Consider the following 405,279-nt stretch of genomic DNA (forward strand, 5'->3'; position numbering starts at 1 on the left):
AAAACAGCTTTTTTATTTTCCCAGATTCAGTCCCTTTTGTCAAGCACTTTTTTCTGGGATCTTTTTGCCGTCTTCCCCCGACAGCGTTTATTATCTTACTAAAGCAGCTCGTTTTTGTCAACTGCTTTTGCTCGATTTTTTTGTCGGCCTTAGGGGCCTCTTGCCTTGTGGCGCATTGCCCGACGACAGTTATTAATACTAGCAATTATTTTTGCCTTTTGCAAGTCTTTTTTATCATTTTTTCTGTTAAATCCAAAAAGCCTTAACTATCTAGCACTTTTAAGAAAAAGTAAAACCTCTTTCTCCAAATATTTCATTCGCATTACCTTTTGTATTCTTTTGTGAAGTTTTAAATGGTTAAAAGCACTACTTTTCAGTGTCATAATAAAACAAAGTGTTTTCAGGCGAATTACAAACGTTATCTAAATTTAATCTTTTCGTATTCCCCAAATTAATTTTAAAGTCTTATAATACTACTATATTTTAAGGAGAAAAGAATTATTTTGAAGCATAAATTTATTACAATGGTGGCTTCCCTAGTTATTGCTGCCTCACCTTTAGTTACTGCAACCAGTCAGGTTAGTGCAGCAACTGCCACTAATAATAAGCAGACTGAAATGTACAATTTTGTTAGAGATACTTTTAAAAAGCATAATGTTCGTGGCATAGTCACAGTAGTACAAAACGGGGTTCCACAAACAATCAGCTACGGTTATGCCTGGTATGGCAAAAGAATTGGTAACGGCAGCAGCAAAATTGTTTATCCCACCGCTTCACTACAAAAAGTAATTACTGGTGCGATGATAGTTCAACTAATTAATGAAACCAAGGGTACCAAAGACGAATTTACTCAATACACCAAAATATCTCGCTGGTACCCTAACCTCAAGAATGCCGATAATATTACCGTAGGCAATCTGCTGACCCATACTTCAGGAATTATGGCTACTAAAACAGAAATAGACAGAGGCTATAATTATTCAGAAAACAATGCTATTAACTGGGTAGTCAATAATATCAATGCCTCAGCATCTGACACAATAGGTAATTATCACTACAATAATAGTAACTATATTTTACTTACCGGTATCATTAGGCAAGTTACAGGTAAGTCTTACGAAGATAACTTGCAAACCCGCATTATTGATAAGCTAAATTTAAAAAACACTTATCTTTACCAAAACATCCCCAAAAAAATGACCGATCCAATTTCATACTATTCAAACGGAAGCAAGAATTATCAAAAAGCGACTTATCTCAAGAAAAGCTTAGTTTCACAAATTCCTGGCGCTGGTAACTTGTTTTCTACTCCTGCAGAATATTACAAAATTCAGGTAGGCTTAACAGACGGTTCAATCTTAAATAAAGACGATTTCTATTATTTAACCCACCTAAAAAGCAAAGTAGTTAATTATTCAGGCGGAATGTATTTATACAATAATGATAATATTAGGAACGCGTATGGCAGTTTTAAGGGACAACATTTTGGCACCTGGGTGCAATTAACTGCCGATAATCAAAACGGAATTGTTATGTTTTTAAATCAAACTAACGATAATGAAAACGATCAAAAAGATGTGGGATATGAAATCCTGAAGCGTATCAAGCCTAATACTTTTGTAGAACGCTAAATTTTTATCAAAAAATTAGTTAAAGTAATTTCCTACTTATATATCAAAAGAGCTAATAAATCAGCATTTGTCAATGTGATTTATTAGCCCTTTTTTATACTTTTAACATTGAATATCAAAAACTATCTTTTACGTTTCTTCTTCATTTTGTCACGCAAATACAAAGTATCGGAGATAACAAAATAGACAAGTGTAATAAAAAGTGCAACTGTAACAGTTTTAAGAAACAAACTAAAATCAGTTAGTACTGTCCACATTAAAAAAACTACATAAAGAGCCACAATTGGTAAAACAACTTGATTAATTTAATGCTCTTAGTGAATAGCATGAATAGCTTTATTTTGATCTGTATTTTTAAGATTACGTTCTGCCATTTTGTTGCCTCCTTTTTATGAACACTTATTTAAATTTTATGTTTTTTGCCTACTTTACTAAGCAAAAAATCTACGATAGCTAATTCTTGAAACGCCATAGCGAACACAAAAAGTCTAAGAAATTCAATTCTTAAACTTTTCCTTATTCATCAAATAATAACTCATACATTTTTGTACTCAATGGCTTTTCCAGCAGCAAATTCATCCCTACCGCTGCTTTTTTCTTTGGCCCCAGCAATTCTTCTTTGACCGTATTCTTTTGGATATCTACCTGGCCCAAATAGTAAAACTGTTTGCCAATCGCATCACTCTTCTTAACAAAAAGCAACAATTTCATTTGATGAGTATTAAGCAGTCTCTGAACCTCATCTGATTCTAGATGACGGGGCGATCTCGTATACCAGCGCAAACAGCGACCGTCTTCTAGCGTATTATGGTACAAAGCATTGCGCTTTTTAGTCGAATCTTTTTGATAAGTAATAAAAATAGGCGTTTCGTTTTCGTCTACACGATAGCCGTACATAGGTGCGGAAACATCTTTAGGCCAGTTTAACAAACGACAAACATCTTTACGATCGTATTGCTGGTAAAGAGTAAATTGTTTGTGATTGTCATAGTCTTGATTAAGTGCCAAACCCGTTTTAATCACATCTCTAAATAATTTCCTAAAAGTTTCATTTTGGTTAAGAGATTGTGCCAATATTGGTGCTAATGAATAGTCAAACAAATCAATTTTGACTATAAGAGGTTGACCGCCATACTGGTCTTTTTTCGTTGTCTTGCCTTGTTTGATGTCAAAAAAGTTCAAAGAAAGAATATCTTCTACTGAAGTCAGCACCTTTTCATTAACGTAAGCACCATAATCATGCAAGACTTGCTCAAATTCTTCTTGACTAACCTGGTCTTTTTCTAAAAGCAGCTGCAATAGTATTAGTTCATGTGGTCTTTTCCCATTTAATAATTCCTTGGTAACAAAAGACAAAACGCTATCTTCATAATCACTTAACTTCACAGGTTCACCCATTTTAATCAAGAAGTCGCCATAATGTTTAAGACTATGGTTATTCGCAAAAACCATAGGTGAGGTTGAACCATAACGGTAAAAATCAAATAACAGAGGCGGACGTCCTATTTTTTGCGCTAGTTCTTGATAAGACTCACGTAATTCTTTGATACTGTCCAATTTAATCTTATCAAGTGAAGCCAAAATTTGGGCAGAAGCAATTTGACTGAAGTTAATTGTTGAAACATCAATAAAGCTGGGAAGCATGCTTTCCTCACGAGCCTTATCTTGCGAACGACTATCATCTTGATTTAAAGCAATCGGAATTAAATAATTATTTTTGTAGTTACCAATAAAGTCAATGACAGTCACATAATCTTTACCAGGATATTTACGCAAACCGCGTCCCAACTGCTGGATAAACACAATGCTGGACTGCGTATTGCGCAACATAATAATCTGATTTAAAGCTGGAATATCAATACCTTCATTAAAAAGATCAACGGTAATAATGTAATCAATTTTGCCTTGTTCCAGCTGGTTGACAACTTGCAGTCTTCTTTTTTCACTATCTTCATTAGTTAAAGCGACTGCTGGATGCTTACGTTCTGAAAAAGCCTGCGCTAATTTACGCGCTTCTTCTTGGCGACTGCAAAAAACCAACCCTTTGGCTTGTGAACCGCAGTAGCCATAATAGTCCAACTGTTTTAAAACATAATCAACACGCTCTGGTGCAAGCAGTCTGCGCAAGTTAGTAGTTTCATCAATCGTTGCACCATCTACTTCATAGTCCTCAACGCCAACATAATGAAAAGGTGCAAGCATCTTTTCTTCCAGTGCTTCACGCAAACGGATCTCGTAGGCCAAATTATAATCAAATAAGCGGTAAACATCCTGATCATCCATTCTTTCAGGCGTAGCAGTCATCCCCAGCCAAAATTGTGGCTTAAACTTGGCAAAAATACGCTGATAACTTGGTGCAGCCGCCCGATGAGCCTCATCAATCAAAATGTAATCGAAAGTTGTTTCCTCCAAGCTGTCAAGTATATCTGTCTGGCTTAAAGTTTGCACTGTAGCAAAAACATATTTGCAGTCAATCTGATGCTTATGTCCTGTTAATAGCCCATAATCAGATGACTGGCCACCAATCACTTGGTAAAAACTTTTTAAAGCCTTTTTGGCAATTTGCTCGCGGTGGACAACATAAAGAAATTTATGAGGCTTAAAGTCTTTGACTGCAAATGCTCCCAAATACGTTTTGCCTGTTCCTGTTGCTGAAACTACCAGACCGCGTTTTTGCCCGCTATCAATTAGTTCTTTTAACTCATGCAAAGCTTCTTTTTGCATTTCATTAGGTACAATTTTAGCTTTTTCATTTAACTGAGCCCCTGATTGCGACTGTGGTTTTACCCAATTTTGTTCATATTCTGCTATCCAACTTTCAGATAAGGGCATACTGTTTCTTTTTAATTCATGTAACTGCTGGGCAATCTGCACAGTTAATGTAGCATTATTCTTTGAGCTAATCTTCAAAGCCCACTCACAGTTGCTGAGCAAAGCTGCCCGGGTAAAATTAGCGCTGCCGATAACTAAAGTCTGCCAATCTTCGTGTTCAAAAAGATAGCCTTTAGCATGAAAACCGTTTTTAGAGGTGATTTTAACGCTTAAATTGGGAATTTTTAACAATTCACGGAAAACTTTAGGGTTGTTAAATCCTAAGTAGTCACCTGTAATTAAAGTACCCGTAATATTTCTTTTAGCCAAATCAGCCATGACTACTTTAAACGGAACAAGCATATCCTGAGTAATAAAGGCCACTGCCCAGGTAAAACTTTGGCAGCTAAGAAGCTCTTGACGCAGCGTCAGCCAGATATTCTCCTGTTTGTTATTTTGCAACAGTTTTGGTCCTAATAATTCATGTCCTGGATAGATGGGATCATACAAACCGTTAAGAATGGCATCCTGCAAAGGCTCATTCATTCAATATCACCTCAAAGCTATTTTACACAAAAGAAAAAGAAACCCAACCCTTTGGATCTCTTTTTACTACTATTTATAAATCTATTTCCAATAAAATTGGGCAGTGATCGGCACGCTCTCCAGTATCCATCATTTCAGAACGCTTGACCTTATCAGCAATTCTATTGCTCGTCAGCCAATAATCAATTCTCCAGCCTGAATTATTAGCCTTAGCAGTTCTTACACGTTGAGCCCACCACGAGTAAACTCCTTCAACGTTGCCATTAAGTTTTCTAAAGGTATCTGTGAAGCCGGCCTTAAGCATTTTAGTAAAATCAGCTCGCTCTTCATCTGTAAAGCCAGCAGAATGATGGTTAGTATCCGGATGTTTTAGATCAATTTCATGATGAGCACAATTATAATCTCCACTAGCCAATACCGGTTTTTCCTGATCCAGCTTTTGCAAATATGCAATATATTTTTCATCCCATACTTGTCGTTCACTCAAGCGCTTTAGACCATTACCTGAATTTGGCGTATAAACTTGGGTCACAAAATACTCAGGAAACTCCAAAGTAATAATTCTGCCTTCATGATCCATTGGCTCTGGTGCACCAATCACAGGATAAGTTACTTTAGGCTTAAGTTCTTTTTTGTATAAAAACATAGTACCGGCATATCCTTTACGAGCTGGTTCTTCTGATGAGCGCCATACTATATCATATTCTGGAAATTCCTTGGTTAATATTTCCAAGTGTTTTTTGGTAGGTCCAGTTGAGCGCAATTTTGTTTCTTGAATTGCGACAATATCGGCATTTTGAGCATGTATTTTTTCTAAAACCTGGCGTGTTGCCACGGCACGTGAGGAAGTTCCTGTTAAAGCTGCATTAAGTGAATCAATATTCCACGAAATTAAGATCATTTTCTTCTCCTTATTAATCATTTCTTTCATTATATAGTTTTTTCACAGGGACTCAAAATTTCTATGATTTTTATCAGTATTATTTTTTACCAACTTGCACGTAATGCCATTAAATTTTCTGTTATATTTTTCACTACCTTAGCAAAAAATATTTGTAATTTTTTTGTTTTGCTATAATCCCTTTTGCAACATAAATGTAAGCGATTACCGATATAGCAGTATTTTTTAAAAAATAATTTTTTCACATTTTTATATTTTTCAATCTGATTAAGCAAGTGTATAATAGCACAAGAGACAACAATAATAATCTTTGGAGGTTAGATTTTATGACTAAAATTTATGCTTATGCCATTCGTAAAGATGAAGAACCATATGTACATGAATGGAAGGAAGCTCACAAGGATGTTGATGTTGATTTTACTGATCAACTTCTCACCCCTGAAACAGCTGAATTAGCTAAAGGTGCCGATGGTATCGTAACTTACCAGCAACTAGATTACAAGGCTGATACTATTGAAGCTTTAGATAAATTAGGTATTCACAACTGGTCAATCCGTAACGTTGGTATTGACAATATTGACCTAAAGAAAGCTAAAGAACTTGGTTTTAAGATTACTAATGTGCCGGTATATTCACCAGATGCCATCGCTGAACACGCCGCTATCCAAGCTGCCAGAGTTTTGCGTCAAGACAAGGTTATGGACGAAAAAGTTGCTAAGCATGATCTGCGCTGGGCACCTACAATTGGTCGCGAAGTACGTGACCAAACTGTTGGTGTTGTAGGTACTGGTCATATTGGTCAAGTATTCATGAGAATTATGGAAGGCTTTGGCGCTAAGGTTATTGCCTACGATATCTTCAAGAACCCAGAATTAGAAAAGAAGGGTTACTACGTTGATGACTTAGATGAACTTTACGCTAAGTCTGACGTTATTTCACTTCACGTTCCTGATACTCCAGAAAATGTTCACATGATTAACGATGATTCAATCAAGAAGATGAAGGATGGCGTTGTTATTGTCAACGTTTCCCGTGGACCATTAGTTGATACGGATGCAATTGTTCGCGGTCTTGACTCAGGTAAAGTTTTTGGCTTCGTAATGGATACTTACGAAAATGAAGTTGGTATTTTCAACAGTGACTTCAGTGGTAAGGACTTTCCTGACAAACGTTTAGCTGACTTGATTGCACGGCCAAATGTTTTGGTAACTCCACATACAGCCTTTTACACTACTCATGCTGTACGTAACATGGTTATCAAGGCTTTCGACAACAACTTGAAGCTAATTAAGGGTGAAAAAGCTGATACTCCAGTTGATTTAGACAAAGAGTTTTAGTCTCTTAACTTATTTCCCTTCTTAAATACACTTTATTGTCAAAAAAAGACATCAGATAAAATTATCTGGTGTCTTTTTAATTGATTATTTTAATTAGCAGAAGCGTTTACCGCCTGAATCAGCGCGTTCCTAAACCCTTCTTCTTCAAGTTTTGTTACGCCTCTAATTGTCGAACCGCCCGGTGTTGTAACTTCATCTTTTAGCTCCTCGGGCAATTTTTTACTAGCGAGTGCTAACTTACTTGTGCCTAAAAGCATCTGGTTAATGATTTCGTATGATTCGGCTCGGTTAACTCCATTCTGTACTGCGGCATCACTTAGAGCTTCAACCATTAAATCAACATAGGCAGGTGTGCAACCAGCTACAGTACCATATATGCCCAACAAATTTTCAGGTACAACGTAAACAGTTCCCATTTGGGTAAAAATGTTTTTGACAGTAGTGATTACTGCCGGCTTTTCATCAGGTACAAAACTGATGACTGTGATACCGGCACCGATTTGCACCGGTGTATTGGGCACAATTTTGCCAAAAGAAGTTTCTGCTGGCAACTTTTGATTAATTTGAGTCAGATCGCCACCACCAGTTGACAGAATAATGCCGTGATATTTTTGACCTAAATTTTTGATGATTGTTTCAGTTGCAGAACCACCTACTGCTACTATAACTGCTTGACAAGCATTAAAGTCCTCATAATTATTAATCAAACTTAAGTGAAGTTCAGCTGCCATTTTTTGAGCAGTGTGATGGCGTCCACCATTAAAGACATAAATGTCCTCACTGGGATTTTGAGCATTTAACAAGCCCTTAATAATCGCAGAGCCAATCTTTCCAGCTCCAATAAATCCAATTTTCATCAGCAATCACCTTTTAAAAATCTGTTTGATCAGGATTATTTGCTACTTGGGCTGCCCCATGCAAACCATCGAGTTTTGCCATATCAGCCTCAGTAATAGTAAAGTCAAAGACCTGCAAATTAGCTTCTAGGCGTTCGCGATGAACTGATTTTGGTAGTGGAACGAAACCATGTTGCAATGACCAGCGTAATAAAACTTGTGCCGGACTCTTATCATAATTCTGCGCAATAGAAACTACCGTGTCATTAGCAAACAAACCACCTCTGCCCAGTGGTGAATATGCTTCGCTCAGAATACCAAGTTCTTTATTATAAGCCGTCACGTCTTCTTCCATATCACTAGGGTTAAGATAAATTTGATTAACGGCAGGACGAATCTTAGCAGTTTTCAGAAGTTCATCTAAGTGTTTACGTCTAAAGTTGGAGACGCCAATTGCACGAATCTTTCCCGCTTGAACTGCCTCTTCCATTGCCTGCCAACTTTCCGCATTCAATTCAGCCCAGTGATCACGCACCGGAGCCGGATTAGGCCAATGGATTAAGTACAAATCAAGATAATCTAAATCCAGTTTAGTTAAACTTTCATCAATTGCAGCTTTAGTTTTCTGGTAACCGTGATGATCATTCCATAACTTAGTCGTTACAAATAAGTCACTCCTATTGACCCCACTTAGTTTAATGCCCCGACCAATACTTTCCTCATTGCCGTAAGCAGCAGCCGTATCGATTAAGCGATAGCCAAGACTTAGCGCATCCTCGACGGTTTTTTGAGCAACTTCACCATCAGGAGTTTGCCAAGTTCCCAGTCCGATAACTGGTATTTTGACGCCATTATTTAATTCATAAGTGTCATGTAAAGATTGAATTTTACTAGTCATAATTTTTCACCTCTCACCAATATTATACCGAACTGAACTATACTTCTACAGAAAAAGATAGTAATTACTGCAGCTGTTTTTGAAAGTCGCTTTTGAGTAAAGTTACAAATTGCGGATAAGTAGTTACTTCATACAGCGGATGCAGATTCATCTTATTCTTGCGACTGCGGTGGTTATACCAAATGCTGTCAAAACCATACTTTTCTGCTCCTAATATGTCTGACTGCAGTCCGTCACCAAAAAAGACTGTATCTTCAGGACCAATATTGGTGTGAGCAAAAAAGTAATCAAAAATCCGGGTATCAGGTTTAGAAAAACCAGCTTCTTGCGATGTTACAATTAAGGAAAAATAGTCCTTAATTCCCGCTAATTCCAATCGATGCCTCTGCATAAAGGTCTCACCATTGCTTAAAACCGTTAAGCAATAATTTTGTTTACGGGCATAACGCAAAGTATCCACAACACCGGGCAACAATTTATGAGCCTTGCCAAAATACGAACGATATTCATTCATTATTTCTAAGCCATCAACTGCAATACCCAAATTTTCTTTAATAAAATTAGTAAAAGCCATCTCACTGAGCTGATCATAATTGATCTTGCCTTGTTCCAGCTTACGCCACAGTCCTTGATTATATGCATGGTAATCACGTTGCATCTCATCAGTTAACTGCCAATGATGTGCTTTAAAGAGACTATGCAAAGCAAAACTTTCTGTAGCAGCAAAGTCAATCAAAGTATCATCAACATCAAAAATTATTTGTTTATAACGCAAGCAATTTCTTCCTCTCCAAATATTCCTAAGAATATAATGCGTATTCACTAAAATTAGTGTGGAGATTCATTATAACAATATTTCACTGATAAATGACATAATTAACTATTTTTAAATTTTGCTTACATTGCTACTGCTATTTCACAAATTAAGATATAATATCCTTTAATTTAAGCAAAAGGGGTGATTGGGCATGTTTACATTATTATTGATTTTGTTTCTCATTTGGCTTTTAGTCAAAATGGGAATTGGGATTGTCAAAATCCTGTTTTTCCTTTTAGCTTGTGCTCTTGCTTTCTTTTTCTTAATTCATCTATTTATTCCTGCAATCATTTTTCTAGGTTTAATCTTCCTTTTTTTCGCAGCAGTTAGGCATTAGTTTTACTTTAAAAAAATAAAGATATATTCAAGCATAATAAGTACTAGATTCAACTTATTGTGCTTTTTTGTTGCTCTGAATTCTATATGTTTTTTTATTACCCTCTATAACTTACTCGCACATCATTTAATGCTTTTCACTTGTGTTTAAGAGTAAACTTTGCTCTAGAAAATACAAGATATTGTGGTATAGTTCTAATTGTAGCCATAGATGATGTGTCTGTGGAACAATTTATCAATTTTAAGGAGTAACTTTGAACATGAAAAATACAAGCATAACCTTAGATCAGGGTTACATTGATCAAGTGAAACAAAATGTCACTCCCCATTGGGGAGAGCTTGGCTGGGTTACTTATAAAAGGACCTATGCCAGATGGCTTCCTGAAAAAAATCGTTCTGAAAATTGGGACGAAACGGTTAAACGCGTAATCGAGGGCAACATTAATTTGGATCCCCGTCTCAAAGATTCTCCTTCGACAGAAGTAGTCAACGAATTAACAAACGAAGCTAAGGATTTATTTAAACTGGTTTACGGTTTAGGTGCAACACCTTCTGGAAGAAACCTGTGGGTTTCTGGTACAGACTACCAAAAGCGCAATGGTGACTCTCTGAATAATTGCTGGTTCATAGCTATTCGGCCGCAAAAATATGGTGACAGTCATATAGTGCCAGATTATTTAGGCCAAGAACAAGAAGCCGTTTCAATGCCCTTTTCATTTCTTTTTGACCAATTAATGAAAGGCGGCGGCGTTGGCTTTTCTGTTGTGCAAGACAATATTAAAAAGATTCCTGCAGTTGATAATAAAATCGACTTGGCAGTCGTAATTGACAAAAAGAGTGCTTCATACGCAGATTCAGTTAAGTTGGGTGCGACTGACAAAGCTGAATGGGCTAAGCAAAATGAAGATAAGTCAGATTATATTTATTACAACTTGCCTGATACCCGCGAGGGCTGGATTTTAGCAAACGCTCGTCTAATTGATATGCACTTTAATCAAACCAATTCTGAAAATAAGACCAAACTGGTACTCGATATCAGCAGAATTCGTCCTTACGGAGCTAAAATTCACGGTTTTGGCGGCACTGCTTCTGGACCAATGCCATTGGTGGAAATGCTTTTTGATATTAACAACATCATTAACAACCGTGTTAACAGCAACTTAACCTCTGTTGATTGTACTGATATCTGCAATTTGATTGGTAAAACTGTTGTTGCCGGCAATGTCAGAAGGTCAGCAGAGCTCGCTTTAGGTACGAATACTGACCAAGACTTTATCACGATGAAACAAGATAAAGATAAACTCTACCACCACCGCTGGGCCTCAAATAACAGTGTAGCTATTGACTCTAACTTTAATGAATACGAACCAATAGCTAATGGTATTAGAGAAAACGGTGAACCCGGAATAGTTAACCTTGACTTATCTCGTAATTATGGCCGGATTATTGACGGCTATCAAAAAGATATTGATGGTGACGTTGAAGGTACTAACCCTTGCGGAGAAATTTCCTTGGGTAATGGTGAACCATGCAACCTGTTTGAAGTATTTCCATATATTGCAGAACAAGAAAATTGGGATCTGAAAGACGTTTTCAGATTAGCAACTCGTTTCGCTAAGCGGGTAACCTTCAGTGACTATGACTGGGAAATTTCTCGCAACATCATTTATAAGAACCGGAGAATTGGTGTTTCCATGTCAGGTATCCAAGACTGGCTGTTAAACGATTTGGGTCACCGCGTTGTTACCGGCTTTGAAGACAGTATTGATGAAGAAACTGGCGCAAAAATCAAGAAGCCAATTTACGATCCTCAAGGAATTAAAATGGTTACTGAAGCTTACCAAGCCGTCATCGATGCTGATAAAGAATACAGTAAGACTTTGAATTGTAATGAATCAATCAAGCACACAACTGTTAAGCCTTCAGGTACTGTTGCCAAACTGGCTGGAGCTTCTGAGGGAATGCACTTCCACTATGCCGGTTACCTCATTCAAAGAATCAGATTCCAAGCTTCTGATCCGCTGCTCAAAGCACTTGACGCTTGCGGTTACTATTCAGAACCAGATATATACTCACCAAACACGACTTGTGTTGAATTTCCATTACGTGCTGCTCACGCTGATAGTAAAAACTTCGCTTCAGCTGGCACAGTTTCAATTGAAGAACAGTTTGCAACGCAAGCATTCCTGCAAACTTACTGGTCAGATAATGCAGTCAGCTGTACCGTTACTTTCCAAAGCGACGAAGGCGACAAGATCACTTCACTCTTTAAACAATACCGTCATGTAATTAAGTCAACTTCACTGTTGCCATACTATGGCGGGTCACTCAAACAAGCACCAAAAGAGCCGATCGATAAAGAAAAATACGAGGAAAGAAAAGCACAGATTACCGGCGATGTCGCTCAAGTTTTTGCTGAGCAAAATGATGATCAAAAAGACTTGGAATTAGTTGATCAAACCGATTGTGAATCCGGTGCATGTCCTGTTAAATAAATCATTTAAATAATTTAAGTAGGCGAAATTTTAATCATGAAAAAAAGCAAGTTACCAATTGTTGCCAGTGTTGCAGCCATTTTTGCCTTTACTTTATCCGGTTGTCAGAACAATCAGACCCAGCAAAAACCTAAAGCAAACAATAATATTTCTGTTAGCTATGTTTTAGCTACGAAAAAAGATACAGAAAAAAAGACAGTTAAAGTTCCTAAAAAGTCTACTGTTATGACTGGTCTAAAAAAGGCCTGGAAAGTAGACAGCAATAAAGGGTTCATTACTGCAATTGATGGTAAAAAGCAAAATGCCAAAAAGAAAATATACTGGACTTACACCGTTAACGGAAAATACGCTACCAAAGGTGCTAACCAGCAAAAAGTCGCAAGTAACGATAAAGTAAAATTCACTTTAGCAAAAATGAAATAAAAAAGTCCGTGCAAGCGACTAAGTACGAAATATTTTAGTGCTTGCACAAAAAATTTATAGATTGGGAGTTTTTATATGAAAAAAAGCAAATTATCTGTTTTAACCGGAATTGCCACTATTTTTACCTTTACGTTTGCAGGTCTTGAAACAACCCAAAACGTCCAACAGGTTGATGCCAGCAGCAAGATTAAAGTTACTTATACTCTGAAAGTACACAACAAGACTTACAAAAAGAAGACTGTTAAATTGCCTAAGCACTCAACAGTAATGCGCGGTTTAAAGAAATGTTGGAAAGTAAAGAGTACGAATGGTTTTATTACTTCTATTGCTGGCAAGAGCCAAAAACCAAGTAAAAAAATCTATTGGACCTACAGAATTAATGGTAAGTTCGCCCAAAAAGGCGCAGCAATTGAAAAATTGGCAAACAAAGACAAGGTTAAATTTACTTTAGCAAAAACTAACTTCTAAAGTTTGCTATGGTACGTAATTCAACTAAAAAGTTAGCACTATTAGCCATTTTAACGGCCATGTGTGTAGCACTGAGAATTTTTAAAATAATTCCTGTGCCGAATGTCCAGCCGGTAACCGATATCTTAATGATTGTAACTTTGAATATCGGTTTTGGATTTGGCTTTGCCCTAGCCCTTTTGACCATGGTAGTCTCCAACATCTATTTAGGCTTTGGCATCTGGACTGTGTCACAAGTTTTGGCTTATGGCGGTTGCGTTTTAACCGTCGCTTTGTTAGGTAAATTTACGCCGCTTAAGAAGCACTTTACTTTGCAACTATTTCTAGCTGCTTTTCTTGGCTGGGAATACGGCTGCTTCGTTGACTTCGGTATGTCTATTTTCGGTGGTTTTAATGCCTTTTTAGCATACTGGGCCGGAAGTCTGGTATTTGATACTTATCATGCAGTCGGTGATTTAGTATTTTATCCCATTTTATACAAACCACTGAACATTGCACTTGATCATTACAAACGGAGGCTTTTATGACAATTAAAATCTATACTAAGGTGGGCGATCAAGGTTTCACTAAACAGGTTACGGGCAAAATGGTTCCTAAATATGACCTGCAAATTGTTGCCGTTGGTGATATTGATGAACTTGATTCTTATCTAGGTGTTGTAATTGCCAACTTGTCTGCTAAATGTCAAAAATTGCATGATCCTTTACAAGATTTGCAACGTGACTTATATGAACTTGAAAGTGACATTGTTGTCAAAAGGCATGAAGAAATTACGACAGAAAAAGTAGAAAATTTGGAAAAACAAATTGATGACCTCAATAAACAAATTCCTAAAACAACCCATTTCATTCTACCTGGCGGTTTGGTTACTGCAACTCATTTACATTATGCACGTACAGTTGCCAGACGAGCAGAGCGTTCGATGGCAAAATTGAACGCTGAGGAGCAAAAGCTTGCTCCTGCTTGTTTAAAATATATCAATCGCCTATCAGATTATCTATTTATCTTAGCACGCTACGCCAACGTATTAGATGGTGTGCCAGAGGTCAAAAGTAAAATCAAATAAGCTTACTCATATTAAAAAAGCGGAGTGGTTTCAAATTAAGAAACTATTCCGTTTTTAGTTTATTTAAAATTAATACTTTACTGCCACCACAGTTTGATCAATCCCTGTGTACCCAGGTCGCCTAAATGCTTTTCATCAACCAAAGTCTCATACAATCTTTTAGCTTCTTCAGTGGCAGGCAATTCAATTTTCATTTCTTTAGCCGTCTCCAAAGCAATGCGTAAATCTTTCAAAAAATGTTTACTGAAAAATCCTGGGGTATAGTCCCCTTTTAAAACTCTCGGACCGTAATTACTTAAACTCCAGTTAGCAGCACTGCCCGCACCGACAGTTTTGAGGACCGCTTCCAAATCAAGGCCTGCCTTTTTAGCATAAACCAGCATTTCTGTCATACCAGTCATCGTACCTGCGATCATAATCTGGTTTGCCATTTTGGTATTCTGACCTGCACCAGCTGGTCCAAAATAGTGAACTTGCTTTCCAAAATCCTTAAAAACAGGTTCCAAGTTTTGATAAGCAGATTCATCTCCCCCAACCATGATGGTTAAAGTACCATTTTTAGCGCCCAGGTCACCACCAGAAACAGGAGCATCCAATACTTTAGCGCCCTGCTTTTCACCTGCAGCAAATATTTTTTGTGCTAAAGCTGGTTTTGAGGTTGTCATATCAACCAGGTTTTTGCCTTTGACATCAGCCTTCAAAATGCCGTTATCTCCGAAGTAAACCTGTTCAACATCTTTCGGAAAACCTACAATTGTAAAAATCGTGTCTGCATGTTCAACAACAGCTTTAGGATTTTCACACCAAGTAGCACCTTGAGCAACTAAATTATCCGTCTTGCTTTTTGTCCGGTTATAGACCCATAACTGATGACCGGCCTTTAACAAATTAAGACAAATTGCGTTGCCCATTACGCCAGTGCCAATAAAACCTATTTTCATCATCAACATCTCCCTTATAAAAGCGTTTTCTCGACAACTTAATCATACCACTAACTTATCTTTAATAAGCAAGTTTTTTATTTATTTAGGTTTTCATTAAAAAATATTTTTATTTGTTCACCATATTCCGGCATCCCCAGCAATGTAAAATTTTTAACAGCCCATTTGCACTTAGATAAATATTCTGACCTATGCTCAAAATGATAGCTGATCATATTTTCCAGCAATACTAATACATTTTTTAAGAAAAACAGTTCAGGCCTCGTCTTAACGTTTTTAGCAGCTTTAACAAAATAACGCGCTTCATTATAAGCCTGTTGTTCAATGCAGATCATTAAGAGATTACAAATCACTCCTAATAGTTCTTCTTGCTGGCGCGGCTTTGAAACGTTCTTTAATTTTTCAACTACCTTTTTACCTATTAGCAAATTGCTTTTCAAATCATAAATAGGAATCAAATTAATATAGATCCGCAATGCTTTTTCGTCAAAATCATTTTGATCAAAGAGCCAGTTTTTTAATTTATTCTTTTTAACTTCACTTAAATCTGCCACCTTATTTTCCGCATCAGCTAATTCAAAGTCAATCAGCAAGAGCATTTTTTCTTGATCTTTGAAATCACCATCTGCTACATACTGCCTGATTTGTCTAATTTTCTGAATGTCATTTTGATAATACGCGCTGTTTACTTCATCTTCTATAAAACTAGCCGCATTATCCTGAGCTTGATCTGGACTTAATTTACTAAAGAAATCCCATGGCTTAATCTGATTAGCAGTTAGAATTGCCAACAAATCTTCTGCAGTAATGCGGTGAATCCCTTTTTCTACTTTTGAATAATAAGAAGGACTAACAATTCCAGCTGTCCACTCTTTTTGCGTTTTTAAATTTCTAATACGAAATTCTTTTAGTAGTTCTCCGATTGTCATTTTGATTCCTTAACTAGTTTACGTGTTTTGCGACTTACTCAATAATTATAGTTTAAATGGCATCAAGTTCTTTTTAAATAAAAAATTTTAGTTTGCTGTTTGACTTAACCTTAACTTTAAGTACTACAATTTTAATAATTATAAAATTTATGTTGCTGGTGAGAGTAATTTACCCAATTGCTAGCTCACTCTTATAGGAAAGTATTTTATAATTATTAATAAACATTGAATAAATTAGTGCAGGAGGCACTTGATAATGAACAAACATGAAGATTTTTTACTAAACCAAATTGCCGGACCTAAGGATTTAAAAAAATTAAGTATCTCTGAAATGGAAAAATTAGCCCAAGAAATCAGAACTTTAATTGTAGAAAAAGATGCAGCTGAAGGCGGACACCTTGGTCCCGATTTAGGGATTGTGGAGGCTACAATTGCCTATCATTACGTGTTTAATGCTCCACAAGATAAAATTATTTGGGACGTTTCGCACCAAACCTACCCACATAAAATGTTAACAGGACGGGCACAGGCTTGGCTTGATCCTGACCACTATGAAGACGTTACCCCATATACCAACCCTGATGAAAGTCCTTATGATTATTACTCAATCGGTCACACTTCAACATCTATTGCTCTAGCAACAGGAATGGCTAAAGCGCGAGACTTAATGGGCAACCATGAAAACATTATGGCTTTAATTGGTGATGGTTCCATGACTGGCGGACTGGCCTTTGAAGGTTTAAACAATGCCGCAATTGAAAAGCATAACTTGGTAGTCGTAGTTAATGATAATCAGTGGTCAATTGATGAAAATGTTGGCGGCTTAGTAACTGCTTTGAAAAAATTACGAGACACAAATGGCCAGACTGCTGAAAATCCGTTTACAGCTATGGGCTTTGATTACCGCTATGTCGCAGACGGTAATAACCTGACTGATATGATTGCCGCTTTTAAAGCGGTCAAAGATATTGATCATCCAATTTTATTACACATTAATACTCTTAAAGGCAAAGGCTATAAGCCCGCAGTTCTTGATGAAGAAGCTCACCACTGGGTATCACCCTTTAATTTGCAAGATGATCAGCCACTTGCTCCAGAAAGTCAGGGTTCTACTCCCAATTCAGTTGCTCTTGATGTGATTAAAAATGAGATTAAAGCAGGAAAGAATATAATGGCCATAGATGCCGCCATCCCGGGTGTCTTTGACCTTGATGATTTTAAAAACGAATTTCCAGATCATTACACTGACGTTGGTATTGCTGAACAAGAATCTGTTGCTTTCGCCACTGGTTTTGCTAAAGAAGGTGGCATTCCAGTTTTAATGGAAAATTCTACTTTCCTACAGCGTGCTTTTGACCAACTCTCTCACGATACAGCTGCCAATGACCTGCCAGTTGTAATGTTAGTTGCGGGAGGGAGAATTTCTAATCAATCAAAAACTCACTTGGGAATCTTTGATCAAGTAATGATTTCTAACTTGCCTAATTGGATTTACCTGGCTCCCACTACGTTAGAAGAAGAAAAAGCAATGATTAAGTGGGCAATTAACCAAAGAAAACACCCCGTTGCTATTAAAATGCCGGCCAATGTACCAGACTCAGACGAACAAACAGTAGCGACTGATTATTCAGAAATTAAGTATCAAGTTAAACCAGGTAAAGATGTGGCAGTTTTAGCGCTAGGAGATTTTTATCAATTAGGTAAAGACGTGGCAACTAAATTAGGAGCTACCTTAGTCAATCCACTCTCTGCCAATATTTTGGACAAACAAGCACTGGACCAGTTGTCAGCTAATCACCAAGTAATTGTTACTCTTGAAGATAATTCTCTAGATGGCGGTTTTGGGCAAAAAGTGGCATCCTACCTTGGTAAAACCAAAGTTAAAGTACTTAATTACGGCCAAAACCGCGTTTATACTGACCAAACTCCAGTAGCAGAAATTTACCGCCAAAATCATTTAACTACTGAGCAAATTGTGGCGGATGTGCAGCAAATTTTATAATTGCAACTAATGATTCTTTAGGAGCTGATTAATAATGACTAGAAAACGTAAGGCCATTCTTTTTAGTACATTAATAATAGTCATACTGCTATTAGGAATTTACTTTTTAAAAAATAATTACCAAAAAGAAAATGGTGCCAGCATTCGCATCGATACGCCAACACTTTTTGTACATGGCTGGGGCAGCAGTTACCACGCTGAAGAAAGTATGGTGGCTTATGCGCAAGAACATCATGCTACTAATTCTGTTATTCGTGCCGACGTTAGCTCTACAGGTAAAGTCACCTTAATAGGGACAATAAAAAAACGGGCCAAGAACCCGATAGTTGAAGTCAACCTCCAAAATAATAAGAGCATTTTTGCTGGAACAAAGAATCAAATTGCTGCCATGAACAAAAGCAGCAATTATATTAAAGACGTGATCATTGCACTGCAAAAAAGGTATCACTTTAAGCAAATTAACTTAGTAGGACATTCGATGGGCAATCTACAAATTGCATATTACTTACACAATAATGCCACTAATTCGCACATGCCTCACCTAAATAAACAGGTTTCAATTGCCGGCCATTATAACGGTTATATTGGAGAACAAGGGGCACCAAATAAAACTGTCTTAAATCGCGCTGGCAAACCGCAAAAAATGAGTGTAGGCTATCGGGAACTTTTAAATTTGAGAAAAAAATTTCCTCAAAATGCTGACGTCCTGAATATCTATGGTGATATGGGGTCTGGCAGTGATGGTGACGTTACCGTTAACTCTGCTCGTTCTTATCGTTACTTAGTCGGTAAACGCGCTCGCTCATATCAGGAAAAAGAAATACGTGGATCTAAAGCTCAACACAGTAAATTACATGAAAATACACAAGTTGATCGCTTATTAGTCAATTTTTTATGGTAAGTAGCAACCTAGTTTACTGTATTTTGCCTTGGTCGTACAAACTAATCTTATTTTTTAAACGAACAATGGTAGCTTGGATGTTCTGATCTTGTCTTTCTAACCTATGCAACTCCTTGACTAAAATTTGCCGTCTGGGTTTCTTGGTATCACTGCCTTGATGCAATAATTCAGTATATTCAAGTAAATCTTTCACTGGGATTTTTACCTGACGCATACATTTAATAAAACTAATCCAAGTAAGATCTTTTTCCTCATAGTTTCTAACCCCGTGCTCTTTTTTGACTTCAGGTATCAGACCCATTTTTTCATAATACCTGAGTGTTACAGGGGTTAATTCTACTTTTTCAGCCACTTCTGATATTTTCATTATTGTTCTTCTTTCCGGTAATTAAACTTAGATCTAAGTTTAAGTCTTATCTAAAAAAATATATTAGGCTGATTGCAGCAATTTTACTCGTTTTTAAGCCTAATATCGTTAAAAAGTAGCCTATAATAACATTATAGGTGCTTTTTATATATAAATTCTTAGATCGCTAATTTTGGTATAAATAAAAATTATCTTATTTTACCTAACACTTAAAATTTTAATCACATCTATTATTATGTAAAATACTTATTAAACATGAACAGTTATAACTTACTTGCATTAAAGTCTTTTAGTTAAAGACAGGAAGGATAACATGGAATTAAGAGTTTTGAATTATTTTGTAGCTGTTGCCCAAGAAGGCAATATGACTCGTGCTGCCAAAAAGCTGCTTATCTCTCAACCAGCGTTATCAAGACAAATCGCTGATCTGGAAGACGAACTTGGCGTTAAATTATTTAGCCGTAAGTCACGGCGCTTAGCGTTAACTCCAGCAGGACATTACTTATTAGAACAGGCACAAGAGATATTGGAATTAACTGCCAAAACTAAAAGAAATATCGAAAAAGATTCTTTTGTCAGTGGCGATTTGACCATTGCTGCGGGTGAAAGCATCGGTATGCAACGAGTAATAAATGTGATCAGCAACATTATCAAGGAACATCCCTCCGTGAAAATTCACTTATTAAGCGGTGACTATAGTTATGCCGAGCGCAAATTAAATAATGGGACAGTTGATTTTGCAGTTATTATCGGAGATGTTCCTTTAGGAAATTATGCTTCTCTAACACTGCCTGAAAAAGATACTTGGGGAATTTTAATGCCCAATGATGACCTTTTGGTAAAAAAGACAGTGATCAGGCCAGCAGACTTACAAGGCAGGACACTGCTAAATTCGCAGCAAGCGCAAAAAATGCACCTTTTTCAAAACTGGCTAGGAAATTACTATGATTCAGTCAATTTTATTGGCAGCTATAATTTAAATTTTAACGGTACCTTGATGGTTAAAAATCATGCCGCATTAATGCTTACTCTAGATAAATTAGCTGATACATCTAAAGGCTCTGGCATTACATTCAGAAAATTACAGCCAGAGCTGCATCAAGCTATCAAAGTAGTTTGGAAACACGGTGTTAATTTATCACCCGTTGCAGAACTATTTTTAAAATTATTGCAGGAATCAATTTATAAAAAATAAAATTTTATGCAAAAAATTTATTACAGTTAATGAATAAAAAGTATTATACAACTGCTTTAAACGAGCTTATGATTTACTAAACTAGATAAAAAGAGGGTTTTGATGAATAAACGTATTGCCAATCAATTTCAGGACTTGATTGAAAACTATGTAGCGGATGTAGAACGTAATTGCGCAAAGCATTTACAAAAAGATCGGGTATTAATACCATTAATCGCCAGCACGGTGCAAGGAGTATCAGTTGCTATTCCCGACCAAGTGACAAAAATTTTGGATGCTAAAATAAAACCAGAAGTTTTATTAGAAATGCTATTTCAATTAGCTCCTGTGATCGGAACACTAAAAGTTGAACAAGCTTTAGAGCAAGTGCAAATTGTTTTTAGTCAACGAAAGATAGTATTAAACTCCCCACAGATTGAATCAGATCCAAATTATGGTGCAAAAGTACAGGAAAAGCTTTATGGTACTGAAATAAAAACATTATTGCATGACTTGCCTGATGAAGCCGGCAGTTTTATTCCGCATGCTTTAACAGAGCACTTCTTCAATGACTTTTACAAACGCCAAGAATTAGATGTCCGTGACAGAGAACGTTATGAGCTGCTGGCATTAATTACTATGAATGTAGACTTTCAAATTAAAGCACATGCGCGTGGCAGTCTGAAAGCCGGCAACAGTGAAAGTGAACTGATTTGGTCAACAATTCAATTACTGCCCTATATTGGCTTTCCTTTTGTTATTAACAGCATACAAGTTATTCATCAAGCAGCAGAACAAATGAAAGGCAAAGAGTAACAAATGAAATATACAAAACTGGGTCATACGGGGCTGGATGTCTCACGAATTTGTCTTGGTACAATGGGATTTGGTCGTCCAGAATCCGGAATGTTTCCCTGGGCAATTGATGCCCAAAAAAGTGAAAAAGTTGTTGCCAAAGCTTTGGAATTAGGTATTAATTTTTTTGATACTGCAAATATTTATTCTCATGGTGACAGTGAGCGCTATCTTGGAGCTGCACTTAAAAAATTAGCTCACCGTGACCAAGTAGTAGTTGCAACTAAAGTATTCTATACCCCAACTAATGAACCTAATCAACATGGTCTTTCGCGCAAGGCAATTATGACGCAAATTGACCAGAGCCTAGAGCGTTTGGATATGGACTACATTGACTTATATATTATTCACCGCTGGGATTATCAAACTCCAATTGAAGAAACGATGGAAGCTTTGCATGACTTAGTCAAAGCGGGAAAAGTAAGATATATCGGTGCTTCCGCAATGTTTGCCTGGCAATTGGAAAAAGCCCAAAATATTGCTGAAAAACATAATTGGACTAAATTTGTTTCAATGCAAAATCACTACAATTTATTATATCGGGAAGATGAACGAGAATTGATTCCCTACTGTGAAGACCAAAATATTGCCTTAACGCCATATAGTCCCTTAGCTTCGGGTCGGTTAACCAGACAATGGAGTGCAGATACTTTAAGATTTCGGACAGATCAACCTGCTAGAGAAAAGTATGACGCTGATAAAGAAAAAGATATGCCAATTATCCGCAGAGTAGGCGAAGTAGCAGAAAAATATCATGTTCCCCAAGCCCAAGTTGCCCTGTCCTGGTTGCTTCATCAACCACAGGTAGCAGCTCCAATTGTTGGTGCCACCAATCCTGACCATTTACAATCTTCTGTTGCAGCAGTTGATTTAGAACTGGCTGAAGAAGACTTAAATTATTTGGCAGAAGCATATACGCCTCACCGGGTTGTTGGCCCTCTTACTCCAGAAGATCGTAATTTTACTCGTTAAAACAAAAGCCCTGTAGCAATAGCTACAGGGCTTTTTAATATTAACTGCCAGTACTTTGGTATTTTTGTAAAAATACTCGCCATAACTGATAAATTATGACAAAAAAGAATACACAGGCGCCAGGAATTAATAGTAACCATATCCACTCATGTTTAACTGCAATTTTTTCTTGTGGAATTGAAGCAACCCAGCCGATTGGCAAGATAAAAGTCATAATTATCTTTAAAACCGATGAATAGATCGCTAAGGGATATTTACTCATGTCAAAAAAGTCAAACGTTGTTTCTGCCAAGTCGCCTAAGCCATTAGACAAAAGCGAAACTATGTTACCTAATATGGCCAATCCCAAAAAGATGAGCGAAGTAAAAAATAAAATAAAAATAAACATGATCGTGATGTACCAAGGATTATGCAATTGCATATCCACAATTATTAACAGCAATAGCGCAACAATTAAATCGCCCCACGCATCTTCATCCACACGTTCATTAACAAGCTGAAATAAAGGATTGACGGGTTTAATTAAAACGCAGGTTTCATCCCTAAATAAAACCAGCAATCACCTTGATCCGACGTTTCCAAGTCATTTCGCTATTTTAGCACTTCACTTCCAATTTTCCAAGCTCTTGCAGTTACTTTGAAAATAAAGCCAAGATAAAAATGGCCACAATTACCAAAATATCTGCGAATTTCATCTTTTCTTTAAGGAAAATATCGCCAAAGATGACGCTGTATAAAGAGGTCATATTTAAAAAGATCCAGGCAATGCTTGAATTGGGAGAAGATGTTGCCAAAGTATAAGTTACTTGCGCTAAAAGCGTTAGAACTGCTCGGGAACCATAAATCAGGTAAACCTTGCCTTTAAGATTTTCGGCGCTGATCTTGAGAGTCCTGTTTTTATAAATAAAAGTAATTAAGGTAATTAAACAGCGCACATAAATTGTCATAATAGTAAAAAAGACCAGATCAATCGGTTTGATTAGGCCTTTAGTTAATAACGGTGAAAGTGCTGCTTGAATAATCAACAAGGGCGCAATTACGGCAAAAGTCGTCAACAGGTTTTTCAAATTTAAATTATTATGACGCTGCTCGAAAACAATATAAATAACTACTATTACAGTGGAAATAATCGAAACCAGATATGAGGATTTGCTAAAGTAGCCCATAGTCAGCAAGATGGCCCAAGGAATAAAAAGATCGGTCACCTTGCTCAAAAGCACAGACTGCATAATTGAAACTTTTTTGAACACATAGCTGTAACCATAGGCAACTATCTGCGCCAAAAAAGCATATAAAAGGACTTTAATAATATAGTTGTTGGTTATTCTGGGACTAGGAAAACTGTGCAGGACGTAAATCAGGAAGAAAGTCACTAAAACCGAGCTGCAAATATTATTTAAAAAGTTCACATCAATTGAGCTTTGCTTCCGATACCCCATTTGATAACGGTCAATAACTGATATTATTCCCCTGGAAAATGATGAAATAGTGGCAAAAATAATCAACCAAATATTACTGATAATCATGCTTCCTCCATATGAAAAACATAGTCTAAAACTATTACTAATATCTTGGTCTTTGCAGCCACAATTAAAAAGTCAGAGAAATATTTGTTATCAATAACTATGAGTTGTCTAGTTACTAAAATCCAGCCATTGGACATACAAAGTTTAAATGTATTCAAATGATGTTCACATATGACTAATCATAAAAATACAGTATTTGGTTTGAATAGTATTTTATTATACACCAAGTTAAAAATTCAAAAAAGTAGCTGTGAGTCATAATTATTTAAAAATACTTTTGCTACATTGACCAAAATTCATTTTTCTAACTCATTGTTCTTTACAAGTGAGTAACTACTCACTATAATATTTCTTTGTGAGTGATTACTCACTTTAGGAGGAAATATGAACAATTTTATTGAAATTCATAACTTAGTTAAAAAATATGGTAAAGAAACCATTTTGAACAATGTTAATTTAACACTTAAAAAAGGCGAAATCATCGGTTTAATTGGTCCCTCTGGTGCAGGAAAAACTACGACAATTAAAACAGCTTTAGGTATGGAAAAGGCGGACTCGGGATCTGCCTTAGTTTTAGGAAAGCAGATGCCGAATAGAAAAATTTTAGGTGAAATTGGCTACATGGCGCAATCAGACGCCCTATATACTTCACTAACAGGAGCAGAAAACCTGGAATTTTTTGGTGAAATGAAGGGTGTTGCTAAGAAAGATATAGCAGAACAAATTGAATATGTCGCTGAAGTGGTTGATTTAACAGATGCATTAGATAAATATGTTAAAGAGTATTCCGGAGGCATGATGCGCCGCCTGTCGCTAGCAATTGCCCTACTTTCTTATCCTAAATTACTTGTTCTAGATGAGCCCACTGTCGGAATTGATCCCGCTTTACGTAGAAAAATCTGGCATGAATTAAATAATTTACGCAGTCAAGGTTGCAGCGTATTAATCACCACTCATGTTATGGATGAGGCTGAAAAAACTGACCGCGTCGCCTTGCTTCTTCATGGTGAAATTATTGCTTTTGATCATCCGCAAGTTCTTGAACAGAATTATGGCGTACCAACTATTGAAGATGTCTTTTTAAAAGCAGAACAGAAGGAAGGAGAAAAATAATGAGAGTAACAGCAATTGTCAAAAAAGTTTTAAAAGAACTTTTTCGTGATAAAAGAACTTTAGCAATGATTTTTCTGGCACCAATTTTAGTCTTGTGGTTGATGAATGTAATGTTTGCTTCCAATTCATCAACCAGTGCTAAGCTGGCGGTGGTTGATGTCCCTCATCAAGTAAACAAAAACTTAGACAAAGTGGATCACGTTTCCATAAAAAAATATACCGACAGAACTCAAGCAAGAAAGAAACTAAAACAAAATAAAATCGACGGTGTGATCTATTACCACCACAATAAATACTATGTAGATTATGCTAATACGGATTCGAGCAAAACTGCTCTGACCAAACAAGCTTTGAAAGCTGCAATTACGGGGCAGTCAATTACTAAAATGAAATCTGCACTAACTCGGAGTCAAAAACAATTAGTTAAATTATCTAAACAATTAGCTATTGTAGCGCAAAAAAATGGTATGCAAGTACCGACCAAACCAAGTGCGCAAAAGAAACCTAAACAAAAGAAGGCAAAAAAAGCTAAGATTATCAATAAATATTACTACGGTAACAGTGATACAGGCTTTTTTAATAAGATTGAGCCCATCTTAGTTGCCTTCTTTATCTTCCTGTTTGTTTTTCTTATTTCAGGAATGGCATTGTTAAAAGAAAGAACCACAGGCACTTTGGACAGATTATTGGCCACTCCCGTTAAAAGAAGTGAGATCATCTATGGTTATATGATTAGTTATGGCATAGTTGCTGTCATTCAATCAATAATCATTATTGGTGTCACAATCTGGTTATTAAATATTGAAGTAGCAGGCAATGTGTTGTGGGTAATTTTAATTAGTATTCTAGTAGCAATGGTTGCTTTAGCTTTCGGTTTCTTGCTATCAACCATTGCAGAATCAGAATTTCAAATGATGCAGTTCATCCCACTTGTAGTTGTGCCACAAATATTCTTCTCAGGTATTATTCCCCTCGATTCAATGGCGAACTGGGTATCTTACCTGGGTAAAATACTGCCACTAACTTATGCGGGAGACGCATTAAATCAAGTAATACTTTACGGCCGCGGATTTGAATCATTTGCTGGCGATATGCTAGCTTTATTAATATTTATAGTTGTCTTAGTAGCATTAAACATTGTTGGCTTAAAACGGTACCGCAAAGTATAATTAAGCTAAAAGCAGAAAAAGGTGATATTTTTGGTCCAAGTTATTTCCGCATATGAAAAAGAACTAAACAATGAAAAAATTCCAGCCGGGAAAAAGAAGGTATTGTTAGCAGCACTTGATTTATTTTCAAATCAAGGCTTTCATGCTACTACCACCTCTAAAATCGCAAAAGCGGCTGGAGTAAGCGAAGCCACAATTTACAAATATTTCCAATCAAAAGATGATTTGCTTAAAAAACTACTCAGTCCCTTATTTATTGAATTACAGCAAGACTTTATTGGCAGTCTTTCCCAATATCAAACTTTGGACGCATTGGTCACTTTTATTGTCAAAGACCGACTTGAATTTATTAAAGCCAACTTTGATTTTATCAAGTTGCTTTTACAAGAAATACTGACTGACCCCAAATTACTGCAATATTTTAAAGATCTAATCAGTAAGGAAACTGATTTTATTAATGTGTTCAACAGTTGGAAACTAAAATTTTCTGAAATTGACTCGAGCTTAACTCCAATTGAAATAATTAGAATAATTATTGGACCTATAGGAGCCTTTGCCTTACAAACAGACTTCTTTAACTTCCAAGGAGACACTACTACCGATTACGGCTTGATTAAAAAACAAATTATAGCTGGACTAACCAATTAAGAGCAGTTTAGTTTCACATAAAAAGACTAGGATTTTTTCGTCCTAGCCTTTTTTATTACTTATGCTTTACTATATGCCAGCCCTCGTTTTAGTCTCTTCCAAAAACTGGTATCTTCTGTTTGTAAAATTACGCCTTGATAAATTTTACTAATGTATACTGTTAAAGCAACAATACTTACTATTAAAATTACCAGCGACAAAGTAACTTCCATATTACCAACGTGGCCATTAATTATACGAATTGGCATCATGAATGAGGAAAAGAAAGGTACGTAAGATAATACTTGTGGCAGAATTTGTTCTGGGTTAGTAATAAGCGCAAATGACAGGAAAAATGCAATGAGGGAAAGCATTGTAGTACCTTGAGCAGCTTTTGAAGAATCTTCCGGCTTAGCTACTAAAGCTCCTGAAAAGGCTGCTAATATCGTATAAATAATTACACCAAGAATCAGAAAAATGAGATTGACATTTAACAAATTGCCCAAAATTTTATTTATTACTACTTGATTGTTATGCATAAAAGAAGCCGTAATTTTTGAATGCAATGCCCAACGGTAAGTTGCCCAGCCGCCAACAATATAAATGATGAGCTGAGTAAAAATTACGCCGAAAATACCCAAAATTTTGCCTAAAAAATATTTTGCAGCAGTTGTACTGGAAAAAATGATTTCCATAATCTTCGTGCCCTTTTCAGAGGCTATTTCTTGAGCTGTAATACTACTGTAGGACATCAAAACCATATAAACGACCATAATCACAATAATTAAAGACACCATTTTAACCAATTTATCTCTCTGATGATTTTTCTGGAGTACTTCGCGATATTTTGGCTGTTGCTGTAAGGCTTTAAACTGACGTGGCGCTAATTGCGCCTGTTGCAAATTAAGCTGACTCTGCAAGACTTGTAAATAGCTTTTTACTTTGGGTTTCAATTCATCATCAATAGGTGACGCTCCATGATAAATGGCCTTAACCTGCTTTTTTTGCGTTTCAAATACCAAGTAGCCATCAATCTTTTCTTTTTTGACAGCCTTTTTAGCAGATTCAGCGGTTTTAATTTTAGCATCAACATATTTATCATTATTTTTAATAAAGTTTTGGCGAACTTGCTCATTGGAACTGATAACTGCAATCTGACTGTCTGGATCAGAACTAGCACCGACAGCTCCTCCTAAAGCACCACAACCAATTATGAAAAATGGACCCAGAATCAAAAGCAGAAAAGACCAAGACTTAACTTGATGCCAATAAGTTTGCAGCGTTACGGTCCATAATTTATTCATGTTGTTCACCAGCTTCCATTCTAAATATTTCGTCAAGTGTTGGTGGTTGTTGCCGGAACTCTTCAACATATTCGCCATTTGTCAATGCGTCAAAGACTTCCGGACCACTATTTTCATTTTCAATTCGCAAAAGATATTGGCCATGCGCTTTCTTTTCCACTTTTTTAACGTGAGGGAGCTGCTGCAATTCTGCAAGCGACTTAGTAGTTTTGCAGTAAATTTCTGTTTTACCAAATGAGTCACGAACAGCGTCAACTGTACCACTTAAAACAACTTGTCCCTTTTTCAACATGATCAAACTATCGCAGATTTCTTCGACATTTGACATATCGTGACTGGAAAAGATAATTGCTGCATTATTCTTTTTAGCATCTAAAACTGCGTTTTTAAGCAAATCTGCATTTACCGGATCCAAACCACTAAAGGGCTCATCCAAAATAATTAAATGGGGCTGATGAATTAAAGTACAAATTAACTGCACTTTCTGCTGATTACCCTTCGAAAGTGTTTTTATTTTGTCACTTTTCTTACCCTGCACATCAAAGCGTTTCAGCCAGTCATCAATTTGCGGTTTTATCTCTTTTGCAGGGCGGCTTTTTAGCTCCGCCAAATAAACAATTTGCTGCTCAATAGTCATTTTGGGTAGTAAACTGCGTTCTTCCGGCAAATAGCCTATCGTATCAAAAGTTTTTTCAGTAATGGGCTGATCTTCCCAGGAAATTTTTCCGTCGTAATGAAGAAAATTTAAAATACTGTGAAAAGTGGTGGTTTTCCCTGCACCATTTTGACCAATCAAACCCATAATTTCACCAGGCTGAATGGTAAAGTTAACATCTTGAAGCGCTGGAAAAGTATCAAACTTTTTACTTAAATGTTCTACTTTTAGCATAGCTCCCTCCTTTATTCTAATAATAACATAAGCAGATTTTACTATATGCATTCATGTAAAAGCAATACTTTTTTAATTTAATCAGACTAAAAGCAGCAATAATTGCTGTACTATCGTTCGTAACTATATTCTTCAATGCCTCTAGCACAATTCTAGATTGGGATCTGAATTACTTTTCTAAGCCATTAGGAATATTTTTGACAACATTCAACACCTCTTAAGTTTAAAAAATTACACGCTATAAAAAAGTAAGATCAAACTAAAGGGACTAACACCAAATTGAATATAGGAAGTTAATACTTAGTTAGCAACCAACAGAGTTTCCTAATTTTAGAGTCTATATCAGAAGTAGCTCTTTTTCTCTTCAATATCTCTAATAGATCTACTTTCATATCTTTATAGCATTACAAATATTTATATAACTTTACAAATAAATAAAATGATGTACAATTAAGAAGTAAGAAGGGAGGTGACAATTATGAAAAAAAATAAAAAAGTAAAGACTTGTATCCTCATAAAAGTGCCTACAAGTCTTTACGAAGATTACAAACGCGTTTTGCACAAAGATAGTCGTATAGTCACTTACGACTTACTGAACTATATGCAAAAAGTCGTTAATAAAGATCTTGAAAAAAAATAATTTCAAATCTGTAAAATTAAAGAGGGGGTGATAATTATGGCACAAACCAAAAAGGTCATGCGCAGCGTTACCATACGAGTTCCTAAAGATCTTTATGAAGATTACAAACGCGTTTTGCACAAAGGTAGTCGTATAGTCACTTACGACTTACGAAACCACATGCAAAAAGTTGTGGATGAAGATCTTGAAAAAAAATAATTTCATATTATAAACCTAATTTAATAAGTTTTTAGAAAATAAACTTATTAATCGAGTGATTTTTATGTAATAACAAAGGAGACTAAAAGATTCCTTTTGTTGCCATCATTTTTTCTATGTTTAATTGGTGAAATAGACACTACAATTATTCAATTGAACAGTGTCTATGTTACCTATCATTTAAAAGTTTTATTTCATTAATATCTACATTCCTCTTCAGATTCAACCGCTTTATTATAGTTTCAAAAATACATTATAAAAGGGCTCTTGACTAATCACTATTAGTTTTAGAACCCTTTTATATAATTCAATATTTTTTAAAAATTAATCTATTAAACAACCCCACATATTATAAATCAGCTAAATTCTTTTTCTTGGGTGCAGTCTTAGGACTATCAGCATCATTCTCCTTATAACCAAAGAAGTAAGTCAAAGCAAATGCAGCAACAATAGTCACAATAGAAGCAATCCAGAAGTTCAGCAGGTTATTAGGATTGCCTTGTCCGGCTTTAGGAACAAAGGATGGGAATCCAATCAAACTGCCAGTAAAGCCATACATATCAACTTTAAGTAGTCCGTTTACCAATCCGCCAATGGCAGCACCAAGACTGGAAGTCATAAATACACGACCGTACTTTAAGTTAACACCATACATTGCCGGCTCAGTAATACCTACAGCTGCAGAAATAGCAGCACTTAAAGATAATCCCTTTAGGTCAGGATTATGCTTGGTCTTAAACCAGACAGCAAGTGCACCAGCACCCTGTGCAATCATAGTTACTGAAACAATACCGTTTAAAATACTGTGTCCTGTTGCAGCAATATCATTCGCAATAATTGGAACTACTGCCCAGTGCAGTCCGAAGATAACCAGTATCTGGTAAAGACCACCGATGATTAAACCGGAAAGTGCAGTGTTGACAGTTAACAGCCATTGCAATACTTTAGCAATTCCCGTAGAAATAAATGAAATTACTGGGCCTACGATAATTAAGACTGTCATCCCTACTAAAAAGATTTCTACTAGAGGAGTAAAAATTTGTCTTAATGTGACTGGCATCCACTTCTTAATCCATGGTTCAATTTTAGCAGCCATCCAAGCCGCAAAAATCATTGGGAAAATCGAATAAGTATATTGTGGAATATGAATTGGAATACCGAAGAAGTTGGCATTAATACCTACACCAGCCAGGAAGTAACTGAATTTACCGCTGGCATAAATTTTTACTAAATCAGGGTAGATCAGAAAGCCGCCAATAATAGAAACAACTACTGGATTAGAGCCTAATCTTTGAGCTGCAGTAAATCCAACAATTAAAGGCAAGAAGTAAAACGACGCATCCCCCATTGCATTGATAATTGTGTAAGTTGGCGAAGCCGTAGACATGTGGCAAAAGTTAGTTAAAATGTTAAGAATACCTTTTAACATACCACTGGCGGCCAGCAAACCAATTACTGGCATCATAGAGCCGGTAATTACACCTATTAACTGAAAGAAGCCATTTTTAATCTTGCCACCAATAGATTGGTCAGCCTCTGGAACTGGAGCAGCTGGTGTAGTCTCCCCTTGTCCGGCATATTCAGGCCCGAGCAGCTTAATTAGTTCATCATAAACATCTTCTACTGTTTGACCAATAACTATTTGGTATTGGTTATTAGCACGGGTAACATCAATAACACCTTTAATATTATTAACTTCGTCATCATGCGGAATACTATTATCCTTCAAAGTAAATCGTAATCTGGTAAAGCAGTGCATAACGTTTTTAACATTGCCAGCACCACCAACTGCCTTAACAATTTCACGTGCTGTAGTTTGATATTTATTTTCATCTTTACTAGCTACAGGTGAAGTCTTGGTTTGCTTCAATGTGATAGTGGCAGCAGATTCACCAGCAGACTTGGTGCCAAGAGCAACATCGATACCAGCTAAAACATCAGCGGTATTAGTGATTGCCAAGATCACTGTATCGTCTTTTTGGGCATCTTTAATCTCCTGCAGATCCATTGTCCCCAATTGTTGGCCTGCTTTTACTTCTGATCCTGATGCTACTTGCCAGTCAAATGGTTTGCCATCAAGTTCAACGGTATCTATACCCAGGTGAATCATCACTTCCACACCCTCTGCTGTTTGCAAGCCGAGTGCATGTTTAGTTTCAGCAACCATTACCACCTTACCCGTTACTGGTGAAACTATTTTCCCAGAACTAGGTTTAACAGCAAAGCCTTCACCTAATTTTTTCTGGGAAAAAACCGGATCATTAACATCACTGAGATTAATGACCTGACCAGCAACAGGTGCCAGTATTTTAATCGTACTACTCATATTTTAGCCTCCAGAAAATTACAACATAAAAGGTCGTCATATATATTGATAACGCTTTCCTTAAAATTATAGTTCTTGTATAGACAGGTGTCAATAAATTGATTATTATGGTGTTGTAATAAATATTTTTTTATTTTTTATCGGTCTAGACAGGTTAAAAATAAATGTAAGGTGGTATGATTAATGTTAAAAGGTGGATAACTAATAATGAGAGCTAAATATTTACAAATAGCAGCGGATCTAACAAATAAAATAAAGCACAAGCAATATGTTGCCGGTGATTTTTTACCAAGTGAGCCTGCTCTGTCAGAGCTTTATAACGTTTCACGTGAAACAATTAGAAAAGCTTTAAACGAGCTCTTGGATGCCGGTATAATTCAAAAAATAAAAGGAAAGGGCTCAGTAGTTATTAACGCAGCTCGAATTGCCTTTCCGATTTCTAACATCGAATCTTTTGATGAACTGAACAAGCAAAAGCAAATGAATGCTGCAACTAAAATATTGGAATTAAAAGATGCACAGATGCCTTTTATAATCCGTAAGCATTTATCCTTAACAGAAACTGCCGCAACCTACGTAGCCCGTTTAAGATCAATCAATCATGAGCCAATAGTGGTTGACGAAGATTATATTTTAAAAAAATATGTACCTGACATATCACTTGAACAGGCTAAAAGTTCCTTATACCACTATTTTGAACATGATTTAGGACTTGAAATCGATTATGCAAGTAAAACTATTACCGTAGAACCGGCAAGTAAAGATGTAATGGAGCAGTTGCATCTTACCGATACTAACTTAGTGGTAGTAGTCCGTAGTTTAACTTATTTAAAGGATACTTCTTTTTTTCAGTACACTATTTCTCAACACCGACCTGATAAATTCAAATTTGTAGACTTCGCCCACAGAAAAGTTAAAAATGGAGGACTTATATTATGAGTTTGGCAGATAAAGTGATTTATCAAATTTATCCTAAATCTTTTTACGACAGTAATGGTGACGGCATCGGGGATTTAAGAGGAATTATCGCAAAAATACCCTACTTAAAAAAACTAAATATCGACATGATCTGGTTTAATCCCTTTTTTGTATCTCCACAAAATGATAGTGGCTATGACATTGCAAATTATTACGAAATTGATCCATTATTTGGCACAATGGCCGATTTTGAAGAATTAGTCACAAAGCTTGCTCAAAACCACATTGATGTGATGCTTGACATGGTTTTAAATCATTGTTCCACCGATCACATTTGGTTCAAAAAGGCGTTGGCCGGAGACGAATATTATCAAAAATTTTTTTACATCAGAGAACCTAAGCCAGATGGCAGCTTACCTAACAATTGGACATCTAAGTTTGGCGGACCAGCCTGGGCCCCATTTGGAAAGACCGGCAAGTATTACCTTCATTTATATGACAAAACTCAAGCTGATCTCGACTGGCATAATCCTGCAGTTAGAAAAGAATTATTTAAGGTTGTTAATTTTTGGCGTGACAAAGGAGTTAAAGGTTTTCGCTTTGACGTGATTAATGTTATTGGTAAAGACGAAAAACTCACTGATGCGCCTAAAAATACTGCCAGCAAATTAATGTATACAGACCAGCCGATAGTGCATCAATACCTAAAAGAATTAAATCAAAAAACGTTTGGTCAGGAGCCAGATACGATTACTGTGGGAGAAATGTCCTCAACAACTGTTGCTAATTCTGTTGCTTATACTAAAAAAGGTAATCACGAACTATCAATGGTTTTCACATTTCATCACCTAAAAGTTGATTATCAAAATGGTCAGAAATGGACCAATATACCCTTTGACTTTTCCGCTTTAAAAAGTGCTCTTAATAAATGGCAGATTGGAATGAGTCAAGGTGGTGGCTGGAATGCTCTGTTTTGGAATAATCATGATCAGCCTTGGGCGCTGAGTCGTTTTGGCGATCCTATTCATTTTCGGGAAAAATCAGCTGAAATGCTGGCTACCGCAATGCACTTATTACGCGGTACCCCTTATATTTATCAGGGCGAAGAAATTGGCATGATCAATCCTAATTACCAAAAAATCACGGATTATGTCGATGTCGAAACACTCAATGCTTATGATGAACTTAAAAAGGAGGGCTTAAGTGACGCCAAAGCTCTGGCAATTATTCAGGCAAAGTCTCGCGATAATAGCAGAACGCCAATGCATTGGGATAGCACCGTTAACGCAGGCTTTACTACTGGAACTCCGTGGCTAAAGCCAAAAGATCAAGAACAAATTAACGTTGCGGCTGAACTTGATCATGGTGAAATTTTCCCCTATTATCAAAAGCTGATTTACTTGAGAAAACATTATCCCATTATCGCTAAGGGAAGCTATGAACCCATTGATTTGGATCACCCGCAAATTTTTGCTTATTGCAGACTTTATCAGGGACAAACCTTACTAGTAATAAATAATTTTTATGGGCAAAAAGTGACGTACGATTTACCCGGTTCTTATCAAGGACAAAAAACGCAAACTTTAATTAGCAACTATGACAGAAATTTAAGCGCAGTACCAAAGACTTTGGCTTTACAGCCTTATGAATCGCTGGCTTTGTTAATATAGCTAAAAGAATGACTTCTTTTGCTATAAAAACAATTTAAAAAATACTACAGTCGAAAAATTACCATCAGAATTTAAGATGAATTGCTCATGTAGCACTATTATTAATTTGACTAAAAAAATGAGGTGACTTTAAAATACTATTTAAGTCACCTCATTTTATATATAAGTAATACGCTTCTGCTTGATACGCCAAGCAAACCTAACCAAAATAGTTGGTTTAGCTCAATCAATTTTATATCTCTTATAAATTAAAAGTATAGTCACTCTTAATTTAACAAGATACTGCCTGACGCATTCTCTTAAATGCAATATCAATATCATCTGTATCTGCCGCCTGCAGCATTTGGCTAAGATTACCTTCAAAAACACACTTTTTGTTGCCAACGAATACAATGTGCGCCTGCAAAGAATTTAATTTAGCCAACTGGTGCAAAGTCATAATTACTTTTTTCTTTTTTTCAACAACTAAAGATTCAACTAAGTCTAAAATCAAATTTTCAATATAACTGTCAATTCCACTAAGAGGTTCATCGAACAAATATAATTCCCGTTCCATTATGCTAGTACAATAAACCATAACACATTGATATTCACCACCGGATAAAGTCCTTAGTTTAGTATTTATTAATTCTTTTATGATCTCATTATAAAAACGAACTTGTGCATTAGTGACTGCAACAGTATGATCATTCATCGATTTAAAAAAATTTATTACTTGTTTTACTGTCAGTTCATCAAAGAAAGACATGTTTTGAAATTTATAAATAATATTAGACATAGAAGGAAAATCAATCATAGCTGCAGCAGGACGATCAATAAAGCCATAAATTAGGTTAAGTAAAGTCGTTTTACCAGCACCATTACTACCAATGATCACATTTAACTGATCGGCAATAAATTTTGCGTTAAAATCGGCAAAGATTTCTTTCTTTTTATAAGAGAAGTTCAAATGTCTAATTTCCATATTGTCACCTTCCAACTATTTTTTTTCAAAAATTATAGAAATATTTTGTTTTGCAATAAAAATCATTCCAAATAGGACATAAATTAGAATAACGAACAATAAATTAATAAGATTTGCCCAATTTACTCTAGAAAACATCATTTGCATTATTACTTCATACCCCGTCATTAGGTATTTAACAGGCGTACATAGCAATAATAAATTTAATATTTCGTTTTTTGCTTCAAAAGCTGACACCATGAAAGAGAGCAAAATAATTAACGTAATCACAATATTGTAAGTTTGCAACCTTAATTTCACTGTAAGTAAAAAATATAAGCCCATAGTTAGAGGCAAAACAAACACAATCGCAGCTATTATTGTGGTCAATAGTAAATAGCCCAGATAAGCAAAGGATTTAAACATTAGTGTGGTGATTAAGTTAAAAAGGAATAATTCTATTATTAAAAACGTCCACTGCGATAAAAATTGACTAATCAATACTAGATACTTTGAATTGGTCACCATGTAAATAACTTTATAATAACCATAATCACGATACTCAACCATTGCCAGAATCACTGAATTTAGAGTAGTTGTTAAGGCAATATAGGCAAAATAGTAAGCACTTGCGCTAATTAGTTTATCCTTACTGACAGTATAATTATTAATCAAGACCGGAGCATTAGATATAGCAAAATATATAACTGGAAAGACAATGTTAAACATTAATGCAATTTTGTTGCTAAAAGCATTAATAAGGAAAACCTTGTAGAGCGCATAAAACTTTTTTTTCATAGAAATCTCCGTGAATATTACCTAACATTTTTGAAATAGATTAAACTTATCGCCTAAAAGATGTAACCCAAGTTTAGCTAAGAATCAAAGCTCAGATAATTTTCATTTTAAATAGATTTTTAGTCTAGCAGCAATAGTCAGTTTACTCTTAGCCTTCACTGTACGATAAATTATGAAAATTATATGTTATTTTAATATATCGGTCAATTAAATTTCATAGTTTTATTATTTAATGTCCTAAAAAACTTGCTAAAAAGACCGCATAATAACATTAGCAGGATCAATCAAAGTCAAAGGTAAAATCTTGAACAAACTTGATAAACTGATAAACAATTCTTTTTGCGTTATTTTCCTGCGTAATGGCTACTAAATCAACTTGCGGCTCCCAATCAAGAGGAACATAAATCAAGCTGCTATCAAGTTCAGGATAAATACAATAGAGACCTAATCCCAAGCCTTGTTTTGCCTTAAGCAATACATTTAAAGAAGATATTTCATCCGCATAAGTAATGGTTAGATTTTTATTTAAATGAATAATTTTGTTTTGAAGATTAATAATATCTTGTGCTGCCCATCTGTTATCTAAAAATAACAGTCTTTCATTTTGTAAATCAGTCAGCTTGACCTTTGTTTTTTTACTTAAAGGGTTATTTTGAGGAACAATTAATTTAAAAGGCTCTGATTCTATTGGATAAATTTTAATATTACTTAAGTCTGTTGCTTCTAACCCGGTTGTCAACATAATATCCAAATCATTAGATACTAATTGCTGTTTTAATTCGTTGCGGTTTAAATTTACCAATTCAAATTTAACTTGTGGAAAGTTTATCTGAAATTGTTTTATCCACAGGGGAATATATTTATCATTAAACGGATTATATGAATAGCCAAAATTTATTTTTAAGCTTTCTTCTTTATCTTTTTCTTGAATATCCTGCACCGCAGAATAATAGCTATTAATTAATGGCCTAATTTTATGATAAAAGTCTTTACCATTTTTCGTCACATTAACGTAGCGCTTATTGCGGTTAAACAGCTTAACACCGATCTCATCTTCAATAGCATTTATATCATGTGTAACGGTTGGTTGCGTAGCATGAATTGCTTTAGCCGTTTTAGTGAAATTTTTTGTTTCTACTAAATTAACAAAAGTAACTAATTTTTTAATATCCATATGTATCTCTTATAATCTATTTCTATTATTAATAACTGATATTAATTTCACTTATAAGTATAAATAAAATATACTATTTTTGTAAACGGCCTATACAACAAATAAGGAGATTAAAATGGTTAAACATACAGAAGAAGCTACAAGTTCATGGATTACAGAAACTGCTACAAAAGTTAAGGCTGCTAAAGGTTCAGATTATGTAGAATTGGACCAAGGGCTGCTAACAGTTGATCAATTAGATGCGCTGCTCAACTGCCTGCCACTTGAATTGATTACTATTGACAAAGATGATCGCTATGTATATTGCAATAACGAAATTCCTAAAAAAATGCTGCTTTCACCACGGTGGCCAGAAAAATTGGGACAAACTTTATCAGAAGTTCACAAAAAAACTTCAATGCCTCATGTTCAAGAAATAATGGATTACGCCAAGACTGGTAAAACCTATAAGCTTATCAAGCCAAGTGCTGATGAGTACATGGTTGCTTCCTTTAAAAATATGACTGATAAAAATGACCAATATACTGGTGTTACTGAATGGATTGTTGATTTACTGCCAATCATTAATTGGTACTTAAAGCAAACAGGTCAAAAATTAGTACTTGACGAGAATAAAAAAGCTACAGATGCTGATTCTGGAGCTTCAATGCAAGCATAAATTATTAAATCCTCCAATATAATATTGGAGGATTTTTCTATAATTCATTTTGCAGGAAATCAATAAATTGTTTTACCACCTGCCTTTTATTATTTTTTTAACGACAGCCCCATAGCTAATAGTTGGACTTAAGGCCAATGGCACTTTTCTTAGTTGTTCATCAAAATCTGTATAAATAAATTTCAAACCTATTGTTATTCCTTGTAAAGCACTAACTAAAATCAGAGCACCAGCCAAATCATTTGTAAATGTTACATTTAGGTTTGCATTTGCATTAATAATTTTATTCTGTAAATTAATCATTTCAATTCCGGTTAAGTCATTATCAACAAAAATCAGATTCTGCTTAGTAAAGTCTGTAATAGAAAGCTCAGATTTATTGGACAGAGAATTACTATATGGCACAATGGCAAAAAATTTATCTTTAAGTAAAGGGTAAAATCGTATATTTTTAAGATCTGATGCATCCCCCCTTTGCTTGTCAAAAACAAGTCAATATTTTCATTTTCCAAATATTGTTTTAACTTATTATGATCTAAAATCGTTATATTAAATTTGGTTTTAGGAAATTGTATATTAAATTTTTTTATCCATTTTGGGATATTATTTAGATTATAAGGAGTTACTGTACAGCCAATATTAATAATATCTGCTTCTTTTTCTTCATTAGATCTTATACTTTGAAGGGCTAAATAATACTTATTTATTAATGGCTTAACTTGATTATAAAAAATAAGACCATTTTTTGTTGGTACTACATGTCGTTTATTTCGTACAAACAATTTTTGACCTGTTTCATCTTCTATCGACTTAATAATATAACTAACACTTGGCTGAGTGAGATTTAAGTTCTGGGCAGTTCGTGTGAAATTTTCAGTTTCTACCAAATTTACGAAAATTTTCAGTTTATTAATATCCATAATCAATTTTCCTTATTTACCATAAAAGATTTCTATTATAGAATTAATTCCATATAATTAATACTGTAAGCGCTACTTTTGGCTTTTTGCGAAAGGAAGTAGATAATTATGGATTTTGGTTTAAAGAATAAAGTTGTTGTAATTACGGGAGCAACCGGTGGAGTTGGTCAATCACTGGTAAAAGAGTTTGCAAAAGAAGGGGCAAAACTTTCCATTTCTTCAACTAGTCAAGAAAAATTAGATAGATTTTTGCCTACTTTAGATATTGATTCAGATCATTTATTAACGTCAATAGTTGACGTGACCAAAGAAGATCAGGTTAAATAGTTCATTTCAAAAACAATTAAGCATTATGGTAGTTTAGATATTTTAGTACCAAATGCTGGTGATGAAGGCAAATCCTTGCCAATTGAAAAACAAACTTATGAAAATTTTGAGCATACTTTTGCAGTTAATGTCTTTGGAGTCATGTATTGTATGAAATATGCAGCACCACAAATGATTAAACAAAATTCAGGACATATCGTTGTATTAGCTTCTGATGGCTCAATGGTTGGAGCACCAGCAATGTCGCAATATTGCTCTTCTAAGCATGCAACGCTTGGTCTAGTTAAAAGCGTCGCGTTAGAACTTGGTCCCCATGGCATAAATGTTAATGCAGTATCACCTGGAGCTATTGACACAGATATGATGAAGAGAATTGAGAAAATGGCTTTTCCTAATCTTACTCATGAAGAAGCATATAAGAAATACGCAGCCGCTTATCTTGACAATCGTTACGCTACTCCAAAAGAAGTGGCCGATGTAGCGATCTTTCTAGCATCTGATCAAGCAAGTCATATCAATGGCGGTGGCTTATATCACGGTTTGACTTATGCAGTTGCAAATGGCCAGCGTGGCATTTTAGCATACACTTGGTCGGAACTATACACAGGCAGCATTTTTGTTGTAGGTAATGATGGTACACGTTACTTTGCAGAAGACCAGCATTCTAAAGCCGGCTATCTGTTTATTCATGGTTTTGGCAGACACCCATATTTGACTACACAATCTTGGATTATTTTTGATCAAAAGCAAAAAGCCAAATTGGAAAAAATACAGGATAATGCATTACAATCTGCTTTAAATAAGGCAATTGCAGCCTCCTCTATTAGTGAACTTGCAGCAAAACTTAATTTTGATTCAACCATTTTTAGCAACACAGTTAAGGACTTTAACGAACTTGCAAAATTAGGTAAGGATTATTCATTTAGCAGAAATGGCGAGACAATGACTCCTCTTGATGATAGGCAAATATACGCAATTAAGTTGCAGCCTGCAGCTTTAAACACTCAGGGAGGTCCACGCAGAAACGAAAAAGCTGAGGTTTTAAAGCCAGATAGCTCGGCAATTAAGGGCTTATATAGTGCTGGCAAAGCCGGTAGCATAACCACTAATCAATATCAAGCTGGTCAAGATGTTGCAGAGCTGTTGATATTCGGTAAAATTGCTGGAGAAAATGTCGCTCAAGAACCAGGAGAAAAAGTAGAAAACGTTGCCCCACTTGACCCTAAAATTCTAGCTAGTGACGAACAAACAGAAAACTACCAGCTTGGTGCGAATCAGTTTCTTGGTAAAAGTGATCAGGGCATGGGAAATGAGTTTGTGGTCAAAGTAACCATGGATAAAAATAACCAAAATATCCAAGATATCAATGTCATCAAACAAAGTGAAACTAAAGAAATTGGCCAAAAAATCATTAAACCTTTGCTTCACAACATTATTGAATCTAATTCAACCAATATTGACGCGGTTTCTGGGTCTTAACTGACTTCGAAAGCTGTTAAAAGCGCCGTAGATGATGCATTGGCAAAAATCAAATAATATAATTTCTTTATTAGAATAAAAATATTTTTACTTTGATATCAACTATATAATTAGGATATTTATTAATTTTAATTGAGGACTAACTTTCTCTATTCGATCGGAGTTAGTCCTTTTAGTTTAGTCTTGATTGTTTCTGAGTGCATCTAACAATTATACTCTCTATAGTGACTTTCAATTTACTTTATGTTTTTGTCTACTAGCCAAATTTATTTTGAAAAACTGATAAGTGAGATTGATTATAATTTATAGAATAGTTACAGCTGAAAATTTAATCATATGAGTATAGTTAAAATAAGGGTTGATTTACTTATAATATATAGTTTATTCGTAAAATAGCGCTTGCAAAACAAATTCAGCTGTATTATGATAACGATACCATAAAAATTAAATTGTGGTTTAAACTTTAAACAAGGAGGATTGGAAAATAGCAGTGAAGAAAAATGTGACAATTTCAGATGTTGCAAAGCTTTCAAATATATCTGTTTCGACTGTTTCTCGAGTGATCAATAACAGCCCACACGTATCACCACAAAAAAGACAATTAGTTTTAGATGCGATGAAGCAATTGGGATATAAACCATTGGCATCAGCAAGAAGGCTGAGAGGAAGCAAAGCTAATACATTAGTTGTTACTGTTCCTCGAATTACTAATCCGTTTTTTGCAAGCTTAGTGAACATAATTGAATTGAACTTAGATGTTAATAATTACAGTACTATTCTTGTTCAAACATTTGGCCGCAAAGATAAAGAACTAGCAGCACTAGAAATGTTAAGAACTCAAGAAGTAGACGGAATAATTCTATGTTCTTTAGAAAATTCATGGTCGACAATTTCATCATATTTAGACTTTGGAGCGATTGTCTTAGTAAATGAATATCTTAAAAACGATCGAATCCCTATAATTCGAGCAAATCAATATGAAGGATTTAAGTCTACAACACAAAGTTTAATTAATTCCGGATATCGTAAAATTGCCTACGTAACTGGACATAAAGAGATCATTTTAACTAAAACAATCAATAATGATTTAAATACTGATCGCTTTCTAGGCTTTAGAGATGCTTTAAATAAAGCAAACTTGTCGTTTAATCCAGATTGGTTTTTTCCTCATTGCCAAACTATCAAGGATGGTAGAAAAATCATTGATAAAATAGTAGATCTTAAAAATCGACCTGACCTAATAATAGCTGGTAGCGATGAAGTAGCTATTGGAATGCTTGAGGAAGCAAGAAATTTAGGTATATCAATACCAAAAGAAGTAGCTATTCTGGGTGTCGATGATCAGCCTACCAGCGCTGACTTGTTCATTCCACTTTCAACAATTCGGCAACCTATTGAAGAAATGGGCCAAAAAGCCGCACAAGCAATTTTAGAGTCAATCGCGGATCCCAGTTATAATTCAAAGCAAGTGTTTAACTTAGAATTTATTAAAAGAAAATCAACATAATTTTTTATTTTAATTTGGTATCGATACCAAACAAAAAGAAAGGAAACACAAAATGAGTGTAGTTTTAGCAAGAGTTGATCAAAGATTAATTCATGGAATCGTTGTTACCCAGTGGGCAGGCTTTCTTAAAGCGAAAAGACTGATGGTAATAGATGATGTAATAAGTAAAGATGAGGTACAAAAAGCTGCCATGCGAATGAGTAAGCCTGCAGGTACTGGAATGTCTATAATTGATACTGCTACAGCAATAAAGAATTTTCATGAAGGTAAATATGATAACCACAATGTTTTCTTAATAGTTAAAGAGCCATCAACCATTTTGACCTTGATTAAAAATGATATCAAGATTCCTAAAGTTAATATCGGTATTATGTTTGACGGCCCAGATAAAAAAGAAGTACATAAAATGGTTGCAGTAAATAAGCAGGAAATAGCTGATTTTAAGGCTATTGAAAAATTAGGGGTACCGGTAACTTTTAGGTATGTTCCGTCAGATACAGATCAATCATTGAATATGTATATTAAATAAGGAGGAAATATGTTAGTTCTTCAAGGTTTTTTAACAATTTTACTATCTTTTTGGGCAGTTATTGATCAGCAAGGATTTGTAATTACGACCTGGTTTCCTATAATGATGGCTTTATTTATGGGCCTGATTACTGGGGATATGCAAACAGCGATGATCATTGGCGGGACGTTTCAGTTAATGGCTTTGGGCGTTGCGAATATTGGCGGATCTTCAGTACCTAATTGGGGTTTAGCAACAATAGTTGGAATTTATATTGCTACTAAAACCACGCATAATATTGCTGACGCAAAAGCTATAGCGCTGGCAGTTGGAGTCCCAGTTGGAATGATTGGTATTCAATTGGACGTGTTAGCCAAAGTTATTAATACTTACGTTGCTCATGCAGCTCAAAAGGCAATGAATGCAGGTAAATTCAAAAAAATGAACCGTATTTTATGGATTGGACCCTTTGTTTTTGGTTTATCCACTGCCCTTCCCACCGCATTAGTTGTTTGCTTTGGCAGCACATTGGTAAAAAGTGTGTTGCACTTCATTCCTGCTTGGGTAACTAACGGGTTATCAATTGCGGGTTCAATGCTCCCTGTAGTTGGTATTGCAATGCTACTGCAAGTTATGCCAGCCAAAAAATATCTTTCAATGCTTTTAATTGGTTTCTTCTTGTCAGGTTATCTGAATATACCCATGATGGGAGTATCGATTGTTGGACTGGCAATGGCATACTACTTCTATGTAACTACCGTCAAAACAAATACAACAACTAGTACATCAAGCGCACTCTCAGCGGATGAAGAAGGAGACGATTTTGATGAATAATACAAATAATGAGGCTGAAAAAATGAATTTAACCAAAAAAGATAGAAGAATAGCTGCAACTCGTTATATGTTTATGGCATGTAATGATTTTAACTACGAAACTCAACAAGCACCAGCAGTAGTATATGGCCTAGAGAAAGCTCTGCGGAAAATTTATCCTAATGATGAAGACTATAAAAAGTCTCTCAATAACCACTTCAATTATTTCAATACTACTACATGGATGGCAAATATTTTATTAGGTGCTAGTCTCGCTATGGAAGAAAAAGATGGTGTCAAAGCTATTGACACTGTTCAAAGTTTCAAGACAGGAATGATGGGACCATTAGCTGGAATAGGTGATACTTTAATTTGGGTTTTATACCCAACAATTATTGGCTCAATTTCTGCATACATGGGACTACAAGGGAATCCAACAGGTGCAATTATTTGGTTATGCTTGAACTGTATGTTTCTCTTCTTTAGATATAAGCTTTTTGATTTAGGTTACGATTCCGGCATTAAATTAGTTACAACTTTAGGTGATAAGATTTCAACATTTACTGAAGCCGCTTCGATCATGGGACTAACTGTTATTGGTGCACTGATTCCCTCAGTAGTAAAGATTAACTTGGCACTTAATTTTAAAGTTGGAAAAGTTAATCTAAATATTCAAGAGGGTATTTTGGACAAAATTATGCCTGCGTTATTACCAGCAATATTAACATATTTTGTTTATAAGGCATTGATGAGTAAAAAGGTAACTGTCATTCAAATCATATTCCTAGTAATCATATTCTCATTAGCAATGTCCTTTTTTGGAATTTTAAAAGCGTAGAGGTTATTATGAATCGAAAAATTCTTATCGCTAGTCATCATAGAATGGCATTTGGACTGCTAGATACTTTGAAATATATTAATCCAAATATTGAATCTATTGCTACTTTAAACGCCTATCTATCAAATTTACCTATAGAACAAGAAATTGAAAAAAGCTTAGAAAATGTTAATTTAGGCCACGATGAATTGATAATATTTACGGATTTACCAGGCGGCTCGGTTAATCAAGCTTTTGTTCCTTATCTAAAATATGAGCACGTTCAATTAATTTCTGGAATGAACTTACCTTTAGTTTTAGGAGTTATTCTTTCGTTGCCATCAGATGATAATTATTTAAAACCTGAAGAATTAAGAAAATTGATCATTGAAGCAAAAGAACAAATTATCTATGTAAATGATCAATTTAGTAATATGGAGCTTGATGAGGAAGATGAATAAGTTGGAAAAGCAATGGTGGAAAAATAGTGTTGTTTACCAAGTATATCCTAAAAGTTTTAAAGATAGTAATGGGGATGGCATCGGAGACATTCAAGGAATAGTATCTGAGTTACCTTATTTATCTAAATTAGGTGTAGATGTTATTTGGCTAAATCCTATATATAAGTCTCCTATGGTTGATAATGGCTATGATATATCAGACTATTATCAAATTAATCCACAATTTGGTAATTTAGAAGATTTCAAGCAATTATTACATGCTGCCCATCAATTAAATTTGAAAATAATTTTAGATTTGGTTGTTAATCATACTAGTGATCAGCATAAGTGGTTCAAAGAAAGCAGAAAATCTAAGAATAATCCGTATTCTGATTATTATATTTGGAAAGATCCTAATCCAGACGGTACACCTCCTAATAACTGGGGGTCTAGTTTTGGTGGCCCTGCATGGGAATATGCACCGGAGAGAGGGCAATACTATCTGCATTTATTTGCCAAGGAACAACCTGACTTAAATTGGGAAAATAAAAATGTTCGTCAGGACGTTTATAGAATAATGAAATATTGGCTAGAACTAGGAATTGATGGCTTTCGGATGGATGTTATCAGCTTGATATCTAAAGATCCAACTTTTCCAGATGGTCCTTTGATTCAAAATAAATCATATGGAAACTACTATATCGGCGCTTCCAATGGTCCTAAGGTTCATCAATATCTTCAAGAAATGTATCGTGAAACTTTAGCTCATTATAATGTTATGACTGTTGGAGAAACAGCCCATACTAACAGTCAACAAGCTGTATTATATACAGCTTCGCAAAGACATGAACTAAATATGGTGTTCCAATTTGACCACATGCATTTGTCATATGGTGTAGACGGAAAATTTTCCAATAAAAGATTTAATTTGGTTGATTTAAAAAGAGTTTTAAGCGAGTGGCAGGAAGTGATGATTAAAAATGATGGTTGGAACAGCTTATATTGGAGTAACCATGATCAACCCCGAGCAGTAACTCGGTTTGGTAATGATCAACCTGAATGGAGTGATAAGTCAGCCAAAATGCTTGGCACTATTTTACATATGCAATGTGGCACACCTTTTATTTATCAAGGTGAGGAGTTAGGCATGACTAATGCTAAATTTAAAGATATTAATGATTATAGAGATATTGAAACACATAATATCTATGAAGACTTCATTAATAATAAGCATTATTCAAAAGAATATACTTTAAAAACCATTTATTTGAATTCCCGTGATAATGGTAGAACCCCTATTCCGTGGAATGAAAATGGCGGCTTTAGTACAGGAAAGCCTTGGATAGACTATAATCCCAATTATTCACACATTAATGCTGAAGATAATTTAAAAGATCCTGATTCTGTTTTTTATTACTATCAGAAATTAATTCGCTTACGGCATGAAATTCCAATCATTACTGAAGGTGATTATCAATTATTGGATCCCGACAATCCATTTACGTACACGTATTTAAGAGAAACTTCAACACAATACTTATTTGTAACCGGAAACTTTACGGCAGATAAACAAGAAATCAAGGTACCAAGTAAGCTTCATTTTAAAAATAGTCGTTTATTGATAAATAATTATCAATTTGATCAACAATTAGGAAAACAGGTTGAACTACCGCCATATGGAGCTGCTGTCTATATTTTAGATAAATAAAATTATGATTGTTCCTACTTAACGTAAAGAAGAAATGTATAGATAAAAGGCACTAAGCAATGATATGACCCCCAAATTTAGGACAAATTTGGGGGTTATTTTTATGTCTAAATTATCTAAACAAGATAAAGTTTAAATCTATCATCTTTGGCACGATTATCAAACTTGAACTGTATTTTATATTGGGATTGTCCTTTAGTAATAACAATAATTTCTTTGTTTAAACAAAGCGTGAATGATCGAAAAATTCATAGCAATTTTTTTGAAAATTACCTGAACGATATTTACCTGCCAAATCGTATATACCGCTAGATATAAATTCACTTATTTTTCATTACACCACGGTCATATAGTATATTTTTAATTCGGTCACTCATTATTGTTTCCCCCAAATTTCCATAATTTCTTTAACTCCTCTTAGATTATGATACATAGCCTTATCAGAACCATAAACACCCTGGATAGTTTGTTTTTCACCGTTAATATCAAGTTTCTATTCTTTGGATTGTAACATATTTAATAGATCTCCTGCTCTTTCATTTAAATAGATTGCAAAAGCATTAGGCACTCTTACTGACAAACTTTCAGGTGGCTTAGCTACAATAATATCCCAAATTTTATCCTTCAATTGCTGACATACATTGTTTGCTTTTTAATTTTCTTCGTTTAGCCAGTAAATTCGACCATCATCCGTTCTCTTTAAAAGATGATTTTCAATCAAATCTCGCCTTCTGGTAACATAATCTGACACAAAATGCATTAAAATCAGGTTTACTTCCTGTTCAGAATATTTTTTAGCAGGATCAAATTTAGTTGCCAAATATTGTAAAATCAGCAACCGGTTCTTAGCCTTACCAGGCCAAACTTTAACAACTCCATCATCATCAATATAGCGCATTAATACTTCTTTATTCTTCATTTTCTCCATTTAAATTAATTATCCGATCAAATAATGATTTTTCAGTGGCAGAAATTTTATGAGCCACTTCAATCACAGCCATGTTCGACTGCTTTAACAGTGTTTTGTGAATTGCAAGTGACAGTTCTGGATCAAGGGCACTAGTAGCTTCATCAGCGAGCAATACTGGCCGTTCAGAGAGAAAAGCACGTGCAATTTCAATTCTTTGGATTTGTCCTCCGGATAAATTTGCCCCCTTTTCACCAACCTGATAATCCCAGCCTTTTTCATCCACGAGTTCAGTTAGTCCCGCCGATTCAACTGCTTTAGCCAAACTTTCTGGAGAAGCCTTCCGCCCCAGTAAAATATTAAACTTAATTGTATCATCAAAGATAAACGGCTTTTGGTTAACGTAACTGAAATTATCGTGGGCTTTGGTCCAGTTGCCAGTGACATCTTCACCATCAATATAAACATGACCTTCACTAGGTTTAATTTTACCTAACATTAAATTTAACAATGTAGTCTTTCCCCAACCACTTGGTGCCATGAGCAAGATTTTTTCATTAGGTGCTACGGTAAGATTAAGATGAGTGAAAATTTCTCTGCCACCTTGACTGTAAGTTGCATCTTCAACTTTCAAACCAGTAAACTGACCAGTTTTTGCATTTTTAGTACTGTCAGCTGAAAAAGACAAAGCCTGCTCTACTTTATCCCACATCGGCTTAGTAGATTTGATTGCATTCAATTGTTCAAAAATATTTACTATCGGGTTAATAAATTCATTGGATAGTTGCACTATCATAATTAAGGTACCAACACCAATCTGTCCTTGCAGCATTAAGATGGCTCCTACTAGAAACGGCAGTATAAAGCTAAAAATATCTGCAAAAGCCATAATGACTTCTCCCGCAGCAGCTTGTGTGAAGTTTAAGTTCTTTAATGCTTCTTCCATTCTTTTGGCACTATTAACCACTTTACTAATAGTCGAACTTTGGGCATCGTATAAGCCGACAGTCTGCGCTCCGTTTAACCCGTCATTCACACTCTGAGTGTATGCGATGTTATTTGTCTCCCAAACTTTTGCTTTTGCTTGAATTGTTTTGGTAAAAGCCCTTTGCACTAGTCCAGGAATTAAAGTAGTTACCATAAAAATTAAAGTTAAAATCCAGGAATTGATTAAACCAACTACTACTGATAGCAAAAAAGAAACTAATTCTGCAATGATCATTAGTTCATTTGTAGTCTTAGACGTCTCTATCTGTTTAAGATCGTTGGTCATCAGACTTAAACCATCCTTTTGTGAATCACTGCGCTGTTCAATCAGATAGCTCATCGTTTTGTCTTTAAGATAAACATTGACATCTTGAATAATAGCGCACTTGATATAACGGTACACAAAATTAGACAACATAATAATTAAGATTGTTGCGGCACCAATGCCGGCAATTCTAATTAAATTGCCACTGTCGCCTTGACGATATTGCGCTGCATTTAACATGATCTTAGTGACATATGCAATTACCACATTGCCAAATGCCATTACTATTGCTAAAAGTGTGTAGGCAACGAGTTTCCATTTAGGTGCGAATTTTAATGAAGATTGCATTTTTCTACTCCTTCTTTATTATTAAAACGGTTAAGATATTTTTTTGATTAAACATATTAAAGCATGAATTATTTTTCTCGCTTTTTTATTTCTCATATATGAGAAAAAAGTGCATAATATCTTAAAAAGGACGAAATAACATGCAGTCAGGAATTGAATTTAAACAATTAAGGAAAAAAACAGCATATTACGCTTAAAGAAGCAGCTAAAGGCATTTGTTCCATTCAAATGCTTTCCCGCTGGGAAAATAATCAAGGCCATATGGATTTTAACCGGGTATTAAAACTGTGCGAAAGAATTAGTTTATCGGCAACTGAATATATTGCACTTGCTAAAGTCGACCCAAAGGATCACATTGCCCAAATTTAAGAAGAGTCTTGGAATAACCACGACAAAAACTATTTGAAAAAACTGGCTCAAGCGGCATTAAATAAATACGAGTCAAGTCAAGATCCTTTTGACCTCGACTATGCAGCAATAGCCTGCAGTTTGTATTATAAAACTTCACAACACAACATCTTTCCTGTAGCCCAGCAAAACGAATTAAACCATCAGTTAAGTAAGATAACTGTTTGGGGTCATGAATTTCTCTCACTTTTTGCCAATGTTATCCCTATTATTAGTCCCAGAATCATTTACCAAATCTCTGTTCAGGTTATCAGTAATATTTCTTTTATTAAAAAAGCAGGAGAAGGTACATTTCATTTTGGTATAGCAGCTCTATTTGAAGCTGTAATTGGTTTAATTACAAATAGTCAGTTTAAATTTGCAGATAAACTGCTAACACCAATAAACCAGATTGACTTACCAGATAACGAAATGTTGTTAATTGTTGGGCGCATATTTTTAAATGCAATTCTTACATTTCACAATACTGCCAATGATGAAGCAGCTGTCTCAATCATTCATTTTTTAACTAATATGGACATGCAAACTACGGCTGCTTATTTTCTGCAAATATTAAATCAGGTTAAAGCTTTAAACTAATCATAAAATTTATTAAATAAGTCTTCGATATCAATTCTTTCAACTGCGTATTGAATATCAGCTCTAACTAAGCTGGCTATAAGTTGTGTCAGCTTATCCTGCTCAATTTTTTCTAGAGGAACTAATATCAGGTTATTAGGCAAGGTTTCGTAGTCATAACCGGCTAGCAACTTAGTCGTTTCAGGGGTAGTCTGCATCTTTAAATACCGTTTATTTTGCTTTTTATTGTCTAAATCTTCGATGATGTGTCCTTTACCCATAAACAAGACCCTGTCAGCATATTGCTGCAAGTTAGACAAAAGGTGTGAAGCCATAATGATCAACTTGTTTTCATCCTTTAGTTTAAGAAGCATTTGGGAAATTAAAGCCACATTCTGCGGATCGAGTCCATTCATTACTTCATCTAACAGCATTACAGGAGAATCAGCTGCTACTACCATTGCAAAACAAAGTCGCTGTTTCATCCCTAAAGAATAAGTCTGTACTTTCTTATCCACGTAATTTTCCATTTGCAAGTCAGTAATTATTTGCTCAACGGGCTTTTCAGAATTGTGCCAAAGATCAGCGTATAAATTAAGATGATCCCGTCCAGTCATAAAGGGAAACAGGTCGCTTTGTGCAGGAAACGAGCAGATTTCCTGGTGTAATTTAATCGTGTCTTTTTGTGTTTGATAACGTGTATTTTCATATTCAACAAACCCTTTTTGCGGTGACAGATTATGCAAAATAACGTTGATCAAGGTCGACTTCCCCGTACCATTAGGCGCTACGAGACCAACGATCTCGCCCTGCTTAAATTCCAAGTTAACATCGTCTAAAACAACGTTCTTACCAAATGCCAATGTGACATCTTTTATTTTTAACATTTTAATCACCTCGTCTAACTAAAGGGATGCTTTTAATTTGCGTGAACAAAAACAGTAAAATTTCAATGACAAGTGCCAGACAAATGAGTGGCCCTAAGCCAGCAGTAAAGCCCCATCCGGGTGCATCCATCAAATAAGCCAAGTTGCCAGTAATACTGTCACCGATAGAAAAGTAAGTCATAGGCCATTTTTCCAAAAACGGGTAAACAAAACCCATGCCCAATGAGAAGTAAAGCATTTTCGCACTGATAGCAAACAGACTGCTAAGCATGCCGGCAACATATTCGTTACGCAAAACGATTGACAGCAGAATTGTTAACCTGATAAAGATAAACGAAATAATGATTGCAAAAATGATAAACTGCAAATAATACATACCTAGTGTTTCAGTCCTAAAGGTTGCTTTGAAGTTTATTTTGCCTAAATAATCAACAGTATTTAGTCTTAATGATCCCAAACCATATCTAGGTGCTATACAAAGAAGAGCAATTATCCCAGCTGCTACAAAGTCAAGCAAAGCCCCTACTTCAACGACTCCAGTTTTCAACCATAAAATGGTACGTTTACTTAAAGGAATATTTTCCAAGACCGTATAATATTTCCTGTCATTAGTCACAATGTCTGCAGCAAAGAAACAAACTATCACTACCATGATTAAGACTGTCCAGCCAGAAAGTGAGTTTTGAATTACTTGTAAGGCTGTGCGTTCTTCCAAAATATTTTTATTCAGCTCTGTTTGCTTATCCTTTTTACCTGCTAAAAGTGCGTTATACAAGTGATACGTCCGTTAATAGCCAAAATGACCGTCCTGCTTAAAATTATCATTTTGATTGTACGCAGCTGGATACAAAAAGTTTTGGTTACCTTCTACAAAGATTAACTCGTCAATATATTGATAACGAGCACTGGCGTTTTTAGCATAAGCATCCCAGTCTTTTTTCTTTATAGCAAGCAATATTTTTTTATCATAAGATAAGACCTGTGGGTAAGTACTGACAGCGTCCACTGCCCCTTTGCTAGGAATATAATCATAACCTGGCCTCTTGGAATAAGCAATCTCTTGCCTCGCCACTTTCAGAAAGGCCGTATCGTCAATATATTCCTTTCCGATAGGTTTGGCATCGACCTGTTCAATTACCTGGCGGTTAGGCACACTGACCAGACTAAAATATAAAGACATAATCACAGTGGCAATAAACAGTCCAATATTTTTGGGATTAATCAAAAAAGCCTTCAACTGAAAGAGGAAATAACGCCATTTCATCGTGCAATACCTCCTTTATTAACCAGGTGTCTGAACCAGATGATCAAAATAAATGACCAAACTAATAGGATACAGCCGCTGGTGACAAGGTTTAGCCCTGCAAATCCAGTTTTACTTGCCACAGTGCCATTAAGCACATTATTAACATTTAAATATGCAGATGGCAGCCAAACAATAAATTTAAGCATTTTGGCAGGCAAATACGTTAATACATATAGAGCAATACCAATAAAGGTAGTGAGATATACATTTTTAGTCAACTGGTTAAGAAGTAAAGTTAAACTGGTCACAAATACTACCAATACTGCGGTATAAAGTAAAAAGAGCAAACAATCCAGCCAGACAGGGATTGCTATTATTTTATTAAAGTAAAAAACGTTAGGATAATTTAAACTGCGAAAGCCATTTCGTAAGCCGGCAAAAAGATATGCACCAACTAGTCCAATAAATAAAGGACCCAAGGCTAAAGCCAAATTGATCATGGTTTTGCCTTTAACCTCATCTTCTACACGATAAGGGATATTGCGTAAAACCGTATCATGATCCAACTTAACCATCCACACATCATTAGAAATAAGCAAAATATAAAAGAAAATAAAAATAGCCACAAAATTGAGAATATAGATTAAATACGTTGCTGATGCCTTTGAATTCATAACTGCAGGTATATGATGACGATATAGATATTTATACGTAACTAATCTTTGATGCAATTGATATTTGGGTGGAACATTCAATGTGCTGGCACCCAGATAATTATTGCGGTAGCCATCTAACATGGTTTGAAATAAAGTGATCGATCCGTCTAGATAAGTTTGCGGATCACTTAAAACTTCTCCATTTTGCAAACTGGCAATGCTGCCTTCCTGGGCGTTTAAATTGTCATAAGTCTCTTTATATTCTTGTTTGCGTAATAGACTGCTGTCAAAATAACTGATATTAACCTCAAGAGAATCATAGTATGAGCGCCACTGACGGTAGTTATCTCCCAAGTTTTGAGCTTTAACCACTAGTACAAAGAGAACCATGAATAAAACCAAAGCGCCCATTAACAGAATATTTTTCTTTGATTTGCGTGCAATATTAAAATTTGCCTTAAAATAAGTTCTCTTCATGGAAATGCCTACCTGATTTACAAAAATGAAAAGTAATTAACAATGATTTTATCATATTTTATTCAGCTTTATTATAGCTAAAAGCAAAGTTAGTTTCTTAAGCACCATTTATAATAAATTCGGCACAATTGCATCAACGATAATAGGGGTTAAGAAAGTGGTTAGCAACTTCACTTGGTTCAAGAGACAGCAATCCTCAATAGTAAAAGTAAATCATATTGTAAGTCAATACCTGGCTGATCATAAGGCTGCAATTAAAACTCCGGTTTTAAAAAAGTTACTAAAAATACCAATGCTGCTACTGTATTTGTTTAAAACTGTAGAAAAGCAAAAAGAAAGTCTATTTGTTATGTTTGCTAGACTATTACTGACAGCTATAGCAATTTTAACTAGTTAGCTTAACCATATGTGCAACGAAAAATGACGAAAGAGTGTTTCATTCAATACTTAGACATTAAAATAATTGTATTAATATATAATATATATAAATAGTTAGTAATTAAAAACACTCTAACTATTTTGTGTTGCTTTAAGTATTCTTACATCTGTTAAAATATATAAGTGCGTTTAATTATTAATTAATATAATAAATATGATAAACTCCATTTAGGTACATAATATACTATTTTTAATACATGAAGGTTAAGTATAATGAATAAGAACAAGGAAAAATTGCTGCTGGGTGGGCTTGTGGTCAGTCTCGGCTTACTAGGTAACAGTCCACAAATAGTTAAGGCAGACCATCTTGCTGCTTCTCATCTTGTATCTGGAAATGATACAAAATCTAATATAGATTCACAAAATCCTATTGCTACAAATGAGGATGATGACCAAACAAATACTGCTGCTGATAGTAACTCAAAAGATCAGACAACTTCATTAATTAGTGTGCCGGTAATTTCTACGAAAAATAATGAGAATTCTGATGCAGATGCTAAAGCAGCCAATCAAAAAGACGTGCCTCCTGCAGTTACACATGGTGAAAATGAACAGCAAAAGATTGCTACAAAAGCCAACTTAATATCATCTGATAGTAATGGTGCTCATCTTACATATGATCCTGATCAAGAAGTTGCCACTATTTCTGGTAATATAACAGCTGATAGTAATGATGTACCTAGAACAATTAGCCAATTCTTTCTCACTAATAAACCCAAAAAGATTGTTATCGACGGACCTCTAGCTATCAAGGGATCTGCGGCTGGTCTCTTCAGTGATTTAAACGACTTAGAAGAGTTTGAGGGCTTATCTAACTTTGACACAAGCCAAGTTACGAATATGGCCTCTATGTTCTCTAATGATAAAAATTTAAAAAGTCTAGATTTGAGTAGCTTTAATACGAGTAATGTAACTGATATGAACAAGCTTTTTAAGTCTTGTTCTGCCTTAACAAATCTTGATGTTAGTTCGTTTAATACAGCAAAAGTTAAAGACATGAGTACTATGTTTAACCTTTGCACAAGTTTAACCAACTTAAATCTGAATAATTTTGATACTAAAAATGTTGAAAACATGAATTCTATGTTTTATGCCTGTCGAAACTTGTCGTCTCTGAGCATTAGTAACTTCAATACAGCAAAGGTAACGGACATGACTGCTATGTTTGGCATGTGCCTTAAGTTATCAAATTTAAATGTTGCTAGCTTTGATACCAGCAACGTTAAGCAAGCTGTGGGCATGTTTTTATATTGTATGAGTTTGAACCAATTAGATGTTAGCCACTTCAACACTAGTAATATTACTAGCACGAACGGAATGTTTGCCTTTTGCACCAATTTAGCAAAGATAGATGTTAGTCACTTTAACACGGACAAGGTAACTGACATGATGGAAATGTTTTTAGGAGATAGCAGCTTAACCAGTCTTGATATCAGTAATTTCAATATGAACTCTGTTACCAGTAGCGATAATATGCTAAATGGACTGACAGGTTTAAATTACTTAAAGCTAGGTGCTAAAAATTCTCTACCAAGTACTGGCTTAGACACGCCAGGAATTTGGGTTAATGTCGGTGATGGCTCAACAGGACATCCTCAAGCACTTAAAGACAAGCGCTGGACATCTCCACAACTTTTAACTAACTATAATCCAGCTAAAGACGCCGATACTTACGTGAGATACAATGCGGCTGTTATTACACATTATCAAGACCAAGACAGTAACCAACTAGCACCTAATGATGTGCAAACAGGTGGATTAAACACTCCATATACTACAAAGCCGAAAGATATTACTGGTTACACTTTAGCAGAAACTCCTGCCAATGCCAGTGGTAGCTTTGCTGATAATACTATAACTGATGTTGTTTATCTCTACAAAAAAGCTCCTACCAAGCTGCCAGTAAATCCTAATGTCCCAAGTAAAGCTGCTGATGTGATTGTTCACTACCAAGATGAAAATGGTAACGAACTTACTTCCGACATTGTTTTAAGCGGTAACGTTGGTGACGGGTATACTACTGGAGCCAAAGATCTTGCAGGCTATACTTTAAAGTCCAGACCGACGAATGCGACTGGATTCTTTAGTCCACAGACTCAAGATGTCACCTATATTTACACCAAAAACAATAATAATCCGAGTGGTAATAACCCGACTAATTCTTCTACCAAACCAGAAAAACCAAATAAACAGAAAAAGCCAACCAGGCCAAAGCCACAAAAAGCAGTTTCAAAACAGCATCATGTAAAGAAAACGGGTCGGCGATTCCAGATTATTCGGCATTCTACTATTAAAAGCCATAACTTAAGTAGTACTTCTAAACGCACTAATGTATTGGCCAAGACTGGTGAAAGTAAAGAAAGCAATTTCATGATAATGCTCACTGGCATAATTGTCACAGGAACAGTTGCTGTAATTGGCTGGTTTACACGTAAACGGAAAGGAAAATAAATATATTTAGTCAGTGGCAGTACTACTAAAGTCACTGTATTAAAAATAGCTGGAAATAATTTAGATATATACTTGGTGTCATAAAAAAGCTTACTTTATTTTTACAAAAAGTAAGCTTTTTATTTACCATACATTTATTTGAAACCATGTTTTAAATATAATTATTAAAGTCAATTACAGCATCATAACGCTTTAATTCTGCTGGCTCATAATGGTGAATAACCTCAATAAAAGTGAAGTCTGAATCAAACAAGTAATCATGAATCGCCTGAGAAGTTGCCTTATCTAATGAGGCATTGACTTCGTCCAGTAATAAAATTGGTCGTTTGGCTAAGATAGCCCTTGCCAGTTCAATTCGGGCTAACTGACCACCCGATAATTGGTCAGCATTATCACCTAATTGGTAGTCAAAACCTTTTTCTTTAACCAGCTGTCCCAGTTCTAAATGATCACAAACTGCTGTTACTTCTTCTAAGGGGATGTCTGCACCCAAAGTAAGATTAAACCACAATGAGTCGGCAAAGATGACCGCGCTTTGGCTTGAATATGCAAACAGGTTGGTAAAAGAGCCTGGTTGTACTGCTTTTTGATTAAGCAAATCTTCTTGTGCTTGGCCGTAATCACCATACATTAAATATTGGAGCATGGTGGATTTACCAGAGCCAGATGGTCCAATGACCGCAACTTTTTGTCCTTTTGCAACTGCAAAATTAATTTGACTAGCTAATTCTTTATCCTGCCGTTTTAAAGTCAGATTTTTCACTTCTAATTGCTTAAAGTCATCAGTAGCAACACCGTTTTGCGGTTTTTGCTCACCTTTAGCAATAAACTGATTGATCTTGTTAACGATACCCTTAGTGGTAGATAAATTGTTTCGTTCATTTAAAATTTGCAGGATAGGATTAACGAAAGAATTAGAAAGCTGAGTGATGGCAAATAATGCTCCTAATGTTATTTGACCATTGACTACCAATAATGTCCCAAAAGCAAATGGTAGTAAAAATGCACTGGCAATCGCAATAATATTAAGGTAGGTATTAGTATTATTATTCAGCACATTCATTTTGGCCAGTTTTTCTTCCAGACGTTCAACCGCACGCTTATTTTGTTTAACAGCATTGTCTTGCTTGCCGTATAAATTAAAAGTTCCAGTGCCAGCTAAAATATTTTTGGTTTGGCTGACATACTTGTCGTTAGCCTTAGTCCAATCACCTGAAGCCTTTTGAATTGGTTTTTGGAAAAAGTTGGACACAATTGTAGGGATCGCTGAGCCCACGAAATAAATCAAAGTAACAAACCAGTTTAAATATAAAGCATAACCCAGCGCCAAAATAACGGTATAAGTATAGATCAGAATTTCAATTTCAGCTTCATAACGATTAGTTTCTAATAACTTAAAGTCGTTAGTTAAAAAACCTAAATTAGCACTATCTTCTTCTTTATTTAGCAGCATTCCCTTTAACACTTTAGTTCTCAGCTTAGTGTTAATCTGCTTAACTGCATCGGTTTTTAAGTAATTAAATAATAAGCCTGAAATTAAGATTAAAGTCAGCGCTACTATGATCTGCGTCACTAAAGAAGGTAAGACTGAAAATTGTCTCTTAGTTGCCATATTGATCAAATTGCTAAGCATATAAGCAGCAAAGATATTTAAAGTACTGTATATCAAACCGAAAACATTGAGCCAAAAGAATTTTAAATGTGAATAGTTATGGTAAATCATTATTTTTCTCCCTCAGTTTTGTTAATAATTTTTTCATTCATTAAAGATGATAAATTAATTAAACTTGAGAAGAACCGAGATTACAATACTATTTAACTAAGAGGTCACTATCAGGAAAGCAAGTGGAAAAATTTTTATACTAAAATGCAAAGTCGCTTGGATATTATTTAGCAATATTTATGTCTCATCAGTTTCTAAGTTCATTGGTAATACCTTAATCATTTCGATTAATAATAATAAGTTCCATAAGACGCTTAAAGTAGCGACAATGGTTGTCAATATTATGACCAGTGTCGTAAAGCCTTGAGCTTCAAACATGAACGCCGCCCCAGTCATAAAGATTAGGCTCAGAATATAAATTAACCAGTTAGCTATTTTATACATTTGGTGATCAGTTTTTACTGCAATAAACTCATCACGCTCGTCTTCATCATCTTTATCTGTGCCCACAGTTTTGGCTTTATAATAAAGATAAAAAGCAAAACTAATAGCAAAAACTACATAAATAATATTTTTCGGTATATCGGTTTGCCTGCGGTGCTGCAGAACCTCTAAACTGATCAGCACTAACTCAAGAAGTGCTAAAAATGTAAAAAAGCATGCTGCGAAATAATATTTGATCTTTCTTTTCTTATTCTTCTTCATTTTCTACATATTCCTGTAAACAAAATAAGGTTTCAATATCGGTCCTAAAAACTTGCGCTAGTTTATACGCCAAGATGAGCGAAGGTTTGTATTTACCTTTTTCTACTGAGATAATCGTTCGTTCAGTAACACCCACTTTGACAGCAAGTTCACGTTGCGTTAAGTGCAGCTTTTTTCTATTTTCTTTAACTAAATTTGTGATAATCTCACCTTCTTAGTAATGTGAAGTATGCTTCATGTAGTTAGCTTCATATTATATTACTGTAAAAGAAAAAAAGCCAAGTAAAAACTTGGTTTTTATTCATGATTATTTTTACTAATTAAAAGATCACTTATTAACTTGGTTTAATGGCTTATGATCCCGCAAATATGAAATGAGATTTTGTGAAGCCTCAGCCGCAATATTCGTGCGGGCAGACAGTGTTCCTGAACCTGCATGAGGTGACAAAATCACATTATCTAGTTCACATAAAGCTTGTGGCACTTCTGGTTCAGTTTCATATACGTCTAAACCTGCTCCGGCAATATCACCGTTCTGCAATGCGGCAATTAAATCATTTTGTTTAATCAGCTTACCTCGAGCAACATTGATGATATAAGCTGTCTTTTTCATCTGCTTAAATACTTGAGCATCGAAAACGCCTGTTGTAGAAGGGGTTGCTGGGGCGTGCAGGGTAATCACATCTGCTGTTTTAACAAGAGTATCAAAATCTACATAATGAACATTCTTTTTTGCTTCTTCTTGAGAACTTAACTGATGTCTGTTATGGTAAATGACTTTCATGCCAAAGACTTGGGCGTACTTGGCTACTTCAGAGCCGATACGCCCCATACCGTAAATACCAAGCGTTTTTCCCTGGAGTCCCGTCCCCATATTTTCCGGTTTAGAAACATCAACCCATTTTTCAGTGCGAATGGTTTTATCATAAAAATGCAAACGTCTCATAGTTGCTAGAATTAGGGCAAATGTCATTTCAGCGGTGGGAATAAGAACGCTTTTAGGACAATTGGCAACAACAATTCCTTTTTGCTTTGCATAGTCAATGTCAATTTTGTCATAGCCAACGCCACTAGCAGAAATAATTTTCAAGTTAGTTCCGGCATCAATTAATTCACGGTCAGCCTGTGTCCCCATGAGTATCAGACCTTCATACTCAGATAGATGTGCTAAAATCCAGGCTCTATCTTCTTTTTCTGGTTTACGGGTCACAGCAAAGTTTTTTCTTAACTCCGTTAAACCAGCTTCTGGCATTCTTCCTGTTACTAAAACTTTTATGTTACTCATATTCTAACCCTCCCTTAGTTTGTAAGCTTTTTTCTCTAGATTGATCATTATCTATAAAGCTTTAAATTGAATTTTCACGTTAATGTTAATTATACTTTAGTATTTGTCTTTCATCAAAAAAGCCTGACAATATTTAAATCTTGTCAGGTATTTTATCTTGTATATTTTCTGTTAGATTTATTAATTGCAGTGGCACTTTTTGGGAAATGCGCAAGATTTCTAAAAAAGACTACCAGTTGATTTATTATGCTAATTCAATATTCAATCTGACCTGATATGAATCCCGAAATTAAGACAAAATTTTTTTGGGGGTTAGTATTATTTGCTTAGTTAAGTCGCCTTTCTCAATACAGTCTGTTATCGAACGCCCAAAAATTATGAGATACATAGCAGATTTTCACGACAAAGAACAAGCAAAAAACGATCAAAATACTCAATTGAGAATTTTGATCGTCTTTTAAAATCTGGAAACTATTTTCTTATATAAGTTTTATATGATAAGACTAGTTATGGATCAACTATTTTACAAGATCAACTTTATAAAAGTTTACGCTCTTGATGTATTTACCTTCGCCAATTCTATAAGCTGTCTTCTTATATTTCTTTAAAGCCTTATATTGATCACCGTAGACGGTCACAGTAGTACCCTTCTTGAGAAGAATACGTGATGTCTTCTTACCATTAGACTTGTAAACGTAAGAGTTTCTCTTCAACTTAGCCTTGGTACCAGTAACATTTCTTACACGAACATATTCATCCTCATCTACTACCTTGTAGAAATGTTGACCATTAAATGTATAAACTTTTAGTTTATCATTTTCAACTACAAAGTTAAGGAAGCTATATGCCTTGGCAGTCTTAGAGGTCTTCTTAAGATCCTTAGTGTAAAGAACAGACTTGAACATTACCTTAGTTGATTTACCCTCTTCTTTGGCATCCTTCTTTTCCTCATTAGCCTTATTCTTATCTGAAGCAGTTGTATTTGCACTTGCTTGTGAACTAGAATTATTAGAGCTTGGAGTGGCATTAGTTGATGGAGTTGATTCAGTACTCTTAGCAGTTAAACCTTTTTCTGCTTTAGCTAATGCATCAGTTGCAGCTTGGACATCTTCCAGTGTAGCGTCTTTGTTTGCTAAAGTATCTTTCGCTTTGTCTAAAGCTTCTTCATAAGCCTTCTTAGAATCATCAGTATAGCCACTCAAATCTTTCTTTTCGCCAGCATCAACATTAGTTTGAAGTTTCTTCTTTGCTTTTAGCAGATTATCATCTGAAGTATCTTTTTCTTTATCAGTCAATGCCTTTTCTGCTTTAGCTAATGCATCGCTAGCAGCTTGTACATCTTTTAATGTAGCATTCTTATCTGCTAAAACATCTTTAGCCTTGTCTAAAGCTTCTTCATAGACCTTCTTAGAATCATCAGTGTAGCCACTCAAGTCTTTCTTTTCGCCAGCATCAAAATTGTCCTGAAGCTTTTCTTTAGCATCAGACAATTTCTCGTCATCTGCACTAGGCTTGGTTTTCTCATTAAGATCCTTGACCTCTACAGATTTAACATCAGATTCATTGCCATATTTATCAACAGTCTTGAATTCAACAGTTCCATTTTCAGTGACTTTGAGTCCGTCAGCTGGCACATCTTTGAATGTCTTGCCATCATCAACACTATAAACTACCGTTGCATCAGGTTCCTTGGTAGTAGCTTCAATGAGAGCAGACTCGCCATCTTTTGCTACAATTTGCTTTATATCAGGCTCATCTAAGACCTTTTCTGGTTCATAGTAAACGATTAAAGCTTGAGTAGTTTCATTGCCTTGAGAATCAGTTACTTTAATATTAAAAGTATTCTTACCCTGTTTCAATTCAGCTTCATACTTAAAGTTCTTCTTGAAGCCTTCCTCGCTGTGGAAGTCTACATCACCCCAAGCAGATTCAATGTGATTATTATTGATTGATAGTTCATAGTAGTTGTAGTCATCAGTGACAGTACCAGAAATTGTGTATTTATCCTTGTTAGTGTAGACAGGACCATCATTATCCAGGGCTAAATCAGGTGATTCTGCATCTACATAGAAACTTAGTCTCTCTTGAGTAGTTTCTCTAACAGTTGAGTCACCAATCAAAGCAGATACAATCTTAGCACCATGAGTACCAACATTTAAAGTTACTTCAAATGTCTGATCAGAATTGATCTTGACGTTCTTACCATCGATTTGCAAAGTAGTAGTTGGTCTCTTTACCTTACCAGTAATAGTCAACTCGCCAGTTTTAGGATCATAATTTTTGGTATCAGCGCTAACGTTGTTGGTACCCCACTTGATGCCGTCACCGAATGTAACGTCATTGCTCTCTACAGTTGTTTTACCACGATCACTAGACTTAATCTTTTGCTCAACACTGGATGAATTACCATCTTCATCAGTTGCTACAATATTAAAGTCATTTTCACCAAAGTGTACTGGTAATTCAATAGAGAAGGTATGATCAGCACCCAGATCAACTGATACGTCATCTTCGCCATTTTGCTTAATTACTAATGACTTAGTATCAGCACTGACCTTACCTGAAAGCTTAATGGTAGCTTCAGAGGTTTGTGCCAATTCAGCTGATGAATCCTTGCTTGCATCGTAAGTATCACTCTTATCAACGGTTAAGCTTTCAACCTTAGCTGGTATAAGACTAACTGTAATTTCTTTTTCTTTAAGGACGGTCTTATGGTCAGCATCAGCATAGAGAGTGACCGTTGTCTTGTAATCATCCTTAGTAAGTGGAAGATTAGCAACAAATGACTTGTCATCTTCACTTTCGATATCTAAGTCGTGAGTCTTGTCATACTTATCAGTATAAGTACCATATACCCTACTTGGATAAGTACCTGTGAATACAAAGAACTTAGTGTCAGGTTCGTATCTGTCAGTTGTTGAAGAGATCTTATCTGGTAACCCACCGCCTTTAAGAACCAAGCCATAGCCGGTTTCACCTGGTTTATTGCTTTCACCTGAAGCAGTTCCTGCATTTGAAGCATTATCAAATAGTGCTACAGCAAAGTCATTAGTACCTGCTTGTAAAGCTTTTACCTGCTCAGGAGATAAGTCGATTTCAATCTTTTGGAAACCATCTTTATCTGCCTTAGTAGTTGGATCGTATGTTAATTGACTTGAGACACCATTTATAGAAACATTAGCGTCACCACTTAAGCCACTAAGATCATCCTTGGCTTCGGCAGACAAGTAGTATCGAGTCTTTTCTTGGCCATTGTTATCCTTTTCTGTACTTGATTCTAGCTTTAAGTTCTTTAATAAAGGTTTAACACTATCCACCTTAACGGGAATATCGTAATGCTGTTCTGTATTTGTGCCATCAACGGTAGCAGAAATTCTGTAAGTATATGTTCCATCAGGCACTTTAACTGTCTTGTTAGCTTGTTGGTCAAAGTATGTACCGTCCCACTCAGGAGCTTCATCAAAGTAAGTGTATCTTTGAGCTTGTGCGTAATAGTAAGTCTTAGTAGCATTACTCAACGAAGCTAAAGTATTAATTACTTTGCCATCTTTATCCAAAATTTGAGCCTTAACGTTATTAGCATTTCTGTATAAATAATAAGTTGGTTTAAACCATTGGAATTGAACATTATTCGCAGTAGAAATTGCGAATTTTGAAGAATCAAATACATAATTACCGTTTTCATCAATGCTTAAACCTGGGTTACCATTAAAAGAGTCATTACCAGCGGTTACAATAGTACCCAAGATATTATTGTAAGGTTGGAATACATCTGGATCATTTAAGCTAGCAAAGATAGGTAGATCTGAACTTGCCCAGTCGCCAAAGAATCCCATGTATGGTAAACGTAATTGTGAACCGTCTGATCCATTAAAGTTCAAGAATCCTTCAACATACTGATTTTCTTTAAAATCAGTCGGCAGTGCTAATGTAATAGTAAGTTCCTTAGTTGAATTTGCAGGTACAACTACGTAATCATCAGTTTGAACTGAAGCATCATCAATTTTCTTGTCATACAAAACTGAACTACTATCAGTAGCAGAAGTATAAATATCCGATTCTTTACCATTATTGTTTAGCTTATAAGTTAAATCCTTATTTGTTCTATTGGTAAACTTAACTTGGAATTTAAGATTTCTATCTGTGAAGCTCTTAAGTTCAACACCTGGATAGCCGTTGCTACCAACAACGGTTGAAGGATTTTTAGCCAATGCCTGAATAGCAGCTTGTGCATTGATGAACCCAGCACATTGTCTACGAGGTGAGACAATCACATTATCATGACTAACATCAGGTTGAATACTTGCAGTATTCATTTCCAAAGTTTTGATAAATGCTGTTCTTTCATCTGGACTCATCTTTTGATAAATTTCATAGAAAGAACCCTTTTTATCATTCATTGCTTGACTTACAAGTGCTTGTGTACCAGCAATAAATGGAGAAGCCATAGAAGTACCTGACATGTTAGTATAGCCATTATTATTTTGAGTTGACCAAAGATTTCCACCTGGTGCTGAGATATCTGGCTTAAATGCCAAATTAGAAACAGGACCATAGGAAGTAAAGTTAGACATTAAGTCCGTCTTAAGGGCTGAATTATCTAATGGCTGCACAGCAATGCTTACCTTTAATGCTTCATCAGGATGATTATCAACATATTCTACTAACTTGCTTCCAGCATCCCCTGATAATCCAACAGTAGGGAATCCAGCATTGAGCTGCATGTTAGTTAATGCACCAGCTTGATTATTAACAATGACTAAACCCGCAGCCCCTGCTTCCTGTGCAAATTTTTGTTTATCAGTAAAAGTAAGAGTCCCACGCTTAACGATAGCAATTTTACCCTTAACATCTGATGTATATTGATTTGCAGAGCCTATACCTAATTGTCCATTGTTATCTTTAACAACGTAGAACTGCTTGTCATTAAAGAATGAACGATCAGTACCTCCTGAAAGTTGAGTAGTTTCTGGGCCTAATATTACAGTTTTACCATCAGATGAAGTAAAAGTTATACCATCAGTAGTAACTTTATTATTCTCTGCTGATGCAACCGTTGTGGCAGTTCTGGCAGTACCCGGACTACCTAAAGTTCCCATATCTGGATTGCCATAATATGCCTTATTGTTTCCATCAGCTTTTGAGTTTGAGGTCCCAGAGTTACCAGCAGAAATTACAGCGGCAGTACCTGTCTTAGTAGCACGGTCAACAGCTACAATTTCTGGATCATCATCAGTTTGCTGACCAGAAGTAGAACCTAGGGACATGTTCAAAACATCAGCACCAAGTTTAGCTGAATCATCAATTGCTCCAATGATGTTAGTAGAATCAGTAGTAGCAGAACTAGCTGAATTAGAAAAGGCCTTCATTGCTAATAATTGCGCTTCTGGAGCAACACCTACAACCGAATTAACAGAATCTGAAGTACCATTGGCAGCTACGATACCTGCAACGTGCATACCGTGTTGCTCGCTAGGATTATTATCAGTAATATTGTCATTGTTATCTGAATAGTTATGACCATACGGGACCTTTTCAGTAAAGTAGCGCCCATAACCAGCTTGTTTTGTGAAGTCAGCAACCTTTTCTCTAGTTAATTTCGCTTTAGATTCATCACTCAACCGTAAATCCTTATGATTAGGATCAATACCTGTATCGATGATAGAAACTACAGTGCCTTCACCTTTGTATTTATAATTATTCCAAACTGCTGAAACATTAGCCATATCATCAGCTGAAGAGTCATTAGCATAGTAGACTTTTGCCAAAGTTACTGATTTAACGCCTGGAATGGATCTTAATTTTTGAATATCTTTAACCTTTGCTTTAGTAGCAAAACCGTTAACTACATAACCATAGCTTTTGCCAATTGCTTGGTTGGTAATTGCCTTTACCTTTGCTTTAACTGAACCTTGTTGTGCAATTACTTGTTTTGTAGCCTGTTCAATTTCTGCACTACTTGAATTTGTGCTTACTGAACCATTTGTAGCTGCAGGTGCAACAGACAATTGAACAATTACATCAACATACACAGTTTGCTTTTCGTCAGAAGTTAAATGCTTAAGATTAACTCCTTTTGCAGCTAATTGTGCTTCAATTGCTTTGTTTGTTATGCCCACTGTAGCTGACTCTGCTGCTTTAGAGCTGTTTGCAACAGTTTTTGTTTGACTGTCAACAGTAGCTTTAACGTGCTGTTCAGCATTAGAGAATACAGATACGACAGATAGTGCAGCAGCACAAACTAGCACTCCCACATACTTATTTCTTTTCATAGCTAGTCCCCCAACTTAATTAACAATAGTGTGTTTGCCTGATTGAATTAATAACATTATCAATTAATTAAATATTATATAGGATAAAATTAAAAATAACAATTGTTTTAGTAAAAAATATTATTTTTAATTATTTTAATTTCTTATTTTTGTAATTTATGGACTGCTTTGCCCGCTATTCTGGTAATCTCTTGTTTATTGCTTGTTATTTTTTGTGATTTTATTGAATTAAAAGTTGCAATCTGTTTTAATATTTTTAATAATTAGATGAAAATCTTCATTGGAGGAGATAAAATGAACAAATTATTAAAAGGTGTAATAACTGCTGTAACTGGCATTTCCTTACTGAGTTTAGCAGGTTGTTCAAAATCAAATAATACAGAAGTTGCTCAATATGGAAAAGATAAAAAAATTACGCAACAAGAGTTTTATAAGGAACTTAAGTCAGCTCCTTCAAGTAAAAACGTTTTAGCTAATTTGTTGATTTATGACGCTCTAAAGGCCCAATATGGGGAAAAGTTGAATTCTAAAGAAGTTACTCAAGAATACAATAATTATAAAGAGCGCTATGGCTCACAATTTGATGAATTTTTAGCACAAAATTCATACACTAAGTCATCTTTTAAGAGAATGATTCAAATTAACCTACTTAGTGAAATTGCATTGAGGTCTCAAATAAAACCCACAAATAAAGAATTAAAAGCAGAGTGGAAAACATATCAACCAAAGATTACTGTGCAGCATATTTTAGTAACCAGTCACTCAATAGCTGAAGAAATTATCAATCAATTAGACAATGGAAAAAGTTTTTCAAGTTTAGCAAAAAAGTATTCTGTAGATAGTTCTACCAGTACTAATGGCGGAAAATTAGCACCTTTTAATCAAGCAAATAAAAATTGGGATTCCACTTTCAAAAATGCCGCATATAAGCTTAAAAATGGTGAATATACCAACACTCCAGTAAAAGTTACTAATGGCTATGAGATAATAAAAATGATTAACCATCCAGCTAAAGGGAGTTTTGAAAACAATAGAGCAGAACTAACAAATAACCTTTATGCCAAATGGGCCGCAAATTCTACTGTTATGAGAAATGTAATCAGCCAAGTTTTGAAAGACCAAAACGTCAAAATTACAGACAAAGATTTAAAATCTGCATTGGATCAATACAAAGGATCTACAAAATCAGGGTTAAATTAGAGCTTAGTTGCTTATAAAATCTAGTTGAACACTTACCAACAATTCAAAGTTTCTTTAAATATCTAATCAATCAGTTCAAGTAATAGTGAACTGATTTTTTTTTTTCAAATAACGGTCTTATTATTAGTCGTGTAGCATTTGTAAGTGATGACAATGTCAATCACGGCTCATTTAACATGTATAATTATAAATATCATTATATTTACAACTATATTTATCGTTTAAATGTAATCTGCAAGAACTAATTAAAGCAATTACAGAATACATTCACTACTATAACGAAGAAAGTTAAAGAGAGACTAAAAGGCTTGACCCCGAAAGAATATCGGGCTCAAGCCTTAAAGAAATGATATTAACTTTTTGTCCAAGCTTTTGGGAGTAGTACACAATACTTAAATCATGGCAGGTATTTTCTCATATTTGTTTTCTGCTATATTTATTTCTGCAGAAGTCTTTCTTGGAAAGTGCGCAAGGTTTTTAAAAAACAACCATGTAGATTATATATTTAATTTGATCAATTTTAGCGGTGCAGTATTCTTTTTTAATTTTATTTATCTTACGTTAACTTAAGAATTGCACTGATGGTTGATACTGCAATTGCGGCTACAATCAACCAGCCAAGGGCATTTCGCGGTCTATTATATGTAATGATCGGTCCCATGCTCCACAACTGATTTTTAGCGAAGGCAATAGCAAAAATACCAATCACAGTAAGCCACAAAATTATTGCTAAAACAGTAGTTAGTCTTTGAATATTTTTCATTAGTCTTTTATTCTGCATAATAAACCTTTATTAATATCTTCTCAGGATAAATCATTTAGATATATTTGTTAAAAATATTTTAAATAATAGTCTGAACATTTTTAATTAAATATAGGCTAATCCAGAGGCAAATAGGTTGCCACAAGAATAAAATTAACATACTAATAACTTTTAACAAAGTCCTGTACATCAGTTAAATTTTAAATTCCAATGCAGTTCCAAGAAACGTAATTTTATGTGTCTTGCCAGAATAACTATAGTTAAGTTTCCTTATACCATTGATAACAGCAACCTTATCATTTTGTAAATTACTTTTTAATGCTATAACTGGACAATGTCACTAATCAACAATAAAATCGTTGCTCCCAAGTCTGCACTAGACCTCATAAGCTTATTCATATTATTCTACTCTTTTTTATATTTAGAACTTATCATATAATCCCTAAGCCAGGTCTTTATGCTTACCTACATTATGAACTCTTGCTTTTAATTGAAGTTTTGGTGACACAAATCTACCTTAATCGGTGTAATTAATACAATCCAATTAGATATTTTCGATTTTTACCAGATCATTTATTTTATTCTACGATAAACTTCACCTATTTTAAGCTTTGGTAAAGTTAACATTTTGCTTGTCTTCTGACCCCTCTTATGCTGAGTTATTCTTAAATTATCATAATTATGAAAATTTTTGCTTTCCAGAAATATATTGTCCTTAGAAATATCACTTGTCGTGGAATATACAGGTTTCCCATTTTCCCAAATTTTTATAATATTCCCCGGCCTGGTATAGAATTCAATATAGACTGAACTATTATTCCTCTTTACCTTACTCAAAATTGGCTTATTTGTAACATATTTCTTAGGAGAAACAGTTTTAAGTAATTTTTTATCACCATAAATTTTGAATGTCTCATAACCTTTGAAAGGAATAGTAACTTTGAACTTTGCGACATTCTGATTTACTTTCAAATTTTTGACCACTTGATTATCATATTTAATTTTCAAATTAAATACATCATTAGTCCTACCACTAAAAGTTATTTTATGCATCTTGCCGGAATAGTTACTATGAAAATTGCTGACTCTAGGATTGAGTTTTATCGGAGTCGTAGATTTTGTTTTAGCTGATACATTAATTTGTAAACAGCTCATTAATAATGTTAAAAATAAAGTTAACATAAAATAAAGTTTTATTTTTTTCAAAGTACTTTCCTTTCAATAAATAATTATTAAAAACAAATAAAGCGCGGGTGCACAACACGTAGCAATAATTTTTTGCACGAATTCTCTGTTTATTATATAATTGTATATTATATGTGTCAATGTTTTTTATATATAAATTATATTACATGATATCCTGAATATACTTTAGTTAGCTATGCTTAAAATACATGAAATTAAAAAATTAATTTTTATCAAAAAATAACATTTAAAATACGGTTTATTCTTATAATTATCAAAATATAGTTTATACTTAATATGTTACTTAAATAAATTTTTGTTGAACGCTGAAACAGCAACTGAAGTTATGTTATTACCAGAAAGTCCTAGAATTGTAACATTAAAATTTTTGATTGGACTGACAGGCTTTAAAAATAACCATACTCCTTGCAATTTATACTCCCACTTTTTTATTATTTCAATCACCCCCTTTCGAGAAACCAACAACAGCAATTTAAGTAAAAATGCTATAAAAATTGCCTAGAATGCCTCTAGAGCACTGTTAATAACGGCTTTAATGTGCTATAGTAATTTATAAGAATTTCTTAAGGCTTTAAGACATTTTTATAATTAATTTAGGAGGAAAAATATGCCAGAGGTAATCAAAGAAACAGGAGAAAAGAAAGTAGAAATGAATAAGTCACGTAATAAGACGTGGTTTAAAAAAGAATTTTCTGCCAGTACATTACTTTTTTGGATTAAGGGATCAGTGGCAGTTGACTATAGATTTGTAAGAATAGTTGAGCAAAATACAGTACTGGGCCTACTTCCAGCTGGTAAGCATAAACAAAATATTCCTTTAAAAAATATATCTGATGCTTCAATTGATACATCTTACTCCGTTAAAGACTTCATTTTTGGTGTGATTATAGCAACGACTGGATTGGGAATGTTTAACTCTGATACAGCAATCGGTGTTATTATTTTATTAATTGGTATCGGAATCTTTTTAAATGGTATTATGACTAAATTATCAATTGAAAAGGGTGGCACAGCATACGAAATATCCGTTCCATTTTATAATAAACAAAACATGATTGAAATTCAGCAAGCTATTGAAGAAGCACTGACAACAGACATTGATAAAACAGATCAAAGCTTATACCATCATCGTTTAGCTGAAGATGACATAGATGAAGTAAAATAACAATTAAAAAGTTTCGGAATATAAAATAGATAAAATCTACATTTAACACTAAAATAAACATAGGTTTTATCTATTTTTGTTATATCTATTTATACTTATATATAAGCCTCTTTTTGTAAATTATACATATTGCGATAATCAGCATTACTCCTGATTAATTTTTCGTGTGTATCAAAGCCCAGAACTCTGCCATTTTGTAAAAAGAGAATTTTATCCGCATATTTCACGGCCGACAAGTGATGTGTTACAAAAATAATTGTTTTGCCCTCGTTTTCTGCCAAAAAATGCTGGTAAATTTCATTTTCACTTTTAGCGTCTAAAGCCACAGTAGGCTCATCTAAGAACTCTATTTGAGCATTAGTATACATGTCACGTGCAAGTGCTATTTTTTGCCACTGTCCTCCTGAAAGTTCAGTGCCATTCGCAAATTCCTTACTTAAAATTGTATTTAAGTCGATATTTTTATCTTTAAGCAATGTTTCTAAACCTGCCTTCTTCAACGCAGATTTAATTTTCGCGTTACCGCCTGGACGAAAAACTGCTACATTGTCGGCCAAACTCAACTTTGAAAAGTGACGGATAAATTTTGCCGATAATTTGCAAGAGTAAATTCACGAAAATCATTACCGTTAAGCTCGATCTTTCCCTTACTTGGATCATAAAAACGCAACAATAATTTAATTAAAGTTGACTTGCCTGAACCATTTTCACCCACTACAGCGATTTTTTCACCTTGATTAATTTGAAAATTCAAATCATGCAAAACTTCATTTTTAGAAAAGGGATAAACAAACGAAACATGCCCTAATTTAATTTGCTCAATCGGTGCGGCTATTTCTTTAGTACCACTTTGAAAGTCATCATGGTAATTCTCAAAGCGCTGATATTTTTCTACCCATAAAAGTGAATCGTAAAGCAGACTGCTGTCTTCTACCAACGTAGCCAAAGAAGAAGAAACAGCTGTAATGACAGAAATAAACATCAATAAAGCGCCAGCACCAAGTATCCCATGAACAACTGCAGAAGCGAACCAATAAAAGCCATAACCCGAAAGTGTGACCACAAGTGCGAGGAAGAAAGTGCTAATGTACATCTGCTTTTTACGGACTTGATCCACATCTTTTCTAGTATTCTTAAATAATTTGACGTATTTTTTAATAACAGCTGGAAACATGCTAAATAATCTTATTTCTTTAGCATCTTTGCGATCTAAAAGTAATGAGCTTAAGTAATCTAGTTTTCTAACATTTTTACTACGGGTGACCATGGCTTCAAAGGCTTTTTGTTGGATGCGATAGTAGCTCAAACTTTGAGGGACCATGACTAACAGCAGTAAAACTGCAATCCATCAATTATAGCGCGCCAAAAGAAATAAGATAAAAACAGAGTTAAAGCAGACTGGATTACTGCTACTCCAAACACGATTAAATTGACTGGACGCCACAAAACATCATCTTTTAACATCTTTAAATCATCATAGTAAGAGTTGTCGTCAAAAATGCTAAGAGACTGTAAATCTTGGGATTTAGTCATTAAGCTGACATTGATAAAGCCCGTTAGTTTTTCAGTCAAAATGCCTTGAACAGAAGTAGCTATCGGTGGCAATAGCTGCGTTACAGCGGTAGCTATAATCCAAATTATTAGACTAACAACAAAATTTTGGTGATTAGAAACATCGTTAATAACATTTTGTCCCGCATTGACTGCAAGAACGGATGCAATTGCTTGGATAGGAGCCAACAAAAAACAAAAGCAGCTAAACTGCGAGCTGCCTTGAAAAATAATTTATAAGTCGCTAAAAGCAGATCGAAGTAATGTTGAAAAGAATGTAGCTTTTTCATAATTAATTACCCTTCTAATTTTCAAAAATATTAACTTTTTAAATTTAAAAAATTAGAGATAACATAATTAGTTTTAGTTAGGCATGATTATTTTCAGCAATTTACCAAACATTAGTAATATTGACCAAAATTGCACAACTAAAAAAGTTATTAATAGAAAAAAGATGAAAAACAATTTTTACTAAACTAAAGTCAATATTCTTTTGCCAGTTTCCATTAATAAAATAAAAAATATAAAAATAATAAAATTAGACAAAGCTAAACCATTGGCGCATTTTACTAAATGCGTCTCAATAAGTTCTTGCCTAAATTATTTAATGCTATCTCTAATTTATAGTGTGTATACTGGTTTCATCTTCGGTTGCCTGCTTTCTATTGTAATTAAATTAATAATAATTTCATATTGCAAAAAACAATGAAAGGTTTAACGATATTAATTTGTATATTCTGTCATAAATGATTTATAGAAAAATCATAAAATTTCTGAAATTATCGGTGCAAAATAATTAAATTTTGCATCGCAAACTTGTTTATTGCACTGTAAAAAATTTATCATTGTATAAAAAATTAGCCTTAACTTATCTGCGTGAAATGCTGATAGGTCAAGGTTAATCGAATCAAATGATTCTTCTGAATAAGACTATTATTCTAGCTCACATTATCATATAGTCATCTGTTTTTTTATCTTTTTAAAAAAATAAAAGGCGGACATAAAAAATAATATAAAAATCAAATACGAAATTAGCACTCTCCATGTTAATGAAAAAGTCGTATTTAAGGAATGCTCATTCATATTTGTAATTATTTTCAGTCCTAATGCTGTTGTCTTGATACCAGAACTGTTAATACTAAACAGCTCTATAATATAATCAATTATAAATGCAACCAGATATATGCTACTTCCTGCATCAAAGGCTTTATAATAATTCATAATTTTTTCACATCCCTTTTTTAAAACAAAGATTAAAATAATTAACAAAAAGAAAGTTTATGTATAGTAACCTGGTTTTTACTATAAACGATGTCATAAGAACTACAACATTTGCTATAAACTTAAAAAATATAGTTTCATCACACTACTATAAGCTTTCAGTAATAAAAATCCTAAAATTATTGAAGATAAAAAATTAAAAGCCCATTGCCAGTATTAACCCATATAACACGTTACTAGTTATGAAATTTTACCAACTATTATTTATAAATTTATATTTATTTAATAACAGCAATAAACAAATCTTAAATCAACAAAAAAATAATAATACTATTAATTAAGCTAGTGACAACATATTTTTATTAATATAATTATATCTATTGGCTACTGGCTTGTAAAAATATAAGTAAGTAACTATCTACTTAATTATGATATCGCTACTCTAAATAAGCCTAATTTTTAAAGTGAATTATTTTGTTAATTATCATCTTTTCCTTAGGAATAAGATGATGTGCTACTTCAGTGACTGTTCCAGAATATTCCTGCAAAAGAGTATTATGAATTTTCCTAGAAAGTACAGGATCAAGCGAAGCTATTGCTTCATTTGCTAGCACAACTGGACGCCTAAAGAATAAGACTCTAGCAATCTCTATTTTGAACTCAAAGAATTATTTGGTATACAGCGTTATTACCTCGTGCCGTATATCTTTAACAAACAAAAATAACCTTGAAATATCAGCGTAAAACATTGATATTTCAAGGTTATTTTACTAATTTTATTTTTCCGAATGCGACTAGAAGTATGTAAGCTTATTATAACTTCTTTTGCTAGAATGGCTTTTATAGATTAAAGTCCAAAGATTGTGTAGGAATTTTTGTGACATCTATGATAGCTCTTTTTATGTCACATATTTCTTTGCTGAAATGGTTTTAAGCAATTGCTTGTCTCCATATAATTTAAAGGTCTTGTAGCCTTTAAAAGGCACGGTTACTTTAAACTTACCATTGCCCTTTACTTTAGCCGCTTTGACTGCCTTGCCGTCAAACTTAACTATCAATTTCTTAAAGCCTGTTGCATCCACACTAAAGGTGATTTTGTGGGTTTTACCTGAATAACTGTAATTGACAGCATTAGCAGCCATATCTGGAGCTACTATGCTCACTAAAAAATAATATCGTTGCTATCACAAATTTAATTAATTTTTTCCTATTCATAAGACACTCCTCGTTATAATCAAACTTTACCTATTCGTGAATCTTCAGTGAATTTACTTGAATAAATTTTTTTATTCCTGCGTTATCTACTTTTTGAATAGGATATAAATTATTGTATTGATACATAACTGACTTCTTAGTGTCTTCATTATGTGTCAATCCTAATGCATGTTCTGCAACATTTATAGCTTGCTTTTTGTAAAATGATGTACCTTGAGTGCATCTTTATTTACCACACCTCAGCTGAATTCATAAGCCCAAATCCATCATAGTGATATGATCATAAATACATATGCCAGCTATGTTTTTCGTTAAAATCAGTTTAGCATAATGTTTTTTTTAATAGCGAATTAGTTATTTTATCAATTTAACAATTGCAAACCTGTGCACTTTTCAAAATTAAAAAGACTTGTCTTTGCTTAGCCTGATTAGTATCTTGAACGCTGGATTTAGTTGCTATGATATAAAGTCTGTTAACTTTTTCACCGGAAATTTTTTCGATATACCAATGTGCGTCAATGATTTTTTTCTTAGTATCATTAGCTTTCAACTGTTTAGCTGCAGTTTCGTTGTCTGTTCCACCTACAAAAAGTTTAACAACGTCTTCCGTTGCATATTTTTTGGCTCGTCTTGATCATGTAGCATAGTTGTCTCCGGTCCAATTATTAATTACTTTAAAAAATTTATCGACATTTGGTTTAACGTCCATACTACTATTGTTAAGATTATTAGCACTATATTTTTAGACGATTAGACTTTAAGCGATTGTACTGATTTAGTAATTTCTTGTTTTTATCTTTTAGCTGGGTAATTACTTCGCTTTGCTGCAGATTATGCTTTTGTGCTTGCTTATGGCTAATAAACGTAAAGGTTAAGGCTGCTAAAGCAATAATTAGAAAAACGATTGATAATACTTGATAGGTTTTCTTTTTTATTTCCATTATTTATGTCTCCTTTAGAGAAACTAATTTAGATACTTAGATTTGTTTATTTATACTTGCTAGGAATTAGGTTACCTTTCAAATGTGCGTATATATGCTGGTCTGGCCAAACTTTTTCCCTAACAATCCCGTTATCTTGATCGTTAATCATGTAGCCGCCACCAATATAGATACCAACATGATAAGGGGCTTTTTTGTCACCGAAGAAGATTAGATCACCAGCTTTTGCTTCCTCTTTACTAATGACCGTAACATCTGATTGAATTAATGAATAAGTCGTTGGTCGTCCACTGACGTGAATTCCAATTTTTCCTAATGCCCAGCCTACAAAGCCCGAACAATCGGTACCAACGCTTTTAGCAGTGCTCTCATGGTCTAAATTGCTTGATGCACCGCCTAGGTTATAAGTTATTTATTAGGCCACTTTTCTAACCAAGGCGCAAGATCATCATAATATGATAATTTTTCGCCGATAGCTTTTGACCCACCTGCGTTTTGATCACCACTACTACAGTCACCACCACCGTCAGTACTAATAGTATCGTCATCAATTTGTCCGCCTTCACTGTCTGGTGTAGTACCAGCTAATTTAGCGTACCATTTTCTAGCATTAGCCTCATGGGGATCGTTGTGTGCCATATGACTGGTAGCACCACGACCAAAACAGTCAGTATAAATACCAGCTATATCTGATACATTATCCATTTTCCACCATTCTTTGATAGAAATTCCATGATTGTATATGTCTATCCAGTCTGGGCCACCGTTAGTAATTGATCCGTCTTTTGCTACTGCATGGTGCAACTTTGTCCAAGCATATTCTAGTTGTATTTTAACGCCTTTCCAACTCAACACCTTGCGTTTTGCAAAATTTTTTAATCTAGTTATTGGTGTTACAGCTTTCTTAGCTAATACGGAGGGTTACTATTACTCTAATAGTATAGAGCAATGCTATACAAACTAATAAATGTTTCTTACTTTTTTCATTGTTGTAATACTCTCCCTGTCAATAACGGTTATATTTTATTATGTATTAATATATAAGTTAATATGTTTTTATATCCTATGCATATGTAAATAGTTACTTCCAACATTCCAATATCTTTATTCAGCTAGCTATCTGGGACTAACTAATACAGGAGATTGTCTAATTTAATTTCAACTTTGCCACATATTTGCTTCAATATATCACATACTTTTGGTGTAATTGGTTAGCCTAGGGGACACCAAGCATAATATTTAATACAATTAAATCATCTTCAAGGAGAACTTATTTTGACAACGCCAAAATGACTACAACAAAAAAGCCTATCATTCTAAGTTCTTCTGAACCTGAATAACAGACTTAAAAATCTTTCGATTGTTTTCTTAGTGCGACTAGAAGCATCTAGTCTTACACTTAATTTTATTGCTACATCAATAATTACATCCATTAATAATAAAACTGTGTGGCAAAAATTGTGGCATTAAGCTTAATTCATAATAGCATGCTCACCAATATCCAATTTAGATAATTGAATACCCTTACTGGTCTTTTTACCTAATTTATGTTCCGTAATTACTACTTTGGCATTATCATCGAATGCACTATTTTCCACTGTTAGAGTTGTTAATTCAGATGAAACAACTTTTTGTCTATTAATTGGCTGTCCATTCTTCCAAACAATAATGATATCGCCCTTTTTACCATATAATTTAATATTCAAATTATCTTCTGATTGATCATATGAATAAATATTCGGCTTTTTGGTTGCATACTTGGACGAAGTTACTGTCTTTAATATTTTTTTATCGCCATAAATTTTAAAGGTGTTATATCCCTTAAAAGAAACATTTACTTTAAAATTCTCACCATTTTTCTTAACCTTAACTGATTTAACGACTTTATTACCATATTTTATAGTTAAAGTTTTAAAGCCTGATGCAGTACCTGTAAAAGTAATTCTATGTGTCTTCCCAGAATATACCGTATGAAAATTAGCTATACCATATGCAGGACAAACAGTTTTTCCAACTTTCACAATACTTAACCCATTTTTAGCAGAAACTGATGTAGTTAATCCACTAGCAAACAGTATCATAGAAGTTGCAGCTATACTTACATTTAAAAATTTTCGCTTATTCATAATCTTTACCTCGCTTTATCAACTAGCTCTATTTTTATGTTGTGAGTCTATTTTCAATCGAAAAACAGTCTTTACCAATTTAGGTTTCTTATCAATCATATCATTATTAACAACCTTAGAATAAATTTTATTCATTCCCTTTATATCAGGTTTTTTAATAGAATAATATTTATTGGCTGGATTCATAACAGATTTACTATTTTTTAAATTATGATTTAAACCTAAAGCATGTCCTAATTCATGTTCAGCAACATTTATTCTTTCTTTTTGGGTATAATGATTCTTTTTTAAAGTATCTTTATTTAACTTAACGTCTGCCTTTGCTATTATATCGGTTCCTTTATACGACCATATAATACATGTTCCTGTAATATTCTTTGTCATTCTATCAGATTTATTGTCAACTTTACGCTTATCTTGCTTCATAGTAAGTGACATCAAATGAATTTTCGAGCTACTGGAATTTTTCCAACTAAAACCCACTTTATTCCAAGCCGATATTGCTTTTTTCCAAACAGTTTTATAGTATTTAGATTGTTTGTCGATTACGTAAGTTGACTCTTTTGAATTAAATCTATAATTACTTGCAGGAGTGATACTTTCGGTCTTTGCCAACACAGGTAGGGTTTGCACTCCTAATAAAAGTACAGATAAAACTGCTATTAAATAAGCTTTTATCTTTTTCATTCAATTAACCACCTTTACATAACATAAAATGCAAAGTTATTATATAAAAAACAATTATAAACGTCAATGATAAATTTATTCATTATTTTAAGATTTCAAGCTGATATTATCTATCACTAACTCCGACATTTCCACATTCCGATCCTCATCTACATGGACATACGTTTTCATAAACATTTTTACTGTATACCCCATACGACTTGCTGCCCATGGATAACTCATACCCGGAGTATTACCTAATTTAGTTGCTACCGTATGCCGACACGTATACATACTATTACTTAACCTACCGTTATTTATTCCAACTTTATTACATGATTTTTTTAACATATCATTCATACTATGTTGCACAACTGGATAGCCAAAAGCACATAGCCGATAATCTTTAATATTCAAAGTGATCTATTCATTTTTATTAGTCAAATCATGTTCATAGATAAACTTATTCTGACAGTGATGAAACTTATCCAATAACTGCAAAAGTGGTTCAGGGAAGGGAAGGGTTAATCTAAATACACCTTTACGTCTACTCTTCAAATGACCGTTAAATTGCTTTTCTTTTTCATTCCATGAATTATTTATATTAAAGGCTTGATACTTACCGTCCGCATATAAATTAGACCATTTTAAACCTTGAATTTCTTGCGGTCGCATTCCCGTTTCCAGTGCAATCAAAATAGCAATTTTAATAGTCCAATGACTGACACTACTATTTTTTAGTTGTCGGTAAATTTCTTTTTTATTCTAGTAATTTTGTCGTTAGTAAATATGTACTTCTTAACAGGTAGCGCCATTTCATCACGTCTAAAAAATTTAGATAGTGCTTTAATTGGCACTTGATTTGTAGTTAAGCCATAATCTTGTAGTGCGAAGAAAAATGCTCGTAAATTTTGTAATTGTCGTGTAATCGTACTATGTGGAGCTACCGTTGTTTTATGTATTCTAACGTACTCCCTTGCAAAATCACGTATATCTTTTTCTTTTACATTACGTATTTTCTTTTTACCAAAATATTGTGAAACTAATTTAACGGTATATTTCCAATTATTGTAAGTTGTAATTGATGACCAGCGTCTAGAATTATATTCTTCTTCAACATAATTATTTAAAACCTTAGTAGTGGTTGATTTAAAACATCGTCTGCCAAATTTTGTCTTTCGCGGTAATCTACCCACATTTTTTGTTCGAGCGTCTTAACTTCATTTTTCCCCGATGTGTTTTTTGTAATTGACATTTTTATTTTCTTCAGAAAAGGTGTAACATCTTATTTGCCACACTTAATATTACTTTTGAGTGCTTTCAAGTAGCCAATGCTCGACTTCTTCTAGAACATAATATTTTCGCCCATCATTTCCTAGTTGATGATAGGGACAGTTTCCACCCCTTTTTAGCACCTTAAAAAAATACGTATAACTGATTCCTAACTTTTGCGCTATTTGCTGCGCATTCAAAAATTGTGTCCCGAACATTACTTTCTACCCCATTTTCCCGAATCCAATTTAGTCAATTCTTGTTTTAGCTACTCCAAATATTTTTTTAAATTCACTTTCTTGAACAGCGCTCTTGACCGTTTTAATATCATTTTTTATCTTATCTGAATACTGATAATGTCCTGGTTTATCAACATCTTTCATAAAATAATCAAGAAACATATAAAATTCTTTTAAGTCAGTTGAACCATATATTTCCTTAATTAGCATTAATACGCCAGTTGCTCCATTGAATAGAAACCAGTTAACTTTTTTATTCAACGAGGCATCAGTTTGAATACGTTCAAGATCGCTTAATCCTTTTCTCTTAGCTAATTCATGCAAAACTACCCATTCTGAAGAATAAAGCAATTCCTTATCTATCATTATTTCCCCTATTCTTTACTAACGACCACCGGTCTAATACACAGCTTAATAGCCTTGGGTAAATATCATCTGTTTCCATCAAAGCAATTAATTTACCTATTTCCTTAGCCAGACGATGTTTATATTCTGCTTCAATTCTTATCCAGTCTTTACATTCAATTGAAACAGCTAGATATAGCCCGTCTGATCGTGCTTGTTCAATCTTCTTATTACAAATTCGTAAGAAAGCCTCACTTCTCCTACTACCAACATAAATTGTCTGTGCTTCTTCAGTGCTACCCAATAATCTTATAATGCTCTGAACCTATTATGTTTCCTTGTTTATTCAAAAAAATCAGTTCTTTTTTTGCTAGACCATCACTTATTCCATTAACTGAAAAACCATAATCAATTAAATCTATCGCAATATCTATTCTTGCAGTGAATTAACCAACAGCATTGTTACTAAAAATGGTTTAGAATTATTAGATCCTTTAGAAAAAATTTTAGACATTAAAAATGTAAAAATTTAAGATATGGAAGAAAATGACATAACAAATACATTTAGTAACTAAGTATTTTTAAACTTGTAGTTACTTATGCATGAACGATATTTATGCTTTTTACTTTACTTTGCCACATAGATCTACCTCAAGAAAAGCAGTCATATCAGCCTTTATGACGTTTGTATTCAGAGATTTCCACACAAAATTTCAAATTTTCATCTTGTGTGGCAAATCTTGTGGCTGACCTAAATATTCATAAGTGTTTTTAAAAGTTAACAAACTATGCAAAAATAACAAAAAAGCCTGCTCTCTCAAGTTCTTTTGAACCTGGATAACAGACTTAGAAATCTTTCGATTGTTTTACTAAATGCTGACTAGAAGTTCTTAGTTTGATCTAGTTTCTTCCTATTATGTCAACGTTTGTTAGCCTTTTACTTACTTTGAATGTGCTTTTAATAAACACATTTTGAAAATTTTATCCTATTAATAGTTGTGTCATTTGTTTATCTATGTCAGGGTTAACACCAACATATGTATTCATAAACATCTGTAAGGAGTGTCCCATTTTTTCAGCTGCCCATGGATATGACATCCCTGGAGTATTAGCTAATTTCGTACATATGGTATGTCTGAAAGAATACATACTCAAACGTTTATCACCTGCGTGAATATCTAATTTTTTACAAATTTCTCTCAGCATATCATTCATGCTTTTTTGCTTAATCGGCTGATTGCCTGAGATACTCTTATAGTTATGCAAATTAATAAAGATTAAATCTTGTGAATTGTCTAATTCATGCTCTTTAATAAAACTTGCTTGTTTATCTTGGTAACGCTTGAGTAAAAGAACTATATGTTCAGGTAAAGGTAATAAGATTCTATAAGCTCCCCTAGGTCTAGCCTTTAGGCTACCATTGAAATCATTAAGATAATCTGACCAACTATCGTTAATTTTTAAAGTCCACACATTATTCTCAAAAACAATATTACTAAACTTAATTGCTTGAAGTTCACCAATACGCAACCCTGTGTAACTTTCAATCAATATTGCTAACTTACTTCCCCAATTCATCACGGAACTATGTTCCAAATCATCTTGAATAAGCTCTCGAATTTTCCTTAATTGATCATCTGTAAAAATGTACCAATCTTTGGAGATTGAAAATTCGCTTTTACGGAAAAAAACTTTTAACGGTGCTTCAGGTACTGGATTTTCACTGATTCCTTTAATCGAATTAAAGAAGTTTCTCATGTAAACTAATCGTTTAGCTATTGTAGAAGATTTGCTAACTGTTACCTTATGCTTAGATACGTAATCATGTGCATAACGTGAAACTAAAGCTGTAGTAATATTTTTAATTTTTGCTTTACCAAAATATTTTTTAAAAGCATTCGCTGAATCTTGCCAGTTCTTCAAAGTTACTGGACTAACTGAATTAGCTCTTTGATTAACATACCGTTGAAACGAATCTGCAAAGACTGCATCAGCTTCACCTAAATGAATGTTAGCTTTGTACTCATTCCACATAGCTTTTTCTATAGCTTTAGCTTCTTTATGTGTATCAGCATATTCAACAGGAATTGTGACACGTTTACCAGTAATTGGATCAACTGGTTGAATTCTAACTCGATACTTTCCTTCTTGAGGTCCCTTCTTAATTTTTAAAATTGACATTTGTTTCTCCTAATTAAAAAGGAGTACTAATGTGATACTCCTTAATTATATGCTGGTTAGCAGTGCTTTTTCAAACTGAATTTATTGATATAATCAAGCCACGATTGCACTTCATCCACCAAATAATGCTTCCTACCACCAGCATAATTACGGTGTGTTGGGCACTTTCTTAACTTGTTCTGTCGAGCAATTTCTTGATTACTCTTGATTACACGCCAAAGTGTTGTTTCACTTAACCCAAGCGCTTTTGCGAGTGCTCTACGATTAAGTAGATTTTGTCTCTCCTCTGTTTTCATCAAATAACCACCCCTTTACATTTTTCACGCCATGTTTTTCAAATTCTAACCTACTAATCTCATTTAAAGTATCTTTGAGATCAAATAAATCCTTTGTCTGTTTGATTTCTTCTATCTGTTTTCTAACTAACTGTGATGGATAATAATGACCTGGTTTTTCACTATTATTAATGTAAAAATAAATATAGTTTAGAAATAAATCTAACTGCTCTTTTCCTAACGCCTCTTTGATTTCATATAACGTGCCAACTGCTCCACGATAGAGGAAAGTAAGTAATTTGTTGTAAATGAAAGAATCACCATCTACCTTTATACCTTGTCCTTCTCCTTGAAAATCTGGTTCTTGAGTAATATCAGCGATTTCTTGCCAAAAAGGTGTTAATTGATATTCATCTTTTTTCTTAGTCATTATTAACCACTAACTTCCAGTGCTTATTCACATAATTCACTAGATACGGTCCTATATTATCTGTTGTTAAAGTCGATACCATTGCACCTATCTGATGACATTCACGATTTTTAAACTCACCTTCTACTCGAACCCAATCATCACAACTATTAGCCAAAGTGTGAAACATACCTTGTTTAGATAGTTGTTCTGTTTTTTTTGTCATAAATTCGTAGATAGGAATCTGAAAATCTACTCCCCACATATATTGTGTTTACTACATCACTGGTTCCGATATGTTGAATACGATTAGAGTTAATCTTTTGATTCCTAGGATTGATAAACACGTATTTTCCATTTTTCAGATTTTGATAGATGGTATTAACCGAATATCCTTTATTGATTAGATCAATTGCTACATCAATTCTTGTTGTATGTCCATGATAGCGTTGATAGATAGCTGTAATTATTTTTCGCCAATTCACCTCTATACTATTTAGTTGACATAAAGATTCATATAATAACTTTCCAGAAGAAGTAAAATCGATCATTACCCCCATATCAATCCGATTAGGGTTATACATGATGGATATTAATCCACCTTGTTCATTAGAACCCCATAGAATAGAATTTGTATATCCATTTTTACCAGTTAGTTTTTTTACAGGGTTATTGAATATTAATCTAAACTTGAAATATCGATTAATAGCTTTAATAATACTAGGCTCATCTGTATCTTTTAATTTGTCTTCTACTATAAGTACTGTGAAGCGTATCTGGTCAATCTTTACGTTTTTTAATGCTTTCATATCATAATAACCGTCACTACACCCGTATTACTACAGCGGGTGTGAGCTGTACGCTCCGCTAAAAATCGTTCCACTTGGTCGGCTATTGCCGGCCATTTTTGCAGCTCACTTGCGCAAATTTGACTATTATTTCCATGGCCAATAACTCTCTTTAGCAAAATTATTAAACTTATTTCTTTCATCTAATTTCTTTACTACTAAAGGTACATCAACATTACTCATATCAGGAGCTACAAATGGTTGTGGAATCATAGTATCAAAATGATCATCATACATTAGACCGTGACCCGGTATATTTTCAATAACAGGAATTTCGTCTAAATTACAACCTGGAAATGCAAGGTTTAGACTAACTCGATCTAAATTCTGCATCCCAATTCGCGTTGAAAATTCTGAAGATATGTTTCGTTCCAACACATCAGCCGTTAATCTCTGACTCGCTAAGATAAGATATATTCCTCCCATTTGACGAGCTTTAAAGATAATCTGTTTTAAATACTTGATAATTTCATTAGCCGTTGCTTTATCTGCTTCAGTTAATGTAGCTGAAAATTCGTCAAAAATCACGACAATCGGTCTAAGATTGTAATCAACCCAATCCGATTGATGAGTTTCATAGCGTTTATCCATAAAATCTGTAAGAATTCTAAGTATCTTTGCCGTTTGACCTGGAGTTGATACAACCCTTGATGAACCTAATATTGTATTTAATGAATAAAAATCAGATTTCTTATTATCAATAAAAAAACTTAATGCTCCTACTTTCATTAGTTGTAAAGCCATCAATGAAGTTAACACAGACTTTCCAGAACCTGGTTTACCTACGATTAAGGAGCCTGTTGAGCCCCTTATATTTAATTCAACATTATCAATCACAAAAGAAGTCCTCATTGTTTAGAACCTTACCTTTAATTTTTCTTTTTCGAATTATGTATAGCTTATTTAAACCATGTTTAGGAGTTATTTCATATCCTTTTATTTCCTGTTGTAAAATAGGAAGAAGATCAACAGTAGCATTAGGACAGCCGTTAGGTTCAAAAGACAAGGTATACTCACCGTTTTTAAATGAATCCAAATAGAACGTAGGGGCTACTTCTATTTTATTGTAACCAAAGATCGTCCTATATAATGGTTTGGCTTCTTTAAGCATGCCTGCTGTCTGTATAGTATTAATTACTGGTGTAATAATCCACCCATAGTCTTTATTACGTTTTATTAAATACAATAAAAATGTAAATTCTGGAAAAATAGCAACTATTGTAGCCACCAAAAAATTAGCTTCATTATTGAAAGTTAATGCAATCCAGATCAGAAAAACAATAAACTTCCAGAATAGAGTTACTGATCCATATGTCCATGGACTAATACCTAACGGATACCTACCATCGATCGTGACTAGGTGACTACTCATAATTCATCGCATCCTTTATGTTAACGTTTAAGCGATCTACACCAGTTGCATTAAGAGTTTCTCCTCCCATGTATGCGTAATGTGCCACATTCTCAAAACGTAGGATAATTGGTTTAGACTGTTGCATCATTACGAGGTCTATTTCCTCTTGCTTAACAATTGGCTTGGAATCCTTAACCTTAATCTGAATGAGTTCCCTAAAGGCTTTAACTTTTCTAGAAATAATTCTTACAGTATAAATAGTAGCTGTGTGAACCTCACCTGTACCACGATCAACACTATTTTGCTTTTCAATCCCAACTAGAAGAAAGCTAGATCCAATAATATCTCTAAGTCCTTGATCTAATCTACTCTGAATGGGAGAAGTTTTAGAAACATGAACTTTAGCAAATGTACTTGGAACATAATTAGTATCGTTCGATAAATCTTTACCATCTCTTACATTAATCTTCGTCTTTAAATCTTGTACCATTTCGGTTTCCTCCATTAATTAATATGAACTAAATATAATCAGGTGTATTTCACTTGATACATATAAGATTAAATTGAAATGCTTGTTTTGTTAGTAACTAAGAAAAACCACCAAATAAATGGTGGTTTTTTGCTGAATTATTGAAATTTTATACCTTTTAATAGTTATTTTTTACTGATTAATTTAAAAATTATTTTTATTTTTTGGTCATTTTGAAGAAACAACAAATTTTAATTCGTAACTGTCAAAATAATTACTAAGATCTTATGAATTATCATCATGACAGGTACCTGTCTTTTGTCACCATAGCAAAGGACAATAATGAAACTAAAAATAAATTTTTTAAATAATCTCTCCTACTCGATTGTTATTAATGATTTGGAAAAAATTAGTAATAATTACTCTGAAAACATTAAACAAGCTTACCCATCTTATCCATTACTGTATAAGACATTGGCAAGTAAAGAGCAATTAATAAATTTAGCTAATGGAAAGAAAAATTTAAGCAATGTTGACAAAAAGTTATTATTACCAATATTGCATTTAGATGAAGCAAAACTAAATAATAATTACCTAATTGATCAATACCAAACCAAGCAATACATTCGATTACAAGCAATTTCCGAATTAACAAGATTTATGAAAACCAATAAAGGCTATACACACATCATAGATCAAATAAATAAAGGTGATGATGGTTTAGATTTTTTAGACTATGCCAAAAAATCTAAACAAGTAACCTATATCAGAGATTCAAAATTAATAATCATGATATTAACTCAATTTACAAATAATCATAACATTGCTTTTAGACCTAACGAATGGGATGCTTCATCTATCAGTGAAATATTAAGGAACGAAATTAATATTGCATTTAATTATTTCTCGATTCAAGATTCAGAAATTATAAAGCATAATGCAATAAATTATTTAAATACTACAGCAGAACAATTAAGACTAATTCTTAATAATACTCACTGGTATGAAGAAAAACTTCTTATCTCATTGACAAGTACATTTGAACAGTTTAGCTCTTTAATAAAGCCTTTATAAGCATTTTCTGTCGAATATTTCGATAGATTTACGACTTATCCATCAAAAAATATTTTTTGATAAAAATTATAGTAAAAAAGCATTGATAATTTAGTACTTAAACACAAGTATTTGTTATCAATGCTTTTTTTACTTTATTCGATTATTTCCAACTTAGGAAGCTCATTTACTAAATCAACCGTTTGAACAGAAACGTTAATAATTCTCAATAACAAGTTAAAGATATACTTAGGATCATCACTAAAGTCATTAGGATCATCGATAATACCTGACTTATTATCCGTTTTAACTTGATACTGATCCATTATCCATTCAATTGCAGAACGACCATTTACCACATACTCATACGCCTTTTCAGGAATATTCTTAATAGTTATATCATCGTTAAAAATAATAGTTGAACGATCATTAACTCTTTTACCTGTTTCAGGGTCAACTTTTTTAGCAAACTTCATCTTCCTTACTTTATAATCAGCCTCACCGTGAAAAGTAATATCACATTTATCATAAATCGGAACCAACTCATAATTTAGATGTAGGTTCATTAATTTTTTACCTATTTCAATATATCTTTTCTTTTCTGTAATTAATGGTATTTGTGGAAGTCTTTTTTTCAAGTTTCCTCGATATAATTTTCGATATTCTTTTGACTCCAACAATGCATACACATAGTAAATAAAGTTTTTTGATGTCAATCCATATTTCTGACATAAAGCTATATTAAAGTTCGTAGTCTCTAATAATCCATCACTGTTATTTTGAATAAAGAAAGTTTGTGCACCTGCATCCATCATGTTTTGATCAATTACATATTTAGAAACCAAAATAGAAAAAGATCGCCTATTACTCTTTCCTGGGAGTATAAGCATGGATTGACCACTATATTCATCCCAATTCCCATGTCTAGCAATCCAATCATTATCTAAGTACAAATATTTTAAAGTAAATGGTCGATATAATGCTTTAATTATTTTTTCTTTGTGATAAGAAAGTGCTTTTCTGTTTTTATACTTCTTTCTTAATTCTGAACTCCAACTAATTTTTTGCGTATCTTCAGTAGCAACATATTTTGGATTTCTTTCTTTCTTTTTTACTTCAAGATTATAATTTTCAATAGTTTTGCACATATTTCGTTGAAGATCGTGTTCTGAAAAATTATATACCCATTTATCACGCTTAGAGTTGATTCCTAACTGCTTAGTGTAAAAGAATCCGTCTTGAACAGAGTTATCATTATAAATATATGGCGATTTTTTATCATCATAGGTTTGATTTATCCATTCATTATTCTTATTAGGAATTATTTTTTCCAAATGAAAATTACAAATATTCATTTTCTCTCTTAATAGTGAAAGTTTATTTTTTCTTGATAATCCTTCACCTATCGATCCATATTTTAATACATGATTATCGCTACCGTCCTTAATAAGGATAATAATTGCTACTCCAGTTAAAATATTAAATATATTCTGTCCTTCAGATTTTAAATCTAATTTTGTTTTACCACGTAAAGCCCCCTTTAAATCTAATATTAGAATTTTATCAAATTCTTTATATAGCCCATATCTAAAACCATCTAAACTTTTTCCATCAATATATGAGTTACTTGTAATAAAGCCAATAATGCCTTTATCTCCGACTCTATTGCTCGCCCATTTAATTGCTTTTATATATGAATCATAAACAGCATGGGATGCTACTGCATTACTTGTATTCACGTAATCTTTTTCTATTGACTTTTCTAATTTAGGATATTTTATATTTGAGTTCTTATCGTTTTCATTTTTTTGACGTCCAGAATATGGTGGATTACTTATTATCGCAGTAATTGGTACTTCTTGTTGTTTCTTTAAACGTTTATTATTAGCACCAAACATATCATCATCTAATGTGTTTTCCCGCTCAGTACTTTCAAAAGTATCAGTTAAAACAATGCCCTCAAAAGGTTTATAACCTCTATCTGGTCCGTTAATTTCATCGAATACTGCTTCAATATTAATTGCAGCAATATAATAACTTAAAAGTACAATTTCATTTGCATGTAGTTCTTGTGTGTACTTACGTAAAATATCATCGTAAGTAATTTTTCCTTCATCCATTTGTTCTTTTAAATAATACAAGGTTCTGGTAATGAATGTCCCAGTACCTGTAAATGGATCAAGAATATGAACATTTTTACTTGCTAATGACTTACCAAAATATTTATTTAATGCCCAATCAACAGAATGAATAATAAAGTCAACTACTTCTACAGGAGTAAAGACAATTCCCATAGAATCAGTAACTTTAGGGAAAGCAGTCTTAAAGAAACTATTATATAGCTGAATAATAAACTTTTGCTTACCTTGAATATTATCAATACCAGAAGCACGCAATTTTACAGAATCATAGAATGGTTTTAATGATTCCTGTTCTTTATCAAAGCCAAAGACTTTAAAAGCAGAAATAATATTATTCATTGATTTAGAAACAGCATTATTTCTAACAAAGTCATATTCGCCAAATAAAGCATCAAACACTGGCTCAGTAATTAAGTGCTGCGCAAGCATTTCAACAGCTTGTTCTTGATCAATTGAGTCATTGATATTATATTTCAATGATTTAATAAACTTGTTGAAAGCTAATTTTGCTCCTTGGTTACTCTTTATTAGATCATTAATTCGTCTAATATACATTTTTGCAATATCTGCAACATCTTTAGACCAATCTTCTAGGTATCTTCTATCACCAACACGTTGAACAATTTTGCCATAAAATGCATTCCGCATTTCTTGATACTGTAAAGGAAATTCCAATTGTTCTGAAATCTCTTCTCTTTTATGAGTATCTTCATCAACTGTATCATCTGGGCTAGAATCAACACCAATAATATTAATACGTCCTGACTTTTTCTTATTCAAATCAAGAGTATTAACTTCTGCATCAAATCTTTCATCAGTTGAACGAAGAGCATTAAGAACCTGCCAAACTTGCTTATACTTTTTGTCATTATCTAAAGCAATATTAGCATCTAATCCATCAGCGACAACAATTGGTAAAATAATATAACCATAAAGTTTATCTTCTGATTTACGCATAATTCTACCAACAGCCTGGACAATATCTACTTGAGACTTTTTAGGACTAAAGAAGATAATTGCATCAAGATTTGGCACATCAATTCCTTCAGTTAAGAAGCGAACATTAGATAGTACCCGAGCATGATTTTCTTCAATATCATCACTACCAAGCCAATCAATTTGGGAATTCTTTTCCATAGAGTTAAGACCACCATCAACATGGTGGACATCTACATGAAAACTATCTTCTGCTATATTGGCATCATCATCTGAATCTAAATAATCATTAACTACTTGATTAAATTCATCTGCAATAATCTTTGAATGCTTGATAGTATCACTAAATGCAATAGCTCTCTTCATTGGTGCTCCCGTGATTTCGCCAGTAATTCCATCACGTTTAACCATTGCATTCCAAACACCAATAATTTTACCAATATCATCTACTTTCAATTGATTATCAGCAGACATTATTTTCTGCATATCTTTGTTAATATAGCTCTCGCTAATTGCCAAAACAGATACTTTATAATCAGTCAAAATACCTTTAGAAACGGCATCTCCAAAGCCTAAACGATAAATTTCTTCACCATAAATATCCTTATCATCCATTGAAGAAACAACGATACTTTTTTCTTTAGCTTTTTTCTTAGCATTTTGATCATAAATTTTTGGAGTAGCTGTTTGATACAAACGTAATTTACTTTTTACATTATTATTTGAATGTACTTCGGTAAATATACTATCTTCATTTAATGCTTGTGCACCTGTAGTTCTATGTGCTTCATCAGCAACAATTAAATCAAATTCTGGATACCCTGCTTCTTGTGCTTTCTTAATAACATCAATAGATTGATAAGTTGAAAAAACAACCCTCATATCATTATTTAATTTATGTGCTTCAGAAAATTTATAATTATTAACTAAAGATTCAACATTTGTTGTAGGCTCAAAGCCTATATCTTGTGCACCTAAATTATCATCGTCTTTTTGTTTCTTTTTATTAGCCTTAGTATCTGAAACAACAGAAAATGAAGTCATATGAATATCATCAGAAACATTATCATTCCAAGAAAATAAAGTTTGTGACAATAATTGAATACTTGGCACTAAATATAAGACGTTAAATTCTTGTTTGTGTTGATCATTCATTAAAGCTTCGGCAATCTTTAAACTAGTAAAGGTTTTTCCAGTTCCTGGAGCCATGATCAGTTTTCCTCTACTATTTGTTTTAAAGTATTTTACTGCTCTTGCTATTGCTTCATTTTGATAATCTCTTGGTTGATTTTTCTTTTTGGTGGAAAGATTCTTATTCTCTTTTGAAAAAGAAAATTTTTGCCATTGGAAGTGTGCATTTCTTAATTGACTTAATCCAATAGTAGTAAATGGTTTTGTCTGTTTAGCAAATGTTTCTTCAACATTCTTATTTAATTCATCTGTGGATGAAACTAGCATCCCAGAATCATAATAATTCTTACCAGCCTCCGCAATAAATGAATCAATTTCTTTTTTACCAACTTTACCTTTATAAAACTTGGCTTGAACAGCTGTTAGCTTATCATCATAGCCTTTGGCTACAATATCTACACCTGTATCTTTTTTAGAGATGTTATATTCTGCTGGTACTTCATTTAACATCCAAACATTTTGAAATTTTTGTTTATAGGCTGGTTCATTTTCTAGATAGGCAACCACCATTTTTTCAAATGCCGTACCTCTATCTCGTTGATTATCAATATTATTATCAATTTGTTCTACTAATTCATCAAAGCTAGCCATATCATATTTCCTCTTAAATTTTCTAAATACAATAATTTAATTATATACTAGAAATTTTGAAATTTTAAGCACAAAAAAAGGGTCAAAAAGCCCTCTGTATCGCCATATTTAGTACTCCGTGTGTTTCTGAAAAAACAAGAATCAAAATGCTAAAATCTCAATTAACTATTTTTGAAGAAAAAAGTTTCCATACTTTGACTCTTTTGGTTTTATAAATTTGATTCAGGTATTTCTTTTAAATTCCATTTTTCAATTAAAGGCTGAATTGTTGAACTCCAAACTTGTTTAGTTACATCATAGTTAACATCCATAACTCTAAGAGAATCTAATTTACATACTTGCTTCCAAGATAACTTGTAATATTTATATTCATTTTTAGGACTTCCATCTAATAGAGACTTATCCCACCATTCATATTTTGAATATGGATCTTTCCAATCCGTCTTACTATCGGTAATTACCCAAAACTTACCATATGAAGTGTAATATCCATTAGCAAGTCCTTTTTATTAATTATCCAATCATATGAAGCAACATGATGAATTTTGATAACCGTCCCTGCCCTTAACTTCTTCTTTCTGATAAGATAATTTTTATATCTAGGTATAGTCCCTTGTATTTCATAAATATAACGACTTCTAGTTAAAACAACAGTTCTAGGTTTCTTAGCCCACCAAGTAAAACTATGTGCTGAAACCCTCTTTCCACTATAGAAGGGTATTAACAGAATACTTACAATGATGGTTAAAGTTATAATTATTGACTTCCTATATTTCGACATACTTAATATTCCTCCATAATTACTATTTTGATAACTTTATTATCTAAAAAGGCAATAATTTAATTATATACTAGAAATTTCAACATTTTAAACACACAAAAAAAGGGCTAAAAAGCCCTCTGTATCAACATATTTAGTACTCCGTGTGTTCACCAAAACACACTTTTAAGCACACAAAAATTTTCTGTGTGTTTGAAATGTGTTTATTCCAATATATTTCCTATCATTTCAAAGAATTTCATTCTAGTTCAAAGTAATAAAAAAGCCTTTCAATTCAAGCTTTGTAAGCTTTTCTGAAAGACTTAAACGTTCTTATTAATGCTGACTAGAGGATTCGAACCTCCGACCTCATCATTACTAATGACGTGCTCTGCCAACTGAGCTAAGTCAGCATTGTCATATCTCGACAACGATATTAATTAAAACATATTCTAAAAGTTTACGCAAGCATTTTTTGACTTTTTCCCAGTTTTTGTTATAACTGTCATTTGACGCGCTTTTTTAAGAGTATAATATAAGAATAGATTTAGAAATGGAGTGGATGTAATGGCAAATTTAGTATCGATTAACGCAGAACTCCCATGGCTATTAAGAATTGTAGTAGCTTCTTTGTGCGGAGCGTTGATCGGTTATGAACGTGCGATTCAAAGGAAAAGTGCCGGAGTGCGGACACATATTGTAGTTGCCTTTTCTTCCGCGCTATTTATGATAGTTTCAAAGTATGGTTTTGGCGATTTATTAAAAATGTCAGACGTTGCTTTGGACCCTTCCAGAATTGCTGCGCAAATAGTTTCAGGTATTTCATTTATTGGCGCCGGAACGATTTTAATTAAAAAGCAACAGATTTCCGGTTTGACAACTGCTGCCGGTATCTGGGCAACAGCTGCTATCGGGATGGCAATTGGTTCTGGTTTATACTTTATTGGCATTTTAGCAACTGCCTTGCTCTTCGTTATCCAGATGATGTTTCACGATGATGCCATAATTGATAAAATCATCATGCATATCAGGTTCAACATTCAGATAGAAGCCGTTAATAAGCCTGACATCCTGCACATAATTGAACAGGAGCTTGAGACAAATCATGTTGAAAATGTTTCCGTAAAAATACTTTTTGTCAGCGACGAAAGAATCATCTTTTTTGTAGATGGTATTATTAACAATAATATTGATGAAAATGATATCATTATGGCTCTGCGCAAGTATCCTGACATCAAGCGCATCAGTTATGCCAGTATAGATAAATAGAGCAAATTACTTTTTAAGCAATAGTTAATTCTATTGTTTTTTTTGCATAATTTTTATCTTAGCTGAACAAACTCACTACAATATTAATATAAACTTTTTGTGAAAGGAGAATTAATATGGCTGGACCACTTGATTATTTACGCTGGCGTGGTGACTTAAGCTTCTCAGAAAAACCATTCAACAGTGTAGATGCTTCGCTATTGTCATCAATTGTTTATTTGCCGGCTGATAGTTCTGCCACTGGTCATACTTTAGGAGAAGTAGCTGAAAAACTGTATAAGCTGCCCTCTTTTCAGCATCAAATGTATGCTGAAACTGCAACCGAGGTTATGTTATTACCAGAAAGTCCTAGAATTGGCAACATTAAAATTTTGGATTGGACTGATAGGCTGGAAAAAGAACCGCATCCTTTGCAATTTACTGCTGTCACCTTTTTTATTGATTCAAACACCATAGCCATTGCCTTTCGGGGAACCGACGGCACCATGATCGGTCTAAATGAAGATATGGGCATGAATTATTTACCGGAAATTTATGGTCAAGAAGTGGCCGCTAAGTATCTTACTGAAATTGCACATAAATTTAGTGAACAGCAAATTTATCTCTTAGGTCATTCAAAAGGAGGCAATTTTGCTCAATTTGCTTTAAGTGCAGTTAGCCCTGAAATACAAAAACGGGTAATAAAAGCGATTAGCTTTGACGGGCCGGGCTTTTTCCATAAAGTGTATACGAGTCCTGGCTTTACTGCTTCTATGCCTAAAATGAAAACCTACATACCTCAAGGCTCAATCTTTGGTGCAATGCTGGATCATCCTGAACAAGTATTGGTTGTTAAAAGTACTGTGCCTATGCGCAACCAACATGATCCGCGTCGCTGGTCAGTAGGGCGCTACAGTTTTACCCTGGCTGACGGGTTATCGTCAGGCAGTCGTGTTATCAGACATGCTCTTATTAATTTTAATAATTCAATCCCTGATCAAGAAAGAAGCGATGCTTTTTCTGATCTTTTCGAGGCATTTGAAAATTACGATATTGATGAATTACACCAGCTAACCAGTAATAAAATAGTAGGAACTTATCGCTTTGGCCGCGCCTTTTTATCTCTGGAATCCGAAGAAAAAAAATTGCTGACACAGGTACTAAGCAACATCTGGAATTCATATAAAAAGAACATGACTCTACCATTGATGAACAGCAACTATGAACTTTATCCTAAAAGTAATGATTCTAATAAGGCTCCAGTCTTTTATGAATTTTACGATCCGGAACGTCCCAATATCAAGTTGCCAAAAAGCATCCAGCGTAAATTACGGTAAATTGTTTCATGTGTAACCCAAAAAAGAGGCTGAGAAAACATTTAGTTTTCCAGCCTCTTTTTTGTTAATTAAACAATTATTTTTTCATTTTATCCTTAACGTCATCAACTTTGTCTTTGACGTTTTCAGTAGCTTCTTGAGCTTTGTCTTTGACATCACCGGCAGCTTGTTGAACTTTGCCTTTGACTTCTTTAGCTTTACCAGCTACCTTGTCTTTAAAACCTTTATCAGCCATTTTAATCGGTCCTTTCCCAAAAAATTAGCGAAATTTTGCTATTCACACCTTAATAGTACAATTTAGTAGAAATATTGTCATTAAAAACGCCTTATTTTTTGTTAAAATATAGTATAAATCAAAAAGCCACAGTGTTTTCCTTTAAAACACCGTGGCTTTTATTAATTTCTATTCGTTTGGCTGATCATGACTATAATCGAGGTTCGAAAAGCGATTATAGGGTTTAGAAAACATTAATTTCACTGTGCCCCTGCTACCAGAACGGTTCTTTTCAATGATAACTTCCACTTCACCGTTATCATCTTCAGCAGATACTTCTTTATTCTCTTCTCCCTCTTCTTCATCTCGGTAATAATCATCACGATAAAGAAAGGAGACAATATCGGCATCTTGCTCAATTGAACCTGACTCACGAATATCGGACAAAACTGGTCTTTTATCCTGTCTCTGTTCAACTGAACGCGATAATTGCGATAAGGCAATAACCGGCACATGAAGTTCTTTAGCCAGTTTCTTCAATTGCCGTGAAATAGCGGAAACTTCCTGTTGCCGTGATTCACTGTGCGGACCTTCAATCAACTGCAAGTAGTCAATGACAATTAAGCCTAAATTGCCTTTTTCTTTAGCTAAGCGGCGAGATTGAGCCCTGATTTCACTCATCTTAATACCTGGAGTGTCATCAATATAAATATTAGCTGTTGCTAAAGAACCCGATGCCGCAACCAGCTTAGGCCACTCATCTTCGTCCAGTTGGCCAGTCCGCAAGTGCTGCGAATTAATTAATCCTTCTGAAGCCAGCATTCTTTGCACTAACTGTTCTCCACTCATTTCCAAGGAAAACATTGCCACAGTTTTATCAGTATGCAAACCAACATACTGGGCAACATTAAGCGCAAAGGAAGTCTTTCCCACTCCGGGACGAGCAGCCACAATTACCAGTTCATCATCATGAAAACCCGTAGTCATTTTATCTAGCTCGACAAAACCAGTAGGCAAACCGGTAACCATATTGCCATCTTCAGGAATATTGTTAATTTCATCAATCGTGGAATTAACAATATCCTTGATGTTACGAAAACCATTCGCATTATTTTCCGATGAGACATTCATAATCTCGCTTTCGGCGTTATCTAAAATGTCAGTAACATCATCGGAATCCTGCATTGCAGTCGTAATAATTTTTTGACTGGCAGAAATAAGTCGCCGCAATAATGCTTTGCGGTGTACAATTTTAGCATAATAAGTGACATGAGCAGCCGTCGGAGTCGCCATGGCCAGCTCAGAAACATAAGCAATGCCGCCAATATCATCAAGCTGGTTTTTTTTGGTTAATTCATCCTGCAGAGTTAACGGATCAATTGCATCCTCACGGTCAGATAAATCAAGCATAGCCTGGAAAACCAATTGATTTGCTCTCTTATAAAAATCATCCGGCTGAACCTCGGCACTGGCATCAGCTATTGCTGCAGGATCTATAAAAATTGCACCCAGAACCGCTTTTTCAGCTTCATCGTCATGCGGTATCTGCTGTGAGACAATATTATCCATTAATCACGCCCACTTTTTTCAGAATTCAACTAAAGGCTAATCCTGTTCAGTAACATGGACGCGGATTTTGCCTTCCACGCCCTTAAACAACTTAACTGGTACATTGGTGTAGCCCAATGATTTAATTGGTTCAGGCAGGTTTAATTTGCGTTTGTCAATTTTAATACCAAATTGCTTTTCTAAGCCCTCGACAATTTTTTTACCAGAAATCGAGCCAAATAATCTAGAATCTGAACCGGCCTTAGACTTAAAGTTAACTACTGTTTCATCCTTATCTAGTTCGGTCTTGATTTTTTCAGCTTCAGCTTTTTCAGCTTCATAAGTCGCTTTTTCGTTAGCAGCAACTCTTTCCAAAGTATGCATATTTGCTTTAGTAGCAGCTTTGGCTAAGCCCCTCTTAAATAAAAAGTTTTGGGCATAACCATCAGGAACATTTTTAACTTCACCGCGTTTGCCCCGGCCTTTAACATCTTTAGTAAAAATAACTTTCATTGTGCTCTCCTTTTATTCATTTTCTTGTTCATAAGTATCTACCGCATCCATCAATTTGGCAAGTGCCTCCTTAACAGATATCCCTTTAATTTGGGTAGCTGCATTAGACAAATGGCCACCGCCACCAAGTTTCTCCATAATTAACTGGACATTAATATCACCCATTGAACGAGCAGATATACCAATTGTGTCCTTATTCCGCCTGGTGATTGCAAAACTGGCTTCAACATTTTCTAAATCAAGAGCCGTATCTGCTGCTTGAGCCGTGATGATAGGATCAATTTCCTTGTCATCTGGACCGCATAAAACAGCCATTTTGGGCTTGATCATTTTTAAGCTGCTGACCAAACGAGTACGCTGCAAGAAACTGTCTATATCTTCTTTCAACAGTTCACTAACCTCCATCGTGCTTGCACCGATCGACCGCAAGTAACTGGCAGCATCAAACGTCCGAGTACCAGTACGCAAAGAAAATTCTTTCGAATCAACCGTAATTCCCGCCAGCATTGCCGTAGCATCAAGGTCAGTTAACACGCGCTTGCCGGAACTTGGCTGCTGGTATTCAACCATTTCAGTCACCAGTTCACAGGCTGATGAGGCATAAGGCTCAACATACGTCAGCATTGGATTTTCAGGAAATTCTTCACCGCGACGGTGGTGATCAATAACAATAATTCTATCTCTTAACCGATCATATAGTTCTTTCGCATAAGTAATAGAGTATTTCGAGTGATCAACCATAACCAACATGGACTTGTCAGTCACTGCTTCCAAGGCATCCCTAGGAGCAATAAAAATATCATTATCTCCCTTTACCTTTTCCATTTTAGCAACTAAACGGCTGACATCATAATTGGTTTTATTAACATCTAAGACAAAATTTGCCTTCACATGGTGCAGACGAGCGATTTTAACAACGCCAATGCCACTGCCGATTGAGTCCATGTCAGGGCTGGCATGGCCAACTACAAAAACGCGGTCTGCCTCTTTGAACAGCTCACTAATCGCCTGTGAAACCATTCTGGCTCTAACTCTGGTTCTTTTCTCCATCGGATTCGATTTACCACCAAAGAAACGAGCAGCCTTGCCTGGTTGACTGAGAACAACTTGATCGCCGCCCCTGCCTAACGCGAGGTCAAGGTTTGACTGCGCTTGATCAGCTAGTTCGGTAATCAAGCTGCTACCAAAAGCAATACCAATTGATAAAGTTAAAGGCGTATTATTACGACTGGTTTCCAAACGCATTTTATCCAAAACAGAAAACTTGTCTTTTTCCATTTTAACCAAATCTTGCATGTGTAGTAACAACAAAAAGTGATCTTCATCAATACGCTTAAGATAGGCATTAAAATTTTTAGCATAATCACTCAAAGTATTCTGAACATATGCACTAGTAGTCGTTAGCTCCTGATCATGCATTGTTTCGCTTAATTCATCGTAGTTATCAATAAAAATCTGGCCAATGGCCAATAATTCATTATTGTATCTTTCTTCGATTTTGGCATAACGCGTAATATCAAGTAAATAAACAACACCGAGATTGTCCTGAATAACCATCTCAAATTGATGACCATCCCAATTTACTACATGATTCTCAGCTGTTTTGGCCTTCAATGATTCATCAATCAATTTATCTAGTTCAGGATCAACAGAAGCAATTGTATGTCCAATTAAATCTTCATTTTTTAAATAAAGCTGCAGGTAAGGATTAGCCCACTGAATTTGCCGATCCTTATCATAAAGTAAAATGCCCAAAGGCATTTTAATCATTGCCTCTTGCTCGCTGCGCTTAATCCGGTAAGACAAACTAACAGCAAAATTATTCGCATTGCCGGCTAAGATATATGCACCATAAACAACACATGCTACAGTCAAAATAAAGATCAAAACCATGGCCAAGCCAAATAATGGGTTCATGATCATTGCCACGATACTACCCAAAAGCGATAACGCTAAAATAATAATGACTGAAGCCGTGAGCCTGGAATCTTTAATAAAAGCAGGAAATTCAAGCTTACGTAAAAAATCTTTCATGTAAGGTCCTTCCTAAAATAATGTATAATACATCATTATTATTATACATTGTATTCTCTGGATAAGAAACTACGCAATATTCAGGTTTTAACTATCCTCTTACCTGCAAAAATTACACTCTTTAAATACTGTTGCTATGATATTTCATTTTAAATCTTACGAAGCAAAAAGCACCAAGCCATTATCAGCTTGATGCTTTTATCTTTTTCACTTTACAACCAATATTAGTGCAAAGCTATTTTTTATTTAGTTACTAGTCTTCAGTAACAAATGGCAACAAGCCCATAATGCGAGCTCTTTCAATTGCCTTAGCTACCTTACGTTGATTCTTAGCGCTAGTGCCAGTGACACGACGTGGTAAGATTTTACCTCTTTCAGAGATAAAACGTTTCAACAAATCAACGTCCTTGTAGTCAACGTAATCAATATGGTTGGCAGCAATGTAGTCAACCTTACGACGACGATGAGCGCCGCCGCTTCTTCTTTGTTGAGCCATATCCTAGGTCCTTTCTGTTAATTTAGAATGGTAAATCATCATCAGAAATATCAATGGTATCACCTGAACCTGCAAATGGATCCTGAGTATCGTCTGGTCCATTATTAGCGGAGTTATTCTGGTTAGATGCTCCCATGTTAGGGGTATTATTAGTATTCTGATTACCAAAATTGCCATTATTATTTGGTGTATAACCACCATTTTGACCACGGGCTTCACGATCTTTACGTGATTCAAGCAATGCAAAGTTGTCAACGACAACTTCTGTTACATATACTCTTTGCCCATCTTTATTATCGTAACTTCTGGTTTGAATTCGGCCATCAATACCAACAAGTGAACCTTTAGACGTAAAATTACAGAAATTTTCCGCAGCTTTGCGCCAAATGACACAACTGATAAAATCTGCACCTCTCTCGCCTTGTGCGTTTGTATATTGACGATCTACAGCAAGAGTAAACGTAGCAACCGAGATTCCGCTCCCAGTAGTACGCAATTCAGGATCACGTGTTAAACGGCCAACAAGTACAACTCGATTAATCATACTTTAGGTCCTTCCTTTCCTAAATCACGAAAACGATAAAGTTTTTGTTATTATTTATCCAACTTTAACGGTCATTGAACGTAAAACAGCAGTATCAATCTTGGACAAACGGTCAAATTCGTTAACTGCGTCAGCATTATCAGCAGTGAAAGTCATAACGTGATATAATCCCTCACGATATTTATTAATTTCATATGCGAAATGACGCTTTTCCCAGTCTTTTGACTCAACCATCGTACCATCGTTATCGGTAATAACCTTATCATAGTTTTCAACTAATGCCTTTTTTGATTCTTCATCAATGTCAGGCTTGATAATATAAGTTATTTCGTACTTAGTAGTTGTCATACTAGTGCACCTCCTTCTGGACTAAATGGTTCTTGCTAAAAATCAAGAACAAGGAGTAATTTTATTACTCGCAATCTCTAATTCTAGCACATAAACAAAAAATTACCAAACTATCTTCACGTGATCCAATAAGAAATTTTTATTTCTTACTAGTAAGTACGTAAAATAATCTGATAATTTTTAAAAGTTTTGATTTAGTAATTAATCTTGCTCTTCGTCAGTTTCTTCTGAAGCTGCTACTTCCTGGTCTTCTTCAGCAGGAACAATTGCAAGACTGGCAACTTTATTGTTGTCATTAACTTTAATCAAGCGTACACCGAGAGTGCTGCGACCTGTTTGAGAGACGTCATTTGTCTTGAAGCGAATCATGATGCCATCATCAGTGATAACCATAATATCCTGACTGCCATCAATCACTGTTACTCCTGATAATGGACCATTTTTCTCAGTAATGTTTGCGGTTTTAATACCTTTACCGCCACGACCCTTTGTTGGATATTCAGAAGCCGCTGTTCTCTTGCCATAGCCTTTTTCAGAAATGACCAAAACTTCATCACTATTCTTAACGACCCCAGAACCAACAACATAATCATTTTCACGCAAATTAATTCCGCGAACACCGGCAGCAGTTCGACCCATAGATCTAACAGTTTTTTCATTAAAGCGTACTGCATAACCTAAGTGAGTGCCGATTAAAATATCCTGACTGCCATCTGTAGCCAAAACGTTATTCAACTCGTCGCCATCGCGCAATGTCAATGCAATTAGGCCGCTATTGCGAATATTGCCGAATTCACTGACATGTGTACGTTTGACCGTTCCCATCTTCGTAATAAAGAACAGGTACTGGTCATCGGCATCTTCAGGAATATTGACGATTGTCTGGATCTTTTCACCCTTTTCCAGTTGCAACAAGTTGACTATTGGCAATCCTTTGGCAGTACGGCCAAATTCTGGAATTTCATAGGCTTTCTTAGAATAAACTTTGCCCTTGTTGGTAAAGAACAGCAACGTATCATGCGTGCTTGAGTAAATTAGATTGGCAATGAAGTCGCCATCTTTAACGCCCATGCCTTTAATACCTTTGCCGCCACGATTTTGGGTCTTGAATTCAGTAATTGGCATCCGCTTAATGTAGCCACTATGGGTTAAAGTTAGTAAAACATCTTGTTTTTCAATTAAATCTTCATCTTCAATTGAAACAACTTCACTGGCACCAATTTTAGTCCGCCGATCATCACCAAAGCGCTTTTGAATATCTAACAATTCATTATAAATGATCTCATTAATTCGCTCTGGTTTTGCCAAAATATCTTTATAATCAGCAATCTTGGCTTGTAGTTCTTTGTATTCAGCCTCAACCTTGTCACGCTCAAGACCAGTTAACCGTACCAGTCTCATGTCTAAAATAGCTTGTGACTGCTTGTCATCAAGACCAAAACGACTGATTAAAGCAGCTTTTGCAATATCACTTGATTGACTCTGACGAATTATATGAACAATTTCGTCAATATGATCAAGAGCAATCTGCAGACCTTCAAGAATATGAGCCCGAGCTTCAGCCTTTTCCAACTCAAATTTAGTTCTGCGAGTAACAACATCTTCTTGGTGTTCCAAGTAATATTGCAACATTTGCTTGAGGCTGAGAAAGTGTGGTGCACCATCGACAATTGCTACCATATTCATGCCAAAATTAGCCTGCATTTGTGTCAGCTTAAACAAGTTATTTAAAACCACACTGGCACTGGCATCACGGCGGATATCAATAGTAATTCTCATCCCCGTTTGATCTGATTCATCACGCACACCGGTAATACCATCAATTGTTTTAGCACGTGCTAAATCAGCAATTTTCTTAACCAGTTCTGCTTTATTGACCAAGTAGGGTATTTCAGTGACAACTATTCTTTCACGGCCACTTTTTTCAGTTTCAATATTAGTATTAGCACGAACAACGATATTGCCTCGACCAGTTTCATAGGCGCGATAAATGCCACCGCGACCCATGATAGTACCACCTGTAGGAAAATCTGGACCCGGGATTGCCTTCATTAGTTCTTTAGTAGTGACATCAGGATTGTTCATTAGCATGTGCAGGCCCTTAATCACTTCTGATAAATTGTGCGGCGGAATGTTGGTAGTCATACCAACCGCAATACCACTAGTACCGTTAACTAATAAGTTTGGTATTCTAGCCGGCAAAACTACTGGTTCATTTTCAGAATCATCATAATTACGTTGCCAATTAACAGTGTTTTTATTGATATCCCGCAGCATTTCAACTGCAATTTTGCTCATGCGCGCCTCAGTATAACGCATTGCGGCTGGTTCATCACCATCAACTGAACCAAAGTTTCCGTGACCATCGACAAGCATATAGCGGTAGCTGAAATCTTGTGCCATATGAGCCATTGCTAAATAAATTGAGGAATCACCGTGAGGGTGAAACTTACCCATAACTTCCCCAACGATTCTGGCTGATTTTTTGTATGGTTTATCTGGTGTAACTCCTAGTTCACTCATGCCATATAGAATCCGGCGTTGAACCGGCTTCAAGCCATCGCGTACATCGGGTAAAGCCCGTGCTACGATAACGGACATGGCATAATCCAGGAATGAACTATTCATTACGCTGGTCAAATCAACGTTTCTTATTCTGTGATCCTGACCTTGATTGTCGTTATCCATTTAAACCTCCTATGCATCCAAGTTTTCAACGTATTTAGCGTTAGTTTCAATAAAATTGCGCCGCGGTCCTACTTCATTGCCCATAAGCAATTCAAATACTTCATCGGCATTTTTAGCGTATTCCGGACTTACACGGTCGAGTCTTCTATTTTCAGGATTCATGGTTGTATCCCATAGCTGTTCCGGATCCATTTCACCTAGTCCCTTATAGCGCTGTACCAGCGGCTTAGGACTTGGTTGTAAACTACCTAAATAGTCATGCAATTCTTCATCGGTATCTAAGTATCTGACCACTTTGCCTTGGCGCACTTGATATAGAGGCGGACGTGCAATATAAACGTAGCCTTTTTCAATCATCGGACGCATGTAATTATAAAAGAGGGTTAAGAGCAAGGTCCGAATATGAGCCCCATCGACATCAGCATCTGTCATAATGATTAACTTATGATAACGAGCCTTAGAAACATCAAAGTCTGCACCAAAACCGGTACCTAAAGCTGTAAAAAGTGAACGAATTTCTTGGTTAGCCAAAATACGATCCATTGAAGCTTTTTCAACGTTCAGAATTTTACCACGGATCGGCAAAATTGCCTGAGTTAATCTTGAACGTCCTTGTTTAGCAGAACCGCCGGCAGAATTACCCTCAACTATGAATAATTCAGAAATGCTAGGATCATTACTGGTGTTGTCAGCCAACTTACCAGGCAGATTGGCAATTTCTAGTCCTGATTTTTTACGTGTAACCTCACGAGCGCGTTTAGCAGCTGACCGAGCACGTTCAGCTAACTGAGCCTTTTCAACAATTTTGCGACCAACCTGAGGATTTTCCATTAAGAAACGGTTGAAAGTTTCAGAAAAAGCATGATCAACGGCTGTTCGAGCGTCTGAATTGCCTAATTTAGTTTTAGTCTGGCCTTCAAATTGAGGGTTAGGATGTTTGACAGAAACTACAGCGGTCATTCCTTCCCGAATATCTTCTCCTGAAAGATTATCATCACTGTCTTTTAACAATTTGGTTTTATGGGCATAATCATTAACTACGCGCGTTAAAGCTGTCTTAAATCCAGCCTCATGCATTCCACCTTCATAAGTATGAATATTATTGGCAAAGGTCATTAACGTTGTTTTATAACCTTTTGTATATTGCAAAGATACTTCAACGTTAATATCGTTGTCGTTACCTTCTACGTAAATTGGTTCATCGAATAATACTTCTGTGTCACGGTTTAAGAATGACACATATTCCTGAATACCACCTTCATAGTGGTAAACATCGGTTTCTGCACTATCTTTTCTTTTATCGGTAAAGGTTAATTTCAAGCCTTTGTTTAAAAAAGCCAATTCACGAATTCGGTTTTTGAGAATTTTATCATCAAAAGAAGTAGTTTCAGTAAAAATATCAGGATCTGGGAAAAAGTGTACTATTGTTCCATGTTCAGATAAGGGCACGGTTCCAATCATTTTCATTTCATCAACTACGCGACCACGCCTAAAGTCGATAAAATACTTTTTACCATCACGCATTGTTGTAACGTCTAGTTTGGTTGACAAAGCGTTAACGACAGACGCACCAACTCCGTGCAAGCCACCGGATACTTTGTAGCCGCCACCGCCAAATTTACCGCCTGCATGCAGGACAGTAAAAACCGTTTCAAGTGCCGGACGACCGGTTTTCTTTTGAATATCTACCGGAATTCCACGCCCATCATCTTGAACGGTAACACTGCCATCCTCATTGATAGTAACTTCAATCTTGCTGGCAAAGCCTGCTAAGCTTTCATCAATACCATTATCTATTATTTCCCATACTAAATGGTGTAATCCCTGAGAACTGGTTGAGCCAATATACATTCCTGGACGTTTACGAACTGCTTCAAGTCCGCCTAAGACTTGAATCTGACTGGCATTATATTTATCGGCTTCTTTTTCATATTGCTTAATTTGATTAAGATTTTCTTTGTTATTATCTGCCATGCAATTTCCCCTCTTCTAAATAAATTTGTCCAGATTTTATGCGGTATATTTTCGGCTTTTTAATTATTTCCCAGGAAATACCCTCAAGATCTGTTGTCGTAATAAATGTTTGTGTTTTGCCGTGGATGTAGTTAAGTAGAGCACTTTGACGGTTATGATCAAGCTCGCTCATTACATCATCAAGCAATAATAATGGATATTCGTCAGTTATTTGGTGCACAAGTTGTATTTCTGCTAGTTTGATGCTAAGTGCTATAGTTCTTTGTTGTCCTTGGGAACCATACAAATGTGCATCTTTTCCATCAAGCTCAAATTCAATGTCATCCCTGTGAGGTCCACTTAATGTCGTACCTTTGAGGATTTCAACCTTTTTATTTTTCTGAAAATTATTTAATACTTTATGGTAAACTTCTTCGACACTGTCTTTTGCAGAAATTTCCTTTACTGATGGTCGATAAGTTACCTCCAATTTCTCTGCACTGGTACTAATATGCGCATATGCATCTCTAGCATATTGGTCTAGGTAGTTTAAAAATTGAAAACGGCGAACAATTACTTCTGCAGCAACTCCAGCTAATTGATCAGATAAAACCTCTAAAAACAGGGTATCATGCGTATCACCTTTAGCCAGTTGCTTCAAGTAATTGTTTTTTTGCTGCAAAACCTGTTTATACTTCCCCGCAAAATAAAGGTATTCTGCACTAATTTGACCAAACTCTTGATCCATAAACCGACGTCTTAAATTAGGAGCACCTTTAATCAGGTCTAAATCTTCCGGAGAAAACAAAATAGCATTCAGCTCGCCAACATATTTAGATAATTTTGCTTGTTCAACTCGATTAACCCAAACTTTTTTGCCCTTGGTAGTAATTAAAACCCGCAAGGACAAATCAACTTGACTTTTGTAAATGTGCCCGGAAACATTGGCATAATCTTTGCCAAAAGCAATCAGTTCTTTGTCATTACTAGTTCGATGAGACCGAGTTAAAGCCAAAAAATAAATTGCTTCAAGCAGATTAGTTTTGCCTTGAGCATTTTGTCCTATAAAAATATTCACATTAGGATCAAAATCAACCTCAAATTGCTGTAAATTGCGGTAATTTTGGGCAATAAAATGCTTGAGATACATTAATGCTACCGCAATTCGTAAGTTTCTTGATTAATTTCAAGCTTATCGCCAGAACGCAACTTCTTACCCCGGCGATTTTCCTTAATTCCGTTTAATAAAACTGGATTATCCTGCAAATACCACTTAGCCTGACCACCAGAAGAAATGATACTTTCTTTTTTTAAAAATTGACCCAGAGTAATATATTCACTCGTTAACTTTATTTCTTTGATCATAACCACCTTCGCCACTTTAAATACCTATAATAAGTATATTCGTTTCACAAACAAAAAACAACTAAAAGCCCATATAAAGCCATATAAACGGATTTTTCCAAAATAAACAATTCATAGTGATCGACATTAAAAATAAGCCAGCAAGCTTTTTCGGTCGATTACAAAAATTTGACTACAAAAAAAGTCATCATTTGATGACTTTTTAGCTTTTGTGGTTTTGACAATGATTAAAATGTTCTAACTGGTGTAATTAATTGAACAAAATCAATATCAGTTTTATCTGGATTGACAGTAAACGGACGCAATGGCTGCGTGAAATCCATAATGACAGAATCTGTTACTGAAGCTTTTAGTGCGTCTCGCAGGTAATCCGGGTTGAACGAAATCTTTAGATTGTTACCTTCAAGTTTCTTAAAACTAACGTCTTCTTCCACATTACCAATTTCTGCTGACTCACCGGACAATTTTGCACTTTGTTTTTCGGTATCTAGCGTTAAATCGACCACATTATTGCGTCCTGCATGTGTCAACAGACTTGCCCGGTCTAATGCACTCGAAAGTTCCATTAAATCAAATTCTACAGTTGTTGTACTGTCAGTCGGAATTAAGCGCTCAGTATCAGGATAACCACCTTCAAGTAAGCGTGAATAAAACAGAATGTTGCCAATCTCAAAAAGTACTTGATTTTCACCAGGACAAACTTTAATTTCCGGATCGGTTTCACCAATAATTCGTGCTAATTCAAGTAAACTTTTTCCAGGTATAATCAGATCCGTTTTAGCTTGCGGTCCATTTGCCAAAGTCAATGCTCGACTAGATAATCTGTGTGAGTCTGTTGCTACAGCATGGATTTTGTCTGGACTAAAAGTAAAGTGTACTCCGGTTAACACTAAACGGCTTTCCTGTGTCGCAACTGCAAATTGGGTTTCATTGATTATTTCACGAAAAGTTTTCCCCGAAATAACAAAAGAGGACTCGTCTGGAATTTCCGGTAATCTTGGATAGTTATTGGCATCTAAACCATTGATAGTAAATTCACTGTTTTCAGAAATAATTTGTGTTTGAAAACTTTCTTTAACTTCTAATGAAAATTCTTTTCCTGGTAACCGTCTGATAATTTCACTGAAAAAACGAGCTGGTAAAACGATTGAACCTGTTGATGCAACTGTTAAGTCTTCACTTACCGGTATTTTAATCTCAATTGAAATATCAGTGTCACTGCCTGTTAGAAGTAATTCATCTTCAGTCAGATTAATTTTAATTCCACTAAGAATAGGAATAGTTGCTCTTGAAGAAATTGCATGCATTACGTTGTTTAAATTGTCTAAGAAAAGATTTCTGTTTACTGTAAATTTCATTTGGTGCCTCCTGTTATTTTGTCTGTTTCCTTTATTTTAATTATATATTTAATTAGTAGTATTAGTAGGTCCTGTGATTTCTGTTGAAAAGTTACACAGTTCTTAAAAGAACGTAATTATTACGGTTAAGAAGATGTGAACAAGTTCGTTACTTATCCACAGTTAATAACTTTTAGCGATCAAGCATTTGTTTTAAATCAAATACTGCAGTTTTGATATCAGCATTTGTTTTAATTTCCCGACTAATTTTTTCGTAAGCATGCATCACTGTTGTATGATCTTTGCCACCGAATTCCTGTCCGATTTTGGGAAGACTGGAATCTGTCAATTCGCGTGACAAATACATTGCAATTTGTCTGGGAACAACGATCTGTCTAACGCGCTTTTTTCCTTTCAATTCATAGGTTGAGGTCTGGAAATAGTTAGCAACAACTTCTTGAATTTTAGAAATTTGCAGTCCCTGATTCTTTTGAACTAGTTTGAGATCTGCCAAGGCTTCTCTAGCCAAATTAACATTGATATCTTCATGTTCAATTGTGGCATGTGCCTGAACTTTTACCAGAGCCCCTTCAAGTTCACGAATATTAGTATCAACTTGGGAAGCTATATAGTCGAGTGTATTATCATCTATTATTAGATTCTCAGCCTCTGCTTTTTTACGTAAAATCGCGATGCGCGTTTCCAAATCAGGTGGGGTAATTTCGACTTGCAAACCCCAGGTAAAACGAGATACCAGTCTTTCTGATAGGTCAGGAATTTCAGTAGGAAGGCGATCACTCGTCATGACTATTTGCTTTTGATCATTGTAGAGAGTCTCAAAAGTATGGAAAAATTCTTCTTGAATACCCTCTTTTTTAGCGAAAAACTGAATATCATCTACAAGCAACAAATCGCAAGTGCGATATTTTGCACGAAATTGATCTTGAGTTTTGTTTTTGATTGAGTTTATAAAATCATTAACAAAAGTTTCGCTTTGAATATAAACGACTTTGGCATTGGGACGCTCTGTCAGCATTTGATGTCCGATAGCTTGCATCAAGTGCGTCTTTCCAAGCCCTACGCCACCAAAAATAAAAAGAGGGTTGTAAAAACTGCCCGGACTGTCAGCAACTGCCAAGGCTGCACCTGCAGCCAATTTATTGCCTTCACCCTGAACAAAATTGTCGAACGTGTACTTTTCGTTAAGCTTAAGATTACGGACAAATGCATTTTCCATTTGAGGTCGTGCACTTTCTGACATTGAGTCTGTTTTTGGCTTAGGTGTTACAAGGCGCTCAGTACTGTTGTCACCTTCAATTTGAAAAACCGGCATGACTTCAATATTGGCATAGCCGTAGGCAGATTGAATCAGTTGTGAGGCCAAATTTTTTTCCCAATACCCTTTGGTTACGGGATTTTGCACGGCAATTTTTAGTTCATGAGTTTCCTTATTATAGGAAATTGGTCTTGTATTTTTAAACCATGCGTTATAAGCAACTTCATTAAAATGTTCACGCATCTCGCTATTAAAATGATGCCAAAATTTATTAATGTCAAACAAAATAATTCCCTCCGCATACGTTAAGCAAAACTTATTTTACCATCTAATAAAAATGTTTTCCACAAGTGCACAAAAAGAATTCAGAATCAACAAGCTGTGGATATAATTTACAGAAAAATACACAAAAACTAAGTAAATTTAAAAAACTTTTTGCTTATTTACATAAGCAATTGTGGAAATCTTTTGCTATAACAGCAGTATTTTTAACAAAGTGTGAAACATAATATCCACATGGTGTGTAAAACTTTTTAAACAGGTTGTAGATTGTGGATAAAGTTGTGCAAAATACTGTGACTTTGATTTTGTGGACAATTTTAGAGCTTTTATTTTAAACAAATAAAGCAAAGGCTAATTAGAAAATTACTTCTTGTCTTAACATAAAATAAAAAGTAATAAATGCTAATACAATTAACAATTGTTACTTTTAAAATTCTTTCTGTTAATAATATAAAGCTTATACTTGCTTTGTCATGAACCAGCATATAGTTCTATGAATAATTATGAAGAAAATGTGTAAGTCTATTAAAACTTGTAAATGAATAAAAAGCGTTTCTACTATAATAAAATCAGTAAAAACGCTTCTTCAATTTGTCTAAAATTAATCTTTTAATATTCTGACGAGCCAGTTGTTGCATCGATTTGCTCAGACGTTACATTGACATCTTCTACCAAACCGGATAGAACTCTACCAACTTTGCGTCCTGAATGCATTCCTTCTGCAAGTGCTGTGCCTGATGATGGGTAATAATTTGCATTCCAACCACCAGAATTGCAGCCGATAGCATATAGATGTGCAATCTTTTTGTCATTATGATCAACTACTTCATAATTAGTGGTTACTTTTAAGCCGCCAATTGCTCCAAAATTGCTATCCTTGTGAGCGTAGGCATAGAATGGAGCATGTAGTTCGTGCAAGCCTTCTTTACGACCAAACTCTTTATCTGCACCACTTACAGCGTTGTCATTCCAGGTTTCTAGTTGTTGTTTTAAGTTTTCAGCTGGTACGTTGATTTTAGCAGCTAATTCTACAATTGAGTCTGCTTTAAACATTTGACCGGAATTAATGTCTTTTTCTGTGTCTGCATCAGATTTCCAGGGTGTAAATGGAGCAGAGAAAGTCGATGAATCGAAGATCTGCCAAGTTGGCTTGTTCCAAATTAATTCTTGCTGATAAGTAGCACGAGTTAGATAACCGTAGGTAGTATCTTCGTTGATGTAACGTTTACCGTTGCCATTTACATAAAACATTGGTGGTGTCGGCAGATTATCTGCTGCACCTACATTGCTCTTGAAATCAACATCCATCGAGCCACCTAAGCCTTCAGTTGCAGCGTTAAGTGCTAATCCCATTAAAATGCCGTCACCGGTATCATATTTAGAATTAGTCAAGGCATGGTTTTTAATATCACGATATTGTTGCGGAGCAAATTCTTTAGCTAATTTTTCATTATAGTCAATACCTGCAGTAGCCAGGACTACTCCTTTATTAGCACGATAATAACTAGTTTTGCCTTTGCAATTAGTTACTACGCCAGCAACTGATTTGTCAGTATAGCTATTGGTTACTAAATTAATTACAGGAGTATCAAAGAAAATCTTTATTCCCAGACGTTCAGCTTCTTTTCTTACTGCATCAATCATTACGCAGCCACTGCCTAAACCGCCACCGTGCTCATAAACGTGAATTCTTTGAGCAAAGTAATCTTTGTTTTCATAGGGAATAACTCTGTGACCGTAGACGGAGGTCCACTTTATCCCTAAAGTTGCCAGCCATTCAATATTATTAGCAGAATCTTCAGCTAGTTCTTTTATCATCTGAGGATTTACTCTGCCTTCACCTGCTTGAATTAACTCTTGAGCATGTAGTTCGGGATTGTCATTTTGATAATCTGTAAACTCTTTTTGATATTTATCGCCAGAACCTTGAATGACACCAGCGGAATAATTACTGGTTCCACCGACCATTCCTGTTTTTTCAAAAATAACTACGCTATTACCATGCTTTTTGGCTTCAATAGCAGCTGATAATCCGGAGATACCTGAACCAACAACAATCACGTCATAGGTATCATCAAATTGCACTTGAGATTCGATATACTTGTTATTGTTTACTTTGGCATAAACCGGATAGTTAGGCTTCTTACTCGGTTTTACTTTAGGATTAACGGCATCGTCTGCGGTTAATTTTCCTTGAGCAACTTCTAAAGCTTTATTTACACCATTAACAACTGCTGAGGTACTTACTGAAACTGATGTAACAACATCAACATCGGTACTACCAGCTTCTTCAATTCTGTTAATCATTGTTGGAATTGCATAGGATCCAACCGTATATGGCTGGACACCGTCAACAGCAACTTTGATTATTTTACCATCCTTTAATGTAACGTTACTGGTTAATAAGCTGTGAAAGCCTTGAGCAGCACCTTTAAAAACACCACTTATCATAAAAATCTCCTTTTTTATATAAAAATTGTTTTAAGCGCTATGGAAAACGCTTGCCTTCAAAGATAATTTTATCATCAATAAGTAATAGAATGATTAAAAAATAGTAAAGAATGTGAAGTATTGTGTAAAATAAATTGATCTTAAAATGATGTTATTGCGGCAACGTAAGGTGCTATTTTAAAGTGATCTCAAAATCGATATCATGATTTTATTGTAAACAGTAATTATTATTTGAAGTAATTTGTGAAACGAAAAACAAAATTATAGTAAAACTTGATTATAAAGAAAGTAACATTACGATTGAAGGAGTAAAATTATAAGTATGCTTTTTATTTGATACAATTAATAGTGCTGAATAGTCTAATTATTTGCAACTAAAAATATTTCTTTATTGTGAGGTACCAATATGAATTATCAAGATTATGTTGAGTTGGGACTGAAAGATGACGGCAACTTAAAGGTGATACTAAAAGGCAGTGTTGAAATCAGTGCACATAAAGCAGAAAAAGTGGGTGTTGTTGGTGTGGTTTATATTACGCAGAGTATTGAACGGGCCAGGCAAAAGCTGGAGGAACTGACTGCCAAACAAGCAGAAGGAGATTATTACATGGTTTATAGTTGTCCGTTTGATACCGATTTGCCAGCGCTTGGACATTATCCATCAATTGAAATTACTAAGACTGATCTGTTATAGAAAGTTGGAAGAATTTTTCAGGGTCAGTTTAAGCCAAGTCACAAATTATTCCTAAATTGGTAATTAATCCTGATGTTTTTTGTCTTTTTACTTGGTTTTTTACTTTAATCATGGTATTCTAGATATTAAATTGTGCAGTCTGCATACAAAAAATTGGAGGTGTAGTTTAATGACAACTAAAAGAACTTACCAACCTAAAAAGCGTCACCGTTCAAGAGTTCATGGCTTTATGAAACGGATGAGTACATCTAATGGCCGTAAGGTTTTGGCTAGACGCCGTGCAAAGGGTAGAAAAGTCTTATCTGCTTAAACCACTGAAATCCCAGTGGTTTTTTTAATTTATAAGAGTGGAATGAAACGTTTTGAGAAAGTCTTATCGCGTAAAAACAGAAAATGATTTTCAAACAGTTTTTAAATCAGGTAATTCAATAGCAAACCGGGCTTTTGTTATTTATCAACTAGACAAACCAGAAAATGAACATTTTCGCGTTGGTATTTCTGTTGGTAAAAAAGTCGGACATACTGCTGTAGTTCGTAATCGCCTCAAACGTTATATTCGTGCTGTTCTTACGGAAAATAAACCTTTAATTAAGCCACATATTGATTTTCTAGTGATTGCTAGACCGTATGCACGCAATTTTAGATGGGATGATGTTCGTAAGAACCTCTTGCATGCACTCTTTTTAGCCAATATAATTGAAGAGATACCGAATAAAGTTGAGGAAGATTAGAGTGAAAGACATTTTAACTAAAAAGAATGTCAAGCGTCTACTTGTATTGCTGACAGTGGTTGCATTAGCGGTTGTTTTAACAGGTTGTGCATCAACTGGCAAGCTAAAACCAGTTTCACATACAAGTGGCAGCTGGTGGGATCGCTGGGTCATTTATTACATGTCCACGTTTTTATTGTGGCTGTCGAAGCTGATTGGCAATAATTATGGCTGGGCAATTATTATCTTTACGATTATTGTACGGCTAATTTTGTATCCACTTAGTGCAATTCAGATTAAGAGCACTACCAAGATGCAGAAAATTCAGCCGGAAATAGATGCTTTGCGTAAGAAATATCCTGGTAGCGATACAGAGACGCGTACTTTGCTTTCGCAGGAAACAAATAAGCTCTATAAAGAAGCTGGGATTAATCCCTATGCCGGATGTTTGCCTTTAATTATTCAGATGCCAGTTATGCTTGCATTATACGGAGCGATTGCTCAAACTCCACAGCTCATGACCGGTCACTTTATGTGGATGGATTTAGGTAAGCCTGACCCATACTTTATTATGCCGATTTTATCAATGATTTTGACATTTGCGTCAACATACATTAGTCAACTTTCAATGCCAAAGGAATCACAGACTTGGTCATCAAAAATTATGACATATGGTATGTCAATTATGGTTGGTGTAATGGGTATATATTTCCAATCAGCTATTGTAGTTTACTGGGTAATTTCCAACCTGTTCCAGGTAGTTCAGACTTTCATTCTGCAAAACCCAATTAAGTATCGGCGTGAACTGGAAGAAAAAGAACGCCAGGAACGCGAACGAAAACGGCAGCTAAGAAGAACGTATAAACGATTAAAACGTAGAAAATAATGTTAATCTAAATTAATGATTTAGATAAAGTAGTCAAAGTGCTTTATCCATCGTGATTATTCATGGTGGAGTAATGCGCTTTTTTTATTGAAAAGGAGAAAATCATGGCACAAACTTTAACGGAGTTTGATACAATTGCAGCAATTTCAACGCCAATTGGTGAAGGTGGAATCTCTATTGTCCGCATGTCTGGTGAAGAAGCAGTTAAAATTGCCAATAAGGTTTTCAAGGGTGCTAATTTAATTAAAGTGCCAACACACACTATTCACTATGGTCATATAGTTGATCCAATAAGCGGGCAAGTCATTGACGAAGTTATGGTGTCTGTGATGCTGGCACCTAAAACATTTACCCGTGAGGACATTGTTGAGATCAATTGTCATGGCGGCATTGTTGTCACTAACCATATTTTGCAGCTATTATTAAAAAATGGTGCGCGCAGGGCTGATCCTGGTGAATTTACTAAAAGGGCGTTTGTTAATGGCCGCATTGATTTAACTCAAGCTGAAAGCGTAATGGATATTGTTCGTGCTAAAACTGATAAAGCCAGACAAGTGGCTGAAACTCAGCTGCAGGGTGGTTTGCTTGAGAAAATCAGGGCAATGCGGCAGGAAATTTTAGATACACTAGCCAATGTAGAAGTTAATATTGATTATCCTGAATATGATGCAGATACTGTCACAGCCAAGCAGATAACGAGTGTTTCCCAGGCAGTTATTGCTAAAATAGACAAATTGCTTAAAACGGCAAATGAAGGAACGGCGTTACGTAACGGCCTGGCTACTGCAATCATTGGTCAGCCTAATGTCGGAAAATCATCTTTGCTTAATTATCTGACTCAAAGCGATACGGCTATCGTGACCGATGTTGCAGGTACGACCCGTGACACATTGGAAGAATATGTTTCAGTTGAAAGCGTCCCCTTAAAATTAATTGATACTGCAGGTATCAGACATACTGATAATAAGGTGGAAAAAATTGGGGTTGAACGGTCTAAAAAAGCACTGGCAAAAGCTGATTTAGTTTTGCTCTTGTTTGATTCAAGTAAGGAATTATCCTCTGAAGATTATGCTTTAATTGATGCTACTAGCGGGAAAAAGCGTATTGTCATTTTGAATAAAACGGATTTGGGACAAAAAGTTTCTGCTGCTCAGGTTAAAAAGTTGACCAAGAGTCCAGTAATCGCTATTTCAATCTTACAGAAACAAAATCTTGATCAGTTAGAAGGTGCAATTAAGGAACTGTTTTTCCAGGGTATCGAGAATTCTAATGATCAAGTTATGGTAACTAACCAGAGGCAAGTTGGTCTTTTGGAAAAGGCCAAAAAGCAGCTTCAAGATGTCGTTCAGGCATTAAAAGACGAAGTACCTTTAGATATTGCCCAAATAGATTTCAACGGTGCCTGGGATACTTTAGGCCAGATTACAGGTGAAAGTAGTCCTGATGAATTAGTTAATGAATTGTTTAGTCAATTTTGTTTAGGAAAATAGGTGTAAGTTAATGATTAAAAGTTATGACTCAAATGATTATGATGTCATTGTAGTTGGGGCTGGTCACGCTGGCAGTGAGGCAGCCTTAGCTAGTGCCAGAATGGGCCAAAAGACATTGCTTTTAACAATTAGTCTGGATATGGTAGCATTCATGCCCTGCAACCCATCAGTAGGAGGTCCTGCAAAGGGTACGGTAGTACGTGAAATTGATGCTTTAGGTGGCCAAATGGGTAAAAATATTGATGCTACCTACATTCAGATGCGCATGTTAAATACGGGTAAAGGACCAGCTGTAAGAGCATTACGTGCACAGGCCGATAAATGGCAATATCATGAACAGATGAAAAAAGTGATTGAAGAAACGCCCAATTTGACTTTGCGACAAGCAACAGTTGATGAACTGATTGTCGAAGATGGTGTCTGCAAAGGCCTAATTACTAATACTGGGGCTAAATATCACGCTAAAAGCGTTGTTCTAACCACTGGTACGTCAGCTCGCGGCCGCATTTTTATTGGTGAATTAAATTATTCTTCCGGACCTAACAATACAATTCCAGCAATTAAATTATCAGAAAATCTGGAAAAATTAGGATTCAAACTGCGCCGTTTTAAAACGGGTACGCCTCCACGCGTTAACAGCAACACCATTGATTACTCTAAAACTGAAGAAGAACCTGGTGATAAAGTTCCGCGTCATTTTTCTTATGAAACTAAAGATGAAGACTACCTCAAAAATCAGGTTTCCTGCTGGATGACATACACCAATAAAACTACACATAAAATAATCAATCAAAATCTGACCCGGTCCCCGATGTTTTCAGGAGAAATTAAGGGAGTAGGACCGCGTTATTGTCCGTCAATTGAAACCAAAGTTGTTCGTTTTGCGGACAAGCCTCGTCACCAGATTTTTCTGGAACCGGAAGGAAAAAATACTAAAGAAGTTTATGTTGGTGATTTTTCAACCTCAATGCCTGAAGAAATACAGCTAAAGATGTTGCATTCTGTTGCTGGCCTTGAAGATGCGGAATTGATGCGGCCTGGTTATGCTATAGAATACGATGTAATCGATCCCTGGCAGTTAAAACATACCTTGGAAACGAAAAATATCAAAAATTTATTCACCGCTGGACAAATGAATGGTACATCCGGCTATGAAGAAGCAGCGGGGCAAGGACTAATTGCCGGTATTAATGCCGCTTTGCGAGCTGCCGGTCAGCCTGGATTTACATTAGGTCGTGATGAAGCTTATATCGGCGTTTTAATAGATGATTTAGTAACTAAGGGGACAGAAGAGCCTTATCGTTTATTGACCTCAAGAGCGGAATATCGCTTGATTCTGCGTCATGATAATGCTGATTTGCGGTTGACGGATTATGGCTACCAGCTTGGTTTAATACCTGAAGAACGTTATTCCCAGTTTTTGGCAAAGAAAGAACAGATTGCTCAGGCAGCTAATGCAGTTAAAAATATTACGGTTCATCCTACTAAAGAAGTACAGGACTACCTTGCAAGTATAGGAGAAGAGAAGCTCAAAGCCGGTGTTAAAGCAGATGTTTTCTTGAGAAGACCCAAAGTTAGGGTAGCGGATATTGAACGCTTGACGGGGATGCATATTTCAAATGAGCGTTATGTCAGAGAACAAATTGAAATCAACATTAAGTATGCTGGCTATATTAAGAAGGAACAACAACAGATCAATAAATTGCACAAACAGGAGGCAAAGAAAATTCCAGCTGACATTGATTACGGTGCAATTGATGGCCTTGCAACAGAAGCACGTGAAAAGTTTGCGAAAATCAGACCTGAAACAATTGCCCAAGCCGAACGTATTTCGGGGGTTAATCTGGCAGACATGGCAATTTTGAGTGTTTATGTGCAAAATGGTCGCTATGTTAAAATTCATAAATAAATTTAGTAAAAACTTAAAAGTTGTAAAAAATATTTTTCTTTAAATAATGCACACAAAAGAATACACAAATTTTGTAGTAATGATCAAGTAATCACAAATATGATTATTGTTATTATCTAAAAGTTATAAAGTAATTGCTTAACTTTGTGAAGATAATATTTTTACAAAGCGCTTACACCTTGTGCTAATCGTTAATTTTGGTCACTTGAAATTGTGAAATTATATGTTTTAATACAATATGTAAGTAAACATGTATTTAAGGAGATGCACTTTAAAATGGCAAAAATTAATGGCGCAAATGCCATGCTCCAAGTTTTATTGGACTGGCATATTGATCATATTTATGGTTTTCCAGGTGGTTCATTTGACTCAACAATGAATGCTATCCATGACTTTAAGGGTAAGATGAAGTATATTGAAGTTCGGCATGAAGAGGCCGGTGCTTTAGCAGCTTCAGCTGAATATAAATTAACTGGCAAGGTCGGTGTATGCTTTGGCTCAGCTGGTCCTGGTGCTGTTCACTTGATGAACGGTTTGTATGACGCAAAATACGACAAGGTTCCTATGGTTGCTATCGTAGCTAACGTTCCAACTGGTCGTCAGGATATGGATTTCTTCCAGGCTTTTGACGAAAAGCCTTGGTTTGATCCGGTTGCTGTTTGGGATCACCAAATTAAGCGCGCAGATCAAATCCCTTCAATGATGGATGAAGCAATCCGTCAAGCTTATGCTAAGAAGGGTCCAGCTGTCTTAATTCTTCCTAAGGATTTTGGCTGGGACAAGATTGATGACAATTTCCGTGTAAATTACAATGCATTGCACGCAATTCCTAATTATGCAGCTCCAAGAAAAGACGAAGTTGAAGCAGCTGTTAAGCTTCTTGAAGAAGCAAAGAACCCAGTTGTATACTTCGGTCTAGGTATGAAGGGACATGGCGATGTCTTAGAAAAATTCGCTGAAAAATTCAAGACTCCATTAATGTCCTCAGTTATGGCTAAGGGTGTCGTTGAAGATAAATTCCCAGCTTACATGGGTTCAATTGGTCGTGTTGCTCCTAAGCCAAGTGATGATATTCAAACTCATGCAGATGCCGTTATCTGGGTAGGTAATGACTCACCATTCTCATTGTTCTTCTTTGACCCTAAGGCTAAAGTTGTACAAATTGATGTTGATTCAGAAAAATTAGGCAAGCGTCACGCTGTTGATGTTCCAATTTTGGCTGATGGTGCTAAGACTTTACAAGCTATTATTGACGCAGGTCAAGCTCGTGAAGAGTCACCACTTTACAAAGCTGCTATTGCAGACCGTCAAAACTGGGAAGAATGGGAGCACAGCTTTGATGATTCAGACGAAATGCCAATTCGCCGTGAGCCAATTTTTGACATCATCAACAAATACGCTGCTGATGATGCACAATTTGCTATTGATGTTGGTAACATCAATATTGACTTCCAACGTTTAGTAAACTTGCATGATGACCAAACTTGGGCAACTTCAGGTTTGTACGCAACTATGGGCTTTGGTTCACCAGCTGCACTTGCTGCTGCTACTGCTCGCCCAGAACGCGAAGTTTGGAACTTGAGCGGTGATGGTGGTTTTGCCATGATGAGCCAAGAATTGTTGACTGAAGCTCGCTACAACATGCATATCTTAAATGTTGTCTTTACAAATGACACTTTGGGTTACATTGAAGCTGAACAAGTTGATGAATCACACCAACCATTATCAGGTGTTATTATGCCTAATAACGATTGGGCTAAGGTTGCTGAAGGTATGAACGTGAAGGGTGTAACTGTACGCACTAAGAAGGAATTCGAAGACGCAGTTAAAGAATTCAAACAAATGGATGGACCAATGTTAGTTGACATTAAGTTCACCCATGACATGCCTTACTCAACTGAATTGAATACTCTTGATGACCCAGAATTCGTTAAGAAGTATCAAGCTGAAGGTTTGAAACCATTTAGCTATTTTGCTGACAAGTACGGCTTGGTAGAAGATGCAGCTTCAGGTGCTTCAGAAGCTGAAGAAGAGGAGCCTGAGCCAGAACCAGAGCCTGATACAACTTCAGGTGCTTCAGCTCACTAATCACCGTATATATTGGTTTGAAAAAAGCGAAACTTTTGAAAGTTTCGCTTTTTTGCGGTCTTACAAGTATAATGATAGAGTATGAAACTTAAATGATGGAGGACTATAAATGCAACAGTTTGGGATTATAGGCTTATCTGTAATGGGTAAGAACCTTGCTTTGAATGTAAGAAATAATGGCTTTTCCGTTTCTGGTTTTTCTATTGATAAACCAGAAGTAGACGCTTTTGCTAAATATGAAGATGATAAGTTGAAGCCAACATATTCTTGGAAAGAATTTGTTGATTCTTTAGAGAAACCACGTAAGATTTTAATCCAGATTGCGGCTGGTAAACCAGTTGATGAAACTTTACAAAAATTATTACCACTTTTGGATAAAGGCGATATTTTGCTTGACGGAGGTAATTCAAACTTTCACGACACTAACAGGCGCTATCATGAAATGGAAAAACATGGTATTCACTTTATTGGCATGGGCGTTTCAGGCGGTGAAGAAGGTGCTTTAAATGGTCCTGCATTGATGCCAGGTGGAGATGAAGATGCTTATAAGAAAGTAGCTCCGATTTTAGAAGCAATTGCAGCTAAAAATTCTGAAGGTCATCCATGCGTTAGTTTCATTGGGCCTGAAGGCAGTGGTCATTATGTCAAGATGGTACATAATGGGATTGAGTATGGTATCATGCAGGAATTTTCTGAAGTATACGATATCTTACGTAAAGTGGCTGGAAAAACAAATGATGAAATGTCAGCTATTTTTGCTAACTGGAACGAAGGGTTGGTTAAAGCTTACCTCAGTGAAATTACTGCTGAAGTTTTAAAGCAAAAGGACGATTTAACACCTGATCATGTAATTGATCATATCCTGAATATTGCTTCTTATAAAGGTACAGGAAATTGGATGCTGGAAGATGGCGTACACTTAGGTGTTCCAATCAGTGTTATTGCAGAAGCTGTTATTAGCCGTTTCATGTCCAAGGCCACTACACGTGAAGGCAAGGAAATAAAGTGGAACGGTGAAGTTCCACAGGACTTAGTTGATAATTTGGGTAAAGCATTGCAATTAAGCCAAGCTGTTGCTTATGCTCAAGGCTTCCAACAATTAAAAATGGCTGCAGATGCATATAACTGGGACTTGCGTTATCCGGCTATTGCTCAATCATGGGAAGCCGGCTGTATCATTCGTTCATCAATGCTAAAAGATATTGAAAAAGCATTTGCTGAAGGTAAAAAACTCGACAACATGTTCCAGGACCCTTATTTCAAGAATTTGATGAATAAAAACATTCCTGCACTCCGCGCTGTGATTGAACTTGCTACTGAAGCTGGTATTCCTACTCCAACATTGAGTGCCTCACTAAATTACTTGGAATCAATATTTAACCCAAGTCTACCAGCAAACTTGATTCAGGGTCAACGTGATTACTTTGGAGCTCATACTTACTTTAGAAATGATCGTGATGGCGTTTATCATACTGAGTGGTATGAAGAAAAATAAATTGTTACACGTGTAACTACTAAAACCAGTTAAAGCTGAGACTTAACTGGTTTTTTGCTAATGTTAAATCATATTAAAAAGCGGAGGTAATATGAAAGATAAAAGAGAACAAATAAAACTTCTACTGGAAGCTATGATAGTTGGACTGTTCAGTGGCTTTGTAGTAGGCTTCTTTCGTTTTGGCATAGGAAAGATGACTGAGCTGTGGCTTAACTTGTTTCACGTGGCACATCGGAATGCATTATGGTTCATCCCGATTGTTATTGGACTTGCTTTAGTAGGATTAATTGCCGGTTATTTTGTTAAAAAGTATCCTCACGTTGGTGGATCAGGCATTCCTGAAGTTAAATTACAACTTGCAGGAAATTTAACTTTAAAGTGGTGGCCCACATTGTGGCGTAAAGTTATTGGTGGCATTTTGGTAATCAGCACAGGCTTGTTTTTAGGTCCTGAGGGGCCTTCTTTACAAATAGGTTCAACTATCGGTCAAGGCATTGGAGAGGGCACTAAGGAGTCAAAAACAAACTCTAGGGTGTTGCTAGCGACAGGAGCAGCTAGTGGATTAGCTGCAGCTTTTGGAGCGCCATTAAGTGGTGCTTTATTTGTACTTGAAGAAGTTTTTCATAATTTTTCTCCACGAATTTGGTTAAATGCACTTGCAGGTGCTTTAGTGTCAGATTTTGTTGTTTCAAATATTTTTGGTCAAAAACCGTCTTTGTCCCTTGTTTATCGCCATAGTTTTCCAGTAAAACTATATGGCTACTTACTTGTCTTAGGTTTAATTTTAGGCTTATTGGGTCATCTATATAAAGTTGGCTTATTTAAAGGGAAAAAGATATACGCAAAAATTACTTTCTTGCCAAGATGGCTGTATGGATTAATTCCACTGACACTATTAATTCCGATCGCTTATTTTTGGCCCTTAATCACTGGACCTGGTAATCGTTTAATTTTAGCCTTGCCACATATTATTCGTCATAGCAGCTGGAAAATAGTTGGTCTACTGTTGTTTTTCTTTATTGTGAGAATTGTTTTTTCTATTATTTCTTACGATTCAGGACTACCAAGTGGTATTTTCTTACCCATATTGACAATGGGAGCTGTGATTGGTGCCAGTTATGGCCTGATGTTAGTTCAATTACATTTATTGCCGGCAAAATTAGTGATAAACTTGGTTATTTTTGCAATGGCCGGATTTTTTGCAGCTGTGATTCGTGCTCCTTTCACGGCAATAATGTTAATTACTGAAATGGTAGGATCGTTACTCCATTTAATGCCACTAGCGGTTGTAGCTTTCATTGCGCTTTTGGTTGATATGCTCCTGAATGGTGACCCAATTTATGGTACCTTGGCTCGTGCGATGTCATCGAAAAGTAAAAAAGATGTTCCTATTATATCTGGTAAAACTGATCAACTGACTGTGCCGATTTATGAGGATAGCCGTCTAGCAGGTAAAGAAATTATGCAGGTGAAATGGCCTAAACATACATTGATTAAGGCAATATATCGTGATGGTCAATATGTAGTTCCCAATGGCCAGTCTATAATTAAAGCCGGTGATTCTCTGGTTTTAACTCTTGATGCAGGTCAGCGCGGACATGTTTTTAGTCAGATAAAACGAATGCAAAAAGTAAAATATGATGGCTAAAGGGTATAAAGAAAATTATTAGATAAATTTCCATTTTTATAACAATTTTAAAAGCTAATAAATCTACGTTTTTAAACATGATCTATTTAGCTTTTTTATTATATCAAATTTTATTTTTTAGATATTTAGGTGAAGTTTCTGGTGCCCAGATTAAACAAATGACAAAAGCAAGAAAGAGAACGCAAGCACAAACAAGCATTGCTAAGTTGGATCCACCAAGTTCTGTTAAAATTGGCAATAAAAATGTACCGGCAGCAGCGCCAATGCGACTAATTGTAATGCAAGTTCCCACGCCACTTGCTTGAACTTTAGTGTCAAATAATTCTGTAGGATAAGGATAGTCAAGTACCAGACCTGAAGATAAAATGACTGCAAAGATTGAAAAGATAACTATTTTAATTAAAGAAGAAACATGAGGCATTAATGCTAGAATTCCTATTAATAGTGCGGATAATAGAAAATTACTGATTAAAAACAAACGGCGACTGAGATGATTAAAAAGATAAATGCCTAAAAATATTCCAACTAGCATGCTGACATTGTATAAATCTCCTGAAACTTTAGGATTGCTAATGTCCATGCCTTGCAAAAGAATTGGTAGGAAAATACTGATTCCAAAAAATGCAAAGGTTTGGCAGGCGTAAAAACTTCCTCCCACTAATGTACTGCGTAAGTATTTTTTACTAAAAAGAACTGTCCATGAAGTTTGTCCAGCCTTTTTGGAACGCTTAAAGTGACGTGAGATGCCCCATTTATGACCTAGTATTCTACCAATAAGTCTGTTCGCGGCTTTAATTTTACCTTTGCTGGCAAGCCATCCGGGTGAAGGTGGCAATGGAAATAGGCTGCGAAAGAGTGCAGTAATCAATGCTGGAATAGCACCTGTTGCTAAAATGATCTGCCAGGTATGACTACCATAGCCTACCAAATATGTACCGGTTAAGTATGAGGCAATGAAGCCTAAAACCCAATAGATTAACAAATGACTCTGCCTTTTGCTGTCTTCGCCTTTAGGCAGCCATTCAGTCAATAGAGCATTTCCAGCAGTATAATCAATCGCCATCATCAGTCCAATGCCAATCCTGATTAGAAATGTTAAAGAAAGACTGGTTGTCAGAGGATGAAAAAGAGAAAGAATTGCTAAAACATACATATTGCTCATCAATAATTGACTGCGACCAATTTTATCAGATAAGCGACCAATCAGAGCACTGCTGGATAAGCCTATCAAACCACCGGCTCCAATTAATCCAGTCCACATGTTACTAATTTGAATGTATTTGGCAGCACTGTTCATAGCTACGCCGGTAATTCCTAGTGAGAAGCCACAAGTAAATTGCCCTAAAGCAATTGCAGTCATTACGCGTAAATGAACTTTTGAAAGAGGTGCCTTTTTATAATCTTTTTTAATTGTTTTTGTCTTTTTTTCTTTCATGATAATAGACTAAATACGAGCTACTTAATCTACTTTACAACTTCCCTTTCATTGAATGAATTAACTGCTACTTAACATAACAAATTTTGACGATTCGTGCAAAAATAACCTAAAATTAATTAAAAGCAAAAATTCATTTTTTAAAAATTAAAATGAATATAACTAAAACTAAGGCTGCAAGGAGCCAAATACTAAAATTTACCACTGCTTTTGCAGCATTTTTTTTATCAAGGTTAGTGTGATTAATCAAATATTCGCAGGCAAATATCAAAAAGCTGAATGCGACCAGCCACAAAATGGCACAGAGTCTTCCAGCAATTGAATAAGGGAAAAAGCCAGAATTAAGACTGGTTAGTAAAGCAACAACAAAAAACGTAACAGTGCCAATATAGCGGCTAAACTATTTCTCTTTAGTGTTGGACATGATAATTTACCTTCTTTCAGGAATAAAATGTAAATATTTTTATGAATTATAATAGTAAATAAATAAAAAATAAAGTGTAATTTATCAATTAAGTATAAACAAAAAGGCCACTTCTAAAAGTGACCTTTGTAATTAGACAGATATTCTTACATATTTGTGATCAGGAAAAAGAGGACAAATACGACTAATAGAACATACATCATTGGTGAAACTTTCTTGGCTTGTTTAGAAGCGATCATAGTAATCGGGTAAGCAATCATGCCTAAAGCTAAACCGTCTGAAATGCTGTAAGTTAATGGCATACCAACTACTGTCAAAAACGCTGGAAAGGCAATTTCAAACTTATCCCAGTCAATTTTCTTCAGGTTGCCTGCCATGAGCACCCCAACAATAATTAACGCTGGAGCAGTAACAGTAGTAGGGATAACTGCCAAAAGTGGACTAAAAATCATTGAAATCAGGAAAAAGATTCCTACAAAAATTGCTGTTAATCCTGTACGACCACCCATGGCAATTCCTGCACTGGATTCCACAGAAGTTCCAAGTGGAGCAGTTCCTAAGACAGCTCCTTCGACCATTGCCAGCGAATCGGAAATAAAGGCTTTTCCAATACGGGGAATTTTACCATTTTCATCAACCATACCGGCTTGTTCAGTCATGCCAATCAGAGTACCCGCAGTATCGAAAAATGTAACTAATAAAAACGTCAAAACCACCATAAATAACTGAGGGGTATTAATGTCTTTTAAATGAAAAACAGCTTGACCAAAAGTAGGTGCAATACTTGGCGCACTGGCTATAATACCTTTGGGAACCGCAACCTGACCAATAATAACTCCGAATATAGCAGTTACTACCATGCCGATAAAAATTGATCCAGGGATATTCATTGTCATTAAAATTACTGTTAAGGTTAAACCGAAGAGGGTAATCCAAACGGCTGGTGAATTAAACTTGCCTAAAGTAACTAAATTTGAATCGCTATTGACTATTAGTTTGCCGTTTTGTAAACCTATAAATGCGATAAATAAGCCAATTCCAGCTGAAATAGCATATTTCAAATCTTGTGGAATAGCATCAACTACTATTTCACGTAATTTCAAGACTGTTATCAAAATAAACAAGATAGACGCTACTAAAACAGCAGCCAAGGCTGTTTGCCAGTTAATATGCATTCCTCCACAAACATTGTAGGCAAAAAAAGCGGCACTGCCTAGTGTAGGGGCTAAGGCTACAGGATAATTTGCTACCAAACCCATAATGAAACAGCCAATTGCAATTGAAACTGCGGTAACTGTAAAGGCTGCTCCTTTATCAATACCAGCTGCGTGTAAAATGTTAGGGTTAACAAAAAGGATGTAGGAGAGACTGACAAATGTGGTTAGTGCAGCTACTAATTCACGTTTAACAGTGGTATGAGCATCGTTTAAATGAAAGACTTTGTCTAATGTCGTCATTTTTTCCTCCAAAAATATTTAAATTATAAAGAACTAATATATCTAGTATATAACTTATTAATTCAGAAAAGCCATGTAAAGCAAAGAATATTTCCGGGGAAATAAAAAAAGCAAATCTGTACAGATTTGCTTTATCAGTTTACCACATACCAATTAGTTTCATCCAAGCTAATCCGATTATGCCATAAACTAAGATATAGAAGATACCGAATATAAAACTCAATTTCCACCATTCATCTTGTTTTACATAGCCGGAAGAAGCTAAAACTGATGCAGCAGGACTGGAGTAATGAGTAGTAGATCCCATGATTGCTGAAAACAGTGCTAAGAACTGTGCCGCTAGTAATTTAGGTGCTCCAGCTGAAATAGCTACAGTTAAAAGTGGCAGGTACATTGCTGAATTGTGAGCTGTAGCACTTGCAAACAAATAATGAGTGTAGAATAAAACAAGTGCTAAAACCACTAAAACTAATAGCCAGTTAAGACCTTTCATTGCACTGGAAATACTAGTTGATATCCACCCAATCAAACCAAATTGAGTTAGTTTTTCAGCCATGAATACTAAAATAGATAACCAGATCAAAATGTTCCAAGCTCCGGTTTCACTTAGCAAGTCTTTAGGTGCTAATACACCTGTAAGAAGTAAAAGTGAAACGGAAATGAATGCAATTAATGTAGCATCTATTCCTAAAGTACTGGAAAGCATCCAGAGTACTAAAGTAATTGCAAAAATAACTGCCATTAATTTTTCGGGCAAAGTAAGTTTGCCCATTTTTGCCAATTCACCATCAGCCCATTCTTTAGCATTAGGAGTTTCCTTAATTTCTGGCGGATAAAGTTTATAAACAAAATATGGTACAACGAGTAAACAAATTGCTGCAGGGACAATGCTGGCCATTAACCATGGCATCCAGCTAAGAGTCACGCCAGCTTTACCAGCAAGTGCAACAGCGATTAAGTTGGGTGCGCAAGCAGTCATAAATAATGATGAAGTAATAATGTTAACTTGAAATTCCGTAAAAGTTAGATATGCCCCCATCTTTTTACGTGATGGGTCATTGGGCTTAGAGTCAAATGTATTTGCTAATGATTGAATTAATGGATATACTACGCCACCTGCTCTAGCACCGTTTGAAGGAGTTGCAGGAGAAACTATTAAGTCAATAGCACCAATAGCATAGCCTAAGCCTAAGGATTTATGACCAAACCATTTAACAAAATATAAAGCAATTCTCTGACCTAAGCCGGTTTTTACAATACCACGTGAAATCATAAAAGCCATAACGATTAGCCAAGCAGATGAATTAGAGAATGCGTCAATGGCACCTTTTGCAACAACTTTACCGTTAACAACTTTGTCGGCAAGGGGTGCTAGCCCAAGGCAAATTGTAAGAGTAAAGCCTATTAGAGTAACACCGCTAATAGCTATTGGTAACGTAATACAACCAATGATAGTTCCAATAAATATTGCCAGCATATGCCAGGCTTGAACTGATACTCCCGCAGGACGAATTGGGGTTGTAAACCAGATAATAAGACCAAACAATAGTGGCAATATAAATTTTTTATAATCTATCGTCTTCATAAAAGACTCCCTTCTTAATAAAAAGCAAATATATTAGGTAAATAAATACCCCTATATTTGCTTAGTTTAACATATTATTCGTTTAAAACAATCAGTAAGTTTAAAAATTTAATACCCATAAGAATATGATGAATACGAAGAAAAGTATCCACATCATTGGTGTAATTTCTTTTGTTCTCTTAGCGGCAACCATACATATAGGATATGTTATTAAACCTAGAGCTAAACCGTCTGAAATTGAATAAGTTAAAGGCATACCAATTAAAATTAAGAAGGCTGGAACAGCAATTTCCATTTTATCCCACTGGATATGAGCAGTATTTTGAGCCATCAAAACCCCAACGATAATTAGTGCCGGAGCGGTGACGTGAGTAGTAAATAACCCTAAGAGTGGGCTGAATATCATTGAAATTAAAAAGAAAATTGCTACAAAGACAGCTGTCAAGCCTGTTCTACCACCAACTGCAATACCGGCACTAGATTCGACAAATGCACCTACTGGTGAGGTTCCTAGAACTGAACCAACCATCATAGCAGTGGAGTCTGAAGCCAATGCTTTGCCTACGCGGGGCATCTTATTGTCTTTCATAAAGCCAGCTTGTTGAGCTAGACCAATTAAGGTCCCAGCAGTATCAAAGAATGTTACTAAAAGAAAAGTAAGGACAACAACCCACATCTGTAAAGTATTAATGTCCTTAATATGAAAAATTGCTTGACCAAATGATGGGGCAATGCTTGGAGCAACAGAAATTATTTTAGTGGGTAAAGAAATTTGTCCTGTAACTACACCAAAGATGGCTGCTAAAACCATTCCAATAAAAATAGCACCTGGTACATTCAGGATCATTAAAACAACAGTAACAATCAGACCAAAGATAGTAATCCAAACGGCTGGATCATGAAGAGAACCTAAACCAACCAAAGTTGATTTGTTTGCTACAATTAAGCCACCGTCTTGCATTCCCAAAAAAGCGATAAACAAACCAATTCCAGAAGAAATTGCGAATTTTAGATCAGAAGGAATAGCGTTAATTATCATCTCACGTAGCTTAAACATAGTAATTAAAATAAAGATGATAGATGCGACAAAAACAGCAGCTAAGGCTGTTTCCCATGAAACATGCATGCCTACGCAAACGGTATAAGCAAAAAACGCATTGATTCCTAAGGCTGGTGCTTCTCCAATAGGATAATTGGCAACAATTCCCATTATTGCAGTACCCAAGGCACTAGCTAAGGCAGTTGCTGTGAAGACTGCTCCTTTATCCATGCCACTTGCTCCCAGAACACTGGGATTAACAAATAAAATGTATGACATGCTGATAAAAGTTGTTAATCCAGCAAGAAACTCAATTTTTACATTAGTTTTATACTTATCGAGTTGAAAATAACTCTTTATAAAGTTCATCTAACCTCTCCTAAAAATATTGTTCGCGTTTTACATTAAATTTAACGCCTTTAACAGTTTATCATTCATTTAAAGTAATGTAAATACGAATTATATGTGTAAAAATATAGTAAAATAAATACAATTTGCAAATAAAAGCACGTTTGATTAAATTGACCAACTAATGCTTTAATCGGTAAAATAAACATAAATCAGTAGCGGATTATACATCCTGTTAGGAGAAAAAATGGGAATACTAATTTTTTCGGATATAGACGGCACATTAATCAACTCAAAGCAAGAAGTTACACCGAAGACTAAACTTGCTATTCGTAAGCAGCTTATTAAAGGCAATGTATTTGTACCAGTTTCTGCACGTATGCCAAAGGCAATCATGTCTGTTGTAGGAGAAATTACTAGATCATGTCCGATGATCGCATACAATGGAGCATTGGTTTTGGATGAAAAGGGTCACGTTCTCGCTTCGCATTTCATGTCTTCTTCAAAAGCTGCAAGCATTTGTGCTTATATAGAACGTCAGAATAATGGCGTGGTGTGGAATGTTTATAGCGATGATAATTGGTATTATTTCCCAGGTAATAATAATAATTTGGTTGAAAATGAAGAAAAAATTGTTAAATTTAAAGCACAACCCAGTTCAATTACTGAAATAAAACGTCTTGAGAATGTACATAAAATTTTGCTCATGGGAACACCAAGCTTATTAGATGATACTCAACAGGAACTTAGAAAGCTTTATCCAGAATTCTATATAGTGAAATCTGCCGCAAATTTGTTAGAGGTTGTTGTTAAACGAGTTTCTAAAGGTCAGGGAGCAAAAGTAATAGCCCAGTCTTTTGGCATAGAACTAAAAAGGTGCTGGGCTTTTGGAGATAATTATAATGATGAAAAAATGCTTCAATCAGTTGGTCATCCTGTAATAATGGGGAATGCACCACAAGATTTGAAAAAGAAATTTAAAACTACTTTAGATAACAATCACGATGGAATAGCTGCAATACTTGACAATTTAAATTAATCCTTTTTTGTTTGAAGTAAAGGGGATTCAGCTTTGTTACCAAACCATTTGTGATTAATCTTTGTTAAAGTGCCATTTTTTGCCAGCTTTTCTAAGGCATAATTGATTTTCTTATGCAAGGTTAAGTCGCTTTTTCTCATGCCTACACCAAATTCTTCTTTTGGAAAAGGACTTTCGATCTCAGTAAAGTTTTCCGGGTGTTTTTGCCGTGAAATGTAATAATTTGCATAGGTGCTATCTATCAGCAAGCCTTGGATGCGACCTGCATTTAGATCTATAAATGCATTAGTGAAGGAATCATAAAGGATAGGATCCTGATTTTTAATATGATTTTTAAAAACTTTCGGATATTTTATTACGTCATTATAGCCGGAAGAGCCAGTTTGAACGCCCAAAGTCTTATTTTTCATTGCGGCAATGGTATTAATTTTATTCTTTTTAAGACTTACTAATACCTGAGAAGTATATAGGTAAGTTTTACTAAAACTTACCTTAGCTTCACGCTCTGGGTTTTTGCTAAAACCATTCCATATAAGATCAATTGTGCCGTTTTTTAATTCGGTAGTATTCATGGACCAGTCAATTGTTTGAAAACTGACGTTAATACCATATTGTTTAAAAACAGCATTTGCGAGATCAACGTCGTAACCAATTAACTGACCATTTTTTTGTCTAAAGTCCATGGGCACAAAAGTATCATCTACACCAACTGTAACATAGCCGCGTTGCTTTATATGAGACCAGTTGTCAACTGCATTAGCTTTTCTATTAACTGATATGCCACTGCAGGCAGAGATAAATAAAGTACAGATGAGCGTTGTTATGAGGGCTAAGAGGCGCTTTGTTTTCACTTATATTACCTTCTTATCATCTAATGCTTTTACTTTGAATACCTGATCAGCCACTTGACTGGCAAATTCCATGTCATGAGTGACAATAATTTGCGTCATGTTGTTATTATTTTTAAGTTTTAAAATTATTTCTCCGACTTTTGTTCTTAAAGCAGGATCTAAAGCAGAAGTGGGTTCGTCATAACATAGAATATGGGGTTCCATTGCTAGAGCACGTACAATAGCTACTCTTTGTTGCTGACCTCCAGAAAGCTGATAGGGATAGAGCTGTTCTTTACCAATTAAATCTAGTTGTTTAAGCAATTTTCGCGCACGGGCTTGTGCCTGATCTGTACTTTCTTTTAAAACTAGTGTTGGTGCCAAAGTAATATTTTCGATTACTGTTAAATTGGGGAAAAGCTCATAGCTTTGAAAAACTACTCCGATAATATGACTTTTGCTATCAGGAGCGGCTGGGTCAAACTTTTGCCCATCCCACAAAAAATCACCGGAATCAATTTTTTCTAAACCACTTAAGCAGCGCAGCAAAGTAGTTTTTCCTGCTCCAGATGGTCCTACAATGGCTAAAATTTGTCTGTCAGGAATAGTTAAGTTTAACTTGTTTAAAATCGTACGAGAGCCAAATTTTTTAGTAATGTTTTTAAGTTCTAACATAGTATTGTTTCCCCTAATTTACTTCCACTTTGCAAAATTGTGTTCAATTTTTTTCAGCAAAAATGATGCGATACCTGTCATTAATAGATATATTATACCGACTATCACTAAAGGAATTAGCGTTACATCTCTTGCTGTAGCAACATTGCCAGCACGTAAGAGTTCACCCAAACCAATGACATAGACTAAAGAAGTATCTTTAACTAAGTTGATCACTTCATTGCCAATTGAAGGTATAACTATTTTGCTGACCTGAGGAATAATAATATGGGTCATTGTTTGCCAGTAATTTAATCTTAAAACGCGAGCACTTTCGTATTGACCTACAGGGATTGATTGAAAGCCACCACGGAATATCTCAGCAAAATATGCCGTATAGTTTAAAATAAAAGCGAAAAGTGCTGCATCATAGCGTTCAAAAATGATGCCGACTATAGGCAAACCATAGAAAATAAAAATTAATTGCAGCAAAAGAGGGGTACCCCGCATAATCCAAATGTAAAATTTTAAGATTAACCTTAAGGGCTTAAAATGCGAAAGCAAGCCTAGGCTGACTATAATTCCCAAAGGAATAGAAACAATCAAAGTCCAAAAGAATAAAATTAATGTCATCTTTGCACCTGAAATTAAAGAGGGCATAATTGAAAGGATATAGTTCATTTTTTCTCCTTTTTACTGAAATTAATTTGATTAGAGAGACTAATAGGGCAACTCTTTTAATACCAGCTAAATTATATAAATTGATTAAAAAAATATGTGAAAAAATATATGTTTTAATCATAACATAGTTTTCGAAATTTTATTTAATTAATATAGAAATTTGTAATTTGCTGATAGTTAGTTTAATAAGCATGACATGAAAAAAGCCACTAGCTGTAGCTAATGACTCTTTAAAATGATTTATTGTTGCTCGATTTGAATAGCTGTAGACTTGTCCCAAGACTTAGGTAGTTTGCCCATTTCTTTTAACTTGGCAACGATTTGATCTAGTACAATTTCTCTAGCATGATCATCAGTAATGAAGTCTAGTTTGTCACCATCTATTTCTATTTTAGGAGAGTAATCGTATTTTTCATACCAGGGTTTGTAGTAACGCAAAAGTCTCTTATAGTAATCTTCCAGCGTTGCGTCGTAGCTCAGCTGTTCATAAGGACGTCCTCGTTTTTGAATCCTTTTAATCATAGTGTCATATGAAACCTTAATATGAACAAGCAAATCAGGATTTTTCTTTGGCATGTGCTTAAGTTCACCCATCATATTATTGAGCAGTTCATAATATGTATCAACTTCTTCTTTAGTAGCCCGACCAATGTCTGCATTCATTTGGAAGAAAAGGGCATCTTCATAAATTGAACGATCAAGAACGTTATTATCATCGGTTAATGCATCCTTGATACTACGAAAACGAGTGTTTAGGAAAAACACTTGGAGTAGAAATGCATATTTTTTAGGATCAGCATAAAAAAGTGGCAATACAGGATTGTTATCAACACTTTCATAAAAAGGTTTAGTTCCTAAATACTTAGCTAAAATACTGGTTAAACTGGATTTACCGGCTCCAATTGGCCCGCTTAAAACAATAACTGTCATCACGTTCCTTCTCTATTCTAAATTGCCTATTGCATGCAACTTGTCATCAATTTGACTTAAAACTTCTTTTTTGGCATCTTCATCGCAAATGAAATCATATTTATCGCCATCAATTTTGATCTTAGGAGATGCATCATATTTTTCGTACCAAGGCTCGTAATACTTAATTAGCCTGGCATAGTAATCTTTTAAACTGGGATCTGTACTGATTTGCTCAAATGAACGTCCACGTTTTTTAATGCGCTTAAGCATAGTATCCAGGGAAACATGAATGTAGATTAGTAAATCGGGTTTTTTGCTAGGATTGCCCGGCGTGTCTTCCATCATATTTTCTAGCAAACTATCATATATTTTAAATTCAGTAGGGTCTGCCACTTTACTATCTGCATTCATTTTGAAAAATAGTGCATCTTCATAAATCGAACGATCAGAAACACTGTTTTTTTCTAGAATTGCCTGGTTAATTTGTGCTAAACGGTGGTTAAGCAAGTAGATGTTGAGCAAAAAAGTATAGCGTTTCATGTCTTGGTAATATAAAGGAAGAACAGGATTATTATCAACTCCCTCGTAAAAGGCTTGTGTACCTAAGTGCTCAGCTAAAATACTAGTTAAACTGGATTTACCGGCTCCAATTGGCCCACTTAAAACAATAACTTGGATCACGTTCTTTCTTAAATACAATATATAGATTCTTATTTAGTTTAATACGAGATATAGTGGTAGACAAGGAAAAAGTAAATTTAAATTGTAGTGAAAAAGTCAAGTGATTTTGTATAATACAGAAGTAAAAAGTTGTAGATATTGTCAAAATTGAAAATTTGAACTTATGATTTTAAACTGTGTTACACGTGAAACTAAAATAAATCCTCAAAATTAAACTAATAGTTATTAACTTGCAATAGAGTTAGAGCATGATGGAAATATTTATTCTATAGCAAGCCGTACAGCTTGCATTTAGCTTTTTTATTGTTAAAGCAAACGAAGCTGAAAGCAGTTGTATAATTTAATTCAATTAAAACATGATAATGATATCTCAACTATGAAACAAAATTTTTTTAAGAATATAAAGCAGTTGCACTATTTATATACTGTTGCGAAGAAATAATTCTAAATATAAAAATTAAAAATAGATTGCTTTTATATTATAAAAACCATAAAATGATAAATAAATTATAAAGGTAGTAGAAAATGCTTCAAATAAAAAGGGCAAATTAGTATGTTTCAGGCCGTAATTGGTACTTAGGGGATTTTTAGAAGGAATGCTAAAGCCCACAATAATTAAATTATTTGAGAGCCTGCAGCTTTGAAATAGGTCAAAGATTAATGTTCTTTGCAAACTGTTTCTCTCAGGAAGATATGTCATTTTAGTATTAGCTCTAAAAATAGATGTTTTGACAGGAAGTAAATCATGGACGATACTATAACAAAATTTTCGCTTTGGGCCTACATTAAACGTAATTCAGGCATGTATGTAATTCTGGCCATTTTCTATTTTGGCCGGAATTTAGCACAAATTGCTGCCAGCATTTTTAAAGGTAATGCACTTACTGCTTTGACTCAGCATAATTTAAACGGCTTTATTGTTGATACAGGTTTAAACTTGCTTAGCTGGGGCTTTTTTCTGATTTTCTTTTTTTGTAGTTCACGGTATTCCGCTGTAATCATCAAGGCTGTCGATAATTCCATTAGGAGCGCATTAGCCCATATAATTGGCCGTCAAGAGTATGAAGGCTTTAACAAACACACGGAAGCTGATTATGTTTCCTGGTTTACTAACGATATAAACCAAATTAATCAAGATGGCTTTTTCAGTTTAGAGCAAACATTTAGTAGCGCACTCCTAGGCATTATTGCCAGTGTCATCCTGTTTTTTTACCATCCACTCTTATTTGTAACCACTTTGGTTTTTGCTGTTATTATGATTTTATTTCCCCGTCTTTTTAAGAAAAAGCTGGAGGAATTATCACAAAAACAAAGCAAGCAAAATGAGGTATTAACGTCAAAAATAACCGATGTTCTTGAGGGCTTTGTCAACCTGCTCACGCTTGGTCAGCATAAATTGCTCAATAAAATAGTTCTTGCGGTATCAGATAAGACCGGACAGGCTCGGGTTAATTACATTACAGAAATGTCCTTTTCTAATGCACTGATTAACCTGATTAGTGTATCTGCTCAAACTATTTTAACTGTTGAATCCGGATATCTGGCCTTTCACAATCAGGTTCCAATTGGTGCTATTTTAATTGTTGGTTCAATGTCCGGGAATGTCTTTGGCAGCTTGACAGAAATCAGTATTGATCTAACTTCAATTCGGGCAGTTCAGCCTATTTTTGACAAATATAATAAATTGGCTAATAAACAGGAAAAAACTGGGGATAAGAATGTTGCTCCTTTGACCCAGCAAATTGCATTTAGCAATCTTTCATTCAGCTATCCCAATAATGACAGACCTATTTTAACGAATGTTGCCGGCAGCATTAAGCAAGGGGAAAGAGTGGCCATTGTTGGTCCGTCTGGTTGTGGCAAATCAACCCTTGTAAAATTAATTGGTGGTTTGTTAACAGGCTATCAAGGTTCGCTGACTTGGGATAATGATGAATACAGCGAACTTAATTTTAGTTCGCTGCACAAGCAGATTGCTTACATTGACCAGTCTGCCTATATTTTTGACGGCAGCCTGCGTTATAACATCACTTTAGATCGGGAGACAACTGACAAAGAAGTTAATGCTGCAATTACGCGTGCCGGTCTCGAAGAGTTTGTTGCTGACAGTGCCAACGGTCTTGACACTGTTTTAAAACATGCTGGTAATAATATTTCAGGTGGTCAAAAGCAACGAATTGCGCTTGCACGACAGTTACTTAATAATCCGCAAGTTATCTTAGCCGATGAAATTACTTCAGCAATAGATGAAAAAGATGGCCAGAAAATTGAACAAAGTCTGCTTGATTTGGACAGCATCACTTTAGTCTACATTTCTCATCACTTGCGACCGGAAATCAAAAAGCAATTTGATCAAGTGATTGAATTGGGATGATAGAATAATACATCTTTTAACAACCAATTAAATAAGCTGGTGAAGCCTATTTTCGAGATTGGTAAAAACACCTACTAATAAGTATGGTTAATGAAAACAAATCAAACAGATAATTAGGTTTACCTAAAATTCAGGATAAATAAAAAAAGGGAAACCATCAAAATTGAGGTTTGCCTTTTTTGTGTAAGTATTATGATCTTTTTCTAGAATCTGCCACATAAATTTGTCGATTGAGATTGAAAATACTATTTAACTCTAGATTCTTTAGATTCCTTTTTCTTTTCTTCGGCTTTATCTTGAACTTTGTCTTTTTGATCGGTAATTTTTTCCTTTGTATCCTGAGCAGCTCCAGTGATGCGGTCTTGTAAGCTGACAGAATCTTTTTCGTGTTGCTCTTTAGTTTTAATATCAACTACTGTGACGTTAACTTCAACAGTATCAAGACCGGTCATTTCTTTAACTTTTTCTTGAATTTTTTGCTTTATTTGATCGTATAGCTTAGTAATATCAACGCCATATTCTGCAACTATTTCAATGTCAACAGCTACTTGTTTTTTACCAACTTCAACATTTACACCTGAAGTGACATCATCGCTGTTGACAATTTTATCAGCGATATTTGAGAAAAAGCCACCGTTAACAGTTAACAAACCTTTAATATCTGATAAAGCAATGCCAACAATTTTTTGAATTACTTTTGAATCGTATTTTAAGTCACCTTTAACTTCTGGTTTTGAACTACCTTGATTTGAACTTGATTGTACCATATTGCATATACTCCTTATATATATTATTTATTCTGTAACATTTTTTTGAATACCGGCCAGTAATGTCCAACTAAAAAGCCACAGACTAACATCACGATTACAAAAATAGTTTTAAAAAATCCCAGTACCAAAAAGCAAAATGCCAGTAACACACCAATTACAGCACCGCTTATTTCTGGGAGGTATTTTTTATATTCTTCTTTCATTTTGACCTCCTTCATTGAACGCGCTTTTCAGGTTTATCTCCTTTGTGATAATTGATAAACTTGATTTTAATTTTTGGTTTTTGTTCAATTCCTAGCAACTGCTTCAGGTTCTTTTTTAATTCTTCAAGGTAATCATCAAGTAGGGCAGCAATGTTTTCACCTGGACCAAGATCTCCGCCAATTTTAATTTTAATCCGGTGTTTCGTAAGTTTAGAACTAACTTTTGCATTATTTAAATAAGGCAAGTCAGCAAGTGAATTCATTACATAGCTATTAATGGCTTTTGAAGTAACCTTAACTTGACCATCACGTTTATGAATTAAATTAAAGTTTCTCTGGACTGGCCAGAATAGGATGACAATTAAACTAACAATTAGTATTATAAAAACAATTATACTGATACCAATTAAATACCAGGCAAATATAGGATTAAGAGAACCTAAATGCGGTAATTTAATCTTTAAATATTTTTGCCAAAAACTACTGGTTTCCCATATTAAGTAACAAGGCAAAGGTAGCAGTAACAACATGCATAATACCAATAGCCATTTTTTACTCCTTTTCAACTTATCACCATCCTCTCATGGTTCACCTTAATAATAATACGGATTATTTTAACAGACTAACAATATGCACCATATGTATACAATAACAGCATGCGAAATAGTACACAAAAAAGCGATGCTTTAATGCACCGCTTTTTTAATATAATTTGAGTTAATTAATTGTTGTAATTTGTACTTAACTTGCTTGCTGCAGCTTGATCAACAATAAGAGTTACATTTTTATGCTTTTGCAAGATTGAAGCTGGGACTTCTTCAGTTACTGAACCTTCAACCATCTTTTGAACAGCTTCAGCTTTATTATCACCAAAAGCCATAATGACGATTTCTTTGGCAGACATAATATTTGCAATACCCATGCAAATTGCTGATTTAGGTACTTCGTCAATATTATTAAAGAAACGAGAGTTGGCTTTAATAGTATTCTCTGTTAATTGTACTTCGTGTGTAACAGAATCAAATGATGTACCTGGTTCGTTAAACGCAATGTGGCCATTTTGGCCTAAGCCTAATAGCTGAATATCAATCGGATTTTCAGCGATAATTTTATTATAGTCAGCAGAAGTTCCTTCTGGATCTTTAATAGCTTTAATACCATCAGGAATATATGAATGCTTGAATGGCTTTTTATCAAACAGATTTTTTTGCATAAAATAGTGATAGCTTTGATCATTATCAGGAGTTAAACCTACATATTCATCAAGGTTAATACTAATTAAGCTACTATTGTCTAGATTGCTCTTAGTCCACTCCTGGTAGAGAGTCACAGGAGTTGATCCAGTTGCTAACCCAATAACTTTACTGCCACTGTTAATACTATTCTTAAATATTTCAAAACCTTTTTTACTGCCGTTAGTCTTGTCACTTGAGATAATAACTTTCATTTTATTTGCCCCTCCATAATTGTTATCTCAATTATAAATTGGTATATGCCAATTTGTCAATAAACTTGATAATAATAGCAGGCATTGTTTTTGGCAATTAAAAAAGTTCAACTAATGTTTGTTTCACATGTAACTTTAATTGAACTTTTTAAGATTGTTTTATTCGCTTCTTAAAGCAATAGCAGCATCTTTTTTAGCAGCCATACGTGCTGGCAGGTGTCCGCCAAGCATTGTCAAAACCGTTGAAATAATGACTAATATCAAAGCATGTACTGGATTAAGTTGGGCGACGTTAGCTAAATCTGTGATGGAGTATAAAAGACTGTTAATAGGGAAGACTAGCAGCCAGGCTACGACTACTCCCAAAACTCCAGCAAAGACACCTAGAATGAATGTTTCAGCATCAAACACTCTGGTGATATCTTTTTTACGGGCGCCTAAAGCCTTTAAAATACCAATTTCTTTCGTTCTTTCAAGGACAGAAGTATAAGTTAAAATGCCGATCATGATCATTGAAGTTACTAACGAAATAGCAGCAAATGCAACCAATACGGTAGTAATCCCGTTAAGTAACCCACCAGTCATTGAAGTAACGGCACTAGACATGTCAGTATAAATGATTTTATTCTTTCTTTTTTTACCACGATTCCATTTATCTAAATAATCAAGCACTTTATCTTTAGAATCAAAATCGTTAGGATAAATCATAATACTCGTTGGAATGGTTGAGCCACCAATTGTTTGCAGCATCTGTTTCTTTTCTCGAGCATTCATATCTTGTCCGGTCATTACATTTTGTTTTGCCTTCTTCTGGGCTCGTACTATTTCTGATTTTTTATTTTTCTTGATAATGTTTTGAGTTAGCTGATCGCTGTATGCAATTCCTGAAGACAGGAGTGCCATAGAATTCTCATCTTTTGGTCTAATGACGCCTACAATTTGCATTTGGGTTTTGCTATTGTCATACATAGAATTACTGATTTTTTGAGGAATAAACATCCCTGTTGGCAATTTTTGGTAATAGTCATCGTTGTCGACAACTTTAAATTTCTTCCCAACAAATTTTTGATAATTTAACTTCTCACCAGCTTTGGCTTTCAAACCTAAGTTTTTAATAATATTAATGTTTAATTTGTTTTCGTTATCTGTTACTAAAACCAAATCTGTAGCCTTATGCGGCCATGCACCAGACAAAAGTTGATAATTTTCTTTAAGGAAATTGCTTTTACTGGAATTAAGTGTAGTAGGAAACACTGATGAGCCTAAGCCGGTGGCACTAATTGCTTGCATTCGCATTTGCGCAGCTGCCTGAGAGCTATCTGAATTAGCTGAAATAGGAGAAAATTGGACACGCTTAATTTTATTTTTGCTGCGAGTGAGCAAATTCAGGTTAATCCCACGCTGATAGGAAATATTGTTAGCATAATTGGGATTTATTTTTTTGACGTAATTAACATATTTTTGATTAATCTTATTTTGATGAGTGGATTCCTGCATCTTGTCTTTTTCAACGGTTAAATAACCCCGGTTTTTAACGTTCTTTTCAGATTCGTTCCGGTCTGCAACGCTGCTGGCGTCAGTAGCAGTTTGATTGATGGTCACGGGATATTTAGCTAGTGCTTTACTCATAGTCGTATCAATTTGTTTTTGAAAGCCATTGGATAACGCTAAAACGATGGCAATAGAAATAATACCGATACTTGAAGCAAAAGCAGTTAAAGTCGTTCTGCCCTTTTTAGTCATAATATTGGTAAAGCTTAATTTGATAGCATTCCAATATGACATTTTTGTACGCTTTAATTTAAAAGTATCTTTTTCTTCTTCCGGAATAAAAGGATTGGAATCATTTAAAATTTTTCCATCTTGAAAGTTAACTATTCTGGTCGCATATTCCTGAGCTAACTTGGGATTGTGCGTAACCATAACTACCAAGCGATCTTTTGATAGCTCTTTAATTAACTTCATAATCTGCTCAGAGGTTTCAGTATCAAGAGCGCCGGTAGGCTCGTCGCAAAGTAAAATATCGGGATTATTAGCTAAAGCCCGGGCAATAGCTACACGTTGCATTTGACCACCGGATAATTGGTTAGGATTTTTAGAAATATGTTCTTTCAAACCGACTTGAGTTAAAGCATCTACTGCTCTTTTGTGTCGTTCTGACGCAGAAACTCCGGATAAATTCATTCCTAATTCAACATTGGCAATAATTGACAAGTGTGAGATTAAGTTATAATTTTGAAAAACAAAGCCGACAGAATTATTCCGATATGCATCCCAGTCAGTTTCCTTAAAATTCTTAGTAGATTTGCCATTAATAATGAGATCACCGCTATCATAGCGATCAAGTCCGCCGACAACATTTAATAACGTAGTTTTACCAGAACCACTGGGGCCTAAAATTGCAACAAATTCTTGGTTACGAAATGATATAGAAACATCGTCAAGTGCATGAGTAACCGTATCACCGACATGGTATGATTTGCGTAAATCTTTTAATTGTAGCATGTCTTTTTCTCTTTCTTTTAATAATTAATTAATAAGAGATAGTTTAACATTTATGCAAGAGTAACGCCAAAATATGATGGTCATTATCTTTGAATTATTTAGTGGATGATACCAGTAAAATCAAATAGAGCATAAATAGCGAAGAAAAGAATGATTAAAAATATGGCGACTATATGTCGTTTCTTTTTAAGCAGTAAAACTGCAGCAAATTCACGCACAATTGCGTTAGGTAGAAAGTAAAGACGTGTATAGCATCCTACACCATTTGCTTTTAGACCAGCTGCTTTTGCATAGAGAGAAGCCCTAAAAATATGATAATTGTTACTAAAGAATTTTGCCTTGTAATCTTTACTGCCGAAATCTTTTGCAGCTACTTCGGCTGAAAATTTCATATTTTGGTATGTATTTTTGGAATTATCTTCTAATAAAATGTCTTTTGGTTCTATACCGCGAGCTATTGCATATTCTGTCATTGCTTGAGCTTCAGAAACTTTTTCATCTCCACCTTTACCACCAGACATAATAAATTTAGGCATTTTCCGTCCTTTAGTGACTTGCTTTTGAGCATATTCAATAGCACGATTAATTCGACTGGCTAAAAGTGGGGTGACTTGTTCACCGTGAGACAGCCCCGCTCCTAAAACGATTAAATAGTCTTGGTTATATTGTCTAGGAACAATTTGGTAAAAGGTTAAATTAACTAAAAAGTTGTATGCTACAAAAAGAAGGTAGTCTAATATAGCTGTTGGCGCATATAGCAAAATTCTAACCCAAGAGGGCAAATTTCTAAAAGGTCCAACTAGTGCAACTAACCAAACAACAATAATTCCAATACCAATAAAAAGAGTTAATAAGTTTGATAGGGTATGACTTTCACGTTTCCATACGATATAAGCATTCCATAGAAAAAATAGCCATGAAAAAGCTGCTAACAAAGTAATTGTTGCTACAAATAACACTATCAGAATTTCGTATGTCAGAATGAGAGGTCTCAAACTGGTAGATAGAATCATTACGGTCAGCCAAACGCCAAATGCCAATAAAAAAATAGTAAAAAGAATGCCATTAAGCAATCTTCTGGGTTCTTTTAGCCAAGAAAATAAAAAAACTGCAAAAGTTGCAAGCATAATAAGTGAAAGAATTATAAATGAACGGTTTTGATTTAATACTTCAAAAATTCTAATCATAGTATCCTACCTTAGGTTTAAAGCTAAGTCTATTATAATAAAGATGAATAAAAAGTCATAGTAAATTAAAATATGATAGAATAATAAAGTTATTTCCCAGGAAATAGCTTATCATCATAATTGAAATTAAATTTTTAAAGTTAAGATGACATTGTGCAAAACGGTCGAAGTTGCTTTTACTTATAGTTTGAAAAGAGTGAAATGAATGAAAAATTTTTTCTATTTTTTGGGGAATGTAATTACAATAATAGCCTCTTTTATAATTTATAGCGTAGTGCAACAATTTTATTTTTACCCTCACAGGTTAAGAAGAGAACTGCATTTAGGAAATGTCTCTTTTATCCTGCTAACGATGATAATTACAACAATAGCTTTATTAATAGTGCTTTATTTATACCGCTTGCAATTAAGACATAGAAATGAACGTAATTATAATAGCAGACCACATTGGCAGTTTAAGAAGATATTACTTTCCCTTTTAGGCGTAATAATGTTGATTATAGTTAGTGCGACTATACAGTTGGCACTGGGTTTTAATTCGGATCAAACTTCAACTAATCAGAATCTTTTAGATCAATTTTCTCATCAGGCAGGAAACTTTTTTCCAGTGATGGTAATATTTATAGGCCCAGTATTTGAAGAATTTATTTTTCGGGGCTTTTTCTTTAACACTTTCTTTTACAAAAATACGAATTTAAATAAATGGTTAGGTATTCTTTTCAGTGGACTTATCTTTGGATATGTACATGATCCTGGACTTACTAAATATATACTGGTTTATTGGGCATTAGGCTGTGTATTAGCCTGGGTTTACACAAGTACCAGAGATCTGCGCTATTCAATTTTATCTCATATGATTTTTAATGCATTAGGATTCGTATAAAAAGCCTGGTAAACTGATGCTTAATAGGCTATGCAGTTTATCAGGCTTTTTTAATGTAAGAATATTTTTGAAAGTTAATTTGTAGTGCTAATTCCTGTTTGTTCTGGATTTTTAGGAGTAGTTTTTGCTAAAAGAGCCAAGCTAATAGAAATCATATCAACCACTTCCTGCAAAATTGCTCCCCAAAATGCAGGGATAATACCAGTAAATGCAATTAGCTCGATGATAACTACGATGGTGATAGCAGTTAACACATCTATATTGGCAACTTTCATAGTGTGTTTAGAAATTGCTACGGCATCATTGATTTTGGATAAGTCGTTTACCATGATAATTGCATCTGCACTTTCACTAGCAGCAGAAGCACCTTTTGCTCCCATGGCTATGCCAACATCAGCAGCTGACAAACTAGGGGCGTCATTAATGCCGTCACCAGTCATAACTACTGGTCTCTGATCTTGAGGCACATTTTTAATTGCAGCAATCTTTTCAGCGGGCAACAAACTATAGCGTATATCATGCACTCCAACTGTTTGGCCAATTTTATCAGCCACATCTTTGTGGTCTCCTGTCAACATCATAATGTGTGCACCACTTTGACGTTTCAAACGTGCTATTGTCTCAGCACTTTCAGGACGAACTTGATCTTTAAATGTAATATAACCGGCATACTTATCGTCAATTGAAATATAAACTGCAGTAGCATTGACTGTTGCAGCTTTTTCTTGTGGTTTAACATAATCCAGCTTGCCAACTTTAACTAAATGTCCCTCAACGATGCCGCTAATACCTTGACCAGTTGATTCTTTGATATTTGTTGCCGGTTTTAAAAGGTTCTTATCAGCTACATTAACCAGTGAATTAGCAATAATATGACTAGATTGTTGTTCAACACTGGTAGCGTAACTTTGCAGGGTTTCTGGACTATAACTACTATTATTGGCAGGTATTATTTCATCAATTACCAACTGATTTTCAGTTAAAGTACCTGTTTTATCGAAAGCAAAAGTTTTTGCTGTAGCTAGTTTCTCTAAAGTGGGACCGGACTTAACTATAATATGATGCTTGGACATGGAACTCATGCCGGATACCAGTGCAACTGGTGCGGCAATTAGTAATGGACAAGGTGAAGCTACAACCATGACTTCTGCAAAGTTGACCGGATTGCCCGAATGGATCCAGGCAGCGATTCCTATTACCAGGGAAATAATGGTAAATGGGACAGCGTAGCGGTCAGCCATTTTTACAAACTTGGCCGGTTTTGCCTGCGATGATTCGACAAGTGAAACAATTGTCTGATATTCAGAATCACTCGCTTTTTTAGTGACAGCCATTTCTACTGCCACGCTGCCATTAATCGAACCAGACATTAATTCATCACCAGTTTTTTTAGCAACCGGCACAGATTCTCCTGTTAATGATGACTGGTCAAAACTTGATTCACCACTAACTACTTTACCATCAACTGGAACTTGTTCACCTGGTTTGATTAAAACGTGATCTCCAATTTTTAGTTGTTCAACGTCAACAGAAACGAGTTCATTGTTCATAATTTTGTTGGCAATAGTAGGTGAATTGCTTAAAAGAGAGCGTAATTCTTTATCTGCTTGTCCAGTAGCATAGTCTTCTAATGTTTGGCCACCAGTCATCATGACTAAAATCATCCATTCAGCCCAAATGTCACCAATCAATATAGTGGAAACAACTGCGATAACAGCTAAAATATCAACGCCATAGCGTCCTGATTTAAAATCACTGGCAATTTCGGCAAGTAAGGAAATTGCCATCATGATACCCACAATATCGATTAATACTGCCTGAATAGGGAACTGCAAGTTTCCTATTTGAAAAAGACTTTTGGTCTTTAAGCCGAATTGGCAAAAAAGACCTATTATCCCAATTGCTAATACAAGAATAAATTTCCATTGGCGTTTAAAACTCATTAATAGTAGCCTCCCGTAAGTTAAACTAATTATTATGTTTTCTATTTTAACACTAAATACTCAATTTTATTTAGAATAAGTCTAAATTAGATGCAAATTAATATAAAAAAAAGAAGGTAATTTTTACCTTCTTTAACTTAGTGATCTTTTAGTTTAATAATCTTGTTGAACTGAGTTTCGGTTTTTACCGGCTTAGCTTTAGACGTAAATTTAGAATTTTTAATTTCAGGGAAATCATTTTCATCCTTAGAGGGTTGAATATGAAAAATTTTAGTCCTTCCTAAAGAATCAATTATATCTGTAGATGACATTGTAATAAAGTTGTCATTGTCACCATGGTCATCAGTTTCTGCAAAATAATGGTTAATTTTTGCAATTCCTTTTTCTGAAAAATGTTCTTCGTGAGCCAAATCAAGAAGAAGGGCATGCAAACGAGTAGCTGATACCAATTCATGCTGCAATATTATAAAAATCCAGGAAAAATTGGAATCCATTGATTTAAAACGTTTTGTAACTTTGTCTTTATAGAACGCATCAGTGATTTTAGTCGCTTCTTCCATATTATTTGGGTTTTGTGCCAGCCCCTTTAGTTGGGACACCAATTCAGATTTCTCTTCAAGTGAAAGCTCTTGATCATTTGGGTAAGTCCAATTTTTTATAATTGCGCGTATCAAAAATGTCAAATGCGCAGAAATTGTTTTACTTGCCATAATAGTGTTCTTCTTTTCTGATTATTTAAGGAGTATCTATTGATTCTTGTTAACTAATTCAGCAAAGCGCTATTTAATTTTAAAAGCAAAATGATTATAATTAATAAATATGTATATATAATAAATATAAAATTGAAATCAATTTTTAACATTGTATTAACCAAATAGCTGGATTACCAAATAAAAGTACCGGTATCTCCCTATTAATGATTATTATAACTTAATTTGTAATAAAGTACACTAAAAAGGAATAAACAAAAATAAATTTTAAGTATATTTTATAACAGCTTATCTTTGGTAATTGGGATCACCTTATATTCTTTCTCAAAATTATGAGAAATGTAATTAAAAGCTTTAATCCATTCACGTCTGGTTAATAGTCCTTGGAAAACACCATCGTCATCAACCACAGGCAAAAAAGCATTGTCAACTAACAAATGAAGTTGAGTTTCCAAGGTAGTCTGAACAAAGTTGATTTTATCAAATTTGGTTTGCATAACATCACGAACTAATAATTTATTTAAAGGTTCAAGTGAAATCCTATCAGTTTCCATCATTTTATCTGTGATCATTGCTAAGCTCAGTAAGCCAACAACACGGCTTTGGCGGTCAAGAACTGGAATTTTTGAATATTTTACACGCGTCAGAATCATAAATGCGTGATATAAAGGATTGTCGTCTTCAACAAAAGCGATGCGAGAGGCAGGGATAATGAAAGAACCTGATTTTTCTTCCAGTAAGTGTTTGATTGTGGGTGAAAACATTAAATATGAACCTTTCATAATAAAAAATAATAATTGTTCAAATTTAATCCTATAACAAAGAAAAAAGGCCCGCAAGATCTGCGAGCCTGTTAGTTTTCATCTACTTTGAAGGAGTAAGAATGAATGAAATAAAAAAGTGGGAGTATGTAGTAAGTATTGCTTTCGCTTACTACATAAAAAAATAATATCTCTAAAATATGAAGTTAAGTTAGAAAATCTCTTATAAAAGGGTAAAGAATTTCTTTAGAACAGTTTAAGACCATAGAAAAACTCACGTAACGCACGTGAGTCGAAAGGGATAGATATGAAAATGACCTGTAAAGTCATTTCGGTTTTTTCATTATTATACTTGGAGGAGTATGAATGAAAAACAAAAAGTTGAGTGTGATATAAGAAAAATGAATATCTTTCCTATATCACAATTATAGTATAACTATAAAATGTGAAAAAAGTATGACGAAAATCTCAAAATGCAAATTTTAAGTAACTACAAAATTGTTTGTTGCAAAACTCCTTGTTATAATTAGTTTTACTTTAGTTAAAAAAAGAATTGAAATTTTAAGGAGAAAAATGGGAAAACAAGATTATCGTAAAAAGATCATTTTTTGGCTACGTTTTTCTGGTTGGCTTTGTTTGTTGCCGGCATCTGCTTGGCTTTGGCTGTATCAGATGTTTAGTCAAGGTGCTTTAGGATACACGCTTTTAGGGGAACTTATTTTTACAGTCTTATTTGCTGTTTATATCTTGACAACTGCCCAAAGTGAACGCTGGCTAAAACCAACAAACATTTTTATCTTGTTAATGCTTATTATACTTTTTGGCTCATTTATAATTCTAATTCCGCTTTGTTTTGCTTATAACGATTGTCGTAAGTTGAATAACGAGTAATAAGGAAAAATATTTAAATTTGGTAAAAGTTTGAGAGGATTTTTTTAGTTACAAATCTTTAGTAGTACTATATTTGATAGAATATTTTATTAATATTGAGAAAGATATGAATTATGGCTAAAAAAGAAAAAACTGATTCACGTACTAAATGTGTTGGAAAGTTTGTTTTGACGACAATTATCTATTGCATCATTTTAATGGTACTGATTTATTTGTATCAGTATAGTGGGTTAACATCTGTTCACTTTATCTACAATGAATTTTAAAGCTGGTACACTAATATGATTGAAAATATAATTGAAAAAATTGATGAAATTGCTCAGGCAGAGCCTGAACGTATTGCATATGACTATTTAGGTAAAACTAATACGTATAGTGATCTAAAAAAACGTTCAGATGAATGGGCTCATAAGATTGTAAGTTTGAATCTTTCTCCTAAGAGTCCAGTGATGATTTGGGGCGGGCAGGATTTTGAAATGATTGCCAGTTTTCTTGGTTGTGTTAAGTCTGGACATGCATATATTCCTATCGCCAGCTATTCAAATGCTGAAAGAATTGTTATGATTCAGGAAGTTTCTCATGCTGAAGCAATTTTAGCAATTGATGAACTGCCGAAAATTGATTTGCCAGCTATTAAAGTAGTGCGTCCTGCTGATGTAGAAAAAGGAGATTTTGAATCTGATCCTGCCATCTATGTACAGGGTGACGACAATTTTTACGTTATTTTTACTTCAGGCACAAGTGGTAAACCTAAAGGCGTGCAAATTAGTCATAATAACTTGCTCAGTTTCGTCAATTGGGAAATGGTGGACTTTGATCTGCCGGAACATCCTTCATTTTTATCCCAAGCACCATACTCATTTGATCTCTCAGTCATGAGTCTTTATCCTGCTTTAGTCGGGGCAGGTAAATTGGTGGCTCTGCCGCATGAAGTTACGCAAAATTTTGCTCAGTTGTTTCAGACTTTGCCTAAGCTGCAATTTAATGTCTGGGTATCAACGCCGTCATTTGCGCAGATGTGTTTTTTAGATAAAACTTTTACTGCTGCCAATCATCCAGATTTAACTCACTTTATGTTCTGTGGTGAAGAATTGCCGCACAATGAAGTAGTAATGCTAAAAAAGAAATTCCCCCAGGCGCGAGTTTTTAATACTTATGGACCGACTGAAACTACAGTTGCAGTCACTCAGGTAGAAATTACTGATGCTGTTTTAAGGAAATATGATCGTCTCCCAATTGGCAAGGCTAAAGCAGATACCAAAATTATTATTGATAAATCTAAAGGTGACCAGCCTGATGAAGGCGAAATTATTATTTCTGGGCCAAGCACTTCTAAGGGCTATATGAATAACCCCGAAAAAACAGCTAAAGCATTCTTTAAAAAACCGGGTGACCAATATATGAGCCACCGCTCAGGTGATGAAGGCTTCTTTGACCAAGATATGCTCTTTTACCGCGGCAGAATTGATTTTCAGATCAAGTTTAATGGCTATCGTATAGAATTGGAAGAAATCAACCACTATATTGGAATGAACAAGCTGGTTGATCACGGCGTAGCTGCACCAAAATATAATCAGGATCATACGGTTAAGCAAATTGTTGCCGAAATTAAACTCAAAGATGGGGTAAAAGAGCAATATTCTGAAGCAGAGATTACTAAGATGATCAGAGCAGATTTAGCTAAAGAACTGATGCCATACATGATTCCACAGCGTTATGTTTACCGTGAAACATTGCCGGTCTCGCAAAATGGTAAAGTTGATATTAAGGCTGTCATTAAGGAGGTCAACGAGTAGTGAACGCTAATTTCATTAACTTGCAGCCATATTCCAATCCGCATTATTTCGTGTATCTGATGATTGGCTTAATACCTATTATCATTGGGCTGTATTGGGGTCATCGCTTAAAAATCTATGAGGTTGTATTCTCATTAATTTTCTTGTTTCTCATTTTTGATGGTGAAAAATGGCAACAGGGCGTTAGTTTAATCATCTATATTTTGTTTCAGTTGCTGGTCACTTATGGCTATCTTTATTATCGCCGCCGCAAGAACAGTCCAAATAGAACCTGGGTTTTTTACTTAGCTGTAATTTTAACAATCGTGCCCCTGGTTTTGGTTAAAGTACAGACTGCTTTTCCGCAAGCTAAAATTCCTGGAGTTTTGGCTTTTCTGGGGATTTCTTATCTGACCTTTAAGACGGTTCAGGTCGTGATGGAAGTACGCGATGGCGCTATTAAAGAACTTAACTTGGGAACCTATCTTCGCTTTCTTTTATTCTTTCCGACCATTTCTTCGGGACCAATTGATCGTTACCGCAGATTTGCCAAAGAATGCGACACGGTGCCAAAGCGTGATCAGTATCTAAACGATTTAGAGCTGGCAACACGTTATCTGTTTCAAGGCTTCTTATATAAATTTGTTCTTGGCTGGTTCTTTGGTACCTATTGGCTGCCCCGAATCACCCGAGCTGCTTTAATTACAGGTACAGCAAATGGCGGCTTAAAACTATCCTGGTGGGTAGTAGCTTATATGTACTGCTACAGCATGTATTTATTCTTTGACTTTGCGGGCTATTCTTTATTTGCCGTGTCGATTTCCTACTTTATGGGTATTCACACCCCAATGAACTTTAACAAGCCGTTTATTTCGCAAAACATCAAAGAATTCTGGAACCGTTGGCATATGACCTTGTCTTTCTGGTTTCGGGACTACATCTACATGCGTTTTACCTTCTTTGCAATGAAGAAAAAGCTGTTTAAAAACCCAGTCAGGCTGTCGCAGGCAGCATACCTGCTCTTGTTCTTGGTGATGGGTTTCTGGCATGGGCTGACCTGGTATTATATTGTTTATGGCTTGTTCCATGCTTTTGCCATCATCATCAATGATTGCTGGTTGCGGTTCAAAAAGAAGCACAAAGATAAGCTGCCATCGAATAAATACACAAAATGGCTGGCAATTTTTGTAACTTTTAATGTAGTGTGTTTTAGTTTCCTGATTTTTTCAGGTTTTCTCAGCCAGCTTTGGTTTGGCTGGCAATAGGCAATAATTTTATTTAAGGAGTTTTAACATGGATACCAAAAAAGAAGTTTTAGCAATTTTACAAGATTTAACCGGTGAAGATTTAACAGAGAGAATGGATGAAAATATTTTTGCCAACGGTCTAATGGATTCAATGGCCAGTGTCCAAATGTTGTTAAATTTACAGGAAAAGTTCCAAATAGATGTACCAGTTTCTGAATTTGACAGAAATGAATGGGATACGCCCAATAAAATTGTGGCAAAGGTGGAAAATTTAGAAAATGAATAACAAACGCCGGCTGTGGCATATTTTTGGCCCGGTTCTTTGCGCATTTGTCTTGCTGCTGGTCATCTTTCTGATGCCGTGGGAGCGAACTTTTTCTAGGGATGCCATTTATCAAGCGGCTAATTCGCAAACTAATACTATTTTTAAGTGCTCTTTAATGAAACAGGATGCGTTTAAGGATGGGTACGTGCCTTTTTATGGATCAAGTGAATTATCACGGCTTGATCCATTGCATCCCAGTGTAATTGCGCAAAAGTATCGCCGCAATTACCGGCCATTTTTATTAGGCGGGCCAGGCAGTCAATCCTTAGCACATTTTTTGGAAATGCAGGGGACTGCTAAACAGCTTAAGGGCAAAAAAGCCGTAGTCATTGTTTCACCGCAATGGTTTACTAAAAAGGGTCAAAATCCGGATGCCTTCGCGCTGTATTATTCACCGCTGCAAGCCTGTAATTTTCTCTTAGGTATTAAAAAAGACACGGTGACTAACCGCTATGCAGCCAAACGTTTTCAGCAAATGCCTGAAGTGAAGGGCGTTATCAAACTGGGTATGAGAAGGATTGCCCACGGGCAAAAGCTAACGGGATTTCAACGCTTTTACTTAGAAAATCAGCGGCGCATGCTTAACAATGAAGATAAATTTTTCAGCACCTTCCAGCTGCGTGATCGCATTAGAAGGATCAATAAGCAGGCCAAGTTATTGCCGAATACGTATTCAGTCAAGGCTTTAGACCAAGTAGCAAGTCAGCAGGCTGCACTTAACACCAATTCTAACAATTTTGGTATTAACAATCGTTTTTATAAAAGGCGTTTAAATAAAAGGGTACTTGCTAAATTAAAAGATAGTCAGCGTCATTTTAATTATACTAAATCGGTAGAATACAGCGATTTTGAATTGATGTTGCATCAGTTTGCCAAGCAGCATACCAATGTGCTATTCATTATCCCGCCGATTAATGAAAAATGGTCTAATTACACTGGCTTGTCACAAACAATGTATCAGAAGGCCGTTTCTAAGATTAAATACCAACTGGCTAGTCAAGGTTTTGATAACGTTACCGATTTATCCAAGCGCGGTGGTGAAAAGTATTTCATGGAAGATACTATTCACTTGGGCTGGCGCGGCTGGGTAGCTGTTGACAAGGCAGTAAAGCCATTCATGGCGCAAAGTGATCTACCACGTAATTATAATATTCATAACTATTTTTACAGCAGAAAGTGGCAAAAAAAGCCATATCAGATTAGTTTGACAGATGAAAATCCGTTAAATGGCAGTTCAAAAGAATCTTTAAAAGGAAAATAGTGCGCCAGCAAATTGATGCCTTAGGAATCAAGGGCTCAATTCTAGTCATTAAAAATGGCAAAATAATGCTTAACTATGCTTTAGGCAATAACACTGACACTAGTTATCTAATTAATTCTGTGCAGAAATCTATGACGGCTGCAATTATTATGCGGCTCGTGCAGGAAGGCAAGTTAAGCCTGCAGGATAAATTAAGTGAATTTTATCCGCAAATTTCTGGAGCACAAAAAGTCAAAATTAAAAATCTATTAGCCATGACGGCAGGTCTTGATCTCAAACCAGGAGCAAAGTTAGGAAGAAAGCATTTTGTTTCTGACTCTGATAATATTCAGCATGATGCAGCTAAAACTATTTTTGAACCTGATTTATTAAATAAGTGGCATTATAGTTCACTAAATTATGTTTACCTCTGTGGTATTATGAGCAAAATAACGGGTCAAAGCTATGAGCGGTTGTTCCGCAATACCTATATCAGGCCGTTAAAGCTGAAACAAACAGAATTTTTGTGGTCAAGGCCAGGCAAAATTATTTCCAGTCATTTAGTGCCCGGAATGATTTACCGCAAAGGTCGCTATGACGTGGTTAAGCATAAGGCAGCTTTAAGGGGAGCTCGCAATGAATTAGGGGCTGGTTCAATAGTAATGTCTAATCATGATCTGGCCAAAGTTATACAATATTTACTAGCTGGTAACTTGTTAACCCAAAAGAGTCGTAAATTGCTTTACCAGTCTGAACCACCTGCTTATTATAATGGCGGCTTTTATAATAATATTAAATTAAAAACTAAAACTGCTAATGGTGCAGGAGAGGGTTATTATACCTTCATGCGCAGTACTAATAATGCTAAAACGCTAGTGATTATACAGTCTAATAAGACACGTGAGGGTGAATTTAACCAGTTAAAAAGTCAAATTAATCAAATCATGCTCGAACTACTTGGCCGTAAGGCTGACAGTGCAAATATAATTGGTTGAAACTTGTTTTTTGGTTAATTGCATGCTAAAATTTTGTTGTGTCACCATAGGGAAGTAATCATTTTCTCCGGTAGCGAAAATGTAAAATTTCTATAATGTGGTCAGTAATGGTGGCACAAACACTGTGTGAGCTTAGTTCCGATGTTGGTGGAACTAGGCTTTTTGTATACATGAAAATAATGATAAATACATTTATTAAGTACATTAACATACCCACATTATAGCTGGCATGAATTTGCCTATTATAATGAGCGTAGCTTTAAATAATTCACAGGAATATTTTAGTGAAGAAACAATCAAGAAGTTAGTTAATCAAGCAAAAGATTCTTTGGTTTATGTTAATCTTAGTAATAAAAATCTGGATAAAGAAGACGAATAAATATAAGTTTCTATAATGTGGTCAGTAGTGGTAGCACAAATACTGTGTGAGCTTAGTTCCGATGTTGATGGAACTAGGCTTTTTTAGTGTTTTCTTTGCTATCTGCCATTGCTAGGGGGTAAAATATATTTAATATATACTAGATAAGGAGATAAGTTATGAACAGAGCAGAACTAAAACTAGAAGCGAAAAATCAACTGCGTCATAACTGGGGCTGGGCAGTTATTATTGGTTTAGTAATGACCTTATTTGTTGGTTTCTTTTTTGCCAGGCCAGCAATAAATAATTCACTTAAGATTACAAATAATGTAAATGATGTCATGGGAACCGGCTCAATTGATTCACTGTTTAAACCTGCATTTTGGGCAGGTCAATTAGGTACTGATACGGGTTTAACTTTTATTGGCAGCTTTTTTATGCTGAGTATGGTAGTTACTTTCTTACATTTTGCTCGTGGAGAAAGACTAGGCTTTTTTAAAGGTATTTTTTCTGTTTTTACTGATGATCGGTTTGTACCAGAATTTCTGAATTATCTTTGTGAGTATATTTTTCAATTTCTGTGGTCTTTATTATTAGTTATCCCTGGCTTAATTAAGTCTTATTCTTATGCCATGACGCCCTATATTGTTAATGACTTGGTAGCAAGTAGGCAAGAGGTACATGCAACAACAGCAATTACACTAAGTCGTCAGTTGATGGACGGCCATAAATGGGAACTATTTGTATTAAATTTAAGTTTTATTGGTTGGTATCTTTTGAGTGTACTAACTTTTGGCATTGGTTATATTTGGCTAGTTCCTTATGAACAGACAACTAAAGCCAATTTTTACCGCAGATTAGCTGGTGATCGATATTTAAAAAATTAAATTGATAAATAACTAAAAGAGCAAGACATTCATTGTCTTGCTCTTTTTTTGTGTACCCATTTTAAAATTTAGTACTTGTTCAAGTCTTCAATACGCTCTTGAAACCATTTGCCAGCATATTCAGAATTAAAATCATCTGTTTTTTTGAGAGCATCCTTTACTTGACTGGAATTTAAGTGATCAATCAGGTAGGTCTTTAAAGCCTTATTAATCAGATCATTAAAATCAGTATCGTTAACTTCTAAATACTTTTCTGTTAGCTTTGCTACCTTTTCAGTTAATTCAATTTTCTTCCTGCTCATTTTCTCGCCTCTTAAAATACACTTTCATTATACCATTTTATTCATTACTAATAATAAAAAAGATAATGGTTGGTATTAAAATGGCTAGCATTAGAAAAATAGAGTATTATTTTATTTTAAATACAATAATCAAGGTTAGGTCAGATTTAATGAAAGAATATACTATCAATATCGTAGCACGTATGCAGGAATTCTCTTTTTTTCGTGCGACAAGACATACCATGGCAGTGTTAATGCCGATTGCAGTGGTTGGCTCATATTTTAAACTTTTTAATGACTTGGTTTTTACACCTAATGGACTAATTTATAATATATGTAGCCTGGATAAAGTATTATCTGATCATATTTGGTATGGTGGTTCTTTTGTTTGCCGTGGAATGGTAGAAATTACTTTTGGGGTGTTTGGTGTCTATGCCAGTTACTTTATGGCTCGTTACACAGCACGGCTTTATCATAAGGATTCAACTATGGCAGGTTTAACTGCTGTTCTAATTATGCTTTTTTGTTCATATGCATCCAGCAGTGGCCGCAATGCTCGCATGCCGTTTACTGCCAGTTTGTTACAAATTAATGCAGTTTTTATAGCCTTAGTTATAGGATATTGTGTGGGACAAATATTTCATTTATTAGGTAAAGACTTTTCCTACGTTAAAGATGAGGGAACAAAGATAATCCAAAAAAGGGCGGGGGATGCTGTTTTGCCTAGCGCTATTTCACTGCTACTGGGTATATTCTTAGGAATTATAATTTATGAATTACAACTTAAACTCCTTAATTCCACCAGTTTTAATGAAATTGTCAGTCGAGTTCAGACCACTAATAATTTTGGCGAAGTTTTATTGCTTTCAGCTGTGATTACTTTTTTAGATTGGTTAGGAATCGGTTATCCATTGCGCTCCTTATCAGGAACGGTTAATAATGCTTTTACTGCTGAAAATTTGACGTATACATTAAAACACGGTAATTCTTGGAATGTGCCGTATAAATACCTGGGCAGTTCACTCATTAACAGCTATGGGATAATGGGTGGTGCTAGCGTTGCTTTAGCCGTGATTGTATTGCTTTTAATAAGGCGAGGTAATAGAGAAAATGAAATAAATGCTAAAATTAATTTATTACCAGCTGCTTTTGGTTCTAACTTGGGATTTACAATTGGTTTACCTCTAATTTTAAATCCTGTGTTCGTATTGCCTAGTGTTATGATCCCGATTATTAATATGACATTGGCTACTGTGGCTATTAGCGTACATATTATTCCTGTGAGTGTTTATCAAATTTTAAAAGGAACCCCCGGAATTTTAGTTTCATTTTTTGGCACAAATGGTAACTGGTCAACGTTAATTTTTACATTACTGCTGTTTTTGTTGGATATAGTTTTGCTATTACCAATAATTAAAATTAATGAAAAAATTGATCTAAGAATTGCTTACCAGAAGAAGGAATGATCAGATGCGTAAAAATCCTAATTATAAATGGCTAATCTTGGTCATAATTGTTTTAATTATGCTGGCTGTCCCCAGTTTTTTTTGGATGAAAAAGGATAATAAATCAAGAGCGGAACTTAGCAAGTCGCTGCTTTCCCCAGTAATAATGGTTCCTGGTTCCAGTGCCACAACTGAGCGTTTTAACGATTTAATTGATGAACTGAATAAAACTACTCTCAACAGACACAGTGTAATAAAAATCAAAGTTTCACGTGAAGCAAAACTAACTTACAGTGGCTCTATTGGTAAAAACGATTTGGAGCCTTTTATTATTATTGGTTTTGACAACAATAAAGACGGTTATACAAATATTAAAAAACAGGCAAAATGGCTAAATGTTGCGTTTGAATCACTAATTCAAAACTATAAGTTTAATAATTTTAAAGCATTTGGTCATTCCAACGGTGGTTTAATTTGGACTTATTGGCTGGAACATTATTATTCTGAATATTCTGATAACATTAAGATAAAGAAGTTAATGACTTTAGGAACTCCTTATAACTTTACTGAAAGTAATATTAATAATCGGACGCAAATGCTGGCAGATTTTATTAAAAATCGTGCAACACTACCGCAATATTTAAAGGTTTATTCTCTTTCTGGAGGGAAAAATTATGAATCAGATGGAATCGTACCTGAAACAAGTGTAGCTGCCGGTAAATTTATTTTTCAAAATCAGGTTAAGAATTATACGGCAATGACAGTTACAGGTGAAAAAGCAGATCACTCAGATTTGCCGCAAAATAAGCAGGTAATTCAAGCAATTCGACAGTACTTATTAAAGAAACCAAATAGGCCATTAAAGCCTGCTAAGGGAAAGGAGAATCATTAATGAAATACCAAAAACAACCTACTAAAATTGAAGTAATTGGTGGTAGAGTTAATAATTTAAAAAACATTGATGTTGATATTCCACTACATAAATTTGTAGCAATCTCTGGCTTAAGCGGATCTGGTAAATCCAGCTTGGCAATGGGCATTTTATACTCAGAAGGTGCAAGACGTTATCTTGATTCCTTAGCAGCCTATACTAGGAGACGTATTAGCCAAGTTGGTCGTGCACAAGTAGATGAAGTCAAACATATCCCTTCAGCTTTGGCATTAAGACAGCGACCTGCTGTTCCTAGTGTGCGTTCAACCGTTGGCACAGTAACGGAAGTTTTTAATATTCTACGACTAATTTTTTCCCGATTAGGTTCACCTGTATGTCCTAACGGTCACAGAGTCCCACCAACCATAAAAATTGCGGAAGCAATGGATTTAACTGGAGAAGCAATGGGTCGCTTGACGTGTCCTAAATGTGGCGTACAATTTTATGCTTTCAGTGCTGAAGACTTTGCGTTTAATTCAGATGGTGCGTGTCAAAAATGCCAAGGTCTAGGAACGGTTGAGCAGATTGATGATAGTAAGATTATTGCTGATGAAAATTTATCGCTTGAAAAAGGTGCAGTAGCTACTTGGCAAATTCCTGGTCGAAATTGGATGTGGCGTATTGCCCGTGAACTAGGAGTACGGACTGATATTCCATATAAAGAGTTGAATGCTAAAGAAAAAGATATTGTGCTTCATGGTAAAGAGCGAAAAGTCCCTATTGACTTGCCAACTTCAACTGGTCGAGTTTATCATCTTGATGCGCTATATGAGAATGCCTATAATGCGGTGGCTAACTCCCGTAAAACAACTAAGTCGGAGCGAGGATTGCAAAGAATTAATTCTTTTTATAAATTTAGTACCTGTCCTCGCTGCCATGGCTATCGGATTGATCCTAGTCGCTGGCAGCAACTAGTTGCCGGCAAAAATATTGTTGAAGCTGAAAAACTGACTTTAGGTGAATTAACTCAATATATGGACGAGATTTTAGCAAGTTTGCCACAAGACATGCAAGACTTAGCAGAAAATTTAACGAGTGAGTTGTTGCATCAAGTCAAACCTCTGTTAAAATTAGGACTAGATTATTTGAGCATAGACAGACAGGCAAGTAGTCTGTCTACAGGTGAACTTCAACGTATCCAGCTTGGCAGAACGTTGCGCACCGAAACCACAGGGGTACTCTATGTATTAGATGAACCATCAGTGGGCTTACACCCTGATAATGTAGCTGGGTTGATTGATATATTTCATGAATTGGTCAATCAAGGCAATTCTTTAGTTGTTGTTGATCATGAAACTGCCATTATTAACGCAGCTGATTGGGTGATTGAAATTGGTCCCGGTTCAGGCAGCCAGGGTGGTGAAATTATTTCCCAGGGAATACCCAAAGAGATAGAACATAATGAAAAATCCTTAATTGGACCATATTTAACAGGTAAAGCACCATTATTTGTCAGACCCAGGGCCAATAAAGACCAAATCTTTAAACATGGCAAAATAAAGCTTGATGTTACTAAGCGCTTTAACTTAAAAAACTTGCATGTGCAAATACCTGTCAATCGCTTAACTTCTGTTACCGGATTTTCAGGTGCTGGTAAAACTACTCTCATTCTAGATTCTTTGATTCCGGCATTGAAGGCACAAAAAAATAATAGTGAAAGACCTAAGTGGGTAAAGAACTTAGATAATGACTATATTAAAAACGTGGTTAGTGTTGATTCTACTCCAGTTGGTAAAAATCAGCGCTCAATTGTTGCAACTTATACAGATATTATGGATAACTTGCGTAAACTTTTTGCCAAACAGCCTTTAGCTAAAAAGTTGAAATATCGTGCATCTCATTTTTCATATAATAATAAAGAAGGTGCATGCCCAGCATGCGGTGGCACTGGTGTTATTGCACTTGATATCCAATATTTGCCAGACATGGTTGAAACATGTTCAGTATGTGGAGGTCATCGTTTCAATCAAAATGTCTTGCAGGTAAAATGGCATAATTTAAGTATTGCAGACGTTTTGGATTACTCAGTAGATGATGCCTTAAAAGAAAAAATTTTTCAAAAAGAGCCAAAAATTAATAAAACAATTACAACATTACATGAGATGGGGTTAGGTTATCTTCATCTAGGGGAGTCTACTCCAGCATTATCAGGAGGAGAAGCACAGCGGTTAAAGTTAACTAGTCACATTCATCAAAGGCAAAAGGGCACTTTATTTGTTTTTGATGAACCGACAGTGGGACTGCATCCACAAGATGTGAGAACACTCTTACAAGTGTTTCAAAGATTACTTGAGCAAGAAGGAACTATTATTACTATTACGCATGACTTGGATATTATGGCTAACAGTGATTATATGATTGATATGGGACCAAGAGGAGGACTACAAGGAGGAAAAATTATTGCAGACGGATCCCCTGTGGATATTTTTCAAAATTCTGGTAGTTTAACTGGTAAATATTTGGCAAAGCAATTTAAATTATATCAAAAATAAAAAATTAGAGCCTAAAAAGTAGCTGAAAGCGGTGCTTTTAAGGCTTTTTTGATTTCTGTGGGAAATTAGAATAATCTGTGGAAAAAGTTAGTCAAAACTATTGCTTTCTGTGGATAACCTGCTATAATATTATATGTAAGCAATTAGCAGTCGAACGCTACGAGTGCTAATTACAAATTTATAACCTATCAAAGGGGTGTTTACATATGGCATATTTTGATAATGATTTTGACGATTTATTTAACGAATTAAACAATTCTTTTTTTAATAACACTAATGATAAAGGTGAAGCTATTCCTATTCACTATTCAAGCAGTATGAATATCTCACCGCAAGACATATCCCAAAACGGACAAATGGGGCAAAAGCAAGGACAAAAGCCAATTGGAGTTGATTTGGTTGAGCAAGCAAAGAAAAATAAATACGATCCTGTAATTGGGCGTGATGAACAAATTCAGGAAGTTATAGAGATTCTAAGTCGGCGCAAAAAGAACAATCCAGTTTTAGTTGGACCAGCAGGTGTAGGTAAAACTGCCATTGTAGAAGGATTGGCACAGAAGATCGCTGCAGGCGATGTTCCTGACAAGATGAAAGACAAACATATTATTGCAATTAACATTAATGATATGGTTGCTGGATCAAGTTTGCGTGGTAGCTTTGAAGAGCGCCTGAAAAAAAGTGATTGACGAAGCTAAGAAAAATCCTAATATTATCTTATTTATTGATGAATTACATAATATTGTCGGAGCAGGGTCAACTGACTCTGAAAATAACAATGGTGACGCTGCTAATATTTTGAAACCGGCTTTGGCTAGTGGCGACTTGAATCTGATTGGTGCAACGACTACGAGTGAGTACCGCAGGATTGAAAATGATGCAGCCCTGGCACGTAGGTTCCAGCCTGTACAAGTTCCTGAGCCATCTGCTGCAGTGACTGTCAAAATTTTGGAGGGTCTAAAAGATAAATATGAAGCTTTCCATCATGTAAAATACAATGACAGTGCTTTAAAGCTGGCTGTTGAATTATCACAGCGCTACATACAGGGACGGTACTTACCTGACAAAGCCATTGATTTAATGGATGAAGCAGGTGCCAAAAAGGGTCTCGACACTATTCCTGATGATGAAGCAACTTTAAAGAAGCGGATTAAAAAGCTGGAAAGTGAAAAAGAAACTGCTGCCAAAAAGGAAGATTACAGTAAAGCAAGTGAGCTGAAAAAGAAGATTGAAGAGTTGCGCGACAAAGCTGATCATGTAGATGATGAAGCGACTCCACATGTTACTGATGAAGATATCTATGCTTTGATTGAAGCCAAGACAAAGATTCCAATGAGTGAATTGCATGCAAGTGAGGGACAAAAAAATCTTGATTTAGCTGAAAAATTAAAGAAAGTGGTTATTGATCAGGATAATGCGGTTGATGTCATTACTGATGCAATTGCCCGTAAACAAGTTTTTAAAGACAATGATCGTCCTACTGGTACATTCTTATTAACCGGACCTACTGGTGTAGGTAAGACAGAATTAGCTAAACAATTGGCTATTCAATTGTTTGGTGGTGAAAATCATCTGATTAGACTTGATATGTCAGAATATCAAGATCAAATGGCAGTTAACAAGCTAATTGGTTCTGCTCCAGGTTATGTTGGCTACGGTGAAGGCGGTCAGTTGACTGAAAAAGTTCGTCACCAGCCATACAGCTTGATTTTGTTCGATGAAATTGAAAAAGCTAATCCGCAAGTGTTTAATGCTTTGCTTCAAATCATGGATGATGGCCGTTTAACTGATGCACAAGGCAGAACAGTCTCCTTCAAGGATACAATTTTAATCATGACTTCTAATGCAGGTTATTCCGACCAATTGCTAAAAGACGGTAAAGTAGATCATGATAAATTAATCAAGGCTTTGGAAGCATACTTCAGACCAGAATTTTTGAATAGACTTGATGCGATTGTGCCATTTAATTCATTAACTAAAGATGATATGAATAAAATTATTGATATTTACTTAAGTAAAATGGCACATGTTTTGGCGAAAAAGAACGTTAAGGTTAACGTTTCTGCTGAGACTGAAGCTTATTTAGCTGAAAAGGGCTATGATAAAAAGTTTGGTGCAAGACCTTTACGTCGGGTAGTTGAGCAGGACTTGGAAACCCCGATTGCTAAATTATTAATGAAAGAGCCTGACACCAAAGAAGTCAAGTTTACAGCAGATGACAAGCATGTTTACTTAAATGATGCTGCAGTATTAGACATTAAGCCAAAAGAAAAATCTGAAAATAACGATAAAACAAAACAAGATTAATGTTAAAAAGGGATCATTCAATAAAGGATGATCCCTTTTTTGCTTCTAGTTGTTTCATGTGAAACCCTCCACACGGTAACGAAACTGAATTTTTGTTTTATTATTGAAAATTCATATTATTTTATTAAGATTATTGCAATTTTACTATTGACATCAACAAAAATATAGTTTAAATTAGGTATCAATTAAATTATTATTAAAAAAGCTAAAAATTATTTTTTAGCTTTTGTAGTTTTGTTATAGGGGACAATCAAATGAAACAACAAGTAGAAGACCTGGATTGGAAAAATCTGGGATTTAAGTATCGTGATCTGCCTTATCGATATGAGGCGAAATATAAAGATGGAGAATGGCAGGAAGGAAAACTGACCGAAGATTCATCCATGACCTTTTCTGAAGGTGCGGAAGTACTGCACTATGGACAAGAGGTTTTCGAAGGACTAAAGGCTTACCGTAGAAAAGATGGTAAGATCAATCTCTTTAGACCTGATCAAAATGCACACCGCTTTACTCTTTCAGCAAAGCGGTTAGCCATGCCGCCATTTCCTGAAGATAGATTTGTTGATGCCGTAAAACAAGTTGTTAAAGCTAATGAAGAATTTGTACCACCATATGATAGTGGCGCAACTCTTTATTTACGACCACTTATGGTAGGAACAAGTAAAGTTTTAGGTGTTGAAGCGGCCACTGAATATACCTTCCGCGTTTTTGCGGTTCCAGTTGGCGCATACATTAAAGGATTGAACCCTGCAGATTACGTTGTTAGTGAATACGACCGTGCCGCATATGCTGGTACCGGTCAAGCAAAGACAGCCGGTAACTATGCCAGCAGTTTGCTTCCGACAGTTGAAGCACATAAAAACGGTTTTGCCGATAGTCTTTACTTGGATCCACGTGAACATAAATATATTGACGAATTTGGTGGTGCTAACTTCTACGGCATTACCCAAGAAGGACAGTTTGTCACACCAAAATCAAAATCGATTTTGGTTTCTATTACTAAGCGCTCACTTTTGGAAGTCGCTAAGTGGCAAGGTCTAAACCCAGTTGAACGCCAGATTACCTTGGAAGAAGCGTTCAACATGAAAGAAGCTGGTGCAATGGGTACAGCTGCTGTAATTTCTCCTGTAGGTTCAATTACCTACGAGGGTAAAAAACATGTTATCTATAGTGAAACAGAAACTGGTCCAGTTACTAAGAAACTTTATAACGAACTGGTTGATATTCAGTATGGTAACAAGAAAGGCCCAGAAGGCTGGGTCCAAACATTGGATTAAGTTACAAATTGGGAATAAAAAAGGCGAGTCTTAGGACTCGCTTTTTTTCTTTTAGTTTCGAAACAAAACCAAAGATTTCGATACAATTTAGGTTTAATACTTCAAACCTTTTATTTTGCAATATCACTAAGGTTTTGTTTCAGCAATTTACGAAAACTTTTATCAGCTGGTAGCGATTTATCTGCAAACCAACCTGTTCCAACGTTGACGATATCTCCTATTGCTAAATCTCTAATGCATCTGCTTGCTAGTAATTGTTTTTTAGGGTCAGTGAACTCTGTTGCTATCATTTGATTAAAGATAGATTTTAGTTCATTAAAAGCTGCGGTAGTTTCAGGATAGTTATTAGTGCGTGGCATTTTTAAAACAAATTGAGTTAAGAGAAAATGATTCAGTGCTGTTTCGCGAAATGTCATTGCAAAATCAATAATCGCTGTCAGGCCAGCTTTGCCAAACAAATCTTTGCGTAATTGATCTGTTAGCAGGCTAACAGTCCACGCAACTATGGCGTAATTTAGTGCTAACTGATTAGGAAAATAATTATATAGAGCTTGCGATTGAGTGCCAAGTTTTTTGGCAATAGACGCAAAATTATTTTCTTTGTTGTCTTCAATTAACTCAATGCTTGTTTTAATAATTATTTCTTTAGACAAAATTTGTCGTGGCATTTTTAACTCCTTACTTAATTTGACTTTTACAATATGTAAATTATAATTACATATTGTAACTATAACATATAATATTAAAAAAATTAAGAAGGTCAAATAATATGAAAATTTTTTTGCTAGGACTAATAGGGTTGATAATAGGAACCTTCGTTATTCTTTTTGGCGGTGGTGGAGCGGCCATTTACCTGGCAATTTTGACCGGCTTATTTGGATTAAATGCGGCAACAGCATCTTCTACTTCCTTAGTAACAGCTTTGCCTTCATTAATTATTGGTGCAATTAGCTATTATCATCAAAGACAAATAAATACTAAAATAGGTAATCAAATGTTAATGACGGCAATTCCTGCTGTGATAATAGGCGCCATACTCTCAAAATATATTCCTGCCAAAATTTATAAATGGCTGATAGGAATCGTTTTGGTAGTTCTTGGCATTAATATGCTACTCAAGAAGAAAACGCAAACTGCCGCAACTGTTAAAAAAACGCAATATGCCAGGCTAGAAGCGGGTATGTATGGTATCTTAGGTGGCTTAATGGTTGGCGTTGCTGGCATGAGTGGTGGCGCTGTTATTATTGGCGGTTTATTTTTGCTGGGATTACAAGATTTTCAGGCTACTGCAACTTCAACTTATGTTCTGGTTTTTATGACTATCACGGGTGCGATCTTTCACATTGCAGACGGGCGAGTAGATTGGACTGCTGGGTTGCCCTTGATGATCGGTGCTATCATTGGCGCTGTTATTGCACCTAGACTTGCCCAAATTCTAGCTAAAACTAAAATCACACGCTACATGAAATCCACAGTTGGTGTCTTGCTGGTATTATTAGGCGTTAAGTCATTGCCCTGAGTCCTGAAAAATAGGTTTATTAGAATAAAAAACGTGATCCTGCTATACAAACAGAATCACGTTTTTTGGTGTATATTAAATTCTTAATTCTATAATTGCACAGACATTATCTCATCAAAATCTGCGGCAGATTTATTTGGCAGTGTAAACTTAACATTCTTAACCTTGTCTTTTGAATTTGTGATTACCACGATGACAGTTGGATCTTTGCCACTGTCTTTAACTTGCTTAATATCCATGAATGCAATTTTTTGACCGGAAGCGACTTCATCACCTTTTTTAATAAAAAGCTTAAAAGGATTACCATTTAGTTCAACTGTATCAATTCCTAAATGTATTAAAACCTCTAGTCCATTATTTGTGGTGATACCGATACCATGCTTTGTTTTTGCCAACATAGTGACTTTACCTGAAACTGGAGCATAAATGCTGCCTTCAGAAGGCTTAACTGCAAAACCTTCACCCATCGTTTTGCTGGCAAAAACTGAATCAGCTACATCTTCCAATGGAATTACAACTCCGGCAGCAGGAGTACTAAAAGTCATGCTTTGTGGTGAGCTGGATTTTGTTTCACTTCTTTGAGCAACTTTTCCACCTAAAATTACTGCTACTAGAGCACTAGTTAAGAAAGCTGCTATTAAGCATATAATCATTAACAAAACATTGGTAAAACCTTGACCCGCCTTGACATAAACAGGCAGAGAAGTGATGCCGGGCATTACAAATGCATAGCACTTAATACCAAGTAAAACGGTTAGCATGCCACCAACTCCGGAACCACACATTGCTGCTAGCATGGAACTTTTATGAACCACATTAACTGTATAAAGAGCAGGCTCAGAAATGCCTATAAAAGCAGAGAAACTGGTAGATAATCCTGCGGCACGCAATTCTTTATTTTTCATTCTTAAAGAAGTGCCAAAAGCTGCTCCAGATTCGGCCATATTGTGTACAAAAGAGACGGGCAATAAGTAATCATAACCTAATGTAGCGATATTCTGAATTTGAATAGGAGATGTTGATTGATGCATACCCGTTAAAACGATTAATGGCATGAAAAATCCTAATAAAAATCCTGCTAACAAACCAGCTTTTTGGAATAACCATACTATACCGTCAGCTAGATATTGACCTCCGTATGCTCCTAGTGGTGCCAAAATCCACATTGCAATTGGTACGGCGGTAATTAAAGTTATGGCAGGAACAACCACCAATTTTAATACGTCAGGTATAAAGCGGTCAACAAAGTGATAAATAATGGCCATTAGTCCTACGCCTAAAATAACTGGAAAAACAGAAGAGGCGTAGTTAAAGACTGGAATATTTAAGCCAAATAGCATTAACCCGGAATGACCACTTGCTATTTTGGCAACAAATGTAGGATAAAGCAATGCACCGGCCATACAGATGCCAAGAAATTCATTTAATTTAAATTTGCGTGCTGATGAAATTGCCAGTAAGAATGGTAAAAAGTAAAAAGGAACATCAGCGATTAAATTAAATAGAGCCATCGTGGTGTTTTTTTCGAGTCCTGGTGAAATTGCTAGAACTATTGCCAAAATTCCCTTTAGCATACCTCCTGCAACTAATGCGGGTAAAATTGGTTGGAAAACACCTGAAATGACATCTAGAATTACTTTTCCAGTGATTTTAAACTTGTGCTTACCTTGATTTTGGCTATTATCATTTTGCTGAGGACCTATAATTTTCTCAATTTCTGCAAAAACTGAATCCACGTTTGGACCAATTACTATTTGATATTGATTGCTCTTGATAGTAGTTCCAAGAACACCTTGTAAATTATCAATTTTTTCTAATTTTGCTTTACTAGCATCTTTGATTGTAAATCTAAGCCTGGTAACACAATGCCAATAGTTATTGATGTTATTTTTTCCGCCAAGATAATTAATTATTTGGTTAGCCAACTCCTTCTTTTTCATAATTTCTCCTCCTGTATATTTATTTCTTTTTCGACTTAGCTATGTGTTCTTGGATTCGATTCTTGTACCAGTAAAATGAATCCTTTTTGTATCTTTTTCCTGTACCTTTGCCACCATTATCTAAATCGACATAGATTATGCCATATCGTTTATCCATGGTTAACGGACCGCAAGAAACGATGTCGATTATGCCCCACATAGTGTAAGCAATTAAATTTACGCCATCTTTTACAGCTTCATCTAATTGATCTATATGGGCACTAAGATATGCGATGCGGTAATCGTCGTGTACTTTGTGATCTGAAGTCAATTCGTCATGGGCACCAATACCATTTTCTGCAACAATAATTGGTAGGTGATAGCGATCATATATTTGGTTAAGAGTGAACCTTAAGCCAATAGGATCAATTTGCCAACCCCACTCGGATTCCTTTAAATAAGGGTTTTTCTTAGTCATAATCAGATTGCCTGCAGTTTGTTCCCAATTAGCTGCATTAGTTGAAACCTGTGAAAAGTAGTATGAGAAGGAAACAAAGCCAACAGTTCCGTCTTTTAACAATTCTTTATCACCGGGTTCGAAGTGAATATGAACGTTTATTTTATCAAAATAACGCTTCATGTATTCTGGATAGTAGCCCCTTGCTAAAACATCTAAGTAAAACCAATTTGAATACTGGTCATCTTGGATAGCTTGCAAATTGTCTTCCGGCTTTGAAGTAGCTGGGTAAGTAGTGAAACGGGCAATCATACCGCCAATTAGTTTTCCTGGCACAAGCTCGCGTCCTAGTTGTACTGCTCTAGCACTACATAAAAATTGGTGGTGTAGGCATTGGAAAATCTCTTGATCCATGTTCTTTTCTGTACCAGGTATTAAGCAAACTCCATCCCAAGGGGAAAACTTAGCAGCGTTTATTTCATTGAATGGCAACCAGTAATCTACTAAATCACCTAATCTTTTATATAAAACAGTTACATATTTTTCGAAAAATGAAATAATTTTTCTGTTTTTCCAGCCACCGTATTTTATGACCAAATTAACGGGGATGTCATAGTGAATCATTGTAGCGAAAACTTTTATGCCGTATTTTTTACACTCAGTAAACATGTCACGGTAATATTTAATTCCTTCTTCATTAGGTTCTTGATCGTCACCGTTGGGGAAGATTCTTGACCAACTAATAGAAGTACGAAAAATTTGCAATCCCATTTCTGCCAGCATTTTTATATCTTCTTTATAGTGATGATAGAAATCAATACCTCTTCTAAGGGGATAATATTTTGTTCCCTGATCTTTTAACGCTTGATCAAATTCTTCTTGTGAAAAAGGATTATTTTGGTGCTTATCTTCAATTTTCTCAGGTGTCCAGCTAGGATCTAGATAGCGTAAATCTTGTGTAGAAATTCCTTTGCCTCCTTCTTGAAAGCCTCCATCTGCTTGAGAACACGCAATTGCTCCTCCAAGTAGGTAATTTTTATCATAATCTGTTTTCTTCATATTTATTTCTCTCACTTTCTAAGTGTTTGCACCGCTTACAATGCTATAATAATTGGAGTTATATATTATTTAAATATCATTAACAGTTTTATTTTTTATCATATTCATTAGAGCAACATTGTGAACAAATTATTACAATAAAAAATTTTTCAAACTACAGATAGCGAAAAATGGCATTTACGAAATAAGAACAAATTAAGTCCTTTTTACAAAACATTAAAAACTAAAAATTATCATGGTCATCAAGTATTCTTCTTTGACTTTGTCAATACGTTAAAGGAAAACAAAATAGGTATGATTCGCGAAACACGATATACAACAATACCACCGCATTTACATAAAGATATGGAAATGAATTATATTTATTCTGGGGAATGTACATTTTTTATTAATGGTAGAAGAATTACTTTGAGGAAAGGTGATGTATGTATTTTAGATACAGATGTCATAAACAGTGCTGCATACAAGGGAACTAAGGACATAGTTTTTAATATAATATTTAAAAAAGAATATTTTTCTTCAAACTTTTTATCACAGTTTAACGGTTCAGATACTTTGAGCAGATTTTTGTTGAATGCAATTATAGGTAAACAAAGCTCCGATAACTTTTTGATTTTCCATACAGAAAATACAAAAAAATTTTCGCAGATTTTTGACATGCTTTTAGAAGAGCATTATTTTCCTAAGCCCAATAGTATTAACATAATTGAAAATTATTGCTCGATTTTATTTTTTTATTTGAGTAGGATAATTGGTGATGATAATCAAAATTTAATTGTCAATACGGCCGATAAGAGTGTTTTACAGATTTTGCAAACTATTGAGAAAAAAGATGGCAATTGTTCACTTGGTGAAGTAGCAGAAGAACTTCATTTTTCTGTCAGCACAATTTATAAACTGTTAAAAGAAGTAACTGGTAAAAATTTTTCTCAGATTAAAATTGAAACACAGTTAAAAAGAGCAAAATTTCTTCTATCTGAAACTTCATTGCCTATCACTGAAATCATGTTAAACGTAGGTATTAAAAATACAACTTTTTTCTATAGTAAGTTTTATGAAAAATTTGGCGAAACCCCCAAACAATTTAGGCAGAAAAATCAGCACTTGCAGATTTAAAAAATAATAAATGTAATAATTATTTAATAACCTTATCATATAGCTTACAAATATACAATGAGTTTTTAATTAAATGATAAAATACCTATGTAGCCAATGATATGCTTGTTATAACTATTTGTAATAAAGGAACCTAATCAAATAGCATTTTAAGTTGGAAGCTTTTCAGAGGATAATAAAGAATTAGGGTTTTTCCTGGCAATAATACAAAAAATTAAAAATTTCAAAAATACAAAAGAGAAAAGGGATCGGAATGAATATTATCAAAAATCATTTTTTTGAAGGTGAAAGAATTCTTTTTGGGTTAAAAAATTCACAACTGGCAGGAATTACTTTTGGTGAAGGTGAGTCGCCGCTTAAGGAAGCCAGTAAAATTGATATCAAGGATTCTATCTTTAAATGGAAATATCCATTATGGTATGACAAGGACATTAATGTGGATAATACTGTATTTGAAACTATGGCTCGCAGTGGTATATGGTATACCAAAAATATTTCTATTAAAAATTCTGCTTTGCAGGCTCCAAAATTATTTAGGAGAGCAGAAAAAATAGTCTTAGACAATGTTCATTTTGCTAATGCTGCAGAAACGATGTGGACTTGCAAAGATATCAGAATTACCAATAGTCAAGTTAACGGTGACTATTTTGGTAAAGACAGTCAAAACATCTATCTTGACCACGTTAGTGTTATTGGTAATTATGCTTTTGACGGAGCTAAAAATATTGAAGTACATCACTCCACTTTTATTTCTAAAGATGCTTTTTGGAATTGTCAAAATGTTGCTGTGTATGATTCGATAATAGATGGTGAATATTTGGCATGGAACGGACAAAATATCAAGTTTATCAATTGTAAAATTGAAAGCGACCAGGGGCTTAATTACATCGACCATCTGGAACTGAAAAATACCAGTTTAATTCATACTGACTTAGCATTTGAATATGTTTCTAATATTAATGCTGCAATTTCAAGCAAAATTGACAGTGTGAAAAATCCAATTTCTGGTAAAATTTCTGCTCCTGCAATTGGTAAATTAATTTTAGATCCTCAAAAAATAACTCCTAGTGAAACTGAAATTGATTGTGCTAAAATTGATGCGAAAGTTAATCATTCAGATGAAAATCAGAAACCGAAGGATTAGAAATAATGGATAAGTATGATTTTGTTAATGCACCAGATAGAAGAGATACAGATTCAGTCAAATGGCATGTCAAAAAGGGCGATTTGCCAATGTCAATTGCTGATATGGATTTTAAAACAGCACCCGAAATAATTACCGCAATGAAAAGGAAAGTTGATCGCGGTGTTTTTGGCTACGAGTGGCCTGAAGATGACTATTTTAAAGCGGTGGCTGACTGGTACGAAAAAGAACATTGTCATCGGCCTCAGCAGGAATGGATGATTTTTACTACAGGGGTGGTACCCGCAATTTCTGCAATTGTAAGACGAGTTTCCCACATTGGCGATAACGTTTTAGTCCAAGCTCCTGTATATAATGTTTTCTACAATTCAATTGAAAATAATGGCCGACATGTTTTATCCAATGACTTGCAATTTGATGGCGAAAATTATGCAATCAACTGGGATGATCTCGAACAGAAATTAGCTTTACCTTTGACAACACTGATGATTTTTTGTAATCCGCATAACCCTATTGGTAAGGTATGGACTCAAAAAGAGGTACAAAAAGTTGCAGATCTATGCTATCAGTATCATGTAGTTCTTTTGTCCGATGAAATTCATGGCGACTTAGTGCGCAAGGGTTCAGACTATACCCCAGCTTTTTCAGTGAATAATCCTGCACGCGAAAACGTTGTTTCATTAGTTTCACCTAGTAAAACTTTTAACGTTGCTGCACTACACGCAGCAACAGCGATTGTGCCAAATAGTAATTTGCGCGCTATGGTTAATCGCGGACTTAATAGCGATGAAGTAGCTGAACCAAACTTGCTGGCTATTCCTGGAACAATTGCTGCCTACGAACATGGTCACAACTGGCTAGAGGCATTGATTAAGCAGTTAAATGTTAATTTCACTTATGCTGAAGAGTTCATTAATAAGAACCTTCCACAAGTTAAGGTAGTTGCAGGCGCAGCAACATACTTAATTTGGCTTAATGTAAGTCAAGTTAGTAGTGACTCGCAAAAATTAGCGGACTTCTTAGAAAAAACAACTGGTTTGGTTTTATCACCAGGAAGCATTTATCGTGGAAATGGTCACGACTTTTTGCGTATGAATCTTGCTTGTCCCTTAACAATGGTTAAAGATGGCTTAGAACGGTTAAAGGTGGGACTGACAGATTATTTGGCTTGAGAGCTTTAAAAAGGCGACTATGGTAATTATCATAATCGCCTTTTTATTTCCTAAAAATTTTAAGCGGATCAAAAATATTTATAGTGTTTTTAAATCCTTAAAGATGTTGAAAACATATGCTTCTAAAAATTATATTGTTTCATGTGAAACTGGAAAAGGAATGAACCAAATAGTTAAAGCAGACAATTGTGTATTATTTCCCAGGAAATATTGCCAAACTAGGAAATAATATTAAAAATTTGATTTAAATCTGTAGTTAAAAATTAAGGATTGCAGTTATCTTTGCAAAATGGAATATGTAAATGGCTTTTCTTCCAATTTTTATTAAATGATATATAAGCAAAAATAAAAAGCCGTTTAAACTAATTAAAGTTATCGCGACTTTTGGCTTTTTAAAAACTACTTTTAACTAAGATTAAGGGCAATTTGTGAGATTAAGGTGTCCATAAAGTACATACCAAAGAAAACAAAAATTGCGACGATTAAAATCTTCCAGCTTATTTTAGTCAATTCTTTCAAACGGTGGGTAACTGATATTCCAGCAAATGCTAGAACAGAGGTTGTTAGTGAAAGGAAGTCTACAGCATTAATTACACGAACACAGTAGGGACTAAGCAAACAAAAAATTAGAGAAACAATTGAAACCCAGCCTAGAATAGGGAAGCCCTGAATGATTTTCCAAGGTACTTTTTTCATCAGCATACTGATAACTATGCCTAGTAGTGAAAAAAGCCATAACATACCTAAACCAATGAATGTGTCAGTAGTAATTGGTGTGCTTTTGGGATTTCTAATTAATTTAACCCATTGAACAAATAATACTAAGCTAACACTAAGTAAAAGAATGACTGCATCTTTAAATAATTCATATAAATTGTTTTCTTTAGTCATGATCTGGATAAACTTCTTTCTTTTTGTCTAGTAGGCTAGTGATGTGTGTGTACATGAATCTTTGCAGAGGCACTGCTAGGAAGTACATGATATAAGTGCCAATAAAACTAGTTAGCAATTGACTGGCCGCGGCAAAGGACAAAATAGTGTCACTGTGTTTTGGTACTAAAGCCGCTAAAGACGATGAAGCTGCAGTCATCATTGAACTAGAACCAACACCGGCACTCATTGCAACAGCTTTATAGTTAAAGCCCATGCCTAGAAGAAGTGGAGCAAGGATTGAAAAGATAATTGAACCAAAAATGGTACCAATTAAATAAATTCCAAGTACGCCACGACCTTCAGGGGAATTTAGCGTGTATTTTTCACTAATATATGCTAGTTCACCTTCACGGCCTAAACCTAAGGTTGAACCTATAGCTTCTTCTCTTAAGCCAAGTAATAGCGCTACAGGTAAACCGAAGATAATCGTACCTAAATTACCTAATTCGTGGACTAGAAAAACCCAACCAACAGAAATAATTTCGTTGATTTTAGGGGCCACATTCGCTCCATAACGTGCCATTAAAGGCAACATGATAAGAATCATGTATTTACCGGCAAATTTCACCCGTTTATCATTGTAAAGTTTTTTAATAGGCTTTGCTGGGATTAAATAAACTAAAATAGCAATAATTACCGCAAATACTAGAGGTAAGATAGAGATTTCAATTTTGCCGATTTTAAATACTTGGGTACTAATCATTTCAGAAACTGTATCTATTAATAACACTAAAATGATTAGCGGGCCGTATGCTTTTAAATATTTCATTTTATCTTGCCATCTTTTCTAATTCAGTTAAATATTCTTCTTTTGTTTTCTTATAGGTTTTTACCTGATCTAAGTTATTTGAAATCTTAAGAATACTGTTAAAGACAAATTCAGGGAAAATTGCTAGTACAAATTCAGGATCAACTAAAGTAAAATCATCACCATGAATTGTTCCGTTCCAACCGCCATAACCGATTTGAATGGTTGGTACTAAGAAACTAACATCTCCGATATCACCTGCTGCCATTGTGTAGCCTCGGTCTTCTATTAAACCAGGAATTTTTTCATTTGCAGAAAAGACGTCTTTCACTATAGCACTCATACTCTTACTGGAAATCAAAGGCAGGTAGCCAACTTGCCGTTCAGATTCAACAGAACCACCAAGTGCTGATGCACAGCCTTCTGCTGCCTGTTTAAAACGGTTCATTAGTTTTTGAGCGTTATCTATGTCAAAAAATCTTAAGTCCGTACCCATTTTAATATGATCAGGAATTACGTTAATTGATTCATGATTTTCTCCAATAAATACTGGATTGAATCTTATACGATTGGGATCCTTAATTTGTTGACGTTGCAAAGCTAAAGCAGTATTGAATAGTGTTGCTATGCTTTGAGCATTAATACCTGCATCTGGAGCAAAGGCTGCGTGACTAGCTTTGCCATAAAAATCAAAATATTCAAAATTAAAGCCTGCGAGATCACAATTAATTTCGATAGTGCGTTCATCAAAATCTTCGCCTATTGCATGAACTGAAACACAATAGTCAATATCGTCAAAAATACCCAGTTTGATAGCTTCTTGCTTACCACCGAAGTAATCTATTTTGCCTGCCTCTTTTTGTTGTTTTCTCCAAGCAAGATCAACGAACTCTTCAGATGGAGTGAAGATAAATGCCAAATTAGCACCAAACTCTTTAAGTCGGTGATTGGTAATTATTTCATTCATAATTGCCAGTGCGGTAGTGACTTGTGTATAATGGCCACAAGCTTGAGCAGCACCAGTATTCGCATCTGCTAATTTGTGATTAGGCTGGTAGAGTGAATCTATTTCAGCGATAACTCCAATAGTTTTCTGGCTACCATTAGTTAACGTTATTTTTAACCCTGTATCTAGATAATGTTCGATTTTTAACTCAGGACTAATTTTGTTAATTTCATCTTCAATCCTTCTAGATGTATTAAATTCCTTATAACCAAGTTCTGGATTATGAAGTAAAAAATTAGCAATTTCAGTTAGTCTAGCATAGTATTTTTGAAAACTTGACATTGTATCCTCACTTTTTGTTTGATTATTATCATATGTGACAATAATAAGAATAAAATAAAATTAGCAACTATGCAAGAACGAAAATGTTGTTTTATGTTATAAAAGTTCGTATTTTATCAAAATATGTAGCTAGAGGACAGGTGTTAATATTTGGACGAAAAGAAAGAGTAATTAGAAAATAATGTGACCCCCAAATTTAGGACAAATTTGGGGGTATTTTTATGGTTAAATTAGCTAAGATAAAATTAAGATTTATCAGCTTTAGCTTGATTAAATTGGACTTAGTGAATTAAAGGTTGGACTAGCTAATATTAATTAGTTGCAACCTTGATTGCAGGTCATGGTTTATTTTTGCTTTCAAAAATTTCGGTGACATGGTGACATATAGTTGAATTTATTAAATAAGCAATAAACTACTTTTTTATATTTTGAAAAAGTAAATTATTGAAATTAATAAAAAAGCAGATAAATCACATTTTGATGATTTATCTGCACCCGAAATTATAGTTTAAATGTTGTTTTTAGAACAGAAATAGTCAAGAGCTTTATCTGTAAAAGTAAAAAATATAAAATATATTGCAATACAAATTAAAAATATCAGAAGATTTCTACCACTAGCCCAAAATGGCCAACAATTCGGTAAAAATTTTTCAACCAAAATACTGCTTATCATTATGGAGAAGAAGTATGCAAAAAACTGATAGAGTTTAAAGTATTTGGGCTTACTTCTAGATCTTTTTTGATTTGGTGTTAGTTTTTGTTTATTTGTTTCCATAATTACACTCTATTTTTTTAACATAAAAATTGCAATTAGACTTAAAGCTAAAGCAGTCAGTTCTGAGATTGCTATTTTCTTAATTTAAAATTAATCAGTCCTTTGTTTTTTAATTTTTGTACCGGTACCTTTTAAATTATATAAAAATTTTAATCATAGACAAGTGATTAATTTAATATAAATATTATTTATCTTATGATAATTACATCAATATTTTATATACGATTAAGATAATGTATATTATAAATATTGAAAAAGCTGCTATCAGATCAAGCTAATATACAAATTAAAGTAAATAATTGAAATGCTTTTATAATAAAAACAATTACTAAATTACATATTATCATTTGACTGAATTGATTTTTCAGTAGATACTGGCAAAAGTTTGGTTTGTATATGCTGTTAGACTCAGTAATAGTCAGCTACTTGTTTGCTGGAAAGATAAAAATATATCAGTTAAAGAATTACAGATTATACACTTTTATCATTGGATTAATACATGATAGTCAATTTTTGTTTCATGTGAAACTTAATTATAATATGTACGCTTCCTAGATATTCTGAGTAATACCCAGTTAGCGTAATGAAAGTTAAGATAGTCTGACTGATAAACGCTATTTATAAAATGACCTTCATTGAGATGATTACCATCGAATCTTGCTAAACAGATTGAACATTGACCACGACCGTGTGTAAATGATGCAATCACAAAGTCTCCAGCTGAATATTAACAACATTTTTTGCCCATTTTTTAACAATGCCAAATGTTTCATGCTTCGTAGTTGAATTTGCAGAAAATTTTGATATACCACAGAATCACAATAAATCGGATTCGCATACAGAGGAACGAACAACTTTTAAAATTGCATCATTTTCTGATTGAAGTTTGGGCATGGGACATTCTTTTAATTCACTTTGATTAGTTTAATAAATGCTCCTGTTTTCATTTATACTGACTCTTTAGTAAACAGGTCGATCTTTTCCCTGTGTATCTGGATCGGCAATTCCAATGCTGTCATTATCATATAATGCAGGATTTCGAACAATTTTTAAAATTGCGTCTGCAATGCTTTTGCGTGAACCTGAAACACCAATATAAGGTTCTTTATGAGTAGTAATAGAATATTTGATTTCATTACGATCATTGAGCCAGGGTAAACGTAAAGTAGTATAATGCAAGCCAGATCTTGCTAAAAGTTTGTCCGAGTTAATGGCAGCCTGTAGTCCCGGAATAACAAATTGATGATTCCACCGGCCAAATTCACCTCCAACTTCGTTATATATGCCAAGAATGTTAGCAAAAATTACACGTGAAACATGGTTAACTTTCATCGCTTCAATTACGTTTTTAGTGATGGTGTTATCCTTAGTATGATCTACAACGTCAACGAAAACTAAATTTTGTTTATACATGGCTTTATTGACAGCTTGGTTGTTATTTAAATCAACTTCCATTATTCGGGCTTTGGATTCCAATGAAACTAAGCGACGAGGATTACGCAAACCCAGAGTTAAATTGATATCTTGAAAATTATCTTCTGAAAGTATGCGGTTTTCAACGATTCGAGCTATTTGACCATTAGCCGCTAAAATTAAAAAATTCATAATTACACCCCTTTTTGTAATTAATGTTCAGTATAATGGGTTCGAGCAACTCTAAGTCAAATTTTTTAATAAATGTCGTTTAGTTTAGTTGAGAGTGAAATATAAAAATTAAGTGCTTTATCCTATCTTGGTGAAGTTGCTAAAAAGGAGATACTAATGAAAAAATTTAGAATTAAAGATGTCAGCGAATTGCTGGGAATTAGTACATATACTTTACGTTACTACGAAAAAATTGGTTTATTAAAGTTTGTTAAACGTGATGAAAATGGAATTCGTGAATTTGAACCAAATGATCTGATAGTGATTAGTACGATTATTTATCTAAGAAAAACGGGAATGCCACTTAAGGAAATCAAAAATTATCTTCAACTAGCAGAGAATGGCATTGATACGGTTGAACAGCGCAAGGAAATGTTTTTAAAACAGAAACAAAAAGTGAGAGAACAAATGAAAGTACTGGATAAATCAATGGAAGTAATTAATCGTAAGCTTAATTTTTATAATGAAGCTGCGAAAAAACATAGTATGGACGTATGCAGGGATGAGCGCAAAAAGTGGTTAGCGGAAATATTGTCTGGAAAAGAAAAAGTGCAATAACTGCACTAAAGGTACATTATTACACATAATTTATATTATTTAAGTTTAAACAAAGCAACTTTGGCAGGTTTGAAGCAAAAGATTAACATTATTTTAATCGTAATTATTTGCTTTTGACGGCAGCAACATTAGAATAATAAACCAAATATCTCCAATTATTGGTACTATCATAATTAGAACCCACCAGCCAGAGCGATTGGTATCATGTAAACGGCGAAAACGCAAAGATAGCATTGCAATCCAGACAACGAAGGAAATAATGAGAGAACTAGTCTTAATACTCCAGTCGCCCCAATTATAAATATCATTAATTGAATGGCCTAACAAACTTTCAACTAAATGCATCAACACAAAAGCGAGAATCCAATTTATAATTACTGGCCACCAATATTCTGAACGATTGGCAGTGCCAGAAAAATTAAAGATATTCTGCCAGAATTTTTTATAAGATTTAAGCATTAAATATTTCCTCCTATTTATACCTAATAAACTAATCATAAAGCATTGTATTGTAATGAGCAAAGATAATGTTTTTATGTGAATTAATAAGCAATATTTTTGTTTTATTATTATAAAAGCGGTATCTTGAAATTGAATTTATTGAAGGGAGAAAGTACAAATGGACAATAAATTATCAGACCCATTAACACGCTATCATCATGATGATATGCCTAAACAATCACAAGAATATCCTGGACTGCAAAGTAAAATGGATCCAGCGCCCGCAGGAGATATGGCTGACTATGAAGGCCATGGCTTATTAAAAGGCCGCCATGCCCTTATTACAGGGGGTGACTCTGGTATTGGCCGTTCTGTAGCAATTGGCTTTGCTAAAGAAGGTGCTGATGTAGCTATTCAATATCTGCCAGAAGAAGAAGCTGATGCTAAAGATACAGCCGAATTGATTAAAAAGGCTGGACGTAAGGCGGTTTTGTTGCCAGCTGATTTCCGTAAACGCGGTGAAGCAACAAAAGTTGTTGAAAAAGCTGTCAAAGAATTCGGCAGCCTTGAATTGCTGGTGATGAACTCTGCTATCCAACAAAATGTTGATGGTTTAGAGAATTTGTCAATGGATCAAGTTCACGATACCTTTGAAGTTAATATCATCTCAATGTTTGAAATGGCTAAAGCGGCTGTACCGCATATGAAACCAGGCAGTGTAATTTTGACCTCGACTTCTTTAGAAGGATTCAGTCCATCACCAATATTGCTTGATTATGCTGCTACAAAAGCAGCAATTGTCAGCTTTTCTATTAATTTGGCTCAAAGCCTTGCTCCTAAAGGAATTCGCGTTAACAGCGTTGCTCCTGGTCCGGTTTGGACTCCTTTGCAGGTTTGTGGTGGTCAGCCAACTGATGCACTTGCTACATTTGGTCAAGAAGTGCTATTGAAGCGTGCTGGACAACCTGATGAAATAGCCCATGTTTATATTTTCTTAGCCTCAAATCTGGCAAGTTATGTTACAGGACAAGTATATGGTGCAACAGGTGGACCAGCAATTAATTAAAGATAAGCAATAAAATCTTAGTTTCCGTTTTTGCTTCTGTGTGAGCAAAAGCGGATTTTTTTAGCTGAATTTGCCTTTTGGATGGGTTTTCAGTATATTTAATAATTAATTAGACTTTAATATCTAAAAGTATAGAGGTGAAGAAATGAATAAAAGCATTTTTCAAAAGATATCATTGTTGTCACAAAAAAATGCCATGATTATTGCAGACGAGTGGCATTATGACGGGCAGTATGCTTTTTATGACATGAAAAATGATCAAGAAGACTATGATGAAATAATATCTCCAGAGTTACGCAAAAATAATTACTTTCAAGTTTTGGATACTGACGACAACTTAGTTGCTTTCTTTTGTCTTGATCAAAATGAACAAAGAGAAGAGCAAGTTGAAATAGGATTAGGATTGGCTCCCAAATTGACTGGTCATGGGCTAGGCAGTGAATTTATTACTGTTATTGAAAATTTTGTCAAAAACAACTATGACTATAAAGTAATTGTTTTATCCGTTGCTGACTTTAATTTGCGTGCGATTAAAGTCTACCAAAGAGCTGGCTATGTCAAAAGAAATACTGAAATGGTACATTCAAATGGTGGCATCTATAAGTTTGATATCATGTCAAAGAAAATTTGAGCTAAATTTTATAGCTGGTTTATGAAAGAAATGAAGGAAAAATATGGATGAAGAATGGCAAAAAATGTATGAAGCAGCTAAGAAAGTACAAGGTTTCACCGCAATTGGATCTCATATGGAAGCCGGTGGTGTCGCTGCTGCTGTTTTAGCTGAATCGGGAAAAATTTATACAGGAGTTTGCGTTGACACAGCGTGTGGATTAGGCGTTTGTGCAGAACGCAATGCTCTTTTTAATATGATTACCAATGGTGAAACTAAAATTAGTCGGGTTTTAGCACTAATGGCAGATGGTAAAAATGGAGCTCCATGTGGTGCTTGTCGCGAATTTATTGTTCAACTCATGGAAAAAGATTATCGACAAGTTGAAATTATGCTGGATTATGAAAAAGATAAAGTCGCTACAATGGGCGAACTAACCCCAGAATGGTGGCTATAATGGACAAAGAAGTAAAACTATTTTGGCAGAATTTTTGCCTTAAGCATAATTTGCCTGCAGGCACTAAAGTTGAAGCCTGGGCTTTTGGTTCTAATGAAAAAGATGCAGATGAATTGGCTGAGTTAGTTAGGAGAGGCATAAAAACTGCTACAACTTCAGAATGTGTACCAGGCGATGAAGATATGACTAAAGTTGGCGATTGGAACATAATTCTCGATGGTCAAGGCAAACCTGTCTGTGTTGTCCAAGATAAAGTGGTAGAAATTATTCCTTATAATCAAATTTCCGCAGAACATGCTTATCATGAAGGTGAAGGAGACCGCAGTTATCAGTACTGGCGCAAAGTTCATGATCAATTCTTTGAAGAAGAATTTAAAGCCAATGGTCAAAAATTTTATCCACAGGCACCAATGGTATGTGAGATTTTTGAAAAAGTTGAATAATTGGGCTGTTGAAAAATGAAAGAAATATGATATAGTTAAGACAATTTAGGAAAAGAAGGTATTGCAAAAATGGAGAATTAATTTCTGATTTTATTAGTAAGCAAAAAAGTTTGATAACCAATGCTTTTATCACGCATTTTTGCCGATAATCAGAAATTAGTACTGTTCTCTATTAAGGTGGTTCTTTAGTTTCACTGGCTTTTTGTGCACTGCTAATCAAATTATGGGCAATTTGGTTATCAGTGCTTTTTCTTTAGCAAAAAGCAGGTGTTAATATGGAATACATTAAAATTACTAATCTTAAAGTAGATTATCAAGGTGAGGTTTTATTTCAAGCTCCTCATTTAAATGTTCAAGACCGACAAATAGTTGGTTTGATAGGTGATAATGGTGTAGGTAAAACTACGTTGGTCAACATTATTGCTGAAAAGCCTATAATTTTTAGGATAGAAGGGCAAGTTAAACGAAATTGTCATACTATTTTAGTACCCCAAATTTTAAATAACAGTGAGCAAAGTGGTGGAGAAAAGGAAAAAGCAGTTATTATTCAAGCATTACTTCAGATAAATCAAACTCAGAATTCTCTGCTAATTTTGGATGAGCCGACATCTAATTTAGATATTGAGCAACAGAAATGGTTAATTAAAGTTTTAAACGGCTTAAAACAGCCACTTTTAGTAATAAGTCATGATCAGACTTTTTTAAGCAAGCTTGTCAATGTTATTTGGCAGATCAAAAACCAGCAAGTTTATGAATTTAAAGGTACTTATGACGAATACCAGCAATTTCTTAGAGCACAAGAAAAAAGGCAGAACACTCAGTATTTTCAAAAACAAGTTGAGATTAAAAGACTAAAAAAGAACCAACAAGAATTTGAAACTAGGGCTAAAAAATCTACTAAGAAAAAGAAAAATATTTCCTGGTCCGATTGGAAAATAAAAGATAGTAGCGGTTTAGAGAAAAGTATTTTTCGTAAAAGTACTTTACTGAAAAGGCGTATAGCGAAAGCAGAAACGACGCTGGAAAAGCCACAAGTTCATCATCCAATCACTTTGGGTAATATTGAAAACATGAACCTAGAGCTGTCACAGAAAAGCAGCATAGTCAGATTCAAGACTCAAGATGTTGCTGTTCATAAAAAGCAATTATTCAGTATAACTAAAGAACTGAAAATCAAAGGAAAAGAAAAAATAGCGTTAACTGGAAAAAATGGTGCTGGAAAATCAGTTTTTTTAGCAAAATTATTTCACAAAAAATTGGCTGTCTGGCTTAATCCACAGCTAAAAATGGGCTATTTCCAACAGAATATGGCGCAGGAAACTAAAGAAACAGCTACAGTAAAAGAAGTAATATATAAAAACAGCATTTTTAATAAAACCACTACAATGCAGCTTTTAGGTGACTTACACCTGCAAAGGTCTTTGGATAAGCAAGTTAGTGCTTTGAGTGGTGGCCAGCTAGTTTGTTATAAATTGGCAAAAGTGCTTTTAGGTGAGCATAACTTGCTGATACTTGATGAGCCGGACAACTTTTTAGATATTTCATCTATTAATGCTTTGGAAGAATTTTTAAGAAACTATCCGTTTGCTGTTATTGTAGTTTCTCACGATCAGAACCTGTTAAAAAACTTAAACTTTACTTCTTGGAAAATAAAAAATCACAAGTTAATAACTCCTAGCGATTTCTCCAGTAAAGAAAATGCTAAGACTGCTAATCAAATCAGTTTATTACAATTTAAATTAGACCAATTGATTTCTGATCCTAACGCTTCATTTACTGACATTGAAAATATTTCCCAGGAAATAAATAGTCTCAAAAATAAATAAAGTCTCTAAAGAGAACCAAATTCTATTAATTGAGGTAATAGTAGCATGACTATTCCCGCCAGTAGAATTAATAAAATAAAGTTAAAGGCTAAAAAGCCTATTAATATTCGACTACTATGGACATGTGCCTGTTTTAATGCTAACAAATTAGCAAATGAAGCTAAAGGAGTTCCTAGACCGCCAACATTCACACCAAGAAAAATTGAGACTATGTCTGTACTGAATCGAGTCATGAGAAAAGTAGCTGGAACGTTACTAATTATTTGGCTTAATGTTATACCTGTCAGATAAGTGATAAGAGAACTCTGATGCAATAGTTGGGTGACAGTGTTAATGATCAGCTTTTGCCTGCCCAAAATCCCGACTATTAAGAAAAAACCGATAAAGGTAATTAAAGTACCATAATCGACTTTTGTAAAAAGCAAATGGTTTATGACTATTATGGCTACTGTTACTGCTATTGTGGTATAAATTAGCGGTACGAAATGAAGTACTCCTGCAAGTGTAACTATTAGTAGTGCAAAAGCAATGATTAGAGAAATTGGTTTTACCTCATAGTCTGTTTGTTTTAAAACTGGAAGTGGAGTTGCTGGAATTACAAATGTTGTTAACAAAATTAAAACAAAACTAATTAGGAACAATGGGAATGAAATTTTGAAAAAATTAGCCGTAGAAAGCTGATAGTGATTGTAGAGATAGAGGTTCTGCGGATTACCGAAAGGAGTCAATGCACTTCCTAGATTTGCTGCAATTGTGATTAGTGCCAAAGGAAAAGTAAATGGTCCATGAACCTGCTTGTGAATAACTAAAAATAATGGTACTAAGCTTAGGATCGCAACATCATTAGTTAAAAACATAGCTAAAAATCCTGCTAATAGAACTAATAACTGAGTAACTTGTCTATGGGTATGAGCTAGATTGATGATTTTTTGACTTAAGTAGTCCAATGCCTTAATGTTAATCAAATATTGTGTGACAAGCATTAAACTAAATAAAGATAAAATTGTTTGCCAGTTAACATCGGATATTTTTGGCAGGGTGCGACAAATCACACAAACTAAAAATAAAATTAGAAGAGTAGCCCACATTATTTTTTGCTGCTTAATGATTTTATTGACTGCTTTCATGCTGCATCACTCTTTTAGAAATAATCTGCTCAAAATTTTTAACTTGAATATTTTACTACGAAAAGTAAATAAGAGTTAATTTTTTACATAAATAACTATAAATTATTATTATACTTCTGCTAAAAAAGATTTAAAAACAAAAGATACACTTAAATTGATAATAACTATTATAATATTAATAACTATTAGTATCAGCTTAAATGAGGAGAAAAAATGACGAAACCAATTATTGGTATTGCCGGATCTGAAATGATTGATTCTGGTGGAATGTTTCCTAGTTATAGACGTAGTTATGTTAATGAAGACTATGTGGATTCTGTTGTTAAAAATGGCGGAATTCCGTTTATAATTCCATTTACCGAAAATGACGACATTATAAAGAGCCAAATGGAATATGTTCAAGGTCTTATTTTAAGTGGCGGTCACGATGTTGACCCTCATCTATACGGTGAAGAATTATCGCCCAAAATAGGGCCGATTTGGCCTGAGCGAGATCATTTCGACATGCTGTTATTAAAGATTGCGGAAGAAACCAATAAACCGGTTCTTGGAGTTTGCCGAGGTGCTCAAATCATTAATGTAGCACATGGTGGCAGTCTTTACCAAGATCTTAGCTATCGTCCAGAACAAACTGTGAAACATGAGCAGGGTCATACGCCTGATTTACCTACCCATAAAGTCACTATTAAGAAAAACAGCTTACTAGCTAAAACTTTAGGCAAAACTGAATGCATGGTTAACTCATTTCATCACCAGTTGATAAAAGATGTTGCTCCAGATTTACTTGAAGTTGCTGATGCAAGTGATGGCGTGCCCGAAGGGCTAGAAAATAAACAAGGTACGGTTCTAGCAATTCAATGGCACCCTGAAATGTTACATAATAATCCGAACACAAAATATATGAATAATTTATTTAAATTTGTGGTTAAAAACGCCAAGTAAGGAGTAATAATGACTCAAAATAAAAACGCTGGGGATAAACTAGGCTTTTGGTCAATTGTCTTTTTAGCAATTAATTCGATTATTGGCTCGGGTATTTTTTTAACTCCCGGGAGCGTGGTTAGCCAGGCAGGGAGCAAAGCATTAATTGTCTATTTCATCGCTGCAGTTTTTGCTTCAATTTTAGCTATTTCATTTTCAGCGGCAGCCAAATACGTAACTAAGTCTGGCGCTTCTTATGCTTATTCTAAGGCGGCATTTGGTGACAATGTTGGCTTTTACGTCGGTATCTTGCGCTATTTTTCTGCTAGTGTTGCTTGGGGAGTAATGGCTGTCGGTGTAATAAAGTCAACTATTTCTATTTTTGGTGGAAATCCTGACAAATTTTTAAATGTCACCATTGGCTTCATTATATTAATGCTTGCAGTAACTGTAATTAACTTATTTGGGCAAAAATTTGTGAAACTTGTAATGAACATGGCTACAGCTGGTAAATTAGCTGCATTAATTTTGATTATTGTAGCTGGAGTTGTTTTACTTATTACCACTGGAGCCAGCCATAGCCTGTCATCCGTTGACCAAATAACGCAAAATGGGCATAAAATAGTACCGGCTTTAACTACTACCGGTCTTGTTATGGCTGTTGTTTCTGCGTTTTATGCTTTTACCGGGTTTGAATCAGTTGCTTCTGGTTCGGAAGATATGCAGGAACCAGAAAAGAATTTACCTAAGGCCATTCCACTGGCAATTTTAGTTATTGCCGCTATTTATATTGGGGTAGTGGCAGTAGCGATGGTTTTGGATCCTAAGGCATTGATGACAACTAAACAAGTGGTGGCAATCAGTGCGATTTTTAAAAATGATATATTGAGGGATGTAATTTTAGTTGGAGCGCTTATTTCGATGCTGGGAATAAATGTTGCCTCTAGTTTTAATGCACCACGCATTTTGGAGGCAATGGCCCGTGAACATCAACTGCCGGCTACTTTAACAGAAAGGACTAAAAATAACTTTCCCATTAAAACTTTCTTTATTTCTGAAGCACTAGCAATTTTAGTACCCTTAGCTTTTCAATATAACATGACTAACTTAATTACGTTGAGTGCTATGGTCAGATTTTTAGGCTTCATCATTGTTCCTCTGGCAGTAATCTGCTTTTACTATGGTAAAAATAAGCAGCCAATTTTACCAGCTCCTAAAAATGGATGGACTGATATTTTTGTACCAATATTGTCAATTGCCTTAGTAATCTTTTTGCTAGTTAAATATAATTGGCAAGCTCAATTTGGTATTATTGAAAATGGCAAAGTCGTTGGTGTTAACTGGTACGCGATTTTTATGATGATTTTTGGCTTCATAATTTTGCCGCTGTTTATGTTTTGGTTTTCCAGAAAAGAAAGAAGCAGTCAGCAATAAATTTTAAAATTTACAAAAAACCGGACTAGACAATACTAGTTCGGCTTTTTTTCACTGTTAATTAATGTATTTACGGAAGAAGTTTAGCTCATCTTCATTACATTTCTTGGCCAATTCATCTTTTTGATTAACATGAAAAACATGACCTCGTGGATGCTTCTTATCACCATAGAAATGAAGTTCATGGTAAATATTTTTGGCTTTCAGATAGCCTGAAAGCATATAGGCGTTATCACGTAAGAAATCATCAGTGCATGTCATTAAAAAAAGCGGTGGCAGTGCTTGGGTCAAAAATTGTTCGGCGTTTAATTCTTCATGTTTATTTAAACGAATTTCAGGTCTGAAATAGACTTCGGGTGCCCCAGTATATGAGGGGATTTCGGTTAGGAAGTAGGCACCACAATTTAAAGCAGCAGCTTTAATTGTTAAACGGGGTACTGAATAACCAAAATACTTGCGGTATTCATTGTTAGTGTAAGCTGCTAAAATTTGTTCTCCCATTTGGCCGCCGGCACTGTCTCCAACAATAAAGACGTTATTTAGATCGAATTGATATTTTATCGCATTTTCCTCTTGGGCTACCCAGTGAAATACACGGTTGATATCATCTAGTTCTCCGGGATAGGCCACATCTGGTGCTAATCGATAATTGGCATTAACTACGGCAAATCCTTCTTTAGCCAGAGCCAAGCAATAAAACTGATAGGTTTCTTTGGTGCCATATATCCAGCCACCACCATGAATATTTACGATTACCGGTAATTTAGCACTGGTTCTATTCTTTGGTAAATAAACATCGAGTATCTGATACTTGGGATCCTTACCATAGGAAATATTGTCAAACCGTTCTACTTCCGGAATTTGTGTTGGCAATCCAGCATCGCGCTGATCATCACCTTTTTTTATTGCAATTCGTGTTTCTTCAACTAATTTTTGATAGTCAGGTTCTGACATTTTACAGCTCTCCTTTTTTGTAATCGCTTTAGTATTATATTTTACTTCAATATAAGTAAAAAAGAAGGTCATAAATTAATGTCAAATCATCTCTTAGAAAATTTTCACTTTGTAAAATAATTGCTTACAATATTTTAAATTATTTTATGATTTATCTAGTTAAATTTTTAGCGATATCTAAAGCTGCTTTTCTGCCAGAATATGCACAGTACCCTGCGCAAGTGCCACAAATATTGGGACTGTAAGTGTCGCCACACAATTTTCCAGCCGCGTCTGCTCCAATAGCATATAATCCATCAATTATTTTTCCATTTCGATCTAGTACATGATTATCTAAATCAGTTTTTAGTCCACCTAGTGTTGTAAATGCACCAACTCCTAGATCAAAAGCATAAAATGGTCCCCTTTCTACTGAAACCAAAAAATGAGAATCTTTTCCAAAATCTTCATCAATACCCTTTTTACATAATTCATTATATCTTTCTACAGTAGGCTTTAAATTAGTCAAGCTTAGTTTTTTCACTAAATCTTCAATGCTGTTAGCTTTATGTATAAATGGTAATTTTTGTGTGAGAGCTTCATCAATTTGTTCTTGTAAGTGGCTGAGTGGCTTATTAATGTCTTCATAATAGATTTCAATAATCTTCAATAGACCTTTTTTACTTAAATAATCCACAGTAGCTTGATCTATAATGCTATAAACAGCATTTTGATGAAGAAAAACATTCCCACAATCAGCAAAATTGTCTGTTACTTGTTCATTAACAAAGCGGTCGCCTTGTTCATTGACGAAAAGTAATGATTGTAATGACGCAGCGGTATTCATTTCTGAATACCAGTATTTATATGGAGGATTAGTGGGGTCATTTAGATAGCCATTAAATGCCATTAAAGTTCCCTTTGCTACTCTTTGAGCGCCAGCTGCCCAAGCAAGTTTTTGACCATCACCAGTGTTTTTGCCTGAATTAATATTAATAATTTTATCAGGATCGTATCCAGTTTCTTCTCTTAATAATTTTGGATTATTTAAAAATCCTCCTGTAGCAATAACTACGGCATTAGTAGATATTGCTTCTTCTGCTCCATTAGCTTCACTTTTAATAACTAATCCAGATACTTTTCCTTTTCCGTCTTTTAAAATTTTTTGTGCAGAAACAGAAACCTCAATTTCACAACCCACCTTTTTTACTGAAGGAATAATGTTTTTTTGAATTTGTTCTTTACCTTGTCCTTTTAGTAAGTGCCAAGTTACCATACCTGAGCCTAATTTAGTAACTTCGGTAAATTCCACTCCCATTTTTGATTGTAACCATTTTAGAGTTTCAGCACTTTCATTAAAGTATTCTTTCAAACTGCGACTGTCTGCTTCATAATGAGAATAATTTAATTCAGTTTGTACTAGTTGAGAAGGAGTATAATTTATGCCTTTTGCTTTTTGCATTTCTGTTCCAACTGCACATAAGCCTTCGACATAATTACCACTACCACCTAAATTTCGTCCCTTTTCTAGGACTAATGTTTTCAAGCCTTTATCAGCTGCTTGAAAAGCAGAAATTAAGCCAGATAGTCCTCCGCCTACTATTACTACATCATATTTATTTTTATTAGTTAACATATTACTTTACCTCTATTTCATAAACAAATCGCTTACAAATAAAATTTACCATTTTTTAAGTATATGTTATTATCCATTTTGCAATGACTAATAAGGAAAACTAATAAGTTACAATGAATATAGAACAATTATCAATTTTTATAAATCTAGCAGAAAATTTGAGTTTTACGCAAACAGCATTAAAACTAAATATATCTCAGTCGGCTGTTTCCCAAAATATTTCTAAATTGGAAAATCAATTAGGCTTTAAGCTTTTTATTAGGAATCGAAGAACAGTCAATTTAACAAAATCAGGTAAAATTTTTTATATTAATATCAAACCTCTTATCAATATATATTATAAAGCTAAACAAGAAGCTCAGCATGCTAACGATAACGATCAAACTGATTTAAGCATTGGCTATAGTGGCACACCATGGGAGATTGCAGAATTGCCTAGAATTATAAAAGAATATAAAAATGAAAATCCTACAGTAAAAATTTTTTTAGAAATACATAGTCATGAGAATCTCAAGCAAAGACTTAGTAATGGTGATCTTGATATAATATTTACTATGCCAGATATTGTCAGACACATGTCAGATTTACATTATATTAATTTAACAAATGGCCATTATGTAATCAGTATTCCTAAAAATGAAAATTATTTTTTTAATAAAGAAATTTATGTAAAAGATTTAGATTTTAAAAGTATAATTTTTCTTGATACACAATGGCTCCCTACAATTTCTATCAACTTGCAAAAAAAAATTAGCAAGCTAAATAAAAATATAGATATTACTTATGCTAATAATATAACCGCGGAAAACGCTATGGTGCAATCTGGTTTAGCATTAGGATTATGGTGTAATTTCGTCACTGATCCAAATGATTCAACTATTTATACTAGGCCACTTAAGACAGATTTAAAGCCCAGATACGGTATCGCTATTAGAAAAGATGATAATTCAAAAGCTGTATTGCATTTTAAAAACTGGATAAAAAAGAAAGAATTAACATGGAAATAAAATATGATTTTTTGTTATATTTAATATTAATATATTAACTTATTAATTTATATATTTAAATATAAGCCATAAAAAACCAAACTTAAACAAGTTTGGTTTTTAAAATATCAGCTGCTTTAGTTGTTATTCACAGCAATAAAATTCTGATATGCTTCATTTTCTGAAGTAGTTGTAATCTTAAAATTATCAAAATCAGGCTGCTTCTGGTGCAAGTCATTTTCTGCAACATCAATATAATGTGTAACTGTCGCATTTCCAATTAATTCAATCCAATAGCTATTGGCGTTGCTATGTACCTTTGTTTGGACAAATCCTCCGGGATTTGAAACAGTCAGCAATTTATCAAACAGATTCTGTGACTTGTTAGTCAAAGCGTAAATTAAGCTTGCTGCAGACATGCCAGTACCACAAGCATTGGTAAAACCTACACCGCGCTCAAAAGTGCGGACGAAAAGGTGGTCAGAACTCAGAACCTGAGCAAAACTGACGTTTACTCCGTCTGGAAAATAAGGATTTTTCTGATTTAATTTTGTTCCTAAATTTGCTAACAAGTCACTTTTTAAAACTTCATCTGAAACTAAACTAATCAAATGAGGATTGGGAACAGCAACTGCTGAAAAGGTTAACTTGGGTGCAAATTCAGGTACTGCTTGGTTTAGTAGTTCAGAGCAACCTAAGTTAGTAAAAGGAAGATCTCCAGCTGCAAAACTAACTGGGCTGATTTCGACACTAACTGCTTTAACGTTTTGAGCCCAGTCTGCCTGACAACTGACACGCAAATCGCTTTGCATTGTTTCGACTTTGAAAGATTGCTTGTGGTATTTTTGCGCTAGATAACGACCTACAGTTCGTAGGCCATTGCCACACATGGAAGCAAAAGAACCGTCAGCATTAATGACCTGCATTTTGCCTATGGCTTGTGGGTGCTGCGAATTGCTTACCACTAACAAGCCATCAGCACCGTTTAATAATCCTGTGGCGGAGTTAGTTATTTGTTGGGCCAAATTAACTAATTCATTTTTAGTTAAAGGAGTTTGCAATTGGGTTTGATCTAGTAGAAAAAATGTATTCTGTGAACCGTGAACTTTTTGTAGTTGTACCATAAAAATTGCTCCTTAAATCAATTAAAAAACTTGTGATAGATTTCTTTAACGGCAGCTGCTGCGTCTGCTTTTTTAGTACCTAGCATAATTGAGATCCTTGAAGCACCTTGGTTAATCATATGAATTGCAATGTGTTTTTGTGCCAAAGGCAGCGTGATATTCTTCATTACCCCAATTTTGTTTTTCATTCCTTCTCCTACAACCATGATAATGGCATAGTCATCAATCCACTCTAATTGATCAGGATTAAGTGCCTGTTGAATTTCAAGACACATTTGCTGGCGGATTTGCTCATTAAATTGGCGTTTGTCAAAAATCACAGTTAAATCATCAATTCCTGAAGGCATGTGCTCATAAGATATATTAAATTTATAAAAAATTTGTAGTAATTTAAGAGTAAAACCAACCTGTTTATTTAGCAAGTACTTATGTAAATATAATGCTGCAAAATGACCAGAACTAGCTACTCCTGTAATTGTACTTTGAGGCTTAAAGTTACTTTCAGGTACGATCATTGTTCCCGGTAAATCTGGGTGATTGGTATTTTTGACATTAATTGGTATTTGTCCTTCAATTGCAGGAATAATAGCTTCATCGTGAAAAACTGAAAAGCCCGCATATGACAGTTCCCGCAACTCGCGGTATGTCATAACATTAACAGCGTGGGGATGCGTAACTATTCTAGGATCAGCAGCGTAAATAGCATCGACATCAGTGAAATTTTCATAAAGGTCAGCGTCAAGTCCGCGTGCCCAAATTGCTCCGGTAATATCAGAACCGCCACGAGAAAAAGTAGCAATTAAACCGTCTTGAGTAACACCATAAAAGCCGGGAACAATTAATAAGTCTGAAGGTTGAGCCCACTTTTGCAAATTGCTGTAAGTTTCCGGTAAAACCTGAGTGTCATTAGGATTGTTGGTCACAATAAAACCAGATTCTTTCGGGTCTAAGAAACGAGCTGGTATATGACAACTTTGTAAAATTAAAGTCAAAAGCTGAGCATTTAGTTTTTCTCCGTGCGCTTTAAAGCCTGCCATTAAAAAATCCTTGTTTGGATAAGAGATATTGGGTAGATTTTGTAATTCTTGCAATAAAGGCTTTAATAATTGTTCGGGTATTTTAAAATAAGCGGCAATGTCATGATACCTGGACCAAATTGTTTTAACGACTTCCCTGTAATCTTGTTTAGCAATTGCTTTTTGCGCATACTCGATTAATAAATCTGTTACTTTAGTGTCATTTTTATATCTTTTTCCTGGCGCTGAGGTAACTACGATTTTACGAGCCGGATCAGCATTAATAATTTTTAAAACTTTTTGAAATTGTTCTCCGTCAGCTAGAGAACTACCACCAAATTTTACAACTTTCATGTTAATACCTTTCACAATCAAATTTAATTTAAGTAATTAGTATTGGATTTTAACATTAAAATTTTAATCTTCAACCGAAAAAGAAAATTGCTAATTAATAACGCTATTATTTCTCTTAAGAAAACTTTGATAAAAATGCTGTCGATAAATGCCGAATATAATAGCCTTTGCTACAACTTTGAAACAATTAATTGCAAAAAATAATTTTGAGGATTTGAAAATCAAAAAATATTTACCAGCAAAAATGGTTGACAATCATATTAATTAATAATAATATTTTAATAAATCGAAGAGGTTGCAACCAACAAAAGTAGCTGGTGGAGTTTCTGCAAAAACTAAGAAACCAGTCAAAGGGGCGGTTGCCGAAGCGTTAATTATTGCGGTAATTAATTAGCTGGGACGTAATCTAACAGGTTACGGACTGTCGCAATTTTATATTCGCGGAGCGCTATCGACAAAATTGATACCAGATAATAACTTGAAGGACTCTTTTGTTAGGCACAACAAAAGAGCCTTTTTTATTTAACAAAAGGGAGAGACTTAAATGGCTGCTAATGATTATTACCAGACTAACATTCAAGGTCACTTGGCAATTGGTGGAGTGGATGCATTGAAACTGGCAAAGGAGTTTGGTACCCCATTAGTTGTTTATGATGTACAAAAAATCAAACAGCAATTTCAGGCTTTCCAAAAGGCATTCGCAGAAGAAAGTGTAAATTATGCAATTAGTTATGCCAGTAAGGCTTTTGCTACAATTGCGATTTATCAGGTAATTAATGAACTTGGTGGACATGTTGATGTTGTTTCTGGCGGCGAATTGTATACAGCCTTAAAAGCAGGATTTCCGGCAGAAAAAATCAGTTTTCATGGTAATAATAAGACAGCAGATGAGTTATTAATGGCTGTGCAAAACCATGTCGGTGTCATTGTTTTAGATAATTTTTATGAAATTAAGTTGCTGACGCAAATTTTGCAAAAAACAAATGCTCAAGTGCAAGTAATGCTGAGGCTAACTCCAGGGGTCTCAGCACATACTCACGAGTATGATCAAACTGGTCAAGAGGACAGTAAATTTGGTTTTGATATTAGATCAGGCCAAGCCGAGCAGGCATTTTTAGAGGTAAAAGCTAATAAACAGATGGACTTGATTGGCTTGCATGCACATATCGGTTCACAAATTTTGGAAACAGCGGGTTTTAAGCTGGAAGTTGAAAAACTTATGCAACTGGTCAATAACTGGAAACAAAAATATGATTACCAGCCTCAAGTCTTAAATTTAGGTGGCGGGTTTGGCATTAGATATACCAAACAGGACAAAGTTTTGACTGCGCAAGCTTTTATCAGTCAAATAGTGCAGACAGTCAAAAAATGCATACAAGAAAGTCACTTAAAAATGCCGGCTATTTGGATAGAACCGGGTCGTTCAATTGTAGGGGAGGCTGGTTATAGCTTATATACAGTTGGTGCACGCAAAGAAGTACCGGGACTATTGCCTTACGTTACAGTAGATGGTGGTATGGGAGATAATATCAGACCGGCACTTTATCAAGCACAATATGAGGCATTATTAGCAGAAAATCCTCATGCAGAGCCTGAAGAAACTGTCAGACTGGCAGGGCGCTATTGTGAATCAGGCGATATTCTTATTAACGAACTGTCATTGCCTCAAAGTAAACCAGGTGATGTAATTGCAGTTCTGGCTACTGGGGCCTATGGCTATAGTATGGCTTCAAATTATAACCGTGTTCCACGTCCAGCCGTTGTATTTACAGAAAATGGTCAAGCACAAGTAGTAGTTACACGTGAAACTTATGCGGATCTAATCAGCCATGATCGCTTTTATCAAACGAAAGGATAATTAATAAATATGAAAAAAATGTCGGCTGCTGAAATCATTGATTTCATTGCTAATTCAATCAAAAAAACACCAGTTAAAGTATATGTCAAAGGTGAGATGGCTAAACTGGACTGGCCTGAAGATTGCAAAATTTTTAATGAAACTCACACTGGTGTCGTTTTTGGAGATTGGCAAGTATTGAAACCCTTTTTAGAAAAAAACGCAGAAAAGATAACATATTATCAAGTGGAAAATGTCAGTCGTAATTCTGCTATTCCGTTATTAGATCTAAAAAACGTCTCAGCCAGAATTGAACCTGGTGCGCTTATCCGTGAAAACGTTGAGATAGGTAAAAATGCTGTAATCATGATGGGTGCAGTCATTAATATTGGTGCGGAAATTGGTGAAAATGCCATGATTGATATGAATGCTGTTTTGGGCGGTAGAGCAATCATTGGTGCTAACAGCCATGTTGGAGCGGGTGCCGTAATTGCCGGAGTTGTCGAACCGGCTTCAGCACAACCTGTGAAAATTGGCAAAAACGTTTTGATTGGTGCTAATGCCGTGGTTTTAGAAGGAGTCCAAGTTGGCGACCATGCAGTGGTAGCAGCAGGTGCTGTAGTAACTAAAGATGTCCCAGCAAATAGTGTCGTAGCCGGAGTGCCGGCAAAAGTTGTTAAAATGCGTGATCAAAAAACTGCCTCTAAGACAGGAATTGAACAGGGATTAAGAAAGCTGTGAATTAATTAATGTTAACTTCTGAGCAACTCGTTAAAATTCGCCGAGATTTACACCAAATCCCTGAATTGGCCTTGCATGAACACCAAACACAAAAATATTTATTACAGATTATTGGCAATTTTACTCAAAAATATATTGAAGTTCGCACATGCCCTGAGGTGCCCACAGCAATATTGGTCAGGGTTCAGGGAAGTAAACCGCAAAAAACAATCGGTTATCGAGCAGATATTGATGGATTACCTATTGAAGAAAAAACGTCTCTGCCGTTTGCCTCCAAAACTCAAGGTCAAATGCATGCCTGTGGTCACGATATTCACATGACAGTGGCACTGGGAATTTTGGATTATTTTTGTGAACATCAGCCACAGGATAATTTGCTTTTCTTTTTTCAACCAGCTGAAGAAAGTGAAAGTGGCGGTAAAAAAGCCTATGAGGCTGGAATCTTTACTGGCAAATGGCGTCCAGACGAGTTTTTTGCCTTGCACGTTACTCCTGACTTACCTACTGGCACAATTGGCTGCCGTTTAGGAACGTTATTTGCGGGAACAACTGAAATCAATATTGATTTATATGGTAAAGATGGGCATGCCGCATATCCACAACAAGCCAATGATATGGTAGTAGCTGCTTCTTCTTTAATAGAACAAATTCAGACAATTGTCTCACGTAGTATTGATCCCATTGCAAGCGGAGTTATTACAATAGGAAAGGTCAGGGCCGGAACAGTTAGAAATGCTATTGCAGGTCATGCTCATCTAGAAGGGACTATTCGCGGACTAACCCAAAAAATGATTGAAAGAATTGATCAGCGCCTGCGGGATGTGACTCAAGGAATAGCGCAAAGTTTTAATGCTAAGGTTGATTTGCAGCTTAATCAGGGAGGCTATTGGCCAGTTGAAAATGACCCCCAAATTACAGCAGAATTCATTAATTATATGAAGAAAAATCCTCAAATTGATTACCAAGAGATGCAACCGGCTATGACAGGGGAAGATTTTGGCTACTTACTGGCACAAATTCCCGGTACCATGTTCTGGCTGGGGGTGAACGATAATTCTCAACTCCATTCTGCAACCTTTAACCCACACGAAGAAGCAATAGTAACAGGAATTAAAGCAATGGTAGGTTTTTTACTGAGTCATATGTAGCTCAAAAGGAGAAAAAACATGACTAATTTTGATAAAGCAGATTTATTGACCGCGATAATTACGCCCTTTAATAAAGAAGGAAAAGTTGATTATCCCGGACTGAAAGAATTGACAGAACATTTAATTAATACCGGCAGCAATGGTTTTGTGATTGGTGGCACCACTGGGGAAACAGCAACAATGACCCATGATGAAAAAATAGAACTATATACTAAGTTTGCTCAAATAATTGCGGGGCGAGTCCCCGTAATTGCGGGCACGGGCAGTAATAATACTGAACAGACAGTTGCATTTACTCAAGAAGTAGGGCAAATTCCTGGCATTGATATGGCTTTGGTAGTAGCGCCATATTATAACAAGCCTAATCAAAGAGGAATTATAGCCCACTTTGAAAAAGTAGCAGAAAATTCTCCCGTCCAAATTATTATTTATAACATTCCAGGTCGGACTGGAATTAAGATTAGCAAAGAAACTTTGGTTAGTCTGTCACATAATCCTAAAATTGCTGGTGTTAAGCAATGTGCGGAGTTAGAAGACTTAGAATATATTGTCGAACACGCAGCAAGTGACTTTTTAGTGTATACAGGCGAAGACTTGCAATCTTTAACTGCTAAAGTTTTAGGTGCAAAAGGAGTGATTTCGGTAGCTTCACATGTTTATGGTTCGGCCATGCGTGAAATGTATGATGATTTAGATCAGGGGAAAGTAGCTGCAGCAGGGAAATTACAAAGACGACTAATGCCGAAGATGCAAGCCTTATTCATGTATCCTTCACCATCTCCAGTTAAAGCTGTCTTAAATGCACAAGGCTTACCATCTGGTGGCTGTCGTCTGCCTATTATGGATTTAAATGAAGCAGAAAAAAGGCAATTAGCTGTTCATTTAGGTTTAGATGAATCAGCTTTATTGCATAAACTGCCGTTAGAACTAGGAGTATAATATGAAAAAAATTTTGGTAGCTGGGGCCACAGGATCTATGGGAAAACAAACAGTGCAATTAGTTAATAAATTAACTGATTGTCAATTAGTAGCTGTTTTAGCTCCAACGGCATCTAAAAGTTCAGAATTTGGAGCTTCAGTTAAATGCTTTGACAATTTGACTGCTGTCGATATTGATGCTGATATTTGGATTGATTTTACCACTCCACAAGCCGTTTATGAAAATACTAAATTTGCTTTGGAACACCATATGCACCCCATTGTTGGAACAAGTGGTTTAACCCCAGATCAAACAAAAAAGCTGCAAGCAATTGCACAAAAAGAAAAAATTGGTGGCATTATTGCTCCAAATTTTGGTTTGTCAGCTGTCTTATTAATGAAGTTTGCACAAGAAGCTGCCCGTTATTTTCCTGATGCAGAAGTAATTGAAATGCATCATGCTGATAAAAGGGATGCACCTAGTGCAACAGCAATAGCGACTGCAAAATTAATAGCAGCTAGTCGTAACCCAGGAAATTGCTCTCAATCTGCGAATGATTCTGCAGCTCGCGGTGCTGATTATGATGGTGTTCCTGTACATTCCGTTCGCTTACCAGGCTATGTAGCTCACGAACAAGTGCTTTTTGGCGGTCCCGGAGAAGCTTTAACTATCAGACAAGATTCATTTTCTCGTTCTTCATTTATGCAGGGCGTGAAAGTGGCCTTGAGTCGGGTAATGGATTTACCAGATTTAGTGGTCGGTTTAGACCAGATTTTATAATTTATAAGGAGAACAAAAATGCCACAATTAGCTACTGATTTAACTTCTATTATTCATACACCATTAGAAAAAATCCCTCCTTCTGGTATACGTGCTTTTGCCCAAAAAGTTGAGGATATTCCTGGCTTAATAAAATTGACTTTAGGAGAACCTGATTTAAATACACCTGAACATGTTAAAAAAGCAGCTGCTCAGAGCATTTTAGATAATGATTCACATTATTCTGCTCAAAAAGGAACACCCAGATTGCGTCAGGCTATTAGCAACTTTTTACAGCGCAAGCAGGGCTTAACTTATGATCCTGACAGCGAAATTGTAGTTACAGTGGGTGCAACTGAAGCTATAGCCGCAACAATGCTGGCTTTGTTTCAACCAGGGGATGAAATTATTGTACCTACTCCTTCTTATGCCCTTTATTTTCCATTAATTCAATACACTAAAGCTGAGTTGGTTGCTATTAATACAGCAGACACAAATTTTGTGTTAACTCCCGAAGATTTGGAAAAGACACTGGATGAGCACCCTCATGCTAAAGCAATTTTACTGAATTATCCTACTAATCCAACTGGCAGGGAATGTCCCAGTTCAGTTTTAGAGCAAATAGCACCAATCATTAAAGAGCATCACCTTTATGTGATTTCTGATGAAATATACAGTGAGCTGACTTATAACTTTAATCACGTATCGATTGCGCATTATTTACCCGATCGTACCCTACTAATTAATGGCTTATCCAAGTCTCATGCGATGACCGGTTACCGTTTGGGTTATGTAACTGGACCAGCCGATCTAATTAGCTTAATTGCAAAAATGCATGCATTCTTGGTTACAGCGCCATCAAATCCGGCACAAGCAGCAGCTGCTGAGGCCTTGGAAAATGGTGATCAGGATCCGGTAGAAGCACGACCAATTTATCAAAAGCGGCGTGACTATATTGTTGGTGAATTAAATAATATGGGTTTAGAAACTCATGCCAGTGAGGGTGCATTTTACGTTTTTGCCAAAATACCGGCAAGTTATGGTAAGGATGATGAAGCCTTCGCACTGGATTTGGCTCATAAAGCCAAAGTTGGTGGCACTCCGGGTAGTGCTTTTGGTCCTGGCGGAGAAGGCTATATTCGCTTTTCTTATGCTGCCAGTGACGAAAATCTACATACGGCTATGAGTCGAATTCAAAAGTTTTTAACAGAAAAGGGTGAAAATTGATGAGAGAGTATGTAGTTGCAATTTTGGGCGCTACAGGTGCAGTAGGTCAACGTTTAATTAGTGAGCTGGAAAAAGCAGCAATTCCAGTCAAGCAAGTTAAATTGCTGGCTTCCAAGCGTTCAGCAGGCAAGAAGTTACAGTTCAAAGGGCAAGAAATTACAGTTGAAGAGGCACAACCTGAGTCATTCACTGGCGTTGACTTGGTTTTATCATCTGCTGGCGGTGCTGTTTCAAAAAAGTTGTTGCCTGAAGCTGTAAAAAGGGGGGCAGTATGTGTAGATAATACTAGTGCTTTCCGTATGAATGATGATGTTCCACTAATTGTGCCTGGAGTTAACGATGACCAATTAGCTAATCATCATGGCATTATTGCCAATCCTAATTGCTCGACCATTCAGATGGTAGCCGCGCTTTATCCGCTTCACGTTAAATGGGGTATTAAGCAAATTATTGTTTCAACTTACCAAGCTGTTTCTGGCGCTGGCAAAGCGGCCTGGGATGAATTGTTGCGACAAGCACAAGATAGGCTGAATAATCAACAAACTGAAGCCAAAATTTTGCCAACTGCGTCTGCTAAAAAGCATTACCCCATGGCGTTTAACCTATTGCCTCAGATTGATGTTTTTGAAGATGATGGCTATACGCACGAAGAATGGAAAATGATTCATGAAACTAAAAAAATTTTGTTTAATGATCAGGATTCAAAGCAAATAAAAGTTACTGCTACTTGTGTCCGTGTGCCAGTTGAGATTGGTCATGGTGAAACGGTTTATTTCACCTTAAAAGATCAGTCAGCGACTGCTGCTGAAATAAAGCAGGAAATTGAGCGGACTCCCGGGTTAGTTTTACAAGACGATCCGCAAAACCAAATTTATCCGCAACCACTTTTAGCAGCAGGCAAAAAAGAGACTTTTGTTGGCCGTATTCGTCCAGACCAAGAAAATCCTGGTGCGTTTAATATGTGGGTAGTTGCTGATAACTTATTAAGGGGCGCTGCCAGCAATACCGTGGAAATTGCAGAGTGTTTAGTCAGAGATAATTTAGTAGATGTACCAAGTAGATAGGAAGTTTTAAGTTAATTAATAAGATAAACCAAGCTTGTAAAAGACAAAAGCTTGGTTTTTATTTACTTAAAATTAGTTATTGAAATAAATGTTAGCCAAATTTTCCTACTATTTTTTTGCAATTTTAAACAGTAAAAAATCCATGGATATTATGAAAGCGCTATTTTATACTGGCAATGTATTAATCAAATATATATAAATTAGAAGTTATTTTATGAAAGGAGCATATTAATGAGTCTTTTAAAAGCTTTACTCATCGCATTTTGGGCAGGATATTGTTCATTTGACGATCAGGGACCACAAATGTTTCGGAGGCCTCTCCTTGTTGGTCCAATTGTTGGCTTTATTTTGGGAGACTTGCCAACTGCATTGGTAATTTCTGCAACATTGGAATTAATGTGGATGGGATTAGGCAATATGGCTGGTTATCAAACACCAGATATGATTGTCGGTACAATTATCGGGGTAACTGTTTCCATTACTTCTGGAACGGGAGCTACATCAAAAGGAATTGCAGCTGGAGTTGCAGCAGCAACTACTGTAGCTGTTTTGATTCAACAATTAATAGTAGTTACTCGAGTATTAAAGCAGTTTTTTGAACCGTGGGCTCAAAAATTGGCTGATAATGGTGATTTAAGCGGAATAATGCAAATAAATATTGTAGCTTTTATCATTCAGTTTTCAATTCGTGCAGTGCCAACATTTCTTTTTGTTTATTTTCAAAAAGGCATAATTGATAAAATAATGGCGATTGTCCCAAGCAATATTTTAAATGGTTTAGGAACAGCGTCATCTCTACTGCCTGCCGTTGGTCTATCTATTTTAATGACAATGATGATGAAAGGAACGTTATGGCCATTCTTAATCTTTGGCTTTGTTTTATCAGCTTATTTAAATTTGGGTATTTTACCAGTTACGTTAATTTCTTTGATTTTCGCTGTGATTTATTCCTACATTATGGAAATCATCGATAAACAAAATGAAATGGGTTCAGAAGGTAATAGTGTTAATAATCAGCAAGTTGATGAAGATGCGGGGTACGATTTATGACTAATGAAGTTGAAACTAAAAACAGGAAAAAAATTACCCGTAAAGATTTGAATAAAGTATTTTGGCGGTTGCAAATTTGGGGACTAAACGTTACTTCAACGTTGGTCTTGACTCAAGCTATTGGCTTTCTCAATGCGATGGTGCCGATTATTCGTCGCCTTTATGGTGATAATAAAGAGCTTAGGATAGAGGCCATGAAGCGACATTTGACCTACTTTTTATCACAAATTACGGCAACAGGTATGATACTTGGAATTACTGCGGCTGTTGAAGAAACAACTAGTGAAGATGAAAAAGAAGCGGTCGTCGCTATCAAGGCAGGGATGATGGGCCCGTTAGCTGGTATTGGTGACAGTGTCTTTAAAATAACTATTCAGGCTATAGCAGGTAGTATTGGTGCTGCATATGCATTGCAAGGAAATGTCTTAGGCCCAATTTTAATGTTTTTAATCTATAACGGAATTAACATTGCTGTTAAATATTATGGAATTATTTTTGGCTATGAAAAGGGTACCGAGTTTATTAAAAGTGGTAACCAAAAGAAAGTTATGCAAAGGATAATTAATATTTCAACAGCGATCGGCGTGATGGTCATTGGCGCACTTATTGCCCAATACGTCAAAATAAATGTTGGTACGGTTATTTATACTAAAGGGACAAAAATTGTAATCCAAAAACTATTAGATGGTGTCATGCCTAAACTTTTACCTTTGCTCTTTACCCTAGGTCTATATAAATTACATTCTTATTTACCACGTAAGTATTTAACTTGGTTAATATTTGCTATTTTGATTTTGGGAACAGTTTTAGCAGTAATGGGAATTATCAAATAATTTGTAAGGAGGTTAATGATGGCTATAAATATTATCTTGGCCAGTCACGGCTTGTTTGCTCAAGAAGCATTAAAGTCGGCTGAAATGATTATCGGATTGCCCCAAAAAAATATTGCGGTTTTATCTGTTACTAAAGGTAAAACTTATGAAGAAAGTCTTGATGAGATTCAAACTAAATTAAAAGCGCTTAATGAAAAAAATGCGGAAACTCTTATCTTGGTTGATATTTTCGGTGGCACCCCAGCTAATGTGTCTACGTATTTAACTTTGACAAATGAAAATGTTTTAGTTTATTCAGGATTAAATATGCCAGTTTTACTGGAACTATGCTTAAGCAATCCTGAAAATTTAGCAGAAGCTAAGAAGATTATTGAAAGAGCATATCCGCAAGCATTAGTGAATATTACTGAAAAAGCAAAAGAAGGAGAAAAGCAAAATGGCAATCAAATGGACTCGTATTGATGATAGATTAATTCACGGACAGGTAGCCAGTTCTTGGCTGCGTCATGTTGGAGCTGAACAAATTATATGTATTAGTGATAGGGCAGCTAGTAATCCAGTGCAGGAACAAGTGTTAAAAATGGCTGCACCTGGTTATATTGTGCATGTTTTTGGAGTTGATAAATTTGTTCGTGTTTATCAGAAAAATCCGATTAAAAAAACCACTTTTTTAATACTAACCAGTACTCTTGATTTATTACACTTAATTGAGGGGGGAGTTGACATAAAGTCAGTTAACTTCGGTGGCATGAGAGAACGTAAAGAGCGTACAATTCGTTATAACAATGATTTGTGTTTTACTCCTGAAGAAAAAGATGCTTTAGACAAATTGGTCGATTCGGGATTGGAAATAAATTTCCAAATGGCTGCTTATGATGCTCCTATTCCGATCAAAGAATATATTCAGCAAGTACAGGGAAAGAACAATGGAAATTGATTACGCAGAAGCATACGTTTTGGATAATGGTCAGACAGAAATAGATATTAAAACTAGTGAACAAAATCTAGATAACTATGAACTTTATTGGACTCTAGATAACGATAGATATACTAGACAAAGGAAATATCTGTTAACAAGTAATAAATGTAAGGTATGTTTTCAATTTGCTTATTCGACCGTTAGACCAATTTATTTCATTTTAAATTTTAAAAACTATGAGCCATTATTATTTGGTTACCGCATCTTGCCCATACCAGGGATGTACAATCTGCGTGATATCGGTGGATATAGAACTACCGATGGCATGAGAATTAAATGGGGCCAAGTTTATCGATCTGACTATTTGCATAATTTACAGCCTTCAGGTTACACCTTTGTTAAGAACTTGGGATTACATTCAATAATTGATTTTCGTAGCTCTGATGAAGTTAAAGAAACGCCTAATCCTGTTATTGATCCAAAGATTCACACTTTCAATTTTGACCCTAATGCACAAACAGCGGCTATAGCAGGTAAAGCCCAAAATTTGGATACGGGAAAAGACATGAAAGAAAAGGCAAAAGAAGCCTTAGTTAAAGGTGAAACTGGTAATGATCAAATGATCAGACAACAGGAATCTTTTGTTAATAGTCATTCAAGTATTGTGGCTTTTAGCAATACTATAAAAGTCACAGCGCAAAGCAAATATTTACCTAGCTTGCAACATTGTCGAGGTGGCAAAGACAGAACGGGTTTTGCTTTTATGGTTTTAGAAGGAATTCTGGGTGTGCCACAAGATTTACTAGTATATGATTATATGTTAACTAAAAAAGCACGAGCCAAAAAGAATGCCCGTTATTATCAAAAGTTTTTAGAACAAACTGGCGATAAGAAAATTGCAGATTATATGTATTCTCTTTTTGATACTAAAGAAGAATTTATCATTGCTTCAATTACAAAAATAATGCGTGAATATGGCTCTATTTATAACTATGCAACTGCCGAGTTAAGACTGACTGAGACGGAATATCTGAAGTTGCGTCAGTTATTATTAGAAAAAGCATAAGTTTTCAGTTAAAGTAAGTATTAAAATTGTCTAAAAAGGTGAGTTTGTAAAACAATGTTAAACTTAACTTTTCGCGAAATTGATTTGCTAAATCTTTTTTTAAACAATGATTTACTTACTATTTCCGAATTAAAAAAGAAAAGCGGAATTTCCGCACGAACATTGAATACTGAATTTGCGCAAATTAATAAAACTTTGCTTAATGCAGGACATGACATCAGAATTGTCAGTCAAAGGGCTAAAGGCTATTTACTTGACTATTCTTTAGCAGAAAGTGAATGGCTAAAATTATTAAAGCAAAATTGTTCGGAATATTTAAATCTTAAATTTAACCACTTATTTCATAATAAATTACGAATTGCTAAAATCTGCAGATTCCTTTGTGCAAGCCCAAACTTCACAAAAATTGATCAACTTGCAAGCAGGCTAAATTTTAGTATTGCAACTATTAATAAGGACATGCGTGATGTGAAGAATTTCTTTAGAATTTATAACTTAAAAATAAAGTCTGTTCCATACTACGGTATGAAAATAATAGGAAAATTTGGTGCAATTCGCTCATGTTTAGTCGATTTATTTGACGTTTATAATTTTGATCAAGAAGATTCGTTATTGCCCGAATATGCTTTTTCTGAATATGGAGTCACTAAAGATAATTTATTGAAAAAGAGCCAAAGTATACGTCAATTAGTTCATAAATATGATTTTCCGTTGACAGATGATGGCTTTAAACAAGTAACAAAATACCTGCTTATTTATAAATTACGTCCAGATATTAACCTAAAAATGAATCAAAGTATTAAAGTTGAATTGATGCGGTCAAAAGCATTCTTAATTGCAAAAGAGCTAATTAAAAATAATATAAAAGAAGAGCTATATTTAGCACTTTTTTTATTAATTAATGCGGAAATTGATCAAATACCTGATCTTAAAATACTAAAAACTTTTTCGCAGCAAGTATATCTTCAAACTAAACAAATCTCTGAATCTCTTACAGAACAGTTTTCTTTATATATTGATAAAAAATCTGATATTGCTTCTTACATTTATCGAGGCTTCTTTATTAGATATCTCAAGAAAAAATATAATTTTGTTTTCTACAATGGAGAGCTAAGCACAGAAAATGTGGCTCATAAACTTTTTGCCACTAACTCCTTAACTGTGGCTTTATATAATTGTTGTTCTGATTATGATCAAATGGAGTTAAATGACAGCCTCTTCAATGAAATTATTTTGGGTCTATACAGTAAAATTCACCAGAAACAAAATAGTTATTTTCCCACTAAATTTTTAGTTGTAAATGACTATGGTAAGTTAGCAAGTAGTCATTTAATTGGCAAACTTAATTTAGCTAAATATAATGCTAATTATACTTTTGTTTATTCGTATGAATTAAAAAATATTGATTATGCTAATTTTGATTATTTATTAGTTTCTTCAAAGATTAAATCCAGGCTTAAAAATATTCCTATTCCTAAGATAACCTTTTCTTTCTTTTCTGATGATCGTCTGAGAATGGCTTTATGGCAAAAAATATTATCGACCAAGCGAAAAATTGGTTCAGTAGCCAATTATTTTAAACAGCCAGTAATAATTACAATAGAAAGTTTGAATGGAAGAATCCAAGAAATAATAGCTGCCCATCTAATCACTCAATTAAATATTTTGCCAAAATATCAACCTAATTTTATTAGATATATTGAGGCACTAATTTCAAGTGAAGGATATCATGCTTATCCATATAATATGTATCTCACACTTTTGGGTCCTCACCAAGTTAATAAACATTATTTTGTTTTTAAATTTAAACAGCCGGTGATGCTAAATAAGCATAAGGTTTTTAGTTTACAAATTATAGTTCTCGATCTTAGTAAAGGCTTATTAGAAATTAAAAATGGTGACTCTGAATTGCGGCAATATTTTAATATTACTGTTAACAGGTAATTAAGACATTAATAATAATTTACTTTAAAATATAAAAATTAACTCTTTTAAACTGAATTATTCAGTTTAAAAGAGTTTTTTGCTTAATGTTCGTATTAATTATAATTATACGCGTATGTAAATATTAAGCACTTTCATAAGCTAAAAAATACAAACTATTTACTGAACTAGTATAAATTTTATTCGTATTTTATGTTGACAGCAGATTAAAAATTCGATAACCTAATATACAAAGCGGAGGTAATATATGAATCGCAAAACAGCAGTATGGTTGTTAATTCCTGCATTCTTGGGAGTATTGGTATTCACTTTTTTCCCTCTAATTCAAATTGCAATACCAACATTCCAAAGTAAAAGTGGCTTCTTTTCACTTTACGCACAATTTTTAAAAAGTTCTTTCAATTGGGCAGTCATTGGACGTAGTTTTCTTATAGCGATTGTGACGGTGATTGTTGTTTTGATCCTTGGGGTGCCCATCTCTATCTGGATAGGAAGACAAAAAACAGTAGTCAGACAAATACTGAATCTGCTAATCCTTTTTCCCATGTTAACCAATGCAGTTGTAAGAAACTTTGCCTGGATTATTATTTTGGGCCATGATGGAATCGTCAATAAAACTTTGCTGGCGCTGCATCTAATTAAGTCACCGCTAAATATTCTTTATACTAATACCTCTATTATTATTGGTTCGGTTTACTTGTTTTTACCAATTATGATTAATTCATTAATTGGCAGCGTGGCTGAATTAAATGTGGAGATTGAAGAAGCTGCAGCCGTTCTTGGTTCCAGTCCTTGGCGAACATTATTTAAGGTGATCATTCCTCAATTAACTACTGGCATTTTAACTGGCTGCATTTTAGTGTTTGCCGGAACAATGACAGCCTATACTACCCCAGAAATTCTTGGTGGCAACCGCCATCTGGTAATGGCGACTTTGATTTATCAGCAAGCAATGACATTAGGCAATTGGCAAAATGCCAGCGTTATCTCACTAATTTTAATTGTTATTTCTGCTCTTTCAATGTGGCTCATGAGAAGACTTAGCCATCATTTAGATCGGAGGCCAATTAATGCTTGATCGTAAAAATAAAACTCTGACAGTGATTTCGATTATTATTTTGGCTTTAATCATGTTGCCATTGATTTTAGTCGTAATTACATCCTTTAATACGCAAAGTTCAATTTCATTACCAATTACCGGCTTTACCCTTTCTTGGTATAGCAATATTTTCCAACAGCCTGATTTTATTTCAGGTTTTGAATCAAGTCTAATTGTTGCTTTGATTGCAAGCATATCGGCTTTAGTAATTGGCATCCCTGCAGTCTACGCTTTGACGCGTTACAACATTCATCATGCCGCTTGGTTTCAGTCGTTTTTCCTCAGTCCAACTTTAATTCCTGAAATTGTTATTGGGTTTGCACTCTATCAAGCTGCAGTCATTACTATGAGAATTCCGGTATTTATCGGCTTGATTGTCGGACATTTTCTGCTTTGTTTACCGTATGTCATTCGCTTAATTACAGCCAGCATGCTGCTAATGGACAGTCATATCGAAGAAGCAGGGTGGATTTGTGGCTGTTCTCGTAAAAAAGGATTTTTTCTGATTGTTTTGCCTAATATCAAGGCCAGTATCATTGCTGCGTTTATGATGTGCTTTATCAATTCCTTCAACAACATTCCGGTTTCTTTATTCATGAACGGACCTTCTCTTACAATGTTGCCGCCGGCAATTTTGAATTATTTGCAAAATAATTATGACCCTACTGTATCAGCAATTTCTGTGCTTTTAATGATCTTTACAGCACTCATGATGTTCTTGGTTGAAAAAGCGATCGGTATTAAAAATATTACAGAGTAGAGGAGTAGTGCAGTGGCAAATTTAGAAGTTCAAAATTTAGCAAAATCATACGATGGCAAAACTAAAGTTTTAAAAGATATATCTTTTGCTGTCAATAACGGAGAGCTGGTTTCAATTCTTGGTCCTTCCGGCTGTGGCAAAACGACCACACTTAGAATTATTGCCGGTTTAATTCCAGAAACTGCAGGACAAGTTTTAGTTAACGGTAAGGATATTACTAAAGTACCTGTTTACAAGAGAAATTTCGGAATGGTTTTTCAAAGTTATGCACTTTTTCCCCATATGAATGTTTTTGATAACGTTGCTTTTGGACTGAAAATGCGCAAGCTTGACAAAAGTGCCATCAAGAAAAGAGTGACTGAAATGCTAGCAACTACCGGCTTAAGTCAACTATCTAAACAATTTCCAGCGCAGCTTTCTGGAGGACAGCAACAAAGAGTTTCATTAGCAAGGGCTCTGGTTACCAATCCAGAATTGTTATTAATGGATGAGCCTTTGAGCAATCTTGATGCTAAATTGCGGCTGAAAATGCGTGAAGAAATTCGCGACTTGCAGCAAAAACTTAAAATGACAGTGCTGTTTGTAACACATGATCAGCAAGAATGTTTCGCAATTTCCGACAAGGTTTTAATTATGAAACAGGGACGCATTGATCAGTTTGATACGCCACAAAATATTTTTCATCATCCTCGGACAGAATATGTTGCCCGTTTTATTGGCTATGACAATTTTATTACTGTCACTGCTGCTAATCGTCAAGATGAGCATCATATCAAAGTAGGCGAAGCAGTTTTGAATACGGTTGAACCAAATCAAAATGCAAAAGTGCTAACTATTCGTCCGGAAAACATCCACTTGAATTTAGCGAATGCTTCTGAAAATACATTTGCCGGTACAATCATGAGTCGTGAATATTTAGGACAAAGTTTTAAGTATGCCATTCATTCAGCTATTGGGGACTTTCAAGTTGAGGAAGCACGGCAAAAGATGCGCAGCTCAGGAGAAGAAGTAACGCTAACTCTTCCTGCTAAACATCTTCATCCGTTATCAGAATAATCATTCTTTAGAAAGGTTTTGTTATGAAATTTAAAAAAGCTTGTTTGTTAGCAGCTAGTTTTATCATTGCCGGTACAACTTTGGCAACTTCCGCTTGCTCGTCTAATGCTGGCAGCGGTAAACTGACGGTTTCTACTTTTGGCTTGGCAACTAAGCAGATGCGCTCCGACGTGCTTGATCCATATGCTAAGAAAAACAATGTTAAGGTGTCTACACAGTTTGGGGACAGTTCTACTCGCCTAACGCAGATTGAGCACAATTCTAATTCACCTGTAGATGTCATTGAATTGGCACAAAACAATGCAATTACAGGAGCCAAAAAGAAACTCTTTAAAAAATTGGATTTCTCCAAACTCAAGAACTTCAAGTATTTATCCGCTGACCAGCAAAAGCTGGCAAAAGACACTAATACTGTTCCGTATACTGTTAATAGTTTTGGCATCATTTATAATCCGAAAAAGGTCCACATTAAAAGTTGGGATGACCTGTGGTCTAAGAACTTAAAGGGCAAGATTGCAATTCCTGATATTGTAACAACTTTTGGTCCCGCAATGCTTTATGTGGCAGGGGATCATGCTAAAGTCAGCGTAACCAAGGATGATGGCAAGGCTGCCTTCAAAGCGTTAAAGCAGTTAAAGCCGAACGTTGTTAAAACATATTCTCAAAGTTCAGATTTAAGCAATATGTTTAAAACTGGAGAAATTACCGCAGCGGTTGTAGGTGATTTTTCAATCAGCATGCTGCAGGCCACTAATCCTAGTTTGAAGTATCTGGTGCCAGCCTCAGGAACATATGCTAACTACGATAATATTGCAATTTTGAAAAACAGTAAGAATACTCAAGCGGCATATAAGTATATTGACTTTCGTATAAGTGAAGCTAACCAAAAGAAAGTTGCCAGTGCAAAATCTCTTAATAATGCACCGGTTAATTCACAAGTAAAATTGACTGCTGCTGAAGCTGCCAATAAAACATATGGTGCAATTGCACAAAGAGCAAAAACTATTGACTTTTATTACGTGAACAAGCAGATGCCTTCATGGATCAGCCAATGGAATAAAATTATGAACCAATAATTATCAAAAAAAGAACTTGCCTTCATTAATAAGGCAAGTATGATTTTCGGAAAGGTCTATTATGAAAATTAAAAAAGTATGTTTAATGGCAGCAAGTTTAATTGTTGCGGGAGCAGCTATTGCTACTTCAGCTTGTTCTTCTAAAGCAAACGGTGGCAAGTTGGTTGTTTCTACGTTCGGCATCTTGACCAAGCAAATGAGATCAGATGTACTCAATCCTTTTGCCAAGAAAAATAACGTTAAAGTTTCCGCACAATTTGCTGCAGATACAACTACGAGCTTAACCCAAATTGAGCATAATCCTAACTCTTCAGTTGACGTGATTGAAGTGGCACAAAAGAATGCTTATGCGGGTACGAAAAAGAAGTTGTATAAAAAAGTAGATTTTTCTAAAATCAAAGATTTTAAATATTTATCCAGTAGTGAACAAAAGCTGGCTAAAGACACAGGCACCGTTCCTTATACTGTTAACAGCGTAGGTATAATTTATAATCCTAAAAAAGTTCATATTACTGAATGGGATCAACTGTGGTCTAAAAAGTTAAAGGGCAAGATTGCAATTCCTGATATAGTAACAACTTTTGGTCCTGCAATGCTGTATATTGCGGGTCGCCATGCTAAAGTCGATGTCCCAAGCGACGGTGGTAAAGCAGCTTTTAAGGCTATGAAAGAATTGAAGCCTAATGTGGTTAAGACATACGACCAAAGTTCAGATTTAACCAATATGTTCAAAACAGGTGAAATCAGTGTGGCCGTTGTTGGCGACTATGCTATCAGCATGTTGCAGGCTACTAATCCAGGCCTTAAATACATTGTTCCAGCATCAGGCACATATTCTAACAGCAACGTTGTTGCCATTTTAAAGAATAGCAAGAATACAGATGCTGCTTATAAGTATATTAATTTTAGACTAAGTGAAGCTATTCAAAAGAGATGTGCCAGTGCAAAATCACTTAATAACGCCCCAGTTAACACGCAAGTTAAGTTAACACCGGCTGAAGCCGCTAATAAGACTTATGGGGATGTGGCTAAACGCGCAAAGAGCATGAATTTCTTCTATGTTAATAGCCATTTATCTTCATGGGTTAATCAATGGAATAAAATTATGAATCGGTAAATAGTAATTTAAAAATGAAGGGTTGGAATATTTCAACTCTTTCGTTGTTTATGGGGGAGAAAAATGACACAAGTTGATCTTTTAATAAAAAATGGCCATGTTTTTAATGTTTTTTTACGTAAATTTGTTGATACTCAAGTTACAGTCAAAAATGGCAAATTCTATTGGGTTAACCAGGATTTACCAGGAATTAGGGCTAAAAAGACAATTAATCTCAAGGGTAAGTATCTAATCCCAGGATTTGTTGATGCCCACATGCATATTGATTCATCCATGACTACTCCTGCGATTATGGGACAAACAATTTTAAAATACGGTACAACAACGATTATTGCTGACGATCATGAAGTAACAAATGTTGCTGGTATTAAGGGACTAAAAAATTTCATTGCAGAGCCGTCACCGATTGATATTTTCTTTGGCATTCCATCTTCAGTTCCATCAACGAATCCAGATATGGAAACGACAGGTGGCAAAATTGGCGTGAAAGAAGTACAAGAACTGCTTAAAGATCCGCGCTTTATTTGTTTAGGCGAAGTGATGAACTTTAAGGATATGACTTCTCCGCATAAAACCTTGATCAAAGACATTATCAAAGTTTGTCGTGAGGAAAAACCCACAATGCCTCTTGAAGGTCATGTGCCGGCATATGCTGGTGAAGATCTGGCTAAAGTTATCTACGCTGGAGTTACTACTGATCATACGGAACAGACAGCTGCCTTAGTTAATGAGAAAGTTCCTAATGGCATGTTTGTTGAGGTGCAACTAAAATCAATGCTGCAGGAAGTAATTGACACGATTATTAAGAATAACTACTTTGAACATGTTGCCCTGGTGACAGATGATTCTATGCCTGACACTCTGCTTCATGGTCATTTGAACTATTTGGTGAAAAAAGCAATCAAAATGGGGATGACACCAGAAGAAGCAATTTACATAGCTACCTATACACCGGCTCGCCATATGGGATTATGGGATAGAGGTGCAATTGCTCCTGGCCGAGTAGCTGATTTTGTTATCCTAGATGATCTGCAAGATTTGTCAATCACGGCTGTTTATAAAAATGGGATTAATGCAGCAGATATCAAAGAGCAGACAGGTTACCAATTTTTGCCAGAGTTGCATCACTCGGTTAATGCGCCTAAATTATTACCTGATGACTTTGTGGTTAAAACAGATTTGGTCGCAAACGGAGAAGTATTGGCAAATATTATTCAACTTAATCCTGTGGGTACTTTTACTAACCATATTCAAGAAAAACTCGAGGTAAAAGATCACATAGTTCAATGGCAGAAAGCCGGTTTAGCACTGATTATGGTGCAAGACCGTTATAGCGGTAGCGGACATTATAGTCTTGGTTTCGTTGACCGTGGTATTATAAAAGACGGTGCGGTAGGAGCGACTTGGGCTCATGATCACCACAACATAATGATCATGGGTACGAATACTACCGCAATGCTCAAGATTCAGAATCAACTGGTTGAACAGCAGGGCGGCTATATCGCAGCAAAGGGTGATAAAATAGTTGCCAATGCAAAATTAGCTATTGGCGGCGTTGCCAGTGACCAACCGATGTCTGTTTTAGGTACAGAAATAGGCAAGGTGCGCAAAACATTGCAGGAACTAGGGTATAAAAATCCTAACGAGATTATGTCATTTTCTACTTTGTCTTTACTGGTTTCACCAACCATTAAAATTTCAGATAAGGGTCTATTTGAAGTCAAAAGTCAGAAAAAGATTCCACTTTTTGAAGAAATTAGGTAGAGAATGAGAAAATTAATTAAATAATGACCAAAAAATCTGCTAGTCAGATATTGTGAGATTCCACAATATAAACTAACAGATTTTTTCATACTTAAGAAGTGAAGATGTTTATTTCTTTAACCATTCTTTTACTATAGCCTTATATTGAGCCAAAGTAATTGCGCCATCTTCACCTTCACTAGTTGCGTTAAAAGCATCAGCAGCACCATAAGGAGTTTGAGTCATGTGAGCTATGCCAATTACGCGATGTCCCTTATTTAATAAATTGGTATAGTGTCCTGCCATTCTATAACCGTTTGTTCCTAAAACGGCCTGATTATACACAGGGTCTTCCCAATTAGGAGTGAACTCATAGGGCGCTAGGCTAGGGCTTTTCTTTACGTTCCATTCCCAGGCTACTTTTTCAGTCATCCAGTTGCTAATTGGCTCAGCACCGGCAGAAAGATTTTCCAGGTTGAAATGATAGCCGTAAAAGCCCGGATGATTTAAGGAACCCTGTTTTTGATAATCTGCATCAATCATTGAAATTGCTGTAGAAGTTGGAGAAATCTTTAGCTCACCAACTCCAGCTTTAGTTCTTTCCTTGTTTGCATTAGCAAGACTCTGAAGAGAAGCTTTAATGTTAACGTTGCTGGTAGCATCATCTTTGCCACCTAACTTGACATAAGTATTGAACCATGATGGTGCGCCTTTTTGCGCTTGACTATCAATTTTGCCTGTTCTGAGTAAAGTGGCTGCTTTTTGTGCTTCCTGTCTTTGTGCAGTAGTTAGCGAAGTATCATTTGCCATAAAATCCATCAAACTTGCTCCGTTTTTAGCAGGCCGATTTTTTGGTGTTTTGACTATATTGAGCGGTAAACCATCGTAATAGTGAATATATTTATTTTTACCGATGCGATAATATTTATAGCCTTTAATCTTTTTAATAGAAGTATAATAGAGACTCTTGCTCTTTTTATATACTTTTCTGGTTTTTTTACCCTTGTGATCGTAGACATATGTTTTACTAGACACAAATATTTGATGTTTAGCAGCAAATACGGGTTGTGGGTTACTAAATGAACTAGTACCTAGTAATATTAAAATACTGGCAATTATTGCAATAAAACTTTTTTTCTTCATTGGTTCTCCCTTCATAAAATAATAAAACCTATTTGCCAAAAAATTATTAAATTAATATAATTTTATTTTCGAATTAACGATCTTTTTATTATTATGCATTACCTTTTTCAAAAAGGATTTCTTGGCGCCACAGTTGACATACAGGTCTACTTGAGGAAGGTGGGTACTATGGGAAAGATTGCCTTTGCGTGAAGCCTTCTGAGTAAACCACCGATATTTAGCATAATGTGGGTTATTGAAGTGCATGTCATTTTTAAAACGATATTTTTTCCCTGGCTTAAGGTGAGAAAGATTAGAGCGAAATCGCATTAAATAAACACGACCATGTACAAACTTTTTGTGGTCGATGTTATTTATGTAAATACCATCTTCTTTAGCAGAAAGTCCCGTCGCCTTTTTATTAACAACATATATGCTTGGAGTAAAGAACGTTGGCTTCCCCGTGTTAACTTTTAGATGACGAGTGAAAAAAGTAACATTTCCTACCCAATTACCATAAGCTTTTTTAGTAGAATTAACGTTATAATATTTTTTATCAAAAGCTGCTTTAATTGTTATAGCAGACGCACTAACGCTTTTAGGTGAAAATAGAATAAGGCCAGTCAATAGCACAAAAAAAGTAGCAATAAATTTAACAACTGATTTTTTCTTCATTATTTATTACCTTTAAAAACAAAATAAAAATATCTGGATAAATTTATAAGTCATCGCCACCAATAATAAAGTCGTAATTTGGATATTTGTGATCTTTTAACTTTTTTGCAAGTTTAGCTGTCTGATACCAGTGACTATCTACATACCAATAAACATTCTGATATTCTGCATAACCTAAAACTTTATTACCATCTAATTTAGCAACATTATACCAATCAAGTGTACCTTCGTCAGGGTAACCCCAAATTCCAACTCCAGTCCAAGTATAGCCTTTTTGAGTCATTTTATTTGATAAATAAACCCAAGATCTTGTTTTTTTACTTGGTTTAGGCATAACCTTAGGTTTAGCTTTTAACAATTTAGGATACTGGTGACCATTTTCGTAATAAATTTGTTTTGTTTTAGTGAAAGTCATCTTATCGATTTTCTTTGTCTTGGAATTGTATGAGTACCATGTCCCACACCAGCTTTTAGGAAAAACAGCCTGGGTTTGCTTAGCTTGCACATTACTTGGCGTATTAATAAAATTGCCAATCGTGCCGACACCTATCAAGGTGGCTACCAACATAATCACTTTTTTAAATTACATTTTTTATTACCTCTATACAAAATTCAACTTTACTACAAACAAACTATACGCTTTCTGTACTTCGTGTAACACTTTAAAGCGGATAAAAAAACATAAATAAAGAAATACTAGCCACATAATTGAAAATATATAAGCTCTGCTTTCAGATTTAGGCAAGTCAAAACAGCCTTTGATAAAGATACAAAACCTTTTATATTTTGAACACAAAAAATCCCAGCGCTGACTACCTAACAGAACTGGGATAACATTATTTTAACGGAAAATGCAAATTATTACCATATTTGTCAATGATTTGGGGATAAAAACTTGAACTGCTTATTTGTCGCCATTCATAATTGTATTTTTAACGATCACATAATCAACTAATTTAATTGAACTAAGATCTCTGCCCCCAGCATATGAAATTGAGGACTGCAGATCTTCCTGCATCTCTCTTAAGGTATCGGCAATATGACCACGATAGGGAACGAGCATCTGTTTACCCTCAACGTTTCGATAAGCTCCTTTTTGGACTTCCGAAGCTGACCCCCAATATTGCTTATATGTTTTACCGTTAATTTTGATTACATTACCAGGTGACTCTTCATGCCCTGCAAGCATTGAGCCAATCATAACCATTGTAGCGCCAAAACGAATTGACTTCGCTATATCGCCGTTATAACGGATGCCGCCATCAGCAATCAGCGGTTTGCTTGCTACTTTGCTGCACATTCTTAAAGCGGCGAGTTGCCAGCCACCGGTGCCAAAACCGGTTTTAAGCTTGGTAATACATGCGCGACCAGGACCAACACCAACTTTTGTGGCGTCTGCTCCTGCACCTTCTAATTCACGAACTGCTTCCGGGGTCGCAATATTGCCTGCTGTTAAAAAAGTATCTGGCAATTTTTCTTTGATGTATTTAATCATATCAATAACATAGACAGAATGCCCATGAGCTACATCAATCGTGATATATTCAGGCTTAATGTTTTTAGCAACTAGCTGATCGATAAAATCATATTCGCCTTTTTTAATACCAACAGATATAGAAGCAAATAGGCCTTTTTCATGCATCATCTTGATAAAAGCGAAACGCTTTTCAGGTTGAAAGCGGTGCATGACATAGTAGTAGCCGTTTTGGGCCAGCCAAACCGCCAAGTCATCGTTAATGACGCTTTCCATGTTGGCAGGTACGACTGGTATTTTAAATGTTCGGTTTCCGAACTTAACACTGGTATCTGCATCATGACGGCTCTTAATGATCCCTTTATTCGGAACGAGCTGGATATCATCATAATCAAATGCTTCCATACTGAAATAATTGCTCATAAGTAAATCGGCTCCTAAATAAATATCTTTACAAACGAAGTAACTATAATCAAAAATGCTTTTTTTGTCAATATAAAAATCGAACTATTAAAAATATAATCACCATAATAATTCGCATTTAAATTTGACTAAAGAATGGTAAATTGCTAGACTATTTACGTGATATTTGTAGAAATTTAATGAGGTGAATAAATATGACAGCAGTTGCAGTTGTTGGTAGCCAATGGGGCGACGAAGGAAAGGGCAAAATTACTGATTTTTTGAGTAATGAAGCTGCTTATACTGTTCGTTCAAATGGTGGTAATAATGCTGGCCATACTATTGAAATAAATGGTCAAGATTTTAAAATGCGTTTAATTCCGTCAGGTATTTTTGCGTCAAAAGAAGGGGCCGTAATTGGTAATGGCGTAGTTATTAATCCTGAGGTTTTATTTAGCGAATTAGAGAATCTGGCTGAAAAGGGAATCGATACAAGTAAATTGAAGATCTCTAATCGAGCTCACATCATCATGCCATATCATATCAAGCAAGATGAATACCAAGAAGAAGCAAAAGGTGATCAAAAAATCGGTACTACTAAAAACGGTATTGGACCTGCTTACATGGATAAAGCGTCCAGAATTGGTATTCGTGTTTGTGATCTCCTTGAAAAAGACACTTTTGAAGCAAAATTACGCGCTAATTTAGAGCAAAAAAACGAAGTATTTACCAAAATTTACGGCAAGCCGGCACTGAAATTTGAAGATATTTTTGACAAATACTTTGAATACGGTCAGAAAATGAAAAAATATGTCACAGACACTTCAGTGTTAGTTAATGATGCTCTGGATAATAATGAAAAAGTACTGTTTGAAGGTGCGCAGGGAACTATGCTTGATATAGATGAGGGAACATATCCATTTGTTACTTCGTCAAACACAATTTCAGGTGGAATTGCCAGCGGTATCGGTGTTGGTGCCAACCGGGTAAAAAGTGTTATCGGTGTCTGCAAAGCTTATACCACCCGTGTTGGTGCTGGTCCTTTTCCTACTGAATTACTAGATGAAACTGGTGACCGTATTCGCGAAACTGCTCATGAATATGGCACAGTTACCGGTCGTCCTCGGCGCGTGGGCTGGTTTGATTCAGTTGCTTTACGTCACGCCAAACGCGTTTCTGGTATCAATGGTTTAAGTCTTAACTTGCTTGATATTTTTAGCGGTTTTGACACTATTAAAATTGCAACTGCTTATGAACTTGATGGTCAAAAAATTGATTACTATCCTGCAAGTCTAAAAGAATTAGACCGCTGCCAACCTGTTTACGAAGAATTACCTGCTTGGAAAGAAGATATCACAGGTGCTAAGACTTGGTCTGATTTGCCAGAAAACGCACAGAAGTTTTTAAACCGTGTTTCAGAACTTGTAGGCATACCTTTAGTTACTGTTTCGGTAGGCCCTGATCGTGAACAAACGATTGTTTTACAAAATCCGTGGGAAATGTAATTTATGCTGGAACGTTATACTCGCCCTGAAATGGGTAAAATATGGTCTGATGAAAATAAATATGAAGCATGGCTAAAAGTAGAAATTGCTGCTACCAATGCCTGGAGTGAATTAGGCGAAGTCCCAAAAGAAGATGCTGCTAAAATTGCTCAAAATGCCAGCTTCACGCCAGAGCGGGTGTCAGAATTGGAGCAGGTAACTCATCATGACGTGGTTGCTTTTACACGCACAGTTTCTGAAAGCCTTGGACCTGAGAAAAAGTGGGTACACTTTGGTCTGACTTCGACGGATGTTGTTGATACGGCACAGGGATATATCTTAAAACAGGCAGATGAGATTATTCGTCAAGATCTGCACGAACTAAAAAAGACGATTGCTGAAAAAGCACGTAAATATAAAAATACGGTGGAAATGGGGCGCACGCATGGTGTGCAAGCTGAACCCACTACTTTTGGCTTAAAACTAGCTCGCTGGTATGCGGAAATTAATCGTGATATTGAACGCTTTGAACATGCAGCAAAAGGAGCAGAATCAGGAAAAATTTCCGGAGCCGTTGGGACTTTTGCTAACGTACCGCCAGCTGTTGAAACCAGTGTCTTAAAACAGCTAGGCTTAACTCAGCAGCCAATTACCAGTCAAGTACTGCCGCGTGATTTGCATGCTGAATATATTGCTACTTTGGCGTTAATAGCCACAAGTATTGAAAATTGGGCAACCGAAATTAGAAGTTTGCAACGTTCTGAAATTCACGAAGTAGAAGAGCATTTCCGTGCAGGGCAAAAAGGTTCTTCAGCAATGCCTCACAAACGTAATCCTATTGGCTCAGAAAATCTTTGCGGAATGGCACGGGTTTTACGGGGTCATATTATAACTGCTTATGAGGATGTATCACTTTGGCATGAACGCGATATTTCCCATTCCAGTGCTGAACGTGTAATTTTACCTGATACTACAATTGGTATTGATTATATGCTTGATCGTTTTAACCGCATTTTGACTAACCTTGATGTTTTTCCAGAAACCATGCTTAAGAACATGGATAAAACTTATGGTCTGATTTATTCACAGCGCTTGCTTTTAAAATTAATTGATGAAGCAGGTCTTTCTCGTGAAGATGCTTATGATATGGTTCAGAAGTTAACCACAAGATCTTGGAACGAAGGAATTTCCTTTAGGAAATTAGTTGAAAGCAGTCCAATCATGAACTATCTTTCAGAAGATGATGTAAGTGATGCATTTGATTATCATTACCATTTGCGTCATGTTGATGAAATCTTTAAAAAAGTTGGTTTAGAATAAATAATTAGTAAAGCAGTTCACTTAATAGTGAGCTGCTTTTTGTCATGGAATTTAAATTACTGATAAATAAAAAAGTTGAGGTGCTGAAACAAGCTGAATCTGATGATTATGGCCAGAAGGCAATTAACGAATTACCTCAAAAAATGGTCGATGAAAATAAGGTTGACGTAGATGCGGATTCGGGCGCCTCTAATACTACTAGAGGATTAAAAGATGCTGTCAGGGATGCATTAAGCAAAATTAAATAGATATTTATCAAGAATTTAATAAGCATTTAAAACAGGTCATAAATTTGGTTAAAACTTATGACCTGCTTTTTGTATTATGAAGTTAGGGCAAGTTAACCTGGTAATCATTAAACTGAAACATTGTTTATGAATTTACCTGAAAATTTTGAAAAAGAAAGTGCTTTTAAAAAATTTCTTAACCATTAATCTATATTTATAACTACTTTATTTACAGAAAGGGAGAAAAAGTAATGGAAAAAATTAATAAATATATTGATCATACTTTATTGGAGCCAAATGCGACTCAAGAGCAAATTGATAAGGTGATTTCAGAGGCTAAAAAATATCAATTTGCGTCTGTCTGTGTAAATCCTTTTTGGGTAAAATATGTGAGTGAAAAATTACAAGGAACAAAAATTAATACTGTAACGGTGATTGGTTTTCCCCTAGGAGCAACTACTACTGAAACTAAAGTTTTTGAAGCAACACAAGCAGTCGCAAATGGTGCCGATGAGTGTGATATGGTCCAAAATATTGGAGCATTTCTTTCAGAAGACTATGATGTGGTGCTTAAAGATGAAAAAGCGGTTGTCGAAGCGGTACATTCAAAGGGAAAAAAGGTAAAAGTAATTCTTGAAAATTGTTTTCTTAATTCGCAACAAATTAAAAAAGCATGCTTGATAGCAGAAAAATCTGGTGCTGATTTCGTGAAAACGTCAACTGGCTTTGCAAAATATGGAGCCAGAGCAGAAGATGTTAAGATTATGGCCGCAACCGTCGGAACTAAAATGGGCATCAAAGCAGCAGGCGGTATTCATACTAAAGCTGAAGCCTACCAAATGATTGCTAGTGGAGCTACCAGATTAGGGGCAAGTGCAAGTCTAAAAATAATAAAAGAATTGTAGATTTGGCACAAAAATAAATATTTAGAGAAGACACTGTATTTGTTAACGCGAGGTGTCTTCTTTTTTAGTGTAGTTTTTTGCAAAATTTTGTTGAAAGCAGGTAGACTATGTGTCTTATTTTTCCAAAAAAAGTGGAAACAATAAACTCTTTTTTATATGTAAGCGGTAACGTATTATTTGAATTGAGGTGAGGAATATGAAAGACCGGCAATTACTGATAATAAATGAGTTGCTTGATAAAGAAAATTTATCAATCGATGAATTGAGTCAAGCCTTGAATGTTTCTTCCAGAACTATCAGAAATGATGTGGATGATATTAACAGAACTTTAAGTGACCTTTCAATTACTGGAATTTCTAATAAGCGGGGGCAACTTTATTTTTGTCTTGATTTGGATGCCAGGCATTCCTTATCTCACTCTTTAAAAATTAGTTCGGATACGTTTCTTGATCCTAGAGAAAGACAGCTTCATATCATTATCAGCTTTCTAAAAGCTCCTCACCAGGTAAAAATTTATGAAGAACAAAAGCGGCTGAATATAAGTAAAAGCACGATGGACAAGGATATGCGCCAGGTTAGAGAATTTCTTGCCAAATATTCTCTGACCTTAGATACGCAGCAAGGAGCAAAAATTGAAGGTGCTGAAAGAAATATCAGAACAATGATTCAACAATTGATTGTTGAAAATATTGATATTTCCCAATTAACGGAAAAAGGCAGCTTTGAAGGAAGTGATAGTTACCAAATAGTAATTGATTATTTAAATCCTCAGGTACTTAAGCAAACTAATAAAGTTGCTAAAGAGCTGATACTTGGTGGTCGTTATGAAGGAGTTTCTGCTAGAGAAGCACAAATTTCTGTTTTAATGGCCATTTGGATTAGACGTTTGCAGGAAAAACAATATCTTGATGACAGTCAGGTTTCTACTCTAGAAATTGCTAATACTAGAATTATGAAATCTGTAAACAATTTACTGGACAATTTGGAACTGACAGTACCGGAAAATGAAAAAAGCTATATGACTTTTATTCTTAAAACATTTTTGGGTGAAAAAGAGGTAAGAATTGACAAATGGGCTGAATCGGAACTTCTGACTTTACGGTTAATAGATTATATGAGTGATATAGAAAAAATTAATTACCGTGATTCTGAACAACTTTATGAACAGCTTAATTCACATATTTCAGCATTTTTGCAAAGGCAGGAAAATCATATTGAAGTATTTAATCCGTTAACTGAAGTTCTTAAGAATAGCTATGCAACTATTTATCAAGATATCTCAGCTTTTTTTAAAAGCAGATACAGTAAAAACGTTTCAGCAGGAGAGAAAGCTTTCATAACGGTTTACTTTAGTACTTATTACGAAGAAAGCGTCAAAGAAAACAACTTTTACAGAATTGCGGTTCTTTGTAATTATGGCGAAGCTACCGGTCAGCTATTAGCTGCCAATATTTCTAGAAACATGAATGTCGAAGTTGTGGCAGTTTTAGGATTACAAGATATAAATTCTTTAAGAAAGCTAAACATAGATTTTGTCGTTAAGACAATTAATGAATCAACAGGAATGGTCCCCAGTTTTAAAATGCCTCCTGTTCCCAGAAAGCAAGACTATCAGGAGTTAAAGAAATTTATTGCCAAAGCAGATATTAAAAAACATATGCTGTCTTTAAAGCAAAGTCCTTCAGTTAAGAAAAATTTGCTTAAAGACACCATTTCGCTAATTGAATCAGAAACCAGAAAAAATGTTTCAGCCCGCTTAGTGGACAAATTAATTGAAATTTTTTCTGAACATCATATTGAAATAAAAGAGAGGGAGGTGAGGCCAATGCTTCAAGATTTGTTAACTGATGACAAAATCCAAATACACATAACGGCTAATAATTGGTGTGAAGCAATTGAAAAAACCAGCCAACCGCTAATAAAAAATAAATCAATTAATGATGATTATGTTGTCGCAATGGAAGAATCAGTTAAAAAATTCGGACCTTATATTGTCATAGGTCCTGGAATTGCTTTGGCCCATGCAAGACCGGAGGACGGGGTTGCAAAATTGGATGTCAGTGTAGCATCACTGGCTGAACCAATAGAATTCGGCAACAAGGCAAATGATCCAGTAAAAATCATTTTTGTTTTGTCTGCAATTGACAGCTATTCACATTTAAATGTTTTAAAAGCAATTGTGGATTTAATAAATAAGCCAAATAAGATTGAAGAACTTTTTAATACGGGCGATAAGGAAAGTTTTAAAAAGACCTTGTTTGGCGTAGAAAAATAATAGAGTTAGGAGTGTAAAAATATGGCAAAAGTACCTACAGTGTTCTTTATTTGCGGCAATGGCTTGGGCTCAAGCTTAGCTTGTCAGATGGAAGCAGATGATGTTTTCAGTGAAGCCGGTATCGAAGTTAATTCAGATCATGATTCGATTTCAGATGCACCTTCACTCAATGCCGATGTTATTGTTTCAGCAAGCAATTTTGAATCTCAATTTGCCAATATGCAAATTGATCCCAAAACCAAATTTGTCTATTTAGACAACATCGTTGATAAAGACGAAATTAAAGAAAAAGTTTTACCAGTTGTGAAACAAATTGCAGATAGTTAAGTTTATAAAAAGGAGTGAGAGAAATGGTCGTTATTCAATGGATAATTAACAATATCCTTACTCAGGCAGCAATTTTAATTTCATTAATTGCGATGCTGGGATTAATATTACAGGGTAAAAAAATAGGAGCGGTCATCAGTGGTACGCTTAAAACTTTGCTTGGGTTTGAAGTTTTGTCCGCTGGTTCGACAATTATTCAACAAAGTTTGGCTTATTTTGCAGTAATTTTTCAGCATGGTTTTCACACTAAAGGTATTGTACCTAGTATTGAAGCCATTAATGGTCAGGCAATGAACAAGTTGGGTTTGGGTAATAGTATTGCCTTAACTCTTTTAGGTATTTTCATTGTGAACATTATCATAGCCAGATTTACTAAATGGAAGTATGTCTTTTTAACCGGACAAGCTTTATTATGGATGGCAACTATGACTGTTATTGGTGGTCACTTTGCCGGCTTAAAAGGTTTTCCGTTAATTTTAATGGGTAGTATTATAGGTGGTATTTTTGCTATTGCAATGCCGGCATTAGCGCAACCAATTGTACGTAAAATTACTGGCAGCAATGCAATTGCCCTGGGTCACTTTTGTACAATTGGATATCTAGTTGAGGCAGGTGTGGCCTGGCTAGTCAGAGACCGCAAAGTTGATCAACATGTGACTAACATTAAAGAAAGAACAGATTCTTGGGAACACGTTAAGCTTCCTAAGAGCATGTCATTTTTACAGGATAATTCCCTTTCTATTATGGTAGTAATGGTTCCTTTATACATTATTACTGCTGCTTTTGCTGGTCCTTACTGGTCTATTAAAGCTGCTGGAGGAGCTGCAGGAGGCGTAAACTACATTATTTATGCCTTTTTACAAGCTATTCAATTTACAGTTGGTGTTTATGTAATGCTTTCAGGGGTTCGTTTGATGTTAGGTGAAATTGTTCCTGCCTTTCGTGGTATTGCTATGAAGGTAGTTCCTAACTCAGTACCTGCTCTTGACTGTCCAGTTTTATTCCCATATTCACCAAATGCAGTCATTATTGGTTTCATAACGACAACTATTGGGACAGTGATTGGCATGTTCTTATCCCCATTAGTAGGACTAGCAGTTATCTTGCCAGGTATGACTACCAATTTCTTTGCGGGCGGTACTGCAGGAATCTTTGGTAACGCAATTGGCGGCAAACGTGGTGCCATCATTGGTGGTATTGCACACGGTTTGTTTATTACCTTGCTTCCAGCACTTTTAGTTGGCGCATTATCATCAGTTGGCTTTGTCAACGCCACAGCTACAGATGTTGATACCATTACCGCTGCTTTATTATATCTGTGGGTTATTGCACCAGCCTTTCATGCCTTTGGCTAATTACTTTGGAGGTGTTTAATAATGTCGTTTTGGTCGAAAATTTTTAAATCAAATGCAACGGAAAGTAATTCAGCTGCAGATAAAGAAACTAATGAAACAAGCAGCCAGTTAACAGACGATGAAAAGCAACAGATCAAGAGTCAAATCAAAGACTTAACTGAACAACTTAATGACAACGACTCAGAGTCAGTAGCAAGCAATAAACAAAAAGCTACTGTTTTAACCCAGTTAGGGCAGAACTATCAAAAGCTGGGTAATGTTGATGATGCTATTGATGCTTATGAAAAAAGCTTGAAACTCAACGAGGATTTTGGTCCGGCTTTTGACGGTTTGCTTAAGCTTTATGATATCAAACGGCAAAAAGCTGCTTATGCTAAAGATAATGATGAAATACAAAAATGGCTCAACAAGGGTGACGAATTAACGGCATTATCTAAGAAAATAATGCGTTCTAAATAAATTTCCAGATTATATAATTGAAATTCACAATTAAAGGAGAAAAAATGGCTTATAAAACGTTAAAAGAAGTACTAAAAGAAGCAGAAGAAATGGATTTCACAGTCGGTGCGTTTAATGCTCATAACTTAGAAATGGTTCCGGCTATGATTGAAGCTGCACACCAAGAAGGGGCTCCTATTATTATTCAAACTTCTGTTGGTACGGCTGATACGGAGGGGATGAGAAACTTTGTAGCTGTTTGCAAAAGCATGGCAGAACACGAAGCGGTGGATGTTGTGCTCCACTTAGATCATGCCCGTGATATTAAAGACATTGAAAGAGCAATTGCAGCCGGATACAGTTCGGTCATGTTTGACGGGTCATTACTTTCATTTAAGGAAAACATTGCCAAGACCAAGAGAGTTGTAGAATATGCCCATAAACGCGGTGTCTCAGTTGAGGGTGAAATTGGAACTATCGGTGGAACTGAAGAGGGTTTTACCGTTAAAGAAGGAAACTATACTCGTCCTGAAGATGCTGTCAAATTCTTGCAAGAATGTGACGTTGATGCTTTAGCTGTGGGCGTTGGTACACATCACGGGCAATTTCAATCTAAAACCGAGTTGAACTTTCCACTTATTGAAGATTTGCATAGTAAACTGGATAAGCCAATGGTTATCCATGGTGGAACAGGAGTTAACGAGGAAGATTACCATAGACTGACCGAAAATGGTATTCGCAAGTTTAACGTCGGAACTGAACTATTAGTTTCATGGACTAAGAAAGCAAAAGAGATGTTTGACAAAACCGAAGTTAATGAATCTCTGAGAAATAACATTATTCCATGTAACGAAAGCGTTCATAATATTATTAAACATAAAATTGAATTATTCATGAATAAAGGGTGATCTCGTTGAAAAAAACGATGTTACTTTTAGCTGGTTGTCCTGGTACCGGTAAATCTTATTTGGCAAAACTGATATGCAAGGCCATTCCCGATTATTTTAATGAGGTTTCTATAGATCTGTTTAAAGAGCAGCTTTATGAAAGTAAAGGCTTTGATAATCCGTCTGAAAAAACAGAGTTAGATAATCAAGCGTACAATATGTTTTACCAAAATGTCGCAAACTTTATGAAAAAAGGTCAATCAATTATTTCTGATTACCCTTTTTCCTATCGCCAGCATGATACCTTAGAAAAATTAGCTAACAAGTATCATTTTCAAATAATTACAATTACGTTGACTTGTGATTCAGATATTTTATATGAAAGACAGAGAAAACGTGATTTGGATCCTGATCGTCCTTTAGGATTCATAATGAACCATTATCATAAAGGTGATACTTTAACCGACAGGACAAAAATGGATATCCAAAAAACAAAACAGGAATTTGAAAGTTTTAATAAAAAAAGAGGATATTCAACTTTTAAATTAGGTAAAACAATTTTTCTTAATGTTTCTGATTTTAGTAAAGTTGATTATGACGGTACAATTGTTAAGCTAAAAAGCTGGGTCAACTAGGTACAAATTTACTTCTTAATATTTTGTTCAATATTCATTTAAAAACAATATTTTAGCCGTATTTCGTATTAAAGCGAATTACGGCTTTTTAAGTACTCTTGAATTTTTTGGCTTCTTCTGAATCAAAAAAATATGCCACTTGGTTTCTTATAATTGCCACTTAGTTAAAAGTGCTAGATTTTACATTAAAATAAGCGTTTAATTAAATCATCAAGTGATGAAGGGCAGGTGAGAAGCGTGAAAATAAAAATAGAACTGAATCCGGATATGGAAGATGACGATACCAGTGTAACAATTCATGCTAAATCTGTGACGCCAGAAGTTGAACAGATATACCGACAGTTGCAAGGTATCAGTGAACATCCTGACCAAATAGAAGGCAAAAAAGATAATGTGTCCTATTACTTGAGCATGAATGAGATTTTATTTTTTGAAACAGAAGATAAACAGGTGATTGCACATACTGCCAAGGATGCCTTTACCGTAGACTACAAACTCTATGAACTAGAAAATTTGTTAAATAATCAGTTCATGCGGGTATCTAAGTCAACAATTTTAAATTTAAATCAAATTTATGCGTTAACACGTTCGATTTCTAACTGTAAGATTAATTTTCGCGATTCTTATAAAACTGTCTATGTTTCACGTCACTACTATCACAATTTGAATGATAGGTTAAACGAGAGAAGGTCATCATAATGAAAAAATTTAAACTTAGAGAAATATTTTGGGGCATTGCTCTAGTAGCAGCTGCCGTATTCTTAGTCCTTAATCAGCTGCATCTGCTTTCATTTCATTTAAAAGTAAGCATGATTATTTGGACTATCATATTCGGAGCAGCACTGATCGAAAGCGTGGCTAATAAAAGCTTGTTTGGTACAACTTTTTCCATTGCCTTTTTATTAATTGTTTACGCTGAACCCTTGCATATTACCAAAATTGTACCATGGACGGTCTTAGTGGCGGCGTTATTAATTTATTTAGGTTTAACGCTGATTTTTAAGAGAAGCTGGTTTCCCAGGATAGTCTATTTTAACCAAAAAAAAGACGGCAAATGGAAGAACTTTAGCAATAATCGTTCAAGAATTGATAATAACGTATTCAGTAGCGGTACTGGAAAAGTTGATGGAGAAGATATAGTAATCAATCAGCGCTTGTCATCAGTTTCGCGCTACGTTCATTCACAAAATTTACGCAGTATAACAATTAATTCTTCTTTGGGTGAAGTAGAAGTCTACCTTGATCAAGCTAAAGCTGCAGGCGATGTAGTGACCGTTGACATTAGTGGCACTATGGGTGAGATTGAAATTTACGTTCCAACTTCATGGAAAGTCAACAGTGATAACTTGAACTTAGCTCTGGGAGAATTAGATATTAATGACGAATCTACCGGTGACGGTCCTACATTAATGCTAACTGGGCATTTCAGCATGGGTGATGTGGAAGTTAATTATATTTAACTTGGGAAAAATAAAATGGTTAATTTAAAACAATTACATGATTATGTCAAAGAAAATTATGAAGCCGGAAACTATAAAGATGCTGAAAAAGCCTATAAAAAATGGCATGATACCAATGATTATACCTATCATGCAGCAAAAACTGCTGTGGAAAAGAGTTCTCTCAGTGATTATCAAATGGGTTATGAACAAGCCAAAAAGGACTATGCAGAGAGTCATTCTTTCAAGGTTTTTCCTAAAAAAGGTGTTAACTTAGTTAATCGTGTTACCCAGAATAAAGCAATTGAAATAGAACGCTACATTGACGGCTACAATGATGCCAAGACCAAAATTTTACGGGCGAAAAAATAGCCCATAAAGGAGATTATTAATTATGTATGGCTCACTATTAGCCAATGTAAGTCCAGATAGAAAAATTAAGGAAGCTGTAGAACAATTTCCTCAACATACACAAGCCTATTATCTGGAAAATAAGCCAGTCGGATTAATGACCTGTTGGCAAAATGCTTTTCACCCTTATTCCTTAAATTTTGCGGGCTATCTTGCACCTAGATTAACCAGCGGTGAACAAATGCAGGTTTATGAGCAAATACTGACGGATTTAACGGCAAAAGCCCAAAAAAATCACCAAAACGCATTAATTACTTATGATTATGCACCGCAGTTGCTCTTTAATGCTATTGGTCAAAAAAATGGTTTTAAATTAATCAGAACTACTGTAGAACCCCAGATACCTTTGAAAAGGGCACTGAAAAATATTCTGATAGATACTGATTTGCAGATGGTCACTCTACACGAAATAAAAAAAGATTCTGTAATAATGAATAGGCTGGCACAAGTGAGCTTCTCAGATTATCAAAAAAATCATTTAGCAAATCCGGTTGCAAAGATACCTCTTAGTGAGTGGAGCAAAACCATTTTCACTGATCAACTTGAACACGCCCCCTTAGCGCTAATTGCTGCTGGACAAATTAAGGCTTATTGCTTTTCTTTTGAGGATACCCCTCAAAAATTGACTTTAGGATGGATGTGTGCTGTTAAGCCTAATTTATTAGACCAATTGCAACAGCAATTGCTAAATTGGGCACAAGCAAAATATCAAACTTTAAGTGGTGAATTTGACTCTACAGACCCGTTAGCAACGCGGACTTACAGAAAGTATGCGTTTAATCTGTGTCCAGTTTATGAAACGTATTTAAAGGAACTTTTTTAAACATTTGAGGAACGACAAGCTATTAATAGTTTGTCGTTTTTTATAGGTAGAAAAAATTCATGTTGACTTAAAGTTCACTTGAAGTATTACCATTAATCTAATCGTCGGATGAACAAGCTTGGTTAATGTTAAAAAGCGATAAAACCAAACTGTTTATAATAAAATGAAAAGTGATAGAAAGACTGGTATACCCATGAAACGTGGTAAAGTTATTGTCCACATGTATGTTTCAATTGATGGCAAATACGGTAGTAGTATTTCTAGTCAATATTATTCAGATGAATTATTTGAATTAAGCAATGCTGATGCTAATGGTCGTGAAACTATTCAAATGTATGCCACGCCAGCTAACGCACAGATTGATTTAAGCAAATATCCTGCAGATAAAATTGAATACGAAGATTGGCTGCCGGATATTAAGTCACAAACCTGGTCGGTTTCTTTTGATCGCAAGGGCAAATGCAACTGGACACAAAACTATTTCGAATATAATGGTTATAAGATGCATGCAATTGAAATAGTTACTAAGCAGGCAAGTAAAAATTATTTAGCTTACTTACGTACCTTACAAATTCCTTATATTATTAGTGGTGAGCAGGAATTTAACTTAACAGAAGTTCTGGTTAAGTTAAAACAGCATTTTAATATCACAACGCTTGCTGTTTGCGGTGGCTCAATTATTGACGGTGTCTTTTTAAAGGAACACTTAGTTGATGAAATTTCTTTAGTAGTTGCACCACATGTAAACGGAGATTCCCAACAAAAATCTGCTTTTAACACTTTAGGTAAATATATTGATGATTTATTTGCCTTTGTAAGTGCCAAAAAATTAGCAGACGGCGGCGTACACCTGTTGTTTAAGAAGCAAAGTTAGTTCCTCTTAATACTAAAAGATTGGGCAATTTGGAGTAGCAAACTGTTTTCAGTTTGCTACTTTTAATTTTGCCAAAATTTTAACCAACGAATATGGCGTCTTTTTACTTGTCTATAATTGATAGCGATAAAAATAATAGGGGATATTCCAACTTTGCGAATCAGCTGCAACTAAATCATCATCCATTAAGTATTTAGGCAATAATGCAGTTGCCTGGCCTTTTTTGACCAGCTCTAAAATCATTTCCAACGAATCAATTTCAGTGACGCTGTTTTTATTCTGCGTTAATTTGAGAGTCAAGTTACGAAACGGACAATTTATGTCTGCGTTTATGGCAACCGGTACTCTTTTATTTTCCTGCTTTTTGCCTTTTAAAAAACAGGCTTGTAAATGGCTTTTCTTGATTAACGAATATTGGGGTAAAGTGATCGGAGTAAAGGCCCAGACCATGTCATAGGGATGCTTAGTCAATAATTCTTGAATTTCATTAGTGCTTTTAATAATGACTTCATATTGATCAAGTGCAAACTGTTTCTTTTGGGTAATAATATAGCCAAAAAGCAATTCGGAGATTAAAACTTTGGGTTTGTTACTGGTTAAATCGTCTTTGAAGTCTTGATAGTTTTGTAGTGCCTTAGTCGCAAAATGATACATTTTTTGCCCATTTTTAGTTGGTCTGACCCCTAAATTAGAACGCACAAAAAGTGGTGCTTTCAGTTCTCGCTCCATTGTTTTGAGCCTGGCCGTAATATTGGATTGAGTGTAGCCCAATTTCAATGCCGCTTTATTCAGTGATCTAGTTTCATAAATTGTTTGGTAAATATATAAATCGTTAAAATTCATAATACTCCATATCATTAAAAGTGATAACCCTATTACAATCTCGGATTATGCAGAGTGAATTTGTTTTAATATACTAATTTTGTAATCTAAAGGGGGAACTTATTATGACTACAAAAATTGGTATTAATGGTTTTGGTCGCATCGGTCGGCTTGCTTTACGGCGAATTTATGAAGTGGCCAGTGACGACATCGAAATTGTCGCAATCAACGACTTAACTTCACCAGCTATGTTAGCACACTTATTAAAATATGATACTGCGCATGGTCAATTTAATCATGAAGTAACTGCTACAACTAATAGTATTGTAATTGATGGTAAAAATATTCCGGTTTATGCGGAAAAAGATGCCAGTCAAATTCCGTGGGTTAAAAACGACGGAGTTAAAATAGTACTTGAATGCACTGGATTTTATACTTCAACTGCAAAATCCCAAGCTCACCTTGATGCCGGTGTTAAAAGAGTATTAATTTCTGCTCCTGCAGGCAATATGAAAACTATTGTCTATAGCGTAAATGATGATCAATTAACTGACTCTGATCAAATTATTTCCGCAGGCTCATGTACCACTAATTGTTTAGCACCATTAGCACAGGCAATGAACGATGAATTTGGCATTCAGGTGGGAATTATGTCTACAACGCATGCCTATACTGCTTCACAAATGTTACAAGATGGACCTGATCGTGGTGGCAATGTCCGTAATGCTCGTGCCGCTGTTGCTAACGTTATTCCGCATTCAACTGGAGCAGCTAAAGCGATTGGCCTAGTTATACCTGAACTGGACGGCAAACTTACGGGTATTGCTCAACGAGTCCCTGTTATTTCTGGTTCTATTACTGAACTAGCTGCCATTTTAAGAGAAAAAGTTACAGCTGAAGAATTTAATGCTAGAATTAAAAAGCATACTGAAGGGAATGCTTCTTTTGGCTATAATGACGACCAAATTGTGTCATCAGATATTATTGGCACTGAATTTGGTTCGGTCTTTGATCCAACTCTTACCCAAGTTGAAACTGGAGATAATGGGGTACAACTAGTCAAAGGTTACGCCTGGTATGATAATGAGTCCGGTTTTGTAGCCCAAATGATCAGAACACTGCAAAAGATTGCCCAGCTAGGTTAATTCCAAAATTTAACTGATATTTTTATCAATTTATAACTGTTTATCATCAATAAAAAAATGGTTCTGCCAAGTGCAGAATCATTTTTTTGTTTTTAAAATATACTAGTCATTTTTCATCCATGGTGCTGTAAGCATTTGACTAACGGTTTGCTTAATATCATTGCTTTGGGCAATCAAAGAAATTACTGCAGCCCCAGCTGCCTTAGTTTTAGCGATTGCGCTTAAGTCGCTAGCGGTAATCCCACCAATAGCAACAATTGGCCGGGTTGTGCTTTTGACCAGTTGGCTTAAGCCAGCAATACCAATTTCGGGGTCGGCATCACTTTTAGATTGGGTGGCATAAATTGGACCGCTGCCATAATAATCAATTCCGCTAATTTTATTGGCTTGTTCAACTTGCGTTAAATTCGAGCAAGAATAGCCGATAATCATTTGACTGCCAACTTCTTTAATGACCTGTCTGATTTCTTCATCGCTTTGCCCAACATGAACGCCTTCGGCATGAACTTGTTGTGCTAGCTGAACATCATCGTCAATGAAGAAAGGTACTTGATGTGCATAACACAATTGGTGCAGCTTTTGTGCCATGGGGAGTCTCTCGGCTTCACTTAAAGTTGAATTAGAGCCTTTGTCCCGAAATTGAAAAGCAGTAATACCTGCAGCAAGTGCTTCTTTGACTATGCCCGGTAATGTTTTACCTTCTGGAACGTCTTGACTGCCACAAATAAAGTAAGCATGTAAAAAATCAGTGTTAAAGTCTTTCATTATTTCTCCTAAATTACTGAGCCCAATGATTTAAAGGACCGTGACCATGACCAACTTGAATAGTTTCTTTAATAGTTTTGGTAACGTACTTTTTAGCAATTTTAATTGCTGACGGTAAACTTTGACCTAAAGCCAGTTGAGCCGTAATTGCTGCAGCTAACGTGTCACCGGTGCCGTGGGTGCGCTCGGTATGTATTCTGGAACTGCTGACCCAAAGATCGGAACCATCAGCAAATAAAGCATAATCTTTTACTTGTTCGCTACTTGCATGACCGCCTTTAATTAGCACATTTTTAACTCCCATATCTTGTAATTTATGAGCTAATTCTGGATATTGGGCTTGATCTTGTACCTTGATATCAGTTAAAGTCTCCGCTTCTGGCAAGTTGGGTGTTATAAGATCGGCTAAAGGCAGCAGCTCATTCTTAACGGTGGCGACAGCATCTTGACTTAATAATGGTGCGCCCCCTTTAGCAATCATCACTGGATCTATGGTAATAGGACCAAAGTCATACTTTTGCAAATTAAGTGCAACTTGGTGGACGTGATCTGCATCGCCCAACATTCCTGTTTTACAAGCACGGATGTGGAAATCTTCTGCCAGAGAGGCGAATTGGGCATCGATCATTTCTAAGGGAAGTAAAAAAGACTTTTGCACACCTAAAGTGTTTTGTGCTGTCACTGCTACTACTACAGCTGTACCAAATACTTTTTGCATTTGAAAAGTTTTTAAGTCAGCCATGATTCCAGCACCGCCACCTGAATCAGTGCCGGCAATAGTTAAAACCTGGGGAAAAGAATTAATTTTTTCAGTCATCATAAAGTTCCTTAATCAAAATCAGCAATTTGTTCAATATCTGCAACTTTTACTTTATACAGATAATCCATGAGATACATGCCAAAAGTAGCGGGTCCGACATTGGGATGATCTTTAACTACTAATTGACCGGCGCAACTGAAAACTAAAGCACCTATTTGAGCTGCTTCAAAAGGATCGTCAGCAACAGCTGTAAAAGCTGTGACAATACTGGTTAACATATCTCCTGAGCCGACATGAGTTTTAAAAAGGGGTGAGCCGTTATGGACATGGGCTATTCTTTTACCGTCACTAATTGTGTCTGTAGGTCCGCTCGCAATGACTGTGCAACGATATTTTTGAGCAGTTTTAGCAGTAATTTCATCAATATCGCCAGAACCGGAGCCTGCATCAATCCCCTTTGAGCTCCAATCAAAGCCACCTAAGGCAGCTATCTCACCAATATTGCCCCGAATAATACTAGTATGAAAATCCCATAAAAGTTTATCTGTGATTTTATAACGGTACTCCACGGCGCCAACGGCAACGGGATCAAATACTATGGGTTTATTATATTGGCGCGCTAAATCTTCCACTTTTTTAATGTGGTTAATTTGCTGCTTGGTTAAGCAGCCAATATTAACTGCTACAGCGGAAGCCATCCGCACTATTTCTTCCGCTTCAGCAACTTCATTGCTCATAATTGGTGAAGCACCAATAGCATTAACAGCATTGGCCACGTCTTGAACTGTTACAAAATTAGCAATATTGAAAATAACCGGGTTTTCTGCTCGCAATTTGTCTAATAATTTTAACTGCATTTTATTACTCCTAATTTAATATCCTTAAAATTTTTGACTAATAAAAAAACTTTGGCATATGGAAATGCCAAAGCTTAAGCAGTTTTGACACGTTCCTACGCAAGTATTAACTTACAGGTTCAAAGGGTCTGAAAAATTTTCATCTCAGCCAAAAAGGCACCCCTCGTGTTATCGCTTACAATTATAACGGAATTTATTACTGATTACAATAGTAGGTTGATAAAGTTGATATCTGTTTACGCTATATATGCTGGTATTTTGACTGTTATTAGAAGATTGTGCATAAAAATCAAAAACAGTATAGTGGTTAGAGTTTATCTTTAGTAAAATGTAATTAACAATAATTAACAGTCATTTTACAATATTATTTAACTCGAAGGAGAATATTCATGAATTTTACGGATCGACTGCACGAAGCTGGGAAGGCATTGTGGCATGAAAGTATGGTGCATCCATTTATTAAGGAATTGCAAAGTGGCGAACTCCCAATTGCAACTTTTAAATTTTATCTGTTGCAGGATCGCTATTATTTAAGAGAATTTAGCAAGTTGCATGAATTAATTGCGGCAAAAACGGATAATCAGGAAGTAAAGGAATTTTTACTGGCAGGGGCGCAAGACTTGAAAGATGTCGAAATATCAGTGCGAGGCCATTTTTTTGAAGAATTAAAAATAACTGCGACTGAAATTTCTGAAACTCCGGTGGCTCCAACTGCTTATAACTACGTTAACCATATGCATATGACATTAAATCGATCTGGTGTTAAACCAGCGGTTGCAGCGCTTTTACCATGTTACTGGCTCTATCAGGAAATTGGCCAAAAAATGGCAGAAAAGGGCTCACCGGTTTCTTATTATCAAGAGTGGATTGATACTTATGATGGCGAGTGGTATGGTGCCAACGTAGAAAAAATGCTGCATTTAACCAATTCTTTGGCTGAAAGTGCTGCTAACGAAGAACTTGAGCAAATGCAAACTGCATTTGTACGCAGCAGCTATTATGAATTGCAGTTTTGGCAGATGGCTTATGAAAAGCAAGATTGGAAGTAACTTCTGCAAAAATCGCTTTTATTTTATTCTTACTTGTCTTTAGTCAATTTCATAATAAAATTTTGATATTGAACAATGTAATTATTGTTCAAAGTCCCAGGAAAGTGCGCAACTTGGGGAAAACAAGATATACTTTTATAATAATGTAGATTTACCTAGTACTGTTAATGGTGATTTAGGAATTTCTAAAATGTGGGTTACTAGTGGCAGCATATATTATGCACTAAAAGCAACTGATCTTAAACCTGTATTTCTAGTCTATAATTGGTCTGGAGAGCTAACAATGCACTACTATGCTAGTGGAAGCAAAAAAGCAAGAACCGTCAGTTATAGTGCTCGCGGTATAGACCGATGCCAAACTTAGTCGCAATATTCTTGCATTCGTAGATGACATGGCTATGCCACTTTAATTGGTAAAATTGATGGTTTCTTAGGAGATATAATGTTTCCGAGCACCGCTTTTTAAATGGAATAATAAAAATGAATGATGAACAATTTTTAAAATTAAGAAAGATACTAGATTTTTTAAAAAAACAAGCTCCGACAGCTATTATTGAAGAGAAAGTAAATAGCGTTGAAAATTATAGGGCAGAATCTGTTGATGAGTATAATAGAGCAAAAAGTTATCTTGGTGAAAATAATAGTTCGTTTAAATCTTTTCATGTAAGTGTGGATTCCGCAAAAGATTTCTTGCATTTATTGAATTTGCTGGGTGCAATACATGCAAACTTTAATATACGTTCAAAGCCTTTTATAATAGAAGGAGAAGAAAACAGTAAGTCGCTAAAAAAAGAGAACGACTATTATAACAATTGGATGGAATGTTTTTCAAACTATGAATTTATAATAGTTAATTTTGATGAAACTGCTTTAGACCAGGATCAATATTACGGTTAATTTCATTAATTTATAAAAAGGCAGCTTACCAAGCTTAAGCTGCCTTTTTAGTTCAGTTATTTCGCATTATTGAAATCATTATATTAAAAGCTAATATGCTATTATTCATCAATTTTTTTAATATAAACTAATTTTGCTTTTCTTAATATCCCACGATCTTTAAATAGAAAGCCATAAAATCTATTATTAATTTTTCCGACATAATAAAGCGTATCATAAGATCCTTGATTATCAGTAGTTATTTTAACAGAAGCAATTTTTTTATTATGTAAGCATTTATATGTGTCTATGTTATATGAATATTTTCTTTCGCCAGCACTAAGATATACGGTTTTTTCTAAAGAATTAATTCTATAATAATGTATAAAGCCCATTCCAATGCCTATAAAGAGAAATGTTGAAATAAATACAGTTATAGTTTTTTTCATTTTTACTTCCTTGTTTAATACGATAATATGCCTGAGATGAATAATACATCTGCAGAGCCTTTTGAGCTTGTCGCAACATATAAAAAATATAGCAACAATTGACAGCGCAGTGGTTAGGGAGGTCAAAGGCAACGATGTAACTCTCATTAAAATATATATGGGAGATAAAGTACAATTTTGCGAACATATTAGAATTTATATGATTATAGAGGAAATAAGTGTTCACTAGACTATGTTCAATAAATTTAAAGAAATTCATTGATTTCTGATTTCAAATTATTTGCTAATTGTTGCGCCTCAATTTTTTCTAGTAAACTTACTTGTTCTAAAGCTTTAGTTTTATCTTTTTGACAAACCGCAATTCTTGCCCTTATTACAAGCAATTTATCATATTGACAAGCTTTTTAATTAGCAGCTTTAGCTTAAGCATATTATCAGCTGCCAGCTTAAATTTATGATCTAGCATTTCTATCATGGCCTGATTAATTAAAGTATTAATTTTCAAAGATTTTTTAAAAGGGTAATCTCTGTCAATTACCTTAATTAGTTTTGTTAAAAAATTATTCTATTTTTAATATTTTTTCCTTATTGTGCAGGCTTTGCACATATTTTCATAAAAATCAATGTTATTATGAAAGCAGGAACAAAATTAAAAATAGAGTTCTAAATTTAATATAATTTCTAATATATATATTAATTCTTTATAGAAAGAATTTATAATGTTTATTACATTTTCAGTTATGTGGTTTTTAAATAAAAGCTTGCACTTTTAGCAAAATGCCTCGGCTATAGTACAAAACAGGGCACAAACCTGGGCAACTAATTTATCTGACTTTAATGCCAGCTATAGAAAATCAGGAATTTATCAAGATATAAACTAGGCTGCACAAGACTCCGAAGGAGTTTGGCACGATTAAAATTCTAAAAACATTACAGACTATCATATAGTTTGTATGTTAAGGGGGCTCAAAAATGGCTACTTCACCAGTTATACAATTCATACTTTGTAGGTCAACTTTCATTAATTATCCTTGTGATAGCAGGTATATTTTATGTAAGTAGACACAAAAAAGAAGTCTATAGTAGACCACGACTATATCCTAAAAATGTTGAAATATTTTTATCTTGTATTCCTTTTTTGGTTCCATGAGGCGCATTATTCATGTACTTCATATTTCCAATTAAAGCTAATGTTTCAGTATATATTCAAAGAGTAGTTAATGTGTGGCCATTAATTGTAATATGCGCCGTTTGGACATTGATATTACTTATTGCAATACATTATGACTTAAAGATGCGTAAAAAATATGGTGGAGATCTATAAATTTAACAATTAAATTTTAAGTCAAAGAGATTGGTTAAAATGCTTTAGCCCCGCCATTTTATTTCTAATAAAGAATGCTCCTAACAACTTTGTTTGCTAGGAGTATTTTTATGTAGTAATTAAAGACTGCAATATAGCTAATTAAATAAATAATTTATTTAAATGTGACATTTATTTATACGAAAGAAAGATATTTAATATCTATAATAATGTTTAAATCAACTCAAAATAGCAAAGAAAAATAGATGAGTTTTAGTTCACTAAACAATAAAAATACATTTAACGCCAACTTAATTCACCAGTGCCAATTTGATAATCATCCAAAGATAATAGATTTCAATTTTATCTTGCTTAGACAATTTAGACATAAAAATATGACCTGCGAAATTGTCCTAATTCGGGGGTCATATCATTTACTACTCCTAGTAGCTTTTCTGCAATTAATTTGTTTTAGCTGCTATTCGCTCATCATGCCATTCAAGAATCATCTTCACTATGGCGTTGGCGACATTCAAGTTTTTTAACAACGGTCCGTGAGAATAGGTACCAATGAAATTGCGATAACGCAGGCCTTCAACGTGGTCTTGCGGGTTGTTGCCGTAGCCTTCAATCATTTCCCCTAAGGGATGCAACTTATCCTTATCGTCAAAATAAGTTTGCCCGGAATGATTTTCAAAAGCCTTGACTTCGCCCCATTCACTCATGTAGCGGGTATCGCCAATCATGCGCTTATCTGCTTTAAAAACAGTATGGAAGGGGAGAATATCTAGCCCCTTGATAGTCACACCGGCGTTAGTTTTGTAATAAGTGCCAACGAGTTGATAGCCGCCACAAACGCCTACCATAGGTTTACCTGCATTAATGTACTTGGTTAGCGTTTCCTTATGACGCGGTAAATCTTTGGCAATAACAGTTTGTTCGAAGTCCTGTCCACCACCAAAAAAGATGAAATCATAGTCAAAAGCATTGAACTGACTACCAAGAGAAATATTATCAACTTGCGTAGTATAGCCTTGCTTTTTAAGTAAAAAACTGATGATTTTAACATCCCCGGAATCGCCATAGGTGTTCATCAGGTCTTCGTATAAATATGCAATCTTGATTATTTTATTCGCCATTGTTTACCAACCCCTATTTTCTTGTTTAAAGTATATCTTAATAGTTAGAAGTGGGCAAAGAATAGTTATTTAAGATTTTGCTGCGCTGCAAAATGATTAATTGGGCCGTATTTGGAGCCAACTGCAATGGGGTGAGCAATAGCTTCATAAGTAAAATCTTTAGCAGTCTGTACACTGGCAATAATTGATTGTCCTTTTGCTAATTCAGCAGCAATTACTGCTGATAAGGTGTCACCTGTACCATTAATTCTATCTGTATTGATAAATGGCTTGGTAAATTCGTGAAATTTTCCGTCTGCAGTGAGTAAAATATCTGTTACCTGCGATTGCGCAGAATCATCATGACGACCTTTCATTAAAACATTTTTGGCTCCCATATCCTGCAATTTTTTGGCCCCCTGATGAATTTCATCTTTGCTAGCTAAATTCAAACCGGTTAATTTTTTCTGTTCATAAAAGTTAGGTGTAATAATGTCGGCTAATGGCATTAACTGCTCAAGAAAAGCCTGGTAGGCATCGTCATCAAGCAAGGTATCACCGTGTTTGGTCATAATAACCGGATCGAGTACAATCTTACCCATATCATATTTGTGCAAATTAGCAGCAACACAGGCAATTACGTCCTTGTTAGCCAGCATACCGGTTTTAAGTGCGTCAATTTTAAAATCATCGTTTAGTACGTCAAATTGTTCCTGAATAAAAGAAATAGGCATAACTTCTTGTGCATATATACCAGTTGTATTACCAGCAACGGCAGCTGTTAAAAGCCCCATACCATATACTTGACGGGCATAAAATGAATGTAAATCAGCAGACATCCCCGCACTGCCATCGCTGTCATTTCCCGCTATTGTTAAAGCAATAATTTCTTTTTTCATTTTCATGTATCCTCTTTTTAACGTAAGCTCTATGTAACCAGTATAACTTAAAATAGGGATAATGTTATAATAATTTCTTGTAAAAGCAAGTCTGGGTAGTAAAATTAGTATAAACCGCTTTCTGTCGGAGAGGATACAAGAGACAATATGCTAAAACAATATATTATGGCAATCGATGAGGGAACTACTTCAACCAGAGCGATGATAATTGATCATCAGGGCAGAAAAATAGCTTCATCACAAAAAGAATTTCCCCAATATTTTCCTCAACCTGGTTGGGTAGAGCATAAACCTGAGGAGATTTGGCACGCAGTTCAAACAACAATTGCCAATGCCATTATTAATTCTGGCGTACGACCGGGGCAAATAGCAGCAATTGGTATTACTAACCAGCGTGAAACAACGGTAATTTGGGATAAAAAGACCGGCAAACCCATTTATAATGCAATTGTTTGGCAGTCACGGCAGACAACCGACTTGGCTGAAAAATTAAAGACAGATGGCTATAGTGAATTGATCCATAAAAAGACGGGACTAATAATTGACCCGTACTTTAGTGCTACCAAAATTCGCTGGATTTTAGACCATGTTGCTGGTGCACAAGAAAAGGCCGAAAATGGTGATTTGCTTTTTGGTACAATTGACAGCTGGCTTTTGTGGAACTTAACTGATGGTGAAGTCCATGTGACTGACTACACTAATGCTTCGAGAACGATGCTGTTTAATATTCACGACTTAAAATGGGATGACGACATTTTGAAACTGCTCAATATTCCCAAGGTAATGTTGCCAGAAGTTAAGTCCAATTCTGAAATCTATGGTTATACCAAGTCTTATACCTTTTTTGGTGGCAAAGTGCCAATTGCCGGTATTGCCGGAGACCAGCAGGCAGCCTTGTTTGGTCAGCTGGCTCTGAAAAAAGGAATGGTTAAAAATACTTATGGTACTGGCTCCTTTATCGTGATGAATACCGGTGACCAGCCGACAGAGTCGGACAATAATCTGTTGACGACTATTGCTTATGGCTTAAATGGCAGAATTTCCTATGCTTTAGAGGGTTCTATTTTTGTGTCTGGCAGTGCTATTCAGTGGTTGCGTGACTCGTTAAAAATGATTAAGACAGCTGCAGATTCAGAAAAGGCGGCCAGGCAGTCGAAGTCTGAAAATGAGGTTTACGTTGTTCCGGCATTCACAGGTTTAGGTGCTCCGTACTGGGATTCAGAAGCACGTGGATCCGTTTTTGGAATTACACGTGGAACAAATGATAAGGATTTTATCAAGGCGACGTTGCAGTCGCTGGCTTACCAGACGCGAGATGTAGTGGATACGATGCAGGTTGATTCCGACATTAAAATTCCAACCTTGCGCGTTGATGGCGGAGCTTCCAATAATGATTATTTGCTCCAATTTCAGTCTGATATCTTGGGCATTAAAATCGAACGTGCTAAAGTATTGGAAACAACTTCAATGGGCGTAGCCTTCTTAGCCGGTCTGGCAGTCGGCTATTGGCAAAATGTAGCTGAATTAAAAGATATTTTTGTTGTAGGCAAGACCTTTGAGCCTCAAATGCCTGAAAGTGAAAAAGAGCATTTATATCAAGGCTGGAAGAAGGCCGTAAAAGCTACTCAGGTTTTTGCACATGGTGAATAAGTTATTTAAAAAAGGGGGACAAGAAATTGGCACATGATCGAATAGTTGCACTAGATAGTCCGATGAACTTTCGTGATGTTGGCGGTTATCAAAGTGTGACTGGTAAAACAATTAAATGGAATAAAATTTATCGTTCAGATTCGCTTAGTTCTTTAACAGCCAGGGATCAAGTTAAGTTAGCTAAAATGCGTGTCACTGTCGATTGCGATTTACGTTCTGAATACGAGAAGTCCTCTTCACCGGATATGTCTTGGCCCGAAGTGGAATATGTCGATTTACCAGTATATTCAGACAGTATTAATGACACGCAAAATAAGCGCTCAGTCTACCGTTTTTTACATCATATTCCTGATATGCACAATAACTTTATTGGTCGCATTTACCAGCAAACTCTGCTTAGTTCGCACAGTCAGGAAATGTTTGCTCGTGTTTTTGCGGAATTGCTGGAATTGCCCGAAGATGAAGCACTGGTCTATCATTGCAGTGCTGGTAAGGACAGAACAGGAATGGTTTCGGCTTTAATATTAATGGCGCTGGGCGTAGATGATGATACCATTGCCCGCGATTATTTATTAACTAACGAGTTATATGATTTTGCTGTTTCCCGCCAATTACCAAGTAATGATGAAATTACGCAAATGGTTTCAAAAATGAATGTAACTAAAGGTGAAGGCATAGCTATTCGCGGCATTACAGAAACAGTCCGTGGTGGCTGGGGCGATTTTCCCACCTTTTTCAAAAAAGTATTGGGCTTTAATGATGATGACTTGGCTCAATTAAAACAAATGTACTTAGATTAAAGGCAGATAACAATAGTAACCTTGCTTGACGTTGCTAAAAAAGCAAATGTTTCAAAGATGACAAGTTCATGGGGTTATCTCTCTTAAGTAGTTCGGTGATGGGTCAATAGTTCTGTAAAATATTAAACAAAATGCATAATTTAAAAAGAAAAAATCAACGAGATAAAAAGCATTGAATTTTATTGTTCAATGTTTTTTTCATATGTATTTTTTCTTGAACTTAATATTAGTTATCAGTAAAAATATCAAAATTTAACTGTAAGGTATAAGAACTATATAAAGACCTTTTTTAAGGAGATTTACTAATTATTTTTAAGTTTTCTTTAAAGCTTGTATTTGTTATATTATGGCAAATTTAAAATCATATTGACAAAAGGCACGATTTGAGTAATACTGAAAACGTATTCAATATACGGTATTTTGAATATTCTATAAAAAGGGGTTTTAAAATTGCAAACTGCACAGTATAAAATGAGAGGATTAGCGCTAACATTTTTAGCAAAAAAGTATTTACTTTTGGAACCTGACGATCGCGTACCAACAGTAGAGGAATTTTGCAAAGAATCAAATATATCTCAGGGTACAATGCAGGCAGCAATTAGTATCTTAAAGGAGGATGGTGCAATTAGTACAAGATCAAGAGGTCATTTAGGTACATTTGTTGAAAGCGTTAATCATCATAAACTACTTTCTTATATAGGAAATCATACATTGGTTGGTTCATTACCACTACCATATACTAAAAAATATGAAGGACTCGCAACTGGAATTTACAAGGCATTTTTCAACAATGAGATTCAGGTTAGCCTTTCGTATATGAATGGTAGTGAAAAGAGACTTTCGGGATTACAAGAAGATCGTAGCAATTTCATTATCACTTCAGGATTAACTGCTGATTATTTGATTAAAAAAAATGGCAACTTGGCGGAATTTTTAGTACTGCCTGAACAAACTTATGTTACAAAGCACGTTTTAGTTTTCAGAAAAGGTGAAGATGCACAAATAAAAAGTGGTGCCAGAATTGGGGTAGATACACAGTCCATTGATTATACTTTGCTAACAAAGTATGTAACCAAAGGAAAAAATGTGCAGTTAATTCAAATGCCATATAACCAAGTGAGCAAAAGTATAGAAGAAGGACTAATCGACTTTGCTATTTGGAACAAAGATGAAGTTGTCGAACATAACTATCCACTTGATTATAGTGAAATAGACAATAATTTAACTGTTCGCTCTTCTCAAGCTGTATTTGTAGGTAAAAAAACGGATATTTTTACAAAAAGTATTTTAGAGAAAACGATAAATGTAGATAAATTGTTAAGTACACAGAAAAAAGTGATTTCTGGTGAACTTCTTCCAGAATATTAAGGATGTGGTCATTTTTAATGCAAAAGGAAACTCAAAACAAGCTGAATATACTATTGCAGGCGGGTAAAATCAATGACTTAGACGTAGAATTTCTTAATGAAATTGATAATGATTTGAGTAAATATGATAATGGAAATAAAGAAGAGATGCTGTTAATTCATGTGGCAATGACTATCTCGAGACAGAGAAACAACGAGGTGATTGATACCATGCCCGAAGCTCTTTGGCAACAAATAAAAAATAAGCCTGCATATCAACGAGCAAAGCAATATTGGCTAGAAAAGAAAGCAAAAGCACCTATTGCCCTGAGTAAGGATGAAGATCAGTATATTATTATGCATTTAGTAAATGTTTTATCGAAGGGAGGACATTAGTATGACAAAAATTGTAATTGGAGGCCAAATGGGCAAAGAAGAAATCAGACAAGACTTAGAAAAATTAACAAGCGATAAAAATGTCGAAATTACTGTGCAGAGTGACCTGGATGCTGCAATGGCAGTTCAAAATCATCAAGCTGATTTTTACATCGGTGCCTGTCAAACTGGTGCTGGAGGTGCATTAGCGATGGCTACCGCCTTACTTGGTTCAGGGAAAACCCTCACTGTTGCTACACCAACTAAGGTATTAAAAGCAGATGAAATTAAAAAAGGGGTAGAAAGCGGCAAAGTTGCTTTTGGTTTTACATTTAATGCTAAAGATACTGTATTGCCAGAAATTGTTAAGGCATTACCTTTATAGTGTTTTTAATATCAATATTCAATTTTTAGAATATTGAATATAAGGAGGATAAAAAATGTCAATGACTACAATTATAAATTATGTTCTAATAGCCCTGGTTGGGGGCGTTGGTTCAGTTTTGGCGAATAAAGGCATTGCTGTTTTCAATGATGGATTAAGGCCAATTTATCCAGAATATTTTGACCACAAAATTAATAGACGTGAATTAGCTCTAACATCTTTTGGAGTTAGTTTTGGCTTAATTATTGGTTTTGGTATTCCAGTATCAATTGGTTCAACGATTTTACTCGCTCATAGTATTTTACTTGCTTGCGATATTTTTGGTACTTGGACACCTGATAATAAATGGGGTGCCACTGCTGCTTTTGCTATTGGAGCAGTTTATGGTGCTGGCTTATTATTAGGCTTATCTTGGATCGTTAAACTATTCAAAATGCTGCCATTTAACTTTTTTGGAGCACTTTCTCTTTTAGGTAGTCCAATATTGCTTGCCTTTTGTGCATTTCCAGCAATTGCAGTTGCAGAGCAACATAATGTAAAAAAGGGTCTTATTACCTTTGTTTGGACCTTTGTAACTTACATTCTAATTAGTAAGTTTGGAATCTTTAACTTGGGTAATGGTATTACCATCACTTTGAACGCAACCGGTATGGCACTATTAGTGGCCATGATTTGTATGGTTTATTACGCAGCCAAAGTAAAGGGAACCAATAACTCAAACGAAAATTTGGTTAATGTCTTTTCTGCACGTATCGGAAGAATTAAGAAAAATTGGATTTGGCTTTCATTAATGGGGGGCTTGATCACTGCTGCTTCAAGTGAATTAATTCTTGCAGTTGATGTTCTTCCTCAACAGTTATTGATTAAAGGGCAAATTCAAGAAGCAGCAATGGCAACTTTTGCCAGAGCCATTGGCTTCATTCCCTTAGTATTTTCAACCGCTATTGTAACTGGTGTTTACGGTATGGCTGGAACAACTTTAATTTTTGCAATCGGCTTGTTATTAAAAGGTCAACCGTTAGTTGCCTTTATCGCAGGTGCTGTCTGGATGTGGATTGAAGTACAAGCCTTAGGTGCTACCGCTAAAGGAATGGATAAGTTTCCAGGTTTACGTGATATGGGTGACCATATTCGTACTTCTCTGATGGAAACCATTTCAACTTCGTTATTAATTGGGGCGGCCATTGCATGTAATAAGATGGCACCAAATCTAGGATTCTTCTGGGTCATAGGTACCTGGCTCTTAAATAAAAAAATGAAAAAACCTCTAGTTGATATGGCCGTGGGGCCAATAGCTACTATAGCTTTAGGACTTTTATTAAATATTTTAAGAATAGTGCATTTATTCTAAGGAGATTATATGACAGTTTTAAAACCAGGTATTACGTATGCGCATGAACATATTCCTATAGATCGTTCAGAAGTAATTGGGGATGAAGATGCATTACTTGATTCCCAAGGGCTGGTAATAAAAGAATTGAAAGAGCTTTATAACAAAGGGGTAAGAAACATTGTTGAAGCCACCTGTCGAGGTATTGGAAGGAATGTAGCATATGCACAAAAAGTAGCTACAGAAACAGGAATTAATATTGTCCAAGCTACAGGCTGGTATCAATCTGCTTTTTTACCAATAGAAGTATATCAGTTATCAGTCACACAATTAGCCGAAATGATGATCAAAGACATTACAGTAGGAATTAAAAATACAGATATTAAAGCTGGAGTCATAGGAGAAATTGCTACAACTAAAAATAGATGGACTGAACAAGAAGAAAAAGTATTTAATGCAGCAGTTATTGCTAGTAAAGAAACTCATACTCCAATTATGACACATACTTCAATAGGCACTTTAGGACGTGAGCAAGTTGAATTTTTTCAAAAAAAACATGCCAATTTAAGCAAGGTCATTATTGGCCATGTAGATCTAACGGGTAATCCTAATTATGTCTTAGAAATGTTAAAGACAGGAACTAATGTAGAAATAGATACTATAGGTAAAAATAACTATATGTCTGATGCTAAAAGGGTCGAAATAATTAAAGCAGCCCAAGATGCAGGCTTTACAGATCAAATTGTTATGTCAATGGACATAACTAGAAAATCTCATTTAAAAGCAAATGGCGGCATTGGTTATGCATATTTATTGGATAGTTTCATTCCTGAGCTAAAAGCTGGTGGTGTAACTGAGGAGTTTATTAATAAAATGCTGGTAGAAAACCCTCAAAGAATTTTTGGTGGTGATTGGAATGACTGATTTTACAACTTACCCGCTAGAAAGTATTACACCGGAGGAAGCTTTAACAAAGCAGTGGCAATTAGTAGATGCAATTACTAATGTTTTTGCGGGTAATGAGATTATTACCAGAGGGGACTTGGGAGTTATTCCAGGGTTAAATGAACCCAAGTTTACTAAAAAGGCAGAGGAAGTAATCGCCAAGTTTTTTAATACTGAAGCCGCCATGCTGGTAAGAGGCTCAGGTACTGGTGCTATTAGAAGCGCACTACATTCTGTTTTAAATGCGGGACAAACTTTATTAGTTCATGAAGCTCCAATTTATCCTACTACCCAAGTTTCTCTGACTATGATGGGTGTAAAAACAAAAGAAGTTGATTTCAATAAAATTGATACTGTTAAATTACCGGAAAATATTGCTGGCATATTAGTTCAATATACCAGACAAAAGCCTGATGATTCTTACGATATGGGTCATGTTCTAAAAGTCTTAAGGACACGCTATAGCCACAATATTCCTATCATTACAGATGATAACTACGCTGTTATGAAAGTGCATAAAATTGGAACTGAACTAGGTGCAGATTTAAGTTGTTTTTCCACATTTAAGCTATTGGGTCCTGAAGGGATAGGATGTATAGTCGGTAAAAAAATATACTTGGATAAACTACGAGAGGAAAATTATTCGGGTGGTTCGCAGGTTCAAGGGCATGAAGCTTTGGATGTTTTAAGGGGCATGGTATATGCACCTGTCGCTTTAGCTAATCAAGCTCGAGTTATTAATGAGTTAAAAGAGAGACTTAATAACAACGAAGTTCCAGGAGTCAAAAAAGCTTACGTTGCAAATGCACAATCAAAAGTTTTACTAGTGGAATTTACTCATCCGATAGCCAAAGAAATTTTAAAAAATGTGGCTAAATTTGGTGGAGCACCTAATCCAATTGGTGCAGAATCTAAATATGAAATTGTTCCTATGATATACAGAGTTTCAGGAACATTTAAAGCTTATGATCCTGAATTATTGGACAATACGATTCGAATAAATCCGTATAGAGCAGGTGCAGATACTATTATTAATATTTTGCAAAAATGTATAAAGGAGGTGAAATAATGTTTTTACCTTCACTAAAAAAATATAACCCTTGTCTAATTGATTATGCAGTTCAACTTCATCAAAGTGGTCGGATTTTACCAGACACTTATGTCATTGATTTGGAAGCAATTAAAAATAATACCAAAAAAATGGTTAAAGCAGCCAAAGAAAATAAGGTTGAATTGCTTTATATGACAAAACAATTTGGTCGTAATCCAGTTATAGCCAAAGCGATTGAAGAAGCCGGAATACCACTAGCAGTAGTTGTTGATTTTAGGGAAGCAGAAACCTTTATGCATTATGGACTGCACCTTGGTAATGTGGGGAATTTGGTGCAAATGCCGAGAAGTTTGGTCAAAAAAGTCTTAGCTTATGGAACCAAATACGTGACGGTTTATTCGATGAACAATTTAGTATATATCAATCAGATAGCTAAAGAATTAAAAGTAACTCAAAAAATTATCCTTAAAGTTATAGGAGACAATGACGAACTCTATCCGGGACAAGTGGGAGGGTTAACTATCAGCGAGTTTAAGTCTAATTTCACCAAAATAGTTAGCTTTTCAAATGTTGAGTTGGTTGGTATAACCTGCTTTCCCGCACTTTTATTTAATGACTCTACTAATAAAATTGAACCTACTACTAATGTTAAAACTATAGAAAAAGTCAGAAAAATATTTCGGGAAAATAATTATCCTTTACGGGTTGTGAGTTTACCTTCTGCTACATGTTGCAATTCAATTCCATTAATTAAAAAATTGGGAGGAAACGAAGGGGAACCCGGTCATGGTTTATCAGGTACTACGCCACTTCATGCAAATTCAAAGCAACCGGAAATTCCGGCATACTGCTATGTTAGTGAAATTTCGCATAGTTTTAAGGGCCACAGCTATTTTTATGGCGGAGGATATTACAGAAGAGGGCATGCAAGCAATGCATTAGTATTTGCTGATGATCAGAAATATGAGAGTAAAGTTTTGCCTTTTGACAACGAAAGCATTGACTATTACTTGGAGCTTGAAGATTCTTATACAGAAGGTGCAACAGTTATTACTGATTTTAGGACGCAAATTTTTGTTACAAGAAGTGTTGTAGCAATTGTAGATGGCTTGCAATCAGGCAAGCCAAAATTATTAGGTTTATATGATAGTCAGGGCAAACATATGCCTAAGGAGATAATGTAATGAGTAAATTTGGTGTAATAGTTTTAGATGGTTTTGGTGTTGGTGCAATGGACGATGTACCTCAAGTCCGGCCTAATGATGTTGGTTCAAATACAGCTTTGAATATCATTAAAGCTGAGCCGAACATTGATATTCCCAATCTTGAAAGATTAGGTTTAATTAATGCAATTGGCGTTGAACGTGGCAGACATATTTTTTCACCAGACGCGAATTGGGGTACAGCTCTTCTTAAACATCACGGGGCTGATTCTTATTTAGGACACCAAGAAATAATGGGAACTAATCCACCAATGCCTTTACTTCAACCCTTTAATGAAGTAATTGATCAGGTTGAAAAACAAGTAAGGGAAGACGGCTTTACTGTAAAAAGATACGGAGATCCGGGATTAGAAATTTTAGTTGTTAATAACTGTGCGACTGTTGCTGACAATTTAGAAGCAGATCCAGGACAAGTATATAATGTTACGGCTACTTTAGATAAAATGTCATTCGCAGAAATTACAAAATTAGGAGAATCCGTTAGAAAAGTAGTCAAAGTATCCAGAGTAATTGCTTTTGGTGGTAGTGATGTGACCATTGATAATATTCTTGATGCCCGACACATTAAAAAAGAAAAGTATGTTGGTATTTCTGCACCGGAATCAGGTGTATATAAGAAAAATTACCATGTTGTTCATTTAGGTTACGGTATTAATCCCAAAGTACAGCTAGCCAGTATTTTAATTCGTCATGGGATTGATGTTGCTTTAATTGGCAAAGCTTCTGATATAGTAAGAGGTGACACTGATAGACGATTTCCTGGTGTAGATAGTAACTACTTGTTTGATAGATTTATAGATCAGGCAAAAGAAATAAGTAATGGATTAATTTTCATGAATATTCAGGAAACTGATTTAGCTGGCCACTCTGAGGATACAGATCATTATGCAAATATTTTGGAGATAGTTAATAGAAGATTGCCAGAAGCGGAACAGTATTTTACCGGAGATGATATTTTAATTGTCATGGCTGATCATGGTGATGATCCTACTATTGGCCATGCACAACATACTAGGGAAAAGGTTCCTTTATTAATATATAAAGAGAATGTACATTATAAATATGTTGGTGAAAGAGAATCTCTTTCTGATGTTGGTGCAACTGGAGCTGAATTCTTCGGAGTAGAAATGCCACAGAATGGAACTAGCTTTCTTAATAGAATAACAGGAGGTGTAGATATTTCCTGATAGTGCTATAACATATTTAAGATTTTTGCTATTTATATAGAAGAAAAATGCGACCACTTTGTGAGTCGCATTTTTTGTTTTGTCCTAATTTTGCCAACCTGTTTTGATTATTAAATCTGCAAAACTTTTAGCAATATTTTGTAATTGAATAGGAGCATCTCTGCTGATACTTAAGCCTGTATCTAAGTTTAAACTGGATAATGGTAATTTCATGTAGTTGAATTCTAATGAACTGTCAATATAGTTTAACGTATTAGCGAGAGTAATAGTTATACCAAATCCTTGAATTGCTAATTCTACAGCTCCTATAAAGTCATTGACTGTGATAGATTGATTAACCTTAATCCCATTATCTATAAAAAGATGGTTAACCGCTTCTTGAAACCAAGAATCATTTTCTAACGCTACTAAATTTGAACCATTAAGTTGATTAAATTTTGCTTTACTAAAAGAAATTTCTCTTAATCCTCGTTGATAAATTGCAGAATTTTTAGGAATAATTAAATAGGCTATTTGTCTGTATAAAAACTTAGAACGAATTTCATTGCCTTTAAGATAACGTCCCCAAAATATATCATAAATATGATTAGCAATTAGATTATAAGATGTATTGCTGGTGAATACTTTTTGCAGGAAAAATTTAGTATGTGGAAATTCGTTTTGTAACTGTTTAATTATTTTACCTTGTTGTTTTGTCCATATAGGAGTATATGCAATCTTAATTGTATCTTCTTTTGACGCAATAAATGGTCTTAAATTGGCATTGATTTCGTTTCTATCGCTAATAATTTTAAGCAAGCCATTCCGAACTTGTTCTCCTGCAGGGGTTATACTAATTGGTATTGTTTTACGATTAATCAGTTTAACCTTGTAATATGCCTCTGCATTTTTAAGAACTTGACTAATATATGGTTGACTTAAATATAACTGAGTTGCAATTTCGCTAATGCTTTTACAGTATTTAGTACTCTCTAAAATTTTAAAGACTAATTCTTCATCAAGTTTCATTATTGATATTCACTTATATTCAACTTATAAAATAACTATTTAACAAGTCACATTATATCATTGATAATAAGGATGTAAACGGTTATATGAAGTCAAATAGTAGGAGAACATAATAATGAAACCAGAATATAAAGCGAAATATGATGTTGTTGTTCTAGGCTTTGGTGGAGCGGGTGCTACCGCTGCACGTTTTGCAGCAGATAATGGAGCAAAAGTCTTGCTGGTTGACTCTGCTCCATATGGCCATGAAGGTGGAAATACAAGGTATTGTGTTCAGCTGATTGGAACAGGGGATAACTATGAGAAGCTGTTAGCCTATTATAAAAATTTGTCTACACCGATGGATGAAGATGAAAAAGTACAAGAAGTTTATGCAAAAGGTATGACTAACATGAGAGAATATTTGAAAAAATATCTAAATGTTAATCCAGTTAGTGTACGACATGATAACTTAGACACCTCTAAATATGCTTTTCCTTTACAAGAGATGCTGGAAGAATTTCCAGAATATGAAGGAGCCAATACATTTGACTTTTCATTAGTTCATGAAGGGATAGCTGACAGTGCATTATGGAAAATATTGCGGCAAAAGGTAATTGATAGAAGTGCGAATATTGATGTTTGGCTTAATTCAAGAGCTAAACATTTGATTATTGATCCGGATGATAAAACTGTAGTAGGTGCAATTATTGAACGTAATGGTAAAAATATTAGTGTTGCTGCGACTAAAGGGGTAGTTTTAACGTTAGGTGGTTATGAAAATAGTCGTGAAATGGCTCAGACATATTTGAATAGCAAATATCTGTCACCATTTGGCACTTTGTACAATAAGGGAGATGGCATTAGATTATCTATTGAAGCTGGCGCGCAATTATGGCACATGTGGAATTATGAAAGTGCAGGTGTATTGCCAGGACTTGCTTTCTATACGAAAGAAGGAGAGCGTGCGCGACTTGTATTTGATAATTCACAGTTTAGAAATGGAAGCATTATAGCTGTAACTGAAGATGGTACAAGGTATATGAATGAGAGTGGGGCAAATCGTCATGGCCATGTTTATAATCATGGCAGATGGGATATACCACGTTATCACACAAATATCCATCTTGTTTTTGATCAAAAACAACTTGAAAAAATAAAATCAAAACCAGATCCATTTGAAGGTTTTGACAAAACTTTAGTTAAAGCAGCCACTGTTGAAGAATTAGCTGAAAAGATTAATGTTCCCGTTGCTAATTTAAAGCAATCGATTAGCGATTTTAATTTCTTCGTTGATCAAGAAAAAGACTATCAATTTAATAGAGATGTTAAAACAATGAGCAAATTTGACCATGGACCATTTTATGCCATCAAGATGGTAAACTGTGTTTTAAATACTCAAGGCGGACCTAAACGTAATAGTAAGGCTCAAATTGTCGATCAAACAGATCAGCCTATTAAACATTTGTATGGTGCTGGTGAACTTGGTGGGGTTTGTGTAAATAACTATCAAACAGCATGCAATATCGCCGAATGTTTAATATTTGGGAAAATAGCTGGTGAGAATGTTACAAAAGAAGAGAGTAAGAGAGTTGCTGCTTCTACAGAAATGAATGGGCAGAATGATCTAATTAATCATGAAGATAAAATTACATTAGACAGTAACCAATACCTGGGTGTTTCTCATTCAGGTATGGGTGACGAAATTAAAGTTCGGGTTACTTATCAAGATAGTCGAATCACCAACGTAGAAATTGTTTCTGAAAATGAAAGTGAGGATGTTGGTAAAAGAGCGTTAAAGGTTGTACCGCAAGAAATAGTTAATGCAAATTCAATAGATGTCGATGCCGTTACTGGAGCAACTAGGACAAGTAAAGCAATTGAAGAAGCTGTAGAGAATGCACTGAAAAATAAGTAATTATGTATACTAACTTGTTGAAAATGCGACCACTTTGTGAGTCGCATTTTTTGTTTGGGCAAAAAATAATTTGGGTTTAAAATGAAATAAAAGAGAGGCTCAGTTTATGGAAAATATCAAAATAATTCAAGGGGACATAACCAAATTAACGGTAGATGCAATTGTTAATGCTGCCAATAAGACATTGTTAGGTGGCTTGGGAGTTGATGGGGCAATTCATCAAGCAGCTGGACCGGAATTATTGGCAGAGTGTCGCCAGCTTCATGGCTGTGAAACGGGACAGGCTAAAATTACCAAGGGCTACAAGTTGCCTGCTAAGTTTGTAATTCATACTGTGGGACCAATTTATTCGGGGTCTGCAGAAGATAATAAGTTATTGAAAAGTTGCTATATCAGCTCCCTAAATTTAGCCAAAAGCCATGGCTTACATAGTATCGCGTTCCCGGCAATTTCTACTGGGGCTTACGGCTTTCCGGCTGCAGCTGCTGCACATATTGCTTTTACTGCCGTGCAAAATTGGCTCATTCAGCATTCTGATTATCAAATGGAAGTTATTATGTGTGCCTTTGATTCCAAAACAACCCAGTTATACCAAGCAGAAATTAAAAAATTTTGAGTAAAAGTTAAAAACCACCCTAACTAGGATGGTTTTTAATTGCCAATAAACATTTCCAAATTATGCTGCCTCAATTGCTGGCTTTTTGTTAATTGAGCAAGCAACTTTGACCGTTATTACGAGTACTATTAAACTTGTGATTCCCAGTAGTATTAATGCAGTAGTAACATTAAACGAAGCAGTAATTGTAGTAAAAATGGTAGTCATAACAGGACTGGTTATTATTAAAATTGTGTTCAACAATCCAATCGTTGAAGATAGAATATCTTGGTCAACGGCACCAACCAGCCATTGCGTTAATTTAGGACTGGCAGTACCAATAAATGCTGCAAGACTTGCCATAACAGGTAAGCAAATAAAAATATTTTTAATAAGCATGCTGCCTACAACTGCTGTGCTTAAGGCAGTGGCAATTATTGCCACAGTAAATAATGACATGTTTTTAAATAATTTAGTGCCTACGATACTGCCAAGAGCCATGCCGGCAGTCATCACACCGCCAATTAGAGCAATGGTAAAACTATATGTTACGATAATAATAGAGGATTTATTGCCTGCAACTACGATTGAAATTAAAGGTTCAATAGTGCCTAAAATACCATTTAGCAAGGCAATTACTAAAACAACAGTTAATAGTCCATTAGCTTTTTTAACTTCTTTGAATGAAAAAGCAATCGTCTTAAAAAAGCCATGCTCGTTAACCTGAACAGTTTCTTTTTGAGAATGATTTTTGTGATAATTGAAACCAACATTGGCAAAAAGGACACCTGCTGCTAGAAATGTTAACGCGTTAAGGATTGCCAGGCTAGAGTAGGACATAAATAGTAATAAACCTGATCCAATAAATTGGGCAATCATATTTATAATACTGTTAATGCCGCTGGCAAAGCCTTCAGCTTCAGCGAGATCATCGTTTCCAACAATAGCAACAATTAGTGGAGTTTGCAAACCACCAGAATATGAACCGGCAATATCTGACATCAGGTTGATGCCAATAACAGTTAAAACTAGATTCCAACCAGCAAAGCCACTGGCGAAAAGTATACCAACGATTAAGTAAAGTCCAAAACGGATAACGGCTAGCCAAACCATCAATTTAAATTTATTTTTAGTGCGGTCAGCTAAATAACCAATAAAAACTTGCAGTATTTCAGGTATTGATTCAGAAATTGAAATCAATGAAATTGCTAAAGCATAATTTCTTAATTTACTGGCGTAAGTAATAAGTGCCAGATAAAATAAAATGTTGCCTGCACCAGATAAAAAGCTGGCGATTGTAAATTTGCGATAATTCTTATTTTTTGCGAAAACGTCCATGATTTTGTAGCTCCTAACGTAAAACTTTTATACTTAAGTTATAACTTGGGCATAATAAGAATTAGCAAAAATGTCGTATTCGAACATTTAAGGATAAATATGAATTAATCAAGGGCATATACTGCTGAAAATAGTAATATTAGTGCAACAATTAATGAAGCATATTATCGCAGGTAAAAAGAATCAACTTGAGCAAATTAAAAAGCCGTATTTGAGGTTAAACTTAAATACGGCTTTTACTATTTATTTTGCAATTACAGCAAAGGCTTCATATGGTCTTAATTTAATATTATCAAGTGTTTTGGGTGCCTGATAGTTACTAATGATAACTTGTTTTATTTTAGCAGGTGCAGAAAATCGTTCTTCATTGCCTGTCAAATTAGCAACGACTAACCAGCGCTCGCCAACAAGTTCACGGTAATATGCCAAGACGTTAGGACTGGCAGAAACAGGAGTGAAGCTGCCATTAACGATAATTTCGTTTTCGTGACGTAACTTAATCAATTTTTGGTAGGTGTAAAAAATTGATTGTGGGTCAGCTAAAGCCGTTTGAACGTTAATATCCTGATAGTTGGGATTAAGCGCCAGCCAAGGAGTGCCAGTAGTAAAACCAGCAGCAAAAGACGCTGACCACTGCATGGGTCTGCGGGCATTGTCGCGCCCTTTAGCATTGATTGACCTGATAAGTTCTTCTTTGGTATAACCTTGCTTGATTCGCTCATTATAAATATTGACACTTTCAAGGTCTTCAACTTCAGAGATATCCTTGACCGGACAGTTTGTCATGCCAATTTCTTCACCATTATAAATATAAGGAGTACCTCGCATTAAATGTAAGGCAATGGCAAACATTTTGGCAGATTGTACTCTGTATTTATTATCATTGCCCCAACGAGAAATGACACGTGGAAGATCATGATTTTCCCAGAACAAACTATTCCAGCCATGATTATAATCAATTTGTGTTTGCCATTTAATCAAGATCTCTTTAAGATCGCTGGCCTTAAAGGGTTTGAGATCCCATTTTGTCTTTCCCGGCTGCTTATCAATGTTTTGATCTTCAAACTGAAAAATCATAGAGAGCTCATGCCGGTCAGGATCAGAATACTTACGGGCACTATCGAGATCAGCACTCCAGGTCTCACCAACAGTTACTACATCGCGGTTAGCTAAAACAGCTTGGTTCATTTCCTGAATATAAGGATGAAGCTGGGGACCATTTTCGCGAATTTTTCGATCCGGATCTTTGCCAATTAGTTCGATCACGTCCATGCGAAAGCCGCCAATGCCTTTATCAAGCCAGAAGTTCATCATGTCATATATTTTGTGTCGTAATTGTGGATTTTGCCAGTTCAAATCTGGTTGTTGCGGGGCAAAAAAGTGTAAGTAATACTGGTTCGTTTTATCATCAAATTGCCAGGCAGAACCTGAAAAATCAGATTTTAGATCATTAGGTTCATGACCGGCAACAGGATCACGCCAGATGTAATAGTCTCGGTAAGGATTATCTTTACTTTTACGTGCTTCAATAAACCACTCATGTTGATCAGAAGTATGATTAACGACTAAATCCATGATGATTCGAATGCCACGTTTTTAAGCCTCACTAATCAGCCTGTCCATATCTTGCATGCTGCCATATTGCGGATCGATTGCTTTATAATCGGCAATATCATACCCATTATCGATGCCAGGAGATTTATAAATTGGTGAAAGCCAAATTGCATCTATTCCCAATTTTTGCAAATAGTCTAAGCGACTTATAATGCCCGGCAGGTCACCAATACCGTCACCGTTGCTATCTTGGAAAGACTTGGGATAGATCTGATAAATTACTGCATTTTTCCACCATGGTGTCATATTAATTCTCCTTTGCAATCGCTCACATTTTCAGTTAATTATAACACTGCAAGATAGTAAAAATTATTGTTACCGGTATCTGATTAAAGTCCTAAATCTGCAATTAATTGCACTGCCTCTTTATCATCACCAAGATGCAATAGGGCATCTTTTAGACAAAACATGGGCTTACCCTCACGGTCAGGCGTTGTTTGGGCATGAGCCAAAGAACTGAGAATGGCTTCGTGCACAATATCTACCGTAATCCTAAAGTAACGGTCGATTTTGTCATCAGTAATTGCCTGAATTGTGCTCAACTCATGGTCGGGGAAATGACTTACCCGGTTAGCAGTAGAGAAAGCTAGAGTAATCTCGCCACTACCGTTGCCGCTAAATGAGCCACTGCGAGTGATACCGATACCGGAACGTTTGGCAATGCGTTTTAATTGTCTCGAGCTAAACGGAATGTCAGTAGCAATTACTGTGATAATGCTGCCTTTTTCCTTACTATCCTTGTTATCCACAAACTTTTTACCAATGGCATGGCCATAAATGTTCAAATCAGCGCTAAGACCAAAATTGGACATAACAAGTGCGCCCATTGTAAAGGTCTTACCGTCAATTTCGACTTGTCTTGAAGCAGAGCCAATACCACCCTTGAGTTCGTAGCAGCGCATTCCTGTGCCACCGCCAACTCCGCCTTCAGCGAAATCTGCACTAGCAGCTGCAAAAGCATCATTCACATCGTCTTCGGTGACGCCTAAATCGCGAATATGGTTAATCGAACTGTCATTGCACTCCATGATGATCGGGTTGACGCTGCCAGTGGAAAGACCAATTTCAGGATTTTCAGCCAGCATTCTTTTGACTAAAGCCATTGATGCGGTACCCACGCTGAGAGTATTGGTTAAAACCAGTGGTGTTTCAATTGTACCCAGCTCGTTAACTTGAATGATTCCTGTGCTTTTGCCAAAGCCGTTGATAACGTGTGCAGCAGCCGGCATTTTTTCGCGAAAGATATTATCTGGGCAAGGGTTGATCACAGTCACACCAGTCCTGAGTCTGTCAGTGACAACCGTCTTGTGGCCAACGGTAATGCCCGCAACATCTGTAATTAAGTTTTTTGGTCCAGGCTTAGTATCGCTAAGCGCAAATAAAAGTGGTTTATTAAGTCCCATTTTTACTCCTTTTTTTAAAAAATTTCTTCTCTTATTAAAACGGTTCGTTTATTTTTATGCAAGACAAAAAATTCCGTCAATTATGACGGAATTTTTGAATTTGCAATCACCCTTTTTTATTTTTACTAAAGCAGCTGGTAAGCAGGCTGCAAATTACCGACAAAAAGCCTAACAGCAGCACGATTATTTGTGAACGGTCATTAGTGCCAGTTTGTGGCAACTCTTCTTCTTGGCCATTGTTGGTGATAAGTAATGGATTCGTGGAGTCAGAATCACTGTCAGAGGATTTGAAAATAGTATAGTTCTCAGTAACACCATTAGTGCGGGACTTGTGTTTATTTTGGGACTCATTAGTTTGTGAAGTCCCTTTTTGGCTAGGGTTATTACTGGATGAATTTGTTGGACTATTTTGGTCATTTTCTTCAGGTATGGCATTATTTCGAGCATAAATATAAGTTACGCTTTGCGGTTCAGTGCTGAAAAAACCGGTGGCATTCGCAGGTCTTACTTTTAAAGTATAATCTGGGATCTCAACAGTACCAGTAGTATAGCCGTCACCCACATTGCCCTGTAATATTGTTTCAGGCGCAATTTGATTGCCGTTTTCATCTTGATAATAGACGGTAACACCTGCAGCTTTAATTGGTGCATTTGTAGAGTTAGATTCGGGGTCAGCAGAATAAATAAATTTGACGTTCTGCGGCTGATCAGTGAAAACCTCAGTGGCATTATCTGGAACTTTCTTTACGATATATCCCGGAATTGTCTTCGTTGTCACTTTATAATCATCGCCAATTTTGCCCTTCAAACTAGTATCGGGTGCAAGTGATCTTTTACTAGTATCCAAGTAAGAAACAGTAATAGGATTACCTGGTCGAATATAAGTGTCGCCAAGAATGTCGTGAGCATGGGCAATTAAGTCTTCAGACAGATATTTATTATTTGCTTGTGGTTCGTCTTCGCTTCCATCGCCGATATTGACCCAAGTTCCTGGAGTGTTAAGATGCGTATCATTAATATATGTACTTTTACCTAGTTTAAGGGTATTTAATTTAGCGAGGCCATCTAACATATAACCCTTATCAATATTGGGATCTATGACAAAACTCCTGAGATCAAGTTCTTTTAAGCTACTACAATTATTAAACATTCCATTCATATCAATTACATTAGACGTGTCAAATGATGATAAATCCAACTTGGTTAAGCTGGAGCAATCCTTAAAAGTCCAAATCATTTTTTTAACTTGGCTAGTATTAAACTTACTAAGATCTAAAGCAGTTAAGCTTGAACATCCACTGAACATGTGACTTATATCGTCCACCTTGGCTATTGTGAAATCAGGTGAAAACTTAATGCTCTGTAAATTTTCACAATCTTGAAACATGCTCTCTACATAACTAGTATTAGCAGTATTAAAACTTGATAGGTCCAGACTTGCTAATTTACTGCAGCCCGCAAACATAAAAGACATATTAGTAACTTTGGTGGTCTGCAAATTATCAATGCCATCTATGCTGGTTAAATTTTGGCAATTCGCAAACATGTACCGCATATCACTGGTAGCAGATGTATCCAGATTTTCCAAACCAGTGATTTTAGTTAAATTAGTTAAATCCTTAAACATTTCAGAAGCTGAGCCAATCTTTAGTTGACCTGTAAATTTAACTTCTTGCACATCGTCACTATTAATGCCGTTAATGTGAGCTAAAGAATCCGGTTGACCTACACTGCCACTGGGGACGGTAATTACATGGTTACTATAGCTGACATCAAGGTTGCCCCATTTAAAATTAGCAGCACTTGGAGCAGTAGACTCTGCAGTTTTTGGTTGAAGCTGTTTTTGAGAGTTTGGCTGCTCTTTGCTAATTAACTTAGAATTAGCATAATTGGTATTATTAATTTGTTTATTTTTAATTTGTGCAGGAGAGGGCAGAGATAGATCTGCTTTAACTGTTATAGAGCTAACAGTTAGTGAACTTAAAATTGCTGTAGCAACACTAAAAAACATTGTTGCTGTTTTGGTTCGCATAGGTTTCTTTTTCTGGCTCATTTTGCTATTCATTCCTTGATTATAAAATAAACATATACATGATTAATATTTTTCTTATACCTTATTTCCCTTATTATACAATTCATTAAACTTAATAACACTATTTATACATTTCACCTTGTTTGGCAAGAATAAATAATTAGCTCACCTAAAAACTATTTTTGATTTATAATTTCAATTTGGTTATTTGCTGGAAGATATGGCACTAGTTAGTAATATGGACACACAATTTTAAAGTGATTTATTAATTTTTGAGCATAGAAAAAGAACTCAGTTAGCAGTTTTAACTACTAGTTGAGTTCTTTTTATTTATAAAGTAAATCTCTTAATCTTTAAAAGTTTGCTTTCTTGACAAATTGGTTCTTGCCTACGATGTAGTATAACTTATTGTGCATCTTAACAGCACCGCCGTAAGTTCTAACTGTCTTGTTCTTCTTCAGAACATCACGACCATAACGTTTAACTTTGTTATTGGCTTTCTTAGTGTAAATAAAGGCATTGTGCTTTAATTTACGGTTGATACCAGTAACATTATTAGCTTTAACGAAACGGTTCTTGCCTAAAGCATAGAACTTCTTGCCGTTAATGGTCTTAGTACCATAAGTGGTAATAGTTTTACCAACGAAGTATTCACCTTTTACACGCTTGCCTTTTTGGTTAAAGATATAAGCGTTGTGGGTAACTACTCTTTTAACACCTTTCTTGGCCTTCTTAGCTGGCTTCTTGTTGTCAGTAGCAGGCTTGGTAGTGTCTGGCTTGTTAGTATCCGTCTTATTAGTGTCTTGCTTATCAGTCGTAGTATTTGTGTTGGTGTTACCTGTGTTAGTAGTATTACTTGGAGTAGTCGGTGTGCTTGGTGTATTGTTATTGTTGTTATCAGTAGACTTGGTAGTAGTATATTCACCTACATAACCTTTAACATCATTTTTACCGTCAAATTTCTGTATAAGTTCTACTGAACTTAATCCCTTGTTTTTACTATCCTTTAAGAACCAAGTAGTCTTAGTCTTTCCATCTTGTAGACTCTCTTCTACTGAACCAGGGAGTCCTGAATTATTAATGATATTGCCTGCACCAAGTTTAATATCATTTAAGCTATCCATACCTGATAACATATCTTGATCAATGGTATATGTTTGACGAGATGGCTTTGTAGTACCTTTATTATCGTCGGTATTGTTAGTGTCAGAAACGTTATCTTTAATAGTTTCATTATTTTCAAGCATCTTAAAACTACTAATGTCTAGGGATGTCAAAGCCTTATCACCTTTAAACATTTCCCACATCTTAGTAACTTTTCCGGTGTTGAATTTCTCCAAGCCATCAATTTTGGTTAAGCTTGAATCATTACTAAACATATAAGACATGTCTTCTACTGAATCTGTAGTAAACTTGGATACATCTAAAGTACTTAATGCTTCATCATCAAAGAACATGCCCATCATGTCAGTTACGCTAGAAGTGTCAAAGTTTGACAGGTCTAAAGAAGTCAATTTAGGATCACTAGCAAACATTTGTTTCATGTTAGTGACTTCTTTTGTATCGAGACTCTTTAATCCCTCAATTTTCTCCAGGTTTGGTAAACCAGCAAATAAGGAACTAGCATCACCTTTGAAAGTAACGGCACCATCAATTTTAATGGTTTGAATTTGATCTGTATTAACACCATCAATGTTCCAAGCTATTTGGGCAGGATTGATAGGGTTATCTTCACTAACTTTGTAATCATTGTCAATTATACTGGCTTTAATAGTTAAAGTCTTAGTCTTTTCATCATAACTGCAATTGTCTTTAGTCCATTTTGAAGGCAATAGCATATTTGAATCATCTTCGCCAGCGTTATCACCAGAATTAGCTGGTATTGTCGGCTTTGCGTCAGCAGGCTTAGAAGTTTGCTCTCCCTGTGATTCAGCAGCCTTAGCTGCAACTGGATTGGCAGCTATGACGCTTAAGGCAGCAACTGCCATACTACTAAACAATATTTTTTTACCTTTATGATAAAAAATATTATGCTTGCTCATATTTTTTCCTCCATCTAAATTATATTATGATAAAAATAAGTCTATACACATGTCATAAGTATTTCAATATAATTTAATAATAATTATCATTTGTATTTAATGATAATTTATTGAGAGAGCATATAACTATGTTTTTAATAGCAGTTTATTTATTTTTTAATAAAACAGTTATTGACTAGTAATTATTTTCCAAGACTAAAAGATAGTAACAAGATTTAATTTTTATCATTAGTTTCTTTAGATAGCAAATCAAAATAAATAATAAAAATCTTTGAATTTAAAAATACTCCGAAAAGCCTATCATGCCTCACGGAGTATTTTAAAGTTTACATTAAATTTAGTTATTCTTTCTTTTTACGATTAAACCAAGCACCTACTATACTAGTAATAATTGCCATAAAACCAACTAGCAAAGCAACAAATCGTGATTGCTTGTCAAAGCCGGCTTGTGGTAGTTTTTTACCCTGTTTTGTATCTTTATTGCTTAATACCTTAGTAGCAGCATGACCATTATGGTTGTCAGAGCCAGTTAAATTACTTGGATCGCCATTATTTTTACCACTATTAATAAGCTTGTGGTTTCCAGCATTGTCATTATGATCTTTTGTTTTGGGTAAGTTATTGGTCTTGCCAGTTCCATCAGTTATATCAATATCATTTCCTGTATTATTGTCATTAGTTGGAAGATTATCCTGATTGTCTTTGACATATACGTAAATTACGCTTTGAGGATAATCACTAAAGAAACTGGTAGCGTTATCCGGTCTTGTTTTTAAAGTATAACCTGTAACTTCTTTAGCGCCAGTTGTATACCCATCGCCAACATAACCATTTAAAATTATGTCATCCGCTAGGGTATTGCCCAATTCATCCTGATATTTTACAGTAACTGCTGCAGCCTTGTTACGATAATAGGTTTTTCCCACTTTGGCATAGACAAAGGTAACTGTTGGGTTAGAGTCAGCTCCAGTATAGTCTAGACTTGCAGTGTCAGTATCGGTTACTTTGTTACCATTGATTAATATGTAGCTAAGCTTGTAGCCTTTAATTTCAGGGGCAGTGAAATGCTTACCTTTTTCGCCTTCTTCAATAGTGCCGTGATCAGAGGTCTTGCCTTCATTATCAGGCAAAGCTTTCCCACTTTCATCCTGATAATAGATACTGACTTGTTCTTGAAGTTTGGTATCAGCTTTGCCAACATTGCTGTTTTGATTTTTGTCGGAACCAGTAGTATTTTGGTCTAAATCTTCTTCTTGCACGATTTTGGCTGAAGCAATTGAAGTAGGAACAGCGCTAACTGGTTTTAAATTATTATTTTGATTAACTTTTTGGGTCATTAAATAGCCAGCTGATAAATTATCGGCTTTAACAGTATAAGCTTTTGTACCCAAAAGACTAATAGCTGTTATTGTTATACCGCTAACAAACAGCTTTTTGCTTTTTTTATAAAATTTACTTTGTGTAGTCATATAATCCCTCTTTTACTGATGTTATTGAATATAAACCAATTATATGTCGTGACTTTTTGAAAGTCAATGCAACTTTGTAAAATAAAATAACATGTGTACTATAATTTATAAAAATGTTATTTTATTGTTTTAAAGTCTAACTGGGTACACTGAACTCAAGCTAGGCTATACCAGTAGTTTTCAATCCGAAAAAGGGTTTAAGGATATCATACAAACAGAGTTGTAACAAATCAGTATTATCTAGGGTTTGGCTAGAAAGGGCAAGTACAGGGGATGACCTTCGATTTAATGAAGCTAGGATGTTTCACTGCTATTAAGATCAAACTATTTATGCAAATAAAATAAAACCGAGAACTACATTAATTGACTTAACAACATAAGAAAATATCATAAACTAAAATATACAATGTCGATCAATAATGAAGAATCGTGTATTAAATCTTTATCAAAGTTTAAATCCTTAACTTTTAGTAAATAGGATTAAGATTATTAAGTATGAATGGTCTTTAACATGATAGCCATTTTTGATAGTTTTCATAACTGATATTTTTGTCTCTTATCAATTTTTGAAAAGGAGAGATTATATTAAAGTTGAAATCTTCGACAGAATTTTGCAGTTTAAATGCAGGCTCAATTGTATCATTCAAGTCGCTTGATTCTCGGGTTTTAGTCGTCATTTAGTCACCATCTTCTTTACTAATCCAAATAGCAGTATATTTGATGCTAAGAGCGCTTACTTAGAACTAACAATAGCAATTGTAATGCTTAAATGAAATTCCTTTTTAAAATTTAACTATCTATTTTGTATGTAAAAGTAACCGCAGTCAAATATTATTCTCATGATATTGTATTACCCTCAGTATAGCATGGATTAATAAAGATGACTATTTCGAAATTGGTAATTTTACTACCAGTATATAGTTAAACTTGTAATCGCTATTTTAAAAACCAGATGTGAATAAGTCTCCAGCATATAGCGAGGACAAAAACAACGTTAAAGATAATAATTACTGTTCTGATGAAAGTCATATTTTGATAAAATTTTGGTTTAGTATTTGCGCGGACTTGAACAGCCTTGTTAATTGTCTTTTGCTGTTTACTGTTTTTCAAAGATACTTGATGTTCTTTTTTACTATGCTTTGGCTTAGCAGTCAATTCGCTAAGAGCTAAATTATGCTGACTTGCTTTCATTTTGCTGATCAAGTCGCCCTGTGCAACTGTACGGTGTTGACCGTAACCGTATTTGGAAGTGTTAAAGTCTGAACATGTAATTAGTGTAATCATACTCTTATCCTGCACATTGTTTTCAACTTCAACTTGAGTTGGTTTGATGGCAAAAGACATCCTTTTTATTTTATATACATAAATATGATGCAAATCTGTGACATAGATGAGGTCACCAGGGTGTGCCAGATGTAAATTATCCAAAACTGCAGGACCATAAGACCCCATATAGTGTCCTGCAAGCACATAATTATTAGCACCGCCCATGACGCGATCGGGCAGACAGGTAACGACACCGTATTCTAAGTTTTGGTTTTGATCGCCATAACCGGCAAAAAGGGGATTATGAATATTAACAGCAGGAATAGCAATGCGGCCAATAGCGTATGCCTTGATTTGCTTGGCTCTAAGGACGCTGGCTGCACTAACTGATTTGGTTTTGCTGGCATCATAACTTGTTTTGCGTTTTTTATTTCTATCTGCTTTCTTTTGTGTTAAAGTGGTATTTGCTTTTTCCGCATTTTGCTGAACTACATAGGAGTTGCCAAAACCGGAGCCGAAAAAGATTAAAGTTACGCCCAGATAAAAAAGGGCACCTAAAAGTAACACTCGAATAGTAGACCATATTTGCTGTTTTGAAGATTTTGCTTGCTTTTTACTTGCCATTTGATCCCTTTTCTTTAAACTACTATTAGTCTTCTGCTACTATTTAAGTATAAATTTGCGTAAAGTACAATTATTTATCTCGAATTGAAACACTTAAAAAAAATAATCAAATAAGTATTGAAATCGCTTTAATACTGATTTATAATATCAGCTGTAAGTAGACGTGTTACTGACTTGATCAGGCATTACCTATGAACAATACTTTTTTGGTACTGTTTGTAGGTTTTTTTATTGGAAAGGAAGTAGTTGAATTGAAATTTGTTAAAAATTTTAACAACAACGCTGCCTTGGTGTCTGATAAGGCTGGAGTAGATTGGGTGGTGATTGGCAACGGGATTGGCTTTGGCAAAAAAGTCGGTGATCCCATTGATGAGGACAAAATTTCACGCCGTTTTGTAGCTGTCGGAAAAAATATTAAATTGGTTGACAGTGTAAGAGATATTGATCAGCGGACTTTGAAGTTGACAACTGAAGTGATTAGCATGGCCAGTCAAAAATTACAGATCACTTTTTCTGATTATGAATTTTTGGTGTTGGCTGATCACATTGATTTTATGTTAACCCGTGCTACAGGAAATATTGAATTAGGTCAAGATACGCTTGGCTGGGAAATGAAAAAAATATTTCCTAAGGAATATGGCACGGCTCAAGAAGCCTTAAGGTTAATGAAGGAAAAAACTAAGCTTGACTTTCCTCAAAGTGAGGCAGCTTATCTGACATATCACTTCATTAATGCAGGTTCTGGTCAAACAAAGCTGCAGGATACAATTAAAATTACTAAACTGATTAAGGGAGTAATTGATATTATCCAGTATCAATACGGAATGCAGCTAGATACTGAATCGTTTAACTTCAATAGGTTCATGACACATTTACGTGCTTTTATGGTAAGGCATATGTGTGGTGAAAGCGACCAGGATTCTGGCAGTGAGCTTGATCATTCCTTAATTGAATTAATGAAAGTCAAGTACAAAAAGGCTTATGATACTGTCCAAAAAATCGGCACGTACTTATACAAGCAGGCAGGCTGGCAATTGCAGCCTGACGATCAGGTATATTTAACTCTTCATGTCTGGCGGGTAACGCATAGACAAAAAGATGCTCAATCGCAGAAGAATTAAATTTACTATATTTTAATAATTTATAAGTTTAAACGGTGTGTTACTGTTTACAGGCATTAACCCGAGAACTTCAGGTGAAAATCTCACAATAAATTAGTGAGGTGCTTTCTTGAGGTCCTCGGGTTTTGATATTTAGGAGGAAAAAATGGCTTACGAGGATCTAAGTCGTGAAATTATCGCTGATGTTGGCGGTAAAGATAACGTGATCAGTGTTGTTCACTGTACTACGCGCTTACGTTTTAAATTAAAAAATATGAAAAAGGCTAACGATGACAAATTAAAGGCCACCGATGGCGTAATTTCTGTTGTGAAATCGGGTGGGCAATACCAAGTTGTGATTGGCAATAATGTCGCTGATGTTTATGACACGCTGGTTAAAGTAGGCGGCTTTTCTGGTGGCGGCAGCGTGCCCGATGATTATGAAGATACCAGCAACATGAGTTTAGCAGATAAGTTTATTGATTTAATCTCTGGCATTTTCAATCCGATTTTAGGGCCAATGTGTGCTGCCGGTATGATCAAGGGCTTTAATGCCATGTTCTTAGCTTTTGGCTGGGAAGCGCAAACTTCTGGTACTTACATTATTTTGAATGCCATTGGTGACAGTTTATTCTACTTCCTGCCAGTTATTTTAGGAATTTCAGCAGCTAAAAAGTTCGGCATGAACGGCTATCTAGGTGCAACAATTGGTGCTGCACTTTGCTATCCTTCAATTGTCGCAATGGCCAGCAGTAAAACCACTCTGTTTACTGTATTTAAGGGTACTATTCTCCAAGCACCAATTCACATGACTTTTTTGGGAATTCCGGTAATTTCGATGAACTATACTTCATCAGTCATTCCAATTATCCTGTCAATTTGGTTTGCTTCTAAAGTGCAAAAATTGGCTAAAAGGATTATTCCTGATGTTGTCAAAACTTTCTTAGTGCCATTTATGGTTTTACTAATTACTATTCCTGTTACCTTTATTGTCATTGGCCCTGTTGCTACCTGGCTTGGTAATGCTATTGCAGCTGCTGTTAGTGGAGTTTACCACTTCAGCCCAATTGTTGCCGGCATTTTAATGGGAGCATTCTGGCAAGTATTTGTTATCTTTGGCGTTCACTGGGGCTTTGTGGCAGTTATGATGACCAATATTGCTGCTTTAGGCTATGATCCAATCTTAGGCTTATCTTTAGCAGCTTCATTTGCTCAAACAGGCGTTGTTTTAGCAATTATTTTCCAAACTAAAGATGAAAAAACCCGCAGTATTGCAATTCCAGCCTTTGTTTCTGGTATTTTCGGGGTTACTGAGCCGGCTATTTATGGTGTCACCCTTGAAAGAAAGAAGCCTTTCATTTTAAGCTGTATTGCCTCTGCAATTGGTGCCGGCATCATTGGTTTCTTCCAAGTAAAAGTATTCCAGATGGCCGGAATGGGAATCTTCTCAATTCCAGATGCAATTGGTAAAAATGGTTTTGATACTGGCGTTTATGGTTTAATTCTAGCAATGGTTATAGCAACAATTTTAGGCTTTGCTTTCCAAATGCTATTTGGTAAAAACAGTGTTGATGCACCAATAACTGAACAAACTGCCATAGCGACAGCTACAAATGCAGGTACAGATAATGCTGCAACAAACAATTCTGCAAGTTCCGCAAGTGTAAAACCAGAAGTTTCATATAATAAGGAAGAAAAATTGGTAGCTCCGTTAAATGGACAGGTTGTGCCATTAAGCGAGGTTAAAGATGAAGTCTTTTCCAGTGGCTCAATGGGCAAAGGCGTTGCGATTGCACCACGAGAAGGCAAAGTTTGTTCACCCCTTGATGGTGAAGTTGTAATGGTTTTCCCTACCGGCCACGCAATTGGTCTTAAATCAACTAATGGCGCAGAAGTAATGATTCATATTGGTATGGATACTGTGGAACTTGATGGCAAAGGCTTTACTACTTTAGTTAAAAAAGGTCAGAGTATCAAAAAGGGCGACCCTCTTATTAAATTTGACCTTGAAGCTATTAAAAAAGCTGGCTTTGAAACTACTACACCAGTAATTGTTACTAATTCTAATAATTACCATGAGGTTAATGCAGTTGCGAATGGTACAATAACCATTGGGGATGCATTATTAGACCTGAAATAACGAAAGGAGATAACAATGACTACAAATAATTTTCCTAAAGGATTTTTATGGGGCGGTGCTACTGCTGCCAATCAATTAGAAGGTGCTTACCAAGAAGGGGGTAAAGGTTTATCTTTGCCAGATGTTTTACCTGGCGGTAAGGACCGAATGAAAATCATTGCTTCACCTGATTTTGATTTTAAGATTAATTCAGATTATGTTTATCCTAACCACATTGGTATTGATCACTATCACCATTATAAAGAGGACATTGCACTTTTTGCCGAAATGGGCTTTAAGTGCTACCGCTTTTCAATTGCCTGGTCCAGAATTTTTCCTAATGGGGATGAAGAAACTCCTAATGAAGAGGGACTTAAGTTTTATGACTCACTAATTGATGAATGCTTAAAGCATGATATTGAGCCTGTGATTACTATTTCTCACTATGAATTACCTCTTCATTTAATTACTGAATATGGGAGCTGGAAGAATAAGAAGTTAATTGACTTCTATGAGCGTTTTGCCCGCACAGTTTTGACTCGTTATCAAGACAAAGTTAAGTACTGGATGACTTTCAACGAAATTAACAGTGCTGCTCACTTTCCAATAATGAGTCAAGGCTTAACGACAAGTAATGGCGCTGATGACAAGAAAAACATTTACCAGTCGTGGCATAACCAATTTGTTGCTAGTGCAAAAGCAGTTAAAATCGGTCATGAGCTCAATCCTGATATGAAAATTGGCTGCATGATTTTATACGCTACTACTTACAGCTATGATTCAAATCCTAAGAACCAATTAGCTACCCTGCAAGATAATCAGGCTAATAACTTCTTCTGTGCCGATGTTCAAGTAAGAGGGCATTATCCTGCCTATACTAGGAGTTTATTAGCTCGCCAAGGTGTGCAATTATCTGACATTGATTACACTGATGATGAATTGGCATTGCTAGCTCAATACCCAGTTGATTATATTGGTTTTAGCTATTATATGTCATCTGTAGTTGATGTTACTCATGAAAACCAAGAAACTGTTAACGGCAACTTAATGGGCGGTGTTAAGAACCCATTCTTAAAGAGCAGCGACTGGGGCTGGCAAATTGATCCAACAGGATTAAGAATTGCCTTAAACCAATTGTCCGATCGTTACCAAAGGCCAGTTTTCGTTGTTGAAAACGGTCTGGGTGCAGTAGACAAACCTGACGAAAATCATTATGTGGCTGATGATTACCGAATTGACTACCTGCGTGAACATATCGAGGCTATTTCCCAGGCAATAGACGATGGCGTTGATGTTATGGGCTATACTCCTTGGGGCTGTATTGATTTGGTCAGTGCTTCGACTGGTGAAATGTCGAAACGTTACGGTTTTATCTATGTTGATGAAGATGATGAAGGCCACGGAACCTTTAAGCGCTACAAGAAAAAGTCTTTTGACTGGTACAAGAAGGTTATTTCTACTAACGGTGCTGATTTAGGGTAAATCTTGGCGGAGATACGACTCGGCTCATGTGAGCAAAATAAACAAGAAAAAGCGTGCTTAAAAGCACGCTTTTTTGCTATGTCAATTTCTATTGCAATTTTTTCAAAACATTGATTGCAATAAACTAATTAGTCATAGTCAGGCTGCATAGATTATATAAATCACCTTTTTGCTTCATCAATTCTTTATAAGAACCTTCCTCAGTAATAGTGCCATCTTTCATAAAAATTATCGCATCATATTTTTGTAATAAGTTGGGATTCAATTTATGTGTTACCACAATTGATGTTAAATCCTTTATTTCTAAAATAGCATTTTCAATTGCAGTAGTATTTTTTTGATCTAAAGATGACGTTGCTTCATCCATTAACAAGATGGGTGTTTTTCTAATTAATGCTCGCGCTATAGAAATTCTCTGCTTTTGGCCACCAGATAACTCTTTGCCATTTTCGCCAACATTCATAGCAACGCCCTTAGAATTGCCGTTTACTAGCTTTCTTAAACCAGCCTTATTTATAGCATAATTCAGTTCTTTGTCTGTAAAAGATTTGCCTAGCATTATATTATACGCAAGAGAATTATCGAAAATATAGACGTCCTGTTGGACAATATTTATTAGTTTATAAAGCGATGACAAATTAATGTTATTGATATTTACGTTATCTACACTGATGTTGCCATCCTTAGTCAATCTGTAATATCTCATTAGTAACTTTAATAATGTTGTTTTACCACTACCCGACATACCTACAAGCGCGTATTTTTTGCCTTTTTCTATTTGTAAATTGATGTGTGAAAGTACCCTCTTTCCCGTTTCACCATGCTGGGGGTAGGAAAAACTAACATTGGTCAATTTAATCTCATTTTCAAATCTGTTCAATTCCAAATAGTTACTGTTATCTTTTACCGAATTATGCACTTTCTTCAGCAACTGATTCAGAGTTTTGCTGGCAGCCAAGCCAGCCTTTTTGTTATTCATTTCCAGACCTAATTTGCTTAGTGGCATTACAATAAAATTAACTAATTGCACAATTGCTGTAACTCCACCAATACTGGTGCTTCCGTTAATTACCATAAACATTCCGAGTCCGTATGCAACCAGAAAAACTAAATATCCAGAGAAGTTTGAAATTGATACCGAAATATTATTAAGTTCTGCCAAAGAAAACTCGCTATCAGCCCGTTTATCGTTACTATTCTGGAATTCTTTGCTAATTTGTTTTTCAATATTAAAGCTTTTAATTACTAAAAAACCCGAAAATGTGTCTTTTACTTTGGAAACATAGGCATTTTGTTGCGTCAAAGCCAGATTCTGCTTTGCCTGCATTTTTCCTCCCACCAAACTCATCACAAAAATTGGCATTAAACTTACAATTAGCACTGCTATTGACAGCTGCCAGTTAATCATAAACATCCCTATAATTGAGAAAAGCAATAATGACGAGTCAGACACAATACTAAAGAAAGATTTGATATATTTTTCCTCAATTGTCGAGATAGTATTGGTCATTGTTGCTAAAAAATCTCCAGTACTATTGTTACTGAATTCATTTAGATCACTTGCGATAATTTCATTAAAAATATGCCTGCGATATTTTTTACTAAAATTATTAACAAACCTATTTTTGGTTAGTTCACTGGTAAAAACAGCAGCTGCCAAAAATATACATACTAATAAACAAATATTGCATTTTTTAATTCATAAACATTCCTGGCAATCCCTGAGTCATTTAATATTTTTAACACCAAAGCAAGCAATAAGTTTATAAACGGATAGACTATTCCCGAAAAAAAAGCGCGAGATAGTAATTTAATTTATCATATTTTTTATACTTTTCCATTAATATAAACATCCTTTCTATTCTAAAAAACATAAGTGAAAGTATCTAATTATTTTAAATTCTTCTACGTCTTCTCACTATACGCTAAACATTTTATAATCGAAAGAACTATTTTAAAATAAAGCTATATTTTTTAAAATTATAAAATAATAGTTATTTTGATAGTTCTGCGTGAAAAAATTATAGAAAGATTTTTTTAAAATAGGCAGGTCAAGTTAGTATTAATTTGAAGGATATTAAGCATAGAAAAAAGCATTTCATTATAAATACAGAAAAAAAAGTTTTTACGATTCACAAAGGATTGTTTATATTCTGTCTTAATGAGAACATCTGATCTGGAGTATTTAAATAGATACAGGAGGAAAATAATGAAGGGAAAAATTTATGCTAAGGCGCAACAAGTTGGCAAGACATTCATGTTGCCAATTTCCTTGCTTCCGATAGCGGGATTATTTCTAGGATTGGGTGCTTCTTTTACTGGTCCGACTTTTATAAAGTTGTATCATTTGGAAAGTATTTTATCGCCGGGGATGCCGTTAAACAGGTTTTTAAGCATTTTAAATGACTGTGGCTCTGTAGTCTTTGACAATCTAGGCTTGCTATTTGCTGTCTCTATAGCGTTGGGAATGGCAAAAAGTGAAAAAGGGGTCGCTGCGCTTTCTGCGGTTGTAGGCTACTTTTTAATGTACGCTTCCTTAACCAGTTCAATTAAAAATCTCAGAAATTTAAATCAGCTCAAACAAGTTAACGGCTTAATTACAAATGTGTTGGGTTTTAACAACACAATGAACCTGGGAGTATTCGGGGGCATTATCATTGGTTTAATAGTCGTATGGCTACACAATAAGTACTACAATATTAAACTGCCTGATGTAATTTCATTTTTTGGCGGTGCTCACTTTCCGCCAATAGCCGCTGCGGTTTCTGGCGTAATAATAGGAATTTTGCTTTCATATATTTGGCCTTATTTTGCTGCTGGAATTTCTGCTTTGGGCTTCTTTATTGCTAAATCAGGAGTAGTTGGTTCCTTTCTATACGGATTAATCTACAGAATGTTGATACCCTTTGGTTTACACCACATTTTCTATTTGCCGTTTTGGCAAACAGCAGTAGGTGGGACGGCCGTTGTTGCTGGTCATACCGTGCAAGGTGCCCAAAATATTGTCTTTGCACAATTAGCTGCCGGCGGGAAAATTTCGTATGAAGCTGCCAGATTCTTTTCATTTCAGTTCCCAGAAATGATTTTTGGCTTGCCAGCTGCTGCCCTGGCAATGTACTCTGTTGCTCGTAAAGATAAACGAAGTGAAATTAAGGGACTATTAGTATCTTCTGCAGTAACTTCCATTTTAACTGGAATTACCGAGCCGCTTGAATTTACTATTTTATTTGCTTCACCATTTTTGTATTTTGGCGTTCACTGTGTACTTTTTGCTTTTTCTGCAGTCTTTGTAACATTGCTAAAAGTAGGAGTAGGCTTTACCTTTTCCGGTGGCTTAATAGACTTTATTCTTTATGGTGTGTTACCCGGAAATGCCAGAACTAATTGGGTTCCAATCATCTTCTTAGGTATTGCTTATTTCGTTGTTTACTATTTCTTGTTTAGATTTGTAATTACTAAGTTCGATCTCAATACGCCTGGTCGTAAAGATGATACTACTTTAAAAACCAAGAAAGATTATGTTGATAATAAGAAATTTACTGCTCTAACTAAAGATGAGCAAGTAGCTTATGAAATAGTAGCAGCTCTAGGCGGAACTGATAATTTAGTGAATGTTGACAACTGTGCCACAAGGCTGCGGGTGACAGTTAAAGACGGCAATTTAGTAGATAAAGAAACCTTAACCTCAACGGGAGCAGCCGGGACAGTAGTTAACGGTGCGTCTGTCCAGGTAATTTATGGCACTACTGTCGGCAACATTAAAACAAATGTAATGGATCTGATTAATAGCGGCAAAGCGCCAAAAACTGTTGCGAACTCAGTTAAGCCAGTAAAAAGTTCGAAGTTAGATTCAGAGGATAAAAAAGTTCAAAAGTCAGTTGAAACGGGTCCGAGTCAAAAAATTGCATTGTTTGCACCTGCTGATGGGCAGCTGGAATCATTGCAAACCTTAAATGATGGTGTTTTTTCCAAAGAGATGGTAGGTAAAGGCTTTGCGATTTTACCAGAAAATGGCAATATCTACGCTCCAGTTGATGGCACTATAACAACAATTTTTTCGACTAAACATGCAATTGGCATAAAAGATGAAAATGGCATTGAGTATCTTTTGCATATGGGATTGGATACTGTTGAGCTTAAGGGCAAAGGCTTTAAGATTCTTTGCTCTGAAAAAGAACAAGTCCATCAGGGTGACAAGCTGGCAGAGATGAATTTAACAGAAATTAAATCTGCTGGAAAAGCAACCGATGTTATCTTTGTAGCTACTCTGTCTGACAGATTATTAGATGTCAAAGTTGCTGACAATGATAGAGTCGCTGCTAATGATCAAGTAGCCGAGTTGTTTGTTAAAAAATAAATAGCTATAATGTCAGATTTCTATGTTAGAACATATTGCTTCAGCCAATTGCTGCAAGTAAAAAAGCCAAGCTTTTCATTTAGAAAGCTTGGCTTTTGTTTTACTCAAAAATTAAATTGGTGCCAAATTTGAAATAGGTTTTAGTTACCAATTTCTTTACGCTATATTTATTTACATTTTATTTTTACTGTCATAGATTCAACAAAAAAATCGACCTTTTGTGGACAATACAATTGTGCATTTTCTACTTATGCAGGATGATCTACTAACGCTATTTGGGAATATTTCATCAGAAAATTAAGCAAGTTTTGCCTTTTCCAACTATGATGCCACTATAGTGATGCCCACTTACCATTGTGAAAATGATTAAATAAATTTTTATTCTCTTTAAGCAGCCAAACTATCTGTTGTCTATCATAAACAGCTATTCCATGATTATTGAGTATAGTGACTATTACTATTAAATCTTTTGCTTGAATATTTCCTAATTCTAATTGAATAACTTTTTTATCCACAGTCAAATTTAGTTTAAAAAAGTCTGGGTTAAAATCAAGTGGACTAATTCGAACTTTTTTACGGTATGTAATTTCAGCACTAGTGATATTCTCAAATAAATATGATTTTGCATATATTTTTTTGATATGTAACAGCTGCATAAGTTTTATTGCATCATTTGAACTATAACTCACTACAGTAATTCCATTTTTATCGATCAGCCAATATCCACTAAAACATGTTGGTAAAGTAATAAAAATTCCTGCCAAAATTGTGAAACCCAGTACCCACCATGGTTGATAGCCAAATCCAGTCATAAATAATGACACTAAAATGACTAAAATTATTCCTATGATTACATGCAGAATGTTTACTTTATGTCCAACAGTCACACTTTTATTGGAGTTAGTAAATCCTGAATTATTTGAAGGATAGAGTTGTTGTCCTTCAATCATTTCTTCGTTTGACTTCATGATATTTACACTTTCACAACTTAGCAGTAACTGCTTTATTTTCATTTAATTATACTACGTCTTAGCTTTAGAAAACGCTTTTCTTGGCAGCAACGGAAAATTTTTGCTTTTTGTTGATCCCTAGACTATAGGAGTGTCTTAATCAAATTGATAATAAAAAGCTGGTTACCAGTGAATGCTGGAACCGGCTTCTTTTTATACTAAATTGCCACCTGTCTTTTCTTGCACAGTTTTTTGCAACTGCTTACTAAATTCAGTCATGCCGATTAAGGCAAACTCTTCTATTTGCCTTGCGCAATTATCCAGATAAACCTGTTTAGGATCAAAATGATAGTTAATAATGTTCTCCAAAAATAATAGAACCATCTTATTAAAGAAGGTTAGTGGCTGGGTGTGAATCTCATGGGATTTTTCCACCAATTGCTTGGCTTCCTGGTACTTGCTTTTTTCCAGACACATACTAATCATATTGATTAATATTCCCAACACTATAAATTGTATATCGTCATTATCACTATCTTTAAATTGCTGAAAAATTTTGTTAGTAATGATCATGTCACTGGCAAAATCATAAAAAACCATGCAGTTCAGGAAAATTTTGATAGTTTTCCAGTCGAAATTCTCTTCATTAAAGAATTTATTTTTAAGTTGCTGAATTTCTGCAGCACTCAATTTTTCTCTATTACCATCTATAATAGCTAAGATTGAGTTCACACTTAGCATTAAATCATTTTTACTGGTAAGCTCGCTACCCGCAATGGCCTGCTTAATTTCTTTTAGGCGCTTAGTATCAAAATTATAATAAGCGTCCGTCATTTGGGCAACAATCCTCTTTTTGAGATTATCTTCACTTTCAGACTGGTAATCAAGTTGTTTAAAAAAATCAGCAATTTTAACGTGATTTTGCCGTAATAATTCAATTAGGTCTGCCGCTGAAATGCGCGTCAGATCTTTTTCTACTTTGGAGTAAAAAGAAGGGCTGATAACGTCACCAATCCATGCGCGTTGAGTTTTGCCAGCTTCTAAGCGGTATTGTCTAAGTAATGCACCGATAGTCATAATTTAACCTCATTAAATTTTTTTGTTTCATATATGACACTTTTCTTTTCTTAATTTTAGCTTAAGTACAATTGAAAATAAAGAAAGTTAAAAAGGAGAAAAAATTATGACTATCTTTTTTAAAAATAAAGAATATCGCAAGTTTTCAATTGCCAGTATTTTATCCAGTGCGGGGGATATTTTATTCTATTTAGCGCTGATGACTTATGCCAGTCGGCTCAAAAATTATTCGCTGGCCTTGTCTTTAATTGCTATTTCGGAGTCAGTTCCCCGGCTGTTCTCCAGTGTTGGTGGCTATCTAGCTGACAGGACGCAGAACAAATTTCAAAAAATAGTCTGGATGGCTATGATCAGAGGTGCGCTTTATCTACTGGTTGGTTTTCTTTTTAGCCAGAACATCGCTGGCTGGAATCTGGTAATTATGGTGATTATCATCAACTTTATTTCTGATACGGCCGGAACTTATTCTGGCGGACTGACCACACCATTAATTATTAGTCTGGTTAAAAAGGATGAGATTGCTGAAGCTGAAGGTTTTACTAGTGGTGTTTCGCAAGTAATCACTTTGATTGGTCAGTTTGTTGGATCAGGACTTTTGTTATTCATGTCATATTCTGCGCTGGCTGTAATTAACGGTCTGACTTTCGTTGTGGCAGGGTTGATCTATTGCAATATTGCCAGGAGTAGACGAAAAAAGGGCATTTCAACTGTCACACAAGAAGTCGATGATCGTGGCTTTTGGTCCACCTTGGCCTTAGCATTAAAGCAAGTTAAAAAGGCTAGTGGCTTAATTACTACCTTACTGGTAATCGCCATTTTAAACGGAGTTCTCAGCACGATAGAGCCTCTGATTTCTATTGTAATTGCGGGCAATCGTCAGGTGATGGTCATTGGAACCTATAGTTTTACAATTGCATTAATCGGCGCTATGGCAGGAATAGGCGCTGCCTTAGGCAGCATTTTTGGTACTAATCTATTTAAAAATGTTAGCCTTTATATCATCATTATGTTTGCTTATATTGCTGGAGCAAGTGTCATAATTGCTATTTTAAGTAAACAAATTTGGTTCTGTTTAATAACTTATTGTATCTTAGGCTTCTTTGCAGGAACTGCTACTCCAAAATTAACTCAATGGATGGTAGGTGCAGTTGATCGTAAAATTTTGGCGTCCTCTGTTGGTCTGATTAATACGATTTTATTAATTGCCAGTCCCTTAATGACAACTGCTTTTACTACCTTATCGGCTGTGACAAGCGTTATCTATTCTCTTTGGGGTCTGTTTATCGTCAGTATTCTGCTCTTTGTAATTACCTTATTGGTGATGAGAAAATCCGCACAAAAAGGAAAATAAACAGCCAGTTTAGCTGGTAAATTTGCAGTATCTGATTTTTGCCGTCATTCTTTTCTATCAAGTATATAAAAACTGTCAAGATAATGATGTGAATCACCAAATTAGGATATTTTACTAGTTGTAAGTTAGCTCTTATTTATTAGTGCTTTTTCTCAAACTGAAAAAGATAATCAGAATAAAGTTAATCAGTAGGGTGAAACCTGTAGTCCAGAAAACTGTAGCGTAGTTGAACAGACCGGAGATAGTAGAACCCATTAGTGAACCAAACACAGAACCAACTGCTTGGAAAGACTGATTGTAGCTAAAGATGCGACCAAAGCTTTCGGCCGGAGTGTTCAATGTCAAAACAGTCTGTGCTGCCGGTAACATTGCTGCACTGGCAATTCCCAGCAAAAAACGCAATCCTGCCAACACCCAAGGTGAGTGTGTTAAAGCCATGGGTACGAAGAGAATCGCACCTACTATTAAACCTAAGCGTAATATTTTTAGTGGTCCAATTTCATCCATTTTATGTCCGATTTTGGAAGCAGCCAGCAGTGTTCCGAGACCTGGGGTTGCGGCTACGATCCCCGCTACAAAGGCAATATTCTTGCTATTAGGCATCATCGATTTGACATACAAAGAAACAATTGGATCAATTGACATGTTAGCGGCCTGCACTAACAGGGTGGTTATGAACATGACTACAATCAGTTTAACGCTTGGTAGAGAGTGCATGATTTCTTTCATAGGCTTCATTTCTTCACGAGAAATTGGGGTGAAGTTTTCATGAACTAAGAATGTCGACCCTAAGAAGACGAGCACCATCAAAAAGCCGGTGATGAAGAATGGGATCCGGTAGCCCCAGACGCCACCAAGCCAATTACCGAAGAAGTTTGACAAAACACCACCTAAAAGTGGTCCAACTAAGTTTCCAGCTGTACCGGCAGTCATCATTTGACTCATTACCCAGCCACTTTTTCTGTGGGGAGTTTCTCCTGCGATCAAGGCAGTAGCATTGTTAATGTAGCCGGAAAAAGCACCCTGAATAAAACGCATGACAATTATGTAAATAGCATTAGGGGCAAAGCCGGTAGCAGTAATAGTTAAAGCCATGACCCCAGATGCCCGCATGCACATTAATTTACGACCCTTGCGGTCAGCCAAGTTGCCCCAATAAGGTGAAACAATTGCCTGAGCAATAAAGGTCATGGCAAATGCAAGACCGGAATACATACTAATCTGCAACTTGCTGTAGTGGCCCAGATCAGCGATAAATAATGAGATAAAGGGCATTGTCATGGAATAGCCCATGCCTGTGATGAAGCAGCCTAGCCACAAAGTAACAAATGCCTTGTGCCAGCCAGCTGGAAATTTGTCGGAAACTGTCAAAACGTCCTCGCTTTCTTTTTAATATTTTCCTAAAAAATACGATATCTTTTATATTTTAGCACAATAAATTTGCTAAGAATTTGCTAAATAGATGATATTTTCATATTAAACATGTTAGGATATTATTTCTGAAAGGAAGGGATGTTGGTATGGGAAGAGATTCGCACTTAACTAGGCAGGAATACCGCCAAAAATCCCAGTCGCACACAAACAAGGTGCCAAAGGCAACGATTAGAGAAAATAATACTTCTCAAACTCGTGCTGACTATCGCCATTTAAAGTTAAATTTCTGGGATATTTTTGCAGATCGGCCATACATCGCGGTGGCAATAGTTGTTTTGGCTATTTTCTTAGTTATGGCTAAACTCTGGTGGCTTCTTGCTGCACTGGCAATTGTGGTCGCAATTGGCATCTTTGTGATTGGCCGCAGTCATCATCCTAACCGTGTACTTAGCCTTGAATTTAAAATGAAGTCATCCCGGAAATTAAGCATGTTACGAGCTTTGCAATTTGGTGGCTCGATTATCATGTTTCTGGCCACTTATATGAAAAAAGTGGTAACAGTTAATTTTTCCACAGCTGGTTCGACTGATAGCTTGCAAGTCGTTCAGGGCATCTTGTCTAATCGTGGTGGCGTCTATGGTCAACAGGGATCATACTTCTTGAGTTTATTAAATACCCTAACTGGCGGACAGCTGTGGGGTAAATATCGTTATGCGGCTAACAGTGCCCAAATGATGAGCAGTGGTGCAGGTCGTTTAATTATTATGTGGGTTTTGCTTTTAATGATTGCACCGGCATTTTGCGTTTTAGCACAATTTTTTCGGGAACCATATTCGCGCAATACGGCCTTGGTAGCTTCAATCATAGCTACTATCAGCTTTGTTTTAACTCCTCGTTTTTTGAGTAAGTGGATTGTAGAATACGCTGTCGAAAATCGTATGGCCAGCAGTCAAGCTCAGGCTGCTATTAGTGTCGGACCTATGGCCTATGTGGCAATGCTCTGCGCAATTTTAGTTTTAGTTATTTCAGTTTACCGGGTAATTAAAAAGGACAGATTCGTTTAAAAACCAGAAAAAGTTTTAAATTAAAAACCAGCTTTGTTTTCTATAAGCCGGTTTTTTATGATTTTAAAAACTGCTTTGAAAAAGCAGTTTATTATATTTTGCATAGCAAATTTATTTTTACTTAATATTGTAAAGGTATAGGTTTGTCTTTAAAATCAAGTTAAACAGTAAATAATAAAATATCATCTGTTTAAAAATTTTTTTGACTTAAATTGTAAATAGGAGGGGATTATTTATGCTTAATGATATTGTTTTGATTTTACTAATAGTTGATGCTATTTACTTAATATATCTAGTTTGCGTCAGATTAACACACAAAACACCGCAGAATTCTAAACTTATCCAATTTTATCAGCACCAACATTTACGGTGGGCTAAAGTTAAGTACTTCTTCCTTGTAATTCCTATTGTTTTTATTTCTTCTACCATATGATAATAGCTGGAATAATTATGTAACATCCTTGTTTGTGCGCATTATTGGAATTGTTTTGTGGACGCTGATATTTGTGATTGGTGACTTTCTCGATGGGAAAATGTATCACTGGTTTTTAAAAAAATAATACGGATAAGTAAAAAAACATAAGCACCTCAGGTTAAACCTGAGGTGCTTTTAAAATGAAACTATTTTTATTTTTTGAGTGACTAGAATTAAGCAACGTTTTGATAAAAATTAGTGCTTATCTAAAATTTGATATGCTTTAGATAGCAAGTTATCCAAGTCTTTATCACTAACATGTCCAACAATTTTACCATTTCGACCGGAAAATCATAATTAGGCATTTGAAAAGTAACTACACTACCAGATATCCCACTGCTGATATCAGCAAGACGATAGTATAGACCACGATTATCTTTTTTAAAATCATGCGTAAGAGGCATGCAGATAACGAGTCCTGTTTTTTGATTATATGCATTATTTAATGTAACTATCGCTGGTCTTTGAATAATGCCAGATTGGGGATTATGGCCGCCTTCTTTTCGTCCTGCATGTGGTTCAGCATCTATCCGAATAATGTCTCTTGATTAGATGCTACATTTTCCTTACCAACCTGCATAGTATCAGGGTTACCTATTTTTTCAGTTTCTTTTTTAAAGTCAATATCGTCATATTCTTCATTAAACCGCGGATTAGAGTCAATAGCCTTATAGATTAAAGTGCTATTATCTTCTTGAATCAATTCAAATCGTTGTCCAGGTTTAACTCCAGCCTTACTCGGGATCATAAGTGCTATAGAATTACCAACTTTTCTAGCAACAAAGTTACCCAGTTTCTTTTTCATTAATATTAGCTCCCTAATTTATGTTAGTACAAGTATACACCGCACCCGATGAGATTTCGATTATGTCTCTCCATAATTTAGGTGATCTTGATTTTAAGCAGCAATATAGTCTTAACAGCTATTGAGCATAATTAATAGAAGTCATAATCATATTTTCAATGCGATAAAGCCTTAAGACTAAAAATATATAGATAAATCATGAGCCAAAAGCTTAATTAAATGTCTAATATAATTTTTAAATAAAAGAGCCCCAAGTTTAGGACAACTTTTGGAGGCTCAGTATATATTAGTTTTTTGTTTATATTTATTTACCTTTTTGCTCTGAAAAAGATAATTTCTCTTGCAGCAATAATCGGACCAGATGATTGATAGATAGTCAAATGCACTTTCTTTGCACGGACATCTCGCAGACCAACCACCTTGTTTTTCGTGTCAGCTTTCCACTGCAAGTAGTCTGCATAGGTAGTATATTGCTCGCCATCCGCTGAAACAGCAATTGATATCGCAAGAGGATCACCATTATGATCAATATTTCGTGGCACATAGACCATTCTGCTTAATTTCTCAACTTTTTCAAAAGTAAAGGTTAGTTCCAGTGGTTGTTCAGGTAAAATTGATTGATCCGTTTGCCATTCGCTTGCCAGTTTAAGATCAGTTAAATAAGACAGGGGATGATTTTCTTTGCTGGTATAGTTGCTAGTCACCTCAATGTTTTCAATAGCATAATCTTTAGCAGCATGCTTGGTAATAACACCGAAAAGATCAGACCATTCAGAAACTTTATTTCCTATTACATACCTCATTCTAATGATATAGCGAGTATTAGGAGTTAATTCGTGAAAAGTGAAATTTTTGCCGGTAATGCCCACATAAAGGAGATTATTAACTTCTATCTGAACTGCACTTTCATGAGGCCAGGCAAGCTCGAACGAATGAGCTGAAATTTTACTTGAATCAACTGCCGGCAATTTAGGTGAAGGCAATACGCCACTGGTAATTTCATGTACTAACACTTTCTTGCCATAATTAAAATTGTGCACTGTAATTTCGATTTTAGTTGTGGTAATGTCTCGACTTGCTAATTTTATTTGCAGGGCAGTTTGCGTGTTCTTGTGATATTGTTTAAATTCATCCAAGCCATAATTAGTATTGTAAAAAATGCCTTCGCGAGCATGGTTGAAAGCGTCGAGCGAGCCGTATTCTTCCACTGGGACAACTTGATCGTTAATTTTAATAGTGATGCGATCAGGGTAAGAATCACACATAATAGTCAGTTTAGTAGGTTGTTCAACATCTTGGTTTTCCCAGTTGCCTTCAACTGGTGGAATAGTTACCAGCAACGTTTCATTTTCAGTTTCATTGAAAATTTTTGTGGTAGAACCATTGGATTCAGCGGCTTGAGAGTTATCGTTGTAAATAACTGTCTCACTTTGATCTCCTGGGTAAAGCAGAAAATCACGATTGCCCCAGTCAAAAATACTGCCGCCGCGAACAAAGGCTGGTAGGTGCCATAATGGAAAAGATAAATTATTGTAGACCTTGCCACCGGCATATTTTTTACCTGTAAAAAGATCAATCCACATTGTCTTCTTCCCGGGTAAATACAGATTATCTTTGCGTGAATCTCCGTTTTCATCTTCGCGGCCATTAGTAATTGGTGCAATTAACAAATCGGAGCCTAACATGAACTCATTGCCAAACTGTGCTGTGTAATTAGCCAGCTCGTCTGGAAAGTCACTAAAAAGGGGACGCATGATTAATGCGCCATTTTTTGCCTGTTCATTTAGTGTATATATGTAGTTAGTCAAATGCTGGCGTAATTTGAGGTAAGCCAAATTAATGTCGGTTATTTTCCTATTATAAGCAAACGGGTTTTTACTGAAGTTGCCCTGATCATCGAAATTAAAGAGCAGTGGGGTAAAACATTTCCATTCAAAATCACGGACATTGATTTGTGCATTGCCACCGCCTTGCAGTCCATCAACTGCTGCACCAACTAAAGGCTGACCTGAAAGATTTGCTCCGAGCATACCAGCTACTTGTGTAGCAACATTGCCCCAGTTGCCGCCAACATCTCCAAAGATCAAAGCAGCGTTTTTTTGCATGCCGGTACTGCCGCTATCAGCAAGCACTAGTGAACGCTTTGTTTGTGATTCGTTTTGAAGCTGTGCTTTATCTTTAGTCGCTATTTCATTAGTAGTAAAAGTAAAAGTAGTTTTTTCCGGTAATTCGACTTCGCTTTGGTGCCAAAATCCGGGATGAACGTCTTGGTTTAACGCATATTCATTAAAGAAACTGAGAGCTTGTTGATTGTTGGCTTGAACACCATAATTGGGCACAAACCAGCTCAAAGGAAAATGCATGGCATGATAGCGATCAATTAGTGCTCGCGCGGAAAACTGGTAGTTTTCTTCGCCGTTAAGTGAAGATTTGCCCGATGCGGCTTTTTCATCTTTTGTACGAGTATAATAATTATTGCCAATTTTACTGGCATTGCGTTTCTTAGCTTGACTTGGTTGCCACAAAGTTGTACAGAAATTGCCAATATGACCCAGACCTAAGGCGTATTTGGGCAATAACATTGGTTTGCCCGTTAAAGTATAATAGCGTTGCAAAATTTCCTGAGGATTAGTACCAAGAAGGTAAAATGCATCAAAGACTGCATCTTGGTGGGTGAGAACAGTGACTCCTCTCTTGGTTTTGCCAAAATCATAAGTTCCTTCTGCAGTAGTATTTCTTAATTCACCATAACCAGCATTCGACCAGAAAAAAGGGACAGGCATAATGACGCCACCTTTACCGGTTATTTGGTCATGCTTAATTGCGATTTTGTGTCCTCTGTGACTAAAGTAGCCGTTTTGCAAGCCGCCACCATAAAAAAATTCATTTTTATTTTCTGTTAAAAACTCACGGGTTCTGGTAGAACTAAGTTCAAGTGGTTGAGATTGGTGCATCCTGTTATGGTGCAATGATTCATCAAAAATACTTATAACAGCTGGATTTTGCCCAAAAATAATTTGGTAATTGCCAGTATGGATAATTAAGGAATCATTGGTGGCTCTGACCTGCGACTTTGCAAAGGCAGAGTTATCAAACTGGGTTAATTGAATAGTTTCCGTTCGATTTTCAGTAAAATTTTGCTCTGGATCAATTAAAAGACGAAAAATGCCGGCAGCTAAGACATAAAAGCGCGCAATTTCGCCCGTGGCAAAATGTAATTCGTAATAGTGGTCACACTTGCTGGCACCAGTAAGTGCTCCTAGTTGATGTTGATTTGTTTGCGTATTTTGAATCATATTTCTTGTTTCCTAATTAGTTACCTATACCACTATTATAACTAAAAAATAAAAAGTTTCTGTACTATTTGAAATTGAACTGGTAAATACCAGTTGATTAAGCTAAAATTAAGCTATAAATACGAGTTTTATTTTAAAAAGAAAGGCAAAAATATTATGACTTATTATATTCATGCAGATAAATTCTTTCTTGAAAATGTGACAGAACAAGGTGGTTACCTAGAAGTTCAAGATGACGGCAAATTTGGCTTTTACTATACTGAAGATCAAAAACCTGAAGGCAAAATAGTAGACTATAAAGGCAAATGGATTGCACCAGGACTGGTTGACACACATGTACACGGTTCACTAAAAGAAGACGTGATGAAAAGTGATTGGGCGGGAATCAACCGTCTGTCAGAAGGCTTTTTACGGTCTGGCGTTACCAGCTGGCTGCCAACGACTTATACTGCTGGTGCAGATACATTAAGCAAAATTTGCCAGATGTTTGGCGCCCATAAAGGTGAAGAAACTGGTGCTAAAATTCAAGGGTTGCATTTTGAAGGACCATACTTTACTGCAGAACATGCTGGTGCAGAAAACCCTAAATATTTGATTGATCCTGATATTAATCAATTTAATGAGTGGCGTGAAGAATCTAAAGGGCTGCTGAATAAAATATCTCTTGCGCCTGAGAGAAAAGGTGCCCGGGAATTTATCCGTGCTGCTGTTAAAGAGGGTGTAGTTGTTTCTTTGGGGCACTCGAGTGCTGACTTTGAAGAAGCTAAAGCCGGTGTTGAAGCTGGTGCAACAATGTTTACTCATACTTTTAACGGAATGCCTGATCCTTCACACCATGATACATCAATTTCTAACGCTGCGATGGCTCTGCATAATGTAACAGATGAATTGATCTGTGACGGTCACCATGTTCAAAAAGAAATGGTGCGGGCATTGGTTCAGCTTAAAGGTGCCGAACACATTTGTTTAATCACAGATTGTATGGAAGCTGGCATGATGCCTGACGGTGACTATATGTTAGGTGAATTGCCTGTTTATGTTAAAGAGGGCATGGCTCGTTTGAAAGGTGGCAATAATTTAGCCGGCAGTATTTTGCAATTAAAGACTGCAGTCAAGAATGTTGTTGACTGGAACGTTGCTACTCCTGAAGAAGCTGTTATGATGGCTTCTTATGTTCCGGCTAAGAGTGCGCACGTACTCGATAAATGTGGTTCAATCGCACCTGATAAAGATGCCGATTTCTTAGTATTAAACCCTGACATGACTTTAAGTGAAACTTATTTAAATGGTGAGTCACGCTACCAGGCATAAAGCAGCTTATTAATTATTATATAGAATAAAAAACCAATTCATTAACTTGAACTGGTTTTTTATTTGCACAATTTTTAATATAAACTATATTTAAGCACATATTATATACTATATGCTGTTAATATAAGCTTAATTTATTGCACTTTTTACATGCTGGTTATAGTCTAATCATATAGTACGTGCTAATAATAATTAAATAGACGGAGAGTGAAAAAATGGCTAAAACAGGACAAGATAGGTTGAATGACCCATTTTTAAACAAAGGTACTGCTTTTACAGAAGAGCAGCGAGAAAAGTATCAGCTGGCAGGGATGTTACCTCCTAAGGTGCAGTCATTAGAAGAGCAGGCGCGGGAAGTTTACCTGCAGTATCAGGAAAAATCAACTAATTTGGAAAAGCGCATTTTTTTGATGACCGTTTTTAATACTAATCGGGTGCTGTTTTTTAAGGTCTTCAGTGAGCATGTTACCGAATTTATGCCGATTGTGTATGACCCGACGATAGCTGAGACTATCGAAAATTACAGTCATTTGTTTGTAAATCCGCAATATGCCGCATTTTTGTCAATTAATGAACCTGATCAAATCGAAGATAGTTTAAAAAATGCGGCTGATGGCCGTGATATAAAACTAATAGTGGTTACTGACGGTGAAGAAATTTTAGGAATTGGTGACTGGGGTACACAGGGAGTTGACATTTCTGTTGGCAAGTTGATGGTTTATACTGCTGCAGCTGGTGTTGACCCAGCGTGTGTATTGCCAGTAGTGCTAGATGTTGGCACTAATAATGACAAATTACTTAATGATTCGCTCTACTTAGGCAATCATCAGCGTCGCGTAAATGGTGAACCATATTATCAATTTGTTGATCGCTTTGTGCAAACTGTAGAAAAATTATTTCCGGGACTATATTTACATTTTGAAGATTTTGGCCGAGATAATGCTGATAATATTTTAAAACATTATCGTGATCATATTTTAACCTTTAATGATGATATTCAAGGTACCGGTGTCATTGTTTTGGCCGGAATTCTCGGAGCATTGAAGATTAGTGGTCAGAAATTAACAGACCAAAAGTATGTCTGTTTTGGTGCCGGAACAGCTGGTACAGGAATCGTTGAGCAAGTCTATGCCGAGATGCTGCAAGCAGGCTTACAACCTGAAGAAGCGCGCAGGCATTTTTACTTAGTAGATAAACAAGGTCTGCTTTTTGAAGATACGCCTGAACTAACACCTGCTCAGAAACCATTTGTCAGAAAACGTTCTGAATTTAGCAATGCTGACCAGCTTAAAGATTTAAAGAGTGTTGTACAAGCAGTTCATCCTGATATTTTAGTGGGAACATCAACTCGCTCAGGTGCTTTCACTCAGGATATTGTGACGGAAATGGCAACCCATACCGAACGTCCAATTATTTTCCCATTGTCAAACCCAACTCAATTAGCGGAGGCAAAAGCAGAAGATTTAATTCATTGGACTAAAGGCAAGGCTTTAGTAGCTACTGGTATTCCTGCTGATCCAGTTGATTATGACGGCACTAAGTATGAAATCGGACAAGCCAACAATGCTTTGGTTTATCCGGGACTTGGTCTTGGCGCTCTGGCAGTTAATGCCAAGATTTTAAGTGATGAAATGATTAGTGTAGCGGCCCACTCACTTGGCGGCATTGTTGATTCAAGTAAACCAGGTGCAGCAGTTTTGCCACCAGTTGAAAAACTAAATGTCTTTTCTCAAACTGTAGCAAAAGCTGTGGCTAACAAGGCAATTGCCGATCACCTCAACCAAAATGATTTTCAAGATGGTGACAAGGCAGTGGCTGCACTTCGCTGGGCGCCTGAATATAAAGATGAGCAGGAGTGAGAATAAATGCAAGCCTTTATTACTTCATTAACTAGCGTTGTTGAACTGTTGCTTGTAATTGCTTTAGGGTATTGGCTGCGAACCAGTGGCAAACTAGGCGATCAGTTTAAGGGCAATATTTCTTATTTAATTATGAATATTGCTTTACCAGCTTCAATTTTTGTTTCCGTCTTAAAATATTTAAACAGGCAAAAATTATTTGGCTTAACAGGTGGTCTGATCTATGCCATTATCTGTTTTGCTTTAAGTTATTTGTTCGCATGGATATTATGTAAGCTTCTGCGGATCCGCAAAGGCCGCCGAGGTACTTTTATTAACGCCATTACGAATGCCAATACCATTTTTATTGGATTGCCATTGAATATTGCCCTGTTTGGACAAAAAAGTATGCCGTACTTTTTAATTTATTATGTGTTAAATACGGTTTCTACCTGGGCAATTGGTGTCTTCTTCATTTCTAGCGATGACCCAACTGAGCAAAAGGGAAAGCAACAAAAATTCAACTGGAAAAAATTGTTGCCAGCACCATTAGTTGGTTTTCTAATTGCCTTAATTTGCTTATTAGTTGAAGTACCAATTCCTAGTTGGATTACGGCTGTGTTAAGCATGGTTGGGGGCATCGTCACGCCGATGTCATTGATTTATATTGGTATTATATTGGCAGATGCCGGTTTGAAGTCAATCCACCTTGACCGCGATACCATTTGGGCATTGCTTGGCCGCTTTATCTTAGTACCGGCTTTAATGATGATTTTAATTGTTGTTGGTGCAAATTGGCTGCCATCCTTGACAGGTCTAGCTAAACAAACCTTAGTTGTGCAATCAGCTACTCCTGCTTTGGCAGTTTTGCCAATATTAGTGGGTGAATCGCACGGGGATGTGCAATACGCTACCAACGTTGTGACTACTTCAACAGTTTTATTCGTAATAGTTGTTCCAGTGGTTTTGGAAATCACGCAAATGCTAATATAATTAATAAAAATTCATGTTATAAAAACCCGTCTTTGATCATGTAGATAAGGCGGGTTTTTGTTTGGAAAATATTTTAAATTAAAGTGCTATATTATTAAGTTGTTAATCCAACTTTTTACCAAATCTTTTCTGCATTTTATTGCTGGTATAGCCCAGTTTTTCGTAAAATTTATGAGCACCTAAACGTGATTCTCCTGAATTTAACCTGATTTCTTTCATGCCTAAATTTTTAGCCTGTTTTTCCAAAGTATGCATAAGTTGACTGCCAATGCCTTTCTTTTGCACAGAAGAATCTACTGCTAAAGCTAAAACGTTGAACATGGGGTCAAAATAGGTTTCTTCAAAAACTTCTGCATGCAAATAACCTTCAACTTTTTTGGTATTATCATCTTCAAAGACCCAGAGATAATGATGCGCAGGATCATTTAGCAGCCTTTTAATGTTGGCAGCCGTTTTTTCTACAGGATAATCATAACCTAGTTCAATTTGATTGATTTTTTGAATAGCTGGACTGTCAGCAACTTGGCATTTTCTAATCATGAAAATTCCTTTCTTAATTTATTGTATTACGAGTTAAAGTTATTTTAGCGCTCTCAATAATAGATAGGAAGCTCTTTTGTATGTCTAGATATAATAAAAACACTATTAAAGTTGTACTGTCAAATTTAATAGTGTTTTTTTAATTCTGAACAAGTGGTATCATTAGTGTAAGCTTTTTCATTTTTGACTAGTGCGAGTGTAAACAAATAAGGAGAGAATAATTGCATTCTAAAGCGGTAGACTCAAAAGCATCTCTTGTAAATTTATTTTGGGACCAATTTTTATTTTTGTGGCAACTAATAAAATCGCGCTTTCTTTTTTGGTTAGGCTTAATAAGCTTTGTAATACTGATGTTGAAATTAATGCCGAATTCTGCTATAGTTCCTATTTTTTTCATGGGTGTTGATTTTAACGCTGTTAAATCACGCCAAGTTATTTTGCCTGTTTTTTGGTTTGTTTATTTTGTAGTACCGCTACTGATAGTCTTAAGCGGTATTAAACAATTGTGGCAAGCAAGGGGAATGCAATTGCGAGGACTCAGATACTCTCCTTTAAGTTTCGCTGCAGTTAACATTGGATTAATGGGATTAATCACCATCATCTATGTGGTACTAACAGAAGGAATTATGGCTTTAGTGACTGATTTTTCCTGGCTAAAAAATTTTAAACTATTACAATTTAACGGATTATCAGCTTTATTAGTACTGGTCATTAATAATTTTTTAGGAATATTTCTGTTGTTGATAATTCAGGCCACTATCGGTCGCTTCAATGCTCCACTGGGCATAATTATTCCTTTTAGTTGGCTTATAATGACTGTTTACACCACTTGGAAATATAATCCGCTCAATAGTTTAATGTTGTTGCGGGTCAATAATAACAATTTTCTGTTGTTATTAGCTACAACCCTATTAATGCTAATTGTCTATTTAATTACTGACCGTTATAGTGAACCGGATTATTAAAAGTCTAATTCTACTATTTTTAATAATACTAAAATGGTACTATGAATGTATAGAATTAAACGATAATGAAAAAATAAGAAACAAAACTGGCTATTTATAATAGTCAAATTAAATCATCAATATTGCTGCGGCTACCCTCACTCTTAAAAAGAAGGTCTTTATGAAACGTCTGTTTTGGAATCAATTACTATATTTATGGCAAATAATTCGTTTCCGTTTTATTTGCTGGCTAAGTTTGATCTGCTTTTCAATTATTTTTCTCAGTACGCAGCTAATTAACAGTTCACATACTTCTATATTTAATTTTTTCTTTGCCGATACCAGTCAAGGCGCATCTTTTAATTTTATTTTGTGGCTGGTCTATTTCTTGATACCGCTGCTCATTGTATTAAATAGCTTTAAACTGCTTTGGCAAACTACCATTATGCACCTAAGAGGATTACAAATTCCACCGAAAAATTTTACTGTTGTCACTATGTTATTAATGGGAGTAATAGCTTTTGTCTATGTGTTTGTTACACTTTTAGTTATGTTGCTTTTTACGGCTTTATTTAAATTGCCCTCTTTGTCTTTTTTTAATTTAACTGACTGGCAGGCGATCCCACTACTTTTCATAAACAATTTTTTTGGAATATATCTGACGCTTCTTTTGCAAGGTACAATTGGAAAGTTTAATTCGGCATTGGGTCTGATTATTCCAGCTTCACTTTTGATAATGACATCTCTTTTAAAGTGGCAAGTAAATCCTTTGAATTGCTTGATAATTATGAGATTTAATTTCCCTGGCTTTTTATTATTATTGCTGGCAACTTTGATTATGGTGATTGTTTATGGGATTATTGACCATTTCTTTAGTGTAGAGTAAGGAGCAAAAAATGAGTTTTATTGAGTTAAATGAAGTAGGAAAAATAGTGAAAAGACGGCCACTATTGCATGATGTTAGTGCAGATATTCCAGAAGGCAGTATCACTGTTTTAGAAGGAATAAATGGTTCTGGTAAAACGTTAATTTTAAAAGCAATTTTAGGTTTAATAAATACCAGTGGGGAAGTCATAGTTAATGGTAAGAAGATGAAGGTCCAAGAGCCTTATCCAATTAAAGCGGGAATTTTAATTGAAAATCCCAGTTTAATAGAAGAATTTACTGCTTATAAAAACTTAGATTTGCTGGCAAAATTAGATCCGGTTATTCAAGAAAAGCAGATTAATGATTTATTGGAATACTTTGATTTAACCAGGTTCCCTAAACAAAAAGTTAAGAAATTTTCACTGGGGATGAAGCAGAAATTAGGAATTGCACAAGCCTTTCTTGGAGCCTATCCGTTAATTGTTTTGGATGAACCCACCAATGCGCTGGATCATGAAAGTATTGGTAAATTAATCAGACTGATTGATGGGTATAACCATAAAGGTTCAACCTTTATTATTGCTTCGCATGATCATGAATTTGTGAACAAAGTCGCCACGCAAAAGCTATATGTACAAGAAGGAACAATTAATCATGAAAAATAAAAAATTGCTATGGAGCTTCTTCGTGGTAATAATAATTGTAGTTGGGTGTGGGGGCTTTTATCGCTACCGCCAGGTAAACGCCCATCCTCAGCAGTATGGTGTGACTAAAGAACAGCTTTTTCACAAAAATGAATTGGTAAAAGCCTATCACGTTGACTTTATTATTCATGAAGCTGCAGTTAAGAAAAGTAAGAATGTTGTACAAGCCAAAGTCAAATTTAATATACGTCAAACTGGCAAGCCATTCTATGGCGAGAGAAAGAACAATCCTAATTTTATAGAAAATATGTATCTAAATAATCCTTATGGTACAAGCAATCCCTCGGCAAAGTTGTATGACAAAAGTCACCACAGAATTAATCCTGATAAAGCATTAGCGCACGGCAAGCAGCCTTTTACAATATTTTTTACCATTCCGCGTTATTCATATGACATGCGCAATAAAAAATTACGTTTCAGTTTCTTGGTACCAACTAAGAAGCACTATGTCAAATATTCGCTTCTGCTAGAATAGGGAGAATAAAATGAAATTTTTGTGGTCACGTTTGAATAAATTATGGTTATTTTTGGCATTGGCAATAGGGTTAAGTATTAGCGTTGTACAATGTGCTGTTTCTGTGTCTAAATATATTTTTGCGACAAACTCACCTTATACTATGTGGATGTCAATAGATGGATTTACTTTTGTACCTACTATATTTTTTATCTTGTTACCTTTAATAGCAAGTTTACCTGCCAGTACATTATTAAAAGAAGATTTTACCAACGGCTATTTTTATAAATTAAAGATGGAGAAGTCCATTAAACAAATCTTGTTAGGATACCTAGAAATCGCATTTATGACAGGTTTTATTGTGATCGCTGTTCCTTTACTGTTTAACTTCTTATCTTGGTTTATGATATTACCTAATATTAAGCCCGATAACTTACTTAATATTAATATTGGTGCTAGGAATTTTACTATGATGTTTGTCTCCCTTTATTATTCCCATCCGTTTGTCCACGCTATTTTGTCAATTATATTTTCTTCTCTTTGGGGAGGATTGTTCGCTGTATTCGCAATGGTTACTTCTTTGTGGATTAAAAATAAGTTTGCTGCCATGTGTACAGGTTTAGTTTTGCAAATAGTTTTATTATTAATGAACGCAACTATCCATTTGCCATATCTCATAAGTTATTCACCGGCTGATTTCTTACGTGAACTCCCTGGAATTATGACTAACATCTATGTGGTGGTGTTTATGACTGCAATATTATTACTTTATTGTATGATTATGTTTCATTTGGATGAAAAACGATTAGCAGAGTTATAAAAGGTGAAAGTAAAAAGGATTAAGTCCAAATGTAGAACTTAATCCTTTTTAATATGCTTTGATTCTGTTAAGTGGCCAATAGCGATACTTGACAACACCTTCAATTTTACTTCTAGGGATTGCTCCTATATAACGACTATCTTTTGAAACGCTCCTATGATCTCCCATTACAAAATACGAGCCTTTGGGAACTTTGTTAGTTTTTTTCATTTCTTTTAATTGAGAAGGGGAATAAATACTTTTATATTCTTTTGTTCTTGCTAAAGAGCGAATTGAAAAGTCAGCAGTATAAGAATATTTTGTACCATAAAAGCCATCTTCATTATCCGTCAGCTTAAATCCTGGTTTTAAATAGTCTTGATTTATTTTTTTGCCATTAACATAAATCTTATTATTTTTTCCAGTAACAGTTTCACCCGGTAATCCTATAATTCTTTTTATATAAAAGGAATTACGTTCATCCGGAGCCTTTAAAATAACAATTTCATTTCGTTTCAATTTGCTATTGCGATTAGCTATAACTCTTTCTTGACTTTCAAAAGTTGGTTGCATCGAGATACCAGACACGGAACATTTGACTATTAAATATTTTGTCAGCAAAAAATTAATTAAAATAAAAACTGCAAATAAGACTATTGTATATTTTAAAAATTCATAAAATTGTTTTGTTTTCTCATTTTTTTCGTTATTCTGATTATTTGCCATAAGTAAATCCTTACAAATAAAATTACACATTAATATAACTAGCCTGTGGTTAATAGATAAATTATAGGCATATAAATAATTAAAAGTCAAAATAATCTAAAAACCAACATAAAATTAAACAAATAACCTATTTAGATGATACAAACTTCTTCTAATTTTGGAGATCACAATCTATATCAGATCATAAAGCTAATTTCTGTTTTTATTGTAAATAGCAAGTGGATAGTTATAAAAAATTTGCAGTCAAAAAAGAACCAGGACAAAACAAAAAGGACTAACTTCGTTAAATATCAGAAGTTAATCCTTAATTGAAATCTATTAAACAGAGTAAAAAGTATTTACAATGGTTTCGTTAAAGCCAACATACTATTAACTTTTAATTCATCAGCTGGAAGAAAACAACTATTCTGTTGATTCTTTAAGGTGAGTGAAAGTTGTTTACACCAAGCCGTTTAGTTAATTATCTGGCTCTTCTTTTATTCAATATGCAAACAGTATTTGTTATAATTAATTTAGAATTCAAGCAAATTGTTTTGAGGGCAGTTGGCTGTTGATCTGGAAAGGAGATGGTGCCTATGGCACGAAATCTTTTAGAAAGAGAAGCAGTTAATGAGCGTTTACCAGGCATTACAAATAATGTTGGCATTCGCCACGTTTATTATTGTGCTGTTAGATTATATCAATAATCACAAGAAATAAAAAGACCGTCCCAATCATACTTTAGCAAGTCGAGGATAGTCTTCTATATTCCTACTCAGTTAACCGCCTTTAGAGCGGCTGCTTGTTTTCAAAGAGGTCTTGTTAGCGCAAGGCCTCTTTTCTTTACAATTAAATTATATCATGACTGAATTAATTTTGCACAAGTGGACTGAGTCAGGGATTGCATGTTGCCATTTATAATCGTTTTTTTAACAGTTACAAAATAGGATTAAGGAAAAAATTAGTGCTAACGGGAAACTGTTCAGTATAAATATTAAAAGAAAATAAAATTATCTTATTGACTTTTAAAGATTCAAACCTTATTATTTTGGTTATCTAATATTTATTTTTTATTAATTTTAAAGCCTGAGTTTTAATAATTAAGCTAAAAATTTCTTCACATGGCTTATTGGACAAGCTTAAGAGCAATATTGAATTTAAAAATGAGTATACATACTATAAGTGATGAACTAGACTAACAAATTGCTATTTAAAAAATATTGGACGGGAAAACTATGATTATAAAATACTCAAACCCATGGAAAATAGCCTTATACGTTTTTTTTGCTTTTTTGAAATCGCTTCAGGTTGTTTTTGCTGCCTTCATTTTTCAAAAATTTATTGATTTCGCCCAAAAGCCTCAAGGCAGCTTAATCAATCTGACTGTCTTTGCTGTTTGTGGTCTGCTAATATTTGGAATAGTCGGCGTTATATATCAGTATTTCTATTATAAAATTATAGAAGAAATTAATCTTAACCTAAAAAGTGCATCTGCCAATTATTTAGTTAATAACTATGCTGACCATAACGAAATTGACAGTTCATTCATGACAAATGACCTCAAGCAAATTGAAACTAATAGTATTGAGGCAGAGCTTTCAATTATTTCTGATTTAATTCAATTTTTGGCAGCTGTAGTCTCTGCATTTGTTAGTTCTTGGATTATTGCACTGGTATTTTTAATAGCTTCATTTACTCCTGCCGTTATTCAGTCTGTTTTTGGCCCTAAGATCGAAAAAAATTCTGAAAAGTGGGAAAAATCCAATAGCAACTACACCAACACCGTTATTGAAACTCATTCCGGAGCAGAAATGGCTAACATCTATGATGTTCAATTTTCAATGGTTAACAGGCTGATTAAAGCAGCGAAGCTAATGGAAACGGCTCTTTTCAAAACCAATTGGACTAAAGGTATGTCTAATGAGATGACTATGATAGTAGCATATATTTTCAGTATGTTCCTTCCTTTTGCCATTGGTATTAGTTTCATTGTTAGCGGTCGGCTGACTTTAGGCACATTTATGATGATCGCACAACTGGCTAATAATTTTATTAATCCTGTAGTTGGTATTTTTGGCTCAGTTAACGATATTAAAACGGCAAAACCGATTTTGCAAAAAATCAAAAAAATCGACTTGTTGATAAAGCCGCAGGGCAGTAAAACTGCAACTGCTTCAGATACTTTTCAATCATTACAATTGACTGATGCTGGAGTTAGCCAGGGTAAACAGAAAATTTTTGCCAATGTTAATCTAAAAATTGATTCCGGAGAAAAAGTTCTCCTGCAAGCTCCATCAGGTTGGGGGAAATCAACTTTACTGAATGTATTAATTGGTATTCAACAACTTGATTCTGGATCTTATGAAGTTAATCATTCTGAAGTAAATGGTGATTGGGCAAAATTACACGAGTACTTCTCCTTTATTCAGCAAAAGCCTTTTATTCTAGATGATACTTTAAAATACAACATTACTTTAGGTCGGCATGTATCTGAAGAAGACTTAAATTATGCTGTTGAACAAGCCAGCTTAACTGATCTCGTAAACGAAAAGGGCTTGGACTACCAGCTTGGGAAGGGTGGCAGTAATTTATCTGGTGGTCAAAATCAACGAGTTGAAATTGCACGAGCATTAGTATCAAAAAGACCAATACTATTAGCTGATGAAGCAACTTCATCTCTTGATCAGAACTTATCTTTGCAAATACACCAAACAATTCTAAGTGAGTTTAAAGGAACTGTTATCGAAGTAGCACACCACATATCAGAAAAAGAGCAAGAAATGTTTGATCAAATAATTGATTTATCAAAGCAATCTTGATCTTGAGCTATCAATAAAGCATAGTAAAGTAAGAGAGAAAAATAAGTAAAAAGGGATATGACCTTCGAAATTGAAGTGTTCCATAATAGTTAGACAATAATCCGACTATAAGGAGCACTTTTTTTCATGAATAAATGTTCCATTGCTTTGAAAAGCTGTATAAGAATCTCACCGAGCTGGGAGATGCAGTAAGAAACTATTGAGTATTACAATCAGAAAAGAATTAAAATCAAACTAAAAGGACTAACTCCGATCGAATATCGGCAGTTAGTCCCCAGTAAAGCTAATAAAGTGTCCTAATTTTAGGGTTCACATCATTTAATAATTTCTTGCTTCTTTAATTAACTTTGTAAGTTTCTAATATTTTTCTGGCATTGTTTTTCTTGAAAGACCATACACAGAATATTCATAATTAGTTAGGTATGCTAGTTTTCCTTGCATTTGTAAACGTCTCGTGGCTTCTTTGACCTCGGAAATTGCTGCCTTATCTGAGCTATTAATTTCTTTGGCCTTTTTTAGTGCATCATCATAAAGTTTGAAACCAGAAGCTTTATATCCATCAGTATTGTGAACTGCATTTTCCTGATCAATTTCCTTTTGGAGGTCTTTTTTATCTGCTGCAGTTGCTATTTTCGCATCTGCTTTAGCTTCATCAACCGTATTAAGAGGTTTCAAAAATGGACCAGAAATATATTTACTGTCAGCAGCTTTGATGAATGACATATGTTCTTCATTGTTTTCTTCAAAGTTGGTGTGCGTAAAGCCATTTACGTCACCTAAATGATAGTAGAGCTCAGCTTTGTTGTCCTTATTCGACCAAATGTATAACAATTCATCAACCGGAATTTTTTCGCCCTCAATAAAGGTCGTTAGACCTGCTTTATCAACCTGATTTGGTCGTAAGTCTCCATTAGCATCAAAAATATCAGTTCCAGAAGTAATTAGAACATAGGTGTCAGCGGTAAAAGTCAGCAGCCTTTGTCTTGGCTCTTTTTGTACGTATGATTTAGGAAACCAGCCAGTTTTTGTCCCACTAATAATGTAACTTGGTGAACTGGTTGGATCATACCTAAATAGCGTTTCACGGTTAACTTTTATTTTTTGTAAAGGCTTAACCGTGATTTGCTCTTTGCCCAAGCCAATCTGAACTCCTTTGGAGTCAATATCCTTTGGACTAATTGTCACTGTTGCTTCTGCGACATAAAGGGGCTTGTTATCAATGTTGCCAATATTGGCCGCATTAACATAGCCACCGGCTCCAATATTGTAGTAATATTTACCACCGATTTTTTTATAAGGGAGCCATGACTGATTATAGTTGTCATCATTGACTAGGAAATACTGTTTGCTATTCCGGTCAATTTTTTCTACAGAGCCAGAGTATTTCAAAGGGGTGCCTTTGCGCAAATGCGTATTCTTTTTACTGCCACGGAATTTGTATAGCCGTTTACCATTCTTATCGTAAACATAAGAATTGTAATTGAGCTCCAAGTTGCCATCTTGTACCTGTTTGTTAACAACACCAACATTAGCCGCCTTAACGTAGGCACCACCGGTTAAAGGATAGTAGCTTTTACCATTAATCGAAGTTGTTTTGGCATTACCGTTTACGGTGGTGCCCATACGTATAGTCTTCTTACCGTTATAATAGGTGCGCTTGCCCTGAGCCGTATAAACATAAGAATTATGATTCAACGTGAGAGTATCAGTCTTAGCAGCTACTACTTCTGTATTGCTTGGCATTACTGCGGGTAGCATAGGACTAATAGCAAGAATGCTTGCTATGGAACCATAAACGAATTTTTTATTTAATTTCATGTAATCACCTCAAAAATACTGATTAAATACCTTATAGTCATTATAGAACTGTATAACTATCTTTGCATAGACTTCCAATGAGATTAATGCTAAGTTATTGAATTGAAAATAAGCTAAAGCTATTTAAATTTAAAGGCAGATAAAAAATTAATTTCCCAAGAATAGTGAAGTTAAGCAAGATAAGCGTTTTATTTAGTTGTAGTGCTTTTTGACTCTCTAGATAATTTAGTCATAAAAATAGTCCCAAAAGTTGTCTAACTTCTGGGACTCATTTTATAGCAGTCTGCATTCCTTACTCTACTAATTGTCTTGGGAAAGATATATTAAGCATCTTAAATGGAGTTGCTTCACAAAGCTTAGTAATATCTAAAATTAATTAAAACTTGTGTAAACCTAGCGCATGTTGTGCGGCTAAGTTTAAAATATTCCATTGCCGATCAAAACTTGGTGAGAAGAAGAAGTCTTGCTCAGCTAAATCTTCTAATGTTAATTTATGACCAATTGCTAAACTTAAGACATTGCCTTGAGCGGTGATATCATGCTTGGACATAACGGCACCTCCAAGAATCTGATGAGTGTCCTTATTATAAGTTAAGGAAATATATCCTAACGGATTATCATTTACAGGAATAAAGTCTGGACGCAAATGATCGATGTAGATGCTAGTTGCAGCATTAATGCTGGCAAATTCAGCAGATTTTTGTGGGAGACCGCTAACTACTGCATGTACATCACCAAATTCTAGTAATTGTCCGCCAACTAAGCCTGGGAATGGACGGCTTGGTTTTTCTTCAAACAAATGTTGTACTAAGTAATTTGCTTCATGACGAGCAGCAACTGCTGAAGGGATTGGCATCCTTTTATTAGCCGGGATTGACAGTGGCCAAATAGCATCACCCAAAGCATAAACATCTTTTTGATTAGTCCTTAAATATTCGTCTGTTTCAATATAACCCCGTTGGTTTAAATTAATAGTATCTTTAAGCCAGTCTGTATTAGCAACAATGCCTGCCGCAACAATGACTAAATCAGCTTTAATGTCACCATGATCAGTTTGGACTAGGTGATCATTGGTAAAACCAGTAACTTTTGTATCAAGCTTTAAATCGACACCCTTGTCTCGCATTTCTTGTTCAAAAACATCGGTAAAGTCTTTTGAAAAATAATTAGCCAAAATATGGTTGCTGGCATCAACCAAGGTCATGTTTTTACCAGCTAAAACACCAGCTTCAACGGCAGCGATTCCGTTACCAGCACCCACCACAACGATATTTTTAATTTCATCATTATGAAGAGCTTCATTGATCTTTTTAGCCCAACTGTAGCCCCGCATTAAATAAACGTAGTCTAAATCTGCCCCTGGAATTGGCAATTGGAGTGGATCAACTCCTGGAGACAAGATTAATTTGTCATAGTTAACTTCTTCAGTCTGACCAGTTTGGGTATTTTTAATTGTAACTTGCTTATTTGCCGGATTTAGCGCAACTGCTTGCGAATTATTGACAATCTTACCGCCTAATTTTTCCAGATCAGCAGGTGAAAAATTGCGTACATTGTCTTGTCCGGTAGTTTTTTCTTCTAAAAAGAGCTTCATTCCGCAAGACATAAATGAAACAAAATCACTTGCTTCATAAATAGTGACATCAAGATCTTTATATCTGTCTAATAATTCGATGGCTGCCTCATGACCTGGATGAGAAGCACCAATGATGACTACTTTTTGATTCATTGAAAAAATCCCCTTTTTATCAGTATCTGAAAGCGTTTGTAGCACTTTCATTGTATCTTATGGTAACACAAGAAATGTGTCAGTTATACAAAGATGCATCAGTATAGCTAATTTGTATATATATATTAAAATTTATAAAGTAGTAAAAATTAATACCACCATATAAATTGACTTTACAAATTTCACTAAATATAAAATTTGCTGATAATTTATGAGTAAGATACAGCCAAGTAAATCATTTAAAAAGAACCTAAGAAGTATAAGTAGTACTCAAATAATAGTACAAATAGAATATCATTTGAGAAAGGAAAGGTTCATTTAAGTATGTGAGATCAAAATGAAATTGCAACTTTTGCTATTGCTTTAAAATCCGAAAGAAAAGGCAAAAACAGTTCTTTGTCAAATTTTGTTGATAAAGAGTAAATGAAAATAATAAAGTATATAATATACTGATTATTTATTTTCTTTGTTTTCTTCCAATCTGATCCTTATCAGAAAATTTTTGAAATTGGTGTGACCAAAAGATGTGTGCTCAATTTGTTTGTTTAGAGCAAACTTCTTTTTGATATCTACTATTACAAAATATATTGATCTGCTTTTTTATATATAATATAATCATCTTTATTATGTTATACGAGTTGATTTTAATATTGTTAAATTGCTTGTATATAGTTTGGCATTAAAAACTATTTGAGTATATTTTAACAACAAAAATTATTATAAAAGAGGGAAAACATGTCTGATTTAATAGTAACAAATAAACTAACAAAAAAGTTTAAAGATCAAGTTGTACTCAATCAAATAAGCTTACATGTCCCAGAAAATCAGGTCTATTGTCTGTTAGGACCTAATGGCGCAGGTAAGACTACATTAATGAAGATTTTAACGGGAATCATACCCGCTACTAGCGGTACTATTACGTTTGCTGGTCACGATTGGTCTAGAGCGGATTTATCTGCTATTGGTTCCCTGATTGAAAATGCACCTCTTTATGGAAATTTAACGGCTGCTGAAAATCTCCAGGTAGTTTGTCGTTTAAGAGGGGTCGAAGAAAACGAAATACAACCAATTCTGGAAAAAGTAGGTATTAACGATACGGGGAAAAAACTGACAAAAAATTTTTCTCTGGGAATGAAAGAAAGACTTGGAATTGGATTAGCTCTAGTTGGTCAACCCAAGTTGTTAATTTTGGATGAGCCGACAAATGGACTTGATCCACTGGGCATTCAGCAGTTGCGGAATTTGATTACTAGCTTTAAGAAAGAAGGCATTACTATTATCATTTCTAGTCATATGCTTTCTGAAGTAGAGCGTTTAGCTGATAAAATTGGTATTATCGGTAAAGGCCAGCTTTTGCTTGAAAAAACTATAGATCATACAGAAAATTTGGAACAATTATTTAATGATACTTTAATGAATGCTGGTGTAACGAATGCTTAACTCATTGTCTATTGAAGTGATAAAAACAAAAAGAACACTTGTCAGGCAGTTATTGTGGCTTTATCCTCTTTTAGTAATAATTGTAGTGACAGTGCTTTTTACCACTACTGGTTATGCTATTCAAAGTGTCATTAATCAGTGGAGTACCATTTGGTTTCCCTTATTTCTTGCTTTGATTGTTGGGCTGATTGACCGACACGAGAAGAATAGCACAAATTATAAGTTGATTTTGAGCTCACCTTACAATTTATTTGATTATGAATTAGGTAGAATTTTACACGTTGCACTTTTAACATTAGTTTCTTCTTTATTCTTAGCTCTTTTTGTAAGTTTGCTTTATTTTATTTCTGAAATTAGTGTCTCGTTAATTTCATGTTTTTTGGCAATCTTAGGTATTTGGTTAGTTAATCTTTGGCAAATTCCATTATATATTTGGCTTAGTCGCCATACTAATATATATGTAACTATTGTATTGGCCTTTGCCGGAATTTTTAGCGGCATAGAAGTAAATAGTTATTTCCTTGGCAAAATTTGGCCGTTTACCTGGTCTGAACTTTTTCCAGTACCGCTAATAAAAATGAATATTAACGGATTACCTCTAAGTCATAATGTGGCAGGTTCAAATAATTATTGGATTATAGCAGCAGCTATTCTGCTTTTCATTTTGCTCAGTTATCTCGCTGCCAGATCATTTAAGAAGCAGGTAATTAAAAATGCTTAAAAATATTTTTCGGTCAGAAAACGTTAAACTTAAGCGGAGTTTTTTATTATATTTACATTTGTTAACTTTAATTGCTTATCCATTATTAATGGGATTTTATTATGGTACAAGAAAAAACATTGTAAACTCATCCGTTATGATAATAACTTTTTACGAATTGCTGGCGCTTATTTCTCCGCTAGTTATTAGCATTTTTATCGGTCTAGTTTTTGATCGCGAAGAAAAAGCTGGTCATTGTAAAAATTGGTTGGCAAATCCTGGCAAAAGAGGCTTAACTATTGGGCTGCAGCTATTTTATTATTGGTTATTATATTTCTTTGAAATTATCGGAATGAGTTTAATTTATTTTTTTACTTTAAGATTTGCTTTTCAGATAAATAATATATCCTTTATTAAAATTTTACTAACCAGTTTTATTTTTGCACTTTTCGGTCTTATTCAATACGAACTAGCGCAATGGATAGTATTAAAGTTTAATGTTGGTGGTGCCATGATTCTGGGCTTTTTTGGTGTTGTAATCTCAGGTTTAAGCATTACTAGTCTTTTTGATTTTATCTGGCCCGTGATTCCTTGGGCATGGCAAATAAGATTAATCACTTTTTGGGAAGCTACAATTAGCAGTCAAGTACAAACTCTGACGGCTTGGGAAATGATTATTCCGTTAATTTTAACTATGGTTATAACTTTGTTAATTATAAAAGTGTTCGACAACTGGCAAAATTAAAACTGTCAATTAAATAAATACGAGTTTCTTGTCAAACATCTTGTTGATAAAGAGTAAATGAAAAGAACCAAGCAGCGAACAAACTGTTTGGTTTTTTCATTGTTTTATCCCAATCTGATCCAGCTACGGATGCAGATACTTATGTGTTTGCGGGATGCTCAAATGATTTAAAGCCATCAAGTATCTCTTTTTATTAGAAAAGCTGTAGATTAATTATCATCCTGTTGTATTAAGATATTTGCCTAATTAAGCCCACCATTTTTTACCTTCATTAATTACTGAGAAAGGTTCAGAATGAATTATAGCCAGTATGTTTGCGCTACCATTTGTTTTGCATTTTTATGAAATAAGAGCGATGCAGTAACAACAGTGCCTGTCTTAAGAGAAAGGAGTAAAATTATATGACTAAAAAGTTTTTTCGTTACCTAGCAGTTGCTATATTGGTCATTTCTGCATGTCTGGTGCTAAACCAACAAACTAATACTGTAGAAGCTAAAAGTATTGTTAAGACAGTGATGCACGATGCCCAGGCTTATGATTTGTACGGTGATAAAGTAAAAGGAAAATATGCAGCTTATACTCAGGTTAAGTTAGATGATCAACCAATTCCATTTTCTTTTAAGCCGTTTGCACCCGCATATCAAATTAAAGGTAAAAAGCAATATATCAAGGCAAGTAATATTGACGGTGTTAAGCGCAAGGTCAAACGAAACTCTTATGTTTACGCTACAAGCTCTCGTAGGACTGACTCCCGTTTGCTTAAAAAGGGCAAGACAATAACAACTTATGGCAATTCCTTCAAATTTAAGAACGGGCAACGTTACTACCGCATTGGTGGACCAAAAAAGCAATATGTTAAAGCCAGTAACTTAAGTAAGATTATTAGTTCTAATACAGAAGAAACAACTGTGAAAGTAACTGCAAAAGAAGGAGCTGGTCTTTATGATTTTATTAAAGACGATACTTATTCCAAGAAAGCCAAAAGGGGTACAAAATTTACGGTAGACTATGCTGAAAATAATGGAGGAGATGAAGATGATCCCCAAATATTTACTTATCATATTAAGGGTACAAAATATTGGTTACTGAGCAGTGAAGTTAAAGCCAAAAAGAAAATGCCTGTACATTACTATGATTCTGAACATTATTCTTACATTAAGTTTTATAAAAATACAGATGTTTACAATGCAGACGGTACTATGCAAGATCATCACGGACAAAAGATCAGAAAACAAGGTGGGTTTTTAAAGGTAAATAAATTGCTTTATATTTGGGTACCAGCTGAAAAGAAAGCTGAATTATTTTACCACTTGAAGGGCCATGAATTTTACGCCTCTGCCTCACGAGAAGGGGGAACCTCTGTAATAGATGTTAGTGATGGCTATGTTAAGAAAAAAGATGTTAAATTTATTGCTGGCCTAAAATTAAGCCCGAGCAACACCGCAGAAGAAGCCCAGCAAAACGCTAAGAAAAAAATGACCAAATAAATCATTTTAAGATATTTGGCTAACTAAGCCTATCATTTTTTACCTTCATTAATTATCAAGAAAGGCACAGAATAAAATTATATGATTCCTTGTTTTGATTACAGAAATTAGACAATCAAAAATAAAGATAGCAATTTTTTGAAGAAGAGAGGTTAAAACACATGAATAAGAAACTTACTCATTATTTAGCAGCTGGTTTTTTAGGCTTAACAGCCATTTGGACATTTAATCATCAAGTCCATACTGTTCAGGCAAAGATTCCTAGTGCTATAAGAACTGTTATGTATACGTCACAAGCATACGATGAAGATGGACGGAAGGTTGAGGCTAAGTATCCAGCTTTTCATCAGGTCAAAGTTGAAAAAAGACCATTAATCCTAACTTTCAAGCCCTATGCCCCATACTATAAAATTAGCGGGAAAAAACAATATATCAAAGCTAATAATATCGATGGCGTTAAACGCAAGGTCAAACGTAACTCTTATGTTTATGCTACAAGCTCACGCAGGGCTGACTACCGCCTAATTCGGAAAGGAACCTCAATTACAACCTATGGCGGTACCGTCAAGTTTAAGAATGGTTTGCGCTATTACCGTATTGGTGGTCCCGCAAAGCAATATGTGAGAGCCAGCAACTTGGGCAAAATCACAGCTTCAAACACCGAAGAAACTATCGCAACAGTGACAAGCGATAGTGGTGCACCAATTTATGAGATCAATAATGGTCTCAAAACTACTAAAAAGGCTAAAAAAGGTACTGCTTTTATAGTCGACCGAGCTCAAGAAGAAGGATATGCTGACGATATAACCAATATGGCTATCCCAAATGCAGTTATTTATCGTATTAAAGGGACGAATAATTGGCTCAATTGCCTAGACGTTAAAGTTAAAAAAGAGCTTCCGCATCATTTTTATAACTCCGAGCATTATTCTTATATTAGATTTTATCAAGATACAGACGTCTATAATGCCGATGGCACCAAGAAAGATATTAATGGACAAAGAATTAGGAAACAAGGCGGTAATATAAAGGTAGATAAATTGCTTTATATTTGGGTGCCAGCCGAAAATAAAGCCGAACTGTTTTATCATATGAAGGGTCATTGGTTTTATGCCACTAATAAGCCAGACGGAAGTGGCGGTAGTGAAGTAGATTTTGGTGATAGCTATGTCAAAGCGAGTGATGTTAGATTTATTGACGGCGTAAAACTAAGCCCGATCAACACAGCTGAAGAAGCAAGTCAAGCTGCTAAGCAAAAAGTGACCAAATAAATTATTTTAAGAGAACTAAATAATTTAAATGCACCTAATAGTAAAAGCCAGCTATTGGATGCATTTTTTATTAAGATATTTGCCTAATTTAATTCATCATTTTTTACCTTCATTAATCACTAAGAAAGGTACAGAATGAAATTATATAATTTCTTGTTTTGATTGCAGAAATTAGAGAATCAAAAATAGAGATAGCATTTTTTGGAGAAGAGGTTAAAACATATGAATAAAAAAATTACTCATTATTTAGCAGCTGGCTTTTTAGGACTTACTGCAATTTGGGCATTTAATCATCAAGCCCATACTGTTCAGGCAAAGATTCCCAGCACTATAAGAACTGTCATGTATACATCACAAGCATACGATGAGGATGGACAAAAGGTAGATGCTAAATATCCGGCTTTTAAGCGGGTTGAAGTTGATAAAAAGCCATTAATCCTAACTTTCAAGCCCTATGCCCCATACTATAAAATTAGCGGTAAAAAGCAATATATTAAAGCTAATAACATCGATGGCGTTAAACGTGAAGTTAAGCATAATTCCTATGTTTACGCTACCAGCTCACGCAGGGCTGACTATCGTTTAATAAGAAAAGGAACTTCCATTACAACCTATGGCGGTACCGTCAAGTTTAAGAATGGTTTGCGCTATTACCGTATTGGTGGTCCCGCAAAGCAATATGTGAGAGCCAGCAACTTGGGCAAAATCACAGCTTCAAACACCGAAGAAACTATCGCAACAGTGACAAGCGATAGTGGTGCACCAATTTATAAGATCGATAATGGGGTCAAAACTGTTAAAAAGGCTAAAAAAGGTACTACCTTCGTAGTCGACCGTGCTGAAGAAGATAAATATGCAGAAGAAATTGGTCATTCGGCTATCCCTAATCCTACTATTTATCGTATTAAAGGAACGAATAATTGGCTCTATTGCCTGGACGTTAAAGTTCAAAAAGAACTTCCGCATCATTATTATGACCTTGAACATTATTCTTATATTAGATTTTATCAAGATACAGACGTCTATAATGCCGATGGCACCAAGCAAGATAATGATGGACAAAGAATCAGGAAACAGGGAGGTAATATAAAGGTAGATAAATTGCTTTATATTTGGGTGCCAGCCGAAAATAAAGCAGACCTGTTTTACCATATGAAGGGTCATAGGTTTTATGCCACTGATAAGCCAGACGGAAGAGGCGGTGATCAAGTAGATTTTGGTGATAGCTATGTCAAAGCGAGTGATGTTAGATTTATTGCCGGTGTTAGACTAAGTCCTATCAATACAGCTGAAGAAGCACAGCAAAACGCCAAGCAAAAAACTGTCAAATAAATAATTTTTTAGGAATTAAATTTACAATAAAATGCACCTAATAGTAAAAGTCAGCTATTGGGTGCATTTTTGTATCATAAAAAGGTTCCGAAATTGAGAAAATTTCGGAACCTTTATCAAGTCAAGATTGTATTTTTCCAAAATAGCTATTTTTGAGTATTTCATTCGGTAAATAGTAAGAATACCAGACCAGCTTCCAGAGAAATAAGATCTAAACAGTTTTTAGGCTAATATATAAGTTCCATTAAAGTCATAAAAAGCATAACAAAACCTATGCAGGTCAAAAATATCTGCCTATTCCTAAACTTTTGTAAGAATTGAATAAATAGCTGATAGCTTGACCATGCTGTTATTAAACTAAAGCTATCGGTCTATTTATCTGTATCAGCAGGACCAAGTTTAACGCCATTTTTGTATATTCTTTTTTCGTTTATTTTCATTTTATTAACAATGTCTTCACCCAAATCACTGCCAAGCATTTCTGCAATGCCCAGTAAGAATATCCCCACATCGGCTAATTCTTCATTGATATTTTTCTTATTATTCTTGCGCCAAGCTTCAAATAACTCATTAGCTTCCCCATGTAATCGCAATAATTCAAACTCAATATCTGTGGTATTGAAATCGTGTTTTTTCTTATTTTCCATGATTGCTTTTTGCAGTTTCTTAGTATCTATGATCAATTTGGACTCCTAAATAATGATTTTTTTCTATTTTATATTTAGTTTGTAAATAGGTGCAATATCAATATCTGGTCAAGTTATAGAACTTTTATTGTGTATTTTTGATAACTCTAATTAAAAATAATTGCTATTTAAAAAAATTCTGCGATTTCCTGTTTTAAATGCCTTGCTAAATTATCAGCACCAATTTTTTCTAATAAACTAATCTGTTCTAGTGCTTCTAATTTGTGCTTTTGACAAATTGCAATTCGGGCATTAACAACAAGCAATTTATCATACTGTCTTAGGCTCTTTAATAAAGGCTTTAAACTATTTAAAGTAGTCACAGCTAACTTAAATTTGTGATGCGTCATTTGTATTATTGCCTGATTAATTAGCGTATTAGTTTTCAGAGTTCTCATAAATGGGTAATGATTGTCTATATTTGCAATAATCTTGGCAATAATTTCGTTTGCTGTTCGATAGTCAAAAGCAAATAAGATGGAATTAAGGATTGTAATATCCGTAACTGTGAAAACTTGGAGATCACTAAGGGAGTCGAACCAGATTGGTTGAACAAGTTCTTGTGCATGAGTATATCCCTTTGGTTTATCAACTAATAATAGGGATTTAAGGATAATGGCAATACGTTTAATATCATTATCGTTTTTGACCCAAAGGCAATCTTCTAGCAAATTTTTTATTTCGTCTTGATCAATGCTGCCGTCAAGGTTTAAAAACCGATGCAATAGCTGATTTTTGGTACTGATGTGATAACCATTACTAATATATTCAAACTCATTAGGGTTTAGACCCAATCGTTCTATTAATTTAAGTTCATTTTCGTAAGTTGTTGATAATTCAGCATTTTCAATTTTAGAAATTGTGCTGCGGTCAAACAAATCCTGTGCTAATTCTTGCTGGGTCATTTTACGTGTAGTTCTAAGTTTATGAATTGTTTTGCCAAAATTACTCATGGTTGCACTCTTTTTAAGTTTAATTACTCTTAAAACAATGTGCTGATTTTGCACATTATTAATAATGATTTAATGTTATTCTTAGTTTAGAAATAAATCAATAATTATATTTGGTTTATTTCGCTGATTAAAAAGTCGTTATCTTACATATAACGACGTAAGAATATGTCTTTTATACATTTGTTTGGAAGGAGGATAATTCATGACTGAAATTATAGCAACTACAGCTTTGATCATTTCATGTTGGTGTTTGGGTAAAATTTATGAAGATAAACCAATAATCAAATTTCTTAGAACTAATCGCGGAATGGTGTTGATATTAACCTCCGTTGCCTTATTAGCCTATGACTTGGTAATACATAATTTTCAATTTGGCCAAATTATACCGTCTTTTTATTCTCTAATAGTTTTGCTTATTCTGTTAGGCTTCTTTTATATGTTTAAAGATCGTCGATCAACAAAATAAACGATAAAGTATTTATGAGGTAAAAAAATGTTGTGGATTATGGTTTTACTTCTTGTATTATTTGCTGGAATGGAATATACAGGAAGAGAGCAACTGCAAGCTCTTAACAAAATTTTTGCGGGTGTAGCGGTTGCAATTATTGTTATACCCCCAATTGTATCTTACTTGCTATTTAAGAATTTCACTGCTTTAAACAGTGTCAGCATTCTTCTTGGAGTAGTTCAGGTATGTGCACTAGCAGCAGTATATTTTATATTCAGAAAAGTTGCTTTGAACGATTAGTTATTAAAAGCATAAAATAATTTGTAATAAGAATTTTAACGTTAAAGTGCTTCTATTAATAGATTAGTAATCTAATTATAAGAAGCATTTTTTCTATGATAAAAATAAAGCTATTTAACTGTGATAAAAAATCAAAATAAGCGTTTTGAATACATGTATAGTAATAATATGCTATTATAAAAGTGACAAAATAATAATCCAAATTTAAGAACAGGTTATAGCCATGATTCAGTGCAATAAAAAAATTAATTTACTACACAAATTAAGGAATATGTCTTTTTCGAGTTTACCTTGTAGCAAGATTAAAGAAATTAATGACATTGACTTAATAAAATTTAATGCAATTGGCTATATGGGGAGGAATTCTTCTTATTTATATTCCACTCATAATGGCGAAATATTATGCACGAAATCCAGTAAAAGTCAAACTGCATTTCATGTAAAGCAAGTATTTGAAGATATTCAAGACTTTTCTACCAAAGCAGATTGTAAACTTCTTATTGTTGTTGAAGAGGATTACGTCTTAAAAGATATGCAAAAAGCAGACTTTGAAAATCAAAATACGATTCTCAATAGAATGAAAGAAAATGGCTGCAAATTATTGGGGCAGCAGAATATCACAGCAGGTTTGGTTTTAAAGTTCCTAATAATACCCCGCCTTTAAATGAACAAGAAAAAAGAATTGTTTATTGCTTATATAAAGGGAAATGTGCTTATTGTGGTAAGTGTCTCCGTTTTACTGATAGTCAAATAGATCATATTGTTCCTAAAAAAGAGGGCGGCAATGATTATTATAAAAACTGGGCATTAGTTTGTGAGCCTTGCAACGAAAAAAAGTCTAATAGGATTTTTGGCGATCCTGAGGAATGTATCGGGGAGAAAGGAAAAAACTACATAAGAAGGTTAAGTGAGTGTTACCACTTTTATAAAGCAAAAATAGATAATGACGAAAGATATAGCTTAGTTAGAGAACAAAAAAATTTGGGCTTTAGAAAATACTTTACCATTTATAAAAAAGTAGATAATAAATATGTAAATAGGGATAATAAAAACGGTGGGTATCAGTTCATTATAAATACAGTTAACAAAGATAATCTTGAGAAAATAAAAGAAAATGGGAACGAAATATCTGGAAAAGAAATAGAAAACGCGCTGGATCCTAAGGGAACGGATATGTGTGGAACATCTAAGATAGATAATTGGCTGAGTTAAATTTGAAATTAATAAAATTTAAAGGAAATTTTTCTACTAATTAGAATAGCTTATCAATATATAGTTAAGGACCGGCTATCATTATGCAAATGATAGCCAGTCATTTTTATATGTTGCTTTTTTAAAAACATGAATTATTATTTGTTCAATATTATAAATGAGGGATCGCCTATGACTAGAAAAGTAAAATTTGTTATATTCGCGTGCATTGTTGCCGTTGGTCTTTTTTTATTTTACTATTGGGCATCAAATGATTATGTACCTGACGTAGCACAATACCAGGTTAATCACATAATAAGGAATCACGATACACGAGAAATTAACCAAGTAGCAACTAATAGAAAAACAGCGGAATTTTTACATTCTCTTAAAACAAGTGATCGCTGCCAGAAAATTAGCGAGTTTCAAGGTGGAACTAAAGAACGGGGCTATTATGTTGTAAGTATCAAAAATAAAGCTGTTGGGATTTATATGCAAAAAAAATCCAATTCGTTTTGGAATTGGAAATTAAAAAGTATCGCATGTTTTGATTGAGCTGTTGCAGTACTTTTTATTTACTACTTTTCCTGGAACCAATAGGTTAAAATAGGATAAAAAATAAGTATGCATCAATCTGTGGAATATACGAAGTTAGATTATTCCTATCAAAAATTAATACTAGAAGCGAAAATGCCAAAGTTGCTAAAAATAAGCACTTGAAAAACTTTTCTCCGCCATCCAGATTAGCTTTTTGAATAATTTTTACAGGGTGGGTGGTTTTAATGAAAATAGCGCTTAGCACTAATATTACACCAAAGAAAAAGTAAGTATATGTAGCTATTTTACCTTTGTCATAATAAATAAAAAGAATACCAATTAAAAATTGTAAAATGCCCATTAAGAATAAGGCGATTTTCGGATTAAGTTTATACTTCAGCATCATTTGAACCTTTCAAATTAAATTTAATAAGGCTACGCAATAAAAAAATTAATCTTTTTACTGTATAGACTTAAATTTTATTTTATCATTAAATTATAATAATATTAAAACATTATTATAATATTTTATTAAAAACATTATGATGCTAAATTATTTTAAAAGGAGCAAAATAATGAGAATTAATGTATTACAACACACGCCAAACGAAGGCCCTGGTTCAATATATAGCCGAATAATAAAAAATTTGTATTAAGTTTATTTATTCTGTTCTAAAAGAGTGTTGTCTTGCAACACGTAATGTTTAAAGTTATTGTCTTTAAATATTTGCTCATCGTAATGGTGTGCAATTTCCAACACAGTGCAGTTCAACCTGTTTATTACTTTTTGCACTTTTTTACCTGTTTCATTATCTAAAGCCGAGGTGGCCTCATCTACTAAAATAATCTTTTTACGGTAAATCAGTGCACGAGCAATTTCAATTCTTTGCTTTTGTCCACCTGACAGATTTGCACCATTTTCACCATACTTTTTGTCTAAACAATTATCACCTAGTTCTGCTAATAAACCGACTGCTTTTAGTGCTTTCAAGCATTCTTCATCCGAAAACTCTTTACCTAGAGTCAGATTAAGACGTAAAGTGTCATTGAACATGAATGGACTCTGAGCAATATAAGCAAGTTCACCAGAACCAGCGATATTTTTAACTACTTGAGAACCATCTTGAAGAAAAATTTGTCCGCTTGTAGGTTTGATGAAGCCTTCTATTAAGTTGAAGATTGTTGATTTGCCTGCACCGGATTTACCAGTAATTAAAATTTTGGTTCTGAATGGAATTGTTAAACTTAAATTTGTCAAAATCACCTTTTTGTCATTGTAAGCAAAACTGACATCATCTATCTTGATGCTAGGAGAATTAAGGTGACTATTCTTGTTTTCTGCAAATTCAAGCGAATACAGTTTGAGACTTTTACGAATATTTTCTGTTGTCTTCATCTCATTTAGGCATTGTGCGGCATTTCTCAGGGGCCCAACAACACGGTCACTGGCTAAGAAAATGGCGATAATAGCTGCTGGTTCAGCCTGACCATTGATAACAAAAAACAAACCTGCACCAAGAGGAAGAATAAAACTCAATGCAGAAAGAATGGCGCTGAGAAAAATTGCCCAAGCTTGATAGTCATTCATCTTTTTGTAAGAATTTTCTGTTTGCTGCAAGTAGTTTTCTGTATCTGCAAACATTGTTTTTTCAGCTAAATAAGTTTTAATTGTGCGAATACCATTAAACAAGTCGGTTACTTTGCCTAAATAAGTGCTGCTGCTTTTTTGCCAAGTTTCAGAGGAATCACTTAATACTTTGCCAAAAATTTTGGATGAAAGCATTGGCAGCAGTGAAAACAAAATGAATAAGATCCCTATTGTAAAATTAAGCCAAAGAATATAAAAGCTGGATATTACAGCCATCAAAATGGCACCACACAACTCAAAAAAATTTTTAAAATAATTAGTTTCAATCAACTTGAAGTCATTAAAAATTTTTGAAACATTATCTGAAGCAACTGCTGCAAAGTCTGGGTTAACTATCTGACCGTAAACAAAGCTATCTTTTATTTTGATATTCATTAATTTGATTGCCTGATTGATCCAGATTTGTTTTAGGGTCATGGCGAAATAAACTAATCCCAGAGCCAGCAAACTGCTAATGATATACAACACTGCTTTTATAGCGGGTGTATGGCGGTTGAAAAGCGTCACATTTGAAACTACTGATGATAAAACCACGCCATCAAAAGAATAAATTATAGTTGCAATTAGAATTCCCAATAATAATGACTTAGGTAATGTTTTAAAAAAAGTTTTGAAAGACATTGCATTCTCCTGGTACTTTGGAATATAAATAGTTTTAATTAAATAAACTTTATTTTATCACGAAATTATAATAATATTAAATTATTATTTGAAAATTTTAGAAAAAATATTGTGGAGATGAATCATTTTAAAAGGGAGCAAAATAATGAGAATTAATGTATCACAACATGCGCCAAACGAAGGCCCCGGTTCAATTCAGGAATGGGCTGACCTGCATCACCATGACTTTTATGTATATCATCCTTACCAATTTGGCATTTTGCCTGCTGCTGCCACAACAGATTTACTAGTTATTTTAGGCGGTCCTATGAGTCCAAATGATGATCTGCCATGGATTAAGCAGGAGCGTCAGTTAATTAAGCAGCTATTTCAAGAAAAAAAGCCTGTTTTAGGAGTATGCTTTGGCGCGCAACAAATTGTTAAAACTTTAGGCTATCAGGTTAAAAAGGCTCCAGTCAAAGAAGTGGGTTGGAGTCCGGTCAAGTTGCAGTCCAAATTAATTAGCGGTTTGCCTGAAAGTTTAGAAGTATTACATTGGCATGAAGAGATGTTTGAAATACCAGAAGAAGCTGAGGTCTTATTTGCCAATGATAATTTACAAAATCAGGGTTTTGTCTTGGGAAAACAAGCTGTTGGTTTGCAGTTTCATTTAGAACCAGAAACAGATAATACCAAAGAAATTGTGGTTAACGACGCGCAATATCTATCCGGTTCGGTGTTTAAACAAACAGCTAAGCAAATTATTGAGCATCCTGTTCCCAAGGAAAATAAAAGGGCAATGTTTCGCATTTTAGATTATTTGACAGAATAAACAATTTAGATATAGAAAATTTGTTTTAAAGAGTGTCGCTTTATTTGTTCCCATAACTTTAATTGCTATACAACAAGAAATGAACTATCTGCTGGGGCAGACCTTACTTCAAAATTATAAACGATACCATGGCAGAGGCATGATTAGCATTTGATGCGTGCATTAATAAGTATTGTAACTACTGAAATAACCTTCAAAATAAAAACCAAGCCATTTTAATGGCTTGGTGTATATGATTATAGATAATTTTCTAAAATCCAGTTAATATTTGAGATTGGTTTGTTATAATTTAATTAGCGTAGAAAAGTTAAAAGTACGGTAGCTGCCGCTTTCATGAAGGAAGTGAGGCCTATGAATTATCTTGATTCATACTTCAGTCTCCCAAAAGAAAGGAGCAGCAGTTGATGAGCACTGCCGAAGCGTTAAGTTTAATGCTTAACATTGGTATGTTTATCTTGACCTTGTTAATGTTTATTGACAAGCATCATGATAAATAAGCAAATCAAAAACCGTCCTAGATACTGGCTGGGCGGTTTTTAATATTAAACAGAAAATATTATAAGCGCAGCTACCGTCCTTTGTGGCGGCTCTAAGTGAGGAAGACTTATTGAGGTAAGTCTTCCTTTTTCTTACACCTGTATTTTAGCATGAATGTATTTACGGTGCAATTAAGTATTATAAGAGCAGAATTCATAGCGTAAAAGAATACAAGGTATTTTAAATTGCAAAACTAGCACTAATTTAACAATATGCAGTTAATTTTATGCACTAAGCTTAAACTGCCTTGAACAATCATATCTTGCTCACACAAAAACCGTTTCGCTAGAAACGGTTTTTATTCGTCTTATTTAGTTTTACTTCAAGAAAATGTTATTTTTAATAAACAGCACCATCATAAAAACCAAAGCGAGGCTTATTAAAATCAAAATCTTTTAATTCACTCACTTTAAGGGCAATGTCGCAAACGCCCCAGCTCATTAGATTAATTGGTTTGCCGTAGTCTTCATCAGGGATGACCAACACAATGTATTTTCCTTGTGATAAAGCATAGCCTAGTTCCATACCAAGACCTACGTCTTCTTCATCAGGTAGATATACCCCGATCATAACATCACTGGCTTTAATACCGGTTAAATCGCCACGGTAAGTTGCAGTTTCCCATTCACGATCACGCAGATATTCGGGATGCTCCTCAACGCTGATGTTTTTATATTGATGATCCAAAGGAACATAACTGTTTTCAAGGTCAATGGTTGGGTTTTCTTCTAAAGCTTTCATTGCCTTTTTGTAAGCATCGTTTTGCTTATCGTTAAACCAACCTGCACCAAAATAAACAGTTTTTGTTTTAGTCATAAAATTTCTCCTTACCATTAAACCTAATTTAAATAAATTTCACGCAACTTACTGATTTCATCATCAGTTAATCTCATAATATCACGTAAGTAGTTTTCAACGCTACCATAATTTTTATTTATAGTTGTAAGTACAAAGTCAATGTATTCAGAATGTACAGTTTGCAAGTCTTTTAAGATGTTTAGGGTTGCGTCATTTGCTCCTTCATCTTTAGCTTTTTGTAAAAAATTATGAACAAAGTCTTTGGTGGCAACGTTTGTTAAAAGATAATCTTTTTTGATTGTTTCAAATGGTACGCCAAGAGCCGATAAAATTAATAATGCCGCAAAACCGGTCCGATCTTTGCCAGCAGTACAATGAAAAATCACACTTTGATTTTCCTGGTCATTAGCCAGCAACACGTCAAAAAAGTGGCGGTAGGCTCTTTGGGCAGACTCACTTTTAATCATGTCATCATAGGCTAAAAACATGTGGTCAAATCCAGCTTTAGGATCCTGATGCTTTTCGCTGAGAATTTCGTCAATTCCCTTAGAAGATTCAGTCAAATCTTCGCTAAATACTGGATCGAAGTTGTAAACAGCACCTTCAGGTATACGATCAGGTTCGCGGTCAACTTCGTCCTTGCTTCTAAAGTCAACAACGTATTTTACGCCATAGTCTTGTAAAAACTTCAGATCAGTCTTATCAAGCAATGCCAAATTAGCGGTTCTAAGCAATTTGTGCATTTTGACGGTTTTACCGCTATTAGTTTGATAGCCACCAAGCTCGCGAAAATTACGGCCACTTTTTACGCCAATTAATTGATTTTTTAGTTTTTGGGTCATGATACCTCCACCTTTACGTTTGACAATTACACCTAATTTTAGCAATAAACAAGTATATAAACAATTATAAAAAAAGCCAAGAGTATATCAAAATTATGGTAAAATAAACAAAAGAACAATATATTTCAAAAGGGTGAGAACATGGAAACGAAAAAAGCTAGTATTTTAGTTCCAGTCGACGGTTCAGAGTCGGCAGAAAGATCCTTTGATAAAGCAGTTAAAATTGCAATGACGGAAAATGCTCACATTGATGTTTTAAGCGTAATTGATACCAGACAGTTTTTAGGTGAGATGCAAGATACGCTGATTACAGGCGATACCGTTTATCAGATGACGCAAGATTCAGAAAAATATCTTAAGAGTTTAAAGGAATGGGCTCATGACAATTTGGGTTTTGATGATATTGATTACCACATTCGTTATGGCAGTCCAAAAGCAATTATTTCCTATGACTTTATTAAAGACCATCATAATGATTTGATTATTATGGGTGCAACTGGTTTAAATGCAGTTGAAAGAATGTTGATGGGTTCTGTTACAGAATATGTTAATCAACATGCTTTGGCTGATGTCCTAATTGTCAGAACGGATATTGACAATAATCCAATTAAGCCAGAACGTAAAAATAAATAGAGTTCTAAAATTAAAAGACATATGATAGATAATTCGTGTGTCTTTTTTTATGCAAAATAAGGAACCTTAAAAAGTATCACGCTATTGATGTTCGGAAAGCTCAGTTTCATAATACAATAACGAAATAAAATCCGATATTTCCTTGCGTGATTGCGAATATTTATGGTATTATCTGTATGAAATGAACGTAATTATACTGTTTGGAAGGTTGAGGGTAATGAAAGTAACAGGAAAAACCTATAATTTATTTTCCTATTTAAATACTTTAAAATTATCTTCGTTAACCGTTCGTTTTTCTTTCAGAATAACTACTTGGGCATGATATGCAATAGGCATATTTTGCCTTTTTTATTTGCTTAATTTCGGGAGGATATTAATGGAAAATAGAAGCAGAAGTTAATTCAGATCGATTTTATTTGGATATTTACATGAATGTATTGCCATGAAAGTGACAACAATGTTTATGCTTAAGCAAAATGAAGTTATGGTAAATGTATTTATTAGGAGTGTAAAAAACAAATGACCAAAATCAAAAAGTTTCTGATAGCATGTTTCGTACTGTTATTAACAGTTGGTGCTACAGCATGTTCCAATTCAAGTAAGAAGTCTAGTTCAAGTAGTAATACGCCAAAATCACTCAACGTTCAGTTCGTACCGAGTGTAGCTGCCAATAAGTTGGAAGCAAGGGCTAAACCGATGGAAAAACTATTGTCCAAACGCCTTGGCATTCCAGTACATGTTTCAATGTCAACTGACTACAATGGCTTAGTTGAAGCTATGAAGTCAAAGAAAGTTGATGTCGGTTTTTTGCCTTCAGATGCATACATTATGGCTCACAAGCAAAAAGCAGCTGACCTGCTTTTACAATCAGTTCGTTATGGCATTAAACAACCAAATGGCGTTCAAACCAAAGAATTAGTCAACTCATATCGTGGTGAAATCCTGGTTAAGAAGGGTTCAAAAATTAAGAGCTGGAAGGACTTAAAAGGCAAGTCAATTTCTGTTCAAGACATCACTTCCGACTCTGGTTATGTATTCCCAGTTGCTGAATTAAAGCAAAAGGGATTAGATGTAACCAAGAGTTGCAAGACTGTATCTGTTAAGGGTGCCGATCAAGGCGTCTTAAACGTTTTAAACGGTGATACTGATGCTGCTTTCGTATTTGAAGATGCACGTAATAACGTTAAGAATGATGATCCGAAGATTATGAGCAAGGTAGTACCAATCTACTTCACCAAGCGTATTCCTAACGATACTATTTCAGTTATCCCAAGTTTGCCAAAATCCTTTAAAAAGAAGCTGGCTAAAGCATTTATTGCTATTGGCAAGTCTAAAGAAGGTAAGAAGATTATTGAAAATGTTTATAACCAAGAAGGTTATACTTACGCAAAAGACAGCGACTACGACATTATTCGTCAATACAATAAAGTAATTGCTTCTACTAAGAAATAGTTTGCTGATATTTTAAAAATCTAAAAAAGCCGCATAATAGGAATTAAATAAACTTTCTTAAACAAAATAAGATTTCTAGTCAATTCTCTTTTCTAAATAAAACATTTCTGCTATTATTTGATAGAATAAATACAGTATGTCGAAAGGAGAGTGAAGGTAATGCAAAAATATCAACGGCGCCTAGCGTTCATTGAAGTTTTTGCAAAAAAGCCTTTTCGTTCCTTTCAAAAAGGTATTGTTCGCTTTTTTAGTAAAAGTGTTATTGAAAGACTTAGTTTAATTCACGTTTGTGTTTTTAGCTAAAGTCTTTTTTTATGTCTGGGAGGGCATGATGAGAAAATTTAGAAAAATATTAGCTTGTGCTGCTGTTTTTTTAGTAGCCTTAATGGCAACTGCCTGCTCAAATAAGGAAAAGAGCAAAGATAGTGGCACGCCCAAATCTTTGAACGTCCAATTCGTTCCTAGTCAGGCAGCCACTAAGTTGGAGTCTCGCGCAAAACCACTGGAAAAGATGCTGTCAGACCGTTTAGGTATTCCAGTTCACGTTTCAATGTCTACTGATTACAACACAGTGGTCGAAGCCATGAAGTCTAAGAAAGTTGATGTAGGTTTCTTGCCACCAAATGGGTATATTTTAGCTCACAAGCAAGGTGCGGCAGATGTATTGCTTCAAGCACAAAGATATGGAGTTAAACAACCAAACGGACGTCCAACCAAGGAACTGGTTAACTTCTATCGTGCTGAGATTGTAGCTAAGAAAAATTCTAAAATTAAGAGTTGGAAAGATTTAAAAGGCAAGTCAATTTCTATTCAAAGCCCAACCTCTTCAGCCGGCTACGTTTTCCCGATTGCTGAGTTGAAGGAAAAAGGCCTTGATGTACGCAAGAGTTGCAAGTTAGTCACTGTGACTGGTCAGGACCAAGCTGTTTTGAATGTCCTCAATGGTGACACAGATGCCGCATTTGTATTTGAAGATGCGCGGACAATTGTGAAAGACGATAATCCTAAAATCATGAGTCAAGTAGTACCAATTTACTTTACTAAGCCTATTCCAAACGATACTATTTCCGTTGTTCCCAGCATGTCTGATTCATTCAGAAAGAAGCTGGCCAAGGCATTTATCGATATTGGCAAGTCTAAGAAGGGTAAAAAAGTCATCGAGAGTATTTACACCCATGAAGGATACGTTCACACTAAAGACAGTGACTTTAACGTTGTGCGTAAATATGAAAAAGTTATTGAATCGACCAAAAAATAGGGAATACAAAGGAAGTATATAATGGCAGATTCTGCAGTTAAGCCAATAATCGAATTAAAAAACGTTAAAAAAGTTTATGGCAAAGATGTTGTTGGTTTAAAAGACGTCAATTTAACTATCAATAAAGGTGAATTTGTCGTTATTGTTGGTCTATCTGGCGCCGGCAAATCAACGTTTTTGCGGTCGATTAACCGTTTAATTGATATTACCGAGGGTGATATTTTAATTAATGGTGAATCTATTACTAAGGCCAAAGGTAAAAAGTTAAGAACTTTGCGGCGTCATATTGGGATGATTTTCCAAAGCTTTAACTTGGTAAAGCGCTCAAGTGTGATGCGTAACGTTTTAACTGGCAGAGTGGGATATTATCCAACTTGGAAATCCACTCTAAACCTTTTTACTAAAGAAGATAAACAACGAGCCTATGATGCTTTGCAACAAGTTGATCTTGCAGACAAAGTTTACTCTCGGGCTGATGAATTGTCCGGTGGACAGCAGCAACGGGTAGCTATTGCGCGTGTCTTGACTCAAAACCCGGATATTATTCTGGCAGATGAGCCAACAGCTTCACTTGATCCGCAGACTTCACGCCGTGTGATGAAAGACTTGCAGATGCTTAATGAAAAGCATGGCATGACTGTTGTCATTAACCTGCACAGCGTGCAACTGGCACAGGAATTCGGCAAGCGGGTCATTGGAGTTCGTGCTGGTGAAATTATCTATGACGGCAAGATGTCTGATACTCCAGCAGCAACGTTTGATCAGATCTATTCCGGTGGTGATGAAGATGAGTAGCTCAGAACAAGAAAAGCTGAAGGCTTTGCCTAAGAAAAAGTTTAAAATCTTAAATTTGCTTTGGGTACTGCTTTTTATTGCTGGATTATTCATTTCTACTAATGAAACCAAAACTGACTTAGGCGCCTTGTTTGCCAACTTTGGTCAATTTGCCGACATTTTCCTGCAAATGCTGCATCCTGACTGGTCTTATCTGGGTACAGTAGTGCCACTTTTGCTGGAAACTATTAAGATGGCGATCTTGGGTACAGCAATCGGTTCTGTAATTGCTTTTATTTACTCTTTGCTTATTGCCCGCAATATTGTGAAAAATAAAGCACTCACTGGGATATTGCGGATCATTATGAATATCATCAGAACAGTTCCCGACCTGCTTTTAGGTGCTATTTTCGTAGCTATTGTTGGTATAGGGCCAGTAGCCGGTGTTTTAGCCTTGGCTATCTGTACGTTCGGGATTGTGGTCAAACTGTTTTACGAAGCAATTGAAACTATTGATCCGGGTCCAATTGAAGCCTTAACGGCTGTTGGTGCTAATAAGCTGCAAATCATTGTCTTTGCGGTTTTGCCTCAGGTTATTACCTATTTTATTTCCTATTGCTTGTATGCATTTGAAATTAACGTGCGTGCCTCAACTGTTTTAGGTTATATCGGTGCCGGTGGTATTGGTTTGTATCTGCAACAGACACTGCAGATTTTTGATTATCCTAAGACAGGTACAATTATTATCGTGATCATTATAGTAGTGGTACTGATTGATTATGTTTCATCTAAATCACGGGAGGCGTTGATGCAATAATGGATACAAGTATGAAAAAATTGCCTCCTAGGCCCATAGATGTCAAAAAACGTGTTTTGCACTGGCTCATAGCAATTGTTACAGCAGTCTTAATTATTTGGTCATGCACAGGAATCGATTTTGGCGGAATCAAAGAAACAGCCGGACAAATTGCCGGTGCGATCTTTTCTGGCATTTTTCATCCTGATTGGTCTTATGTCTATAACGGCTCAGGTGAAGACCTGCTGTCGCAATTATGGGAAACTGTCTGCATTGCCTTTTTAGGAACATTCATTTCTGCCATTATTTCACTGCCCTTTGCTTTTTGGGCCGCAAATACTAAGCACAAGCACTGGTATGTCTCACGGTCAGGCAAGATTGTGCTGGCAGTAATCAGATCATTTCCAGAAATTGTTTTAGCCTTAATGTTTATTAAAGCTGTCGGACCAGGTTCTGCTGCCGGTGTTTTGGCACTAGGCTTTCACTCAGTGGGGATGCTCGCCAAGCTCTTTTCTGAAGCAATTGAAAACCTGGATGATGGTCCTAACGAAGCAGTTACAGCTGTCGGTGGTTCAAAGACAAATATTATTATGTTTTCTACTTTGCCTAACTTAATGCCGGCTTTGATTTCAAACACGTTATATCGGTTTGATGTTTCGATTCGTTCTGCTTCTATCTTAGGTTTAGTTGGAGCCGGTGGTATTGGCTACCCGTTAATCATTGCGTTGCAATACCGTCAATGGAACCGAGTTGGTATCATTTTACTGGGTATCATCATTATGGTTGTGATCATTGACTGGATTTCAGGCTGGATCCGTAAAAAATTAGTCTAAAAACGAAAATATCTGAATATGGTGAATCAAGTAGTAAGTATCAGCTTGATTCACTTTTTTTATCCGTGATATTTGAAGGGACAATTTTCTAAATGATCGTTGACTAAACCAACGCCTTGAAGGAATGAATATAGAATTACAGGACCAACAAAAGTAAAACCGTCTTGTTTCATCTGTCTTGCTAGTTTTTGGGCAATCTTGTTTGTCGTTGGTACTTCATCACTTGTCTGAGGATGATGAATAATAGGAGTGGGAATAAATTTTTGTAAATAATGTGCAAAATTGCCGTATTTGGCATCAATAATTAATAGTGCGCGTGCGTTGGTAATTGCAGCGGCAATTTTTCTTTGATTGCGAATGATTCCTTTGTCTTGCAATAAGTGCGCCTGATCCTGTTCAGTCATTTGTGCAACTTCTGCTGGAACAAAATTGCAAAAAGCCTGGCGAAAATTTTGCCGTTTATGCAAAACTGTAGACCAACTGAGACCAGACTGAAACAGTTCCAGCACCAGCATTTCAAATAAGTAACGTTCATCTAAGTTTAATTTGCCCCATTCGTGGTCGTGGTAATCTCTAATTAAGGAATCATCATGGTCACTCCAAGGACAGCGAGTAATATTATTCATTTTTATTCTCCTTAAATATATATTAATGTTCATAAATAAATACGCCAAAATATTTTTATTCTTTTAAAAACAATTTGGTCGGTTGTTGTACTGAAATTCTTTAAATATTTTCTTTTTCCTTAAATATCAGAAACTTTTCCTTCAAAAAGTGCAATAGCTGTTTTTTTGGTATAATATATAATGAACTTTAGGAGGATACCATGGAGAAGTTAGAAATAATAACTTTGGCCGATGACTTGGCCGCAAATCAAGAAAGTATTTTAAATAAAGAAAAAGATTTTGATGCCGAGGCAGTTTATCGTGTAATTGATAATTTGCACGTTTTGCATAAGCCAATAAAAGAATACTTCGGCATGAGTCAAGAGCAGTATTATGACACTGAAAGTGATCATAAACTGACTTTAATTAAGTTATCGGAGCAATTAACCGATTTGCAGGATCGGATTTTGACTAACCATGTTGATGGTTTTGTTGATAAAAACGAAATTAATCTAACTTATAATCATGAGAATCCGTATGAAGACGGGTTTTACAACAACCTGGTAGATTCTCATGTCGTTAGTTACAGTTTAAAAGTAATTGGAGCCGTTGAAGAAGTAGCGCCAAAAACATTACAAGGAGTTTTGTCTAAAGATGCACTTCTGTCAATTGGTTTAGCGGCACACGCTTTAGAAAAAAGTTTATAATTTTAGAGCTGAATGTGTGTTCAGCTCTTTTTTCTTTCTGCTAGAGGCAAAATATGGGTATTTTAAAGTATACTAAAGGATTAGCTGATAAGATAAACGGGGCTAGATTACGTTCTTTATTTAAGAAAAAAGATGCACAGCTTGATCCTATGCAAAATTATTTAACGGTAGGAGAGTATCATGTTGATGGTGAACAGGGTACACCTAATGATCAGCCGTATACTCTGACAGTTTACCAAGATGAAGAAAAAATTTTGCATCAAGCTCTCAGTTTGGAAAGTACAGATAAATTAGAGCCTGAATATGTCCGCCGATTTAGTCCTGAACTGCAGCGCTACCGCGCTTTTGTCAGCCGCAAAACTGGCAGACGCTATGTTGTAGAAGAATACCTGGATCGCTTTGTTGAAAGAGTCAAAGGCCACATTCGCACAGGGAAAAACTCTGTTAATGTCAGCGTTATTACTGATACCCATTATAAAGACCGTAATAGTATGGACTTTTATGGCTGGAACGGCTTAACTCACGTTAACGAATTTTCTTACCTTGATGACTCAGGACTTTTAAGTTTAAAAGTTCATTTGGGTGACTGGATTGATGGCTCTGATACCGGCTTTTTGGGTGAAAGTGAATTAACTAAATTGCGTGATTCATTTGTTTCAGACAAAGTGCCTTATATACTTATTAAGGGAAATCATGATGAAAATGATAAATTTGATGAACATCATGATTTAAGAGCCTCTTTTCCTGAGAATGAGTTTGAAGGGATTATGTGGCCCGCCTTGTATAAGCAAAAAGGTGTCCATTATATTTCCCGGCAACATGGAGTTTGTTACTATGATGTGGATGATTTACGCTTTATTTCCGTTAATACTTCTGATTTGCCTTACTATTTGGATGCACAAGGCAGAAAAAAATATGATGTGAAACTTACTTTGGCTGTGAGAGAAGATCAAATTGAAGAAATTATTGAAATACTGGAGCAGTCATCAAATAAGCAAATTATCTTTATGAGCCATGCTAATCCGATTAATCGTAAGGGTTCAAATGCTTTGAAGTATAATGGTCGTTCTCTGCACGAGTTACTGGTTGCCTTCAATCAGGGTGAAAAAGGACAAATGCATTCCAGCCACGGAATTCCACCAGAGTTTCGTTTAGCTAATGACTTTGATTTTACTAATGTGAAAAATGCGCGCATTATTGCCTACTTTTGTGGTCACAGACATAACGAAGACCAATACCGCATTAACGGAATTCAGTATATCTTGTTTAACTGTTCGGCACTGATGGGATCTAACCATGCTTTAACTACTAAATATAACAAGAATTGGAAAAGACAAATTGATCATCAAACCGAATTTGCGGGTTATATTGTAAATATTGACATACAGAGGCATTATATTCAGGCTTTTGGTTATGGTGCTGCCAGCAAACGCAGAATTTTTTATATTTAGTAAAATCGCGACGGGCAATTTGGAAATTGCCCGGCTTTTAGCATATAATAGAAAAGTTAAATTAAAGACAAAAATATACAAAGTAACATAAATTAAGGGAAGATAAGCAATGTGCGGAATTGTTGCATTTTATAATCCAGAAATAAATGATAAACAAGCCGCTATCGGTAAAATGATGGCGGCAATTATGCATCGTGGTCCTGATTCAGATGGTTTTTATACCAACGATAAAGTTGCTTTAGGGTTTAGAAGATTATCAATCATTGATTTGCGTGGTGGCAGTCAACCAATTTACAACGAAGATAAAACAATGGCCATTATCTTCAATGGTGAAATCTACAACTTCCAGCCATTGAGAGATGAATTAATTGCTGCGGGTCATACTTTTACCACTAAGTCTGATACAGAAGTTCTTCTGCATGGCTTTGAAGAGTGGGGCATGGATGGCTTGCTCAAGCGTGTTCGCGGCATGTTTGCTTTTGCGATTTGGGATGACAATACTCAGACGCTATATGGTGCGCGCGATTTCTTTGGTATTAAGCCACTTTATTACAGTGAAGAGAATGGTCATTTAATGATAGGCTCAGAAATCAAAAGCTTTTTGGCAATGCCTGGTTTTAAAAGACGTTTAAACATTGAAGCTGTTAAACCATACTTGATGAACCAGTATAATGATTTGCATGAAACTTTTTTCAAGGGAATTTATAGATTTCCTGCCGGTCACTGGTTCGAATATAAAGATGGTGAAATGAAAACCCATCAGTACTGGGATGCAGAATATAAGGCCAATACTTTAAGTTTTGAAGAAACCGTCAATAAAATTGACGAAGATTTACATGAGTCAGTTAAATTGCACCATATTGCCGATGTTCCGGTTGGTGCCTTCTTATCAGAAGGAGTGGATTCAAGTTACATCACTAGTATATTAAATCCGGATGATGTATTCTCAATTTCTTTTGATGATGCAACTTATGATGAAGCTTCAAAGGCCAGGGCTTTAGCTGATATGAAGGGCTGGCATTTCTTTTCTGATAAGGTTAAGGCAGATGAAGCCATGTATGACTTTCCGGAAATGCAGTACCATATGGATGAGCCGGATGCTAACCCGTCAATAATTCCATTATGGTATTTATGCAAGATGGCACGTAAACATGTGACAGTTGCTTTGTCTGGCGAAGGTGCGGACGAATTATTTGCAGGTTACGTTAACTACGGAATGCACACGCACAACAGCATTATTAAAGTTTTTACTTCCCAATGCAAAAAGTTGCCGAAGAAGACCAGGGTTAAACTGGCACACAGAATTAAAAAAATGCCGAACTTCCCTGGTAAGGTTCATTTGTACACCAATTTGGCTGAACCGAGTGAATTTTACGTTGGTCAATCAGTTATCTATGACATGGATTATCCGACTATCTTTACATCTGAAGATGCTAACAGTGTTTTAAAGCCATCTTATCGGAATAAATTAACTGTTAACGGGATTTACCAAAGTGACTTTAAAAAGGTAAAAGACCTCGATAATGTCCGTCAGATGCAGTACATTGATCTGCACCACTTTATGCTAAATGATATAGAACAAAAGGCGGATAAAATTTCTATGGCTCATTCTTTGGAGTTAAGGGTGCCATACCTTGATAAAAAGGTTGCGGAAAGAGCCAATTCAATTCCGACTGATTACTTAGTGAACATGCATGACACTAAGTATGCTTTGCGCAAGGCTTCAGAAAAGGTTTTACCGGATGAATGGGCTAAACGACCAAAATTAGGCTTCCCAACCCCAATCAAAGAATGGTTGCAAGAACCCCGTTTTTATAAACAAGTGCGCGAATTATTCAGTGAAGACTTTGTACAAGACGTTTTCGAGCAGGATAAAATTTTGGCTCTACTTGATGAAAACTACAAGGGTGACGGTTCCCATCGTCGACAAATTTGGACTATTTATACATTTTTGGTATGGTATAAATTATTCTTTGTTGATTATGAAGGGACAGTTGCCAAATACCAGCATGTTCAACCAGAAGTTGCCAGCTTGATTAAGCAGGGCAAGCTGGTTTAATGAGGAGAACAATTTATTAATGAAACGAAACTTTACGCCAATTTTACTTGGCAGTGACATTAATGTTTACGGCATGGCCCGATCGTTTAACGAGGCATACGGTATTAGCGTAAAGGCGCTGGCTGACAGTCAGCTGGCGGCAACACGTTATTCTAAAATTGTCAGTGTGGAGTTACATCATGGCTTCAGCGAAGATCCTACTTTTATTGAAGTTATGCGTGAGCAAATGAAAATTTACCAAGATCATGAAGAACCGGTAATTCTGATTTCGTGTGGAGACGGCTATTCTGAATTGCTTGCAAAGCATAAGGAAGAATTGGAACAAGTTTTTGTAGTTCCCTATGTTGACTACGATTTATTACAAAAACTAATTTCAAAAGAAAACTTTTACCAGATAGCTGAAGAATGTGGTCTGCCATACCCTAAAACCAAGATTGTGACGATGGCTGATTACAAGGCAGAAAATTATCTGGAACTTCCCTTTGGCTATCCTATGGAACTCAAGCCGGAAGATCCTGTTTCCTGGCTTGATGTGCAGTTTGAGGGTCGTAAAAAAGCTTTTACCATTCATAATGAAACTGAATTGCGTGATATTGTCACCAAAATTTATGAAAATGGCTATCATGAAGACTTGATCTTGCAAGATTTTATTCCTGGCGATGATTCCAACATGCGTGTATTAAATGCTTATGTTGATAAGGAGCATCATATCAAGATGATGTGTATGGGTCACCCATTGCTGGAGGATCCGACACCTCAGTCAATTGGCAATTATATGGCAATTTTGCCTGATTATGACGAAAAGCTATACGAGCAAGTTGAATCATTCTTGGAAAAAATCAATTATACGGGGATGGCCAACTTTGACATCAAGTATGATACGCGAGATGGTAAATATAAATTCTTTGAAATCAATCTGCGCCAAGGTCGTTCAAGCTTTTATGTAACGCTTAATGGTTATAACTTGGCGAAATGGTATGTGGATGACTATGTTTATGACAGCTTAAACGATAAGGAGCCGGTTTACTGCAATAAGTTAAAGTCAAAGCATAAATTGTGGCTGGGCATACCTGTCAATGTGTTTAAGCAATACGCTGTTGATAATGAAGCCAAAAGAATGGCTGAAGAGTTAATCCATGAGGGACGTTATGGTACAACAGTCTTTTATGATCAGGACCGCAATTTTAAGCGGTGGCTGCTGTTGAAATATATGTTTCATAATTATAAAGGACGCTACCAAAAGTATTATCAGGAAAATAAGAGTCAATTCTTCTAGGTTCTGGATTAATTAAACAGCAATAAAGATGATTGCAGCAAATCGCTGGTGGTCATCTTTTTTCTCTAAGAATAAAATTATTATTTTGTATGCAAAATACCAGTTCAGCTATTTATTGGGGGTATTCTTTTTTAATACTTCTTGCTAAACTGGTAAATGGAAACTAAAAAAGAAAGGACTGAATAAATGAAACTTAAACATGGATCTCATGAAGAAACTGAAATTAAGTTACGCTGGCTATTACTGGGGGAGCTGGCCACGTGGATCGGGTCGAGTTTTGTTTGGCCCTTGACTTCGGTTTATTTAAACAAGCAATTACACATCAGCCTTTCTGTAATAGGGGTTGTTTTATTTTGCAATTGTGCCAGCAATGTATTAGGTTCGCTTTTAGCTGGACGCTTATATGACCGTCTGAACCCATACCCACTAATTGTTACAGGATTAGGACTGGATGCCTTTGTTTTGTTCATGATGGCTTTTTTCCATGGCTGGCCGCAATATTGGTTTTGGCTTATTCTTACCGGTTGCATCAGTGGTTGGAATGGCACCTTAATTAACTCAATAGCAACAAGCTTGCGTAAATATTCAGGGCGTTATGTTTTTAATCTGATTTATTTTGCCCAAAATGTCGGTACTGTCACAGGGACACTGCTGGTAGGATATCTTTATGACTTTTCAATTGAGTTCTTATTTATTTTAGCAGCTTCACTATTTGCCATTGCCTGCGTTAATGCAGCGATTCATTATCGCCCAATTAATACTTTTCACCAAAATCGCAAAAAGAATGGTATTAAAAAGGGCGTAAAGCAAAAAGTTGATCCTATGCCCAAATATAACGTGATGTTAATGGTCGGATTTTTGATTTCTTTGGCTGTGACATGGCTAATGTACATGAATTGGGAGTCTAACCTGTCAGTTTACATGGTTTCATTGGGAATACCTTTCCATTTATATAGCCTGTTATGGACTCTAAATGGTGCCGTAATAGTCATTATTCAAGTGATTTTGGCACGCTATCCTAATTTGTTTAAGAACTTGTTTCAGCAAATTATTTTTGGCACGCTCATGTTTGCAATTTCTTTTGCCACGTTGATTTTTGCTAAAGATTTTGCCCACTTTGCATTATCAATGTTTATCCTGACTATGGGTGAAGCAACTGCATTTCCAGCTGTTCCGGCATACATTAACGATTTATCTCCAGCAAACAGCAAGGGCAAATATCAGGGTGAAATTAATGTTGCCCGTGGCATTGGTCAGGCTTTTGGTCCATTATTTGGCGGCATGATAATTGATCGTGCAGGTTACATTCCATTTTTCATTATTGCTGCCTGTGGTATTTTTCTGATGGTATTGCTCTTATTGCCATTGCACGCAAAATTGCATAAGCATATCACGCTTTATAAGTAATTTTGTAAAGTCTTTTTAATGTTAAGGGTATAATTAGAATGATAATATTAATTTAGTCTATTTTTAATTTAGATAAAAAGGGGAGGACTCTCTGAATGAATAAAAACTTCGCAGTTCGAGGCGGTAGTGGTAATATCATCGAGCCTAAGCTTGATGCACGCCCACAGGACAACCTATACCTGGCTGTTAACTCAGAATGGATTGAAAAAACTAAGATTCCGGAAGACCGGTCACGAATGGCTTCGTTTGATGGTATTGATGTTGATGTTGAAAAGCATTTGATGCAGGATTTTGCTGATTTTGCGGCTGGAAAAAAAGAAGTACCAAGTGTGCCTAACTTTGATGAAGCCGTTAAGTTGTACAAATTGGCTAAAGATTTTGATAAAAGAAACTCTGATGGAGCTGAACCAATTAAGTCAGACTTGGAACTTCTTGATGGTTTAAAAGATTTTTCTGACTTTAATTTAAATGCACCAGATTTAGTAACTTTTTCCGCAATTCCTTTTGGTCTTGATGTTGAACCTGACATGAAGAACACCAAAGTCAATGCGTTGAATTTTGCAGGTCCTGGGACATTTTTACCAGATACAACTACTTATCAAACACTTGATGCGCCAAAATTGTTAGGTATTTTGCAAAAGCAATCAGTTAAACTGTTAATTATGGCAGGTATAGCTGAAGAAAGAGCAGAAAAATATGCTGAAGATGCAATTAAGTTTGACAAAAAGCTGGCCAAAATAGTTAAGTCAAGTGAAGAGTGGGCTGATTATCCTGCTACTTATAATCCAATGAAGATTGCTGATTTTGAAGCTAAGTTTGCTGATTTCCAAATTTCTTATTTTCTTAGAGAAGTAATCGGTGAGGAACCAAGCAGAATTATAGTTCAAGAACCGCGTTATTTGGATCATATTAACGAAATTATCAATAAAGAAAACTTTGCTGAAATCAAAGGCTGGATGTTGGTTAACTTTATTAATGGTGTTGCCGATGTTTTGTCACAAGATTTCCGTGAAGCATCATTTCCATTTGCTCAGGCGCTTAGTGGTCAACCACAATTGACAACTGGTGAAAAACAAGCTTATCACATTGCAAATGATTCATTTAGCGAAGTAGTTGGCGTTTATTATGGTCAAACCTATTTTGGTAAAGAAGCCAAAGAAGACGTTGAAGACATGATTCACCGTATGCTTGATGTTTACAAGGAACGTCTGCAGAATAACGATTGGCTTTCTGAACGAACCAAGAAACGTGCAATCATTAAACTTGATGCTTTGGTATTAAAGATTGGTTATCCAGATAAAATTGAAGAGATTTACAATCGTTTAAAGGTTATCCCAGCTAGTCAAGGTGGCAGTCTTTATTCTAATGAACGTGCCTTTGCTATTGTTGAACAAAAATATAATTTTGAACAATTACATAAAGAAGTAGATAGAACTGTTTGGGCAATGCCAGGTAATTTAGTCAACGCCTGCTATGACCCACAAAGAAATGATCTGACTTTTCCTGCAGCAATTTTGCAGAAGCCATTTTATGATTTGAAACAAGACAGAGCAGCCAACTTTGGTGGCATCGGTTCCGTAATTGCTCATGAAGTTTCCCATGCCTTTGATAACAATGGTGCTCAGTTTGATGAATTAGGCAATATGACTAATTGGTGGACTGATGAGGATTATGCTGAATTCAAGAAACGGACACAAGCTGAAATTGACTTGTTTGACGGTATAGAATATGGACCAGTTACACTCAATGGTAAGCAAATAGTTTCTGAGAATATTGCTGATCAGGGTGGCTTGACTGCTGCTGTTGAAGCTGCCAAGAACGAAAATGATGATTTGAAGAAACTGTTTGAAAACTTTGCACGCATTTGGGCTAATAAGCAATTGACTGAATCAATTAAGAGTCAAATTGCTGTTGATGTTCATGCGCCTGGTCCACTGCGGGCTAACGTTCAAAGTCAATGCCAAGATGACTTTTACAAAGTCTTCGATGTTAAACCGGAAGACGGCATGTGGCTCGACCCAGAGAAACGAGTACATATTTGGTAATTAGTATTAAAAATAAAAACATTGTTCCAATCAGAACAATGTTTTTTGTTAACTTAATTATAGAGAATAGAAAAATCGATTTAACTAAAAAATAGCACCTGTAAATTTGATCTACAGATGCTATTTTATATTATTCAAATTCTTTATTCTTTAGATTGGAATAGTCCCGCGGGGCAACTCTCTTAATATGCAGGTTATGTCTTGGCTTACCTAAAATGAGTGGTACTTCCTCGACCACAGTGTCAGTGTATTCCAACCCAAACCATGAAGCTGGATTAGAAGAGAGGTTTTGTAACCAAACTCGTGCCTTTAGCATAACTTTTTCAAAGCCTTTAAGTCTAGTTAGGGGACTGACAACTTCATTAACAATTACAAATGAGAAGTCACCCACTTTACGACCGGGAGTTGTAGTATACTCCTGAGGCTGTGCTTCGATAGTACCATCTTTAATTAAATCATGGACAATTTGGCGCAGGTAAACATTAACACTGGTTTGTTTCTTGAACCCAAGGTAGAGCTGCACGTTAATGACATTCTTAGTACCAAAAGTATTAACAGCATATCTGGCAGTAAACGGTTCATTCGTAATATTGACAGTTACAAACCAGTAGGCTTGAGCACGTTTAGGTCTTTTATCCAAGATGGAGTACATAATTTCACGTTTGATAAATTTATTGTATTTAACTTTAGCCATGTAAACTAAGTTAGTGGCATAAGTGGGATAATCATCGTCGTGGCTTAAATCCGTCAGCATATCAGTGTATTCGTCCAAACGGACATAGGTATGAGCACCTTCATGCTTATCACGAACTTTATTGCCAAAGTACCAGATGAACATAATGACGCCAATGAAACCGGCAATTAAAACGGTGACGTAGCCACCATGCATAAACTTGGTCAAACTGGAAATCAAGAACATGCCTTCAATAAAGCCAAAGGCTATTAAAAAGCAAAGGCGTAAAATTAATGGGTGATGCTTTGAACCTAAGTATTCAAAGAGCAGCAGGGTAGTCATTAACATTGTGACTGTGATTGACAGACCATAAGCTGCTTCCATATGTTCTGAAGTCCGGAAGAAAATTACGATAGCGATAGTTGCCACGCAAATCATTTTGTTTACGGAAGGAATGTAAATTTGCCCATGCTTAGTAGTAGGATAATTAATATTCATCCGTGGCAAAAATTTCAGACCACTTGCTTCAGATACTAATGTAAATGAACCGGTAATCAATGCCTGAGATGCAATAATTGCGGCTACTGTAGCCAAAATGATGGCAAAAAGTCGTAAATTTCCTGGTACAGCTTCAAAGAATGGATTCAGTTCACCACCATTTGTTTGGTAATGTGGATTTTGCAGAATCCAAACTCCCTGACCAAGATAATTTAAAGACAGGCAGAGAAAAACATAAGGCCAGGATCCACGAATGTTTTCTTTACCAACATGACCGACATCAGAATATAGCGCTTCTGCACCGGTAGTAGCCAGAAAGATTGAACCTAAAATAAAGATACCGGCTTTATTAGATGGACTAAAAAGAACTTTAATAGCCCAAACGGGATTCAGTGCTTCTAAAATTGACCAGTCATTAGCCATATTATAGATACCGATAATGCCTAAAAATGTAAACCAGACAAACATTATAGGACCAAATGCTTTACCAATGCTGCTGGTGCCAAGCATTTGAATTGAAAAAAGTACCAGCAATATCGCAATTGTAATTATGATTACAGCATTTTGGTTAGGCACCGGTACGCTTGAACCGAAGTGCATATTTTTAAGCCCTTCAATCGAAGTGGTAACCGTCACAGCAGGGGTCAATGTCCCATCAGCTAATAGGGCTGCTCCACCAATCAGTGCCGGCATAACAAGCCATTTGGCTCGTTTACGTACCAGAGCGTATAATGCAAAAATACCACCTTCACCACGGTTGGTAGCTCTGAGTGCAATCATGACGTATTTAACGGTGGTTAGCAGTGTGACTGTCCAAAAAATGAGCGAAATTGATCCTAAAATCAGTTCACGATCAACATTGACAATGCCACCGTTGCCTGTAACGATTGACTTCATTACATAGAGCGGACTAGTTCCGATATCACCATAAACGATACCGATGGTAATTAATAGACCGGCAGCTGAAATCCGCTTCGTCTTTTTATCCATAGTAATTATGTACTCCCATAGACAATATTGAGATATTCATTCTTAAGTAAAAAAGAATGTCAGTGTGGCATTCTCATTCAAGTATCTATTTTGTTCTTTTTTTTGCTTTAGTACAAGTAAATTATGATAAAGAAGTTGAAATTTTATTGCGACGTTCTTCGTACCAGTTATCCCAATCTTTATATGTTGTCATTTTTTCTGCATCAACACCATCTTTAGCAGCAATTTCGTCAATTATACTTTGGAAATTCTGAGCATGGTATTGCAAAACGTGTTTAACTAATTCTTTGCGAGTGAATTTAATGTTATTAAGCAGATAGTGGTTGATGTCAACCATGTTGGAATTGGTATCATATAAGTTCATGATTTCCAAATCTCGTTGGTTAAACTGAGCAATGTAAAAGTCAGCGAAAACTTTAAGGTAATCCGGTTGCTCTGCAAACTCTTCTTCTGGCATGGTTGTCCATTCAGCGTCAGGCATCACAACCTTGATTTCTTCTTCTTTATCCTTTTTTTCTTGTTCTTTTTCGTTATCTTTTTCTTTGCTATTATTTTCTTTTTCAGTCAAAGCAGACACCCCTTTAATAAAAATAGGAAACGTGAAAGTCAATAGTCATTTTACAGAGTTTAGGCTATAAAAGCAACTATTGGAGCAATTTAACCTCTATATATGGTAGTTTTTAATAATATTAATAAAATTATAGCATTTTGCACAACTGCAATAAAATAGATAAACCGGCTAAATAAAAACCGTCCCATGTAACGATCGGGACGGTTCAGCATATTAAGTTTAACTTATTATTGTTTGTTACGGCTTAAGATAGTTTTGAATATCTTGTTTGGTAATTTTGCTTGGTTTAGTTCGACCAGACTTTCTGTAAAGATCGATCAAATCCTGCGGACTCCAAGACATTGAGTCATAGCCAAACTTGCCTACACGTTTGCGCAGTTGTGCTATTTGCTTATTAGTAACTGTTTTACCATGTACTTTGTGGTTGCCCATGGAACCCTCACCGGTTTTACCGGCATTGCCAGTATCTGGTCCTTTACCTGAAATTGAATTGTAGCTTTGACTTGAAGAGCCATTATTATTTTCTTTAGCAGCTTTTTGGTTATCTTTGAGACCTTTTTCTGCTTTTGTCTTGTACTGACTGTAATATTGTTCATCAATATAAGGCAGGTCCAGCACCTTTTGGTATTGGTCAGCTGCTTTAAGATATTGCTTAGCTAATTCCGCTTGGGATGCAGCGAGGAAGATTGGTTGAATTTCATGTTCATAATTATCTTGAACATCTTTGATAGTAGTCTTTAATTTTTTACCTTGTTTTACTAAAACTGCATAGCCGTTTTTTCTTTGAATTACATTGGCAGTTTCGTTTAACGCATCATTATATTTGCCTTTTTTAGTTGCGTTAATTGCGGAAATCATATTGTCCGACTGGTTTTTATAAGCTTTAGCCTGGTCAGTCTTCTTGATACTGAAAGCTTTGGCAAATGCAGAGCTTGCTTCTGAATAGTCCTTATCAGCAACCGCATTTTTACCAGTAGTCATTGCACTATTATAGGAAGCTTCAACTTTATCATTATTGGATTTTTGTGTTGCGTAAAAAACGCCACCACCAATAGCGATAATTACTACTGCTACAATCGTACCAATTGTCGTTTTTTTCATAATAGGAATTTATCCTCCTTACTAATACTTAGTTTAATTATAGATGGTTTAAGCAGATTTGACTACTCAATGGTGTTTTTTCACCTTTACGTGACCATTTTTTAAGAAAAAATGTTACATTTTGACGCCCATTTTCGTTAGTAATAGTGTAAGACATCTGGCGCGCGGGTTGATTACACTATTTAGAAAAGGAAGAAAGATAATATGAATTTTGCATTATTAGAACAATCAGTCCAATACACATTTTTAAATTCCAAATACAGCAAAGACGGTACTAAATCACGAATTTTAAAGAACGTTAGAGAAGGAGCAACAGCTGGCAGTTTGGCTAAAGTAGGTGCAGCTTTAGCACAGCTTCAGGGTGATGATCTGGGCGCAGCGACTTTAATTCAAAGACAGGGCATTCCAATTGGTGATGAATAATAAAATCTCTCAACTAAAAATGATTAAGACAGGAGCAAATAATATGGTAACAAAAACCAAAACTTTACAATTAGTATTTCTAAACGGTGCAAACAAAAAGGTTAATTTGTCTTTACCAGATGCTGCCGCTAATTTGGCAGGAACAGAGGTAAAGAAAGCAATGGAAACAATAGCAAATGCAAAAGCATTTGCGCAAGAAGGGGTGGATTTGTATAAAACTCCACAATCTGCTTCATATGTTGAACGAACTGTTACTAGTTTGTTCGATAATACTCAGGGTCAGTCAATGTAACCTGCAGTTTTTGGAGACAATTAAAGAAACGATAATTAAAATCAAACAATTTTGCGGTAAAAATAATTAGTAAAGATAGGAAATCACGTCAAGGCAAGTTTGGCGTGATTTTTACTTTATTTCAAATTATTTTGTTATTATTTTGTAAAATTTAATAGAAAATAAAATAACTTTATTAACTTTGTTAGCGGCAAAAAACATTGAATGTAGTGCTGTTGAGGGTTTTATTATTTTTTGAAAAGTAAAAAAATAAGCTGTAAATCTGTAAGCGTTTGTTACAAAAGTATGTTAAATAACTACATGTCTTGCAATTTGAGCAAAAGGTAGGTACAATAAGAAATGTGGTAAGTAATAGCTATGCTTCAGGTTCGAATGCCTGTACGCATGCGCGTTCTTCAGCTCGAAAGCTACCTCATAAGAGTTATAAACTTATGAATTCGGCTTGAAGGGTGTTGTAACAATGTAGGCTCATCACGACTGAACCTATAGCCTATTACTATTTTGTATATACACAAGGAGGAAAGACCACATGAAGAAAAATTTAAGAATTGTTAGTGCTGCTGCAGCTGCTTTATTAGCTGTTGCTCCAGTTGCTGCAGCCGGTGTATCAACAGTATTTGCTGATACTAATATTCCAGTTGTTGGCGGAACTACACAAGACGGCATTACTACTGCTACATTGGAATTGAATATAACTAACGCTACTAGTTTAGTAGATGGCGATGTAGCATCCAAAGTTGCTGCTTCACTTTCTACCCCAACTTTGCCAACAGGTGCTAATGTAATTCCTGGTAAAGCTTCTATTTATGAAGCTACAGCAAATGCTGATGGCACTGGTTCTGTAGCTAGCGGTGCAAAAGCAGTTGATAAGCTTGAAAAAGGTAAATCTTATGTAGCTATTGTTCCAGTTACTATTAGTGGCTTGAAAGCTAATACAGACTATACTGTTAATAAAGCTACTAAGACTTCAGATGGTACTGGCGTAATTTCAGGCGTTCAAGTTCAAAGTAAAGTATTTAGTGTTGCTAACACTGATTTGAAGGGTGCACCATACGTTACTTATAGAGATAAAGATACTGATAAGGATGTAATTGCTGACTCTGGTTCAGTAGATCTTGACACAAATAGTTACAGTGTTTCTGCTGTAGCAGACAAGATTGACGCTTCAAGAGGTAAGAATGGTAAGTATACCCCTAGAACAACTGCTGGCAATGACTCTTCAGCTGCTACACCAAGTTTCTTGAACCTTGAACAAGATATTAGAGATGGCTTGAAGGCTGCTGGCGTTACTGTAAAGGCTAATGGTAGTTTTGACAAACCAGCAGCTCCATTTACAGTTACTACACACCTGTATGCAACTAATGGTAAAACTGCTACATTTAATGTACGTGTTAACCCAACAGCAACGGAAGCTGATGGTTCATTCCCTCAAATGTACTTTAATGGACAAAGCACTGCTTTGAGAGGTACAACTACTCTTGACACAATTGGTGATGTTAGTTTCAACTATGTTCCAGTTAATGGTGTAGTTAATACTAAGGCTATTCAAGATGCATTTAAGACACAAGTAAGTAGTACTGACACAACTACTATGATTCCTACAGTTGATGTAAGTAAAGTTAATACTAAGGTTGCTGGTAAATATCCAGTTACTGTAAGTGCTACTAATGCTGACGGTAAGACTACTAAAGTTACTTTCTTACTAACTGTTGGTGTTAAGGGTGCAGAATACAAGACAGTTCAATCAGATGGTGATGTTCCAGTTTACAAGATTGATGGTAACACTGTAACAGATTCAAAGACTACTGTTAAGAACGGTGATCAGATTGCTATCTTTGGTGAACCAATCAAAGTTGGCGATAAGACATATTACCGCATTAACAGTGCTGATTCAGACCTTTACGTAGAAAGCAAGTATGTTGACGGTACATTTAAGCCTGCAAACAAGGTTAAGAAGACTGTTATGCACAACTCATACATCTACGATAAAGATCACAAGCGTGTTGGTACTGATATGTTACGTGCTTACTCCACAGTTGAAGTAATCGGTGCAGCTACTAAACTTGCTGATGGCAGCTTAGTTTACCAAATTGCTGACAACCAATACGTAATGGCTGATAACATCGATGGTACTTCACGTACATTAAGCCACAACGCTTATGTGTACAAGACCAGCAAGAAGCGTGCAGACAGACGTGTATTGAAAGCTGGCTCAAAGGTTACTACTTTTGGTTCACCTTACACATTCAAGAATGGTAAGGCTTACTACAGAATTGGTGGACCAAGCAAGCAATACGTTAAGGTTGCAAACTTTGCTAACTAATTATTAGTTTTATAGCTAATTAAGGAACAGGAGCGATTATATCGCTCTTGTTTTTTTGTGCTTTTTTACCTTTGATTGAGCTATGCTAGCGATAACATTTTCAGTATAATAGTATTCGTCTACTTTAATTAAAGGAGAGGAATGAATTGTCAAAAAAAGAAAGTGATATCTGGAACCTGCCTAGTGGACATAAATATCGTTTTTGGTCGCAAAAGCTTTTGCGTCAGAGAATTGGGATAGATCGAGAAATCGATAAATACTTGGTTGAAGATAAACTTTATTGTGTAAATCCTGCAACTTTTGCTTTATATCAGTTTCAGAAGCAACCCCTTTTAGGAAAGTACAAAAGCGTAATTTTTGACTGTGATCAGGGGATTATTTTAAGTTGTCGCAGCACTCAAGCCCACCTAACATCTTTTGCTCAGAATTGTCTGTTAGCAGGGCTGGAATTTCAAAGAGAATTTGCACGTAAGATTAATTTAGTCGGGCACAATGTGATTGCCACAGGACGCTTAGCTTATTTTTCCTTGCGTAGCTATAATACTGGTAATATTGACTGGATTGCTCTGCATAATATGGCAAGTTTTTCGTCATTGCGAAATAATGTAACTGCTTTTGAATCCGTGACAATTAATCGCTTTAGCTATATTTTCACGTATAATAACTGCAGTCGTCATATTCCCCGCAAAGTTAGCGATAGTTTATTTTTTAATCACGCACTTTACCTTCTGGGTACAGTACATTTAAAAAGTAATTTAGGCTGGCGGGTCAAAAGTTCTGTCGGAGATTCTCTTATTGACCAGTCTTCTTACTTTCATCCCCATCAATCTCTGGAAGAAATATCGTTAAAAAAAGTAATGACCGAATTATTAGATAAAAAGCATGCTCGGTATGGCAATTTATTAGCTGATTATTATGAATTACCGTTAATTTCTGATGCTCACAAATCTGCTTATTTAACCAGTAAACGACCAGATACTCTTTTTTAAGAAAATGCACGATCTTTCTGAAGTTCGTGTATTTTTTTGCTCTTTTTTCACCCGTAGATTTATTGTAATTATGATATATGGGATAAGCTTAAAGAAATTAAAAGCAAAAGTTAAATGTTTATTAATCTAAACGCTAAAAACTTAATATTATGTTTTTTAAATTTTAAGCAGTATTGCTAATCTATAAGAGCACAAGCGCTTGTGACATATTTGAAACAGAGGAATGTCACAAATGAAGATTAGTAGGAAAGCATTTATAAATGCATGGCAGAATCAGAAATTAGTCAGAGGCGCATTGAAGTACGCCCACGTCAGAATGGACTATACTAATTACGAAGACTTTTTGCAGGAAGGTATAATAATTTACGCAGAAATGTTAACGCGATTAGCAGGCAGAACAAGAACTGAAGTTGATCGGCTTAGTTTTCGTAAAATTATTTGGCATACTTTGGACTTATTGCGTAAGCAAAAGCGAATAACTGAGCAAGAAATTAGTTTTGACTCTGCTGAACAGGTAGGGTTGCTGGATAACTGGAATAATCATTTGGCACTTGAAAAAGAGTTAGCGCAAATGAAAAAGGTTGAACGTATTTTGTTCATAGATCATTTGCTGGGTGGACAGACAATCAGTGCTTTAGCTGAGAAGACTGGTATTAATCGAGTACAACTTCAAAGATTGAAACGAGATCTTTTGTATCATTTACAGGAAGTCTTAGACAAATAAATTACTATTTGTAATATTAAAACTGACAATATTACTTTTTGACTACAAATAAGCGGATTCTATTGTTAATACTTTAATTGCTCGATACAATAAAGATATCGGTTAAGGAGGAAATTTTATTTATGAAGAAAAAACTAATCACTGGTTTTTCAGCAGCGGTGCTTGGTGCAGCGCTCTTGATGCCGGTTACCAACAACTTAATTGCCACTTCTCCAGCAAAGGCTGAGACAGTATCTGCAACTAAAGCAGATGAAACAACATTTTTAAATACTGCTGTTAAGCAGGCACAAAAAGTTTCTAAAAAATATGGGTTATACCCTTCAGTTATGATTGCACAGGCAATTGTGGAATCTAACTGGGGCAAATCAGGTTTGGCCGTTAATGCCAATAATTTATTTGGAATGAAGGCTGATGATAGCTGGCAAGGAGCAACCTATTCTTCTAAAACACGTGAAGAAGACAAAAATGGCAAGAGCTACTACGTGACAGCGAAATTTAGGAAATACAATACTTACCAGGATTCATTTGATGATAATGGTAAAAAACTTCGTTTAGGTGTTACCTGGCAGCCAGAGCGCTACAAAGGAGCATGGCTCGAAAATGCTGCTTCTTATGCAGATGCCACCAAGGCTCTAACTGGTACATACGCTACCGCCAATAATTACAACACTATTTTAAACACTAGGATAACAACTTCGAACTTAACGCAATACGATCCTAAGATTTCGAACACCAGCAAATCTTATGTTGTTAAAAAAGCAGGTGCCACTTATGCTTGGCCAACTGACCACTCAGTATCTGCCAAAACCGATTCAGTTGCTAAAGGTGATGCAGTTACTGTAACTAAGACCATTACTTTTTATAACGGCAAAAAGCGCTTGTACATTGCCGGTAAGGGTTGGGTTAACGATACTATTTTAAATATGGGCAGTGCTCTTCCACCGGCTTCTCAGGCTCCAAAGGGTGAGAAAAAAGTTAACAAGACTTTGATGCATAACGCTTATGTTTACAATTCCAAAGGCAAACGAGTAAAAAAAGTTAAGGCAATTAAAGTAGGCAATACCGGTAAGGTGATTGCCACCTATGGCACTAAAACTATTAACGGCAAAAAGTATTATCGCATTGGTGAAAATCAGTACATTGCTAGTGGCAATATTGACGGCACTATGAGACTTCTCAAGAAAAATGCTTTTGTTTACAACGACTATGGCAATCGTGACAATAAAAAAGTGTTAAAGAAGGGTCAATCCATTGCAACCTACGGTGGAGCAATTTCAATATACGGACTTAAATATTATCGGGTAGGCATTCACCAGTATGTTAAGAAAGGCAATTTTTAGACAAAGGTAATTTCTCACAAACGAAATAAGGAATGAAAATTTAGATGAAGATAAAGAAACTAATAACTACTGTTGCTATCGGAGTAGGTTTAGTTGCACCTATTTTTAACGTCAGTCAATCTCAGGCGGTAGAGGCTGCCTCAATTAACTCGATTGCTAAACAAAACAGTTATGTTGACGTTACTTTTTTATATAAAATGCTCCAGACACAGAACATTAAGTATAACAAATTTTACGCCAATGGCAATAAGATCAAGTACAGAAAAGGAAAGCCGGAAGGTATTGTAATTCACGAAACTGCAACTCCCGGGGCATCCGCTTATAATGAAGCTATTTACTTTAACCGTGAATGGAAAAATATGTACTCTTATGTCCACGCTTTTGTTGATCACAAACAGATTATTCAGATGATGACTCCAGGATATGGCGTCTGGGGTGCTGGAGCAATAGCCAACAACCGTTTTATTCAAATTGAACTTTGTCAAGAAACTACCAGAAATAAATTTGCTAAAAGTGTGAATAACAATGCCATTTATGCGGCTAAGTTGCTGCACCGCTATAACATCGAACCCTCTAATGCATCAAATACTGGTAAAGGGACAATCTGGTCTCATCATGCAGTATCGCGCTTTTTAGGAGGTACTAATCATACCGATCCTGATGGCTATTTCAAAAAATGGGGTTATTCAATGAATGACTTTTACTCACTTCTGAAGTACTATTACGATTTGCAGGCAGGAGAAACAGTTACTTCTACCCTTCCTGACGATTCATCAAATGCAACCGATTCTGATCCTGTTTCTCAAGCGCCTACTGGCAAGAAAACTTTGATGCATGATGCTTATACATATGATGCTCAAGGTAAACATACTAATGCGGCATTAAAAACCGCTGGGACAGTTGTAACCGTGGCACAAGAAAAGGTGATAAATGGTAAAAAATATTTGCAAATTGGTAAAAATGAATACGTTGTAGCCAGCAATATCATTGGTTCCAAGCGTGTATTAACCCATAATGCCTATATTTACGATACTACCGGAATTCGTATTGGCACTACCAAGTTTTTGAAGGGCAAATCCATTCGGACATATGGTGGTCGCGTCAATATTAATGGTAATAAGTACTACCCAATTGATACTAATCGCTTTGTTAAAGCAGCCAATTTTTAATTAAAGAAACAGGTCATGATAATTGTCATGACCTGTTTTTATGTGCAGAAAAATTTTAATTTATTGATTTTTGAAAGCTATGAATACTTGCTACCCTTTTTATTTTCTCTGCTCGTCAATATTTTGTATAATCGACTAAGAATAAATGAGGAGGTAATCCTGTTGGCACAGTTGTCTTTATTCCTAGTTGTTTTATTTGCCTTAATTGTTCCTATTTTAATGGTACGATTAAAGGTAAATGCTGTTCCTACGGCCGTTGCAGAAATTATCATTGGTATTATTCTTGGTGCAAGTGGTTTTAATATTGTACAGCCCACGCATGACCTCGCGTTTTTATCAAATTTGGGCGTCATTTTGCTATTATTTTTGTCAGGGATGGAAATCAACTTTGATTTATTAAAACCAAAGCATAAGCAAGAAAAAAAGCCGAATCAGATATCTCCCTTTAAAATTGCTTTAGAAGCATTTTTAGGTATGGCTCTTTTATCTGTTTGTCTGGCATTAGTTTTAAAATGGTTGGGCTTATTTGGAGATACGATGCTTGCAACCATTATTTTCATGACTATTGCACTGGGAGTAGTAATTGCGACCTTAAAAGAAAAAGATATTTTAAATAGACCGATAGGTCAAACGATTTTATTAACTGCAGTTTTGGGAGAAGTAATTCCATTAATGCTGCTGACGGTTTATGCTGCGATTAATGGTGGCAATACCAGACAATTGTGGCTTATCATTTTGCTTTTTGGCGTAGCTATTTTACTGTTGTGGCACTTTAAGCAACCTTATCTGTGGTTTGTTAAAGTGACTAAGTCAACTACGCAGTTAGATGTTCGTTTAGCCTTTTTCCTAATTTTTGCTTTGGTAACAGTTGCTGAAAGAGTCGGAGTAGAAAATATTTTAGGGGCATTTTTGGCTGGCATTGTCATGAAATTGCTGGAGCCTAGTCAGGAAACTGCTGATAAGCTAACTTCAATTGGTTACGGATTCTTTATTCCTATTTTCTTTATTATGACAGGAGTTAAACTCAATTTAAGATCACTTTTGGCACATCCCAACTCTTTAATTCTGTTACCAATTTTAGTTCTGTTTTTATTTCTGGCAAAATTGCCTGTTGCGTTAGTTTATGCTAGGAAATTTGGCTTAAGAAATGGTTTTGCGGGTGGCTTTTTAACCGCTACTACGATCACCATTGTTTTACCAACTTTAGCGGTAGCCAGAAAACTAAATGTTATTACACGCTTGCAATCTGATGTTTTTATTCTAGCCGCTGTAATAGTTTGCATTTTTTGCCCGATACTTTTTAATGCAATATTTAAATTAAAAGCTGAGGATCGTATCAAGGAAAAAGTTATAATTATAGGAACTAATGCGTTAACAGTTCCGGTCATGCTTGATTTGCATGATAATTGGTATTCGGTTCAAATGTATACTACCAGTAGTGAACACTATAATATTTATAAGAGCCGTGTGCCAGATTTAAAATTATTATCAAAGCTGGATGCAGAAAATCTGAGTCAATCTGACGCTTTTGCCGGGAATATTTTTGTTGCGGCTATGAGATCTGACGAAACTAATTTGCGACTGGGGCAATTGGCAAAAGCTAAGGGAAATTTCAAACGGATTATTATTTGTCAAAAACGTGCTGATATTGCCAAGGTTGAGCAATTGCGCAGCAGTGGCATGGAAATTTTTGACTTAAGCAATGTTACTTCATCACTGTTGCGAGCACTGATAGAATCGCCTGCTGTTTATAATGTGCTGAGCGATACCAAAAATGCGGTCTATTCTGTTGTTGTCCGCAATAGGCAGTATTCCGGTCATCAATTGATGGATTGGGATATAGCAAGTGATATCACCGTCAGCCGTATTCGTCGTGGACAAGAATGGCTGGTTCCACATGGTCATACAGTTATTGAAATGGGAGACGAATTGATATTTACTTCTAAATATCAGGTTGCTGACCGTATTCGCAGGGTTGTAGGCAATAAGTAATTTTATTAATTAAAAAAGCAGTTTGCTGTTATGATAACTGAATTTGAGACACTTTATTAGAATTTAACTACGGACTAACTTATAGGATAGCACAAGAGTTAGTCCTTTTTGCGTGTCACTTTTTGATAAATTGTAAAAAAATAGGAGATAATTCTATATTATTAAAGAGCAAACCGTTTAATTGCAATATACAAAATGTTTGCTGTAAAAATAGCAAAAATTAGAATAGTTTTTGCGAGTGCGTATGACAAAAAATAATAATTTATTAAAACTATAGCCTTTTTTTTGGGTGTTTATAGTGTTAAAATGAATCCTATGTAACTCAGTAAGAGTTATAGCGTTCTTAAGTCTGTTTAGCTAGGGGCGTCGAATTTGTCAATGAAAAAAGGAAGGCTCAAAAATGAGTAAAAATAGTTTTTATAAGAAAATGATAGTTTCAGTAGCTGGTGCAACATTATTAGCTGTTGGTCTTAATCAGTTACCAGCCAACGCTTTAAGTAGCGCCTCAACTGAAGTTAGTGCAGCAAAGAAGGCCGCTAAGACTAAGAAAGTTGGCGCTAATTCTGCTGTTTACAAACTTAAGGGCAAAAAATTAGTTAAGACTAAGAAGACACTTAAGGTTGGTCAAAAAGTAACTGTTCTTGGCAAAAAGACTGTTAAGGGCAAGAAGTACTACAAAGTTGGAAAGAACCAATACATCAAGGCTGTTAATGTTACTGGTAAGGCTGCTAAAGTAGCTAAGAATACTGTTTTGGTTACTAGAAGTGGCAAAGCTTTGAAGAACGGTAAAGTTCGTAAGGGCCAAAAAGTAACTTTATTTGGTGCAGCTGTTACCATTAAGGGCAAAAAGTACTACTCAACTTCAGCAGGATACATTAAAGCAAGTGCTTTAGCTAAGAAGAAGACTGCTACAACACCAACTTCAACTCCATCAACTAGTTCTAATGGCTCGACAAGTTCAACAGGTTCCAACGGATCTAACGGCTCGACAAGTTCAACAGGTTCCAACGGATCTAACGGCTCGACAAGTTCAACAGGTTCCAACGGATCTAATGGCTCGACAAGTTCAACAGGTTCCAACGGATCTAATGGCTCGACAAGTTCAACAGGTTCCAACGGATCTAACGGCTCGACAAGTTCAACAGGTTCCAACGGTTCAACCGGCTCAACAGGTTCAACAGGTTCCAACGGTTCAACTAGCTCAACCCCTTCAAAGTAAAGAATAATCATTAATTTGCTTTTTATATTAAATTATTGAGTAAATTTAATATCATAGATAAAGAGGTCTTTGATGTTTTTTGAAAAACTTGTTTTTACAGGTTTTTTAAAAAAATTCTCTGACCTCTTTTTTGATACAAAAAAAACGCAACTTTCTCAACTGGAGAATTGATTGCGTTTTTTAGTCAATAATATTAATTATTAGAAACAGACTGCTTTGCTTTGGCTAATACATCCATGACAGCTATGCTATGCTCGTATAAATCATTAGCTTTCTGTGTATCGTGGGTATCAATAATTTTCACAAAATCCGTAAACTCACTTGCCATTCGGTGATCAAACTCGTTAAAGTTGAACTCACTGTCATCACCGTTTCTGTGTTCAACCGTGAAATTTTTAATAACACCAGTTGAACCATCAAAGTAGATGGTTCCTTTTTCACCCTCAATAAATGATCTTGGAGTAGTATAGCTATCTTTTGCGGCAATTAAAACTGCTTGTTTATCAGGATAAACTAAATTAAGTATGCCCGAAGTATCAACTTGTTTTTGCATTACTGGATAATATTGCACTTTTTCCGGCTTACCGAACAAACCAACAGCTAAGTGAATATTGTAAATGTTCAAATCTGTTAGGGTTCCACCATCTTTAGCAGGATCGAATACAGGTGCAATTTTGCCTTGCAAAAAATCATCATAGCGACTGGAATATTGCGTATAGTTTAAAGAAATAATGTGAATAGGTGCAATTTCAGCTAATTGTTGTTTAATTGCTTTGAAATTTGGCAAGTGAATATTTGTGATAGCTTCAACTATGATTAAATCCTTTTTGTCAGCGATTTCTTTAAGTTCTTCAGCTTGAGCAACAGTTTCTACATATGGTTTTTCACAAATAACATTTTTGCCTGCAAGAAGAGCTTCTTTTACGATTTCATAATGTAAAGAATTAGGTACGGCTACATAAACTGTGTCGACATTTTCATCATGACACAACTGCCCGTTATCAGCAAATACCTCTTTAATGTTGTATTGCTTAGCTAAGTTTTTGGCAATAGGCTGACTACGTTTAGTAGTGGATATTGCTGCAAGCTCAAGGCCTTTAATTTTAGCAGCAGTCGTTAAAAAATCGTGAACAATTTTACCGCTGCCAATAATTCCTAATTTCATTTTTGGACCTCCGATTACTAATGAAAATATTTAAACGACTCTATAGTCATTTTATCTCATTAAGTAACCTAAAAGCACCATAATTATGATAGTTAAATATTTACTAAAAACAGTTGTTTTCATATAAAGACCTTTACTTTATTGCTCAAATTAGTTTGCAGATGCTGGAGTGGCGATTTTGACTTCATCTGGTAACTTCAAAGAGTCGGAATTACCGAAGCCAAAGATTCTAAAGTTGAATGAAGCTGGCATTTTTTTGTCGTAGTTCATTTTAAAAGAAGTAGCAGAGCTTGTTATTTTTTTATCTTTGATTTTAAAAGTAACATTACACTTGCTGAGTTTAACGTGCTTTTTGAACGACTTGAGATCTACCTTATAGTCTTTAAAAATTTTGTTCAGAAATTTACTTGCCTTAGTAATATTGACATTACTTTTGAGGGTATAAACTCCATCTTTATGACTAAGTTTGGCATTTTTGCTCAAATCAGTAGTGATGCTTTTAGCAAATTTCTTCAGATCGCTACTATATTTTTTTATATCAGTTTTGGCAGTATCAGCGTCTGCAATAGGTGTATATTGCCATTTGCCATCTGCTTTGGTGTAGACACGTTTTGCGTCCATATCAATCCATTGCTCTACTGTTTCAGCGTGTTTGCCAGATTTTACTTTAGTAATGGCTTGAACTAGTTCAGGCTTGGTGGTAAAAGCACCATGAGAGTCGAAATTTATTTTTTGCTTACCACTTTTAATCTTTGTGCTGGTAGTATATTGGCCACTAGTTTGGTTGCTCTCTTTCTTTTTAACAATTGCAATAGCCTGCTTTTTTGATAATGCTGCATCGACTGTTTTTGCATGAGTTAGACCACCACCAACTAAAGTGGCAGACAATAACATAGCCGTCAAAAATTTCTTCAATTTCATTGTGGACATCTCCTTTTTAATATTTTTATTTTACCTTAAGGAAATTATATAGCATTTTTAGTTAAGTTGATATAAAAACTTGTCCGATTTTTTTTAGTGTTACAACTGCATCATTGAAGTAATAGAGTTTAAAAATGATAAAAAATTGTTTTGTACATTAATCAGAGTATGATTTTTTAATTTTTTACATAAATTAGGCTTAAAAAAACAGGTTTTTGGTGAATTAATTAATCCTAAATTTGCAAGTCTTGGTTTTTTCTCTGGTCAAAGAATTATCTTAGGGGTCTTAAATAAATAAAAACCCCGAAAGTTTTAGTTTCGAGGTTGTGATTTAAAAATTATTTTTTCTTTTTGTTTGTTTTAGGCAGTGGTTTAGCATTAAGGGCATTGGTAGGTATCTTTAAGAAGTCTTTGCTGCCCATGTTGCCATAACTTTGTCCAGCGCTGAATTGCATTAATTTATTTACTCTAATTTTAACTAGATATTGAAAGCTATACATCTTTTTATTTTTAATCACAAGTTTTGCAGTCATACCTTTAATTTTGCCCATTTTGACTAATTTATGATAGATGGTTTTTTGCTTAGGGCTTTGAGTATTGGTGGTAAATATCGGATCTAATGCATCTTTCATCGTTTTCTGGTCTGTGATGTTCGCTTTTAAAGTATAAGTGTGACCTTTTCTAGTCATTTTATAAGCGTTAGTAAGAGCCTTAGGTGGATCCATTAACATTGAATTATTAACTATAGAATCGAGTAAATCAGCGTAAGAGTGCCCGGTTAATTTGTTAAAATCCGCTTTATACCAGTCACTTGAGCCGTTAATATAAACGTGATTGGAATTATCAACCCACTCTTGCGAAGATTGTGTTTTACCTTTGGCTTGAGTTTGGTAGTTAAGTTGAAATACAGTAGGGTTGCCACCAAAAACAGCAGTTGTAGTAACAATTTGCTTGGAAGTATCGGTTCCTAAGGTTACGACCTGCTTGGCTTGTCCACTCTTAAATGATTTCTGTGAACATTTGATTACTTGGCTTTTAGTTAGAATGGGTTCGCTTTGCTTTTTCTGCTTGGAGCATCCGCCTGCAGCAAGCGCTGCAACTAAGCTCAAGCCCATTAATAATTTTTTGAATTTCATAGTGAGTTAGGTATTCTCTTTTCTTATAATCATCATTATATCTATTGTATCGTAAAACTTGGATTTTAAAAATGATTTTTAGTCCTAAACCCTATGAAAACAAAATGTAAATGTGTAAAATAGTAAGTGAAACATTTAATTTGCAAAGGAGATATTTCATGTCAAAATTAGTTTTGATCCGTCACGGACAAAGTGAATGGAACCTTGAAAATAAATTTACTGGTTGGATTGATGTAGATTTATCAGAAAAAGGCGTTGAAGAAGCAAAGAACGCAGGTAAGTTAATTAAGGAACATGGTCTGCAGTTCGATCAAGCTTATACATCTGTTTTAACTCGTGCCATTAAGACTCTACACTATGCTTTGGAAGAAAGCGGTCAACTTTGGGTTCCGGAAACTAAGAGCTGGAGATTAAACGAACGTCATTACGGTGGCTTGCAAGGCTTAAACAAGAAAGCTACTGCTGACAAATACGGTGATGAGCAAGTTCACATTTGGCGTCGTTCATATGATGTTTTGCCACCAAAGATTGAGGATGACTCTAAATACAGCCAAGTTCATGATCGTCGTTATGCCGATCTTGATCCACACATCATTCCTCGGACTGAAAACCTAAAGGTTTGTTTGGAAAGAGTTATGCCTTTCTGGGAAGACCACATTGCTCCAGACTTGTTAGCTGGCAAGAACGTTATTATTGCAGCTCACGGTAATTCACTTCGTGCCTTGACTAAGTACATCGAAAACATTTCTGATGCTGATATTATGAACTTGGAAATGAAGACCGGTGAACCAGTAGTTTACACCTTTGATGACAAGTTGAATGTCACTAACAAAGAAAAATTAGACGACTAATTTTAAGTTAAAAAATAAAATTCCTAACTTTCACAGTTAGGAATTTTTTTAGTACTTGCAACTAAGTTGTTACTTGTTACAAAAATGTTAAGTGCTGTCACTGTAACTCAGTATATTTTGATGAAACTTTAATCTATAGAAAACCAGAAAGATATATCTTCTCGCCTTTTATTTGCCTCAAGTTCTTAATCCGGTTCATTAATGTTTAAAATTGCATCGAAGACGCTTTGGGGCAACTTAATGTCGCTTTTAACAGCTTGTCTTTTATTTAAACTTTGTCTGCGTAAAAGTTGTTGCTTTTTCGAGATGCTTCTTTTTTCACCGTTCACAGCTGCATTTTTGCGTAAAGGCGGCACGTCCACTCTCGCAATTGCTTTGTTTTCCACCATTGCTTGCACCGGCATCGGGTATAGACGACGCGGAACCGTATATTTCAATTTTTTAACTAACTTATGGGCGATCAAATCGGCTTTTTGACGTGGCACAATAATGTCGAGAGCATCAACAGCAGCATAGTTGATCTGAATTTGAATTTTAACTACATCAACCAGTTCGTAATCCAGAAATTCGGTGTCAAGCGTCGCAAACCCATGAGTAATTGATTTTAAGCTGTTGAAAAAGTCATAGGCAATTTCGGAAACCGGCAGTTTATATATTAATGTGACTAAATCTTGTTGATTATCCAAGTCAACCATTTCCCCAAAATGCTGGTCACATAATTTCATGACTGCACCTAAATATTCATTGGGCGTGGTAATGACTGCTTTGACATAAGATTCAGTGACGTAATCAATTTCAGAAAAGTCAGGAAATTTCGCTGGATTGGTGATAGTGAGGTATTCCTGCTTAGGCTGAGGCTGCTTGAGATAAACGTGATAGGTTGCATTCGGTGCAGTGGTTAATACTTCCACATGATATTCATCCCGCAGTCGTTCTTGGATTATCTGCAAGTGAAAAATGCCTAAGAAACCGCAGCGAAAGCCGGCATCAAGAGCTTCAGACTGTTCGGGAGCGTAATGAAAAGCGGAATCATTGAGAGCTAGCTTACTAATAGCTTGTTTTAAGGCTTCATAACTGGTATCTCCCTTAGGATAAAAACCGGCATAAACCATTGATTGCGCTGGCTTAAAGTGGGGAATGGCATTTTTAGTAGGATTTTCTGCAGTGGTTAAGGTATCGCAAACCTGGACACTGGCAACATCTTTAATTCCAGTCACAATATAGCCGACTTCTCCCGCATTTAATTCTTTTACTGGCTGCATGTTTGGGGTGAAAATCCCTATTGCTTGCGCATTAAACTTGCTGCCGCCCTGCATTAGCTGCAATTTTTGCTGGTTCTTTAACTGACCATCAATTAGTCTGACATCCGCGATAATTCCCTGATATGAATCATACTGTGAGTCAAAAATCAGTGCCTTAAGTGCTGCATCGGGTTTTCCCTGAGGGGCTGGAATTTTTTGATAAATTGCTTCTAATACTTGATGAACATTTTCTCCTGTTTTAGCAGAAATTTTTAAAATATCCGCGTCTGCAAATTCTGGCCTTAAGGCACGTATTTGTGCCTCCGTTGCCTCTACGTCTGCCGCTGCATTGTCAATTTTGTTAATCACCGGAATGATAGTCAGATTATGTTTTAAAGCTAAACGCAAATTGGCTACGGTTTGTGCTTGTACACCCTGAGTTGCGTCTACCAGTAAAATAGCGCCATCACTGGCAGCCAGACTTTTAGAAACTTCGTAAGAAAAATCAACGTGCCCTGGGGTATCGATTAAATTGTATTCGTATTCCTGACCGTTATCTGCTTGATAAAAGTTACGCACTGATCTTGATTTGACTGTTACACCATGAGCCTGTTCAACTTCCATGCTGTCCAAAAGTTGGTCACTTAACTGCCTTTTGCTGACAGTATCAGTTTGTTCCATAATTCTGTCAGCTAATGTTGATTTACCATGATCAATATGAGCAATTATGGCAAAATTTCTAATATTAGCAAGTTTCATTTTATTTTGCTCCTTCCAATTTTTGCTCTAAGCCTTGTAAATAAAAGAGCATTAATTGATTTGCTTCTTGTTCGAGGTCGATTTGAAAAACTTTAAAATCAACGGGTAATTGATCATGGTGAAACTCATCCAGGTTCATCATATTCATTAGTCCGCTAATAATTGCACTTTGAATGATGAAAAGGTGACTGGCTTGCTTAACGCTAAGCAGTGAAATTTTCTCGGCTATTGCTTGTCCCAGTTTCCTGTTTATTTCATAGAGTTTTTCGCGACCAGCCAATGTCTGTTCTCTGTCAGCGGCAGTTTCTAAAATTGGACCACGTAACGCGTTAAGACGTAATAAATCTGTCCTCTGACTGATTAACAAATGGTTTTGCTCTAGTATAAAAGAGGAAAAATCAGCCCACGAAGTGATATTTTTAGTTTTTTGAAAACGCTGAAGAACTTCCGTGAGGTAATCTTGGTAACCAGAAAGCAATAAGTACATAAAGATATTTTCTTTAGTTTTAAAATAATTAAATAGTGTGCCTTTGGCAACGCCAGATTCATGGGCAATTTGCGCCATAGATATTTGGTTAAAATCATTTTTTTGAAATAACTTGCTGGCGGCAGCTGCAATTAGCTGTTTTTTTGCTTCTTTTTCTTTGGCAGTCAAGACATACATAATGGCAGATATACTCCTTTCATTCAATAATGACCAACGGTCATTTTACAAATAATTACCAATTTTTGCAAGAAAAAACCATCTTTATATGAAGATGGTTTTCATTGCTGATTTAATTATTAATGTATTTCTTTAATTGCTCATTTTTCAGACCAGCACTTAAACCAACTAAGAGCTTAATTCTGGCTTTTTGTCCATTGAGGCCGCGGCAGAAGATAATGCCCATTTTGGCTAATCCGACACCGCCACCTTGATAATCATAAACTGGTTCAGCAATACCGTTAAAACATCGGGAAACCAATACCAGGGGAATTCCAGAATCAAGCAGTTTTTGCAATTCAGGTAATGTTTGGGGTGGCATGTTACCGGCACCTAAAGCTTCAATTACTAACCCGTTTGTTGCTGGCTTATTTAAAGCTTGAAAGATCTCTGGTCCCATTCCTGCATAGGCCTTTACTAAATAAACATTTGAAATAATGTGGTCAATTGGTAAGTGTTGCTGGGGATTGATAGTTTGCACGTAATTAACGTGACCTTCGGATACAACTCCTATAGGACCAAATGTGGCTGTGCGAAAAGTAGCAACATTTGTAGTATGGGTCTTCGTAACATAACGAGCGGGATGAATTTCATCATTCATCACAACTACAACACCTTTGCCAATAGAAGCATCAGAACTGGCTACCATGATTGCGGTTCTGAAATTGTACAGTCCGTCGCTGCCAATTTCATTAGAAGAGCGCATAGCTCCGGTTACTACCACAGGCATTTTACTGGAAATGGTTAAATCTAAAAATAAAGCTGTTTCTTCCAGGGTGTCTGTGCCGTGAGTCACGACTGCCCCGAAAAAGCCTTCGGCTTCTGCTTGGCGGATCCGCAAAGAAAGTTGCAACATGCGCTCTGGTGTCATATGAGGAGAAGGCAAGTTGAAAATTTCTTCAGTAACTATCTGGACATCGTCATTAACGTTTAAAGACAGGTCAGCCAAGGGATTTTGACTGTTAGGCTTAATTTTTCCATTTTCATCTTCTGACATTGAAATGGTGCCACCAGTATGTAAGATTAGAATTTTTTTACTCATAATAGGTTTTTGCTCCTGTGATTTCTTTAATTAATACTTCTACAGGTTAGCATAAAATTAGGGATGCAGAAACCGTTAAAGACCATAGATTTTAGACATAAAAAGCAGCCGGACAAAAGGCCAGCTGCTTTAAATTAAAGGTTTTAATCAGTGAAAATTTCTTTTGCCAAATCAAAAGCAGACCAAGCCTTCGGCCAGCCGCAATAAAATGCCAAATGAGTAATCAGTTCGACCATTTCGTCTTTCGTAATGCCGTTCTTTTTTCCAATAATCATATGTGATTTAAGTTGAGGAAAAGCTCCTTGTGCCATTAATGCGGCACAAGTAATTAAACTACGGTCACGTGCAGACAACTTGTCCTCTCTTGACCAGACTTCACCAAATAAAACATCATCATTCAATTCTGCAAACTTAGGTGCAAAATCACCTAAATTATCTCTACCGGCTGTTTGCTTTTTCATTTTTTAATCCTCCAATTTTTCATATTCTTCATCTGTGACTGGCTCCAGCCATTTTGGTGTTCCCGCAGTGATAGCAATATGCGCAAACCAACTATTTTTGGTAGCACCATGCCAGTGCTTAACACCATCGTGAACAACTACTACATCTCCCGGATGTAATTTACGTGCAATCTTTCCTTCTTCTTGATACCAGCCTTCGCCAGCTGTAGCTAATAAAATTTGAAAGCCGCCCATATGTTGGTGCCAGTTGTTACGACAACCCGGTTCAAAACTAACGTTTGAGACGCTTACGTTAATCTTAGGATCATTGACCAAGCTTTGCAGGTAACTCTGGCCAATAAAATATTTTTGATAAGCAGTATTCTTTTCACCCAAAGCAAAAATACCATTTTGCACATCATCTTTGTGATCGTCCATATTGATTCTCCTTTACCTGATTTATACGATTACTTTAGTACTTAATGTGTACTTTAAGTCAAGTTATTTTAACAGTAATTATGAGTTAAATTACAGTTATTAATAATTAGTTATTGTTTTGTGAATTTGTTATTTTTAAAAAATAACGTGATAAAATTAACTTGTTAAATGAAAACGATTTAATTAATGAGGAGATTACTATGATTTATCATAAAAACTTTGAATGGGATGCAAATTATGATGTTGTTGTCTTAGGCTTTGGTGGTGCTGGTGCTACTGCAGCACGGTTTGCAGCTGACCATGATGCTAAAGTACTGCTGGTTGATTCGGCTCCAGAGGGTCATGAAGGCGGTAATACTCGTTATTCAGCTCAATTAATTGGTTCTGGCGATGACTTTAATGAAATGAAAAAGTATTATCAAAAACTAACGGCGCCAATGGAACTTGACGAAGACATGATCGATACCTACGTTGAGGGGATGGTTAATACACCGCAATATGTTTCCCAGTATTTAGGAGTCAAACCTAACAGTGCTAAAGAATATGCGCCAGATAAAAGTTATGCTTTCAGAGAATTTCCTGAGTTTGAGGGTTCAGAGTCTTATGACTTTACCACTGTCACTAAACATTGGTTTGACGCTTCTTTATGGCAAATTTTGAAGGAGCAGGTAGTTAAGCGGCAAGACCAAATAGATGTTTTATATGACACACCTGCTGTAGAACTAATTCAGGATCCAGAAAGTAAAAAGATCTACGGTGTGGTCATTAAACGCGACGGCAAACTATTAAAAGTGCAAGCCAAGAATGGTGTCGTCATGACGACTGGTGGGTTTGAAAACAATCAAAGAATGATTGAAGACTTTATCGGGGCAAAAAGACTGGCACCGTTAGGTACCCTTTACAACAAAGGTGATGGTCTGAGAATGGCTCAGGAAGTTGGCGCTGACTTTTGGCATTTGCACAACTTTGAGTCTTTGGGTTTGCTTCATGGCATGGCTTTTGCAGTTCCAGCGGGCCAGCGTGGTCGTTTAATGTTGGGAGCTCAAAATGAAGCTGTTTCTACCGGTAGTGTTTTTGTTATAGGTGATGATGGTACCAGATACTTTAATGAAGCAGAAGAAAATCGTCACGGTCACATCAAGAATCACGGCCAATGGAAAATACCACTAAACCAAGAACACCCATACTTGATTTTTGATGAAACCAAAAAGCATGAATTAGATAATGATAAAATTATTGGCGATTACAAGCCGTACACAGAAAATGTTATCAAGGCTGACTCTGTTTCAGAATTAGCCGATAAAATTGGGGTTGAACCGGCAGTTTTGTCTGATACTCTCAATCGTTTTAATAAAGCATGTCAGGAACAAGACGATCCCGAATTTAGAAGAGATCCAGCTACTTTGCGTGAGTTTGACGGTAATACAATTTATGCCGTCAAATTGGAGCAGACAATGCTTAACACTCAAGGTGGTCCAAGAAGAAATAAAAATGCGGAAATTTTGGATACCAGAGGCAAAGCTATCCCTAATCTTTATTCAGCTGGTGAACTTGGCGGTATCTGTGCTAACCAATACCAAGGCGGCAATAACTTGGCAGAATGTTTGATTTGGGGCAAGATTGCTGGAGAAAATGCGGCTAAACCAAAGGTTGATGAAGCAACCGATGCAGCAAGCGGTGCTACTATGCATGAAAAGCATTTAACTTCAGATCTTAAACATGAAACCTATGAAACGGAAGAGAACCAATACATTGGTAAATCTACTAAAGGCATGGGTGATGAAATAGTTGTACGGGTAACTGTTGATGAGCAAAAGAACCTAAAGAATATTGAAGTTTTGAAACAAGCTGAGTCGGATGACTATGGTTTGAAAGCCATTAAGACTCTGCCTTCTAAGATGGTTCAGGAAAATACTGTTGATGTTGATGCAGTCAGTGGTGCTTCGAGTTCATCACGTGGTCTCAAAGACGCAGTTAGGGATGCGCTAAGTAAGATAAAATAGTAGGTATTGTTAAAAAGGGTCATTAATATTAAATGGCCCTTTTGTATAGTTCAAAACAGTAACTAATAGGACAGTCTTTTTTAAGTATGTTAATTTTTAGTATAATATACACAGGAAGAAAATTTTGCTAATTTGATGAGGTAATAAAATGAATTTCACTCAATTACGCTGTTTTATTAAGGCCATAGATAATTCCAGTTTTACTATCGCCGCAGAGCGCTTAAATTTTTCCCAGTCGGCAGTTTCTAAAAATATTAAGGATCTCGAGGACACTCTGGGAGTAACTTTAATCAATCGTGCTCATCACCGTATTTCCTTAACAAGCGCTGGCAAGTATTTCTATCGTGTTGCTCGCAATGTGGTAGATGATATGGATTACACGGTAGCATACTTGCAAAGCAAAAAGAATGACCCTGAAACACTTTTAAGAATAGGAGTCTGCGATACACCATTTGAACAAAAAATTCTGCCAATTTTTTTACGAAGACTGCGTGAATCTGGAAGTAACTTGAATATCCAGTTTGTCTTTGTACTCAATAATTCTATTGGTGAACTTCTCAACCATCACGTTGATTTATGTGCAATTGCACGAGAAGATGTTGATGTTGTTGAAGATATTCACTTTGAACCAATGGTTCAGGGTAAAGTGGTTGCTGCTTGTCCGAAAGGTTCTCCTTTAGCAGAAAAATCTAAAATTTCTATTTCAGATTTAATTGATCGTGACGTATTTTTGCTTGATCCTAACAGTACTTTAAACGTGCAGTTGAATTTTCAAACCGCTTTAATCAATAAATTAGGTATGGAACATATCAAATTTGTGCAAGATTTCTTGGCCATGGATATTTATGTTAGAGGTGGCTGGGGTTATGGCATTTTGCCTAACTTTATTGCGGATTATCAATCAGAGGGAATCAAGTATATTCCCATTGATTATCATGATATTTCACCATATGGAATTGCATACATGGAAAGCTTTACTAACGACTCTGTACTTGAAAAAGTGGCCAGTACATTGAAAAAAGCAATAAACGAATATTTATCTGAGGATAAAAATAAGTAATGCACAAATAAAATTTGTTTTTGGAATGCTTGTAATCAGCATGTAAACGTTGATATTACAAGCATTTTTTATTTTGGCTTTTTAAACTGTTATGTTCTGTATTCCATTTAGTAATTCTTAATTCTAAAAATGGTGCATTAATTCACTTGATTCATAGTATTATGAAAACGGTTAAAGGATTTGTTTAAAGAAGTGAGGTATAAAAATGGAAAATACTTATGATGTCATTATTGCAGGTGCAAGCAATTCTGGCGCTATGGCAGCTTGTGCTGCTGCTGAAAAGGGAGCAAAAGTTCTCCTGATTGATAAGCAAGGAAGTTCAAGATTTTTATTCCGTTCATTCTTTGCTGCGCTGGACAGTAACGCCCAAAGAAGAGCAGGAATTAAAGTTGATAAAGCTAAACTAATGAACTTTTTAACCTTGTTCTTCCAAGATAATGTTGATGAACGTTTATTGTGGACTTGGGCAAATCATGCAGATGAAACTGCCAATTGGCTTGAAGATAATATTTTGAAACCAAATGGTGGCGTTTTGAGACCACAAAAGGATGCCCACTATGAAACTGTTGTTAATACAGCTTTCAATACTGAGTTAGCAATTGCAACACCTGATAATGGCTGGGCTCATTATGGCGATTGGGTAATTGATAAAGTTAAAGAATTAGGAGTAACCCTTAAATACAACACTAGATTAGAAGAATTAGTGACAGATGATAGTGGTGCAGTTACTGGTGTAATTACTAGTGATCGCGGAAGTGGCGAAAAGATTGAATATAAAGCTAATAAGGGTGTCATCATTTGTACTGGTGGTTACGGTGCCAATGTTGAATTAATGAAGAAATGGGATCCACTTGGCTACAAGAAGAATGTTTATTCCGATGGACCTCGTGATGATGGTTCAGGTATTCTTGCTGGTCTTAAAGTCGGAGCCGCTCGCGATGAAGAACCAGCTGAAATCATTTTTGACCGTGGTGCAGTTCCTGTTGGCACTAAGGCTGAAGACCATTATGTCATTGACTTTAAAGATCCAGGCTACTTCTGGATGGGTGCTTATCCACTACTAAAAGTTAACTTAAAAGGTGAGCGTTTCGGCAACGAAAGTGTTCCTTACCAATTTGATATTAATGCGATGGCTAAGCAACCAGGCTACCTGGAAGCACAGATTTGGTCAGAAGATACTATGGATCACTTGGCACAATTTGATACTCAAGGTTGCTCTCGTTTAGGCTGGCCTGGTATTTACAATACTGAGGAAAACAAAGAAGAAATTCAACGCAGAATTGACGACGGCCTAGTTAAGAAAGCAGATACGATTGAAGAATTAGCTGAAAAATTGAACCTGCCAAAGGATACATTAGTTGCAACTGTAAAACGTTATAACGAGATGTGCGCACAAGGCAAGGATACAGACTTTGGTAAAGAAAAGTTCAGATTATTCCCAGTAGATAAAGCACCATATTATGGCGTCATCATGGGCGGACGCTTACTTGCTACTCTGGATGGATTACGGATCAATACTAAGATGGAAGTCATTGACAAGAATGGTGATCCAATTCCTCACCTTTATGCAGCCGGTAATGCCAGTGGTGGTTTCTTCTGGGGCAGTTATCCAGATAGAATTCCTGGCCTTACTTGCAGTCACGCCCAGACCTTTGGTCGTTTAGCCGGACAATATGCTGCTGAAAATTAGTTTTTATCATAAAAGGAGTTTTTATATATCATGGATGAAAAACAGTTACCTAAGCTTTCAAATTATAGGTGGGTAATCTTAGCAATAGCTGCTTTGCTTGACGCAATTAGTAGTTACATTCAATTTCAGATTTCTGCTTTAGCTGTCCAAATTATGCCAGAACTGCATATTTCACCAGCACAATTTCAAGGTTTATTAATGGCACCAATGCTCGTTGCAGTTTTCTTAAGTATTCCTGCCGGCTCTCTTGCTGATAAGTTTGGAGCTAAGAAAATCGTTTCTTTCGGTTTGGTTATCTCAGTACTAGGTGCATACGGTCGCCTTTTTGCTAAAAACTTCGTCACAATGTTTTTAACCCTATTACTTTTCGGAGTTTATATGGCTTTGTTAAATGCTAATACTCTGAAAATCTTTGGTACCTGGTTTAAACAAGATACTAATACAGCTATGGGTGTCTTCTTTGCTTCTGCTAGCGTTGGAATTATGCTTTCCCAAGCTACCAGTTCTTTGTTCCCGACTGTTGAAAAGGCATATATCTTTTCATCAACTGTACTATTGGTTTTAGCTATTTGCTGGATGATCTTTGTTAAAGACACTCCTAAGGGTGAAGAGGTTCCACAACCCCAAACAGGACAAGGCAAATCTGAGTCAACATTTGAATACTTTAAGGCTGCTGCTAAAAGTAAGAAAACTTGGTACGTAGCTTTAGCCGTTGGTTTTGGTATGGGTGCTAGTGAAGCCTTTTCCGGCATTTTGCCGCAAGCATTTGCTGCCAGGGGAATGACTCCTGCTGCTGCTGGTGTGGTTGCTTCTGTTGCTACTATTGGTAGTTTAGCGGGTTCACTCTTTGGCCCAGCAATTATTAATAAGGCCAAAAAGGCAAAACCAATGATGATTGTTATTACTGCTCTTGGTGGTTTGTTAATGGCCATCACTTGGTATATTCCATTAGGAATGCCATTAAGCATTGCACTAATCCTTGGCGGCGTATTTGGCGCTATGACTGGTCCTATTATGCAGGCTATGCCAATTACATTCCCAGAGATCGGTCCTAAGAACGCTGGTAGTGCTGGTGGACTTGTTGGTACAGTATCACTGCTATTATCATTCTTCCTTCCAGTTATCATTTCCTCAATTGCCGGTAAGAACTATGCATTAACCTTTGTTATTCAAGGTCTTGTATTTGTAGTGCAAATTATCGTACTGGCAGTTTTACCAGACGCAAACGCTGCTCGTCGTCATGCTGAATAAGATTTTTTAAAGTGAAAGGGGTCATTTATATGACAAAAAAAATAACCGAGAATCCAGGAAAGTATACCGGTTCTGGTCAAGGTAAGGAAAGTCAAATCAACCTTGAAGTCGAAGTTGACTCAGACAAGATAGTAAATGTTAAACCGTTAGATAAATATACTCCCGACAGTTTGGCTGATAACGCATTTAAGAAAATGGCGCAAAAAATTGTGGATCAGCAATCAGTCGATGTTGATGTCGTTTCTGGTGCTTCTGAAACTTCACACGGTATTATTGAAGGCGTTAAAGAGGCTCTGAACAAGGCAGGAGTTGACTTTGATGCCCTTAAAGAAAATGGTGGTCAAACTGCTGGCAAGAAGGAAGAAACTATTGACGTTGATGTTGCAGTAGTTGGTGCCGGTGGTGCTGGTGTGGCAGCTGCTTTAGCAGCTCGTCAACATGGTGCAAGTGTAGCTTTGTTTGAAAAAACTATTTCCCCACTTGGTGCAACTACTTTTGCTGGTGGTATGTTTGCCAGTGACAGTCAACAACAAAAAGATCAAAATGCGGTTGTCTCTAAGAAGTGGCTCTATGACGAATACATGGATGCTTCTCAAGGCTACATGAACTCAATTCTTGTGCGCCGCATTATTGATGAAGCAGGTAAGACGGTTGACTGGTTAAATGAAAACGGCGCAATCATGAAATTGGTTGATGCTGGTACAGGTGGCAGTTATGACCATATTGGCATGCCAGCTACTCTTCATGGTTATCAAGAAGGCGGTACTAAGGCCGTAACCAAACTAATTGAAAAATTCAAGTCAATCGGTGGCAATATGTACTTTGGTTTTGCCGGTAAAAAGTTGCTGCAAGACAGTGAAGGTAAAGTTACTGGTTTAATTGCCGAAAGCGATGAAAAAACTCTTCACGTTAATGCTAAGAAAGTTGTCATTGCAACTGGTGGCTTTGGTGGCAGTCCTGAAATGCGCAAAAAGTATCTTGGCGATGTCAGCACACAAGGTCAAGTTTTGCAAAACACCGGTGATGGCTTGAACATGGCATGGGATGCAGGTACTGCTCACCATATTAATGGTTCTACTCATTACTTCTGGCAAACTTTTAGTGATAAAGATATTGGCGAAATGGCTAAAATTGTCGGTCCAAACTGGATGCCTGTCAATGCTTTAGCTGATTTTCCTAACTTGCGTGTTAACAATCGTGGTCAACGTTATGCCAGTGAAACTCATGCACTAGATTTCGCTGTTCATGGTGCAGAATTGTCAGAACAACCACAACAAACTGAGTTTGTTGTCTTTGACCAGGCAATGCTGGATAAGATTAAAGAAGGCGGAACTGTCGCAATTGAAGATCACTATGGCAAGTGGAAGAACCATCATCAGTTTTACATGGAATTTAATTTCCCAACGGATACTGATGAAAATATCAAGCACGAACACGAAAAGACCGACTTTACTTCATTATTGAATAAACTTGCTTCAACCAATGTTATTTTTGTTGCTGACACCATAGAAGAATTAGCTGAAAAGATGGGTGTTGACAAAGATAATTTGGCCAAATCAGTTGAGCAATACAATAACGCTAAGAAGAAAGGCGAAGATGATTTGTTCTTCTCTGATACTAAGAGAATGATTCCAGTAGAGCAGGGTCCATTTTACGCTGTGAAATTCATCGCTCGTAACTTGGGCACTCTTGGTGGTGCAACCATTGATGAAAAAATGCATGCTTTAGCTCCAAATGGTGAACCAGTACCAAACCTTTACGTAGCTGGTGCTGATGCATCAGGAATGTATGGTAAGGCATACGTTGATTTTGAAGGTGGTACTTTAGGCTTTGCATATATTTCTGGTAGACTTGCTGGAATCGATGCGGCTGAAACTGCCAAAGCAGGTAAGTAGATTATGGCAAAAATCATGTATGAATTAACTGATTTATACATGATTTTTTACTAGAGGAATAAACTATGACGCAAGAAAAATATGATGTAGTAATTGTAGGAGCAGGACTTGCAGGCTTTGCTGCTGCAGATGAAGCTGTTGATAATAATTTGAAAGCCTTGCTGGTTGAAAAAGGTAAAACAACAGGCGGTACTGGTAATTATGTTGAAGGAGTTTTTGCTGCTGATTCCGAAATGCAAAAAAAAGACAATGCAACTCTTGATAAGGATGATTTGCTCAAAGAAGAGTTAACTTATTCGCACTACAAAGCAGACGGCAAGATGTGGCAAAAATACATTGCCAATGCCGGCAAAAATGTTTCCTGGCTCGAAGATCATGGTGCTGAAATTGAAATGGTAGCTAATCTAGGTTCTGGTGCTAGAACTTGGCACTTGTTTAAAGGCAAGGGTCATGATGCCATTCACAACGGCTTGGAACCATATGCTAAGAAAAAAGGCATTACCATAGCTACCTTAACTAGAGTGACTGACTTAAAGCAAAATTCTGATCACACTTTTGATGTAACACTAACTAATGTAGTTGAAAAAGTTACTAAAGTAGTTACTGCCAAAAATGTTGTGCTTGCTACCGGTGGTTATTTAAATGACCAAAAACTATTAGAAAGTACGCCTCACCAAAATCCAGACAATATTATTCCAGTTAACTCTGGTAAAAACACTGGGGATGGTTTGAGACTTGCTTGGGAATTAGGTGCTAAGAAGTACTTTACTGGAATGGCAATGATGTTTGGCGGTCAGCTGAAAGATAAGACAGTCCCATCATTTAAATTGTGGGGTACTGCTATCTGGAGTTCTGTTTGTGATCAACCGCAAATGTGGGTTAACGAACTGGGCGAGCGCTTTGTCGACGAAAGTGCAGCTGTGGTCAACTGGGCTAATGAAGGCAATTCAATGAACCGTCAAGACCGCGTCTTCTGCATCTTTAGCCAAAAGATCTTGGATGACTTTACTGACAAGTCTTATCCAAGATCCATGAAGCCATTTGTTCCAGAAGACAGATACCCAACTTTGCGTGATGATATTGCCAAAGCTGAAAAAGAAGGTCGCGAATACCTGCATAAAGCTGCAACGCTGGAAGAATTAGCTCAAGAAATTGATACTCCCAACTTAGTGGCATACGTCAAGCATTATAATGAAATGGCAGCAAATGGTGAAGATACTGATTTTCATAAACCGGCCAAATACATGTTGCCAATTGATGGAGACGGCCCATTCTATGCTATCGAATTAGGTGTAGGTGCATACACTACAGGTGACGGACTACGCGTAAACACCAATAACGAAGTTTTGAATACAAAGGGCAGACCTATTGCAGGTTTGTATGCTATTGGTGGCGATGGCTCTGCAGTTCTTTATGGTGACACTTACGGTGTTAATATTCCAGGAACACATGCAGGGTATTGCATCTTTTCAGGACGTAATGCAATCAAAGCAATTGCAGCTCAGAAGTAAAATAATCAAAAAATAATTTCTAAGAGATAAAATAAAACATTATACCAGCGAAAAAGCCAACCCATTTAATATGAGCTGGCCTTTTTGTTTGTATTTTTAAGTTATGAGTTTGCTTTTACAAATTGATCAATTTCATCTAGATATAATTGCTTTTGTCGTTGACTTATCCAAGAAGTTTCAAAAGAATTTTTAGCAAGTTGCACTATTTTATCTTTGCTAAGATCATATTTTTGTGCCAAAGCATAATAATTATCACTAATATAACCCTTAAAATAGGCTGGATCATCTGAGTTAATTGACACTTTGACTCCTGCATTCAAAAGGTCAATTACTTCTTTACCTTTCATCTCTGGTGACACAAAGCTATTAGACAGAGGACAAGATGTTAAGCCAATCTGTCTTTTGGCTGCTAATTCTACCAAATCTGGATCTTCCACGATATTGGTACCGTGATCAAGACGTTCAACTTCCATAATTTCTAAAGCTTGACGGATATGTTCGATTGAATCTTTTTGATCAATATCACAGTGAGTGGTGATATGCAGTCCGGCAGCTGCTGCATCTTCAAATTGCCGGGCAAACTTTAGAGGAGGATTATTGTGTTCATCAGAATCAAGTCCAATGCCAATAATTTTATCCTTGTATTTCAGACCTTCGTGAAGTGTTTTTCTAGCTGATTCCTTTGAAAAATCACGTAAAAAGCACATGATCAAATGAGCATCGACATTTAAAGCTCTGGCATCAATCGTAGCTTGATAAAGTCCGTTTAGAACGACTTCAAAGGGAATGCCGCGACTGGTATGAGCTTGGGGATCAAAAAAGAGTTCAACGTGCCGTACATTGTTGGCAGCAGCTTTAGTTAAGTAATCCCAAGCCAAGTCGTAAAAGTCTTCTTCAGTTTGTAAAACATTCATTGCTGGATAATACACAGCTAAAAATGATGCTAAGTCATGATAATTGTACGTCTTCTGGACATCTGCAATGGTCGTTTGACCTATATCGACATGATTGCGTTTAGCTAATTTTAGTTTTAGTTCTGGCTCTAAAGTACCTTCAATATGCAAGTGCAATTCTGCTTTAGGCAGGCCACGGGTAAATTCTGGTGTAACGACTGAACTCATATAATCCTCCTTAATAATGTTCTTGTTTTTAACTCATTATCTTAGTTTAGCATAATTTTAATAACAAAAATAGATAAAAAGCGAACAAATTTAAACATTTATGGATATATGTTCTTAATAAAGCTAGATGCAAATAAAAAACCTAACTAAAAATCTAGTTAGGTAAAAAGAATTTTCCTTGAATGAACTTAGTCGCAATGGCGCCATTTTGCGTCCGTTAAAATCCGAGCAGTAAGTAAACCGATTGGAAGGGCAGTAATAATCATTAAAGCATCCATAATCCAATAAGCTCCGACATTAATATTAGTAATACCAAAATTAAAGACAGCTCGATACATGTATAAACCGGGAACCATTATTACAATTGCAGGAACGGTAATTGCAATCCGAGGAAAACCAACTTTATCACGCACAAAGCTGGCAATCAGTCCTGCTAATAGTGCTCCGGTGAACGCTGCTAAGGCGGCCGGTACGTGATTAAATTCAACTAAGCTAAGTCGCAAAGTGTTCGCTAAGGCTCCAATGGCTGCTGCTACTGTTGCCATTGATACTTTAGCATTAAACATGATTGAAAATCCAAAAACACCACAGAAACTGGCAATTATTCTGAAAACTGTTAGTAATGTTGGATTAAGATTTAATTTAGGCATAGCACCTGGTGATAAGTTGAGTATGGTAGCCGTCCCCCAGCCTACCATTGATGCAATCATGACAACTAGTATTGCATAAGCCAGTCTTTCCAGTCCTGATCGCATATCAAGTTTTGACATATCAAGACCAGAAGTAATAAAGGGGAATCCAGGAATGACATAAAGCATTGAACCAATGTAGCCATATGCATGATTATTGCTCCAACCACAAATTATTGTGCCTAATCTAAAACAGATAAAATATACGGCGCAGGAAACAGCTACCCCAACAGCAATTTTGGCAACGAGAGTGACTTTTTTTCTTCCTAAAAGTTGACGAATATAGTTTCCAATTAAGGCTCCAAAAAATGTACATAACATTTCCGGTATTCCTCCACCAAGTAGAAAAATAAAGCTGGCACAGGCCAGACCGGCACTAAAAGCGGAAATGATTAAAGGATAATTTTGAGTATGGCGTTCAATTTGATTCAGTTTGTGGTGAACTGCTCCAATAGTCAAATAATCATTCTCAGTTTCAAATTTACGGACAAATTCTTCCATTTCATTGAGCTTGTTCATATTTACTTCTGTAGTTGGTAAGGAAAGAGTCTGTGAGTAAGACTTGTTGTCAACATCAAAGCAGGTATAGCTAATAGTTACCAGGCCAATGTCTGTTGAACATGTGATTTTAAGTGCACGTGCAATAGTATTCATCGAATCACGAACCCGCCAGGCTCCAGTACCGCATTGCAGCAGCATTATACCAATTCTTCCGACTAAAGACCCTTTTTCTACCAAGGTGATATCTTTGACTAAGGTATCATCTGAACTTTTGAAAAATTCTTTCCAGTGAATTCTCATATGGTGTTTGCTAGAAATCTTGGGATATGATTCTGGAGACTGCTCGTCTTTCATAACTAAATTTATAACCTTTCTTTTGATAACGTAATATTTTAATTTTACCATATTCGTGGTTGGACTATTTTTATGGGTTTAATTAGAGCAAAAATTTTAAGTAAACACATTAGCTGTTATTTATGTCCTCTGTGGCAAATTACCATTGAAGCCATCAAGGTTTATCATAGACAACCATTATTTTTAGCCAAAAATGAACGCTTTTGCAAGAAAATGATGAATTATGATTGAAAATGATTGCTTTTAATTTTTAAAGCGAATAAAATACTGTCTGGGGTGAAATGTATGCTAACACCGGAAAGACAAAAAGTAATTGAAGATTACGTTAACCAGCATGGTTTGTGTCGGGTAAGTGACCTTTGTTCAATGACCTCAACGTCTGAGTCAACGATTAGACGTGATCTTAACCAGATGGAAGAAAAAGGTCTGATTAAACGAGTACATGGTGGTGCGCAATCAGTCAAAAATTTTACTCATGATGTGTCCCAACATATTCGTTTTTCAATGAATCACGATGCTAAAAAGCTGATTGCTCAATATGCTGTTAAAAACTATGTACATAAAGATGATTACATTTTTATTGACGCGGGTACTACAACATATGAAATGGTTCCTTTTATTGCGATGATTCCAGGAGTAACGATTGTGACTAATGGTTTAGAGACTGCACTTTGTGCTCTTAATAACGGAATTAAGACCATACTTTTAGGTGGTCGAATAAAGGAAGATACCCATGCAGTAGTCGGAGAGACTGCTTTGCAGCAATTGCAAGAAATGAATTTTTCTGCCAGTTTCATCGGCACTAATGGACTTGATTGCCAAGGCAATTTGACAACTCCCGATACTGAAGAAGCGGCAATTAAAAAAATAGAAATTTCTCGGGGAAATCATGCATACATTTTGACCGATACTTCTAAAATTGGTGAGCGTAGTTTTGCTACCTTTGCGAAAGTAAAAGATGTAACAATAATAACCACTTCTTTAACTACAAAGGACAAAAATTTACTGCCCGCAAAAATTAACCTGAAGGAGATATGCTAATGATTTATACGGTTACAGTTAACCCAGCTTTGGATTATGTGATCCAATTGGAACAGGTTAACCGTGGTGAAGTTAATCGCGCAGATAACTGCACGTTTCTGGCAGGTGGCAAGGGAATTAACGTTTCCCAAATTCTTAACCAGTTAGATATTGATAACACCGCTTGGGGTTTTGTTGGTGGCTTTACGGGTAAAGAATTAGTGCGTCAGCTAAATCAGCGCCGCATTGTTAATGATTTTGTCACCATTTCTGACGTGACCCGCGTTAATGTTAAGGTGCATGCAGAAGAAGAATCAGAGATTAATGCTGCTGGTCCCAATGTTACAGATCAGGAAATAACTGCTTTTAAAGCACATCTTAGCGATTTGCAAAAAGGTGACATTGTGGTTTTGAGTGGTTCTTTAGCACCAAGCTTGCCGGTTGATTTTTATAAGGAACTTCTACCTATTATTAAAGAAGCAGGGGCAGAATTTGTAATTGATACCACCGGCCAGGCTTTGCTTGATACTTTGAGTTATAAGCCACTTGTGATTAAGCCAAATCATCACGAACTAGCTGATTTATTCAAAACTACATTTGAGTCAGATCAGGAGATGCTTGAGTGTGCGCGCAAATTGCTTGACATGGGTGCACAAAATGTTATGGTCTCCATGGCTGGTAAAGGTGGCTACTTGATTACGCCTAAACATTTTTATCATGCCAAAGCAGCTGTTGGAACTGCTGTTAATTCGGTTGGTGCTGGAGATTCAATGATAGCTGGCTTTGTCGGCACTTATGTTAAAACAAAAGATCCAGCCGAAAGTTTTCGTATTGGTATGGCTTGTGGTGCTGCCACAGCTTTTACTAAAGATATAGCTGTTAAAAGTCAGATTGATGCGGTTTTGCCGCAAATTAATGTTGAAGAAATTTCGTAATTTGAGGAGAATTTAAAATGAAAATTAAAGATATTTTGGCTCCTGAATCCATGATTATGTCGCTTAAAGCGACTAATAAGGAAGATGCCGTTAAGAAAATGGCAGACTTGGAAGTCAAAACCGGCATCGTCAATGACGAAGATGAATTCATCAAGTCAATTTGGGCTCGCGAAAATGAATCTACCACAGGCATTGGTGATGGAATTGCAATGCCTCATGCCCGTAATAAGACGATCAACAAGGCGCGTGTGCTTTTTGCTAAAAGCGAAAAGGGAATTGACTACAATTCACTTGATGGTCAACCAGTTCATTTATTCTTTATGATTACTGCACCTGATGGTGCTGATAACACTCACCTTGAAGCTCTAGCTAAGTTATCTGGTTTATTAATTGATCCCGATCTGGTTAATGCTCTTAAAAAAGCGCAAACACCTGAAGAGGTAATACAGCTTTTTGAAGATGCTGAAAAACAAAAGGATCAAGATAAGAAAGCCGAGAAAGAACAGGCTGCAAGTACAAATGAATCTAATAAGGAAGAAAAGCCTTTAATTGTTGGTGTTACTGCTTGTATTAACGGTATCGCCCACACTTATATGGCTCAAGAGGCTTTGATCAAGGCAGGTAAAAAGCGCGGTGTTGATGTTCGCATTGAAACCAACGGTTCAGAAGGTGTCAAAGATAAATTAACAGCTGCTGAAATTAGCCGTGCTCAAGGTGTTGTCATTGCATCGGACAAGAAAGTTGATATGCCCCGCTTTGAAGGCAAACCGTTAATCTCTCGCCCAGTTGTTGACGGCATCAACAAACCTGACGAATTGATCGATAACATTTTAGATTCAAAAGCCAGCGTTTACCATTCTAATGGTGAAAAGAGTAATGAAGAAAGTGACAACTCTAAAGAAGGCGTTTGGGGTTCAATCTACAAAAACTTAATGAACGGTGTTTCCCACATGTTGCCATTTGTTATCGGTGGCGGTATTTTAATGGCAATCTCCTTTATTGTGGAAAACTATGCTGGTGGTCCAAAATCTCCTGCTTTCATTTTCTTAAACAATGCCGGTAACATGGCATTTGCATTCATGGTGCCGATTTTGTCAGGTTACATCGCTGAATCAATCGGTGACTTGCCTGCTTTAATGCCCGGTTTTGTCGGTGGTTTTATGGCCACGGTTTATAGTGGTGCATATGGTGGTGCTTATGTTGCCAATGTTGTAACTAATGCTAAATCACCTGCCGGTTTCTTAGGTGGTCTGGCTTCTGGATTTATTGCCGGATACTTGGTAGTCGGCTTGAAAAAATTATTTGCCAAGTTGCCGAAGTCTCTTGAAGGGATGAAGCCAATGCTCATTTACCCAATTTTGAGTTTGCTCTTCATAGCCCTTATTATGTACTACATTGTTAATCCAATCTTTAGTGCCGTTAACTTTGCAATTACTAATTTCTTAAACCAAATGGGTACGGGCAACCTGGTAGTTTTGACAACTATTTTAGCTGCCATGATGTCAATTGATATGGGCGGACCTTTCAACAAAGCTGCTTACGTCTTTGCTTCAGGTGCTTTTGCCAATGATCCTCATTCAACTGTTGCTGCTGTAATGATGGCTGCTGTAATGGTTGGGGGCATGGTACCACCATTTGCGACTGCAATTGGTACGACTTTCTTTAAGAATAAATATACTGTGGATGAACGTCGCGCTGGTGTAACCAACTGGATTTTAGGCTTTTCCTTCATTACTGAAGGTGCTATCCCATTTGCTGCGGCAGATGCTGGTCACGTTATTCCTTCATGTATCATTGGTTCTGCTGTCGGTGGCGCTCTAGTCGGATTATGGCGTATTGGCGTTCCCGCACCTCACGGTGGTCTCTGGGTATCTCCACTTGCTAACCACATTTTGCTTTACTTCGTTGCTACTATTATTGGCTCGATTGTTGCTGGTGTCATTTTAGGACTGTGGAAAAAGCCGGTTGACCAACAAGAAGATAAATAACAAAATTTAATTGAATTATACAAAAACTGCACTGATCTGTTTAAAAAGTTCAGTGCAGTTTTTGCTTGTAAATAAATGCTTATAAGCTGAATACCTTTAATTATATAGGTTCTTCTATTGTATTACAGATGTATAATTAAAAAATATTGACGATATAAAAACGTTAGTATAAAAATCCTTTATATTCATGTAATGACCATTTCCGGGCCAATTTCTTGGAACGGTACCAGTGAGCACAATTGTGTATTTTGCTACCATGCATAACATTAGTCTCAGTTAATACTTGATGTCCTTTAAGCTTCGACACGTTGTAGAAAAGACCTCCGTCTTCTTCGTGACCGCCAATGGCATTAGTTGAGTTCCACTGTTTTAGCAATTAATATATTATTAATGGTATCACTTGACAGCAAATAAATAAAAGCAAATTATCAGTTAGATGATTGCCTTTTATCTGTTTAATAAATTTCATAAGCAATAAGTCTTAAAACCTAAGTGAATTTAAGGCATAGATTTCACCATTTCAAGTATTATTTTGAGCAGTTGAATACGATTTCTATTGCGTAAACTGAAAAAATTGTCATACTTATATGATATAAGAGGTTAATTCCAGCTTAGTTTACGGATTGGAGAAAAACGTGTTCAGTCTATTCATATTATTATCAGAACGCCTGGGTATTATTATGATTCTGGCGTTTCTCCTTGTTAACATGCGCTTTTTTAGGGATTTAATTGAAAAAAGAACCTTAAAATCGCAAATCTGGTTATTTATCATTTTTTCACTCTTCGTTGTCATTGCCAATCTCACTGGTGTAGAAATTTCGAGTTCAAAAGAAATAGTTACCCCACTTATTCTGACAGAATTACCCCAGTCTGACTCAATAGCAAATACCAGGATGTTGGTTATCACTACCGCCAGTCTGACTGCTGGACCCTATGTAGGACTTCTAGTTGGTTTAGTGGGTGGTTTACACCGTGTGATTTTTGGTGGCTTTTCGGATTATTTTTATATTGTCAGTTCTGTTCTAATCGGATATTTAATTGGCGTTTTAGGTGATAAGGTTAAGAAAAATAACTTGTATCCTTCTACTTTTTGGGTAGCAGTTTTATCTTTTTTAGCAGAACTAATTCAGATGGCCTTTATTTTTGCATTCCATGGTTTCGGCTTGATCAAATTAATTTTTGTACCCATGATATTATTAAACACAATTGGCTCTTGCTTGTTCATAGAAATTTTGAAAACCTATTTATCAAATGAGCGTCAACTACGGGCTGTGCAAACTAAAGATGTTTTGGAATTGGCTAATAAAACATTGCCTTATTTTCGTCATGGTCTCGACTTTGATTCTGCAGAGCATGTCTGTAAAATTATCAAAAAATACACTAATTTTGATGCCGTAGGCTTAACTGATCGTGTTAATGTACTGGCTCATGTTGGCGCGGGACAAGATCACCACATTGCTGGTGAGCCCGTAATAACTGATTTATCAAAAACGGTTATTGCTTCGGGACATGAAAAACTGGCACATTCAAAAGAAGAAATTGGTTGTCCTCATCCGAATTGTCCATTAACATCCGCTATCGTTTGTCCACTGCAAGTAAATAAAAAAACGATTGGAGCACTAAAACTGTACTTTTGTGCTGAACAAGAAATGACTGTGGTCGAAGAAAATCTGGTTCGCGGTTTGGCTATGATTTTTTCTGGACAACTGGCTATTGGTATTGCAGAACAGCAGACCAGTTTGGTAAATGAAGCAGAAATACGAGCATTACAAGTGCAAATTAATCCGCATTTTTTCTTTAATGCAATTAATACAATTGGAGCCTTAATGAGGGTTAACGTTAGCGAGGCTCACAGAGCATTAATGCAGCTTAGTACCTTTTTTAGATTAAGCTTGAAAAATGGTCAGGCAAAAGAAATTACCCTTGATCAGGAAAAAAGATATGTTAGTGCTTATACCGGAATTGAAGAGCTGCGTTTTCCACATAAATTTACAATTAACTATCAAATTAGTGTGCCTGATAGTACGTTGCTGCCATCATTTTGTTTACAAATTTTTGTGGAAAATGCTATTAAGCATGCTTTTAAAGGTAGAAAAACTGGTAACAAAATTGTCATTAATTTAAGTCAAAAAAATGATTACTTACAGATTTTAGTTAGTGATAATGGTGTAGGTATTAAACCGGAAATTTTAAAAAGACTGGGTCAAGAACCAATAAGTGAATCTGGCGGCAGCGGTACAGCACTTTATAATTTAAATAAACGGCTGATAGGCCTATATGGCACTAATAGTCAATTGCATATCAAAACTGGTGAGAGTGGAACGACTTTTCAAACCGAGATACCACTAAAACAAGCTGAAAAAAATGATTTTGAAGGTTAAGAGGGAGCTAAAAATGAGAATTTTAGTAGTTGATGATGAACCATTAGCCCGCACTGAATTATCTTATTTGATCAAAAAAAGTTCAGTTTTAAATAAACAAAATATTAAACTCTATGAAGCAGAAGATATTAAAGAAGCACAGGGAACTTTGCTTAAGTATAAAATTGATTTGCTATTCTTAGATATTTCACTTAATGAAGAAAATGGCTTTGAGTTGGCCGATGAATTGAAACAACTGAGTTATTCACCGATGATTGTATTTGCTACAGCGTACGATAACTATGCTGTGAAGGCTTTTGATGTTGGTGCACTTGACTATGTTCTGAAACCATTCGAACAAGAGAGGGTTGATCAGGCACTGCAAAAGGCTGTGAAAGTTTTAAACAGTCAAAATAACAATTCTGTGCAGGCTCAAAAAGCGGAAAGTGACGTTCTTAGTATTGAGCTTGAGGATCGCAATGTTGTTATTAAGAAACTGGAAGTAATAGCTGCAACGGTTAATAATGGTGTACTAACGATTGAAACGAACAAGCAAAAATATGAAACACGCAAGACCTTAGCTTGGCTAAAGGAACGATTAACGGATCCATGTTTTCTACAAGTACATAGAAATGCAATTGTAAATATTGAAGATATCAAGGAGGTTCAGCCCTGGTTTAATCATACATTGATGTTGATTATGAATAATGATTCCAGAGTTCAGGTAGGTCGATCCTACCGCAAAGAATTAAATCAAAAATTAGGTTTGTAAATAGTGTTCTAATTTGTTTTGACTTGTGAATTTGCTTTAGTGCAGTTCACAGGTCATTTTTTGCAATTCACGAGTTAATCGCTTACAAAAATCGTATTTTCTATTATCTTATTACTTGAAAGCAAGAAAGCTGAAAATGAGAAAGGAAATCGATCTTATGAAAAAAGAAAAAACAAAATCAGCTCCAATTTTAGTACAAATGTTTATTTATGCTGCAATTTTGTTTGTGGCACAAGTAATTTCTGATTTGATGCCAAAGTCTTTTCCCGTACCGACTCCAGTAATAGGGTTAGTTTTGCTATATTTTTTATTAACCGTCCATGTAATTAAAGTTGAATGGGTAGATTCTTTTGGCAGTGCATTAATCTCACTAATTAGTTTTATGTTTGTTCCATCTGGAATCTCATTAGCTGCAAATTTAAAGATTATGAAAGAGCAGGGAATACAACTAATTATAGTAGTAATTGCTTCTACAATCATTTTGTTAGTTGTAACTGCTTATACAACTAAATTCTTTAGTTGGGTTATAGGAAAAGTAACTAATAATCAACTAACTGTTATTAATCACAAAAAAGTAGGGGATGTTAAATAATGCAATATATTACTAATCCATTATTTGGAGTTTTCTTGTCATTAATTGTATTTTTAACTGGACAATGGCTGTTCAAAAAATCAAAAGGTTTTTTCCTTTTTCAACCACTCTTTGTAGCAATGGTTTTGGGAATAGCAATCCTAATTATCCTTGCTAAGTGCTTTGACGTTTCAACAGCTACTGTTTATGCTAAAGCTTATAAACCAGGTGGCGACATTATTTTCTGGTTCATCACCCCAGCTACAATTGCTTTCGCAGTACCATTGTATAAGCGTAATGATGTTGTAAAGAAAAACTGGCTGGTAATTCTTTTAGGGTTGGTTTTCGGTACGCTAATTTCAATGGCCTTAATAACACTTGTTGCTAAAGCAGTTGGTTTAAATACTGTTGGAATAAAGTCAATGCTAAGTCAGTCTGCTACTACTGCAGTGGCAATGCCAATAACAAAAGCTATCGGGGGCAATGCTTCAGTTACTGCTATGGCATGCATACTCAATGCTGTAGTAATTTATGCCTTAGGTAAGCAATTAGTTAAGTGGTTTAACTTGAATAGTGACCCATTAGGAACTGGCTTGGGTTTAGGTTCTGCAGGACATACTATTGGCTCAGCTTTTGCATTGGAATTGGGTTCTGTGCAAGGAGCTACTGCTGCAGTGGCAGTTGTGGCCACAGCTTTAGTAGATAATCTGTTAGTTCCAGTTTTTGCCCACTTAATTGGGTTGTAATTTATATTTTTAATAGTTGTTTGTTTACTTACTCTAAAAGCACACGAATGAATCGTGTGCTTTTTAGATTACGCTAAATTTATTTTTTAAAGCAATTAAACTGTAACAAAACTATAATAAGGCGTTGCTTTTAAAGCAATCCCTAATTAGTGTATAATGGTTATTAATTGTAAGTAACTTTTATTTTGTACTGCAATTAAAAAGTTGCCTTATTACTTAAAAACTACACTTAAAAACGAAAAGGAATGACAACAATATTGAAATTTGTTAAATTTAGAAAATTATTTGCTGCAGTTACCTTATTAGGCATAGTTCTTTTAACATTAGGTGCATGTTCACAAAAGTCACACAAAAGCAGTAAGATATCAATTATGACGACGACGAATGTCTATTCTGACATTGCTCAAAATATAGTTGGCAAATATGGCAAAGCAGAAGCAATTATTAAAAAATCTGCAATTGACCCTCACGATTTTCAACCTACTACTAACGATGCCAAGGCTCTATCTAACGCAGACATAGTAATAGAAAATGGCCTAGGTTACGACAGCTGGATGGATAAATTGGCTTCTTCAGTTGACAAAAAGCCGGTTCGCATTGGTGAAGACTTGATGGGTTTAAAAAAAGGTGATAATCCGCATATTTGGTTTGATTTGACTATGCCCACCAAGTATGTTAATTACTTAGTTAAGAGCTTGTGTAAAAAAGATCCAAAGCATGCTCGTTATTATAGAAAAAACGGGAAAAGGTATTTAGCTGAAATTGCCCGTATTAAAAGGACTTCTGCTAAATTAAGTCACCACGTTGAAAAGCCCGTTTATGTCAGTGAGCCAGTTTTTGACTATGCGTTAAGTTCTGTCAACATTAAAGTCGCAAATAAAGACTTTGAGAAAGCAATCCAAAATAATACAGATCCGAGTCCATCAGCTGTTCAGAAAATGACAGAAGGCATTAAGAAGCGGAAAATTGCATTTTTTGTGATCAATGAACAAACTTCAAGTTCTACAGTTGACACTTTTCTAAAGTTGGCTAAAAAGCAAAACATCCGTATCTTAAAAGTAAGGGAAACTATCCCGGATAATACCAATTATCTTGATTGGATGAATGATAGTTATCAGGATTTGGCTGAAGTAGTCCGAAAGTAATTATTATGAGGCGTTGAAAATGAAAAAATTAATTGCCGTTTTAGCTTTAGGAGCAAGCATTGCAACTGTAGCTGCTCCAGAGACAACGATAGTACAGGCAAGTAGTACAATTAATGATACTGCTAAACAAAATAGTTTCAGCGGTGTAACTTATGCAGAGCAGGTATTAGCGCAAGAAGGTATCAAATACAACGATTTTTCTGCTGCTAATCCAATTAATTATCGCAACGGTAAGCCTGAAGGTGTTGTTATTCATGAAACAGCTACACCAAATGCTACTGCACGTAATGAATGTATTTATTTTAACCGCGAATGGATGAATATTTATTCTTATGTTCATGCTTTTGTGGATAAAACTGGTGTCATTCAAATGACAAGTCCAGATTACGGTGTATGGGGTGCAGGTCCTGTTGCTAACAACCGTTTTGTTCAGGTAGAACTATGTGAAGAAAACAATCTGGCTGATTTTGCCAAAGGCGTGAATAATGATGCTGTTTATGTTGCGCAAATTTTACACCAATATAATTTAGAACCTGATAACGCTGTTCATGATGGTAAAGGGACAATTTGGTCTCACCATGCCGTATCTACATTTTTGGGTGGTACTGACCATACTGATCCGGATGGTTACTTTGCCAAATGGGGTTATTCAATGGATGATTTCTTTGACCTGGTTAAATATTATTATGATCAAGGAACGCCAGCTAATAATGCACCTGTTGTTGATAATACAGTAACGTCACCAACACCTGCTGCACCTGCTAAAAAGCCTGCTGTCCTGCCTGAACCAGTTGCTACCAAAGTCTTGATTCATAATGCATTGGTTTATGATGAAAATGGTGAGGCAACTGATTTACCAACTAAAAAAGCCGGCACTAAGTTGACAATTTATGGCAATCAAACTATTAAAAAAAGAAAGTATTTGCAAATAGGTGTTAATCAATTTGTCGTTGCCAGCAATGTTGAAGGCAAGTTGCGTCCGTTAAGTCACAATGCCTATATTTACGATGGCAAAGGTAAACGAGTTGGTATGAATAAATTATACCGTGGTAATTATGTGCGGACATATGGCGGTCGCGTTAAGATTAAGGGTCGCAAATATTACCCAATTGATGTTAATAAATTTGTCAAAGTGGGCAATTTTAAATAGATAATATAGGAAAATACAAATTGTCTGATATTTTAGAAGTTAATAATCTCTCAATGAGATTTGATAAAAATAATGTTTTTGAGAACTTAAAGTTCAAGTTAAAAAGGGGTTCATTGACTGCACTGTTAGGTCCTAATGGTACGGGAAAAACTACTTTAATAAATATTCTAATGAAGATGTTGACTCCTAGCTCGGGATCTTTTAAATTTGCAGATGATGTTCGTCTGGGTTATGTACCTCAGTTTCGCAATATAGATGCTGAATATCCATTATCGATTGAGGCTTTTGTGAGTTTGAATGCACCGATTATTAAAAACGGCCGAACTAAGGAAGCAATAAAAAAGCAGTTAGAGGAAACAAATTTATATCAAATTAAAAATACTCGTATGGGGGAAGCTTCAGGCGGGCAAAAACAAAGAGCCTATTTAGCACAAGCCTTGCTTGATAATCCTAATATGATTATTTTAGATGAAGCCACGGCAAGTCTTGACCCTATGGCTAAAGATGAGCTGATGAAGCTGATCAGACATTTGAATGAAAAGCATAAAATAACAGTTTTGTTTGTAACTCATGATATATCATTAGCTCACAAGTATATGCAAAACTATTTATATTTAAATCATGGTCAAATTGAACATGGTGAAATGTCCCAATTTAAGGAGGCATATGAATAATGTTTGCATATGGTTTTATGCGCAACGCATTTTTGGCGAGTACCTTTATTGCGATAACTTGTGGCACTGTCGGTGTTTATGTAGTCGCACGCAACTTTAGTTTTTTAGCACATACGCTTTCTGAAATTGGTTTTGCTGGTGCTGCATTTGCAGTCTGGCTCGGAATTAATCCTTTATGGGGGATGCTTTTGTTTACCCTTCTTGGCTCAATTAGTGTTGGCGAATTGTCACTTCATAGTGAGCAAAAAGAATCCTCAATTAGTGCTATTTCAGCTCTGTTTACGGGTTTGGGGGTACTTTTCCTTGCCATTTCTGGAGCCAATAGCAATTATGCTACGAATATTCTTTTTGGCAGTATTATCGGCGTTGACCATCAGGGTGTCATCCAGCTAACAGCTTTATCTGTATTTGTGCTGTTAATGATTTTTATCATCCAGCGCTCATTAAATTTTGATTCATTTGATCATATTGGTGCTCTTGCTCATGGAGTAAAAACTGGTGTAGTCAGTGTTATTTTTTTAATTGCTCTGGCAATGTCGGTATCAATTGGTGCTCAAATAGTAGGGTCACTTTTAGTTTTTATTTTGTTGACATTACCACCGGCCACTGCGAATTATCTGGGAAAAACGATTCCGGCAATGATAGCTTGGTCTGTCTTTTTTGCATTAGTTGGCGTCTGGTTTGGCTTATACTTAGGCTATATTACGAACCTACCAGTAACTTTTTTTATTGCTGTCATTGAAGTTACGATCTATCTTGTTACATACTTCACTCATATTATTAAGCGTAGTTTGTAAAATTTACCAGCTTAAAATAACATGCGTTACTATTTTTACTAGACTTTGTGAAAAAAAACCAGTAGGAAACCCGTTATTTAAACATTTATTTTTAAATTTCACTAACTTTTGTAAGCATTTACATGTATAATAGAAAGTGGAAGTTTTAATTTAAAGAAGGAGTCTTAAAAATGACATCATATTATAACGGTTTTCCCCAAAGTGATCGTGAAGAAGCTTTAAAGATGATTAACCTCGATGAACTTGAGGAACGTGCAAAGAAAGTTATGCCAGAAGGTGCATACTACTATATTGCTTCGGGATCAGAAAATGAGTGGACTTGGCGTAATAACACTACGGCCTTCAATCACTTTCAGATTGTGCCTCGTGCTCTTACAAATATGGATAGTCCGCAATTGGATACTGAATTTATGGGCATGAAATTAAAGACACCTGTGATGATTTCACCTATTGCCTGCCATGGTATTGCTCATAAAGATGCGGAAATTGCTACCCAAAAGGGTGCAGCTGCTGCTGGAGCCTTGTTTGCATCAAGTACTTATGCTAATAAGAGTGTAGAAGAGATTGCGGCAGCAGCTCCAAACGCACCACGTTTCTTCCAACTTTACCTCAGTAAAGATTGGGGATTCAACAAGATGGTCTTTGATGCAGTTAAAAAGGCTGGCTACAAGGGAATTTTCCTTACTGTAGATGCTTTGGTTTCAGGCTTTCGTGAAGCTAACCTCAGAACTAAGTTTGCCTACCCTGTTCCACTAGACTTCTTTACTCGTTACCAAGGAGCAAAGGGTGAAGGCCAAACTGTAGCGCAGATGTATGCTTCTTCAGCCCAAAAGATCGGACCAGAAGATGTTAGACGCATTAAGGAAATGTCTGGTTTACCTGTCTTTGTTAAAGGCGTTGTTTGTGCTGAGGATGCATATTTAGCTATGGGTGCTGGCGCTGATGGTATTTATGTTACCAACCATGGTGGTCGAGAAGTTGATTGTGGTCCTGCTACTATTGATATGTTGCCGGAAATTGCTAAAGCTGTTAACCACCGTGTACCAATTGTCTTTGACTCAGGTGTTCGTCGTGGTTCACATGTCTTTAAGGCTTTGGCACTTGGTGCCGATATGGTTGGTGTTGGTCGCCCATACTTATACGGCCTTGCACTTGGTGGCGCAAAAGGTGTGCAATCAGTTATTGAACAACTGAACCAAGAATTACTAATTGATATGCAATTGACTGGTTGCAAGACAATTGAAGATGTTAAACACGCCAAGATTACTCATATTAATTACACTGCTGATAACTTGAAGTCAAATACTGATCCTTCAAGAGCTAAGCCATATCCTGTAACAGCTGAGAATCAATTAAAAGAAAATGACTCTGATGCTGTAACTGGTGCTTCTCAAGCATAATCAGCCTTAAATATTAAAAAGCGCTCTGCATATATTAGGTGTTATAACTAACTTGCAGAGCCTTTTTTTATTGCTTAAAAAATAATTGTTTTTAATTAATAGTTGTAATTTAATTTTTATATCTTTATAATTGTCATAATAAAAACAAATAATGGAGGAAAATTATGAAGAAAGCGTGGAAATTGCTTGAAACTTTGTTGATAGCAGTTATGATGTTAACCTTGTTACCCCAGAACGCAGCAGCAGCTGATAAAGGACAAACTGAACAAAGAACCGACAATTATCTACGAAGAGTCAAGAAAAAAGGGGAACTAGTCATGGGGACTAGTCCAGATTATCCTCCTTATGAATTTGTCAAAAACATTAAGGGCAAATCAAAAATAGTTGGTATGGATGTTGAAATCGGGCAAAAAATTGCTCATGATATGGGTGTTAAGCTCGTAGTGCGGCCAATGGACTTTGACTCTCTTTTAGTAGGTCTTGAAACTGGCAAAATTGACATGGTTATTGCCGGAATGAACGCAACACCTAAGAGAGCTAAAAGCGTTGCGTTTAGTCAGCCATACTATAGAAGTGAACAAAAATTACTGATAAGAAAAGAAGATAAAGGCAAATATCATAATTATAAGTCTTTTGCAGGCAAATCAATTGGTGCTCAAACTGGCAGCATGCAGGCAACGATGATCAAAAATCAGGCCAAAAATGTCAAACTGAAGACCATGGATAAAGATAACGACCTGGTTTTAGGATTAAAAACGCATAAGGTTGATGCAGTTTCTGTTGATAAGGCAACGGCCGAGGCTTTTGCTCAAAACACCGATGGAATAATGGTTATTCCAGCGGGCCTCAAGACCGAGTCGTCTGCTACTTCTGTTGCCTTTCATAAGGGAGCCAATAGTTTAGTTAAAGCTGCTAATAAATCAATAGCAGAGATTAAGCAAAAAGATTTAATTGATAAAGTATATTTACCCAAAGCTGGAAAATATTTAACTGCCGGTAAAACAAAAAAGGAAGTCAAAGCGTCTAATTCGATGTGGGCATATAAAGACTTCTTTATAGCGGGAGTTGGTTACACCTTACTTATTTCTGCTATATCAGTTTTCTTTGGCTTTTTGTTAGGTGCAATACTGGCATTTATGCGCTTAGGACACAATCAAATTGCACGTTCAATTGCGACAGCTTACGTAGAATTTATTCGTGGCACGCCGTTAATGGTACAACTGCTGTTTATTTACTTTGGCTTGGGAGTAGTAGTAAATATCCCAGCTTTACTGTCGGGTATAATTGCCGTTTCCCTTAACTCTGCAGCTTATGTGGCAGAGGTAATTCGTTCGGGTATTAATTCGATTGCTGTGGGACAGACTGAAGCATCTCGCTCTTTAGGCTTATCAAGAACTGCAACTATGCGTTATGTTATTATGCCACAGGCAATGAAAAATATTTGGCCGGCATTAGGTAATGAATTTGTTTCCCTCATTAAAGAAAGTTCCATTGTTTCGGTAATTGGCGTTAAGGATTTGATTTATCAATCACGTGTAGTCCAGGCCGATACTTATCGCGGAGTAATGCCATTGGTAATTACAATGATCTTATACTTCATCATTACTTTTGGTTTATCTAGCTTAATGAAGGTATTTGAAAGGAAAATGAATCATGACTAACGCAAACGCTGTAATTAAAGTTGAACATTTACAGAAAAATTTTGGCAATAATAAAGTTTTAAAGGATATTAATGCTCAGGTAAATGAAGGTCAGGTTATTTGTCTAATTGGACCGTCCGGTGCAGGCAAAAGTACATTTTTGCGTTGTTTGAATCTATTAGATCAGCCGTCCTCTGGCAAAGTGATTTTTGAAGATAAGGAATTAACTGCCTTAAGTGAAGATCAGCTTGATCAACTGCGTGAAAGAATGGGGATGGTTTTTCAGCAGTTTAATTTGTTTCCCCATATGAATATTATTGAAAATATTAAATTAGCGCCTATGAAAGTAAAGGGCATGAGTGACAGTGAAGCTAAAGCTAAAGGAATGGAGCTGTTAGACCAGGTTGGTTTGGCAGATAAAGCAGAAGCATTTCCAACCAATCTTTCAGGTGGACAACAACAGAGAGTTGCTATTGCTCGGGCTTTGGCAATGGATCCAGAAGTAATGCTTTTCGATGAACCCACTTCGGCTCTTGATCCTGAAATGGTGGGGGAAGTATTAAAAGTAATGCAGGATTTGGCTCAAAAAGGGATGACTATGGTAGTTGTAACTCATGAAATGGGTTTCGCCAAAAATGTTGCAGATGAAGTATGGTTTATGGCTGACGGTTATATTCAAGAAAAAGCTGCACCACAGCAATTTTTTGCTCAGCCACAAACTCCGCGCGCACAGGACTTTTTAGCAAAAGTTCTTGAGGCTTAGGTGGGAGATAGTAAGTGGAAGAAACACAAGCGATTAAAATATTAACAGACTTGTTAGCGATAGATTCGGCAAATGATCATGAAAGCCTGATAGCTGATTATATAACCGCATTGTTTAGCGGATATCCAGTAGAAATTCACAGACTTTCTTATTCTTCCGGCAGAGATAATTTGGTAGTAACCATTGGAGATCATGGTCCATTGTTAGGCTTCTCAGGGCATGAAGATGTTGTTGCAGTTGGGAATTTGACCAATTGGCATACAGACCCATTCATGCCCGTTTTGAAAGACGGAAAAATATTTGGGCGTGGTGCGAGCGATATGAAATCCGGTCTGGCGGCAATGATTGTTGCAATGCTTGATTTACTTGATAGTGAGAAAGAAATGCCCGGTCGTATTAGACTCTTAGCTTCTGTAGGCGAAGAAACCGGTGAATATGGAGCGGCTCAGTTGACTAAAGAAGGTTATGCTTCTGACCTGGATGGACTTGTTATTGGTGAACCTTCTAACTTTGACGTACGTGTGACACATAAAGGTGTTATTGACTATTATGTTTATTCTAAAGGTATTTGCGTTCATTCTTCGACCCCAGAAAAAGGTCAGAATGCTATAATGCCACTGATTGAGTTTGCACAAGCAGCGCAACAATTAATGGACAGTCATCAAAAAAAGGATCCGGTTTTAGGCTCTTTTACTCATGTGGTTAGCCAAATTCAGGGTGGAAGTCAAATTAATTCTGTTCCCGACAGTGCTTGGCTTTCCGGAAATATCAGAACGACACCAGTATATCCCAATGAGCAAATTTATACTGAACTTGAACAAATAGTTGCTGATTTAAATAAAAATGGCGCTCAGCTAAAAATAAGATATAGTTTTCCTGAGGTGCCTTTACCTGACCAATCTCAGACAAAATTAGCTAAAATGGCTCAAAAAGTTGTCGAGCAAGAAATTGGCAGGCCAAGTGAATTTGTTGCAGGGACTGCTGCTACAGATGCATCAGAATATATTCAAGCTGGAGGTTTTCCTATTATTATTCTGGGACCGGGAGCTGGAACTACTGATCATGAACCAAATGAGTATATAGAAGTAAATGCTTATTTAGATGGCTGTCGTTTATACCAAGAATTAGCAAGGCAGTTTTGGAACTCATTAGACTGATTTTTGGCTATCATTAATATTTTTATAACAGAAAAAAGCCACTTCTTAAAAATAGGAGTGGCTTTTGATGTGAGAAATTATTATTTACATATCAGTTATATTATTTGTAACTAAAAGATGCAAGTATTAATTATAATTATTTTGGATAATTTTCTTAAATTCGCTTAAACGATTGGCAAAAATTTTAAAAGCTTCTTCTAAATAATCTGGTTTCGTCATATCAACTCCAGCTTTTTTCATGATTTCAGCAGGATAATCACTAGAACCAGCTTTTAGAAAGTTCAAATAGGCATTTCGTTGCTCGGTAGTACCATGAACGACATTATTCGCTAAGGCAGTGGCTGCGGCAAAACCTGTGGCGTATTGATAAACATAAAAATTGTAATAAAAATGAGGTACTCTGGCCCATTCTTTAGCAATTTCTCCCCCAGGCTCTACTGCATCACCGTAATAGCGCTGATTAATTTTACCGTAGATATCATCTAAACGATCAGCTGTTAATGGTTCACCATTTGCATCCATTTCGTGAATTTTTTGTTCAAATTCAGCAAACTGCGTTTGCCTAAACAAGGTTCCTTTGAAAGAATCCAGGTAGTAATTAAGGACAAAGGCACGCGTTTTAGGATCCGAAATGTGATTTAAAAAGTACTCTGTCAAGATATTTTCGTTAGTTGTAGAAGCTATTTCAGCAACAAAGATAGGATAATCACCATAAACATATGGCTGATTTTGCCTGGTATACATGCTGTGGACTGAGTGTCCTGTTTCATGAACCAATGTGTATAATGAATCAACATTGTCCTCCCAATTGAGCAATTCATATGCATCTGTATCATAGCAACCGCCAGAATATGCTCCGGTAGCTTTATTCTGTGATTCAACTACGTCAATTACGCGATTGTTAAAAATATAGTCGACCTGCTTTAAATAGTCCTCTCCTAATGGTGCTAATGCTTTTTTAGCTTCTGCTTTAGCTTGATCAAAAGTATAGCTCAATGCTGGTTTACCAGTTAGTGGAACATACATGTCCCACATTTGCAGATCCTTTAAGCCTAAAATCTGTTTGCGTAAAGCTACATATTCATGCAATAGGTCTAAGCGTTCATCGACTTCATCAATCAAAGTATCGTAAACGACTAATGGTACGCCATTTGCATTCATTGCACTCTCACGAGCCGATGGATAATGATGAACACGTGCACTATAGTTATGCTCCTTGACAGCACCAGAAAGCGTTGCTGCCAGGGAATTTTCAAATTGTCCGTAAGTAGTATACATGGAATCAAAAGCATTTTTACGCACTTCACGATTTTGGGATTGAATAAGCAGTGAGTATAAGCCATCTGAAAGTTGAACCATTTCACCGTTATCATCCTGAGTATAACCGTATTCCATATCTGAATTGGTTAAAACGTTATAGGTATTTTCGGAAGCAGATAAAGCATCACCAGCATCTGCAATTATCTTTTCTTCTTGTGCAGATAGCGTATATGGTCTTAGTCTCGTAATTTGATCAAGCAAATGTTTGTAGTTGCTGAGTTTAGGCTCTTCTCGTTCTAAAGCACTCAACTTTTCCGCTGAAAGACTTAAAATTGCTGGATTTATAAAAGAAGTAGCGGCTTCGAACTGGCTTGCTAGTCCCTGCACTTGAGCTACATAACTCAAATAGTGGGCATTTCCAGTATCAACATCACTGGCAAGAGTAGCATAAGAATAGACTTTTTCCAGTCTCCGACTAACTGTTAAAATTTGAGTAATACCATTATATAAAGATGCACCAGAAGTGGTAAAATTTTCTTTTAAAGTGCTTAAAACTGGTATTTCTTTTTTGACAAGTGTATATTCATCTTTCCAGTCATTATCAGTTTTAAATATCCTGGTTAAATCCCATTTAAGATTTTCTGGGACTTCATCACGTTTAGGAATTGACATAAAGATTCTCCTTTTTAGCTATTTAACTAAATTATACTAAAGATTAAAAAATAAGATATTATTAATTATAATTGATATTATTTTAATTCAAGTTTGAAAGTGTTAAAAATAATAGATGGACAACTACGAAAGGGTTTGTATAGAAGAATGAATCCAAATTCAAAACGCAGAGAAGATTACCGTAAAAAGCATTTTTCTCTAAATCTTCATCGAAATATTGCTTTAGCAGAACCAGCTAAAGCCTTTAAAGGCAGCGTTTTTGCTCGGATTTGTGGTATAGTAACTGTTTTATGTGTCTGCTTCGGGCTGGCCTGGATAGCTCACATGTATTTTGCTTTGCACAGTGCAATTGATGGCAATGGTGGCAATTATGCCACATCTGCAAGAATTGCCAACAGACAGCCGATTTCTGTTTTAATTCTCGGAGTTGATCAGGGACTTGAAGGACGACATGATAAAGGAAATTCGGATACTTTGATTTTGGCAACAGCAAATCCTGCTAAAAATAAGTCGACAATGACTTCAATTCCTCGAGACACTCTTGCTAATATATTAGGTGATCCTGGAAACAAGTACAATATGTTTCGGGTTAATTCGGCATATGGTATTGGAGGCAGTTCTGCTTCAATGAGAACCGTTTCAGCCCTAATAGGTGTTCCTATTCATTACTATGTGGAAGTAAATATGAAGGCACTAAAAAGCCTAGTTGACGCTGTTGGTGGAGTTGACGTTAAAGTACCTTTCAAGTTTTCATATGATTGGTGTGATTTTCACAAGGGAAAACAACACTTAAACGGACGCCATGCTGTAGCATATGTTAGAATGCGTCATGATGATCCTCGAGGTGATTATGGCAGGCAAATGCGTCAAAGACAAGTTATCACTGCTGTAGTTCATAAAGCTATTTCAGTTGATTCAATTACGAATTATCGCAAGTTGGTTAAGATCTTTTCAAAATATGTCAAAACTAACCTTACGTTTAATGATATGTTAGCCTTAGCCCTGACTTACCGCGGCTGTTCACAGAATATTGCCAGTGGTTATATTCAGGGGCATGATGCTTGGATTGATGGAGCATCTATTCAGGTAGCATCAACTAAAGAGCTTCAAAAGGCTTCTGACAAGATACGTACCAATCTTGACTTGGATAAAAAAGTATTGGATAATGATGAAACGAAACTCAATAAGTTAAATGAGCAGAACAATAACATTAAGTGGAAAGATCCCAATCCATTTACTAATTACCAGATTTACCGTTCAGTAGTAACTGATGAGTCAAATGGCAATTCTTCAGGAACTGGAACAAGTGGAGATAATTCTGCAGGTCAATAACTGTTCTGGTAAAGGAGGATAATAAATATGCGTAAGCAATCTGTATTTATAGCTATTTATAGTACAATATCAGCCTTTATTGCTTTTATTGCGATAGCGTTCATTTGCTTACGCACATTTCATTGGAATTTACCCGTTGCTGTATTAGCAGCAAGCATATTTGCCTTATTTTTCTTTGCTCTTTCATGGTTTCGCGGTCATGCCTCCGTTGAAATTAAACGAATTGCACGTGAACATCATTTATCTGATAAAGATTTAGCTAAAATTACTGGCATGAAAGCAAGCGATTTTCCAATTTATAACGATAAATTGCAGTTGATTTTACCTAAGCGTTATTGGCCTAAAATATTGGACTCCTTGCAGAAATATGAACAAGAAAAAAATGAAAAGGTGGGCAAGTAGCCCACTTTTTTGTTGTGGATATTAGCAAGACCAGGCCAAAAGATTAAAGGTAGTTCTACTTTATTTTGTACAACTTATAATGATATTTAGGGAGATGCATAATGAGCATACTAACAGTTAAAAATTTGGGACAAGGTTTTGAAGATAAAACTTTATATCAAGATGCAAGTTTTGTACTTAACAAAGAAGATCATATGGGTGTGACTGGTCAAAATGGGGTTGGCAAATCGACCTTGATTAAAATTTTAACTGGTGAAATATTACCTGATGATGGACAAATTAAATGGCAAAACAAAATTGCAATTGGTTACCTTGATCAGTATGCCAAGTTGAAACCAGGGGTGACAATTCGCCAGTTTTTACGTACGGCTTTTGCATCACTTTATGATAAGGAAAAAGAGTTAAACTCTTTATATGAAAAGTATGCAGCTGAGGATGATAGCTCTATATTAGAAAAAGCAGGTAAGATGCAAACCTATCTGGAAGAAAATAATTTTTATAATATTGATACCGAAATTGAGCGAGTTGCATCGGGATTAGGTCTGGCAGAGCTGGGGTATGATCATGATGTGAGTCGATTGTCAGGAGGTCAAAGGTCAAAAATTATTTTGGCTAAGTTGCTTTTGCAGACTCCAGATGTGTTGCTGCTAGATGAGCCGACCAACTATCTTGATGTTTCTCATATCGATTGGCTGGTTGACTATTTGAACAATTTTGCCGGTGCTTTTATCGTAGTTAGCCATGATTATGACTTTTTAGACAGAATTGCCAATTGTATCATTGATATAGATATCGGCACAATTACACGTTATACAGGTACTTTAAAACAGGCAATGCGTCAAAAAGAAGCTAATCGGGAAACGTATATGAAGGCTTATGCTAACCAGCAGCGTAAAATTGCCAAAACAGAAGCTTATATTCGCAAAAATAAGGCTGGTACCCGTTCAAAAAGTGCAAAATCACGTGCTCGGCAACTTGCAAAAATGGATGTACTGAATCCACCTAAAAATAACCATAAACCTCACTTTGCATTTCCTTATGTGGCTACAGCAGCTAATCTTTTATTGCAGACACAGGATTTAGTAATTGGCTATGATCAGGCGTTAGTCAAAGAAGCGTTCAATTTTTCTGTTGGAGGTAATGAAAAAGTTGCTATTACCGGTTTTAATGGTATTGGGAAATCAACGCTTTTAAAAACCTTACTGGGACAAATTGATCCGATTTTTGGTACCTATAAATTGTCTGAAACTGCTAAAATTGCCTACTTTAAACAGGAATTAACTTGGCCAAATAATAACATGACGCCTCTACAATATTTGCAGGAAAACTTTGAGCGCATAAAACCCAAGGAATTAAGAGGGGCTTTGGCAAAATTGGGCGTCACTGCTCAACAGGCAATGAGTCCTTTGAAAAAGCTATCAGGCGGTGAGCAGGAAAAAGTCAAACTCGCAAAAATATTATTTGAACCTGCAAATTTATTATTTCTGGATGAGCCAACCAATCATTTGGACCGGGATTCTAAAGACGCTTTAAGACAGGCTATCGTTAAATTTCCGGGAGGAGTAATTATCGTTAGCCATGAACGTGATTTTTTCCAAGGCAATTGGGTTGATAAAACTATTGATATTGAGACTATGAATAAACTTTGAGGTGAAAAATGAATGCTAGACCAGGTGAATTATTTTACCAAGATTTGCTTGAGACCTGCTTAACTGTCGGTGAATTAATGATTGAAGGCGGAAGCGAAATGTATCGGGTTGAAGATACGATGGTGCGCATTGCCAAAAGTGCTGGTGAACCGGATCCACGTGTTTTTGTAGTACCAACGGGTGTTTTTATGAGCTTAGATCACGGTAACTATTGCCAGAGCACACTTGTACATGAGCGCAATATCAACCTTGAACTAGTTGACCGTATCAATTCTTTGTCCCGTGCTTTTGCAGATAAAAAAATAACTTTGCAAGAAGTTAAAAAAGAAGTTACCAAGATGGCAACGGGTGATTATCCCAATTTTCCCATATGGCTGCAGACGATTGGAGCCGCAATTTTAAGTGCAACGCTCATGGTATTGTTCATGAATAATTATGATTGGATTGATTTTCCTGCTGCGGCTATTGTGGGAGCTATTGGGTTTCTTTCATTTTATTATTTTAAACGTTTTACCAATGTTAAATTCTTAGCTGAACTTGTTGCAGCTCTGATTATGACGGTTATTGCAGCTGGTTTAGTTCGACTTTTTCCGCAAATGATTATTGACCATATTCTTACTGGTGCACTGATGCCTTTAGTTCCGGGTCTGGCTTTGACAAATGCACTGCGAGACTTATTTAAAGGTGACATTCTTTCAGGAATGGTGAAAATTTGTGAGGCTCTGCTTACAGCATTTGCATTGGGCGGCGGAGTTGGTATTGTCTTGAAATTTTTAGGAGCTTAAAAAATGCCTTTTTGGTTAGAAATACTAATTAATGTTGCTTTTGCCTATTTGGCTTCGGCCTGTTTTGCGTTAACAATCAATGTCCCAAGACGAGTACTTAATTTGGCCGGTGTGAGTGGAATTATTAGCTGGATTATTTATTGGCTGTCAATGAGAGCATCGATGGGTCGGTTATTATCCAATTTACTTGGCTCTTTTGCTATTGGTATTTTAGGAATAGTTTTTGCTAGAAAGAAAAAATGCCCGGCTACAGTTTTTTATATCCCAGCGATTGTACCTTTAGTGCCAGGTGTTCCAGCATATCAGGCTGTGCGTGAATTGACATCCGGCAACCTTAGGGGTGCAAATGATGCAGTTTTAAGAGTAATAATTGTCACAGGGTCAATTGCTTTAGGGATGCTCTTATCAAATATGTGTGTGGAAATTTTCTTCAGAATAAAAAAATTTTACAAACGTCACTCAGATAAGTATAATAATTAATGCGAGTCGACAAAAACGCGAGATGCGTATTTGTGTGAGGACACCCGCCTTAAGTGGCAGGCACGGGAAGTGCTGGTGGTTGACCAACCTGATGTGAACAGAAGTAGTCACCTGTTAATTTTAACGGGCCTCGATTTGAAAAAGAGCAGATTCTTAATTGAATCTGCTCTTTTTTATTTTAGATATAATGCTTGTTTGCCTTGCTGATTATAACTTTTTTCCAGGTTTTTCCAAGGTATTGCTTTGTTTTTATGACCAAAGGGATCATTAACATAAACGATTCGTGACTTTTTATCAAAGCCGGTAATAACACAAGCGTGTGAAGACGGTGTCACGTGTACTTCACCTTGAGCTGTTTGCCACGTTTGCATGTCGCCAACATGATTAAAATTGGTGGTAGTAATAATTAGAACTGGATGACCATCAGAAACCAATTTTATTACTTGGATGAAATCATGATTCGTGAAATTCTTAATACGGTTAGTGTACTTTAGTCCGACTTGCTCTAGCGGTTCATTATAAACGCACCAGCCAGCATTAGCCTGACTCATATAGCCAACGAAGCCAACATGAGGATTGCCGCGATATTTGCCATCATCGGTATATGAACAAACGTGCTTAATATTCTCTGAGAGATCGAATTTATTAACTTTAACACCATAATAGCGCAAAAGCATCGAAAGAGAAGTCACTTCGCAGCCGTTGGGCAAATCTGGATACTGATTTTCTAAAGGAACATCTAACTTCTGGGATGATTTTAAGGTTAACCAGTCATAGCGGTCTTTAACACCTGTAGAATTAAAAATTGTAAAGACTAAGCCTAGAAAAAAAACACCCAATAGTAATATCAAAATAGCTTTAAAGGAAAATCTTTTCTTTTTCATAAAGCTATTTAAACATAGGATGATTATTAAAAGCAAAAAATCGCTCATTAATTTGAGCGATTTTGCTAAATTTTATTTTTTCTTTATTGAAAGCGGTAATTAGTGGTGAGTTGCGCTTGATAAAGCATCAAGACTGTGATCTTCACCTTTAACTGCCATACCTTCAACGTCCATTCCTGGGCAGAAGACTTCGTCTTCAGGTACTCCTCTTTCTTCAGCAAATGCCTTAGTCAAAGTTTCCATGTCCATCAAATGATATTTCTTGTCTGGTTCTTTTGGATCAACTATTTGAATTTGAGCCATCATACCAGCGTCTTCGTGTTCAATAATGTGGCAGTGGTACATGAAGACACCTGTGTTTTGGAAGTAAACCTTCAAGCGAACTGTTTCTTGAGGAGCCACTTCAATAGTGTCCTTGTATACGCCTCTTTCATTTGGATAAGGATCTTTACCGTCACGAGAAACAACCAAGAAGTGGGCACCGTGAATGTGGAATGGGTGCAACATACCGTTAACTTTATCGTTAGTGTTAGTTACATCCCAGTATTCAGCATTCATTAATTCCTGCTTCATGTCAATTCTGTCCATTGAGAACAACTTGCCGTTAATCATGTTGTGGTTATCCATAGTAACATGAGGAACTGGTGAGTTAGGGTTAACGACTGGATCGTATGGTTTGAACAATGTGTCAGGAATTACGCTGTCATCTTTTTCATAGCTGTGAATTCTAAATTCAACCAACTTGAAGTCGTCAGTGTAAAGATTGACAACATCGCCATCTTTATAGTTACCAAAGTCGACAACTACTTGTTGACGCTCACCTGGTCCAATTAAAACCTTAGTCAATTTAACTGGATGCTCTAAGAATGAGTCATCACCACCGATTTGAGTCATTACCAAATCATCGCTAAAGTGCAGACGCCATTCACGACGGTTGGAACCACCTAAGAAGATTAAACGAACTTTTTGGGTAGTAACATCAACGTATGGACGAACGACACCGTTGATAATTGGAGTATCACCGAAGATACCCATTGCATTGTAGTCTGCCTTGTAGTCAAATTGATTATCTTCATGGAAAATACGGTCTTGTAAAATAATTGGGAACTCGTCCTTGCCGTAAGTCTTAGGAATTGGCAACTTAGCTTCATTTGCATCAGTAATAACGACACCCATTGCTAGCCCCATCCATACTTGCATAGCGGTTGATGGACATGGGTGAGCGTGAAGCCATGTCAAGGCAGCTGGTTGTTTAATAGTAAAGTCAATATGCTTTTCTTCACCTGGATAAACTGGTGAGTGGCAAGCACCATCGTTACCAGGACCTTGAACTTCCATACCATGCCAGTGGTATGTAGTTAATTCTGGCAAGCTGTTCTTCAAAGTTACGTGAACGTGTTGACCTCTGGTCAAAACCATAGTTTTACCAAGAACTGGGAAGTTGTAGCCCCAAGTATGAGTCTTTTTACCTGGCAAAAATTGGAAGTCACCTTCTTGGGACTCAATTGTGTACCAAACATCATTGTTTTCTTGTTTATCAGGCTCTAATACTGGTGGAACAATTAAAGGTTGAGCTTCAACACCTTCAGGAATGTGAAGATCCTTGTATCCCATTTCGTGATTTTTATCAAAATCTTCGGAATTATAGAAATAATCTGTGTAAACTTTATCTGACATATTCGTCTACCTTTCAGTTAAAAAATTTAGTGAAAAATTTTTAGTTACATGTTAAATTTACTCTATGTGAAAACGCTTGTAAAGTAGATAAGGCCAAGTTTTTTAAATAATATTTTATAAAAACGCTTTTTTAAAATTTTATAGAGCAAAGTGTTATTTAATATTAGCAAAAATTCTGCTTTAATAGTGGTTTTCTATGAATAAAAACGGTTTTTAGATATTTTAAATTAACTTTGACTAGCAAAAGTGTTTTTTTAAAAATATTTTTAAAAGAAATAAAAAAATTGTTTTTAAACAAAAATTTGAGTATCGTATAAAAGACTGATAAAAATTAATAAATTTAGATAAGGGTTTTTAATTTGAAAATAAGCTTAAAAGATTTAACTGCAAAAATAGAAAAACAAGATTATATTGAAGACTTAGAGACTGTTAAATATGCAGACATTAGCAAGTCAAAAGCTAGAATGCATGAGCTGGCGACTAAATTAGTTAAGGAAACCAGAGCAGCACTTAAACATAGTTCATTAAGCCATGTTGCACTTGAAATAAGCGGACAGAGGCCTGTTGTCTTTGCTTTGGAAATCAATATCATTAATTTGCCTTATAGCAATTACAAAAAGATTGCTAATTTCTTCGAAGATGGTAAAGATTATCCTGTTGCTATATATTTTGAGACACAATCAGAATATTTGAATGCATCAGGGTTTAGAATTGATCAGATAGCAACAGAAGAAGAGATTGAACAAGATCAAGCAGAAATTGTAGATAGACTGTCAGATGCAATGCAGGAAAAAATTAAGCAGATCCGTGAATATCAAAAGCCTTCAGCTTCGGCCAAAAAAAAGCCTGCCACTAAAAATACTGCAAAAACTAAGAAAACTACTAAAAAGACTAAATAAAAATACTCAATTTTTAACAGGTAAAAGTTTTTTAATTGTTGCGTTAATAATACTATTTTTAAGCTCAGCTATTCAAAAGATACTTTTTACAATATAATGGAAAAAGAAGCAGGAGGTCCATTATGGTTAGCTGGAATCTACTTGGAGTTTTGTTATGGGTAATTGTTATTCTTTATTTAGTTTTTGTTGTGCAAAATATTCGTAAACGCCGAATTACTATGATTATCAAGAAGCACAGGCAGTTTAGCTGGCCAAATTTTTTAATCGATATTATCGAAGTGGTTGCTTTAATAGTAGGTATTGTATGGTTGTTTAACAAAACTATGCTGGATAATCCTGACCTTGAAGATACAAGTAAAATCACGTCGCATATTACTTATGAGCCTATTGTCATGAACACTGGGGAAGGCAATTCAAGTTATGTTACGATTAATTCGAAAAAGAAAAGAATTAGTACTCAGACTTTTACCTACTATAGACCAGGTAAGAAGATCAAAGTATCCAGCGATTTTGCCACTGTTGCATATGGCAAAAGTCCCTTAGATCTTAATGCCGCAAAAATTCCGTATGATAAAAAAGAACTACAGAAAATGGATCGTAAGTATCAACGTGCTTATGTTGCAATTTATACGGCTGATTATAAAAAGGTGTGGCAGAATGGCATCGGAATGCATGCTGGACACAACGCGACGCGCTACTATTTAATTAGGATTCCGGATTCATCATTTATCAAAGAGAAATAAAATTAATTTAAATAAAGCGTTTGCATAATTTTAAAAGTGTGCTATGCTTTATTTACATTGAAAATTTAAGTAGATTGTTACTATCAAATTAGGCGAGACTACTAGTAAAACTGGTGAATTTTATATTATTCATCGGCTATTGCTAGTAGTCTCTTTTTTTTTCGTAAAAAAGGAACAAAGATATGCGCCTTAAAAAAATTTTTAATAATAACAGCATTTTAGTTGATGTTGGGAAAGGACAAGAAGCAATTGTTTTCGGTAAGGGAGTGGGATTTGAACAAGGAAAAAACAGACATGTTGATTCTAGTAAAATTCAGAAGATTTTTTATTTAGATAATAAGAAAGATAAAGAATCGTTTGATTATTTATTTCATAATATTCCGGCAGACATAATTGCAGCAGTTTTTGCAGTTATTGAAAATGCAAGAATAAATTATCATTTCGAAGTTTATGATTCGATTTATTTAACATTAAGTGAACATATAAATGGAGCTTATAAATTGCTTTTAACAGGAAGGTACCAAGAAAATGAGATCCCAGATTTAAGCGCAAAGTATCCTGAAGAATATCAAATAGCAAAAGAAGCACTTGTAATTATTAACAACAAGTTAGGCGTTGAGTTTCCAAATTCTGAGGTTAAAAGTATAGCCCTTCATTTTATCAATAGCAAGATTCCTAATGGCATTGCAAAGCATGAAGGCAAATCAAAATATATTTTTGACACTTCCAAATTAATTAACGTTGTACTCAATGTATTAGACAACAATAATGTTTATCAAAACAGCAAAAATAGGGATAGTTTCAGGCGGTTTCTGATTCATCTGCAGTATCTGGCTAAAAGGCTTTGGCGCCCACCAGAAAAAAATGAATCTATTGATAAAAAGATTGAATGTGACATGATCAAAGCTTATCCACGTTCGTATCAAATAACTCAGGAAATCTTTCAGGCGTTAGACGGTGAATTTGATTTTCATCCTTCTGATGCGGAAAGAGTGTATTTTATCATTCATATTCATCAAATATTAGGACAAGAAGAAAAGGAGTAAAAATATGGTAACCAAAGAAGAAATTTCAATGGCTGGTTTTGAAATAGTTGCTTATGCAGGTGACGCCAAGACTGCAATAATCAATGCTTTAGATGAAGCTAGAGGTGGCAACTACGATAAAGCCAGAGAATTGGTCAAAAGTGCAGATAGTTCACTAAATGATGCTCATAATGCACAAACAAAATTAATGAGTAAAGAAGCCAGTGGTGAAGAAATGGAGACTACATTCATTATGTCTCACGGGCAAGACACATTAATGACTACAATGCTGCTTAGAGATGAAGCAAAGTATTTTATCGATTTATATGAAAAGTATAATTCCGCTTTAAAAGAATTGAATGAACTAAAAAATAAGTAATTAAGAAAGAGGTTTAAAAATGAATGCTGTAATTAGGCAAATAGAAAAAGCGCAGCCGTTTTTTCAAAAAGTCGCTGCCAATAAATATTTGCGTGCGGTAAGAGATGGCTTTATAGCTTTAATGCCAATCATTATCTTTTCAAGTATCTTTTTATTAATAGCAAATGTTCCTTTAATTTGGCACTTTGCCTGGCCCACTAAAGTGGCTAATGCTTTAAACATGTTTTACAACATGTCAATGGGCGTTTTAGCCTTGATGGCTTCTTCATCGGTTGCCAAGGCTTTAACTGATTCATTTAATCTAGACTTGCCCAAAACAGACCAGATTCCAACAGTAGGTGTGCAGTTTACTGCTCAGGTTTCTTTTGTCTTAGTTGCTGTTGACACTTTAACTGATAAAATGAATAATCTGTATTTTGCAGTTGCAATGATTGGTACTAAAGGCTTAATTTGTGCTTTCTTAGTAGCATTTATAGTGCCTAACGTCTACTATCAATGTTTTAAGCATAACATCACAATTAAATTACCAGATGCAGTACCTCAAAATATTGCAGGAGCTTTTAAAAATATTATTCCTTTTGCAATAAGTACATTTTTCTTCTGGATTTTTTCGTTAGCTTTTAGAGCTATGACTGGTACCAATCTAGCTGCTTGGATCATTCAGGTTTTATCACCTTTATTTACCGCAGCAGACGGGTATTTTGGCTTGGCAATAGTATATGGTGCGATGGCTTTCTTCTGGTTCATCGGAATTCAGGGACCATCAATTGTTGAACCGGCAGTCACTGCTATTTATTTAAGCAATGTTGAATTAAACTTGTCGGCTTGGAAAGCTGGTAATATTGCTGGCGCCAACAGAATTTTAGCTCAAGGTACGCAATACTTTGTTGCTACTTTGGGTGGTACAGGTGCTACTTTAGTTATTACATTAATGTTTGCTTTCATGTCTAAGTCCAAGGAATTAAAAGCGGTTGGTCGAGCTGCTTCAATTCCAGTACTATTCGGGGTCAATGAACCGATTTTATTTGGAGCGCCATTAATTTTGAATCCGGTCTTCTTTATCCCCTTCATTTTGACACCAATTGCCAACGTCTGGCTTTTCAAGATATTTGTTGATTTCTTCCATATGCCTGGTTTTATCTATAACCTTCCTTGGACTACGCCAGGAACACTTGGATTAATAATGGGTACTGGATTCTCAGTTGGTTCAATTATTTTGGCAATTTTGCTTTTAGTTGTAGATGTTGTAATGTACTACCCGTTCTTTAAAGCTTATGACATCCAAAAATGTGCCGAAGAAGCAGTAAAAGAAAATGCTGGCGCAAGTACTGCGACTAATGAAACTCAAACAGAAACTAATGCTAATAATGCGGAAACAGATAATTCAAGTAGTTCAGGACCAGAAAATAATGTTGCAAGCGCAAGCAAGATTCCTTTAGCAAAAACAAAAGATGGCAAGAACCTAAATGTTTTGGTTCTTTGTGCTGGTGGTGGTACCAGTGGTATTTTAGCAAAAGCGTTAAACAAGTTAGCTGCTGAAAACGATCTTCCATTAGCAGTAGCGGCCACTTCATTTGGTGCTCACCATGACTTGCTTTCAGGAATGGATATCGTTATTTTGGCACCGCAAATGAATGCAATGAAAGATGAACTGAAAAAGGAATGTGATAAGAATAACGCTAAAATGATTACGACTACTGGTAAGCAATATATAGATATGACACAACATGCTGACAAGTGTCTAGATCTCATAATTGCTAATATTTCAGAATAAAGGAGAATAAAATGGCTTTATTAAATAGAGTACAAAAATTGCCTCATGATTTCGTGTGGGGTGGTGCCACTGCCGCTTATCAAGTTGAAGGTAGCACTAAAGTTGACGGTAAAGGCAAAACGATGTGGGATGATTACCTTAAAAAACAGGGTAGGTTTTCACCAGATCCTGCTAGCGACTTTTACAACCGGTATCCAGAAGATATTGGGCTTGCCAAAAAATATGGTTTAAATGCTGTGCGCGTTTCAATTGCTTGGACCAGAATCTTTCCTGAGGGTTACGGTCAAGTAAATCAAAAGGGTGTGGAATATTATCATAAATTGTTCAAAGAATGTCTTGATAATGGTATTGAACCTTACGTTAGCCTACATCATTTTGATAGTCCTAAAACTTTATTTGATAATGGTGACTGGTTAAACCGCAAGAATATTGATTACTTTGTGGACTATGCCAAGTTTTGCTTTAATGAATTTAAAGAAGTAAAAAATTGGTTTACAATTAATGAACTAATTTCTTTAGCATATTCACAGTACATTGCCGGTACTTTTCCACCAAACCATCATTTTGACGTTACTAGTGCAATTCAGGCTGAACATAACGAGTTAGTGGCACATGCCAGAGTGGTTAATTTATATAAAGAGATGGGTTTACCAGGTAGAATTGGTCTAATTCATGTTATTCAACCAGTATATCCAATATCAACCAGCACCGAAGATAAACATGCAGCTAAATTGCAAGATGCGTTTTTGAATAAATTTTTGCTTGACGGGACGTTCTTAGGCTATTACTCAGACGATACCATGGCATCAATTAATGAAATATTGCAGTTAAATGATGCTCATTTGGATATTCAAGACGGTGACTTGGATATTCTCGCTAAAGCTGCATCACAAAATGATATTTTTGGTTTAAATTATTATCAAAATCAGTTTATTAAAGCGTATCATGGCGAAAGTGAAAACCACTTTAACGGTACTGGTGACAAAGGTACTTCTTCCTTTAAGTTTAAGGGAGTAGGAGAAACTGTCAAAAAGCCAGGGGTACCGACAACTGATTGGGACTGGAATATTTTCCCACAGGGTCTCTATGACACATTAAAACGTATCAGTCATGATTATCCTAACTGCAAGACAATTTATGTGACTGAAAATGGTTTAGGTTATAAGGATAAATTTGTTAGCCCAGATAAGATTATTGATGATACTCCAAGAATTGATTTCATTGATCAACATGTCGCTGCCCTTTTAAAAGCTCGCAGTGAAGGAGTGAATGTCCAAGGCTACTTTGTATGGTCTTTGCAAGATCAATTTTCCTGGGCAAATGGCTACAACAAACGTTATGGTCTATTTTATGTAGATTTCAAAACTCAGAAGCGTTATGTTAAAAGGAGTGCTTTATGGTTTAAAGAATTAGCAGATACAATGAATAAAGAATAAAATTTAAGCAACTAACTTAGTTTAAACCCCGAAATTGGATAAATTTCGGGGTTTTCTAATGGTCAAAAAAGTTAATAAAGGTAAAAATAAAGGGGACCGAGTCCGATAGCGACATGAGCCCCTTAATTAAAATTGAATCTTATGATAAATTTGCAATTTTGTATTGTACTGCTTCCTTTTTACGAACTTGAACCAGGAGATTTCCCTCGACAAAAGCGAGAATAAAGCTCGCTGTTAAGAAGTCGACTACATTACCAGAGGAAAAAGCGGCCAGTAAGATGAAGCTGCTGGAAACTAATAAAGAACTGACTAAATAAGTACGTGCTGTCTTATATCTTAGCCACCTGTATGCTCCATAAATTAGTACTGCCAAGTATGGTCCGACAAAAAGTAACATTCCGAGCCAGCCTAAAGAATATATTTGAGCAGTAAAATCACGCTCTAAATTAAAGATGTTGTTTTCTCGAATATACGAAATACCCAAAAATTTGTCTAGCTTGTTGTTATTGGTTTTGACTACTTGATCAAGCATTGCCTTTTCAATATGGCGGTTTTCCATTCGCGCTTGACCCGGTTCATTCATAATTTTGAGCCAAAATTCAGGATCATACTGATACGGATAACTTTTGAACACAAACTTAGGATTAAGAGCATATTCCTGATAATTTTTCTTAATGAAGTAACGTAAAAAATCCGCTCTTTTTTCACCACTAGGATACTTTTGCAGACCCGCAGCCAGCTCCTTTTTTTCATCAGTTAAGTCGTGGTCAGATTGTTTGGCTAAATAAATTTCATAATTGTAACGTTGAATTGCCGGGCCAAAAGGCAGGATTACGAGAGATCCTACTTCGATCAAGACTGCAACTAAAAATGCCTTGCCGCCTTTTTTCACATCTTTAATTAGATATTTATGTAGACCAAACAGGATAAGACCAATTATTATGCCGCAAATAAGGCCAATTGCTGCTACTTTAGTACCAATCTCGATCATTGCCAGAGCCTGCACAACATTTAGCAAAACCGTATGCCAGCTAAATGAAGTAAAAAGGTAATACAGCATAAGGGGCAGCAGCATAAACAAGACTGCCGAGATCATATTAGTAAAGTTGAAGAAACCTTTAGAAGCCATATGGGAATAACCAATATTAGGATTAAAGAACCATTCAAAAATGTTGGCGCTGATGGTTCCCGTTTCATATGATTTAAGGGATATGACAAAAAGGTTGGAAAGAACTATAGTGCCTGAAAAAAGTCCTGAAATACCCTCAATCACAAGTTGCAATTGTTTTTGATCAAAGTCTAATTCATTAGTCAAATAAAGAACTGTTAAAGGCAGTATCATTCTAATCAAATAAAAGATTTCCCCGCTCGCAGTATAGCCGTAATTGTTGGGGCTGACACTGGTAAAGTGCTGCACGTGCACTAAATGAAGTGCTGAATAGATGGCTAAAAGAACAATATAAAATAGTAACAATTTTTCCTGTGATAGTTTCTGCCAGGAATTTTTCGAGCTAAAGTAAAGACAAACCAGTACAGCCACAGCCAAAATACGGATAATTGTGGGCAAAGTAAATGGTAAAATATTGGCCAGAGTACCATGGTAAAACCAATATAAATCTAAAAACGGTTGTATTAAAATGAACCAAAATAAGACAGTTCTTGCTTTTTCTTTCACTTTTTTCTCCATATTATAAATATTTTCATGGTTTAATTTTAGGCAAAAACGCAGCAAAAAAAAAGAGCAGTGAATCTTTATTCACTGTTTCTTAATTAAAAAATAGCTATTAATCTTTTTTCTTGTCAGTATTTGCTTTTTCTTTGGCAGCTTTTTTAATTTTTTCTACTTTAACATCACTTTTGGCCAATGCTTGAATTTCTTTGATCTTCTTTTTAGGAATGCTTTTCAAGTTTTTAAAATTCACTACAATTTTTTGATTAAGATCACTAACTGCAGTTCTGTCAGCAGGATCAAAATCAATGATTTTTAGCAGGGCAGAATTTTCGTAAATTTTTTCTACTTTACCTAAAAAAGGTTTAGTCAGTTCTTCTTCAGATTTAGCGCTAAGAATGTCATCTGCTTTCACATCTGCTTTTTTCATAATAAGTTTTACTTCCTCTCTTACCCATGTTTCATTATAATAGAAAGATATTATTATAAAAGCGAATTGTTTTCAAGTAAAGGAAGCCTGGATTTTGCAAAAATTAATTTTAATTGCTGGCCCCAGTGGTGCAGGCAAAACTACTGTTTCAGAATACTTAGCAAATAAGTTTGATATTCCCAGAGTCTTGACTCATACTACCAGGCCAATTAGACCAGGAGAAAGTCCCGAGAGTTCTTATCATTTTGAAACTAACGACAGTTTTAAAAAACTGCATTTTTTTGAGCACGTTAAATATGGCTCATATCAATATGGCTCGAGCAGAGAAGCATTAGAGAAAGCCTGGCTGGACCATGATATAGTATCCTTGATTGTTGATATTAAGGGAGCTGCTTCATATTTGGCTGCAATCAATAAGCAAGTTTATTTTTTATATATTACTACCAGCTCTAAAGAGATGCTTGCTGAGCGTTTACTTAAAAGAGGCGATGATCCGTATAAAATTAAGGAACGGCTAAGCGGTAGCGAGCTAAATGTGCTACCTGATAACTTGAAAAAAAATGCTCACATATTAATTAATGACAACTGGCAGCAGACTGAAAAAGAACTCCTTACCATTGTTACAAGTCTTAGAAACTCGCCGAACTAATTAAATTACTTTTGTAAAAAAATATCCGTTTCAAAATAAAATTCTTAACGTTTTGTAGCTCGTTTGAAACAAATGTGTAACATTAAATGAGTATTATAGAAAATGTCGAAGAAATATGGCGAATGATTTCTACTTATCATTTGTTGGAATTACGAACGATTTTTGTATATGAACTAGAAAAGAGTTTAATTTTGAAACACAGACACTCAAAGAGATTATTTAAGTTAATAACTTTCATTGCTTTGTTTTTCACTAGTGCAACTAGTGTAACGGTAGTTAGTGCTGCCACTGCAAACGATGTCAGTGCCAGTAGTGTAACCAAAAAGCGAACAGCTGTAGCTAAATTAGCCAAAAAACAGGTAGGTAAAGGCTATGTATACGGAGCCACAGGTCCTTACTCTTTTGATTGTTCCGGTTTAGTACAATATGTGTATAAAAAAGCTGGAAATAAAACTTTACCAAGAAGCACTTATTCTCAAGTAGCACAGGGTAAAAAAGTTTCATTAAAAAAGTTAAAGAAAGGTGATTTGCTTTTCTGGGGTTCTTCTATTGAACCTTATCATGTTGGCATTTATGTTGGAGATAACCAATTTGTTCATGCAGCTACCCCAAGTCAGGGTGTTTTAAAGCAATCACTTAGTGCATATTTCTATCCTTCAGCTGCTAAACGTATACTAGATTAATTAAGCTCTGATTCTAGATTTAAAATTTTAAAAAAGTAGGTTTGCCCTTTCAGGCAAAATAAAGATGAAAGGGCTTTTTTACTTACCGGTATTATTATTGTAACCTTATTGTAACAATATGCGAGTAAAATTGATTTTGTCACGTAGAAATAGAACTTAATTTAAAAATATTTAATGCAAATACGGGGGGATTTTGATTTTGAAAGTTAAAAGTAATTTAGTTAAATTTACTACTGCTGCTGCTTTGACCGTTACTGGATTTGGCATTGCAAATGCAGTAAATACGAGTTCTGCTGCTACTAATGTTAAGGCTTCTACAAACAAGTTAAAAATCAATTATGTTCCTGGATATGGCATTAATGTGTGGGATAATTATGAAAATCCTACTTTTACTGGTAAAAGAATTAAGCACGGTAAAAAAGTGAGCATTTTAAGCACTGCGATTGATAAAAAGGGAAATACTTGGTATCAGATTGGTGAAAATCAATGGATTCAAGCTCGTTATACTGTCAAGCCAGGAGTTAAAATAGCAAAGGTTCAAGCTAGAGCTATCAAGAAAAAAAGTGTAAAAGAGGCAGAAAAAGTTGTTGATTTGGCAAACGCTGAAGTTGGAAAATCATACGCGTGGGGCGGAAACGGCCCTCAAGGTTTTGATTGTTCAGGTTTAGCTCAATATGTTTACAGCAAAGCTACTGGAGTAAACTTGAGTCGTACAACTTACTCACAAGTTAAGCAGGGCAAGAAAGTTTCAATGCAAAACTTAAAGCCCGGTGACCTTCTATTTTGGGGTTCATCAACAGCTCCATATCATGTAGGTATCTATGTTGGTGACAATCAATATGTACATGCTGCTACTCCAGCTCAAGGGGTTGTAAAAGAAAATTTAAGTTCATATTTCTATCCATCAGTTGCAAAACGTGTTCTTGAATAAGAATAAGTTTGAAATTTAAAACACTTAGAAAATCTTCTAAGTGTTTTTTTATTGCTAATTGATTGGTGTAACTTGATTAAAAATCTGAAGCGTTTAAAATAAAATTGAATACTAATTTTTGATCACATTAAGCTATTGAAGGAGAGCTGATTTGATGAAGCGTAATTTTTGGAAAATGGGTCTTGCCGCGGCATTGACTCTTACCGGAATTGGTGTGGCTTCACCGCAGAAAGCTGTGGATGCTGCTACATTAAAAGTCCCAGTCAAGAGGATTCAAATTAGTTGTTTACCAAATAAAGATGTCAAGATATGGACTAATTTTGAGGGGGGACAACTAATAAGTTTTCGTGCTAAAAATAAAAGTAAGTGGAATGTTGCTAAAACTGCAGTGGACCGCAAAGGTAAGCTATGGTATATGATTGGTGACAGTGAGTGGATTGAAGCACGCTATACTGAAGATCTAGAAGAAAAATCTGATGCTAAAACTGCTCGTGAACAAGTAAAATCTGTTGCCACAAAAAAGAAAGATAAAAAAATAAAGCCTAAAAAGGCATTAAAAGTACCAAAAAAGCAAAAGGTTCAAAAACAAAAAGTAGTTGTTCCTAGTTTAAATAATGTTATTAAAAAGAAGAGTAATAAAACTACCGTAAATCCAATTAATTTAGGTAATAAAACTGTTTCTAATAATTCTTCAAGCGATACTTCAAGACGTGCACAGGCTGTAGTCAATTTAGCTGAAAGTCAATTAGGCAAAAGTTATGTCTGGGGTGGCAATGGACCAGATAGCTATGATTGCTCTGGTCTGGTGCAATATGTTTATAATCAAGTTGGTGGTGTGAAATTACCTCGTGTAACGACTGATCAAGTGAAGGTTGGGCAAACGGTGTCAATGAATCAATTACAACCCGGAGATTTATTATATTGGGGTTCGACAGAGGCGCCTTATCATGTTGGCATTTATGTTGGAAATAATCAGTATGTCAGTGCTGCAACACCGGAACAAGGTGTTGTATTACAAACAATCAGCTCATATTTTTATCCTTGTGTAGCAAAACGTGTTCTTCTCTAATTTACAAGCAAAGTTTATGATTAAATTGATTTCAATATGATTTTCTAAAATCAATTTATATTAAAATAAAAGATTCTCATATGATGTAAACCCTAAAATTAGGACACTTTATATTAGCTGCTAACTAAGGACTAATTGCCGATATTCAAGCGGAGTTAGTCCTTT

General features: G+C 35.5%; 369 protein-coding genes, 1 tRNA gene, 7 pseudogenes and 2 riboswitches. Of the genes and pseudogenes, 215 read left to right on the forward strand and 162 right to left on the reverse strand.

Features of this window, described 5'->3' with window-relative positions:
* Window positions 1-205: hypothetical protein (locus LDM90_RS00005; RefSeq protein ID WP_223898611.1), on the reverse strand; the 205-nt coding region annotated here is incomplete at its 3' end.
* Window positions 206-524: 319 nt separating this feature from the next.
* On the opposite strand from LDM90_RS00005, the gene LDM90_RS00010 reads away from it, so the two are divergent.
* A complete protein-coding gene (locus LDM90_RS00010) occupies window positions 525-1,631 on the forward strand; it encodes a serine hydrolase domain-containing protein (RefSeq protein WP_223896312.1) in 1,107 nt (368 codons plus the stop codon).
* A gap of 516 nt (window positions 1,632-2,147) precedes the next feature.
* Here LDM90_RS00010 and LDM90_RS00015 read toward each other — a convergent pair.
* Entirely contained in the window at window positions 2,148-4,988 is a 2,841-nt protein-coding gene (locus LDM90_RS00015; RefSeq protein ID WP_223896108.1) for a DEAD/DEAH box helicase, read from the reverse strand.
* Between the two features lie 73 nt (window positions 4,989-5,061).
* Complete coding sequence (locus LDM90_RS00020) at window positions 5,062-5,889, reverse strand: exodeoxyribonuclease III (RefSeq protein WP_034978729.1); 828 nt, start codon at window positions 5,887-5,889, stop codon at window positions 5,062-5,064.
* 326 nt (window positions 5,890-6,215) lie between these two features.
* Here LDM90_RS00020 and LDM90_RS00025 point away from each other — a divergent pair, with 326 nt between their 5' ends.
* Window positions 6,216-7,226, forward strand: coding sequence for a D-2-hydroxyacid dehydrogenase (locus LDM90_RS00025; protein ID WP_223896109.1), 1,011 nt, complete (start codon window positions 6,216-6,218; stop codon window positions 7,224-7,226).
* A gap of 89 nt (window positions 7,227-7,315) precedes the next feature.
* Here LDM90_RS00025 and proC read toward each other — a convergent pair whose 3' ends face one another.
* From proC to LDM90_RS00040, 3 genes are all read right to left on the reverse strand, one after another.
* A complete protein-coding gene (proC, locus tag LDM90_RS00030) occupies window positions 7,316-8,083 on the reverse strand; it encodes a pyrroline-5-carboxylate reductase (RefSeq protein ID WP_223896110.1) in 768 nt (255 codons plus the stop codon).
* Between the two features lie 13 nt (window positions 8,084-8,096).
* The gene (locus tag LDM90_RS00035) at window positions 8,097-8,960 is read right to left on the reverse strand and encodes an aldo/keto reductase (RefSeq protein WP_223896111.1); all 864 of its coding nucleotides are present in this window, start codon (window positions 8,958-8,960) and stop codon (window positions 8,097-8,099) included.
* A 64-nt stretch (window positions 8,961-9,024) separates the two neighbouring features.
* Window positions 9,025-9,735, reverse strand: coding sequence for a YjjG family noncanonical pyrimidine nucleotidase (locus LDM90_RS00040; protein ID WP_223896112.1), 711 nt, complete (start codon window positions 9,733-9,735; stop codon window positions 9,025-9,027).
* Window positions 9,736-10,373: 638 nt separating this feature from the next.
* Here LDM90_RS00040 and nrdJ point away from each other — a divergent pair.
* From nrdJ to LDM90_RS00065, 5 genes are all read left to right on the forward strand, one after another.
* A complete protein-coding gene (gene nrdJ / locus LDM90_RS00045) occupies window positions 10,374-12,608 on the forward strand; it encodes a ribonucleoside-triphosphate reductase, adenosylcobalamin-dependent (RefSeq protein ID WP_198214110.1) in 2,235 nt (744 codons plus the stop codon).
* Window positions 12,609-12,644: 36 nt separating this feature from the next.
* Complete coding sequence (locus tag LDM90_RS00050; RefSeq protein ID WP_198214108.1) at window positions 12,645-13,031, forward strand: DUF4430 domain-containing protein; 387 nt, start codon at window positions 12,645-12,647, stop codon at window positions 13,029-13,031.
* A 75-nt stretch (window positions 13,032-13,106) separates the two neighbouring features.
* Window positions 13,107-13,499 (forward strand): DUF4430 domain-containing protein, encoded by a 393-nt coding sequence (locus tag LDM90_RS00055; RefSeq protein ID WP_223896113.1) that lies wholly within the window; start codon window positions 13,107-13,109, stop codon window positions 13,497-13,499.
* 8 nt (window positions 13,500-13,507) lie between these two features.
* Window positions 13,508-14,026, forward strand: a complete 519-nt coding sequence (locus LDM90_RS00060; RefSeq protein ID WP_198214106.1) for an ECF transporter S component — start codon at window positions 13,508-13,510, stop codon at window positions 14,024-14,026.
* Entirely contained in the window at window positions 14,023-14,565 is a 543-nt protein-coding gene (locus LDM90_RS00065) for a cob(I)yrinic acid a,c-diamide adenosyltransferase (protein WP_223896114.1), read from the forward strand. Before LDM90_RS00060 ends, LDM90_RS00065 begins: the two co-directional genes overlap by 4 nt.
* 77 nt (window positions 14,566-14,642) lie before the next feature.
* Here LDM90_RS00065 and LDM90_RS00070 read toward each other — a convergent pair whose 3' ends face one another.
* Both LDM90_RS00070 and LDM90_RS00075 read right to left on the reverse strand, forming a co-directional pair.
* Complete coding sequence (locus LDM90_RS00070) at window positions 14,643-15,506, reverse strand: NAD(P)-dependent oxidoreductase (RefSeq protein WP_223896313.1); 864 nt, start codon at window positions 15,504-15,506, stop codon at window positions 14,643-14,645.
* A gap of 77 nt (window positions 15,507-15,583) precedes the next feature.
* On the reverse strand, window positions 15,584-16,435 hold the full coding sequence (locus tag LDM90_RS00075) for a helix-turn-helix domain-containing protein (RefSeq protein WP_223896115.1): 852 nt from the start codon (window positions 16,433-16,435) through the stop codon (window positions 15,584-15,586).
* Window positions 16,436-16,691: 256 nt separating this feature from the next.
* Between LDM90_RS00075 and LDM90_RS00080 the strand changes: the two genes are divergently transcribed.
* Together LDM90_RS00080 and LDM90_RS00085 are read left to right on the forward strand one after the other, a co-directional pair.
* Complete coding sequence (locus LDM90_RS00080) at window positions 16,692-18,437, forward strand: 1-deoxy-D-xylulose-5-phosphate synthase (protein ID WP_223896116.1); 1,746 nt, start codon at window positions 16,692-16,694, stop codon at window positions 18,435-18,437.
* A 34-nt stretch (window positions 18,438-18,471) separates the two neighbouring features.
* Window positions 18,472-19,338 carry an alpha/beta hydrolase gene (locus LDM90_RS00085; RefSeq protein WP_223896117.1) on the forward strand — a complete coding sequence of 289 codons (867 nt, stop codon included), beginning with the start codon at window positions 18,472-18,474 and terminating at the stop codon, window positions 19,336-19,338.
* A gap of 13 nt (window positions 19,339-19,351) precedes the next feature.
* Here the strand turns inward: LDM90_RS00085 and LDM90_RS00090 are convergent, their stop codons facing one another.
* Window positions 19,352-19,705: a MerR family transcriptional regulator gene (locus LDM90_RS00090; protein ID WP_223896118.1), complete on the reverse strand. Its 354-nt coding sequence runs from the start codon at window positions 19,703-19,705 to the stop codon at window positions 19,352-19,354.
* A 313-nt stretch (window positions 19,706-20,018) separates the two neighbouring features.
* On the opposite strand from LDM90_RS00090, the gene LDM90_RS00095 reads away from it, so the two are divergent.
* From LDM90_RS00095 to LDM90_RS00105, 3 genes are all read left to right on the forward strand, one after another.
* On the forward strand, window positions 20,019-20,900 hold the full coding sequence (locus LDM90_RS00095; RefSeq protein WP_034978707.1) for a LysR family transcriptional regulator: 882 nt from the start codon (window positions 20,019-20,021) through the stop codon (window positions 20,898-20,900).
* A 102-nt stretch (window positions 20,901-21,002) separates the two neighbouring features.
* Complete coding sequence (locus tag LDM90_RS00100) at window positions 21,003-21,695, forward strand: carboxymuconolactone decarboxylase family protein (protein WP_223896119.1); 693 nt, start codon at window positions 21,003-21,005, stop codon at window positions 21,693-21,695.
* Between the two features lie 3 nt (window positions 21,696-21,698).
* Window positions 21,699-22,706 carry an aldo/keto reductase gene (locus LDM90_RS00105; protein ID WP_223896120.1) on the forward strand — a complete coding sequence of 336 codons (1,008 nt, stop codon included), beginning with the start codon at window positions 21,699-21,701 and terminating at the stop codon, window positions 22,704-22,706.
* A 40-nt stretch (window positions 22,707-22,746) separates the two neighbouring features.
* On the opposite strand, the gene LDM90_RS00110 is transcribed toward LDM90_RS00105, so the two are convergent.
* Window positions 22,747-23,265 carry an ABC-2 family transporter protein gene (locus LDM90_RS00110; RefSeq protein ID WP_223896121.1) on the reverse strand — a complete coding sequence of 173 codons (519 nt, stop codon included), beginning with the start codon at window positions 23,263-23,265 and terminating at the stop codon, window positions 22,747-22,749.
* Window positions 23,266-23,338: 73 nt separating this feature from the next.
* Window positions 23,339-24,232, reverse strand: coding sequence for an EamA family transporter (locus LDM90_RS00115; protein ID WP_187154035.1), 894 nt, complete (start codon window positions 24,230-24,232; stop codon window positions 23,339-23,341).
* Window positions 24,233-24,616: 384 nt separating this feature from the next.
* Between LDM90_RS00115 and LDM90_RS00120 the strand changes: the two genes are divergently transcribed.
* From LDM90_RS00120 to LDM90_RS00130, 3 genes are read left to right on the forward strand one after another with little or no spacing between them, the layout of a single operon-like run.
* On the forward strand, window positions 24,617-25,345 hold the full coding sequence (locus LDM90_RS00120) for an ABC transporter ATP-binding protein (protein WP_198214089.1): 729 nt from the start codon (window positions 24,617-24,619) through the stop codon (window positions 25,343-25,345).
* The gene (locus tag LDM90_RS00125) at window positions 25,345-26,514 is read left to right on the forward strand and encodes an ABC transporter permease (protein WP_223896122.1); all 1,170 of its coding nucleotides are present in this window, start codon (window positions 25,345-25,347) and stop codon (window positions 26,512-26,514) included. The genes LDM90_RS00120 and LDM90_RS00125 overlap by 1 nt, the downstream gene beginning before the upstream one ends.
* A gap of 30 nt (window positions 26,515-26,544) precedes the next feature.
* Complete coding sequence (locus LDM90_RS00130; protein ID WP_198214085.1) at window positions 26,545-27,162, forward strand: TetR/AcrR family transcriptional regulator; 618 nt, start codon at window positions 26,545-26,547, stop codon at window positions 27,160-27,162.
* A 59-nt stretch (window positions 27,163-27,221) separates the two neighbouring features.
* Here the strand turns inward: LDM90_RS00130 and LDM90_RS00135 are convergent, their stop codons facing one another.
* Window positions 27,222-28,445, reverse strand: coding sequence for an ABC transporter permease (locus LDM90_RS00135; RefSeq protein WP_198214083.1), 1,224 nt, complete (start codon window positions 28,443-28,445; stop codon window positions 27,222-27,224).
* Complete coding sequence (locus LDM90_RS00140; RefSeq protein WP_223896123.1) at window positions 28,438-29,334, reverse strand: ABC transporter ATP-binding protein; 897 nt, start codon at window positions 29,332-29,334, stop codon at window positions 28,438-28,440. The genes LDM90_RS00135 and LDM90_RS00140 overlap by 8 nt, the downstream gene beginning before the upstream one ends.
* Before the next feature lie 478 nt (window positions 29,335-29,812).
* Here LDM90_RS00140 and LDM90_RS00145 point away from each other — a divergent pair, with 478 nt between their 5' ends.
* Both LDM90_RS00145 and LDM90_RS00150 read left to right on the forward strand, forming a co-directional pair.
* The gene (locus tag LDM90_RS00145) at window positions 29,813-29,974 is read left to right on the forward strand and encodes a transcriptional regulator (RefSeq protein WP_223896124.1); all 162 of its coding nucleotides are present in this window, start codon (window positions 29,813-29,815) and stop codon (window positions 29,972-29,974) included.
* 36 nt (window positions 29,975-30,010) lie between these two features.
* The gene (locus tag LDM90_RS00150) at window positions 30,011-30,172 is read left to right on the forward strand and encodes a transcriptional regulator (RefSeq protein WP_223896125.1); all 162 of its coding nucleotides are present in this window, start codon (window positions 30,011-30,013) and stop codon (window positions 30,170-30,172) included.
* Between the two features lie 349 nt (window positions 30,173-30,521).
* Here LDM90_RS00150 and LDM90_RS00155 read toward each other — a convergent pair whose 3' ends face one another.
* The gene (locus LDM90_RS00155) at window positions 30,522-32,498 is read right to left on the reverse strand and encodes a PTS sugar transporter subunit IIABC (RefSeq protein ID WP_198214077.1); all 1,977 of its coding nucleotides are present in this window, start codon (window positions 32,496-32,498) and stop codon (window positions 30,522-30,524) included.
* A gap of 207 nt (window positions 32,499-32,705) precedes the next feature.
* Between LDM90_RS00155 and treR the strand changes: the two genes are divergently transcribed.
* Window positions 32,706-33,437 carry a trehalose operon repressor gene (gene treR, locus LDM90_RS00160; protein WP_198214075.1) on the forward strand — a complete coding sequence of 244 codons (732 nt, stop codon included), beginning with the start codon at window positions 32,706-32,708 and terminating at the stop codon, window positions 33,435-33,437.
* Complete coding sequence (gene treC / locus LDM90_RS00165; protein WP_198214073.1) at window positions 33,434-35,086, forward strand: alpha,alpha-phosphotrehalase; 1,653 nt, start codon at window positions 33,434-33,436, stop codon at window positions 35,084-35,086. Before treR ends, treC begins: the two co-directional genes overlap by 4 nt.
* A 271-nt stretch (window positions 35,087-35,357) precedes the next feature.
* Here treC and LDM90_RS00170 read toward each other — a convergent pair whose 3' ends face one another.
* The 3 genes from LDM90_RS00170 to LDM90_RS00180 form a co-directional block, all read right to left on the reverse strand.
* Window positions 35,358-36,050, reverse strand: a complete 693-nt coding sequence (locus tag LDM90_RS00170) for an ATP-binding cassette domain-containing protein (protein WP_198214071.1) — start codon at window positions 36,048-36,050, stop codon at window positions 35,358-35,360.
* A 15-nt stretch (window positions 36,051-36,065) separates the two neighbouring features.
* Entirely contained in the window at window positions 36,066-36,827 is a 762-nt protein-coding gene (locus LDM90_RS00175; protein ID WP_223896126.1) for a hypothetical protein, read from the reverse strand.
* A 280-nt stretch (window positions 36,828-37,107) separates the two neighbouring features.
* Complete coding sequence (locus tag LDM90_RS00180) at window positions 37,108-38,001, reverse strand: LysR family transcriptional regulator (RefSeq protein ID WP_198214067.1); 894 nt, start codon at window positions 37,999-38,001, stop codon at window positions 37,108-37,110.
* Between the two features lie 115 nt (window positions 38,002-38,116).
* On the opposite strand from LDM90_RS00180, the gene LDM90_RS00185 reads away from it, so the two are divergent.
* Window positions 38,117-38,659, forward strand: coding sequence for a PAS domain-containing protein (locus tag LDM90_RS00185; protein WP_198214065.1), 543 nt, complete (start codon window positions 38,117-38,119; stop codon window positions 38,657-38,659).
* 72 nt (window positions 38,660-38,731) lie between these two features.
* Here LDM90_RS00185 and LDM90_RS00190 read toward each other — a convergent pair whose 3' ends face one another.
* Both LDM90_RS00190 and LDM90_RS00195 read right to left on the reverse strand, forming a co-directional pair.
* Window positions 38,732-38,962 carry a hypothetical protein gene (locus LDM90_RS00190; protein ID WP_223896127.1) on the reverse strand — a complete coding sequence of 77 codons (231 nt, stop codon included), beginning with the start codon at window positions 38,960-38,962 and terminating at the stop codon, window positions 38,732-38,734.
* A gap of 32 nt (window positions 38,963-38,994) precedes the next feature.
* The gene (locus LDM90_RS00195) at window positions 38,995-39,579 is read right to left on the reverse strand and encodes a LysR family transcriptional regulator (RefSeq protein ID WP_223896128.1); all 585 of its coding nucleotides are present in this window, start codon (window positions 39,577-39,579) and stop codon (window positions 38,995-38,997) included.
* 108 nt (window positions 39,580-39,687) lie between these two features.
* Between LDM90_RS00195 and LDM90_RS00200 the strand changes: the two are divergent.
* From LDM90_RS00200 to LDM90_RS00235, 8 genes and pseudogenes are all read left to right on the forward strand, one after another.
* Window positions 39,688-40,992: pseudogene (locus LDM90_RS00200) on the forward strand (SDR family NAD(P)-dependent oxidoreductase); the annotation flags it as partial.
* A 216-nt stretch (window positions 40,993-41,208) separates the two neighbouring features.
* Window positions 41,209-41,385 (forward strand): FMN-binding protein, encoded by a 177-nt coding sequence (locus LDM90_RS00205; RefSeq protein ID WP_223896314.1) that lies wholly within the window; start codon window positions 41,209-41,211, stop codon window positions 41,383-41,385.
* A 490-nt stretch (window positions 41,386-41,875) separates the two neighbouring features.
* Window positions 41,876-42,892: a LacI family DNA-binding transcriptional regulator gene (locus LDM90_RS00210; protein WP_223896129.1), complete on the forward strand. Its 1,017-nt coding sequence runs from the start codon at window positions 41,876-41,878 to the stop codon at window positions 42,890-42,892.
* Window positions 42,893-42,944: 52 nt separating this feature from the next.
* Window positions 42,945-43,421, forward strand: a complete 477-nt coding sequence (locus LDM90_RS00215) for a PTS sugar transporter subunit IIB (protein ID WP_187154220.1) — start codon at window positions 42,945-42,947, stop codon at window positions 43,419-43,421.
* Between the two features lie 9 nt (window positions 43,422-43,430).
* Entirely contained in the window at window positions 43,431-44,234 is an 804-nt protein-coding gene (locus LDM90_RS00220) for a PTS mannose/fructose/sorbose/N-acetylgalactosamine transporter subunit IIC (RefSeq protein WP_198214055.1), read from the forward strand.
* On the forward strand, window positions 44,227-45,051 hold the full coding sequence (locus LDM90_RS00225) for a PTS system mannose/fructose/sorbose family transporter subunit IID (protein WP_198214052.1): 825 nt from the start codon (window positions 44,227-44,229) through the stop codon (window positions 45,049-45,051). Before LDM90_RS00220 ends, LDM90_RS00225 begins: the two co-directional genes overlap by 8 nt.
* An 8-nt stretch (window positions 45,052-45,059) precedes the next feature.
* Window positions 45,060-45,491 (forward strand): PTS sugar transporter subunit IIA, encoded by a 432-nt coding sequence (locus tag LDM90_RS00230; protein ID WP_223896130.1) that lies wholly within the window; start codon window positions 45,060-45,062, stop codon window positions 45,489-45,491.
* A complete protein-coding gene (locus LDM90_RS00235; protein ID WP_198214049.1) occupies window positions 45,484-47,178 on the forward strand; it encodes a glycoside hydrolase family 13 protein in 1,695 nt (564 codons plus the stop codon). Before LDM90_RS00230 ends, LDM90_RS00235 begins: the two co-directional genes overlap by 8 nt.
* Before the next feature lie 493 nt (window positions 47,179-47,671).
* On the opposite strand, the gene LDM90_RS09390 is transcribed toward LDM90_RS00235, so the two are convergent.
* The 3 genes from LDM90_RS09390 to LDM90_RS00245 are packed head-to-tail and all read right to left on the reverse strand — an operon-like array spanning window position 47,672 to window position 49,685.
* Entirely contained in the window at window positions 47,672-47,806 is a 135-nt protein-coding gene (locus LDM90_RS09390) for a hypothetical protein (protein WP_274381230.1), read from the reverse strand.
* Window positions 47,807-47,830: 24 nt separating this feature from the next.
* The gene (locus LDM90_RS00240; protein ID WP_198212822.1) at window positions 47,831-48,097 is read right to left on the reverse strand and encodes a DUF2087 domain-containing protein; all 267 of its coding nucleotides are present in this window, start codon (window positions 48,095-48,097) and stop codon (window positions 47,831-47,833) included.
* Complete coding sequence (locus LDM90_RS00245; RefSeq protein WP_198212821.1) at window positions 48,087-49,685, reverse strand: ABC transporter ATP-binding protein; 1,599 nt, start codon at window positions 49,683-49,685, stop codon at window positions 48,087-48,089. The genes LDM90_RS00240 and LDM90_RS00245 overlap by 11 nt, the downstream gene beginning before the upstream one ends.
* Window positions 49,686-49,871: 186 nt before the next feature.
* Between LDM90_RS00245 and LDM90_RS00250 the strand changes: the two genes are divergently transcribed.
* Together LDM90_RS00250 and LDM90_RS00255 are read left to right on the forward strand one after the other, a co-directional pair.
* A complete protein-coding gene (locus LDM90_RS00250; protein WP_223896315.1) occupies window positions 49,872-50,054 on the forward strand; it encodes a helix-turn-helix domain-containing protein in 183 nt (60 codons plus the stop codon).
* Window positions 50,055-50,084: 30 nt separating this feature from the next.
* Window positions 50,085-50,672 (forward strand): annotated as a pseudogene (locus LDM90_RS00255) (Rgg family transcriptional regulator); the annotation flags it as partial.
* Here the strand turns inward: LDM90_RS00255 and LDM90_RS00260 are convergent.
* From LDM90_RS00260 to LDM90_RS00275, 4 genes are read right to left on the reverse strand one after another with little or no spacing between them, the layout of a single operon-like run.
* A complete protein-coding gene (locus LDM90_RS00260) occupies window positions 50,669-51,538 on the reverse strand; it encodes an ABC transporter ATP-binding protein (protein WP_223896132.1) in 870 nt (289 codons plus the stop codon). The pseudogene LDM90_RS00255 and the gene LDM90_RS00260 overlap by 4 nt on opposite strands.
* Before the next feature lies 1 nt (window position 51,539).
* Complete coding sequence (locus LDM90_RS00265) at window positions 51,540-52,313, reverse strand: hypothetical protein (RefSeq protein ID WP_223896133.1); 774 nt, start codon at window positions 52,311-52,313, stop codon at window positions 51,540-51,542.
* A gap of 12 nt (window positions 52,314-52,325) precedes the next feature.
* Complete coding sequence (locus LDM90_RS00270) at window positions 52,326-52,802, reverse strand: hypothetical protein (RefSeq protein ID WP_223896134.1); 477 nt, start codon at window positions 52,800-52,802, stop codon at window positions 52,326-52,328.
* On the reverse strand, window positions 52,799-53,917 hold the full coding sequence (locus LDM90_RS00275) for an ABC transporter permease (protein WP_223896135.1): 1,119 nt from the start codon (window positions 53,915-53,917) through the stop codon (window positions 52,799-52,801). Before LDM90_RS00275 ends, LDM90_RS00270 begins: the two co-directional genes overlap by 4 nt.
* Window positions 53,918-54,074: 157 nt before the next feature.
* Between LDM90_RS00275 and LDM90_RS00280 the strand changes: the two genes are divergently transcribed.
* Entirely contained in the window at window positions 54,075-54,314 is a 240-nt protein-coding gene (locus tag LDM90_RS00280) for a hypothetical protein (RefSeq protein ID WP_198212816.1), read from the forward strand.
* 254 nt (window positions 54,315-54,568) lie between these two features.
* The gene (locus LDM90_RS00285; RefSeq protein WP_223896136.1) at window positions 54,569-56,806 is read left to right on the forward strand and encodes a BspA family leucine-rich repeat surface protein; all 2,238 of its coding nucleotides are present in this window, start codon (window positions 54,569-54,571) and stop codon (window positions 56,804-56,806) included.
* Window positions 56,807-56,957: 151 nt separating this feature from the next.
* Here LDM90_RS00285 and LDM90_RS00290 read toward each other — a convergent pair whose 3' ends face one another.
* The 5 genes from LDM90_RS00290 to LDM90_RS00310 form a co-directional block, all read right to left on the reverse strand.
* Window positions 56,958-58,529: an ATP-binding cassette domain-containing protein gene (locus LDM90_RS00290; RefSeq protein ID WP_198212812.1), complete on the reverse strand. Its 1,572-nt coding sequence runs from the start codon at window positions 58,527-58,529 to the stop codon at window positions 56,958-56,960.
* Between the two features lie 177 nt (window positions 58,530-58,706).
* Window positions 58,707-59,174, reverse strand: coding sequence for a hypothetical protein (locus LDM90_RS00295; RefSeq protein ID WP_223896137.1), 468 nt, complete (start codon window positions 59,172-59,174; stop codon window positions 58,707-58,709).
* Window positions 59,161-59,379, reverse strand: coding sequence for a helix-turn-helix transcriptional regulator (locus LDM90_RS00300; RefSeq protein WP_308443166.1), 219 nt, complete (start codon window positions 59,377-59,379; stop codon window positions 59,161-59,163). Before LDM90_RS00300 ends, LDM90_RS00295 begins: the two co-directional genes overlap by 14 nt.
* 123 nt (window positions 59,380-59,502) lie before the next feature.
* A complete protein-coding gene (locus tag LDM90_RS00305; RefSeq protein WP_223896138.1) occupies window positions 59,503-60,459 on the reverse strand; it encodes an NAD(P)-dependent oxidoreductase in 957 nt (318 codons plus the stop codon).
* A 518-nt stretch (window positions 60,460-60,977) separates the two neighbouring features.
* Window positions 60,978-66,731, reverse strand: a complete 5,754-nt coding sequence (locus tag LDM90_RS00310) for a S8 family serine peptidase (RefSeq protein ID WP_223898613.1) — start codon at window positions 66,729-66,731, stop codon at window positions 60,978-60,980.
* 294 nt (window positions 66,732-67,025) lie between these two features.
* Between LDM90_RS00310 and LDM90_RS00315 the strand changes: the two genes are divergently transcribed.
* Window positions 67,026-67,931 (forward strand): peptidylprolyl isomerase PrsA, encoded by a 906-nt coding sequence (locus LDM90_RS00315; protein ID WP_223896140.1) that lies wholly within the window; start codon window positions 67,026-67,028, stop codon window positions 67,929-67,931.
* Window positions 67,932-68,487: 556 nt separating this feature from the next.
* Here the strand turns inward: LDM90_RS00315 and LDM90_RS00320 are convergent.
* Together LDM90_RS00320 and LDM90_RS00325 are read right to left on the reverse strand one after the other, a co-directional pair.
* Window positions 68,488-68,694: a hypothetical protein gene (locus tag LDM90_RS00320; RefSeq protein WP_223898615.1), complete on the reverse strand. Its 207-nt coding sequence runs from the start codon at window positions 68,692-68,694 to the stop codon at window positions 68,488-68,490.
* A 573-nt stretch (window positions 68,695-69,267) separates the two neighbouring features.
* Complete coding sequence (locus LDM90_RS00325) at window positions 69,268-69,900, reverse strand: hypothetical protein (RefSeq protein ID WP_187154201.1); 633 nt, start codon at window positions 69,898-69,900, stop codon at window positions 69,268-69,270.
* A 607-nt stretch (window positions 69,901-70,507) separates the two neighbouring features.
* Here LDM90_RS00325 and LDM90_RS00330 point away from each other — a divergent pair.
* A complete protein-coding gene (locus tag LDM90_RS00330; protein ID WP_222710080.1) occupies window positions 70,508-71,065 on the forward strand; it encodes a hypothetical protein in 558 nt (185 codons plus the stop codon).
* Window positions 71,066-71,160: 95 nt separating this feature from the next.
* Here the strand turns inward: LDM90_RS00330 and LDM90_RS00335 are convergent.
* From LDM90_RS00335 to LDM90_RS00440, 22 genes and pseudogenes are all read right to left on the reverse strand, one after another.
* Window positions 71,161-72,906, reverse strand: a pseudogene (locus LDM90_RS00335) (ABC transporter ATP-binding protein).
* 1,383 nt (window positions 72,907-74,289) lie between these two features.
* On the reverse strand, window positions 74,290-74,451 hold the full coding sequence (locus tag LDM90_RS00340) for a multidrug ABC transporter ATP-binding protein (protein WP_141639295.1): 162 nt from the start codon (window positions 74,449-74,451) through the stop codon (window positions 74,290-74,292).
* 285 nt (window positions 74,452-74,736) lie between these two features.
* A complete protein-coding gene (locus LDM90_RS00345) occupies window positions 74,737-75,000 on the reverse strand; it encodes a hypothetical protein (RefSeq protein WP_223898617.1) in 264 nt (87 codons plus the stop codon).
* 82 nt (window positions 75,001-75,082) lie between these two features.
* On the reverse strand, window positions 75,083-75,211 hold the full coding sequence (locus LDM90_RS09395) for a hypothetical protein (protein ID WP_274381231.1): 129 nt from the start codon (window positions 75,209-75,211) through the stop codon (window positions 75,083-75,085).
* A gap of 208 nt (window positions 75,212-75,419) precedes the next feature.
* Complete coding sequence (locus tag LDM90_RS00350) at window positions 75,420-75,602, reverse strand: hypothetical protein (RefSeq protein WP_223896143.1); 183 nt, start codon at window positions 75,600-75,602, stop codon at window positions 75,420-75,422.
* A gap of 184 nt (window positions 75,603-75,786) precedes the next feature.
* Entirely contained in the window at window positions 75,787-75,993 is a 207-nt protein-coding gene (locus LDM90_RS00355) for a hypothetical protein (protein WP_223896144.1), read from the reverse strand.
* A gap of 46 nt (window positions 75,994-76,039) precedes the next feature.
* Window positions 76,040-76,405 carry an NlpC/P60 family protein gene (locus LDM90_RS09460; protein WP_223896316.1) on the reverse strand — a complete coding sequence of 122 codons (366 nt, stop codon included), beginning with the start codon at window positions 76,403-76,405 and terminating at the stop codon, window positions 76,040-76,042.
* Window positions 76,402-76,848 (reverse strand): hypothetical protein, encoded by a 447-nt coding sequence (locus LDM90_RS00365; protein ID WP_223896145.1) that lies wholly within the window; start codon window positions 76,846-76,848, stop codon window positions 76,402-76,404. The genes LDM90_RS09460 and LDM90_RS00365 overlap by 4 nt, the downstream gene beginning before the upstream one ends.
* A 617-nt stretch (window positions 76,849-77,465) precedes the next feature.
* Window positions 77,466-78,119 carry a hypothetical protein gene (locus tag LDM90_RS00370; RefSeq protein ID WP_223896146.1) on the reverse strand — a complete coding sequence of 218 codons (654 nt, stop codon included), beginning with the start codon at window positions 78,117-78,119 and terminating at the stop codon, window positions 77,466-77,468.
* An 18-nt stretch (window positions 78,120-78,137) separates the two neighbouring features.
* Window positions 78,138-78,806 carry a matrixin family metalloprotease gene (locus tag LDM90_RS00375; RefSeq protein ID WP_223896147.1) on the reverse strand — a complete coding sequence of 223 codons (669 nt, stop codon included), beginning with the start codon at window positions 78,804-78,806 and terminating at the stop codon, window positions 78,138-78,140.
* Window positions 78,807-79,208: 402 nt separating this feature from the next.
* Complete coding sequence (locus tag LDM90_RS00380) at window positions 79,209-79,481, reverse strand: site-specific integrase (protein ID WP_238480241.1); 273 nt, start codon at window positions 79,479-79,481, stop codon at window positions 79,209-79,211.
* Window positions 79,482-79,522: 41 nt separating this feature from the next.
* Window positions 79,523-79,981 (reverse strand): site-specific integrase, encoded by a 459-nt coding sequence (locus LDM90_RS00385; RefSeq protein ID WP_223896148.1) that lies wholly within the window; start codon window positions 79,979-79,981, stop codon window positions 79,523-79,525.
* Window positions 79,982-80,305: 324 nt separating this feature from the next.
* Window positions 80,306-80,662, reverse strand: coding sequence for a hypothetical protein (locus tag LDM90_RS00395; RefSeq protein WP_223896150.1), 357 nt, complete (start codon window positions 80,660-80,662; stop codon window positions 80,306-80,308).
* The gene (locus tag LDM90_RS00400; RefSeq protein ID WP_223896151.1) at window positions 80,652-80,945 is read right to left on the reverse strand and encodes a replication initiation factor domain-containing protein; all 294 of its coding nucleotides are present in this window, start codon (window positions 80,943-80,945) and stop codon (window positions 80,652-80,654) included. Before LDM90_RS00400 ends, LDM90_RS00395 begins: the two co-directional genes overlap by 11 nt.
* A 677-nt stretch (window positions 80,946-81,622) precedes the next feature.
* A complete protein-coding gene (locus tag LDM90_RS00405) occupies window positions 81,623-82,822 on the reverse strand; it encodes a tyrosine-type recombinase/integrase (RefSeq protein WP_223896152.1) in 1,200 nt (399 codons plus the stop codon).
* 56 nt (window positions 82,823-82,878) lie between these two features.
* Window positions 82,879-83,118, reverse strand: coding sequence for a hypothetical protein (locus tag LDM90_RS00410; protein WP_223896153.1), 240 nt, complete (start codon window positions 83,116-83,118; stop codon window positions 82,879-82,881).
* Window positions 83,087-83,527, reverse strand: a complete 441-nt coding sequence (locus LDM90_RS00415; protein WP_223896154.1) for a hypothetical protein — start codon at window positions 83,525-83,527, stop codon at window positions 83,087-83,089. The genes LDM90_RS00410 and LDM90_RS00415 overlap by 32 nt, the downstream gene beginning before the upstream one ends.
* Complete coding sequence (locus tag LDM90_RS00420) at window positions 83,520-83,684, reverse strand: hypothetical protein (RefSeq protein WP_223898619.1); 165 nt, start codon at window positions 83,682-83,684, stop codon at window positions 83,520-83,522. Before LDM90_RS00420 ends, LDM90_RS00415 begins: the two co-directional genes overlap by 8 nt.
* A gap of 19 nt (window positions 83,685-83,703) precedes the next feature.
* Window positions 83,704-84,315 carry a replication initiation factor domain-containing protein gene (locus LDM90_RS00425; RefSeq protein WP_223896155.1) on the reverse strand — a complete coding sequence of 204 codons (612 nt, stop codon included), beginning with the start codon at window positions 84,313-84,315 and terminating at the stop codon, window positions 83,704-83,706.
* 126 nt (window positions 84,316-84,441) lie between these two features.
* Window positions 84,442-85,191, reverse strand: coding sequence for an AAA family ATPase (locus LDM90_RS00430; RefSeq protein ID WP_223896156.1), 750 nt, complete (start codon window positions 85,189-85,191; stop codon window positions 84,442-84,444).
* Window positions 85,184-85,726 carry a hypothetical protein gene (locus LDM90_RS00435; protein WP_223896157.1) on the reverse strand — a complete coding sequence of 181 codons (543 nt, stop codon included), beginning with the start codon at window positions 85,724-85,726 and terminating at the stop codon, window positions 85,184-85,186. The genes LDM90_RS00430 and LDM90_RS00435 overlap by 8 nt, the downstream gene beginning before the upstream one ends.
* On the reverse strand, window positions 85,719-86,198 hold the full coding sequence (locus LDM90_RS00440) for a hypothetical protein (RefSeq protein WP_223896158.1): 480 nt from the start codon (window positions 86,196-86,198) through the stop codon (window positions 85,719-85,721). The genes LDM90_RS00435 and LDM90_RS00440 overlap by 8 nt, the downstream gene beginning before the upstream one ends.
* Before the next feature lie 321 nt (window positions 86,199-86,519).
* Between LDM90_RS00440 and LDM90_RS00445 the strand changes: the two genes are divergently transcribed.
* Window positions 86,520-87,251: a hypothetical protein gene (locus tag LDM90_RS00445; RefSeq protein WP_223896159.1), complete on the forward strand. Its 732-nt coding sequence runs from the start codon at window positions 86,520-86,522 to the stop codon at window positions 87,249-87,251.
* A 134-nt stretch (window positions 87,252-87,385) separates the two neighbouring features.
* On the opposite strand, the gene LDM90_RS00450 is transcribed toward LDM90_RS00445, so the two are convergent.
* From LDM90_RS00450 to LDM90_RS00460, 3 genes are all read right to left on the reverse strand, one after another.
* A complete protein-coding gene (locus LDM90_RS00450; RefSeq protein ID WP_223896160.1) occupies window positions 87,386-92,089 on the reverse strand; it encodes a type ISP restriction/modification enzyme in 4,704 nt (1,567 codons plus the stop codon).
* A 457-nt stretch (window positions 92,090-92,546) separates the two neighbouring features.
* Entirely contained in the window at window positions 92,547-92,870 is a 324-nt protein-coding gene (locus LDM90_RS00455) for a hypothetical protein (protein WP_223898621.1), read from the reverse strand.
* A gap of 319 nt (window positions 92,871-93,189) precedes the next feature.
* Window positions 93,190-93,262 (reverse strand) — tRNA-Thr (locus tag LDM90_RS00460).
* A gap of 154 nt (window positions 93,263-93,416) precedes the next feature.
* On the opposite strand from LDM90_RS00460, the gene LDM90_RS00465 reads away from it, so the two are divergent.
* Window positions 93,417-94,118 carry an MgtC/SapB family protein gene (locus LDM90_RS00465; RefSeq protein ID WP_223896161.1) on the forward strand — a complete coding sequence of 234 codons (702 nt, stop codon included), beginning with the start codon at window positions 93,417-93,419 and terminating at the stop codon, window positions 94,116-94,118.
* Window positions 94,119-94,234: 116 nt separating this feature from the next.
* Entirely contained in the window at window positions 94,235-95,434 is a 1,200-nt protein-coding gene (locus tag LDM90_RS00470; protein WP_223896162.1) for a DUF2974 domain-containing protein, read from the forward strand.
* 76 nt (window positions 95,435-95,510) lie between these two features.
* Here LDM90_RS00470 and LDM90_RS00475 read toward each other — a convergent pair whose 3' ends face one another.
* The 14 genes from LDM90_RS00475 to LDM90_RS00540 form a co-directional block, all read right to left on the reverse strand.
* Window positions 95,511-95,669, reverse strand: a complete 159-nt coding sequence (locus LDM90_RS00475) for a CsbD family protein (RefSeq protein WP_109585634.1) — start codon at window positions 95,667-95,669, stop codon at window positions 95,511-95,513.
* Window positions 95,670-95,837: 168 nt separating this feature from the next.
* A complete protein-coding gene (gene dnaB, locus LDM90_RS00480) occupies window positions 95,838-97,217 on the reverse strand; it encodes a replicative DNA helicase (RefSeq protein ID WP_034978646.1) in 1,380 nt (459 codons plus the stop codon).
* A gap of 36 nt (window positions 97,218-97,253) precedes the next feature.
* Window positions 97,254-97,709, reverse strand: coding sequence for a 50S ribosomal protein L9 (rplI, locus tag LDM90_RS00485; RefSeq protein ID WP_034978644.1), 456 nt, complete (start codon window positions 97,707-97,709; stop codon window positions 97,254-97,256).
* A 12-nt stretch (window positions 97,710-97,721) separates the two neighbouring features.
* Window positions 97,722-99,743 carry a DHH family phosphoesterase gene (locus tag LDM90_RS00490; protein ID WP_223898623.1) on the reverse strand — a complete coding sequence of 674 codons (2,022 nt, stop codon included), beginning with the start codon at window positions 99,741-99,743 and terminating at the stop codon, window positions 97,722-97,724.
* Between the two features lie 253 nt (window positions 99,744-99,996).
* Window positions 99,997-100,239: a 30S ribosomal protein S18 gene (gene rpsR, locus LDM90_RS00495; RefSeq protein WP_034978630.1), complete on the reverse strand. Its 243-nt coding sequence runs from the start codon at window positions 100,237-100,239 to the stop codon at window positions 99,997-99,999.
* A 22-nt stretch (window positions 100,240-100,261) separates the two neighbouring features.
* A complete protein-coding gene (ssb, locus tag LDM90_RS00500) occupies window positions 100,262-100,783 on the reverse strand; it encodes a single-stranded DNA-binding protein (protein ID WP_045927255.1) in 522 nt (173 codons plus the stop codon).
* A 54-nt stretch (window positions 100,784-100,837) separates the two neighbouring features.
* Entirely contained in the window at window positions 100,838-101,131 is a 294-nt protein-coding gene (gene rpsF / locus LDM90_RS00505; RefSeq protein ID WP_223896164.1) for a 30S ribosomal protein S6, read from the reverse strand.
* Between the two features lie 201 nt (window positions 101,132-101,332).
* The gene (gene gyrA / locus LDM90_RS00510) at window positions 101,333-103,819 is read right to left on the reverse strand and encodes a DNA gyrase subunit A (RefSeq protein ID WP_034978625.1); all 2,487 of its coding nucleotides are present in this window, start codon (window positions 103,817-103,819) and stop codon (window positions 101,333-101,335) included.
* A gap of 9 nt (window positions 103,820-103,828) precedes the next feature.
* A complete protein-coding gene (gene gyrB / locus LDM90_RS00515) occupies window positions 103,829-105,793 on the reverse strand; it encodes a DNA topoisomerase (ATP-hydrolyzing) subunit B (RefSeq protein WP_223896165.1) in 1,965 nt (654 codons plus the stop codon).
* Window positions 105,783-106,922: a DNA replication/repair protein RecF gene (gene recF / locus LDM90_RS00520; RefSeq protein ID WP_223896166.1), complete on the reverse strand. Its 1,140-nt coding sequence runs from the start codon at window positions 106,920-106,922 to the stop codon at window positions 105,783-105,785. Before recF ends, gyrB begins: the two co-directional genes overlap by 11 nt.
* A gap of 5 nt (window positions 106,923-106,927) precedes the next feature.
* Window positions 106,928-107,137 (reverse strand): S4 domain-containing protein YaaA, encoded by a 210-nt coding sequence (gene yaaA / locus LDM90_RS00525; protein WP_052060258.1) that lies wholly within the window; start codon window positions 107,135-107,137, stop codon window positions 106,928-106,930.
* Window positions 107,138-107,364: 227 nt separating this feature from the next.
* A complete protein-coding gene (gene dnaN, locus LDM90_RS00530) occupies window positions 107,365-108,495 on the reverse strand; it encodes a DNA polymerase III subunit beta (RefSeq protein WP_223896167.1) in 1,131 nt (376 codons plus the stop codon).
* A 172-nt stretch (window positions 108,496-108,667) separates the two neighbouring features.
* Window positions 108,668-110,035 carry a chromosomal replication initiator protein DnaA gene (gene dnaA / locus LDM90_RS00535; RefSeq protein WP_223896168.1) on the reverse strand — a complete coding sequence of 456 codons (1,368 nt, stop codon included), beginning with the start codon at window positions 110,033-110,035 and terminating at the stop codon, window positions 108,668-108,670.
* A gap of 606 nt (window positions 110,036-110,641) precedes the next feature.
* On the reverse strand, window positions 110,642-112,483 hold the full coding sequence (locus LDM90_RS00540; RefSeq protein ID WP_223896169.1) for an FAD-dependent oxidoreductase: 1,842 nt from the start codon (window positions 112,481-112,483) through the stop codon (window positions 110,642-110,644).
* A gap of 406 nt (window positions 112,484-112,889) precedes the next feature.
* On the opposite strand from LDM90_RS00540, the gene LDM90_RS00545 reads away from it, so the two are divergent.
* The 9 genes from LDM90_RS00545 to LDM90_RS00585 all read left to right on the forward strand — a co-directional run bounded on the left by LDM90_RS00545 (window position 112,890) and on the right by LDM90_RS00585 (window position 123,403).
* Window positions 112,890-113,177 carry a hypothetical protein gene (locus LDM90_RS00545; RefSeq protein ID WP_198212770.1) on the forward strand — a complete coding sequence of 96 codons (288 nt, stop codon included), beginning with the start codon at window positions 112,890-112,892 and terminating at the stop codon, window positions 113,175-113,177.
* Window positions 113,178-113,346: 169 nt separating this feature from the next.
* On the forward strand, window positions 113,347-113,487 hold the full coding sequence (gene rpmH, locus LDM90_RS00550) for a 50S ribosomal protein L34 (RefSeq protein ID WP_003549412.1): 141 nt from the start codon (window positions 113,347-113,349) through the stop codon (window positions 113,485-113,487).
* Window positions 113,488-113,539: 52 nt separating this feature from the next.
* Complete coding sequence (rnpA, locus tag LDM90_RS00555; protein ID WP_223896170.1) at window positions 113,540-113,908, forward strand: ribonuclease P protein component; 369 nt, start codon at window positions 113,540-113,542, stop codon at window positions 113,906-113,908.
* 1 nt (window position 113,909) lies between these two features.
* Window positions 113,910-114,773: a membrane protein insertase YidC gene (locus tag LDM90_RS00560; RefSeq protein ID WP_223896171.1), complete on the forward strand. Its 864-nt coding sequence runs from the start codon at window positions 113,910-113,912 to the stop codon at window positions 114,771-114,773.
* 104 nt (window positions 114,774-114,877) lie between these two features.
* Window positions 114,878-116,263, forward strand: coding sequence for a tRNA uridine-5-carboxymethylaminomethyl(34) synthesis GTPase MnmE (gene mnmE, locus LDM90_RS00565; RefSeq protein ID WP_223898632.1), 1,386 nt, complete (start codon window positions 114,878-114,880; stop codon window positions 116,261-116,263).
* A 10-nt stretch (window positions 116,264-116,273) separates the two neighbouring features.
* Window positions 116,274-118,172, forward strand: coding sequence for a tRNA uridine-5-carboxymethylaminomethyl(34) synthesis enzyme MnmG (gene mnmG, locus LDM90_RS00570; protein ID WP_223896173.1), 1,899 nt, complete (start codon window positions 116,274-116,276; stop codon window positions 118,170-118,172).
* Window positions 118,173-118,448: 276 nt separating this feature from the next.
* Window positions 118,449-120,260: a pyruvate oxidase gene (gene spxB, locus LDM90_RS00575; RefSeq protein WP_223896174.1), complete on the forward strand. Its 1,812-nt coding sequence runs from the start codon at window positions 118,449-118,451 to the stop codon at window positions 120,258-120,260.
* A gap of 109 nt (window positions 120,261-120,369) precedes the next feature.
* Window positions 120,370-121,755, forward strand: a complete 1,386-nt coding sequence (gene gnd / locus LDM90_RS00580) for an NADP-dependent phosphogluconate dehydrogenase (protein WP_198212756.1) — start codon at window positions 120,370-120,372, stop codon at window positions 121,753-121,755.
* Window positions 121,756-121,846: 91 nt separating this feature from the next.
* Window positions 121,847-123,403, forward strand: a complete 1,557-nt coding sequence (locus LDM90_RS00585; protein WP_223896175.1) for a ClC family H(+)/Cl(-) exchange transporter — start codon at window positions 121,847-121,849, stop codon at window positions 123,401-123,403.
* Between the two features lie 103 nt (window positions 123,404-123,506).
* Here the strand turns inward: LDM90_RS00585 and LDM90_RS00590 are convergent, their stop codons facing one another.
* The 4 genes from LDM90_RS00590 to LDM90_RS00605 all read right to left on the reverse strand — a co-directional run bounded on the left by LDM90_RS00590 (window position 123,507) and on the right by LDM90_RS00605 (window position 129,712).
* Window positions 123,507-124,841: an MFS transporter gene (locus LDM90_RS00590; RefSeq protein ID WP_370520779.1), complete on the reverse strand. Its 1,335-nt coding sequence runs from the start codon at window positions 124,839-124,841 to the stop codon at window positions 123,507-123,509.
* Window positions 124,842-125,408: 567 nt separating this feature from the next.
* Window positions 125,409-126,719 carry an NCS2 family permease gene (locus tag LDM90_RS00595; protein WP_198212748.1) on the reverse strand — a complete coding sequence of 437 codons (1,311 nt, stop codon included), beginning with the start codon at window positions 126,717-126,719 and terminating at the stop codon, window positions 125,409-125,411.
* A gap of 139 nt (window positions 126,720-126,858) precedes the next feature.
* On the reverse strand, window positions 126,859-128,304 hold the full coding sequence (locus LDM90_RS00600; protein ID WP_052060254.1) for a DASS family sodium-coupled anion symporter: 1,446 nt from the start codon (window positions 128,302-128,304) through the stop codon (window positions 126,859-126,861).
* Window positions 128,305-128,404: 100 nt separating this feature from the next.
* On the reverse strand, window positions 128,405-129,712 hold the full coding sequence (locus LDM90_RS00605; protein WP_198212746.1) for an NCS2 family permease: 1,308 nt from the start codon (window positions 129,710-129,712) through the stop codon (window positions 128,405-128,407).
* Between the two features lie 226 nt (window positions 129,713-129,938).
* On the opposite strand from LDM90_RS00605, the gene LDM90_RS00610 reads away from it, so the two are divergent.
* Window positions 129,939-130,730: a Cof-type HAD-IIB family hydrolase gene (locus LDM90_RS00610; protein WP_223896176.1), complete on the forward strand. Its 792-nt coding sequence runs from the start codon at window positions 129,939-129,941 to the stop codon at window positions 130,728-130,730.
* Here LDM90_RS00610 and LDM90_RS00615 read toward each other — a convergent pair.
* The 5 genes from LDM90_RS00615 to LDM90_RS00635 form a co-directional block, all read right to left on the reverse strand.
* A complete protein-coding gene (locus LDM90_RS00615; protein WP_223896177.1) occupies window positions 130,727-131,581 on the reverse strand; it encodes an amino acid ABC transporter substrate-binding protein in 855 nt (284 codons plus the stop codon). The genes LDM90_RS00610 and LDM90_RS00615 overlap by 4 nt on opposite strands.
* Window positions 131,582-132,235 carry an amino acid ABC transporter ATP-binding protein gene (locus LDM90_RS00620; protein WP_034978572.1) on the reverse strand — a complete coding sequence of 218 codons (654 nt, stop codon included), beginning with the start codon at window positions 132,233-132,235 and terminating at the stop codon, window positions 131,582-131,584.
* A gap of 18 nt (window positions 132,236-132,253) precedes the next feature.
* Complete coding sequence (locus LDM90_RS00625) at window positions 132,254-132,895, reverse strand: amino acid ABC transporter permease (RefSeq protein WP_034978570.1); 642 nt, start codon at window positions 132,893-132,895, stop codon at window positions 132,254-132,256.
* Window positions 132,896-133,135: 240 nt separating this feature from the next.
* Window positions 133,136-133,825: a deoxynucleoside kinase gene (locus tag LDM90_RS00630; RefSeq protein WP_034978568.1), complete on the reverse strand. Its 690-nt coding sequence runs from the start codon at window positions 133,823-133,825 to the stop codon at window positions 133,136-133,138.
* A gap of 12 nt (window positions 133,826-133,837) precedes the next feature.
* Entirely contained in the window at window positions 133,838-134,488 is a 651-nt protein-coding gene (locus LDM90_RS00635; protein WP_034978566.1) for a deoxynucleoside kinase, read from the reverse strand.
* A gap of 745 nt (window positions 134,489-135,233) precedes the next feature.
* Between LDM90_RS00635 and LDM90_RS00640 the strand changes: the two genes are divergently transcribed.
* Window positions 135,234-136,862 carry an ABC transporter ATP-binding protein gene (locus LDM90_RS00640; RefSeq protein ID WP_223896178.1) on the forward strand — a complete coding sequence of 543 codons (1,629 nt, stop codon included), beginning with the start codon at window positions 135,234-135,236 and terminating at the stop codon, window positions 136,860-136,862.
* A gap of 245 nt (window positions 136,863-137,107) precedes the next feature.
* Here the strand turns inward: LDM90_RS00640 and LDM90_RS00645 are convergent, their stop codons facing one another.
* The 6 genes from LDM90_RS00645 to LDM90_RS00670 form a co-directional block, all read right to left on the reverse strand.
* Complete coding sequence (locus LDM90_RS00645; RefSeq protein ID WP_369792478.1) at window positions 137,108-137,638, reverse strand: Asp23/Gls24 family envelope stress response protein; 531 nt, start codon at window positions 137,636-137,638, stop codon at window positions 137,108-137,110.
* A gap of 14 nt (window positions 137,639-137,652) precedes the next feature.
* Complete coding sequence (locus tag LDM90_RS00650) at window positions 137,653-137,835, reverse strand: DUF2273 domain-containing protein (RefSeq protein ID WP_034978562.1); 183 nt, start codon at window positions 137,833-137,835, stop codon at window positions 137,653-137,655.
* An 11-nt stretch (window positions 137,836-137,846) separates the two neighbouring features.
* A complete protein-coding gene (gene amaP, locus LDM90_RS00655; RefSeq protein WP_198212737.1) occupies window positions 137,847-138,401 on the reverse strand; it encodes an alkaline shock response membrane anchor protein AmaP in 555 nt (184 codons plus the stop codon).
* Window positions 138,402-138,556: 155 nt separating this feature from the next.
* Window positions 138,557-139,282 carry a glucosamine-6-phosphate deaminase gene (locus LDM90_RS00660; protein WP_198212735.1) on the reverse strand — a complete coding sequence of 242 codons (726 nt, stop codon included), beginning with the start codon at window positions 139,280-139,282 and terminating at the stop codon, window positions 138,557-138,559.
* A gap of 159 nt (window positions 139,283-139,441) precedes the next feature.
* Complete coding sequence (locus LDM90_RS00665; protein ID WP_223896179.1) at window positions 139,442-141,787, reverse strand: ABC transporter ATP-binding protein/permease; 2,346 nt, start codon at window positions 141,785-141,787, stop codon at window positions 139,442-139,444.
* A 98-nt stretch (window positions 141,788-141,885) separates the two neighbouring features.
* On the reverse strand, window positions 141,886-142,974 hold the full coding sequence (locus LDM90_RS00670) for a YdcF family protein (protein ID WP_198212731.1): 1,089 nt from the start codon (window positions 142,972-142,974) through the stop codon (window positions 141,886-141,888).
* 205 nt (window positions 142,975-143,179) lie between these two features.
* Between LDM90_RS00670 and LDM90_RS00675 the strand changes: the two genes are divergently transcribed.
* On the forward strand, window positions 143,180-143,857 hold the full coding sequence (locus tag LDM90_RS00675; protein WP_034978552.1) for a CPBP family intramembrane glutamic endopeptidase: 678 nt from the start codon (window positions 143,180-143,182) through the stop codon (window positions 143,855-143,857).
* 74 nt (window positions 143,858-143,931) lie between these two features.
* Here LDM90_RS00675 and LDM90_RS00680 read toward each other — a convergent pair whose 3' ends face one another.
* The 3 genes from LDM90_RS00680 to cbpB form a co-directional block, all read right to left on the reverse strand.
* Window positions 143,932-145,800: a heavy metal translocating P-type ATPase gene (locus LDM90_RS00680; RefSeq protein WP_223898634.1), complete on the reverse strand. Its 1,869-nt coding sequence runs from the start codon at window positions 145,798-145,800 to the stop codon at window positions 143,932-143,934.
* Between the two features lie 137 nt (window positions 145,801-145,937).
* Entirely contained in the window at window positions 145,938-146,510 is a 573-nt protein-coding gene (locus tag LDM90_RS00685; RefSeq protein WP_198212726.1) for a hypothetical protein, read from the reverse strand.
* Between the two features lie 278 nt (window positions 146,511-146,788).
* On the reverse strand, window positions 146,789-147,274 hold the full coding sequence (gene cbpB, locus LDM90_RS00690; RefSeq protein WP_187154162.1) for a cyclic-di-AMP-binding protein CbpB: 486 nt from the start codon (window positions 147,272-147,274) through the stop codon (window positions 146,789-146,791).
* Between the two features lie 570 nt (window positions 147,275-147,844).
* On the opposite strand from cbpB, the gene LDM90_RS00695 reads away from it, so the two are divergent.
* The 9 genes from LDM90_RS00695 (at window position 147,845) to LDM90_RS00730 (ending at window position 154,989) form a co-directional block, all read left to right on the forward strand.
* The gene (locus LDM90_RS00695) at window positions 147,845-148,162 is read left to right on the forward strand and encodes a hypothetical protein (RefSeq protein WP_198212724.1); all 318 of its coding nucleotides are present in this window, start codon (window positions 147,845-147,847) and stop codon (window positions 148,160-148,162) included.
* A gap of 113 nt (window positions 148,163-148,275) precedes the next feature.
* Window positions 148,276-148,428, forward strand: coding sequence for a teichoic acid D-Ala incorporation-associated protein DltX (locus tag LDM90_RS00700; RefSeq protein WP_198212722.1), 153 nt, complete (start codon window positions 148,276-148,278; stop codon window positions 148,426-148,428).
* A 15-nt stretch (window positions 148,429-148,443) separates the two neighbouring features.
* Complete coding sequence (gene dltA, locus LDM90_RS00705; RefSeq protein WP_223896180.1) at window positions 148,444-149,958, forward strand: D-alanine--poly(phosphoribitol) ligase subunit DltA; 1,515 nt, start codon at window positions 148,444-148,446, stop codon at window positions 149,956-149,958.
* On the forward strand, window positions 149,958-151,202 hold the full coding sequence (gene dltB / locus LDM90_RS00710) for a D-alanyl-lipoteichoic acid biosynthesis protein DltB (protein WP_198212718.1): 1,245 nt from the start codon (window positions 149,958-149,960) through the stop codon (window positions 151,200-151,202). The genes dltA and dltB overlap by 1 nt, the downstream gene beginning before the upstream one ends.
* A gap of 28 nt (window positions 151,203-151,230) precedes the next feature.
* Window positions 151,231-151,470 (forward strand): D-alanine--poly(phosphoribitol) ligase subunit DltC, encoded by a 240-nt coding sequence (dltC, locus tag LDM90_RS00715; RefSeq protein ID WP_198212716.1) that lies wholly within the window; start codon window positions 151,231-151,233, stop codon window positions 151,468-151,470.
* Window positions 151,463-152,770 carry a D-alanyl-lipoteichoic acid biosynthesis protein DltD gene (dltD, locus tag LDM90_RS00720; RefSeq protein WP_198212714.1) on the forward strand — a complete coding sequence of 436 codons (1,308 nt, stop codon included), beginning with the start codon at window positions 151,463-151,465 and terminating at the stop codon, window positions 152,768-152,770. Before dltC ends, dltD begins: the two co-directional genes overlap by 8 nt.
* On the forward strand, window positions 152,770-153,744 hold the full coding sequence (locus LDM90_RS00725; RefSeq protein WP_198212712.1) for a serine hydrolase domain-containing protein: 975 nt from the start codon (window positions 152,770-152,772) through the stop codon (window positions 153,742-153,744). Before dltD ends, LDM90_RS00725 begins: the two co-directional genes overlap by 1 nt.
* Window positions 153,745-153,991: 247 nt before the next feature.
* Complete coding sequence (locus tag LDM90_RS09400) at window positions 153,992-154,123, forward strand: hypothetical protein (RefSeq protein ID WP_274381232.1); 132 nt, start codon at window positions 153,992-153,994, stop codon at window positions 154,121-154,123.
* 158 nt (window positions 154,124-154,281) lie between these two features.
* On the forward strand, window positions 154,282-154,989 hold the full coding sequence (locus LDM90_RS00730; RefSeq protein ID WP_198212708.1) for a DUF975 family protein: 708 nt from the start codon (window positions 154,282-154,284) through the stop codon (window positions 154,987-154,989).
* A gap of 68 nt (window positions 154,990-155,057) precedes the next feature.
* On the opposite strand, the gene LDM90_RS00735 is transcribed toward LDM90_RS00730, so the two are convergent.
* Window positions 155,058-155,291 (reverse strand): hypothetical protein, encoded by a 234-nt coding sequence (locus LDM90_RS00735; protein WP_034978516.1) that lies wholly within the window; start codon window positions 155,289-155,291, stop codon window positions 155,058-155,060.
* A 149-nt stretch (window positions 155,292-155,440) separates the two neighbouring features.
* Here LDM90_RS00735 and LDM90_RS00740 point away from each other — a divergent pair, with 149 nt between their 5' ends.
* The 5 genes and pseudogenes from LDM90_RS00740 to LDM90_RS00760 all read left to right on the forward strand — a co-directional run bounded on the left by LDM90_RS00740 (window position 155,441) and on the right by LDM90_RS00760 (window position 163,719).
* Window positions 155,441-156,736 carry a PTS sugar transporter subunit IIC gene (locus LDM90_RS00740; protein WP_223896181.1) on the forward strand — a complete coding sequence of 432 codons (1,296 nt, stop codon included), beginning with the start codon at window positions 155,441-155,443 and terminating at the stop codon, window positions 156,734-156,736.
* 4 nt (window positions 156,737-156,740) lie between these two features.
* Window positions 156,741-157,607, forward strand: coding sequence for an alpha/beta hydrolase (locus tag LDM90_RS00745; protein WP_198212706.1), 867 nt, complete (start codon window positions 156,741-156,743; stop codon window positions 157,605-157,607).
* On the forward strand, window positions 157,607-160,138 hold the full coding sequence (locus tag LDM90_RS00750) for an AAA family ATPase (protein ID WP_223896182.1): 2,532 nt from the start codon (window positions 157,607-157,609) through the stop codon (window positions 160,136-160,138). Before LDM90_RS00745 ends, LDM90_RS00750 begins: the two co-directional genes overlap by 1 nt.
* Window positions 160,139-160,344: 206 nt before the next feature.
* Window positions 160,345-162,442: pseudogene (locus LDM90_RS00755) on the forward strand (ATP-dependent Clp protease ATP-binding subunit).
* Window positions 162,443-162,696: 254 nt separating this feature from the next.
* Window positions 162,697-163,719: a branched-chain amino acid aminotransferase gene (locus LDM90_RS00760; protein ID WP_223896183.1), complete on the forward strand. Its 1,023-nt coding sequence runs from the start codon at window positions 162,697-162,699 to the stop codon at window positions 163,717-163,719.
* A gap of 110 nt (window positions 163,720-163,829) precedes the next feature.
* On the opposite strand, the gene LDM90_RS00765 is transcribed toward LDM90_RS00760, so the two are convergent.
* Entirely contained in the window at window positions 163,830-164,387 is a 558-nt protein-coding gene (locus tag LDM90_RS00765; RefSeq protein WP_223896184.1) for a TetR/AcrR family transcriptional regulator, read from the reverse strand.
* Window positions 164,388-164,488: 101 nt separating this feature from the next.
* Here LDM90_RS00765 and LDM90_RS00770 point away from each other — a divergent pair, with 101 nt between their 5' ends.
* Window positions 164,489-165,238, forward strand: coding sequence for a sulfite exporter TauE/SafE family protein (locus LDM90_RS00770; RefSeq protein ID WP_223896185.1), 750 nt, complete (start codon window positions 164,489-164,491; stop codon window positions 165,236-165,238).
* 89 nt (window positions 165,239-165,327) lie between these two features.
* Here the strand turns inward: LDM90_RS00770 and LDM90_RS00775 are convergent, their stop codons facing one another.
* Window positions 165,328-167,178, reverse strand: coding sequence for a glucose PTS transporter subunit IIA (locus tag LDM90_RS00775; RefSeq protein WP_223896186.1), 1,851 nt, complete (start codon window positions 167,176-167,178; stop codon window positions 165,328-165,330).
* A gap of 19 nt (window positions 167,179-167,197) precedes the next feature.
* Window positions 167,198-168,673 (reverse strand): glycoside hydrolase family 1 protein, encoded by a 1,476-nt coding sequence (locus tag LDM90_RS00780; RefSeq protein WP_223896187.1) that lies wholly within the window; start codon window positions 168,671-168,673, stop codon window positions 167,198-167,200.
* Between the two features lie 294 nt (window positions 168,674-168,967).
* Here LDM90_RS00780 and LDM90_RS00785 point away from each other — a divergent pair, with 294 nt between their 5' ends.
* From LDM90_RS00785 to LDM90_RS00795, 3 genes are all read left to right on the forward strand, one after another.
* Window positions 168,968-169,789, forward strand: coding sequence for an AraC family transcriptional regulator (locus LDM90_RS00785; protein WP_223896188.1), 822 nt, complete (start codon window positions 168,968-168,970; stop codon window positions 169,787-169,789).
* 253 nt (window positions 169,790-170,042) lie between these two features.
* Window positions 170,043-170,933, forward strand: a complete 891-nt coding sequence (locus LDM90_RS00790; protein ID WP_223896189.1) for a DUF3737 family protein — start codon at window positions 170,043-170,045, stop codon at window positions 170,931-170,933.
* 5 nt (window positions 170,934-170,938) lie between these two features.
* Window positions 170,939-172,105 carry a MalY/PatB family protein gene (locus LDM90_RS00795; protein ID WP_223896190.1) on the forward strand — a complete coding sequence of 389 codons (1,167 nt, stop codon included), beginning with the start codon at window positions 170,939-170,941 and terminating at the stop codon, window positions 172,103-172,105.
* A 405-nt stretch (window positions 172,106-172,510) separates the two neighbouring features.
* Here LDM90_RS00795 and LDM90_RS00800 read toward each other — a convergent pair whose 3' ends face one another.
* The 4 genes from LDM90_RS00800 to LDM90_RS00815 form a co-directional block, all read right to left on the reverse strand.
* On the reverse strand, window positions 172,511-172,996 hold the full coding sequence (locus LDM90_RS00800; RefSeq protein ID WP_045928807.1) for a hypothetical protein: 486 nt from the start codon (window positions 172,994-172,996) through the stop codon (window positions 172,511-172,513).
* Window positions 172,989-173,807: a DUF3100 domain-containing protein gene (locus tag LDM90_RS00805; RefSeq protein ID WP_034978475.1), complete on the reverse strand. Its 819-nt coding sequence runs from the start codon at window positions 173,805-173,807 to the stop codon at window positions 172,989-172,991. Before LDM90_RS00805 ends, LDM90_RS00800 begins: the two co-directional genes overlap by 8 nt.
* Before the next feature lies 1 nt (window position 173,808).
* Window positions 173,809-175,074 (reverse strand): M20/M25/M40 family metallo-hydrolase, encoded by a 1,266-nt coding sequence (locus LDM90_RS00810; RefSeq protein ID WP_223896191.1) that lies wholly within the window; start codon window positions 175,072-175,074, stop codon window positions 173,809-173,811.
* A 1,735-nt stretch (window positions 175,075-176,809) separates the two neighbouring features.
* Window positions 176,810-177,454 (reverse strand): NAD(P)H-binding protein, encoded by a 645-nt coding sequence (locus LDM90_RS00815; protein ID WP_223896192.1) that lies wholly within the window; start codon window positions 177,452-177,454, stop codon window positions 176,810-176,812.
* Window positions 177,455-177,610: 156 nt separating this feature from the next.
* Here LDM90_RS00815 and LDM90_RS00820 point away from each other — a divergent pair, with 156 nt between their 5' ends.
* A complete protein-coding gene (locus LDM90_RS00820) occupies window positions 177,611-178,051 on the forward strand; it encodes a MerR family transcriptional regulator (protein WP_034978461.1) in 441 nt (146 codons plus the stop codon).
* A 93-nt stretch (window positions 178,052-178,144) separates the two neighbouring features.
* On the opposite strand, the gene LDM90_RS00825 is transcribed toward LDM90_RS00820, so the two are convergent.
* On the reverse strand, window positions 178,145-178,510 hold the full coding sequence (locus LDM90_RS00825) for a DUF805 domain-containing protein (RefSeq protein ID WP_223896193.1): 366 nt from the start codon (window positions 178,508-178,510) through the stop codon (window positions 178,145-178,147).
* 160 nt (window positions 178,511-178,670) lie between these two features.
* Between LDM90_RS00825 and LDM90_RS00830 the strand changes: the two genes are divergently transcribed.
* The 5 genes from LDM90_RS00830 (at window position 178,671) to LDM90_RS00850 (ending at window position 182,894) form a co-directional block, all read left to right on the forward strand.
* The gene (locus LDM90_RS00830; RefSeq protein ID WP_223896194.1) at window positions 178,671-179,558 is read left to right on the forward strand and encodes an SDR family oxidoreductase; all 888 of its coding nucleotides are present in this window, start codon (window positions 178,671-178,673) and stop codon (window positions 179,556-179,558) included.
* Between the two features lie 145 nt (window positions 179,559-179,703).
* Window positions 179,704-180,189: a GNAT family N-acetyltransferase gene (locus tag LDM90_RS00835; RefSeq protein ID WP_223896195.1), complete on the forward strand. Its 486-nt coding sequence runs from the start codon at window positions 179,704-179,706 to the stop codon at window positions 180,187-180,189.
* Between the two features lie 43 nt (window positions 180,190-180,232).
* Window positions 180,233-180,625 (forward strand): cytidine deaminase family protein, encoded by a 393-nt coding sequence (locus LDM90_RS00840; RefSeq protein WP_223896196.1) that lies wholly within the window; start codon window positions 180,233-180,235, stop codon window positions 180,623-180,625.
* Window positions 180,625-181,068 carry an ASCH domain-containing protein gene (locus tag LDM90_RS00845; RefSeq protein ID WP_223896197.1) on the forward strand — a complete coding sequence of 148 codons (444 nt, stop codon included), beginning with the start codon at window positions 180,625-180,627 and terminating at the stop codon, window positions 181,066-181,068. Before LDM90_RS00840 ends, LDM90_RS00845 begins: the two co-directional genes overlap by 1 nt.
* 275 nt (window positions 181,069-181,343) lie before the next feature.
* On the forward strand, window positions 181,344-182,894 hold the full coding sequence (locus tag LDM90_RS00850) for an ATP-binding cassette domain-containing protein (RefSeq protein WP_223896198.1): 1,551 nt from the start codon (window positions 181,344-181,346) through the stop codon (window positions 182,892-182,894).
* A 5-nt stretch (window positions 182,895-182,899) separates the two neighbouring features.
* Here LDM90_RS00850 and LDM90_RS00855 read toward each other — a convergent pair whose 3' ends face one another.
* The gene (locus tag LDM90_RS00855) at window positions 182,900-184,021 is read right to left on the reverse strand and encodes an SLC13 family permease (RefSeq protein WP_223896199.1); all 1,122 of its coding nucleotides are present in this window, start codon (window positions 184,019-184,021) and stop codon (window positions 182,900-182,902) included.
* A 213-nt stretch (window positions 184,022-184,234) separates the two neighbouring features.
* On the opposite strand from LDM90_RS00855, the gene LDM90_RS00860 reads away from it, so the two are divergent.
* Entirely contained in the window at window positions 184,235-184,963 is a 729-nt protein-coding gene (locus LDM90_RS00860; protein ID WP_198212671.1) for a gamma-glutamyl-gamma-aminobutyrate hydrolase family protein, read from the forward strand.
* Between the two features lie 9 nt (window positions 184,964-184,972).
* Window positions 184,973-186,376 carry an APC family permease gene (locus LDM90_RS00865; protein WP_223896200.1) on the forward strand — a complete coding sequence of 468 codons (1,404 nt, stop codon included), beginning with the start codon at window positions 184,973-184,975 and terminating at the stop codon, window positions 186,374-186,376.
* A 57-nt stretch (window positions 186,377-186,433) separates the two neighbouring features.
* Here the strand turns inward: LDM90_RS00865 and LDM90_RS00870 are convergent, their stop codons facing one another.
* Window positions 186,434-187,330, reverse strand: coding sequence for an alpha/beta hydrolase (locus tag LDM90_RS00870; RefSeq protein ID WP_223896201.1), 897 nt, complete (start codon window positions 187,328-187,330; stop codon window positions 186,434-186,436).
* Window positions 187,331-187,481: 151 nt separating this feature from the next.
* Complete coding sequence (gene vprA, locus LDM90_RS00875; protein WP_223896202.1) at window positions 187,482-188,945, reverse strand: vinyl phenol reductase; 1,464 nt, start codon at window positions 188,943-188,945, stop codon at window positions 187,482-187,484.
* A gap of 113 nt (window positions 188,946-189,058) precedes the next feature.
* On the opposite strand from vprA (LDM90_RS00875), the gene LDM90_RS00880 reads away from it, so the two are divergent.
* Window positions 189,059-189,952, forward strand: a complete 894-nt coding sequence (locus LDM90_RS00880) for a LysR family transcriptional regulator (RefSeq protein WP_223896203.1) — start codon at window positions 189,059-189,061, stop codon at window positions 189,950-189,952.
* A gap of 116 nt (window positions 189,953-190,068) precedes the next feature.
* Here the strand turns inward: LDM90_RS00880 and dapF are convergent, their stop codons facing one another.
* Both dapF and LDM90_RS00890 read right to left on the reverse strand, forming a co-directional pair.
* Window positions 190,069-191,055, reverse strand: a complete 987-nt coding sequence (gene dapF / locus LDM90_RS00885; protein ID WP_223896204.1) for a diaminopimelate epimerase — start codon at window positions 191,053-191,055, stop codon at window positions 190,069-190,071.
* Between the two features lie 17 nt (window positions 191,056-191,072).
* Window positions 191,073-192,425 carry an aspartate kinase gene (locus LDM90_RS00890; protein WP_223896205.1) on the reverse strand — a complete coding sequence of 451 codons (1,353 nt, stop codon included), beginning with the start codon at window positions 192,423-192,425 and terminating at the stop codon, window positions 191,073-191,075.
* Window positions 192,426-192,706: 281 nt separating this feature from the next.
* Window positions 192,707-192,885: riboswitch (Lysine riboswitch) on the forward strand.
* 84 nt (window positions 192,886-192,969) lie between these two features.
* Between LDM90_RS00890 and lysA the strand changes: the two genes are divergently transcribed.
* From lysA to LDM90_RS00985, 19 genes are all read left to right on the forward strand, one after another.
* Window positions 192,970-194,283 (forward strand): diaminopimelate decarboxylase, encoded by a 1,314-nt coding sequence (gene lysA / locus LDM90_RS00895; RefSeq protein ID WP_223896206.1) that lies wholly within the window; start codon window positions 192,970-192,972, stop codon window positions 194,281-194,283.
* 9 nt (window positions 194,284-194,292) lie between these two features.
* Window positions 194,293-195,003, forward strand: a complete 711-nt coding sequence (dapD, locus tag LDM90_RS00900; RefSeq protein ID WP_223896207.1) for a 2,3,4,5-tetrahydropyridine-2,6-dicarboxylate N-acetyltransferase — start codon at window positions 194,293-194,295, stop codon at window positions 195,001-195,003.
* Between the two features lie 8 nt (window positions 195,004-195,011).
* Window positions 195,012-196,151, forward strand: coding sequence for an N-acetyldiaminopimelate deacetylase (locus tag LDM90_RS00905; RefSeq protein WP_223896208.1), 1,140 nt, complete (start codon window positions 195,012-195,014; stop codon window positions 196,149-196,151).
* An 18-nt stretch (window positions 196,152-196,169) separates the two neighbouring features.
* Window positions 196,170-197,090: a 4-hydroxy-tetrahydrodipicolinate synthase gene (dapA, locus tag LDM90_RS00910; RefSeq protein WP_223896209.1), complete on the forward strand. Its 921-nt coding sequence runs from the start codon at window positions 196,170-196,172 to the stop codon at window positions 197,088-197,090.
* 1 nt (window position 197,091) lies between these two features.
* Window positions 197,092-197,850 carry a 4-hydroxy-tetrahydrodipicolinate reductase gene (dapB, locus tag LDM90_RS00915; protein WP_223896210.1) on the forward strand — a complete coding sequence of 253 codons (759 nt, stop codon included), beginning with the start codon at window positions 197,092-197,094 and terminating at the stop codon, window positions 197,848-197,850.
* A gap of 18 nt (window positions 197,851-197,868) precedes the next feature.
* Window positions 197,869-199,056: an aminotransferase class I/II-fold pyridoxal phosphate-dependent enzyme gene (locus LDM90_RS00920; protein ID WP_223896211.1), complete on the forward strand. Its 1,188-nt coding sequence runs from the start codon at window positions 197,869-197,871 to the stop codon at window positions 199,054-199,056.
* Complete coding sequence (locus LDM90_RS00925; protein ID WP_223896212.1) at window positions 199,053-200,120, forward strand: aspartate-semialdehyde dehydrogenase; 1,068 nt, start codon at window positions 199,053-199,055, stop codon at window positions 200,118-200,120. The genes LDM90_RS00920 and LDM90_RS00925 overlap by 4 nt, the downstream gene beginning before the upstream one ends.
* A 231-nt stretch (window positions 200,121-200,351) precedes the next feature.
* On the forward strand, window positions 200,352-201,170 hold the full coding sequence (locus LDM90_RS00930) for a PTS mannose/fructose/sorbose/N-acetylgalactosamine transporter subunit IIC (RefSeq protein ID WP_223896213.1): 819 nt from the start codon (window positions 200,352-200,354) through the stop codon (window positions 201,168-201,170).
* Entirely contained in the window at window positions 201,167-202,003 is an 837-nt protein-coding gene (locus LDM90_RS00935; RefSeq protein ID WP_034978392.1) for a PTS system mannose/fructose/sorbose family transporter subunit IID, read from the forward strand. Before LDM90_RS00930 ends, LDM90_RS00935 begins: the two co-directional genes overlap by 4 nt.
* A gap of 18 nt (window positions 202,004-202,021) precedes the next feature.
* Window positions 202,022-202,465: a PTS sugar transporter subunit IIA gene (locus LDM90_RS00940; protein ID WP_198212634.1), complete on the forward strand. Its 444-nt coding sequence runs from the start codon at window positions 202,022-202,024 to the stop codon at window positions 202,463-202,465.
* Window positions 202,440-202,940: a PTS sugar transporter subunit IIB gene (locus LDM90_RS00945; RefSeq protein ID WP_223896214.1), complete on the forward strand. Its 501-nt coding sequence runs from the start codon at window positions 202,440-202,442 to the stop codon at window positions 202,938-202,940. The genes LDM90_RS00940 and LDM90_RS00945 overlap by 26 nt, the downstream gene beginning before the upstream one ends.
* The gene (locus LDM90_RS00950; RefSeq protein ID WP_223896215.1) at window positions 202,930-203,988 is read left to right on the forward strand and encodes a tyrosine-protein phosphatase; all 1,059 of its coding nucleotides are present in this window, start codon (window positions 202,930-202,932) and stop codon (window positions 203,986-203,988) included. The genes LDM90_RS00945 and LDM90_RS00950 overlap by 11 nt, the downstream gene beginning before the upstream one ends.
* Before the next feature lie 54 nt (window positions 203,989-204,042).
* Complete coding sequence (locus tag LDM90_RS00955) at window positions 204,043-205,932, forward strand: helix-turn-helix domain-containing protein (RefSeq protein ID WP_223896216.1); 1,890 nt, start codon at window positions 204,043-204,045, stop codon at window positions 205,930-205,932.
* A 247-nt stretch (window positions 205,933-206,179) separates the two neighbouring features.
* Entirely contained in the window at window positions 206,180-207,010 is an 831-nt protein-coding gene (locus LDM90_RS00960; RefSeq protein WP_034978378.1) for an ABC transporter permease, read from the forward strand.
* Complete coding sequence (locus LDM90_RS00965; protein WP_198180597.1) at window positions 207,003-207,791, forward strand: ABC transporter permease; 789 nt, start codon at window positions 207,003-207,005, stop codon at window positions 207,789-207,791. The genes LDM90_RS00960 and LDM90_RS00965 overlap by 8 nt, the downstream gene beginning before the upstream one ends.
* Window positions 207,792-207,803: 12 nt before the next feature.
* A complete protein-coding gene (locus LDM90_RS00970) occupies window positions 207,804-208,847 on the forward strand; it encodes an ABC transporter ATP-binding protein (RefSeq protein ID WP_223896217.1) in 1,044 nt (347 codons plus the stop codon).
* A 23-nt stretch (window positions 208,848-208,870) separates the two neighbouring features.
* Entirely contained in the window at window positions 208,871-209,923 is a 1,053-nt protein-coding gene (locus LDM90_RS00975; protein ID WP_034978370.1) for an ABC transporter substrate-binding protein, read from the forward strand.
* Window positions 209,924-209,984: 61 nt separating this feature from the next.
* Complete coding sequence (locus LDM90_RS00980; protein ID WP_034978367.1) at window positions 209,985-211,040, forward strand: ABC transporter substrate-binding protein; 1,056 nt, start codon at window positions 209,985-209,987, stop codon at window positions 211,038-211,040.
* Between the two features lie 63 nt (window positions 211,041-211,103).
* Entirely contained in the window at window positions 211,104-212,804 is a 1,701-nt protein-coding gene (locus tag LDM90_RS00985; protein ID WP_198212621.1) for an adenine deaminase C-terminal domain-containing protein, read from the forward strand.
* A 108-nt stretch (window positions 212,805-212,912) separates the two neighbouring features.
* Here the strand turns inward: LDM90_RS00985 and LDM90_RS00990 are convergent, their stop codons facing one another.
* From LDM90_RS00990 to LDM90_RS01005, 4 genes are all read right to left on the reverse strand, one after another.
* Window positions 212,913-213,926, reverse strand: a complete 1,014-nt coding sequence (locus LDM90_RS00990) for an SLAP domain-containing protein (RefSeq protein ID WP_223896218.1) — start codon at window positions 213,924-213,926, stop codon at window positions 212,913-212,915.
* Between the two features lie 51 nt (window positions 213,927-213,977).
* Entirely contained in the window at window positions 213,978-214,580 is a 603-nt protein-coding gene (locus LDM90_RS00995; protein ID WP_223896219.1) for a hypothetical protein, read from the reverse strand.
* Window positions 214,581-214,623: 43 nt separating this feature from the next.
* Entirely contained in the window at window positions 214,624-215,148 is a 525-nt protein-coding gene (locus LDM90_RS01000) for a hypothetical protein (protein ID WP_223896220.1), read from the reverse strand.
* Between the two features lie 336 nt (window positions 215,149-215,484).
* Window positions 215,485-216,477 (reverse strand): GMP reductase, encoded by a 993-nt coding sequence (locus tag LDM90_RS01005; RefSeq protein WP_198212617.1) that lies wholly within the window; start codon window positions 216,475-216,477, stop codon window positions 215,485-215,487.
* Between the two features lie 194 nt (window positions 216,478-216,671).
* Between LDM90_RS01005 and LDM90_RS01010 the strand changes: the two genes are divergently transcribed.
* From LDM90_RS01010 to LDM90_RS01080, 15 genes are all read left to right on the forward strand, one after another.
* Window positions 216,672-217,961 (forward strand): adenylosuccinate synthase, encoded by a 1,290-nt coding sequence (locus LDM90_RS01010; RefSeq protein WP_223896221.1) that lies wholly within the window; start codon window positions 216,672-216,674, stop codon window positions 217,959-217,961.
* A 3-nt stretch (window positions 217,962-217,964) separates the two neighbouring features.
* The gene (gene purB / locus LDM90_RS01015) at window positions 217,965-219,260 is read left to right on the forward strand and encodes an adenylosuccinate lyase (protein ID WP_223896222.1); all 1,296 of its coding nucleotides are present in this window, start codon (window positions 217,965-217,967) and stop codon (window positions 219,258-219,260) included.
* A 44-nt stretch (window positions 219,261-219,304) separates the two neighbouring features.
* Window positions 219,305-219,508: an FMN-binding protein gene (locus tag LDM90_RS01020; protein WP_223896223.1), complete on the forward strand. Its 204-nt coding sequence runs from the start codon at window positions 219,305-219,307 to the stop codon at window positions 219,506-219,508.
* Between the two features lie 230 nt (window positions 219,509-219,738).
* Window positions 219,739-220,392 (forward strand): deoxyribose-phosphate aldolase, encoded by a 654-nt coding sequence (gene deoC / locus LDM90_RS01025; RefSeq protein WP_223896224.1) that lies wholly within the window; start codon window positions 219,739-219,741, stop codon window positions 220,390-220,392.
* A gap of 196 nt (window positions 220,393-220,588) precedes the next feature.
* On the forward strand, window positions 220,589-222,667 hold the full coding sequence (locus tag LDM90_RS01030; RefSeq protein ID WP_223896225.1) for a BglG family transcription antiterminator: 2,079 nt from the start codon (window positions 220,589-220,591) through the stop codon (window positions 222,665-222,667).
* Window positions 222,668-222,688: 21 nt separating this feature from the next.
* Window positions 222,689-222,994, forward strand: a complete 306-nt coding sequence (locus LDM90_RS01035; protein WP_034980994.1) for a PTS sugar transporter subunit IIB — start codon at window positions 222,689-222,691, stop codon at window positions 222,992-222,994.
* Window positions 222,995-223,017: 23 nt separating this feature from the next.
* Window positions 223,018-224,349 (forward strand): PTS sugar transporter subunit IIC, encoded by a 1,332-nt coding sequence (locus LDM90_RS01040; RefSeq protein ID WP_223896226.1) that lies wholly within the window; start codon window positions 223,018-223,020, stop codon window positions 224,347-224,349.
* Window positions 224,350-224,370: 21 nt separating this feature from the next.
* Window positions 224,371-224,808 (forward strand): tetratricopeptide repeat protein, encoded by a 438-nt coding sequence (locus LDM90_RS01045; protein WP_223896227.1) that lies wholly within the window; start codon window positions 224,371-224,373, stop codon window positions 224,806-224,808.
* A gap of 44 nt (window positions 224,809-224,852) precedes the next feature.
* Window positions 224,853-225,695 (forward strand): class II fructose-bisphosphate aldolase, encoded by an 843-nt coding sequence (locus LDM90_RS01050; protein ID WP_223896228.1) that lies wholly within the window; start codon window positions 224,853-224,855, stop codon window positions 225,693-225,695.
* Window positions 225,696-225,700: 5 nt separating this feature from the next.
* Window positions 225,701-226,309 carry a P-loop nucleotide/nucleoside kinase family protein gene (locus LDM90_RS01055; protein ID WP_223896229.1) on the forward strand — a complete coding sequence of 203 codons (609 nt, stop codon included), beginning with the start codon at window positions 225,701-225,703 and terminating at the stop codon, window positions 226,307-226,309.
* A gap of 237 nt (window positions 226,310-226,546) precedes the next feature.
* Window positions 226,547-227,008: a LytTR family DNA-binding domain-containing protein gene (locus tag LDM90_RS01060; protein WP_045928768.1), complete on the forward strand. Its 462-nt coding sequence runs from the start codon at window positions 226,547-226,549 to the stop codon at window positions 227,006-227,008.
* Entirely contained in the window at window positions 227,008-227,769 is a 762-nt protein-coding gene (locus LDM90_RS01065; protein WP_223896230.1) for a LiaF transmembrane domain-containing protein, read from the forward strand. The genes LDM90_RS01060 and LDM90_RS01065 overlap by 1 nt, the downstream gene beginning before the upstream one ends.
* 15 nt (window positions 227,770-227,784) lie before the next feature.
* Entirely contained in the window at window positions 227,785-228,120 is a 336-nt protein-coding gene (locus LDM90_RS01070; protein WP_223896231.1) for a hypothetical protein, read from the forward strand.
* 22 nt (window positions 228,121-228,142) lie between these two features.
* A complete protein-coding gene (locus tag LDM90_RS01075; RefSeq protein ID WP_223898636.1) occupies window positions 228,143-228,982 on the forward strand; it encodes a hypothetical protein in 840 nt (279 codons plus the stop codon).
* A 163-nt stretch (window positions 228,983-229,145) separates the two neighbouring features.
* Complete coding sequence (locus LDM90_RS01080; RefSeq protein WP_223898638.1) at window positions 229,146-229,856, forward strand: dihydrofolate reductase family protein; 711 nt, start codon at window positions 229,146-229,148, stop codon at window positions 229,854-229,856.
* Between the two features lie 111 nt (window positions 229,857-229,967).
* On the opposite strand, the gene LDM90_RS01085 is transcribed toward LDM90_RS01080, so the two are convergent.
* Window positions 229,968-230,699 (reverse strand): LysR family transcriptional regulator, encoded by a 732-nt coding sequence (locus tag LDM90_RS01085; RefSeq protein WP_223896234.1) that lies wholly within the window; start codon window positions 230,697-230,699, stop codon window positions 229,968-229,970.
* Between the two features lie 104 nt (window positions 230,700-230,803).
* Between LDM90_RS01085 and gap the strand changes: the two genes are divergently transcribed.
* Window positions 230,804-231,823, forward strand: coding sequence for a type I glyceraldehyde-3-phosphate dehydrogenase (gap, locus tag LDM90_RS01090; RefSeq protein ID WP_223896235.1), 1,020 nt, complete (start codon window positions 230,804-230,806; stop codon window positions 231,821-231,823).
* A gap of 102 nt (window positions 231,824-231,925) precedes the next feature.
* Here gap and thiE read toward each other — a convergent pair whose 3' ends face one another.
* From thiE to thiM, 3 genes are read right to left on the reverse strand one after another with little or no spacing between them, the layout of a single operon-like run.
* Window positions 231,926-232,591 carry a thiamine phosphate synthase gene (gene thiE, locus LDM90_RS01095; RefSeq protein ID WP_373307156.1) on the reverse strand — a complete coding sequence of 222 codons (666 nt, stop codon included), beginning with the start codon at window positions 232,589-232,591 and terminating at the stop codon, window positions 231,926-231,928.
* A gap of 10 nt (window positions 232,592-232,601) precedes the next feature.
* Entirely contained in the window at window positions 232,602-233,405 is an 804-nt protein-coding gene (thiD, locus tag LDM90_RS01100) for a bifunctional hydroxymethylpyrimidine kinase/phosphomethylpyrimidine kinase (protein WP_198180544.1), read from the reverse strand.
* An 11-nt stretch (window positions 233,406-233,416) separates the two neighbouring features.
* The gene (gene thiM / locus LDM90_RS01105) at window positions 233,417-234,205 is read right to left on the reverse strand and encodes a hydroxyethylthiazole kinase (protein ID WP_223896237.1); all 789 of its coding nucleotides are present in this window, start codon (window positions 234,203-234,205) and stop codon (window positions 233,417-233,419) included.
* A gap of 75 nt (window positions 234,206-234,280) precedes the next feature.
* Window positions 234,281-234,379, reverse strand: a riboswitch (TPP riboswitch).
* Between the two features lie 215 nt (window positions 234,380-234,594).
* On the opposite strand from thiM, the gene tenA reads away from it, so the two are divergent.
* From tenA to LDM90_RS01120, 3 genes are all read left to right on the forward strand, one after another.
* Window positions 234,595-235,254 carry a thiaminase II gene (gene tenA, locus LDM90_RS01110; RefSeq protein ID WP_223896238.1) on the forward strand — a complete coding sequence of 220 codons (660 nt, stop codon included), beginning with the start codon at window positions 234,595-234,597 and terminating at the stop codon, window positions 235,252-235,254.
* 190 nt (window positions 235,255-235,444) lie between these two features.
* Window positions 235,445-235,618, forward strand: a complete 174-nt coding sequence (locus tag LDM90_RS01115; RefSeq protein WP_223896239.1) for a hypothetical protein — start codon at window positions 235,445-235,447, stop codon at window positions 235,616-235,618.
* Between the two features lie 116 nt (window positions 235,619-235,734).
* The gene (locus LDM90_RS01120) at window positions 235,735-236,151 is read left to right on the forward strand and encodes a hypothetical protein (protein ID WP_223896240.1); all 417 of its coding nucleotides are present in this window, start codon (window positions 235,735-235,737) and stop codon (window positions 236,149-236,151) included.
* A 101-nt stretch (window positions 236,152-236,252) separates the two neighbouring features.
* Here LDM90_RS01120 and LDM90_RS01125 read toward each other — a convergent pair whose 3' ends face one another.
* Window positions 236,253-236,579: a hypothetical protein gene (locus LDM90_RS01125; RefSeq protein ID WP_223896241.1), complete on the reverse strand. Its 327-nt coding sequence runs from the start codon at window positions 236,577-236,579 to the stop codon at window positions 236,253-236,255.
* A gap of 1,162 nt (window positions 236,580-237,741) precedes the next feature.
* Here LDM90_RS01125 and LDM90_RS01130 point away from each other — a divergent pair.
* Window positions 237,742-237,903 carry a hypothetical protein gene (locus tag LDM90_RS01130; protein ID WP_223896242.1) on the forward strand — a complete coding sequence of 54 codons (162 nt, stop codon included), beginning with the start codon at window positions 237,742-237,744 and terminating at the stop codon, window positions 237,901-237,903.
* Window positions 237,904-238,343: 440 nt separating this feature from the next.
* On the opposite strand, the gene LDM90_RS01135 is transcribed toward LDM90_RS01130, so the two are convergent.
* Both LDM90_RS01135 and thiD (LDM90_RS01140) read right to left on the reverse strand, forming a co-directional pair.
* Window positions 238,344-239,021 carry a type 1 glutamine amidotransferase gene (locus LDM90_RS01135; RefSeq protein ID WP_223896243.1) on the reverse strand — a complete coding sequence of 226 codons (678 nt, stop codon included), beginning with the start codon at window positions 239,019-239,021 and terminating at the stop codon, window positions 238,344-238,346.
* 65 nt (window positions 239,022-239,086) lie between these two features.
* Window positions 239,087-239,899 carry a bifunctional hydroxymethylpyrimidine kinase/phosphomethylpyrimidine kinase gene (gene thiD, locus LDM90_RS01140; RefSeq protein WP_223896244.1) on the reverse strand — a complete coding sequence of 271 codons (813 nt, stop codon included), beginning with the start codon at window positions 239,897-239,899 and terminating at the stop codon, window positions 239,087-239,089.
* Window positions 239,900-240,046: 147 nt separating this feature from the next.
* On the opposite strand from thiD (LDM90_RS01140), the gene glpK reads away from it, so the two are divergent.
* The 10 genes from glpK to LDM90_RS01195 all read left to right on the forward strand — a co-directional run bounded on the left by glpK (window position 240,047) and on the right by LDM90_RS01195 (window position 250,191).
* Window positions 240,047-241,549, forward strand: a complete 1,503-nt coding sequence (glpK, locus tag LDM90_RS01145) for a glycerol kinase GlpK (RefSeq protein WP_223896245.1) — start codon at window positions 240,047-240,049, stop codon at window positions 241,547-241,549.
* 26 nt (window positions 241,550-241,575) lie between these two features.
* On the forward strand, window positions 241,576-242,349 hold the full coding sequence (locus LDM90_RS01150; RefSeq protein ID WP_223896246.1) for a tyrosine-protein phosphatase: 774 nt from the start codon (window positions 241,576-241,578) through the stop codon (window positions 242,347-242,349).
* Window positions 242,350-242,820: 471 nt separating this feature from the next.
* Complete coding sequence (gene yhfZ / locus LDM90_RS01160) at window positions 242,821-243,717, forward strand: GntR family transcriptional regulator YhfZ (RefSeq protein WP_223898640.1); 897 nt, start codon at window positions 242,821-242,823, stop codon at window positions 243,715-243,717.
* A gap of 17 nt (window positions 243,718-243,734) precedes the next feature.
* The gene (locus LDM90_RS01165) at window positions 243,735-244,091 is read left to right on the forward strand and encodes a PRD domain-containing protein (protein ID WP_198212574.1); all 357 of its coding nucleotides are present in this window, start codon (window positions 243,735-243,737) and stop codon (window positions 244,089-244,091) included.
* 1 nt (window position 244,092) lies between these two features.
* Entirely contained in the window at window positions 244,093-244,455 is a 363-nt protein-coding gene (locus LDM90_RS01170) for a DUF2620 domain-containing protein (RefSeq protein WP_198212572.1), read from the forward strand.
* Window positions 244,456-244,510: 55 nt separating this feature from the next.
* The gene (locus LDM90_RS01175; protein WP_187154092.1) at window positions 244,511-245,806 is read left to right on the forward strand and encodes a YhfT family protein; all 1,296 of its coding nucleotides are present in this window, start codon (window positions 244,511-244,513) and stop codon (window positions 245,804-245,806) included.
* Between the two features lie 9 nt (window positions 245,807-245,815).
* Window positions 245,816-246,709, forward strand: coding sequence for a phosphotriesterase family protein (locus LDM90_RS01180; protein ID WP_223896248.1), 894 nt, complete (start codon window positions 245,816-245,818; stop codon window positions 246,707-246,709).
* Window positions 246,702-247,799 (forward strand): aminotransferase class V-fold PLP-dependent enzyme, encoded by a 1,098-nt coding sequence (locus tag LDM90_RS01185; RefSeq protein ID WP_223896249.1) that lies wholly within the window; start codon window positions 246,702-246,704, stop codon window positions 247,797-247,799. The genes LDM90_RS01180 and LDM90_RS01185 overlap by 8 nt, the downstream gene beginning before the upstream one ends.
* Window positions 247,799-248,965 (forward strand): YhfX family PLP-dependent enzyme, encoded by a 1,167-nt coding sequence (locus LDM90_RS01190; protein ID WP_223896250.1) that lies wholly within the window; start codon window positions 247,799-247,801, stop codon window positions 248,963-248,965. The genes LDM90_RS01185 and LDM90_RS01190 overlap by 1 nt, the downstream gene beginning before the upstream one ends.
* Window positions 248,965-250,191 (forward strand): phosphopentomutase, encoded by a 1,227-nt coding sequence (locus LDM90_RS01195; protein WP_198212564.1) that lies wholly within the window; start codon window positions 248,965-248,967, stop codon window positions 250,189-250,191. Before LDM90_RS01190 ends, LDM90_RS01195 begins: the two co-directional genes overlap by 1 nt.
* A gap of 84 nt (window positions 250,192-250,275) precedes the next feature.
* Here the strand turns inward: LDM90_RS01195 and LDM90_RS01200 are convergent, their stop codons facing one another.
* A complete protein-coding gene (locus LDM90_RS01200) occupies window positions 250,276-251,199 on the reverse strand; it encodes a LysR family transcriptional regulator (RefSeq protein ID WP_198212562.1) in 924 nt (307 codons plus the stop codon).
* A 115-nt stretch (window positions 251,200-251,314) separates the two neighbouring features.
* Here LDM90_RS01200 and LDM90_RS01205 point away from each other — a divergent pair, with 115 nt between their 5' ends.
* The gene (locus tag LDM90_RS01205) at window positions 251,315-253,096 is read left to right on the forward strand and encodes an FAD-binding protein (RefSeq protein WP_198212560.1); all 1,782 of its coding nucleotides are present in this window, start codon (window positions 251,315-251,317) and stop codon (window positions 253,094-253,096) included.
* A gap of 106 nt (window positions 253,097-253,202) precedes the next feature.
* The gene (locus LDM90_RS01210; RefSeq protein WP_198212558.1) at window positions 253,203-253,712 is read left to right on the forward strand and encodes an O-acetyl-ADP-ribose deacetylase; all 510 of its coding nucleotides are present in this window, start codon (window positions 253,203-253,205) and stop codon (window positions 253,710-253,712) included.
* Between the two features lie 60 nt (window positions 253,713-253,772).
* Here LDM90_RS01210 and LDM90_RS01215 read toward each other — a convergent pair whose 3' ends face one another.
* The 8 genes and pseudogenes from LDM90_RS01215 to LDM90_RS01250 form a co-directional block, all read right to left on the reverse strand.
* Window positions 253,773-255,029, reverse strand: a complete 1,257-nt coding sequence (locus tag LDM90_RS01215; protein ID WP_223896251.1) for an MFS transporter — start codon at window positions 255,027-255,029, stop codon at window positions 253,773-253,775.
* Window positions 255,030-255,272: 243 nt separating this feature from the next.
* Window positions 255,273-256,889, reverse strand: a pseudogene (locus tag LDM90_RS01220) (glycoside hydrolase family 13 protein).
* An 83-nt stretch (window positions 256,890-256,972) separates the two neighbouring features.
* The gene (locus LDM90_RS01225) at window positions 256,973-258,046 is read right to left on the reverse strand and encodes a P1 family peptidase (RefSeq protein ID WP_223896252.1); all 1,074 of its coding nucleotides are present in this window, start codon (window positions 258,044-258,046) and stop codon (window positions 256,973-256,975) included.
* A gap of 106 nt (window positions 258,047-258,152) precedes the next feature.
* Window positions 258,153-260,099: a MucBP domain-containing protein gene (locus tag LDM90_RS01230; protein ID WP_223896253.1), complete on the reverse strand. Its 1,947-nt coding sequence runs from the start codon at window positions 260,097-260,099 to the stop codon at window positions 258,153-258,155.
* A 332-nt stretch (window positions 260,100-260,431) separates the two neighbouring features.
* Window positions 260,432-262,120 (reverse strand): BspA family leucine-rich repeat surface protein, encoded by a 1,689-nt coding sequence (locus tag LDM90_RS01235; RefSeq protein WP_223896254.1) that lies wholly within the window; start codon window positions 262,118-262,120, stop codon window positions 260,432-260,434.
* Between the two features lie 341 nt (window positions 262,121-262,461).
* Window positions 262,462-263,589, reverse strand: a complete 1,128-nt coding sequence (locus LDM90_RS01240) for a MucBP domain-containing protein (RefSeq protein ID WP_223896255.1) — start codon at window positions 263,587-263,589, stop codon at window positions 262,462-262,464.
* Window positions 263,590-264,095: 506 nt separating this feature from the next.
* Window positions 264,096-264,266, reverse strand: a complete 171-nt coding sequence (locus tag LDM90_RS01245) for a hypothetical protein (protein ID WP_187154080.1) — start codon at window positions 264,264-264,266, stop codon at window positions 264,096-264,098.
* A 259-nt stretch (window positions 264,267-264,525) separates the two neighbouring features.
* Complete coding sequence (locus tag LDM90_RS01250; protein WP_223896256.1) at window positions 264,526-265,479, reverse strand: class A sortase; 954 nt, start codon at window positions 265,477-265,479, stop codon at window positions 264,526-264,528.
* A gap of 251 nt (window positions 265,480-265,730) precedes the next feature.
* Between LDM90_RS01250 and LDM90_RS01255 the strand changes: the two genes are divergently transcribed.
* The 3 genes from LDM90_RS01255 to LDM90_RS01265 all read left to right on the forward strand — a co-directional run bounded on the left by LDM90_RS01255 (window position 265,731) and on the right by LDM90_RS01265 (window position 270,180).
* On the forward strand, window positions 265,731-266,600 hold the full coding sequence (locus LDM90_RS01255; protein WP_223896257.1) for a PRD domain-containing protein: 870 nt from the start codon (window positions 265,731-265,733) through the stop codon (window positions 266,598-266,600).
* A gap of 145 nt (window positions 266,601-266,745) precedes the next feature.
* Window positions 266,746-268,719 (forward strand): beta-glucoside-specific PTS transporter subunit IIABC, encoded by a 1,974-nt coding sequence (locus LDM90_RS01260; RefSeq protein ID WP_223896258.1) that lies wholly within the window; start codon window positions 266,746-266,748, stop codon window positions 268,717-268,719.
* 15 nt (window positions 268,720-268,734) lie between these two features.
* Entirely contained in the window at window positions 268,735-270,180 is a 1,446-nt protein-coding gene (locus LDM90_RS01265) for a glycoside hydrolase family 1 protein (RefSeq protein WP_223896259.1), read from the forward strand.
* Window positions 270,181-270,304: 124 nt separating this feature from the next.
* Here the strand turns inward: LDM90_RS01265 and LDM90_RS01270 are convergent, their stop codons facing one another.
* The gene (locus LDM90_RS01270; protein ID WP_223896319.1) at window positions 270,305-271,879 is read right to left on the reverse strand and encodes an ABC transporter ATP-binding protein; all 1,575 of its coding nucleotides are present in this window, start codon (window positions 271,877-271,879) and stop codon (window positions 270,305-270,307) included.
* Between the two features lie 510 nt (window positions 271,880-272,389).
* Here LDM90_RS01270 and LDM90_RS01275 point away from each other — a divergent pair.
* Window positions 272,390-274,537, forward strand: coding sequence for a PTS sugar transporter subunit IIABC (locus LDM90_RS01275; RefSeq protein ID WP_223898642.1), 2,148 nt, complete (start codon window positions 272,390-272,392; stop codon window positions 274,535-274,537).
* A gap of 332 nt (window positions 274,538-274,869) precedes the next feature.
* On the opposite strand, the gene LDM90_RS01280 is transcribed toward LDM90_RS01275, so the two are convergent.
* On the reverse strand, window positions 274,870-275,505 hold the full coding sequence (locus LDM90_RS01280) for a hypothetical protein (protein ID WP_223896262.1): 636 nt from the start codon (window positions 275,503-275,505) through the stop codon (window positions 274,870-274,872).
* A gap of 195 nt (window positions 275,506-275,700) precedes the next feature.
* Window positions 275,701-276,564 (reverse strand): helix-turn-helix domain-containing protein, encoded by an 864-nt coding sequence (locus LDM90_RS01285; RefSeq protein WP_223896263.1) that lies wholly within the window; start codon window positions 276,562-276,564, stop codon window positions 275,701-275,703.
* 106 nt (window positions 276,565-276,670) lie between these two features.
* Between LDM90_RS01285 and LDM90_RS01290 the strand changes: the two genes are divergently transcribed.
* Window positions 276,671-277,915, forward strand: a complete 1,245-nt coding sequence (locus LDM90_RS01290; protein ID WP_223896264.1) for an MFS transporter — start codon at window positions 276,671-276,673, stop codon at window positions 277,913-277,915.
* A gap of 132 nt (window positions 277,916-278,047) precedes the next feature.
* Here LDM90_RS01290 and LDM90_RS01295 read toward each other — a convergent pair whose 3' ends face one another.
* Window positions 278,048-279,286 carry an MFS transporter gene (locus LDM90_RS01295; protein ID WP_223896265.1) on the reverse strand — a complete coding sequence of 413 codons (1,239 nt, stop codon included), beginning with the start codon at window positions 279,284-279,286 and terminating at the stop codon, window positions 278,048-278,050.
* A 149-nt stretch (window positions 279,287-279,435) separates the two neighbouring features.
* On the opposite strand from LDM90_RS01295, the gene LDM90_RS01300 reads away from it, so the two are divergent.
* On the forward strand, window positions 279,436-280,353 hold the full coding sequence (locus LDM90_RS01300) for a cytochrome C5 (protein ID WP_223896266.1): 918 nt from the start codon (window positions 279,436-279,438) through the stop codon (window positions 280,351-280,353).
* A gap of 681 nt (window positions 280,354-281,034) precedes the next feature.
* Here the strand turns inward: LDM90_RS01300 and LDM90_RS09370 are convergent.
* The 4 genes and pseudogenes from LDM90_RS09370 to LDM90_RS01315 all read right to left on the reverse strand — a co-directional run bounded on the left by LDM90_RS09370 (window position 281,035) and on the right by LDM90_RS01315 (window position 284,929).
* A complete protein-coding gene (locus tag LDM90_RS09370; RefSeq protein WP_232350249.1) occupies window positions 281,035-281,232 on the reverse strand; it encodes a hypothetical protein in 198 nt (65 codons plus the stop codon).
* A pseudogene (locus LDM90_RS09465) lies at window positions 281,233-281,367 on the reverse strand (type II toxin-antitoxin system PemK/MazF family toxin); the annotation flags it as partial.
* Entirely contained in the window at window positions 281,355-281,633 is a 279-nt protein-coding gene (locus tag LDM90_RS01310) for an AbrB/MazE/SpoVT family DNA-binding domain-containing protein (RefSeq protein ID WP_223896267.1), read from the reverse strand. The gene LDM90_RS01310 and the pseudogene LDM90_RS09465, both read right to left, overlap by 13 nt.
* Window positions 281,634-281,941: 308 nt before the next feature.
* Window positions 281,942-284,929, reverse strand: a complete 2,988-nt coding sequence (locus LDM90_RS01315) for a glycoside hydrolase family 31 family protein (protein WP_223896268.1) — start codon at window positions 284,927-284,929, stop codon at window positions 281,942-281,944.
* Window positions 284,930-285,085: 156 nt separating this feature from the next.
* Here LDM90_RS01315 and nagA point away from each other — a divergent pair, with 156 nt between their 5' ends.
* The 3 genes from nagA (at window position 285,086) to LDM90_RS01330 (ending at window position 289,071) form a co-directional block, all read left to right on the forward strand.
* A complete protein-coding gene (nagA, locus tag LDM90_RS01320; protein ID WP_034981109.1) occupies window positions 285,086-286,240 on the forward strand; it encodes an N-acetylglucosamine-6-phosphate deacetylase in 1,155 nt (384 codons plus the stop codon).
* Window positions 286,241-286,455: 215 nt separating this feature from the next.
* Window positions 286,456-288,099, forward strand: coding sequence for a malolactic enzyme (locus LDM90_RS01325; protein ID WP_198212528.1), 1,644 nt, complete (start codon window positions 286,456-286,458; stop codon window positions 288,097-288,099).
* Between the two features lie 6 nt (window positions 288,100-288,105).
* Window positions 288,106-289,071, forward strand: a complete 966-nt coding sequence (locus LDM90_RS01330) for an AEC family transporter (RefSeq protein WP_045928716.1) — start codon at window positions 288,106-288,108, stop codon at window positions 289,069-289,071.
* A 102-nt stretch (window positions 289,072-289,173) separates the two neighbouring features.
* Here LDM90_RS01330 and LDM90_RS01335 read toward each other — a convergent pair whose 3' ends face one another.
* Complete coding sequence (locus LDM90_RS01335) at window positions 289,174-289,611, reverse strand: GNAT family N-acetyltransferase (protein WP_223896269.1); 438 nt, start codon at window positions 289,609-289,611, stop codon at window positions 289,174-289,176.
* Between the two features lie 362 nt (window positions 289,612-289,973).
* Here LDM90_RS01335 and LDM90_RS01340 point away from each other — a divergent pair, with 362 nt between their 5' ends.
* The 5 genes from LDM90_RS01340 to LDM90_RS01360 all read left to right on the forward strand — a co-directional run bounded on the left by LDM90_RS01340 (window position 289,974) and on the right by LDM90_RS01360 (window position 293,400).
* The gene (locus LDM90_RS01340; protein WP_223896270.1) at window positions 289,974-290,576 is read left to right on the forward strand and encodes a rhodopsin; all 603 of its coding nucleotides are present in this window, start codon (window positions 289,974-289,976) and stop codon (window positions 290,574-290,576) included.
* A 160-nt stretch (window positions 290,577-290,736) separates the two neighbouring features.
* Window positions 290,737-291,441: a hypothetical protein gene (locus LDM90_RS01345; RefSeq protein WP_223896271.1), complete on the forward strand. Its 705-nt coding sequence runs from the start codon at window positions 290,737-290,739 to the stop codon at window positions 291,439-291,441.
* A gap of 10 nt (window positions 291,442-291,451) precedes the next feature.
* Entirely contained in the window at window positions 291,452-292,087 is a 636-nt protein-coding gene (locus tag LDM90_RS01350; protein WP_223896272.1) for an ATP-binding cassette domain-containing protein, read from the forward strand.
* Window positions 292,077-292,601 (forward strand): hypothetical protein, encoded by a 525-nt coding sequence (locus LDM90_RS01355; RefSeq protein ID WP_223896273.1) that lies wholly within the window; start codon window positions 292,077-292,079, stop codon window positions 292,599-292,601. Before LDM90_RS01350 ends, LDM90_RS01355 begins: the two co-directional genes overlap by 11 nt.
* Before the next feature lie 10 nt (window positions 292,602-292,611).
* The gene (locus LDM90_RS01360) at window positions 292,612-293,400 is read left to right on the forward strand and encodes a hypothetical protein (RefSeq protein ID WP_223896274.1); all 789 of its coding nucleotides are present in this window, start codon (window positions 292,612-292,614) and stop codon (window positions 293,398-293,400) included.
* Window positions 293,401-293,448: 48 nt separating this feature from the next.
* Here LDM90_RS01360 and lepB read toward each other — a convergent pair whose 3' ends face one another.
* Window positions 293,449-294,105: a signal peptidase I gene (gene lepB, locus LDM90_RS01365; protein ID WP_223896275.1), complete on the reverse strand. Its 657-nt coding sequence runs from the start codon at window positions 294,103-294,105 to the stop codon at window positions 293,449-293,451.
* Between the two features lie 636 nt (window positions 294,106-294,741).
* On the opposite strand from lepB, the gene LDM90_RS09470 reads away from it, so the two are divergent.
* The 3 genes and pseudogenes from LDM90_RS09470 to LDM90_RS01380 form a co-directional block, all read left to right on the forward strand.
* Window positions 294,742-294,804: a putative holin-like toxin gene (locus tag LDM90_RS09470; protein ID WP_366125402.1), complete on the forward strand. Its 63-nt coding sequence runs from the start codon at window positions 294,742-294,744 to the stop codon at window positions 294,802-294,804.
* Window positions 294,805-295,319: 515 nt separating this feature from the next.
* Complete coding sequence (locus LDM90_RS01375) at window positions 295,320-296,903, forward strand: ATP-binding cassette domain-containing protein (protein WP_223896276.1); 1,584 nt, start codon at window positions 295,320-295,322, stop codon at window positions 296,901-296,903.
* A gap of 158 nt (window positions 296,904-297,061) precedes the next feature.
* Window positions 297,062-297,203 (forward strand): annotated as a pseudogene (locus tag LDM90_RS01380) (IS3 family transposase); the annotation flags it as partial.
* A 57-nt stretch (window positions 297,204-297,260) separates the two neighbouring features.
* Here LDM90_RS01380 and LDM90_RS01385 read toward each other — a convergent pair.
* Window positions 297,261-298,721: an SLAP domain-containing protein gene (locus LDM90_RS01385; RefSeq protein WP_223896277.1), complete on the reverse strand. Its 1,461-nt coding sequence runs from the start codon at window positions 298,719-298,721 to the stop codon at window positions 297,261-297,263.
* 376 nt (window positions 298,722-299,097) lie between these two features.
* Window positions 299,098-300,450 (reverse strand): FAD-dependent oxidoreductase, encoded by a 1,353-nt coding sequence (locus LDM90_RS01390; protein ID WP_223896278.1) that lies wholly within the window; start codon window positions 300,448-300,450, stop codon window positions 299,098-299,100.
* A 735-nt stretch (window positions 300,451-301,185) separates the two neighbouring features.
* Between LDM90_RS01390 and LDM90_RS01395 the strand changes: the two genes are divergently transcribed.
* From LDM90_RS01395 to LDM90_RS01420, 6 genes are all read left to right on the forward strand, one after another.
* On the forward strand, window positions 301,186-301,890 hold the full coding sequence (locus tag LDM90_RS01395; protein WP_223896279.1) for a lantibiotic protection ABC transporter ATP-binding subunit: 705 nt from the start codon (window positions 301,186-301,188) through the stop codon (window positions 301,888-301,890).
* On the forward strand, window positions 301,883-302,611 hold the full coding sequence (locus tag LDM90_RS01400; RefSeq protein ID WP_223896280.1) for a lantibiotic immunity ABC transporter MutE/EpiE family permease subunit: 729 nt from the start codon (window positions 301,883-301,885) through the stop codon (window positions 302,609-302,611). Before LDM90_RS01395 ends, LDM90_RS01400 begins: the two co-directional genes overlap by 8 nt.
* 136 nt (window positions 302,612-302,747) lie before the next feature.
* The gene (locus LDM90_RS01405; protein ID WP_223898644.1) at window positions 302,748-303,335 is read left to right on the forward strand and encodes an ABC-2 family transporter permease; all 588 of its coding nucleotides are present in this window, start codon (window positions 302,748-302,750) and stop codon (window positions 303,333-303,335) included.
* Window positions 303,336-303,736: 401 nt separating this feature from the next.
* Window positions 303,737-304,822, forward strand: a complete 1,086-nt coding sequence (locus tag LDM90_RS01410) for an SLAP domain-containing protein (protein ID WP_223896282.1) — start codon at window positions 303,737-303,739, stop codon at window positions 304,820-304,822.
* Between the two features lie 161 nt (window positions 304,823-304,983).
* A complete protein-coding gene (locus LDM90_RS01415) occupies window positions 304,984-306,093 on the forward strand; it encodes an SLAP domain-containing protein (RefSeq protein WP_223896283.1) in 1,110 nt (369 codons plus the stop codon).
* A 222-nt stretch (window positions 306,094-306,315) separates the two neighbouring features.
* Window positions 306,316-307,425: an SLAP domain-containing protein gene (locus LDM90_RS01420; protein WP_223896284.1), complete on the forward strand. Its 1,110-nt coding sequence runs from the start codon at window positions 306,316-306,318 to the stop codon at window positions 307,423-307,425.
* A gap of 371 nt (window positions 307,426-307,796) precedes the next feature.
* On the opposite strand, the gene LDM90_RS01425 is transcribed toward LDM90_RS01420, so the two are convergent.
* Window positions 307,797-308,108, reverse strand: coding sequence for a MazG-like family protein (locus tag LDM90_RS01425; RefSeq protein ID WP_223896285.1), 312 nt, complete (start codon window positions 308,106-308,108; stop codon window positions 307,797-307,799).
* Window positions 308,109-308,239: 131 nt separating this feature from the next.
* Window positions 308,240-309,064, reverse strand: coding sequence for a helix-turn-helix domain-containing protein (locus LDM90_RS01430; RefSeq protein WP_223896286.1), 825 nt, complete (start codon window positions 309,062-309,064; stop codon window positions 308,240-308,242).
* Window positions 309,065-309,266: 202 nt separating this feature from the next.
* Here LDM90_RS01430 and LDM90_RS01435 point away from each other — a divergent pair, with 202 nt between their 5' ends.
* The 5 genes from LDM90_RS01435 to LDM90_RS01460 all read left to right on the forward strand — a co-directional run bounded on the left by LDM90_RS01435 (window position 309,267) and on the right by LDM90_RS01460 (window position 311,558).
* A complete protein-coding gene (locus LDM90_RS01435; RefSeq protein WP_223896287.1) occupies window positions 309,267-309,530 on the forward strand; it encodes a hypothetical protein in 264 nt (87 codons plus the stop codon).
* 27 nt (window positions 309,531-309,557) lie between these two features.
* Window positions 309,558-309,812 carry a hypothetical protein gene (locus LDM90_RS01440; protein WP_223896288.1) on the forward strand — a complete coding sequence of 85 codons (255 nt, stop codon included), beginning with the start codon at window positions 309,558-309,560 and terminating at the stop codon, window positions 309,810-309,812.
* Window positions 309,813-310,035: 223 nt separating this feature from the next.
* On the forward strand, window positions 310,036-310,476 hold the full coding sequence (locus LDM90_RS01445) for a hypothetical protein (RefSeq protein WP_223896289.1): 441 nt from the start codon (window positions 310,036-310,038) through the stop codon (window positions 310,474-310,476).
* A 17-nt stretch (window positions 310,477-310,493) separates the two neighbouring features.
* Window positions 310,494-311,024, forward strand: coding sequence for an HNH endonuclease (locus LDM90_RS09535; protein ID WP_505744183.1), 531 nt, complete (start codon window positions 310,494-310,496; stop codon window positions 311,022-311,024).
* Between the two features lie 171 nt (window positions 311,025-311,195).
* Window positions 311,196-311,558, forward strand: coding sequence for a hypothetical protein (locus tag LDM90_RS01460; RefSeq protein WP_223896291.1), 363 nt, complete (start codon window positions 311,196-311,198; stop codon window positions 311,556-311,558).
* A 46-nt stretch (window positions 311,559-311,604) separates the two neighbouring features.
* On the opposite strand, the gene LDM90_RS01465 is transcribed toward LDM90_RS01460, so the two are convergent.
* Both LDM90_RS01465 and LDM90_RS01470 read right to left on the reverse strand, forming a co-directional pair.
* Window positions 311,605-311,943, reverse strand: coding sequence for a hypothetical protein (locus LDM90_RS01465; RefSeq protein ID WP_223896292.1), 339 nt, complete (start codon window positions 311,941-311,943; stop codon window positions 311,605-311,607).
* A gap of 255 nt (window positions 311,944-312,198) precedes the next feature.
* Window positions 312,199-313,809 carry an ATP-binding cassette domain-containing protein gene (locus LDM90_RS01470; protein ID WP_198212485.1) on the reverse strand — a complete coding sequence of 537 codons (1,611 nt, stop codon included), beginning with the start codon at window positions 313,807-313,809 and terminating at the stop codon, window positions 312,199-312,201.
* A 145-nt stretch (window positions 313,810-313,954) separates the two neighbouring features.
* Here LDM90_RS01470 and LDM90_RS01475 point away from each other — a divergent pair, with 145 nt between their 5' ends.
* Together LDM90_RS01475 and LDM90_RS01480 are read left to right on the forward strand one after the other, a co-directional pair.
* The gene (locus LDM90_RS01475) at window positions 313,955-314,620 is read left to right on the forward strand and encodes a type 1 glutamine amidotransferase (RefSeq protein WP_223896293.1); all 666 of its coding nucleotides are present in this window, start codon (window positions 313,955-313,957) and stop codon (window positions 314,618-314,620) included.
* Window positions 314,621-315,024: 404 nt separating this feature from the next.
* Entirely contained in the window at window positions 315,025-315,117 is a 93-nt protein-coding gene (locus LDM90_RS01480) for a putative holin-like toxin (protein ID WP_223896294.1), read from the forward strand.
* A 379-nt stretch (window positions 315,118-315,496) separates the two neighbouring features.
* On the opposite strand, the gene LDM90_RS01485 is transcribed toward LDM90_RS01480, so the two are convergent.
* Together LDM90_RS01485 and LDM90_RS01490 are read right to left on the reverse strand one after the other, a co-directional pair.
* Window positions 315,497-315,973, reverse strand: coding sequence for a nucleoside 2-deoxyribosyltransferase (locus LDM90_RS01485; RefSeq protein WP_046332661.1), 477 nt, complete (start codon window positions 315,971-315,973; stop codon window positions 315,497-315,499).
* A 23-nt stretch (window positions 315,974-315,996) separates the two neighbouring features.
* The gene (locus LDM90_RS01490) at window positions 315,997-316,797 is read right to left on the reverse strand and encodes a tyrosine-protein phosphatase (protein WP_223896295.1); all 801 of its coding nucleotides are present in this window, start codon (window positions 316,795-316,797) and stop codon (window positions 315,997-315,999) included.
* A gap of 141 nt (window positions 316,798-316,938) precedes the next feature.
* Between LDM90_RS01490 and LDM90_RS01495 the strand changes: the two genes are divergently transcribed.
* The 6 genes from LDM90_RS01495 (at window position 316,939) to phnE (LDM90_RS01520) (ending at window position 322,543) form a co-directional block, all read left to right on the forward strand.
* A complete protein-coding gene (locus LDM90_RS01495; RefSeq protein ID WP_034978255.1) occupies window positions 316,939-317,430 on the forward strand; it encodes a universal stress protein in 492 nt (163 codons plus the stop codon).
* Window positions 317,431-317,949: 519 nt separating this feature from the next.
* Window positions 317,950-318,882 carry a phosphate/phosphite/phosphonate ABC transporter substrate-binding protein gene (locus LDM90_RS01500; protein WP_223896296.1) on the forward strand — a complete coding sequence of 311 codons (933 nt, stop codon included), beginning with the start codon at window positions 317,950-317,952 and terminating at the stop codon, window positions 318,880-318,882.
* Between the two features lie 331 nt (window positions 318,883-319,213).
* Window positions 319,214-320,140, forward strand: a complete 927-nt coding sequence (locus LDM90_RS01505) for a phosphate/phosphite/phosphonate ABC transporter substrate-binding protein (protein ID WP_223896297.1) — start codon at window positions 319,214-319,216, stop codon at window positions 320,138-320,140.
* A 21-nt stretch (window positions 320,141-320,161) separates the two neighbouring features.
* Window positions 320,162-320,935 (forward strand): phosphonate ABC transporter ATP-binding protein, encoded by a 774-nt coding sequence (phnC, locus tag LDM90_RS01510; protein ID WP_223896298.1) that lies wholly within the window; start codon window positions 320,162-320,164, stop codon window positions 320,933-320,935.
* Entirely contained in the window at window positions 320,928-321,731 is an 804-nt protein-coding gene (phnE, locus tag LDM90_RS01515; RefSeq protein ID WP_198212473.1) for a phosphonate ABC transporter, permease protein PhnE, read from the forward strand. Before phnC ends, phnE (LDM90_RS01515) begins: the two co-directional genes overlap by 8 nt.
* Complete coding sequence (gene phnE / locus LDM90_RS01520; RefSeq protein ID WP_198212471.1) at window positions 321,731-322,543, forward strand: phosphonate ABC transporter, permease protein PhnE; 813 nt, start codon at window positions 321,731-321,733, stop codon at window positions 322,541-322,543. The genes phnE (LDM90_RS01515) and phnE (LDM90_RS01520) overlap by 1 nt, the downstream gene beginning before the upstream one ends.
* 59 nt (window positions 322,544-322,602) lie before the next feature.
* Here the strand turns inward: phnE (LDM90_RS01520) and LDM90_RS01525 are convergent, their stop codons facing one another.
* Complete coding sequence (locus LDM90_RS01525; protein ID WP_198212469.1) at window positions 322,603-323,169, reverse strand: DNA-3-methyladenine glycosylase I; 567 nt, start codon at window positions 323,167-323,169, stop codon at window positions 322,603-322,605.
* A 200-nt stretch (window positions 323,170-323,369) separates the two neighbouring features.
* On the opposite strand from LDM90_RS01525, the gene LDM90_RS01530 reads away from it, so the two are divergent.
* The 6 genes from LDM90_RS01530 to LDM90_RS01555 all read left to right on the forward strand — a co-directional run bounded on the left by LDM90_RS01530 (window position 323,370) and on the right by LDM90_RS01555 (window position 332,093).
* Window positions 323,370-323,855: a hypothetical protein gene (locus tag LDM90_RS01530; protein ID WP_223896299.1), complete on the forward strand. Its 486-nt coding sequence runs from the start codon at window positions 323,370-323,372 to the stop codon at window positions 323,853-323,855.
* Window positions 323,856-323,908: 53 nt separating this feature from the next.
* On the forward strand, window positions 323,909-325,306 hold the full coding sequence (locus LDM90_RS01535; protein ID WP_198212467.1) for a metallophosphoesterase: 1,398 nt from the start codon (window positions 323,909-323,911) through the stop codon (window positions 325,304-325,306).
* A gap of 109 nt (window positions 325,307-325,415) precedes the next feature.
* On the forward strand, window positions 325,416-327,365 hold the full coding sequence (asnB, locus tag LDM90_RS01540) for an asparagine synthase (glutamine-hydrolyzing) (protein ID WP_223896300.1): 1,950 nt from the start codon (window positions 325,416-325,418) through the stop codon (window positions 327,363-327,365).
* A gap of 19 nt (window positions 327,366-327,384) precedes the next feature.
* Window positions 327,385-328,641 carry a carboxylate--amine ligase gene (locus LDM90_RS01545; RefSeq protein WP_223896301.1) on the forward strand — a complete coding sequence of 419 codons (1,257 nt, stop codon included), beginning with the start codon at window positions 327,385-327,387 and terminating at the stop codon, window positions 328,639-328,641.
* Between the two features lie 186 nt (window positions 328,642-328,827).
* On the forward strand, window positions 328,828-330,048 hold the full coding sequence (locus tag LDM90_RS01550) for an MDR family MFS transporter (RefSeq protein ID WP_198212461.1): 1,221 nt from the start codon (window positions 328,828-328,830) through the stop codon (window positions 330,046-330,048).
* Window positions 330,049-330,143: 95 nt separating this feature from the next.
* Window positions 330,144-332,093, forward strand: coding sequence for a M13 family metallopeptidase (locus tag LDM90_RS01555; RefSeq protein WP_223896302.1), 1,950 nt, complete (start codon window positions 330,144-330,146; stop codon window positions 332,091-332,093).
* Window positions 332,094-332,223: 130 nt separating this feature from the next.
* On the opposite strand, the gene LDM90_RS01560 is transcribed toward LDM90_RS01555, so the two are convergent.
* The 3 genes from LDM90_RS01560 to LDM90_RS01570 all read right to left on the reverse strand — a co-directional run bounded on the left by LDM90_RS01560 (window position 332,224) and on the right by LDM90_RS01570 (window position 335,926).
* A complete protein-coding gene (locus LDM90_RS01560) occupies window positions 332,224-334,254 on the reverse strand; it encodes a KUP/HAK/KT family potassium transporter (protein ID WP_223896303.1) in 2,031 nt (676 codons plus the stop codon).
* A 121-nt stretch (window positions 334,255-334,375) separates the two neighbouring features.
* Complete coding sequence (locus LDM90_RS01565; RefSeq protein WP_223896304.1) at window positions 334,376-334,822, reverse strand: hypothetical protein; 447 nt, start codon at window positions 334,820-334,822, stop codon at window positions 334,376-334,378.
* 240 nt (window positions 334,823-335,062) lie between these two features.
* Window positions 335,063-335,926 (reverse strand): hypothetical protein, encoded by an 864-nt coding sequence (locus tag LDM90_RS01570; RefSeq protein ID WP_223896305.1) that lies wholly within the window; start codon window positions 335,924-335,926, stop codon window positions 335,063-335,065.
* Window positions 335,927-336,130: 204 nt separating this feature from the next.
* Between LDM90_RS01570 and LDM90_RS01575 the strand changes: the two genes are divergently transcribed.
* The 9 genes from LDM90_RS01575 (at window position 336,131) to LDM90_RS09525 (ending at window position 346,397) form a co-directional block, all read left to right on the forward strand.
* Window positions 336,131-336,349, forward strand: coding sequence for a DUF1659 domain-containing protein (locus LDM90_RS01575; RefSeq protein ID WP_034978218.1), 219 nt, complete (start codon window positions 336,131-336,133; stop codon window positions 336,347-336,349).
* Window positions 336,350-336,392: 43 nt separating this feature from the next.
* On the forward strand, window positions 336,393-336,641 hold the full coding sequence (locus tag LDM90_RS01580) for a DUF2922 domain-containing protein (RefSeq protein ID WP_109586780.1): 249 nt from the start codon (window positions 336,393-336,395) through the stop codon (window positions 336,639-336,641).
* Between the two features lie 529 nt (window positions 336,642-337,170).
* On the forward strand, window positions 337,171-338,964 hold the full coding sequence (locus tag LDM90_RS01585) for an SLAP domain-containing protein (RefSeq protein WP_223896306.1): 1,794 nt from the start codon (window positions 337,171-337,173) through the stop codon (window positions 338,962-338,964).
* A gap of 146 nt (window positions 338,965-339,110) precedes the next feature.
* On the forward strand, window positions 339,111-339,953 hold the full coding sequence (locus tag LDM90_RS01590) for a hypothetical protein (protein WP_223896307.1): 843 nt from the start codon (window positions 339,111-339,113) through the stop codon (window positions 339,951-339,953).
* Window positions 339,954-340,185: 232 nt separating this feature from the next.
* Complete coding sequence (locus LDM90_RS01595) at window positions 340,186-340,677, forward strand: sigma-70 RNA polymerase sigma factor region 4 domain-containing protein (protein ID WP_223896308.1); 492 nt, start codon at window positions 340,186-340,188, stop codon at window positions 340,675-340,677.
* 122 nt (window positions 340,678-340,799) lie between these two features.
* Window positions 340,800-342,017: an SLAP domain-containing protein gene (locus LDM90_RS01600; RefSeq protein WP_223896309.1), complete on the forward strand. Its 1,218-nt coding sequence runs from the start codon at window positions 340,800-340,802 to the stop codon at window positions 342,015-342,017.
* Between the two features lie 44 nt (window positions 342,018-342,061).
* A complete protein-coding gene (locus tag LDM90_RS01605; RefSeq protein WP_223896310.1) occupies window positions 342,062-343,186 on the forward strand; it encodes an SLAP domain-containing protein in 1,125 nt (374 codons plus the stop codon).
* A 162-nt stretch (window positions 343,187-343,348) separates the two neighbouring features.
* Complete coding sequence (locus tag LDM90_RS01610) at window positions 343,349-345,178, forward strand: cation:proton antiporter family protein (protein WP_198212438.1); 1,830 nt, start codon at window positions 343,349-343,351, stop codon at window positions 345,176-345,178.
* Window positions 345,179-345,578: 400 nt separating this feature from the next.
* Entirely contained in the window at window positions 345,579-346,397 is an 819-nt protein-coding gene (locus LDM90_RS09525; RefSeq protein WP_238480226.1) for an SLAP domain-containing protein, read from the forward strand.
* 193 nt (window positions 346,398-346,590) lie between these two features.
* On the opposite strand, the gene LDM90_RS01625 is transcribed toward LDM90_RS09525, so the two are convergent.
* From LDM90_RS01625 to LDM90_RS01635, 3 genes are all read right to left on the reverse strand, one after another.
* On the reverse strand, window positions 346,591-347,562 hold the full coding sequence (locus LDM90_RS01625; RefSeq protein ID WP_223896311.1) for a Gfo/Idh/MocA family protein: 972 nt from the start codon (window positions 347,560-347,562) through the stop codon (window positions 346,591-346,593).
* A 150-nt stretch (window positions 347,563-347,712) separates the two neighbouring features.
* Window positions 347,713-348,483 (reverse strand): hypothetical protein, encoded by a 771-nt coding sequence (locus LDM90_RS01630; RefSeq protein WP_187154011.1) that lies wholly within the window; start codon window positions 348,481-348,483, stop codon window positions 347,713-347,715.
* 338 nt (window positions 348,484-348,821) lie between these two features.
* Window positions 348,822-349,619 (reverse strand): DUF6612 family protein, encoded by a 798-nt coding sequence (locus LDM90_RS01635; protein ID WP_223897598.1) that lies wholly within the window; start codon window positions 349,617-349,619, stop codon window positions 348,822-348,824.
* A 158-nt stretch (window positions 349,620-349,777) separates the two neighbouring features.
* On the opposite strand from LDM90_RS01635, the gene LDM90_RS01640 reads away from it, so the two are divergent.
* Entirely contained in the window at window positions 349,778-350,470 is a 693-nt protein-coding gene (locus LDM90_RS01640) for a 2,3-diphosphoglycerate-dependent phosphoglycerate mutase (protein WP_034978190.1), read from the forward strand.
* Between the two features lie 185 nt (window positions 350,471-350,655).
* Here LDM90_RS01640 and lepA read toward each other — a convergent pair whose 3' ends face one another.
* The 5 genes from lepA to LDM90_RS01665 form a co-directional block, all read right to left on the reverse strand.
* Window positions 350,656-352,470: a translation elongation factor 4 gene (gene lepA / locus LDM90_RS01645; RefSeq protein WP_223897597.1), complete on the reverse strand. Its 1,815-nt coding sequence runs from the start codon at window positions 352,468-352,470 to the stop codon at window positions 350,656-350,658.
* Window position 352,471: 1 nt separating this feature from the next.
* Window positions 352,472-353,134, reverse strand: a complete 663-nt coding sequence (locus tag LDM90_RS01650; RefSeq protein WP_223897589.1) for a TetR/AcrR family transcriptional regulator — start codon at window positions 353,132-353,134, stop codon at window positions 352,472-352,474.
* Between the two features lie 112 nt (window positions 353,135-353,246).
* Window positions 353,247-354,215 (reverse strand): asparaginase, encoded by a 969-nt coding sequence (locus LDM90_RS01655; protein ID WP_223897586.1) that lies wholly within the window; start codon window positions 354,213-354,215, stop codon window positions 353,247-353,249.
* Between the two features lie 143 nt (window positions 354,216-354,358).
* Complete coding sequence (locus LDM90_RS01660) at window positions 354,359-354,676, reverse strand: carboxymuconolactone decarboxylase family protein (protein ID WP_034978182.1); 318 nt, start codon at window positions 354,674-354,676, stop codon at window positions 354,359-354,361.
* A gap of 3 nt (window positions 354,677-354,679) precedes the next feature.
* Window positions 354,680-355,093, reverse strand: a complete 414-nt coding sequence (locus tag LDM90_RS01665) for a cupin domain-containing protein (protein WP_223897584.1) — start codon at window positions 355,091-355,093, stop codon at window positions 354,680-354,682.
* 200 nt (window positions 355,094-355,293) lie between these two features.
* Here LDM90_RS01665 and LDM90_RS01670 point away from each other — a divergent pair, with 200 nt between their 5' ends.
* The 6 genes from LDM90_RS01670 (at window position 355,294) to vprA (LDM90_RS01695) (ending at window position 364,503) form a co-directional block, all read left to right on the forward strand.
* Entirely contained in the window at window positions 355,294-357,096 is a 1,803-nt protein-coding gene (locus LDM90_RS01670; RefSeq protein ID WP_223897582.1) for an FAD-binding protein, read from the forward strand.
* A gap of 148 nt (window positions 357,097-357,244) precedes the next feature.
* A complete protein-coding gene (locus tag LDM90_RS01675) occupies window positions 357,245-358,156 on the forward strand; it encodes a LysR family transcriptional regulator (protein WP_223897580.1) in 912 nt (303 codons plus the stop codon).
* A gap of 205 nt (window positions 358,157-358,361) precedes the next feature.
* The gene (locus tag LDM90_RS01680) at window positions 358,362-359,846 is read left to right on the forward strand and encodes an FAD-dependent oxidoreductase (protein ID WP_223897578.1); all 1,485 of its coding nucleotides are present in this window, start codon (window positions 358,362-358,364) and stop codon (window positions 359,844-359,846) included.
* A 30-nt stretch (window positions 359,847-359,876) separates the two neighbouring features.
* Window positions 359,877-361,097: an MFS transporter gene (locus tag LDM90_RS01685; protein ID WP_223897576.1), complete on the forward strand. Its 1,221-nt coding sequence runs from the start codon at window positions 359,877-359,879 to the stop codon at window positions 361,095-361,097.
* 29 nt (window positions 361,098-361,126) lie between these two features.
* Complete coding sequence (locus LDM90_RS01690) at window positions 361,127-362,992, forward strand: FAD-dependent oxidoreductase (RefSeq protein WP_223897574.1); 1,866 nt, start codon at window positions 361,127-361,129, stop codon at window positions 362,990-362,992.
* 65 nt (window positions 362,993-363,057) lie between these two features.
* Entirely contained in the window at window positions 363,058-364,503 is a 1,446-nt protein-coding gene (vprA, locus tag LDM90_RS01695) for a vinyl phenol reductase (protein ID WP_223897572.1), read from the forward strand.
* 101 nt (window positions 364,504-364,604) lie between these two features.
* On the opposite strand, the gene add is transcribed toward vprA (LDM90_RS01695), so the two are convergent.
* Window positions 364,605-365,624, reverse strand: a complete 1,020-nt coding sequence (gene add / locus LDM90_RS01700) for an adenosine deaminase (protein WP_223897570.1) — start codon at window positions 365,622-365,624, stop codon at window positions 364,605-364,607.
* 188 nt (window positions 365,625-365,812) lie between these two features.
* Window positions 365,813-367,168, reverse strand: a complete 1,356-nt coding sequence (locus LDM90_RS01705) for a threonine/serine exporter family protein (RefSeq protein ID WP_223897567.1) — start codon at window positions 367,166-367,168, stop codon at window positions 365,813-365,815.
* A 285-nt stretch (window positions 367,169-367,453) separates the two neighbouring features.
* Between LDM90_RS01705 and LDM90_RS01710 the strand changes: the two genes are divergently transcribed.
* Genes LDM90_RS01710 through LDM90_RS01720 form a run of 3 tightly spaced genes read left to right on the forward strand, consistent with a single transcriptional unit; the run spans window position 367,454 to window position 371,111 of the window.
* Entirely contained in the window at window positions 367,454-368,209 is a 756-nt protein-coding gene (locus LDM90_RS01710; RefSeq protein WP_223897566.1) for a DeoR/GlpR family DNA-binding transcription regulator, read from the forward strand.
* Window positions 368,209-369,123: a 1-phosphofructokinase gene (pfkB, locus tag LDM90_RS01715; RefSeq protein WP_034978156.1), complete on the forward strand. Its 915-nt coding sequence runs from the start codon at window positions 368,209-368,211 to the stop codon at window positions 369,121-369,123. The genes LDM90_RS01710 and pfkB overlap by 1 nt, the downstream gene beginning before the upstream one ends.
* 17 nt (window positions 369,124-369,140) lie before the next feature.
* Window positions 369,141-371,111: a PTS fructose transporter subunit IIABC gene (locus LDM90_RS01720; RefSeq protein WP_223898647.1), complete on the forward strand. Its 1,971-nt coding sequence runs from the start codon at window positions 369,141-369,143 to the stop codon at window positions 371,109-371,111.
* Window positions 371,112-371,274: 163 nt separating this feature from the next.
* Here the strand turns inward: LDM90_RS01720 and LDM90_RS01725 are convergent, their stop codons facing one another.
* Window positions 371,275-371,487 carry a hypothetical protein gene (locus LDM90_RS01725; RefSeq protein ID WP_223898648.1) on the reverse strand — a complete coding sequence of 71 codons (213 nt, stop codon included), beginning with the start codon at window positions 371,485-371,487 and terminating at the stop codon, window positions 371,275-371,277.
* A gap of 304 nt (window positions 371,488-371,791) precedes the next feature.
* Here LDM90_RS01725 and LDM90_RS01730 point away from each other — a divergent pair, with 304 nt between their 5' ends.
* The 12 genes from LDM90_RS01730 to LDM90_RS01785 all read left to right on the forward strand — a co-directional run bounded on the left by LDM90_RS01730 (window position 371,792) and on the right by LDM90_RS01785 (window position 384,286).
* The gene (locus tag LDM90_RS01730) at window positions 371,792-373,492 is read left to right on the forward strand and encodes a LytS/YhcK type 5TM receptor domain-containing protein (protein WP_198212828.1); all 1,701 of its coding nucleotides are present in this window, start codon (window positions 371,792-371,794) and stop codon (window positions 373,490-373,492) included.
* Window positions 373,493-373,505: 13 nt separating this feature from the next.
* The gene (locus LDM90_RS01735) at window positions 373,506-374,243 is read left to right on the forward strand and encodes a LytTR family transcriptional regulator DNA-binding domain-containing protein (RefSeq protein WP_198212411.1); all 738 of its coding nucleotides are present in this window, start codon (window positions 373,506-373,508) and stop codon (window positions 374,241-374,243) included.
* Between the two features lie 157 nt (window positions 374,244-374,400).
* A complete protein-coding gene (locus LDM90_RS01740; protein WP_223897564.1) occupies window positions 374,401-374,835 on the forward strand; it encodes a CidA/LrgA family protein in 435 nt (144 codons plus the stop codon).
* Window positions 374,835-375,560, forward strand: a complete 726-nt coding sequence (locus LDM90_RS01745; RefSeq protein ID WP_223897562.1) for an LrgB family protein — start codon at window positions 374,835-374,837, stop codon at window positions 375,558-375,560. Before LDM90_RS01740 ends, LDM90_RS01745 begins: the two co-directional genes overlap by 1 nt.
* Window positions 375,561-375,805: 245 nt before the next feature.
* Entirely contained in the window at window positions 375,806-376,705 is a 900-nt protein-coding gene (locus LDM90_RS01750) for a metal ABC transporter solute-binding protein, Zn/Mn family (protein ID WP_223898657.1), read from the forward strand.
* Window positions 376,706-376,718: 13 nt separating this feature from the next.
* A complete protein-coding gene (locus LDM90_RS01755) occupies window positions 376,719-377,855 on the forward strand; it encodes an SLAP domain-containing protein (protein WP_198212405.1) in 1,137 nt (378 codons plus the stop codon).
* Window positions 377,856-377,908: 53 nt separating this feature from the next.
* Window positions 377,909-378,529 carry an ATP-binding cassette domain-containing protein gene (locus tag LDM90_RS01760; RefSeq protein WP_198212826.1) on the forward strand — a complete coding sequence of 207 codons (621 nt, stop codon included), beginning with the start codon at window positions 377,909-377,911 and terminating at the stop codon, window positions 378,527-378,529.
* A complete protein-coding gene (locus LDM90_RS01765; protein ID WP_223897557.1) occupies window positions 378,529-379,326 on the forward strand; it encodes a metal ABC transporter permease in 798 nt (265 codons plus the stop codon). Before LDM90_RS01760 ends, LDM90_RS01765 begins: the two co-directional genes overlap by 1 nt.
* Window positions 379,327-379,496: 170 nt before the next feature.
* A complete protein-coding gene (locus LDM90_RS01770; RefSeq protein WP_198212401.1) occupies window positions 379,497-380,726 on the forward strand; it encodes a (S)-2-hydroxy-acid oxidase in 1,230 nt (409 codons plus the stop codon).
* Window positions 380,727-380,890: 164 nt separating this feature from the next.
* Window positions 380,891-382,387: an ABC transporter substrate-binding protein/permease gene (locus tag LDM90_RS01775; RefSeq protein WP_223897555.1), complete on the forward strand. Its 1,497-nt coding sequence runs from the start codon at window positions 380,891-380,893 to the stop codon at window positions 382,385-382,387.
* Window positions 382,380-383,129, forward strand: coding sequence for an amino acid ABC transporter ATP-binding protein (locus LDM90_RS01780; protein ID WP_223897553.1), 750 nt, complete (start codon window positions 382,380-382,382; stop codon window positions 383,127-383,129). The genes LDM90_RS01775 and LDM90_RS01780 overlap by 8 nt, the downstream gene beginning before the upstream one ends.
* A gap of 14 nt (window positions 383,130-383,143) precedes the next feature.
* Window positions 383,144-384,286, forward strand: a complete 1,143-nt coding sequence (locus LDM90_RS01785; RefSeq protein WP_223897551.1) for an ArgE/DapE family deacylase — start codon at window positions 383,144-383,146, stop codon at window positions 384,284-384,286.
* A 126-nt stretch (window positions 384,287-384,412) separates the two neighbouring features.
* Here LDM90_RS01785 and pepF read toward each other — a convergent pair whose 3' ends face one another.
* Entirely contained in the window at window positions 384,413-386,218 is a 1,806-nt protein-coding gene (pepF, locus tag LDM90_RS01790; RefSeq protein ID WP_223897549.1) for an oligoendopeptidase F, read from the reverse strand.
* Window positions 386,219-386,365: 147 nt separating this feature from the next.
* Here pepF and LDM90_RS01795 point away from each other — a divergent pair, with 147 nt between their 5' ends.
* The 5 genes from LDM90_RS01795 to LDM90_RS01815 all read left to right on the forward strand — a co-directional run bounded on the left by LDM90_RS01795 (window position 386,366) and on the right by LDM90_RS01815 (window position 390,866).
* Window positions 386,366-387,550: an LCP family protein gene (locus LDM90_RS01795; protein WP_198212393.1), complete on the forward strand. Its 1,185-nt coding sequence runs from the start codon at window positions 386,366-386,368 to the stop codon at window positions 387,548-387,550.
* 27 nt (window positions 387,551-387,577) lie between these two features.
* Entirely contained in the window at window positions 387,578-387,952 is a 375-nt protein-coding gene (locus LDM90_RS01800; RefSeq protein WP_034978110.1) for a hypothetical protein, read from the forward strand.
* Window positions 387,953-388,053: 101 nt separating this feature from the next.
* Window positions 388,054-389,601 (forward strand): ABC-F family ATP-binding cassette domain-containing protein, encoded by a 1,548-nt coding sequence (locus tag LDM90_RS01805; RefSeq protein WP_223897548.1) that lies wholly within the window; start codon window positions 388,054-388,056, stop codon window positions 389,599-389,601.
* Between the two features lie 8 nt (window positions 389,602-389,609).
* Window positions 389,610-390,386, forward strand: a complete 777-nt coding sequence (locus tag LDM90_RS01810; RefSeq protein ID WP_223897546.1) for a threonine/serine exporter family protein — start codon at window positions 389,610-389,612, stop codon at window positions 390,384-390,386.
* Window positions 390,387-390,389: 3 nt separating this feature from the next.
* Window positions 390,390-390,866: a threonine/serine exporter family protein gene (locus LDM90_RS01815; RefSeq protein WP_034978101.1), complete on the forward strand. Its 477-nt coding sequence runs from the start codon at window positions 390,390-390,392 to the stop codon at window positions 390,864-390,866.
* A 173-nt stretch (window positions 390,867-391,039) separates the two neighbouring features.
* Here the strand turns inward: LDM90_RS01815 and LDM90_RS01820 are convergent, their stop codons facing one another.
* Entirely contained in the window at window positions 391,040-391,750 is a 711-nt protein-coding gene (locus tag LDM90_RS01820) for a C39 family peptidase (protein WP_223897544.1), read from the reverse strand.
* A gap of 99 nt (window positions 391,751-391,849) precedes the next feature.
* Window positions 391,850-393,427 (reverse strand): multicopper oxidase family protein, encoded by a 1,578-nt coding sequence (locus tag LDM90_RS01825; RefSeq protein WP_034978094.1) that lies wholly within the window; start codon window positions 393,425-393,427, stop codon window positions 391,850-391,852.
* A gap of 359 nt (window positions 393,428-393,786) precedes the next feature.
* Between LDM90_RS01825 and LDM90_RS01830 the strand changes: the two genes are divergently transcribed.
* The 6 genes from LDM90_RS01830 (at window position 393,787) to lacG (ending at window position 399,683) form a co-directional block, all read left to right on the forward strand.
* Complete coding sequence (locus LDM90_RS01830; RefSeq protein ID WP_223897542.1) at window positions 393,787-394,326, forward strand: hypothetical protein; 540 nt, start codon at window positions 393,787-393,789, stop codon at window positions 394,324-394,326.
* Window positions 394,327-394,448: 122 nt separating this feature from the next.
* Window positions 394,449-395,069: an LVIS_2131 family protein gene (locus LDM90_RS01835; protein WP_198212380.1), complete on the forward strand. Its 621-nt coding sequence runs from the start codon at window positions 394,449-394,451 to the stop codon at window positions 395,067-395,069.
* Between the two features lie 182 nt (window positions 395,070-395,251).
* Window positions 395,252-396,115, forward strand: coding sequence for a PRD domain-containing protein (locus tag LDM90_RS01840; protein WP_198212378.1), 864 nt, complete (start codon window positions 395,252-395,254; stop codon window positions 396,113-396,115).
* Between the two features lie 4 nt (window positions 396,116-396,119).
* Window positions 396,120-396,473 (forward strand): PTS lactose/cellobiose transporter subunit IIA, encoded by a 354-nt coding sequence (locus tag LDM90_RS01845; RefSeq protein WP_198212376.1) that lies wholly within the window; start codon window positions 396,120-396,122, stop codon window positions 396,471-396,473.
* Between the two features lie 19 nt (window positions 396,474-396,492).
* The gene (locus LDM90_RS01850) at window positions 396,493-398,247 is read left to right on the forward strand and encodes a PTS lactose transporter subunit IIBC (RefSeq protein WP_223897540.1); all 1,755 of its coding nucleotides are present in this window, start codon (window positions 396,493-396,495) and stop codon (window positions 398,245-398,247) included.
* A gap of 11 nt (window positions 398,248-398,258) precedes the next feature.
* Window positions 398,259-399,683: a 6-phospho-beta-galactosidase gene (gene lacG, locus LDM90_RS01855; protein WP_198212371.1), complete on the forward strand. Its 1,425-nt coding sequence runs from the start codon at window positions 398,259-398,261 to the stop codon at window positions 399,681-399,683.
* A 139-nt stretch (window positions 399,684-399,822) separates the two neighbouring features.
* Here lacG and LDM90_RS01860 read toward each other — a convergent pair whose 3' ends face one another.
* Complete coding sequence (locus LDM90_RS01860; RefSeq protein ID WP_198212369.1) at window positions 399,823-401,358, reverse strand: O-antigen ligase family protein; 1,536 nt, start codon at window positions 401,356-401,358, stop codon at window positions 399,823-399,825.
* 109 nt (window positions 401,359-401,467) lie between these two features.
* On the reverse strand, window positions 401,468-401,782 hold the full coding sequence (locus LDM90_RS01865) for a DUF2187 domain-containing protein (protein ID WP_198212367.1): 315 nt from the start codon (window positions 401,780-401,782) through the stop codon (window positions 401,468-401,470).
* Window positions 401,783-401,876: 94 nt separating this feature from the next.
* Here LDM90_RS01865 and LDM90_RS01870 point away from each other — a divergent pair, with 94 nt between their 5' ends.
* The 4 genes from LDM90_RS01870 (at window position 401,877) to LDM90_RS01885 (ending at window position 405,114) form a co-directional block, all read left to right on the forward strand.
* Entirely contained in the window at window positions 401,877-402,431 is a 555-nt protein-coding gene (locus LDM90_RS01870) for a guanylate kinase (protein WP_198212365.1), read from the forward strand.
* 86 nt (window positions 402,432-402,517) lie between these two features.
* Window positions 402,518-403,114: a C40 family peptidase gene (locus LDM90_RS01875; protein WP_223897538.1), complete on the forward strand. Its 597-nt coding sequence runs from the start codon at window positions 402,518-402,520 to the stop codon at window positions 403,112-403,114.
* Window positions 403,115-403,313: 199 nt separating this feature from the next.
* Window positions 403,314-404,045 (forward strand): C40 family peptidase, encoded by a 732-nt coding sequence (locus LDM90_RS01880; RefSeq protein ID WP_223897535.1) that lies wholly within the window; start codon window positions 403,314-403,316, stop codon window positions 404,043-404,045.
* A gap of 154 nt (window positions 404,046-404,199) precedes the next feature.
* Window positions 404,200-405,114 carry a C40 family peptidase gene (locus tag LDM90_RS01885; RefSeq protein ID WP_109586731.1) on the forward strand — a complete coding sequence of 305 codons (915 nt, stop codon included), beginning with the start codon at window positions 404,200-404,202 and terminating at the stop codon, window positions 405,112-405,114.
* The last annotated feature ends 165 nt before the right edge of the window (window positions 405,115-405,279 follow it).

The sequence above is a fragment of the Lactobacillus huangpiensis genome, assembly GCF_019972815.1.
Classification (GTDB): Bacteria; Bacillota; Bacilli; order Lactobacillales; family Lactobacillaceae; genus Lactobacillus; species Lactobacillus huangpiensis.

Bases quoted from the DNA above. Each gene is read 5' to 3' on its own strand.
- LDM90_RS00010 (WP_223896312.1), top strand. From the start codon at position 525: ATGGTGGCTTCCCTAGTTATTGCTGCCTCACCTTTAGTTACTGCAACC.
- LDM90_RS00015 (WP_223896108.1), bottom strand. From the start codon at position 4,988: ATGAATGAGCCTTTGCAGGATGCCATTCTTAACGGTTTGTATGATCCC.
- LDM90_RS00020 (WP_034978729.1), bottom strand. From the start codon at position 5,889: ATGATCTTAATTTCGTGGAATATTGATTCACTTAATGCAGCTTTAACA.
- LDM90_RS00025 (WP_223896109.1), top strand. From the start codon at position 6,216: ATGACTAAAATTTATGCTTATGCCATTCGTAAAGATGAAGAACCATAT.
- proC (WP_223896110.1), bottom strand. From the start codon at position 8,083: ATGAAAATTGGATTTATTGGAGCTGGAAAGATTGGCTCTGCGATTATT.
- LDM90_RS00035 (WP_223896111.1), bottom strand. From the start codon at position 8,960: ATGACTAGTAAAATTCAATCTTTACATGACACTTATGAATTAAATAAT.
- nrdJ (WP_198214110.1), top strand. From the start codon at position 10,374: ATGAAAAATACAAGCATAACCTTAGATCAGGGTTACATTGATCAAGTG.
- LDM90_RS00050 (WP_198214108.1), top strand. From the start codon at position 12,645: ATGAAAAAAAGCAAGTTACCAATTGTTGCCAGTGTTGCAGCCATTTTT.
- LDM90_RS00055 (WP_223896113.1), top strand. From the start codon at position 13,107: ATGAAAAAAAGCAAATTATCTGTTTTAACCGGAATTGCCACTATTTTT.
- LDM90_RS00060 (WP_198214106.1), top strand. From the start codon at position 13,508: ATGGTACGTAATTCAACTAAAAAGTTAGCACTATTAGCCATTTTAACG.
- LDM90_RS00065 (WP_223896114.1), top strand. From the start codon at position 14,023: ATGACAATTAAAATCTATACTAAGGTGGGCGATCAAGGTTTCACTAAA.
- LDM90_RS00070 (WP_223896313.1), bottom strand. From the start codon at position 15,506: ATGAAAATAGGTTTTATTGGCACTGGCGTAATGGGCAACGCAATTTGT.
- LDM90_RS00075 (WP_223896115.1), bottom strand. From the start codon at position 16,435: ATGACAATCGGAGAACTACTAAAAGAATTTCGTATTAGAAATTTAAAA.
- LDM90_RS00080 (WP_223896116.1), top strand. From the start codon at position 16,692: ATGAACAAACATGAAGATTTTTTACTAAACCAAATTGCCGGACCTAAG.
- LDM90_RS00085 (WP_223896117.1), top strand. From the start codon at position 18,472: ATGACTAGAAAACGTAAGGCCATTCTTTTTAGTACATTAATAATAGTC.
- LDM90_RS00090 (WP_223896118.1), bottom strand. From the start codon at position 19,705: ATGAAAATATCAGAAGTGGCTGAAAAAGTAGAATTAACCCCTGTAACA.
- LDM90_RS00095 (WP_034978707.1), top strand. From the start codon at position 20,019: ATGGAATTAAGAGTTTTGAATTATTTTGTAGCTGTTGCCCAAGAAGGC.
- LDM90_RS00100 (WP_223896119.1), top strand. From the start codon at position 21,003: ATGAATAAACGTATTGCCAATCAATTTCAGGACTTGATTGAAAACTAT.
- LDM90_RS00105 (WP_223896120.1), top strand. From the start codon at position 21,699: ATGAAATATACAAAACTGGGTCATACGGGGCTGGATGTCTCACGAATT.
- LDM90_RS00115 (WP_187154035.1), bottom strand. From the start codon at position 24,232: ATGATTATCAGTAATATTTGGTTGATTATTTTTGCCACTATTTCATCA.
- LDM90_RS00120 (WP_198214089.1), top strand. From the start codon at position 24,617: ATGAACAATTTTATTGAAATTCATAACTTAGTTAAAAAATATGGTAAA.
- LDM90_RS00125 (WP_223896122.1), top strand. From the start codon at position 25,345: ATGAGAGTAACAGCAATTGTCAAAAAAGTTTTAAAAGAACTTTTTCGT.
- LDM90_RS00135 (WP_198214083.1), bottom strand. From the start codon at position 28,445: ATGAATAAATTATGGACCGTAACGCTGCAAACTTATTGGCATCAAGTT.
- LDM90_RS00140 (WP_223896123.1), bottom strand. From the start codon at position 29,334: ATGCTAAAAGTAGAACATTTAAGTAAAAAGTTTGATACTTTTCCAGCG.
- LDM90_RS00145 (WP_223896124.1), top strand. From the start codon at position 29,813: ATGAAAAAAAATAAAAAAGTAAAGACTTGTATCCTCATAAAAGTGCCT.
- LDM90_RS00150 (WP_223896125.1), top strand. From the start codon at position 30,011: ATGGCACAAACCAAAAAGGTCATGCGCAGCGTTACCATACGAGTTCCT.
- LDM90_RS00155 (WP_198214077.1), bottom strand. From the start codon at position 32,498: ATGAGTAGTACGATTAAAATACTGGCACCTGTTGCTGGTCAGGTCATT.
- treR (WP_198214075.1), top strand. From the start codon at position 32,706: ATGAGAGCTAAATATTTACAAATAGCAGCGGATCTAACAAATAAAATA.
- treC (WP_198214073.1), top strand. From the start codon at position 33,434: ATGAGTTTGGCAGATAAAGTGATTTATCAAATTTATCCTAAATCTTTT.
- LDM90_RS00170 (WP_198214071.1), bottom strand. From the start codon at position 36,050: ATGGAAATTAGACATTTGAACTTCTCTTATAAAAAGAAAGAAATCTTT.
- LDM90_RS00175 (WP_223896126.1), bottom strand. From the start codon at position 36,827: ATGAAAAAAAAGTTTTATGCGCTCTACAAGGTTTTCCTTATTAATGCT.
- LDM90_RS00180 (WP_198214067.1), bottom strand. From the start codon at position 38,001: ATGGATATTAAAAAATTAGTTACTTTTGTTAATTTAGTAGAAACAAAA.
- LDM90_RS00185 (WP_198214065.1), top strand. From the start codon at position 38,117: ATGGTTAAACATACAGAAGAAGCTACAAGTTCATGGATTACAGAAACT.
- LDM90_RS00190 (WP_223896127.1), bottom strand. From the start codon at position 38,962: ATGATTAATTTACAGAATAAAATTATTAATGCAAATGCAAACCTAAAT.
- LDM90_RS00195 (WP_223896128.1), bottom strand. From the start codon at position 39,579: ATGGATATTAATAAACTGAAAATTTTCGTAAATTTGGTAGAAACTGAA.
- LDM90_RS00205 (WP_223896314.1), top strand. From the start codon at position 41,209: ATGGGAAATGAGTTTGTGGTCAAAGTAACCATGGATAAAAATAACCAA.
- LDM90_RS00215 (WP_187154220.1), top strand. From the start codon at position 42,945: ATGAGTGTAGTTTTAGCAAGAGTTGATCAAAGATTAATTCATGGAATC.
- LDM90_RS00220 (WP_198214055.1), top strand. From the start codon at position 43,431: ATGTTAGTTCTTCAAGGTTTTTTAACAATTTTACTATCTTTTTGGGCA.
- LDM90_RS00225 (WP_198214052.1), top strand. From the start codon at position 44,227: ATGAATAATACAAATAATGAGGCTGAAAAAATGAATTTAACCAAAAAA.
- LDM90_RS00230 (WP_223896130.1), top strand. From the start codon at position 45,060: ATGAATCGAAAAATTCTTATCGCTAGTCATCATAGAATGGCATTTGGA.
- LDM90_RS00235 (WP_198214049.1), top strand. From the start codon at position 45,484: ATGAATAAGTTGGAAAAGCAATGGTGGAAAAATAGTGTTGTTTACCAA.
- LDM90_RS00240 (WP_198212822.1), bottom strand. From the start codon at position 48,097: ATGAAGAATAAAGAAGTATTAATGCGCTATATTGATGATGATGGAGTT.
- LDM90_RS00245 (WP_198212821.1), bottom strand. From the start codon at position 49,685: ATGCAATCTTCATTAAAATTCGCACCTAAATGGAAACTCGTTGCCTAC.
- LDM90_RS00260 (WP_223896132.1), bottom strand. From the start codon at position 51,538: ATGTTAAAAATAAAAGATGTCACATTGGCATTTGGTAAGAACGTTGTT.
- LDM90_RS00270 (WP_223896134.1), bottom strand. From the start codon at position 52,802: ATGAAATGGCGTTATTTCCTCTTTCAGTTGAAGGCTTTTTTGATTAAT.
- LDM90_RS00275 (WP_223896135.1), bottom strand. From the start codon at position 53,917: ATGAAGAGAACTTATTTTAAGGCAAATTTTAATATTGCACGCAAATCA.
- LDM90_RS00285 (WP_223896136.1), top strand. From the start codon at position 54,569: ATGAATAAGAACAAGGAAAAATTGCTGCTGGGTGGGCTTGTGGTCAGT.
- LDM90_RS00290 (WP_198212812.1), bottom strand. From the start codon at position 58,529: ATGATTTACCATAACTATTCACATTTAAAATTCTTTTGGCTCAATGTT.
- LDM90_RS00295 (WP_223896137.1), bottom strand. From the start codon at position 59,174: ATGAAGAAGAATAAGAAAAGAAAGATCAAATATTATTTCGCAGCATGC.
- LDM90_RS00305 (WP_223896138.1), bottom strand. From the start codon at position 60,459: ATGAGTAACATAAAAGTTTTAGTAACAGGAAGAATGCCAGAAGCTGGT.
- LDM90_RS00310 (WP_223898613.1), bottom strand. From the start codon at position 66,731: ATGAAAAGAAATAAGTATGTGGGAGTGCTAGTTTGTGCTGCTGCACTA.
- LDM90_RS00315 (WP_223896140.1), top strand. From the start codon at position 67,026: ATGAACAAATTATTAAAAGGTGTAATAACTGCTGTAACTGGCATTTCC.
- LDM90_RS00320 (WP_223898615.1), bottom strand. From the start codon at position 68,694: ATGAAAAATATTCAAAGACTAACTACTGTTTTAGCAATAATTTTGTGG.
- LDM90_RS00330 (WP_222710080.1), top strand. From the start codon at position 70,508: ATGCCAGAGGTAATCAAAGAAACAGGAGAAAAGAAAGTAGAAATGAAT.
- LDM90_RS00355 (WP_223896144.1), bottom strand. From the start codon at position 75,993: ATGGAAATAAAAAAGAAAACCTATCAAGTATTATCAATCGTTTTTCTA.
- LDM90_RS00370 (WP_223896146.1), bottom strand. From the start codon at position 78,119: ATGAATAAGCGAAAATTTTTAAATGTAAGTATAGCTGCAACTTCTATG.
- LDM90_RS00375 (WP_223896147.1), bottom strand. From the start codon at position 78,806: ATGAAAAAGATAAAAGCTTATTTAATAGCAGTTTTATCTGTACTTTTA.
- LDM90_RS00395 (WP_223896150.1), bottom strand. From the start codon at position 80,662: ATGATAGATAAGGAATTGCTTTATTCTTCAGAATGGGTAGTTTTGCAT.
- LDM90_RS00405 (WP_223896152.1), bottom strand. From the start codon at position 82,822: ATGTCAATTTTAAAAATTAAGAAGGGACCTCAAGAAGGAAAGTATCGA.
- LDM90_RS00410 (WP_223896153.1), bottom strand. From the start codon at position 83,118: ATGAAAACAGAGGAGAGACAAAATCTACTTAATCGTAGAGCACTCGCA.
- LDM90_RS00415 (WP_223896154.1), bottom strand. From the start codon at position 83,527: ATGACTAAGAAAAAAGATGAATATCAATTAACACCTTTTTGGCAAGAA.
- LDM90_RS00425 (WP_223896155.1), bottom strand. From the start codon at position 84,315: ATGAAAGCATTAAAAAACGTAAAGATTGACCAGATACGCTTCACAGTA.
- LDM90_RS00435 (WP_223896157.1), bottom strand. From the start codon at position 85,726: ATGAGTAGTCACCTAGTCACGATCGATGGTAGGTATCCGTTAGGTATT.
- LDM90_RS00440 (WP_223896158.1), bottom strand. From the start codon at position 86,198: ATGGTACAAGATTTAAAGACGAAGATTAATGTAAGAGATGGTAAAGAT.
- LDM90_RS00445 (WP_223896159.1), top strand. From the start codon at position 86,520: ATGAAACTAAAAATAAATTTTTTAAATAATCTCTCCTACTCGATTGTT.
- LDM90_RS00450 (WP_223896160.1), bottom strand. From the start codon at position 92,089: ATGGCTAGCTTTGATGAATTAGTAGAACAAATTGATAATAATATTGAT.
- LDM90_RS00455 (WP_223898621.1), bottom strand. From the start codon at position 92,870: ATGTCGAAATATAGGAAGTCAATAATTATAACTTTAACCATCATTGTA.
- LDM90_RS00465 (WP_223896161.1), top strand. From the start codon at position 93,417: ATGGCAAATTTAGTATCGATTAACGCAGAACTCCCATGGCTATTAAGA.
- LDM90_RS00470 (WP_223896162.1), top strand. From the start codon at position 94,235: ATGGCTGGACCACTTGATTATTTACGCTGGCGTGGTGACTTAAGCTTC.
- LDM90_RS00475 (WP_109585634.1), bottom strand. From the start codon at position 95,669: ATGGCTGATAAAGGTTTTAAAGACAAGGTAGCTGGTAAAGCTAAAGAA.
- dnaB (WP_034978646.1), bottom strand. From the start codon at position 97,217: ATGGATAATATTGTCTCACAGCAGATACCGCATGACGATGAAGCTGAA.
- rplI (WP_034978644.1), bottom strand. From the start codon at position 97,709: ATGAAAGTTATTTTTACTAAAGATGTTAAAGGCCGGGGCAAACGCGGT.
- LDM90_RS00490 (WP_223898623.1), bottom strand. From the start codon at position 99,743: ATGAAAGATTTTTTACGTAAGCTTGAATTTCCTGCTTTTATTAAAGAT.
- rpsR (WP_034978630.1), bottom strand. From the start codon at position 100,239: ATGGCTCAACAAAGAAGAAGCGGCGGCGCTCATCGTCGTCGTAAGGTT.
- ssb (WP_045927255.1), bottom strand. From the start codon at position 100,783: ATGATTAATCGAGTTGTACTTGTTGGCCGTTTAACACGTGATCCTGAA.
- rpsF (WP_223896164.1), bottom strand. From the start codon at position 101,131: ATGACAACTACTAAGTACGAAATAACTTATATTATCAAGCCTGACATT.
- gyrA (WP_034978625.1), bottom strand. From the start codon at position 103,819: ATGGATAACGACAATCAAGGTCAGGATCACAGAATAAGAAACGTTGAT.
- gyrB (WP_223896165.1), bottom strand. From the start codon at position 105,793: ATGGCAGATAATAACAAAGAAAATCTTAATCAAATTAAGCAATATGAA.
- recF (WP_223896166.1), bottom strand. From the start codon at position 106,922: ATGTATCTCAAGCATTTTATTGCCCAAAATTACCGCAATTTACAGCAA.
- yaaA (WP_052060258.1), bottom strand. From the start codon at position 107,137: ATGATCAAAGAAATAAAGTTAACGAGTGAATATATTACTCTGGGTCAA.
- dnaN (WP_223896167.1), bottom strand. From the start codon at position 108,495: ATGAAATTTACAGTAAACAGAAATCTTTTCTTAGACAATTTAAACAAC.
- LDM90_RS00540 (WP_223896169.1), bottom strand. From the start codon at position 112,483: ATGATAAGTGGTGTTTTTAAAGGTGCTGCTCAAGGCTTTCACAGCTTA.
- LDM90_RS00545 (WP_198212770.1), top strand. From the start codon at position 112,890: ATGAATTATCAAGATTATGTTGAGTTGGGACTGAAAGATGACGGCAAC.
- rpmH (WP_003549412.1), top strand. From the start codon at position 113,347: ATGACAACTAAAAGAACTTACCAACCTAAAAAGCGTCACCGTTCAAGA.
- mnmE (WP_223898632.1), top strand. From the start codon at position 114,878: ATGGCACAAACTTTAACGGAGTTTGATACAATTGCAGCAATTTCAACG.
- mnmG (WP_223896173.1), top strand. From the start codon at position 116,274: ATGATTAAAAGTTATGACTCAAATGATTATGATGTCATTGTAGTTGGG.
- spxB (WP_223896174.1), top strand. From the start codon at position 118,449: ATGGCAAAAATTAATGGCGCAAATGCCATGCTCCAAGTTTTATTGGAC.
- gnd (WP_198212756.1), top strand. From the start codon at position 120,370: ATGCAACAGTTTGGGATTATAGGCTTATCTGTAATGGGTAAGAACCTT.
- LDM90_RS00585 (WP_223896175.1), top strand. From the start codon at position 121,847: ATGAAAGATAAAAGAGAACAAATAAAACTTCTACTGGAAGCTATGATA.
- LDM90_RS00595 (WP_198212748.1), bottom strand. From the start codon at position 126,719: ATGACGACATTAGACAAAGTCTTTCATTTAAACGATGCTCATACCACT.
- LDM90_RS00600 (WP_052060254.1), bottom strand. From the start codon at position 128,304: ATGAAGACGATAGATTATAAAAAATTTATATTGCCACTATTGTTTGGT.
- LDM90_RS00605 (WP_198212746.1), bottom strand. From the start codon at position 129,712: ATGAACTTTATAAAGAGTTATTTTCAACTCGATAAGTATAAAACTAAT.
- LDM90_RS00610 (WP_223896176.1), top strand. From the start codon at position 129,939: ATGGGAATACTAATTTTTTCGGATATAGACGGCACATTAATCAACTCA.
- LDM90_RS00620 (WP_034978572.1), bottom strand. From the start codon at position 132,235: ATGTTAGAACTTAAAAACATTACTAAAAAATTTGGCTCTCGTACGATT.
- LDM90_RS00625 (WP_034978570.1), bottom strand. From the start codon at position 132,895: ATGAACTATATCCTTTCAATTATGCCCTCTTTAATTTCAGGTGCAAAG.
- LDM90_RS00630 (WP_034978568.1), bottom strand. From the start codon at position 133,825: ATGACAGTTATTGTTTTAAGCGGGCCAATTGGAGCCGGTAAATCCAGT.
- LDM90_RS00640 (WP_223896178.1), top strand. From the start codon at position 135,234: ATGGACGATACTATAACAAAATTTTCGCTTTGGGCCTACATTAAACGT.
- LDM90_RS00650 (WP_034978562.1), bottom strand. From the start codon at position 137,835: ATGAAAGAAGAATATAAAAAATACCTCCCAGAAATAAGCGGTGCTGTA.
- LDM90_RS00660 (WP_198212735.1), bottom strand. From the start codon at position 139,282: ATGAAAGTTATTATCTCAAGTGACAAGACTAACGGCAGTAAAAAAGGT.
- LDM90_RS00665 (WP_223896179.1), bottom strand. From the start codon at position 141,787: ATGCTACAATTAAAAGATTTACGCAAATCATACCATGTCGGTGATACG.
- LDM90_RS00670 (WP_198212731.1), bottom strand. From the start codon at position 142,974: ATGATTAGAATTTTTGAAGTATTAAATCAAAACCGTTCATTTATAATT.
- LDM90_RS00675 (WP_034978552.1), top strand. From the start codon at position 143,180: ATGAAAAATTTTTTCTATTTTTTGGGGAATGTAATTACAATAATAGCC.
- LDM90_RS00680 (WP_223898634.1), bottom strand. From the start codon at position 145,800: ATGAGTTTTAAACGCCAATGGAAATTTATTCTTGTATTAGCAATTGGG.
- LDM90_RS00685 (WP_198212726.1), bottom strand. From the start codon at position 146,510: ATGGCAAGTAAAACAATTTCTGCGCATTTGACATTTTTGATACGCGCA.
- cbpB (WP_187154162.1), bottom strand. From the start codon at position 147,274: ATGTTTTCACCCACAATCAAACACTTACTGGAAGAAAAATCAGGTTCT.
- LDM90_RS00695 (WP_198212724.1), top strand. From the start codon at position 147,845: ATGGGAAAACAAGATTATCGTAAAAAGATCATTTTTTGGCTACGTTTT.
- LDM90_RS00700 (WP_198212722.1), top strand. From the start codon at position 148,276: ATGGCTAAAAAAGAAAAAACTGATTCACGTACTAAATGTGTTGGAAAG.
- dltA (WP_223896180.1), top strand. From the start codon at position 148,444: ATGATTGAAAATATAATTGAAAAAATTGATGAAATTGCTCAGGCAGAG.
- dltC (WP_198212716.1), top strand. From the start codon at position 151,231: ATGGATACCAAAAAAGAAGTTTTAGCAATTTTACAAGATTTAACCGGT.
- dltD (WP_198212714.1), top strand. From the start codon at position 151,463: ATGAATAACAAACGCCGGCTGTGGCATATTTTTGGCCCGGTTCTTTGC.
- LDM90_RS09400 (WP_274381232.1), top strand. From the start codon at position 153,992: ATGAGCGTAGCTTTAAATAATTCACAGGAATATTTTAGTGAAGAAACA.
- LDM90_RS00730 (WP_198212708.1), top strand. From the start codon at position 154,282: ATGAACAGAGCAGAACTAAAACTAGAAGCGAAAAATCAACTGCGTCAT.
- LDM90_RS00735 (WP_034978516.1), bottom strand. From the start codon at position 155,291: ATGAGCAGGAAGAAAATTGAATTAACTGAAAAGGTAGCAAAGCTAACA.
- LDM90_RS00740 (WP_223896181.1), top strand. From the start codon at position 155,441: ATGAAAGAATATACTATCAATATCGTAGCACGTATGCAGGAATTCTCT.
- LDM90_RS00745 (WP_198212706.1), top strand. From the start codon at position 156,741: ATGCGTAAAAATCCTAATTATAAATGGCTAATCTTGGTCATAATTGTT.
- LDM90_RS00750 (WP_223896182.1), top strand. From the start codon at position 157,607: ATGAAATACCAAAAACAACCTACTAAAATTGAAGTAATTGGTGGTAGA.
- LDM90_RS00760 (WP_223896183.1), top strand. From the start codon at position 162,697: ATGAAACAACAAGTAGAAGACCTGGATTGGAAAAATCTGGGATTTAAG.
- LDM90_RS00765 (WP_223896184.1), bottom strand. From the start codon at position 164,387: ATGCCACGACAAATTTTGTCTAAAGAAATAATTATTAAAACAAGCATT.
- LDM90_RS00770 (WP_223896185.1), top strand. From the start codon at position 164,489: ATGAAAATTTTTTTGCTAGGACTAATAGGGTTGATAATAGGAACCTTC.
- LDM90_RS00775 (WP_223896186.1), bottom strand. From the start codon at position 167,178: ATGAAAAAGAAGGAGTTGGCTAACCAAATAATTAATTATCTTGGCGGA.
- LDM90_RS00780 (WP_223896187.1), bottom strand. From the start codon at position 168,673: ATGAAGAAAACAGATTATGATAAAAATTACCTACTTGGAGGAGCAATT.
- LDM90_RS00785 (WP_223896188.1), top strand. From the start codon at position 168,968: ATGATTCGCGAAACACGATATACAACAATACCACCGCATTTACATAAA.
- LDM90_RS00790 (WP_223896189.1), top strand. From the start codon at position 170,043: ATGAATATTATCAAAAATCATTTTTTTGAAGGTGAAAGAATTCTTTTT.
- LDM90_RS00795 (WP_223896190.1), top strand. From the start codon at position 170,939: ATGGATAAGTATGATTTTGTTAATGCACCAGATAGAAGAGATACAGAT.
- LDM90_RS00800 (WP_045928807.1), bottom strand. From the start codon at position 172,996: ATGACTAAAGAAAACAATTTATATGAATTATTTAAAGATGCAGTCATT.
- LDM90_RS00805 (WP_034978475.1), bottom strand. From the start codon at position 173,807: ATGAAATATTTAAAAGCATACGGCCCGCTAATCATTTTAGTGTTATTA.
- LDM90_RS00810 (WP_223896191.1), bottom strand. From the start codon at position 175,074: ATGTCAAGTTTTCAAAAATACTATGCTAGACTAACTGAAATTGCTAAT.
- LDM90_RS00815 (WP_223896192.1), bottom strand. From the start codon at position 177,454: ATGAATTTTTTAATTTTAGCGGCTAATGGTCAAATAGCTCGAATCGTT.
- LDM90_RS00820 (WP_034978461.1), top strand. From the start codon at position 177,611: ATGAAAAAATTTAGAATTAAAGATGTCAGCGAATTGCTGGGAATTAGT.
- LDM90_RS00825 (WP_223896193.1), bottom strand. From the start codon at position 178,510: ATGCTTAAATCTTATAAAAAATTCTGGCAGAATATCTTTAATTTTTCT.
- LDM90_RS00830 (WP_223896194.1), top strand. From the start codon at position 178,671: ATGGACAATAAATTATCAGACCCATTAACACGCTATCATCATGATGAT.
- LDM90_RS00835 (WP_223896195.1), top strand. From the start codon at position 179,704: ATGAATAAAAGCATTTTTCAAAAGATATCATTGTTGTCACAAAAAAAT.
- LDM90_RS00840 (WP_223896196.1), top strand. From the start codon at position 180,233: ATGGATGAAGAATGGCAAAAAATGTATGAAGCAGCTAAGAAAGTACAA.
- LDM90_RS00845 (WP_223896197.1), top strand. From the start codon at position 180,625: ATGGACAAAGAAGTAAAACTATTTTGGCAGAATTTTTGCCTTAAGCAT.
- LDM90_RS00850 (WP_223896198.1), top strand. From the start codon at position 181,344: ATGGAATACATTAAAATTACTAATCTTAAAGTAGATTATCAAGGTGAG.
- LDM90_RS00855 (WP_223896199.1), bottom strand. From the start codon at position 184,021: ATGAAAGCAGTCAATAAAATCATTAAGCAGCAAAAAATAATGTGGGCT.
- LDM90_RS00860 (WP_198212671.1), top strand. From the start codon at position 184,235: ATGACGAAACCAATTATTGGTATTGCCGGATCTGAAATGATTGATTCT.
- LDM90_RS00865 (WP_223896200.1), top strand. From the start codon at position 184,973: ATGACTCAAAATAAAAACGCTGGGGATAAACTAGGCTTTTGGTCAATT.
- LDM90_RS00870 (WP_223896201.1), bottom strand. From the start codon at position 187,330: ATGTCAGAACCTGACTATCAAAAATTAGTTGAAGAAACACGAATTGCA.
- vprA (WP_223896202.1), bottom strand. From the start codon at position 188,945: ATGTTAACTAATAAAAATAAATATGATGTAGTAATAGTAGGCGGAGGA.
- LDM90_RS00880 (WP_223896203.1), top strand. From the start codon at position 189,059: ATGAATATAGAACAATTATCAATTTTTATAAATCTAGCAGAAAATTTG.
- dapF (WP_223896204.1), bottom strand. From the start codon at position 191,055: ATGGTACAACTACAAAAAGTTCACGGTTCACAGAATACATTTTTTCTA.
- LDM90_RS00890 (WP_223896205.1), bottom strand. From the start codon at position 192,425: ATGAAAGTTGTAAAATTTGGTGGTAGTTCTCTAGCTGACGGAGAACAA.
- lysA (WP_223896206.1), top strand. From the start codon at position 192,970: ATGGCTGCTAATGATTATTACCAGACTAACATTCAAGGTCACTTGGCA.
- dapD (WP_223896207.1), top strand. From the start codon at position 194,293: ATGAAAAAAATGTCGGCTGCTGAAATCATTGATTTCATTGCTAATTCA.
- LDM90_RS00905 (WP_223896208.1), top strand. From the start codon at position 195,012: ATGTTAACTTCTGAGCAACTCGTTAAAATTCGCCGAGATTTACACCAA.
- dapA (WP_223896209.1), top strand. From the start codon at position 196,170: ATGACTAATTTTGATAAAGCAGATTTATTGACCGCGATAATTACGCCC.
- dapB (WP_223896210.1), top strand. From the start codon at position 197,092: ATGAAAAAAATTTTGGTAGCTGGGGCCACAGGATCTATGGGAAAACAA.
- LDM90_RS00920 (WP_223896211.1), top strand. From the start codon at position 197,869: ATGCCACAATTAGCTACTGATTTAACTTCTATTATTCATACACCATTA.
- LDM90_RS00930 (WP_223896213.1), top strand. From the start codon at position 200,352: ATGAGTCTTTTAAAAGCTTTACTCATCGCATTTTGGGCAGGATATTGT.
- LDM90_RS00935 (WP_034978392.1), top strand. From the start codon at position 201,167: ATGACTAATGAAGTTGAAACTAAAAACAGGAAAAAAATTACCCGTAAA.
- LDM90_RS00940 (WP_198212634.1), top strand. From the start codon at position 202,022: ATGGCTATAAATATTATCTTGGCCAGTCACGGCTTGTTTGCTCAAGAA.
- LDM90_RS00945 (WP_223896214.1), top strand. From the start codon at position 202,440: ATGGCAATCAAATGGACTCGTATTGATGATAGATTAATTCACGGACAG.
- LDM90_RS00950 (WP_223896215.1), top strand. From the start codon at position 202,930: ATGGAAATTGATTACGCAGAAGCATACGTTTTGGATAATGGTCAGACA.
- LDM90_RS00955 (WP_223896216.1), top strand. From the start codon at position 204,043: ATGTTAAACTTAACTTTTCGCGAAATTGATTTGCTAAATCTTTTTTTA.
- LDM90_RS00960 (WP_034978378.1), top strand. From the start codon at position 206,180: ATGAATCGCAAAACAGCAGTATGGTTGTTAATTCCTGCATTCTTGGGA.
- LDM90_RS00965 (WP_198180597.1), top strand. From the start codon at position 207,003: ATGCTTGATCGTAAAAATAAAACTCTGACAGTGATTTCGATTATTATT.
- LDM90_RS00975 (WP_034978370.1), top strand. From the start codon at position 208,871: ATGAAATTTAAAAAAGCTTGTTTGTTAGCAGCTAGTTTTATCATTGCC.
- LDM90_RS00980 (WP_034978367.1), top strand. From the start codon at position 209,985: ATGAAAATTAAAAAAGTATGTTTAATGGCAGCAAGTTTAATTGTTGCG.
- LDM90_RS00985 (WP_198212621.1), top strand. From the start codon at position 211,104: ATGACACAAGTTGATCTTTTAATAAAAAATGGCCATGTTTTTAATGTT.
- LDM90_RS00990 (WP_223896218.1), bottom strand. From the start codon at position 213,926: ATGAAGAAAAAAAGTTTTATTGCAATAATTGCCAGTATTTTAATATTA.
- LDM90_RS00995 (WP_223896219.1), bottom strand. From the start codon at position 214,580: ATGAAGAAAAAATCAGTTGTTAAATTTATTGCTACTTTTTTTGTGCTA.
- LDM90_RS01000 (WP_223896220.1), bottom strand. From the start codon at position 215,148: ATGTTGGTAGCCACCTTGATAGGTGTCGGCACGATTGGCAATTTTATT.
- LDM90_RS01005 (WP_198212617.1), bottom strand. From the start codon at position 216,477: ATGAGCAATTATTTCAGTATGGAAGCATTTGATTATGATGATATCCAG.
- LDM90_RS01010 (WP_223896221.1), top strand. From the start codon at position 216,672: ATGACAGCAGTTGCAGTTGTTGGTAGCCAATGGGGCGACGAAGGAAAG.
- purB (WP_223896222.1), top strand. From the start codon at position 217,965: ATGCTGGAACGTTATACTCGCCCTGAAATGGGTAAAATATGGTCTGAT.
- LDM90_RS01020 (WP_223896223.1), top strand. From the start codon at position 219,305: ATGGAATTTAAATTACTGATAAATAAAAAAGTTGAGGTGCTGAAACAA.
- deoC (WP_223896224.1), top strand. From the start codon at position 219,739: ATGGAAAAAATTAATAAATATATTGATCATACTTTATTGGAGCCAAAT.
- LDM90_RS01030 (WP_223896225.1), top strand. From the start codon at position 220,589: ATGAAAGACCGGCAATTACTGATAATAAATGAGTTGCTTGATAAAGAA.
- LDM90_RS01035 (WP_034980994.1), top strand. From the start codon at position 222,689: ATGGCAAAAGTACCTACAGTGTTCTTTATTTGCGGCAATGGCTTGGGC.
- LDM90_RS01040 (WP_223896226.1), top strand. From the start codon at position 223,018: ATGGTCGTTATTCAATGGATAATTAACAATATCCTTACTCAGGCAGCA.
- LDM90_RS01045 (WP_223896227.1), top strand. From the start codon at position 224,371: ATGTCGTTTTGGTCGAAAATTTTTAAATCAAATGCAACGGAAAGTAAT.
- LDM90_RS01050 (WP_223896228.1), top strand. From the start codon at position 224,853: ATGGCTTATAAAACGTTAAAAGAAGTACTAAAAGAAGCAGAAGAAATG.
- LDM90_RS01065 (WP_223896230.1), top strand. From the start codon at position 227,008: ATGAAAAAATTTAAACTTAGAGAAATATTTTGGGGCATTGCTCTAGTA.
- LDM90_RS01070 (WP_223896231.1), top strand. From the start codon at position 227,785: ATGGTTAATTTAAAACAATTACATGATTATGTCAAAGAAAATTATGAA.
- LDM90_RS01075 (WP_223898636.1), top strand. From the start codon at position 228,143: ATGTATGGCTCACTATTAGCCAATGTAAGTCCAGATAGAAAAATTAAG.
- LDM90_RS01080 (WP_223898638.1), top strand. From the start codon at position 229,146: ATGAAAAGTGATAGAAAGACTGGTATACCCATGAAACGTGGTAAAGTT.
- LDM90_RS01085 (WP_223896234.1), bottom strand. From the start codon at position 230,699: ATGAATTTTAACGATTTATATATTTACCAAACAATTTATGAAACTAGA.
- gap (WP_223896235.1), top strand. From the start codon at position 230,804: ATGACTACAAAAATTGGTATTAATGGTTTTGGTCGCATCGGTCGGCTT.
- thiD (WP_198180544.1), bottom strand. From the start codon at position 233,405: ATGACTGAAAAAATTAATTCTTTTCCCCAGGTTTTAACTATTGCCGGC.
- thiM (WP_223896237.1), bottom strand. From the start codon at position 234,205: ATGCAGTTAAAATTATTAGACAAATTGCGAGCAGAAAACCCGGTTATT.
- tenA (WP_223896238.1), top strand. From the start codon at position 234,595: ATGAATTTTACGGATCGACTGCACGAAGCTGGGAAGGCATTGTGGCAT.
- LDM90_RS01115 (WP_223896239.1), top strand. From the start codon at position 235,445: ATGTGGGTTACTAGTGGCAGCATATATTATGCACTAAAAGCAACTGAT.
- LDM90_RS01120 (WP_223896240.1), top strand. From the start codon at position 235,735: ATGAATGATGAACAATTTTTAAAATTAAGAAAGATACTAGATTTTTTA.
- LDM90_RS01125 (WP_223896241.1), bottom strand. From the start codon at position 236,579: ATGAAAAAAACTATAACTGTATTTATTTCAACATTTCTCTTTATAGGC.
- LDM90_RS01130 (WP_223896242.1), top strand. From the start codon at position 237,742: ATGTACTTCATATTTCCAATTAAAGCTAATGTTTCAGTATATATTCAA.
- LDM90_RS01135 (WP_223896243.1), bottom strand. From the start codon at position 239,021: ATGGCGAATAAAATAATCAAGATTGCATATTTATACGAAGACCTGATG.
- thiD (WP_223896244.1), bottom strand. From the start codon at position 239,899: ATGAAAAAAGAAATTATTGCTTTAACAATAGCGGGAAATGACAGCGAT.
- glpK (WP_223896245.1), top strand. From the start codon at position 240,047: ATGCTAAAACAATATATTATGGCAATCGATGAGGGAACTACTTCAACC.
- yhfZ (WP_223898640.1), top strand. From the start codon at position 242,821: ATGAGAGGATTAGCGCTAACATTTTTAGCAAAAAAGTATTTACTTTTG.
- LDM90_RS01165 (WP_198212574.1), top strand. From the start codon at position 243,735: ATGCAAAAGGAAACTCAAAACAAGCTGAATATACTATTGCAGGCGGGT.
- LDM90_RS01170 (WP_198212572.1), top strand. From the start codon at position 244,093: ATGACAAAAATTGTAATTGGAGGCCAAATGGGCAAAGAAGAAATCAGA.
- LDM90_RS01175 (WP_187154092.1), top strand. From the start codon at position 244,511: ATGTCAATGACTACAATTATAAATTATGTTCTAATAGCCCTGGTTGGG.
- LDM90_RS01180 (WP_223896248.1), top strand. From the start codon at position 245,816: ATGACAGTTTTAAAACCAGGTATTACGTATGCGCATGAACATATTCCT.
- LDM90_RS01185 (WP_223896249.1), top strand. From the start codon at position 246,702: ATGACTGATTTTACAACTTACCCGCTAGAAAGTATTACACCGGAGGAA.
- LDM90_RS01190 (WP_223896250.1), top strand. From the start codon at position 247,799: ATGTTTTTACCTTCACTAAAAAAATATAACCCTTGTCTAATTGATTAT.
- LDM90_RS01195 (WP_198212564.1), top strand. From the start codon at position 248,965: ATGAGTAAATTTGGTGTAATAGTTTTAGATGGTTTTGGTGTTGGTGCA.
- LDM90_RS01200 (WP_198212562.1), bottom strand. From the start codon at position 251,199: ATGAAACTTGATGAAGAATTAGTCTTTAAAATTTTAGAGAGTACTAAA.
- LDM90_RS01205 (WP_198212560.1), top strand. From the start codon at position 251,315: ATGAAACCAGAATATAAAGCGAAATATGATGTTGTTGTTCTAGGCTTT.
- LDM90_RS01210 (WP_198212558.1), top strand. From the start codon at position 253,203: ATGGAAAATATCAAAATAATTCAAGGGGACATAACCAAATTAACGGTA.
- LDM90_RS01215 (WP_223896251.1), bottom strand. From the start codon at position 255,029: ATGGACGTTTTCGCAAAAAATAAGAATTATCGCAAATTTACAATCGCC.
- LDM90_RS01225 (WP_223896252.1), bottom strand. From the start codon at position 258,046: ATGGGACTTAATAAACCACTTTTATTTGCGCTTAGCGATACTAAGCCT.
- LDM90_RS01230 (WP_223896253.1), bottom strand. From the start codon at position 260,099: ATGAGCCAGAAAAAGAAACCTATGCGAACCAAAACAGCAACAATGTTT.
- LDM90_RS01235 (WP_223896254.1), bottom strand. From the start codon at position 262,120: ATGAGCAAGCATAATATTTTTTATCATAAAGGTAAAAAAATATTGTTT.
- LDM90_RS01240 (WP_223896255.1), bottom strand. From the start codon at position 263,589: ATGACTACACAAAGTAAATTTTATAAAAAAAGCAAAAAGCTGTTTGTT.
- LDM90_RS01245 (WP_187154080.1), bottom strand. From the start codon at position 264,266: ATGACGACTAAAACCCGAGAATCAAGCGACTTGAATGATACAATTGAG.
- LDM90_RS01250 (WP_223896256.1), bottom strand. From the start codon at position 265,479: ATGGCAAGTAAAAAGCAAGCAAAATCTTCAAAACAGCAAATATGGTCT.
- LDM90_RS01260 (WP_223896258.1), top strand. From the start codon at position 266,746: ATGGCTTACGAGGATCTAAGTCGTGAAATTATCGCTGATGTTGGCGGT.
- LDM90_RS01265 (WP_223896259.1), top strand. From the start codon at position 268,735: ATGACTACAAATAATTTTCCTAAAGGATTTTTATGGGGCGGTGCTACT.
- LDM90_RS01275 (WP_223898642.1), top strand. From the start codon at position 272,390: ATGAAGGGAAAAATTTATGCTAAGGCGCAACAAGTTGGCAAGACATTC.
- LDM90_RS01280 (WP_223896262.1), bottom strand. From the start codon at position 275,505: ATGAAGTCAAACGAAGAAATGATTGAAGGACAACAACTCTATCCTTCA.
- LDM90_RS01285 (WP_223896263.1), bottom strand. From the start codon at position 276,564: ATGACTATCGGTGCATTACTTAGACAATACCGCTTAGAAGCTGGCAAA.
- LDM90_RS01290 (WP_223896264.1), top strand. From the start codon at position 276,671: ATGACTATCTTTTTTAAAAATAAAGAATATCGCAAGTTTTCAATTGCC.
- LDM90_RS01300 (WP_223896266.1), top strand. From the start codon at position 279,436: ATGGGAAGAGATTCGCACTTAACTAGGCAGGAATACCGCCAAAAATCC.
- LDM90_RS09370 (WP_232350249.1), bottom strand. From the start codon at position 281,232: ATGCCTCTTACGCATGATTTTAAAAAAGATAATCGTGGTCTATACTAT.
- LDM90_RS01310 (WP_223896267.1), bottom strand. From the start codon at position 281,633: ATGAAAAAGAAACTGGGTAACTTTGTTGCTAGAAAAGTTGGTAATTCT.
- LDM90_RS01315 (WP_223896268.1), bottom strand. From the start codon at position 284,929: ATGATTCAAAATACGCAAACAAATCAACATCAACTAGGAGCACTTACT.
- nagA (WP_034981109.1), top strand. From the start codon at position 285,086: ATGACTTATTATATTCATGCAGATAAATTCTTTCTTGAAAATGTGACA.
- LDM90_RS01325 (WP_198212528.1), top strand. From the start codon at position 286,456: ATGGCTAAAACAGGACAAGATAGGTTGAATGACCCATTTTTAAACAAA.
- LDM90_RS01330 (WP_045928716.1), top strand. From the start codon at position 288,106: ATGCAAGCCTTTATTACTTCATTAACTAGCGTTGTTGAACTGTTGCTT.
- LDM90_RS01335 (WP_223896269.1), bottom strand. From the start codon at position 289,611: ATGATTAGAAAATGCCAAGTTGCTGACAGTCCAGCTATTCAAAAAATC.
- LDM90_RS01340 (WP_223896270.1), top strand. From the start codon at position 289,974: ATGCCGAATTCTGCTATAGTTCCTATTTTTTTCATGGGTGTTGATTTT.
- LDM90_RS01345 (WP_223896271.1), top strand. From the start codon at position 290,737: ATGAAACGTCTGTTTTGGAATCAATTACTATATTTATGGCAAATAATT.
- LDM90_RS01350 (WP_223896272.1), top strand. From the start codon at position 291,452: ATGAGTTTTATTGAGTTAAATGAAGTAGGAAAAATAGTGAAAAGACGG.
- LDM90_RS01355 (WP_223896273.1), top strand. From the start codon at position 292,077: ATGAAAAATAAAAAATTGCTATGGAGCTTCTTCGTGGTAATAATAATT.
- LDM90_RS01360 (WP_223896274.1), top strand. From the start codon at position 292,612: ATGAAATTTTTGTGGTCACGTTTGAATAAATTATGGTTATTTTTGGCA.
- lepB (WP_223896275.1), bottom strand. From the start codon at position 294,105: ATGGCAAATAATCAGAATAACGAAAAAAATGAGAAAACAAAACAATTT.
- LDM90_RS01375 (WP_223896276.1), top strand. From the start codon at position 295,320: ATGATTATAAAATACTCAAACCCATGGAAAATAGCCTTATACGTTTTT.
- LDM90_RS01385 (WP_223896277.1), bottom strand. From the start codon at position 298,721: ATGAAATTAAATAAAAAATTCGTTTATGGTTCCATAGCAAGCATTCTT.
- LDM90_RS01390 (WP_223896278.1), bottom strand. From the start codon at position 300,450: ATGAATCAAAAAGTAGTCATCATTGGTGCTTCTCATCCAGGTCATGAG.
- LDM90_RS01395 (WP_223896279.1), top strand. From the start codon at position 301,186: ATGTCTGATTTAATAGTAACAAATAAACTAACAAAAAAGTTTAAAGAT.
- LDM90_RS01400 (WP_223896280.1), top strand. From the start codon at position 301,883: ATGCTTAACTCATTGTCTATTGAAGTGATAAAAACAAAAAGAACACTT.
- LDM90_RS01405 (WP_223898644.1), top strand. From the start codon at position 302,748: ATGATAATAACTTTTTACGAATTGCTGGCGCTTATTTCTCCGCTAGTT.
- LDM90_RS01410 (WP_223896282.1), top strand. From the start codon at position 303,737: ATGACTAAAAAGTTTTTTCGTTACCTAGCAGTTGCTATATTGGTCATT.
- LDM90_RS01415 (WP_223896283.1), top strand. From the start codon at position 304,984: ATGAATAAGAAACTTACTCATTATTTAGCAGCTGGTTTTTTAGGCTTA.
- LDM90_RS01420 (WP_223896284.1), top strand. From the start codon at position 306,316: ATGAATAAAAAAATTACTCATTATTTAGCAGCTGGCTTTTTAGGACTT.
- LDM90_RS01430 (WP_223896286.1), bottom strand. From the start codon at position 309,064: ATGAGTAATTTTGGCAAAACAATTCATAAACTTAGAACTACACGTAAA.
- LDM90_RS01435 (WP_223896287.1), top strand. From the start codon at position 309,267: ATGACTGAAATTATAGCAACTACAGCTTTGATCATTTCATGTTGGTGT.
- LDM90_RS01440 (WP_223896288.1), top strand. From the start codon at position 309,558: ATGTTGTGGATTATGGTTTTACTTCTTGTATTATTTGCTGGAATGGAA.
- LDM90_RS01445 (WP_223896289.1), top strand. From the start codon at position 310,036: ATGATTCAGTGCAATAAAAAAATTAATTTACTACACAAATTAAGGAAT.
- LDM90_RS01460 (WP_223896291.1), top strand. From the start codon at position 311,196: ATGACTAGAAAAGTAAAATTTGTTATATTCGCGTGCATTGTTGCCGTT.
- LDM90_RS01465 (WP_223896292.1), bottom strand. From the start codon at position 311,943: ATGCTGAAGTATAAACTTAATCCGAAAATCGCCTTATTCTTAATGGGC.
- LDM90_RS01470 (WP_198212485.1), bottom strand. From the start codon at position 313,809: ATGTCTTTCAAAACTTTTTTTAAAACATTACCTAAGTCATTATTATTG.
- LDM90_RS01475 (WP_223896293.1), top strand. From the start codon at position 313,955: ATGAGAATTAATGTATCACAACATGCGCCAAACGAAGGCCCCGGTTCA.
- LDM90_RS01480 (WP_223896294.1), top strand. From the start codon at position 315,025: ATGAGCACTGCCGAAGCGTTAAGTTTAATGCTTAACATTGGTATGTTT.
- LDM90_RS01485 (WP_046332661.1), bottom strand. From the start codon at position 315,973: ATGACTAAAACAAAAACTGTTTATTTTGGTGCAGGTTGGTTTAACGAT.
- LDM90_RS01490 (WP_223896295.1), bottom strand. From the start codon at position 316,797: ATGACCCAAAAACTAAAAAATCAATTAATTGGCGTAAAAAGTGGCCGT.
- LDM90_RS01495 (WP_034978255.1), top strand. From the start codon at position 316,939: ATGGAAACGAAAAAAGCTAGTATTTTAGTTCCAGTCGACGGTTCAGAG.
- LDM90_RS01500 (WP_223896296.1), top strand. From the start codon at position 317,950: ATGACCAAAATCAAAAAGTTTCTGATAGCATGTTTCGTACTGTTATTA.
- LDM90_RS01505 (WP_223896297.1), top strand. From the start codon at position 319,214: ATGAGAAAATTTAGAAAAATATTAGCTTGTGCTGCTGTTTTTTTAGTA.
- phnC (WP_223896298.1), top strand. From the start codon at position 320,162: ATGGCAGATTCTGCAGTTAAGCCAATAATCGAATTAAAAAACGTTAAA.
- phnE (WP_198212473.1), top strand. From the start codon at position 320,928: ATGAGTAGCTCAGAACAAGAAAAGCTGAAGGCTTTGCCTAAGAAAAAG.
- phnE (WP_198212471.1), top strand. From the start codon at position 321,731: ATGGATACAAGTATGAAAAAATTGCCTCCTAGGCCCATAGATGTCAAA.
- LDM90_RS01525 (WP_198212469.1), bottom strand. From the start codon at position 323,169: ATGAATAATATTACTCGCTGTCCTTGGAGTGACCATGATGATTCCTTA.
- LDM90_RS01530 (WP_223896299.1), top strand. From the start codon at position 323,370: ATGGAGAAGTTAGAAATAATAACTTTGGCCGATGACTTGGCCGCAAAT.
- LDM90_RS01535 (WP_198212467.1), top strand. From the start codon at position 323,909: ATGGGTATTTTAAAGTATACTAAAGGATTAGCTGATAAGATAAACGGG.
- asnB (WP_223896300.1), top strand. From the start codon at position 325,416: ATGTGCGGAATTGTTGCATTTTATAATCCAGAAATAAATGATAAACAA.
- LDM90_RS01545 (WP_223896301.1), top strand. From the start codon at position 327,385: ATGAAACGAAACTTTACGCCAATTTTACTTGGCAGTGACATTAATGTT.
- LDM90_RS01550 (WP_198212461.1), top strand. From the start codon at position 328,828: ATGAAACTTAAACATGGATCTCATGAAGAAACTGAAATTAAGTTACGC.
- LDM90_RS01555 (WP_223896302.1), top strand. From the start codon at position 330,144: ATGAATAAAAACTTCGCAGTTCGAGGCGGTAGTGGTAATATCATCGAG.
- LDM90_RS01560 (WP_223896303.1), bottom strand. From the start codon at position 334,254: ATGGATAAAAAGACGAAGCGGATTTCAGCTGCCGGTCTATTAATTACC.
- LDM90_RS01570 (WP_223896305.1), bottom strand. From the start codon at position 335,926: ATGAAAAAAACGACAATTGGTACGATTGTAGCAGTAGTAATTATCGCT.
- LDM90_RS01575 (WP_034978218.1), top strand. From the start codon at position 336,131: ATGAATTTTGCATTATTAGAACAATCAGTCCAATACACATTTTTAAAT.
- LDM90_RS01580 (WP_109586780.1), top strand. From the start codon at position 336,393: ATGGTAACAAAAACCAAAACTTTACAATTAGTATTTCTAAACGGTGCA.
- LDM90_RS01585 (WP_223896306.1), top strand. From the start codon at position 337,171: ATGAAGAAAAATTTAAGAATTGTTAGTGCTGCTGCAGCTGCTTTATTA.
- LDM90_RS01595 (WP_223896308.1), top strand. From the start codon at position 340,186: ATGAAGATTAGTAGGAAAGCATTTATAAATGCATGGCAGAATCAGAAA.
- LDM90_RS01600 (WP_223896309.1), top strand. From the start codon at position 340,800: ATGAAGAAAAAACTAATCACTGGTTTTTCAGCAGCGGTGCTTGGTGCA.
- LDM90_RS01605 (WP_223896310.1), top strand. From the start codon at position 342,062: ATGAAGATAAAGAAACTAATAACTACTGTTGCTATCGGAGTAGGTTTA.
- LDM90_RS09525 (WP_238480226.1), top strand. From the start codon at position 345,579: ATGAGTAAAAATAGTTTTTATAAGAAAATGATAGTTTCAGTAGCTGGT.
- LDM90_RS01625 (WP_223896311.1), bottom strand. From the start codon at position 347,562: ATGAAATTAGGAATTATTGGCAGCGGTAAAATTGTTCACGATTTTTTA.
- LDM90_RS01630 (WP_187154011.1), bottom strand. From the start codon at position 348,483: ATGAAATTGAAGAAATTTTTGACGGCTATGTTATTGTCTGCCACTTTA.
- LDM90_RS01635 (WP_223897598.1), bottom strand. From the start codon at position 349,619: ATGAAATTCAAAAAATTATTAATGGGCTTGAGCTTAGTTGCAGCGCTT.
- LDM90_RS01640 (WP_034978190.1), top strand. From the start codon at position 349,778: ATGTCAAAATTAGTTTTGATCCGTCACGGACAAAGTGAATGGAACCTT.
- lepA (WP_223897597.1), bottom strand. From the start codon at position 352,470: ATGAAACTTGCTAATATTAGAAATTTTGCCATAATTGCTCATATTGAT.
- LDM90_RS01650 (WP_223897589.1), bottom strand. From the start codon at position 353,134: ATGTATGTCTTGACTGCCAAAGAAAAAGAAGCAAAAAAACAGCTAATT.
- LDM90_RS01655 (WP_223897586.1), bottom strand. From the start codon at position 354,215: ATGAGTAAAAAAATTCTAATCTTACATACTGGTGGCACCATTTCAATG.
- LDM90_RS01660 (WP_034978182.1), bottom strand. From the start codon at position 354,676: ATGAAAAAGCAAACAGCCGGTAGAGATAATTTAGGTGATTTTGCACCT.
- LDM90_RS01665 (WP_223897584.1), bottom strand. From the start codon at position 355,093: ATGGACGATCACAAAGATGATGTGCAAAATGGTATTTTTGCTTTGGGT.
- LDM90_RS01670 (WP_223897582.1), top strand. From the start codon at position 355,294: ATGATTTATCATAAAAACTTTGAATGGGATGCAAATTATGATGTTGTT.
- LDM90_RS01675 (WP_223897580.1), top strand. From the start codon at position 357,245: ATGAATTTCACTCAATTACGCTGTTTTATTAAGGCCATAGATAATTCC.
- LDM90_RS01680 (WP_223897578.1), top strand. From the start codon at position 358,362: ATGGAAAATACTTATGATGTCATTATTGCAGGTGCAAGCAATTCTGGC.
- LDM90_RS01685 (WP_223897576.1), top strand. From the start codon at position 359,877: ATGGATGAAAAACAGTTACCTAAGCTTTCAAATTATAGGTGGGTAATC.
- LDM90_RS01690 (WP_223897574.1), top strand. From the start codon at position 361,127: ATGACAAAAAAAATAACCGAGAATCCAGGAAAGTATACCGGTTCTGGT.
- vprA (WP_223897572.1), top strand. From the start codon at position 363,058: ATGACGCAAGAAAAATATGATGTAGTAATTGTAGGAGCAGGACTTGCA.
- add (WP_223897570.1), bottom strand. From the start codon at position 365,624: ATGAGTTCAGTCGTTACACCAGAATTTACCCGTGGCCTGCCTAAAGCA.
- LDM90_RS01705 (WP_223897567.1), bottom strand. From the start codon at position 367,168: ATGAAAGACGAGCAGTCTCCAGAATCATATCCCAAGATTTCTAGCAAA.
- LDM90_RS01710 (WP_223897566.1), top strand. From the start codon at position 367,454: ATGCTAACACCGGAAAGACAAAAAGTAATTGAAGATTACGTTAACCAG.
- pfkB (WP_034978156.1), top strand. From the start codon at position 368,209: ATGATTTATACGGTTACAGTTAACCCAGCTTTGGATTATGTGATCCAA.
- LDM90_RS01720 (WP_223898647.1), top strand. From the start codon at position 369,141: ATGAAAATTAAAGATATTTTGGCTCCTGAATCCATGATTATGTCGCTT.
- LDM90_RS01730 (WP_198212828.1), top strand. From the start codon at position 371,792: ATGATTCTGGCGTTTCTCCTTGTTAACATGCGCTTTTTTAGGGATTTA.
- LDM90_RS01735 (WP_198212411.1), top strand. From the start codon at position 373,506: ATGAGAATTTTAGTAGTTGATGATGAACCATTAGCCCGCACTGAATTA.
- LDM90_RS01740 (WP_223897564.1), top strand. From the start codon at position 374,401: ATGAAAAAAGAAAAAACAAAATCAGCTCCAATTTTAGTACAAATGTTT.
- LDM90_RS01745 (WP_223897562.1), top strand. From the start codon at position 374,835: ATGCAATATATTACTAATCCATTATTTGGAGTTTTCTTGTCATTAATT.
- LDM90_RS01750 (WP_223898657.1), top strand. From the start codon at position 375,806: ATGACAACAATATTGAAATTTGTTAAATTTAGAAAATTATTTGCTGCA.
- LDM90_RS01760 (WP_198212826.1), top strand. From the start codon at position 377,909: ATGAGATTTGATAAAAATAATGTTTTTGAGAACTTAAAGTTCAAGTTA.
- LDM90_RS01765 (WP_223897557.1), top strand. From the start codon at position 378,529: ATGTTTGCATATGGTTTTATGCGCAACGCATTTTTGGCGAGTACCTTT.
- LDM90_RS01770 (WP_198212401.1), top strand. From the start codon at position 379,497: ATGACATCATATTATAACGGTTTTCCCCAAAGTGATCGTGAAGAAGCT.
- LDM90_RS01775 (WP_223897555.1), top strand. From the start codon at position 380,891: ATGAAGAAAGCGTGGAAATTGCTTGAAACTTTGTTGATAGCAGTTATG.
- LDM90_RS01780 (WP_223897553.1), top strand. From the start codon at position 382,380: ATGACTAACGCAAACGCTGTAATTAAAGTTGAACATTTACAGAAAAAT.
- pepF (WP_223897549.1), bottom strand. From the start codon at position 386,218: ATGTCAATTCCTAAACGTGATGAAGTCCCAGAAAATCTTAAATGGGAT.
- LDM90_RS01795 (WP_198212393.1), top strand. From the start codon at position 386,366: ATGAATCCAAATTCAAAACGCAGAGAAGATTACCGTAAAAAGCATTTT.
- LDM90_RS01800 (WP_034978110.1), top strand. From the start codon at position 387,578: ATGCGTAAGCAATCTGTATTTATAGCTATTTATAGTACAATATCAGCC.
- LDM90_RS01805 (WP_223897548.1), top strand. From the start codon at position 388,054: ATGAGCATACTAACAGTTAAAAATTTGGGACAAGGTTTTGAAGATAAA.
- LDM90_RS01810 (WP_223897546.1), top strand. From the start codon at position 389,610: ATGAATGCTAGACCAGGTGAATTATTTTACCAAGATTTGCTTGAGACC.
- LDM90_RS01815 (WP_034978101.1), top strand. From the start codon at position 390,390: ATGCCTTTTTGGTTAGAAATACTAATTAATGTTGCTTTTGCCTATTTG.
- LDM90_RS01820 (WP_223897544.1), bottom strand. From the start codon at position 391,750: ATGAAAAAGAAAAGATTTTCCTTTAAAGCTATTTTGATATTACTATTG.
- LDM90_RS01825 (WP_034978094.1), bottom strand. From the start codon at position 393,427: ATGTCAGATAAAGTTTACACAGATTATTTCTATAATTCCGAAGATTTT.
- LDM90_RS01835 (WP_198212380.1), top strand. From the start codon at position 394,449: ATGGTTAGCTGGAATCTACTTGGAGTTTTGTTATGGGTAATTGTTATT.
- LDM90_RS01840 (WP_198212378.1), top strand. From the start codon at position 395,252: ATGCGCCTTAAAAAAATTTTTAATAATAACAGCATTTTAGTTGATGTT.
- LDM90_RS01845 (WP_198212376.1), top strand. From the start codon at position 396,120: ATGGTAACCAAAGAAGAAATTTCAATGGCTGGTTTTGAAATAGTTGCT.
- LDM90_RS01850 (WP_223897540.1), top strand. From the start codon at position 396,493: ATGAATGCTGTAATTAGGCAAATAGAAAAAGCGCAGCCGTTTTTTCAA.
- lacG (WP_198212371.1), top strand. From the start codon at position 398,259: ATGGCTTTATTAAATAGAGTACAAAAATTGCCTCATGATTTCGTGTGG.
- LDM90_RS01865 (WP_198212367.1), bottom strand. From the start codon at position 401,782: ATGAAAAAAGCAGATGTGAAAGCAGATGACATTCTTAGCGCTAAATCT.
- LDM90_RS01875 (WP_223897538.1), top strand. From the start codon at position 402,518: ATGAGTATTATAGAAAATGTCGAAGAAATATGGCGAATGATTTCTACT.
- LDM90_RS01885 (WP_109586731.1), top strand. From the start codon at position 404,200: ATGAAGCGTAATTTTTGGAAAATGGGTCTTGCCGCGGCATTGACTCTT.